Annotated in this window: 435 protein-coding genes, 2 tRNA genes and 3 pseudogenes (1 of these 440 only partly in view); 199 read left to right on the top strand and 241 right to left on the bottom strand. The window is 68.9% G+C overall.

Going from position 1 to position 448893, the window contains the following annotated elements; genetic code table 11:
- The 4 genes from AAHG09_RS09760 to AAHG09_RS09745 form a co-directional block, all read left to right on the top strand.
- Positions 1-127: CsbD family protein (locus AAHG09_RS09760; protein ID WP_412760009.1), on the top strand; the 127-nt coding region annotated here is incomplete at its 5' end.
- Positions 128-218: 91 nt separating this feature from the next.
- Positions 219-602, top strand: a complete 384-nt coding sequence (locus AAHG09_RS09755; protein WP_342106813.1) for a CsbD family protein — start codon at positions 219-221, stop codon at positions 600-602.
- Between the two features lie 293 nt (positions 603-895).
- Entirely contained in the window at positions 896-2593 is a 1698-nt protein-coding gene (locus tag AAHG09_RS09750; RefSeq protein ID WP_342106812.1) for a LysM peptidoglycan-binding domain-containing protein, read from the top strand.
- 321 nt (positions 2594-2914) lie between these two features.
- Positions 2915-3517 carry a hypothetical protein gene (locus tag AAHG09_RS09745; RefSeq protein WP_342106811.1) on the top strand — a complete coding sequence of 201 codons (603 nt, stop codon included), beginning with the start codon at positions 2915-2917 and terminating at the stop codon, positions 3515-3517.
- A 422-nt stretch (positions 3518-3939) separates the two neighbouring features.
- Here the strand turns inward: AAHG09_RS09745 and AAHG09_RS09740 are convergent, their stop codons facing one another.
- Positions 3940-4206 carry a hypothetical protein gene (locus AAHG09_RS09740; protein WP_342106810.1) on the bottom strand — a complete coding sequence of 89 codons (267 nt, stop codon included), beginning with the start codon at positions 4204-4206 and terminating at the stop codon, positions 3940-3942.
- Between the two features lie 497 nt (positions 4207-4703).
- Between AAHG09_RS09740 and AAHG09_RS09735 the strand changes: the two genes are divergently transcribed.
- The 3 genes from AAHG09_RS09735 to AAHG09_RS09725 all read left to right on the top strand — a co-directional run bounded on the left by AAHG09_RS09735 (position 4704) and on the right by AAHG09_RS09725 (position 8455).
- Positions 4704-6686 carry an acyl CoA:acetate/3-ketoacid CoA transferase gene (locus tag AAHG09_RS09735; protein WP_342106809.1) on the top strand — a complete coding sequence of 661 codons (1983 nt, stop codon included), beginning with the start codon at positions 4704-4706 and terminating at the stop codon, positions 6684-6686.
- A gap of 79 nt (positions 6687-6765) precedes the next feature.
- A complete protein-coding gene (mdcB, locus tag AAHG09_RS09730) occupies positions 6766-7635 on the top strand; it encodes a triphosphoribosyl-dephospho-CoA synthase MdcB (RefSeq protein WP_342106837.1) in 870 nt (289 codons plus the stop codon).
- Positions 7636-7720: 85 nt separating this feature from the next.
- Positions 7721-8455, top strand: coding sequence for a DUF3750 domain-containing protein (locus AAHG09_RS09725; protein ID WP_342106808.1), 735 nt, complete (start codon positions 7721-7723; stop codon positions 8453-8455).
- A gap of 71 nt (positions 8456-8526) precedes the next feature.
- Here AAHG09_RS09725 and mqo read toward each other — a convergent pair whose 3' ends face one another.
- The 4 genes from mqo to AAHG09_RS09705 all read right to left on the bottom strand — a co-directional run bounded on the left by mqo (position 8527) and on the right by AAHG09_RS09705 (position 13856).
- Complete coding sequence (gene mqo, locus AAHG09_RS09720; protein ID WP_342106807.1) at positions 8527-10248, bottom strand: malate dehydrogenase (quinone); 1722 nt, start codon at positions 10246-10248, stop codon at positions 8527-8529.
- 572 nt (positions 10249-10820) lie between these two features.
- Positions 10821-11294 carry a lipocalin-like domain-containing protein gene (locus tag AAHG09_RS09715; RefSeq protein ID WP_342106806.1) on the bottom strand — a complete coding sequence of 158 codons (474 nt, stop codon included), beginning with the start codon at positions 11292-11294 and terminating at the stop codon, positions 10821-10823.
- 219 nt (positions 11295-11513) lie between these two features.
- Positions 11514-12632: a DUF2778 domain-containing protein gene (locus AAHG09_RS09710; RefSeq protein ID WP_342106805.1), complete on the bottom strand. Its 1119-nt coding sequence runs from the start codon at positions 12630-12632 to the stop codon at positions 11514-11516.
- Positions 12633-13070: 438 nt separating this feature from the next.
- Positions 13071-13856, bottom strand: coding sequence for a lytic murein transglycosylase (locus AAHG09_RS09705; RefSeq protein WP_342106836.1), 786 nt, complete (start codon positions 13854-13856; stop codon positions 13071-13073).
- A 706-nt stretch (positions 13857-14562) separates the two neighbouring features.
- On the opposite strand from AAHG09_RS09705, the gene AAHG09_RS09700 reads away from it, so the two are divergent.
- Both AAHG09_RS09700 and AAHG09_RS09695 read left to right on the top strand, forming a co-directional pair.
- Positions 14563-15249 (top strand): class I SAM-dependent methyltransferase, encoded by a 687-nt coding sequence (locus AAHG09_RS09700; RefSeq protein ID WP_342106804.1) that lies wholly within the window; start codon positions 14563-14565, stop codon positions 15247-15249.
- Between the two features lie 51 nt (positions 15250-15300).
- Positions 15301-15912: a hypothetical protein gene (locus AAHG09_RS09695; protein WP_342106803.1), complete on the top strand. Its 612-nt coding sequence runs from the start codon at positions 15301-15303 to the stop codon at positions 15910-15912.
- 171 nt (positions 15913-16083) lie between these two features.
- Here the strand turns inward: AAHG09_RS09695 and AAHG09_RS09690 are convergent, their stop codons facing one another.
- Positions 16084-17769 (bottom strand): aminotransferase class III-fold pyridoxal phosphate-dependent enzyme, encoded by a 1686-nt coding sequence (locus AAHG09_RS09690; RefSeq protein WP_342106802.1) that lies wholly within the window; start codon positions 17767-17769, stop codon positions 16084-16086.
- A 32-nt stretch (positions 17770-17801) separates the two neighbouring features.
- On the opposite strand from AAHG09_RS09690, the gene asd reads away from it, so the two are divergent.
- The 11 genes from asd to AAHG09_RS09630 all read left to right on the top strand — a co-directional run bounded on the left by asd (position 17802) and on the right by AAHG09_RS09630 (position 29652).
- Positions 17802-18713, top strand: coding sequence for an archaetidylserine decarboxylase (gene asd, locus AAHG09_RS09685; RefSeq protein ID WP_342106801.1), 912 nt, complete (start codon positions 17802-17804; stop codon positions 18711-18713).
- A gap of 144 nt (positions 18714-18857) precedes the next feature.
- Positions 18858-19313 carry a hypothetical protein gene (locus tag AAHG09_RS09680; protein WP_342106799.1) on the top strand — a complete coding sequence of 152 codons (456 nt, stop codon included), beginning with the start codon at positions 18858-18860 and terminating at the stop codon, positions 19311-19313.
- An 81-nt stretch (positions 19314-19394) separates the two neighbouring features.
- Positions 19395-19805: a FixH family protein gene (locus AAHG09_RS09675; RefSeq protein WP_342106797.1), complete on the top strand. Its 411-nt coding sequence runs from the start codon at positions 19395-19397 to the stop codon at positions 19803-19805.
- A complete protein-coding gene (locus tag AAHG09_RS09670; protein WP_342106796.1) occupies positions 19802-21325 on the top strand; it encodes an efflux RND transporter periplasmic adaptor subunit in 1524 nt (507 codons plus the stop codon). The genes AAHG09_RS09675 and AAHG09_RS09670 overlap by 4 nt, the downstream gene beginning before the upstream one ends.
- Positions 21322-24492: an efflux RND transporter permease subunit gene (locus AAHG09_RS09665; protein ID WP_342106794.1), complete on the top strand. Its 3171-nt coding sequence runs from the start codon at positions 21322-21324 to the stop codon at positions 24490-24492. Before AAHG09_RS09670 ends, AAHG09_RS09665 begins: the two co-directional genes overlap by 4 nt.
- A 35-nt stretch (positions 24493-24527) precedes the next feature.
- Complete coding sequence (locus tag AAHG09_RS09660; RefSeq protein WP_342106793.1) at positions 24528-25274, top strand: glutaredoxin; 747 nt, start codon at positions 24528-24530, stop codon at positions 25272-25274.
- Complete coding sequence (locus AAHG09_RS09655) at positions 25271-26020, top strand: DUF4396 domain-containing protein (RefSeq protein ID WP_342106792.1); 750 nt, start codon at positions 25271-25273, stop codon at positions 26018-26020. Before AAHG09_RS09660 ends, AAHG09_RS09655 begins: the two co-directional genes overlap by 4 nt.
- Positions 26021-26389: 369 nt before the next feature.
- On the top strand, positions 26390-27073 hold the full coding sequence (locus tag AAHG09_RS09650) for a PAS domain-containing protein (protein ID WP_342106790.1): 684 nt from the start codon (positions 26390-26392) through the stop codon (positions 27071-27073).
- Positions 27074-27097: 24 nt separating this feature from the next.
- Positions 27098-28051: a sensor histidine kinase gene (locus tag AAHG09_RS31915; protein ID WP_412760008.1), complete on the top strand. Its 954-nt coding sequence runs from the start codon at positions 27098-27100 to the stop codon at positions 28049-28051.
- Between the two features lie 2 nt (positions 28052-28053).
- Positions 28054-28446, top strand: coding sequence for a response regulator (locus tag AAHG09_RS09635; protein WP_342106789.1), 393 nt, complete (start codon positions 28054-28056; stop codon positions 28444-28446).
- Between the two features lie 213 nt (positions 28447-28659).
- Entirely contained in the window at positions 28660-29652 is a 993-nt protein-coding gene (locus AAHG09_RS09630; protein WP_342106786.1) for a DUF808 domain-containing protein, read from the top strand.
- A 68-nt stretch (positions 29653-29720) separates the two neighbouring features.
- Here the strand turns inward: AAHG09_RS09630 and AAHG09_RS09625 are convergent, their stop codons facing one another.
- Positions 29721-32885 carry an efflux RND transporter permease subunit gene (locus AAHG09_RS09625; RefSeq protein WP_342106785.1) on the bottom strand — a complete coding sequence of 1055 codons (3165 nt, stop codon included), beginning with the start codon at positions 32883-32885 and terminating at the stop codon, positions 29721-29723.
- A gap of 113 nt (positions 32886-32998) precedes the next feature.
- Between AAHG09_RS09625 and AAHG09_RS09620 the strand changes: the two genes are divergently transcribed.
- Both AAHG09_RS09620 and AAHG09_RS09615 read left to right on the top strand, forming a co-directional pair.
- Positions 32999-34213 (top strand): efflux RND transporter periplasmic adaptor subunit, encoded by a 1215-nt coding sequence (locus tag AAHG09_RS09620; RefSeq protein ID WP_342106783.1) that lies wholly within the window; start codon positions 32999-33001, stop codon positions 34211-34213.
- 7 nt (positions 34214-34220) lie between these two features.
- Positions 34221-34526 carry a hypothetical protein gene (locus AAHG09_RS09615; protein ID WP_342106782.1) on the top strand — a complete coding sequence of 102 codons (306 nt, stop codon included), beginning with the start codon at positions 34221-34223 and terminating at the stop codon, positions 34524-34526.
- 464 nt (positions 34527-34990) lie between these two features.
- On the opposite strand, the gene AAHG09_RS09610 is transcribed toward AAHG09_RS09615, so the two are convergent.
- The 13 genes from AAHG09_RS09610 to AAHG09_RS09550 all read right to left on the bottom strand — a co-directional run bounded on the left by AAHG09_RS09610 (position 34991) and on the right by AAHG09_RS09550 (position 50468).
- Positions 34991-36934 (bottom strand): TniQ family protein, encoded by a 1944-nt coding sequence (locus AAHG09_RS09610; protein WP_039892270.1) that lies wholly within the window; start codon positions 36932-36934, stop codon positions 34991-34993.
- Positions 36931-38079 carry a TniB family NTP-binding protein gene (locus AAHG09_RS09605; protein ID WP_010682397.1) on the bottom strand — a complete coding sequence of 383 codons (1149 nt, stop codon included), beginning with the start codon at positions 38077-38079 and terminating at the stop codon, positions 36931-36933. The genes AAHG09_RS09610 and AAHG09_RS09605 overlap by 4 nt, the downstream gene beginning before the upstream one ends.
- Before the next feature lie 84 nt (positions 38080-38163).
- Complete coding sequence (locus tag AAHG09_RS09600) at positions 38164-40299, bottom strand: hypothetical protein (protein ID WP_010682398.1); 2136 nt, start codon at positions 40297-40299, stop codon at positions 38164-38166.
- Positions 40296-40847: a hypothetical protein gene (locus AAHG09_RS09595; protein ID WP_010682399.1), complete on the bottom strand. Its 552-nt coding sequence runs from the start codon at positions 40845-40847 to the stop codon at positions 40296-40298. The genes AAHG09_RS09600 and AAHG09_RS09595 overlap by 4 nt, the downstream gene beginning before the upstream one ends.
- 637 nt (positions 40848-41484) lie before the next feature.
- On the bottom strand, positions 41485-42057 hold the full coding sequence (locus tag AAHG09_RS09590; protein ID WP_010682400.1) for a hypothetical protein: 573 nt from the start codon (positions 42055-42057) through the stop codon (positions 41485-41487).
- Positions 42058-42624: 567 nt separating this feature from the next.
- Positions 42625-43554 (bottom strand): 3'-5' exonuclease, encoded by a 930-nt coding sequence (locus AAHG09_RS09585; protein ID WP_039892273.1) that lies wholly within the window; start codon positions 43552-43554, stop codon positions 42625-42627.
- A gap of 24 nt (positions 43555-43578) precedes the next feature.
- Positions 43579-44427 (bottom strand): metallophosphoesterase family protein, encoded by an 849-nt coding sequence (locus tag AAHG09_RS09580; RefSeq protein ID WP_342106781.1) that lies wholly within the window; start codon positions 44425-44427, stop codon positions 43579-43581.
- A 119-nt stretch (positions 44428-44546) separates the two neighbouring features.
- On the bottom strand, positions 44547-46487 hold the full coding sequence (locus tag AAHG09_RS09575) for an AAA family ATPase (RefSeq protein ID WP_010682403.1): 1941 nt from the start codon (positions 46485-46487) through the stop codon (positions 44547-44549).
- A gap of 49 nt (positions 46488-46536) precedes the next feature.
- Positions 46537-47328, bottom strand: coding sequence for a metallophosphoesterase (locus tag AAHG09_RS09570; protein ID WP_039892276.1), 792 nt, complete (start codon positions 47326-47328; stop codon positions 46537-46539).
- A gap of 54 nt (positions 47329-47382) precedes the next feature.
- Positions 47383-47814: a hypothetical protein gene (locus tag AAHG09_RS09565; RefSeq protein WP_039892277.1), complete on the bottom strand. Its 432-nt coding sequence runs from the start codon at positions 47812-47814 to the stop codon at positions 47383-47385.
- A gap of 89 nt (positions 47815-47903) precedes the next feature.
- Entirely contained in the window at positions 47904-48932 is a 1029-nt protein-coding gene (locus AAHG09_RS09560; RefSeq protein WP_010682405.1) for a hypothetical protein, read from the bottom strand.
- Positions 48933-49344: 412 nt separating this feature from the next.
- Complete coding sequence (locus tag AAHG09_RS09555; protein WP_342106779.1) at positions 49345-49662, bottom strand: hypothetical protein; 318 nt, start codon at positions 49660-49662, stop codon at positions 49345-49347.
- Between the two features lie 17 nt (positions 49663-49679).
- Positions 49680-50468 (bottom strand): hypothetical protein, encoded by a 789-nt coding sequence (locus tag AAHG09_RS09550; protein WP_010682407.1) that lies wholly within the window; start codon positions 50466-50468, stop codon positions 49680-49682.
- A 765-nt stretch (positions 50469-51233) separates the two neighbouring features.
- On the opposite strand from AAHG09_RS09550, the gene AAHG09_RS09545 reads away from it, so the two are divergent.
- The gene (locus AAHG09_RS09545) at positions 51234-51518 is read left to right on the top strand and encodes an ArsR/SmtB family transcription factor (RefSeq protein WP_010682409.1); all 285 of its coding nucleotides are present in this window, start codon (positions 51234-51236) and stop codon (positions 51516-51518) included.
- A gap of 918 nt (positions 51519-52436) precedes the next feature.
- On the opposite strand, the gene AAHG09_RS09540 is transcribed toward AAHG09_RS09545, so the two are convergent.
- On the bottom strand, positions 52437-54572 hold the full coding sequence (locus tag AAHG09_RS09540) for a heavy metal translocating P-type ATPase (RefSeq protein WP_342106778.1): 2136 nt from the start codon (positions 54570-54572) through the stop codon (positions 52437-52439).
- Between the two features lie 65 nt (positions 54573-54637).
- Between AAHG09_RS09540 and AAHG09_RS09535 the strand changes: the two genes are divergently transcribed.
- The 3 genes from AAHG09_RS09535 (at position 54638) to AAHG09_RS09525 (ending at position 56826) form a co-directional block, all read left to right on the top strand.
- Positions 54638-55060, top strand: coding sequence for a MerR family transcriptional regulator (locus AAHG09_RS09535; RefSeq protein WP_010682412.1), 423 nt, complete (start codon positions 54638-54640; stop codon positions 55058-55060).
- A gap of 103 nt (positions 55061-55163) precedes the next feature.
- Positions 55164-56126, top strand: a complete 963-nt coding sequence (locus AAHG09_RS09530; protein ID WP_039892560.1) for a cation diffusion facilitator family transporter — start codon at positions 55164-55166, stop codon at positions 56124-56126.
- A 13-nt stretch (positions 56127-56139) separates the two neighbouring features.
- The gene (locus AAHG09_RS09525) at positions 56140-56826 is read left to right on the top strand and encodes a ZIP family metal transporter (RefSeq protein ID WP_039892563.1); all 687 of its coding nucleotides are present in this window, start codon (positions 56140-56142) and stop codon (positions 56824-56826) included.
- Between the two features lie 109 nt (positions 56827-56935).
- Here AAHG09_RS09525 and AAHG09_RS09520 read toward each other — a convergent pair whose 3' ends face one another.
- Positions 56936-57124, bottom strand: a complete 189-nt coding sequence (locus AAHG09_RS09520; RefSeq protein WP_010682415.1) for a hypothetical protein — start codon at positions 57122-57124, stop codon at positions 56936-56938.
- A 164-nt stretch (positions 57125-57288) separates the two neighbouring features.
- Here AAHG09_RS09520 and AAHG09_RS09515 point away from each other — a divergent pair, with 164 nt between their 5' ends.
- The 6 genes and pseudogenes from AAHG09_RS09515 (at position 57289) to AAHG09_RS09490 (ending at position 64088) form a co-directional block, all read left to right on the top strand.
- On the top strand, positions 57289-57669 hold the full coding sequence (locus tag AAHG09_RS09515; RefSeq protein ID WP_010682416.1) for a hypothetical protein: 381 nt from the start codon (positions 57289-57291) through the stop codon (positions 57667-57669).
- A 124-nt stretch (positions 57670-57793) separates the two neighbouring features.
- On the top strand, positions 57794-59137 hold the full coding sequence (locus tag AAHG09_RS09510; protein ID WP_010682417.1) for an efflux RND transporter periplasmic adaptor subunit: 1344 nt from the start codon (positions 57794-57796) through the stop codon (positions 59135-59137).
- A gap of 11 nt (positions 59138-59148) precedes the next feature.
- Positions 59149-62397, top strand: a complete 3249-nt coding sequence (locus AAHG09_RS09505) for an efflux RND transporter permease subunit (RefSeq protein WP_010682418.1) — start codon at positions 59149-59151, stop codon at positions 62395-62397.
- Between the two features lie 3 nt (positions 62398-62400).
- Entirely contained in the window at positions 62401-62955 is a 555-nt protein-coding gene (locus tag AAHG09_RS09500) for a hypothetical protein (RefSeq protein WP_010682419.1), read from the top strand.
- A 41-nt stretch (positions 62956-62996) separates the two neighbouring features.
- Positions 62997-63907: pseudogene (locus tag AAHG09_RS09495) on the top strand (cation diffusion facilitator family transporter).
- Between the two features lie 10 nt (positions 63908-63917).
- On the top strand, positions 63918-64088 hold the full coding sequence (locus AAHG09_RS09490; RefSeq protein WP_191991901.1) for a hypothetical protein: 171 nt from the start codon (positions 63918-63920) through the stop codon (positions 64086-64088).
- A gap of 157 nt (positions 64089-64245) precedes the next feature.
- On the opposite strand, the gene AAHG09_RS09485 is transcribed toward AAHG09_RS09490, so the two are convergent.
- From AAHG09_RS09485 to AAHG09_RS09405, 17 genes are all read right to left on the bottom strand, one after another.
- Complete coding sequence (locus AAHG09_RS09485) at positions 64246-64980, bottom strand: DUF4396 domain-containing protein (protein ID WP_010682420.1); 735 nt, start codon at positions 64978-64980, stop codon at positions 64246-64248.
- A 92-nt stretch (positions 64981-65072) separates the two neighbouring features.
- Positions 65073-65906 carry a hypothetical protein gene (locus AAHG09_RS09480; RefSeq protein WP_010682421.1) on the bottom strand — a complete coding sequence of 278 codons (834 nt, stop codon included), beginning with the start codon at positions 65904-65906 and terminating at the stop codon, positions 65073-65075.
- A 12-nt stretch (positions 65907-65918) separates the two neighbouring features.
- Complete coding sequence (locus AAHG09_RS09475) at positions 65919-67280, bottom strand: hypothetical protein (RefSeq protein WP_039892281.1); 1362 nt, start codon at positions 67278-67280, stop codon at positions 65919-65921.
- Positions 67281-67888: 608 nt separating this feature from the next.
- Positions 67889-69145: an SIR2 family protein gene (locus tag AAHG09_RS09470; RefSeq protein ID WP_010682423.1), complete on the bottom strand. Its 1257-nt coding sequence runs from the start codon at positions 69143-69145 to the stop codon at positions 67889-67891.
- Positions 69146-69161: 16 nt separating this feature from the next.
- Positions 69162-69464 (bottom strand): metal-sensitive transcriptional regulator, encoded by a 303-nt coding sequence (locus AAHG09_RS09465; RefSeq protein WP_010682424.1) that lies wholly within the window; start codon positions 69462-69464, stop codon positions 69162-69164.
- 66 nt (positions 69465-69530) lie between these two features.
- Positions 69531-70295 (bottom strand): hypothetical protein, encoded by a 765-nt coding sequence (locus AAHG09_RS09460; protein WP_010682425.1) that lies wholly within the window; start codon positions 70293-70295, stop codon positions 69531-69533.
- Positions 70296-70303: 8 nt separating this feature from the next.
- Positions 70304-71053, bottom strand: coding sequence for a MauE/DoxX family redox-associated membrane protein (locus AAHG09_RS09455; protein ID WP_010682426.1), 750 nt, complete (start codon positions 71051-71053; stop codon positions 70304-70306).
- A gap of 64 nt (positions 71054-71117) precedes the next feature.
- Positions 71118-71450 (bottom strand): four-helix bundle copper-binding protein, encoded by a 333-nt coding sequence (locus AAHG09_RS09450; protein ID WP_024827676.1) that lies wholly within the window; start codon positions 71448-71450, stop codon positions 71118-71120.
- Positions 71451-71926: 476 nt separating this feature from the next.
- A complete protein-coding gene (locus AAHG09_RS09445; RefSeq protein ID WP_051072116.1) occupies positions 71927-72382 on the bottom strand; it encodes a hypothetical protein in 456 nt (151 codons plus the stop codon).
- 111 nt (positions 72383-72493) lie between these two features.
- A complete protein-coding gene (locus AAHG09_RS09440) occupies positions 72494-72706 on the bottom strand; it encodes a heavy-metal-associated domain-containing protein (RefSeq protein WP_010682429.1) in 213 nt (70 codons plus the stop codon).
- An 83-nt stretch (positions 72707-72789) separates the two neighbouring features.
- A complete protein-coding gene (locus AAHG09_RS09435) occupies positions 72790-73266 on the bottom strand; it encodes a DUF411 domain-containing protein (RefSeq protein ID WP_010682430.1) in 477 nt (158 codons plus the stop codon).
- 19 nt (positions 73267-73285) lie between these two features.
- A complete protein-coding gene (locus tag AAHG09_RS09430) occupies positions 73286-76459 on the bottom strand; it encodes an efflux RND transporter permease subunit (protein ID WP_010682431.1) in 3174 nt (1057 codons plus the stop codon).
- Positions 76456-77958 (bottom strand): efflux RND transporter periplasmic adaptor subunit, encoded by a 1503-nt coding sequence (locus AAHG09_RS09425; protein ID WP_127991784.1) that lies wholly within the window; start codon positions 77956-77958, stop codon positions 76456-76458. Before AAHG09_RS09425 ends, AAHG09_RS09430 begins: the two co-directional genes overlap by 4 nt.
- Positions 77955-78359, bottom strand: coding sequence for a FixH family protein (locus tag AAHG09_RS09420; protein WP_010682433.1), 405 nt, complete (start codon positions 78357-78359; stop codon positions 77955-77957). The genes AAHG09_RS09425 and AAHG09_RS09420 overlap by 4 nt, the downstream gene beginning before the upstream one ends.
- Positions 78360-78440: 81 nt before the next feature.
- Entirely contained in the window at positions 78441-78860 is a 420-nt protein-coding gene (locus AAHG09_RS09415) for a hypothetical protein (protein WP_039892282.1), read from the bottom strand.
- Positions 78861-79442: 582 nt separating this feature from the next.
- Positions 79443-80093, bottom strand: a complete 651-nt coding sequence (locus AAHG09_RS09410; RefSeq protein ID WP_010682436.1) for an NrsF family protein — start codon at positions 80091-80093, stop codon at positions 79443-79445.
- A complete protein-coding gene (locus AAHG09_RS09405) occupies positions 80090-80758 on the bottom strand; it encodes a sigma-70 family RNA polymerase sigma factor (RefSeq protein WP_412760007.1) in 669 nt (222 codons plus the stop codon). Before AAHG09_RS09405 ends, AAHG09_RS09410 begins: the two co-directional genes overlap by 4 nt.
- Before the next feature lie 383 nt (positions 80759-81141).
- On the opposite strand from AAHG09_RS09405, the gene AAHG09_RS09400 reads away from it, so the two are divergent.
- The 11 genes from AAHG09_RS09400 (at position 81142) to AAHG09_RS09350 (ending at position 90974) form a co-directional block, all read left to right on the top strand.
- The gene (locus tag AAHG09_RS09400) at positions 81142-81804 is read left to right on the top strand and encodes a DUF2231 domain-containing protein (RefSeq protein WP_010682438.1); all 663 of its coding nucleotides are present in this window, start codon (positions 81142-81144) and stop codon (positions 81802-81804) included.
- A gap of 274 nt (positions 81805-82078) precedes the next feature.
- Positions 82079-82456 (top strand): hypothetical protein, encoded by a 378-nt coding sequence (locus tag AAHG09_RS09395; protein WP_127991785.1) that lies wholly within the window; start codon positions 82079-82081, stop codon positions 82454-82456.
- Positions 82457-82628: 172 nt separating this feature from the next.
- Positions 82629-82925: a hypothetical protein gene (locus AAHG09_RS09390; RefSeq protein WP_010682440.1), complete on the top strand. Its 297-nt coding sequence runs from the start codon at positions 82629-82631 to the stop codon at positions 82923-82925.
- Between the two features lie 47 nt (positions 82926-82972).
- Positions 82973-84505, top strand: coding sequence for a TolC family protein (locus tag AAHG09_RS09385; RefSeq protein ID WP_010682441.1), 1533 nt, complete (start codon positions 82973-82975; stop codon positions 84503-84505).
- A gap of 41 nt (positions 84506-84546) precedes the next feature.
- Entirely contained in the window at positions 84547-85965 is a 1419-nt protein-coding gene (locus AAHG09_RS09380) for a multicopper oxidase family protein (RefSeq protein WP_010682442.1), read from the top strand.
- 167 nt (positions 85966-86132) lie between these two features.
- Positions 86133-86423, top strand: a complete 291-nt coding sequence (locus tag AAHG09_RS09375; protein ID WP_010682443.1) for a copper-binding protein — start codon at positions 86133-86135, stop codon at positions 86421-86423.
- Between the two features lie 76 nt (positions 86424-86499).
- A complete protein-coding gene (locus AAHG09_RS09370; protein ID WP_010682444.1) occupies positions 86500-87210 on the top strand; it encodes a copper-binding protein in 711 nt (236 codons plus the stop codon).
- Complete coding sequence (locus AAHG09_RS09365) at positions 87210-87929, top strand: transglycosylase SLT domain-containing protein (RefSeq protein ID WP_010682445.1); 720 nt, start codon at positions 87210-87212, stop codon at positions 87927-87929. The genes AAHG09_RS09370 and AAHG09_RS09365 overlap by 1 nt, the downstream gene beginning before the upstream one ends.
- Before the next feature lie 40 nt (positions 87930-87969).
- A complete protein-coding gene (locus AAHG09_RS09360) occupies positions 87970-88842 on the top strand; it encodes a GNAT family N-acetyltransferase (protein ID WP_342106769.1) in 873 nt (290 codons plus the stop codon).
- Between the two features lie 66 nt (positions 88843-88908).
- On the top strand, positions 88909-90204 hold the full coding sequence (locus tag AAHG09_RS09355; RefSeq protein ID WP_010682447.1) for a hypothetical protein: 1296 nt from the start codon (positions 88909-88911) through the stop codon (positions 90202-90204).
- A gap of 314 nt (positions 90205-90518) precedes the next feature.
- Positions 90519-90974 (top strand): MerR family DNA-binding transcriptional regulator, encoded by a 456-nt coding sequence (locus tag AAHG09_RS09350; RefSeq protein WP_051072117.1) that lies wholly within the window; start codon positions 90519-90521, stop codon positions 90972-90974.
- An 88-nt stretch (positions 90975-91062) separates the two neighbouring features.
- Here the strand turns inward: AAHG09_RS09350 and AAHG09_RS09345 are convergent, their stop codons facing one another.
- From AAHG09_RS09345 to AAHG09_RS09305, 9 genes are all read right to left on the bottom strand, one after another.
- Positions 91063-91374: a hypothetical protein gene (locus AAHG09_RS09345; RefSeq protein ID WP_127991786.1), complete on the bottom strand. Its 312-nt coding sequence runs from the start codon at positions 91372-91374 to the stop codon at positions 91063-91065.
- A gap of 65 nt (positions 91375-91439) precedes the next feature.
- Positions 91440-92234, bottom strand: coding sequence for a copper resistance protein B (locus AAHG09_RS09340; RefSeq protein WP_010682450.1), 795 nt, complete (start codon positions 92232-92234; stop codon positions 91440-91442).
- Positions 92234-94033 carry a copper resistance system multicopper oxidase gene (locus AAHG09_RS09335; protein ID WP_010682451.1) on the bottom strand — a complete coding sequence of 600 codons (1800 nt, stop codon included), beginning with the start codon at positions 94031-94033 and terminating at the stop codon, positions 92234-92236. Before AAHG09_RS09335 ends, AAHG09_RS09340 begins: the two co-directional genes overlap by 1 nt.
- 398 nt (positions 94034-94431) lie before the next feature.
- Entirely contained in the window at positions 94432-95715 is a 1284-nt protein-coding gene (locus tag AAHG09_RS09330; protein ID WP_127991787.1) for a type II restriction endonuclease, read from the bottom strand.
- Positions 95716-96335: 620 nt separating this feature from the next.
- Positions 96336-97541 carry an MFS transporter gene (locus tag AAHG09_RS09325; RefSeq protein WP_010682453.1) on the bottom strand — a complete coding sequence of 402 codons (1206 nt, stop codon included), beginning with the start codon at positions 97539-97541 and terminating at the stop codon, positions 96336-96338.
- On the bottom strand, positions 97531-98598 hold the full coding sequence (gene arsB, locus AAHG09_RS09320; RefSeq protein WP_010682454.1) for an ACR3 family arsenite efflux transporter: 1068 nt from the start codon (positions 98596-98598) through the stop codon (positions 97531-97533). Before arsB ends, AAHG09_RS09325 begins: the two co-directional genes overlap by 11 nt.
- 9 nt (positions 98599-98607) lie before the next feature.
- The gene (arsC, locus tag AAHG09_RS09315; protein ID WP_010682455.1) at positions 98608-99033 is read right to left on the bottom strand and encodes an arsenate reductase (glutaredoxin); all 426 of its coding nucleotides are present in this window, start codon (positions 99031-99033) and stop codon (positions 98608-98610) included.
- Positions 99033-99560: an arsenate reductase ArsC gene (locus AAHG09_RS09310; RefSeq protein WP_010682456.1), complete on the bottom strand. Its 528-nt coding sequence runs from the start codon at positions 99558-99560 to the stop codon at positions 99033-99035. Before AAHG09_RS09310 ends, arsC begins: the two co-directional genes overlap by 1 nt.
- Positions 99553-99912, bottom strand: a complete 360-nt coding sequence (locus AAHG09_RS09305; protein ID WP_010682457.1) for an ArsR/SmtB family transcription factor — start codon at positions 99910-99912, stop codon at positions 99553-99555. Before AAHG09_RS09305 ends, AAHG09_RS09310 begins: the two co-directional genes overlap by 8 nt.
- 50 nt (positions 99913-99962) lie before the next feature.
- On the opposite strand from AAHG09_RS09305, the gene arsH reads away from it, so the two are divergent.
- Positions 99963-100751: an arsenical resistance protein ArsH gene (gene arsH, locus AAHG09_RS09300; RefSeq protein ID WP_010682458.1), complete on the top strand. Its 789-nt coding sequence runs from the start codon at positions 99963-99965 to the stop codon at positions 100749-100751.
- A 239-nt stretch (positions 100752-100990) separates the two neighbouring features.
- Here arsH and AAHG09_RS09295 read toward each other — a convergent pair whose 3' ends face one another.
- From AAHG09_RS09295 to AAHG09_RS09280, 4 genes are all read right to left on the bottom strand, one after another.
- Positions 100991-101125, bottom strand: a complete 135-nt coding sequence (locus AAHG09_RS09295) for a hypothetical protein (RefSeq protein WP_280178356.1) — start codon at positions 101123-101125, stop codon at positions 100991-100993.
- A 132-nt stretch (positions 101126-101257) separates the two neighbouring features.
- Positions 101258-102067, bottom strand: coding sequence for a cytochrome c biogenesis CcdA family protein (locus AAHG09_RS09290; RefSeq protein WP_127991788.1), 810 nt, complete (start codon positions 102065-102067; stop codon positions 101258-101260).
- Positions 102068-102074: 7 nt separating this feature from the next.
- Positions 102075-102464 (bottom strand): thioredoxin family protein, encoded by a 390-nt coding sequence (locus tag AAHG09_RS09285; RefSeq protein ID WP_010682460.1) that lies wholly within the window; start codon positions 102462-102464, stop codon positions 102075-102077.
- A gap of 44 nt (positions 102465-102508) precedes the next feature.
- Positions 102509-103309, bottom strand: coding sequence for a pentapeptide repeat-containing protein (locus AAHG09_RS09280; RefSeq protein WP_010682461.1), 801 nt, complete (start codon positions 103307-103309; stop codon positions 102509-102511).
- Between the two features lie 183 nt (positions 103310-103492).
- On the opposite strand from AAHG09_RS09280, the gene AAHG09_RS09275 reads away from it, so the two are divergent.
- A complete protein-coding gene (locus AAHG09_RS09275) occupies positions 103493-104167 on the top strand; it encodes a Crp/Fnr family transcriptional regulator (protein WP_010682462.1) in 675 nt (224 codons plus the stop codon).
- 29 nt (positions 104168-104196) lie between these two features.
- Here AAHG09_RS09275 and AAHG09_RS09270 read toward each other — a convergent pair whose 3' ends face one another.
- From AAHG09_RS09270 to AAHG09_RS09250, 5 genes are read right to left on the bottom strand one after another with little or no spacing between them, the layout of a single operon-like run.
- Positions 104197-104583 carry a rhodanese-like domain-containing protein gene (locus AAHG09_RS09270; protein ID WP_010682463.1) on the bottom strand — a complete coding sequence of 129 codons (387 nt, stop codon included), beginning with the start codon at positions 104581-104583 and terminating at the stop codon, positions 104197-104199.
- A gap of 11 nt (positions 104584-104594) precedes the next feature.
- Positions 104595-105506: an MBL fold metallo-hydrolase gene (locus tag AAHG09_RS09265; protein WP_024827702.1), complete on the bottom strand. Its 912-nt coding sequence runs from the start codon at positions 105504-105506 to the stop codon at positions 104595-104597.
- 20 nt (positions 105507-105526) lie between these two features.
- Positions 105527-106336: a sulfite exporter TauE/SafE family protein gene (locus AAHG09_RS09260; RefSeq protein ID WP_010682465.1), complete on the bottom strand. Its 810-nt coding sequence runs from the start codon at positions 106334-106336 to the stop codon at positions 105527-105529.
- Entirely contained in the window at positions 106333-106782 is a 450-nt protein-coding gene (locus tag AAHG09_RS09255; protein ID WP_010682466.1) for a DUF6691 family protein, read from the bottom strand. Before AAHG09_RS09255 ends, AAHG09_RS09260 begins: the two co-directional genes overlap by 4 nt.
- A gap of 3 nt (positions 106783-106785) precedes the next feature.
- Complete coding sequence (locus tag AAHG09_RS09250) at positions 106786-107211, bottom strand: YeeE/YedE family protein (protein WP_010682467.1); 426 nt, start codon at positions 107209-107211, stop codon at positions 106786-106788.
- Positions 107212-107375: 164 nt separating this feature from the next.
- Between AAHG09_RS09250 and AAHG09_RS09245 the strand changes: the two are divergent.
- A pseudogene (locus tag AAHG09_RS09245) lies at positions 107376-107839 on the top strand (hypothetical protein).
- A 191-nt stretch (positions 107840-108030) separates the two neighbouring features.
- On the opposite strand, the gene AAHG09_RS09240 reads toward AAHG09_RS09245, so the two are convergent.
- Positions 108031-108258 carry a GDCCVxC domain-containing (seleno)protein gene (locus AAHG09_RS09240; protein ID WP_083920177.1) on the bottom strand — a complete coding sequence of 76 codons (228 nt, stop codon included), beginning with the start codon at positions 108256-108258 and terminating at the stop codon, positions 108031-108033.
- A gap of 5 nt (positions 108259-108263) precedes the next feature.
- Positions 108264-108698, bottom strand: coding sequence for a mercuric transporter MerT family protein (locus AAHG09_RS31910; RefSeq protein WP_083920195.1), 435 nt, complete (start codon positions 108696-108698; stop codon positions 108264-108266).
- A gap of 47 nt (positions 108699-108745) precedes the next feature.
- Here AAHG09_RS31910 and AAHG09_RS09235 point away from each other — a divergent pair, with 47 nt between their 5' ends.
- From AAHG09_RS09235 to AAHG09_RS09210, 6 genes are all read left to right on the top strand, one after another.
- Complete coding sequence (locus AAHG09_RS09235; protein WP_024827705.1) at positions 108746-109159, top strand: MerR family transcriptional regulator; 414 nt, start codon at positions 108746-108748, stop codon at positions 109157-109159.
- Positions 109160-109563: 404 nt separating this feature from the next.
- Complete coding sequence (locus tag AAHG09_RS09230) at positions 109564-109947, top strand: COG4315 family predicted lipoprotein (RefSeq protein ID WP_010682471.1); 384 nt, start codon at positions 109564-109566, stop codon at positions 109945-109947.
- 43 nt (positions 109948-109990) lie between these two features.
- The gene (locus tag AAHG09_RS09225) at positions 109991-110500 is read left to right on the top strand and encodes an RNA polymerase sigma factor (RefSeq protein WP_010682472.1); all 510 of its coding nucleotides are present in this window, start codon (positions 109991-109993) and stop codon (positions 110498-110500) included.
- A complete protein-coding gene (locus AAHG09_RS09220) occupies positions 110497-111306 on the top strand; it encodes an anti-sigma factor family protein (protein WP_010682473.1) in 810 nt (269 codons plus the stop codon). Before AAHG09_RS09225 ends, AAHG09_RS09220 begins: the two co-directional genes overlap by 4 nt.
- On the top strand, positions 111303-112193 hold the full coding sequence (locus AAHG09_RS09215; protein ID WP_010682474.1) for a LysR family transcriptional regulator: 891 nt from the start codon (positions 111303-111305) through the stop codon (positions 112191-112193). The genes AAHG09_RS09220 and AAHG09_RS09215 overlap by 4 nt, the downstream gene beginning before the upstream one ends.
- A complete protein-coding gene (locus AAHG09_RS09210) occupies positions 112190-112561 on the top strand; it encodes a YidH family protein (protein ID WP_039892289.1) in 372 nt (123 codons plus the stop codon). The genes AAHG09_RS09215 and AAHG09_RS09210 overlap by 4 nt, the downstream gene beginning before the upstream one ends.
- A 3-nt stretch (positions 112562-112564) precedes the next feature.
- On the opposite strand, the gene AAHG09_RS09205 is transcribed toward AAHG09_RS09210, so the two are convergent.
- From AAHG09_RS09205 to dsbD, 12 genes are all read right to left on the bottom strand, one after another.
- Positions 112565-113650 (bottom strand): molybdopterin-dependent oxidoreductase, encoded by a 1086-nt coding sequence (locus AAHG09_RS09205; RefSeq protein WP_010682476.1) that lies wholly within the window; start codon positions 113648-113650, stop codon positions 112565-112567.
- Between the two features lie 79 nt (positions 113651-113729).
- Positions 113730-114713, bottom strand: a complete 984-nt coding sequence (locus tag AAHG09_RS09200; RefSeq protein ID WP_010682477.1) for a beta-propeller fold lactonase family protein — start codon at positions 114711-114713, stop codon at positions 113730-113732.
- Between the two features lie 183 nt (positions 114714-114896).
- Positions 114897-115235 (bottom strand): c-type cytochrome, encoded by a 339-nt coding sequence (locus AAHG09_RS09195; protein WP_010682478.1) that lies wholly within the window; start codon positions 115233-115235, stop codon positions 114897-114899.
- 11 nt (positions 115236-115246) lie between these two features.
- Complete coding sequence (locus tag AAHG09_RS09190; protein ID WP_010682479.1) at positions 115247-116470, bottom strand: molybdopterin-dependent oxidoreductase; 1224 nt, start codon at positions 116468-116470, stop codon at positions 115247-115249.
- A gap of 192 nt (positions 116471-116662) precedes the next feature.
- The gene (locus AAHG09_RS09185) at positions 116663-117865 is read right to left on the bottom strand and encodes an adenylate/guanylate cyclase domain-containing protein (protein ID WP_244625664.1); all 1203 of its coding nucleotides are present in this window, start codon (positions 117863-117865) and stop codon (positions 116663-116665) included.
- Between the two features lie 44 nt (positions 117866-117909).
- The gene (locus tag AAHG09_RS09180; RefSeq protein ID WP_010682481.1) at positions 117910-118971 is read right to left on the bottom strand and encodes a YeiH family protein; all 1062 of its coding nucleotides are present in this window, start codon (positions 118969-118971) and stop codon (positions 117910-117912) included.
- A gap of 181 nt (positions 118972-119152) precedes the next feature.
- Positions 119153-119737, bottom strand: a complete 585-nt coding sequence (locus AAHG09_RS09175) for a histidine phosphatase family protein (protein ID WP_085988006.1) — start codon at positions 119735-119737, stop codon at positions 119153-119155.
- Positions 119738-120026: 289 nt separating this feature from the next.
- A complete protein-coding gene (locus AAHG09_RS09170; protein WP_010682483.1) occupies positions 120027-121463 on the bottom strand; it encodes an IS1182 family transposase in 1437 nt (478 codons plus the stop codon).
- A 107-nt stretch (positions 121464-121570) separates the two neighbouring features.
- The gene (locus AAHG09_RS09165) at positions 121571-122014 is read right to left on the bottom strand and encodes a DsrE family protein (RefSeq protein ID WP_010682484.1); all 444 of its coding nucleotides are present in this window, start codon (positions 122012-122014) and stop codon (positions 121571-121573) included.
- 7 nt (positions 122015-122021) lie between these two features.
- On the bottom strand, positions 122022-122828 hold the full coding sequence (locus AAHG09_RS09160) for a L,D-transpeptidase (protein ID WP_010682485.1): 807 nt from the start codon (positions 122826-122828) through the stop codon (positions 122022-122024).
- Positions 122828-123445, bottom strand: coding sequence for a DsbA family protein (locus tag AAHG09_RS09155; RefSeq protein ID WP_010682486.1), 618 nt, complete (start codon positions 123443-123445; stop codon positions 122828-122830). Before AAHG09_RS09155 ends, AAHG09_RS09160 begins: the two co-directional genes overlap by 1 nt.
- 35 nt (positions 123446-123480) lie before the next feature.
- Entirely contained in the window at positions 123481-125262 is a 1782-nt protein-coding gene (dsbD, locus tag AAHG09_RS09150; RefSeq protein WP_342106763.1) for a protein-disulfide reductase DsbD, read from the bottom strand.
- Between the two features lie 99 nt (positions 125263-125361).
- Between dsbD and AAHG09_RS09145 the strand changes: the two genes are divergently transcribed.
- The gene (locus AAHG09_RS09145) at positions 125362-126024 is read left to right on the top strand and encodes a response regulator (RefSeq protein ID WP_010682488.1); all 663 of its coding nucleotides are present in this window, start codon (positions 125362-125364) and stop codon (positions 126022-126024) included.
- A complete protein-coding gene (locus tag AAHG09_RS09140) occupies positions 126021-127337 on the top strand; it encodes an ATP-binding protein (RefSeq protein ID WP_010682489.1) in 1317 nt (438 codons plus the stop codon). Before AAHG09_RS09145 ends, AAHG09_RS09140 begins: the two co-directional genes overlap by 4 nt.
- Before the next feature lie 5 nt (positions 127338-127342).
- On the opposite strand, the gene AAHG09_RS09135 is transcribed toward AAHG09_RS09140, so the two are convergent.
- Complete coding sequence (locus tag AAHG09_RS09135) at positions 127343-127666, bottom strand: ArsR/SmtB family transcription factor (protein ID WP_010682490.1); 324 nt, start codon at positions 127664-127666, stop codon at positions 127343-127345.
- A 404-nt stretch (positions 127667-128070) separates the two neighbouring features.
- Here AAHG09_RS09135 and AAHG09_RS09130 point away from each other — a divergent pair.
- The 11 genes and pseudogenes from AAHG09_RS09130 to AAHG09_RS09080 all read left to right on the top strand — a co-directional run bounded on the left by AAHG09_RS09130 (position 128071) and on the right by AAHG09_RS09080 (position 139842).
- A pseudogene (locus AAHG09_RS09130) lies at positions 128071-128471 on the top strand (EamA family transporter).
- 67 nt (positions 128472-128538) lie between these two features.
- On the top strand, positions 128539-129198 hold the full coding sequence (locus tag AAHG09_RS09125) for a response regulator transcription factor (RefSeq protein WP_010682491.1): 660 nt from the start codon (positions 128539-128541) through the stop codon (positions 129196-129198).
- 35 nt (positions 129199-129233) lie between these two features.
- Positions 129234-130478: a sensor histidine kinase gene (locus AAHG09_RS09120; RefSeq protein WP_342106758.1), complete on the top strand. Its 1245-nt coding sequence runs from the start codon at positions 129234-129236 to the stop codon at positions 130476-130478.
- A 92-nt stretch (positions 130479-130570) separates the two neighbouring features.
- Positions 130571-131347, top strand: coding sequence for a COG4705 family protein (locus AAHG09_RS09115; RefSeq protein WP_010682493.1), 777 nt, complete (start codon positions 130571-130573; stop codon positions 131345-131347).
- 61 nt (positions 131348-131408) lie between these two features.
- Positions 131409-131816: a hypothetical protein gene (locus AAHG09_RS09110; RefSeq protein ID WP_010682494.1), complete on the top strand. Its 408-nt coding sequence runs from the start codon at positions 131409-131411 to the stop codon at positions 131814-131816.
- Positions 131817-131845: 29 nt separating this feature from the next.
- Positions 131846-132628 carry a COG4705 family protein gene (locus AAHG09_RS09105; protein WP_010682495.1) on the top strand — a complete coding sequence of 261 codons (783 nt, stop codon included), beginning with the start codon at positions 131846-131848 and terminating at the stop codon, positions 132626-132628.
- 29 nt (positions 132629-132657) lie between these two features.
- Positions 132658-133437, top strand: coding sequence for a COG4705 family protein (locus AAHG09_RS09100; RefSeq protein WP_010682496.1), 780 nt, complete (start codon positions 132658-132660; stop codon positions 133435-133437).
- Positions 133438-133692: 255 nt separating this feature from the next.
- Positions 133693-135345 carry an anti-phage dCTP deaminase gene (locus AAHG09_RS09095; protein ID WP_010682497.1) on the top strand — a complete coding sequence of 551 codons (1653 nt, stop codon included), beginning with the start codon at positions 133693-133695 and terminating at the stop codon, positions 135343-135345.
- Positions 135342-135884, top strand: coding sequence for a hypothetical protein (locus tag AAHG09_RS09090; RefSeq protein WP_127991789.1), 543 nt, complete (start codon positions 135342-135344; stop codon positions 135882-135884). Before AAHG09_RS09095 ends, AAHG09_RS09090 begins: the two co-directional genes overlap by 4 nt.
- 413 nt (positions 135885-136297) lie before the next feature.
- Positions 136298-138601, top strand: coding sequence for an argonaute/piwi family protein (locus tag AAHG09_RS09085; protein ID WP_010682499.1), 2304 nt, complete (start codon positions 136298-136300; stop codon positions 138599-138601).
- A complete protein-coding gene (locus AAHG09_RS09080) occupies positions 138589-139842 on the top strand; it encodes a PD-(D/E)XK nuclease domain-containing protein (protein WP_010682500.1) in 1254 nt (417 codons plus the stop codon). Before AAHG09_RS09085 ends, AAHG09_RS09080 begins: the two co-directional genes overlap by 13 nt.
- Positions 139843-140083: 241 nt before the next feature.
- On the opposite strand, the gene AAHG09_RS09075 is transcribed toward AAHG09_RS09080, so the two are convergent.
- From AAHG09_RS09075 to AAHG09_RS09050, 6 genes are all read right to left on the bottom strand, one after another.
- Entirely contained in the window at positions 140084-142033 is a 1950-nt protein-coding gene (locus tag AAHG09_RS09075; protein WP_083920178.1) for a TniQ family protein, read from the bottom strand.
- A 285-nt stretch (positions 142034-142318) separates the two neighbouring features.
- Positions 142319-144763 carry a DNA topoisomerase (ATP-hydrolyzing) subunit B gene (gyrB, locus tag AAHG09_RS09070; protein ID WP_342106753.1) on the bottom strand — a complete coding sequence of 815 codons (2445 nt, stop codon included), beginning with the start codon at positions 144761-144763 and terminating at the stop codon, positions 142319-142321.
- A 178-nt stretch (positions 144764-144941) separates the two neighbouring features.
- Positions 144942-145904: an aldo/keto reductase gene (locus tag AAHG09_RS09065; RefSeq protein WP_342106751.1), complete on the bottom strand. Its 963-nt coding sequence runs from the start codon at positions 145902-145904 to the stop codon at positions 144942-144944.
- 5 nt (positions 145905-145909) lie between these two features.
- Entirely contained in the window at positions 145910-146554 is a 645-nt protein-coding gene (locus AAHG09_RS09060; protein WP_342106748.1) for an MBL fold metallo-hydrolase, read from the bottom strand.
- Positions 146555-146643: 89 nt separating this feature from the next.
- Positions 146644-147027 (bottom strand): hypothetical protein, encoded by a 384-nt coding sequence (locus AAHG09_RS09055; RefSeq protein WP_342106746.1) that lies wholly within the window; start codon positions 147025-147027, stop codon positions 146644-146646.
- 67 nt (positions 147028-147094) lie between these two features.
- Complete coding sequence (locus AAHG09_RS09050) at positions 147095-148762, bottom strand: alpha-amylase family protein (protein WP_342106745.1); 1668 nt, start codon at positions 148760-148762, stop codon at positions 147095-147097.
- 155 nt (positions 148763-148917) lie between these two features.
- Here AAHG09_RS09050 and AAHG09_RS09045 point away from each other — a divergent pair, with 155 nt between their 5' ends.
- Both AAHG09_RS09045 and AAHG09_RS09040 read left to right on the top strand, forming a co-directional pair.
- Positions 148918-151938 carry a penicillin-binding protein 1A gene (locus AAHG09_RS09045; protein ID WP_342106743.1) on the top strand — a complete coding sequence of 1007 codons (3021 nt, stop codon included), beginning with the start codon at positions 148918-148920 and terminating at the stop codon, positions 151936-151938.
- Between the two features lie 15 nt (positions 151939-151953).
- Positions 151954-153033, top strand: coding sequence for a hypothetical protein (locus AAHG09_RS09040; RefSeq protein WP_342106742.1), 1080 nt, complete (start codon positions 151954-151956; stop codon positions 153031-153033).
- Positions 153034-153057: 24 nt separating this feature from the next.
- Here AAHG09_RS09040 and AAHG09_RS09035 read toward each other — a convergent pair whose 3' ends face one another.
- Positions 153058-153273, bottom strand: coding sequence for a hypothetical protein (locus AAHG09_RS09035; protein WP_342106741.1), 216 nt, complete (start codon positions 153271-153273; stop codon positions 153058-153060).
- A gap of 229 nt (positions 153274-153502) precedes the next feature.
- Here AAHG09_RS09035 and AAHG09_RS09030 point away from each other — a divergent pair, with 229 nt between their 5' ends.
- Both AAHG09_RS09030 and AAHG09_RS09025 read left to right on the top strand, forming a co-directional pair.
- Entirely contained in the window at positions 153503-153751 is a 249-nt protein-coding gene (locus AAHG09_RS09030) for a hypothetical protein (RefSeq protein WP_342106740.1), read from the top strand.
- A gap of 186 nt (positions 153752-153937) precedes the next feature.
- Positions 153938-154558: a hypothetical protein gene (locus tag AAHG09_RS09025; protein ID WP_342106738.1), complete on the top strand. Its 621-nt coding sequence runs from the start codon at positions 153938-153940 to the stop codon at positions 154556-154558.
- Positions 154559-154567: 9 nt separating this feature from the next.
- Here AAHG09_RS09025 and AAHG09_RS09020 read toward each other — a convergent pair whose 3' ends face one another.
- A complete protein-coding gene (locus AAHG09_RS09020; RefSeq protein WP_342106834.1) occupies positions 154568-155149 on the bottom strand; it encodes a polysaccharide biosynthesis/export family protein in 582 nt (193 codons plus the stop codon).
- 196 nt (positions 155150-155345) lie between these two features.
- Here AAHG09_RS09020 and AAHG09_RS09015 point away from each other — a divergent pair, with 196 nt between their 5' ends.
- Positions 155346-157544: a GumC family protein gene (locus AAHG09_RS09015; protein ID WP_342106737.1), complete on the top strand. Its 2199-nt coding sequence runs from the start codon at positions 155346-155348 to the stop codon at positions 157542-157544.
- Positions 157545-157547: 3 nt separating this feature from the next.
- On the opposite strand, the gene AAHG09_RS09010 is transcribed toward AAHG09_RS09015, so the two are convergent.
- Positions 157548-158732 (bottom strand): GNAT family N-acetyltransferase, encoded by a 1185-nt coding sequence (locus AAHG09_RS09010; RefSeq protein WP_342106736.1) that lies wholly within the window; start codon positions 158730-158732, stop codon positions 157548-157550.
- Between the two features lie 248 nt (positions 158733-158980).
- Between AAHG09_RS09010 and AAHG09_RS09005 the strand changes: the two genes are divergently transcribed.
- Positions 158981-160042 carry a polysaccharide deacetylase family protein gene (locus AAHG09_RS09005; protein WP_342106735.1) on the top strand — a complete coding sequence of 354 codons (1062 nt, stop codon included), beginning with the start codon at positions 158981-158983 and terminating at the stop codon, positions 160040-160042.
- A gap of 6 nt (positions 160043-160048) precedes the next feature.
- On the opposite strand, the gene AAHG09_RS09000 is transcribed toward AAHG09_RS09005, so the two are convergent.
- Together AAHG09_RS09000 and AAHG09_RS08995 are read right to left on the bottom strand one after the other, a co-directional pair.
- Positions 160049-160402, bottom strand: coding sequence for a hypothetical protein (locus AAHG09_RS09000; protein WP_342106734.1), 354 nt, complete (start codon positions 160400-160402; stop codon positions 160049-160051).
- 68 nt (positions 160403-160470) lie between these two features.
- The gene (locus AAHG09_RS08995; protein ID WP_243919435.1) at positions 160471-160677 is read right to left on the bottom strand and encodes a DUF2842 domain-containing protein; all 207 of its coding nucleotides are present in this window, start codon (positions 160675-160677) and stop codon (positions 160471-160473) included.
- A gap of 146 nt (positions 160678-160823) precedes the next feature.
- Between AAHG09_RS08995 and AAHG09_RS08990 the strand changes: the two genes are divergently transcribed.
- From AAHG09_RS08990 to AAHG09_RS08975, 4 genes are all read left to right on the top strand, one after another.
- On the top strand, positions 160824-161978 hold the full coding sequence (locus AAHG09_RS08990) for a COX15/CtaA family protein (RefSeq protein WP_412760006.1): 1155 nt from the start codon (positions 160824-160826) through the stop codon (positions 161976-161978).
- A gap of 149 nt (positions 161979-162127) precedes the next feature.
- Positions 162128-162811 (top strand): PAQR family membrane homeostasis protein TrhA, encoded by a 684-nt coding sequence (gene trhA, locus AAHG09_RS08985; protein ID WP_342106833.1) that lies wholly within the window; start codon positions 162128-162130, stop codon positions 162809-162811.
- A 131-nt stretch (positions 162812-162942) separates the two neighbouring features.
- Entirely contained in the window at positions 162943-164142 is a 1200-nt protein-coding gene (locus AAHG09_RS08980) for a glycosyltransferase family 4 protein (protein ID WP_342106732.1), read from the top strand.
- Between the two features lie 129 nt (positions 164143-164271).
- A complete protein-coding gene (locus tag AAHG09_RS08975; protein ID WP_342106730.1) occupies positions 164272-165792 on the top strand; it encodes an undecaprenyl-phosphate glucose phosphotransferase in 1521 nt (506 codons plus the stop codon).
- Between the two features lie 51 nt (positions 165793-165843).
- Here the strand turns inward: AAHG09_RS08975 and AAHG09_RS08970 are convergent, their stop codons facing one another.
- The 9 genes from AAHG09_RS08970 to AAHG09_RS08930 all read right to left on the bottom strand — a co-directional run bounded on the left by AAHG09_RS08970 (position 165844) and on the right by AAHG09_RS08930 (position 174599).
- Positions 165844-166197 (bottom strand): hypothetical protein, encoded by a 354-nt coding sequence (locus tag AAHG09_RS08970; RefSeq protein WP_342106729.1) that lies wholly within the window; start codon positions 166195-166197, stop codon positions 165844-165846.
- A gap of 172 nt (positions 166198-166369) precedes the next feature.
- Complete coding sequence (locus tag AAHG09_RS08965) at positions 166370-168940, bottom strand: TonB-dependent receptor (protein ID WP_342106727.1); 2571 nt, start codon at positions 168938-168940, stop codon at positions 166370-166372.
- 259 nt (positions 168941-169199) lie between these two features.
- The gene (locus tag AAHG09_RS08960; RefSeq protein ID WP_342106726.1) at positions 169200-169838 is read right to left on the bottom strand and encodes a hypothetical protein; all 639 of its coding nucleotides are present in this window, start codon (positions 169836-169838) and stop codon (positions 169200-169202) included.
- A gap of 14 nt (positions 169839-169852) precedes the next feature.
- On the bottom strand, positions 169853-170746 hold the full coding sequence (locus tag AAHG09_RS08955; RefSeq protein ID WP_342106725.1) for an ABC transporter permease: 894 nt from the start codon (positions 170744-170746) through the stop codon (positions 169853-169855).
- Between the two features lie 43 nt (positions 170747-170789).
- A complete protein-coding gene (locus tag AAHG09_RS08950) occupies positions 170790-171533 on the bottom strand; it encodes an ABC transporter ATP-binding protein (protein WP_342106724.1) in 744 nt (247 codons plus the stop codon).
- The gene (locus AAHG09_RS08945; protein ID WP_342106722.1) at positions 171530-171772 is read right to left on the bottom strand and encodes a hypothetical protein; all 243 of its coding nucleotides are present in this window, start codon (positions 171770-171772) and stop codon (positions 171530-171532) included. Before AAHG09_RS08945 ends, AAHG09_RS08950 begins: the two co-directional genes overlap by 4 nt.
- The gene (locus AAHG09_RS08940) at positions 171772-172197 is read right to left on the bottom strand and encodes a cupredoxin domain-containing protein (protein ID WP_342106832.1); all 426 of its coding nucleotides are present in this window, start codon (positions 172195-172197) and stop codon (positions 171772-171774) included. The genes AAHG09_RS08945 and AAHG09_RS08940 overlap by 1 nt, the downstream gene beginning before the upstream one ends.
- Before the next feature lie 64 nt (positions 172198-172261).
- Positions 172262-173245 carry a YVTN family beta-propeller repeat protein gene (locus AAHG09_RS08935; RefSeq protein ID WP_342106721.1) on the bottom strand — a complete coding sequence of 328 codons (984 nt, stop codon included), beginning with the start codon at positions 173243-173245 and terminating at the stop codon, positions 172262-172264.
- A gap of 121 nt (positions 173246-173366) precedes the next feature.
- Positions 173367-174599, bottom strand: a complete 1233-nt coding sequence (locus AAHG09_RS08930; protein WP_342106719.1) for an ABC transporter substrate-binding protein — start codon at positions 174597-174599, stop codon at positions 173367-173369.
- Positions 174600-174812: 213 nt separating this feature from the next.
- Here AAHG09_RS08930 and AAHG09_RS08925 point away from each other — a divergent pair, with 213 nt between their 5' ends.
- The 7 genes from AAHG09_RS08925 to AAHG09_RS08895 are packed head-to-tail and all read left to right on the top strand — an operon-like array spanning position 174813 to position 180294.
- A complete protein-coding gene (locus AAHG09_RS08925; RefSeq protein WP_342106718.1) occupies positions 174813-175340 on the top strand; it encodes a DUF3280 domain-containing protein in 528 nt (175 codons plus the stop codon).
- 27 nt (positions 175341-175367) lie between these two features.
- Entirely contained in the window at positions 175368-176069 is a 702-nt protein-coding gene (locus AAHG09_RS08920; protein ID WP_342106716.1) for a (5-formylfuran-3-yl)methyl phosphate synthase, read from the top strand.
- Positions 176066-176641, top strand: a complete 576-nt coding sequence (locus AAHG09_RS08915) for an amino acid kinase family protein (RefSeq protein WP_342106715.1) — start codon at positions 176066-176068, stop codon at positions 176639-176641. The genes AAHG09_RS08920 and AAHG09_RS08915 overlap by 4 nt, the downstream gene beginning before the upstream one ends.
- A complete protein-coding gene (locus tag AAHG09_RS08910; RefSeq protein WP_342106714.1) occupies positions 176638-178200 on the top strand; it encodes a DUF6513 domain-containing protein in 1563 nt (520 codons plus the stop codon). The genes AAHG09_RS08915 and AAHG09_RS08910 overlap by 4 nt, the downstream gene beginning before the upstream one ends.
- Before the next feature lie 4 nt (positions 178201-178204).
- A complete protein-coding gene (locus AAHG09_RS08905; RefSeq protein WP_342106713.1) occupies positions 178205-178795 on the top strand; it encodes a DUF447 domain-containing protein in 591 nt (196 codons plus the stop codon).
- Between the two features lie 21 nt (positions 178796-178816).
- The gene (locus AAHG09_RS08900) at positions 178817-179350 is read left to right on the top strand and encodes an SRPBCC family protein (RefSeq protein ID WP_342106711.1); all 534 of its coding nucleotides are present in this window, start codon (positions 178817-178819) and stop codon (positions 179348-179350) included.
- Positions 179347-180294, top strand: coding sequence for a YncE family protein (locus AAHG09_RS08895; RefSeq protein ID WP_342106710.1), 948 nt, complete (start codon positions 179347-179349; stop codon positions 180292-180294). Before AAHG09_RS08900 ends, AAHG09_RS08895 begins: the two co-directional genes overlap by 4 nt.
- Positions 180295-180317: 23 nt before the next feature.
- Here the strand turns inward: AAHG09_RS08895 and AAHG09_RS08890 are convergent, their stop codons facing one another.
- The 8 genes from AAHG09_RS08890 to AAHG09_RS08855 form a co-directional block, all read right to left on the bottom strand.
- Positions 180318-180518 carry a hypothetical protein gene (locus AAHG09_RS08890; RefSeq protein WP_342106709.1) on the bottom strand — a complete coding sequence of 67 codons (201 nt, stop codon included), beginning with the start codon at positions 180516-180518 and terminating at the stop codon, positions 180318-180320.
- Between the two features lie 73 nt (positions 180519-180591).
- Positions 180592-181785, bottom strand: coding sequence for a poly(ethylene terephthalate) hydrolase family protein (locus tag AAHG09_RS08885; protein WP_342106708.1), 1194 nt, complete (start codon positions 181783-181785; stop codon positions 180592-180594).
- Between the two features lie 427 nt (positions 181786-182212).
- A complete protein-coding gene (locus tag AAHG09_RS08880; RefSeq protein WP_342106707.1) occupies positions 182213-182425 on the bottom strand; it encodes a hypothetical protein in 213 nt (70 codons plus the stop codon).
- Between the two features lie 76 nt (positions 182426-182501).
- Positions 182502-182957, bottom strand: coding sequence for a response regulator (locus AAHG09_RS08875; protein WP_342106831.1), 456 nt, complete (start codon positions 182955-182957; stop codon positions 182502-182504).
- A gap of 291 nt (positions 182958-183248) precedes the next feature.
- Positions 183249-184133 carry a dienelactone hydrolase family protein gene (locus AAHG09_RS08870; protein ID WP_342106706.1) on the bottom strand — a complete coding sequence of 295 codons (885 nt, stop codon included), beginning with the start codon at positions 184131-184133 and terminating at the stop codon, positions 183249-183251.
- 127 nt (positions 184134-184260) lie between these two features.
- Positions 184261-184665: a hypothetical protein gene (locus tag AAHG09_RS08865; protein WP_342106704.1), complete on the bottom strand. Its 405-nt coding sequence runs from the start codon at positions 184663-184665 to the stop codon at positions 184261-184263.
- 107 nt (positions 184666-184772) lie between these two features.
- On the bottom strand, positions 184773-185231 hold the full coding sequence (locus AAHG09_RS08860; protein ID WP_342106830.1) for a DUF192 domain-containing protein: 459 nt from the start codon (positions 185229-185231) through the stop codon (positions 184773-184775).
- Between the two features lie 151 nt (positions 185232-185382).
- A complete protein-coding gene (locus tag AAHG09_RS08855; protein ID WP_342106703.1) occupies positions 185383-185988 on the bottom strand; it encodes a cold-shock protein in 606 nt (201 codons plus the stop codon).
- Positions 185989-186339: 351 nt separating this feature from the next.
- Here AAHG09_RS08855 and AAHG09_RS08850 point away from each other — a divergent pair, with 351 nt between their 5' ends.
- Positions 186340-187353, top strand: coding sequence for a DUF1624 domain-containing protein (locus AAHG09_RS08850; RefSeq protein ID WP_342106701.1), 1014 nt, complete (start codon positions 186340-186342; stop codon positions 187351-187353).
- 16 nt (positions 187354-187369) lie between these two features.
- Here AAHG09_RS08850 and efp read toward each other — a convergent pair whose 3' ends face one another.
- Positions 187370-187993: an elongation factor P gene (efp, locus tag AAHG09_RS08845; RefSeq protein WP_342106829.1), complete on the bottom strand. Its 624-nt coding sequence runs from the start codon at positions 187991-187993 to the stop codon at positions 187370-187372.
- 119 nt (positions 187994-188112) lie between these two features.
- Here efp and epmA point away from each other — a divergent pair, with 119 nt between their 5' ends.
- The 5 genes from epmA (at position 188113) to AAHG09_RS08820 (ending at position 192393) form a co-directional block, all read left to right on the top strand.
- Positions 188113-189168 carry an EF-P lysine aminoacylase EpmA gene (gene epmA, locus AAHG09_RS08840; protein WP_342106828.1) on the top strand — a complete coding sequence of 352 codons (1056 nt, stop codon included), beginning with the start codon at positions 188113-188115 and terminating at the stop codon, positions 189166-189168.
- Positions 189165-190208 (top strand): lysine-2,3-aminomutase-like protein, encoded by a 1044-nt coding sequence (locus AAHG09_RS08835; RefSeq protein ID WP_342106700.1) that lies wholly within the window; start codon positions 189165-189167, stop codon positions 190206-190208. The genes epmA and AAHG09_RS08835 overlap by 4 nt, the downstream gene beginning before the upstream one ends.
- Before the next feature lie 16 nt (positions 190209-190224).
- On the top strand, positions 190225-190836 hold the full coding sequence (locus AAHG09_RS08830; protein ID WP_342106827.1) for a glutathione S-transferase family protein: 612 nt from the start codon (positions 190225-190227) through the stop codon (positions 190834-190836).
- Between the two features lie 85 nt (positions 190837-190921).
- Positions 190922-191569 (top strand): RraA family protein, encoded by a 648-nt coding sequence (locus AAHG09_RS08825; protein ID WP_342106699.1) that lies wholly within the window; start codon positions 190922-190924, stop codon positions 191567-191569.
- Entirely contained in the window at positions 191566-192393 is an 828-nt protein-coding gene (locus AAHG09_RS08820) for a YdcF family protein (RefSeq protein WP_342106698.1), read from the top strand. Before AAHG09_RS08825 ends, AAHG09_RS08820 begins: the two co-directional genes overlap by 4 nt.
- On the opposite strand, the gene AAHG09_RS08815 is transcribed toward AAHG09_RS08820, so the two are convergent.
- From AAHG09_RS08815 to AAHG09_RS08770, 10 genes are all read right to left on the bottom strand, one after another.
- Entirely contained in the window at positions 192336-192638 is a 303-nt protein-coding gene (locus AAHG09_RS08815; protein WP_342106696.1) for a DUF3253 domain-containing protein, read from the bottom strand. The genes AAHG09_RS08820 and AAHG09_RS08815 overlap by 58 nt on opposite strands.
- Positions 192635-193396: a DUF599 domain-containing protein gene (locus AAHG09_RS08810; RefSeq protein WP_342106695.1), complete on the bottom strand. Its 762-nt coding sequence runs from the start codon at positions 193394-193396 to the stop codon at positions 192635-192637. The genes AAHG09_RS08815 and AAHG09_RS08810 overlap by 4 nt, the downstream gene beginning before the upstream one ends.
- Before the next feature lie 83 nt (positions 193397-193479).
- On the bottom strand, positions 193480-193764 hold the full coding sequence (locus AAHG09_RS08805; RefSeq protein ID WP_342106694.1) for an acylphosphatase: 285 nt from the start codon (positions 193762-193764) through the stop codon (positions 193480-193482).
- A 56-nt stretch (positions 193765-193820) separates the two neighbouring features.
- Complete coding sequence (locus AAHG09_RS08800) at positions 193821-194669, bottom strand: formate/nitrite transporter family protein (protein WP_342106693.1); 849 nt, start codon at positions 194667-194669, stop codon at positions 193821-193823.
- Positions 194670-194815: 146 nt separating this feature from the next.
- Positions 194816-195247 carry a gamma-glutamylcyclotransferase family protein gene (locus AAHG09_RS08795; protein WP_342106691.1) on the bottom strand — a complete coding sequence of 144 codons (432 nt, stop codon included), beginning with the start codon at positions 195245-195247 and terminating at the stop codon, positions 194816-194818.
- Between the two features lie 20 nt (positions 195248-195267).
- Positions 195268-195390 (bottom strand): hypothetical protein, encoded by a 123-nt coding sequence (locus tag AAHG09_RS08790; protein WP_342106690.1) that lies wholly within the window; start codon positions 195388-195390, stop codon positions 195268-195270.
- Complete coding sequence (locus AAHG09_RS08785; protein WP_342106689.1) at positions 195387-195617, bottom strand: hypothetical protein; 231 nt, start codon at positions 195615-195617, stop codon at positions 195387-195389. The genes AAHG09_RS08790 and AAHG09_RS08785 overlap by 4 nt, the downstream gene beginning before the upstream one ends.
- A gap of 16 nt (positions 195618-195633) precedes the next feature.
- The gene (locus tag AAHG09_RS08780; RefSeq protein ID WP_342106688.1) at positions 195634-197637 is read right to left on the bottom strand and encodes an acetyl/propionyl/methylcrotonyl-CoA carboxylase subunit alpha; all 2004 of its coding nucleotides are present in this window, start codon (positions 197635-197637) and stop codon (positions 195634-195636) included.
- A 100-nt stretch (positions 197638-197737) separates the two neighbouring features.
- Positions 197738-198178: a hypothetical protein gene (locus AAHG09_RS08775; protein WP_342106687.1), complete on the bottom strand. Its 441-nt coding sequence runs from the start codon at positions 198176-198178 to the stop codon at positions 197738-197740.
- Positions 198179-198340: 162 nt separating this feature from the next.
- Positions 198341-198919, bottom strand: a complete 579-nt coding sequence (locus AAHG09_RS08770) for a L,D-transpeptidase (protein WP_342106685.1) — start codon at positions 198917-198919, stop codon at positions 198341-198343.
- A 181-nt stretch (positions 198920-199100) separates the two neighbouring features.
- On the opposite strand from AAHG09_RS08770, the gene AAHG09_RS08765 reads away from it, so the two are divergent.
- On the top strand, positions 199101-200030 hold the full coding sequence (locus AAHG09_RS08765) for a histone deacetylase family protein (RefSeq protein WP_342106684.1): 930 nt from the start codon (positions 199101-199103) through the stop codon (positions 200028-200030).
- Positions 200031-200156: 126 nt separating this feature from the next.
- Positions 200157-200774 (top strand): LysE family translocator, encoded by a 618-nt coding sequence (locus AAHG09_RS08760; protein ID WP_342106683.1) that lies wholly within the window; start codon positions 200157-200159, stop codon positions 200772-200774.
- Positions 200775-200782: 8 nt separating this feature from the next.
- Here the strand turns inward: AAHG09_RS08760 and ribB are convergent, their stop codons facing one another.
- The 6 genes from ribB to AAHG09_RS08730 are packed head-to-tail and all read right to left on the bottom strand — an operon-like array spanning position 200783 to position 205422.
- The gene (gene ribB, locus AAHG09_RS08755; RefSeq protein ID WP_342106682.1) at positions 200783-201859 is read right to left on the bottom strand and encodes a 3,4-dihydroxy-2-butanone-4-phosphate synthase; all 1077 of its coding nucleotides are present in this window, start codon (positions 201857-201859) and stop codon (positions 200783-200785) included.
- 34 nt (positions 201860-201893) lie between these two features.
- A complete protein-coding gene (gene aroC / locus AAHG09_RS08750; protein WP_342106680.1) occupies positions 201894-202994 on the bottom strand; it encodes a chorismate synthase in 1101 nt (366 codons plus the stop codon).
- A 60-nt stretch (positions 202995-203054) separates the two neighbouring features.
- Entirely contained in the window at positions 203055-203357 is a 303-nt protein-coding gene (locus AAHG09_RS08745) for an addiction module antidote protein (RefSeq protein WP_342106679.1), read from the bottom strand.
- Positions 203354-203653 (bottom strand): type II toxin-antitoxin system RelE/ParE family toxin, encoded by a 300-nt coding sequence (locus AAHG09_RS08740; RefSeq protein WP_342106678.1) that lies wholly within the window; start codon positions 203651-203653, stop codon positions 203354-203356. Before AAHG09_RS08740 ends, AAHG09_RS08745 begins: the two co-directional genes overlap by 4 nt.
- 15 nt (positions 203654-203668) lie before the next feature.
- Positions 203669-204292: a DUF3578 domain-containing protein gene (locus tag AAHG09_RS08735; RefSeq protein WP_342106677.1), complete on the bottom strand. Its 624-nt coding sequence runs from the start codon at positions 204290-204292 to the stop codon at positions 203669-203671.
- Positions 204289-205422, bottom strand: coding sequence for an anhydro-N-acetylmuramic acid kinase (locus tag AAHG09_RS08730; protein ID WP_342106676.1), 1134 nt, complete (start codon positions 205420-205422; stop codon positions 204289-204291). Before AAHG09_RS08730 ends, AAHG09_RS08735 begins: the two co-directional genes overlap by 4 nt.
- A 123-nt stretch (positions 205423-205545) precedes the next feature.
- On the opposite strand from AAHG09_RS08730, the gene tyrS reads away from it, so the two are divergent.
- Positions 205546-206817 (top strand): tyrosine--tRNA ligase, encoded by a 1272-nt coding sequence (tyrS, locus tag AAHG09_RS08725; RefSeq protein WP_342106675.1) that lies wholly within the window; start codon positions 205546-205548, stop codon positions 206815-206817.
- A complete protein-coding gene (locus AAHG09_RS08720) occupies positions 206814-207500 on the top strand; it encodes a response regulator transcription factor (protein ID WP_342106673.1) in 687 nt (228 codons plus the stop codon). The genes tyrS and AAHG09_RS08720 overlap by 4 nt, the downstream gene beginning before the upstream one ends.
- Before the next feature lie 5 nt (positions 207501-207505).
- Here AAHG09_RS08720 and tatC read toward each other — a convergent pair whose 3' ends face one another.
- The 6 genes from tatC to argS all read right to left on the bottom strand — a co-directional run bounded on the left by tatC (position 207506) and on the right by argS (position 213842).
- On the bottom strand, positions 207506-208306 hold the full coding sequence (tatC, locus tag AAHG09_RS08715) for a twin-arginine translocase subunit TatC (RefSeq protein ID WP_342106672.1): 801 nt from the start codon (positions 208304-208306) through the stop codon (positions 207506-207508).
- Entirely contained in the window at positions 208303-208875 is a 573-nt protein-coding gene (tatB, locus tag AAHG09_RS08710) for a Sec-independent protein translocase protein TatB (protein WP_342106671.1), read from the bottom strand. The genes tatC and tatB overlap by 4 nt, the downstream gene beginning before the upstream one ends.
- Before the next feature lie 82 nt (positions 208876-208957).
- A complete protein-coding gene (locus AAHG09_RS08705; RefSeq protein WP_243919529.1) occupies positions 208958-209230 on the bottom strand; it encodes a twin-arginine translocase TatA/TatE family subunit in 273 nt (90 codons plus the stop codon).
- A gap of 146 nt (positions 209231-209376) precedes the next feature.
- Entirely contained in the window at positions 209377-210381 is a 1005-nt protein-coding gene (gene nagZ, locus AAHG09_RS08700) for a beta-N-acetylhexosaminidase (protein ID WP_342106669.1), read from the bottom strand.
- Between the two features lie 293 nt (positions 210382-210674).
- Positions 210675-212042, bottom strand: coding sequence for an SPOR domain-containing protein (locus tag AAHG09_RS08695; protein ID WP_342106668.1), 1368 nt, complete (start codon positions 212040-212042; stop codon positions 210675-210677).
- Between the two features lie 48 nt (positions 212043-212090).
- Complete coding sequence (gene argS / locus AAHG09_RS08690; RefSeq protein WP_342106667.1) at positions 212091-213842, bottom strand: arginine--tRNA ligase; 1752 nt, start codon at positions 213840-213842, stop codon at positions 212091-212093.
- Between the two features lie 238 nt (positions 213843-214080).
- Here argS and AAHG09_RS08685 point away from each other — a divergent pair, with 238 nt between their 5' ends.
- A complete protein-coding gene (locus tag AAHG09_RS08685) occupies positions 214081-214503 on the top strand; it encodes a hypothetical protein (RefSeq protein ID WP_342106666.1) in 423 nt (140 codons plus the stop codon).
- 73 nt (positions 214504-214576) lie between these two features.
- Here the strand turns inward: AAHG09_RS08685 and AAHG09_RS08680 are convergent, their stop codons facing one another.
- On the bottom strand, positions 214577-215824 hold the full coding sequence (locus AAHG09_RS08680; protein WP_342106665.1) for a deoxyguanosinetriphosphate triphosphohydrolase: 1248 nt from the start codon (positions 215822-215824) through the stop codon (positions 214577-214579).
- 154 nt (positions 215825-215978) lie between these two features.
- Here AAHG09_RS08680 and AAHG09_RS08675 point away from each other — a divergent pair, with 154 nt between their 5' ends.
- Entirely contained in the window at positions 215979-216305 is a 327-nt protein-coding gene (locus AAHG09_RS08675) for a HesB/IscA family protein (protein WP_243997868.1), read from the top strand.
- 152 nt (positions 216306-216457) lie between these two features.
- Positions 216458-218389, top strand: a complete 1932-nt coding sequence (locus AAHG09_RS08670) for a hypothetical protein (RefSeq protein WP_342106664.1) — start codon at positions 216458-216460, stop codon at positions 218387-218389.
- A gap of 12 nt (positions 218390-218401) precedes the next feature.
- Here AAHG09_RS08670 and AAHG09_RS08665 read toward each other — a convergent pair whose 3' ends face one another.
- The 3 genes from AAHG09_RS08665 to AAHG09_RS08655 are packed head-to-tail and all read right to left on the bottom strand — an operon-like array spanning position 218402 to position 220892.
- The gene (locus tag AAHG09_RS08665) at positions 218402-219136 is read right to left on the bottom strand and encodes an ABC transporter ATP-binding protein (protein ID WP_342106663.1); all 735 of its coding nucleotides are present in this window, start codon (positions 219134-219136) and stop codon (positions 218402-218404) included.
- A complete protein-coding gene (locus tag AAHG09_RS08660; protein WP_342106662.1) occupies positions 219117-219854 on the bottom strand; it encodes an ABC transporter permease in 738 nt (245 codons plus the stop codon). The genes AAHG09_RS08665 and AAHG09_RS08660 overlap by 20 nt, the downstream gene beginning before the upstream one ends.
- A 51-nt stretch (positions 219855-219905) precedes the next feature.
- Positions 219906-220892 (bottom strand): ABC transporter substrate-binding protein, encoded by a 987-nt coding sequence (locus tag AAHG09_RS08655; protein WP_342106661.1) that lies wholly within the window; start codon positions 220890-220892, stop codon positions 219906-219908.
- A gap of 183 nt (positions 220893-221075) precedes the next feature.
- Here AAHG09_RS08655 and AAHG09_RS08650 point away from each other — a divergent pair, with 183 nt between their 5' ends.
- Entirely contained in the window at positions 221076-221453 is a 378-nt protein-coding gene (locus AAHG09_RS08650; protein ID WP_342106660.1) for a 4a-hydroxytetrahydrobiopterin dehydratase, read from the top strand.
- A gap of 6 nt (positions 221454-221459) precedes the next feature.
- Here the strand turns inward: AAHG09_RS08650 and AAHG09_RS08645 are convergent, their stop codons facing one another.
- The 4 genes from AAHG09_RS08645 to AAHG09_RS08630 all read right to left on the bottom strand — a co-directional run bounded on the left by AAHG09_RS08645 (position 221460) and on the right by AAHG09_RS08630 (position 227068).
- A complete protein-coding gene (locus tag AAHG09_RS08645; RefSeq protein ID WP_342106659.1) occupies positions 221460-221681 on the bottom strand; it encodes a hypothetical protein in 222 nt (73 codons plus the stop codon).
- Positions 221682-221795: 114 nt separating this feature from the next.
- Positions 221796-224855 (bottom strand): efflux RND transporter permease subunit, encoded by a 3060-nt coding sequence (locus tag AAHG09_RS08640; protein WP_342106658.1) that lies wholly within the window; start codon positions 224853-224855, stop codon positions 221796-221798.
- A 21-nt stretch (positions 224856-224876) separates the two neighbouring features.
- The gene (locus tag AAHG09_RS08635) at positions 224877-225968 is read right to left on the bottom strand and encodes an efflux RND transporter periplasmic adaptor subunit (RefSeq protein ID WP_342106657.1); all 1092 of its coding nucleotides are present in this window, start codon (positions 225966-225968) and stop codon (positions 224877-224879) included.
- Entirely contained in the window at positions 225965-227068 is a 1104-nt protein-coding gene (locus AAHG09_RS08630) for an efflux RND transporter periplasmic adaptor subunit (protein ID WP_342106826.1), read from the bottom strand. Before AAHG09_RS08630 ends, AAHG09_RS08635 begins: the two co-directional genes overlap by 4 nt.
- Positions 227069-227165: 97 nt before the next feature.
- Here AAHG09_RS08630 and AAHG09_RS08625 point away from each other — a divergent pair, with 97 nt between their 5' ends.
- Entirely contained in the window at positions 227166-227729 is a 564-nt protein-coding gene (locus AAHG09_RS08625) for a TetR/AcrR family transcriptional regulator (RefSeq protein WP_342106656.1), read from the top strand.
- A gap of 8 nt (positions 227730-227737) precedes the next feature.
- Here the strand turns inward: AAHG09_RS08625 and AAHG09_RS08620 are convergent, their stop codons facing one another.
- The 3 genes from AAHG09_RS08620 to AAHG09_RS08610 are packed head-to-tail and all read right to left on the bottom strand — an operon-like array spanning position 227738 to position 231131.
- Entirely contained in the window at positions 227738-228802 is a 1065-nt protein-coding gene (locus AAHG09_RS08620; RefSeq protein ID WP_342106655.1) for a response regulator, read from the bottom strand.
- Positions 228799-229212, bottom strand: coding sequence for a response regulator (locus AAHG09_RS08615; protein ID WP_342106825.1), 414 nt, complete (start codon positions 229210-229212; stop codon positions 228799-228801). Before AAHG09_RS08615 ends, AAHG09_RS08620 begins: the two co-directional genes overlap by 4 nt.
- A 35-nt stretch (positions 229213-229247) precedes the next feature.
- Positions 229248-231131: an MHYT domain-containing protein gene (locus AAHG09_RS08610; protein WP_342106654.1), complete on the bottom strand. Its 1884-nt coding sequence runs from the start codon at positions 231129-231131 to the stop codon at positions 229248-229250.
- A gap of 442 nt (positions 231132-231573) precedes the next feature.
- On the opposite strand from AAHG09_RS08610, the gene AAHG09_RS08605 reads away from it, so the two are divergent.
- Positions 231574-232275, top strand: a complete 702-nt coding sequence (locus tag AAHG09_RS08605; protein WP_342106653.1) for a hypothetical protein — start codon at positions 231574-231576, stop codon at positions 232273-232275.
- Positions 232276-232282: 7 nt separating this feature from the next.
- On the opposite strand, the gene AAHG09_RS08600 is transcribed toward AAHG09_RS08605, so the two are convergent.
- Complete coding sequence (locus tag AAHG09_RS08600) at positions 232283-232567, bottom strand: hypothetical protein (RefSeq protein WP_342106652.1); 285 nt, start codon at positions 232565-232567, stop codon at positions 232283-232285.
- Positions 232568-233006: 439 nt separating this feature from the next.
- Here AAHG09_RS08600 and frc point away from each other — a divergent pair, with 439 nt between their 5' ends.
- On the top strand, positions 233007-234284 hold the full coding sequence (gene frc / locus AAHG09_RS08595; protein ID WP_342106651.1) for a formyl-CoA transferase: 1278 nt from the start codon (positions 233007-233009) through the stop codon (positions 234282-234284).
- 142 nt (positions 234285-234426) lie between these two features.
- The gene (locus AAHG09_RS08590) at positions 234427-235359 is read left to right on the top strand and encodes a methionyl-tRNA formyltransferase (protein ID WP_342106649.1); all 933 of its coding nucleotides are present in this window, start codon (positions 234427-234429) and stop codon (positions 235357-235359) included.
- Between the two features lie 274 nt (positions 235360-235633).
- Here the strand turns inward: AAHG09_RS08590 and AAHG09_RS08585 are convergent, their stop codons facing one another.
- Entirely contained in the window at positions 235634-236296 is a 663-nt protein-coding gene (locus AAHG09_RS08585) for a class II aldolase/adducin family protein (protein WP_342106648.1), read from the bottom strand.
- 88 nt (positions 236297-236384) lie between these two features.
- Positions 236385-237662: an oxalate/formate MFS antiporter gene (oxlT, locus tag AAHG09_RS08580; protein ID WP_342106647.1), complete on the bottom strand. Its 1278-nt coding sequence runs from the start codon at positions 237660-237662 to the stop codon at positions 236385-236387.
- 474 nt (positions 237663-238136) lie between these two features.
- On the opposite strand from oxlT, the gene AAHG09_RS08575 reads away from it, so the two are divergent.
- The 4 genes from AAHG09_RS08575 (at position 238137) to AAHG09_RS08560 (ending at position 241096) form a co-directional block, all read left to right on the top strand.
- Positions 238137-238829, top strand: coding sequence for a GntR family transcriptional regulator (locus tag AAHG09_RS08575; protein ID WP_342106646.1), 693 nt, complete (start codon positions 238137-238139; stop codon positions 238827-238829).
- Positions 238830-239144: 315 nt separating this feature from the next.
- Positions 239145-239297: a hypothetical protein gene (locus AAHG09_RS08570; RefSeq protein ID WP_342106645.1), complete on the top strand. Its 153-nt coding sequence runs from the start codon at positions 239145-239147 to the stop codon at positions 239295-239297.
- 104 nt (positions 239298-239401) lie between these two features.
- A complete protein-coding gene (locus tag AAHG09_RS08565) occupies positions 239402-240481 on the top strand; it encodes an HD-GYP domain-containing protein (protein WP_342106644.1) in 1080 nt (359 codons plus the stop codon).
- A 120-nt stretch (positions 240482-240601) separates the two neighbouring features.
- Positions 240602-241096 (top strand): CAP domain-containing protein, encoded by a 495-nt coding sequence (locus AAHG09_RS08560; RefSeq protein WP_342106643.1) that lies wholly within the window; start codon positions 240602-240604, stop codon positions 241094-241096.
- On the opposite strand, the gene recJ is transcribed toward AAHG09_RS08560, so the two are convergent.
- The 9 genes from recJ to AAHG09_RS08515 all read right to left on the bottom strand — a co-directional run bounded on the left by recJ (position 241097) and on the right by AAHG09_RS08515 (position 250757).
- On the bottom strand, positions 241097-242914 hold the full coding sequence (gene recJ / locus AAHG09_RS08555; RefSeq protein ID WP_342106642.1) for a single-stranded-DNA-specific exonuclease RecJ: 1818 nt from the start codon (positions 242912-242914) through the stop codon (positions 241097-241099).
- Positions 242915-243042: 128 nt separating this feature from the next.
- On the bottom strand, positions 243043-244440 hold the full coding sequence (locus tag AAHG09_RS08550) for an NAD(P)(+) transhydrogenase (Re/Si-specific) subunit beta (RefSeq protein ID WP_342106641.1): 1398 nt from the start codon (positions 244438-244440) through the stop codon (positions 243043-243045).
- A 4-nt stretch (positions 244441-244444) separates the two neighbouring features.
- The gene (locus AAHG09_RS08545; protein ID WP_244004625.1) at positions 244445-244900 is read right to left on the bottom strand and encodes a proton-translocating transhydrogenase family protein; all 456 of its coding nucleotides are present in this window, start codon (positions 244898-244900) and stop codon (positions 244445-244447) included.
- Positions 244901-244924: 24 nt separating this feature from the next.
- Positions 244925-246148: a Re/Si-specific NAD(P)(+) transhydrogenase subunit alpha gene (locus AAHG09_RS08540; RefSeq protein WP_342106640.1), complete on the bottom strand. Its 1224-nt coding sequence runs from the start codon at positions 246146-246148 to the stop codon at positions 244925-244927.
- 206 nt (positions 246149-246354) lie between these two features.
- Entirely contained in the window at positions 246355-246648 is a 294-nt protein-coding gene (locus AAHG09_RS08535; RefSeq protein WP_342106639.1) for an aa3-type cytochrome c oxidase subunit IV, read from the bottom strand.
- 122 nt (positions 246649-246770) lie between these two features.
- Positions 246771-248132 carry an ABC1 kinase family protein gene (locus tag AAHG09_RS08530; RefSeq protein ID WP_342106638.1) on the bottom strand — a complete coding sequence of 454 codons (1362 nt, stop codon included), beginning with the start codon at positions 248130-248132 and terminating at the stop codon, positions 246771-246773.
- Positions 248133-248217: 85 nt separating this feature from the next.
- Positions 248218-248601 carry a type II toxin-antitoxin system death-on-curing family toxin gene (locus AAHG09_RS08525; protein WP_342106637.1) on the bottom strand — a complete coding sequence of 128 codons (384 nt, stop codon included), beginning with the start codon at positions 248599-248601 and terminating at the stop codon, positions 248218-248220.
- On the bottom strand, positions 248598-248822 hold the full coding sequence (locus tag AAHG09_RS08520; protein ID WP_342106636.1) for an AbrB/MazE/SpoVT family DNA-binding domain-containing protein: 225 nt from the start codon (positions 248820-248822) through the stop codon (positions 248598-248600). The genes AAHG09_RS08525 and AAHG09_RS08520 overlap by 4 nt, the downstream gene beginning before the upstream one ends.
- A gap of 63 nt (positions 248823-248885) precedes the next feature.
- Complete coding sequence (locus AAHG09_RS08515; protein WP_342106635.1) at positions 248886-250757, bottom strand: M3 family oligoendopeptidase; 1872 nt, start codon at positions 250755-250757, stop codon at positions 248886-248888.
- A 246-nt stretch (positions 250758-251003) separates the two neighbouring features.
- Here AAHG09_RS08515 and AAHG09_RS08510 point away from each other — a divergent pair, with 246 nt between their 5' ends.
- The 3 genes from AAHG09_RS08510 to AAHG09_RS08500 all read left to right on the top strand — a co-directional run bounded on the left by AAHG09_RS08510 (position 251004) and on the right by AAHG09_RS08500 (position 256375).
- On the top strand, positions 251004-252488 hold the full coding sequence (locus tag AAHG09_RS08510) for a sigma-54-dependent transcriptional regulator (protein ID WP_342106634.1): 1485 nt from the start codon (positions 251004-251006) through the stop codon (positions 252486-252488).
- A gap of 241 nt (positions 252489-252729) precedes the next feature.
- Positions 252730-254730: a L,D-transpeptidase family protein gene (locus AAHG09_RS08505; protein WP_342106633.1), complete on the top strand. Its 2001-nt coding sequence runs from the start codon at positions 252730-252732 to the stop codon at positions 254728-254730.
- Between the two features lie 151 nt (positions 254731-254881).
- Entirely contained in the window at positions 254882-256375 is a 1494-nt protein-coding gene (locus AAHG09_RS08500; protein WP_342106632.1) for a DUF882 domain-containing protein, read from the top strand.
- A gap of 89 nt (positions 256376-256464) precedes the next feature.
- Here the strand turns inward: AAHG09_RS08500 and AAHG09_RS08495 are convergent, their stop codons facing one another.
- From AAHG09_RS08495 to AAHG09_RS08425, 15 genes are all read right to left on the bottom strand, one after another.
- Positions 256465-256713: a hypothetical protein gene (locus tag AAHG09_RS08495; protein WP_342106631.1), complete on the bottom strand. Its 249-nt coding sequence runs from the start codon at positions 256711-256713 to the stop codon at positions 256465-256467.
- A gap of 189 nt (positions 256714-256902) precedes the next feature.
- A complete protein-coding gene (gene ppdK / locus AAHG09_RS08490) occupies positions 256903-259593 on the bottom strand; it encodes a pyruvate, phosphate dikinase (protein WP_342106824.1) in 2691 nt (896 codons plus the stop codon).
- A gap of 165 nt (positions 259594-259758) precedes the next feature.
- Complete coding sequence (locus tag AAHG09_RS08485; RefSeq protein WP_133477127.1) at positions 259759-259902, bottom strand: DUF3096 domain-containing protein; 144 nt, start codon at positions 259900-259902, stop codon at positions 259759-259761.
- 109 nt (positions 259903-260011) lie between these two features.
- Entirely contained in the window at positions 260012-261124 is a 1113-nt protein-coding gene (pufC, locus tag AAHG09_RS08480; protein ID WP_342106630.1) for a photosynthetic reaction center cytochrome PufC, read from the bottom strand.
- 10 nt (positions 261125-261134) lie between these two features.
- Positions 261135-262115, bottom strand: coding sequence for a photosynthetic reaction center subunit M (pufM, locus tag AAHG09_RS08475; RefSeq protein ID WP_342106629.1), 981 nt, complete (start codon positions 262113-262115; stop codon positions 261135-261137).
- A gap of 76 nt (positions 262116-262191) precedes the next feature.
- Entirely contained in the window at positions 262192-263016 is an 825-nt protein-coding gene (pufL, locus tag AAHG09_RS08470) for a photosynthetic reaction center subunit L (RefSeq protein ID WP_342106628.1), read from the bottom strand.
- A gap of 73 nt (positions 263017-263089) precedes the next feature.
- A complete protein-coding gene (pufA, locus tag AAHG09_RS08465) occupies positions 263090-263278 on the bottom strand; it encodes a light-harvesting antenna LH1, alpha subunit (protein WP_342106627.1) in 189 nt (62 codons plus the stop codon).
- Positions 263279-263288: 10 nt separating this feature from the next.
- Positions 263289-263525, bottom strand: a complete 237-nt coding sequence (gene pufB, locus AAHG09_RS08460) for a light-harvesting antenna LH1, beta subunit (RefSeq protein WP_012319767.1) — start codon at positions 263523-263525, stop codon at positions 263289-263291.
- Between the two features lie 127 nt (positions 263526-263652).
- Positions 263653-263874 (bottom strand): hypothetical protein, encoded by a 222-nt coding sequence (locus tag AAHG09_RS08455; RefSeq protein ID WP_342106626.1) that lies wholly within the window; start codon positions 263872-263874, stop codon positions 263653-263655.
- 35 nt (positions 263875-263909) lie between these two features.
- Complete coding sequence (gene bchZ / locus AAHG09_RS08450) at positions 263910-265376, bottom strand: chlorophyllide a reductase subunit Z (protein ID WP_342106625.1); 1467 nt, start codon at positions 265374-265376, stop codon at positions 263910-263912.
- Positions 265376-266905, bottom strand: coding sequence for a chlorophyllide a reductase subunit Y (bchY, locus tag AAHG09_RS08445; protein WP_342106624.1), 1530 nt, complete (start codon positions 266903-266905; stop codon positions 265376-265378). Before bchY ends, bchZ begins: the two co-directional genes overlap by 1 nt.
- Before the next feature lie 5 nt (positions 266906-266910).
- On the bottom strand, positions 266911-267915 hold the full coding sequence (locus tag AAHG09_RS08440) for a chlorophyllide a reductase iron protein subunit X (protein WP_342106623.1): 1005 nt from the start codon (positions 267913-267915) through the stop codon (positions 266911-266913).
- Positions 267912-268850 (bottom strand): chlorophyll synthesis pathway protein BchC, encoded by a 939-nt coding sequence (gene bchC, locus AAHG09_RS08435; RefSeq protein WP_342106622.1) that lies wholly within the window; start codon positions 268848-268850, stop codon positions 267912-267914. The genes AAHG09_RS08440 and bchC overlap by 4 nt, the downstream gene beginning before the upstream one ends.
- A gap of 93 nt (positions 268851-268943) precedes the next feature.
- Positions 268944-270089, bottom strand: coding sequence for a methyltransferase (locus AAHG09_RS08430; RefSeq protein ID WP_412760011.1), 1146 nt, complete (start codon positions 270087-270089; stop codon positions 268944-268946).
- Between the two features lie 11 nt (positions 270090-270100).
- Positions 270101-270970 (bottom strand): polyprenyl synthetase family protein, encoded by an 870-nt coding sequence (locus tag AAHG09_RS08425; protein ID WP_342106620.1) that lies wholly within the window; start codon positions 270968-270970, stop codon positions 270101-270103.
- Positions 270971-271079: 109 nt separating this feature from the next.
- Between AAHG09_RS08425 and crtD the strand changes: the two genes are divergently transcribed.
- The 10 genes from crtD to AAHG09_RS08375 all read left to right on the top strand — a co-directional run bounded on the left by crtD (position 271080) and on the right by AAHG09_RS08375 (position 285090).
- On the top strand, positions 271080-272612 hold the full coding sequence (crtD, locus tag AAHG09_RS08420; RefSeq protein WP_342106619.1) for a 1-hydroxycarotenoid 3,4-desaturase CrtD: 1533 nt from the start codon (positions 271080-271082) through the stop codon (positions 272610-272612).
- Positions 272609-273493: a carotenoid 1,2-hydratase gene (locus tag AAHG09_RS08415; protein ID WP_342106618.1), complete on the top strand. Its 885-nt coding sequence runs from the start codon at positions 272609-272611 to the stop codon at positions 273491-273493. Before crtD ends, AAHG09_RS08415 begins: the two co-directional genes overlap by 4 nt.
- 159 nt (positions 273494-273652) lie before the next feature.
- Positions 273653-274891 carry a glycosyltransferase family protein gene (locus AAHG09_RS08410; protein WP_342106617.1) on the top strand — a complete coding sequence of 413 codons (1239 nt, stop codon included), beginning with the start codon at positions 273653-273655 and terminating at the stop codon, positions 274889-274891.
- Complete coding sequence (locus AAHG09_RS08405) at positions 274888-276168, top strand: glycosyltransferase (RefSeq protein WP_342106616.1); 1281 nt, start codon at positions 274888-274890, stop codon at positions 276166-276168. Before AAHG09_RS08410 ends, AAHG09_RS08405 begins: the two co-directional genes overlap by 4 nt.
- A complete protein-coding gene (locus AAHG09_RS08400; protein ID WP_342106615.1) occupies positions 276156-278282 on the top strand; it encodes a glycosyltransferase in 2127 nt (708 codons plus the stop codon). Before AAHG09_RS08405 ends, AAHG09_RS08400 begins: the two co-directional genes overlap by 13 nt.
- On the top strand, positions 278279-280120 hold the full coding sequence (locus AAHG09_RS08395) for an ABC transporter ATP-binding protein (RefSeq protein ID WP_342106613.1): 1842 nt from the start codon (positions 278279-278281) through the stop codon (positions 280118-280120). Before AAHG09_RS08400 ends, AAHG09_RS08395 begins: the two co-directional genes overlap by 4 nt.
- The gene (locus tag AAHG09_RS08390; RefSeq protein WP_342106611.1) at positions 280117-280986 is read left to right on the top strand and encodes a hypothetical protein; all 870 of its coding nucleotides are present in this window, start codon (positions 280117-280119) and stop codon (positions 280984-280986) included. Before AAHG09_RS08395 ends, AAHG09_RS08390 begins: the two co-directional genes overlap by 4 nt.
- Positions 280983-282932 (top strand): ABC transporter substrate-binding protein, encoded by a 1950-nt coding sequence (locus AAHG09_RS08385; protein ID WP_342106610.1) that lies wholly within the window; start codon positions 280983-280985, stop codon positions 282930-282932. The genes AAHG09_RS08390 and AAHG09_RS08385 overlap by 4 nt, the downstream gene beginning before the upstream one ends.
- Positions 282929-283945: an ABC transporter permease gene (locus tag AAHG09_RS08380; protein ID WP_342106609.1), complete on the top strand. Its 1017-nt coding sequence runs from the start codon at positions 282929-282931 to the stop codon at positions 283943-283945. The genes AAHG09_RS08385 and AAHG09_RS08380 overlap by 4 nt, the downstream gene beginning before the upstream one ends.
- The gene (locus tag AAHG09_RS08375; RefSeq protein ID WP_342106608.1) at positions 283942-285090 is read left to right on the top strand and encodes an ABC transporter permease; all 1149 of its coding nucleotides are present in this window, start codon (positions 283942-283944) and stop codon (positions 285088-285090) included. The genes AAHG09_RS08380 and AAHG09_RS08375 overlap by 4 nt, the downstream gene beginning before the upstream one ends.
- Positions 285091-285150: 60 nt before the next feature.
- Here AAHG09_RS08375 and AAHG09_RS08370 read toward each other — a convergent pair whose 3' ends face one another.
- The 4 genes from AAHG09_RS08370 to AAHG09_RS08355 form a co-directional block, all read right to left on the bottom strand.
- Entirely contained in the window at positions 285151-285441 is a 291-nt protein-coding gene (locus tag AAHG09_RS08370) for a type II toxin-antitoxin system RelE/ParE family toxin (RefSeq protein ID WP_342106607.1), read from the bottom strand.
- Positions 285441-285686, bottom strand: a complete 246-nt coding sequence (locus tag AAHG09_RS08365; RefSeq protein WP_342106606.1) for a type II toxin-antitoxin system ParD family antitoxin — start codon at positions 285684-285686, stop codon at positions 285441-285443. Before AAHG09_RS08365 ends, AAHG09_RS08370 begins: the two co-directional genes overlap by 1 nt.
- Positions 285687-285812: 126 nt before the next feature.
- The gene (locus tag AAHG09_RS08360) at positions 285813-288026 is read right to left on the bottom strand and encodes a sensor histidine kinase (RefSeq protein WP_342106605.1); all 2214 of its coding nucleotides are present in this window, start codon (positions 288024-288026) and stop codon (positions 285813-285815) included.
- Between the two features lie 55 nt (positions 288027-288081).
- Positions 288082-288423: an Rdx family protein gene (locus AAHG09_RS08355; RefSeq protein WP_342106823.1), complete on the bottom strand. Its 342-nt coding sequence runs from the start codon at positions 288421-288423 to the stop codon at positions 288082-288084.
- Positions 288424-288702: 279 nt separating this feature from the next.
- Here AAHG09_RS08355 and AAHG09_RS08350 point away from each other — a divergent pair.
- Both AAHG09_RS08350 and AAHG09_RS08345 read left to right on the top strand, forming a co-directional pair.
- Positions 288703-288777, top strand: a tRNA-Val gene (locus AAHG09_RS08350).
- A 140-nt stretch (positions 288778-288917) separates the two neighbouring features.
- The gene (locus AAHG09_RS08345) at positions 288918-290450 is read left to right on the top strand and encodes an acyl-CoA carboxylase subunit beta (protein WP_342106604.1); all 1533 of its coding nucleotides are present in this window, start codon (positions 288918-288920) and stop codon (positions 290448-290450) included.
- 37 nt (positions 290451-290487) lie between these two features.
- Here AAHG09_RS08345 and AAHG09_RS08340 read toward each other — a convergent pair whose 3' ends face one another.
- The 3 genes from AAHG09_RS08340 to AAHG09_RS08330 form a co-directional block, all read right to left on the bottom strand.
- Positions 290488-290865 carry an ABC transporter ATPase gene (locus tag AAHG09_RS08340; RefSeq protein WP_342106603.1) on the bottom strand — a complete coding sequence of 126 codons (378 nt, stop codon included), beginning with the start codon at positions 290863-290865 and terminating at the stop codon, positions 290488-290490.
- A gap of 196 nt (positions 290866-291061) precedes the next feature.
- Positions 291062-291616 carry a TerB family tellurite resistance protein gene (locus AAHG09_RS08335; RefSeq protein ID WP_342106601.1) on the bottom strand — a complete coding sequence of 185 codons (555 nt, stop codon included), beginning with the start codon at positions 291614-291616 and terminating at the stop codon, positions 291062-291064.
- Positions 291617-291904: 288 nt separating this feature from the next.
- Positions 291905-292822: a metallophosphoesterase gene (locus AAHG09_RS08330; RefSeq protein WP_342106600.1), complete on the bottom strand. Its 918-nt coding sequence runs from the start codon at positions 292820-292822 to the stop codon at positions 291905-291907.
- Positions 292823-293117: 295 nt separating this feature from the next.
- Here AAHG09_RS08330 and hemC point away from each other — a divergent pair, with 295 nt between their 5' ends.
- Positions 293118-294041, top strand: coding sequence for a hydroxymethylbilane synthase (hemC, locus tag AAHG09_RS08325; protein WP_342106598.1), 924 nt, complete (start codon positions 293118-293120; stop codon positions 294039-294041).
- A gap of 3 nt (positions 294042-294044) precedes the next feature.
- On the opposite strand, the gene AAHG09_RS08320 is transcribed toward hemC, so the two are convergent.
- Genes AAHG09_RS08320 through AAHG09_RS08310 form a run of 3 tightly spaced genes read right to left on the bottom strand, consistent with a single transcriptional unit; the run spans position 294045 to position 296786 of the window.
- The gene (locus tag AAHG09_RS08320) at positions 294045-294200 is read right to left on the bottom strand and encodes a hypothetical protein (RefSeq protein WP_342106597.1); all 156 of its coding nucleotides are present in this window, start codon (positions 294198-294200) and stop codon (positions 294045-294047) included.
- 11 nt (positions 294201-294211) lie between these two features.
- The gene (locus tag AAHG09_RS08315; protein ID WP_342106596.1) at positions 294212-295282 is read right to left on the bottom strand and encodes a phytoene/squalene synthase family protein; all 1071 of its coding nucleotides are present in this window, start codon (positions 295280-295282) and stop codon (positions 294212-294214) included.
- Positions 295263-296786 (bottom strand): phytoene desaturase, encoded by a 1524-nt coding sequence (locus AAHG09_RS08310; protein WP_342106595.1) that lies wholly within the window; start codon positions 296784-296786, stop codon positions 295263-295265. Before AAHG09_RS08310 ends, AAHG09_RS08315 begins: the two co-directional genes overlap by 20 nt.
- Before the next feature lie 214 nt (positions 296787-297000).
- Between AAHG09_RS08310 and fcl the strand changes: the two genes are divergently transcribed.
- Genes fcl through AAHG09_RS08295 form a run of 3 tightly spaced genes read left to right on the top strand, consistent with a single transcriptional unit; the run spans position 297001 to position 299696 of the window.
- On the top strand, positions 297001-297972 hold the full coding sequence (gene fcl / locus AAHG09_RS08305; protein WP_342106822.1) for a GDP-L-fucose synthase: 972 nt from the start codon (positions 297001-297003) through the stop codon (positions 297970-297972).
- Positions 297973-298025: 53 nt separating this feature from the next.
- Positions 298026-299057, top strand: coding sequence for an SGNH/GDSL hydrolase family protein (locus tag AAHG09_RS08300; RefSeq protein ID WP_342106594.1), 1032 nt, complete (start codon positions 298026-298028; stop codon positions 299055-299057).
- A 3-nt stretch (positions 299058-299060) separates the two neighbouring features.
- Positions 299061-299696: a GDSL-type esterase/lipase family protein gene (locus AAHG09_RS08295; RefSeq protein WP_342106593.1), complete on the top strand. Its 636-nt coding sequence runs from the start codon at positions 299061-299063 to the stop codon at positions 299694-299696.
- On the opposite strand, the gene ilvD (AAHG09_RS08290) is transcribed toward AAHG09_RS08295, so the two are convergent.
- A complete protein-coding gene (gene ilvD / locus AAHG09_RS08290) occupies positions 299697-301526 on the bottom strand; it encodes a dihydroxy-acid dehydratase (RefSeq protein WP_342106592.1) in 1830 nt (609 codons plus the stop codon). It lies immediately after the preceding gene.
- A gap of 128 nt (positions 301527-301654) precedes the next feature.
- On the opposite strand from ilvD (AAHG09_RS08290), the gene ade reads away from it, so the two are divergent.
- Together ade and AAHG09_RS08280 are read left to right on the top strand one after the other, a co-directional pair.
- Positions 301655-303376: an adenine deaminase gene (gene ade / locus AAHG09_RS08285; protein WP_342106591.1), complete on the top strand. Its 1722-nt coding sequence runs from the start codon at positions 301655-301657 to the stop codon at positions 303374-303376.
- Positions 303377-303464: 88 nt separating this feature from the next.
- Positions 303465-303890 (top strand): organic hydroperoxide resistance protein, encoded by a 426-nt coding sequence (locus AAHG09_RS08280; protein WP_342106590.1) that lies wholly within the window; start codon positions 303465-303467, stop codon positions 303888-303890.
- A gap of 176 nt (positions 303891-304066) precedes the next feature.
- Here the strand turns inward: AAHG09_RS08280 and AAHG09_RS08275 are convergent, their stop codons facing one another.
- The 7 genes from AAHG09_RS08275 to AAHG09_RS08245 all read right to left on the bottom strand — a co-directional run bounded on the left by AAHG09_RS08275 (position 304067) and on the right by AAHG09_RS08245 (position 313615).
- The gene (locus tag AAHG09_RS08275) at positions 304067-305215 is read right to left on the bottom strand and encodes an acyl-CoA dehydrogenase family protein (RefSeq protein ID WP_342106589.1); all 1149 of its coding nucleotides are present in this window, start codon (positions 305213-305215) and stop codon (positions 304067-304069) included.
- A gap of 10 nt (positions 305216-305225) precedes the next feature.
- Positions 305226-305975 carry a glucose 1-dehydrogenase gene (locus AAHG09_RS08270; RefSeq protein WP_342106588.1) on the bottom strand — a complete coding sequence of 250 codons (750 nt, stop codon included), beginning with the start codon at positions 305973-305975 and terminating at the stop codon, positions 305226-305228.
- A 23-nt stretch (positions 305976-305998) separates the two neighbouring features.
- Positions 305999-307132, bottom strand: coding sequence for a CaiB/BaiF CoA transferase family protein (locus tag AAHG09_RS08265; protein WP_342106586.1), 1134 nt, complete (start codon positions 307130-307132; stop codon positions 305999-306001).
- A 196-nt stretch (positions 307133-307328) separates the two neighbouring features.
- Positions 307329-307553, bottom strand: coding sequence for a hypothetical protein (locus tag AAHG09_RS08260; RefSeq protein ID WP_342106585.1), 225 nt, complete (start codon positions 307551-307553; stop codon positions 307329-307331).
- A gap of 16 nt (positions 307554-307569) precedes the next feature.
- Positions 307570-308403, bottom strand: coding sequence for a hypothetical protein (locus AAHG09_RS08255; RefSeq protein WP_342106584.1), 834 nt, complete (start codon positions 308401-308403; stop codon positions 307570-307572).
- A 720-nt stretch (positions 308404-309123) separates the two neighbouring features.
- Positions 309124-312291, bottom strand: coding sequence for an efflux RND transporter permease subunit (locus tag AAHG09_RS08250; protein ID WP_342106583.1), 3168 nt, complete (start codon positions 312289-312291; stop codon positions 309124-309126).
- Between the two features lie 49 nt (positions 312292-312340).
- Positions 312341-313615 carry an efflux RND transporter periplasmic adaptor subunit gene (locus tag AAHG09_RS08245; protein ID WP_342106582.1) on the bottom strand — a complete coding sequence of 425 codons (1275 nt, stop codon included), beginning with the start codon at positions 313613-313615 and terminating at the stop codon, positions 312341-312343.
- A 248-nt stretch (positions 313616-313863) separates the two neighbouring features.
- On the opposite strand from AAHG09_RS08245, the gene AAHG09_RS08240 reads away from it, so the two are divergent.
- Positions 313864-314091 carry an HOOK family protein gene (locus AAHG09_RS08240; RefSeq protein WP_342106581.1) on the top strand — a complete coding sequence of 76 codons (228 nt, stop codon included), beginning with the start codon at positions 313864-313866 and terminating at the stop codon, positions 314089-314091.
- 426 nt (positions 314092-314517) lie between these two features.
- On the top strand, positions 314518-314697 hold the full coding sequence (locus AAHG09_RS08235) for a hypothetical protein (RefSeq protein WP_342106580.1): 180 nt from the start codon (positions 314518-314520) through the stop codon (positions 314695-314697).
- Between the two features lie 2 nt (positions 314698-314699).
- Here the strand turns inward: AAHG09_RS08235 and AAHG09_RS08230 are convergent, their stop codons facing one another.
- Genes AAHG09_RS08230 through AAHG09_RS08220 form a run of 3 tightly spaced genes read right to left on the bottom strand, consistent with a single transcriptional unit; the run spans position 314700 to position 316769 of the window.
- Positions 314700-314918 (bottom strand): hypothetical protein, encoded by a 219-nt coding sequence (locus tag AAHG09_RS08230; RefSeq protein ID WP_342106579.1) that lies wholly within the window; start codon positions 314916-314918, stop codon positions 314700-314702.
- The gene (locus AAHG09_RS08225) at positions 314911-315522 is read right to left on the bottom strand and encodes a cysteine hydrolase family protein (protein ID WP_342106578.1); all 612 of its coding nucleotides are present in this window, start codon (positions 315520-315522) and stop codon (positions 314911-314913) included. Before AAHG09_RS08225 ends, AAHG09_RS08230 begins: the two co-directional genes overlap by 8 nt.
- Positions 315522-316769: a GNAT family N-acetyltransferase gene (locus AAHG09_RS08220; RefSeq protein WP_342106577.1), complete on the bottom strand. Its 1248-nt coding sequence runs from the start codon at positions 316767-316769 to the stop codon at positions 315522-315524. Before AAHG09_RS08220 ends, AAHG09_RS08225 begins: the two co-directional genes overlap by 1 nt.
- Before the next feature lie 96 nt (positions 316770-316865).
- On the opposite strand from AAHG09_RS08220, the gene AAHG09_RS08215 reads away from it, so the two are divergent.
- The 9 genes from AAHG09_RS08215 to ureG all read left to right on the top strand — a co-directional run bounded on the left by AAHG09_RS08215 (position 316866) and on the right by ureG (position 323410).
- Complete coding sequence (locus AAHG09_RS08215; RefSeq protein ID WP_342106576.1) at positions 316866-317879, top strand: LysR family transcriptional regulator; 1014 nt, start codon at positions 316866-316868, stop codon at positions 317877-317879.
- Positions 317880-317954: 75 nt separating this feature from the next.
- Positions 317955-318575, top strand: a complete 621-nt coding sequence (locus AAHG09_RS08210; protein ID WP_342106575.1) for an urease subunit gamma — start codon at positions 317955-317957, stop codon at positions 318573-318575.
- 96 nt (positions 318576-318671) lie between these two features.
- On the top strand, positions 318672-318959 hold the full coding sequence (locus AAHG09_RS08205) for an AbrB/MazE/SpoVT family DNA-binding domain-containing protein (protein ID WP_342106574.1): 288 nt from the start codon (positions 318672-318674) through the stop codon (positions 318957-318959).
- A complete protein-coding gene (locus tag AAHG09_RS08200) occupies positions 318956-319372 on the top strand; it encodes a PIN domain-containing protein (protein WP_342106573.1) in 417 nt (138 codons plus the stop codon). Before AAHG09_RS08205 ends, AAHG09_RS08200 begins: the two co-directional genes overlap by 4 nt.
- A gap of 2 nt (positions 319373-319374) precedes the next feature.
- Positions 319375-321102 (top strand): urease subunit alpha, encoded by a 1728-nt coding sequence (gene ureC / locus AAHG09_RS08195; protein WP_342106572.1) that lies wholly within the window; start codon positions 319375-319377, stop codon positions 321100-321102.
- A gap of 32 nt (positions 321103-321134) precedes the next feature.
- Complete coding sequence (locus AAHG09_RS08190) at positions 321135-321620, top strand: DUF29 domain-containing protein (RefSeq protein ID WP_342106570.1); 486 nt, start codon at positions 321135-321137, stop codon at positions 321618-321620.
- A gap of 4 nt (positions 321621-321624) precedes the next feature.
- Positions 321625-322101 carry an urease accessory protein UreE gene (locus AAHG09_RS08185; RefSeq protein WP_342106569.1) on the top strand — a complete coding sequence of 159 codons (477 nt, stop codon included), beginning with the start codon at positions 321625-321627 and terminating at the stop codon, positions 322099-322101.
- Positions 322049-322777 (top strand): urease accessory protein UreF, encoded by a 729-nt coding sequence (locus tag AAHG09_RS08180; protein ID WP_342106566.1) that lies wholly within the window; start codon positions 322049-322051, stop codon positions 322775-322777. The genes AAHG09_RS08185 and AAHG09_RS08180 overlap by 53 nt, the downstream gene beginning before the upstream one ends.
- A gap of 9 nt (positions 322778-322786) precedes the next feature.
- Entirely contained in the window at positions 322787-323410 is a 624-nt protein-coding gene (gene ureG, locus AAHG09_RS08175; protein ID WP_342106565.1) for an urease accessory protein UreG, read from the top strand.
- A gap of 64 nt (positions 323411-323474) precedes the next feature.
- Here ureG and AAHG09_RS08170 read toward each other — a convergent pair whose 3' ends face one another.
- Positions 323475-323699: a hypothetical protein gene (locus tag AAHG09_RS08170; protein WP_342106563.1), complete on the bottom strand. Its 225-nt coding sequence runs from the start codon at positions 323697-323699 to the stop codon at positions 323475-323477.
- 179 nt (positions 323700-323878) lie between these two features.
- Here AAHG09_RS08170 and AAHG09_RS08165 point away from each other — a divergent pair, with 179 nt between their 5' ends.
- On the top strand, positions 323879-324082 hold the full coding sequence (locus AAHG09_RS08165) for a DUF3311 domain-containing protein (RefSeq protein ID WP_342106562.1): 204 nt from the start codon (positions 323879-323881) through the stop codon (positions 324080-324082).
- Complete coding sequence (locus tag AAHG09_RS08160; RefSeq protein WP_342106560.1) at positions 324079-325539, top strand: sodium:solute symporter family protein; 1461 nt, start codon at positions 324079-324081, stop codon at positions 325537-325539. Before AAHG09_RS08165 ends, AAHG09_RS08160 begins: the two co-directional genes overlap by 4 nt.
- A gap of 18 nt (positions 325540-325557) precedes the next feature.
- Here the strand turns inward: AAHG09_RS08160 and AAHG09_RS08155 are convergent, their stop codons facing one another.
- The 4 genes from AAHG09_RS08155 to AAHG09_RS08140 are packed head-to-tail and all read right to left on the bottom strand — an operon-like array spanning position 325558 to position 328979.
- The gene (locus AAHG09_RS08155; RefSeq protein ID WP_342106559.1) at positions 325558-326331 is read right to left on the bottom strand and encodes an ABC transporter permease; all 774 of its coding nucleotides are present in this window, start codon (positions 326329-326331) and stop codon (positions 325558-325560) included.
- Entirely contained in the window at positions 326328-327236 is a 909-nt protein-coding gene (locus AAHG09_RS08150) for an ABC transporter permease (protein ID WP_342106557.1), read from the bottom strand. Before AAHG09_RS08150 ends, AAHG09_RS08155 begins: the two co-directional genes overlap by 4 nt.
- Positions 327233-328288 carry an ABC transporter ATP-binding protein gene (locus AAHG09_RS08145; RefSeq protein ID WP_342106555.1) on the bottom strand — a complete coding sequence of 352 codons (1056 nt, stop codon included), beginning with the start codon at positions 328286-328288 and terminating at the stop codon, positions 327233-327235. Before AAHG09_RS08145 ends, AAHG09_RS08150 begins: the two co-directional genes overlap by 4 nt.
- A gap of 4 nt (positions 328289-328292) precedes the next feature.
- A complete protein-coding gene (locus AAHG09_RS08140; RefSeq protein WP_091715957.1) occupies positions 328293-328979 on the bottom strand; it encodes a Crp/Fnr family transcriptional regulator in 687 nt (228 codons plus the stop codon).
- A 249-nt stretch (positions 328980-329228) separates the two neighbouring features.
- Between AAHG09_RS08140 and AAHG09_RS08135 the strand changes: the two genes are divergently transcribed.
- Positions 329229-330143 (top strand): UDP-3-O-acyl-N-acetylglucosamine deacetylase, encoded by a 915-nt coding sequence (locus AAHG09_RS08135; protein WP_342106552.1) that lies wholly within the window; start codon positions 329229-329231, stop codon positions 330141-330143.
- A gap of 16 nt (positions 330144-330159) precedes the next feature.
- On the opposite strand, the gene AAHG09_RS08130 is transcribed toward AAHG09_RS08135, so the two are convergent.
- Positions 330160-331227 (bottom strand): HD-GYP domain-containing protein, encoded by a 1068-nt coding sequence (locus tag AAHG09_RS08130; protein ID WP_342106551.1) that lies wholly within the window; start codon positions 331225-331227, stop codon positions 330160-330162.
- Between the two features lie 338 nt (positions 331228-331565).
- On the opposite strand from AAHG09_RS08130, the gene AAHG09_RS08125 reads away from it, so the two are divergent.
- Positions 331566-333431 (top strand): ABC-F family ATP-binding cassette domain-containing protein, encoded by a 1866-nt coding sequence (locus tag AAHG09_RS08125; protein ID WP_342106548.1) that lies wholly within the window; start codon positions 331566-331568, stop codon positions 333429-333431.
- 5 nt (positions 333432-333436) lie between these two features.
- Here AAHG09_RS08125 and AAHG09_RS08120 read toward each other — a convergent pair whose 3' ends face one another.
- Entirely contained in the window at positions 333437-334738 is a 1302-nt protein-coding gene (locus tag AAHG09_RS08120) for an aspartate aminotransferase family protein (protein WP_342106545.1), read from the bottom strand.
- Between the two features lie 87 nt (positions 334739-334825).
- Here AAHG09_RS08120 and AAHG09_RS08115 point away from each other — a divergent pair, with 87 nt between their 5' ends.
- Positions 334826-335680: a LysR substrate-binding domain-containing protein gene (locus tag AAHG09_RS08115; protein ID WP_342106544.1), complete on the top strand. Its 855-nt coding sequence runs from the start codon at positions 334826-334828 to the stop codon at positions 335678-335680.
- An 11-nt stretch (positions 335681-335691) separates the two neighbouring features.
- Here AAHG09_RS08115 and AAHG09_RS08110 read toward each other — a convergent pair whose 3' ends face one another.
- Both AAHG09_RS08110 and AAHG09_RS08105 read right to left on the bottom strand, forming a co-directional pair.
- The gene (locus tag AAHG09_RS08110) at positions 335692-336420 is read right to left on the bottom strand and encodes a hypothetical protein (protein ID WP_342106543.1); all 729 of its coding nucleotides are present in this window, start codon (positions 336418-336420) and stop codon (positions 335692-335694) included.
- 652 nt (positions 336421-337072) lie between these two features.
- A complete protein-coding gene (locus AAHG09_RS08105) occupies positions 337073-338404 on the bottom strand; it encodes an MFS transporter (protein WP_342106541.1) in 1332 nt (443 codons plus the stop codon).
- Between the two features lie 190 nt (positions 338405-338594).
- Between AAHG09_RS08105 and AAHG09_RS08100 the strand changes: the two genes are divergently transcribed.
- Positions 338595-339668, top strand: coding sequence for a WcbI family polysaccharide biosynthesis putative acetyltransferase (locus AAHG09_RS08100; RefSeq protein WP_342106540.1), 1074 nt, complete (start codon positions 338595-338597; stop codon positions 339666-339668).
- A gap of 100 nt (positions 339669-339768) precedes the next feature.
- Positions 339769-340797 carry an alpha/beta fold hydrolase gene (locus tag AAHG09_RS08095; RefSeq protein WP_342106537.1) on the top strand — a complete coding sequence of 343 codons (1029 nt, stop codon included), beginning with the start codon at positions 339769-339771 and terminating at the stop codon, positions 340795-340797.
- Here AAHG09_RS08095 and AAHG09_RS08090 read toward each other — a convergent pair.
- On the bottom strand, positions 340766-341497 hold the full coding sequence (locus AAHG09_RS08090) for a RibD family protein (RefSeq protein ID WP_342106536.1): 732 nt from the start codon (positions 341495-341497) through the stop codon (positions 340766-340768). The genes AAHG09_RS08095 and AAHG09_RS08090 overlap by 32 nt on opposite strands.
- 233 nt (positions 341498-341730) lie before the next feature.
- Between AAHG09_RS08090 and AAHG09_RS08085 the strand changes: the two genes are divergently transcribed.
- Genes AAHG09_RS08085 through AAHG09_RS08070 form a run of 4 tightly spaced genes read left to right on the top strand, consistent with a single transcriptional unit; the run spans position 341731 to position 345777 of the window.
- Entirely contained in the window at positions 341731-342168 is a 438-nt protein-coding gene (locus AAHG09_RS08085; protein WP_342106535.1) for a GlcG/HbpS family heme-binding protein, read from the top strand.
- 2 nt (positions 342169-342170) lie between these two features.
- Positions 342171-343757, top strand: coding sequence for a peptide ABC transporter substrate-binding protein (locus tag AAHG09_RS08080; RefSeq protein ID WP_342106534.1), 1587 nt, complete (start codon positions 342171-342173; stop codon positions 343755-343757).
- On the top strand, positions 343754-344677 hold the full coding sequence (locus AAHG09_RS08075) for an ABC transporter permease (protein ID WP_342106532.1): 924 nt from the start codon (positions 343754-343756) through the stop codon (positions 344675-344677). Before AAHG09_RS08080 ends, AAHG09_RS08075 begins: the two co-directional genes overlap by 4 nt.
- The gene (locus tag AAHG09_RS08070) at positions 344674-345777 is read left to right on the top strand and encodes an ABC transporter permease (protein WP_342106530.1); all 1104 of its coding nucleotides are present in this window, start codon (positions 344674-344676) and stop codon (positions 345775-345777) included. Before AAHG09_RS08075 ends, AAHG09_RS08070 begins: the two co-directional genes overlap by 4 nt.
- A gap of 4 nt (positions 345778-345781) precedes the next feature.
- Here the strand turns inward: AAHG09_RS08070 and AAHG09_RS08065 are convergent, their stop codons facing one another.
- From AAHG09_RS08065 to AAHG09_RS08040, 6 genes are all read right to left on the bottom strand, one after another.
- A complete protein-coding gene (locus AAHG09_RS08065; RefSeq protein ID WP_342106529.1) occupies positions 345782-346738 on the bottom strand; it encodes a D-2-hydroxyacid dehydrogenase family protein in 957 nt (318 codons plus the stop codon).
- A gap of 42 nt (positions 346739-346780) precedes the next feature.
- Positions 346781-348421, bottom strand: coding sequence for a dihydroxyacetone kinase subunit DhaK (locus AAHG09_RS08060; protein ID WP_342106527.1), 1641 nt, complete (start codon positions 348419-348421; stop codon positions 346781-346783).
- 303 nt (positions 348422-348724) lie between these two features.
- On the bottom strand, positions 348725-349663 hold the full coding sequence (locus tag AAHG09_RS08055) for a carbohydrate ABC transporter permease (protein ID WP_412760005.1): 939 nt from the start codon (positions 349661-349663) through the stop codon (positions 348725-348727).
- Positions 349660-350616 carry a carbohydrate ABC transporter permease gene (locus tag AAHG09_RS08050; protein ID WP_342106526.1) on the bottom strand — a complete coding sequence of 319 codons (957 nt, stop codon included), beginning with the start codon at positions 350614-350616 and terminating at the stop codon, positions 349660-349662. Before AAHG09_RS08050 ends, AAHG09_RS08055 begins: the two co-directional genes overlap by 4 nt.
- Before the next feature lie 24 nt (positions 350617-350640).
- A complete protein-coding gene (locus AAHG09_RS08045) occupies positions 350641-351951 on the bottom strand; it encodes an ABC transporter substrate-binding protein (protein ID WP_342106525.1) in 1311 nt (436 codons plus the stop codon).
- Positions 351952-352024: 73 nt separating this feature from the next.
- Positions 352025-353086 carry an ABC transporter ATP-binding protein gene (locus AAHG09_RS08040; RefSeq protein ID WP_342106524.1) on the bottom strand — a complete coding sequence of 354 codons (1062 nt, stop codon included), beginning with the start codon at positions 353084-353086 and terminating at the stop codon, positions 352025-352027.
- A gap of 254 nt (positions 353087-353340) precedes the next feature.
- Between AAHG09_RS08040 and AAHG09_RS08035 the strand changes: the two genes are divergently transcribed.
- From AAHG09_RS08035 to AAHG09_RS08025, 3 genes are read left to right on the top strand one after another with little or no spacing between them, the layout of a single operon-like run.
- Positions 353341-354534 carry a fumarylacetoacetate hydrolase family protein gene (locus AAHG09_RS08035; protein WP_342106522.1) on the top strand — a complete coding sequence of 398 codons (1194 nt, stop codon included), beginning with the start codon at positions 353341-353343 and terminating at the stop codon, positions 354532-354534.
- A gap of 36 nt (positions 354535-354570) precedes the next feature.
- Positions 354571-355938, top strand: a complete 1368-nt coding sequence (locus tag AAHG09_RS08030) for an FAD-binding oxidoreductase (protein ID WP_342106521.1) — start codon at positions 354571-354573, stop codon at positions 355936-355938.
- Positions 355939-355948: 10 nt separating this feature from the next.
- On the top strand, positions 355949-356233 hold the full coding sequence (locus AAHG09_RS08025) for a DUF167 domain-containing protein (RefSeq protein ID WP_342106520.1): 285 nt from the start codon (positions 355949-355951) through the stop codon (positions 356231-356233).
- Between the two features lie 47 nt (positions 356234-356280).
- Here AAHG09_RS08025 and AAHG09_RS08020 read toward each other — a convergent pair whose 3' ends face one another.
- Together AAHG09_RS08020 and AAHG09_RS08015 are read right to left on the bottom strand one after the other, a co-directional pair.
- On the bottom strand, positions 356281-357210 hold the full coding sequence (locus AAHG09_RS08020; protein WP_342106519.1) for a beta-keto acid cleavage family enzyme: 930 nt from the start codon (positions 357208-357210) through the stop codon (positions 356281-356283).
- Between the two features lie 2 nt (positions 357211-357212).
- On the bottom strand, positions 357213-358136 hold the full coding sequence (locus AAHG09_RS08015; protein ID WP_342106517.1) for a 3-hydroxyacyl-CoA dehydrogenase: 924 nt from the start codon (positions 358134-358136) through the stop codon (positions 357213-357215).
- A 94-nt stretch (positions 358137-358230) separates the two neighbouring features.
- Between AAHG09_RS08015 and AAHG09_RS08010 the strand changes: the two genes are divergently transcribed.
- The 4 genes from AAHG09_RS08010 to AAHG09_RS07995 all read left to right on the top strand — a co-directional run bounded on the left by AAHG09_RS08010 (position 358231) and on the right by AAHG09_RS07995 (position 363566).
- Entirely contained in the window at positions 358231-358944 is a 714-nt protein-coding gene (locus tag AAHG09_RS08010; RefSeq protein WP_342106515.1) for a GntR family transcriptional regulator, read from the top strand.
- Between the two features lie 2 nt (positions 358945-358946).
- The gene (locus tag AAHG09_RS08005; RefSeq protein WP_342106513.1) at positions 358947-359714 is read left to right on the top strand and encodes an SDR family oxidoreductase; all 768 of its coding nucleotides are present in this window, start codon (positions 358947-358949) and stop codon (positions 359712-359714) included.
- 160 nt (positions 359715-359874) lie between these two features.
- A complete protein-coding gene (locus AAHG09_RS08000) occupies positions 359875-362826 on the top strand; it encodes an FAD-binding and (Fe-S)-binding domain-containing protein (RefSeq protein WP_342106512.1) in 2952 nt (983 codons plus the stop codon).
- Positions 362827-362885: 59 nt separating this feature from the next.
- Positions 362886-363566 carry a GntR family transcriptional regulator gene (locus AAHG09_RS07995; RefSeq protein ID WP_342106510.1) on the top strand — a complete coding sequence of 227 codons (681 nt, stop codon included), beginning with the start codon at positions 362886-362888 and terminating at the stop codon, positions 363564-363566.
- A gap of 187 nt (positions 363567-363753) precedes the next feature.
- On the opposite strand, the gene AAHG09_RS07990 is transcribed toward AAHG09_RS07995, so the two are convergent.
- Positions 363754-364407: a GntR family transcriptional regulator gene (locus tag AAHG09_RS07990; RefSeq protein ID WP_342106509.1), complete on the bottom strand. Its 654-nt coding sequence runs from the start codon at positions 364405-364407 to the stop codon at positions 363754-363756.
- Positions 364408-364881: 474 nt separating this feature from the next.
- On the opposite strand from AAHG09_RS07990, the gene dctP reads away from it, so the two are divergent.
- The 5 genes from dctP (at position 364882) to AAHG09_RS07965 (ending at position 368849) form a co-directional block, all read left to right on the top strand.
- On the top strand, positions 364882-365904 hold the full coding sequence (dctP, locus tag AAHG09_RS07985; RefSeq protein ID WP_342106508.1) for a TRAP transporter substrate-binding protein DctP: 1023 nt from the start codon (positions 364882-364884) through the stop codon (positions 365902-365904).
- Positions 365901-366575: a TRAP transporter small permease gene (locus tag AAHG09_RS07980; RefSeq protein WP_342106507.1), complete on the top strand. Its 675-nt coding sequence runs from the start codon at positions 365901-365903 to the stop codon at positions 366573-366575. Before dctP ends, AAHG09_RS07980 begins: the two co-directional genes overlap by 4 nt.
- The gene (locus AAHG09_RS07975) at positions 366572-367924 is read left to right on the top strand and encodes a TRAP transporter large permease (protein WP_342106506.1); all 1353 of its coding nucleotides are present in this window, start codon (positions 366572-366574) and stop codon (positions 367922-367924) included. The genes AAHG09_RS07980 and AAHG09_RS07975 overlap by 4 nt, the downstream gene beginning before the upstream one ends.
- 82 nt (positions 367925-368006) lie before the next feature.
- A complete protein-coding gene (locus tag AAHG09_RS07970) occupies positions 368007-368246 on the top strand; it encodes a hypothetical protein (protein WP_342106504.1) in 240 nt (79 codons plus the stop codon).
- A gap of 135 nt (positions 368247-368381) precedes the next feature.
- Positions 368382-368849, top strand: coding sequence for a YbaK/EbsC family protein (locus AAHG09_RS07965; protein ID WP_342106503.1), 468 nt, complete (start codon positions 368382-368384; stop codon positions 368847-368849).
- 3 nt (positions 368850-368852) lie between these two features.
- Here AAHG09_RS07965 and AAHG09_RS07960 read toward each other — a convergent pair whose 3' ends face one another.
- The 4 genes from AAHG09_RS07960 to AAHG09_RS07945 all read right to left on the bottom strand — a co-directional run bounded on the left by AAHG09_RS07960 (position 368853) and on the right by AAHG09_RS07945 (position 373673).
- Positions 368853-369665 (bottom strand): enoyl-CoA hydratase/isomerase family protein, encoded by an 813-nt coding sequence (locus tag AAHG09_RS07960; RefSeq protein ID WP_342106502.1) that lies wholly within the window; start codon positions 369663-369665, stop codon positions 368853-368855.
- A gap of 23 nt (positions 369666-369688) precedes the next feature.
- On the bottom strand, positions 369689-370909 hold the full coding sequence (locus AAHG09_RS07955; protein ID WP_342106500.1) for a CaiB/BaiF CoA transferase family protein: 1221 nt from the start codon (positions 370907-370909) through the stop codon (positions 369689-369691).
- A gap of 7 nt (positions 370910-370916) precedes the next feature.
- Positions 370917-372209 carry an MFS transporter gene (locus AAHG09_RS07950; protein ID WP_342106499.1) on the bottom strand — a complete coding sequence of 431 codons (1293 nt, stop codon included), beginning with the start codon at positions 372207-372209 and terminating at the stop codon, positions 370917-370919.
- Between the two features lie 213 nt (positions 372210-372422).
- Entirely contained in the window at positions 372423-373673 is a 1251-nt protein-coding gene (locus tag AAHG09_RS07945; protein ID WP_342106498.1) for a nitrate/nitrite transporter, read from the bottom strand.
- 739 nt (positions 373674-374412) lie between these two features.
- Here AAHG09_RS07945 and AAHG09_RS07940 point away from each other — a divergent pair.
- Positions 374413-375426, top strand: a complete 1014-nt coding sequence (locus AAHG09_RS07940) for a L,D-transpeptidase (protein ID WP_342106496.1) — start codon at positions 374413-374415, stop codon at positions 375424-375426.
- A 265-nt stretch (positions 375427-375691) separates the two neighbouring features.
- On the opposite strand, the gene glpX is transcribed toward AAHG09_RS07940, so the two are convergent.
- The 3 genes from glpX to AAHG09_RS07925 form a co-directional block, all read right to left on the bottom strand.
- Positions 375692-376675: a class II fructose-bisphosphatase gene (gene glpX / locus AAHG09_RS07935; protein ID WP_342106495.1), complete on the bottom strand. Its 984-nt coding sequence runs from the start codon at positions 376673-376675 to the stop codon at positions 375692-375694.
- A 214-nt stretch (positions 376676-376889) separates the two neighbouring features.
- Positions 376890-378206, bottom strand: coding sequence for a homoserine dehydrogenase (locus AAHG09_RS07930; RefSeq protein ID WP_342106494.1), 1317 nt, complete (start codon positions 378204-378206; stop codon positions 376890-376892).
- A 107-nt stretch (positions 378207-378313) separates the two neighbouring features.
- Complete coding sequence (locus tag AAHG09_RS07925; RefSeq protein ID WP_342106493.1) at positions 378314-379000, bottom strand: ceramidase domain-containing protein; 687 nt, start codon at positions 378998-379000, stop codon at positions 378314-378316.
- Positions 379001-379229: 229 nt separating this feature from the next.
- On the opposite strand from AAHG09_RS07925, the gene xth reads away from it, so the two are divergent.
- Together xth and AAHG09_RS07915 are read left to right on the top strand one after the other, a co-directional pair.
- The gene (xth, locus tag AAHG09_RS07920) at positions 379230-380024 is read left to right on the top strand and encodes an exodeoxyribonuclease III (protein WP_342106492.1); all 795 of its coding nucleotides are present in this window, start codon (positions 379230-379232) and stop codon (positions 380022-380024) included.
- A 72-nt stretch (positions 380025-380096) separates the two neighbouring features.
- A complete protein-coding gene (locus AAHG09_RS07915) occupies positions 380097-380720 on the top strand; it encodes a glutathione S-transferase family protein (protein WP_342106491.1) in 624 nt (207 codons plus the stop codon).
- Between the two features lie 27 nt (positions 380721-380747).
- On the opposite strand, the gene AAHG09_RS07910 is transcribed toward AAHG09_RS07915, so the two are convergent.
- From AAHG09_RS07910 to poxB, 7 genes are all read right to left on the bottom strand, one after another.
- On the bottom strand, positions 380748-381650 hold the full coding sequence (locus AAHG09_RS07910; RefSeq protein ID WP_342106490.1) for a tetratricopeptide repeat protein: 903 nt from the start codon (positions 381648-381650) through the stop codon (positions 380748-380750).
- A complete protein-coding gene (gene ilvD / locus AAHG09_RS07905; RefSeq protein ID WP_342106489.1) occupies positions 381637-383367 on the bottom strand; it encodes a dihydroxy-acid dehydratase in 1731 nt (576 codons plus the stop codon). The genes AAHG09_RS07910 and ilvD (AAHG09_RS07905) overlap by 14 nt, the downstream gene beginning before the upstream one ends.
- 629 nt (positions 383368-383996) lie before the next feature.
- Positions 383997-384857 (bottom strand): transglutaminase-like domain-containing protein, encoded by an 861-nt coding sequence (locus AAHG09_RS07900; RefSeq protein WP_342106488.1) that lies wholly within the window; start codon positions 384855-384857, stop codon positions 383997-383999.
- A gap of 70 nt (positions 384858-384927) precedes the next feature.
- Positions 384928-385521, bottom strand: coding sequence for a LutC/YkgG family protein (locus tag AAHG09_RS07895; RefSeq protein ID WP_342106487.1), 594 nt, complete (start codon positions 385519-385521; stop codon positions 384928-384930).
- Complete coding sequence (locus AAHG09_RS07890) at positions 385518-387089, bottom strand: lactate utilization protein B (protein WP_342106486.1); 1572 nt, start codon at positions 387087-387089, stop codon at positions 385518-385520. The genes AAHG09_RS07895 and AAHG09_RS07890 overlap by 4 nt, the downstream gene beginning before the upstream one ends.
- A complete protein-coding gene (locus AAHG09_RS07885) occupies positions 387086-387829 on the bottom strand; it encodes a (Fe-S)-binding protein (protein WP_342106485.1) in 744 nt (247 codons plus the stop codon). Before AAHG09_RS07885 ends, AAHG09_RS07890 begins: the two co-directional genes overlap by 4 nt.
- A gap of 65 nt (positions 387830-387894) precedes the next feature.
- A complete protein-coding gene (poxB, locus tag AAHG09_RS07880; protein ID WP_342106482.1) occupies positions 387895-389625 on the bottom strand; it encodes a ubiquinone-dependent pyruvate dehydrogenase in 1731 nt (576 codons plus the stop codon).
- 110 nt (positions 389626-389735) lie between these two features.
- Here poxB and AAHG09_RS07875 point away from each other — a divergent pair, with 110 nt between their 5' ends.
- Both AAHG09_RS07875 and AAHG09_RS07870 read left to right on the top strand, forming a co-directional pair.
- Positions 389736-390185: a DUF2267 domain-containing protein gene (locus tag AAHG09_RS07875; protein ID WP_342106820.1), complete on the top strand. Its 450-nt coding sequence runs from the start codon at positions 389736-389738 to the stop codon at positions 390183-390185.
- 277 nt (positions 390186-390462) lie between these two features.
- On the top strand, positions 390463-390681 hold the full coding sequence (locus tag AAHG09_RS07870; protein ID WP_342106480.1) for a hypothetical protein: 219 nt from the start codon (positions 390463-390465) through the stop codon (positions 390679-390681).
- A 12-nt stretch (positions 390682-390693) separates the two neighbouring features.
- On the opposite strand, the gene AAHG09_RS07865 is transcribed toward AAHG09_RS07870, so the two are convergent.
- Positions 390694-391596, bottom strand: a complete 903-nt coding sequence (locus AAHG09_RS07865) for a hypothetical protein (RefSeq protein ID WP_342106479.1) — start codon at positions 391594-391596, stop codon at positions 390694-390696.
- Positions 391597-391679: 83 nt separating this feature from the next.
- A complete protein-coding gene (locus tag AAHG09_RS07860; protein ID WP_342106478.1) occupies positions 391680-393755 on the bottom strand; it encodes a M3 family metallopeptidase in 2076 nt (691 codons plus the stop codon).
- 174 nt (positions 393756-393929) lie between these two features.
- Here AAHG09_RS07860 and AAHG09_RS07855 point away from each other — a divergent pair, with 174 nt between their 5' ends.
- The 3 genes from AAHG09_RS07855 (at position 393930) to AAHG09_RS07845 (ending at position 396666) form a co-directional block, all read left to right on the top strand.
- Entirely contained in the window at positions 393930-394850 is a 921-nt protein-coding gene (locus AAHG09_RS07855) for an extensin-like domain-containing protein (RefSeq protein WP_342106477.1), read from the top strand.
- A gap of 74 nt (positions 394851-394924) precedes the next feature.
- Positions 394925-396022 (top strand): L,D-transpeptidase family protein, encoded by a 1098-nt coding sequence (locus AAHG09_RS07850; protein WP_342106475.1) that lies wholly within the window; start codon positions 394925-394927, stop codon positions 396020-396022.
- Positions 396023-396276: 254 nt separating this feature from the next.
- Positions 396277-396666, top strand: coding sequence for a response regulator (locus AAHG09_RS07845; protein WP_243920087.1), 390 nt, complete (start codon positions 396277-396279; stop codon positions 396664-396666).
- A 28-nt stretch (positions 396667-396694) separates the two neighbouring features.
- On the opposite strand, the gene AAHG09_RS07840 is transcribed toward AAHG09_RS07845, so the two are convergent.
- Together AAHG09_RS07840 and rsmI are read right to left on the bottom strand one after the other, a co-directional pair.
- Positions 396695-397084, bottom strand: coding sequence for a YraN family protein (locus AAHG09_RS07840; RefSeq protein ID WP_342106473.1), 390 nt, complete (start codon positions 397082-397084; stop codon positions 396695-396697).
- Entirely contained in the window at positions 397081-398049 is a 969-nt protein-coding gene (gene rsmI / locus AAHG09_RS07835) for a 16S rRNA (cytidine(1402)-2'-O)-methyltransferase (RefSeq protein ID WP_342106471.1), read from the bottom strand. Before rsmI ends, AAHG09_RS07840 begins: the two co-directional genes overlap by 4 nt.
- 136 nt (positions 398050-398185) lie before the next feature.
- On the opposite strand from rsmI, the gene AAHG09_RS07830 reads away from it, so the two are divergent.
- Entirely contained in the window at positions 398186-399469 is a 1284-nt protein-coding gene (locus AAHG09_RS07830) for a penicillin-binding protein activator (RefSeq protein WP_342106470.1), read from the top strand.
- Here the strand turns inward: AAHG09_RS07830 and hemW are convergent, their stop codons facing one another.
- Genes hemW through rph form a run of 3 tightly spaced genes read right to left on the bottom strand, consistent with a single transcriptional unit; the run spans position 399470 to position 402023 of the window.
- On the bottom strand, positions 399470-400645 hold the full coding sequence (gene hemW, locus AAHG09_RS07825) for a radical SAM family heme chaperone HemW (RefSeq protein ID WP_342106468.1): 1176 nt from the start codon (positions 400643-400645) through the stop codon (positions 399470-399472).
- Between the two features lie 38 nt (positions 400646-400683).
- A complete protein-coding gene (gene rdgB, locus AAHG09_RS07820) occupies positions 400684-401313 on the bottom strand; it encodes an RdgB/HAM1 family non-canonical purine NTP pyrophosphatase (RefSeq protein ID WP_342106466.1) in 630 nt (209 codons plus the stop codon).
- On the bottom strand, positions 401310-402023 hold the full coding sequence (rph, locus tag AAHG09_RS07815) for a ribonuclease PH (protein ID WP_342106465.1): 714 nt from the start codon (positions 402021-402023) through the stop codon (positions 401310-401312). Before rph ends, rdgB begins: the two co-directional genes overlap by 4 nt.
- A 180-nt stretch (positions 402024-402203) precedes the next feature.
- Here rph and hrcA point away from each other — a divergent pair, with 180 nt between their 5' ends.
- Positions 402204-403259 carry a heat-inducible transcriptional repressor HrcA gene (hrcA, locus tag AAHG09_RS07810; RefSeq protein ID WP_342106462.1) on the top strand — a complete coding sequence of 352 codons (1056 nt, stop codon included), beginning with the start codon at positions 402204-402206 and terminating at the stop codon, positions 403257-403259.
- A gap of 442 nt (positions 403260-403701) precedes the next feature.
- On the top strand, positions 403702-404334 hold the full coding sequence (locus tag AAHG09_RS07805; RefSeq protein ID WP_342106818.1) for a LysE family translocator: 633 nt from the start codon (positions 403702-403704) through the stop codon (positions 404332-404334).
- A 96-nt stretch (positions 404335-404430) separates the two neighbouring features.
- On the opposite strand, the gene AAHG09_RS07800 is transcribed toward AAHG09_RS07805, so the two are convergent.
- On the bottom strand, positions 404431-405246 hold the full coding sequence (locus AAHG09_RS07800; RefSeq protein WP_342106460.1) for a DUF1236 domain-containing protein: 816 nt from the start codon (positions 405244-405246) through the stop codon (positions 404431-404433).
- Positions 405247-405483: 237 nt separating this feature from the next.
- Here AAHG09_RS07800 and AAHG09_RS07795 point away from each other — a divergent pair, with 237 nt between their 5' ends.
- The 3 genes from AAHG09_RS07795 to AAHG09_RS07785 all read left to right on the top strand — a co-directional run bounded on the left by AAHG09_RS07795 (position 405484) and on the right by AAHG09_RS07785 (position 408439).
- Positions 405484-406848 carry an MFS family transporter gene (locus tag AAHG09_RS07795; RefSeq protein ID WP_342106459.1) on the top strand — a complete coding sequence of 455 codons (1365 nt, stop codon included), beginning with the start codon at positions 405484-405486 and terminating at the stop codon, positions 406846-406848.
- 84 nt (positions 406849-406932) lie between these two features.
- Positions 406933-408102: an alpha/beta hydrolase gene (locus tag AAHG09_RS07790; RefSeq protein ID WP_342106457.1), complete on the top strand. Its 1170-nt coding sequence runs from the start codon at positions 406933-406935 to the stop codon at positions 408100-408102.
- 55 nt (positions 408103-408157) lie between these two features.
- Positions 408158-408439 (top strand): DUF2312 domain-containing protein, encoded by a 282-nt coding sequence (locus AAHG09_RS07785; protein ID WP_342106455.1) that lies wholly within the window; start codon positions 408158-408160, stop codon positions 408437-408439.
- A 43-nt stretch (positions 408440-408482) separates the two neighbouring features.
- Here the strand turns inward: AAHG09_RS07785 and AAHG09_RS07780 are convergent, their stop codons facing one another.
- On the bottom strand, positions 408483-409472 hold the full coding sequence (locus AAHG09_RS07780; RefSeq protein ID WP_342106454.1) for a phosphoribosylaminoimidazolesuccinocarboxamide synthase: 990 nt from the start codon (positions 409470-409472) through the stop codon (positions 408483-408485).
- A gap of 336 nt (positions 409473-409808) precedes the next feature.
- Here AAHG09_RS07780 and AAHG09_RS07775 point away from each other — a divergent pair, with 336 nt between their 5' ends.
- Positions 409809-410555: a Crp/Fnr family transcriptional regulator gene (locus AAHG09_RS07775; RefSeq protein ID WP_342106453.1), complete on the top strand. Its 747-nt coding sequence runs from the start codon at positions 409809-409811 to the stop codon at positions 410553-410555.
- Between the two features lie 93 nt (positions 410556-410648).
- Here AAHG09_RS07775 and AAHG09_RS07770 read toward each other — a convergent pair whose 3' ends face one another.
- The 4 genes from AAHG09_RS07770 to AAHG09_RS07755 form a co-directional block, all read right to left on the bottom strand.
- Positions 410649-411266, bottom strand: a complete 618-nt coding sequence (locus tag AAHG09_RS07770; protein ID WP_342106451.1) for a PAS domain-containing protein — start codon at positions 411264-411266, stop codon at positions 410649-410651.
- A 353-nt stretch (positions 411267-411619) separates the two neighbouring features.
- Positions 411620-411695, bottom strand: a tRNA-Phe gene (locus AAHG09_RS07765).
- A 106-nt stretch (positions 411696-411801) separates the two neighbouring features.
- Positions 411802-411984 carry a DNA gyrase inhibitor YacG gene (locus AAHG09_RS07760; RefSeq protein ID WP_342106450.1) on the bottom strand — a complete coding sequence of 61 codons (183 nt, stop codon included), beginning with the start codon at positions 411982-411984 and terminating at the stop codon, positions 411802-411804.
- The gene (locus tag AAHG09_RS07755) at positions 411981-412634 is read right to left on the bottom strand and encodes a Maf-like protein (RefSeq protein WP_342106449.1); all 654 of its coding nucleotides are present in this window, start codon (positions 412632-412634) and stop codon (positions 411981-411983) included. Before AAHG09_RS07755 ends, AAHG09_RS07760 begins: the two co-directional genes overlap by 4 nt.
- 340 nt (positions 412635-412974) lie before the next feature.
- On the opposite strand from AAHG09_RS07755, the gene AAHG09_RS07750 reads away from it, so the two are divergent.
- The 10 genes from AAHG09_RS07750 to AAHG09_RS07705 all read left to right on the top strand — a co-directional run bounded on the left by AAHG09_RS07750 (position 412975) and on the right by AAHG09_RS07705 (position 422402).
- Positions 412975-413184, top strand: a complete 210-nt coding sequence (locus tag AAHG09_RS07750) for a hypothetical protein (protein WP_342106446.1) — start codon at positions 412975-412977, stop codon at positions 413182-413184.
- A gap of 152 nt (positions 413185-413336) precedes the next feature.
- Positions 413337-413576, top strand: a complete 240-nt coding sequence (locus tag AAHG09_RS07745) for a hypothetical protein (RefSeq protein ID WP_342106445.1) — start codon at positions 413337-413339, stop codon at positions 413574-413576.
- Positions 413577-413853: 277 nt separating this feature from the next.
- Complete coding sequence (locus AAHG09_RS07740) at positions 413854-415062, top strand: polyhydroxyalkanoate depolymerase (RefSeq protein ID WP_342106444.1); 1209 nt, start codon at positions 413854-413856, stop codon at positions 415060-415062.
- 114 nt (positions 415063-415176) lie between these two features.
- On the top strand, positions 415177-417786 hold the full coding sequence (locus tag AAHG09_RS07735; protein WP_342106443.1) for a TIGR02302 family protein: 2610 nt from the start codon (positions 415177-415179) through the stop codon (positions 417784-417786).
- Between the two features lie 65 nt (positions 417787-417851).
- Positions 417852-418037 (top strand): twin transmembrane helix small protein, encoded by a 186-nt coding sequence (locus AAHG09_RS07730; RefSeq protein WP_342106442.1) that lies wholly within the window; start codon positions 417852-417854, stop codon positions 418035-418037.
- A 140-nt stretch (positions 418038-418177) separates the two neighbouring features.
- Positions 418178-418807, top strand: coding sequence for an acyloxyacyl hydrolase (locus AAHG09_RS07725; protein ID WP_342106441.1), 630 nt, complete (start codon positions 418178-418180; stop codon positions 418805-418807).
- Between the two features lie 13 nt (positions 418808-418820).
- The gene (locus AAHG09_RS07720) at positions 418821-419393 is read left to right on the top strand and encodes a cob(I)yrinic acid a,c-diamide adenosyltransferase (RefSeq protein ID WP_342106440.1); all 573 of its coding nucleotides are present in this window, start codon (positions 418821-418823) and stop codon (positions 419391-419393) included.
- Between the two features lie 167 nt (positions 419394-419560).
- Entirely contained in the window at positions 419561-420310 is a 750-nt protein-coding gene (locus tag AAHG09_RS07715; protein ID WP_342106439.1) for an electron transfer flavoprotein subunit beta/FixA family protein, read from the top strand.
- A gap of 69 nt (positions 420311-420379) precedes the next feature.
- Entirely contained in the window at positions 420380-421333 is a 954-nt protein-coding gene (locus tag AAHG09_RS07710; protein WP_342106437.1) for an electron transfer flavoprotein subunit alpha/FixB family protein, read from the top strand.
- 187 nt (positions 421334-421520) lie between these two features.
- A complete protein-coding gene (locus tag AAHG09_RS07705; RefSeq protein WP_342106434.1) occupies positions 421521-422402 on the top strand; it encodes a 3-hydroxybutyryl-CoA dehydrogenase in 882 nt (293 codons plus the stop codon).
- Positions 422403-422443: 41 nt separating this feature from the next.
- Here AAHG09_RS07705 and AAHG09_RS07700 read toward each other — a convergent pair whose 3' ends face one another.
- From AAHG09_RS07700 to AAHG09_RS07685, 4 genes are all read right to left on the bottom strand, one after another.
- Entirely contained in the window at positions 422444-422749 is a 306-nt protein-coding gene (locus AAHG09_RS07700) for a flagellar basal body-associated FliL family protein (RefSeq protein WP_342106431.1), read from the bottom strand.
- Between the two features lie 112 nt (positions 422750-422861).
- Positions 422862-423875: an NAD(P)H-quinone oxidoreductase gene (locus AAHG09_RS07695; RefSeq protein ID WP_342106430.1), complete on the bottom strand. Its 1014-nt coding sequence runs from the start codon at positions 423873-423875 to the stop codon at positions 422862-422864.
- A gap of 122 nt (positions 423876-423997) precedes the next feature.
- Complete coding sequence (locus AAHG09_RS07690; RefSeq protein ID WP_342106428.1) at positions 423998-425239, bottom strand: ABC transporter substrate-binding protein; 1242 nt, start codon at positions 425237-425239, stop codon at positions 423998-424000.
- A gap of 119 nt (positions 425240-425358) precedes the next feature.
- Complete coding sequence (locus AAHG09_RS07685) at positions 425359-425982, bottom strand: DUF938 domain-containing protein (protein ID WP_342106426.1); 624 nt, start codon at positions 425980-425982, stop codon at positions 425359-425361.
- A gap of 213 nt (positions 425983-426195) precedes the next feature.
- Here AAHG09_RS07685 and kaiC point away from each other — a divergent pair, with 213 nt between their 5' ends.
- From kaiC to AAHG09_RS07665, 4 genes are read left to right on the top strand one after another with little or no spacing between them, the layout of a single operon-like run.
- Positions 426196-427884, top strand: coding sequence for a circadian clock protein KaiC (gene kaiC / locus AAHG09_RS07680; RefSeq protein WP_342106425.1), 1689 nt, complete (start codon positions 426196-426198; stop codon positions 427882-427884).
- The gene (locus tag AAHG09_RS07675; RefSeq protein WP_342106423.1) at positions 427881-428222 is read left to right on the top strand and encodes a circadian clock KaiB family protein; all 342 of its coding nucleotides are present in this window, start codon (positions 427881-427883) and stop codon (positions 428220-428222) included. Before kaiC ends, AAHG09_RS07675 begins: the two co-directional genes overlap by 4 nt.
- A 53-nt stretch (positions 428223-428275) precedes the next feature.
- The gene (locus AAHG09_RS07670; RefSeq protein WP_342106421.1) at positions 428276-428539 is read left to right on the top strand and encodes a circadian clock KaiB family protein; all 264 of its coding nucleotides are present in this window, start codon (positions 428276-428278) and stop codon (positions 428537-428539) included.
- On the top strand, positions 428536-430287 hold the full coding sequence (locus AAHG09_RS07665; protein ID WP_342106419.1) for an ATP-binding protein: 1752 nt from the start codon (positions 428536-428538) through the stop codon (positions 430285-430287). Before AAHG09_RS07670 ends, AAHG09_RS07665 begins: the two co-directional genes overlap by 4 nt.
- A gap of 47 nt (positions 430288-430334) precedes the next feature.
- Here the strand turns inward: AAHG09_RS07665 and upp are convergent, their stop codons facing one another.
- Positions 430335-430970, bottom strand: a complete 636-nt coding sequence (upp, locus tag AAHG09_RS07660; RefSeq protein ID WP_342106417.1) for a uracil phosphoribosyltransferase — start codon at positions 430968-430970, stop codon at positions 430335-430337.
- 594 nt (positions 430971-431564) lie between these two features.
- Between upp and AAHG09_RS07655 the strand changes: the two genes are divergently transcribed.
- On the top strand, positions 431565-433256 hold the full coding sequence (locus tag AAHG09_RS07655; RefSeq protein WP_342106415.1) for a methyl-accepting chemotaxis protein: 1692 nt from the start codon (positions 431565-431567) through the stop codon (positions 433254-433256).
- Positions 433257-433642: 386 nt separating this feature from the next.
- Here the strand turns inward: AAHG09_RS07655 and AAHG09_RS07650 are convergent, their stop codons facing one another.
- Together AAHG09_RS07650 and AAHG09_RS07645 are read right to left on the bottom strand one after the other, a co-directional pair.
- On the bottom strand, positions 433643-434107 hold the full coding sequence (locus AAHG09_RS07650; RefSeq protein ID WP_342106413.1) for a DUF2852 domain-containing protein: 465 nt from the start codon (positions 434105-434107) through the stop codon (positions 433643-433645).
- A 57-nt stretch (positions 434108-434164) separates the two neighbouring features.
- On the bottom strand, positions 434165-434827 hold the full coding sequence (locus AAHG09_RS07645) for a TetR/AcrR family transcriptional regulator (protein ID WP_342106411.1): 663 nt from the start codon (positions 434825-434827) through the stop codon (positions 434165-434167).
- Between the two features lie 260 nt (positions 434828-435087).
- Here AAHG09_RS07645 and AAHG09_RS07640 point away from each other — a divergent pair, with 260 nt between their 5' ends.
- From AAHG09_RS07640 to AAHG09_RS07630, 3 genes are all read left to right on the top strand, one after another.
- Entirely contained in the window at positions 435088-435393 is a 306-nt protein-coding gene (locus AAHG09_RS07640; protein WP_342106409.1) for a hypothetical protein, read from the top strand.
- 127 nt (positions 435394-435520) lie between these two features.
- A complete protein-coding gene (locus tag AAHG09_RS07635; protein WP_342106408.1) occupies positions 435521-435928 on the top strand; it encodes a thioredoxin family protein in 408 nt (135 codons plus the stop codon).
- A 112-nt stretch (positions 435929-436040) separates the two neighbouring features.
- Positions 436041-437201: a glycosyltransferase family 2 protein gene (locus AAHG09_RS07630; protein ID WP_342106817.1), complete on the top strand. Its 1161-nt coding sequence runs from the start codon at positions 436041-436043 to the stop codon at positions 437199-437201.
- Here AAHG09_RS07630 and AAHG09_RS07625 read toward each other — a convergent pair.
- On the bottom strand, positions 437168-438073 hold the full coding sequence (locus AAHG09_RS07625) for a helix-turn-helix domain-containing protein (RefSeq protein WP_342106405.1): 906 nt from the start codon (positions 438071-438073) through the stop codon (positions 437168-437170). The genes AAHG09_RS07630 and AAHG09_RS07625 overlap by 34 nt on opposite strands.
- Before the next feature lie 563 nt (positions 438074-438636).
- Complete coding sequence (locus AAHG09_RS07620) at positions 438637-439389, bottom strand: zinc-ribbon domain-containing protein (RefSeq protein ID WP_342106403.1); 753 nt, start codon at positions 439387-439389, stop codon at positions 438637-438639.
- Between the two features lie 182 nt (positions 439390-439571).
- Between AAHG09_RS07620 and ftsE the strand changes: the two genes are divergently transcribed.
- The 3 genes from ftsE (at position 439572) to AAHG09_RS07605 (ending at position 442180) form a co-directional block, all read left to right on the top strand.
- A complete protein-coding gene (gene ftsE, locus AAHG09_RS07615; protein WP_342106402.1) occupies positions 439572-440264 on the top strand; it encodes a cell division ATP-binding protein FtsE in 693 nt (230 codons plus the stop codon).
- Positions 440261-441229, top strand: a complete 969-nt coding sequence (locus AAHG09_RS07610; protein WP_342106400.1) for a cell division protein FtsX — start codon at positions 440261-440263, stop codon at positions 441227-441229. The genes ftsE and AAHG09_RS07610 overlap by 4 nt, the downstream gene beginning before the upstream one ends.
- Before the next feature lie 168 nt (positions 441230-441397).
- The gene (locus AAHG09_RS07605; protein WP_342106816.1) at positions 441398-442180 is read left to right on the top strand and encodes a YdcF family protein; all 783 of its coding nucleotides are present in this window, start codon (positions 441398-441400) and stop codon (positions 442178-442180) included.
- A gap of 7 nt (positions 442181-442187) precedes the next feature.
- Here AAHG09_RS07605 and AAHG09_RS07600 read toward each other — a convergent pair whose 3' ends face one another.
- The 3 genes from AAHG09_RS07600 to hpf all read right to left on the bottom strand — a co-directional run bounded on the left by AAHG09_RS07600 (position 442188) and on the right by hpf (position 443703).
- Positions 442188-442505, bottom strand: coding sequence for a hypothetical protein (locus AAHG09_RS07600; protein WP_342106399.1), 318 nt, complete (start codon positions 442503-442505; stop codon positions 442188-442190).
- The gene (gene ptsN / locus AAHG09_RS07595; RefSeq protein ID WP_342106398.1) at positions 442505-442972 is read right to left on the bottom strand and encodes a PTS IIA-like nitrogen regulatory protein PtsN; all 468 of its coding nucleotides are present in this window, start codon (positions 442970-442972) and stop codon (positions 442505-442507) included. The genes AAHG09_RS07600 and ptsN overlap by 1 nt, the downstream gene beginning before the upstream one ends.
- 140 nt (positions 442973-443112) lie before the next feature.
- Positions 443113-443703 carry a ribosome hibernation-promoting factor, HPF/YfiA family gene (hpf, locus tag AAHG09_RS07590; protein WP_342106395.1) on the bottom strand — a complete coding sequence of 197 codons (591 nt, stop codon included), beginning with the start codon at positions 443701-443703 and terminating at the stop codon, positions 443113-443115.
- A gap of 213 nt (positions 443704-443916) precedes the next feature.
- Between hpf and AAHG09_RS07585 the strand changes: the two genes are divergently transcribed.
- From AAHG09_RS07585 to AAHG09_RS07575, 3 genes are all read left to right on the top strand, one after another.
- Positions 443917-445485 (top strand): glucan biosynthesis protein D, encoded by a 1569-nt coding sequence (locus AAHG09_RS07585; RefSeq protein WP_342106394.1) that lies wholly within the window; start codon positions 443917-443919, stop codon positions 445483-445485.
- Positions 445486-445520: 35 nt separating this feature from the next.
- Complete coding sequence (gene mdoH / locus AAHG09_RS07580) at positions 445521-447692, top strand: glucans biosynthesis glucosyltransferase MdoH (protein ID WP_412760004.1); 2172 nt, start codon at positions 445521-445523, stop codon at positions 447690-447692.
- A gap of 180 nt (positions 447693-447872) precedes the next feature.
- On the top strand, positions 447873-448031 hold the full coding sequence (locus AAHG09_RS07575; protein WP_342106393.1) for a hypothetical protein: 159 nt from the start codon (positions 447873-447875) through the stop codon (positions 448029-448031).
- A 14-nt stretch (positions 448032-448045) separates the two neighbouring features.
- Here the strand turns inward: AAHG09_RS07575 and AAHG09_RS07570 are convergent, their stop codons facing one another.
- On the bottom strand, positions 448046-448246 hold the full coding sequence (locus AAHG09_RS07570) for a hypothetical protein (RefSeq protein ID WP_342106392.1): 201 nt from the start codon (positions 448244-448246) through the stop codon (positions 448046-448048).
- 388 nt (positions 448247-448634) lie between these two features.
- Between AAHG09_RS07570 and AAHG09_RS07565 the strand changes: the two genes are divergently transcribed.
- Positions 448635-448893: the start of a Tex family protein gene (locus tag AAHG09_RS07565; RefSeq protein WP_342106391.1), read on the top strand. It continues 2060 nt past the right edge of the window; only the first 259 of its 2319 coding nucleotides appear in the window; the start codon lies at positions 448635-448637; the stop codon falls past the right edge of the window.

Here is a 448893-nt window from a genome sequence, read left to right as displayed (position 1 = left end):
GACGGGCAACGACAAGCTGGTGGCCGAGGGCAAGGCGCAGGAGCTGAAGGGCGAGGCGCAGAAGACGGTGGGCGACGTCAAGGACGGCGCCCAGCACCTCGCCGACAAGGTCACCGGCAAGCGCTGAGACCGCGACAATCCCACCGGGCGGCGCCGGCCCTGCCGACGCTGCCCACGCTCCGATGCGGGGCTCCTCCCACACGACACAGGAGAGACACATGAACCGCGACCAGATCCGTGGCGCGTCCCGTCACATCAAGGGTCGCGCCCAAACCGCCCTCGGCGGCTTGACCGGCGATCCGGCCCGCCAAGTCCGCGGCGCCGTGAACCAAGTAACCGGTGGCGCGCAGTACGCCTATGGCCGGGCCCGGGATCGGGCCGAGGATCTCGTCGAAGATGGCCGGCACCTCGCCCACGAGGCCCGGGAGCGGGCGGATCATCTGATCGACGACGGCCGCCACTATGCCGACGAAGCCCGCCGCCGCGTGAGCAGCCACGGCCGCCGCGCCATCCGGTACGCCGATACCAACCGCACCACCACGCTGCTGGCCTTCGTGGGCGTGGCCTTCGCCCTGGGCTGGCTCGCCCGCCCGTCCCGCTGAAATCCGGAGGTTTCCATGATCCGCAAGCTTCTCACCGCCTTCCTGCTGCCGAAGGTCATCGCCTTCGTCAGCCGCCGCCTCAACGGCCGGGCGTCCACTCCGCCCCGCCGCGGATACTGACCGTCGAGCGAAGCGCGTTCGTCCGAGCCGAAGCCGATCTCGAATGCCCCATCGGTCCGATGACCTGAGACCGTGAACCAAAGGCTGCGGTCGCCACGCTGAACCGGCGACCGCAGCCCGAGCGAGGGCCCGCAACCGCATATCCCATCGCGACGCAGGGGAACCGACACGACATGATGACAGCCCTGCGTCGCATCCTCTTCACCGCGCTGATCGGCGGGCTCGCCGGCCTTGGGGTGATCACGGCGCTGCTCGGCCGGCGTCAACGCAAACGTGTCGCGATGCAGGCTGAGGAGCTGATCCCGGTCCCCGCGCCCTCACCCGAAGTCCTCAGGACGGGCGGCGGACGCCGCGCGGCCCTCGCGTTCGTATGCCTGCTCCTACTGATCGGGCTGGCCGGAATTGTCTACGAGAGCAGGGACGTGATCTTCGATCACGACGCCCCCTCCCCCGACGTCGACCGAAAGCCGTTGGCCGCCCTGTCGGGGCCGATCACCGGGACGAGCCGCCCGCGCGCCGCGACGGACGAGATGGCGACAGGATCTCTGCGGATTCCTGAGCCCGACGCATCGGCTAGCGCGCAGACGCCGCCGACGCCTAGCTCTGTCTCGCCGGGCTCGGACATCCTGCGCGTCGAGCCGAACGGCTCTGCATCAGTCGCCGGACGGGTCGCGCCGCATGCCGTCGAGGGCAAGCGCCCGGCCGATACGCGGGCGGTTGCCGGCGGGCATCGGACACCGACCTCACCTGATCTGCCGACTGGGAACAGCCACCCCGACCGCCGCGCCGCGGACGCCGACGAAGCGACACGGCATCCCCCGGGGCATGTCGCCTCGATGGCGGCTCCGCACCGGGATGTGGCGCCCCTCGGCGCCGTGACGTCGCCCGGCAAACCAACAGAGGCCCTGTCCGAGCCGGACGGTGCGACCGCGATCGGCTTGGGTACCTCCACAGGACAGGCCGCGTCGAAGCCTCGGGCCGAGAATGACGCCTCACCGAATCACGAAACGCCAATGCAGATCGAGGATCAGGCGAATCGCGCCGCCAGCCTTCCTCGCCCTGATGCCGATACTCCCCGGCCGGGCGTCACGACCGAACCAAGCCGAGCGGGCAACGACATCGCACCCAAGGCGGTTGAACCCGCACAGGATCCGAGCGCGGCAGCAACGGACAGCGCGTCGGGCGAACCTGATGCGGCCGGTCCCAAGGTGATCAGCGTCGAGCCCGCGGAGGGCGGTCGATGGCTCGTGACGGCGAAGGCGGCCGCGGGAACGAACCTGCGCCTCCACATGAACGACACGCTGATTGCCCCGGCCATTGTTGGCCGCGATGGGACGGTCACGTTCACCATCGACCACGGGGTGGCGCGGGGCAATGACAGGCTTCGGCTCGACCGCGTCGATCCTGCGACCGGCACGGTTCGCGACCGCGCCGAAATCCCGTTCACGGCCCTCGCCAACGATCACGACGGCGGGGGCTCTCCCGTTGCGCAACAGGTCGGGCCGCGCGTGGTTGCCGGATTGGGCGCCAACGATCGAGAGGCTCCCCGGGACATCGGTCGACGTGACGAGTCTGCGATGGTTTCGCCGCAGCCCCCGGAGACAGGCAGCCCTCACGCGCGCGGGCCGGCTGGGAGCGGCGCCGGGTCATCCGACGTCCATGGGCCCGGAATCGAGACCATCCGCATCGTGCGCGGCGACGACCTCTGGACGATCAGCCGGCGCACCTACGGCCAGGGGCGGCGCTACACCCTGATCTACGATGCCAACCGGAAGCGGATCCGGGATCCCGATCTCATTTGTCCAGGACAGATTTTCGTGTTGCCGAACGCGAACGGCGCGGCGGTGAGGACGAGCGAACGGGTGGACTGAAGTCTGGGCTCGCTCTGGTGTCTTAATGGTCCGACCGGCCACTGGGTCGGTGTTGGGGCAGGCTGTTACGGTCTTCCGCATCGCCCAGTCAGGGAGAATGCGTCGGGCTTCAGATCGGCAGCATCCGCACCGCAAATCGATGCCGACGCCGCGCTGAAGACGGCCGACTCCAGGCCCGCGATCAATCGATTTGAATGCAAAATACTCTTGAGCGATCGAAGCCAGTGGCAAGTTGACGCTGATCGTTGTTGCGCGCCTGTGCTTGGAGAACTGAAGTCAAGACGGGTTGTTTATGGGAGCCAACATAGAAGGATAAAGTCTTTGCGCCTGAAAATGCTTTCTGGTGCGGTCGTCCTGGCCGCCTTCGGTTTCGCCACCACGGTGGCCTCCGCGCAGGAAGGCAGTCCCTGCTCGGACGATATCGCCAAGTTGAAGCGGGACCTCGGAACACAGGTCGGCTTGGGGGCACCCGTCTCCCAGCCCGATGCCGGTCAACAGAAGGGGCCGAATGCGGGCTCGAATGGGCAGGTTGCCGACACGACTGGAACAACGTCCAAGTCGGCGGACGACTCGCAGAACGGTCGGATGACCCGGGAGGGCGGCGGATCGCCGGGTACGGTCGGCGGCGTCGCAGGCCCCGTGGCGGCCACGGCCGGGAAGGCGCAGGCCGACGCCGTGGCGAACGGTCAAGTGGCGACCTCGCCGGCCGACGTTCGGGCTCAGTCGGAGAACAAGCCGACCGCGGCCGCGCAGGCTGAACAGGGCGGTACCCCGTCTGCCTCGGCGAAACTGTTGACCGAGGACAAAATTTCGCAGGCCAAGACGGCGCTGCAGCGCGCGACCGACCTCAACGCTAAGGGCGACCAATCGTGCCGCGACGCGGTGCAGGAGGCTCGCAACCTGATGCCGCAGCAAACACGCTGACCGGACGCCGCCCCGCCTTCGCCATGCGCGAATGGCGGGGACGCCCCAGGCATGGGCGCGCGTGCAGAGTGCCGCCCTTGGCTTAGATCCGGGCGTCGTCGCCCACGTGGCTTCTCTTGGCGGAAGCCTCAAAATGAGGGCTACCCATGAACATATTCATGACGATCGTGTCATATGCCGTCGCCGCGGCCGCGCTCTGCACCCTCGCGGTGGTCGTGGTTCAATCCGCCGGTATGCTGGCCGGATCCTGAGCCCGTTTCCCGCCGGTGCCGCCGGATTGCACGGAAGATCGGCGTCCGACCGGGACCTCGCTGGCCTCCGCCCAGTGCGTGTGTCACGCAATGAAGCAACGATCCGCGGGCAATCGGACACGGGGTGGTGGTTTCTCTATAGCCCCGGCTCTTACCTCCGGTGACAGTGTCCTAATGCCCTCGGGCATCTCGCAGGACAGCTTGAACCTGCGCGGCCGCGACGGCCAATGCGGGCTGCTCCGGGATGTTATCCGGATCGGTCTGTGCGAGGGCGCCGAGCCGGTAAGTGATCCTGTGCTCCACCGCCTCTAATAACGCGCGCGCCGGCTCCTCATCGATGCGCAGCAACGACTGCGCGAGATCGAGATAAGCACTCCGCAGGAGGCTGAACGCAAAGCGTGTCGCGGTTTCATCCGCGATCGGCGTCATGTCGGTCATCACGTGCTCCTGAACAAACACGCTCCCCATGTCGAAGATCTTATATCCGGTTCTCCAACAATTGTAAAACTGCTGGTAAACGGTTCAAAATTCGCATTAGCGAGCGCGAATGTTGACCTAAAGTTTCAACATATGACGAATGCCGCGCGAGATGGGCGATGATCGTCCGGGCCTGCGAGCGCGCTTCAGGTCGACGCGAAGGACCGCGACGGTCCTCACCGCCGCGCGCGATCCCCGAACACAATTTTTCTGATCGGGCCGCGAAGAGTTTTTCAGAGGCAACGCGGACCTATAATAGACTATCGTATCACCGCAGACGAGCTGCATGCCGCGATGCCGCATGTATTGATGCGATGCAATAGAATGGGACTGAAAAATTCATCTGGCCCCGACCCTGGACTCGTTCTGGCGGTGCGCAGTCGACGGGCAACGATGTCGGAGACGGTCCGTCTTGCAAACGGTGTTGCGATCGGAAGTCTGGAAGGATCACGGGCTCCATGAGGAAGAACAAGGTCATCTCGGCGCGGGAGGCGATCGCGCTGATCCGCGAGAACGACGTCGTCACCACCACGGGCTTCGTTCAGAGCTGCATTCCGGAGGCGCTCCACGCCGCTCTGGAGGCGCGCTTCGTGGAGACCGGCTCGCCCCGGGGCCTGACGCTGATCATGACGGCCGGCGCGGGCGACAGCAAAGGCCTCGGCACCGGCCGTCTGCACCATGACGGCCTCCTGTCCCGGGTGATCGCGGCCAATTTCGGCCGCATGCCGAAGGTCGCCAAGGCCGCGCAGGACAACCTGATCCGCGGTTACAACCTGCCCCAGGGCGTGATCTCGCAGCTCTATCGGGCCTGCGCGGCCGGCCAGCCCGGCCTGTTCTCGAAGGTGGGCCTCAAGACCTACGTCGATCCGCGCCACGGGGGCGCCAAGGTCAACGAGCTGACCACGGAGGACATCGTCAAGCTCGTCGAGGTCGATGGTGAGGAATGGCTGTTCTACACCGCCACCAAGATCGACGTGGCCTTCATCCGCGCGACCTCGGCGGATCCGTCCGGCAACCTCTCCTACGAGAAGGAGGCGCTGACCCTCGACTGTCTCGCCCAGGCCATGGCGGCCCGCAACAATGGCGGCATCGTCATCGCCCAGGTCGAGCGCATCGTCGATGACGGCTACCTGCTGCCCAAGGACGTGCGGGTGCCCGGCATCCTGGTCGATTGCGTGGTGGTCGCCGAGCCCGAGATGCACCGGATGAACTACGGCGTGATGCACGACGCCGCGCTCGCCGGCGAGATTCGCGTACCCGTCACCGGCATCAAGCGGATGGCGCTCAACGAGCGCAAGATCATCGCACGCCGCGCCGCGTTCGAGTTGCCGCCGAACGGCGTGGTCAATCTCGGCGTCGGCGCACCCGAGGGCATTTCGTCGGTGGCCAACGAGGAGAAGATCACCCCCTACATCACGCTCACCACGGAAGCCGGGGCGGTCGGCGGCGTGCTGGCGTCGGGCTCCAGCTTCGGCGCCGCCACCAACGCCGACTGCATCATCGACCAGAACCAGATGTTCGACTTCTACGACGGCGGCGGGCTCGACATGACCTGCCTCGGCATGGCCGAGTGCGATGCTGCCGGCAACGTCAATACCTCCCGATTCGGCGGCAAGCTGAACGGCTGCGGCGGCTTCATCAACATTTCGCAGAACGCCCGGACGGTCGTCTTCGCCGGGACCTTCACGGCCGGCGGCCTGGAGATTGCGGTCGACGACGGGCAGGTCCGGATCGTCAGCGAAGGCCGGGCGCGCAAGTTCGTCACGCAGGTCCAGCAGAACACTTTCTCGGGTCCCTACGCGGTCGAGCGCTCGCAGCCGGTCCTCTACGTCACCGAGCGCTGCGTGTTCCAGCTGACGTCGGAGGGGCTGGAACTGGTCGAGGTGGCGCCCGGCATCGACATCGAGCGGGACATCCTCGCACACATGGATTTCGCCCCCGTGGTGCGGAATCCCGTGCCGATGGATCCGCGCATCTTCCGCGACGAGCCGATGGAGCTGGCCTCGGATCTGCTCAACCTCGATCTGAAGTCCCGCGTCAGCTACGACGGCGAGCGCAACATCCTCTTCATCAACCTGGAAGGCTGGTACTGCCGGGTGAAGGGCGACATGGACGAGCTGCGCATGACCATCGTCGAGGCCTGCCGCAAGGCCGGTCAGCGGGTCAACGCCGTGATCAACCACGATGGCTTTCGGCTCAACGAGAACCTCGTCGATGATTACGCCGGCGTGCTCCAGTATCTGCAGGCGAACTACTACGCCACGACCACGCGCTACGCGACCAGCGCCTTCCTGCGCCTCAAGATGGAGGAGGCGCTGACGAAGCGCGGTGTCGCGCCCCACGTCTTCGAGCGGAAGGAGGAGGCCCAGGCCTTCCTGAGCAGCACCGAGGACAAGAAGGCGCGCAAGCGGATCTCGCCGGCGGTGGCGTCGGCAGCGTAGGGGCCGCGCGGCGGCGGATACGCGTGGGCGGCGGTCTGGTATACGGGGGCGCCGCCGCGCGTCCACAGGAGCCGCAAACCTGTACCGGTCCAATCATTCCTTCCCGTCGTGCGCCGGCGCCGGCGCCTCATGGGCCGGGCACGTCGCCGTCCTCGCGCATGCCGCCCTGATCGACGAGCTGGAGACCTTTCCGAAGCCCGGCCTCGTCAGCCCGATCGATTCGGGCAGCCACGACGATATGGACGCCGATACCCTGCGGCGCAGCGCGGCGTCGCTCCAACCGTTCTTCGCGCAGCTTGCTGAGGCCGGCGCAAACGGCGCCGCGATGGCGGAACTGCGCGCGATCGGGATCCGGGCCGAGGCCGCGATGATGCGGGCGACCGGCGGGATCAACGCGCATCGCGGCGCCATCTTCTCGCTGGGCCTGATCTGCGCGGCGGCGGGCGCGATCGGCAGCGGCCCGGTTTCCGCGGAATCGTACGCGGAGACGGTCGGAACACGCTGGGGTGCCGAGATCGCCCGCGCTCCGGCATCCCCCACGAGCCACGGCGGCCGGGCGGTCCGGCGTTACGGCGTCGGCGGCGCCAGCGCGCAGGCGGCGGCGGGCTTCCCGGCGCTCCGGGCGGTCGGATTGCCGGCCCTGCGGTTGGGTCAAGCCCGCGCCCCCGACGATCCGGAAGCTGCGCGTGTCGATTGCTTCTTCGCCCTGCTCGCCGTGATCGACGACACCAACCTCCTCCATCGTGGCGGCTCGGACGGGCTGGCAACCGCGCGGGGACAGGCGGCGGCCTTCCGGGAGGCTGGCGGCATCGCTGCGCCGGGCTGGCGCGATCACGCGATCGCGGTCCATCGGGCCTTCGTGGCGGCGCGGCTCAGCCCCGGTGGATGCGCCGATCTCCTCGCCGCGACGCTCCTGCTCGAGGCCCTCGGGGCAAGTCCGCATCGCTGAGGCTGCGGGCCGCTTCGGTCGCATTCCATCGCGGCTTGGCCATACCCAGATAGGGAGTCCCGCCAACCCCTGCTTCGGCCACACCGTGACCTTGATCCGGATCGCGCTCCTCGCGCTCGCAGCCCTCTTCGTCGTGCCCGTCGCGATCTCCGCCACACTCTACTGGCTGCGCGCCAGTGGCGATTGGCGGTTCGCCGACCGCTCCAGTGCGGGACTGCTCCGGCCCGCCGAGAACGAGCCGGTTGCGATCGTCCGCATCTTCTCCGCGCGCACGGTGAGCTGGCGCGGCATCGTGGCGACGCACAGCTGGATCGTCATCAAGGGACCCGGCGAGCGCGCCTATCGGCGCTTCGACTACACGGCCTGGGGGCAACCGATCTGGATCGACCGCTTCGTGCCCGACGGGCGGTGGTTCGGAAACCCACCCGAGACGGTGTTCGCGGCGGACGGCCCGGCGGCCGAGGCGATGCTGCCGCGGATCCGAAAGGCCGTGGCCGAGTACCGCTATGCCCGGCCCGGCGACTACGTAGTCTGGCCGGGGCCGAACTCGAACACCTTCGTGGCCGCCATCATGGCGGCGGTGCCGGAGATTCGCGCCAGCTTGCCGACCACCGCGATCGGCAAGGATTTTCCCTATGATGGCCGATGGATCGGCTGGACACCCTCGGGGACGGGCGTCCGGGTCAATCTTGGCGGCTATGCGGGACTGACGATCGGCTGGGTCGAGGGGATCGAGCTGAACCTGCTCGGCGGCGTCGCCGGGATCGACCTGCGCCGGCCCGGCATCAAGCTGCCGGCCCTGGGGCGGGTCGGCATCTAGGGTCGGTCACCGACCGCATCCCGCGCCGGAGCAGCCCTGTGTTGGTCCGCTCCCGGCTATGACCCCATCACTCACGGTGCGAGGTCGTGGACCGGCTCATTCACCGGGGCGGGATTGCTGTTCAGCACGGTGCTAGCGGTCGGGACCGGCTTCAGCACCGCCCGGTCGATCTGCGGCGGCGCGGGCAGTTCGAGTGCCGCGCTCGTGGCGGCCCATTCCTGCGCGACGCGATCCGGGTCGTCGTTGAGCTTCGTGCCGTAACTCGGAACGATCTCGCGAATCTTGGCCTGCCATTCCGGCGTGGCGACGTTCTTGGCGAACACCTTCTCCAGCACCTGCAGCATGATCGGCGCCGCCGTGGAGGCGCCCGGCGAGGCGCCGAGCAGGGCGGCGATGCTGCCGTCCTTCGCGTTGACGATCTCGGTGCCGAGCTTCAGCACGCCGCCCTTCTGCGGATCGCGCTTGATGATCTGCACGCGCTGACCCGCCTGCCAGAGGCGCCACTCCTCCTTCTTGGCCTTGGGGAAGTACTCGCGCAGGGCCGCGATGCGGTCATCGTCCGACAGCATGAGCTGCCCGGCGAGGTACTCGACCAGCGGAAACTCATCCATGCCGACCCGCATCATCGGCCAGATGTTGCTGGTCGTGGTGGAGCTGAGGAGGTCGAGGTACGAGCCCTCCTTCAGGAACTTGGTCGAGAAGGTCGCGAACGGTCCGAACAGGATCACGCGCTTGCCGCCGAGCATCCGCGTATCGAGGTGCGGCACCGACATCGGCGGCGAGCCGACCGACGCCTTGCCGTAGGCCTTCGCGAGGTGGAGCGTGGCGACGTCCGGGTTGTCGTTGATCAGGAACGAGCCGCCCACCGGGAAGCCGGCATAGTCGTCGCCCTCCGGGATGCCGGACTTCTGCAGCAGGTGCAGCGCGCCGCCGCCCGCGCCGATGAACACGAACTTCGCGTCGACGCTCTGCCGGGATCCGTCCTTGAGGTTCTTCGAGGTCACCCGCCAGGAACCGTCCGCGTTCTTGACGATGCTCTCGACCTCTGTCGACAGCCGCAGATTGAAGCTCGGCTGCTTCTGCAGGTGGGCGACGTATTGCCGGGTCACCTCGCCCCACTCGCAATCGGTGCCGAGGGGCGACCACGTGGCGGCGACCTTCTGCTTGGGGTCGCGCCCGTCCATCATCAGCGGCACCCACTTGCGCAGCTGCTCCGGATCCTCCGAATACTCCATGCCGGCGAACAGAGGGCTCGCCTTCAGCGCTTCCCAGCGCTTCTTCAGGTAGGCGATGTTGTCGTCACCCCAGACGAAGCTCATGTGCGGCGTGTGGTTGATGAAGGCGTGGGGGTTCGTCATCACGCCGGTCTTGACCTGATGGGCCAGGAACTGGCGCGTCACCTGGAACGCCTCGTTGATCTCCACCGCCTTGGCGATCTCGATCTTGCCGTTCTTCTCGGGAGTGTAGTTCAGCTCCGCGAGGGCCGAGTGACCCGTGCCGGCATTGTTCCAGCCGTTCGAGCTTTCCAGCGCGACCTGATCCAGGCGCTCCACCATCTGGATCGACCAAGAGGGTTCGAGTTCGTTCAGCCAGACGCCGAGCGTCGCACTCATGATGCCGCCGCCGATCAGCAGCACGTCGACCTTGCCGTCGGCGGCCAGCGCCAGCGACGTCGGCAGCGAAGCCGCTGCCAGCCCCACCGCGGCGGTCCCCAGGAGCTGCCGCCGGCTCAGAGGTGGCACCGCCTGCGGCTTCCGATGGGGGAAGGGCGCGGTTTCGTCGTCGGCACGCATGGGCAGATCCCGGTTGGAGGGCGGACGCGCTTGGCGAGCACATCCGCGAACTGGACACGGCAGGGTCGGCGACGGGGTGCTCCGCGCCAGCCTTTCGGATCGTTTCCTCAGGATCGTCGGGCCAAGCCTCGGCATCGCCCGAGACCGGCCTGTCGCGCGTTGCGCCCGGGCTCACGCGCCAGCAGGTTGACGCGTGAACCGGATCAATCGGGCTGGGCCGCTCATTTGTTCTTGCCCGCCGCAGAGACTGAACCGAGCGTCAAAGACGCGTACGGATCCGACTCGACCGGTCGCATGAGACCGGCGACCTTCGCGGGAGGAAGCGCTGGCCTGTTCGGCACAGTCGCTGATCGCCGCCCTCATAGAGGATGAAGCTTGGCAGGACAATCACCGAAATGGCGTCGGCGCTCGGTCGAGTCGTCCGGGTGTGTCCGCCGGCTCGGCCCGGGTGCCTCGCGGCTCCGAGATCTGGATCAATACGAACGGAGAACGGGCGACATTCCGCCTGTTCCTCCGTCGACCCTGAGTGTCCGGTATGGCCCGAGCCGAAGTCTCGCGTAACCCAGGTTCGACTATCGGACGCGCTTGAATCGGACGAGGCTGCGCGACAGGCGTCCGGCGCCCCAGTTCGGCATGACGCGCCACGGGGTCGTGACCTCGGCGTCATCGCCGTCGAGGCGAACGGTGCGCCGCTGCTCGGTGCCGACCCAATCCGGCGCCCAGGCCGTCTCGACCGACGTCACCCACTGGTCCCCCTCGATCCGGTAGCGCCCGATGTAGGCGACGAGGCTCTTCATCAGCGCGGCGCGTTCGGCTTCGTTGGTGGCCGGCGTCCGGTCGCTGCCCTCCAGGTTAAACGCGACCCAGCCGTCGCGGGTGAAAATGGCGCGCCCGCGGGGCGTGCTGCCCATCGCGTCGATCAGCTGGCCTGTCTCCTTGTCCTCGACCTTGTAGGACACGAGTTCCCAGGTCCCGACGATACGGTCGGCCAGCGAAGCGTCCGTCCGGTCGGTCTGGTCGTGGCTTTGCGCGTGGGCTCGCGGCACCGCAAAGGGCATCCCGAGCGGCGATGCGATGACGGCGAGCGCTGCCAGCGCGCGGCCCAGATGTGTGCGTGATCTCGTGGAACGCATGTCGTCGATCGCCCTGTCGCGTTGCGGGCGTCCAACCCAGCGCTCCCATCCGATTCTGGCAAGCCTAATGCGTGACCGGTGCGGCGCGCCCCTCGCCGTTCGGCGCAACCGACGACCCGTGCCGCCCCGGCATCAGCCGCCGTTGCGTGCCAAGCGCGTCCGGCCGCCATCCGCCATCGTGGGCAGCGGATCCTGCGAGCCGGTCACTACGACGAGGCGCTGGATTTCGCCCCGGAGATAGGCCTGCAGGAACCGATCATAGTCGCGGAACGAGACGCAGCCGTTCGAATCACCGCGCGGTCCCAACATGAAGGTGTGGGCCAGCAACCCGACACGGCCATAGACCGCCTCGCTGCCGCCCACCGGGGTCAGCCGGATGGCCCGGACGCCGTGGAACAGCTGTTCGCGCTCGGTCAGATCGTAGGTTCCGGGCGGCGTCGGCCCCCGCATCCGCACGTTGACCAAGCGCGGCTCGTCCAGACCCTCGCCGAGCCCCGAATGCGCTTCGAGGCGCTCGCCGCTGGGCAGCGTCACGGTCCGCGCCGTGATGTTGTACACGGCGACGCCCGATGTCGCGCTCGGCTCGCGCGATGGGGCGAGCGGGGGCGAGATGCGCCGCTGTGGCGCGACATCCAGAGGCTTGCTCTCCAGCGCCGCGTAGGCCAGCGCCGGGGCCGGCTGCTCGATGCCGAACAGCTTCTCCAGGAACGAGCGCTCGTCTGCCGGCGGCGCGCCGGGCTGCGTCGGGGGAACATCGCGCCGGGCGATGCGGCGCTCGGACCTTCGGGCGAGCGCCGTCGTACCCGAGCCCCGGAATTCAGGCGGGCGCGGAACCGGAAGCGGCACGATCATGGCCGTGCGCGGCGCCTCGCTGGCCCCGCCTTCAGGAAGCAGAGCCATATCCGGCAGCGAATCGACGGGCGCGAGCTGCATCCAGGCCCAGTGGGCCGGCGGATTGTCGGCGCGGTCGGCTGTTGCGGTTCCGCCAGCGTCCGCCTCGGTCAGGGACGTCTCGGTGCCCGATGCCGCGGCGGCTTCGGGCGCATCCGCCGGCTGGTTCGCGGCCTCCGGCATGGCGTGTTGAGCCGCCAGAGCGAGATGCGTGGGGGCCGGCTTCAGATCGCGATCCCGGATGGCCGACCCGACGAGGGCTACGGCCAGCGCGCCGGTCAACACCGTCAGCGGTGCAAGGCAGGCGCGCCGCGACCGCTTGAAGTCCTGACCGTCTGCCGGCACCGATTCGATCGCCATGAAGATGCCCATGCTCCGCGTCGGGCGGGGGCAGAAGCGCTGTTCGGCGCGATGCCGAAATCGCGCGACCGGCAGACCTGCTCCGCTCGGTGCGAAACAGCGGGGGCGAATAGGCTTTTCTGCGGCAAGTCCATGGTCGATCTGGGATCGATCGAGACCATTTTCGGGCTTGGAGATTTGGCTCCGTCAAGTGTTCGGCAGCAGTATGGCTTTCGATATCTGTGTTGATCGCCGCATTCGTCGCGGCGCATCACGGCCCTCGGACCGGCGATTGCAGGATCTCGGATGGCCCGGGATGGATCGGTCCGACCGGCTCATCCGCAGGCTTGCCAGCGCCCGAGTGTTGAACCAGGAGCCGGGATCGAGCCCCGTGCCCGAAGGCATGGGACTCTGCATGCTCCAGCGCCGAAGCGGGATCTGCCCGGCGCCGTATCCGCCCTAATCGTTGTCGATCTGCCGCCCGAGCAGCGCGATGGCGCGCTCGTAGACCGGGGCGGCATTCCAGCCCTGGATCGCGGCGAAGTTCGGCTCGCCGGGCTGGTAGCCCGCGCCGGCCCGCCAGCCATGCGCCTTGAGGAAGTTGGCGGTGGACGACAGGGCCGCACCGACATTGTTGAGATCGCCGGTGCCGTAGGTCAGCACGTTCTTCGGCAGGAACTGCGTGTGGCCGACCTCCCCGTGGGCGGCCCCACGGGTGCTCGGCGTCAGCAGGCCGCGATCGACCAGCGTCAGCGCCGCGTAGAGCTGGTCCGTGAAGTACTCGGAGCGGCGGCAATCGTAGGCGAGGGTCGCCACGGCCGAGAGGGTGTTGACGTTGCCGCGCACCGCGCCGAACCCGGTCTCCATGCCCCAAATCGCCAGGAGCGGCCCCGGCGGCACGCCGTATCGCTGCTCGATCGAGTCGAACAGGGCCGCGTTCTGCCGCTTCAGCACACGGCCCCGGGAGACGATCGCCGGGCCGCCGCGCTTGGCCAGAAACTGGTCCAGCGACAGCTTGAAGCTGTGCTGACCACGGTCTGCCGAGATCGTGGCGGTCGAATACGTGGTGTTCTGCAGGGCCGCGAGGCTCGCCGCGCTGGCCCGGCCGCGCGCCTCTTGCGCAAAGTCCCGCTTCCACGCCTCGAAGCCGGCGGCGGTGTTGCCGCATTGCGCGGCGCTCGCCTGTCCGGCGCTCAAGGCAAGCCCGGCGATTGCCGCCATCGCGAAGGTCTGACGCCGCATCATGTCGATCACGCGAAACACTCCTTGGGCGCTTCAGCGCGCCTCATCCGCCCGGCGATACCCCGCGTTATCTCGGCGATATCACGGCGAGAAGATGTCGAAGACGCGAACTCCGGGATCCAACCTTCACATCCTTGCGGTTTCGCTAAACAACCGTTGCGTCTCGATGCCGGTCCGTTGGCCCCGCCCGTGATCCGCCGAGCGCCGCCGAATGGCCGTTCGGTCGGCCAGCTATCCCTTTGCCGGCAAGATCATCGCGCGATGCCTGGGTCATCAATGCAGTGTCTCGGGCCAAGGACGCCCTGACAAATTGATTTGCCGACGAAAATCGTTGGTCCGGTAGGGTTTTTCGAGCCGTCACAACGCTGTCAAACGACAGTCATAGCTTTGCCGGCGGAAAAAGGTCTCTGGAGAAGCGGCGTGGGGCTCATGACGAACCGGGCAGAACAATGCCCACCATCGTTCCGCGTCTCCTGATTCGCATCCAGCGTACCGCGATGTCGGCGATCCCAAGGATGGCGCACCGTTCGCCCGGGGCGTGCAGGCGCGAAGCCGCCGCGGACCCGGGAGCGACGGGCCCTGCGAATGCGCGGGCTGGCCTGATGCCGGACGCGTTCCGGCCGGGCAGCCCCTGACGGGCGCAGAGGCCACGACCCTTCGACGTTCCCACACCCGCCTTCGACTTGGCAGACAGCGAGACTGAACACCCATGGCTATCGGAATGCACGGCACCGGCTCATCGCGCGCAGGCGCACTCGGCCCCGATCTCGATCGCGACGGTGTCGCCAAGGCCTATGGGCGCTGGGCGCCGGTGTACGATCTGGTCTTCGGGCCGGTCTTCGCGCAGGGGCGAACCCTGGCGGCGGCCGCGGCGGAGCGGATCGGGGGTCGCATCCTCGAAGTCGGCGTCGGGACAGGCCTGTCCCTTCCGGCCTATCGGCGGGCGGCCAGCATCGTGGGCATCGATATTTCGGCGCCGATGCTCGAGAAGGCGCGCCAGCGCGTGGCGCGGCTTGGCCTGCGCAACGTCGAGCGCCTCGCCGTGATGGATGCCGAGCATCTCGACTTTCCCGACGCGTCGTTCGACGTGATCGTCGCGCAGTACGTGGTGACGGCGGTGCCGAACCCGGAAGCCGCGCTGGACGAGTTCGCCCGCGTTCTCCGCCCCGGCGGCGAGATCGTCATCACCACCCGCATCGGCGCCGAGGACGGCCTGCGCCGTACCGTCGAGCATGCCCTTGCGCCGATCACGAGCCGACTCGGCTGGCGGACCGAATTCGCCTGGAACCGCTACACCAGCTGGGCGGCCGGCGCTCCGGTCGAGATCGTCGAGCGCCGGGCGCTCCCGCCGCTCGGTCACTTTTCCCTCGTCCGGCTGCGCAAGCACGACGCCTGAGAGTCCGCGACGTCACCCCCGACCCACCACATTTCGACGAGGACGCACACCATGGCGAGCTTTCTGGAAGCTCTGCGCATCCAGCGCTGGGATGATCACCGGTACTACCACCACAATCGCGTCAACCAGAGCTTGCACGTCGTCAGTGCGATCAGCTTCCTGGTTGCCTACGCCCTGGCGTTCAAGGATCCGGCGACGGCCGCGCTGATCGGCTGGCTCATCGCCATGACGTCCCGGCAGGCCGGCCACCTCTTCTTCGAGCCGAAGGGCTACGACCACGTCAACGATGCCAGCCATGAGCACAAGGAAGAGATCAAGGTCGGCTACAACCTGCAGCGCAAGATCGTCCTGCTGGCGATCTGGGCCCTGTCGCCGCTGCCGCTCTACTTCGATCCCACCCTGTTCGGCCTGCTGTCACCGCACCAGACCACGGCGGACCTGATCCGCAACGTGGGCTGGATCTGGCTGTGGCTGGCCCTGGGGGGGCTGCTGTTCCGGATGGTCCAGCTGTTCTTCCAGCGCGACGTGCAGACCGGCATCGTCTGGGCCGCCAAGATCCTCACGGACCCGTTCCACGACATCAAGCTCTACCACAAGGCGCCGCTGGCGTTGCTGCACGGCGAGCTGGTCGAGGAGCACGAGCCGCACGAGCGCGGCGCCTGACACCCAACAGGTGCCAGGGGGACCGCCCGGCGCTGTGATCTGAACGGTCGGGATCCCAAAGGGCTTCGGCCCTTTGGCGGGGTATCGGGGCGGCGCCCCGATACCGGGCTTTGCCCGAACCCATCAAGGCTCCGCCCGGAACCCGCAAAAGGTCGCGACCTATCGAAACCGCTACTCCGGGGCGCGCAACCCGAGCCGGGCGCCGAACTTGCCCAAACGCACGGCCGCCACCTCCCGCAGGATCGAGCGGCGGATCGCCTTGTCGCTCGGTGCCGTCACATCCCACCAGCCATCGGCCCGCATGGTCTCGGCCGCCGCCACGAACCGCGCCGCCACGGCCTCGAAGGCCGCGTCGTCGTAGGCGAGGCTGAAGATCAGGCGGCCGGTCCCGACCCAGGACAGGGCCAGCCCCTCCGCGCGCAGGTAGAATTGCAGCATCCAGTTGTAGCGCGACGGCTTGGTGTACAGGACCGTCCAGACCGTCGACATGTTGGCCACGCGCACCGGCAGGTCGGCCTCCGCCAGCAGGGCGTTGAGCCGGGCCGCGCGCCGGTCCCAGGTCGCGTCGAGGTCGGCGTAGAGGGCGGCGACCTCCGGCGTGTCGAGTCGGTCGAGGAACGCGCCCATGGCACCCATCACGTAGGGGTGCGCGTTGAAGGTCCCGCGGGCGAAGCAGATGTCGACCGGGCGGTCGTCCCGATAACGCCGCATCAGATCGGCGCGCCCGCACAGGACGCCGACCGGGAGGCCCCCGCCCAGCGTCTTGCCGTAGGTGACCATGTCGGCCTGGAGGCCGAAGTAGTCCTGCGCGCCCCTGCGGGCGAGGCGGAAGCCGAGGAAGACCTCGTCGAGGATCAGCACGATGCCCCGCTCGGTGCAGACCGCACGCAGGTCTGCGAGCCATTTCGTGTAGGCGGCCCGGTCGAAGGCGGCCTTGCGCGCGCTGTCGACCAGGGCGGAGTCGGACGGCGCCCCGGCGTTGGGGTGCATGGCCTGCAGCGGGTTGACCAGCACACAGGCCACGTCCCGGCGGCGCGCGAGGACGCGCAGCGTCCGCGCCGACATGTCGGCCAGGGTGAGCGTGTCGCGGGTCGGCACCGGGTTGCCGATGCCGGGCTGCACCGCGCCCCACCAGCCGTGATAGGCCCCGCAGAAGCGCACGATCCGGCGGCGGCCGGTGTGGTAGCGGGCGAGCCGCACCGCCTGCATCACCGCCTCGGTCCCGGACATGTGGAACGAGACTTCGTCGAGGCCGGACAGCGCCTTGAGGCGCGCGACATTGCCGGTGACCACCGGGTGCAGCGGGCCGAGCACGGGCCCGAGGGCGGAAACGCGGGCGGTCCCCTCCTCCAGGCAGGACCTGTAGAAGTCGACGCCGAACAGGTTCACCCCGTAGGAGCCGGCAAGGTCGTAGAAGACGTTGCCGTCGAGATCCGTGAGCGTCACGCCCTCGGAGGCGGCCGCAAAGGCACCGGTCCCGAGATGCGCGCGGACATGCTGCGCGTACTGGAACGGCACCCGGTAGAGACCGGTGAACTGCAGGTCCGACAGGCCGTCGCGCACCGCCTCGGTCTCCGCGCGGGTGCGGGCGAAGCGCGTCCGGAACGCCTCGGAGAGCCGGGCGAAGCCGTTCTCGCGCCGGGCGGCCACGACCTCGTCGGGATCGTCCGAGCGGAAGAAGGCGCGCTCGGAATACGCGTAGTGCGGGATCAGCCCGGCGACGCGTCGCGCCATCCGGGCATGGCCGGTGAGCGAGGGATGTTTCGCCCGGGACAATCGCAGGCGCTGCGCGGCCCGCGGCAGGGCGAGGACCGCGGCGGCGGTCGTGGCGGACAGGGTGACGAGGAGTGCGGACATCGCTCCGCCCCCTATCGGAGGCACTTCACGGCATGATGACGATTGTTGGAGCGCCGCTGCGGCGGGTCCTGGCCCGGGTCGGCGCCCAGGAGGATCTGAACTTCCTCCTCACGAACCGCCTGCCGCGCCGGCTCGCCACGCGGTTCATGGGCTGGTTCAGCCGGATCGAGCAGCCCCTCGTCCGCGACGTCTCGATCGCCACGTGGCGCCTGTTCTGCGACGTCGACCTCAGCGACGCCCGCGACGCCGGCTTCCCGAGCCTCCACGCCGCCTTCATCCGGGCGCTCAGGCCCGGCGCGCGGCCGATCGCGGCCGATCCCACGATCCTGACCAGCCCCAGCGACGCGATCCTCGGGGCCCATGGGCGCATCGAGGCGGGGCGCCTGTTCCAGATCAAGGGCCTGTCCTATCGGCTCGCCGACCTGCTGGGGGACGACGCGGATCTGGCACGCGCGCACGAGGGCGGTTCCTACGCGACGCTCCGGCTCACCGCCGGGATGTACCATCGCTTCCACGCACCCCACGACCTGCAGGTCGAGTCGGTGCGGCACATCTGGGGCGATACCTGGAACGTGAACCCGATCGCGCTGAAGCGCGTCGAGGGTCTGTTCTGCCGGAACGAGCGGGCCGTCCTGCGCCTGCGGCTCGCCACGGGTGGCCATGCGGTCTCGCTGGTCCCGGTGGCGGCGATCCTGGTGGCGGGCCTGCGCCTGGGATTCCTGCCGGAGGGAACGGCGCTCCGGCGTACGAACGGCCGCCGCCTGCCTTGCTCAGCCCACCTCAGGAAGGGCGACGAGATGGGCTGGTTCGAGCACGGCTCGACCATCGTGGTGCTGACGCCGCCCGGCTTCGCCCTGTGCCCGACCCTGCGGGAAGGCGCGCGGCTGCGCATGGGCGAGCCTCTGATGTATCTGCCCGGTGCGCCCGAACCGCATAGCCGCTGAGGCCCGATTCGAGAACCAAGGGGTCCGCACGGTGGCACGGTCATTCGAGACCGTTGCGGTCTGCGCACCGGACCGGCAGGTCAGCCGTTCCAGGACCTGCCGGGCGGGCTTTCGCCGCGGCGCGAAGTTTGGCATTCTGGCTCCGTGAACCTCTGGCTCGCCCTCCGGCGCCTGTTGCCGCTCCTCGCGGTCCTCAGCCTCGCCCTGACGCCGGTGACCGCCCCCGCGGCCACGGCCGGCATGCATGCGTCGATGTCCCATGGGCCTCGGGCGGCGGCCATGGGCGCCCATGGCATGGCCGGGATGGCGCATGAATCCATGGGTCACCACGGGGCTGTCGCGCCCGACAGAGCCGGCCTGGACATGGACGACATGCCCTGCTGCCCGAAGGCGGACTTCGCCAAGCCGGATGCCGCAAAACCGGACTGCGCCAAGGGCTGCCCGCTGATGGCGTTGTGCCTGGGGAGCCTGACCTCCCTGCCGCCGGCCGCGCTCCCGATCCCGACGCCCGTCGGGGGGCGTGCGCGCGTGGCCTGGCCGGACCCGGCCTCCCTGTCCAGCGTGTCCGGGGCCCCGTTACCCGAGCCACCCCGAGCCTGAACCCGGTGCCGCCGGCGCTAGCGCCGGCACGATGACGCGCGTCCGCGCGCCATCGCCCATCGCGTTCAGGAGACCAAACCCGTGATCAAGAATCCCTTCGCGCGCGCCGTGCCGGCCGCGCTGCTTTGCGCCGTCGCGTCGGTGTCGGCGATGACCCTGCCCGCCCGGGCCGACATCAAGGACTATCAGTTCCAGCTCCTGCAGCAGGAGGCGAAGGTCGGCGAGGCCGTCGTCGCCGTGCGCCTCGTCGACAGCCGGACCGGCAAGCCCGTGCCCGACGCCGTGATCTTCGCCAAGCGGCTCGACATGGCCCCCGACAGCATGCAGGAGATGGTCACCCGGATCGAGCAACTCCCCTCCACCGAGCCCGGCATCTACCGCTTCAAGGCGAAGCTCTCGATGGCCGGCGGATGGCGGCTCTCGCTCGGGGCGAAGGTCCAGGGCGAGACCGGCACGGTCGAGGACAAGCTGGTCTTCCAAGCCGTCAAATGAGCCGGGCGGCATGGCTTGTCGGAACCCTGGCCGCGTTCGCGGCCGGGGTCACCGGCTATACGGCGGGGCACGCCGACAACCCCGTGCCGGCGCTCGTGGAGCGGGCCCGGTCCGCGTTCGGCACCGCTGTGCCCGACCGCGTGCGGGCGCGGTTCACCGGCTGGTTTCCCGATGCCCCGACCCGTGCAGGCTCGCCCGTGCAGCCGACCGGGCCCGTGATCTACTACCGGGATCCCGACGGGAAGCCGATTTACTCGGCATCGCAGATGGCGACCGAGGATGGGCGCCCATTCCAGCCGGTGCACGCAGGCGAGGACGTGAGCTTCGGCAGCGCCGATGCAGACAAGCCCACGTCCTCCGGTATGGCGGGTCAGGACACGCCGCAGGGTGAGGCCGCCAAGTCCGCCGGCGCCCGCCGGCTGCTCTACTTCCGCAACCCGATGGGGCTGCCCGACACCTCGCCGGTGCCCAAGAAGGACTCGATGGGGATGGATTACATCCCCGTCTACGCGGACGAGGATGCGGGCGGGTCCGCCGTCACCCTCTCGCCCGACAAGGTCCAGCGCACCGGCGTGCGGACCGAACGCGTCGCGCGGCACGTGGTGGCGCAGCCGGTGCGGGTGCCCGGAACCCTGGCGCTCGACGAGCGGCGCGTCACCATCGTGGCGACCCGCTCGGATGCCTACGTCGATCACGTCGAGAACGTCACCACAGGGGACCGGGTCCGCAGGGGCCAGCCCCTGGTCCATGTGTATTCGCCCGAGATCAACGCCGCCGCCGCCCAGCTCATCGCCAACCCGGGCTTCGACGGTGCCCGACGGCGCCTGCAGAACCTGAACGTCTCCGAGGCCGTCATCGACGAGATGGAGCGCACCCGGAAGGTGCCGATGGCTATCACGTGGTCCTCCCCGCGCGACGGCCTCGTCCTGCAGCGGAACGCCATCGAGGGCATGAAGGCCGCCGCCGGCGACACCCTGTTCCGCATCGGCGACATCGCCACGATGTGGGTGCTGGCCGACGTGCCCGAGCGCGACCTCGCCGGGGTGCGGGTCGGGCAGGCCGTCACCGTGCGGCTGCGATCGGCGCCGGGTCGGACCTTTTCGGGCAAGGTGGCGGTCATCTATCCGCAGGTGAACCCCGAGACGCGGACCACGCGGATTCGCATCGAGCTGCCGAATTCAGACGGCACGCTCCTGCCCGACATGTACGCCGACGTGGAGATCAACACCGGCGACGCGACCGCGGTGGTGGCCGTCCCGGATGACGCCGTGATCGACACGGGCGAGCGGCAGATCGTGCTGCTCGACCGCGGCGAAGGCCGCTTCGAGCCGAAGGCCGTGACGGTCGGGGTCCGGGGCGCCGGCTACACCGAGATCCGAGACGGCGTCTCGGTCGGCGACCGGGTGGTCACGGCGGCCAATTTCCTGATCGATGCCGAGAGCAACCTGAAGGCGGCGCTCCAGTCCCTGGCCGCACCGAAGGTCGACCGGCAGGCCGCGAATGCAGGGGGGACGCCATGATCGCGCGCCTCATCGGCTGGTCGGCCCGCAATCTCGTCCTCGTGCTGATCGGGACGGTCTTCGCCGTGGCGGCCGGGGTTCTGGCGCTGCGTACCCTGCCCCTGGACGCCATCCCCGACCTCTCGGACGTGCAGGCCATCGTCTACACCGAGTATCCGGGGCAGGCCCCCCAGGTGGTCGAGGATCAGGTCACCTACCCGCTCACCACCGCCATGCTGACGGTGCCGAAGGCCAAGGTGGTCCGCGGCTTCTCGTTCTTCGGCGTGTCTTTCGTCTACGTGATCTTCGAGGACGGCACCGACCCCTATTGGGGCCGCTCGCGGGTGCTCGAATACCTGAACGGCGTGGCCAGCCGTTTGCCGGCCGGGGTCACGCCGACGCTCGGCCCCGACGCCACCGGCGTGGGCTGGGTCTATCAATACGTCGTGGTGGCGAAGGAGCGGACGCTCGCCGAGCTGCGCTCCCTGCAGGACTGGGTCATCCGCTTCGGGGCGTCGCGCGCCGAGGGTGTCGCCGAAGTCGCGAGCATCGGCGGCTTCGTGAAGCAGTACAACGTGGTGGTCGATCCGAACCGGCTCCGCGCCCAGGGCATCTCCCTCGACAGGCTGCGCGACGCGATCCGGGCCAGCAACGCCGATGTCGGCGGGCGCACCGTCGAGCTGTCCGAATTCGAGTTCATGGTCCGGGGCCGCGGCTACCTGAAGAACATCGCCGATATCGAGACTATCGTGCTGAAGACCTCCGGTGGTGCGCCGCTGCGCGTGCGCGACGTCGCGCGGGTCGAACTCGGTCCGGACGAGCGGCGCGGCATCGCCGAGATGAATGGCGACGGCGAGGTGGCGGGCGGGATCGTCCTGCAGCGCTACGGTGCCAACGCCCTCTCGGTCATCGAGGGCGTGAAGGCGAAGCTCGCCGAGGTCGCCCGGAGCTTGCCGGCCGGGACGGAGATCCTGCCGGTCTATGATCGCTCACAGCTGATCGATGCCGCCATCGACACCTTGCGGCATACGCTGGTCGAGGAGAGCATCGTCGTCTCCCTCGTCTGCGTCGTCTTCCTGCTCCACGTCCGGAGCGCGCTGGTGGCCATCCTGATGCTGCCGGTCGGCATCCTAGTGGCGCTCGCCGGCATGAAGGCGCTCGGACTGGGGGCCAACATCATGAGCCTCGGCGGCATCGCCATCGCGGTCGGCGCCATGATCGATGCCGCCATCGTCATGATCGAGAATGCCCACAAGCACCTGGAGCGGGCGCCGCCGGGGACGCCGCGGATCGAGATCCTGATCCGGGCGGCGTCCGAAGTGGGGCCCTCCCTGTTCTTCTCGCTCCTGATCATCACGGTGAGCTTCCTGCCGATCTTCACCCTGGAGAGCCAGGAGGGCCGGCTGTTCGGGCCCCTCGCCTACACCAAGACCTTCGCGATGGCGGCCGCCGCGCTCCTGTCGGTGACCCTTGTCCCGGCGCTCATGGTGCTGTTCGTGCGCGGACGGATTATCCCGGAGCACCGCAACCCGCTGAACCGGCTGCTGATCGGGCTGTACCGGCCGCTGATTGCGGGCGTGCTGCGCGCCCGGGTGCTCACCATCCTGCTCGCCGTGGGCGTGCTGGCGGCGACCGCTTGGCCGGCGCGGCAGCTCGGCTCGGAGTTCATGCCCGATCTCGACGAGGGCAGCCTGCTCTACATGCCGACGACCCTGCCGGCCCTCTCGGTGACGAAGGCCGGCGAACTCCTCGCCACCCAGGACCGGATCATCAAGAGCTTCCCCGAGGTGGCCTCGGTCTACGGCAAGGCCGGGCGTGCCGGCACGGCGACGGATCCCGCCCCCATGGAGATGTTCGAGACGGTCATCGCCCTGAAGCCGAAATCCGAATGGCGGCCGGGCATCACCCTCGCCGGCCTCAAGGCCGAGATGGACGCCGCGCTGCAATTCCCGGGCGTCTCGAACGCCTGGACCCAGCCGATCCGCGCCCGCATCGACATGCTCTCGACGGGCATCCGCACGCCGGTCGGCGTGAAGGTGCTGGGCACCGACCTGAAGGCCATGGAGGGCGTCGCCCGGCAGGTCGAGGCTGTCGTCCGGACCGTGCCGGGCACGTCGAGCGCCTATGCCGAGCGCGTGATGGGCGGCTACTTCCTCGACATCACGCCCGATCGCGACGCGCTCGGGCGCTACGGCCTGACGGTGGGCGACGTGCAGGCCGTCATCGCGACGGCCCTCGGCGGACAGGCCGTGACGAACACGGTCGAGGGGCGGGAGCGCTACACCGTCAACGTCCGCTATCCGCGCGCCTTCCGCTCGGACCCGGGCGCCATCGCCGACGCGGTTCAGGTGCCGCTGCCCGCGGGCGGCACGGTGCCGCTGCGCGAGGTGGCGACGGTCGCGCTGACCCGGGGGCCGACCTCGATCCGCACCGAGAACGGGCAACTCGCGGTCTACCTCTTCGTCGACATCGCCGGACGGGACCTGGGCGGATACGTCACCGATGCGCGTAAGGCGGTGGCGGACGCCGTGCGGTTGCCGGAGGGCACCACGCTGCAATGGAGCGGGCAGTACGAATACCTCGAACGGGCCGAGGCGCGCCTGCGGATCGTGGTGCCGCTGACGCTGCTCGTCGTCTTCCTGCTCCTGTACCTGAACTTCCGGCGCCTGACCGAGACGCTGATCGTGATGCTGTCGCTGCCCTTCGCCCTGGTCGGCGGGGTGTGGCTGCTCTGGGGGATGGGCTTCAACCTGTCGGTCGCGGTGGCGGTGGGCTTCATCGCGCTGGCCGGCGTCGCCGCGGAGACCGGCGTGATCATGCTGGTCTACCTCGACCATGCCTGGGACGAAGTCCGGGCCGCGTGCGGACGCGAGGACCGTGCCCCGACGCGGGATGACCTGCGCCGCGCCATCATGGTCGGCGCGGTCGAGCGGGTGCGCCCGAAGATGATGACGGTGGTCGCCATCATGGCCGGCCTTGTCCCGATCCTCTGGAGCACGGGCGCGGGCTCCGAGGTCATGCAGCGCATCGCCGTGCCGATGATCGGCGGCATGGTCTCCTCCTCCGCGCTCACCCTGGTGGTGATCCCCGCCGTCTACGCGCTTGTGAAGGGCTGGGGGCTGCCGCCGGGCAACCGAGACGGCGTGATGACCGTCGACGAGCCAACGCACCAACGGGCCGCCGCCTAGCGATGCCCCCGACCCCCCTCAACAAGGAGCCGTTCATGTCGTCAGCCGTCCGCAAGGCCACCCTGTATCGGATGGTCACCCCCGAACACACCTGCCCCTATGGCCTGAAAGCCAAGGATCTCCTCGAACGCCAGGGCTTCGAGGTCGAGGATCACCTCCTGACCGACCGGGCGGAGACCGACCGCTTCAAGGCCGAGCATCAGGTCAAGTCGACGCCGCAGACCTTCATCAACGGCGAGCGCGTCGGCGGCTTCGACGATCTGCAGCGCCATTTCGGCAAGGCCGCCAACGACCCGAACGCCACCACCTACACGCCAGTCATCGCGGTGTTCTCGATGACGGCGCTGATGGCGCTGGCGGCGAGTTACGCCGTGTACGGCACGCCGCTGACGATGCGCGCGGCCGAGTGGTTCATCGCCTTCAGCATGTGCGTGCTCGCCCTGCTGAAGCTGCAGGATGTCGAGAGCTTCTCGTCGATGTTCCTGGGCTACGACCTGCTCGGCCGCCGCTGGGTTCGCTACGCCTACGCCTACCCGTTCCTGGAGGGCATCGCCGGCGTCCTGATGGTGGCGGGCGCCCTGAACTGGATCTCCATTCCCGTGGCGCTGTTCATCGGCACGATCGGAGCCGTCTCGGTGTTCAAGGCGGTCTACGTCGACAAGCGCGACATCAAGTGCGCCTGCGTCGGCGGAGCGAGCAAGGTGCCGCTCGGCTTCGTCTCGCTGACCGAGAACGTGATGATGGTCGCCATGGCCGTCTGGATGCTGGCGGTACACCATTGAGCGCAGCCTTCGCCGCCCCGGGCTGGCTCCATGCCCTCGCCATCGCGTCCCTCCTGCTGGGGGCCCCCTGCGCGCTGCTGCTCTCGGTGCAGGTGATCCGGCACCCGCAGCACATGACGGTGATGAACGTCGTCTGGCCGGTCTGCGCCCTGTTTGGCACGCTGGCCGTGGTCTGGGCGTACTTCCGCTTCGGGCGACTCGCCACGATGGAGGCCCACCACCGCGCGATGGAGCGGAGCGAGAAGCCCCCGAACATGACCCGGACACCGTTCCCGGTGGCAGTCGGGACCGGGGCACTGCACTGCGGCAGCGGCTGCATGCTGGGCGACGTCGTTGCCGAGTGGCTCGCCTTTCTGGTGCCTGCGGTGGCGGTCTGGTTCGGCTGGCACTCTTTGTTCGACGAGAAGATGTACGCTGTCTGGGGGCTGAATTTCGTCTGTGCCTTCGCCCTCGGCATCGTCTTCCAGTACTACGCCATCGTGCCGATGCGCGGCCTCTCGCCCGGCAGAGGGCTGATCGCCGCCATCAAGGCCGACACGCTGTCGCTGATCGCCTGGCAGGTCGGCATGTACGGTTTCATGGCCTTCGCCCAGTTCAGTCTGTTTCCGCATCTCGCGGGGCGGCAGGCGCCGGTGAATGTCGTGGAGTTCTGGGCCGCCATGCAGATCGCGATGATCGCGGGGTTTCTGACCAGCTACCCAGTGAACTGGTGGCTCGTCCGCTCCGGCATCAAGGAACGCATGTGATCGACATCGACGAGTGTAGCCAATCCTGCGCCTGCGCCCGGCCGTTACGTCGTGTGCTCGATAGTCCTCCGTAGGTGCGTACCGAATGCGGTGAGCGCGGATCCATGGAAAGGCGCGATGTCGATTAAACTTCTTCATTGTGCTCTCAGTCGAACCGATCAAGTCGCTGAGGCAGTTGCTTGCGCAGCTTCGGCAGCGTGTTGCAGCCATGGCCCAGACACCATCATCGTAATTACGAGGCGAACCCGACGGTAGCCGTCGTCCCCCCGTGAGACCACGACCATTTCGGCTCTCGTCCTCTCCCGTCTCCGCGCCGGCGTCGTCGCCAGCCCGCCGCCGCCTCTGCCGAGGTATGGCGTCGCGACGCTGGTGGTCCTGGCCGTCGCGGCGCTGCGCTTCGCGCTGTTTGCCGACTTCGCCCCGTGGTTCCTGTTCACCCCCGCCATCGTGGTGGTGACGCTGCTCGGGGGCGGGGCCGGGCTGTGGGCCACGCTGCTCTCGTGCATCTGCGCGGCCTACGTGCTCCTGGACAGCACGGCGTTCGGCATCCTCTCGCCGATAGAATGGGCGGCCTCCACGATCTACGCCGCAACGGCCGCCGGCCTCGTCGGGCTCGTGGTCGCCCTCCAAAAAGCGTTCCTGGCCACCGATGCCGCGCAGGACGAGCTGCGGCGCGCCGCGACGTCCGCAGCCAAACGCGAGGCGTTCCTGACGAGCGTTTTGTCCAGCTCGACGGACTGCATCAAGGTTCTCGACCTCGACGGCAAGCTGACCTTCATGAGCGAAGGCGGACAACGCGTAATGGAAATCAGCGACTTCAACGCGATCTCCGGATGCCTGTGGCCCGATTTCTGGACGGGCAACGGCCACGCAGAGGCCGTGGCGGCGGTCGAGGGCGCCCGCGAGGGGCGCTCGGCCAGCTTCGTGGGACGTGCCAGCACCATGCGGGGCACGCCCAGATGGTGGCATGTTGCGATCAGTCCGATCCGGGGCCTGGACGGCAAGCCCGACCGGATCCTGTCCGTCTCGCGCGACATCACGGCGCTGCGATAGAGCGAGGAGGAGCGCGACCGCTTCGTGCGCTTGGCCGAGAACAGCACCGACTTCATCGCCATGGCGCATGTCGACGGCCGGATCTTCTACATGAACGATGCCGCCCGGGACTTGGTGGGGCTGGGCAAATTCGACATCGCCAACCTCGCCATGGCGGACTTCTTTCCGCCGGAGACTGCGGCGCGGGTGGTCAACGAGATCCTGCCCGCGGTGGGGCGGGACGGCCACTGGGCGGGCGAGTTGACCGTCCGCCATTTCGACACGGGGGCCTTGATCCCGGTGCTCTTCACGGCCTTCCCCGTCACCGACCCGGATGGCAACACCCTCGGCTACGGAACCGTCACGCGCGACTTCCGCGCTCGCAAACGGGCCGAGGACGACCTGCGGTTATTGAACGGCGAGTTGGCCCACCGGTTGAAGAACGTGCTGGCGGTAGTCCAGTCCATCGCCCTGCAGACCCTGCGCAGCGCCACCGATCTGCGGTCCGCGAGTGAGAACCTGTCCGCGCGCTTGGTCGCGCTGGGGGCGGCCACCGACGTTCTGACCGGGGCCTCGTGGCGCTGTGCCGACCTGCGCACCCTCGCGGAGCATGCCCTGGCGCCCCACGGGGAACTCGGCACGCGCATCACCCTCGACGGTCCCGCCGTCACCCTGCAGCCACAGGTGGCGGTCGCCCTCCACGAGCTCGCGACGAACGCTGCCAAATACGGCGCCCTCTCGAAGGATCCCGGCCGTGTCCGCGTGGCGTGGCAGGTCGACGGAACGGGGCCGGACGCTCGCTTCCGTCTCACGTGGCGTGAGCAGGGTGGGCCGCCCCTGTCGATGCCGACTCGGCGCGGCTTCGGCTCGACCCTGATCGAACGCTCGCTGCGCTCCTATTTCGGTGGCACGGCGGAGACCGAATTCCCGCCGGACGGCTTGCGGTTTACGCTGGACGCCCCTCTGGGCGATGCGGCTTTCCAGGGTGGGACTGCGTAGCGGTGGGTCAGAGCACGCCGATCGGTGAGAAGACGGTCCTCGTGGTCGAGGACGAGGCGCTCCTGCGCTTCGACATCGTCGATTTCTTCGCGGAACGGGGCTGGCGCGTCTTCGAGGCCGGCAACGCGGAGGAGGCGATCGCCCTGCTGTACCGGCACGGCGAGATCCGCGTCGTGCTGACCGACGTGCAGATGCCCGGCGGCATGGACGGGCTGAAGCTCGCCCATTACGTCTGCGATCGTTTCCCGCCGACGCTCCTCTTCGTGGTCTCGGGCGAGGGCCCGGTGATGCGGGAAGCCCTTCCGGCCCGGGCCACCTTCCTGCCCAAGCCGTTCGATCTGAACAGGGTTCTGCGCCAGATCGACGGGAGCGGGATCGCGATCCCGCGGACGTAGCGAGCGGCCATCGCCGCCGCAAAGAGCGTTGACCATGCACCGATAGGGCCGTGAGACGCGATCGCTGTTGCGTGCCAGGAAGAAAAGGCCAGCACCGTACGTTTGAACACGGCCGCACCGACGCACGGACATTCCCGTGGAGGTGCCGGTCGGTCAGAGCATGCCGACGATGCGCGTCTCTTCGACGGGCGCAAAGTGATTGAGGAGAACCGTGTGAGCGTCGGATTGATCGCCCTGCTGGACGATGTCGCCTTCATGGTCAGGACGGCGGCGGCGTCCCTCGACGATGTGGCGGGCCAAGCCGCCCGGGCCGGAACGAAGGCGGCGGGCGTGGTCATCGACGATGCCGCGGTGACGCCGCGCTACGTCGTGGGCTTCGCGGCGGAGCGCGAGCTGCCCATCGTCGGCAAGATCGCCCTGGGCTCGCTCAAGAACAAGATCCTGTTCCTGCTGCCGGGCGCCCTCGTGCTCAGCACCTTCGCGCCCTGGGCGATCACGCCGCTCCTGATGCTGGGCGGCGCCTATCTCTGCTACGAGGGCGCCGAGAAGGTCTATGAGGCCTTATCCGCCCATCCGGGTCACGGCGCGGAGGCGGACGGCGCGGGCGACGTCGGGGGCGATCAGGCGCGGGAAGATCGGCGCGTGGCGAGTGCGATCAAGACCGATTTCATCCTGTCGGCCGAGATCATGGCCATCACCCTGGCGGCTTTGCCGGAGGGCAGCGTCTGGATGCGTGCGGCCGTGCTGGCCATCGTGGCCGTGGGCATCACGGCGGGCGTCTACGGCGTGGTCGCGCTGATCGTGAAGGCTGACGATGCGGGCCTCGCGCTGGCCCGCAGCGCCGCGAGGCCGCCCCTCGGCAGCCTCATCCGCGGTCTCGGGCGCGGCGTGGTCAAGGGCATGCCGGTTCTGCTGCAGATCCTGGCCGTCGTGGGTACGGCGGCGATGATCTGGGTCGGCGGCGGCATCCTGATGCACGGGCTGGAAACCTACGGCCTTTCGGCACCGGCGCACCTGACCCACGATGTTGCGACCGCCGCCGCGTCGCGCGTGCCCTTCGCCAGCGGTTTTGTCGAATGGCTGGTCACCGCAGTCGCGTCCGGCCTGATCGGGCTGGTGGTCGGAGGCCTGTTGATCCCGCTGACGAGCCGCGTTCTGGCGCCGGCCTGGCGACGCCTGTCCCGCCTCTGGCCCAGTCGGACCTGACGGGATCGTTTGGCCCGCGCCTCGTCCTCGACATCCGAGCCCTCGAACCCGGCGGCTGAGCCGAGCGCTCATTCCGCCGGCTGGACCCTGCCCCCGTCCCGCGAGGGCTCATCGCGCGCGGGCCTCGGGCTGCCGAGCAGACGCTCGAAGGCGACGTAGAAGGTCGGCGTGATGAACAGGGTGATGAAGGTCGCGACGACCAGACCGCCGATCACCACCGTCCCCATGGAGACGCGGGCATGGGCCCCGGCGCCGCTGGCGATGGCCAGCGGGATCGAGCCGGTGATGAAGGCGAAGGAGGTCATGAGGATCGGGCGCATGCGCAGCCGCGCCGCATCCTGGGCCGCCTTGAGGACATCCTCGCCCTGTCGGCGTAGATCCTCCGCGAAGGACACGAGGAGGATGGAGTTCTTGGCGGCCAAGCCGACGAGGAGCAGCAGCCCGATCTGCCCGAAGATGTCGAGTTCGAGCCCGCGAACCGCCAGGAAGCCGATGGCGCCGAAGATCGCGATCGGCGTCGCCAGCAGGATCACGAAGGGCAGGCGCAGCGACTCGTACTGCCCGGCGAGCAGCAGGAAGATCATCAGGACGCCCAGTCCGAAGATCAGCGGGGCGTAGCCGCCCGCGACCTTCTCCTGATAGGCGACGTCGGTCCATTCCACGGCATAGTCCGAGGGCAGCCGGCTCTTGGCCAGCGCCTCGACCTGCTTGAGCACCGTGCCGGAACTCGCGCTGGACGCCACCTCGATCGCCACCTCGATGGCCGGATAGGTGTTGTACGACAGGACCGCGGTGGGGCCGGTGGTGAACTCCGCCCGCACCAGCGAGCCGATCCGCACCGGCGCGCCCTTGCTGTTCAGCACCGGCAAGGCCTCCAGATCTTGGATCGTGCGCCGGCCCGTGGCCTCGCTCTGCACGTAGACCTGGTAGACAAAGCCGAAGCGGTTGAAGAGATTGACGAAGCTCGACCCGACATAGGTCCCGAGCGCGTCGAACAGATTCTGGAGCGGCACGCCGAGCTGCTCGGCCTTGGCCCGATCGATCTCCAGGCGGATCTGCGGAACGCCGTAGCTCGTAGTCGGCAGCGCCTGGGCGATGTTGGGGCTCTTCTCCAGTTCGTCGATGAAGCGCTGAGCCGCCTCGGCGAGCTTGATGCCGCCGGTACCGCTGCGATCCTGGATCTCGAGCGTCAGGCCGCTGCGCGTGCCGAGACCCGGCAGCGGGGACGGGTTGACCACCCGCACCTTCCCGTCCGGATCGTGCCGGAACTCCTTCTGCACGCGGGCGATGATTTCGTCGGCCGAGGCGGCCCGCTCGCCCCAGGGCTTCAGAACCGGGATCTGGAACCCGTAGAACGGCGCCACGGCATCGGCCAGGACGCTGCGGCCGACGACGCCGATCGTGTGATCGACCTCCGGCATGTCCCGCAGGCTTCTGCCCAGACGCTCCGTCATGCGGTCGGTGCGTGCTACCGAAGCACCCTTCGGCAGGGCAACGTCGGCGAAGAAGTAGCCCTGGTCCTCGTTCGGCACGAATCCGGTCGGGCGTTGCATCACGAGGAACACGGTGAGCGCCGCGAAGGCCGCGAAGGCGATGCCGACGAGCACGAGGTGTTGGGTAAGCCGGCCGATCATCGCGGTGAGGAGATTCGCGGCTCGCTCCAGGGTCCGGTTGAACCAGCGCAGCGGCGCCTTCCACCGGCTCTGGCGCGCCTCCGCGCCTTCCGGCCGGTGCTTCAGGATCAGCCCGCAAAGTGCCGGCGTCAGGGTCAGGGAGACGACCGCCGAGATCATCACCGAGATCGCGATGGTCAAGGCGAACTGATTGTAGAGCTGGCCGGTCAGGCCGGGGATGAAGGCGACGGGCACGAACAGGGCGGCCAGCACCAGGGTGGTGGCGATCACCGGGCCGGCCACCTCGTTGACCGCCTCCCGGGCGGCCGGGCGTGGCTCCATCCCCTCGTCCATCAGCCGCTCGGTGTTCTCGACCACGATGATCGCGTCGTCGACCACGAGGCCGACCGCCAGCACGAGGCCGAGGAGGCTCAGGGTGTTGAACGAGAAGCCGAGCAGCGCCATCGGCCCGAAGGTGCCGACCAGCGCCACCGGCACCGCGATCGAGGGGATCAGCGTCGCGCGCCAGTTCTGCAGGAACAGGTAGGTGACCACGACCACGAGGATCAGCGCCTCGAACAGGGTGTGGACGACCTCGCGGATCGCCTCCCGGACGAATTCGGTCCGGTCGAGGGCGATCTTGTATTTGAGCCCCGGCGGGAAGCGCTGGGCCAGCTCGGCCATGGTGCTCTTCACCCCGTCCATGACGTGAACGGCGTTGGCGCCAGGCGTCTGGTAGAGGCCGAGCGTCGCCGAAGGCCGCCCGTCGAAGCTGGAGCGCACGCCGTACTGTTCCGAACCCAGTTCCACCCGCGCCACGTCGCGCACCCGGACCACCGAGCCGTCGGGGTTGGCCCGCAGCAGGATGTTGGCGAATTCGTGCGGCTGGCTCAGCCGCCCCTGCGTGACGACCTGCAGCTCGAAGGGCGTGGGCTTGCCGTCGGTCGGCGGCTTGCCGAGGGAGCCGGTGGTGATCTGCTCGTTCTGCTGGCTCACGGCCTTGATGACCGCGTCGGGGCTGATCGCGAGTGCTTCCATCTTCACCGGGTCGAGCCAGAGCCGCATGGCGTAGCGCTTCTGGGAGAAATTCTGAATCCGGCCCATGCCGTCGACCCGGCGCAGCGGCTTGATCACCTGGGTCTCGGCCCAGTTGGCCAGGAACAGCTCGTCGTAGGGCGCGCCGGGATCGGCGTAGAGCACGATGTTGCCGAGCCGCTGGCGGGAGCTCTTCTGGATCTCCAGGCCTTGCGCGCGCACCGAGGCCGGAAGCTTGGCTTCGGCCCGGTTCGCCCGGGTCAGCACTTCGGCGGCGGCGGCATCGAGGTCGGACCCGATCTCGAAGGTGGCGTCGAGGTTGACGCTGCCATCGGTGTTGCTGGTCGAGGCGATGTAGAGCAGGTGCTGAGCGCCGTTGATCTCCTGTTCCAGGGGCGTCGTGACCGCGTCGTAGGCCTGCTGCGCGCTGGCGCCCGGATAGGTCGCCTGGATGTTGATGATCGGCGGCGCGATCTCGGGGAACTGCGCGATCGGCAGGGTCAGGCCGGCCACGGCGCCGATCAGGGTGATCAGAACCGAAATGACGGCCGCCAGGATCGGCCGATCGACGAAGTGGGCGAACATCGCACCTCGGCGTTACGGGGACGGCCACGAGGACCGGGCGTGCAACGCGAGCGCGTTTGGCGTGTTCCCTGTCCGGTCCGGCGCGCGCAGCGCCGCAGCGGGGAGCGGACGGCGTGCGGGCGGGGGTGCGATACGGATTGCTTGGCTGCGGGGCAGCCCTGGTTCTGGCGGCGGGCGGCTGGTTCGCCCTGGGTCGGCCGCAACCATCCGCCGTGATGGCCGCCCTGCCCTGGTCGGACAAGCCCACCGAGACCGCCGAGACCGAACCGCCCCTCACCGTGACGGTCGTGGCGGCGCGGACGGAATCCGTTCCGATCAGCTTCACCTACACGGGCACGATCATCGCGCCCCAGGACGCGGCGCTTCAGGCCCGGGTGACCGGCAACGTCACCGAGCGTCCCTTCGAGCCGGGCAGCCACGTGAAGAAAGGGCAGGTGCTGTTCCGGATCGATCCGCGCCCGTTCCAGGTGGCGCTCGCCCAGGCCAAGGCGCAGGAGGCGCAGGCCAAGGCGCAGCTCCAGTTCGCCCAGGCCGAGGTGAGCCGCACCGACACCCTGGCCGACAAGGGCTACGCCTCCGAGCAGCGGCTGCAGCAGCTCCAGTCGAACGCGGCCTCGGCCTCGGCGCAGGTCCAGGGGGCCGAGGCCGCGATCGCCCGGCAGAACCTCAACCTCGACTACGCGGTGGTCAACGCGCCCTTCGACGGGCGGGCGAGCCTGTCGATCATCAACCCCGGCGACCTCGTCATCGAGAACCAGACGGAGCTGGTCACGGTGGTGCAGCTCGACCCGATCGACGTGCAGATGGCCCTCTCCTCCGAGGATTCCGAGGCCTTGCGCGAGGCGATGCAGAGCGGCCCCGTGAGCGTGGAGGTGCTGGACGAGGCCGGCAAGCCCGTGCGCGACGCGAAGGTCTACCAGCTCGACAACCGGTTCGATCCCCGCACCGCCCGGCGCCTCGTGCGCGCGCTGCTGCCGAACACCGACGAGCGTTTCCTGCCGGGCCAGTTCGTCCGCGCGCGGGTGAAGACCGGCACCGAGCAGAAGCTCCTGGTTCCGACCATCGCGCTCTCGGCCCGGCTCGCCCAGCAGATCGTTTACGTGGTCGACGATCAGGGTGTCGTGCGCCAGAAGCCCGTGACGACGGGGGACAGCTTCGGCGAGGACACCGCGATCCTGGCCGGGCTCAAGGCCGGCGAGCGCGTGGTGACCGACCACCTTCAGGACATGCGGCAGGATCTCAAGGTCGAGATCCGGTCCGCGAAGGCCGACGCGCCCCCCAAATCCCCGGCGCCCGATGGTGGGCCCGCCGCGAATGAGCGGGGCTGAACGGGCGATGCGGCCCCTGTTCGCCATCGCACTCGTCGCGGCTTTGCTTCCGGCGCCGGGCGCCGGGGCCGCACCGGCGGCCTCGAAAGGCTGCCGCGTCGATCACGCGCGCTATGCAGCGCTCAAGACGGGCATGACCTACCACCGGGTGCGGACCCTGCTGGGTTGCAGCGGTCATCGCGTCTCGCATCTGACGATCGGGCGGGTCCGGCGCGCCACCTATTCTTGGCCCGGTCGCGGGACCTATGGTGCCAATCTCACGCTGACGTTCCGCAACGGCCGGCTGACCGACAAGTCGCAGCTGGGGCTCTAGCGCATCCGGCCAGGGGATGTCGGTCTGGATCAGGAAAGATCGGGTTTCAGCACTAACTCAGGGCCGGATCTGAACGCGCTGCGCGCAGCCCGCGATGGCCCCTCGGTCTCAGGCGATCCCGCAAACGCTCTCGGCCTGCCGTGACCGCGTCAGCGGGCTTCGAAAAGAGATCCCTTCGAACCCTCCTTCGCGCTCCGGCAACTGGTCTGTCGGCCTAAAATTGCGAAAAGAAAATGAACTGCATCAGTAGCTTAGAGGATTTTTTCTGAATGAAAATGCGAGACTATCGTGTAGCAAATGAGAAATTGTCGTTTTCGTCGATCCAGAAATGCGAAGGTCCGTCTCAACGTAAGACATTGGCGTACACCCGCGGTCAGCCAATTTATCCCTATGACGGCGCAAAGCGCCTCCCTGCCTGAGGTCGACGCCGGCGCCAGCCTGCGTCGACACGGATCCATGGTTGATCAACCGGTTCGGCGGCAAGGTACTCGCCAGGACGCCGGCCCAGAGACAGGGTATCCACGATCTGTTTTCCGGCGCTCTCCGGAGGCGGGAGCGCCTGTATTACGGCGAGAACCATCTCGGATGCGGAAACCAGCCACGTCGGTCGTGCGCCAGACTGCCGAAATGCCGAGCGTCACGTTCGAACGTACAACCGGGGCGATGCCGGCTTCGCGAAGCAAGCGTCCGACCGTGCGCGTGTTGGTGGCGTGGCGTCGCGCCAACGCACCGGCCATCACGTAGTCCCTTCGAAAGCTTTGGACCGAACGCTCATCCACGCCATTCCTGGAGAGACGACCGTTACTCTCGTCGCAAGCCGCCAGAAGGCATCCCGCACGGACTAGAACAGGCACCATTCGCGTCGCTACCCCCAAGGCCTCGGCCGCGCGCCGGACGTCGAGCGAGCGGCTGCCATCCTCGTGAAAACGTGTGCCCCACACGGTGTCGAGCGCCACGCCGAAACACGCCAGCGAGGATCGGCAATCGAGGCCAGGCAGCCGGTACACAGGGCAGGCACCTTGCAGGATGCCTCGAATGATCTCGGACAGCTTGCGATGCTTCGAGAGGTTCACCCGTGAGAGCGAGATAACGCCCGACGGACAGCGCGGCGTCGCAACCGCCTCGATTCGGGCCACCAACCCATCGACCTCGTCCGGGCTATAAGCGCAGCTGATACCGTTCCCGCACGGTGGCCGCACGATAGCCAGCAGGCCCGCACGGCGCAGGTCCTCCAGCGCATGCCGGGAGATGCCGAGCCGCGCCGCCGCTGCATCGGGCGCCAAGGTGACGGCGAGGCGGTCGCCGGTTCGCGCCACGGATCCCGCACAGATCCGAAATTCCCGGCGCCCGCCCACACGGCGGGAGCGTCCGACGAGATGGCCCGCCTCCAACATCGTTGCCACCTTGGCGGCGGTGGTGCCGAGGCGCGTGGCCGTCGCCGTCGCGTCGAGCCAAGTCGGCGCCAGCTCCTCGCCCCGGACGGCTGCCCAGCCCTTCGCCGGCCTTCCCGGCCATTTGGACAGCTGGCGGCGCACCTCGTCCACGAAGCCGCGAAACACCACGTCGTCGAGGGCGGCACGCATCCGCAGCATGGTGCGACGGAGGCCCTCCTCGCCGTGGCGGGCCTGGATGCCGTCGAGCCACGGCGCGACGCCGGCAGGCCATTCGAGCAGCGCCGCCGCCGCCCTTTCCAGGACGGCCTCGGTCTCCGCGGCATCGGGCCTCGAAATGAAGCGGCTCCGCCAATCCCCGCCGGCGTCGGAGGCGGTGCCGGCGAACCAGGCCAACCGGGCCGCGGCATCGAACGTCGGGACCGGGGGGAGGCCCTGCGGCCCCTCCGACAGCCCATCACCGCCCAGAAGCCCCTCCAACGCGACGAGCAAGGGCAGCGCTCCCGCGGCCGCAGGCACGACAGGCGCCGTTGCGAGATCTGCTCGGCATCGGCACCGACCGGCCGAGGGCCGATCCCAGCTCAGCGACCGAGCGCAGTCCGGGCATCGGTCGACCAGCCGGAGCCCATGCCGCGTGCACGCCACCAGAAGGCGGCAGTCCCAGGCCGGCCGGGGGCGATGGCCCTCAGCCAGGCAGGTCGGGCAGATGCGGGCCCGGGCAAGGTCCACCAGGCTCGGCGAGACGCGCGCACCCTCGACACCTATCCGACCGTCCAAACCGGGCCAGCTCGCGAGGGCGGCAAGCTCCGCTGCCGGAACCGCGCCGCCAAGCGCCGCCTCCAGCCCGGTCAGGTCGCACGGCCGGGAGGCGAAGGTAGGCGGCAGTCCGGCGATCCGCCGGATCCAGGCCGAGCCGGGATGTGCGTTCGCCTCGGCAAGACGGAGCACGAAGGCGTGCAGCGTCTGGCCGGGCGCCGGTACGGCGCGGGCCACCAGCCTGTCGCGGACCGTTTTCATTTGGTGAGCGCCTCCGCCAAAGCGTTCTTGCGATCGGCCTTCGTCGACTTGTTGCGGGTGTTCCGCGTCCTGCGCAGCTTGTCCTTGCGCCGCTTGTCCTTCGCCGCCGCCGTGACGTAGTTCTCCTCGGCGATGGCGGGTGGAAGCCGGCCGTCCCACTGCGGACCAAACGGGTTGATGAGCTTCTCGTTCGCCTTCTGCGTTCGGAATGCCTTGTCGAACGCTTCTCGCAAAAGCGCGAAATCGATGACCGGCTCCGGCGCCGGCCCGGCGCGCCCGGCCTCGCGGCCGCGCGCGAGGATGATGCGCATCGCCCGCGTCAGGAGCTTCTTGAGGCCCCCGGTCAGCCCCCTGGACGCGTAGAAGAAGCGTTTCGCGGTCTCGTCGTCCATCACGTCGACCTCCTCCGCGAACGGAACGGGTGACTCGGCCCTGAGGCCCGCCAGCAATCCGATGAAGGCGTCACGGCTCGAAAGGTCCTCGTCCGCGTCGTCGCCCCAAACGTACGGCGTCATCTCCAATTCCACGTCCCAGCGACGGTCGAACTGCCCGTCCTGCTCGAACAGCGGTTTCATCCGGTTCAGGCCGAACAGGAAGAAGCATGCGTTGTTGTTCGCATGCCGGTCCTTGATCCAATCGATCAGCTTCTCGGCAGTCAGCACGCCCGCGCGGTCGACCACGCGCTGCCCCTCGTCGATCAGGACGCCCTTCACACCGCAACCCCGTGTCAATCGGTCCAGGCGCTCGTCCAGACCCTCCGGCTTCCCAAGGGAAGCATGGGGGTCGCCGAGCTCCTTGAGCATTTCCCGACCCAGTCGTTCGACCGAGATCCTCGCCGCGGGAAGCGTCACGCAGAGCAAGGGGACATGGTCCGCGACGATGACCGTGCCGTCGGGCATTTGCACGCGCCGGCCGTCCTCGACGCGGGGATGGGCCGCCCTGATCTGCTTGAAGACGGTCGTCTTGCCGACCCCCGAAGGACCCACCACCGGGATGCAAGGCAGCGTCGCGACCTCGCCATCCTCTTCGTAGAGGTCGAGGGCGTCCTCGATTTCCTGGACGACAGCTTGATAGTTGGGATGCTCCACGAATGCGGCGTGCATCTCCCGATGGATGTTGCGGCGGCGCGGCGTGCTGGAGGTCATCTGGTCTCTTCCGAGTAAAACGCAACTTCGGGCGACAAGCCGTAGCGGGCCGACCGCCGGGGCCTTCGACTGGGGGGCGGCCCTCTAGGAGTGGCCGAGGGACTTATTGGACTTGAAGACGGGGATCTCACGCCGTCGCCTCGGACCGGCATCGCTGGCCGGGGGCGAGGCGGGTGATCCCGCTCCCGCCGCCGGGGGCGGGAGCGCCGGGCGTCCCGTCGGATCGACGAGGACGGGCAGCCGGCCATCGTGGTCGAGCGCGGCGAAGGCACGCGGCGTCCCGAGACCCATGGCACGCGCGATCTTCGATTGAATCCCGGTGCCGAGCGCGTCCTGGACAGAGGAGGCGATCAGGCTCTGCAGGTGCGCCTGGCTCTCGATCCAGCCCTCAAGGTCGTCGCGTCCGGAAAGCCGCTCCGAGTGCCGTCGCTGCAGGGTATGTCGATGGAGGTCGAGGTCCTCCGTATAGGCCTGGTCCCGGGCGTAGGCGGGGATCCAGAGTTCCTCGTCCGGGTCCCAGACGTGGACCTTGGATAGGTTGAGCGGGTTCACCTTGACCTTGACGAGAAGCTTCGCCCCGCGCCGACGGCGCAGGATGTCGATGCCGTCCGAGTAATAGTACAGGCCCTCATAGACGACCCCGCGGTTGTCGAGCCGACGCCCTTCGCGGACGATGCCGAAGAGGAAGTCCAGATCCGTTCCGCGTTCGATGAAGGTAGGCTTGACCCGTCGCGTGCCTTCGAGCCAGCGGTCGTTGGGGCTCATCCTCATGCCGTTGCGGGGCGCGTTGGCGTGATAGATGTCCAGCAGCCAATGATGCCACAGCCAGAGCAGATGCCTAAGGCCGATCACGGCGTTGGCCGCCGGGTCGTAGTCGTGCTTGTCGAACTTGAGGTCCGGCGACAGCACGTAGCCGGGCATTTCCTGGAAGAAGGTCTGGTTGGCGACGGCGAATGCACCCTCCACCTCGCCCTTGACCCATGGGCAGCGCGGGGGCGTGAAATCGTAGGGCACGTCGAGGTCGGACGTGATCTGCAGGATCGAGTCGCCGTGCGCCTGCAGACTGTTGTCGAACGTGTAGAAGCGCCCGATGCCGCCCGCGAGGTAGGGGTTGCGGATATCGGGGTACTTGTCCGCGACGTACGACTTCATGAGGCATCCGTGCCGCATGGTGGCGGCCAGGACGAGGTCCCCGGGTGGCTCGAACCCGATGTAAAAGCCGACGATGCAGTTCGAGTAGACATCCACCAGGATCGCCAGCCAAGGACGTCCGAGCGGGATGCCGAGGGTGTCGTGGACCACGAAGAACGGGAGCCGCGTCTCGTCGAACTGCAAGTGGGAGAGCGCCGCCTCGGGAGCGCCCCCCTGGCCCGGTCCGCGATGCATCGCGCGCGCGCGCGTTGCGCCGTATTTGGCGATGTTGCGCAGCTGTGCCGGGAATTGGTTGTAATAGACGTAGAACGTCGACCGATCAGGCAGCTCCAGCGGGCGCTCCGGATGCCTCTGGCGTTCGACCTTCACCTCCGTCAGCGAGGCATCCATGATCTCGCGCATCGTGAGGACGGGCTTTCCGCCGACCTGACGCCGATATTTCGAGGCTTCGAGCAGGCGGCCCATCACGCGCTTGATGGCGGCCGTGACCAGGGGGTCGACCTGGGGCGTCCTGCCGCGCTTATCGAAATCCCCGCGCAAATCGCGCTGGTCGTCGTGCTGCCCGAGGATCGACACCCACCGATAGTACGAGGCCGCGCTGCATGGCTTGGGCGTGCCATACACCTCGATCCCCTGCTCGGATCCGACCTCGGCGCAGATGCGGTCGAGGGCGGTGACCGGACGCATCTTGCCCTTGCGCTCGACCCAGGCGACCACCGCGTGGGCGGATCCCGGCGCGATGCGGCGCTGGACCTCCCGGATGACGCCCTTGCGGTAGCGGACGCGCTTCTGCGCTGTCTCCGGCATGTCGGACAGGGGCACGCCATGGTTGCGACGACGCCGACGCCTCTCCTCCTCGGTCTCCGGCTCCAATCGACTGTCGAGGGTCGCCTCCCCGCGGTCGTAGGCTCGGCGCACCTCGTCCGAGCGGCGCGGCATCACGATGCCGGTCGCCAGCGACTTCGCTTGCCAATGCGAAACGCCGTCGACATCGTACTCGACGACGAGCTCGTACGTGCCGTCCTCGAACCGGACGACCGCACCTGGTCCGAGCGCCACCTTCCTCATGACCGGTCCCCTCCCGCCGCCAACCCGATCCTTCGAAACGGGCCCGCCCCCCGCCGCACCCCCATTCCCGGCCCAGCCGCGGCGTCGAGATCGACCGCGAGGTGGCCGTGCCGCGCAAGCGCGAAGACGGTGTTCAGGTCGAGGCAGTCCGCGAAGGCGGCGACCAGGTCGCCGGCGGACACGCTCCCCCGCTCGGTGACGGCGTCGACGATGGCTCGGATGCGGGTCAGCTCCGGAAGGCGCGTCATCCGCCGCTCGAACACCGCGAGCGCGGTCTCAGCCCGGAGCGAGTCGATGACGTGGCGCTCCGTGAGCACCCGGTAGCCGAGGCCCAATGCATTGACCGCGCGGGCGATCCACGGCCAACGAGCTTCGTTCTCGGCGCTGGCCGCGTCGTCCTCGTATTTGAGCTCGACGAAGTCGCACGACAGCTTTGTCTGGACGTAGGCATCGACGCGATGCGTCGCGAGCCGGTCGCCCAGCCTGTAGCGGATCACGACCGGCTCCTCGCAGAACCACGCGACGTCGCCGTCCAATTCGCACAGCATGGCATGCCGGTATTCCAGCCTCGACCGGAGCCGCATGTGTCGGCACGACTTGAGGCTCGGGAAACGGGTCTGGCGGCCGCGCGAGGCCGAACGGGAGGATCGACCGATGGGCCGGACCGGCGCTTCCGGGAATCGCGCCGCGAAGGCCGGATGGCATGAGACGATGCGGGCGTCCGGGGCGTCCGGCGGGACCACCGGCAACGGCCAGGCCCGCTCCTTGGGCTCGGGGCGACGCCGCCCCAGCGGCGGGGGCGGCGCGGCGCGAGCGAGACCTCGGAAATAGGCCCGGAGCGATGCCTCGTCCGTGCGCGGGCTCGCCGGGATACCCCGACCGGACAGGGAAGGTTCGGCGGTCCCGTCCTTGCCGCTCGGCCCGGGGCCGAAGGCCTGCCGCGCGGGGCCGGGCGGAGGGTCACCGGCTCCATCGGTCAGGGACGGGCATGGGCGCGCGCGCGGCGGGCTTTTTCCCGAGGCGGGTGAGGAAGGGCGTTTCTTCATCGCTGGTGGCAGGTTCTCGGGCAGGAGACCACATCGGTCGGCGGGCCGCGGATGTCGGAAACTCGGGTCGTGGCGAAGGTCGTCGAAGCCGACCGCCCGGCCCGCGCTTCCGCGGGGCCGGGCGGTCGAGAAGGGCTCGCTACCGCGAGTTCTGACAGTGCATCGAGCCGTCCGCCTCGGCATCGAGAGCGGCGCGCCATACCCGTGCGGCCGCGACCGCGTCTTCCGGGGTGACGAGCGCCGCGCCGTTGGCGTCGCGACCGCGGGCGCCGCGCTTGAGGGCGGCGCCGATCGACCGCGCGATCGCCGAGAAGCTCTGCTGCACCCGCTGCCTGTCGGACCCGGCAGGCGACTGGGCATAGACGGCGGTTCCCCGCTCGGCGAGCCACCCGCGCATTTCGTCGGCCTGCCAAAGTACGGCGTGGTCCACGATGACGGCGGCGGCTGCCCGGCAGGTCCACTGCGGCCCGAGCCCGTCGGCGTCGGCGGGGCCGTCGCCGAGAAGCATCATGAGATCGCCGACGGTCGGCGATTCCCGGTACAGGCCCAGTGCGGCCGGGCAGTCGTCGGCGTCGAGCGCCACCGCCATCCACAGGGGCAGTGTGACCCCTCCCTCGGCGAGCGCTGTCTTATGCACCGTGCCGACGACGAGGCAGAGGTTGGGACCCTCGCCCAAGTTAAGAATGCCGGTGGCGCTGGATTGCTGGTTCATGATGGCTCCTCACAGGGAGCCACGCGAAAATCCGACGGAACGACTTGCTATGCCTGCGGCAGCATGGCATACGGGGGATTCGGACCGGATTCGGGCGTGGCTCTCCAGGCTCGTCAGGGTGCCGCCAGCGCAGGCTGTCGAAAAACCTTGTGCGCTGGCGGCGGGACGTTCCGAAACGGGCGCGCGGTCTTGCAGGGCCGCGCGTCCCCATTCGGCGTGACACGCATCGTCCAACCGATGCGGCCACGAAAGACCATCATCCAGTTTTCATGATCGTTCGTCAAGCGATACACGTCGCTGGGCAATCGTGCTCATCAGACGGAAAGGTGATGATGGCCCGGGAGCGGTGAAGCCGCACTCCAAGACCCAAGGATTACTTATCCTATTCTTGAAGGATCGGATCGACGATCCTTGGTGGTCAAGGCCGTCGCTCGAAGGAAAGGCCGACCGAACTTTGGTCCCGAACCTCCGCCGGGACAGGAGCGTCAGGCCAGTCCTTTGCAGCGCCACCGGCAGTTACGCTTCGAGGACGATGGCATGCGGTGCCGCGGCTACACCGCCGGCGCATCATTCGCCCGGGCGGCCGACGAACGCCGTGCGCAGGGACGACTGCTTCTGCCACTCATCGAGGAATCGTCCGAGGTGCGGCCGTCCAGCGCGTTCGCGCCGCAGGAATTCCATGATGCCGCGCACGGCATCGTCGTGCGATGAGGCGTTCATGCGACCGCTCAGGTGCTGGTGGCGGAGATAGACACCGTACAGGTTCAAAACGTCCGTTTCGCAGTAACCTCGCACCCGGCCGACTTCGCCCCGCGCGATCATGTCGGCGACCTGCGAACCGTGCTCGCCGCACTTCCCGGGAAGGCCGACCATCGCGCAGGCTTCCTCCAGCGTGAGGCGTGACGACGCCCCGTAGGTGGACATCATGTCCATCAGGTCCGCATGCCATTCCCCCGAGTATCGCGAGCCGTAGCCCGACCACCGCGTACCCTGATCGAACCATCGCGGTGCGGCGACGCCGTGCAGCATGGAGCGGTGGAGCAAGGTGGGGATGTCGAAAGCGCGCCCATTCCACGAGACGCACCGGAAATTCCGCGTCGAGAAATGCCTCCAGAAGCCCCGCAACAGGCGCGCCTCCCCCCAGCCTTCCTCGCCTCCGCTGCGACAGTCGACGAACCGATACGCCTCCTGGCCGCTCGCGGCGTCCTGCAGGATGTCGGCCTCGACGAGCGAGATGGCGACGATCCTGTGCCAGGCAGTTTTCGGGAACCTGTCGATCGGCCAGTCAGCGGGAACCAGGGTCTCGTCCGGTGTCGTCTCGATGTCGACGACGAGCAGCGCCTCCGGCGCCGGCGCGGTCTCGTTCCGGCGCGACGTCGGCCTGCGCGCGGCCCCCGTGGAAACCGCTTCCCCGCTGGCGGCCGCGGCAGGGCGCGGCGGCGAGCAGGGAAGGTGACCACGCGGGGGGTGGGACGGCGCGCATTTATCGGACCTCATCGGCTATCTCCGGGGTGGTGGGGTTCAGACGACGATCGTGCGGCAGGGGTCGAATCCCGCCGTCGGGTCGCGGGCGAAGGAATTGCTCACCACGCGGGTGCGCCCGATCCGCAGGTCACAGGTCGCCGGCACCTGGCCATGCACCCAGGCGACCGGCGCGCCCCACGATTCCATCACGCCATCGAGGTCCGACACGTGCCAGCAGACGCGCCACGGATCGAGGAGCGGCCGGGCAAGCGCCGGCGGCAGGCACGACCGCGACGGAGGATAGGCGGTCACGACCACCGCGCGGTCGCCGCCGCGGATGCCGGCGACGACCGGGTCGGGCACGTGGCCGTAGCCGCCGGCGACCACGGAAGAAAGGGCATCCTCGATGTAGGCGCGCGACCGGTGGTGGCCGCCGGCCGCATCGTGCGGAAAGAACGGGACGCCGGGCGCGCTCGTCGCGCGGCCCCTGACCGACCAGCGGTGGCGGGCGTGGGCCCGTGCTTGCCGCTCGTTGGCCGCACCGTCGACGGCGAAGCTCGGCCACAGCGTCGCACCGAGGACATGAACGCCGCACGAGGTCGGATCCCCGAGACGGACGGAGGCATCGTGCAGGAGCGCGATTCCCAGGGTCCTCGCGAGCGGCACGGCCTCGGCGAGCGCCTCCGCGACCGGAACTCCGTCGAGGAACTCGGCCGGGCCTGGGACGAGCACGACCGGCCGGCCGCGCCGATGCCCGTCGAGCGCCTGGGCCAGCCAGCGCACAGACCGGCAGAGGCCGGGACAGATGCCGCCGGCTACGATGACGGCGTCGAAGTCAGGGGGCGCGTCGGGCAGGTCGAAAGGCGCAAGATCGACGCGAAGGTCCGACATGATCCAGAGCCGCATCGGAACGGGCTCGGATGGTTCCGGTCGGGCGGAAACAGCGCCGGGCCCGATACCGGAACCGACCAGTGCGCCCGGGGCGGGCGCCTCGACCCGGATGGGAGGATCGGGAACGTGGAGCGTCAAGCATGTCCTCCTTGCGCGGCACGGTTGTGGTCCGCCTCGGCGATCAGCGTCCGCAGCGCGTCGCCCGACACCACGCGCGTTGCGACCAACAGCTCGGCGACCGCCTCGACGGTGGCGCGGTTCGCCTCCACGAGAGCCAGCGCCTCGCCGCTCAGCCGGGTGAGGTCCCGCTCGACGGCTTCGAGGAGCCCAGGTTGGAGCGTCAGCCCGACAGCGACTTCGTGGGGCGCCCCACGGTATGCCAAGCCCTCGCCCAGCCCGAGCGAACCATGGTTGCCGGCGAGCAGGGTCGTGACACGCGCGAGGTCGGAGCGGCTGTCGCCGCCCGCGCCCGCGCTCGGTTCCCCGAGGAACAGGATCTCCGCGGCGCGCCCGGACAGCAGCGCGACCGCTAGGCCCTCGATCTCCGCGCGGGTCGGGGACGGCCCAAGACGGATTTCCGCCGACGTCGCCCCGACCGAGTCCCGACGCGGGACGAGGTCGACCTGCGCGACATGCGCGGCGCCGGTCCGCTCGAACGCAACCCCATGCCCCGCCTCATGGAACGCGCTCCGACGTCGGTCCGCCGGGCTGCCCTTATCCGGCGGCGCCACCCGCTCGAACAGGTCGGCCGCTCGGAGGGGCCGGCCGGCGGCGCGGGCGGCCGCGCGCGCCTCCAATACCCATCCCGCAACCTGTGCGCCGGTGGCGCCGAGGGCGAGATCGCCGAGTGACCCCAGATCGACGTCGGGCAGCTCGCCGTCGTCGAGGTGCTGCCGAAGGATCGTCGCCAAGTCCGCGGCCGAGGGCGCCTTGATCTCGATCACCCGCCCCAGCCTGCCCGGACGGATCAAGGCGGGATCGAGCTTGCCGCCATGGTTCGTCGCCGCGATGATGCAGACCGCCGGCGCACCCGGAGCGTTCAGTGTGTCGAACGCCAGCAGGATGCTGGTGCACAGAGGGGTCCACCACTCGCGCGCCCGGTCGTCCATCGTGCTTCTGTTAGGAATACTGTCCGCTTCATCTAGGAATAGAATGCTGGGAGCGGCAGCGCAGGCATTGGAGTAAGCGGCGTCCCAGGCACGGAGAACCCCGCCGAGATACCCGTCGGACGAGCTGAACCAGGACCCGACCGAGGTCGCCACGAGCGGCAATCCCGCGGTCTTGGCGAGGGAGCGGACGAAGGTCGATTTACCGAGTCCGGGGGCCGAGCTCAGGCAGACGTGGCGGTCGATTTGCTGGAACGCGGGGGCGCCGGTGGCGCGCCAGGTCGCGAGATCGCCAAGGAGGCGGTCGCCCCATGCGCGGGCCTCGCCGAAGCCGACCAGGGTTCCGAAGTCGGGTGCCGCGCCGACGCCCGGGTCGGCCGAGACCTTCGAACGCGCCGCCGCGGAGAGGCGCGCGACGCAGGCCCGGCCGGTCGGACCGCGCACGGCCGCGGCGACCTCGTAATAGCTCAGTCCGCGCGCGATCCCGGGCGGCAGCTTCGGACGCTGCCCCGTGGCAGCTTGGACGACCCGCGCGACCACGGCGTCGGTTGCGCCGGGGAGCCGGATGTGCAGATCCGCCGCCGCGATGAGGGCCGAGGGCAGGTACCGCGCCGGCGATTGCGAGACCCCGAGCACCCGGTCGCCGCGCGACAGCTTGTCGGCTACCTGGCCGTTACCGCGGTCAGGTCGGTCCTCGGACTTCGAGGAGCCGGTGCGCGCCGCGATGAAACCCCACTCCGCCAGGCGCACGCATGCCTCGCGGATCGGCTCGACCCAGTCCGCGGCCGGGACCTCGACCACGAGGGCGAAGGCCGGATCGGCGGCGATGCGGCGGCGCAGCGCTGGAGAGAGCGCCCCTTCAAGGGCGAAGGCCGCCAGCGTCTCGGTCGCGGCACGCCGCTCGTCGGCGGCGACGTCCCCAGTCTCCGCCTCGTTCAGATCGTCCCGCAGGAAGTTGAGATGGGCCATAGTCGCCTCGTCCAAGGATGGGTCGATGTTCAGCACCAGGGCGCGCGGCCTACGACGGCACCTCGACGACGCAGGCCGGATCGAAGGCGGGGTTCTCGCCGTCGTAGCCGAGCGGATTGCACAGGATCCGGGTCGGACCGATCCGGTGGTCGCGGCGGGCGTGGACGTGGCCGTGAAGCCAAAGGTCCGGGCGGCCGGCGGCGATGAGGCCGCCAAGGTCGCTCGCGAAGGCCGGGTTCAGCACGCTGCCGGCGAAGCTCGGGTCGAGCGAGGCACGGGCCGGGGCGTGGTGCGTGACCACGACGTGCGGTCGCGCCCGCGTGTCCGGCGGGTCGACCCTCGACAGCGCGCGTTCCAGGAACTCGCGGGTGATGGCGTGCAGGGCCGCGGCGTCCGCCGGCCGGAAGGTCTGCCAGCCTGGATTTCGGGTCGTCGCGATGCAACGGTGATCGTTGAGACCGGCCTGCGCGGCCGCCATGGCCCGCCGGCGGCTGCCCACGCCGTCGATGGCGTAGTCGGTCCAGAGGGTTCCGCCGGAGAAGGCGACGCCGCCGATCTCGACGGTATTGTCGTCGAGCAGGGTCACGCCGTGCCGCTCCGCGGCCCGGCGTCCGAGCGCGCGCTCCTCGTTCACGGCCGAGCCGTAGAATTCATGGTTGCCCGCGACGACGAGGACCGGCATGTGCGGTCGGATCGCCTGCGCCAGCCACAGAACGGTCTCGGCCAGTCCCTGCCCGACATCGCCGGCGACGACAGCGACATCGGCGTCGGGGATGTGCGCGGGCGTCCAGGGCGCCCGCGACAAGTCTCGGTGCAAGTCGCTGAAGGTCCAGATCCGCACGTGATCGCCTCCTGGGTTCTTGGGATCGTCTCGCCGTTTGGGATGCGGGGGCGGTTACCGCCGCGGCGGGGCGCGGCGCCTCGGCCGCCGCCTCTGAGGTCGCCTTGGACCCACGTCGCGCGGGTCTGGCGACAAGCCGGCGAGAACGTGGGCGAGGACGGTGCGAGCCGCCGGATCTCCCCGCCAGGCGACGACGAGCACCGTCGAAAGCGCGAGGTCCATGACGGCGGGATCCGGTTCGATGCCCCGGGTGAGGTCGAGCGCGACGGCGATGGCGGCCGCGGCCTCGCCCCTCCGGGCCGCGGGCCACGACCTGTGATGCAGGCAGACCTCGCCGGCCAGGGCTCGGCGGACCCTCTGGATCGCGGCGGCCTCGATGTCCGGAAGCCGTACCGTGCGCCAAAGCGCGAGCGGATCACAGCCCCGGGGCGGCTCGCGGCGCAGGGGACGCTTTTCGGTGGGATGGGGGTCGTCGCTCGCGCGCATGCGTCCTCCGGGCTCGCGATGGGCAACAAGGCCCCGCGCCCGCGTGCCGAGGCGCGCGGGCGGGGTTCATCGAACGGGATGGCGGAAGCTTAGTGCCGGTCGAGGCGCTCGGCGCCGACGTCGGGTTGACCTAGGATAAAATACCTAGAAAGCGTCCGCGCCCAGCGCCGGCCATCCGATGCGTACAGGTCGCTGGTCGTGATGCGCCGTCCATCGGGAAAGTTCGGATGCCCGAAGACCTCGCCGGTCAGCACCCTCACGGATCGGCTCGTGAACCGCCAGCGCTCCAGCCGCGGGGCGTCGCGCAGGTCCGCCGGCGCGGGCTTGACCTGGTCACGGATGCCCTGGAGCTCGTCGGCGAGCTCGCGCAGCCGGTCGCCGGCCTCGCGTTCGTCCGGGGCGCGCGCCTGCTCGGCGTCGACGCCGAGGGCGGCGGCATAGGCGACGGGATCGACCGCGTCGGCGTGGCGGTCCGAGGCCGCGGCGCGCAGGGCCGCGAGCAGGGCCACCGAGGCCACGAGGCTGCGGCTCGTGCGGTCGCCCTCAGCGATGCGCTCGGCCTCGGCGCGACCGAAGGCCGGCACGACCATGGGCAAGGCGCGGACGCGGCCGCGACCGGGCGGGAGCGCGTCGTGCGCGCGCATGCGGTGGCCGAAGGCGGCCGCCGCGGCGGCCCCGCCGCTGCGGCCGCAGCCGAGGAGCCACGGCGGCGGGACCAGGTCGAGCCCGAACTCCACCGACGGCTCCATGCCCGCGAGCGCCGCGGCCGCGGCATGTTCGTCAAGGGGGGTCGGGCCCACCGGCAGCACCGATGCCTCGACGCGCGCCCTCAACCCGAGGTCGGCCATGCAGACCGCGGGCAGGTCGAGGATGAGATCCCCCTCGCCGGCCATCGCCTCGGCCGCGATGAGGCCGGCCTCGCGGGCGTCGCCCGCCTCGCGCTCGCTCACGGTCAGCCCCTCCTCCGTGATCGCCCGCCGCGGCAGCGGAGCCTCCTCGGGCAGCCTGACGCGCAGGAGGGTGACCGGCTGGCCGAGGATGCCGTACGCATCCGCGAGGAGGAGTGCGGCGTAGGCGGCGTGGGTCCGGCCGGCGGTGCCGAAGAAGGCTGCGATCAAGGGCAATCTCCATGACCAGGTCCGGACGCAAACGCGCCCGGTGGAAGATCCACCGGGTGCGCATGACCGGACAGGTTTGAGTGATTTGCGAATCTTAAGGCAAAAGAGCGGAAATGAACAGCACTTTCTGAATCGGATCAAGTCAGTCCATAGCTTGATGGTTAATTAGACCGATGCGTCGAAGTATTCAGGCGCGTCGAATACCTAAGTACCGGCGCTTCGCGCCGCGTCCGACCGCCCGGCGAACACCGCGCCGCAACGCATAACGGCGTACGTTACGCGTGGCACGTCCCCGCCCGACTCGCGGACAAAGACCCGCCCCGGGTGGTCCGAGGCGCCCCGCGAGATCGCCGACGGGGACGCCTGGCCGAGAAAGCCTCTCGCCTCGGAACCGACCTCGACCCCGTGGCGATCAGGCGTCGTCGCGCTTGGACCCGAGACGCGGCGACAGGCCGAGGAGGACACGCGGGTCCATGTCCCAGTCGTCGAAGCCCGGATCGAGCAGGCCGACCCCTTCGGCCGACAGGGCGTAGAACTCCTCGAAGGGGTTCGCCAAAGGGCGCGGGACCGCCGCCGGCACCGGCACGCGGGAGATCCGGGCACGCGGGGATGCCGCCCCGGCGCGCGCTCGCCGGGCGCTTCCCGACCGACCGGGGCGGCCGGATCCGGGCGCCGCGACGCGCGGCCCGTGGGCGGGGGCGGCGCGGTTCTGTTTGGTGTGGCTCGTCATCGCTCAGGTCCTTTCGGTTACGCGCGCAGGCGGGCGGCAAGGCGGGCGGGTTGCGTGGCGCCGGGCCGGGCGGGCGCGGGCACCGGGCGGGTCCCGCGGGCGCGCGCCGGGGCGTGCCCGGCGACGCCGAAGGAGGTGGCCAGGGAGCGCGGGTCGCCCAGCGCCGCGGCGCAGTCGAGGAGGCGCTCGCGCAGGTCCCCGTCCGTGTCCGCCGGCGCCAGGATCGCGGCCAGGTCGGCCGCCTCAAAGCGCTCGGAGTACGGGTCGGCCGAGACCGCCAGGAGGGTGGCCGTCAGCGCGACCGCCACATCCCGCGCTGCGGCGTCGAGGTCGCCCGCGAGCAGTCGTACCTGTTCGAGCGGCGAAAGCCGCGGGAGGCGGAGCGGCAGCACGCGCGGGGCCTTGCGCCAAGCCGGGTGGCCGGGCCCGTCGTCGCAGCGCAGGTGCCACGCGCCCGATACGTTTGCATGGAGTGCCTGTGCCGCGGTCAGCCGACAGGCCGTCGCCACGAGGCCCACGTGGTCGCGACGGTCCGGTCCGTGGCCGCCGAGCAGGTCCGTGGGGAGGACCGCGACGACGTCGCCGGCCCGGCGCATCGCCAACCCGGCCATGACGGTCGCCGCGTCCAGCGGGTCGGGGCTAAGCAGGTCGAAGGGACCAGCGAGGCGCGCCAGGCCACAGGCCTGGGACCCGTTGGCGGCGACGGCGACCACGGTCGGTCGGGCGCCGATGGCCGCGAGGCCGCCGGCCAACAGGGCTGCGGCCAGCAGGCCGGTACGATCGTCGGAATGGATGGTCACGATCACGGCGTCCTCCTGTAGGCCGTTGCATCGATGGAATCTTGGCACATGTATTTCCATAATGCTAGAAATAAGAAATAATCTGGTTATCGAATTCCTGGTCCCGCTTGCGCCGAAGCCGGATCGCCACCGGGTGCGGCGAGTGTCCGGTTCGACCGGGTCAGGGTCGGCGCGGCCGCCGTGCGGGAGAGGTCGCGCGGCGGTGGCGGGCAGCGACGTGCCTGATGGCCGCGATCCCGCCGGCGCTTCAGGCGTGGCTTCATGCGTGCCGTCCACACGCTCGCCGTCCGGAGGCCCCATGACGGTGGGGCGGTGCTGACGGCAATCGAGCCGAGGCGGGTCGAGCCAATGCGGCATTTCCAGGGGCTGACGCTCGGCCGTCTCCGCTGGAAGCTGGGCCGGCGCATCAAGGAGAGATGGCCGTTCCGCGTGCTTCTTGACGGGCGTTTCTCGTCTATTCCGTGGGACGGACCATGGCCCGGCCTGGCCCCGAAGACTGGCGGGATAGCCGGCCGGCGCTTCGCTTAACCGAGCCCGCCATCACAACGCTCGCCCGCCTGCGGCTCCGCACCCGGCGAACGGATCGGTCTGCCGGAGGCGATTCCCATCCCCTGCGTTCAGGTCCCGACCGGACCCACTGGTGGCGAAGCGGAGGACGTGGGCGCATCCCCGACGCCGGACGATGCGGGAGGATCGCGATCGTCCACGGCTTATTCGAAATTTCCGGAAAGATGGATTGCGGTCTTCTGCCGCCTGCGCCATAGCGGCGCCATGGACATCGAACTGGCGGCCCGGCAACTCGAAGCACTCGGCAACCCGACCCGCCTGAAGGTCTATCGGGCACTCGCCGGCGCGGGGCGGGAAGGCCTGCCGGTCGGGGAACTCCAACGGCGCGTCGGCATCCCGGCCTCGACGCTGTCCCATCACCTGCGTCGCCTGATCGAGACCGGTCTGGCCGTGCAGGAGCGCCAGGCCACGACGCTGCTGTCCCGCGCGGTCCAGCCGGCGATGCGTAGCCTCGTCGCATTCCTGGCTGAGGGCTGCGGCGTGGACTGATGGCTCGGTCTCTTCGGCGGAGTGGCCCTAACCTTCCTCGGGGTCTCATGGCCAGCCTCCGGTCGGCGGGGCCCCCGGGGCCCCTGCCGGAAGGTCGGCGACGCGGGATCTCGGCAGCCACCTCCCCGGCTAGTGCACGGCCCCCACGCTCACGCCTCCCTAACGCGAAGGACGTACTTCGTCGAATGGTCTTGACGCCGTAACCTGGGCAGCCGGGTCCCTTGCGGCGGCGGTCCCGACGGGCGGCATGGGCTAGGCGTGCGGCTCGGCCGGGCGACGCCGCGTGACGTTCCGGCTCGGGCCGGCGGGCGGCCGTCCATGCTCCTATCGAACTGCCATCGCTGCGGACGGCCCATTAGCGCCGACGCATCGCGGTGCCCGACGTGCCGCGCCGCCATCGGGCCCGAACCGCCGCCGACCTCCCGGGACGAGACAGGCTACCGGATCGCCATGTTCGCGGTTATGTGCGCGATCCTCGTCTACCTCCTCCTACTCCGGCGGTAGGCGCCGCGCGGCCTGCATGCGCCACCTTATGCCGAAACCGACGGACCACTCGTCCGCCGGGCAGATGGTCGTAAGTCCTGCGAACATGGCGGCCTGCGCGGCGAACCGGGATCCCAGCGAGCTCACCAGCCCTCGCTGCCCAGCGGGTCGCGAACGGAGCCGGAACCGCACCGGCGCCGACACGCCGTGATTGTTCGCCTGCCGAGCGTCCAGCACCCGTCCGACCGGTTGCGGCCTGACGCATCGCCGAGCAGGTCGGGTTGGGACGACGCGGTCCGACCCGTTGCAGGCGGTCGATGGCTTTCCATCGGTCCTCGCCAGCGTGGAACGCCTCGACCGGCCCGACGAAGGGATTCCGTCGAACGGGGGTTGTGACAGGTCCGCGTCTTCCCGAACCGCGCCCGCGGCCCACCGCTAGTCGAGGCTCGGGTTCAGGAGCCGCAACGCGTTCGCGGTCACGAGCACGGTGGCGCCCGTATCGGCGAGGATGGCCGGCCACAAGCCGGTGACCCCCAGGACCGTCGTGACCAGGAACACGGCCTTCAGGCCGAGCGCGATGGCGATGTTGGCGCGGATGTTGGCCAGCGTCCGGCGAGCGAGCTCGACCATGCGGGCCACGTCCGCGACGCGCCCGTGCAGGACCGCGGCATCGGCCGCTTCCAGCGCCGCGTCGGCGGCCCCGCCCATCGCGATGCCGACGTCGGCGGCCGCGAGCGCCGGCGCATCGTTGATGCCGTCGCCGACCTTCGCCACGACTAAGCCGCCGGCACGGAGTTCGCGCACGATCCGCTGCTTGTCCTCTGGAAGGAGCTCGGCACGCGCCTCGATGCCGAGGGCGCCGGCCACGGCCCGGGCCGTGCGCGCGTTGTCGCCGGTCAGCATGACGGCACCGATGCCCGCCGATGCGAGGCGGTCGACGCCCTCCTTCGCATCGGCCCGAGGCTCGTCGCGCATGGCGAGCAGGCCGGCCACCGCCCCGTTCGAGAGGAGCACGGACAGCGTCTTGCCCTCGCCTTGCAGGGCGGAGACACGCGCCTCTTGCTCAGGTGTGAAGGTGCACCGAGCGGCGGCCTCCCGCGGCGAACCCAGGAATAGATCGAGCCGCCCCACCTTGCCCTCGACGCCCTTGCCGCCGAGTGCCCGCGTCCCGGAAGCCGGCGGGACCGGCGCCCCGACCTCGGCAGCCTTGGCCAGCACGGCCTTCGCGAGCGGGTGCGAGGAGCCGCCCTCAAGCGCGCCGGCCAGCGAGAGCACGTCCCGCCCGGTCCGGCCGAACGCCACGACGTCGGTCACGACGGGCTTGCCCTCGGTAAGGGTGCCGGTCTTGTCAAAGGCGACCTTCGTCACTGCCGCCAGCCGCTCCAGCACGGCGCCGCCCTTGACGAGCAGGCCCCTGCGGGCACCCGCCGACAGCGCGGCGGCGATGGCCGCCGGCGTCGAGATGACCAGGGCGCAGGGACAGCCGATCAGCAGGATGGCCAGCCCCTTGTAGACCCACTCGGACCACGCGGCCCCGGCGACGAGCGGCGGAGCCAGGGCGACGAGCGCGGCCACCGCGACCACGGCCGGGGTGTAGGCTTTGGCGAACCGGTCGATCAGCCGCTCGGTCGGGGCCTTCGCCTCCTGCGCCTCCTCGACCAGGCGGACGACCCGGGCGATGGTGTTGTCGCGCGCGGCTGCGGTCACCCGCACGCGGATCGCGCCGTCTCCATTGACCGTTCCGGCGAAGACCGCGTCGCCCACTGCCTTGGGTCTAGGCACGCTCTCGCCGGTGACGGTGGCCTCGTCGACGGTGCTCTCGCCATCGATGACGGTCCCGTCCGCGGGGATCCGGTCGCCGGGGCGAACCAGGACGGTCCCCCCGATGCGCAGGCTAGCCGCCGTAACCCGTTCGGTCGCGCCGTCCCGCTCCAGCAGGGCGGTGTCCGGCACTAGCCCGGTGAGCCCGCGGATGCTCGCCCGTGCCCGGCCGGCGGCGACGCCCTCAAGTACCTCGCCGACGAGGAACAGGAACATGACCGTCGCCGCCTCCTCGGTCGCGCCGATCAGGGTCGCGCCGACCGCGGCGACCGTCATCAGCATCTCGATGGAGAAGGGCGTTCCGTGCCGGGCCGCCGACAGGGCGCGGCGGGCGACCGGCACGAGGCCAACCAGCATCGCGGCAAGGAAGAACCAGCGCTCCGTCGCGGGGACGGCAAGGCCGAGCACATAGGCCGACGCCACGGCCGCCCCGCAGGCGAAAGCCAGCAAGGCCTTGGGCGCCTGCCACCAGGGCTTATCCGGGGCGTCCGCACCCGTCGCCGCGGCATCCGGATCCTCGGCGCCGTACCCGAGCCCGCGCACCGTCGCGACGATGGTCCCAACGCTCGTCGCCGGACCGTGCATGACCGTGAGCGTCTCGGTCGCGACCGAGACCTCGACGCGTTCGATGCCCGGGAGGCGGCGGACGGCGGTCTCGACCTTGGCGGCGCACGAGGCGCAGTCCATGCCCGAGACGCGCAAGCGCGTGGCGGGGATCTCGGTTCGCTCCAGGGTCGTCGCGTCGCTCATGGCGGGTGCCTTCCGCATCTCTGGATCGGACCCTACATCCTCTAGCGACTGGAGGAGCAAGGACCATGAAGGCGCTCAGCATCGGCGAGGTGTCGCGGCGGACAGCCGTGAAGGTACCAACGATCCGGTTCTACGAGGAGCGCGGCCTGCTCCCGACGCCTGTGCGCACCGAGGGCAACCGCCGTACCTACGGCGACGCCGACGTCAATCGCTTGAAGTTCATCAGGCACGCCCGGGAGCTGGGCTTCGAGGTCGATGACATCCGGGCCTTGCTTGACCTCGCCTCCCATCCCGAGCAACCGTGCGCCGAGGCCGACGCCATCGCGCGCAGGCACCTCGCCGACATCGACGACCGACTCACCCGGCTCACGGGCCTGAGGAAGGAGGTCCGGGCCATGCTCGACCAGTGCTCGGGCGGCCCCGTCCGGCAATGCCGCATCATCGAGGTCCTCGCCGACCACGGGGAATGTCTGCACGACAGGCACTGACCGGATCATCGAAACCTTCCGGCGCCTCCCGGATTGCCCCTTGCTTCTCCAGTCGCTGGAGGAACTAGGCATCGCCGACGGGCCTGCCGAACCGGGAGCGGAGATGACGGAACACCACGACCATTCCCACGGCGGCGACGCCCACGGATCCCACGGCGGCCACGCCCACGGACCCGGGCACGTCCACGCGCCAACGAGCTTCGGCAAGGCGTTCGCCATCGGCATCGCCCTGAACACGCTGTACGTGGTCCTGGAAGCGACCTTCGGCATCCTCTCCGGATCGCTCGCCCTCCTGGCCGACGCCGGCCACAACCTCTCGGACGTGCTCGGCCTGCTGATCGCCTGGGCTGCGTCCTGGCTCTCGAACAAGCCACCGACCGCCGAGCGCACCTACGGCTTCAAGCGTGCGCCCATACTCGCCTCGCTCGCCAATGCCGTCATCCTGCTCGTCGCCGTCGGAGCCATCCTCTGGGAAGCGGTGCGGCGCCTGATCGACCCCGAGCCGGTCGCGAGCGGAACCATCATCTGGGTGGCCGTCATCGGCGTGGCCGTGAACGCGGGCACGGCGTGGCTGTTCATGAGCGGTCGCAAGGGCGACCTCAACATTCGCGGCGCCTTCCTGCACATGGCCGCCGACGCGGGCGTCACGGTCGGCGTCATCGTCGCCGCCCTGATCATCCGCCATACCGGCTGGCAGTGGCTCGACCCGGCCATCAGCATCGCCATCGCCGTCGTGATCCTGGCGAGCACCTGGGGGCTGCTGCGGGACTCGGTTCGCCTCTCGCTGGACGGAGTGCCGCCGGGCATAGGGCTACCGGAGGTACGGGCCTGCCTCGAAGCGTTGCCCGGCGTGGTGCGGCTGCACGACCTGCACGTCTGGCCGATGAGCACGACCGAGACAGCCCTGACCGCCCATCTGGTGGTGCCGGGCGGCCAGCCGGGCGACGACTTCCTGATGGGGGCGGCCCGAACGCTGAAGGAACGCTTTGGGATCGGTCACGTCACCCTGCAGGTCGAGACGCGCGAGGACACCGACTGCGCCCTCGCCTCGGACCGGGTCGTCTGAAGTGGGCGGGGGCCTGCCCGCCTGGGCCTACACCCTGATCCCGGTGGTGGCTGCGGTCGTCGGCGCCGCGGTCGCGGTCAACCTGCGGCCGGGACCCGTCCTCGTCAGCGCGATCCAGCACTTCGCAGCCGGCGTCGTCTTCGCCGCGGCCGCGGGCGAGATCCTGCCCGACCTCAAGCATGCCGGCTCCCCTTGGGCGACCCTCCTCGGCGGCGCGGTCGGCGTCGCCGCCATGCTCGGCGTGCGAACCCTGGAACGGCGGATGAAGGGTCCGGTGGGGCTGATGTCGGTCACCGGCATCGACATCCTGGTGGACGGCCTCGTCCTCGGCATCGCTTTCGCCGCCGGGGCCAAGGCGGGCATCCTCCTGACCGTCGCGTTGACCATCGAGGTTCTGTTCCTCGGGCTCACGGTCGCGAACAAATTCGGCGAGGGCGGCGTCTCCAAGTGGAAGGTGGTCGGTGCCACCGCAGGCCTCGTCCTGCTCCTGCCGCTCGGGGCGCTTCTCGGAGGACCGGTCGGCGCGCTTCCACCGACCGTCCAAGCGGGCTTCCTCGCCTTCGGCCTGATCGCGCTGCTCTACCTCGTCACGGAAGAGCTGCTGGTCGAGGCGCACGAGACGGAAGACCGTCCATGGGTCACGGCGATGTTCTTCGCGGGCTTTCTGCTCCTGCTGCTGCTCGACGAGACGGTCGGCTGAACCGGCGGACCCGACGAGTGGCGCAGGGCCGGCGCGGACGGCCGGTCCGGCCGACGCATCAATCGTCGAAGTCGCGATGGTGGTGATGGTGGCGCCGCTCGCCGTAGAACTACCTGTCCTCGTAGCGACGCGGATGGTGATGCCGGACGACGACGTCGTCATGGTCGCCGTGGCGGTAGACGTCGACATGTTCGTGCGGTCGCCGGTCGCCGTAGCCGCCCTCGTAGTATTGGGCCGAGGCGGCGGCCGGAGCGAGGATGGCTGCGGCCATTGCCAGGATGAAAAGGCGTGCTCTCATGTCCGGTCCTTCCCTGTGACTGTAGAGCAAGGCTGTCGCGACGCCCTTGAACCGCGGCTGAAGGTGACGTTCAGCACGTCGTCGGCCGGGAATGTGACCGGATCGACCGGCGTCTCTCCTCCGCGACTTGTGATACGGCCCTTGAGTCGCGCATAAGGGACGGGATGAGTTCGGCGGGAAGCCAGAGGGCCTTCGGGGCGTGGACGGGGTGGTGGGCGACCGCCGCCCGCGCGCTCGCGCTCGTCCTGACGCTGGCGGTCTCCGTCCCGACGGCAGGCCTCGCCGAGGATCTCGCCTATCATCAGGGCCATCCCGGCCATGACCGCACGGAACTGGTCAAGGCACCGGACCTGATGCCGGCCTCCGCTCAGAAGGCGGATCCCGGCATAAGCTGCCACGTCCATTGCGGCTGCCACGTCGCCATGCCGCTGGACGCTTTCGGGGCCGTCCCTCCCGTGTCGCTTTCGCGACCGTGCTACGGGCAAGCCGCCACGGCCCATTCCTCAATCTTTCCCGACCGCCTGCCGCGTCCGCCGCGCGCCTGAGGTGACGCCGCGAAGGCGTGCGTCCTGAACCCTGGGCCAAGGCCCCGGGACCGCATCCTCACGTCACCGCAACGGGACCGACCCGAAGGCCGTCACGGCACCGGCGTCCCGACGAGCAGGCACCATGCGCATTCTCATCACCGCGGCCCTGGTGGCCGCCGGCGTCCTCGTTGGCGCCGCCGTTCCGGCCGTGTCCGGCTTCGTCCGCGGGCTCCTCGCCTCCGCCGGGCTTCCGCCGACCGCCTCAACCCTCGCCGCCGGACCCGGCCCCGCATCGCCGGGCGAGTCTCGCCATGAGGAAGGAGACGGGCACGACCACGGCAAGGCGGCCGCGACCAAGGCCGACGGAGGCCATGCCCACGGCGAGCACGAGCATTCGGAGGCCGAGGGCGAGGAAGGTCACGTCAAGATGACCGCCGACCAGGTCGAGGGCCAGGACATCAAGGTGGCGAAGGCGGAGGGCGGCGTGCTGTCGAGGCACATCCTCGTGCCCGGCACCATCACCCCGGACACCGACCGGATCGCCCGCGTCCCGGTCCGCGTCGTCGGCACCGTCTCCGAGATGCGCAAGCGCCTGGGCGACGACGTCAAGAAGGGCGAGGTCGTCGCCGTCCTCGACAGCCGCGAGGTCGCCGACGCCAAGAGCGATTACCTCACCGCGATGGTCCAGTCGGACCTCCAGAAGGTCAACTTCGAGCGCCAGCAGAGGCTGCTGGCCTCCGCCGCCGCGTCCCAGGCGGCCTTCGACAACGCCAAGGCAACGTTCCAGGAGAACCAGCTCCGCGTCGACCTCGCCCGGCAGAAGCTCTCGGCGCTGGGCCTGAACGCCTCCGAGGTCGCCGTGGCCCAGAAGCGCGACGAGGCCACGCCGAACGTCTCGACGCTGCGCCAGTACGCGCTGCGGGCCCCGATCTCCGGCCGCATCGTCGAGCGCAAGGTCGACGTGGGCACCGCCGTCGGCAAGGAAGGCGACCCGGCCGACGTCTACACCGTCGCCGACCTCTCGACCGTCTGGATCGAGCTCGCGGTGCCGACCTCGGACCTCGACGAGGTCCGGGAAGGGGCCCGGGTCAACGTGAACCGGGGCGGCCGAAGCGAGCAGGGCAAGGTGGTGTTCGTCAGCCCGCTCCTGAACGCCGACACCCGGTCCGCCCGGGTGGTGGTCTCGCTGCCGAACAAGGACATGGCCTGGCGTCCGGGAACCTACGTCACCGCCGAGGTCGAGACCGCGACGGATCAAGTGCCCGTGCGGGTCGCCAAGGCGTCGCTTCAGACCGTCGAGGGCAAGCGCGTCGTCTTCGTTCGCACCGACGAGGGCTTCGAGAAGCGCGAGGTCGAGCTCGGGCGCTCGGACGACGACGCCTACGAGGTCGTCTCAGGCCTCAAGCCCGGCGAAGACATCGCGGTCGCCAACACCTTCCTCCTCAAGGCCGAGCTCGGAAAGAGCGAAGCCGACCACGACCATTGAGGAGGCCGGACATGATCTCGAAGATCCTCGATTTCTCCGTCCACCAGCGCTGGCTGGTGCTGCTCCTGTCGCTGCTCGCGGCCGCCTTCGGCGGCTACGCGGTGACCAGGCTCCCCATCGACGCCGTCCCGGACATCACCAACAACCAGGTGCAGATCAACACGACGGCGCCGTCCCTGTCGCCGGTCGACATCGAGAAGCAGGTCACCTACCCGGTCGAGACCGCGCTCGCCGGCATCAAGGGGCTGGAATACACCCGCTCGCTCTCGCGCAACGGCTTCTCGCAGGTCACCGCCGTCTTCGCGGAGAAGCTCGACATCTACTTCGCCCGCCAGCAGGTCGCCGAGCGCCTGTCCCAGGTGAAGCGGGAGCTGCCGCCGGGCGCCGAGCCCGCCATGGGGCCGATCTCGACCGGGCTGGGCGAGATCTACATGTGGTCGATCCATTACGCGAAGCCGGGCGAGCGGAAGGTCTCGGCCGGGGGCAAGCCCGGCTGGCAACCCGACGGCAGCTACCTCACGCCCGAGGGCCAGCGCCTGAGGACCGAGCTGGAGCAGACCGCCTACCTGCGCACCGTCCAGGACTGGATCATCCGCCCGCAGATCAGGACCGTGCCGGGGGTGGCCGGGGTCGACGGCATCGGCGGCTTCGAGAAGCAGTACCACGTCCAGCCGGACCCTAATAAGCTCGCCTCCCTCGACCTGTCCTTCTCCGACGTCGCCCGTGCGCTGGATAGCAACAACGCCAACCAGGGCGCCCGTTACCTGGAGGATAACGGCGAGGGCTACGTCGTCCGCGCCGCCGGCCGCTTGGAGGACATGGACGACATCGGCAACGTGGTCGTCGCGACCCGGGGCGGCGTGCCGGTGCGCATCAAAGACATCGCCGAGGTCCGCATCGGGCGCGACCTGCGCACCGGCTCGGGGAGCGAGGACGGCCAAGAGGTCGTCGTCGGCACCGCGCTGATGCTGATCGGCGAGAACAGCCGCACGGTGGCCGCCGCCGTCGACGCGCGCATGGACCAGATCCGCAAGAGCCTGCCGCCCGGGATCGAGGTCCAGACCGTCCTCGACCGGACCCGCCTCGTCGAGGCTACGGTGAAGACGGTGGCCAAGAACCTGTCCGAGGGCGCGGCCCTCGTCATCGTCATCCTGTTCATGCTGCTCGGCAACATCCGGGCGGCCGTCATCACGGCGCTGGTGATCCCGGTGGCGATGCTGATGACCATGTCCGGCATGGTCGAGGCCAGAATCTCGGCGAACCTGATGAGCCTCGGAGCGCTCGATTTCGGGCTGATCGTCGACGGGGCGGTCATCATCACCGAGAACGCGCTGCGCCACCTCGCCGAGCGGCAGCACGCCCTGGGCCGCGGTCTCGACATCGAGGAGCGCCTTGAGACCGTCCGGGCGTCGGCCGAGGAGATGATCAAGCCGTCCCTGTACGGGCAGGCGATTATCATCCTGGTCTACGTGCCGCTCCTGACCTTCACGGGCGTCGAGGGCAAGATGTTCGAGCCGATGGCCCTGACGGTGATCATCGCTCTGGTCTCGGCCTTCGTGCTGTCGTTGACCTTCGTGCCGGCGCTCATCGCCATCGTCATCTCCGGCAAGGTCACCGAGACGGACAACCTCATCATCCGGGCGCTGAAGGCGGTCTACCGGCCGGTGCTCGCCGCCGCGGTGCGGGGTCCGTTCGCATTCATCGGGGCGGCCCTGCTGCTGCTCGTCGGAGCAAGTCTCCTGTTCACCCGGCTCGGGACCGAATTCATCCCGCAACTCGACGAGAAGAGCATCGCACTCAACGCCACCCGCATCCCCTCGACCTCGCTCACCCAGTCGCAGACGATGCAACTGAACGTCGAGAAGGTGGTGTCAAAGTTCCCGCAGGTCGCCTACGTCTTCTCGAAGACCGGCACGGCCGAGGTCGCCTCCGACCCGATGCCGCCGAACTCCTCCGACACCTTCGTCATGCTCAGGCCACAGGAGGAGTGGCCCGACCCGAGCCTGTCGAAGGCCGACCTGCAGGAGCAGATCGAGAAGGCGGTGGGGGCGCTCGCGGGCAACGTCTACGAGTTCTCCCAGCCGATCCAGCTGCGCTTCAACGAGCTCCTGGCCGGCACCCGCGGCGACCTCGCCGTGAAGGTGTTCGGCGAGGAGTTCGAGCCGATGCTGAAGGCTGCCAACGCCGTGGCGACGGTCCTGAAGGGCGTCGAGGGCGCCGAAGATGTCAAGGTCGAGCAGGCGGCGGGCCTGCCGTTCCTAGAGATCAAGATCAACAAGCCCGAGGCGGCGCGCTATGGCTTGAGCACCGGCGCCATCCAGGAGGTCATCGGCGCGGCCATCGGCGGCCGCGATGCCGGCGTCGTGTTCGAGGGAGACCGGCGCTTCCCCATCGTCGTGCGCCTGACCGACAAGGTGCGCGAGGACCGGGAGGCCCTGGAGAACATCCCGGTGCCGCTGCCGCCGGGCCCGAACGGCCGGGCGAGCTCGGTCCTGCTCAAGCAGGTGGCGAGCTTCCAGGTGACGGAGGGGCCGAACCAGATCTCGCGGGAGAACGGCAAGCGCCGGGTCGTCGTCACCGCCAACGTCCGTGGCCGCGACATCGGCTCGCTCGTCGCGGAGGCGCAAGCGAAGGTCGGGAGCCAGGTGCAGTTGCCGCCGGGCTACTACGTGACTTGGGGCGGTCAGTTCGAGAACCTCGCCTCGGCCAAGCAGCGCCTCCTGGTGGTGGTGCCGGTCTGCTTCTTCCTGATCTTCCTGTTGCTCTACTCGGCTCTGGGCTCGCCGCGGGATGCGCTCCTGGTGTTCAGCGCCGTGCCGCTGGCACTGACCGGGGGCATCGTCGCCCTGTGGCTCCGGGGCATGCCGGTCTCGGTGCCGGCGGCGGTCGGCTTCATCGCACTCTCTGGCGTGGCGGTGCTCAACGGCCTCGTGATGCTGACCTTCATCAAGCAGCTCGTCGCAGAGGGCCGCCCGAAGCGGGAGGCGATCCTGGAGGGCGCCATGACCCGGCTGCGGCCGGTGGCGATGACGGCGCTGGTCGCCTCGCTCGGCTTTGTTCCGATGGCGATCGCCACCGAGACCGGCGCCGAGATCCAACGCCCGCTCGCCACCGTGGTCATCGGCGGCCTGATAAGCGCCACCCTGCTGACGCTGGTCGTGCTGCCGGCCCTTTACGCGCGCTTCGGCAAGGCGGAGCCCGCGAAGGTGAACGGCCGGCAGCCGGAGGCCGCCTCGCCGCACCTCAAGGCCGCGGAGTAGTCGATGCGGCAGGTCTATCTCCCGGCGGCGGGATTGGCCGTCCTCGCCTTGTCGTATGGGGCGGCCGCGGCGGGTAGCGGACCGGGCGATGCGCCGTTCGGCCTCGCCTGGGGACCGGTCGGCGAGGTGCCACGCCCCCTGAAGGTCGACCGCGAGGCGAACCTCACGGCACTCTACTACCAGCGCGGACAAGGGCCGGCCACCGGTCCGGCGACGGCGGAAGTCGTCCTCGTGGTCTGCCGGGACGAGGGTCTCCAGCAGGTGATCTGGGTCGGCGTGCCTCTCGACGGCGAGGCCCTCGCGCGGGCGCGGGGGACCATCCACGACGAGGGCGTGCGCCGCTACGGCGAGCCGGGCCGGGGGCCGCTTGCCGATTCCGAGCTTTGGCCTGAGGGCCGCGCGCTCCTGGCGAGCCGGGAGGCCGCGGACGGAAGGCGCGAGCTCGTCATGACCGCCTTCGGACCCGGCTACGCGACCTGCTCGGAAACGCACCACGCGGCGACCGGCCACCCGGCCGGCGCGCACGTGGCCGACCTGATCGACGCGGACGGTCCCTGACGCCGCCCTGCCCGAACGGCAGCGAACACCCGGAAGCGAACATGGGACACGGACATACTCACGGGGGCGGCATCCCCGCGGTCTCGGCGGCGGCCCGTGACAAGGGGCGCCTCGCCTGGGCGCTCGCGCTGACGCTGACCTACATGGGCGCGGAGGTCGTGGGCCGCCTGCTCACCGGCAGCCTCGCGCTGCTGGCCGGTGCCGCTTACATGGTCACGGACGCGAAGGGCTGGCGCTGCTCGCCTTCCACTACGCGGGCAAGGCGCCGACGCCCGGCAAGAGCTTCGGCACCATGCGCTTCGAAATCCTGGCGGCACTGGCCAACGCGGTCGTGCTGCTCGGGGTGATGGCCTACATCCTCTTCGAGGCGTACCTCCGGTTAGCGGAGCCTACCGAGATCCTCGGCTGGCCGATGGTGCTGGTGGCGCTTGCCGGCCTCGGCGCGAACCTCGCCGGCATGAAGCTCCTGGCCGGCGGCTCGTCCGACAGCCTCAACGTCAAGGGCGCCTGCTTCGAGGTGTTCTCGGACATGCTGGGCTCGCTCGGCGTGATCGTGGCCGCCCTGGTGGTGATGGCGAAGGGCTGGGTCTGGGTCGATCCGCTCGTCGGCGCCGGCATCGGCTTGTTCATCCTGCCGCGCACCTGGCGCCTCCTGGGCTAGGCGCTGCACATCCTGCTGGAGGGCACGCCGCCGGGCGTCCACCTCGATGCATTGAAGGCCGGGATCGAGGCGATGCCGAATGGCCGGCGAGCCTACGACCTGCATGCCTGGACGCCGACCTCCGGCTGCGACGCCATGAGCGGGCACGTGATCGTGGACGACGTGGCCCGTAGCCCCGACGTGATCCGGGGCGTCCGTCCCATGATGAAGGAACGCCACGGCATCGAGCACGTCACCATCCAGGTCGAGGACGAGGCGCTTGCGGTCGAGGCCGCCCGCCTTCCGGTGTAAGGGAGCATCGATGGTCGGCAAGAAGGTCGCCCGGGAACAACTCGACTGGGGGCCGCGCTCGCGGCGCAGACGACACGCCCGTCCGGAAATTCGCAGGGCCGCGGCGAGGTCGCTCGTCGCGGCGATGGCGCTAGTTCTGTTGGCGCTGGCACTGCTGATAGCGGCGGCACGGTTTTCCTGAGCCGTTCGATCCCTCAAGCCCCGGGACGCCCGTCGGCTATCCGCAAGGACCCTGTCAGATTGGTCGCGCCTTGCCCGTCATTCGCCGGAAGCGGAACCAGCCGGCATTCGGCCGTCGAAACCGGAACACCATCGGAGCCAGGCCACCATCAGGGAGACTACATCCGCTCCTTGATCCCGGAACCGACGAGCCACCAGTTCACTGGGTAGCTGGTCAGGAATCCCGCCACCATGGCGGCCTGCATGGCGAACCAGAACTCGACCGAGTTCACCGGGGCCGCCTGCCCGGCGAGGTGCGGGTACAGCCAGAACTGCACCAGCGCCATGAGGCCGTACATGCCGACCTGCCAGGCGATCAGCGAAGCGGTGTCCGCCTTCACCGCCGCCACGAGCCCCTGGCCGGGCGACAAGCCGCGCATCGGTACGATGGCGTAATACTGGAATGCGATCCCGAGAGCGTAGGCGAAGACGAAGTCCAGCACCCAGACTGCGTACATCTTCTCCTCGAACAAGGAATGCCAGCCGAACCAGACCGCCACCGCCGGCACGAGGAAGGCGAGCCATTCGGCGGCGACATCGCCCAGCATGCAACCGCTGCCGCAGTGGAGCGCGCCTTTGCCGACCATCACCGGGAACGGCGTCTGGGTCATGTTCGGCGGCTTCTCGCCCCGCTCCTTGGCGTGGTGGTGCGCCTCCATGGTCGCGAGCCGGCCGTAGCGGTAGTACGCCCAGACGACGACGAGCGTCCCGAACAGAGCGCTGACCGGCCAGACGACGTTCATCACCGTCATGTGCTGCGGGTGCCGGATCACCTGGACCGAGAGCAGCAGCGAGCAGGCTGCACCGAGCAGCAGGGCCAGGATCGAGACTGCGTGGAACCATTCCGGGAACATGCGGCACCCTTTCGGCAATGCCCGTGCAACATACCCCCTAGGGGTAAGGTTCCCAGAAGTGACGCAACACACCCATGCTGTTCAATCCAGGGTCAACGCGGCGGATCCCAGGAATACGGGAAGCTCAAGGAGTGCTGCAGGCCGGCTGTGACCCGGAAATCCTGACTGCGGTCGCCGCCGAAGCCGACGCCGACGGCGCCGACCAGCACAGTCTGCGGGGTCACCATGTAGCGCGCGCCGATCTCGGCAAGGTTCACCGCCCGACCTCGCTCGCGGTCGGTCTCGCGGTAGACGTCGGCGACGAGGACGACGGAATTCGAGATCGGCTGGCTATAGGCGACGCCGACCCGGTAGCGGTCGCGCCGCTCGGCCTCCCGGCCGGTCGTCGGGTCGTAGTTGTGGAACCACGACGCATTGAAGTGCACTTGGCGCGGCACGTAGGAGTACGGCGACAATCCCTCCGGGTCTGGGGTGCCGAGCGATTTGGTCGCCAGAAACTTGAGCTCGGTCTCCGTGCCGCCGGCCATCCGGCCGTAGGGGGTGTTCACCCCGAGTGCGACCGCCATGGCGGGCAGGACCAGCCCCTCCTGGTTGAAGTTGTAGAAGCCTTGCGCCCGGAACTCGCCCTGGTCGGTGTCGCTCGCCGTACCGACCCGGTACGGGGCCTCGACCGAGAGCTGGAAGTTCTTGAACGCGCCCCATTCAAGGCGCGGCACCGCCATCAGGCTGCTGGCGCCGCGCGGGTCGTTCCGGATGCGGTTGTACTGAAAGTAAGATTGAACTTCGAGGCCGTTCTCCTTGATCGGGTAGGCGTCCTCGATGGTGATGGGCAGCCCCTCCTCCAGGTTGGTGTGGTCGGCGGCGAGCGCGGGGCCGGCCGTGAGGGCGAGGAGGGCCGTGAGGGCGGCGCGCGTGGTCGTCGACATCGGGGCGTCTCCTCAGCGGGCGGCGACGCGGGCCGGGCCGAGGCTCGGCTCGACGGTCATGTCGATGGGGGCGACGTCGGGCATGCGGGCAGCCTTGGCCTTCCAGGCCTGGACCATGCGCTCGACCATCATGGCCGGGACCTCGCCCGGCTCGGTCGAGCCGGGCATCGCCATCATGCCGGGCGCGACCTGCATCAGGGCGTCGTGGAGCGATCCGGGCACCTCGCCGGGCTCGATGCCGAGACGGCCGTTCATCATCATCTGCCGCATGACGGCGGCCCGCTGCGCCTTGGACAGGCCGCCCGGGTACATCATCGGCAGCATCTCCATGAGCATGTCCATCATGATCATGCCCATCGCGCCCTGGGGCGAGCGCACCCAGGCGGGATAGGTCCTCGGGTCGAAGCCGGGATGGGGCTCGCGGAACTTGCGGGCGTAGGCCTCGTCGCCGGGCTGGTAGCCCATGGCCTCGATGACCCGGTACATCTCGGCCCGCTTCTCCTCGACCGACCAGCCCTTGTAGGCGAGGATCGAGTAGGCGATGCCGTGGAGCATGTGCAGGTTGTCGAAGATGTTCGCGCTCTCGGGGCTCATCCGGGCGTAGCGCGGCATGATCTCGCGCGAGAGCAGCATGCGGCCCGGCCGGTCGGGCATGACCTCGCGGTACATGAGGTCGATGGTCTGGGCCATCGCGGCCTCCTGGTCGCGGTTGCCCGAGATCATCTGCGTCTCGTAGGCGGCCGGGTGCCACCAGTGGGCGACGTAGAACAGGCTCTGGTCGAGGGGATAGAAGTTCCGGAAATAATTGAAGTAGGGCTTCATCATGATGCCCGCCCGCCGCATGGTCAGCTCCAGCGGGGCGACGCTGCGGGGCACGCCCGGCGTCTGCATCGTGAGGTAATACTTGACCGCTCGGTCGGTCCACGCCTTCTTCTCGGCCCAAGGGATCTCGCGGAACGCCATCACGTCGTAGGTCTGCTCGTGATGCATGTGCGTCCAGTCGATGGTCCGGAACAGCGTGTGCATCGCCCGGTCAACGTAGTTCGAGTAGTACGGCATCTCCGGCTCGATGGCCGGTGGGTCGCGCAGCCACTCCTGCGCCTCCTTGTCGAAGCGGGCATCGACAGCGGCGTGGTCCTCGAACCGGGTCAGTTGCAGCAGGTCGTGCTGCTTCGAGTGGAAGAAGTGCATCCCGGCCCCGATGCGGTAGGCCTTGTTGAGCCGGTAGTAGAAGGCGAGGTTGTAGGGCCCCCGCAGGAAGCTCACCTCGTTGCGCTGCTCGATGCCGCCCAAGGCCCGCGCGGCGGTGCCGCCCAAGGCTACCGAGGCCGCCGACGCCATCGCGCCGGTGAGAAAGATCCGCCGTCCGATCATGCCGCCCTCCGACCCGATACCCCTTAGGGGTATTTTACCTGGGCGCGTTTTGGAAGGGTCGGTCGGGGGAATGCTCGCCCTGGACAGGCTTCCCACTGCGAGTGTTGCGGAAGAGCTACTGAACGCGCTTCTGAACCCTTGTTTTGTTTGGGCTGACTAAGCCTGCGGATGTCGCACGCAAAAATTCCATCCATCCTCCGCGACTTGGACCGTCGCTCGCCGCATCAATCCGGCGGAACGGCGGCGTCACCGTTCAAGGAGGGCTTGCATTCCTTCCGATGACTTCAGCGGAACGATGGCCGCAAACCGCTAGGCCATGCTCGTCGGCCAAATCCTTGATCCTGGCGACCAACATCGCACCGGCGACCCTGCGGGCGGAGGTTATGATGGCAGCCGAGACATCCCGGCACCGGCAACCCAGGCGTCGCGGCAAGTTGGCCGCCCCCGAACGGGAGGCTCGCCAGCGCACCGTCGACTTGGCGTCGGCACTGAGCTGCGTCATCTCCGGGACGGTGCGGAATCGGAAGTCCTTCGGTACGGTCTCGGAAAGCCACGGTCCTTCGGCACTGCCCGCCGGGTCGATGCGAACCGTCCCCTTGACCCGAACGTCACGCCAGACGCGCGAGAACCTTGGCCGGCTCCTCGCAGGCCGCGAGCATGCCGTTGTACCAGACGGCCAAGGGCGTGGCCGGGTCCACGCAGGTCTCGAATTCACGGGCGGCCTTGAGGTCCGCGACCGTCTGCGGGGCCGCGTAGCCGAGGGCGCGCATGGTCCGCGGCTCGGTCAGGAACGTCCGGACCATCTCGTCGACCATGGCGTTGGGGCCGCCGAGGTCGGCGCCCCCCATCGTCATGGCGTCGTCCCACGCGAAATCGATGACGGCGACCGGTCGGTTTCGCGCATCGCGGAAGCCCTCGAAGGCCACGGTCAGGTGCTCGTCGCCGAACCCGTATCCGGCGAAGAGCACGGCGTCGCATCCGGCCACGAGACGGTCGAGCTCGGAGTAGTAGGTGCGGAAGGGCCGTTTCAGGATCTGGGTCGTCTTGCCGTATCCCGCGACGATGACCGAGGTCGGGAAATCGATGCCCTCCACGTGGGAGCGCGTGCTGCGGCCGCCGGCGTTCTGGTGGAAGCGGCCGCGGATATCCGGCTGCCAGCGGATCTCGTGCATGTCTCCGGTCGAACCCGGCTCCATGTCGAAATGGACGGACCCGTGGAGGTGCAGCATGCATGCCCAGCCGGATCGCCGGAGGATGCGCTCCTGGTCGAACATGCCGGTCGCCGGGTCGAAGCCGGTCTCGATGCCGGGAAAGGCGCGGTACATCACATTGTCGTAGTTCAGGGTGACCACCGCGATGTCGAACTCGGCCTGCAACGCGGCGACCAGCACTTGGAGCTTCGCGAACTCGGACGCCTTGTCCGCCTCGCTGGCGGCGCAGCGCTCGCGGAACGCCTCCACGACCGCATCGACCGACGCGCGGCCGAGGTCGCGCAGGGTGTCCGGCCCGACCGGTGTGGCCTGCCGACCGAAAAGCGAGACGTTGGGCATTCCTTTGGCTGTCACGACCGCGCCCAACGCCGAGGTCGCGGCGCCGGCGGGGTAAGCCGCGGCGACGGCGAAGATGGCGTAGAGCAAGTCCTCGTAGTGCGGCTCGCGGCGCAGGAACTCGGGCACCGTCCGCTGCCAGTGGGCTCTGACCAAGCCCTCGACATGTTCGTACAGGTTCGTCGCGGGCTCGGCGAGCAACGGGTAGCGCACCTGGATGGCGTCGTTGATGATGGCCCGGACCCCCGCGACGGGGGGCATGCCGAATTCGAGGGACGCACCGGCGCCGACGACCAGCAGAAGTTTTCTTTTCGGCACGTCGCTCCTCCCGTCTTCAGACCACCTTGGCGATGAGGCGGCTCATCTCGTCGGCGAGGCGTGTCCGCTCCTCCTCGGGCAGGTTCCCGGTGAGCGTGGCGTGCACGAGCGCCTGCATGTGGTCGCGCAGCATGTCGGACTGCACCCGCCGGAGAGCGGCGATGACGGCATCGGCCTGGTGGGCGACGTCGACGCAGTAGCGGCCGTTCTCGATCATCTGTTGCAGGCCGCGGACCTGCCCCTCGATGCGGCGAAGCCGGGCGATCTGGCGGGTATGGTCCACGGCCACGCCGCCGTGCCTGTCGTCCGGTTCGCTCATCTCGGGCCCGTGTTGCGACCGCCAAGATAGGTGCTCGGACGCGCCGCCGGAACCCCTGGGGCGCACTCATGCCACGGACAGCCCGTCCCTCGCGGCCGCCCCGACGAAGGCGAGCGCGTCCCGGCGGCGCTCGCCTTCGTCCCCGTACAGGGCCGGCGCTCGCGGGGAGCGGCGCAGGCGCAACGCCTCGTCGATGATGCGCCGCCAATGCCCTTCGAATGAGATCAGGCCGTAGAGACCCGCCTCGGACTTCGAGGGAATGCGCCGAAGCGCGAGCAGGTAGTGCAGCCGACAGGCACCCAGGACGGCCTCGTCCACCTCCAGGTCGGCGGCGGAGATCCGCATGGCATCAAGCGCCCCGGCCGCCCACCCGTCGATCTCGGGCACGTCACGCCAGCCCGGCGCCGGCCCGCGCAGCGTCAGCGCGTGTTCGGCCAGGGCCAGCCTGTCCACCGGTCGGCGCCGGTGCCGCGACCGCGGCTCGAAGCGCCCGTCCCGGACGGCAGGCCCCTCCGCCTGCTGCCCCTGCCAGTCGGGTCTGGCGACGTAGGTGCCGTCGAGGGCGGGGCTTCCGGAACCGGCCAGGGCGGCATGCAGGCCGGCGAGGCGATCCAGCACCTCGCCGTCAGGCCGTCGGGCGACGACGGCGACGAAGTCGAGGTCGCATCGTCCGGGCACGAAATCGTCGAGCGCCGCGGAGCCGACCACGTGGAAACCCGTGACGAGGCCCGGCAGCATCTCGTCGACGGCCGACAGATAGCGCGCGGCCGCAGCGGCCGCCTGCGGGTGCGGCTCGCGGTCGAGGTCCGGGAAGAAGGGCGGGGTCGGCACCGGTCTGCTCAATGGTGGACGGCGAGCATCCAGACGCCCATGGCGACCATCATCAGGTTCTCGGTCAGGGAGACGAAGCCGAGCGGCACCTTGCTCGACCCGCCGACGCAGGCGCATTTGATCTCGCGCTTGTCGACGTAGACCGCCTTGAACACCGAGACCGCGCCGACCGTGCCGATGAACAGGGCGACGGGAATCGAGATCCAGTCCAGCGCGCCCGCCACCATCAGGACGCCCGCGATGCCTTCCAGGAAGGGGTAGGCGTAGGCGTAGCGTACCCAGCGCTGCCCGAGCAGGTCGTAGCCCAGGAACATCGACGAGAAGCTCTCCACGTCCTGCAGCTTCAGGAGGGCGAGCACGCACATGCTGAAGGCGATGAACCACTCGACCGCACGCATCGTCAGCGGCGTTCCGTAGGCGGCGTAACTCGCCGCCAGCGCCATCAGCGCCGTCATCGAGAAGACCGCGACGACGGGCGTGTAGGTCGTGGCGTTCGGGTCGTTGGCGGCCTTGCCGAAGTGGCGCTGCAAGTCGTCGAAGCCGCCGACGAGCTCGCCGTTGATGAAGGTCTGCGGCGTCGACTTGACTTGATGCTCGGCCTTGAAGCGGTCGGTCTCCTCACGAGTGGTCAACCAGTGGTCCTCGACCTCGAAGCCTTCGCGTTCGAGCAAGTCCTTGGCTTTCAGCCCGTATGGGCAGAGGTGCTTCTCCATCACCATGCGGTACAGGGTGGCCTTGCGGGCGGTGGCCGTTGACATCTGTCGTCCTCGTCGGTCGGAGGGAGGGGCGTCGCCCCTCCCGGTCGGGTTTCAGAGTTGTCGTTCAGGCCGCCATCTTCCGGCAGCTCTCGGCGCAGCGCCGGCACTGCGCGACGCAGTCGTCCATGTCGCCGACCTGCTCGCAGCTGCGTGCGCAGTCCTCGCAGACGTCGGCGCACTCCGCGCAGGTGTGCTTGTGATGCGGGGTCCCGAGCAGCATGAAGTGCGCCGAGGTCCGGCATATCTCAGCGCAGGCCAGCATCAGCCGGAAGTGCTCCGGCTCGGCATGCTTGCCGCCCGCCTCAAGACAGTGGTTCGAGGCCATGCCGAGGCAGGTCTGATAGCAACGCAGGCACTCGTCGATGCAGGACTGCATTTCGCTCGATATCTGATGCATCTGTCTCGCTCCTTTCAAGATGGGATCTTAAGTATTGATCGACGCAAGCGCGAGTATTTCTTCCTTGAGCCGAACAATACCAGTTATTCAATCATGAAATTTCGATAAGGTTCATCGGTCCGCATTCCCGGGTGCAATCGGTCAGCCACCGCTTGCTCCTTGCGGACGGCGGCCGCGTCCGGTGGGACGTGACCGTCGTCTCGGGAGGTCGGAGTCGGGCATCCGGCTGACGTGACGGCGGTGTCGGACATCCCGGGCATCGCCTCGCCCCACGGTGCGACGGGCTTGCGCTCGGGCGGGGGTACGCGGCCTCCACACGCTCGTGCCGCTCGGCCGTGACGGTGGCGGTCGGCTACTCCGCGCCTGCCGGGCGTGAACGGTTCGACGTGGCGAATGGCTCTCGCGTCGAGCCCGCCCGGGAAACGACGCGAACGCGGGCGCACCCAGGGCGTCGCGCGCCTCGGGCGCGCCTCAACTCACACGAGGGTTCGGGGCGGTTTGCGCAGCGCCCCGGGTCCGATGCCGGCATGACCGGCGGCATCGTGCGGGATCAGCACGACGACCCGTGAGAGCGGCATCGTCAGGGACGCGTGACCGACGACGATGCCGATCGCGCAGCAGGCCATCGACCCGCATACGCAGCCCACGCAGGCACAGGAGCAACCCGCGCCGGCGTCGTCCGCCCGAAGCGAGCCTGACGTCATCGCGGCCGGCGCCCGAATGATGGAGTGAGCCGGAAGCGTCACCTGGATCGCCGCCTTGCGCATCAACTGGACGCTCACCGGCCGGGCGGCAGGCGCCGCATCAGCCTTTGTCGCGGCGGTTTGCTGGTGACCGCGGTGGCCGCAATGAACGTGCCCCTCATGGGCCTGGACGGCGGACGGCGCGAAGTAGGCGACGATCGCGAGGATCATCGCCGTGAGCAGGCGCACGACTGGCCGGTTAGGACCCATGCGGGTTGAAGACCCAGGTTGCGGCGGCGAGGCCTGAATGGCCTCACGAACTTGAATGCGCACGTACGGGTTTGGTTTCAGCCTACCGCCTCACGCCAGGGCATGCACCGGCTCTGCCGGATAGCCGGCCGCCGTCACCGCCCGGGCGATCCGGTCGGCGGGGCCGCCCGAGCCCGACACCGTCACGAGCTTGGCTCCCAGGTCCACTTCGACCTGTGCGTCCGGCTCGATGCCGAGAACCGCGCGCGTCACGGACTTGGCGCAGCCGCCGCAGCCCATCTTCGACACCTTGAAGCGATACATGACGTTCTCCCGTGTGTGACGTCCCTGCGAGATGGGGATTCCCATGGTGGTAAGGTCAAGGGTTGCGGGTCCGGTCGGCGCCGTCAGACCAGCTCGCCTCCGCGATAGCGGGCGAACGCGCTCCGCCCTCCGGGCCCGAACAGGACGACCGCGTAGGTATCGGGCTCCCTGCCCTCGACCTCCATTCCGGGCGAGCCCGCCGGCATGCCCGGCACGGCCAGGCCGGTGCCTTCGGGCCTTTCGGTCAGGAGCCGCCTGACCGCGCCGGCCGGCACGTGCCCCTCGATCACGTATCCGCCGACCTGGGCGGTGTGGCAGGAGGCGAGATCGCGCGGCACGCCGAGGCGGACCTTCAGCGGGGTCACGGGTCCCTCCGTCACCGTCACGGTGAAGCCAGCCTCGCGCATGTGCGTGACCCACTTCTCGCAGCAGCCGCAACTCGGGTCCTTGGTGACCGCCACCTCGGGCAGGCCCCCGGCTCCCGCACGGCGTGCGACGGCCAAGCCTGCCGCCAGGCCGATCAGGGCGGTTCGCCGCGTCGGCTTGAGTTCGATCTTCATCGTCCGCTCCTCTCGGTTCTCATTCCGCGGCCAGGGACGGCCGCCCGGGCGTTCCGGCATCCGCGGGTTCCGCCTCGGCCTCCGACAGCAGCCCCCGGCCCTTCGCCAGGGCGTAGACCGCCGGGATCACGATCAAGGTCAGGACGGTCGAGGAGACCATCCCGCCGATCATCGGCACGGCGATGCGCTGCATGACCTCGGAGCCGGAGCCCGTGCTCCACAGGATGGGCAGCAGGCCGGCCATGATGGCGACGACCGTCATCATCTTCGGGCGCACGCGCTCGACCGCGCCGACCATGATGGCCTCCCGTAGGTCGCCCTGCGTGGGCGGCCGACCCTCCAGCCGACGCGCGGCGCGAACCTCGTCCCAAGCATGGTCGAGGTAGACCAGCATGATCACGCCGGTCTCGGCGGCGACGCCCGCGAGCGCGATGAAACCCACCGCCACCGCGACCGACATGTTGAAGCCCATCCACCACATCAGCCAGACGCCCCCGACCAGCGCGAAGGGGACCGACAGCATCACGATGAGCGTCTCGGTCAGGCGCCGGAAGTTCAGGTAGAGGAGCAGGAACACGACCAGCAGCGTCAGGGGCACCACGATCCTGAGGCGTGCCGCCGCGCGCTCCAGGTACTCGTACTGACCGCTCCACTGTAGGGTCGTGCCCGGGGGGAGCTCGACCTCGCGGTCGACCGCGGCCCGCGCGTCGGCCACGTAGCCGCCAAGGTCGCGGCCCGTGAGGTCGACAAAGATGTAGACCGCGAGCTGCCCGTTCTCGGTGCGGATCGAGGTCGGGCCCCGGGTGAGCGCGACCTTGGCGACCTCGCGCAGCGGAACCGTGCCGCCCGCCGGTAACGGGACCTGGACCTCGTCGGCGATGGCCCGCGGGTCGGAGCGGAAGGCACGGGGGTAGCGCACGTTGACGGTGTAGCGCTCCCGTCCCTCGACGGTGTTCGTCACGCTCTGGCCGCCGAGCGCGGTGGCGACCACGTCCTGCACGTCGCCGACCGACAGGCCGTAGCGCCCAAGCGCCTCGCGGTCCGGCGTGATGTCGAGGAAGTAGCCGCCGATGACCCGCTCGGCGTACGCGCTCGACGTCCCCGGGACGTCGCGCACCACGGCCTCGACCTGACGGGCGACCTTCTCCATGGCGTCGAGGTCGGTCCCGAGCACCTTGATGCCGACAGGCGTGCGGATGCCGGTCGAGAGCATGTCGATGCGGGCGCGGATCGGTTGGGTCCAGGCATTCGACACGCCCGGGAACTGCAGCGCCTTGTCCATCTCGGCCTTGAGGCTCGCGAGCGTCACGCCCGGCCGCCACTGCGCCTTGGGCTTCAGGGTGATGATGGTCTCGAACATCTCCATCGGCGCAGGGTCGGTCGCCGTGTTGGCCCGCCCCGCCTTGCCGAAGACCGAGGCCACCTCCGGGAAGCTCTTGATGATCCGGTCCTGGGTTGCCAGCAGCTCGCCTGCCTTGGTCACCGAGATCCCCGGCAGGGTCGTCGGCATGAACATCAGCGTCCCCTCGTTCAGCTCCGGCATGAACTCCGACCCGAGCTGCCGGGCCGGCCAGACGGTGGCGGCCAGGACGCCGAGGGCGAGCAGGACGGCCGGGATGCGGGCGCGAAGCACCCCGGCGATGAGCGGCCGGTAGAGCCAGATGAGGAGCCGGTTCACCGGGTTGCGGTGCTCGGGAACGATGCGCCCACGCACGAACAGCACCATCAGGGCCGGGACCAGCGTCACCGACAGCATCGCCGCCGCCGCCATGGCGAAGGTCTTGGTGTAGGCCAGCGGCCCGAACAGCCGCCCCTCCTCGCCCTCCAGGGTGAAGATCGGCAGGAAACTCACGGTGATGATGAGCAGCGAGAAGAACAGCGACGGGCCGACCTCGGCGGCCGCCTCCACCAGGATCTCGACCCGCGGCTTGCCCGGGGGCGCCCGCTCCAGGTGCTTGTGGGCGTTCTCGATCATCACGATGGCGGCGTCGATCATGGCGCCGACCGCGATGGCGATGCCGCCGAGGCTCATGATGTTGGCGCCGAGCCCCAGGGCCCTCATGCCCGCGAGCGCCATCAGGATGCCGACCGGCAGCATCAGGATGGCCACGAGCGCGCTGCGCACGTGCAACAGGAACACCACGCAGACCAGCGAGACGACGACGCTCTCCTCGACCAGGGTGTGCCGCAGGGTGTCGATGGCCGCCTCGATCAGCTGGGAGCGGTCGTAGACCGGCAGGATCTCGGTGCCGGCCGGCAGGCCCTTGGCCACCTCGGCCAGCTTCGCCTTCGCATTCTCGATGACGGTGAGCGCGTTCGCGCCGAAGCGCTGGAGGACGATGCCGCCGGCGACCTCGCCGTCGCCGTTCATCTCGGTGATGCCGCGGCGCTCGTCCGGCCCGAGCTCGACGCGGGCGACGTCCCGGACCCGCAGCGGCGTGCCGCCCGCGGTCTTGAGCACGATGTTCTCGATGTCGGCGACGCCCTTCAGGTAGCCGCGGCCGCGCACCATGAACTCGAACTCCGAGAGTTCGACCGTGCGGCCCCCGACGTCGGCGTTGCTCGCCCGGATGGCGTCCCGGAGCTTGTTCAGGCTGATGCCCTGCGCCCGCAGGCGGTTCGGATCGACGACGACGTTGTACTGCTTGACGAAGCCGCCGACGCCCGCGACCTCGGCCACGCCCTCGGCGCGCGAGGCCCCGAACCGGATCACCCAGTCCTGCAGGGACCGGAGCTCGGCGAGCGTGCGCTCCTTCGCGACCACGACGTATTCATAGACCCAGCCCACCCCCGTCGCGTCGGGCCCCAGCGTCGGCGTCACCCCGGGAGGGAGCCGGCTCGCCGCCGTGTTGAGGTATTCGAGCACCCGCGAGCGGCCCCAGTACGGGTCGGTGCCGTCCTCGAAGATGACGTAGACGAAGCTGACCCCGAAGAACGAGAAGCCGCGCACGACCTTGGCCCGCGGCACCGTCAGCATGGCGGTGGTCAGCGGGTAGGTGACCTGGTCCTCGACCACCTGGGGGGCCTGGCCCGGATACTCGGTGTAGACGATGGCCTGGACGTCCGAGAGGTCCGGGATGGCGTCGAGCGGCAGGGTGCGCACCGCGGCGATTCCCGCCGCCACGGCGAACACGGTCCCGACCAGCACGAGGACGAGGTTGCGGGCCGACCAACCGATAAGGCGCGCGATCACGGTTTGCCCTCCGCGTTCGCGGCCTGCCGGTCGTCCGCCTTCGGGGCCGCCATGGACTGCAGCGCCGCCTTCAGGTTGCTCTCGGCGTCGATGAGGAAGTTCGCCGCCGTGACCACCCGGTCGCCGGTCGCGACGCCGTCTCGGATCTCGGTGTAACCGCCGCCGCTGACCCCGACCTTGACCTCGCGCGGTTCGAAGCGGCCCGCGCCGCGGTCGAGGAGCACGACCTGGCGCGCGCCCGTGTCGATCACCGCGTCGTCCGGGACCGCGACCACGGGCTTCCCCGTGCCCGTGCCGATCTCGACGTCGGCGTACATGTCGGGCAGGAGCGCGCCGTCCGGGTTCGGCAACTCGATGCGCACCCGCGTCGCCCGCGTGTCCGGGTTCACCTGCGGGTAGATCACCGCCACCTTGCCCGAGAAGGTGCGCCCCGGGGCCGAGCGCAGCCGCACGGTGGCGGCCTGGCCGACCCGCACCCCGGCGAGGTCGCGCTCGGGCACGTCGGCCAGGACCCACATGACCGAGATGTCGCCGATCCGGAACAACGTGTCGCCGGCCGCCGCCTTCATGCCCTCGATGGCGGTCCGCTGCAGGACGAGGCCGTCCCGGGGGGAGGACCAGGTGATGGCCATCGGCACCTTCCGGGTGCGCTCCATCTCGTCGATCACGGGTTCGGAGACATTCAGGTTCTGGAGCCTGCGGCGCGCCCCGTCGAAGCCCGGGTTGGCGATGAGCTGGGCGGCGGCCGCGTTGATCTCGGGCGAGTAGACGTGGACGAGCGCCTCGCCCTTGCGCACGCGGTCGCCGGTCGTGACGTTCTCGACGTGGTCGACGTAGGCGTCCGAGCGGGTCGCAACGACGGTGACGCGCCGCTCGTCGAGGGCGAGGGTGCCGGGCACGCGAACCGGCTGGGCCACCACCCGCCGCTCCGCCACCTCGGTCCGCACGCCCGTTCGCTGGACCTTGCCGGGGGAGACCGTCACGACGTCGCCGTCCTGGTCGTCGCCCGCGTAGACGGGGATGTAGTCCATCCCCATCGAATCCTTCTTGGGAACGGCCGAGGTGTCCGCCAGACCCATCGGGTTGCGGTAGTAGAGCACCTTCCTGGGGCCCGCCGCGGACGTCCCGGCCCCCTCGGTTCCGCGCGTCGCCGTGTCTTGGCCGGCCTCGCCGGTCGGCGTCGCGGCGTCGCCCTCGGACCCGTCGAGGCGTACGTCCTCGCTCGCCCGCACCGCGCGGAAGTCGCGCCCGTCCGCCGTCGTCCTCGGCGCGAGCGAGTAGGCGGCCTTCCCGTCCGGGTCGCGGTAGTAGACTACGGGACCCGTGGCCTCCGTCGGCGCCTTCGGCTCCGGCGCGGAGGCCGGAACCCACTCGGCGAACTCGGCCCGCGCGCGCTCGACGAGAACCGGCACGGGGCCGCCATCGCGGCCCGCCCAGTACCCGGTCCCCGCCGCCGCGAACGCGGCAAGGGTCCCGGCGAACCATGCGCGCCGGCTCATTTGACCACCCGGAATTCGAGCCTGTCCTCGACGGTGCCCGTCTCGCCCTGGACCTTGGCGGCGAGCGAGAGCCGCCAGCCTCCGGCCATCGAGAGCTTCGCCCGGAACCGGTAGACGTCCGGCTCGGGGGACGGGATCGGCTCGATCTTCGAGATCATCTCGTCCATGCCGTCCGGGGCCATGTCGATGCGCCGGGCGAAGATCACCGCATCCGGCACGGGTTTGCCGGTGCGCTTGTCGACGAGGCGTACGGCGAGGATGGCCTCGCCGACTCTGGCCTCCTTCCCGGTCAGCTCGAAGGCGTAGTCCTTGATGTCGGCGAGCGCGGGCCGCGCCAGTCCCGACAAGGCGGCACCGAGCAGCGCTGCCACGAGGGCACGCGCGATAGGGTTTCTGGTCACGGATGTCGTCTCCTGAACGCGATGGTCGCCGGCGCGCGGGCGCGCGGCGTCGAGCCGGCGCGCACGCCGGCGGCATCGGGTTCAGGCTCGGGGAGGCTCGGGTGACGGTGTCCCGTGCACGCTGGCGAACGCCTCCGCGGCGGGCCAAGCTCGAATTGTCCGCATCGCGACAGGTGCCGGGACGGACACCGCGGTCGGCAGGAGGGAAGCGATTCCCGCCAGGCACAGCGCCAGGAGCGGGCAACCCGCCTTGGCGCAGTCGGGCTTCGCCGTCTTCCCGGGCGGGCAGCAGGGCATGTCGTCCATGTCCGCATCGTCCATGCCCGACCCGGCGATGTCGGCGTGGTCCGCTGCCGCAGTCGTCCCGCGCACGGTGCGCGCCTGCGCCGCCGCGGACGCGCGCATGCCCGCGGCTGCCGCAGGGGCGGCTACCGGCGTCAGGGCCAGACCGATCACCGCGAGCAGCGGGATCAGCCGCCTCATGGCGAGCCAGAACGTCACGGATCCACGATGCCAGCTTTTCTGTCGGGGCGGAAGGTCGATGGCGGCGCGCCCACAATGCGGCATGGTCGCGGCATGGTCGGGACCGCCCGCACTGTGCAGTTTGGCCCCCGGCTTCAGGCGCATTCCGCCTCGCGTGCGAGGGATGCACTCCTCGACAGATCGGGACGCCCGGTGGCGTTGGAAGTCTCGGGCCGGCCATGTCGGCCGGTGGAGGGACGGCGAGGCATCTTGGTGATCGATCCGGTCGTCAAGCCAACGTCCGGCGCCTCGACAGGACGGAGCGGCGTCCGATGTGTCTGGGGTATGAAGCGGGATGGGACGTTGTCCATCCACCCCGCGAGCGCGTGACCGGGCAGCACGGCAAACATCGCGATGCTGGCGAGAACGGGAACGATCTTGGTTCTCATGGCGGGACCCGTTTATTCACTTTGGAGCTTGGTGCTCCTTGCCTTGAATCCGTTCGTTTCGCGCTCATCGTTACGGCGTTGCGGGAATTCTTTTGATGCCGCGGTCCGCACCGCGATGGCCCGTCATCTTCGCCGACCGGCGTGGGGGCGGAGGACGCGCCGAGCCGGTTCGCTACCATCGAAGCAGGCGCGGACCCAGAAGCGCCCCCGCCAACGTGCACAGCGCGATGGTGCCTCCGTACCAGACGGCCACAAACGGGACGGTGTCGTCCATGCAATGCAGCGAGTAGCCGAGCGCGCTGACGGCGCCCGAGGCGAGGCCGACCAGGGCCCCCGCCCGCACCAGGTCCGTCGGCGCGCCGAACCGCCGGACCGCCCAGGTGACGACGGCGAACGGCACGACGGCGATCAGGGGGATCGAGACGAGGCATTCGAGCCAGGTGTGGCCGGAGATCAGGCCGTGCCAGTGCTCGCGCGGGGTCATCGCCAGGCTCGCCCCCGCCAGCGCCGCGACCGCGACGAACGGCAAGGCGGCGACCCCGAGATGGACGCGGCTCTCGCCTCCGGGCCTCGCGGCCCGGGCGAGGTATCGAAGCGCGAGCCCCCCGACCGCGGCCGCGAACACGAACTTGAAGGCGAGGAACACGAGCGGGCGGGTCTCCGTCAGGCCGGGGCGTACGCCCAGGACCGCGAGCGCGAGGCAGAGCGCAGCGCCGGCGCCGACGGCGACCGCCAACCCGAGCCGCCGGGTCATCCATGGGGTGCGCGCCGGCTCATTCTCGAAGCTGCTGCCCAGCAGGCCGATGAGTTCGTCGGTCTTCATCGCGCCTTGCCTCCCACCAAATTCGCCAGGGCCTTCAGGCCGCGGTGGACGCTCACCTTGACCGCGGTCTCGGTCATGCCGGAGCGCTGGGCCGCCTCGGCGGTGCTCAGGCCCTCCACCTTCGTCGACCGGATCGCGTTCCTCATCTTCGCCGGCAGGTGCGCGAGAAGCCGCTCGACGTCGAGCGAACTCTCCGCGGCAACATGGTCGTCGTGGGCCACCAGCACGCCCGCATCCTCGACGGGAACCTCGGCCGTCGCCGAACGCGTCCGGCGGAGGTGGTCGATGAGCTTGTAACGGGCGATGGCGTGGATCCAAGGCGTGACCGGCTGCGTGACGTCATAGGTATGCCGGCGCGCATGGATCACCAGAAGGGTTTCCTGGACCAGATCCTCCGCCTCGGTGTCGCCGCGTCCGGAACGGATCAGCTTGCCCTTGTAGTACGCGCGCAAATGCGACCCGAGACGCGAGAGGAAGAGCCGGTAGTCGGCGGCACTTCCTTCGAGACTCGCGACGAGCAACCCACGCAATTCCTCCTCCGTCCGGGGCACCGGGGCTAGGCGTGCGGGTTCGCAGCGTGCGCCATGAAGCTCAAAGTACGTCGCATCATTCGCCACACCGCAGCGCCCCCGACCTTCCCGCACCATGGGGTTGCGGGCGAGCATTCCATCCGGCCACCCATTTCAGGTGATCGGTCGTCCCAAGGCAACGGGGACCGCCCCGCCGCACCAAGATCTTTCCGCAATCGAGCCCGGAAAGGTTACAGCGTCTGCGGCATGCCCCCGCCGGCAGGCATGTGCCGCGTTTTATTGCCAAGTCTGTGCCTCGATCCTAAACCGCCGCCGGGCACGACAGGACGGGTCGGGCGGGCAACTTCCGGACCTTCGAGGGCACGCCGCCCGGCAATGGCGCTCCGAAGGGGCGAACCGGGACGGGACGACGGCGGCCCGTCCCGGTGCGGCGCGCCGTCCTTCGCGCCCGGCAATTCCAAGGGGTCCGGCGCGAAGCCGACCCATCCCGCCAGCGACACCTTCCTGGGAGTACGGTCATGATCGAGGTGATCCCGAACTGGCATCCGGTCGCGGTCCATTTCACGGTCGCCCTGCTCATCACGGCAAGCGCCCTCTTCGTCGCCGGGACCCTTCTCCGGACGTCGCCGTCGGGGATCGCCCTCACCGCGGCTGCGCGTTGGAACCTCGCGGTCGGCATCGCGGTCACGGCCGCGACCCTCGCCACCGGATGGTACGCCTACAACACGGTGGCGCACGACGCGGCCTCGCACGAGAACATGACGATCCACCTCCGCTGGGCCGTCGCCACCGCGCTGGTCTTCCTAGCCGCCGGCGGCTTGGCCTGGTTGGAGCGCCGGCGGGGCGCCGGTGCGGGCCTCGCGCTGCTGGCGCTTCTCGCCGGAGGTTCCGGCGCGCTGGCGGTGACGGGGTGGCTCGGCGGCGAGAACGTCTACCGCTACGGCCTGGGCGTCATGGCGCTCCCGAAGTCGGGCGACCACGTCCACCCCGGAAACGGCGGCCTCCCCCACGAGCATGCCGACGAACATGCCCACGACCACGGCCATGACCATAGCCAGGGACACGGCAGTGCGGACGGTCACGCGCCGGGGGACAATCGGGCCGCGCCGGATGCCGCGGCGGGAGGCGGCGATGCGGTGACGGCTCCGGAGGCCGCCGCTCCGCACGGCCACGTCCACTGACCGGGTTCGTCGCCGCCTGCCCCGTTCGCACTCCACCGGAAGGGGTCCTGCCAACGGGCGCGCGGCGACGAACCTCCGGAAGCGGCTTGTGGCGCAAATCCAACAGGATGTTTCTCCAAGACGTCCGCCTGTCCCGGTGGATTGCCGGTGTCGCCGGGTCGTGCAATGCTTCGGCAAGATTGGGCGGAGGTCCTGATCATTGATCTTTGTGCGCGCAGTGATGCTTTCCGTGCTCGCGTTGGCCTTGGCCATCGCGCCTGCGGCGCCGTGCACGATGGGCCACCGTGCCTCGATGCTCGACCACATCGCCGGCGCTTCCGCGGCGGTACCCCATGACCATCATGCGCGTGCGCGCCAGGACGGCGGCGATCCGGAAGGGCACGGGCGGACCGCGCTTCTAGAGGGGGCCCAGGACCTGCCGGCCGCGACCGCCGGCGACGACGGCTGCCCGGGCCATCGGCACCGCTCGAAGCGAACGGCCTGCCCGTCGCCCTGTTGCACGCTGGGCTGCCAGGCGGCGCTGCCGGCGGCGACCTGGATGGTCACGCCCCTGGTCCACACCGTCTCCGACCGCGTCCTGATCGCCCAGGAGGACGGGACCGTCGACGCGCATCCGCTCCGGATCGAGCGTCCGCCGAGGCTTGGCGCCTGACGCGCGGGGGCCGCTAGCGACTGCCCCCGGCCGCTCCGACACGACGGCCACCCATTCCGTTCCATGACCCGACGGCTCGGTCGGGCGCGACCCTGTCGCCGGCTCCAGCCGCGCGGCCGGCGCCGCGCCGGGCCCTGCTCTCGGCCGTCCGCCTCAGTTCGGGAAAACCAAGATGTTCAAGTTGCCGAGACCGGCCGCGCTCGCGGCGGTCCTGCCGCTCGCCGGCTGCATGCCCGCAGCCGTGCCCGTCGGCCTCGTCCTGCCCTCCGAACCCGGCGTGCCGGTCCCGCCGCCCCGATACGCGAAGGTGACCGGGGGCGTGAAGGATTTCCGCGTCGTCGAGCCGAAGGACTGGCGGGAGCTCAACCGGCAGGTCGCGCCGAGGTCCGGTTCCGGCGGGATGGAAGGCATGCCGGGCATGGACGGGATGCCCGGCATGGGCGGCAAGCGCGATTCCGGAGGCCGGTGATGGTCCGTCCCTGTAACCGAACGGGCGCACGCCTCGGACTACCTGGCATGGGATGCCTGTCGACCGCGCCGGGACGCACCGGTCCGACCACGCGCGCGCCAGGCGACATCGCCCGGACGCGTCCCGGGCGCTTGGCCGCGAGCCTGGCCATCCCGGCCCTCCTCCTGGGGGGCTGCGCGAGCTTCTCGCCGGACGCAGGCCTCTCCGTCGCCGGCGGCTACGCGGCGCTCGACCTGCGGAAGGACATCGTGAAGGCGGACGACCAGGGCATCGCGCCGACCGCGGACGCCCGGGTCGACGCGCTGCTGCGGCGTCCCCTGACGGCGGACGGCGCCGTGCAGGTCGCGCTGCTCAGGAACAGGGGCCTGCAGGCCGCCTTCAACGACCTCGGCGTCTCCGAGGCGCAGTACGTGCAGGCCACGCTGCCGCCCTCGCCGCGCCTCTCGATCACGCAATGGGGATTGGGTTTCAACACGGAGATCGAGCGCTCCGTCGCCGCCAGCGTGCTGGAGTTGGCGACGCTCCCGGTGCGTGCCGAGATCGCGCGGCAGCGGTTCACGGCCGATCAGTACAACGCGGCGGAGCAGGTCCTGCGGCTCGGGGGCGAGGCGCGGCGCCAATACTACCGCACCGTGGCGGCCAACCAGGCGACGGCTTTCCTCGAACAGGCCCTGGCCGGCGCCGGATCCGCGTCGACGCTCGCCACGCAGCTGGGCGAGACGGGCGCGCTGAACAAGCTGGAGCAGGCGCGCGAGCATGCTTTCTACAGCGAGCTCGGCGCGCAGCTCGCCAAGGCGCGGGTGCAGCAGCGGGCGGAGCGGGAGCGCCTGACCCGCCTGCTCGGGCTCTGGGGGCGGGAGATCGAGTTCCGGTTGCCCAACGGCCTGCCGGCCCTGCCCGGGAGGCTCGTCGACGGGCGCGCCATCGAGGCCGAGGCGATGAGCAAGCGGGCCGACGTGCAGGCCGCCCGCTTCGAGCTGCAATCGCTTGTGGGGCAGTTCGGGCTGAACCAGGCCAGCGGCTTCGTCAGCGTCTTCGATGCGGGCTTCGCGAACCGGTTCTCGCGGTCGAGGGCCGCGGGGGGCGAGGGCGGTGCCCCGAAGGTCGACAAGGCCAGCCTGAACGGGTTCTCGGCGGATCTCGTCGTCCCGATCTACGACTTCGGGGCCACCGCCGTGCGGGGCGCGCAGGAAAGCTACCTCGCCAGCGCCAACCGCCTGGCGGAGCGCGCGGTCAACGCCCGCTCCGAGGTGCGCGAGGCGTTCCAGCGCTATCGCGGCCAGTACGACATCACGCGGCATTACCAGACCAGCGTCCTGCCGCTGCGCAGGACGATCCAGGACCAGGCCCTGCTCCAGTACAGCGGCATGCTGCTGGACGTCACGACGCTGATCGTCGACGCCCGCGCCAGGATCCTGAGCAACATCCAGGCGATCGAGGCGCAGCGCGACTTCTGGATCGCGGCGACCGACCTCAAGGCGGCGACAGTCGGCGGCGGCTTCTCGGCAGACAATTTCGGCGGGGAGCCCGCGGGAGGCAGCCCGGGCACGAGCCTCGCCGTCGCGACGCCCGGCGGCTGAGCCAAGGAGCCCGATCCGCCCATGACATTCGGAGGGAGATCATGACCGACATCTCGCGCAGGGGCATCCTCGGGGCCGGGGGCCTCGTGCTCGCCGGCACGTCGATGATCAGCGGGCGGGTCCAGGCCGCGGGCCTGCCGGAGGCCCCGATCATGGACAAGGCGACCATGCAGCCCCCGCTCTACCCAAGCAGCGGGCCCGACTACCAGCCGGTGGTGACGCTCAACGGGTGGACGCTGCCCTGGCGCATGCGCGGCGACTGGAAGGAGTTCCACCTGATCGCCGAGCCGGTCGTGCGGGAGATGTCGCCCGGCATGAACGCGCGGCTCTGGGGCTACAACGGGCAGTCGCCGGGACCGACCATCGAGGCGGTCGAGGGCGACAAGGTCCGGATCTTCGTCACCAACCGCCTCCCGGAGGCGACCGCCGTGCACTGGCACGGGCAGACGCTGCCCAACGGCATGGACGGGGTCGCCGGGCTGACCCAGCCCGGCATCCCGCCGGGAAAGACCTTCGTCTACGAGTTCATCCTGAGGCGCTCCGGCACCTTCATGTACCACCCGCACTCGGACGAGATGGTCCAGATGGCGATGGGCATGATGGGCTTCTTCGTCGTCCATCCGCGCGACCCGGCCGAGCGGCGGGTCGACCGCGACTTCGTGTGGCTCCTGAACGCCTACGACATCGAGGCCGGGTCGTACGTGCCCAAGGTCAACACGATGCTCGACATGAACATGTGGTGCTTCAACAGCCGCGTGTGGCCGGGCATCGACCCCATGGTCGCGCGCCAGGGCGACAAGGTGCGGATGCGCTTCGGCAACCTGACCATGACCAACCACCCCATCCACGTCCACGGCGTCGACTTCAAGGTCACCGGCACCGACGGCGGCTGGATCGACGAGAACCGGCAGTGGTCGGAAGTCTCGACCGACGTCGCGGTCGGGCAGATGCGGGCCATCGAGTTCAACGCCGACAACCCGGGCGACTGGGCGATCCACTGCCACAAGTCGCACCACACCATGAACGCCATGGGCCACTCGGTCCGGACCTACATCGGCGTGAACATGAAGAGCACGGCCAAGCAGATCCAGAGGATCGCGCCGGGCTACATGCCGATGGGCTCGACGGGCGGCGGCATGATGTCCGAGATGGAGATGCCGCTGCCGGACAACACGCTGCCGATGATGACCGGTGCGGGCCCGTTCGGGTCCGTCGAGATGGGCGGGATGTTCACCGTCCTGAAGGTCCGCCCAGGGCTGGCGGCCGGCGATTACCGCGACCCCGGCTGGTACCGGCACCCGGAAGGCACCCTCGCCTACGAGTGGACCGGCGAGCCGATGCCCGAGCCGGCCCGCGCCCCGGACACGCCCAAGGGCCGGCGCGCGCGCCAGACCGACCTGCGGGCCGTCGATCCGCGAACGCGCCGGACGGCGTCGAATTCGGGCGGCCACGAGCACTGACGGGACGGCCACGGGCCGCCCGATGGCCTGCCGGGGAGCGCCTTTCGCGCGGCAGGCGAACCCGTTCGGAACGGGAGCGATCCCGTCCGAAGTCCGCCGCGCCGGTCGCCGATTCCCCTCAACGGCGCCGGTGCGGCGGTTCGATGGACCGAAGGAGTAGAGAAGCCATGAGACGCAAGATCACGCTCGCCGTTCTTTCCGCGGCCTTCCTGGCGGTCGCGGCGCCGGCGTGGGCGCAGTCCGTGAAGGGGACGGTGACGAAGGTCGACCCGGCCGCCGGCAAGGTGACGCTAGACCACGCCGCGATCCCGAAGCTCGACATGGACGCGATGACGATGGCCTACGCGGTCAAGGATCCCGCGATGCTCAAGGATCTCAAGGCCGGCGACAAGGTCGACTTCGACGTCGCCGAGACGGGCGGGGCCTACACCGTCACGAAGATCCAGAAGGCGAAGTAGCGCCCCTGAGGCGAGCCCTCGCGCGGCTTCCGCCCGGTCCCGCGCGGGGGCGCCGACACCTTGAGATGGAGCGACCATGCGACGCCTGATCCTGTCCGCCGCGCTCGCCGCGGCCCTCGTCGGCCCGGTCCCGGAACCCGCCGGCGCCCAGCCCGCGAAGGGCGCGCCGGCCGCCCTGGAACGGGCGCGCGAGACGATGGCGAACCGTTTCCGGGACACGAAGCTGACCGGCGACCCGGACCGGGATTTCGCCGAGCTGCTCATCGCCAGTTACGAGGAGACGCTGTTCCTGGCCAAGACGCAGCTCGACTATGGCGGGGACCGGCAGCTGCGGGAGACCGCCCAGAAGATCCAGGACGAGCAGCAGGCGAGGATCGACGCCCTGAAGCAGTGGCTGGTCCGCAGCCGCGAGGCCGGGTACCGGCCGCAGCCGAACCAGACGCCGTCGGGCGAAGGACCGCTTGACCGCCAGGCGAAGGGGGCCCCGGCCCAGGCCCGGCCCGAACCGCCTCCCGCGGAGAAGGCGGCCTCGCAGCCGGCCGCGCCGGCGTCGCCGTCCAACGCTCCCCTCGTCGCCGGGACCGTGAAGAAGGTCGACGACGCCGCGGGCAAGGTGACCCTCGACCACGAGACCATCCCGAACATCGGGATGGACGCGATGACCATGGCCTACAAGGTCCAGGACCCGGCCATGCTCAAGGGCCTGAAGCCCGGCGAGCGGGTGCGGTTCTCGGCCGACCGGGTGAACGGGTCCATCGCCGTCACGCGCATCCAGAAGGCCAAGTGATGGGGACCGGCCGACGGCGCCCGATCCCGGCCGCGGCGCCTCGCGCCCTCGGCGTTCTCCTCGGCCTCGCCGCGGCCGCCGGCGCGGCGACGGCGGCGGAGGGGCCGGGGGGCACCGCGGGAGCAGCCGCCACGGCCGTCGACGTCGGGAACGTCATGGCCGGCGGTCGAGCCGCCTATGGCGAACTCCTGGAGCGGGAGGCTTCGGCACGCGGGGTCCCGCCCGCGCTCGCCGAGGCGGTCGCGTTCGTCGAGAGCGGCTACGACGCCGGGGCCGTCGGAACGGTCGGCGAACTCGGGCTGATGCAGGTCCGCCCGGCCACCGCCACGATGCTCGGCCATCGCGGGCCGGCCGCGGAACTCCTCGACCCGGCCACGAACGTCCGCTTCGGCGTCGCCTACCTCGCACGGGCGTGGCGCCTCGCAGGCGGCGACGTGTGCCGCACCCTCGCCAAATATCGCGCCGGCCACGGCGAGGAGCGTATGACGCCGCGTTCCGTCGACTATTGCCGGCGCGCCCGCGACCGGCTGGCCGCCACGGGTTCGCCGCTTGCGGCGGTCGCGGCGTCGGCCGGCCGTGGCATCCCGCGGACATCCACATCGAAACCCCGCGCGGCGCCGACGGCCGTCACGCTCCTCGCGAACCGGTTCTGGGCCGCCCACGTCGCGCGCGTCCGGGCCGTCGAGATCCGGACCGCGCGGATCATGGGGGGCGGCTGATGCGGTCGGCAAGGGCGGCGCTCGCGCCATCGACCCAGGTGTGCCGGAGGTCGCCGGCGACGCGTGCGTGTCGATCCACGGTTGCCCGGGCGCGCCTTCGGCGAGGCGCGGCGGGCCTGGCATGACGTTCAAGCCCTACCCGCACGCGCGCGGCGACGGCTCCCTCGGCGAAGGATGGGCGATGCTGCGCGCCAGGGTGGCCCGGCGCATGGCCCTGGGTCTTTTCTCCGAGCGGGTCTCGATAGGCCTGACGCGCGACCTATCGGTCGCCGTCGAACCACCGGCCGCCAAAATCCCGGTCCGGCTGCGCGATTTCCGGCCGGACGACCTGCCGGTCCTCTTTCCCGTCGGTGGCGACAAGGCGGCCGAGCGCGAACGCGACGACGTCAGGTGGCGATTGCGCGCCGCCGCGCACGGGGTGCTGCCGAGCCGCTGCTTCGTGCTCGTCGATGAGGTGTCCGGCCGACCCTGCCACATCCAGTGGCTCACTGGCCCGGGTTACGGCGACGCGATCCGGCGGACCGGCGCCCTGCCGGTTCTGTCGGCCGAGGAGGCCATGCTGGAGAACGCCTTCACGCCGGCATCATTCCGCGGCCTGGGCGTCATGGCGGCCGCCGTGTACCTGATCGCCGAACGCGCCCGGGCTTTGGGCAAGCGACGCTTGGTGGCCTTCGTCGACGCCGACAACGCGGCCTCCCTCAAGGCGGTTCGACGGGCGGGCTTCACACCCTGTTCGATCCGGACCAGACGCCAGTTCGCCTTCGGCACCTTCCGCACAGTCCGATTCGATCCGAACGCGGGGCCCGTGCGTCGCGGAGGGGGCACCACGCCGAGGGACGATGGCGCCGGCGCCGGGGACGGCATTCCCTCGAACGGGGGCGCACGAAAGGCGGGGTCGCCGGATGACGGCTGAGACCATCGCTAGCGGAGGCCCACGACGCGCGCCCTCTCTTACCGGAAATACGGAACGAGCTGCCCCGTGACGGCAATCGAAGCCCTGCACAACCTCGCCCACAGGCTCACCGGCCTCGACTACCCGCACGGCCACTGGTGGATCGTCGCCGATGCCTTGCTCGTCTTCGTCATTGCGCCGGCTTGGACCGCGTGGCTCGTCGGCCGCGCCATGCTGCGCCGTCATCGGCGGTCGGCGGTTGCCTCCGGACCCGCCGATGCCCTGCGGGCCGGCCCGTCCCGCGGCCGCCGGCGTCGCGGCTTCGGGCTCCGTTTGGGCCGGCGCCTGGAGGCGTACGTTCTGGGTGCCACCCTCGGCATCCAGGTCCGCCTGGTCTTCCTGTCTCTCGCGACGCTGCCCGCGGCCTGGCTGACCCTTGAGATACCCAAGCACATCGTCAACCATGCCCTCGCCGACGCGCGGGGCGACGGGCATCCAGGAATGACGCTCCTGGGCCTCCCGCTCGGCCGCACGGAACTCCTGTTCGCCCTGTGCGCCGGCTACCTCGCCGTCCTCACCGGGAACGGGCTCCTGAAGTACGCGGCGAACCGGGTTCGCGGACGCGTCAACGAGCGCGTCGTGCGCCGCCTGCGCCTGGCCGTCCTGCGGCGCGTGCGCACGGAGCGCTCGGCCGACCGCCGCACGACGCTCGCCGCCGTGGCCGTCCAGGAGGTCGAGCCCATCGGCTACTTCGGCGGCAGCCTCGTCGCGGTCCCCATCGTGCAGGGGGGTGTGCTGGTCACGAGCGTCGCCTTCCTCCTGCTGCAGGACGTAGCCCTGGGCTTCGCCGCGCTGATCATGCTGCCGGTGCAACTCACGGTCCTGCCGCGCCTCCAGGGGCGCCTGAACGCGAAGGTGCGGCAACGGGTCCTCGCCACGCGCGCGCTCGGCGCCTTCGTCACCACGCCCGAGGCCGCCGAGCCGCCGGGCCTCGCCCCGTCCGTGGCGGGGCGCGATGCGCCAGCCTCGTCGCTGCGGCGGCGGATGGCCCATGTCGAGGAGCTTGAGCGGATCCGGATCGCCATCAACGACATGAAGGGCGGCATCAAGAGCCTGTACAACTACACGTCCAACCTCACGCCGTTCTTCTTCTTCCTGATCGGCGGATATCTCGTCGTGCAAGGCGGCCTCTCCCTCGGCGCCCTCGTGGCGGCGCTCGCGGCCTACAAGGAGATCGCGCCCGCCCTCCGGGAGCTGTTCGATTTCGCCCAGGATTGGTCGGACGCCGCGGCGCGCTTCGCCGAGGTCACGCGCGCCGTCGAGCTTCCGGCCAGCGTTCGGACGGGCATCGCGAGGTCGGTGTCGACGCGGGAGGCGGCCTAGCCGATGCGCGCTCACGCTATGCGTTTCCCCCATCGCGGACACGCCCGTTCCATCTCCCCGGGCCGCGCGCCGGACGAGGTTCCGGTGCGGCCGCCTCCGCGCGCGATGACGGACGGGCGCGTGACGCTCGGGAATCCACCATCGGCTCTTCCGGCCCCGGCGACGCCACGGGACCTGCGGCCGCCCGCGATGCGACCGCGCCACGGCTTTTCCCGGCGTTCGCCGGAGCGGGGCGTTCGCGGGGCCCGGTCGGTCGCGGCGTCCGGGCTCGTCCGGGCGCGCCTGGGCGCCTCGACGGAACGGGCGGCCGGGCGATGAGGATCGGGGAGGCGGCACGCGCCTGCGGGATCTCGCCCAAGATGATCCGCTACTACGAGCGCGCCGGCCTGATCCCGGCGCCGACGCGGTCGATCTCCGGCCATCGGGTCTACACCGAGGACGAGGTGCGCACGCTGCGGTTCGTGCACCGGGCCCGCCTCCTCGGCTTCTCGGTCGCCGACACCGCCATGCTGCTGCGCCTGTGGCACGACGAGGCGCGTGCCAGCGCCGGGGTGAAGGACCTGGCCATCCGGCGCGCGACCGACATGGAACGACGCGCCGCCGCGCTCGCGGACGCCGCGGCCTCGTTGCGGGATCTCGCAGGGACCTGCCCCGGCGACGACGGGCCGGAGTGCCCGCTGATCGACGCCCTCGCCCGCGAGCCCGGGCGGCCGGGCAGCGGGTCTGCTCCAGCCCCGTCGACGCGCATCGGGGCCCGCCAGACGAAATGACGGGCTCGGTCCGGGCGATTTGTCGATCCGGGACCGCGGCACGCCGGCCTCACCTACCTAGCGTGCGACCGTGTCGGAAGACCGCGGGTCAGCGCCCCTGCGCCGTGTTACCCGGCTGGGTGTGAAGCGAACGCCGGAGTTGATCGCATCGCGCGGCCAGCAAGGCCGGGGTCTCGCCCGGCGCGAGGGAGGCCTCGCCTCTGTCGGCGTCGGCACAGCGGCCGAGCATCTCGGGAAGCGTCCTCCCTTCCACGGCCCTGATCCCGAAGCCCTTCATCCCCGGCTCCGTGACGGCCTGCGCTTGTGCGGAACAAAGGCCGGCCACGAGCGACAGCGCGGCAAGGATCGGGCGGGAGGCGTGCGGCACGGTCGATTTCCACGGTTCGGCGAGGGAAGGCATCGCGGCCTCGGACGGCCACCCGGCGACACCGCATCGCGACGGCGTACGGTGCGTCGGGATGCGGTTCAGTACCAGAGGCGCAGTCCAGCCAGCGCCCGCAGGTCCCCGCTGCCCTCGCCGGACCGGCGTCGGTAGTCCGCCGTACCGCCCAGGAACTGCTGGTAGGAGAGGCCCACGTACGGCGCGATTTCGCGGGTGAATTCGTAGCGCAGGCGCAGCCCCATATCGATGTCCGACACGCCGGAACCGAGTTCGCGACCGCGGTCGGCCTTCGAGTAGGCGTTCATCTCGATCTGCGGCTGCAGGATCAGGCGCTGCGTCAGGTAGAGGTCGTACGAGGCGTTGCCCCGGAAGGCGAAGCGCCCGTTGTCGCTGGCATAGCCCGTGAGTTCGAGGTTCCAGAAACCGATGGCCAGCCCCTGGATGCCGAAGGCGGCCCAGGTGCGGTTGCGCAGGCTGTCGATGTCCGAGCGCACGCCCACCTGCATGTCGAAGTAGGTCGAGATCGGCCGGGCGTAGAGGGCCTCATGATCGCCGTCGGAGAAGCGGCCGCGGTTGTCGGCGTTGTAGCGACCTTCCGACTTCAGCCACAGCTTGTTGTAGTCGTCGCCGATCCAGGCCTGACCGTCGTAGCGGAAGTAGCTCTCGCTTCCGAGGCGGCCCTCGAACTGGTCGAGGAAGGCGTGGGCGTAGACCCGGTCGTCGAGAATCGGGTTGCCGTAGGGCGCCGCCCCCTGGAGCGTGTCGGATCCGAGGCGGGTGCCGCCGTTGAGAAGGCCCGTGACACTCTGGGCGAGCGCGGCCGAGGGCGCGAGGGCGAGGAGTGACAGGGCGAGGACGAGGGTTGCCGGCGCGCGCATCAGGCCCCCCTCGGCAGGACGCGGAGGGTGCGGAACATGCCGGCCTCGAAATGGTACAGGATGTGGCAGTGCAGCGGCCATTGCCCGGTCGCAACCGGCGTGACCAGCATCGACAGCTTCTCGGCAGGGGCGACGCTGACGGTATGGAGGTAGGGTCGGTGCCGGCCGTGACCGTTCTCCAGCTCCATCCACATGCCGTGCAGGTGGATCGGGTGGCTCATCATCGTCTCGTTGACCATCACGAGCCGGAACCTCTCGCCGACGGTCACGTCGATGGGGCCGACCTCGGTGAACTTCTTGCCGTCGAATCCCCAGATCATCCGCTGCATGTTTCCGCTGAGCCGGAGCACGATCTCGCGCGTCGGTGGGCGGTCGTCGACGGCGGGGTTGATCGAGCGCAGGTCGGCGTAGGTCAGGACGCGGCGGTTCAGCTGGTTCAGGCCGTCGCCCGGGATGCGGGTGCGGTCGGAAAGCATCTTCGGCTTCATCTGGACCTCGACGCCAGTCTCGTCGAGTTCGACGCCAGGCGGCAGCTTCGCCATGGGTTGGTGGCCCGCGAGGCGACGCTCGTCTGGGACGATCTCGCGGGCGTGCTCGCCGAGTATGCCGCCGATGCGCGAGCCGTCGGGGTAGGACGCGCCGATCTGGTCGCGGCCCATCATGCCCTGCATGCCCATGTCGGTCATGGTCCGCAGCGGCCGCGGGTCGAAGGGCGGGATTTCCGCCTCCATTCCCGACCGGGGCGCGAGCGTGCCGCGGGCGTATCCCGAGCGGCCGAGGTCCTGCGCGAAGATCGTGTAAGCCCGTGCCTCGCGCGGGCGCACGATCACGTCGTAGGTCTCGGCCACGCCGATGCGGAATTGGTCGACCTGCACCGGGACGACGTCGTTGCCGTGGACGTTGACCACGCTCATGGTCAGCCCGGGGATGCGCACGTCGTAGTAGGTCGCCGCGGAGGCGTTGATGATGCGCAGCCGGACCCGCTCTCCGGGCCGGAACAGCGCCGTCCAGTTGGCCCCGGGCGGCTGCCCGTTCATCAGGTAGGTGTAGGTCTCGCCGGACGGCGCCTCCAGGCCGGAAGGGTCCATGCGCGACTCGGACTCATGCCAGCGCTCCTTGACCGTGTCGGCGAGCCCGCTGCGCTCGGAGTCGGCGAAGAACGTCCGCACCGTGCGCTTGCCGAAGTTGTAGTAGTCGGCCTGGTACTTGAGCTTGTTCTGGATGCGCTCGGGATCCTCGTCTGTCCAGTCGCTGAGGAGCACGACGTAATCTCGGTCCGCCTGGACCAGGTCACGGCCGCGCGGCTCGATGATCAGCGCACCGTAGACCCCCTTCTGCTCCTGGTAGCCCATGTGGCTGTGGTACCAGTAGGTGCCGCTCTGCAGCACCGGGAAGCGGTAGGTGAAGGTCTCGCCCGGCTGGATGCCCGGGAATTCCAGGCCCGGCACGCCGTCCATGTCGTTGGGCAGGATGATGCCGTGCCAGTGCATGCCCGTCATCTCGGGCAGTTCGTTGCGGACGTTGATGGTGACGACGTCGCCTTCGCGCCAGCGCAGCACCGGCCCGGGAACGCCGCCGTTGATGGTGTTGGCCCAGGTCGGCGTGCCGGTCTTGTCGACCGTGCCGCGGGCCAGGGTGAGGTCGTACGTGGCCGCCCGCGGCACCGTGGGCTCGCCCGGGCTCGCCAGGGCGAAGGCGGAACGGTCGTGCGCCGCGAGGCCCACGGCGGCGCAGGCGCCGAGGCCGGAGACGAACCTTCGACGGGTCGGAGAGGGATTGTTCTTCGGAATCGACGCCACCTGCGGCCTCTCAGATGGGCCACGGCGCGGAGCCGGGCGACATGTCAGGTTGCCGTGAGGCTGCCGCCTTCCCACGTGGGAGGATCAAGCCGGCAGTCGCGCCGCCGGCGCGTTCCGTGCTCGATGTGATCGCGGGGCAACACCGCCTTCGGGCGCGTGGAGCGCCGCGTCGGCGCGACGTGGTTTATCCCCGCCCGACCTGTTGCGTTCCGAGGTTGGCTCCATCTGCGCCCGCCGCATCCCTTCCTTCGTGTCGCGGGTGGACGGACGTGACGGTGCCGTGACTTGCGTCGAGCCGGCATCTGCGCTTGGGAGGATCCGCCCTACGCCGCGACCGATGCCGGCGACGTCGCCGGCATCGACCGATGGCACGTGTGCCGCCGGCCGGTCTCGATCCCTCACGTCGCCCGCGAGATCGGCTTGGCGATGGCAAGGACGCCCTTCAGGCCGCTGCCGAAGCGGGCGATGGCCTCGCGATGGCCGCGGAGTTCGCTGTAGGGAAGATAGCGCAGGTCCAGCTCCGCGACGCGGGAGAACGCCGGCCGCGCGAACTGGGCGCGGACGTCGCCCTCCCGGTCGTCCGGTGCGACCAGGAAGAAGTTGCGGGCCGTGGCGCCCTCGACGCCGAGCGCGAGGTCGAGCATGCGCACGATGCCCGAGTAGATGCTGGTCGTGTGCTCCACCTCGAACGCGGCCGCCACGTCCGCGGTCCCCTTGCCGATCCAGAGCACGTCGATCAGGCGCACCGTCTCCGTCGACCCCTTCGCGGCGAGGCTCGCCGGCAGGCGGTCCAGGCAGCCGTCGGACAACCGCCCTGACGCGTAGGCCCGGTTGCCGTCGTTCGAGGCGATCCAGACGTCGTAGCCCAGGGCGAGCCCGAGGTCGCGCAGCCAGCCCTGGACCTCGGTGTGCGTGTGATCGGCGTCGCGCCCCGCCTGGACCGACCGCGACGCCGTCTCCGCCGCTTCCGCGCGGACGCGGTCGAGGTCCTCCCGCCAGCGCGCCAAGGCTCCGTCCTCATCCCGGTCCGGCAACGGATAGCGACCCGATCCGACGTCGAACAGGAATCCCGCGACGGCTCCGAAATCATTGGACAGCAGCGCCCGATGGGTCTCGTTGAGCTCCACGATGCCGCGCCGCATCGCCAGGTACTCGTCCCAGCGCCCGAGCTTCACCTTCGCGCCCGTGAGCGCGTTGTACCCCTTGACGATGGCGGTGTTGAACGGCGGCACCCAGGTCGGGTGCAGGAAGTAGAGGAGGTTCGCCGCGGCCGGTCCCAGGCCCTTGATCCGCGCCTGGTCGAGCGCGTGGACGGCGGCGAGCACCTGCGCCTCGGCGTTGCAGCACAGGCAGGCATCGAGGAAGCGCCCGAACACGACCTGGTTCGCCCGGTCCTCGTAGATGTCGGGGATGCGAAGCTTGGGTTTCCAGAGGAAGGCATGGTCGGCCCCCTTGAACACCTGCCTCTGCTCCGCGACCGAATGGACGACGGTCTCAAGGGAAGAGCCTCGGTAGGCATTACCGAACGTGTCGGCCCTGATCTCGTCGACAACGGCTTGCAGGCCGCGCCGGATCGAACGGAAGTTCTTGATGCGCTCCTCCCAGAGGAACCATGTCCGGTAGGAGGCCCCTGGGTCCTCCCGCCAGTGCCGGATGAGATTGGCGACCGTGGCTTGGTTCACGCGTCTGGTCCGTCCATTTGTTGGAAGGGCGGATTATCACGGACGCTCGTCGGTGCCGCCATTGCGCCAACGGTACCCCAGGGGGGTTCCGCGGGGATTGTGCCACCCCGTCGCCGCCCGGCAACGCGGGAGGCGGGCTCCTGAATATCAGGCCTGGCAAGGCCGCCTGCGTCGGAGCGGAGCAAACGCGTCCATTTCAAACACCTACCCCGTTCACGGGTAGTTATGTCGAGCATCTTTTAGACGGGCTCAACCGGGTGTTCCGAGCCGGGATGGCATCGGAAGGCGGTCCCCGTGGTGAACCGCGAGCAGCCCGGCGCCGGTCACGGCACGTTCGCCACTTTCGGCTCCCGTTGGCGGATATCTGGCAGGCGGCTTCGAACGGGAGGTCCGCAGGCATGTTTGCATCCGGGGGGAACAGGCGCGGTCAGGACGTCAAACCCGAATCGACCGACATGTTCGAGGACAGGAAAGACTTTCGGCAAGCACCCGCCTGTGAGCGCACCGTCCTGGGAGCTGACCGGTAATCGGCCCGGTATCCTAATGGCCCGATGCGGACGGGCCATCACCGCGCCGGCGGTTCCGAAACGACGGCCCTGCGACTTCGCCGCCGACGCGCCTCACCCGATCCTCGGGCCAGCGTGGGCGTCGCCCGCTTCCGGCCGTGCGGCCCACAAGGCGCACGCCAGGCCGACGTTGACCAGCGCAAGCACGACCAGCAGACCGTAGGCCGCGTCCGCGCCGCCGTAGGCGAACGCAACGGCCCCGAGCGAGGGGGCGATCGCCTGTGCGATCAGGCCCGGCCGCGCCAGGCGGCCCACCAGGACCGGGTACCGCGCCGGGCCGAACAGCGCGAGCGGTACCGTACCCCGGGCAATCGAGTAGATCCCGTTGCCGGCGCCGTAGAGGACCAGCGCGACACCCACCGCCGGTATCCCCAATGCTAGGACGGCGAGCGCGGACACCACCAGGGCTATGGCCACGGTAAGGGTCCAGAGCGGGTGCTGCCGCCCCTTGTTGGCCATCTCCAGGACGCGCGCACCGACCTGTGCCGGCCCGATCAGCGCGCCGTAGGACACCGCCGCGGCCAGCGCCACGCCGCGTGCCTGCAGCAGCGTGATCAGGTGCACGGAGACCAGCGTCATCACTGTGCCTCCCAGCATCAGGACGCCTGCCATCAGCAGGAAGGCCCGGCGCTCGCGGGCGGTGAGCGGCCCGTCCTCTCGCCGCCCGCCGTCCCGGCCACCGGCCAATATCGGCGGCTTCGGGATCGTGCCGAGCACGAGCGGCAGGGTGACGAGGACGTGCAGCCCGGCATAGGCAAGGCAGGCCCCACGCCAGCCGGCCTGCTCGACGAGGAAGGCGGACAGCGGCCAGCAGACGGTGCTGGCGAACCCGCCCCACAGCGTCAGCGTGGTGATGGCGGGACGGGCCTCAGCGCCGTAGAGCCGGCCGAGGGTGGCGAAGGCAGGATCGTACAGGCCGCAGCCCATGCCGAGCCCGATGAAGACCCACCCCGCGAGGACCGGAAGGCTCGGGGCCAGGCCGATCACGACGAGACCCGCCGCCAGCAGCAGCGCGGCCAGCGCCAGGACGGGGCGACCGCCATGGCGGTGGATGGTAAGGCCGACAGGGGGCGAGGCGAAGGCGGCGACCAGCAGGCCGATGGACAGGCCGCCGACCACCCAGGGGAGCGGCCAGGCGGTGTCGTTCGCGATGGGAGCGGCGAGCACCGCCGGCAGGTAGAAGGAGGAGCCCCAGGCGAGGATCTCGACCACGCCCAGGGCGGAGATGACGAAGAGGCGGCTGTGGCCCTCAGACCTCACGGGGGGTAGGCTTCAGCGCCGCTCCCTTGCCGGCGGCCCCGCGCTCGTACCAACCCTGGGTGCGGTTTACGATCCACACGACCGAGAGCATCACAGGCACTTCGATCAGCACGCCGACCACGGTAGCGAGCGCCGCGCCCGAGTTGAACCCGAACAGGCTGATGGCGGCCGCCACCGCGAGCTCGAAGAAGTTCGAGGCGCCGATCAGCGCCGAGGGGCCGGCCACGCAATGCTGCTCGCCCGCGGCGCGGTTCATGAGATAGGCGAGCCCCGAGTTCAGGTAGACCTGGATGAGGATGGGTACGGCCAGCAGGCCGATGACCGCCGGCTGGGCCAGGATCTGCTCACCCTGGAAGCCGAACAGCAGCACCAGTGTCGCCAGCAACGCCACCAGCGACACCGGCCCGAGCCTGGCGACAAGCCGGTCGTGGGCGGGCTGGCCACCAGACGCAAGCAGGCTCCGCCGAACCACCTGCGCGACGATGACCGGGATGACGATGTAGAGCACCACCGACAGCACCAGCGTGCCCCAGGGCACCGTGATCGCCGATAGGCCGAGCAGCAGACCGACGATGGGCGCGAAGGCCACCACCATGATGGTGTCGTTGAGCGCCACCTGGCTCAGGGTGAAGTGCGGCTCGCCCCGGGTTAGGTTCGACCATACGAACACCATCGCGGTGCAAGGGGCGGCGGCGAGGATGATCAGGCCGGCGATGTAGCTGTCGATCTGCTCGGCGGGCAGGTACGGGCGGAACAGGTAGCCGATGAACAGCCAGCCGAGCGCCGCCATCGAGAACGGCTTCACGGCCCAGTTCACGAACAGCGTCACGCCGATGCCACGCCAGTGCCGGCCGACGTGGCGCAGCGAGGCGAAGTCGATTTTCAGCAGCATGGGGATGACCATGAGCCAGATCAGCACCGCCATCGGCAGGTTCACCTTGGCGACCTCGGCCGCGCCGACGGCGTGGAAGAAGCCCGGCATGACGTGGCCGAGCGCGACGCCGGCCACGATGCAGAGGGCGACCCAGAGGGTCAGGTAGCGTTCGAACAGGGACATCGGGATTCCTTAGGCGGTTGCCACGCGGCGGCCGCTCTCGTCGACCACGCGCTCGCCGTCCTCCTTCACGAACTCGCCCTGTTGCTCCGGCAGCAGGTCGAGCACCGCCTCGGACGGGCGGCACAGGCGCACCCCCTTCGGGCTGACCACGAGCGGCCGGTTCAGCAGGACCGGGTGGGCCTCGACGGCGTCTAGAAGCTGCTCGTCGGCGAGCGCAGGGTCCCCGAGGCCGAGCTCGGCGAAGGGCGTGCCCTTCTCGCGCAGTGCGTCCCGCACCGTGATGCCGGCGCGTGCGAGCATCTGCCCGATGAGCGTCCTGTTCGGCGGGGTCTTGAGGTACTCGACCACGTGCGGCTCGATGCCGGCGTTGCGGATCATCGCAAGCGTGTTGCGGGACGTGCCGCAATCCGGGTTGTGGTAGATCACGATGTCCATCACGCGACCTCCGGGCGGGCCGAGGTCGCGCCGGCGAGCTGGCCGATCTCGCGGACCTTCGACGAGAGGGCGACCGGGTCCAGGCTGCCGAGCGGCAGCGCGACGAAGGCGGCGATCCGGTTCCTGAGGTATCGCTGCGCGGTGACGAAGGCGCGCTTGCGCTCCATCTCCGAGCCTTCCGCCACGGCGGGGTCCTCGATGCCGCAATGCGCGGTCACGGGCTGGCCCGGCCAGTAGGGGCAAGCCTCGCCGGCGGCGTTGTCGCAGACGGTGAAGACGAAATCGAGGACCGGGGCGCCGGGGGCGGCGAACTCGTCCCAGGACTTCGAGCGAAGGCCCTCGGTCGGATAGTCGCTCTCCCGCAGCACCTGGAGCGCCAGCGGATGCGGCTCGCCCTTGGGCTGGCTGCCGGCGGAATAGGCCCGGAAGCGGCCGCCGCCATCCTTGTTGAGCATCGCCTCGGCAAGGATCGAGCGGGCCGAGTTGCCGGTGCAGAGGAACAGGACGTTGTACGTGGGCTCAGGCATGGACGGCGTCTCCAGTGGTGCAGTCGCAGGCGGCGAGCGCGGCCACGGCCGGGGCACAGACTTCCGGATGGCCCTGGCAGCAGTCGCGCATGAGGAACTGGACCAGCTCCGACAGTGCCGGGTAGGCGGCGCTGTAGATGATCGAGCGGCCCTCGCGGCGGGAGGTGACCAGCCCCGCGTGGCTCAGTTCCTTGAGGTGATGGGACACGGTGGCCGCCGACACGCCGACCGCGTCCGCCAGGACGCCGGAGGCCAAGCCGTCCGGGCCTGCGGTCACGAGCGCCCGCACCAAGCGGAGGCGATGTTCCTGCCCGAGGGCCAGGAAGGCTGCGAGGGCTTGCGTCTCGTCCATCGTCGGTACAATTATCAAATTACCATTTGAACGTACAGGAATGCAGATCCTTGGACAAGCCCATCCAGCCCTTCACCGATGGCCTGCCGAACCTGAGCGAGGCGCATTTTGAGGCGCCGACCGCCGAGCGGGTATCGGCGACGGCGCCGCTCACCCACGCTCCCCGCTTCCTGATCCTCTATGGCTCGCTGCGGGAGCGTTCCTTCAGCCGCTTTCTCGCCTACGAGGCGGCGCGCCTGCTTGAGGCCATGCGCGGCGAGGTGCGCATCTTCCACGCGGCCGGGCTGCCGCTGCCCGACGACGCCACTGCCGACCACCCGAAGGTGCAGGAACTGCGCAACCTCTCGATCTGGTCGGAGGGCCAGGTCTGGGTCAGCCCCGAGCGGCACGGCAACATGACCGGCGTGATGAAAGCCCAAGTCGACTGGTTGCCCCTCAGCGAGGGAAGCGTGCGCCCGACCCAGGGCCGCACCCTGGCCGTGATGCAGGTCTCTGGCGGCTCCCAGAGCTTCAACGCGGTCAACAGCCTGAGGGTGCTGGGGCGCTGGATGCGGATGATCACCATCCCAAACCAGTCGTCGGTACCGATGGCCTACAAGGAGTTCGACGACGACGGCCGGATGAAGCCGGGGCCGCTCTACGACCGGATCGTGGACGTTTGCGAGGAGTTGATGAAGTTCACGCTGCTCACCCGCGCGCGGGCCGACTACCTCGTCGACCGCTACTCCGAGCGCAAGGAACGGGAGCCTGAGCGGCTGAAAGCCGTTGCGGCCGACATCGGGTTCGCGAGTGGCGAGCATGATCCGGACCGAAGGAGGCCCGGTCTCCCTCACGGGTGACCGCCGCGGCGCCCTGGCGGTGGCGGAGGAGGATGGCAGCCTTCCTCTCAGCTTGCATCATGCACCCATCCGCAGGAGGCGCGGGGCGTCCGCGGTTACGAGGACCGCGAGGCCGGTGTCGGCCAGCATAACGGGTCACAGCGAGCACCGCCTTCGTGTTTACGGCGATAGCGATGTTCGCCCGGATGACGGCGACTGTCCGGAGGAAGAGCGCCGTCGTGGCCGCCACGTCGCCGACATCACCCGCGCGGCACCGCGGCATCGGCAGTCTTCAGGGCGACGTCGCTCTCGCCCTCCTTCAGGATGCCGGGGTCGGCCGTCACGAGCGCGCGCGTCGTCGATGCCTTCGCCGCCCTTCGGCATGCGTAGCTCAAGCTGCTTCGTGCCGACCATTTCCCAGGCATGCGCCGGACCTGCCACCCCGAGGAGGATGGCAGCGCAGAGCATGCAGGCCCTGAGAAGGTAGGGTCGCATGGGGCTGGCTCCGGAGGCAGACGCCATCGAGGTCACAGGCGGGTCGTCAGGTCGGTGAGCCACGGCGGCGAGGCGTTGACCAGGACAGTCTCCGCAGCCATGTCGTAGCCCGTGGCGATCATCAGGCCGGTGGCCACGAGGATGGCGCCCAGGGCGACCTTTAGCCCCTTGCCGAGCCTCATCATCCGGTCGCGCCAGCGCATCAGCATCTCGCGGGACAGCGTGCCGAGGATGGCGCCCAGGGCGACCTTTAGCCCCTTGCCGAGCCTCATCATCCGGTCGCGCCAGCGCATCAGCATCTCGCGGGACAGCGTGCCGAGGAGCAGGAGCGGCAGGGCGGCGCCGAGGCCGAACAGAAGCATCGTCGCCGCCACCGTACCCAGGTCCCGACCCTGCGATGCGAGGAGGGACGCGGCCCCGAGGGTCGGCCCGACGCAAGGGCTCCAGACCGCGCCGAGCAGCAGCCCGACCCCGAACTGTCCCAGAAGCCCGGCGGTCGAGAAGCCACTGAACCGGCTCCCGGTCCAGTTGCTCACCGGGCCGGCGGCGACGGCAAGTCGGGTTTGGGCGGCCGGAACCATCAGGACGAGCCCGATCAGGACCAGCATGATGGCCGCCACGGTGTGGAAGACATCGACGTCGAGGCCGAGGGCGAACCCCCCGGTCGCCACGAACAGCCCGATGGCCACGAAGGACAGCGCGAGGCCGGCAGCCAGGGCGGCGGGGCCGAGCCGGTGCTCCGATTCGGCCGCGCCCAGAACCAGCGGCAGCAAGGGCAACGCGCAGGGTGACAGCACCGAGAGGATGCCGGCCAGGAACGCGAGGCCGAACGTGGTGGCCATGGCCGGCCTACAAAGCCTTCTCGACGGCGCCTTCGATCCACTCCGGCTGGGTATCGCCGACCGAGCGCCCCGTCTCCTTCTCACCCTTGAAGGTGATCAGGGTGCTCTGCGTCGTCACACCAAACCGCTTCAACACGTCCATGCGGCTGTCGAAGTCGACGTCGAACACCTGGAGGTCCTTGAACCGGGGTTGGGCTTCCAGCTTGGCCAGGAACGGTTTCTGCGCCGCGCAAACGGTGCACCACGGCGCGGTGACATGGACGAGGATCGGCTTGCCCGTCTTCTGGGCGGCCTCGAAGGCGTCGGGAGTGAAGACGGCTTCGGCAGCATTCGCGGCGGTACCGAACAGCAGGGGAGCGGCGGCCAGGGCGCCGAGCAGGACGCGACGCGCGATCATGGGTCGTCTATCTCCTTTGCGATGGGTCGAGGCTTCCGCCCGATTCAGTTGGACGCCTGGGTGACGGCACGGTCGGCATTCACGCGCTCCGACCAGTCCTTGGCCTCGGCCTGCCCCTTGAGGTCGATCAGTTTGGCGCTGTCGACATCGACGTTTTTGAAGTCAGCGCCCGTGACGGTGGCGCCGGTCAGGTTGGCGCCTGACAGGTCCGAGCCCATCAGCACCACGTCGGTGAGGTCGGCGTCCTTCAGGTTCGCGTACTCCAGGCGCGACCGGCCGAGGTTGGCTCCCTTCAGGTTCGCGCCGGAGAGGTTCACCGAGGTGAACACCGTCCGCATCAGGCCCATGGACTGGTTCTTGATGTCGGCCCCACCCTTGAGGTCGACCAACGTCGCGCCGCTCATGTTGGCGCCCTTGAAGTCTCCGATGGGCATGGAGCGGCTGAGGTCGGCGCCACTGAAATTGGCGTCCCGCGCCGTGATCCCGAACATCCTCGCGCCCGCGAGCTTGGCGCCGGACAGGTCGGCCTTCAGGAACCATGCCTGTTCGAGGTTCGCACCGCTGAGGTCCGCCCCGCGCAGGTTGGTGTTGTTCAGGCGCGCCGTCCGTAGGTTGACGCTCCGGAGGTTCAGCCCTGAGAGATTGAGCCCGGAGAGGGACTTGTCGTGCAGGTCGACCGGCTTGCCGTCCGCGGCCTTGATCATCGCCTCGACATCGGCGCGGCTCATCTCGGCCTTGGTCATGGCGGGCGAGGACATGTCCGCCCCGAGCAGCAGATCCTGTTCGGCCGAGGCGGGGCCGGCGGCGAGTACGGCGAGCATGAAGCTGAGGGCGAGGCGGCGCATCCGTTCACTCCTGGCGGGCGCCACACATGGCCGGCGCCTTATCGTGTTCGTTGTGTCGCGATGCTATGCCGGCCCGCTGCACCCGGTCGGTGACCCAGGTCACACAAGTCCGGCGCGGCGGGAGAAAAACACAACGCGCGCCGGACGATCAGCCCGTCGTCATGGCCGGGGGACTACGCCGCCATGACTGATGCCCAGAAGGTCGAACGTTGGATCGACCGATTCCCGCTCCTGCAGGCGCTGAGCCCGGCGCACCTCCAGATCGCCCGGGGGACGGTGCATTTCCCGGTTCTGGACGCGGGCGCCATCGCCTACGAACTCGACGGCGAGTGCGCCAACTACCTGATGTGCCTGGAGGGCCGCACGCGCATCTTCCGCATGTCGGAAGGTGGGCGCGAGGTGCTGATCTACAAGGTCGGCCCGGGCGGCACCTGCGCCCTGACCACACAGTGCCTTCTGTCCGGCGGCAACTTCCCGGCACAGAGCGTGGCCGAGGAACGGACCGAGCTGGCGGCGCTACCGGTGAGCACGTTCCAGCACCTGATGGGCGAGAGCGCCGCCTTTCGCAGCTTCGTCATGGACGACTACACCCGGCTGATGTCCGGCCTGTTCACGCTGATCGACCAGGTCGCCTTCGCGCCGCTCAAGCAGCGCCTCGCCCAACGGCTCCTGGCCGAGGCGGACCCGCGGGGCGTGGCCGCGGTGACTCACCAGAAGCTCGCGGACGATATCGGCAGCGTGCGCGAGGTGGTAAGCCGCATCCTGGGGCAATGGGCCGAGGCGGGCCTGATCGAGGTCCGGCGTGGCGCGGTCGAGATCGTGGACCGCCCCTGCCTGGAGGCCGCGGGTCGGCGGTGACTTGCGGCCTGTCGCCTCCCCGGTCATGATCAGGCCGGATCGACGGTACCGCCGGCCTTCGCCAGGGCCGGGAAGCCGCCGGCGACATGGGCGACGGGGCCGAGGCCCATGTCGTTAAGCGACTTGGCGGCCAGGGCCGAGCGGTTGCCGGAGCCGCAGTAGAGCACCAGGCGCTTGCCACCGCCGAGTTCGGCCCGGTGGGTCGGGCTCGCGGGGTCGGCCTGGAACTCAACGAACCCGCGGGGCACGTGGACGGCCCCGGCGATCCTGCCTGTCTTGGCCAGTTCCTCGCCCTCGCGCACGTCGACGAGCACCGTGCCGGGTTGGCCGAGGCGCGCCAGCGCCTCCTCGGCCGTCAGGGTCTCCACCTCCCGGTTGGCCTGCGCCACCAGGTCCTTCGCGCTGATCGTGGTCATGCTCGTCTCCGTCATTCGCCCCACGCCGCGCCGTCGAGGGTGTCGAGCGGGATCTTCAGGTAGCGGCGGCCGTTCGCCTCGGGCTCGGGCAGGCGCCCGCCGCGGATGTTCACCTGCAGGGAATGCAGGATGAGCTTCGGCATCGGCAGTTCGCGGTCGCGGGCCTCGCGCATCGCCACGAACGCGTCCTCGGTCGGGGTCTCGACGAGGTGCGGATTCTCCGCCCGCTGCCGGGCGACGGTGCTTTCCCAGGCCGCCGCCCGGCCGCCCGGGCGGTAGTCGTGCCCGGTGAACAGCCGCGTGTCGTCCGGCAGGGCCATGATGCGCCGGATGCTGCGCCACAGCGCATGCGCGTTGCCGCCCGGGAAGTCCGCCCGAGCCGAGCCGCTGTCGGGCATGAACAGGGTATCGTGGATGAAGGCGGCATCGCCGATCCGGTAGGCGATGGAGGCCATGGTGTGGCCCGGCGTGAACATCACTTCGACGTCGAGGTCGCCGATCCGGAAGCGCTCGCCGTCGGCGAACAACCGGGACCACTGCGAACCGTCCGTCCGGAACGTGTCCGGCAGGTTGTACAGCCCCTTCCAGAGCCGCTGCACGTCAACGACCTTCTCGCCGATGGCGGTCGGGACGCCCGTCCGGTCGTGGAGGTAGCCGGCCGCCGAGAAGTGGTCGGCGTGCGGGTGCGTGTCGAGAACCCACTCCAGGGCGTAGCCCTCCCGCTCGATATGGGCGAGCAGAGCGTCGGCGGACCGGGTCGCGGTCGCGCCGGACTTCGGGTCGAAGTCGAGGACCGGGTCGATGATCGCGCAGCGCTTCGTCTCGGAGTCCGCGACGACGTACTGGATGCTGCCGGTCGGCTCGTCGTGGAAGCCGGTCACGACGGGATGCCCGCGCAGGGCTCCGGCGGTCTGGTTCGACATGGACCTCCTCCTTTCCGGGTTTAGGCGTTCAGGCCGAGGAGCGGCAGGGCCCCGCGGGCAACGACGTACAGGCCGACCAGGATGACGAGGCCGGCGAAGGTGACGGTCAGGGCGCGCTTGCGCCCGGCGAGGCGCTGGCCAAGCCTCGATCCGAGGAGGCCTCCGAGCACGCCCCCCAGGATGAACAGGCCGGCGAGCGGCCAGTCGATCAGGCCGGAGGCGGCGTAGCTCGCCGCGGTCGCCGCCCCGAAGGCGCTGACCGCGACCAGTGAGGTGCCGATGGCCATGGGCAGCGGCATCGACGTCGCCAGCATCAGTCCTGGCACGATCAGGAATCCCCCGCCGATGCCGAAAAAGCCGGAGAACAGGCCGACCGCGAGGCCGATGCCGAGCAGCCAGGGCAGGAGCACCGGGGCGCTGGCCTTGGTCAGGCGCACGTCCGGGTCGCCCTCGCCGCGCCGCTTGCGCAGCATCAGGCCGCCGACCACGAGCATGACGACCCCGAACAGGGCGAGCAGGCTGTTCCCGTCGACCGCTTTGGCGACCGCCGAGCCGACGAGCGCGCCGAGGACCCCGGCGAGCGAGAACGCCGCCGCGCAACGCCACTTCACGTTCCCGGCCCGCCAGTGCGGGACGAGGTTGCCCGCCGCGCTGACCGAGACCGCCAAGGCACTGGTTCCGATGGCCACGTGGGGCGAGGACACGCCGACCACGTAGGTCAGCAGCGGGACCGCGAGGATCGAGCCACCCCCGCCGACGAGGCCGAGGATCACGCCCACGACCCCTCCCGAGCCGGCGGCGAGGCCGGATGTTAGGGGGCCGGGCATCATGCGTCGGCTCCCAGCACGGCCGTCGGCTTCAGGCGGGCCGCCGGCACCAGGCGGAACAGCAGCATGCCTGCGATGATCGCCATCACGAAGGTCACGGCCTCGGCCGGGGCAATCGTCAGGATGGTGAGCGCGGGCCCGGGGCACAGGCCGGCCAGTCCCCAGCCGAGGCCGAAGATCGCGGCCCCGGCGATCAGGCGCGCGTCGAGGTCGCGGCGGGCCGGGACATCGAGCCTGGGCGCGAGAACCGGTCGGCCGCGCCGCCGCGTCAGGTGGTAGCCTGCGGCCGAGACCGCGACGGCGCCCGCCATGACGAGGGCGAGGCTGGGGTCCCAGCGACCGGTCACGTCGAGGAAGGCGAGGACCTTCGCCGGGTCGGCCATGCCCGAGACGAGGAGGCCGAGGCCGAAGAGGAGGCCCACGGCGAAGGCGGAGGCTGTCTTGGCCATGGTTCAGGCTCCGACCAGATGGCGCACGACGAGGACGGTGAGGATGGCGACCGCCATGAAGGTGCCGGTGGCGGCCAGCGAGCGGGGCGAGCCGCGGCCGATGCCGCAGACCCCGTGGCCGCTGGTGCAGCCGGCGCCGAGGCGCGCCCCGAACCCGACCAACAGGCCCGCGAGGATCAGGAGCGGGAACGACGCGCCGATAGTCACCGGCGGAAGGCTGCCCCCCAGGCCGGCGTAGGCGAGAGGCGCCAAGATAAGGCCAGCCACGAAGGCGGCGCGCCAGCCAGTCTCTCGCGAAGGCGGCGCGAGCAGTCCGCCGAGGATGCCGCTGATGCCGGCGATCCTTCCGTTTAGAAGCAGGAACAGAGCCGCGGAGGTACCGATCATGGCACCGCCGACCGTGGCGCTCAGTGGCGTGAAGCCATCCATCGACATCCCTCCGGAGATGCGGCTGAGGTGCGCCTTCGACTTGCGCTCGATCCCCAAGGCGCTTGCCAGGTTGACCTGAGGCCGGACGAATCGCTGCCGGCCGCTTTGAATTAGATAGTTCTAAATTAGACACTTCTAATTTAATTGCAAGAGGGAGGCATTCGATGGTGGCTGGAACTGCGCAGCGGGTTTCGCTTCACACGGGTGCGCGGGACAACCGCCGCATCGCTGCCGAGCTCGATGCGAGCGTTCGCTGGCATGCCGAGCACCCGCAGGCCATCGGCCGTCGGCTGTGCGAGCTCGACGTGGAATGGGACATTGAACGGACGCTGGAGGCCAACGCCGCGACTCTGGCACTCACCGGGACGTTGCTGGGCATGACCACGGACGGCGGTGGCTCGCCTTGCCGCTGGCGGTGACCGCCTTCCTGCTCCAGCACGCCGTCCAGGGCTGGTGCCCGCCGTTGCCGGTGCTCCGACGGCTCGGCTTCCGCACGGCCCGGGAGATCGAGATCGAGCGCAACGCCCTGAAGGCGCTCCGTGGCGATTTCGGCCCCATCGGACCCGGACCGGGCGATCACGACAGCCGGGCCAGCCATGCGCTCATGGCGGCCAGGCTTGAACGATAGACAGGGAGACGGGTTCGTCTCGCCCCGCGCCAGGGGTCGAAACCTTCCGTTTGGTTCCAGCCTTGAGGGTCCGCTCCCGACCCACGCCAGCCGCTCGCAACACGCTTATCGTTTCCCGAAACCAGTCGTTCTTTGGTTGTCCCACAACTTCTGCTAGGGCAAGAATTGGCTATGTTCGGCTGGGCGGGTCGCTATGTTCCCGAACAGCAGGTTGCAGGCTGGCCGCTCTCGCAAGCTTCTTGGATCGGCGGACACGGTACGTCACCGAAGGAGCAGAACACGCAGCAGTCGCCTGCATTCGGACGCAGGAGGGTGCCACAGCCAGTGCACTCGTAGAAGAACTGGCAGGCGTCGGTCGGCATCGTTTCTGTCGCCTGATGGCCGCAGTGTGGACAGGTGAGAGTGGACTGAAGCTGCATCTACTTTACTGCATGGCCCTGAGCACTACGGGCTCAAGGTAGGGTTCCCACACAAGCGCAAGGGTAACCAGCGCCGTCCCGATCCCGAGCGAGGCAGCCGTGCGCCTTGATGGTCCGGTACTTGTACATGGACCAGCCATGTCGCAGGCCGTCGCCCGGCGGCGGAGGAACAGCCCCCAGCCCACGAGGAGGGCCAATGCTGCACCGCCGAGCAGGACCGGCCGGATGCTCGCCAACATCGCCAACCCGCCGAATACGGCCCCCGTTGCGCCGAGACCGGCGAGCGCCACCGGCAGAGCGCAGCAGGACGATGCCGCCAGCGCCCCCAGTCCGGCGACTGCACCCAGCCCGGCTAACCAGCTTCCTGAGGGAGCAGGCAGGCTATCCCGCGGATGTGGGGCAGGCCTCGCAGGAGCCGCTACGGATGGTGTGTCGATCATGGTCATGCCACTCTGCATCCCGTAGCCACTACGGGATCAAGAGAGAAATGGTCACGAGTTCGCGCGGTCTCTCCATCGGGCAAATCGCGGCGGCGGCTGGGGTCAATCTGGAGACGGTCCGCTACTACGAGCGCATCGGGCTCATGCCACCGCCTGCTCGCACTGGGGGGGGCCACCGTGCTTACGATCCGGCCCACGTCCAGCGTTTGGCGTTCATCCGTCACGCTCGCGCGTTGGGCTTCGGGATCGAGGACATCCGCACCTTGCTGACGTTGGCCGAGCCCGGTCACCGTTCCTGTGCCGAGGTTCTGGAGATTGCCAGTGCGCATCTGTCCGAGGTTCGCGCCAAACTTGCCCATCTCGCGCGGCTTGAGCGCATCCTGAGCGATACGATCAACCAGTGCAGCGGCGCGCCGACGCCTGCCTGTCCGGTTCTCGACATGCTCGATGCTCCGGTGTGAGAGAGCATCTCCTTTGAAGATCCGAGGACAATCGGAAGCGGGCGCGGAGTGGGTGTCCCCTTCGATGCTTCTCCGATCAAAAGCGGACCGGCTGGAAACCATCCCGAGCGGACTTGCCGCTATCGACCCAACCTCGCCGTAAGAGCAAGCCAACGTATCTCTCGAAAGCAGCCGTTGCAGTCGATCTCGCCTTGCGAGGGCATGATCTCGGATCTACGCCTTTCAAAACGGTGACACCACCGCATTAGTCCTCTGACTGCTCCTAAGTGTCGGCCGTATGCCGTGATTGAGGACGAGTCGACGGTCACGCTGGCGTGACCATTTTTTCGTCTGTCAGCGGAATAGAAGGGCCCGTTCGACATCCCTCCCGATGCGGTAATGCTCGACCGCGGGAGACTTCACCCATGCGCAATCTGCTGATCCGCGCCGCCTTTGCGGCCATCGCCTTCTCCGCCGTGGCCGCTCAGGCCGCCGCGCCAGCCATGACGGCCCAGACCGCCAAGGGGCCGGCCCTGGTCGATGCCAGGAGCATGACCCTCTACACCTTCGACAAGGACATGGGCGGCAAGTCGATGTGCAACGGCCCGTGCGCCGCCAACTGGCCGGCCCTGATGGCCGCCTCCGGCTCGGCCGTCAGCGGTGACTGGACGATAGTGACGCGGGACGACGGCACGATGCAGGGGGCCTACAAGGGCAAGCCGCTTTACACCTTCGCCAAGGACACCAAGCCGGGTGACATCACCGGCGACGGCTTCCTCAACGGCGCTTGGCACATCGCTAAGCCTTGATCGGTGAATGCCTGGATCGGTCCTCTTTAACCGAGAAACGTCGTTGGACGACATCGCCTACCTCATCGAACCGCAGATCCCGGCTTTGCGGCGCTACGCCGTCGCGCTGTTGCGGGACCGCGAGGCGGCCGACGACCTCGTCCAGGACACGCTGGAACGGGCATTGTCCGCCTGGTCCGGATGTCGCCGCGACGGCGACTTCCGGGCGTGGCTGTTCACGATCGAGCGCAACCTGTTCCTCGGCGCCGTCCGGCGCCGGGGCCGGCGCGGCGTCGATGTCGGCGCGGAATCACTGGAGCAGGTGCCCGATCCGGGTATTGACCCGGAAGCCGCGATGGGAGCTCGCGACGTACTCGCCGGGCTCGACACCCTGCCCGAGGAACAGCGCTCGGTGCTGCTCCTCGTGGCGGTGGAGGATCTGTCTTATGCCGAGGCGGCCCAGGTGCTCGGGGTACCGCTGGGCACGGTGATGTCGCGGTTGAGTCGGGCGCGGACGCGGATGCGAAGTTTTCTGGAAACTGGCCGGACTAGCGTCTTGAGGAGGGTGAAATGAGCGGGGATCCACGCCCGGTCGGCGAGGACGACCTGCACGGCCTGATCGACGGCCGCCTCGAACCGGAGCGGCTGGCGCTGGTCGAGGCATGGCTCAAAGGAAACCCCGCGCGTGCGGCCGAGGTCTCGGCGGATCGCGCCCTGCGCGAGCGCCTGCGTGCTCGCCTCGCGCCGACCGCCGAGGAGGCAATCCCAGCGCGGCTCCGGGTTGCCAACATTCGCCCGCGACATCGGTTGGTCGGCGCGGGCTGGTTCCCCATGGCGGCTGCAGCCGTGCTCTGCCTCACGCTCGGCGGTGCCGGCGGCTGGGTCGGCCATGCCCTGCTCGGCGGGCCCGCGACGGCGATGGTGGCGGAGGCACCGGCGACGCAGGACGCGGTCGCGGCCTTTCGCACCTTCGTGGTCGAAGTGGTGCATCCGGTGGAGGTGCGCGCTGACGAGAAGCCCCACCTCGTGACGTGGCTCTCGAAACGCCTCGGTCATGCGGTCGCGGCCCCCGATCTCGCGGCGCAAGGGTTTCGCCTGATGGGCGGGCGGTTGCTGCCGGCCGGCACCGAATCCGCGGCGATGCTGATGTACGACGACGATCGCGGAACCCGCCTGACGCTCTACAGCCGCGTCGGAAACGGCGATGGGAGGACGCTCTTCCGCTTCGCCCGAGAGGGCGACATCGCTGCCTTCTCCTGGGTCGATGGCGGCATGTCCTACGTCGTCACCGGCCGCACCGACGAGGCCCGGCTGCTCACCGTCGCGCAGGCGGTCGATGCGCACGTCCGCGGCCTCGCGCCGGATCGTCGGCAGCCATGACCCTCGACCAGCTCCGCATTTTCGTGGCCGTGGCGGAGCGGCAGCACGTGACCCGGGCTGCCGAGGCGCTGAACCTCGTCCAATCGGCGGTCAGCACGGCGATCGCCAACATCGAGGGGCGGCACGCGGCCAAGCTGTTTCACCGGGTTGGCCGCGGGATCGAGCTGACCGAGGCGGGGCGTGTGTTCCTCGTCGAGGCCCGCGCCGTGCTCGCCCGCGCCGAGGCCGCCGAACTGGTGCTCGCCGACCTCAGCGGCATGCGGCGTGGGACGCTGGCGCTTTTTGCCAGCCAGACCATCGCCAGCGACTGGCTGCCTCGCCACCTCGTCGCCTTCCGCCGGGCCTACCCTGAGATCGCTATCCGCTTGGCGGTGGGCAACACCACCGACGCCGCCGACGCGGTGCGCGCGGGGCAGGCCGAACTCGGCTTTGTCGAGGGGGCGCTGGACGACCCGACGCTCGCAAGCACGACCATCGCCCAGGACAAACTCGTCCTCGTGGTCGCCCCAAACCATCCCTTCGCCGGGGCGACCGCCCTCGCACCCGAAGACCTCGCCGGGGCCGACTGGGTGCTGCGCGAGGCGGGATCGGGAACCCGCTCCGCCTTCGAGGCTGCGCTCACGGAGGCCGGCCTCGCCCTAGGCCAACTCCGGGTCACGCTCGAACTGCCCTCGAACGAGGCTGTACGCGCCGCCGTCGAGGCCGGGGGCGGGGCCGCCGTCCTGTCCGAGACCGTGGTCGCCGCAGCGCTTCGAACCGGGACCCTGGTGCGGGCGGCGTTCGCCCTGCCGAGCCGGCCGTTCCGGGTGCTGCGCCACAAGGAGCGCTACCGCAGCCGGGCCGCCGACGCGTTGCTCGACCTGATCGCGACGGCGGATGCGGGATGAGCGAGGACGCGAAACCCATGCCCCCCAACGCCCCGCGGGTGAGGCTCGCCGAGGACCGGACCGTGCTGGCGGCCGAGCGCACCTTCGTCGCGTGGCTTCGCACCGGGCTCGCGTTCCTCGGCATCGGCCTTGCCGCGCAGCGCTTCCTGCGGGAAGTGCTGGCGGTCTGGCCGCTGAAGGTGCTGTCGCTGACGCTGATCGCCTGCGCGCTCACCTCGTTCGCCGGCGCCGTGTGGCGGGACCGGGCGATCCGGGCGCGACTCGCCCATTCCGAGATCCCGATGATGCCGCGCCTCCTCACCATCGGGATCGCGGCCCTGCTGATCGCGATCGCGGGCCTCGCGGCCACCGCCCTGCTCTGGGCGTGAGGGTCAAGCGACGGTCACCCGCACCCGGTGCCAGGCGGCGCTGAGGTAGCCCTTGTAGTTCCAGGTATCGTCGGGGGCGGCCGGCTGGGTCTGGCCGGCGGAATCCCAGGCCCGCACTGCGAGCTCGTGCTCGCCCGTCGTCAACTCGCGCTCGATCTCCCAGAACGTCCAGGCGTAGGGCGCGTCGGCATCGCGCTCGATCCGGGCCTGCGCCCAGCTACGGCCGCCATCCGTCGAGACGTCGACGCGGGCGACCGCGCGGTCGCTGGCGATGGCGTAGCCGCGGATCGCGTGCCGGCCGGCCGTCAGGGACGCGCCGCGGGCGGGCTCGCAGATCGCGCTGTTGAGCGGCATCGCCTCGATGGTGATGCCGTGGGCCGGGTCGGCGGTCTCGGCCGTCACGTCGGGCGGAAACAGCTTGTAGTCGTCGGCCTGCATGGGGTTGTCGGAGGGCCGGTCCTGCACCGTGATCCGGGCGAGCCATTTCGGGCTGCGGATGCCGGCAAATCCCGGCACCACCACACGCAACGGATGGCCGTGCTCGGGGGCGAGATGCTCGCCGTTCATCGCGAAGGCAAGCAGCGTCTCGGGGGCCAGCGCCTTGGCGAGCGGGATCGAGGCGCCGAAGCGCGTGTCCGTGTCCGCGATCCGGTCGTGGCTCTCGAAAGCGACGTAGCGCTCTTCATCTGCATCGATGCCGGCCGCGCGCAGCACCTCGGCGAGCCGCACGCCGGTCCATTCCGCGTTGCCGATGGCACCAGGCGCCCACGGGTCGCCGGAGACAGGCGCCACCGCCAGCATGTCGGCCCGTCTGTTGCCGGCGCATTGCATCACCGCCGTGACGGTGGCTTGCGCAAAGCGCGCCTTGAGTTCCGCGAGGGAGAGTTCGAGCGGCATGGCGACCATCCCGTCGACGGTCAGGCGGTAGCCGTCGGCGTCGAGGTCCGGGATGTCGCCGTGGCTGCGGACGTAGAAGTCGGCCTGGTCGGTGAGGAACGCCGCCCGCAGGCGATCGAGCGGCGGCTCGGCGTTGTAGGGCGCCTTTCCGTGGACGATGAGGCGGTCCTTGCGCTGGAACAGGCCGAGCATGGGGTCTTTGTCCTGCGTACGTGGCATGTCGACGACGAGAACGCGCCGGGGGTCGATAAGGCCCCCGGCGCGCGTCGCCTCAGGGCTTCATTGTCGAGACCACCGCATTCTTCGCGCGATCGACCACGGCGACGCTGAGATCGCGGTTGAGGACGTAGGCGTAGGCGTTGTCGGCCGAGAACGCGATCGCCTGGCGCGGCTCGTTCAGGCCGGTCACCGTGGCGACGACCTTGAGGGTGCCGGTGTCGATCACCGAGAGTGAGTTGTCCTTGAGGTTGCCGGAATAGACGAAGCGACCGTCCGGTGTCAGCGCGGCTCCGTAGGGGTCCTTGCCCACCTCCACCTCGGAGGTGACCTTGCGGGCGGCGACATCGACCACACCGATAGTATTGCGGCCGCTGTTGGCGGCAAACAGCGTCTTTCCGTCCTTGGTGATCGAAATGGCGCGCAGCTTGTCGAACCCAGCGATCTCGCCGGTGATCTTGTTGGTGGCGGTATCGACCAACGTGATCTTGTCGCCGAGGAAGTTCGTCACGAACACGGTCTTGCCGTCGGGCGACAGCTTCACGCCCTGGCGCGGTTGCGCGAAGCCTGGGATCACGGCCTCCGCGAGCATGGTCTTGGTGTCGAACACGGTCAGCGTGCTCGCGGCCTCGTTGTTGACGTAGAGCTTGCCCCCGTCGGCCGAGAGCACGGTGCCGAAGGCCCCGGGCCCGGCGGCGAGAACGCCGGCTTCCTTGCCGGTGGCGGTCTCGTAGACCGTGATCCGGCCGGTGCCGCTGTCGGAGACGTAGAAGCGGGCGCCGTCCGGTGCGAACACGATGTTACGGAGCGTGACGAAGCCGTCGAGGCGGCGCAGGACCGTGCCTTTAGCGACGTCGTAGACGACGACGGCGCTCTCCTCGCTGTTCGACACCGCGGCGACGGTCCCGGCAGCGTTCAGCGCCAAGGCGTTGTTCTTGATCGCGCCGTCGAAACCGGCGGCGGACCCGGGCTGGCCCTGGGCGAGAAGCAAGGCAGCTCCGGCGAGGAGGGCGCGGAGGCTGGTGCGGATATGGGTCATGGAGCGGGTCTCTCGGGCATGCGCGCTCGTTCAGCGGCCGGGGCCAGCCATGCGGGCGGGTTCGAAATCGAATTGCGTCGTGCAGGACCGGTCCGGCCATGCATCGCCTCAAGGAGATGCCAGCGAGAGCGGTCTATTCCCCGAGGCCGGCGAAAAAACGCGGCGGCCTCGGGTTTCGGGGGTTCAGGGCGTCGGCTTCAACGCCGTGAGGTAGTCGACGATGGTCTGCACGTCGGCCTGATCGACTGGCGCCTTGTAGACGTGGATCATCTTGTTCACGGTCTCGGTCCACTGCGCCTTCGAGAGCTTGGGCTGGGTCAACACCATCCCGGTCGAGTGGCAGGCGAGGCAGTTGTTGTTGACCGCCTCCGCCCCCGGCCCGTCGGGGAAGATCCGGTCGGAGGTCGGCATCTCGATCGATTGCGAGGTGAAGCGCATCGGCTCGGGAGCCGGGGCGGCGACCGCCACCAGGGGAGACAGTATGAGCGCGACGCTGAGTGCCGCAGAGCGGATCGGGGTCATGGCTGTTCTCCTCAAGCGGCCTGGAAGGACACGGTCTCGATACCGTTCTGCATGAAGCCAGCCCCGTTCCAGACCCGGTCCGTGGGCTGCGCGACGCCGTTGGTATTGGTGCAGCGGACCTTCACCGTGTGGGTGCCGGCGGCCAACGCCGGCAGGCTGCCCTCGAAGCGGCGGAAGCTGTAGGGGCCCTCGTCCGCGCCGAGCTGTGCTGGAAGCCACGTCGCCCCGCCGTCTCCGGAGAACTCGACCGCCTTCACCCCGCAATCGCCGCCGAAGGCGATGCCGCGTACGGCCAACGGCGTTCCGGCCGCGACCTTGGCGCCGTCCTGCAGATTGGTGACGAACGAGCGCGGTACCATCTTGTTGATCGGCACCGTCTTGAAGCCGGTCTGGCCGGGCTTGATGTTGGCGCCCGGGACGTCCGGGATACGATAGGCGGTCTTCATCCAGTACTGGTCGTCGGGCTTGTCCAGCACCTCGATGTCCGACAACATCTTGACCCAGTAGGTCGAGTACCAGCCCGGCACCACGAGGCGGAGCGGGAAGCCGTTGAGAAGCGGCAATTGCTCGCCGTTCATCGCGTAGGCGATCATCACCTCGCCATCGTTGGCGTGGTCGAGATCGAGCGACTTCTTGAAGTCCGGCGCGTCGCCCACGACCGGCTCGTCGAGACCGCTGAAGCGCACCTGTACGGCACCGGCCTTCACGCCGGCCTTTTCGAGCACGTCCTTGAGGCGCACCCCGGTCCAGCGGGCGTTGCCCATCGAGCCGTTCGCCCATTGCGCGCCGGGCACCCGCGGCTCGAACAACCCGCGGGAGTTGCCCGAGCATTGGTTGACCGCGGCGATCTCGAAGCGCGGCAGGCCGGCGATGGCATCGAGGGAGAGCGAGAGCTCCTTTTCGACATGACCGTGGACCTTCAGACGGAAGGTGCCGGCATCGACCTCGGTCGGGATCGAGGCCCAGTGCCAGCGCACGTAGAAGCGGTCGTTGGGAGTGAACACGCCCTCGTCGAACACCGAAAACGGCGTTTCCAGTAGCGGAGGATGGGTGCGCTGCAGGATCATCTCGCCCTTGCCAGGAAAGGCGGTGGTCAACGCCCGCTCGTCCGGGCCGCCCGGCAGAGGAAGCCTCACAGTGCCCTTGGCCCAGGCCGGCAGCGCGGCTCCAAGGCTGCCGAGCCCGAGTCCACCCAACACGAGGCGGCGGTTCGTCGGTCTGTCCAGTCCGTGCATGGTCTCTCCCCCCTTGAAGAATGTCGGCGTCGATGCGTTCGAGGGCACCAAGCCCGCCGCGGTACCTCGCGACCAGGGAGATGCTACGGGATGCGATTTATTCCCACTAACGGTCTTTTGTGATGCGAACGATCTCTCAAAGCGATGATTTGGAAATTTTCGATCTCCGCCCCAGTGGTGCTTGATGCTGTTTCAACGTCGGGCCGCCGGTGCTTCAACTGCCGTGGTCCTGCGATGCCCGAACAGGGCGTGACGTTCGGCGAAACCGCGCAGGGCGACGGTGCCGAGCGGTTCGAGGGAATGCGCGAGGCCGTCGAGGAAGGTGTCGGTGGCGATGAGCGGGGTATCATATGTCTTGCACAGGCGCTCGACACGGGCGAGCACATTCAGATCTCGGCCGATCGCCGTGAAATCGACCCGGTCGCCGCCGCCGATATTGCCGTAGGCGACTTCTCCGACATGAAGTGCGACACCGACCTCGAAGGCGGGTCTATGGCCGTCGCGCAAAGTCGCAAGCGCATCGAGTGCGGCCTCGGCGGCACGCAAGGCGGCACGGCGCGCTTCGGCCTCGTCGCGATCGGCATCGAACACGGCCAGTAGCCCGTCGCCGATATACTTCAGCACCTCGCCGCCTTCTTCCTCGACGGCTGGCACGATGGCGTCGAACATCCGGTTGAGGGCGGCCACGACACGATCGGGGCTTTGCCGGTCGGATAGTTCGCCGAACCCACGCAGGTCGGTCAGCATCATCGCGGCCCGCATGAGGCGTACGTCGCCGCGCCGAACTGTGCCGGCCAGGATTTGCCGCGCCGGGTCGCGCCCGACATAGGCGCTCAGGACCGCGCCGAGCATGTCGTCGAGCGCCTTGATCTCGAACAGCAGCGAGAACGGCTCGATAAGCGCCAGCAACGTGTCGATCTCGATCGGCGTCAACCCGCCCGGTCTCACTGTCGCCCAGGAGGCGGCACCCATGCGTCCACGCGCGGCGCGCAGCGGCGCGATGAGGTAGTCGGTCAGACCCTCGTTGCGAAGCTCGCCAAGCACGGGAAACGGCAGCGGCCCATCTCCGTCGAGACGGCATTGGAATGGGGTCCGCGTCTCGACCACGTGCTCGACGGTGTTGCCGTGAAAGATCGGCGTTGTCTCGATGCCGTGGCGACGGCGCACAGCTAGGCTCGACGCTCCTGGATGCCAGACGCGCATCACCCACCGGAACGACGGATGCAGGGTCGGCGCGTGGGTGGTGGCGCGGGCTAGCGGCAGGCCGAGCCCCGAGAGGCACGCACTGAACCCATCGAGAAGGGCAGCCGCGTCGGCCGTTTCGCGCCCCGGACCCATCAACCATGCCGTCGCCTGCGCGACTGCCTCGGATGAAGATTGGGACGAACGTGCCACGGCAGTACTTCCATCAAGGGGTCGGATCGATGCCATAGCGCGGATCAGACGAGGCCGAGCACATGGATCAGGCCGAGGCTGACGGCGCCGAGGGCAAGGAGCGAGGCGACCACAGCGAGGGTCACCCGCGCCCCGGCCTTGGCGACGCTGCGCACGTCGACCCCGAGGCCGAGCGCCGCCATCGAGACCACGGTCAGCACGTTGGCGGTCTCCGACATCGGCGCGAGGGCGATCTGCGGGATCAGCCCGGCCGAGCGAAGTCCCGCGAGCGCCAGGAAGGCGAGGATGAACCACGGCACCAGGCGCTGGATCGCGAGGCCACCGCGGGCCGGGCGGTCGCCGGCGGTGACGGCAGGCGCGGCCTCGTCGGTCTCCTCGCGCAGCGAGCTCGCACCGAGCGAGAGCATCAGAACGACCGGCCCGAGCATCAGCACCCGGACGAGCTTCACCAGGGTTCCGACCTGGACGCTGAGCGCCGCGACCGGCGCGGTGGCGGCGAGGACCTGCGGCACGGCGTAGACGGTGAGGCCGGCAAGCACGCCGTACTGCATCGGCGACAGGCCGAGCAGCGGCACCAGCAGCGGCAGGCCGAGCACCACCAGCACGCCCAGGACCGCGGTGAAGGCGATGGAGGCGGCGACGTCCTCGCCGTCGGCGCCGATCACCGGGGCGGTGGCGGCGATCGCCGAGTTGCCGCAGATCGAGTTGCCGCAGGCGACGAGGATTGCCATTCGCGAATGCAGCCCGAGCGCCCGGCCGATGCCGTAGCTCGACAGGATCGCGACCACGACGACGCCCGCGATGCCGAAGAGCAGGCCCGGGCCGGCGGCGAGGATCGTCGCGAGGCTGAGCGACGCGCCGAGCAGTACGACCGCGATCTCCAGCACGGTCTTGGCCCCGAAGGCGATGCCGGGAAAGAAACGCTGCGACGGGGTCCAGGCGGTGCGGATCGCGCTCCCGAGTAGGATCGCCAGCACCAGGGCTTCGAGCCAAGCGCGACCGAACAAATGCGTCTCGACGGCCTCGAAGCCGACCGCTGCGGCGGTTACCGCCACGCAGAGGCTCAGTCCCGGAAGGATAGCTCTCGTGCCGGCCAGAGCACGCATCGATCGAGGGTGGGAGACAAGTCTGGGGGCGGACATGGATGGCTCCGATGTGATGCCGGAGAGTCCCATTGCCCTTTCATTCAATCCAACGGAATGATTAGATGCTTATCATCAATGAAATAGATGAATGAGGCTCCTTTCGCGGCCCGCGGAGATCCATTTTGGGGGCCGACAGGCGCATTCAGCCGTCGATGCAGCGGGCCTTGATCGTCATGTCCGCGGCAAACTCATAGATCCTGACGGAGCCCGTCGCGAGTTCGAGGTGCTCGACCTCCGCCGGGCTGAGGTCTTCGAGCGCCATAACGAGGGCCCGTAGGCAATTACCATGGGCGACGACGAGCACGTCCCTGCCCATGATCGCGGGTAGGATGGATCGGAGGTAGCATGGCACGATGCGGGCGACGGTATCGCGCAGGATCTCACCGTTCGGCGGCGTCTCGGCGTAGGAGCAGCGCCAGGTCTTGATCCGCTCCGCCCCCCAGCGCGCATCGGCGGTGGTCTTGTCGGTCGTCTTAGTCCCGCTCGTCGAGCGCGGCGAAGCGTTGGGGATTAAGCCGGGTTGCCCGAGCGCATCGATGATAAGCCAGCCGCTCACGACGGCCCGCGTCAGCGTCGAGGTGAAGGCATCGGAAAAGCGCCAGCTGCGCTTGGCCAAACGCCGTCTGGCTGCCTCGGCTTCCATCAGGCCCTCCTCGGTCAAGGGCGAGTCCAGCAATTCCGTGAATAGACCGAATTGGTTGGCTACGCTCTGGCCATGCCGGACCAGTACGAGACGTCGCGTGATTGGGGCTTTGCGATCGTGAATCCCGCTGTCCCCGAGACAAAGCGCTTCCGCGCCGGTCGCATCGCCTCTGATGAAGTCGGCATCCGGCTTTAACGAACTTCGACCCTGAGATGGGTTGGACCGTCCATCCGGAGACGGCGGTTCATCCTAGGTCCGCTTTAGAACGTTTTGCGACTGAAAGCAGCCAAGCTGCTTCCCAGCGAGGCTGTGTGAGAACGTGTTTCTGCGTGCCGGTTCGGAGCGGTGATGGCGCGCGCTGTGCCGCGTGCTGTCACGCCCGGAGGGCGCTTAGAAGTGGTCCGGTGCCGAGGATCGCCATCACCCGCTTCAGATTGTAGGCCAGGACCTGCAGGCTCATCTCGGTCGCCACGTTCCGCAACCGCCGCATCCGGAAGTGGGTCGCTCCCATCCAGCCCTTGAGCGTCCTGAACACGTGCTCGACCGTCTGGCGGCGCGTACGCATCGCGTGGGGATCCTTGTCGAGCCGGCGCTGCACGGCTTCCAGCACCGCCTCGTGCTCCCACCGCGTCACCCGCCGCTCCTCGGCCGGCGTGCAATGCGCCTTGATCGCGCAGCCCTGACAGGCCGTCGTCCAGTAGCGGCGTAGCGTCAGTCCACCCTCCACGTTGGTGTAGCGATAGGAAAGCCGCTCGCCGGCTGGACACCGGTAGGCATCCGCCTCCGGCTCGTAGACGAAGTCCTGCTTGCCGAAGCGCCCCTCCGCCTTGGCGCCCGAGGTCAGCGGCCTGGGCAGCGTCACCGAGATGCCGACCTGCTCACAGGCCAGGATCTCCTCGCCCGAGAAGTAGCCGCGGTCCGCCAGCACGCTGAGCGCTCCATGCCCGGTTGCTGCCTGCCCCTGGCGGCTCATGTGCGCCAGCTGGGTGCGGTCGTGCCCGATGTTTGTCACCTCGTGCGCGACGATCAGATGATGCTCGGTGTCGACGACCGCCTGAACGTTGTAGCCAACCATCCCTGTGCCCTTGCCGCTCGTGGCCATCGCCCGCGCGTCCGGATCGGCCAGCGAGATCTGCCGATCAGGCGCAGCTTCGACGAGCCTCTCCATCGCCTGCAGTTCGCGCATTCGCGTCCGCAAAGCATCCAGACGCTCCGCGATGCGCACCTTGCGTGCGCATGCGACCTCGTCCTCCTGGCGGTCGGCGGTGTCGAGGGCGGCGAGATAGCGCGCGATGCTCGCTTCGACCTGCTCGATGCGGCGCCGGACCGCCGCCGGGGTGAAGTTGCGATCGCGCGTGTTCACCGCTTTGAAGCGGCTGCCGTCGAGAGCCACGACACCGCCGGCCAGGAGGCCGAGTTGGCGGCACAGGATCACGAACTGGCGGCAGGCAGCCTGTATCGCTGGGCCGTTGTCGCGTCGGAAGCCGGCGATGGTCTTGAAGTCGGGGGCGAGCCGGCCGGTCAGCCACATCACCTCGACGTTGCGGCCGGCCTCACGCTCCAGGCGGCGGCTGGAGGCGACTTGATTGAGGTAGCCGTAGAGGTAGAGCTTCAGCAGTGTCGCGGGATGATAGCCGGGCCTGCCCGTCGCGGCCGGCATCACACCAGCAAAACCAAGGCCCGCAAGATCGAGTTCATCCACGAACGCATCGACGACGCGAACAGAATTGTCCTCAGACACGTAATCGTCCAGGCGATGCGGCAGAAGTGCGATCTGGTGACGATCCGAACCACGCACGAACCGCGTCATACAAGCCTCCACCGTCACGCGGAGACTATCAGAACCGCAGCGTTTTCACACAGCCTCCACCCTGAGCGGGCCCCGCGCACAGGTTCCAAGCATCAGTTTTTTGACCGTTACGGATGGATGTAGGCGAACCCTATGCCCTGCAGGCGTGCCAGTTCGGCGACGCCGCTTGGCACGAGGTCGTCCTCGCCGACGCCGTACAGGGTGGTGCGGTCGATCTTTCGCTCGCGCAGTGTGTTGGCGCAGACCAGGAACCGGACGCCCATTCCCTTGAGGGCGTCGACGCGGCCGGCGAGTTCCTTGTCGTTCGCGGCCGACTGGAAGAGGCCGATCCCGTCGCCGAGGCTTACCACGCGGATCTCGACATGCGCCTTGCCCACGGCCTCGACGTGGTTGCGCAGGTTGGCCAGCAGGCGCTTGAAGTAGGCTGCTCCGTCCGGGCCGCCTCCGCCGTTATGGTAGACCACCTTCTGGTCCGCGTAGTAGCCGGCCGGCGCCTCCGAGCCGGCACGGACCGTCCCGATGCCCATCATCGCGAGGACGACCGCAAGCATCAGGCTCCTAAAGACCGTCGTCATTCGCCACTCCGTCGTCCGTCAGGGGTTCGGGCGCCTCCGGGGCGCCGCGGGTAAGGTCGTCGAGGCGCGCACGGTCGAGGCTGCCGGTCGTCTCCGGCGCTGCCGGCCGCGCGGCCTGGGCGGTGCCGTGCGACCCGAGCACGACGACCTTCGTGCCCGTGGGTACGCGGCGGTGCAGGTCGATCACGTCCTGGTTCAGCATGCGGATGCATCCCGATGACACCGCCTCGCCGATGCTCCACGGCTCGGTGGTGCCGTGGATGCGGTAGAGCGTGTCCTTGCCGTCCTTGAACAGGTAGAGCGCGCGGGCCCCGAGGGGATTGCGCGCGCCGCCCGGCATACCGCCGGCCCAGCGCCCGTTCCGCTCAGGGTCCCGGCGAAGCATGTCGGGGGTCGGCGTCCAGCGCGGCCAGGACGCCTTGCGGGCGACCGTCGCCTCCCCGGTGAACTCGAAGCCGGCCTTGCCCACCCCGACCCCGTAGCGCATCGCCTTGCCGCCCTCCATGACGAGGTAGAGGAAGCGCCGGTAGGGATCGACCACCAGGGTGCCGGGCGGCTGCCTGGTCGGATAGTCGACGACTTGGCGGACATTGCGGGCCTTCAGGTCGCGTGGCTCGACAGCATCGACCGGGAACGGCTCGTCGGTGATGGCCGCGTAGCGACGGACGGCATCGGCCGGAAGGCGCAGTCCCGCCTCTGCAACCGGGCCTGGGGCGCCCATCGATGCCGAGCAAGCACCTAGCGCCGCGGCGAGCGAGAGAAGCGCCGGGAGGCGCAAGACCGGCCGCATCACGAGCGGCCTCTGGCGCGCGCCTGGGCGACCGCCTGCTTGAAGCCTTCGTAGTCGAGGGCGGCCGCGACCTTCAGCGGGCCGATCAGGAAGACCGGCGTCCCCTGCAGGCCGAGTGCGTCGGCCTGGTCGAGGTTGCGCTGGAGCAGGGCGGCGATCTCACCCTGGTGGGACGTCCGGTCCGCCTCCAGGCTGGCCATGTCGACGCCCGAGGCGGACACCGCCTCCAGCATCCGCTTCTTCGGGATCTTGAGGCCAGGGATGCCCATCAGCGCGCGATGCACGTCGTCGTAGCGGCCCTGGTACCGCGCCGCGAGGGCGAGCTGGGCGCCGTAGACGGAGGCGTCGCTGAGGATCGGCCAGTCCTTGTGGACCAGGCGGATGCGACCGTCCGACTTGACCAGCCGGAGCAGGTCGGGCTCGGCCTTCTTGCAGAAGGGGCAGTTGTAATCGAGGAAGGCGACGATGGTCAGGTCGCCCTTCGGGTTGCCCGAGACCGGCGCCTCCGGGTCGTTGAGGATGGCGTTCGGGTCGATGCCCTCGGCGCGGGCGGGGCCGACGGCCAGCCGTGCGAGGGCTGCGGCGGGCAGAAGGGCGAGCAGGGTCCTGCGGTCCATGACGGTCTCCTTGGATGTGTCGGAAGGGGGATGGCTCAGGCGCCGACGAGGGCGAGGCGGCGCTTCAGGTCCTCGACCGTCAGCTCGCCCTCGGTGCGGGCCTCGCCGACCTCGGCGCCGTCGGGACGCATCAGGATGAGGGCCGGCGGGCCGACCACCTCGAAGCGGCGCATCAGGGCGCGGGTGGCGTCGTCGTCGCGCGTGATGTCGGCCCGGATGACCGAGACGGCCTTGAGCCGCTCCCGGATGCCGGCGTCCGCCAGGACGGTCCGCTCGTTGGTCCTGCAGACGGTGCACCAGTCGGCAGCGAACTCGACCAGCACCGGTTTGCCTTTGGCTCGGGCTGCAAGGAGGGCGGCCTCGAAATCCGGAACGGAGGTGACCGTGCGGGTGTCGGCGATGTGGTCAGGTCGTGACGAGCCGAGGCCGGCAAGCGGCCGCAGCGGGTCGTCCGCGCCGGTGGCGGCGCCCAGCAGGAGGAACCCCCCATAGGCGACGGCCACCGAGCCTGCCACACGACCGGCAAGTGACGGGCGACCGTTCGCGGTGATCACTGCGAGCGCCAGTCCGAGGCCGATGGCCAATGCCGCCCAGAGGAGAAGCGACAGCCCGTCCGGAAGGAGGCGCGTCACGAGCGAGGCCGCGAGAGCGAGGAAGACGAAGCCGAAAGCCTGCTTCGCCCGCACCAGCCACGGGCCGGACCGGGGCAGGATGCCGGCGCCGAACGTGCCGACGAGCATTAGCGGCGCGCCCATCCCGAGGCCGAGGGCGAAGAGGGCTAGCGCCCCGCGCAGGACGTTGCCCGTCTGGGCGACGTAGAGCAGGGCGGCCGCGAGGGGCGGCGTCACGCAGGGCCCGACGACGAGGGCCGAGCTGAAGCCGAGGAACGCGGCCCCGGCGACCGATCCCCCCTGCGCCGCCGGGGCGCCGAAGCGGTCCCGCCACCAGCGCGGCGGCTGCAGGTCGAACAGGCCGAACATCGACATGGCCAGCGCAATGAAGGCGGAGGCCATCAGGCCGAGGGCGAGCGGGGTCTGGAGGGCGACCTGCAGGTTGCGGCCGAGCCACGCCGCCGCGACGCCGAGGCTGGCATAGGCCGCCGCCATGGCGAGGACGTAGCTTCCGGACAGCGCCAGGCCCCGCCCCGGCGTGAGGCCCTGGCCCGAGCGGACGATCATGCCCGACAGGATCGGCACCATCGGCAGGACGCAGGGGGTGAACGCCAGCAGGAGGCCGAGCCCGAACATGCCCGCCAGGACGCCGACTAGGTTGCCGACGAGGAGGGCGGCCGGTCCGGCGGGGAAGACTTCCTGGCGGGGGGCGTCGGCGACCGTCGCGTCTGCCGGCTCGGCGGCGGGGGCGGCTCCGCCGGCCGGTGATGCGCCGGCGCTCGCCAGGGAGGCGAGGTCCAGCCGCTTCGTGACCGGCGGGTAGCAGATGCCCCGCTCGGCGCAGCCCTGGTAGATGACCCGAACCTCCCGCAGGCTGGCCAGCGCCGCGCCAGGCACGATGGCCTCCACTGAGTCGTGGTAGACCTCGGTCGGCCCGAAGTTCGGGTCGTCCTTGGTTTCCGCGGGCGGCGTGCTGACGGGAAGCTCCGCGCCGGCACCGGCCTCGGCGCGGATTCTGTCGCGGTAGAGATAGGTGCCGGGCGCGATGCTCCAGCGCAGGTGCAAGGCGAGATCCGCGTCGCGGGTCGCGACGAGGGTGAAAGACGTCTGCCGCGCGGCGCCCTCCTGGGACCATCCCGGCGACCAGGGCGCGGCGCCAGCCCAGACCAGGGCGGCGAGGATGAGGTGTGCGAGGGGCTTCGGCATGGGAGGGGGTCCGGATCGGCCCGCCGCGGGTCCGAAACGCAGCTTAAGCCAGGCTTAAGGCAGGCCCGCAGGATGAGGGACGGTCAGGGGGAGACACGCATGCGCATCCTCGTCGTCGAGGACGATCACATCCTCTCGGACGGGCTTAGGGCGGGGCTCGGCCTCGGCGGGGCGACGGTCGATTGCGTCGGCACCTGCGCCGATGCCGAGGCGGCGCTGGACACGAGCGCGTTCTCGGCCATCGTGCTCGACCTGATGCTCCCCGACGGCTCCGGCCTCGACGTGCTGCGCGGCCTGCGCCGGCGGAAGGACCGGACGCCCGTCGTCCTGCTCACGGCCCTCGACGCGGTGGCCGACCGGATCGCCGGCCTCGACGGCGGCGCCGACGACTATCTCGGCAAGCCCTTCGACCTCGACGAACTCTCGGCCCGCATCCGCGCGGTCGTCCGCCGCGCCTCGGGGCGGGCCGCCGCCGCCCTAGAACATGGGGGCATCCATCTCGATCCCGGCAGCCTTGCCGTCACGGTCGATGGCGTGCCGGTCGGCCTGTCCCGGCGCGAGGTCATGGTGCTGGCGGCCCTCATGGAACGCCCGGACGTGCTCCGCTCCAAGGCCGAGTTGGAGGAACGCCTCTACGGCTGGCAGGAGGAGGTCGAGAGCAACGCCGTCGAGGTCCACGTGCACAACCTGCGCGCCAAGATCGGCAAGCAGGCCATCGAGACCGTGCGCGGCCTCGGCTACCGGATGAGGGCGCCGGCATGACATCCCTGCGCGTCAGGCTCTTCGCGATCCTGCTCCTCGCGACCGGGCTGATCTGGCTCAGCGCGGTCGCCTGGATCTACCTCGGCTCGAAGCGCCAAGTGGAGCAGGTCCTCGACAATCGCCTGCAGGAAGCCGCGCGCATGGTCGGCTCCCTCGTGGGCGCGGTGGGCGGTACGGCCCCCGACGGAACACCGTCCACCTTCCCGGCGCCGACGGCCTACGAGCGACAGCTCTCCTGCCAGATCTGGTCCCTCGACGGGCGCATGGTCGCGCGGTCGAGCGGGGCCCCGGAGCGGCGCCTGACCGATGCGCCAGCCGGCTTCTCCGAGCGCGAGGTCGACGGCGAGACCTGGCGGGTGTTCACGGTCGAGGATGCCGAGAAGGGCGTGCGCGTGATGGTCGGCGACCGCCTGGGCCTGCGTGAGCGCCTCGTCACGGACCTCATCATGGGCCTCGTCACGCCCGCGCTCCTCGTCGTGCCGTTCCTCGGGATGCTGATCTGGGCGAGCCTCGGGCGGGGCCTGCGCCCCCTGCGCCGGATGGCCCGCGACCTCGCGGGCCGCGACGCGGACGACATGAGCGCCATCGACGCCGGGCGGGCGCCCGCGGAGGTCCGGCCGCTGGCCGACGCCCTGAACGGCCTGTTCCTCAAGGTCGAGGCGGCGCGCCGGCACGAACGAGAGGTGACGGCCTTCGCCGCGCACGAGCTGCGCACACCGCTGGCCGGGCTGAAGACCCAGGCCCAGGTCGCGATGGCTACCACCGACCCGGACGTGGCCAAGGCGGCTTTGCGCCAGATCCTTGCGGCCGTGGACCGCACCACCCGCCTCGTCCGGCAATTGCTGGACGCGGCCCGGCTCGACGCGGCCGGAGAGATGCCGGCCCTGGTCGAGGTCGATGTTGGGGCGCTTGTGGCCGAGACCGTCGACGGGATGCGGGTGTCGCCGGGGGTCCGCACCCTGATCGACCCGGTGCTGCGCGGCTACACCCTGCGGGCCGATCCCGAAAGCCTGCGCTTGGCGGTGCGAAACCTGCACGAGAACGCCGTGCAGCACATGGAGGCCGGCACTGTGGAATGGCTGGCGCGTCCCGGTGGAGAGGGCGTCCTCGTGCGCGATGAGGGGCCCGGGATTCCAGCCGAGGAACTGCCCCACGTCACGACGCGCTTCTTCCGCGGGCGCCACAAGAGCGCGACTGGGAGCGGTCTCGGCCTCGCCATCGCCGAGATGGCGTCCCGCCGGAGCGGGCTGAGCCTCAGGCTGCGCAACCGGCAGGACCGCCCGGGGCTTGAGGCGGAGATCGTCCGCGCCTGACGCGGTCAGCCGAGTTCCGGGCAGAAGATGTCCTTGAGCGTCGCAAGCACGCGAGCGGCGCGGGGATCCTCAAGCCGGTAGTGGAGCGTCTGGCTCTCGCGGCGGTAGGCGACCAACCCGTCCTCGCGGAGCTTGGCGAGATGCTGCGACAGGGCCGATTGGCTGAGCTCGACCGCTTCGGCGAGGCTCGTCACGTCCATCTCGCCACGAGCGACCAGCAGGCACAGGATCATCAGGCGTTTCTCGTTGGCGAGGAGGCGAAGCAGGCGCGCCGCGTCGGCCGCTTTGTCCTGCAGGTGTATCAGGTCGGTAGGCGTAGCGGCGTCCATCAGTCCGTGTCTCAGAATGCCACGCCTATCTAATTAGGCGATCCTAATATAAAGTCACTGGAGGAGCCGAGGTTGGTCTGAACGCGTCTTCGCTAACAACCGACCCGGACGTCGTCGCACATGCCCACGCGGACCTCGACACGTCTCATTCCGATGTGTGGGGGGATCGCTTGCGGCAGGCACGAGCGTGCCTTCGTCATCGACGCCCCGTTTTGGCAATGGCCTTTCAGGGCGGGTTGGGAACTACACGTCGAGCGATGGAAAATTCATCTCCATTAGTTGATCGATTGCTGTACATCCACTTTAGATGATCTGCCAGCGGTCAATATAACTGCTTCGCGCCAAATCATTCCAAATTAAAATGCGGTGTGATATGGTTGTTGTGGCCCTGGCGGTTGTGGGCGATGCTTTCGGCCACCTTTGCGGATCTAATTGTGATCTTCGCCAAGTTGGCATCGAGAGCATCAATTCCGACTTCGCCACCTTCTTCCGCGCGGCCGTCATACTCCTCGCCCTCAGTGCCATCCTGATGGGCACGGGCCAGTGGCAACCGGTCGGGTCGGTCTCGGCTAGGACCTAACTGTTCCTGGTGCTGTCGGGCCTCGCGACCGGTGGCTCATGGATCTGCTACTTCCGCGCCCTCAAACCCGGCGAGGCCAGTCGCATCGCCCCGGTCGATAAGCTCAGCGTCGTGCTGGTGGCCATCTTCGGGGTCGTCCTCCTCGGCGAATGTCTATTTGCGCCGAATTGGCTCGGTGTTGCCTTGATTGCCGCCGGGGCGGCGTTGGTAGCCTATCGAGGATGATGCCTGGGGGCGAGTAGGCGTTGTCGCGCCTCTTGGTGCAACGGCTCGAACCGGGACGAACCGACCGATGCGCGTGCTGTTGATCGAGGACGACCGGATGATCGGCGAAGGGCTGTCGCGGGGCCTCGCGGCCGAGGGCTATTCCGTCGATTGGGTGCGCGACGGCGCCGCCGCCGAGACCGCCTTGCTCAACGGTGGCCATACGCTCGCACTGCTCGACCTCGGCCTGCCGGGCAGGGACGGACTCCGGGTCCTTCGATCCGCCCGGGCGGCCGGGATAGACACCTCGGTCCTTATCATCACGGCGCGGGATGGCCTCGAAAGCCGCGTCGCCGGGCTCGACCTGGGGGCGGACGACTACTTGGTGAAGCCGTTCGAGATGCGCGAGCTGCTCGCCCGGATGCGGGCCATCCTGCGCCGCCAAGCCGGGCGGGCGAGCGCGCGGCTCGTGGCCGCCGAGACCGAACTCGACCCGGAGAGCCACGTCCTGTCCCACGCCGGTACCGTCGCGGTCCTGTCGGCGCGCGAATACGCCCTCATGTACGCGCTCATGGAGCGACCGGGGCGCATCCTCTCGCGGGCGCAGATCGAGGAGCGCATCTACGGGTGGGGCGAGGAGGTCGAGAGCAACGCCGTGGACGCGATCATCCTCACGATCCGCCGCAAGGTCGGAAAGGGCGTGATCCTCAACGTCCGCGGCGCAGGTTGGATGGTGCCCAAGCCATGAGGGCCGCCTCCTTGCGCCGCACGACGCTCGGCTGGATGACCGCCCTGCTCGCCGGAATCGGCTTAGCCGCGATGGTCGCGGCCTATGCCCTCGCGCGGATCGAGGCGGCCGATTTCCTCGACGGGCAGTTGCGGCAGGTCGCCCTCAACGCGGGTCCCGGGCTCCCGGACGCGGACGCGCCGCCCGCCGCCGACCGGGACCCGGAGGACCAACTCGCCGTCACCATCTGGAAGGACGGGCAAGTCCTGCGCGGCGACCGCGGCGTCGACGTCCGCCACCCCGGCCGCACGGGATACGCGAACATCGTCATGGGCGGCGAGCTCTGGCGCACCTACACGACCGCCAACGGCACCACGACGGTCCGGGTCGCCCAGCGCGACGTCGTGAGGGCCGAATTCGCGCGCAATGCGGCGCTCGGCGCCGTGGCCCCCTTGCTGCTCCTCGTCCCGCTGTCGTGGATCGTCGTCGGCTGGGCGATGAACCGGGCGCTCGGGCGGCTCGACGGCTTGGTGCATGACCTCGCCGGTCGCGGCGCCGCAGCCCAAGGGCCCCTGCCGACGCGCGGCGTGCCGACGGAACTCGTGCCGCTGGTCGAGGCCATGAACGGGCTCATCCTGCGCCTGCAGGCCGCCCTCGCCGCCCAGAAGCGGTTCGTCGCCGACGCCGCGCACGAGCTGCGTACGCCTCTGGCAGCGATGCAAATCCAGATCGACTCCCTCCAAGGGGAGCGTGACGACCGAGGCGAAGCGCTCGCAGGTGGCGTCCGGCGGGCGAACCGGCTCGTGGAACAGCTGCTCCGTCTAGCCCGGCTCGACGACGGTGCCGAGGCCCGTCCTGCATCCGTGGACCTCGGCCAACTCCTGCTCGACTGCGTCGCCGATTACGTCGTGCTCGCCCAGCGTAAGGACATCGACCTGGGTGTGCATGTCGAGGCGCCCGCGACGCTCCGCGGGTCGGAGGACGAGGTCCGCGTCCTGTTCGCAAACTTGGTCGACAACGCCTTGCGCTACACGCCGCCGGGCGGGCAGGTCGACGTCCGCTTGATGAACCGGGACGGTGCGTGCGTCGTCACGGTTCTGGACACCGGCTGCGGGCTGCCACCCGGAAGCGAGGGCCGCCTCTTCGACCGCTTCTTTCGGGCCGCGCCGCCGGACATCGAAGGCACGGGGCTCGGGCTCGCCATCGCCCGCCGCATCGCGGAGCGTAACGGCCTCGGCCTGACGGTCGAAAACCGGCGGGACGGGCGGGGAACCCTCGCAACGGTCAGACTGCCTGTCTAAGGCCGAGCCCGCGGCTCCTCCGGACGAAGCTCATTCTGTCCTCATTCTGGCTCGCTATCACCGAGCCCGACCACGACGGACGGGAGACGGGAATGAGCGAGATCCAGCGCCAGATCCTGAACAAGGTACCGGAAGTCACCGCGGCCTTCTGGGTGATCAAGATACTCTCCACGACCGTCGGCGAGACCGGCGCGGACTATCTCGCGATGAACGTCGGCCTGGGTGCCGCCGTCACCGCAATCCTCACGGCCGGCCTCCTCGCGGCCGTCCTCGCCCTGCAGGTGCGCGAGCGGCGCTACGTGCCCTGGACCTATTGGTCGACCGTCGTCCTCGTCAGCGTGGTCGGCACGCAGGTCACCGACATCCTGACCGACAAGCTCGGCGTGAGCCTCTTCGTCGGCACCGGCGTGTTCGCGGCCGCCCTCGCCGCCGTGTTCGCCCTCTGGTACGCGACCGAGCGGACGCTCTCGATCCACGCCATCGCGACCCGGCGCCGCGAGGCGTTCTACTGGCTCGCCATACTCCTGACCTTCGCGCTCGGCACGGCCGCGGGCGACTTGGCCACGGAGGCGCTCGGGCTCGGCTTCAATCTCGGCGTCGCCGTCTTCGGCACGATCCTGGCCGCCCTCGCCCTCGCCTGGCGCCTCGGCGCGAACCCGGTGACGACCTTCTGGCTCGCCTACATCGTCACGCGCCCCCTCGGCGCATCGCTGGGCGATCTGTTGTCGCAGGCACGGGAATACGGCGGCCTCGGCTTCGGCACGGCCTCCACCAGCCTCGTCTTCCTCGTCGTCATCGTCGTCCTGGTGACGTCCCTGAGCCTTGTCCCCGTTTGCCCGGGCGAGCTGGCCGGACAGCGGCGGGCCTGACCGTCCGCCGCCTCCCCATCCTCCAGTCCTTCCAACGCCGCGCGACACGGAACCACCGGCCATGCGAAAAATCCTCCTCGCCGCCATCGCCGCGACGGTCATCGGCGCCACGGCCGCCCCCCTGGGCCTGCTGGCGATGCAGGATGCCGCCGTAGGAGCGACGCCCACCATGATGGCGGCTTCGAAGCTCGGCGACCTCTCCAAGTTCCGGACCATCGTCGTCGACGTGAAGGCGATGACCGACCGGGGCGACCTCGCCGCCGCCAAGACGCGCATCAAGGACCTGGAACTGTCCTGGGACGCGTCCGAGGCCGGACTGAAGCCGCGAGCCGCCGCCGACTGGCACGTGGTGGACAAGGCCATCGACCGCGCCCTCGACGCGCTGCGAGCGTCGAACCCCGATCCGGCCGCCTGCCGTCGCGCGGTCGACGACCTGCTCGCCATCATCGACCAGGCCCACACCGCTTGAAGCAGCCCTCGCTTTCCCACGGCAGCCCGATGCAGCAGACCGAGCGACCCGGACACGTCGAACCCGCCAAGGTGCCCGAAGCCACAGCCGGGTTCTGGGCCATCAAGATCGTGGCCACGACCCTGGGCGAGGTCGGCGGCAACGCCGTCACGTTGACGCTCGGCCTCGGCTATCTCGCCGGCACGGCGATCTTCGGGGCCGCCCTGGCGGTGCTGCTCGCCGCACAGGTCAGGGCGGACCGCTTCCAGCCGCTCCTGTACTGGGCCGTGGTCACCGCGACGACGCTCGCAGGCACGACCCTCGCCGACTTCTGCGACAGGTCCCTCGGCATCGGCTACGCGGGCGGGTCCCTGGTGCTGCTCGGATCGGTCGTCGCGACCCTGATTCTGTGGAAGCGCACGCTCGGCACGGTCGCCGTGGAGACGGTGCGATCCCCGCGGGCCGAAGGTTTCTACTGGGCCACGGTCATGTTCTCCCAGACGCTCGGCACCGCGTTGGGCGACTGGATGGCCGACGGCAGCGGGCTCGGGTACAACGGGAGCGCGCTCCTCATCCTCGCCGCGCTGGCCGTGGTCACGGCCCTCCATCTGCGAACGCGCGTTCCCAGGCCGATGCTGTTCTGGACGGCGTTCGTCCTGACGCGGCCGCTCGGCGCAACCCTTGCCAACTCCCTCGACAAGCCGGTCGCTTCCGGTGGTCTGGGCATCGACGACATCACGATCTCCGGCGTGCTCGCGCTCGTCATGGTTGGGCTCGTCCTCCTCATCCCGCAGCGTGCCGGTCGCCGGGCGGCCTGCGCCGACGCGCCGTGAGGTTTCCCCTCGAAGAAGGAGCAGGTCCGATGGACGACCGTCACGAACGCACTTTGAGCAAGGTACCCGAGGTCACGCTGGGCTTCTGGACCATCAAGATCCTGGCCACCACGCTCGGGGAGACCGGCGGCGACACCGTGACCATGACCCTCGATTGGGGCTACCTCGCCGGCACCGCCCTGTTCGCCGTGCTGCTGGTCGGGCTCGTGGTCGCCCAGATCATGTCGAGGCGGTTCCACCCGGCCCTGTACTGGGCGACCATCGTCGCCTCGACCACCTTCGGTACGACGATGGCGGACTTCGCCGACCGGTCGCTCGGCATCGGGTACACCGGCGGATCGACCCTCCTACTCGCCTGCCTCGCGGCCGTGCTCGGGCTCTGGTACGCGACCGAGGGGACCGTGTCGGTGGACACGGTGTCGACCCCGCGGGTCGAGGCGTTCTATTGGGGGGCGATCACCTTCTCGCAGACGTTGGGCACCGCGCTCGGCGACTGGCTCGCGGACACCGGCGGCCTCGGCTACGAGGGCGGGGCCCTCGTCTTCGCTGCGGCCCTGGCGGTCGTCGTCTTCCTCTACTACCGGACGCGGGTCTCGCGGGTCGGCCTGTTCTGGGCCGCGTTCATCCTCACCCGCCCCCTGGGCGCGACGGTCGGCGACTTCCTGGACAAGCCGGCCAGCGCCGGCGGCATGCACCTCAGCCGGCCCCTGGCCTCTGCGGTGATCGCGGCTTTCATCGTCGCGCTGATCGTCCTCCTTCCCCAGAGGGCGGGGCGGCATCCGGGAGAGGGCGTACAGGCGTCGCGATGACCCGAAAATTTCCGTGTGGGCGCCGAACGGCCGGGGATCTCTGCGACCGCCAGCGCGCCCGTGGGGTCGGCTCCACGAAACACCTCCGTGATTCAGCGCAGGACCGCCCGTTCGGAAAGGTGAAACACGCTCCAAACCGTCGGCGCGGCGGGAGACAACCTGAGATGGCTACTTCACAGGCCTGCGCCGCCGTGTCATCTCCGCGGCGTTCCAGCAGTTCGACCGTGACCACGGCATTCCAAGAGTCGACCCCCAATGCCCGATGCAGCGACGACCGGACGTTTGCCAACCGCGGCCGGCCCGCGCCCGGGCGAGACGAGCCAGAGCCTGCTCCGGAGCTTTCGCGCGAACGAGCTCTTCATCGCGGTCGTCGGACCGGGAGGTTCCGGGGCAGGCCGGGCCGCCCAGATCGTCAAGGAATTCCTCGAAACGCAGTCGGTCGGGGACGGCGGATACGAGGTCCGCATCGTCAAGGCGAGCGCTGAGATCAAGGCTTGGGCCAGGAACAACGGCCGCGACCTCGGTCCGGCCGGCGGTCGCAAGACGCTCGCCGGCGTGGTTCACATGCAGGACCTGGGCGACGCGATGCGGCTCGCGTTCGGCGACAACGCCGCGGTCGCACGCGCCGTCGTCGCGCGCATCCGGGCCCTCCGCGCCGAGGCGAGCGGCAGGCCGGAGGGCGAGATCGACGGCAAGCCCCGTGCCTACATCATCGATTCCCTGCGCCACCCCGCGGAGGCGCACCTCCTCCGCAGGATCTACCAGGACGCCTTCACGCTCGTCGGCGTCGTGTGCGACGACGATGCCCGCCACGGCCGGCTGACCCGTGAGCTGTTCGACTTCAATGACAGGGGCCGGCAGGAGACGCGCCGCGCCGTCACGGCCTTCATGGATCGCGACGGCGATGCGCCGGAGAGCCACGGCCAGCACGTGGTCGACACCTTCCACGAGGCGGATTTCTTCGTCGACAACTCGAAGGATGCCGGCGACGATCCGAAGAACACCGGGATGAACGAGCCGCTGCGGCGCTTGGTGCGGATCCTGACGGCGTCGGACGTCATCCGACCGAACGTCGCCGAGACGGCGATGCATCAGGCACATTCGGCCCAGCTGAGGAGCGCGTGCCTGTCGCGGCAGGTCGGGGCGGCGCTCGTGGACGCGAAGGGGAACATCGTCGCGACCGGCACCAACGACGTGCCCAGGGCGGGCGGGGGGCTTTACGGGACCGATCTCGACGGGGAGGCCTCCGACCATCGCTGCGCGTTCCGGCCGGACAAGTTCTGCAGCAGCAACCGCGAGCAGAACGAGATCATCGGCGAACTCATCGACAAGTACCCCGCCCTGGCCGAGGGTCGGGAGAAGAGCCAAGCGGTGGCCGAGCTTCGGCGCACGAAGATCGGCGGCCTGATCGAGTTCAGCCGGGCGGTCCACGCGGAGATGGACGCGATCCTGACCGCCGCCCGGACCGGCACCTCGCCGAGGGGGTGCCGGCTCTATGTCAGCACGTTCCCCTGCCATTACTGCGCCCGACATATCGTCGCCGCCGGTATCGACGAGGTCCAGTACATCGAGCCCTACCCAAAGAGCCGTGCGATCAGCCTTCATTGCGACGCCATCACGACGGGTGTGGACGGCTGGGAACCGCCCTCGGGCGTACAGGGTTCGGGATCTGTCGGCCCAGCACGGCCCGGTGTCGCGGCCCCCGCGGCCAATGCCAAGGTCCTGTTCCACCCGTTCGTCGGGGTCGCACCGAGGATGTATGCCCGCGCGTTCCTGAAGGACCGTGACTACAAGGACAAGCTGACCGGGGATTATCGGGTCGGCGAGCCGGTTTGGGGTGGTCACTCAGAAGCGCTGCGGGTACATTATCTGGATCTCGAATCGGGCTTGGGAGCGCTGCAAGCGTGAGCAAACCACTCCTCCGCCTCGTCGAGACAACGTCCTGGGAAACCGAGGGTTTTCCCGGGCCGTCCGCGCCGGTGCGGCAGCTCTCGCTCTTCGACCATCGTCCCGTTCGCCGGATCTCGTGCCTGCCCATGGCCGACGTCCACGGCGTGACGTTCACGCGCGCGGTTTCCATGAGCCGGCACGCGCTTGTGGTCGACGCCCGGCTCTACCCTTACTTCGACCTTCCCGGGCTGAGCAGGCCGTCGGTCTTCCGCCTTTTCGACGATCTGTCGTGCCTTTACGTGCACGCGCCGATCGACCTGCGTCCGCCCAGGGACCAGTCGGCCCGGTGGCATCGGCGGCAATCCGTGCGGGAGGCGATGGCGCGCGTCGTCGGCCAGGACGGCGCCCCGGGTCGGTCGTCGACCATCGTGTTGGTCAACCGCATCCCCGAGGTCGATGTCCTCGACGAGACCCTGCGCGGCGTTGTCGGCGACGGGGAACATGTCTGGAAGGTCCAGCCTCACGACGCGCTCGTCCTCACCGGAAACGGCGGATGAGCTGACCCAGGCGCCCCGAAACGCGCCGGACGGATCGTCGAGGCGATGCCGGTGCCGTCGCCCGGTCCGCCGACTTTCGACGCCCTCATGTGGGTGACGACCGGGAGCGGTACCGCAGCCCTGCCGCCCCATCGACGCAGCCATGGTTGGGACGGGACTGGGCGGGGCCAGCGGTTCGGCACATCCCGACCAACTCGCGACGCGGTCGCCTTTTCAAGCAATAAGTCGGGCTTGACCGGGACCCGCCAGGGCCGAATTGCGAGTTCCCTCAACGCCCACTCAATGAGCCAAAGGTCCACGTAAAAGATCCTTCGACTTTGTTCGCTCAGCGATTTAGACGGCATAGGGTGTGGACGGCCGCGTGGCAGGACGGATGCGGCTCGTCTCGACGCGGCGACCGCGTATAGTGCGACATGGCTTTCCGTCCCGGCGAAAGGGTTCGTCCGCAGCTCGCCCTGAACGCGATCCGCGTCCTCACGCCTCCGGGAACGATCCCGGCTTCGGTGGTCCAGTTCGACCGCGCGCTGCTCCACGCCTATCTCGACCGGCCGGAGAACGACGTGTTCGCGACGCGGCACGGCGAGACGGACATGGCTGTGGTGCCCCTTACCTCCGGGGCGAACCTCCCGACGGACAGGATGGGACTGCCCGCGGCCGAGCACCTGCGGCTCGTGTCGGCGCTGACCCGCGAGGCGGTCTTCCGTTTGCTCGCGGCTTCCCCGGAGGCAGACCTCCTGATCCGCAGGAGGCCGCCGACCGTCGCCGGCAAGCGGGAGAACGTCCTCGCGGAGGACATCGGCCTGCCCGATTGGCTGAAGAAGCGGCTCGTCCTGGAGTTCGACACGCGCATCCTGCAGCCGCCCCGGGGCGACGCATACGTCGTCCTGACCTGCTCGAAGCGGCTGCGCACGACCATCGACGCGTCTTGCCGGACGCTTCTCGAACTCGGCGTGCCGCTGACCGGTGCGGCGGTCTCGTCCTGGCGCGAGGATCCCGACCCGAAGGTATCGCGGCGGCTCGCATACGCCGGCCGTGTCGTCGAGGTCGGGCAGGATACGCTGACGCTGGACGATCACGGGGCGGGCCCCTCGGTGGTGTCGAGCGAAGACGTCTTCCTCGAACCCACGCGAGCCAACTTCAACAAGGTGGTCGAGGTGATCACGCAGGGGAACTCCGAGCGTGCTTTCAAGGCAGTCCAGAAGGCCGAGGCGGAGTGGCATGGCGGCCGGCGGACCATCGAGATCGTTCACGGGGTGCTCAACCAGCTTGGGAACCGGTCGATGGTTTTGGCCGACGGCGTCCCGCTCCGCCTCGGAGGACTGATCGACCAGGCCGTCGACTCGGACGCCTTCCCGCCCGCCGAGGCCGTCTGGAGGCCGAAGCTGTCGTTCGACCCGGTCCATTCGCCAGAGACCTCGAACAGCTGGAAACAGCAGAGCCTGGACCGTACCGGACCGTTCGACCGGCAGACGTTCGAGACGAAGCGGCCGCGCATCGCGGTCGTTCACCAGGCCGGCCGTCGCGAAGAGGTCGCCGCGGCCATGCGGGATTTCCTGCACGGCAGGCCCGACATCGCGAGCGACACGGGCCTCGTCCCCCACGGCAGCGGGCTGCTCGGCCGGTTCAGGCTGCACGAGCCCGAGGTCCGTTACTTCGAGGCCGCCGGCCGTGGCGGCCCGGCCTATGCCGACGCCGCGCGGTCCGCCCTCAGGGACGCGGCGTCGCGCGACGAGCCTTGGGACCTCGCCATGGTGCAGGTGGAGCGGGCCTGGCAAGACCGGCCGCACGCCGATAGCCCGTACTGGATGAGCAAGGCGACGTTCCTCAAGCGGGACGTGCCCGTCCAGGCGCTCTCGACCGAGATGCTGGGCCTCGACGCGTTCGGCTACGCGAACGCGCTGGCCAACATGAGCCTGGCGACCTACGCGAAGCTCGGCGGAGCCCCCTGGCTGCTATTCGCGCGGTCGCCGACCGATCACGAACTCGTCGTTGGGCTCGGGTCGCACACGGTCAAGGAAGGCCGTCGCGGAGCGGGCGAGCGGTTCGTCGGCATCGCGACGGTCTTCTCCAGCCAAGGCCACTACTTCTTGGACGCCCGGACCGCGGCCGTGCCGTTCGAGGCCTACCCGGCCGCGTTGAGCGACAGCATCGTCGACGCCATCAAGCGCATCGGCCGGGAGGAGGCGTGGCGTCCGGGCGAAGCGGTCAGGCTCGTCTTCCACGCGTTCACGCAACTCAGCCGAGAGACGGTCCAGGCCGTCGAGAGGGCGGTCGCCGGGATCGGCGCGACAAACGTGAGCTTCGCGTTCCTGCACGTCGTCGAAGATCATCCGTTCACGATGTTCGACCGCGCCTGGCCCGACGGAAAGGCGACGTTCGCCCCGGAGCGGGGGCAAGCGCTGCGGTTGAGCGAGAGGGAATGGCTCCTGACGCTGACGGGGCGTAGGGAGGTGAAGTCGGCCTCGCACGGCCTGCCCGGCCCGGTGCTCCTCCGCCTCCACGACAGCTCGACCTATCGGGACATGCCGGTCCTCGTGCGCCAGGCGTCGGATTTCGCGTTCCATTCCTGGCGCTCGTTCGGGCCGTCCGGCCTGCCCATCCCGCTCGTCTACGCCGACGAGATCGCCAAGCAGCTGTCGGGCCTGGAGCGGACCCCCGGTTGGGACACGGATGCCGCCGAGGGCGGCCGCGTCATGAGGAAGCCGTGGTTCCTCTGAGCGACGGGCCCGGTATCGCCGACATCCGAGCCGGCCTCGCCTCCGCCGCCCGCGGAGCCGACGCGTCCCCCCTCGCGCAAGCCTTTCGGGCCTGGGTCCTCGGGGTTGCGGGTCCGATGGGGGATCTCGCCGCAAAAGCCGCGATGGCGTTCGAGTTGCCCGGCGGTCGCTCCGCCTGGCACGTCGCGATCGTCGGCTACGCCGCGACCGACCCACGCTTTGCCGAAGCGTTCTCCGAGATGTTTCGCGAAGGGGTCGGGTGGCTCGGCAACCGGACCTGGTTCAGGCCGCACCTGCCGCCGACCCTGGAGGCCGACGGCCTGTCCGCCCTCGGCCTCGCGCTGGGCGTGCACCGCTTGCTCGACCGCCGAGAGGCCGAATGGCTCGGCGTGCTGGTCGTGCGAGGCGCCTCGGCCGCGGGGCTCTCGGAATTCAACCGTTCTTTGATGGTCGCGGCGGCGCACATCCTCGAAGCGCCGGCCCGCCGCGACCTCGCGGCGATGCTCCCGGAGGCGAGGGTCGCGCTCGCGGACCTCGGCGTCGTTCCGGCCGACCCGGAATGCGGGCAGCCAGCTTGGCGCAATGCGTTGCGCTACGAACTCGGCGCGGGCGACCAAGCGCAGGCTTCGCTGACGCTCCGGGCATTCGATGCCCTGTGCGAGACCAACATGCCGGCCCGCCTCGGGCGTCTCGAACCGGAGGACGTCCTGCGTGTGCTTCAGGGCGTCGAGCGGTCGCTGAGGCTCTGGACCTTTGAGGAGCGACCGCGCACGCCCCGGTCGCCGATGGTCCGGTGGGACATCGAGAACGAATACCACGTCCAGAACTTGCTTTGGGCAACCCTGGCGCCGCTCTTCCCGGATCTGAACGCGGAGGAATATACGCCCCCGGTGGGACACAAGAACCCACGTATGGACCTGACGGTGCCGAGCCTGGGCTTGGTGATCGAGGTGAAGTTCGTCCGCCCCGGCGTGTCATTCGCGAAGATCGTCGAGGAAATCGCGGCCGACGAGGCGCTCTACCGCGTCGATCCGAAATGGCGTGTCCTGATCCCGTTCGTATGGGACGATTCGTTCCGCACGGAGGAGCACCCGAAGCTGATCGAGGGTCTCCGCAAACTGGAGATGGTCCACGACGCGGTCGTTGTCCCGCGCCCAGGCAAGATGGCGAGGGAAGCCCCGACCCGCGCGCGTTCCGGGAAGACGGGAGCCGGTCGGTCTCCGCATTCGGAAGCCTCCTAGACCGCGCGCGCCCATTCGCCATTGGTTCCGGATGAGGTCGACTCACTCAGTGAGACCCGGGAAACGGAATAGGGGTGCCACATGGTCTTGTGGTGAGAGGCCCGGATCGCGTCGAACGGCGCGGCTGCGACCGTTGTCGGGCGGGTCACACGAAGGGCTCCCTTCGAGCGCGTTGCAACGCCCGAAGGAGTGACATGGGACGGTCGGGCCTCAGATCGATCTCGCTACGCATGCCCCGATGTCAACCTTCGTCGTCGATGGCCAACCGCCTCCTCTCGAACCGTCCCTGCAATCGTCTCGTATCGTTTCGACGCCAAAACGATGTGCTGATCCGCGGATCGGTCACAGGCAATACTGGCTCAACGTCCATCTCGCGGAGAAGTCGATCCAGCCTACCTGTCGTGATGCCATACTCCCTTGCGAAGGCACGTCCCGAAACGTGCTTGGTCTGGAAGCTCCGGATGCTTTTGGCATCAACGTCGATACTTGTTTCGCCATGTCGAAGGAGATTGGACGCTATCAAGCGTCGAATATCGATATTGTAACAATCCAACTGGCGGGCGGCGTCAGAGATGTGTACATTCCCGTTCGATTTCCGATGATCCCGTTCAAATCGTGCTACCTCGGTACGCAAAAAGCCTATCCGCCGCAATCCGACACCATCGATCAAGATATCAACTGGACGTAGTGTTCCTGCCAGCACCGCGCGAAGGATGAATGCCATGCCATGGCCCCGCACGCGTTGGACGACTTCACATGTGTCGTAGATCAACCGTCGGTCAGCGTGACTGCCGCAACCGGGCACGTTGGCCTCCAACTTCTCCAGTAGTCGGACGGCCGACGCCCGGTCGACGAAGCGCCCCGACGTTCCGCTGATCGCGCTCAAGAGCCCGTCTTCCAACAAGGGCGCAACCTTGTTGGGCCTGATGCCCAGTAATCGGCTCGCAGTTCCGTGAGAAAGGGCTTCGCCATTGCGGCGAAGGTTCGCGAGCGTCTTACCTGATCCGGTTGCCTTTAGTCGGCGCTCGATCTCGTGACGATCCACGAACGTGAACGTCTTGTCGTTTTGGACGAAACGTATGCCAACGAGCGACCCATCACGAGCCATACGAGCCAGAGTTCTCCGGTCGATCCCAAGCGCTTTAGCCGCCTGAGGGAGCGACATCCAACGGTCGGAGGACCCTTCGCCCGCCAGGGCCTGTCGCAGGGCAGGCGCGCGACCATCTCCCGTGATGTCCAAGAAGTTCTGGAACTCCTTTGCGAAGATGAACCTGGCTTCGGAGGGCAAGAGGAACTCACCGTTCCAGGTTTTAGCTCGGAGTAGGAACGTGATCTCGGGATCCCGCGCCGCCCCGCCCGTCGTCGAGCCGTCCGCGAGAACTCTTTGTGACCTGATGAAGTCGTGAAAGCCCGTCGGCCAGTTAGACAACAGCCGGGCCGCTTTGATCGCGGCTTCCGCGATGTCGGACGAGTCAGCGCTTCCGCGATACGTCTCGCGCATGCGTCTGAAGCCGAGCCGGCTTGCCATGGTCACGATGTCCTGGGGCGACAACTCGCCGAACACGCTGGTGAGGGCCGGAAGGCGCGAAAGCGTTTCGGAACCGAGTGCTTGACCCAGCAGGAGGGCAAGCTCTACTTCCTCCTCGCCGGCCCTTTGGATCTCCGAGCTGGAATAACGGCCACCGCAGTTGGGATTAGGACAAAGGTCGACGTGTCGACGCCTCCATGTGATCGGCGAGCCGCAGCGCGGACACACGTTCACGAGCCTACACTCATGGTCCGGGCAGCAGGTCCATATGCGTAGACCCCAAGCCGCTTGGACGAAGCCTTTCTCAGCCAAGCAGACGGGGCAGACCTTCGGCTTTCGTGCGTCGAACAGGGCTACCGAGATGTCCATCCCCGGTATTTCCGCCCACCGCCAACCAGCGGTATCCAACCGTGGCACGAGCGTCTGCAGGTCATGCACCGCCACCTGTGTCATCAGGCGCAGACGCTCTATGACGCCCTCACGCGAGAGAAGGTCCGGGGCTCTCATGCCCGCCGAACGTAAGATCCATTCAGAAAATTCGTAGCCGTTGATCTGGGTCAGCCGCAGCACCCAGCCTAGAAAGCCCTCGCCCTTTTCCGGCGATGTTCGAACGACCAGACGCGGATGGTAGCCCTGTATCGATGCGTACCTTCGTCTGGTCATGAGATTTTGCTATCAGCGGCGAGACACCCGAACATCATGCAGCGGGGAGCCCTGCGACTGCCAGCGTAGTTGAAGCATGCCAGCTGACGTCGCCGACCCATGGGCTGCGCCCCAATATCGGGTTTTGAAGAGCGAGAGGGCCCATCGCACACGGTTACTACGCAAAATATGGAGTGATTCCAGTATCTTAACCTAGCCCTTCGTTTTTCGAGAAGTAGTCAGAAAACCGCGCATTATTTCCTGACACTCTCGCAGTTTCGGACCGACAGACCAGCAACTACAGCACTACACGTCCAGGTTCGCGACGCTGAGGGCATTCTCCTGGATGAACTCCCGCCGCGGTTCCACGACGTCGCCCATCAGCTTCACGAACAGGTCGTCGGCATCGGTGACGTCCTTCACCTTGACCTGCAGCAGCGAGCGCACGTCGCGGTCGAGCGTCGTTTCCCAGAGCTGCTGGGCGGTCATCTCGCCCAGGCCCTTGTACCGCTGGAGCTGAAGGCCCTTGCGACCGAAGGCCATCACGGCCTCGAACAGCGCCACGGGGCCGTGCAGCACGGTCTCGTCGGACTTGCGCATCAGCGTGGCGGCCTCGCCGAAGATCTCCCGCACAGCCTCGGCCCGCTCGGACAGGCGGCGGGCCTCCTGCGAGGTGATCAAGCCGGCATCGAGAGTCGCGACCTGCCGCACGCCGCGCAGTGTCCGGCTCAGGCGGTAGCCCCCCTCGAACGATTCGCCCTGCCAGCCCTGCTCGATCTCATCGGCGATCGTGTCGAGGCGGCGGGCCGTCATGTCGGCCAGAACTTCGGCTTCGCCGGGGCGGTCGGCCGCCTCGGCATCGAAGGCGCCGGCCAGGACCGCCTGCTCGACCACGGACCGGTCGTAGCGCGTGTGCAGTCCCTGCAGGATGCTCCGGAAGGTTCGCGCTTCCTCGACGAGGCTCTTGAGCTGGGGACCGGAGAACTCCGCCCCGGTTGAGAGCCGCAGGATGGCGCCGTCAGTGCCCTGGTCGATCAGATAGTCTTCGAGGGCACGCTCGTCCTTGAGGTAGATCGCACGCCGGCCGCGCTCGGCTTTGTAGAGGGGTGGCTGCGCGATGTAGAGGTGGCCGCGCTCGATCAGCTCCGGCATCTGCCGGAAGAAGAAGGTCAGGAGCAACGTCCGGATGTGCGAGCCGTCCACGTCCGCATCGGTCATGATGATGATGCGGTGGTAGCGCAGCTTCTCCGGGTTGAAGCCCTCGCGATCGGTCGACGAGCGGCCGATCCCGGCGCCGAGCGCCGTGATCAGGGTGCCGATCTCCGCCGAGGACAGCATCCGGTCGGCGCGCACGCGCTCGACGTTCAGGATCTTGCCGCGCAGCGGCAGCACCGCCTGGAAGGTCCGGTCGCGGCCCTGCTTGGCCGAGCCGCCGGCAGAATCGCCCTCCACCAGCAAAATCTCGCACTTGGTTGGGTCGCGCTCCTGGCAATCGGCGAGCTTGCCGGGGAGCGACGCGATATCGAGCGCGCCCTTGCGGGTCACCGTCTCGCGCGCCTTTCGGGCCGCCTCGCGGGCCGAGGCGGCGAGGACCACCTTGCCCATCACCGAGCGGGCCTGGGACGGATTCTCCTCCAGCCAGGTCGACAGGCCCTCGTTGAGGACGTTCTCCACCGCAGGCCGCACCTCGGACGAGACCAGCTTGTCCTTGGTCTGGGACGAGAATTTCGGGTCCGGCACTTGCACGGAGATGACCGCGGTCAGGCCCTCGCGGCAATCCTCGCCGGTGAGCGAGACCTTCTCGCGCTTCGAGACGCCGGAGGAATCGGCGTAGCCGGTGATCTGACGCGTCAGGGCGGACCGGAAGCCCGCCATGTGGGTGCCGCCGTCGCGCTGGGGGATATTGTTGGTGAAGGGCAGCACCGTTTCGTTGAACGAGTCGTTCCACCAGAAGGCGACTTCGACGCGGATGCCGTCGCGCTCCGAACTGACGACCACGGGGCTGGTCATCCCGTCGATCGGCTTGCGCGAGCGGTCGAGGTAGCGGACGAACGCCTCGATCCCGCCCTCGTAGTACAGCTCCTCGCGCTTCTTCTCGGCGTGGCGCGCATCGGTCAGGACGATGCGCACGCCGGAATTGAGGAAGGCGAGTTCGCGCAGGCGCTTCTCCAGCGTCCCGTAATCGAACTCGATCATCGTGAAGGTGTCGGTCGAGGGCAGGAAGGTGACTTCCGTGCCGCGCCGGCCGTTGCCGGGACCGACCACCTCGAGCGGCGCCACGGCGTCCCCGTGGCGGAACTCCATGGCGTGCTCCGTGTCGTTGCGCCAGATGCGCAGCTTCAGCCACGACGACAGGGCGTTCACCACCGAGACGCCGACGCCGTGCAGGCCGCCGGAGACCTTGTAGGAATTCTGATCGAACTTCCCGCCCGCGTGCAGCTGGGTCATGATGACCTCGGCCGCCGAGACGCCCTCCTCCTTGTGGATGTCCACCGGGATGCCGCGGCCGTTGTCGGAAACCGTGACCGAACCGTCGGCGTTGAGGGTGACGGTGACGAGGTCGGCGTGGCCAGCCAGGGCCTCGTCGATGGCGTTGTCGACGACCTCATACACCATATGGTGGAGGCCGGAGCCGTCATCGGTATCACCGATATACATGCCGGGGCGCTTGCGGACGGCATCGAGGCCCTTCAGCACGCGGATCGATTCCGCGCCGTAATCGGCGTGCTCGTTCTGGGGGGTGTCGGCCATGAACTTCCTCGGGCAGGCGGGCCTTTACGCGACGGAGAGACTCGCGCCGTCAGGCGCCCACGCCTGAACTCTCACTCGGTCTGCCTGATATAGGGGTTCCACCTTGAGTTTGCACGACTTTTGCGCACCCAGGGCGGGCCCCTGGGTGCTTTTCTGACGCTCCCGGCTTAACGCCGCGTTAGCCCTCGATCCCGCCCGCGCTGGCGGCATCCAGGCGCGCGATCACCTCCGCCGAAAGCGTCAGCCGGGCAGCGCCGAGCAGGTCGTCGAGCTGCGCCACGGAGGTCGCGCTGGCGATCGGCGCGGTGATGCCGGGGCGCGCGATGATCCAGGCCAGCGCCACCTGGGCCGGGCTCGCACCCTGCGCCGCGGCGACCGAATCGAGCACGTCGAGCAGCGCGAAGCCCCGCGGATTGAGATACTTCGCGACGCGGTTCTCCCGGGGCCGGCCGGCGGCGTCCTGCGCGGAGCGGTATTTCCCCGTCAGGAAGCCCGCCGCCAGCGAGAAGTAGCCGATCACGCCGACCTGCTCGGCCCGGCAGAGCGGCTCCAGCTCAGCCTCGTAGCCGCGCTCGGCGAGGCTGTAATCCGGCTGCAGGCATTCGTAGCGCGGCAGGCCCGCGGAGGCCGAGAGCGCCAGCGCCTCCTTGAGCCGGCTGGCGCCGTAATTCGAGGCCCCGATCACCCGCACCTTGCCGGCCGCGATCAGGCGCTCGTAGGCCCGCAGCGTCTCCTCCAGCGGCACGTCGGCATCGTCGAGATGGGACTGGTAGAGATCGATCCGGTCGGTTTGCAGCCGCTGCAGGGACGCCTCGCAGGCCCGCTCGATATGCTGCGCCGAGAGGCCTTTGCCGGCCTCGCCCATATCCATGCCGACCTTGGTGGCGAGGACCACCCGGTCGCGTGTCCGCGGACGGGCTGCGAACCAACGCCCGATCACCGTCTCGGATTCACCGCCCGCGTGGCCCGGTGCCCAACGCGAGTAGACATCGGCCGTGTCGATGAAGTCGAAGCCCTGCTCCACGAATCGGTCTAGGATCGCGAAGGAGGTCGCCTCGTCGGCCGTCCAGCCGAAGACGTTGCCGCCCAGGCAGAAGGGCGCGACCGTGAGATCCGAGCGGCCGATGCGGCGCTTGTCCATGGTGTTCAATCCTGCAGGAACGGGTTGGAGACGCGTTCCTCGCCGAGCGTCCCGGTCGGCCCGTGCCCCGGGATGAAGGCGAGGTCGTCGCCGAGCGGCAGGACCTTCTCCTTGATGGCTCGGATCAGCTGCTCATGGTTGCCTCCGGGCAGGTCGGTGCGGCCGACCGAGCCCTTGAACACCACGTCGCCCACCAGGGCGAAGCGCGCGTCGCGGCTGACGAACACCACGCTGCCGGGGGAATGGCCGGGGCAGTGCAGGATGTCGAAGGCGAGGTCGCCCACCGTCACGGCGTCGCCCTCGTCGAGCCAGCGATCCGGGGTCAGGGCCCGGGCATCGCCGAGCCCGTAATTGGCCGCCGTCTCGGGCAAGGAATCGAGCAGGAACTTGTCGGCCAGATGCGGCCCCTCCACCGGGACGCCGAGGCGCTCGCGCAGCTCGTCGGCGCCGGCGGCGTGGTCGACATGGCCGTGGGTCAGAAAGATCTTCTCGACCGTGACTCCCTGCTCGCGGATCGCCGCCTCGATCCGGTCGAGGTCGCCGCCCGGATCCACCACGGCGCCGACCTTGGTGGCGTCGTCCCAGATCAGGGTGCAGTTCTGCTGGAAGGGCGTGACCGGGATGATTCCGGCTCGTGGCGTACCTGGCATGTCGTTCCGCGAGTTGGCAGCGCCGCTCGGGACGCCCTCGATCCGATTCTAACCCAGAACGCCCACGTTCGGCACCCTGCGCCGACGGATCAGGCCGCGTCGCCCTTTGGACGCCGCAGGTTGTCGTGGAGTGTCAGCATCTCGGCCATGCCGAGCGCGCGGGTGCTCCAGCGGGTTTCCGCGGTGTTGACCTGCGTGAACCGGTCGTGGGACCGGCCGCCATAGGCACCGAACAGAGCCCTGCCCGCCTCGAAGGCTCCGTCACCCGCGGCGGTCTCGTCCGGCCGGTCGATCCGATAGGACGGCGTCGGCGATCGGCCGGTCACGCCGATCCGGACCCAGGCGTCGCCGTAATGCTTCTGGCATATCCGCATGGTGGCCAGAACCTGACGCAGGTACGTCTCGCCGTCGGCCAGCTCCGGCAGGATCTCGGCGATCGTCGCGTCCGGGGAATAATGCTTCGTCCGGGCCATGTCCCACCTCGCTCCGGCCCGTCCTACCGGTTCGGTCGGCCGAGCGCGAGGCGTGATCCGCTTTCGCTCAAGTCGGACGCCGCTTCAGGAGCGCGTCGAGGCCGCCGATGCGGAACCAGTGGTAGCCGTAGCCCTCCAGGAACAGGCAATGCGTGCCGTCCTCGCGGACATCGCTGCGCGTTCCGGTCAGAACGTCGACCAGCACGTCGTGCTCCGGATCGGGGCTACCCGATTCGAGGGCGATCTCCACCGGCTCAGCCGCGAGATTGTGGATGCAGAGCACCGCGTTGCCGCGCCATTCGTAGCGCAGGGCCAGCACCGAGCTGACACGCGTCGGGACCGCCACGACGTCGCCCCAGCCAATCTCCGGCGTTTCCTTGCGCTGCCGGATGATGCTCTGCATCCAGTTGAGCAGGGAATCCTGCTCGTGGCGCTGGTCGGCGACGTTCACGTGCTTGTAGCCGTAGGGGCCGTGGTCGATCACCGGCAGCACGGTCGTGTCGGCCTGCGAGAAGCCGCCCTGGTGCTCGCCGGTCCACTGCATCGGCGTGCGGGCGCAATCCCGCTCCTTCAGCGCGAGGTCGTCGCCCATGCCGATCTCGTCGCCGTAGCGCAGCACCGGCGTGCCGGGCAGGGTGAACATCAGCGAATAGGCCAGGCGGATGCGACGCGGGTCGCCCGACAGCATGGGCGCGAAGCGGCGGCGGATGCCCCGGTCGTAGAGCTGCATGCGCTTATCCGGCCCGAACTCCGCGAACACGGCCTGCCGCTGGGCCTCCGTGAGTCGGCCGAGATCCAGCTCGTCGTGGTTGCGCAGGAAGATGCCCCATTGGCAGGAAAGCGGGCGCGGCTTCGTCTTCTCGATCGCCTTCACGAGAGGCCGCGCGTCATGCCCGGCCAGGGCGTAGAAGGTCGCCTGATTGACCTGGAAGTTGAACATCATGTGCATGCGGTCGGCATCGTCGCCGAAATAGTCGAAATCCTGGTTCGGCAGGATGTTGGCTTCGGCCAGGATGATCGCGTCGCCCTGGCGCCATTGCAGGAACTCGCGGAAATCGCGCAGCATGTCGAACTGCTCGCGGGGCTTGCCGCCGACATCGGCACCCTTCTCGGCGATGACGAATGGCACCGCATCCATCCGGAAGCCCGACACGCCGAGCTGGATCCAGAAGCCCATGATCTTCAGGATCTCGGCCAGCACCTCCGGGTTGGCGGTGTTGAGGTCCGGCTGGAAGTTGAAGAACCGGTGGAAGTACCAGGCCTTGGCCTTCGCGTCGTAGGTCCAGGTCGTGTCCTGCACGCCGGGGAAGACCATGCCCTCGTCGGCGGTCGCAGGCCGCTTGTCCGACCAGACGTACCAGTCCCGGAACGGCGAGTTCGGGTCGGAGCGGGCGGCCTGGAACCAGGGATGCTGGTCCGAGGTGTGGTTGACCACGAGATCGATGAGCACGCGCAGGCCCCGCTGCTTGGCGGCGTGCGTGAAGGCCACGAAGTCGCCGAGCGAACCGTAGGCGGGATCGACGCCGTAATAATCGGCGATGTCGTAGCCGCCGTCCTTCTTGGGCGAAGGCTGGAACGGCATCAGCCAGACGGCCGTGGCGCCCAGGCCCTGGATGTAGTCGAGCCGGCGCTCCAATCCCGCGAAGTCACCGACGCCGTCACCATTGGCATCCATGAAGGTGCCGACCGACAGGCAGTAGATGACGGCGTTCTTGTACCACAGGTCGTTGATCATATTGCGCCCCGGCAAATTCGTGCCTCCAGAACGTAGGGCCGGACCAAAGCGTTGCCGTTCGTCGCGCGTCCTTAAATCAGCCGCGTTGTGCACGCCCTGTCGGGCACGCGCCCGGACGATCCGGGTCCGCCTGTTGCGTCCCCAATCCGGCCCGCATGAACGCCATCCTGATCAAGCTGTTCGCGACCGCCCTGACGCTGAGCCAGGTCACAACCCGGCCGGACGCGGTGCGCACGCACTTCGACCCGGCGACCGACGGGCCCGAGGTAGTGCGGCTGTTGCGCGACGGCTGCGCCCACATGCGCAAGAGCTTCGACATCGAGGACATCAACCTCGACGACCTGATCTCCACCGCCATGGAGGACCCGACTACGGTCGCCGGCCCCTCCGCGCCGAAGATCCTGCATGGGCTCGACATCAACGAGCTGAACGTCAGCTACAAGCAGTTCTGCAAGGGCGAGAACCCGCCGAACTCCCCGTTCGACGCGAAGGCGGTGATCGAGTTCTACGACAACGCCACCAAGGACCTGCCGAGCGCCGAGGCCCTGCGCGACAAGGCCCTGCCGGGCATGACCCGGATCCTCGACGGCGCGGGCAAGCCCTTCGCGGAGGCCTCCGAGCCGAACGGCCGGCGCATCGTGGTGCCGATCACGGCGGTGCCGCCGCTCGTGCAGAAGGCCTTCATCGCCGCGGAGGACAAGCGGTTCGAGAGCCATCACGGCATCGACGAGCGCGGGGTGATCCGCGCCTTCATCGGGAACCTCGCCTCGCCGGGGCGGCCGGCCGGCGGCTCGACCATCACCCAGCAGGTGGTCAAGAACCTCTCGGTGGGCGACGACGTCACCTACGAGCGCAAGATCCGCGAGATGATCGTGGCCTCGCGGCTGGAGCGGATCCTCTCGAAGCCGCAGATCCTCGGCCTCTACCTCAACGGCATCTATCTCGGTCGCGGCGCCTACGGCATCGAGATGGCGGCAGAAAGCTACTTCGGGAAGCCGGTCGGCCAGCTCACCCTGCCGGAGGCGGCCCTGCTTGCCGGCATGCCCAAGGGGCCGAACTTCTACAGCCCGGACAAGTACCCCGACCGGGCCCGCGAACGGCGCGCCTACGTGCTGTCCCGCCTCAAGGAAGAGGGCACGATCACAGAAGCCGAGATGACCACCGCGATTAAGGCCGATCTCGGCCTCAAGCCGATCGAGGTTTCCCGGCGGGATTCCGGATTCTACGCGGTCGACTTCCTCAACCGGGAAGCGCGGACCTTCGCGGGCGTCGATTCGCTCACATCCGGCTCGTACACGGTGCGCTCGACGATCAATGCCGGGCTCCAGCGGGCCGTGGAAGAGGCGTTGCAGGACGGGCTTTCCAATTACGAGCGCTCCACCGGCCGCCAGACCTTCACGGGCCCGGAACTGAACCTCGCCGACAGCGTGCGCCGGATCCAGGCCGCGACGCCGGCCCCCGAGGCCTCGCCGCAGGCGGCTCCCTCCGTCACGGGGGCCCGGGCGGATGCCATCAAGCCGGACGCCAAGACGCTCCGGACCGCGAAGGCCCCCGCCACGCCGCAGCGCAAGCCGGCCTGGCTGCTCGCCCTGGAGAGCGCGCGGCCGGTGCTCTACGATGTTCGCTGGCCCATGGCGGTCGTGCTGGAGACGGGGCGCGGCGGCACCAGGGTCGGACTCGCGGATGGCCGTACGGCCTCCCTCGACGCGGGGATCGCCCGCGGCAAGCTGCAGCCCTATGACGTGGTCCGCGTGAAGGTCACGCAGGGCAAGGGTGGCGCGCACGCGCAACTCCGCGTCAAGCCGAGTGTCCAGGGGGCGGCGCTGGTCATCGAGAATCAGACCGGCCGGATCCTGGCCATGGCGGGGGGCTTCTCCTATCCGCTGAGCCAGCTCAATCGCGTCACCCAGACGGTGCGCCAGCCGGGCTCGACCCTGAAGCCGCTGACCTACCTCGCGGCCCTCAATGCCGGCCTCCAGCCCAACACGCTGGTGATGGATTCCGCCGTCACCCTGCCGCCGATCAACGGCACCGGCGATTCGTGGTCGCCCAAGAATTACGAGGGCGGCGGCTCGGGGCCGACGACGCTCCGGCGCGGCCTCGAATTCTCGAAGAACCTCGTGACCGCTCGCCTCCTGCAGGGCGGCATCGCTCCGAAGGCTCCCGCGAGTTTGAAGCGCGTCTGCGACATCGCCCTCGAAGCGCAGATCTACGCGGAATGCGAGCCCTACTACCCCTTCGTCCTGGGCGCGCAGCCGGTGCGGATGCTCGACCTCGCGGGCTTTTACGCGGCGGTCGCCAACGAGGGCGCGCGGCCCGCGCCCTACGCCCTCGAATCGGTCGAGCACGACGGCAAATCACTCTACACGCACGCGGCCCGGGAACCGGTCCGGATTGCCTCGGCCGACAGGATTGCGTTCTACCAGCTCAAGACGATGCTCCAGGGCGTGACCCAGCACGGTACCGCCGCGGCCCTGTCGAAGGTCTCCGCCTACGTGGCCGGCAAGACCGGCACCTCGGAGAACGAGAACGACGCGTGGTTCGCCGGCCTGACCAACGAGATCACCGTCGTGGTCTGGGTCGGCTACGACAACGCCGACGGCAGCCGGAAGACGCTCGGCCGCGGCCAGACCGGCGGCCACGTCTCGGTCCCGATCGCCTCGGCGATCCTCCAGGCGGCCTGGGCCAACGGCGTGCCGAAGACGCCGCTGAAGGGCCCCTCCTCCGAGGCGCGGCCGTTCATCGCCGATCTCGCCATCGACCCGCGCAGCGGCGTCCGCGTTACGGGCGGCGGTTTCATCGAGCATTTCCGCACGAGCGGCGACGGCAAGATGGCCGACACGCAATACCGGCTCGTGCCGCGCGAGACGCTCTATGCCATGCGGCCGGATGCCGAGGACGGCGATCTCGGCGGCGCCGAGGACGGCGCGAGCGTCGCGGGCGACTATTATGGGAACATGACCGGCGAGCGTCCGCCTGCGGACCCGCTCGACCCGTTCGCAGACCGGCCGCCGCCGCGCAGCCGCCGTGCGCAGGGCGATCTGGACCCCTACGGCCAGGATCCGTACAGGCCCTGGCCGGGCCAGACCGCGCGCTCGCCATTCGGGGATGACGGCGTGCGCAGGCCGCGCCGTCGCGACCCGGACTACCTGTTCGGCGAAGATTCCGGTTTCTGACCGCCCTCCCCCGAGATGAGACGCCCGTTGCGAACGCAGCTTCCCGCCGCCCGAATTCCCGCGGCCCTCACCGTCGCGCTGATGGCCGCGATCCCGGCCCATGCGCAGACGCCCGCCGCCAACACGGCATCGGCCCCCGCGGCCGACCGGATCAAGGAGGTGCCATCCGTGACCGCGGTCGATCCGGCCGCGATCAAGCCGGGCCAGATCCTGTTCACCGATCACCGCGACAAGCCCACGGCCCCGGAAAACGGGCTGATCCCGTATCTCGACTGGCAGAAGGTGCGGCCCGCGGAGGCGTCGGCGCTCGCCCCCTACCCGGGCTACAAGGAGCCCGACTACACCGTCACGGTGAACGGCGTGACCAAGCCGCGGCACGAGACCCTCAAGGTCTACGTGGCCGAGGGACGCTTCGTCGTTCCGCGGTCCCCGGAGTCGATCGATATCGCGTCCTACGCCAATCTCGCCTTCGTGCAGAAGATGGACTCGGCGATCAAACACCGCGCGGTCTCGGTCGCCGACGTGACGCCCAACAAGGATCCGGCCGCCGCCTTCGCCAAGCGGCCGGACCGTCCGTGGTGCGAGGGCGCGGGGGCCTGCATCGAGTCGCGCTACGATCTCGAAGGCAAGTTGCCGCTCGGCGTGAAGCTCGCCAACAAGTTGGAGGAGGGCTCAGCCAAGAAGATCGCCGAGTATGTCTCGTTCCAAAGCGAGCTGCGGGTGCTCGGGCCCGATCAGGACGGGCCGCTCCGGGCTCTGACCAAGATCGAGACGCCGGTCACCGGCGGGCTGGAGCAGACGATCTTCTGGGTCAATCAGATCCTGCGCTTCGGCAAGTTCCTGGCGGTGTTCCAGCCGATGCCGAACGACCCGGGCAAGACGGTCGTGACGACCTACATGGCGCTCGCCATCAAGGGCGATGTGCTCGACCGGAAGGCCGAATACGCCCGGGTGCCGGTGCTGAAGAACCTGCTGCCCGCGCAGGTGTTGATGGGCAATTCGAGCTTCAACACCGGCACGTCGATCAGTGCCGGCCTGCCGGTCTATGCCCGGAACCGCATCACGACCTTCGCGGACGCGCTGACGAAGCGCTGAACGCGTCCGCTCGGCGCCGGGGCCTCACATGCCGCGGTTGCCGATCGTCGGCAGGGTCGGCTGCGTGTAGGCGCGGTTCACGTCTCGCCGCGTCTGGGTGCCGTTGGTGTTGCTGGAGGCGCGGTAATTGTCGAGGTTGAAACTCTCGGCGAGGCCGCTGCGCGACTCCGGACCGTCCGTGGCGCAGGCGCCGAGACCGCCGATCGTCAGCGCGGAGATGACCAGAAGGCTGAAACGCATGTGGAGTCCTGACGGGTTCGGCCGATGATCGGCACGGATCGCGGGAATGGCAGTCCCGCCATCGTCAGGGCCGCGGAGACCCCGTCAAGGGCGCGCGCCAACCGTAAATCGGTTCTGCGGCCTCCGATGCGCGGCAGCCACGGAAAATCCACCACGCCTCGCGTTTGCGGCGGATAGGCTCCGGCACCCCCTGGCGCATCCAGGGCCTTTTGAGCGACAACCACCGGCGATGAGCAACGTTTTGCCCTTCCGTCCCCGCGCGAACGTCGCGCGCCTCGCCCGCTGCGAGGTCGTCACCGTCGCGGGCGATCTCCTCGCGCTGCTCGATCAGCTCGAAGACGTCGGCGCGCGCGCCGCCGCCATGGGCCGCCCCGCGCGCGAAGTCGAGCGCACCGTTCAGCACCTCATGGATGCGGTGAGTGCCGTGGAACGGGCGCTGGACTGCATCGGTGAAGGTGAGCAATCGACGCCGGCCTGAGACGTGGTCAGGGCCGCGCCGAGGCGGCCTCGCGACGCGCCGAACATCCCATTCGACGTCACGAATACATAAGTGTCACGGTGTCTGCGAAGTCGTTCTAACAGGCCGCATTCATCCGGAACCCGATCGCACAGCTTGCGGTTGAGGGTCGAATGCTCAAGTCGGGTATCGTTTCCGGAGGTCGCGATGAAGCTTCGCACGGGCAGCCTGCTGGCCGCCATAACGGCTGCGTGCGCGTTGGCCGGAAGCGGCATGCCGGCTCAGGCTGCCGAACTGGGTTTCCTTGAAATGCTTTTCGGCGCAGGGCCGGCCCCTCAGCAGGTTCAGCCCGCACCGTCCTATGCCCCGCAGATCTCTCAGCCGTCGCATCCGCGGCTGGGCGCGGCGCGACGCCGCTTGCAGACGCGCTACACCGCCCTGCCGGTGAAAATCCGCGTGAAGGAGTCCGAGCTTTCCCCGCGTCAGGTCTCGATCGATATGAAGGCGGGGGCGACGGCGGCGTTCCTGAAGGATGAGACGCTCCAGCCGGGCGATATCGTCGTTCTGAACACCGGTGCGAAGGTGTTTGCCGGCAATCCCGACAAGCGCCACACCGTGCGCGACTTCGAGCCGGCTCAGAGCTCACGCTTGGTCAGCAAGGGCACGCGAAAGGTTCTGGCAAGCCTGTTCACGCCGGTCGGCGCCCGCCCGGCTCAGGAAGCCCGCCGCATGATGGCGCGGGCGAGCACGGCGATCCCGTCGGCGACGCCGATCCCGACCGAGAAGACCGCCATGCGGATCATCAATCCCTGGCGGGATCAGCAGTGAACGGGCGGCTCAGAAGAACCGCTCCTTGACCACGATCGTGTCGCCCGGCCGAACCGAGTACGTCATCGGCACGATGCCGGAGACCAGCTTGTTGCCGCCGATGTCGCGGGTCAGGACGGCGTAATCCCGGGCGGCCCTCGGGCCGAATCCCGCAGCGATCGCCACAGCCGTCTCCACCGTCATGCCGTTCACGAACGGGTACTGGCCGGACGTCGTGACCTCGCCGAGGATGTAGAACGGCCGGTAGGAATCGACCTCCACGGTCACATGCGGCTCGCGCACAAAGCCCGAGGCGAGCTTGGCCTCGATCGAGCGGGCGGCCTGGCCGGTCGTCTGGCCGCCGACCTGCACGACGCCGATCAGCGGCATCGCGATCCGCCCTGCCCCATCGACGGCGTAGATATTCGACAGGTTGTCCTGTCCGAACACGATCACGCGCAGCTTGTCGCCCGCCGCGAGGGTGTAGCGGGCGGCGATCGATCCGGTGCCGGTCGCGTCGAGCTGATCGGTCCGAAAGGTCGGACGCAGGCATCCGCCGAGCGCCAGGGTCGTGCCGAGGGAGAGAAGGAGAGCGCGCCGGTTCATCACCATCGCCGTCATGGATGCGGTTGAGGCAAAACTAGGCTGTTAAGGTTAACAAAATCTCATCGTCGCCCCCGTCCTCGTTGTTCGTCAGCGTCTTGGCAAGGAAGCGTCGGCTTTAACTCTTGAGCAACCTTAATATCCGCTAATAGCCGACGGGCGGCTTTACGTGCTGCCGGTCTGCCCCCGCGCCCAGAGCGTCCGCATGTCTCGTATTCGTCAACGCTCGATCGAATCTGCCCCCGGTGCGGTGCCGGGCGCTCAGGACGGTGTCGGCCTCGCCCACCTGCCGCGTATCCTGCGGCGCTCGCTCGGCTGGATCGTCGGGCCGACGCTGGTCGTCGCCCTGGGCGCAACCGTCTTCGTCAACGTCGTGAGCCCGCGTTACACCGGCGAGGCGAAACTTCTCCTCGAGAGCCGGGATCCGGCCTTCGCCCGCACCGCGCAGGAGCGGGGCGACCAGCTCGCGCCGATCGACGAACAGGCTGTGGCAAGCCAGGTTCAGGTGGTGATGTCGCGCGATCTCGCCCGTGAGGCGATCCGCCGGCTCAAGCTCGTCGGCAACCCGGAATTCGATCCCGGCGCGGGCAGCATCGGCCCGGTGCAGCGCGTCATGATGATGCTCGGCATCGGCGCCAACCCCCTCGATCGCCCGGCCGAGGATCGGGTGCTCGACGCCTATTTCGAGCACCTGCTCGTCTATCCGGCGGGCAAGTCGCGCATCCTCACCATCGAGTTCCGGGCCAAGGACGCCGCGCTCGCCGCCGAGGCCGCCAACACCATCGCGCGCCTCTACATCGCGTCCCTCGAAGCCGACAAGGTCGACACCGCCCGTTACGCGTCCACCTGGCTCGGCGGTAACATCGACGGGCTGCGCAAGCGCGTGGCCGAGGCCGAGGCGAAGGTCGAGGCGTTCCGTGCGAAGAACGGCCTCGTCGGCAGCGCCACGGGCCGGCCGATCACGGCGCAGCAGCTCGGCGAGCTGTCCAGCCAGCTCTCCTCGGCCCGGATCCTGAAGGCGGACCTCACCGGAAAGGTGAAGGCGATCAGAGACTTGATCAAGGACGGGCGCGCCTTCGAGATCCCGGATGTCGCCAACAACGAGGTCATTCGGCGGATCGTCGAGAATCGCATCGCCGTGCGGGCGCAGCTCGCCCTCGAATCGCGGACGCTCCTCCCGGCCCATCCCCGCATCAAGGAGTTGAAGGCGCAGCTCGAGGATCTCGACGCGCAGATCAAGGCCTCGGCCGAGCGGATCGTCCGCACGATGGAGAACGACGCCAAGATCGCCGACGCGCGGGTCGACAGCCTGCAGGCCGCGGTGAACGGGCAGCAGGACGTCGTCGTGCGCGGCAATTCCAGCGAGATCCAGCTGCGTGCCCTGGAGCGCGAGGCCAAGGCGCAGCGCGAACAGCTCGAATCCTACCTCTCCCGCTATCGCGAGGCGGCGGCCCGCGACGGGGAAGCCGCGACCCCGGCCGATGCCCGCATCGTGTCCCGCGCCGTCACGCCGGAGGTGCCGTCCTTCCCGAAGAAGCTGCCGATCGTCGCCTTCGCGACGCTGATCACGCTGCTGCTCTCGGCCGGCGCCGTCATCGCCCGCGCCCTGCTGGCCGATGCCGCCCGGACTTCGGCCGATCGGGACGACGCGTTCGATCCCGCCGAGGACGATCAGCGCCGCGAGCCGGTCCCGGAGCGGCCGCTCTTCGCCTTCCCGGAGGCGATGCCCCCGGCCGGCTGGCCGAAGACCTCCGAGCCTCCGGCTGCTCCGCCGGAGCAGGCGCCCGCGATTGCAGCCGAGGCCTTCGATCTCGCCCCCTTGATTGCGCGCATCACCGCCGCTCCGCGCGCCGCGGATGCGCCCTCCGGCCGCCGCGTCCTGATCGTGGAGACCGGCCTGACCGACGGCGTGGCGGGCCTGTCGACCGCCCTGCCGCGGGCCCTCGGCGCCGCCGGGACCCTCGTCGCCGTGGCGCTGAACGCCGGGCGGCCCGACGGCAACCTCGGCTTCACCGATCTGGTCGCCGGCGAAGCCGCCTTCCTCGACGTGATCCAGGCCGACCGCGTCAGCGGGCTGCACACGATCGAGACCGGCCGGCACGCGACCTCCGTGCTGTTCGACGAGCCGGATGCCCTGACGCTGACCTTCGAGGCGATGGCCGAGGCATATGACTGGGTGGTCTGCTGCCTCAAGGTCGCTTCGGATTCGAACGATCTCCTCGATCTCGTCGGGGGCTACATGGATACGGTGGTGATCGCCTCGAACGCCTCGGCGGAGGATCCGGCGCTGGCCGATCTCTACGCCACCGCGCAGGAGGCCGGTGCCGGGCAGATTCTGGTGGCTCAGGACCGGCCGGCGGCGGGTACTGCGGTCGATGCCGAGCTTCGCCTCAACGCCGCGTGATCGTCACCCGCGGCGCAGTTTCCGCAGCCGCTGGAACGCGGCGTACAGGCGCGGGTCACGCTTGATCGCGCGCTTGGCCCGCACCAGACCCTGCCGGGCCGCGCCATAGGTGCGGCCCGCCATCGTGACCGGAATGATCGCCTCGACGAGTTCGATGGTCTCGTCGCAGATGCTGGCCTTGTAGCGCGCCTCGCCGACGCCGAGATCGAAACCGAGCCTTCCCCGCGTCGCCTGCTCGCGCACGAGGTGCTGCAGCAGCAGGTCGCCGGGACTGTACCGGGCGATCTCGGGATCCGGATCGAAGGCGGTCATCATCCCGCTATATCGACGATGGCTGACCGCGCCGCCGAAGGTCGCCAGCACCCGTCCGCTCTCCGCGAGACAGAGCGCGTGGATCTCCATGGCCGGGTCCGGACCGGCGGCCGCCGCCGTCAGGAAGGCGCGGATCGCCGGATCCGCGTAAGGGTCCGGGATGCCCATCGCGGCGAACCGGACAGACTTGTGGGCGTAGAACGCCGCGAGGAACCGGTCCGCCTCCGCGTCCGTCTCGGCCCGGCGATAGGCGACCGGCCCCTGCGCCTCGATCAGACGCTTCTCCTTTGAGCGCAGCTTCTTCCGGGCGTCGGCGCTGAACACCCGGCGCACGGTCGCCTCCGGGTCCGAGTCCAGGGTCAGTCCGTAGCCGTTGCTGGCCTGGGGCTCGCCGCTGGTCGCGAACGGGTTGGCGGCTCCGTCCCAGGATCTGGGCTGATGCTGCAATTCATAGACGTCGATGCCGGCCGAACGGCCGGCCTGCATCAGCGCCGCGGTCACGTCCTCGGGGCGGGTCGCCGCCGCGTCGCGGCTCGCAAACAGGGGCAGATGATAGTTGGCATGGGTGTCGCCCACCGTCCGAGCGACCCGCAGGCCGCAATGACGCTCGACCGTGAGCGGCAGGAGGACCCGGGGGCGGCCATCCCGGTCCCGCAGGAGCAGGACGCGGGCGACGCCGAGCTGACCGCGTGCCTTCAGGTACGCCATCACCCAATCGAACCGCTGATACGGCGTCTGAACGGCATCGGGATCGCACGCGATCTGGCGCCAGACAGCCTCTGCGGCCAACGGATCCTGAATGATCTCTGCCGTCAGCGCAGCGATCGGTCGAGGAGCGATCCTATCGATATCCGTGACCTGGAGGGCGGCGGCCATCGTCTCTGATCCCTGTTGGCGTGCGCAGGGTGACCCGGCACATCCCGCTTTTCATCGGCCTCGACTGAACAACTGGTGGAATTCCGGCCCGTGCTCGACCAATCTCTGGCGCTTCGCGACGTCAAAAACTTGATGTGGCTAATACTCTGTTGCTCATTGACTGAGCATCACGCCGTCTTTCGAGTTTATTTACCGCGATGCGCAAACCATGCCGTTTGCGGGCCGGCCGGCCCGGTCGGTCTGAGATCATGCTGTCGTCGGATACCAAGCATCGCGTTTTCGAGACCGGCTTCCGCGCGATCCAGGCGATCGGCGCCGATCGGTGGCTGACGCCGGCGTCCCGCGGGCTCGGGGTGATCCTGACCTTCCATCACGTCAGCCCGGAGCCGCCGGCCGCCTTCGCGCCGAACCGCCTCCTGTCCATCACGCCGGACTTCCTCGACCTGACCCTGCGCGAGCTGGATGCCCGCGGCTTCGAGGTGATCGGCCTCGATGCCGTGCCGGAACGCCTCGCCCAGCCGGATTACGGCCCGCCCTTCGCGGTCCTCACCTTCGACGACGGCTACCGGGACAATGTCGTGCATGCGCGCCCGGTGCTCGCCCGCCACGGCGCCCCCTGGACGCTGTTCGTCACCAGCGCCTTCGCGGATCAGACCGGCCGGCTGTGGTGGATCGAGCTGGAGCGTGCCATCGCGCGACTCGACCGCGTCCGGATCGCCATCGGATCGCGCAGCGTCGACCTGCCGGCGCGCAGCCCCGGCGAGAAGGCCCTCGCCTTCGACGCGGTCTACCGTGATCTACGCGGCGGCGGCGAGTCGGACCTCCTCGCCCGGATCGCAGAACTCTGTCGCGAGGCCGGCTTCCCGCCTGGGCAGATCGCGTCCGAACTGTGCCTGTCCTGGGCCGAATTGCGCGCCCTGGCGCAGGATCCCGCCGTGACGATCGGGGCGCACACCGTGACCCATCCGATGCTGGCGAAGCACCCGGAGGCGTTCGCCGCGCACGAGATCACCGAGGGGCGTGCGCGGATCGAGGCGGCGCTCGGTCGGCCCGTGCGGCACCTCTCCTATCCGGTGGGTGATCCGGGCTCGGCGGGGGCTCGGGAATTCGGCTTGGCGCGGAGCCTCGGGTTCGCCACCGGCGTCACGACCCGGCCCGGCCATCTCTTCGCCGGCCATGCCGGCCATCTCCAAGCCCTGCCCCGCGTATCGATCAACGGCTGCCATCAATCGCGGGCGGCGCTCGGCGGCCTGCTGTCCGGCGTGCCGTTCCTGGCCTGGAACCGGGGGCGTCGCCTCAACGTCGCGTAGTGCCGGTCAGCGCCGCCGCCGGTGCCGATATCCGGTCGAGAACGAGGCGTATTGCCGGCCGCGATGCCCGCGGTAGCGCCGCCGGCCGCTCGTGGCGGCCTCGGCCGTCTCCTCGACCTGCGGGATGGCCTCCGCCATGGCGGAGGCGGGCGTCGACACGGCATCGGCCGACGCGTAGCCGCCGGCCACGTTCTTGGCGGCGGGACCGAACATCGCGAGGCACTGGTTGTAGGCCAGATCGTTCTTCAGCCGCTCGCATTCGCCGATCGACCGCGGCGTCCCCTGAGCCAGGGCCGGCAGGGGGGCGAGCAGCACGATGAGGGCTGCGAGAGGCGTGAGGCGCAGGGAGGGATGGAGCACGACGCAGCGATCTCGGGAGCGGACAGGCCGCTTGTGATCGCGGAGTGCGGCGAAATCGAGGGACGGCGTTAACGATCGGGCCGCTCCATCCACCGGATCAGCGGCATCAGCGGGAAGATCCAGGCGATGCCCAGGATCGAGTAGAGCACGGCCTGCACCGCCGCGGGCGTTTCGGCGATGCGGCTGTCCGCCAGCGTCATCGCCAGCGGTCCGTAGACGCAGACGAAGGCCAGGATCGCGAGGGTGCCGATCAGGGTTCGGGTGCGGCGGCGCATGGCGTCTCGTGATGGTTCGGCGATGGACTCGGCAAGGGCGCGTTCCCGTGGGCTATCGCCCGATCCCGCGGTTGGCAACGCGCTGTCTGCCGCGGGCTGCGGCGCCGCCGCCGTTGCTGCCGGCACCTGCATATCCTAACTCCCCGATGACCGGCGTATTCCGGGTTGGGTCGGAAGGACGGCTGATGAGGGCGAGAGTTGCGGGCGCGCCGCGATCGAGCGCGGTACGGACTTGGCTGTATGTGGTCGCCGCCCTGGTCGTCGCCATGGTGGCGGTCGGCGGCGCGACGCGGCTTACCGGATCGGGCCTGTCCATCACCGAGTGGCGGCCGGTCACCGGGGCGATCCCGCCGCTGTCCCAGGCGGATTGGGCGGCCGAGTTCGCCAAGTACAAGGACACGCCGCAATACAACATCCTCAACCAGGGCATGGGGCTGTCGGCCTTCAAGGTCCTATACGGTTGGGAATGGGGCCACCGCCTCCTCGGGCGGCTGATCGGGCTCGTCTTCTTCCTCCCGCTGATCGTGTTCTGGTGGCAGGGGAAGATCAGCCGGAAGCTCGGTCTCGGCCTCCTCGGCCTCGGCGTGCTGGGCGGCCTGCAGGGGGCCATCGGCTGGATCATGGTGGCCTCGGGCCTTCAGCCCGGCATGACCGCCGTGGCGCCGCTCAAGCTTGCCCTGCACCTGACCATGGCGAGCCTGATCCTGGCCGGTCTGGTGTGGCTGGCAGCCGGCGAACGCGGCGGCGCGCTCAAAGCGGCACCGGCGCGCCTGCGCGTGACCGCGATGCTGCTGCCGGTGCTGGTCCTCGTGCAGATCTTCCTCGGCGGGCTCGTCGCGGGCTCGCATGCCGGTCTGGTCTACAACACGTGGCCGACGATGGACGGTGCCCTCGTCCCGCAGGCCGAGACCCTGTTCGCCATCCGCCCCTGGATCGAGAACTTCGTGGACAATCACGCCCTCGTCCAATTCGACCACCGGATGACGGCTTATCTCGTGATCGTCGTGGCGATTATGCACGCGGTCGATGCCCGGGTCGCCGGATCGAGGGGCGCCGCGGGCCGTGCGACCGGGGTGGCCGTCCTGGCCCTGGCCCAGGCGATGCTCGGGATCGCGACGCTGCTGCTGGCCATTCCCCTGTGGGCGGCTCTGGCCCATCAGGTCCTGGCGATGGCGGTCCTGACCATGGCGACGGTCCATGCCCGGCTCAGCCGCGGCATCGGACAGGAGATCGGCCGTACGCGCTTCGAACAGGCAGGTCCGCCGATCGGCTTCGAAGGGCTCGCCGGGCGCGGCGTTTAGACTTCCTGCGGTGCGGCAAGGTTGCCGCATTGCACGAGAGCTGTAACGGCAAGTCGGAATCCTTTGGATAAGTCCGGCTCAGCACTCCGCTCATGGAACGATCAAGATGTCTCAAGCTTTAGACTGCACGCGTTGCAGGAGGCCTGATGATGTCTCTCGCGGAGGATGGTCGCCCACTGTCGCTGACGTGGCATTACACGCCGCGCGAGATCGTGGCGGACGGCGTGATCCACGGGCTCGGGGTCGTACTCGGTCTGGCGGGCGCCGTCGCGCTGGTGACAACGGCGGTCACGGCGCATCTGAACCTGGGTGAGCGGGTCGCGGTGGTCGTCTACGCGACCGCCCTCGTGCTGATGCTCGGCGTCTCGGCCCTGTACAATCTGTACCCGGTGAGCCCGCGCAAATGGCTGCTGCGCCGGGCCGATCACGCCCTCATCTACCTGATGATCGCCGGCACCTACACGCCGCTCGTCGCCCTCGTGGGGTCCGGGCCCCGAGCCTACCTGCTGCTGGCGATGATCTGGGTGGTCGCCCTGGTCGGCATCATGGTGAAACTGCTGCTCCCCGGGCGGTTCGACCGGCTGTCCATCGGCCTGTACCTGACGCTCGGCTGGAGCGGTCTGCTCGCCTACGAATCGGTGATCGCGAGCCTTCAGCCCACGGCCCTGTGGCTGCTTGCGATCGGTGGCGCCCTCTACTCGATCGGCGTCGTGTTCCACGTCTGGCGGACGCTGCCCTTCCAGAATGCGATCTGGCACGGCTTCGTGCTGGCCGCCACCGCCTGCCATTACGGGACGATCTGGGCGAGCCTGAACGGACTGCCGCTGACATGATTTGTTTTCAGTGAAGTAAAACTCCGCTTACCGTCTCGAAAGAAAGGATGCAGCGGCCAAGCTGCGTTTAAGACCCCCACGACCACTGGCACTCCATAAATCCCGGGACAGTTTTCACCGGGAGCGATACCGTGGTCGCCAAGTCGAACGACGCTCGAACCGCCGAGCGTTACCGGATCCTTCACATCTTCCGGGCCCCCGTCGGCGGGCTGTTCAGGCACGTCATGGATCTCGCCCGGCTTCAGGCCGAGGCGGGACACGCGGTGGGGATCATCTGCGATTCCGTGACCGGCGGTGAGCGTGGCGAGCGGGCCCTGGCCGACCTTCTGCCGTATCTGGAACTCGGACTGGTCCGGATTCCGATGCGCCGCAATCCGGATCGGTCGGACTGGGGTTGCCTGCGGGCGGTCGGGCGGCGGGCGGCCATGGTCGGCGCCGATGTCCTGCACGGCCACGGCGCAAAGGGCGGCGCCTACGCCCGGCTGGCCCGGGGCAGCGCGGCGATCCGCTGCTACACGCCACATGGGGGCAGCTACAACTACCGGCCCGGCACGGCGCTGCACCGCCTCTACATGGGCGCCGAGGCGGTCCTCGCCCGCCGGACCGACGCCTTCCTGTTCGAGAGCGAGTACGTCGCCGGTCGGCATCGGAGCTTCGTGGGTGGACCGGAACGGGTGACCCGCATCGTCCACAATGGCCTTGCCGATGCCGAGTTCGCCCCCCTGGCGCGCGCCGACGATCCCTTCGACCTCCTCTATGTCGGCGAGCTGCGGGAGGCCAAGGGCCTGCCCTACCTGCTCGAAGCCCTGGTCCGGCTCCGGGCGGAAGGCCGGGCGCTGCGCCTGCTGATGGTCGGGTCCGGGCCGGACGCCGAGATCCTGCGGGAGAATGTCGGCCGCCTCGGGCTCAGCGGCGCCGTCTCGTTCGAGCCGCCGCAGGCGATCCGCTCCGTCCTGGCGCGGGGCCGGATCCTGGTTGTGCCCTCGCTCGCGGAATCGCTGCCCTACGTCGTCCTGGAGGCCGCGGCCGCGCAGCAGCCGCTGGTCGCCACGCGAGTCGGTGGGATCCCTGAGATCTTCGGGCCGGCGGCGGAGGATCTGATCCCCGCGCGCGACCCCGGGGCTCTCGCCTCCGGCATCCGGCGGGTGCTCGACGAGGCGCCGGCGGTGCTCGACGCCCGGGTGCGGGCGCTCAGCGCTTCCGTCCACCAGCGCTTCTCGCTGGAGCGCATGGGCAGCGAGGTGGTCTCGGGCTACGCCGCCGCGTTCCAGGCCCGCACCGACCGCCGCACGGCCAAGGTCCCCGAGATCGCCGGGGCGCGGACGGCGTAACGACGCGCGGGTTGCCCGCGCGCGACGATCAATATCGCTTGGGCGACTCGCTTTTTAAGTCTTCCGATAATGCCCCGTGCCACGCTGCGACCGAGGAAACCACCGGCGGGTGCGGAAGAGGGCCGTTCGATGAGTGCGTTCGACATCCGCGATCTTCTGGAGGCCGCCGGTCCGCTTGAGGCGCAACCCGCGTCTCGCACCGATGCCGCGACGCCGCTGGCCGAGACGGCGGTCCCGGGCAGGACCGCGATCTCCCCGGTCGTGGTGGCGGGGCTGGTCCGGGCCCTGGAATGCGCCCTGATCTTCGGCCTCGGCGCGCTGTTGCACCTCGTCATGCTGCATGGACGCGTCGGTTTCGGCGTGACCTATGCCGGCGCGATCGGCCTGATCGCGGTGATCACGGTCGCGCTGATTCAAACGGCCGGCTGCTATCGCATCGCGGCGTTCCGCTCCTTCTTCAGGAGCGCGCTCCGGTTGATCACCGCGTGGTCGCTGACCTTCCTGATGGTGGCGGCCGGCTTGGTGCTCGCCAAGGTGGCCGACCATTATTCGCGCCTGTGGCTGGCGACCTTCTACGGGACCGGGCTGACGGCGCTTCTGATCGGTCGCTTCGTCCTGTTCCGGGTGATCGAGGCGCAGACCCGCGCCGGCCGCTTCGACCGGCGCACCGCCATCGTGGGGGGCGGCAAACCCGCGGAGGATCTGATCGCCGCCCTGGAGGCTCAGAGCGATAGCGGCATCCGCATCGTCGGCGTGTTCGACGACCGCAACACCGATCGGTCCTCGGACGTGGTGGCGGGTCACCCCAAGCTCGGCAATGTCGACGACCTCGTGGCCTATGCCCGGCACGCGCGGCTCGACCTCATCGTCTTCACGATCCCCATCACCGCGGAGGCGCGCATCCTGCAGATGCTGGCCAAGCTCTGGGTGCTGCCGATCGACATCCGGCTGTCGGCCCACGCCGCCAAGCTGCGCCTGCGGCCGCGCAGCTACTCCTATCTCGGCTCGGTGCCGGTGCTCGACGTGTTCGACAAGCCGATCGCCGACTGGGATGTCGTGGTGAAGGCCCTGTTCGACCGCTGCGTCGGACTGATGATGCTGCTCGCCCTGTCGCCCGTCATGCTGACCGTGGCGCTGGCCGTGCGCCTGACCTCACGCGGGCCGGTGCTGTTCCGGCAGAAGCGGCACGGCTTCAACAACGAGCTGATCGAGGTCTTCAAGTTCCGCTCGATGTATGTCGATCAATGCGACGCCGGGGCGGCCAAGATGGTGACCCGGGGCGACCCGCGCGTCACCCCGGTGGGCCGCTTCATCCGCAAGACCTCCCTCGACGAGCTGCCGCAGCTCTTCAACGTTCTGAAGGGCGACCTGTCGCTCGTCGGCCCCCGGCCGCACGCGCTGCAGGCCAAGGCGGCCAACACCCTGTACGACCAAGTGGTCGACGGCTACTTCGCCCGCCACAAGGTTAAGCCGGGCATCACCGGATGGGCGCAGGTCAACGGCTGGCGCGGCGAGACCGACACGTCGGAGAAGCTGCAGCGTCGCGTCGAGCACGACCTGTACTACATTGAGAACTGGTCGGTTCTGCTCGATTTGCAGATCCTGGCGACGACGCCGTTCGCGCTGCTCAAGACCGAGAACGCCTACTGATCGCCGCGGAGCGGCCCCGGCTGACGTCGAGCCGGGGCCGCGTTGCAGGTCCTACGGAAGGGCGCCGGCCTTCTCCTTGGCCTTCATGATGGTGTCGCGGCAGCCCTGGGCGTCGCCGGCCTTGTCCTGCTCGCCGGCCTTCGCCACCAGCTTCTTGGCTTCCTCGACGCCGGCCGCGGTCGGCTTGACGCTCGCGTCGGCCGAGGTGAGGGCCGGCGGCTTGTCGAGCGCCTTGGGCGAATCGGACGAGGTCGTGCCGCCGGGCGGGGTCTTGCCCGTCACCATGGCCGCGCCGGCGCTGTCGAGCCGCCGCTGCAGCGTGCTGACTTCGTCGGCGCACGGGGTCGCGAGGGCGGGCGTGGCGGCGGCGAGCGCCAGGGCTGCAACGGCAAAACGAAACATCATCGAGGCGTTTCTCCATGGGTCGGGCCCCGGCGGTCCGGAGCATCTCCCGTTGGAGACGCAGCGCGCACCCGCCCGTTCCCGAGACAGGAGGCCGCACGGGCCTATGAAACGCCGCGGGCGCCCCGCCCAGTCCGGAGACCGCGCGGGGCGCCCGCATCGCAGTGGCAGGGTCTCAGTACTTCCGGATGATCGGCTCCGGCGACATCGGCACCGGGTCGGCACCGAAGGCGTAGCGGACGCCGGCATAGATCGAGAAGGGCTGCGCCAGGGTCGTGGTCCGCGGATCGCTGATCCGGAGGTTCCCCGCCACCGCGCCCGGCTCGGCGAAGGTGCCGAAGGTAGTGTAGCGGTTGTTGGTGAGATTGGTGATCAGACCGAAGACCTGCAGGTTCTTCGTCACCTGATACTTCGTCTCGAAGTTCATGACGTAGTAGGGCGGCAGCTTGCGGTTGAGGTTGGACTCGTCGCCGCGGAAGTAGGACGCGGAGAACGCCTGCAGATAGAGCCCGAGCTGCCAGTTCGGCGTCACGAAGTAATCGAAGCCGGCCTTGAACTGGTGGGTCGGGACCAGCGGCACGACGTTGCCCTTGCGCACATCGATCGCCCCGTCATCGGCGAGGGGGTTGTTGGGCGACGAGAGAGTTCCGTTGAACTGGAAGGTCGCGTCGACCAGGGCGTAGTTGGCGTAGACCCGGAGATAATCGGCCGTGTACTCGCTGCCGACCTCGATGCCCTGCCGCTGCGTCGCCGGGACGTTGACGAAGTAGGCGCGGGCGGTGTTGCCGGGGGTGGCCAGGGACAGGATGTCGTTGGTCAGATCCGTGCGGAACGCGCCGATCTTGTAGGTGATGACGCCGCCGTCATAGGTGTTCGGCAGCTGGCCGCGGAAGCCGACTTCGTAGGTCCGCCCCGTCACCTGCTTGAGCGGCGGATCGGCCACCAGCGAGTTCGGCAGCAGGCACGGCCGGTCCGGATTGGCGCAGGCCAGTTCCAGCGGCGTCGGCGCGCGGTTCGATTCCGAGTAGCTGCCGTAGAGGTTCAGAGCCGGGTCGAACTGATAGGTCAGGCCCGCCACCGGGTTGATCTTGTTGTAGTAATGCGTCCCGGTGACATCCGGCGAGAAGCCTGTGAGATCCTCGCTCTGGATCCGGGCGAAGTTGAGCCGCGCGCCCGCGGTGAGCGACAGCCGGTCGGTCACGTCCAGCGTGTCGAGGGTGTACAGGCCCATGTAGAGGTTGGAGCCGTTGACCGAGCTGGGCGCGATGCCGAGGGCACCGGCGGTCCGGAGCTGCGGCGTGCCGAGCCCAGGGATGTTCCCGTAGAACGGGTTGTTCGGATCCGTGGTGATCGACAGGTTCGGGTTGATGACGCCCAGGGTGCTCGACGACTTGAACGAATAGTTCGCCGTGTCGATGCTGCCGCCGACCACGAAGGAGTTCGGCAGGCCGAACACCCGGTCGCGGTTGGCCGCCTGAAGCGAGCCGCCGAAGCCGGTCGCCTCGGTGTTGGTCACGTCGAGGGTGCCGTACGGGATGCCCGAGCGGAACGGGACCCGCTGATTCTGCTGGCCCAGAATCAGGAACTGGTTGCGGAAGGCGAGCTGGGACTGGCCGGCGGCGGGGCTGAACCCGTCATCCTCGAAGCACAGATTGCCCCGGAAGCTGGAGCGACTGCTGCAGTTCTCGAAGTTGCCGTCGTTGCCGTCGACATAGGTCTGGCTGAACCGGCGGAAGTAGGCGTTGCCGGCGAGGTCCCAGGTCGGCGAGATGTCGACCCGGCCGGTGAGCTGCAGCGTGCCGACCTCGGTCGTGGTGGTCTGCGGGTAGGTGAAGATCGCCCGCGGGTCGCGGTGCGTGAAGTCCACCGGGGTCGCGGCAGCGGCGCCATAAAAGCTGCGCGCGGCAAGCCCGATCAGGTGGAACTCCGAATCCTGCGAGCGGTAGCCCAGGTCGGCATAGAGGCGGCCGATCGTGCTCGGGCTCTCGTAGCGCCAGCCGCGGTCGTTCAGGCCGTCGCCGGTGAAGTAGACGCTCCACGGCCCCGAGACCTTGCCGTATTCAAGGTAGCCGGCGGTACGCCCATCCGAGCCACCCCAGGCGGCGATCTCGGTGCCCTGCCAGGTGAAGCCGTTCTTCATCTGGATGTTCACAGCGCCGCCGAGCGCGTTGAGACCGAAGACCGGGTTGCCGGTGACCACGTCGATCCGCTGGATCGCCTGCGGCGGGATCAGGTCGAAGTTGACGATGTCGCCGAAGGCTTCGTTGATGCGGACGCCGTTCTGGTAGACGGCCAACCCCTGCGGGACGCCCTGCACGGGCGACGCCGTGAAGCCGCGATAGGTGACGTCGACGCGGTTGTTGTTGCCCTGCGAGTCGGACAGGTTGATGCCCGGGGTGCGGCGGGCGAGCGTCGTGGTCAGGTTGTTGCTGGCCTGATCGATGTTGAGATCACTCGCCGTGACCGATTCGACGGTGCTGGGAATCTTGTTCAGGGGCTGTTCGGAGCCGCGCAGACGGGTCGCGCCGCTCGGGCCGACCGAGCCGAGCGGCGGCACCGGACCGGGACCGTTGAAGATCTGCGACGCACTCGACGTGCCGCCACCCGATCCCACCGGGGAGGTCGAAACGACACTGATTTCGCCCAGCGTCACCGATTGTTGGGCCTGGACGGTTCCGGAGATCATGGATCCGGCCAGAACCGACGCAGACGCGATCAGGCTGCCCCGCAGCGCCCGAAGTGACATTTCAACCCCCAAAACGTGAGACCCGTGCCCGGCTTCTGCCAAGCTTGGAGGCACTCTTGAGGGCTAACAGGAACGTGATCAATCGCCACGAAAGCGTGATGAGCGGCTTTTCACGCCGGGAGCGTCATCCCGGAGTTGAAGTCCCGGCTGCGTGATCAATCGGTCACAGTTTCGAGAGCAAATTCAGACACTTAGGGATATATAGGCAAGACGGTCGGGAGAGTTCGGCAATGCGTCTTCGTGCCGAACCCGACCGGCGTCAGAGCTTGGCCTGGATCATCCGTGCGATCTCGCCCAGCCTCTGCTCCAGCAACTGCGGAACTTCGCAGACGTAGGTGAGCGACTGGCTGCGCTCCTGGAAGATGCGGCGGTCCCAGGCGAACTTGGTCTCGAGCTCCGACTGGTCCTTGGGCAGCTCGGTGGCGTCGGTCGCGCTCGGCGCGTCCTTGGTCTGGCTGATCTTATCGGCCTCGTCGCGGATCCGCTCGGCCATCCGGCGCTGGCCCTGCGCATAGCGGGCGATACCGCCCACGACCTTGTCGCGCTCGCCGTTGATGACCTCGAAGACGCCCGCGTAGACCCGGGTTAGCGCCTTGTCCTTCGCCTCCTTGTCGGTGCCGAACTTGCCGGCGAAGTCAGTCAGCAAAGGGTCGACCTGCGAGAGCTCGGTGCGCCGCGAGGCGATCTTCTGCGCCAGCACGGCGGCGTCGTTGTCGCTGCCCCAGTCGCCAGCCGCCGCGATGTCCGGCCCCGTCCAGAGCTGGCCGGGGCTCAGCGTCGCGACCTTGCGCTGGACGCAGGGCCAGTCTGGATCGGTCTTGGGCTGGGCCAGGGCCGGACCGGCCAGGAGGGTCAAGGCGAGGGCTGAGCCGAGCAGGCGGCGGGCGATACGGTTCATCGGGAAGGGCTCCATCAGGGGGTCTCGCCGGCCGGGCCGCCGCGCCGGGCCATGATGCCGCGGCCGGGATCGTAGGCGACCACCGCCATGCCGAAGAACGCGAGCGTGACGCCCACGACGACGGCGCAGGCCACGGGCTCGAACTGAACGTAGAGGGCGTAGCGGACGAGCTGGACCGCGTGGCTGAACGGGTTGAGCTCGCAGATCCAGTAGAGGGTCTCGGAGGATTCACGGATCCGCCACAGGGGGTAGAGGGCGGACGAGGCGAAAAACATCGGGAAGATCACGAAGTTCATCACGCTCGCGAAGTTCTCGAGCTGGCGCACCAGCGAGGAAAGGAACAGGCCGATCGCGCCGAGCATCAGGCCTGAGGCCAGGAAGGCCGGGAGCGCCGTCAGGTAGCCGAGGGGCGGAATGTCGGTTTCCCAGAAGTAGGCGACAGCCAGGAACGCGTAGGCCTGCACGATCGACACGGCGACGCCGGCGATCAGCTTGGCGAGCAGGAGCAGCCAGCGCGGATAGGGCGAGGTCAGCAGGACCTTCATGGAACCGACCTCGCGGTCGTAGACCATCGAGAGCGACGATTGCATGCCGTTGAACAGCTGGATCATCACGGCGAGGCCGGGCACCACGTAGACCTCGTAGAGCACGTAGGTCTGGTAGGGCGGCTCGATCGAAACGCCGAGCGTGTTGCGAAACCCCGCCGCGAAGATGAACAGCCAGACCAGCGGACGGACCAGCGCGGAGAAAAACCGCTCCTTCTGATTGAAGAAGCGCAGCAGCTCGCGCCGGACGATGCCGCCGAGGCAGATCAGGTAGCCGACCGTGTCGAGCCGGCCGATCCGGGCCGGCGCGGCGCGGGGGGGCACCGTCGCCACCGGCTTGGAGACATGCGTCGGCGCCGTCATGGATGATGCCCTCGATCCTGAGATCCGCCGCTCGTCCGTACGCTCATGCCGCCGCCCTCCCCGGCTCCGACACGATACGGCGGAACGCGTCGGCGAGCGCCTCGCCGGGCGCGCCGATATCGCCGGCCCGGCCCCGGGCGACGATCCGGCCGCGATGGAGCACGATCGCGTCGTCCTCGGGGGAGATTTCCTCGAAGATGTGGGTCGCCCAGAGGACCGACAGGCCTTCCTCGCGCACCAGCGCCCGCACGATCGCCACGATGTCGGCGCGCGATTCGAGGTCGAGGCCGACCGTCGGCTCGTCGAGGAGCAGCAGGTCCGGCCGGTGGATCAGCGAGCGGGCGATCTCGATGCGGCGCGACTGGCCGCCCGAGAGCGTTCGGACCTTGTCGTGCCGCCGGTCGGCGAGCCCGACCCGGTCGAGGAGCAGACCGACCCGCTCCTTGCCGGCGCTGCGGGCGATGCCGTGCAGGCTCGCATGGTAGAGGAGATTCTGCTCGACGGTCAGGTCGGTGTCGAGGGTGCGCGCCTGGAAAACCACACCGAGCCGCGCCAGCGCCCGGGAGGGTTCGCGGTCGAGGGCGTGGCCGAAGATCGAGACCCGTCCGGTCTGGTTGTTGTAGAGGCGGGTGATCACGGAGAAGAGCGTGGTCTTGCCCGCGCCGTTGGGACCCAGCAAAGCCGCGAACCGCCCGCGGCCCACGTCGAGCGACACGTCGTCGAGGGCGGCCCGGGCGCCGAAGCGATGGCCGACATGCTCGACCCGCAGGGCCGCCTCGGCGCTCATCGGCCCAGCACCTTCCGGGCGTCGGCGACGGCGTCGAGGCATTCGTCGAACTCGCCCTCCTTCTGCTCCCGCTCGGCGACCCGCAGGGCCTTGCGAAGCTTGGGCAAAGCCGTCTCAGGCGGGTTGAGCGCCAGGGCGTCGCGGATCATCGTGATGCCCTCGGCGCAGGCCGAGGCATCATCGGCGGCGCAGGCGGGACCAGCGAGGACCAGCGTCGAAGCGAGAAGGATTGCGCGCATCACTTCACCGTCAGCGTGCCGGTCATGCCCTTCGACTCGAGGCCATGCGCCGCCCAGGTGTAGGTGCCCGGCTTGATCGCCACGAACTCGATGGCGATCTCGCCCGGATCGTCGAACTCCAAGTGATCGGGCGGTCCGCCGCCGTGGATCTCCTTGTGCTCGATCACGATTTGATTGAACCAGATGTACCGGAAGAACTCGGGAGCATAGAACTTATACTCCTGATGGCCCTTGGCGACGATGCGCAGACGGTAGGCCTTGCCGGATTCGAGCGTGATGTCCTTGTTCTCGACCACGAAGTCGTTGCCCTGATCGTCGCCCAGGACGAGATCGGGCAGGTTCTCGCGCTTCTTGGTGAGATCCAGCGCCAGGGCCGGACCGGCAGCGAGCAGCCCCGCGCAGGCGAGCGCCGCCAATCGAACCATTCGCATCGTGTCGCTTCCCACCCTTCGCCGCCGGTCGAGCGGTCTTGATTGCTACGAGTCCCGGTCAGTTCGGCGAGATCGCCACGCCCCAGGGCAGCAGGCCGACCGGAATGCTCTTGATCACCTTCTCGGAGGCCACGTCGATCACCGAGACGTCGTTGGAGGTGCCGTTCGTGGTGAACAGCTGCTTCTGGTCGGGCGTGAAGGCCAGCTGCCAGACGCGCTGACCCACCGGCAGATACTTCTCGACCTCGTAGGTCTTGGCGTCGATCACCGCCACGCGGTTGGCCGGGCCCAGCGCCACGAAAGCCTTCGATCCGTCCTTGGTGATCCGGATGCCGACCGGCTGGATCGCCTCGTCGTTCACGCTCGGGATCTTGAAGGTAATCTTCTTGATGACCCGGCGCTGGGCCACGTCGATCACGCTTACCGTGCCGCCGACCTCGGCGGACACCCACAGGAACTTGCCGTCTGCCGTGAACTCCGCGAAGCGCGGTCGGGCATCCACCAGCACGTTGTCGATGACCTGGAAGGTCTTCGTGTCGATGAAGTGGGCCATGTTGGTCGTCTCGGAGGTGTTGACCAGGATCTTCCCGTCCGGCGACAGGCCCATCCCCTCCGGCTCGACGCCGACCGGCACCTCGGCCAGCACCTTGTTCTTCTCGATGTCGATGATGGTGACTTGGCTGTCGTCCTCGTTGGCCACGTAGAGCGGGGTGCCCGAGGCATCGAGGATGAACTGCTCCGGATCCGGTCCGGAGCGAAGCGAGCGGACCACCTTGCCGGTGCTGGTGTCGAGCACGTCGATGCGGTCGTCGTCGCTCGCGCAGACGAACAGCTCCTTGCCGTCCTTGGACAGGGTCACGCCGCGGGGGCGCCGACCGACCTTCCACGTGGCGGTCACCGCCATCGTGCTGGAATCGATGACGCTGACCGAATTGCCCTTCTCGTTGGTGACGTAAGCCGTGAAGGCAGCGGCCGGACCGCAGAGGGCAACCCACGTGCCGAGGGCGACAACGCTCAGTCCTGCCTCGATGCGGCGGCTCATGCCATTCCCTTCCCTTGCGTCTTCGCGGCGTCCCCGAAGGACGTTCTCGCGAGCCAATAGTAGTGCGATATCCGCGCGTTGCGAGGGTCAGGGCCGCTCGACAACGCCGCAGGCGCGTCCGTCACTTGAATTTGCAGGTGGTCTCGGGGAGATCCACCCCCAGCGTGTCGAGGGGCGTGCGCTGGTGCAGGAAGCCCTGTTCGGGCGCCACCGAGACCAGGGCCTTCGGCTGGACCACGATGATCGCCTGCCGCAGCTGGTGATCCCAGGGGCGGAAGCTCAGCGGGACGCCCTTGTAGGCCGGAAGGGTGAATTCGGGCGTGACGAGATACGGCTCGATCACCGTCGGATCGTTGGTCTTCTTGGCGGTCACCGCCTCGCCCACCGTCCGCACCGCGGCCCAGACCTGATAGTCGAGGGGGCGCATCAGTCGCCCGGCGAGGCGGCGGAACCGGTTCTGCGCCTGAGCGGCGCCCCAGGTTTCGAGGACGGGGGACCACGTGGTCGGGGTCAGCGCCTGCGTGCCGCCGACCGGCCGGGGATCGACCGTGCGGTAGGGGACGTAGTCGCCCCAATCGCCCTCCTCGTCGGCCACGATCGCCATGTCGTAGTCGAGCCCCCGGGTGAACACCATCGCCTCCGCGCGGGTCGGCGTGTCGCCCCGGGCCTTGGCCAGGGGCCCGAAGGTCCAGGGCTTCTCGGCCGTGATCTTGAGGGCGAACTTTCGTGCGGAGTTGCGCACGGCGTCCGCGTAGGCCTTGTCGGCGTCGGTCGGGCCGACGATCAGGAAGAGCTTCCGCCAGCGCATGACCGTCAGGTACTGCGCCAGGGCATCGGTGAGCATCGCCCGGGAGGGCAGGATGTGGAACACGTTGGCCCGGCAATCGGCGCCGCGCAGACGATCGTCGGACGCGCCGGCGTTGAGCACCACGGTGCCCGTATCCTTCACCGCATCGGAGACCGCCAGCACGGCGTCGGCCGGCAGCGCCAGGACGAGATAGCGGATGCCCTTCCCGACGAGTTCCTTGGCGGCGGAGACCGGATCCGGCTTGTCGTCGGTCAGCGCGATGTCGTCGAGGGTGTAGGTCTGCTTGGTGAACCGGCCGGTCGTGTTGTTGTCGGCGATGCCCATCTTGGCGCCGGCCAGACCCTCGTCCTCGGGCGCGGCCTCGGCGTCGTAGGAGGACGGCGCGGGCTGGGGCCGGTAGATCAGGCCGATATGGGTGTCGATCGGGGTCTGCGCGGGCTGCTGCGCCCGCGCCGAGAGCGGCATCAGCGCCAGAAGCGCGAGGCTCGCCCGGAGCCAGTGTCGCAACGGCCGGCGGACGGGTATCTCGGCTGCAGGATTGTGCATAGGCACGGCCTCTACCAGTTTCCGTCCCAACCGCTCTAGTGCGGCTTGTCGTTGCGTCGTTCACGTCCGCGACGACCGGGTGAGCGGCCGTGCATAGGCCCCTCGTGGATCAGGCCGACCGGGAAGTACATTGCCAAAGTGTCCCGTCGCCCGACCTATGGCGCCAGAGAGGCCGCCCGAAGCGGCCGGATCGTCGAGAGGAACGCCCCGACCATGCGTCACCCGTCCCTTCGCGCGGCCGCCGCCTGCGGTCTCCTCGCCCTCGGGGCCGTCCAGCCCGGCATCGCCTGGGCCGCCGAGAAGGCGGCCGTGTTCCCGGTGGAGCTGTTCGAGCCGGGCGCTTCCTATGGGGCGCGGGCGCGGCCGGCCGATACCCGGAAATTGACCCTCGTGACCGACGAGCTGCGCAAGGCCCTGCACGATCAGGCCGGGCTGGAGATCGTCGACACGGCGCCGAAGGCCGACACCGTGGCCAAGGAGGGGCCGCTCTACAAGTGCAACGGCTGCGCGGCGGACATCGGCAAGAGCCTGGGTGCGGACCTCGTCGCGACGGGTTATGTGGAGAAGGGATCGGGCCAGATCTTCAACCTGAACGTCACCATCGCCGAAGCCGATACCGGCAAGGTCGTGCGCGGCGGGCAGGTCACGATCCGGGCCGACACCGACGATACCTGGGCCCACGCGATGCGCTGGGTGGTGAAGAACCGCCTGCTCGCCGAGCCGCTGCCCGGGAAGTCCTGAGTTCTTCGTCAACACCCTGAGTCATCCGTGTCCGCGTCCAACGCCCAGCTCAGCCCCCTGCCCCGCCTGCTCGTCAGCGTCCGCGATCCGGCGGAAGCCGAGGCGGCGCGGCTCGCGGGCGCCGACCTGATCGACGCCAAGGATCCCGAGCGCGGGGCGCTGGGCGCCCTCGATCCGAGCCGCGTGCGCGAAATCGTGAACCGGGTGGCTGGCGGCGCGGTGACCAGCGCGGTGGCCGAGCCGACGCCCGAAGCGATCGCCGCCCTGGCGGCCACCGGCGTCTACTGGGTGAAGACCGGTCTCGACGCAGGCCGCCGCCGTGAGCCTACCGCGTTCACGGACCTCACCGGAGCGGCGCCTAAACGCCTGATCGCCGTCCTGTTCGCAGAGGATGGCCCCGCGGCCGACCTGGTTCCGGCCCTGGCCCGGGCCGGCTTCGCGGGTGCGATGATCGACACGGCCGGTAAGCGGGGCGTTCGGCTCCCCGATCTCGTCGAGCCGGCCGATCTCGCGTCCTTCACGCAGGCCTGTCGCGCCCACGGCCTGATGAGCGGTCTCGCGGGGTCGCTGCGCGTCATCGACATCGCGCCCCTGGCCGAGCACGGGCCGGATTATCTCGGTTTCCGCGGCGGCCTGTGCCGCGACTTCGACCGCCGCAACGGCATCGACCCCCTGCGGATCGCCGAGGCGCTGCGGGCGCTGCGCCCCAACCAGCGGGACGCCGCGTGATCACCGTCATCAAGATCGGCGGCAGCCTGGAGGCGGATCCGCATCGGCGGCGTGTCCTGCTGACCGAGATCGCGGACGGCGCCTTCGGGCGCTGCATCGTCGTGCCGGGCGGCGGCACCTTCGCGGGCCTCGTCCGGTCCGCCCAGGCGCGCGAAGGCTTCAGCGACGCCGAAGCGCATCGCCGTGCGCTGGACGCCATGAGCGACGCGGCCGGCATCTTCCGCGGGATCGAGTCGCGCCTCGTGCAGACCCTGGAGCCCTGGGCCGAGGCCGCGACGCCCACGGCGCGCATCTGGAATCCGCGCCTGCTGCGCGCCGGCCATCCCGACATCCCCGAAACCTGGGACGTGACCTCCGACAGCCTCGCCCTCTGGCTCGCCGGGCGGGTCGCCGCGAAACGCTGTGTGCTGGTGAAATCCGTCGACGCGCCGCCTGGACAGGACGCTGCCGCCCTCTCCGACAGCGGTCTCGTGGACGCGGCCTTCCCGGCCTTCGCGGCCCGCTACGGCGGCCCGATCGAGATCTGGGGGCCGACCCGGCGCGTCGCCGTCGCGCCGAGGGATGCCGCGTGAGCGCGCCCGAGCACATCGTCTTCGTCACCGGCCGTCTTGCCCGGGCGCGGCTGGAGAAGGTCGCGGCCGGCCTGCCGGAGAAGTTCCGCTGGAGCATCGCGGATGCCGGCGTGAAGGTCGCCGCGCTGATGACCGAGGAGATCATCCGCCGCCGGGTCGAGCTGCCCGAAGGCGCGACCCGGGTGATCCTGCCGGGCCGCTGCCGGGCGAACCCGGAGCATCTGGCCGCCCATTTCGGCGTGCCGGTCGAGCGGGGCCCCGACGAGGTGGTCGATCTCCCGGCCTGGCTCGGGCTGTCGGCCCGGAAAGTCGATCTCTCCCGCCACGACCTGCGGATCTTCTCCGAGATCGTCGATGCCTCGAAGATGAGCGTCGCCGAGATCCTGGCCAAGGGACAGGACCTCGCCCGGAGGGGCGCCGACGTGATCGATCTCGGCGGCCTGCCCGATACGCCGTTCCCGCATCTCGAGGACTCCGTGCGTGCGCTGAAGGGCGCCGGGCTCAAGGTCAGCGTCGATTCCTTCTCCCGCGAGGAGCTGGCCCGCGGCGCCGGGGCCGGGGCCGATTTCCTGCTGAGCCTGAACGAGGAGACCCTCGACCTCGCCTTCGAGACCGATGCCGTACCCGTGCTGGTGCCGACGCGCCCCGACGACCTGCCCTCCCTCGACCGGGCGATCGAGCGGATGCTCAAGGCCGGCCGCCCGTTCCTCGCCGACCCGATCTTGGAGCCGATCCACCACGGCTTCGTGGATTCGATCGCCCGCTACCGCGAGACCCGCGACCGCTGGCCCGACATCGCCATGATGATGGGCACCGGCAATCTCACCGAACTGACCGAGGCGGATTCGCTGGGCGTCACCGCGCTCCTCGTCGGCATGTGCTCGGAACTGGCGATCCAGAACGTGCTGATCGTCCAGGTCTCGAACCACACCCGCCGCACCGTCGAGGAGCACGACGCGGCCCGGCGGGTGATGTACGCCGCCAAGGCGGATTCGGCCCTGCCCAAGGGATACGGCCGGGCCCTGCTGGCGCTTCACGACAAGCGGCCCTTCGTGCAGACCTCCGAGGAGATCGCCCAGGCCGCCGCGGAGGTGCGCGATCCGAATTACCGGATCGCGGTCGCGGAGGACGGCATTCATGTCTACAACCGCGACATCCACAGGGTCGGCACCGACGCGATGGCGTTCTTTCCCGAACTCGATGTCGCCAGCGACGGCGCCCACGCTTTCTATCTCGGGGCCGAACTCGCCAAGGCCGAGACCGCATGGCGGCTCGGCAAGCGCTACGTGCAGGACGAGCCGTTGGACTGGGGCTGCGCCGCCGACGCCGAGGTCGAGGATGCGACTGCGTTCAAGAAGGCCGGCCACACGCGCCATTCCGGCCCCGATGCGCCCCCGCCGGGCACCCGGGACGCGCGGCTCGTGAGCCCCGAGGCCGATGCGACGCCGCCGGAGACCATCCCCGAGGAGGCCGCCCGCGCCGAGGTAGTGCCCGAGCGTCCGCAGGCGCCGAAGACGAAGCTCGTCTGCGGCCGGCTGGTGCCGGCGGACCAAGCGTAAGCCGATGCCGCTGATCCTCGAGACTATCGTCACGACGCTCTCCCCCGCGGGCGAGCTGCACCTCGTGCCCTTCGGGCTGATCGGCGAGGCGGACGGCTACGTGCTGGCGCCGTTCCGACCCTCGCCGACGATCGTCAATCTGGAAGCGAACCCCTGCTTCGCGGCCTCCAGCCCCCGCGACATCCGGGTGATCGCCGGGGCGGTCACCGGCCGGCGCGACTGGCCGACCGTGGCCTGTGAGGCCATTGCGGGGCGGCGCCTCGCCGACAGTTTCGGCCATGCGGAGTTCGACGTCGCGACGGTCGAGGACCACGCAACCCGGCCGCGCTTCCGGGGCCGCATGGTCCACAGTCAAGCCCACGCGCCGTTCATCGGCTATAACCGCGCGCAGGCGGCAGTCCTGGAGGCTGCCATTCTTTCGACCCGGCTCCACATGCTGGAACCCGAGAAGGTGTTGACGGAGATGGCCTACCTCGCCATCGCCGTGGGCAAGACCGCCGGACCCCGCGAGCGCGAGGCCTGGGGTTGGATCGAGGACAAGGTCGCGGCGGCGCTCGGCCCCGAGGCACGGGTTCTCGGTCGCGACGACCGCTGAGCGCGGGAGGAGAAGGACACAATGAAAAAAATCACCCTGGCCTTGGCGGCCACTGCGGCGCTCGTAGCCGCGACCGCGCAGGCCCATGGCCCGACCCGGCGCAAGATCCAGGAGTCGATCGAGATCAACGCGCCGGCCGACAAGGTTTGGGCGGTCGTTGGCGACCTGAAGAACGCCGATTGGATGCAGAACGTCACCAAGACCGAGCTCAACGGCGATCCGGCCGGCAAGTTCAAGCGGACCTTGACGCTGAAGAATGGCGACCAGATCTCCGAGACCAGCAACAAGTACAAGCCCGACGATAAGATTTTTTCATACTACATCGACAAGGTCGACGTGAAGGACCTCCCGGCCAACGATTATTCGGCTACGATCACGGTCGAGCCGGAGGGCGCCGACAAGTCGAAGGTCGAATGGAAGGCTGCCTTCTATCGCGGCTACATGAACAACGATCCGCCGCCCGAGCTCAACGACGAAGCTTCCGAGAAGGGCGTCGGCGACTGGATCAAGGCGAGCCTCGCCAACCTGAAGGCCAAGGTCGAGAAGGGCTCGTGAATCGGGGCCGGGCGGCGCTCGCCGCCCTTGCCCTCTCGGCAAGCGTCGCCCGCGCCGAGCCGGCGCGGGAGGCGATCGTCACCGCGCAGCTCGGCGGGGCGATCGAGGTCGTCGACCTCGCCGCCGGGAAGGTCGTGCGCCGCATTCCGGTCGATGGGGCGCCCGCAGGCATCGCCCTGTCGGCGGATCACAAGCGCGCCTACGTAACCCGTCCCGAGGGCCATGGGATCGCGATCATCGATCTTGATGCCGGCACGATCCTGTCCGAGGTCGCGCTCCCCGGCGGCCCGCTCGGCATCGCGGCGGACCCTTGGGGCGGCCGGGTCTACGTCGCCGACTGGTACGGACACCGCCTGTTCGTCCTGAATGAGCACGGCAACACCCTGGTCCCGGACGGCGAGATCGCGGTCGGGGCTTCGCCTTCCGGTATTGCAGTGAGCCCGGACGGGGCGACGCTGTACGTGGCCAATCGCGAGGCCGATACGGTCTCGGTTGTCGACGTGGCGGCGCGGCGGGAGACCAAGACCATCCCGGTCGGCCAGCATCCATTCGGCATCACCCTCGACGCGACCGCCGGCCGCGCCTACACGGCCAACGTCACCGGCGACGATGTCTCGGTGCTCGATCTGGCGGCGGGCCGCGAGATCGGGCGGGTACCGACGGGCCGGCGGCCGTACGTGATCGCGCTGTCCCATGGGCGCGGCTTCGTCACCGACCAGTATGCCGGCAGCGTCACGGTCTTCGATCTCAAAACGCTCAAGCCGATCACCGATATCGACGTCGGCGATCATCCGGAAGGCATCGAAGCCGATGCGGACGGCCACATATTCGTGGCCAACTGGGGCGACAACACGGTGAGCGTGCTCGACGCAGCCACGCTCAAGGTGACGCGCACCATCCCGACCGGCGACGGCCCGCGCTCCTTCGGAACCTTCCTGCGGTGATCAGCCCGAGGTGACGGGAACCCTCAGAGGGACTCGCGTCTCGGCCCCCGCCGGTAGGCGATCCGCGCGGCGACCAGGGCACCCCCGATCTGCAGGAAGCCGGTTTCGCCCAGGTCGGACGGGCCAAGATGGGCCTGGACCAGTCCGCGCGTGAGCGCGTTCAAGGCGAGCAGGGCCAGACAGAAGGCCGCCGCGGCGAGCAGGCTGGCGACGAACTCGGGCATCGATTCGCTCCCGTTTCGAACGGGATCAGCCTAGCAAACCATGCGCCAAGGCCAAGCTGCCCGGCTCGAACGGTCAGCGGCCGCGCGCAGACGCGGCGGGTTTGGCCGCGGCGGGCTGGACCGCCGGCTTGGCTTGAGCCGCCGGCGCCGGGCGCGGCGTCTCCACGAAGAGCCGCTTCACCGGCCAACCATCGCTCCAGCGCTCCATATCGGCGAGCCGCGGGTTGTTCTTGAGCGTTGTCGCGTCCGAGCCCGCAAACGCAGCCGCGGCGGCAAGGTCGAAGGTTTTCCAGAAGCCGAGATAATCCAGCGCATCCACGCGGGCGAGGTTGACCTGGGCTACCAGCGTCTGCTGCTCGCCCGTGAGCGCCATTTCGGGCGACCAGCGGAAGGGGGGCGGCTTCGTCGTGTCCTTCGGTGCGTCCTTCGGCTCCGGATCCGGTTTGATGGCGCCGCCATCATAGGCCGTATCCACGCCCGCCGGCGCCGCCAGCGTCGCGGTGAGCGCCGGAAAACCGTGATCGTCCGAGAGGATCCGGACGAACAACTTGCGATCAACGGGTACCGAAGTCGCCTCGCGCAGCAGGCGCTTCGCGGCGAGGTCGGCTGCTCTCGTATCTTTGTCGCCCACCATGGTGACGATGATCGTGGCGGGGTCGATCGCCGCGAGATCGCCCAGCGTGATGCCCCGCGATTTCGGCCCGCTCGCGATGCCGCCCGGCGTCACCGCAAAGACCAGCTTCGGCACGGGCAGGCCGTGGGCCTTGGCGTCGGCCGCGAGATCCATGGCCAGCGGCGCACCGGCCAGATGGCCGATCAGCGCGACACGGTCGCGGTTCGGCTTGGCATCGTTATCCGCCGCGAGATCCGCGAGGGCGGCCTTGACGAGTGCTTCGGCGTTGGCAGGCGCATCGGCGGGGCGCGTCCGGTTCAGCTCCTGGAAGCGGGGCAGGATGACGAGCCAACCCTGGCGGGTGAGATGATCGATCCAGGCCCCGTAGCTCTGCGGGTTCACGATGCCCCAGCCGTGCAGGAACACGGCGACGGGGCGGCCGCCCTCGGGGGCAGCCCCGGTGGCATAGAAGGCGTAGCTGCTCGCGGTGCCGCGCCCGAGCAGGCGCTTGACCACCGTGGCCTTCCGATCACCGATGCCCCCGGGCCCTTCCGCCGGCTGAGCGGGAGGCGCTGCCGCCTCAGCCGAAAACGCGCCGGCCAGGATCATGATCGCGGCCGCGGCGAGCGACTCGCGAAGAGCGGGGAGACGCATGAAGGGCTCGATTGAGAAACGCCTGCGCCGGCAGGATTGATGGCGCTGAATAGCAGATTCTCACGTCTTGGCGACCCGGTGGCGTCGGAGCATCCGCCCCTGTGCACCGGGTGTTATTCAACGCCGATACGATGATTTGGAGTCTCAACGCAGATACGGAGCGCATGAGCCGGTTGCCCTGACGGTCCTCGACGGCAGACAAGAATGCCCCGGATGCGCTTGAGATCTGCATTCCCAATCCGAGGTTCGGAGCGCAGCGAAGGCCTCGAAGGCGCCCTACAGACAGCTGTCGGATTTCTGGAATCGCCCTCCGAGCCTGATCTACGGTTCTCTCAGGCTCACGGAAGCGTTTGACGCCAGCTCATGGTCGACCACTGCCGTCTCGCCGAAATCTCTCGTTGGATGAACCGCCGAGCCTCCGTCGAAGTTACGCGACGTGATCGCTTCCGCTCGGAAGCACAAAATCGAGCCGGCGTGCCAGCGCGGTCAGCATGTGCGGCAACGCGTCGTCCGCCTCGCCGTAGACCGACCGCAACTCCTCGCCAACCGACGCTAGAACGACGATTTCGGCTGCCTCGCTCGTTTCCCAGGAGCCGGCGCGACCCAGGGAGTCGGCGTGGTTGGCAGCGACAATCTTCATGACGACGCCTATCGATCCCTGTGCTGCGAACGACCCGGTGCCGCGCTCCGGGAGTGGCGTCAACGATGCCGCGGCTTCAAGTTTCCAGGCCGGAGCTGATAATGTTGCCGCCCGGACCGAGGATCGACGGGCCGGCGCCACCGGATGGACGACCTGCCGCCTGCTCGACCCAGGCGAGGATATCTTCGGCGCGCCAGGGCTTCGGGATGAAGGTCGCCGAGACCCGCAGATCACTCGGCTGGTCGCCCGCATCGCCGGAGGTCAGGAGCACGCGCACCCGTGGCCAGGTCACGCCAATGATCCGCGCCAGCTCGAAGCCGCCGATCGGACCGGGCGTGCGGACGTCCGAGAAAACGACGCTTACCTCGTCCGCCCGGTCGTTGAGGATGGCGAGCGCGCGGTCGGCGGTCTCGGCCTCGATCACGGTGAAACCAGTATCTTCCAGGAGGGTGGCCGCGAGGAATCGCTCGTCGGGCTGGTCCTCCACGACGAGGATCACGGGCTTCCGGCCGGTGTGTACCGAATCGCTCATGGGCCAGGACACTCTACAGGGGCTGAACGGCGGCCGCCGCAATCGGTTCAACGCTTTATCGCGGCGGTCGACCGGACCCGCGCTGGCACGGAGCCTCCTATGATCCTTGCATATTAAAGAAGTTGTGTTTGTGTCCTGAGTAACACAGAGGTCCAGGAACGCCCGGATACGGCCCCAGGATCACCCACGTAAGCCGAGATCCGTCAGTGTCGCGCCCGATCGCCGGTGGTTTCGAGCCGTTGTTCTGATGCACGCTCCCGCACCGAACCGGGATCGACTTGTCCGAGCAGCTCAGCCGACGCCATGCGCCTTCAGGAAGGCCAGAGCACGCGCCCATCCATCCTCGGCGGATTCGCGGCGATAGCTCGGGCGGTAATCGGCGTGAAAGCCGTGCGGCGCATCGGGAAAGATCACCAGCTCGACGCTTTTTCCCGCCGCCTTCGCGCGGTCACGCGCGTCCTCGACGGAAGCGACGGGGATACCCGTGTCGGCGCCCCCGTAGAGCGCCAGCAGCGGCGCGTTGATCTCGGCGGCGACGTCACCGGCCGTGCGGGGCTGGATGTCCGTCCGCTCGCCGCCGACCGGCCCGTACCACGCCACGGCCGCCTTCAAGTCGTGACGGTGGGCGGCGTAGAGCCACACATCGCGCCCGCCCCGGCACCAGCCCATGACCGCGAGCCGCTGTGCGTCGCCCTTGGCGGCCGATGCGGCCCAAGCCGCCGTCGCGTCGAGGTCGCCGATCCACTGCGCGTCCGGCGTCTTCGAGATGACGTCGCGGATGATGATCTTGGGATCGGTCATCATCGAGAGATCGCCCTGACGGGCATAGAGCTCTGGCGCAACAGCGCAGTACCCAGCCTTGGCGAGGCGCCGGCAGACATCCTTGATGTAATCGTGGACGCCGAAGATTTCCTCGATCACCAGGACGATCGGGAAGGGCCCCGCTCCTTCAGGAACGGCCCGATAGGCCGGCATCGGACCGTCGGCGGCCGGGATCTTCACCTCGCCGGCCTCGATGCCGGCGGTGTCGGTGTGGATGACCTGTGCTTCGACGCGGGTGGTCGCCAGCGTCAGGCCGCTCATCAGGCTGGTCATGACGAAGCCCCGTCGCGACAGGGGCGGCGTGATCAGCCCCTCGAGCCCTTCGGTGCTGCCGATGGTGCCTTGCTCCGCCATGCGGTATCTCCCTGATCGCTCGGGGTAGAGGTACCGTGTTTGGCGGCCATCGTCTCCCCAGGGTAGGCCGGCGCGTCCTAATGCCCGACATTCGGGCTCATCGCGCCCGGCGCGCCTGTCGGGGCGATCAGGCGCCCGCGGCCGTCAGGGCGCGGATCGCGGGCCGCGCGGCGACCCGGACCGTCGCCGGCGCCTCGCGCGGCTGCAGCATGTCGGCCAGGGTCACGAAGGTTTCGGCAGCCGGCGAGACGACCGCGCGGATCCCGTAGCCGAGGGCGAACGACCGGATCAGCTCGGCATCGCGGGCGATGCCGAAGCGATCGAGCGCTGCGAGGAAGGCCTCGCGGAACAGGCTGGGCCGGCACCAGCGCTTCTCGGCCATCTGCAGCGGCCAGTCCCAGAGGCCCTCGGCGCGCCGGGTCGCAAGCGCACCGCGTGCGATGAAATATCCGGTGTCGCGGTGCTCGATCCCGTCCGCCTGCACGGACCAGTCATCGTTGCCGAACAGTTCGGCCTGGGCCACGTCGCTCATCGGGTTCTCCGCGCCGTCCCGGCGTTCCGAAGCATCAGAACATTGACGGAACACTGGCGCGGATCCCCGCGTTGGTCAAGGCATTTGTTCCCGGTGCGTTCGCGACGTCATCGTCTTTGGAACAGCGCGTGCTCGACCCGGTCTCCCGGCTTGATCCCGAGCTTGGCTGCCGTGCCGGCGTTGAGCTCGAGCACCGCGCTGACCGGGCTCCCCGAAGGAATGATCGCCGTGGAGAGCGGCTCCGTATCGGCTGCGATCCGGCTGATCGTGCCATCGGGTTGGATGAAGACCATGTCGAGCGGGAGATAGGTGTTCTTCATCCACATCGTGACGGGCTCGGCCCGCTCGAAATCGAACAGCATCCCGTGATCGGCCGCCATGTGCCGGCGGAACATCAGGCCGCGGGACCGCCCGGCATCGTCGCGCATCACTTCGACCTCGAAGCGCTTCGCCCCCGACTTCGTCGCGATCGTCAGCGGCTCCGTCTTCGACGCGGGCGCCTGCGCTTGAGCCTGCGCGCGGGCCACGGAGTCCGGGGTGACGGCGATGAGGCCGAGGCCGACCATGGCCGCAGCCGCCGTGAGGCGGAACAGGATTCTCACAGGCTGAAGCCTCTCGAGGAACGATGCGCGGGGCACCCGCAGCTTGCCGCTCACATAGGCCAGGAATCCCGCCGGGGGAATCCGGCTGGACCCATCGGGACGCGGCCGAAGGGCCCTAATGCGAAGCCGGCAGCGTCCCGTCGATCAGCCGGACCTCGGCCGCCATGACGCCCTTCGAGCCGTCGCCGTAACGCACCAGCACCGCCTCGCCGGGCTTCAACTCGGCGATCCCGTACCGGCGCAGTGTTTCCATATGCACGAAGATGTCGGGCGTGCCGTCGCCCCGGGTCAGGAAGCCGAAGCCGCGCAGGCGGTTGAACCACTTCACCACGGCGGTCTCCAGGCCGCTGGTCGGCGTCACGGTCACGTGCGTGCGCGGCAGAGGCATCTCCGACGGATGGACCGCCGTCGCCTGATCGAGGGAGATCACCCGGAAGGCCTGCCAGCCGCGGGGCCGCTCCACCGCCTCCACGACAATGCGCGCGCCCTCGCTCGCCGCCTGATAGCCGTCCCGCCGCAGGCAGGTGACGTGGAGCAGGATGTCCGGCGCGCCGTCATCCGGCACGATGAAGCCGAACCCCTTCGCGACGTCGAACCACTTGATGTGGCCGGCCACCTCGATGAGCTCCAGGGCCTCGTCTTCGCGGAGGCCCGCCTCGCCGGTGCGCAGGCTCGTTCCCCGTTCGGGGTTCTCCGGCCCAGATCCGCGTTCGTCAGACATGGCCGAGCAACCTACCGTGAATCACGCCGCGCCGTTTCCCCGCAAGATTAACGAAGTCCTGACTCGCGGGAAGCCCGTTTCGCTGGCAGGCCAGCTTGGCCGAGTTGCAATCTCGGCGCGTGTATGCGCGGCGGCAACAGTCGTTTGGCCGCAGATGGCGCGCGCAAACGCACCGCGACGCCTGCGCAGCGCGCACAGGGGTGGCCAGCCCGAACGACCCGCGGACGATCTGGGCCGCGGTTCACGTTTGCGAGAGCCGGACACCGGCTCTCGGCGACACCCCGTTGCCCGCCCGCAAGCCACCGCAGCCCCTTGGCAGGGCCCGGGCTGCCGTGATTTGGGTTCGCCGACATGTCCGCCGACGCAGCCCCTGCCCTTCGTGCGCTCGCCTCCCCCGCCGAAGCCCGCCATCGCCGCCTGCCGGTGATCGATGCGGCTCGGGCCACGGCCCTCGTGGCCATGGCGAGCTATCACACCCTTTGGGACCTGGGATATCTGCGGCTGACCGCAGAGAACTACGCCGTGACGCCGGCCGGGCATCGGGCCGCCGAGATGATCGCCGGCAGCTTCCTCGTGCTGGTCGGTGTTGGGCTCGTGCTGATGAACGGCGGCGGCATCCGGCTGCGGCCGACCCTGCTGCGCCTGGCCCGGGTCGGTGGCGGTGCCCTCCTGGTCACCCTGGGCACATGGCTGGCGTTTCCGGATGCCTACGTGTTCTTCGGCATCCTGCACTGCATCGCCGTGTCGAGCGTGCTGGGGCTCGCCTTCCTGTATCTGCCCGTCCCGGTGACGGCGGTCGCAACGGCGCTGGTGCTGGCGGCGCCGTATGTCGTGCACGCGGCGTTCCTCGACGCGCCCGTCCTGCTCTTCCTGGGCCTCGGCGCGGTGCCGCCGCGGACGAACGATTACGTGCCGCTGTTTCCGTGGTTCGGGCTGGTGCTTGCCGGGATCGTCCTCGGCCGGATCGGGCTGCCGAGGCTCGCCGGTTCGCGCCTCGGCGCCTGGGCCCCAAGCTCGGCCTTCGGGCGTGGTATGACCCTCCTGGGTCGCCACAGCCTCGCCTTCTACCTAGTCCATCAGCCGGTGCTGCTCGCCCTGCTCACCGGCGTGGTGAGCCTGACCGGTGCCAACCCCCGCGCGGGCCTGCAGGCGTTCCGGGCCGACTACGTGAGGATCTGCACCCGCACCGGCGGCGAGCCGCCGCTCTGCCGGATCGCCGCCCGCTGCACCTCGGACGCGCTGCTGCGCGAGGATCTCTTCCGCGAGGATGGCCGGCCGTTCAGCCCCTCGGAACGGCTGCGGGCCCAGGCGCTCTCACAGGGCTGCTACGCCACCCTGGAGAACGCCGCCCACGCGCCGCGTTGACGTCCGCCTGACTGGCTCAGTCCTTGGCGCGTTCCACGTAGGCCCCGTCGGCCGTCATGACGACGACCCGCGTCCCGGCCGCGATATGCGGCGGCACGGTCGTGCGAACGCCGTTCGAGAGCGTGGCGGGCTTGTAGGACGACGAAGCGGTCTGCCCCTTCAGGACAGGCTCGGTCTCGGCAACCTCCAGGGTCACGCGCTGCGGCAGCTCGATCGTCAGCGGCACGCCGTTGTGGACGGACAGCATGACGGCCATGCCCTCCTGCAGGTAGGGCGCGGCGTCGCCGACCACGTCCTCCGGCACGGCGATCTGCTCGTAGTTCTCGGGGTTCATGAAGTGGAACCCCTCGCCGTCGCTGTACAGGAAGGTGTGCTCGCGATCTTCCACGAAAGCGCGCTCGACCTGCTCGGTCGTCCGGTAACGCTCGGACACCTTCACGCCGTCCGTGATGCGGCGCATGTCGAGCTGGGTCACCGGCGTGCCCTTGCCGGGATGGATGTTCTCGGCGAACAGGATCACGTAGAGCTTGCCGTCCTTTTCGACGACGTTGCCCTTGCGAAGCGTTGAGGCGATCACCTTCACGGAATTGCGTCCTGCATTGACATGGGGGGCGGCACGCGCCAAGCGCGGGCGCTGCATCTCGGACCCCGCCACTATCGCATCTGCGTCCCGGTTGCCAGCGGGCGGCCGATTTGTCGTTGTGAGCCGATGACGGCGCGTCGGCGCCGAGGAAGAGCATGGGCCGGACCGACTTCTCCATGACGGACGCACCTTCGCCCTGGTGGGCCGTCGCGCGTCACGCCGATCGCCGGTCGGCGCTGATCCAGCGCAACCGCCTCACCGCGGCGCTCCGAACCTGGTTCGCCGAGCGGGACTTCGTCGAGGTCGAGGCGGCTTGCCTGCAGGTGTCGCCGGGCAACGAAGCGCATCTCTCGGCTTTCGCTACCGAGGCGATCGGCGCCGGCGGCGCACGCACGCCGCTCTATCTGCACACATCCCCCGAATTTGCCTGCAAGAAGCTGCTGGCCGCCGGCGAGATGCGGCTGTTCAGCTTGGCCCGGGTCTTTCGAAATCGGGAACGGGGCCCTTTGCACCATCCCGAATTCACGATGCTCGAATGGTATCGGGCCGGGGCGCCCTACACGGCGCTCATGACCGACTGCGCCGACTTGCTGAGGCTCGCCGCCGCCACGACCGGAGCGCGCCGCTTCACGTATCGCGGCCGGGACGCAGATCCCTTCGCGGAGCCCGAGCGGCTGACGCTCGCCGAGGCGTTCGACCGTTTCGCCGGCATCGACCTGCTCGCCACCGTATCGCGCAGCGGCGAGACGGATCGGGCGGCCCTCGCTTGCGCGGTGGCCGCCGCCGATCTGCGGGTTGCGCCGGACGACACCTGGGCCGATCTCTTCTCCCGAGTTCTGGTGGCGCGAATCGAGCCGCAGCTCGGCCTCGGGCGGCCGACCATCCTGTGCGAGTATCCCGTGTGCGAGGCGGCCCTCGCCCGGCCGGCACCGCAGGACGGCCGGGTGGCCGAGCGCTTCGAGCTGTATGTCTGCGGGGTCGAGCTCGCCAACGCGTTCGGCGAGCTGACCGACCCGGTCGAGCAGCGTCGCCGGTTCGAGGATGAGATGGCGGAGAAGCTGCGCGTCTACGGCGAACGTTACCCGATCGATGAGGATTTTCTGGCGGCCTTGGCGATGATGCCCGACGCCTCCGGGATCGCCCTCGGCTTCGATCGCCTGGCCATGCTGGCCTGCGGCGCCGCCCGCATCGACGATGTGATCTGGACCCCGGTGGCGGAGACCCAGGCGTGACCCAGGCCCTGCGCAACGCCGAGGATCTGGTCGCCGCCGGCCTGATCTCGGATATCGAGGCCGACATGCTGCGCACGGTCCTCGCGCGCTACGCCATCGCGCTAACGCCCGACATGGCCGAGCTGATCGACCCCTCGGACCCCGACGACCCGATCGCCCGCCAGTTCGTGCCGACCGTCGAGGAAGGCCGGGCCGCGCCCGAGGAACGCGCCGACCCGATCGGCGACGCCGCGCACGCCCCCGTGACGGGGATCGTCCATCGCTATCCCGACCGGGTGCTGCTGAAGCCGCTGCACATCTGCCCGGTCTATTGCCGCTTCTGCTTCCGCCGCGAAATGGTCGGGCCAAACGGGCTCGGGACCTTGAGCGAGGCCGAGCTTCAGGCGGCCATCGCGTATATCGCGCAGGATCCGCGGATCTGGGAGGTCGTCCTGACCGGCGGCGATCCGTTCGCCCTCTCGGCCCGACGTCTCGGCGATATCGCGGAGCGGCTGTCGGCCATCGAGCATGTCGGTGTGATGCGGATCCACACCCGCGTTCCGGTCGTCAAACCCGACACGGTGACGGAGGATCTCGTGCAGGCCCTGCGGCGCTTCCGGGGCGCCGTGTTCGTGGCCATCCACGCCAACCATGCGCGCGAATTCACCCCGGCCGCGCGTGCGGCCTGCGCCCGGCTGGTCGATGCCGGGATCCCGATGGTCAGCCAGACCGTGCTGCTGCGCGGGGTCAACGACGAGGCCGGGACGCTCGAAGCCCTGATGCGGACCTTCGTCGAGAATCGGATCAAGCCCTACTACCTGCATCACGGCGATCTCGCGCCGGGAACGAGCCATCTGCGGACCGGCCTCACGGAGGGACAGGCGCTGATGCGCACGCTGCGCGGACGGCTCTCGGGGCTCGCACAGCCGACTTACGTGCTCGACATTCCCGGCGGCCACGGCAAGGTGCCGGTCGGACCGAACTATCTGTCCGACACTCAGGACGGGCAATCGGTCACCGATCCGGAGGGGCGCGTCCACGCCTATCCGCCCAAAGCGTGAGCATGAAGACGTGACGATGCGGAAACTCTGGGGCCGTCTCACTTCGGTGAACGTGCAGAAGGCGGTCTGGGGGCTCGACGAGGCCGGGCTCGCCTACGAGCGGATCGATGCGGGGGGCGCCTTCGGGATCGTCGCCGATCCGGCCTATCGCGCCCTGAACCCGAACGGCCTCGTGCCGACGCTGGAGGAGGACGGCTTCGTCCTCTGGGAGTCGAACGCGATTCTCCGCTATCTGGCGACCACCAGCCCGGCTCTGGCGCTGCCCGAGGATCCCCGGGCCCGCGCCCAGATCGATCAATGGCTCGACTGGCAGGCGACGACCTTCACGCCCGCCATGCGGGACGCCTTCTGGCAGCTGTTACGCTCGCCCGACCCTGACCGTGCCCTCATCGCCGAGTCGCTGCGCAAGACCGAGGCGCAGGCGGCGATCCTCGACGCCCACCTGACGGATCGGGCCTACGCGGTCGGCGACAGCTTCGGAATCGCCGACATCGCCCTCGGCTGCGCGGCGCACCGCTGGCTGAACCTTCCGGCCGAACGCGTCGAGCGCCCGGCCCTGCGCCGGTGGTACGAGCGGATCGCCGCCCGGGCCGCCGCCGCCCGGGCCCTGGGCGAGCCGATCGGCTAGCGTCTCCGCGGGCTTGCCGTCGCGCGCGCCGGATCCACCTTGGCACAGCGTGCGGCGCGGATCGCACCGCTTGAAGGAAGGCCCGATGGCGATCGACCCGACCCTGCATGACGCGCTTTCCGCGGTGACCACCGCGAGCCTCGCCCGCGCCCTGACGCGGGCGGGCGTCAAGGCGTTCAACCCGAAGGGTCTGTCGGCAGGCGGCGGGACCGCGATCGGGACCGCCTATACCCTGCGGATGATCCCGGCCCGCGACGATGCGGCGGGCGATCTCGCCGCCGCGATCGAAAGCGTGCCCGAGGGATCGGTCGTGGTGATCGAGGCCGGCGGACCAGGGCTGCCCCTGCCCTTCAGCGCCATCCTGGCGGCCCGGCTCGCCCAACGCGGCGCCGTGGGCCTCGTCACCGATGCCGCCCTGCCCGAGGAGATCGGTCTTCCGCACTGGAGCGCCGCCCAGGGCGGGACGGGCACGCTCGCGCTCGTCGGCACGCAACAGCCCGTCACGTGCGGCGGGGCCGCGATCCATCCGGGCGACATCGTCGTGTGTACCGCGGCCGGGATCGTGGCGCTGCCCGTCGCCCTCGCCGAGCGGGTCGCCCTCGAGGCCGTCGAGCAGCAGCGCCTCGATCTCTGGATTCAGCGCGAGGTGGAGCGAGGTGAGAGCCTCGCCGGCCTTCTGCCCCCCGATGCGGCGGCGCTGGAGCGGTTCCAGGCGGAGACAAAGACGGCGTGAACTCCGCGTTCTTCCCGCTCTCGAAGGTGGTCTACTTCCTGATCACCCCCTCCAACTTCTTCATCTTCGCGGTCCTGATCGGCGTGCTGCTGCTCGTGGCGCGGCTTCGCCGGACCGGAAGCATCCTCGCGCTGCTGGGCGCCGCCGGGCTGGCCCTCGGGGGCTTGGCGCCCCTTTCGGAGGCAGTCCTTCTCCCGCTCGAACAGCGCTTTCCGGCGTTCCCGACGGATGGGCCGGCACCCACCGGCATCATCGTTCTGGGCGGCGGGATCGAGGCCGGCCTGTCCGAGGCGCGGGCGCAGGTCATCGTCAACGATGCCGGCGAGCGGCCGATCTATCTGGCCGATCTGGCCCGCCGCTTTCCGGCAGCGCGGCTGGTCTTCTCCGGCGGCAGCGGCTTCATCGGCGGCGGAATCTCGGAGGCCGACATCGTCAGCCGTCAGGCCGATACGATCGGCGTCCCCCGCACGCGCCTGATCCTGGAGAACCGCTCGCGCAACACCCACGAGAACGCGCAGTTCACCGCAGCCCTGGTCCAACCGAAGCCCGGCGAGCGCTGGCTCCTCGTGACATCCGCATGGCACATGCCCCGGGCGGTCGGGTGCTTCCGACAGGCCGGGTTTACCGTCGACGCCTTCCCGGTCGATTACCGGACGCGCGGCTGGGGCGACCTGACCCGCTTCAACGGCTTCGCCTCGGACGGGCTGCTCCAGCTCGATCTGGGGGTGAAGGAGTGGATCGGCCTCGTGGTGTACCGGTGGGCGGGCTACACGCCGGACTGGCTGCCGGGTCCGGAGGCGCGCTCGGGCAGCGCCAGCCGATAGATGCCGCGGAAATCGTCCGGATCCATCGGCTTGCCCTTGCGCAGGATCGCGACGCGGCCGGCATGGGCGAGGCGCACGGCGACCCGGCGCACCGGCTGCATCAGGGGACCCCAGCCGTCCGGATGCGGGCCACCCAGCGCCCGGGCGACCTCGGAGGGACACACTGTCTTGTCCGCCCCTCGCGCGCCCACGAGGCCCAGCATGGTCTTTTCGATCGCCGCGTCGTCCGGTCTTGTTTCGGTCATGTCCGGGCCTCTTCCAGGGGCGGCAGGAGCGGGCCCTCGTGTGGGCCCTCTCCGGCTTCGAGCAGCGCCGCGCGGATCTCGGAGGCGAACTGCCGCCGCCACATGATGACCACCACCGCCGATGTCGAGACGAACAGCACGTAGGGGCTTATGAACCAGCCGAGATAGGCCAGGGCGAAGAAGAACGCCCGCTGCCCACGCGCGAAATGGCGGCCGGCGGTGACGTTCATCGCGGCCAGTCGCCGGACGGCGCGCAGCATCTCGGCCTCCGATGCCCCGGAGCCCTTCGATGGCACTGCGCCGAGCAGGATCGCCGCATAATTGAACAGCCGGTAGGCCCAGGCGAACTTGAAGAAGGCATAGACGAAGACCAGGGCGAGGCCCGCGACCTTCAACTCCCAGGTGAGCCGGCTGGCGACCATGCCGAACGGCAGCGTGGCGAACAGGTTCAGGACGTCGTCACCGGAGCGCGACAGGGTCAGGACCGATCCCAGGGCGATCAGCGAGGTGGACGCGAAGAAGGCGGTGCCGTTCTGCAAGGAGGCGTTGATCTGCGTGTCGACCACCCGGTTGTCGCGGCCGATCACCTGACGCGCCCAGTTCGAGCGGTGGCCGTTCATGATCTGGCTGAGGGAGACCATCCGGCCCCGCAACCGGCCGACGGACAGCCCGTACGCCACCCAGGCGAGGATGAAGTACAGCAGCGCTCCGAGATCCAGGGGCGAGAACGCGGCCTGGCCGGCGGAAAGATCGGTCATGCGTCTCGAATAACGTGTTCGCGGCAAGCCGCGACGCATATCAGCCCCGGCGCCGGCGCAGAAGCCGTCCGGAGCCCGCCGGCTCAGTCGTGCAGGATCTGGAATCCCTGACGATCGGGCGGGTCGTCCTGCTCACGCACGGTGATGTCGGTGACGCGGGCGGCGGGTGGCCCCGACCGGCACAGGGTCAGCATGTCGGCCACAACCTCGGGCGCGCCGCTGAAAACGGCCTCGACGGTGCCGTCCTCGCGATTGCGCACCGAGCCGGTCAGGCCGCGAGCCCGGGCCTCATTCTGGGTCCAGGCCCGATACGAAACGCCCTGCACCCGCCCTTCGATGACGACGGAGACCGTCCGTGTCTCGCCCATGTCGATCCGAACCCGCCCCGGGGACCCGCGCGTGAACCGCGCGGGTCCGGGGGACCTCACTCGGCCGCGATCGGGCGCCGCATGTTCGCCTCGATGGCCGCCGACCGCGTGGCGCCCGTGCGAACGTGCGTGGAGTAGAGCATCAGGCCGGTGAAGGCGATCCCGCCGACGATGTTGCCGATCAGCGTCGGGATCTCGTTCCACAGCAGGTAGTCCATGACGGTCAGGTGACCGCCCATGAGGATCGCCGACGGGAACAGGAACATGTTCACGACCGAGTGCTCGAAGGTCATGAAGAAGAACACCGTGATCGGCATCCACATGGCGATCACCTTGCCGGGCACCGAGGTGGACAGCATGGCGCCGATGACGCCGGTCGAGACCATCCAGTTGCACAGCATGGCGCGCACGAAGAGCGTCAGCATCCCGGAGGCGCCGAACTTCTCGTAGCCGAGCGTCCGGGCCTCGCCGATGCCGGCGATGAGCTTGCCGACGGCGTTCGGCTCGGTGGCGAAGCCGAAGGTGAACACGATCGACATCATCACCGCGGTGGTGAGCGCCCCCGCGAAGTTGCCGAAGAACACCAGCACCCAGTTGCGCGCGACGCCCGCGACGGTGACGCCGGGTCGCTTGTCGATCAGCGCCAGCGGGGTCAGCACGCAGACGCCGGTGAACAGGTCGTAGCCCAGCAGGTACAGCATCGAGAAGCCGACCGGGAACAGCAGCGCGGCGACGAGCGGCTGGCCGGTGGTCTGGTTGATCGTCACCGCGAAGGCTGCGGCCAGCGCCAGGATCGCGCCGGCCATGTAGGCGCGGATGAATGTGTCTTTGGTGGCCATGAAGACCTTCGCTTCACCGGCATCGACGGCCTTCTTCACGAAATCGGCGGGCGCCAGATACGACATGCGGACAACTCCCTCGCAGACGCGCGCCGATCGCCGTTGACCGACGGGCGCCCTGCGCAATCACGGATGGCTGGCCGGGCGCGGTGAATCCCTTCGCCCGCCAGCTCGATCGTGAGCAAGCATGTCGCGTACCAGTTGCGGCGCCGTCAGGCCGGAAGGCCGCGCGACCAACTGCCGAGTTCACGCAGGTAAGCCGGCGGCAACTGCGCCGCGCGCCCCGCCGCCAGGACTGCCTCAAGGTATCCGGGACGTGGGCGACCGGGCGCGGTGGAGCAACCGAGATAGATCAAGGCGCGCTTGACGCCGCCCGACGTCCGGACCGGCAGCGTCGCCTTCGTGTACAGGCCGCCCGCGACGCCCTCGTAGCGGTCGAGGGCCGGAATGTCGTCGCTGGCGAGTTCCCACAACACACCCCAGACGATGCGCATGGGGTCGCGCACCACCGAGGCGTAGCCCTCGCGCATGATGATGAATCGGTAATCCGGCAGATGCCCGCCGCCGATCAGCCGCGAGACCGGGCAACGCAAGGCCATCGCGGCGGCATCCATGTTGGCGCCGTAGGCGAAGTAGAGGGGCATGCCGGACGATTCAGGCGCGCTTACTCGCCCGCTGGACGATCGAGGCGCCGCGCTGCTCGTTCGTTCGCGCGTACGGCCGCATAGGCGATCATCAACGTGAGCGCCGGGATGCCGAACGTGATGAAAAACCAATCGTAATTCACGGCTTCATGCTCCGAAGGGCACGCCTTGCCGCGTAATGTAGTGCGCATCCGGTGCACAGCCAAACGATCGTGAAGACCGCATTGTCAATGCGCATCGCCGGTGCGCTCGCAACACCGAAACTTGCCGCCGTCATCGGGGTGAAGAAGCCGATGACGACGTAAGCGACGGCAACGTTGTTCAGCGCTGTCGCCAGCAGCTTCGTCTGCTCGTTGTGAACCGCACTCACGACGAACGGGAACGGCTCAGGCGAATTCCAGGATCACCGCGTCGACCGCGAGGCTCTCGCCTTCCTTCGCATGGATCTTACCCACGGTCGCGTCCCGCTCGGCGCGGAGCACGTTCTCCATCTTCATCGCCTCGACCACCGCGATCGGCTCGCCGTTCTTCACCTCTTGGCCCTCGGCCACGAGGATCTGCTTCACGAGCCCGGGCATCGGGCAGAGCACCTGCTTGCCCGAACCCGCCTGCTCCTTCACCGGCATCAGCGCGGCGAGTTCGGCTTCGCGGCGGGTATAGACCCGGGCCTCGGCGGCCGCGCCGGCATGCTGCAGGAACACGCCGTTGAGCAGGCTGCGCACCTGGATGGCAACGCGTTCGGACCCGATCGTGCCGATCCAGACCGGCTCGCCCGGGCGCCAAGTGCTCGCGACCGTCAAGGCCTTGCCGTCATCCTGGGTGATCAGGAGATCCTCACCCTCGGGCTCGACCGTGACGGAATAGGATTGCCCGGCGAGGATCACCACACGGTCCCGCTCGAAGGCGAAGAGCCCCGGGGCGCGCATCTGCCCGGAGATGCCGCGCTTGCGCTGGTTGAGCTTGTGGTCGATCGCCGCCGCGGCGGCCATCATCCGGTGCGCCACCTCGCCCGCGGGTTCCGGCGCGGTGAAGCCGTTCGGGAACTCCTCGGCGATGAAGCCGGTGGAGAGGCGGCCCTCCTGCCAGCGCGGGTGCGCCATCAGGGCCGACAGGAACGGGATGTTGTGGCGGATGCCGTCGATCGCGAAGGCGTCGAGGGCCTCGCCCTGTGCGGCGATCGCCTCGGCGCGGCTCGGCGCCCAGGTCACCAGCTTGGCGATCATGGGATCGTAGTGGATGGCGATCTCGCCGCCCTCCTCCACGCCGGTATCGTTGCGCACGATCGCCTTGCCCTGCTGCCCCTCCTCCGGCGGCCGGTAGGTGGTCAGCCGGCCGATCGAGGGCAGGAAGTTGCGGATCGGATCCTCGGCGTAGACGCGGCTCTCCACGGCCCAGCCGTTCAGCTTCACGTCGTCCTGGGTGATCGGCAGCTTCTCGCCGGCCGCGACGCGAATCATCAGCTCGACGAGATCGAGGCCGGTGATCATCTCGGTCACCGGATGCTCGACCTGGAGCCGGGTGTTCATCTCCAGGAAGTAAAAGGACTTGTCTTGCCCGGCGACGAACTCGACCGTGCCGGCCGAATCGTAGTTCACCGCCTTGGCGAGCGCGACGGCCTGCTCGCCCATCTTGCGGCGGGTCTTCTTGTCGAGGAGCGGCGACGGCGCCTCCTCGATCACCTTCTGGTTGCGACGCTGAATCGAGCACTCGCGCTCGCCGAGATACACGACGTTGCCGTGCTTATCGCCGATCAGCTGGATCTCGATATGCCGCGGATCGGTAATGAATTTCTCGATGAAGACGCGGTCGTCGCCGAAGGATGAGGCTGCCTCCGACTTGGCGCGGGCAAAGCCCTCCGCCACCTCATCACCCGAGTGGGCGATGCGCATGCCCTTGCCGCCGCCGCCCGCGGACGCCTTGATCATGACGGGATAGCCGATCTCGTCGGCGATCGTCCTGGCGTGCTCGGGTGATTCGATCACGCCGAGGAAGCCCGGGACGGTCGAGACTTCGGCGGCGGCTGCCGCCTTCTTCGACTCGATCTTGTCGCCCATGGCGGCGATGGCGCCGGGATTCGGGCCGATGAACACGATGCCGGCGGCTTCGAGTGCCTTCGGAAAGGCCTCGCGCTCTGAGAGGAAGCCGTAGCCGGGATGGACGGCCTGGGCACCGGTCTGCTTGCAGGCCTCGACGATCTTGTCGATGACCAGATACGATTCCGAAGCTGCGGCCGGACCGATATGGACGGCCTCGTCCGCCATGGCGACGTGCACGGCGTCGCGATCGGCATCCGAATAGACCGCTACGGTCCTGATGCCCATCTTCCGGGCGGTCTTGATGACCCGGCAGGCGATCTCGCCCCGGTTTGCGATCAGGATCTTGTCGAACATCGCTGGCGCACTGCTTCCGAGATCGCCGGACTGCGCACCGGCTTGACAGTCCCGATAGATCAGTTGCGCGACAGACGGAAGCTGCGCCTTCGGGGGAGGCTCACGCCGCCAGTGCAAAGCTCATGCGCGCGGGCTGGTTGCTGTCGTGGGCCCGGCGGTTGGCTTCGAGGGCGAAGGCCATCAGCGATTCGGCGCTGCCCTGGGCTTCCCGGACGATCTCCATGGCGATCCGCGCGCCGACCGGGCTCGGGCCATCGCGACCGCTGAGCGAAGCGGCGAGCCACGCCGCGACGTCGCGGTCGATGTACCCGGTTGGCCGGGTGCCCCACACGGCGAAATCGACGACGGAGGCCACGAGGAAATCGGCGAAGGCGTCGGAACCGATCACCGCGCGCTCCAGGGCGATCAGCAGGTCGGCCTCTTCGCGGGTCATCAGGCCGTCCGGGAGAACCTCGCGCTGGAGGACCAGCAGGTCCTCGTCGCTGATCGTGCCGGCCGAAACGGCATGGTTGCAGAACTGTTGAACGGAAATCATGGTCATGGTCGCCTGCCTCCCCGACCTTTACTGCGGTCGGCGCTAGTCCCTGTGTGTCTTCAACCTACGGGACGGCTTCCCTGCCAGTCGTTAATGGCCAGATCTGAATGGAAGTTCAGGTAAACACCCCCCAAGCAAGCAGGCTTATCGGGACGTTGACCGGTTGCGTTACCGGACGATGACCGTCGCCCCGACGGGCACGCGATTGTAGAGGTCGACCACGTCGATGTTGCGCATCCGGATGCAGCCCGACGAGACCGCCTGACCGATCTTCTCGGGCTCGTTGGTGCCGTGGATCCGGTACAGCGTGTCCCTGCCGTGATCCGTCAGGTAGAGGGCGCGGGCGCCCAGCGGGTTCATCGGGCCGCCCTGCATGGCGTGGACGTGCGGCCAGCGCTTGATCATCTCGGCGGGTGGGTTCCAGGCGGGCCATTCCGCCTTGCGGTCGACGGACGCCCGACCCGTCCAGCCATAGGCCTCGTCGCCCACCGAGACGCCGTAGCGGAGCGCCTTCCCGCCGGGCTGGACGAGGTAGAGCTGGCGCTCCCTGGTCTCGACCACGATGGTGCCGGGCGGCTCATGGGTCGGATCGTTCATCTCGTAGCGGGCGAAATGCGGATCGAACTCGGCCTCCGGCACCAGCGCCATGAATTCCGCGTCGCGCGCCGACAGGGCGGGATCCGGCACGCCCTTGAAGGTGCAGCCCGCCAGGAGACCGGCACAGACGATGATCGGGACGATGCGCATGAAGCCGGTCTCGACGTTGGATCCTGCACCGAAGACCCTTCGGCGACTGGGGAAATCCTAAGACAACCGGGACAAGCCTAATCGTGACGGGCACGCGGCCGTAGTCCGCGCGTTGCGACCGTGGCACATTGCCGTCTCCTGTTGCAGGCGCGTGACAGGATCGGACCCGGGAGCGACCGTCGTGACCACACTGTACGTGAGCCATCCCGCCAGCTTCGATCACCTCGTGCCGGAGGGCCATCCGGAGCGGCCGGCCCGGATGCGGGCCGTCGAGCGCGCGCTGGAAGACGAGCGATTCGCTGGCCTCGTGCGCGCCTCGGCGCCCCGTGCGGAGCTGGAGACCGCCGCGCTCGCCCATCCCCGCTCCTATGTCGACGCTCTGGTCGCGGCGGTGCCGGAGACCGGCATGGTCGGGATCGATTCGGACACGGTCCTGTCGGCCGGCAGCCTGGAGGCGACGCTGCGCGCGATCGGCGGTGCGACGCACGCGGTCGACGCCGTCGTAGCGGGGGAGTGCCGCAACGCCTTCGTGGCCATGCGGCCGCCGGGTCACCATGCGGAGCGGACCCGGTCCATGGGGTTCTGCCTGTTCAACCACGCCGCCATCGCGGCCCGCTACGCCCAGACGAAGCACGGCGCCGGGCGCGTGGCGCTCGTCGACTGGGACGTCCACCACGGCAACGGCAGCCAGGACATCTTCTGGGACGACGGCTCCGTCCTGTACTGCTCGACGCATCAGATGCCGCTCTATCCAGGGTCCGGCGCGGCCTCTGAGCGCGGCGACAAGGATACGATCGTCAACGTGCCGCTGCGGCCCAACGACGACGGCGAGGTGTTTCGCGAGGCGTTCGAGACCGGAATCCTGTCGCGCCTGGAGACGTTTCGGCCGGACCTGATCGTGATCTCGGCGGGGTTCGATGCGCATCGCCTCGACCCCCTCGCGAATCTACGTCTCGAGGCGGAGGATTTCGCCTGGGCGACGCGTCAGCTGATGAATCTGGCGGACCGTTGCGCGGGTGGGCGCATCGTCTCGGTCTTGGAAGGCGGTTACAGCCTCGAAGGTCTCGCCAAGTCGGCCGCCGCGCATGTCGACGCGCTGATGGGGCGGTAAGCGCGAGCGACGGTTGCGAAATCGCCGGATCCCGCCGTAGCCATAGGCTTTCGGGGGAATCAGGATCATGACAGTGGCGAGCCGATCCCTGTCGCCGGACGTCAGCCGTCGGCCAGGATGTGCGCGATGACGACGGCGGGTTTCCTGGCCTACGCGCTGGCGCTGGGCATCGCCGCCGCGATTCCGGGCCCCGGCGTAGTGGCCCTCGTCGCCCGGGCGCTGGCTTCGGGTTTTTGGGCCGGCATGGCATTCGCCGCGGGCCTGATGCTGGGCGACCTGACCTTCCTGGCGGCCGCGGTCTTCGGGCTGACCCGCGTCGCCGAGGCGCTCGGCGACGTGTTCGTCGTGGTCCGGATCGGCGCCGGCCTGTATCTCGGCTATCTGGCGATTCAGCTCTGGCGCGCCGCAGCGCGCGCGCAGCCCGTCGCGGGGCGGGGCGCCGACCGTCCCTTCGGAAGCTTTTTCGCCGGGCTGACCGTGACGCTCGCCAACCCCAAGACGATCGTGTTCTATCTCGCGGTGCTGCCCACCGTCCTGGATCTCCGGACTGTCACCCGAAGCGACTTTGCCGGGCTCGTCGCCGTCACGGCGCTGGTCGTGGCCGTGGTGATGACGCCCTACGCGGCCCTGGCGTCACGGGCCCGGCAGGCCTTGCAGACCGCAGCATTCCACCGGCGGCTGAAGCGCGGTGCGGCCGCCATCATGGCCGGCGCCGCGATCTGGACGGTGGCGCGCCGCGTCTGACCTTGCCGTCAGGCCTCCAGCGGCTCGTCGCCCAGGTGCTCGATGCCGAAACCCGACAGGCCGACATAGGCGCGCGACGAGGTTGCGAGGTTCCGGAACGAGACCACCCCGAGATCCCGCAGGATCTGCGCGCCGAGGCCGACCTCACGCCACTGGCGGGCGCGCAAAGCCTCGGTGCCCTCGTCTGTGACGCTCTTGACCGGTACGCCCGCGGTCCCGTCGCGAAGATAGACCAGCACCCCGCGTCCCGCGTCCGCGAAGCGCTTCAGCACCGCATCGATCTGCTTGCCGCCGCCGATCACGTCGGCCGCGACGTTGGAGCGGTGAAGGCGCACCAGCACGTCGCGCCCGTCGCCGATCTCGCCCATCACGAAGGCGAATTGCTGGATCGTCTCGAAGGGCGTCGAGAACACGTAGGCGTTCATGTCGCCGTGATTCGACCGGACGGGGAAATGCCCGACCCGCTCCACCAGCCGGTCCCGGGCCTGCCGATAGGCGATGAGATCGGCCACCGAGACCTGCTTCAGCCCGTGCTTCTCGGCGAAGGCCTCGATCTGCGGCCCCTTCATCACGGTGCCGTCGTCGTTGGCGAGTTCGCAGATCACGCCCACGGGCGGCAGCTCGGCCAGCCGGCAGAGATCGACCGCGGCCTCGGTGTGGCCCGAGCGCATGAGCACGCCGCCATCGCGGGCGATCAGCGGGAAGACGTGTCCGGGGCGCACGAAATCGCCGGCGCCCATATTGCCGTTGGCCAGCGCCCGGACCGTGTTGCAGCGCTGCTCGGCCGAGATGCCCGTGGTAAGCCCGTGCTTCACATCCACGGTCACGGTGAAGGCGGTGCCGAGCGGCGCATCGTTCGAGGCGACCATCGGTGCGAGATGCAGCCGTCGCGCCTCGCCCTGCGTGATCGGCGCGCAGACGATGCCGCAGGTGTTGCGGATGATGAACGCCATCTTCTCCGGCGTGCAAAGCGAGGCCGCGACGACGAGGTCGCCCTCGTTCTCGCGGTCGTCGTCGTCGGTGACAACCACGATCTCGCCCTTGGCAAAGGCCGCGATGGCCTCGGTGACGGTGCAATGGGGCACGGGCATTCTCGAAACGTTGGAACTGCGACCGGGATCAGGCCTGCGGCCCGACCTGTCCGCGGTGGCGCAGATAATGATCGGCGAGCACGCACGCCATCATGGCCTCCGCCACCGGCACGGCGCGGATGCCCACGCAGGGATCGTGGCGGCCCTTGGTGACGAGGTCCACCTCGACGCCGTCGCGGGTGACGGAGCGGCGTGACGTCAGGATCGAGGAGGTCGGCTTCACGGCGAAGCGCACCACCACCGGCTCGCCGCTGGAGATGCCGCCGAGGATCCCGCCCGCGTGGTTGGCCAGGAAGCGGGGGCGCCCATCGTTGCCGGCGCGCATCTCGTCGGCGTTGTCCTCGCCGCGGAGCGCCGCCGCCGCGAAGCCGTCGCCGATCTCGACGCCCTTCACGGCGTTGATCGACATCATCGCGGCGGCGAGTTCCGCGTCGAGCTTGCCGTAGATCGGCGCGCCGAGGCCCGGCGGGACGCCCTCGGCCACCACCTCGATCACGGCGCCCACCGACGAGCCGTCCTTCCGGATCGCGTCGAGGTAGCTTTCGTAGAACGTGGCCATCTCCGCGTCGGGGCAGAAGAACGGATTGCACTCGACCTCAGCCCAGTCCCAGCGCGACCGGTCGATGGCATGCGGTCCCATCTGGACGAGGGCCGCCCGGATGGTGATGGCCGGAATGACCTTGCGCGCCACTGCGCCGGCGGCCACCCGCGCGGCGGTCTCCCGGGCGGAGGAGCGGCCACCGCCGCGATAGTCGCGGATGCCGTACTTCGCATCGTAGGTGTAGTCGGCGTGGCCGGGCCGGTAGCTGTCGCGGATCTCGGAATAGTCCTTGGAGCGCTGATCCGTATTCTCGATCATCAGCGCGATCGGCGTGCCGGTGGTCAACTGGCGGCCAGCGGTGCGGTCGTCGGCGAAGACGCCGGACAGAATCTTCACTTGATCGGGCTCGCGGCGCTGGGTGGTGAAGCGTGACTGGCCGGGCTTGCGCCGATCGAGTTCCGCCTGGATCTCCTCCGCCTCCAGCGGCAGGCCGGGCGGGCAGCCATCGACCACGCAGCCGAGCGCGACCCCGTGGCTCTCGCCGAAGGTCGTGACGCGGAACAGGTGGCCGAAGGTGTTGTGCGACATGGCCCGGCTGCCTTAGCGCGGGAGCGGCGGGGGCACAAACGATGGTGCAGAATCCAGGTGCTAGGTCGGCTTCGACACGGCGATCGGCTGTACGCTGAGCCGAAGGCCGATCGCCTTCAGGACGCTCACCAGCGTATCGAGCTGCGGGTTGCCCTTGTCAGACAGGGCCCGGTACAAACTCTCACGGGATCGCCCGGTCTCGAACGCGATCTGCGTCATCCCGCGGGCCCGCGCCACGTCACCGATCGCTGCAGAAATGAGCGCGGGGTCCCCATCCTCCAGCACGGCCTCGATATAGGCCGCGATACGCTCCGGCGAATCGAGATGCTCCACGACGTCCCAGTCTCGGGTTTCGATGGTCATCTGCCCTGCTCCTGCCGGTTGATTGACTGTGCCTGACGGATGTCCCGATCCTGCGTTCGCTTGTCGCCACCGCACAGAAGCAGGACAAACGCCTCGCCGCGTTGAGCGAAGTACACGCGATAGCCCGGCCCATAATCGACACGCAGCTCGCTCACCCCGGCGCCAACGGGTCTCACATCCCCCGGATTTCCCAGCGCGAGGCGCTTGATCCTGACGTTGATCCGGGCACGTGCCTGCTCGTCACGCAACGCGGCGAACCAGGCCGCGAAGATCTCGGTTTGACGAATCGCCGGCATCGCAGCGCAAGTAGCTTATACGCTACATTTATGATCGGAACGCGCCTGCGTATCAAGGCCGCCCCGCGCCTTCATGGCCCGATAGGCCGTGACAGCCACCGCGAGATCGGCCCGCAGCCGCCGCTCGTCGCCGAGCGCGTCGCGGTCGTAGGTGAGCCCCATGATGTGCGCCGCCTCGTAGCCCTCCGGCAGTTCGCCCGCCGTGCCGAGGCTGATCGTTTCATTCGGCAGTCGGTCGGCGAAGTCAGTGAGGCGCGCCCGGAGCATCGCACCGCTCGTGCGGAGCTGATCGCCCGCGCCGGCCCCGTGCTCGCGGATGGCCGCCACGGTGCCCTGCGCCAGCGACAGGTGCACCGCCTCGCGGTGCGCCGGGAAGAGGTAGACGAGGTAGTAGCCCCGCGTCGCGCTGGTGGTGATCGCGGGATCGAAGATCGCGATCCACGGCACGGCCGCCCATTTGCTGCCGCGCCCCGGGCTGCCCTTCACGAGGAAGGGCCCGTCGATCGACGCCAGCGCGTCGCGCAACTCGTCCGGCGCGCCCTTCCGGATCACCGCGGCGAGCGGATGCCGGGCCGGCGGATCGAGCCGGGCGAGCGGGTATTCCTCGATGATCCGCCGAAGGGCGTAGCCGAGGCTCACGGGCGCGCCAGAACCCCGCCGGTCATGGGCTCACGGACCCCGGTGGTCGATGGGAAGGTGATCGGCAGCCCCTGCAGCGAGCGCACAGCCAAGTAGGCGAAGGCCTGCGCCTCCAGGTAGGCCGATGACCAGCCGATCGCGTCCGCGGTCGTGATCTCGCTGCGCAGGTGGTAGTTCAGCAGCCGCACCAACTCGCCGTTGCGCGCGCCGCCGCCGGCCACGATCCAGCGGGTCGGGATCTCCGGGGCGTGGTCGAGGGCTCGGGCCACGGCCCGAGCCGTGAAGGCGGTGAGCGTGGCGGCGCCGTCCTCGGTCGAGAGCTGGCCCGCCAGCTTGTGCGAGAACCAGTTCCGGTCGAGTGATTTCGGCGGCCTGCGGAAGAAGAATGGGTGCGTTAGCAGCCACGCGAGGAGCTGCTCGTCGGGCCGGCCGCGGGCGGCGGTGCGGCCGCCATCGTCGAGGTTCTTGCCCTCGCGGTCCTGCATCCATTCGTCGATCAGGGCATTGCCGGGGCCGGTATCGAAGGCGATGACGCCGCCCTTTGAATCGATCAGGGTCGCGTTGGCGACGCCGCCGATATTGAGGATGCCGAACGGCCCGTCGAAGCCTGAGGCCTCGGCGAGCGCTTTGTGGAACACCGGCACCAGCGGCGCCCCCTGCCCGCCGGCCTCGATATCGGCCCGGCGCAGGTCGGACACCACGGGGATGCCGAGCCGCGTCGCCAGCGCCTGCCCGTCGCCGATCTGAATGGAAAGGCGCTGGTCCGGCCGGTGGATCACCGTCTGTCCGTGAAAGCCGATGACGTCGATCTCGGACGCGGTGAGGCCATTCTCCTCCAGGAAGCGGTCCACCGACTCGGCATGGGCCTGCGTGACGAAGGCTTCCGCCTCCGGCAGGCGACCGGGCCGGTCGCCGGGGTGGAGGACGGATTCCGCATCCTTCGTGGCCGCGCGCAGGAGCGCCTTCTCGTCATCCGTGTAGCCGCGGTATCCGGTCGGCCCCAGCGGTTCCAGGAAGTTGTTGTGCCCCTTGACCACGTGGACCCGCTCGCCGTCGGTCTCGATCAGCGCGATATCGACGCCGTCCAGCGAGGTGCCGCTCATCAGTCCGATCGCGCGCATCATCGCCATGCCGTTCCGCCCCGTGCCTTTCGGCCAACGCCCTGCTAAGAGCCCGCCGTATCCTGAACCCAGCGCGAGCTAGCATGCGGGGCCTCGGCCTGTCGCGCCAGCACGCGACCCGAGATTGTATCCATGACCGCCGAGAGCTTCGCGCCGAAATCCGATTTCCTCCGGATCCTGACCGAGCGCGGCTATATCCACCAGACCTCCGACCTCGCCGGGATCGATGCGGCCGCCGTTGAGGGCCGGCTGACCACCTATGTCGGCTACGATTGCACGGCGCCCTCCCTCCATGTCGGGCATCTGCTGTCGATCATGATGCTGCACTGGCTGCAGGCCACCGGCGGACGGCCGATCGCCCTGATGGGCGGTGGCACCACCCGGGTCGGCGACCCGTCTGGCCGCGACGAGACGCGCAAGATCCTCACCGTCGAGCAGATCGACGCCAACAAGGCCGAGATCCGTAAGACCTTCGACCGGTTCCTGCGCTTCGGCGAAGGCGCGAACGACGCCGTGATGGTCGACAACGCCGAGTGGCTGACGAAGCTCAACTACATCGAGATGCTGCGCGATGTGGGCCGCCATTTCTCGGTGAACCGCATGCTGTCGATGGACAGCGTGCGCCTGCGCCTGGAGCGCGACCAGGAACTCTCGTTCCTTGAATTCAACTACATGATCCTCCAGTCCTACGATTTCGTGGAATTGAACCGCCGCTACGGTTGCGTGATGCAGATGGGCGGCTCGGACCAGTGGGGCAACATCGTCAACGGCATCGACCTCGGCCGCCGCATGGGTACGCCGCAGCTCTACGCCCTGACCTGCCCGCTGCTGACCACATCGTCGGGCGCCAAGATGGGCAAGACCGCCGCCGGCGCCGTCTGGCTCAACCCCGACATGCTGAAGCCCTACGATTACTGGCAGTTCTGGCGGAACACCGAGGATGCGGACGTGGCCCGCTTCCTCAAGCTGTTCACCCTGCTGCCGATGGAGGAGATCACGCGGCTCGCGGCGCTCGCCGGCTCCGAAATTAATGCCGCCAAGATGGTGCTGGCCACCGAGGCGACGGCCCTGATGCATGGCCGCGAGGCCGCGGAGGCGGCGGCCGAGACGGCGCGCAAGACCTTCGTGGAGGGCACGCTCGCGGCCGACCTGCCCAGCGTCGCGGTGCCGGCCGCCACGCTGGAGGCGGGGCTCGGCGTGCTGACGGCCTTCGGGCCGGACATCGCCAAGCTCGTGCCCTCGACGAGCGAGGCCCGGCGCCAGATCAAGGGCGGCGGCCTGCGCGTCAACGACGTGCCGGTCACGGACGAGAAGGCCATGCTCGGCCAGGGCGACCTGACGGCCGATGGCGTCATCAAGCTCTCCTTCGGCAAGAAGCGGCACGTGCTGCTGCGGGTGGAATGACCACCGCGGCCAGCATCCTGGTCATCGACGACGAGCCGCCGATCCGGCGTCTGCTCCGGACCGGCCTCGGCACGCAGGGCTACGCGATCGTCGAGGCCGGGGATGGCGCAACGGCGCTGGCGAGCCTGGAGGCGGGGGGCATCGACCTCGTGATCCTCGACCTCGGCCTGCCCGACATGGCCGGCCATACGCTCCTGGCGGCGATCCGCGACCGATGGGCGGATCTGCCGGTCCTTGTTCTGTCGAGCCGCGACGACGAGCGCGGGAAGGTCGAGGCCCTGGATCTCGGGGCGGACGACTACGTGACCAAGCCGTTCGGCATGAACGAATTGCTCGCCCGCATCCGCACGGCGCTGCGGCATCGGCTCGCCATGCAGGGCGAGCGGCCCGTCTTCCGGGTCGACGACCTCTCGGTCGATCTGGTGCGCCGGATCGTGCGGGTCGGCGCGCGCGAGGTGAAGCTGTCGCCGCGCGAATACGAGTTCCTGCGCGTGCTCGTGCAGCATGCCGGGAAGGTGCTCACCCACGCCCAGCTAATGCGCCACGCACCGGCCTCGTCAGACCCGCAATACCTGCGTGTCTACATTCGGCAGCTGCGGCAGAAGCTGGAGCCGGACCCGGAGCGCCCGCACTACCTGCTTACCGAGACCGGTGTCGGCTACCGCCTGCGCGCGCCGGATTGAGCGGCCTACGGATCCAATCCCTCTTCGATCCGCCGCGCGGTGCGCAGCTTTTCGACCCGGGCCACCGAGAAGATGGACGCCTCGTAGAGGAGCAGCATCGGAATCGCGAGCGAGAGCTGTGAGATCACGTCCGGCGGCGTCAGTACGGCGGCGGCGACGAACACCAGCACGATGGCGTAGCGGCGCTTCTCGCGCAGGAACGCCGCGTCGATGATGCCGATCTGTCCGAGCAGGGTCAGGATGACCGGCAGCTGGAACGCGATGCCGAACGCGAAGATCAACGTCATGATCAGCGAGAGGTATTCGTCGACCTTGGGCAGCAGCTTGATCGTCGGCTCGCCGGCCACGCCTACCTGCTGGAGCGAGACCGAGAACTTGATCAGCAGCGGCATCGCCAGGAAGAACACCACCAGCGCGCCGAGCAGGAAGAAGATCGGCGTGGCCACGAGGTAGGGCAGGAACGCCTTGCGCTCGTTCCGGTACAGGCCCGGAGCCACGAAGGCGTAGATCTGCGTGGCGATCACCGGAAAGGCCAGGAAGGCCGCGCCGAAGACGCTGAGTTTGATGTTGGTGAAGACCTGTTCGAGGAAGTGCGTCGCGATCAGCTCGGCGTTCTGCGCGCCAACCACCGAAACGTAGGGGTAGACCAGAACGTTGTAGATGTCGCGCGAGAAGAAGAAGCACAGGAAGAACATCACCACGAAGGCAATGAGCGACTTGATCAGCCGCGCACGCAGCTCGATCAGGTGTTCGAGCAGCGGAGCCCGGGAGGCTTCGATCTCGGCCTCGTCGGCGTCGGTGATCATTGGACAGCGGCGCCGTTCTTCGGATCGACGGGAGCCTGATGGGGAGCCGGCCGGGCTTCCGTCTCCGGCGGCGGCCCGAACGGATCGTCGACCGAGCCGGGAACCGGCAGCGGCGCTTCCGCGGCAGGAGGTTCCGGGGCGGGATGCGGTTCAGCGGATGCCACATCCGGCGCGGAAGGCAGGGCTTCCTGCTCGGCCTTGAGCTGCGCCGTGGCTTCGGCGAGGGAGCGCGTCTCGTCAGGCAGCGGGGGACCGAGCGTCTCCGACCCGACCTTGGCCCGCCCCTCGACCGCCCCCTTCAACTCGTCGCGGATCGTCTGGACGGGGTTGAAGGTCGAGCCCATGCCGCGCACGGTGTTGCGGATGCCGTCGACCTCGCGGCGCACGTCATCGAGCTCCGCCTCGCGGATCGCCTCGTTGAACTGCATCTGGAACTCGCCGGCCATCCGCCGCAGCTTCGAGGTGATCTGCCCGACGGTGCGCAGCGCCTTCGGCAGGTCCTTCGGCCCGATGACGATGAGGGCGACGCCGCCGATCAGCATCACCTCGCCCCAGCTCATGTCCAGCATGTCGTCGACGGTCCTGCTGCCCGGGGAACCGAAGCTCGGTTCCCGTCAGGCTCTACACCAGCGCACGTCCCGTGGCAGTCCCCTAGACCGGCTTGCGCTCGCCGCCGGGGATGTGGCTCGCCGGGATGGCGGTGCCGGGGCTGGTCTCGGCGGTGTGCGGAATCGTGCGGACGGGTTCGCTCGGCGGCACCACGGTCGGGCTCGCCGGCGGCGTCTCGTCCTCCGCCATGCCCTTCTTGAACGCCTTGATGCCCTTGGCGACGTCACCCATCAGGTCGGAGACCTTGCCGCGCCCGAAGAGCAGCATCACGATGACCGCGACGATGACCCAGTGCCAGATACTCATGCTGCCCATGGCAACCTCCTGCGTGCGCCCCGGAAAGCGGGAGCGGGACGCCACGTCCGGTTGAGGATTTCGGGGCGAACCTAGGGATCACGCCGCCCGAACACAAGCACGGGCAGTGCCAGAGGCGGTGGAAGGCCGCGGTGGAAGGCCGCGGGTCAGGCGGCCGCCAGGGCCGCGGCGAACTGCGCCCGCGCCTCCGGTACGTCCAGATCGTCGCCGGCCGGATCGAGCCGCGCCAGCGCGGCGTCGGCCCGGTCCGCGGCGCGTCCCGAGAGGGCTGGGGCCGCCTCGGCGACGGCGCGCATCTCGTCCATCGCGCCGTTGCAGTGCAGGCCGATATCGATGCCCGCCGTGAAGGCCCGCTCGGCCCGTTCGCGGAAGGTCCCGCTCAGGGCGTGCATCGACAGGTCGTCGGTCATCAGCAGGCCGTCGAAGCCGATCGCGCCCCGGATCACCTCGCGGATGACCGTGGCGGATTGCGTGGCCGGGCGCTCTGGATCAAGGTCGGTGAAGACCACGTGGGCGCTCATGGCCATCGGCAGATCGGCGAGCGCCTTGAACGGGCGGAAATCCTGCGCCGACAGCGCCTCGCGGCTGGCGTCCACGATCGGCAATCCGTGATGGCTGTCGCAGGCGGCGCGGCCATGCCCCGGGATGTGCTTCATCACCGGCAGGACCCCGCCGGCCATGAGGCCTTCGGCAACCGCCCGGCCGATCGCGGCGACGGAGCCCGGGTTCGTCCCGTAGGCCCGGTCGCCGATGATGTCGTGCGATCCCGGAGCCGGGACGTCGAGGACCGGAGCGCAATCGACGTTGATGCCGACCTCCGCGAGATCGTGCGCCATCAGGCGCGCGCCGAGCCGGGCGATCGCCGTGGCGCTGCCGTTCAGACGTCCATACCGGCCGCCCGCCGGATAGGCCGGCCAATGCGGTGGACCCATGCGCTGGACCCGGCCGCCCTCCTGATCGATCAGGATGGGCGCCGTCTCACGGCCGAGGCAGGCGCGCAGGGCATCCGTCAGGGTCCGCACCTCGTCGGGCGTACCGATGTTGCGCTTGAACAGGATGAAGCCCCAGGGCCGCACGTCGCGGAAGAAGGCGGCCTCCTCGGCAGAAAGCGACTTGCCGGCGCAACCGAGAATCAGGGCACGGGAGGTCATCGGGACGTCTCAACAGGACTCGGTGGGTGCGCGACGCGAAGACACGCTCGGCCAGGCCAACTCGATGCGTACAGAGTCGGGCGGGAACGGGGAGTCGGCAAGCCGAATCGACGACAAGCCGCCAGGACGAGATGCGCGAGCCGAAAGTGTTGCCGTCAGGACTCGGATCCGGAGCACGGCCTGCTCAGCGCGGCCGACGCCCACAGGGTCCGACCCCGATCGACATCGCGAGCGTGACGGGACGGACCGCGATCGGCCCCATCACGACGACCGGCAGGAGGACGCCCGGCGTGTCAGTTCTTCGCCACGAAGCACTGCCCGCCCGCGCTCTGCAGCGAGCTGCACAGGCTCGACGCCGCGGCCTTCTCAAGCGGCCCGACGCGGACGCGGAAGATAGTCTTGCCGTTGACCTCGGCCTGACGGATGAGCTCCGGCTTGCCGGCGAGCTGGCTGTACTTGCCCTGCATCTGATGCAGAGCTGCCCGCGCTTCGGCGGCCGAGCCGCGGACACCGAGCTGCACCGCGAACCCGCCGACCGCGCCACTGGTCACGGCCGTGTCGTCGGACCGGGTGGTGCTGGCGGTGGTATCCGGCAGGGAGACCGGACCCGCGGTGGCGACGCGCTGGGCGGCCTTCGGCGGCGGCTTGACGGCCACGGGCTTCGGCGGCGGCGCCTCGACGGGGGACGGAGCCGGGGCCGCCTCGACCGGGGCGGGTATGGCCGGCGGCGCGCCTGCGGCGGCCTGGCGGCTGGGCTTGGCCCTCGACGCCGGCGGCGGCGGCTCGTCGGTTGGCAGCACCATGGTGGGGATGGGCGACGGGCCCGCATCGGCCTGTGCCGCCTCGCGGGCCGGCGGTGCGGGCGGCGCCTCGGGCTTCACCGCGACGGTCCGGACACGGCGCGGCTCGCCGAACGCCTCGAACGGGCCATTGCCCGGCGTCGTGCCGCCCTGGCTCGACGGGCTGAGCGTCGGGCCCTGCGCCGCGCGCGCCGCCTCGGCCACGTCGAGGGGCTGCTCCTCGCGGTTCACGATCTTGATCTGGCCGTCCTTCTTGCCCTTCGGATCGTAGATCTGCCGGTTCTGATCGGGAATCTCGACGCCGTCGGCCACCTTGGGCGCGACCTTCAGGGGCGTCGAATCCGCCTGCACGACCGGTACCCCGCCGTGGCTGCCGCCGTGCAGGCCCTTGTAGGTCAGCGCCCCGGTGACGGAGACCGCCACGACGGCGATGCCGGCGGCCACGGAGACGAGCCGGCGCCGCGGATTGGCACGCGACAGGGGCCGGTCATCCGCGTAGGTCTCATCGACGCTGCTGGCGGCTGCATCGCCCATTCCGGCGTAGGGCGCCTCCTCGTGCGTGTCGCGTTCGACGGAGGCGAGATACTGGTCGAAGGCGTCCGCCGGCGATGCCTTGACGGGCTCCGGGGCGAAACTCGGCTCGATCCGCCCGTTCCAGCCGGTCGGGGTCTCGGGCGGTGCCGCGGCGCGCATCTGATCACGGGCTGCCAGGAGGGCGCGGAACGGGTCGTCCTGCCCGACGATCCGGGCGAGCTCGGCCAAGGGATCGGCCTTCGCCGCGCCCTGCCCCCGCGCATTCTCGTGATGCATATCGCGCGCGAGGGCGTCCAAATCGACCTGAGCGCGCGAAGCGTTCGTCATGGCAGCATCCTCACATCAGCGCCGGTCCGGGGACCGCCGTGAGCGGCCCTATCGCATCTCGTCCGGCGCGGTCACACCAAGTACCGCGAGGCCCGCCGCGAGCGTGCTCCGAAGTGATTCGGCGAGCGCAAGCCGGGCCCAGGTCGACTTTCGATCGGTTGCATTAACAAACCGTAATTGCGGCAAGTCTTTGCCCTTGTTCCAGAAACTATGCAGCGCAGAAGCGGTTTCATAAAGGTGGAACGCGATCCGATGCGGCTCGTGGGCCGCCGCGGCTGATTCGATCACGCGTGGGTATTGGGCGATGAGCCGCATCATCTCGGCTTCGCCCGGATCGGTGAGCAGGCCGAGATCCGCCTCCGCGACCAGCATTGCCGGCGACAGGTCGGCCTGCGGAAAGGCCTCCCGCGCTTGCCGCTGGACCGAGCGCACCCGGGCATGGGCGTACTGCACGTAAAAAACCGGATTGTCCTTCGTCTGCTCGACCACCTTGGCGAGGTCGAAATCCAGCGTCGCGTCGTTCTTGCGATAGAGCATCATGAAGCGGATCGCGTCGCGACCGACCTCGTCGATGACGTCGCGCAGGGTGACGAACTCGCCGGCGCGCTTAGACATCTTCACGGGCTCGCCTGCGCGCAACAGCCGCACGAGCTGGCAGAGCTTGACGTCGAGCGTCGCCTTGCCGTCGCTCACGGCTTTGACGGCGGCCTGCATGCGCTTCACGTAGCCGCCATGGTCGGCCCCGAGCACGTCGATCAGCTCGGTCGCGCCCGCGAGATACTTCGCCCGGTGATACGCGATGTCGGAGGCGAAGTAGGTGTAGGACCCGTCGGACTTCAGCAGCGGCCGGTCGCTGTCGTCGCCGAACTCCTTCGTGCGGAACAGCGTCTGCTCGCGGTCCTCCCAGTCCTCCGGGAGCTGGCCCTTCGGCGGCGGCAGGCGGCCCTCGTAGACCAGACCGCGCTCGCGCAACTCCTGAAGCAGCGCCTTCACGGCGCCGCTCTCCTGCAGCGTCTTCTCGGAGAAGAACACGTCGTGGCGGATGCCGATCGCTTCCAGGTCGGCGCGGATCATGGCCATCATCATGGCAAGCGCGGTCTCGCGCACCACCGGCAGCCACTCCGGCTCAGGCTGGTCGAGAAGGGCGCGCCCGTGGTCCGCCGCGAGCTTGGCGCCTACGGGCTTCAGGTAGTCGCCCGGGTACAGGCCCTCTCCGATCGCGAAGGACTCGCCCAGCGCCTCGCGGTAGCGCTGGAAGGCCGAGCGGGCCAGCACGTCGACCTGCGCACCGGCGTCGTTGATGTAGTATTCCCGGGTCACCGTCCGGCCGGCGGCGACCAGCAGGTTGCACAGGGCATCGCCGAACACCGCGCCGCGGCCGTGGCCGACATGCATCGGCCCGGTGGGGTTGGCCGAGACGTACTCGACGTTGATCGGACCGCCCGGCATCTGCGCCCGGCCGAACGCCTCCGGCGCGCTGAGCGCGCTGCGCAGCACGGCATGGAAGATCTCAGGATCGAGCCGCAGGTTGATGAAGCCGGGGCCGGCGATGCTCACCTCTCGAATCCGCGGGTCGGTCCGCAACTCCGCGGCCAGCGCCTCGCCCAGGGCCTTCGGGTTGGTCCGCGCCTCCTTGGCGAGCACCAGCGCGGCGTTTGTGGCGAGATCGCCGTGGGACGGATCGCGCGGCGGCTCGACGACCACACGGCCGAGATCCAGCCCCTCCGGCAGCTGGCCGGCGCGGGTCAGCGCCTCCACGGCCTCGCGTACGCGCACCTCGAACAGGGCGAATATGTTCATCGTCTCGGTCTCGCTGGCGGGGAACCTGCCGCCCGGCTGGATCGGGCTGCGTCCGCCCCGGCCGTCTAGCAAGGGGGCGGGAGGGTGTCACGGCGCGGTTGCCGCCCGGCGCGCCGGCGGAACCGCGCCCGCCTCTCCCCTGCGGTGACTACCGAGGCGGGCGAGAGCGACTTGTTTCGTCCGATTGAAGACGGTGTCGTTCGCACCGGTCACGAATCCCCGGATCGCGGAGACACCGATGAAGACCTTGACGATCGCCGGCTCGGCGCTGTGTGCCCTCATCCTCGCAGCGCCGGGCGCGGAAGCGCGCGGCTTCCGGGGCGGCGGGTTCCACGGCGGACATTACGGCGGCGGCTATGGCGGTTTTCGCGCGGGAGGCTACGGCTACCGCGGCGGATATGGCTATCGCGGCGGCTTCTACGGCAACCGCTACGGTTACGGCTACGGCCGGAGCTACGGTTACGGCTATGGCCGCGGCCTCGGATACGGTCTGGCGGGTGCGGGTCTCGGCCTCGGGCTCGGACTGGCCGCGGGCAGCCTCTACGGTGGCTACGGGTATGGCGGCTACGGCTACGGTTACCCGGCGGGCTACACTGGCTATGGCTACGGGTATGGCTACCCGGTCACCTACGGCGGATACGGATACGGCTGCGGCTGCTGATCACGGCCCGTCGCTCAATGACGGCGGACGCGGCGGGAGGGCCTGATGGCCGCCCGGCCGCGTCCCGGTGCGCTCAGGGCTCGGCCAGAGGCAAGCCCCGGCTCGGCAACTCCCAGTGCAGATCCGGCGTGACGGCGTAGAGCTTGCGATGGGCCAGCACCGCGTAGGTATCGGTCATGCCGGCGATGTAGTCGGCGGCCCGGCGGGCGATCCGTGCCGTCGAAGCGCCGTCGAGGCCGGCGCTCCACTCCTCGGGCATGCGCGACGGGTCCGCCGTGAAGGCGGTGAACAGGTCGCGGACGATGGCGTCGGCCTTCTTGCGCACCGCCACGACGCCCGGATGCCGGTACATCCGCCCCCACAGGAAGCGCATGATGTCGGCGTCGGCGGCCAGGATCTCCGGCGAGAACGCGATGACCGGATGAGGCGCCCCGCGGATATCGTCGACGCTGCGCGGGTCCAGAGCGGCGATCCGGCGGCCCCCCTCGCGGATCACGTCCTCCACGAAGCGCGTGATCACGCGCCGCGCCAGCTCGTGGATCTTGCGCGAGGGCTCCAGGCCCGGGTGAAGCCGGTCGATCTCGTCCAGCAGTCCGGCCAGGAACGGAACGTCGCGCAGCTCGGGGATCTCGAACAGCCCGGCGCGCAGGCCGTCATCCAAATCATGGGCCGCATACGCGATATCGTCGGCCAGCGAGGCCGCCTGCGCCTCCGGACCGGCCTGGCTCCACAGATCGAGCGGGTTCAGCGTGTCGTATTCCAGAATCGCGGCGGGGATGCCCCGCTCGGCGTAGCGCGGCGTGGGCCGGCCTTCCGCGTCGACCAGCGGACCGTTGTGCTTGACCAGCCCCTCCAGGGTCTCCCAGGCCAGGTTGAGCCCGTCGAACCCGGCGTAGCGCCGCTCGAGGCGCGTCACGATCCGCAGCGCCTGCGCGTTGTGGTCGAAGCCGCCATGGGCGGCCATGCAGGCATCCAGCGCGTCCTCGCCGGTATGGCCGAAGCAGGTGTGGCCGAGGTCGTGGCTCAGCGCCAAGGCCTCCGCGAGGTCCTCGTCGAGTCCCAGCGCCCGCGCCAGCGCCCGGCCGATCTGGCTGACCTCCAGGGTGTGGGTCAGCCGCGTCCGGTAATGGTCGCCCTCGTGATGCACGAAGACCTGCGTCTTGTGCTTCAGCCGACGGAACGCCGTCGAGTGGATGATGCGGTCCCGGTCGCGCTGGAAGTCGCTGCGGGTCGGTGAGCCGGCCTCGGGGATGAGGCGACCCCGGGTCCGGGCCGGATCGGTGGCGTAGGGCGCGCGCCAGCGCTCGCCGTTAGGCCGCACGGGGTCCGTCCATTGTCGCACGCATACGGGTCATGACCGCTCCTCATCCCGCGCGTTGCGGCGCGGGCCCAGGATCCATATCTTGTCGGTCATGACGCCCGGGACAACAGTCCGGCGGCGGCGTCCACCGAACGAATGCGTGGCCTTGAGACCGATGGCTGACATCACCCTGACCGACCGCGCGGCCAAGCGCATCAACGAGATCATGGTTGCGGAGCCCGCCGGCTCGTCGCTGCGGATCAGCGTCAACGGCGGCGGCTGCTCGGGCTTCTCCTACGCCTTCGACATCGTCCGGAGCCGCGAGGCGCAGGACGTCGCGATCGAGCGCGACGGCGCCACCGTGGTGGTCGACCCGGTCTCGCTGGAATACATGAGCGGCTCGACCATTGATTTCGTGAACGACCTGATCGGCCAGTCTTTCAAGATCGAGAATCCGCTCGCCACGGCCTCCTGCGGCTGCGGCACGTCGTTCTCGCTTTAAGCGAAGCCCGTCCTTCGTCTCATGCGTCGGCCGTTGCCGGCTTACGACACCCGTCCGGGCGTGGACGTGTGGCATGGCGGGCGTGATTGCCTCGCCCGACAAAACGCGGCAGGCCTACCGGATCGCGTGAACGCTCTGGTCCGGACCCTGTCATGATCTCTCCGAAGGCCCGATCCCGCCTCCGGTCGACCCTGGCGGCGGCCAAGATGGCGGCGTTGCTCGGGCTGGTCACCCTCCCTATGCCGCTCGCCGCGCAGGAGGGCGCAGCCGCCGTTCAGGACGTGACGGTCACCGACGTGGTCCTGCCGCTGGGCGGCACGCTGCTCAAGGCGCCGAAGCTGACGGCGAGCGGGACGCGGCTCTCGAAGGACGACCTCGCCGCGATCCTGCGCCCGGATTCGGCGGTCCCGTGGAGCGAGCGGCTGGCCCGGCTCGATGCCGGCAGCCTCACGGTCCCCTTCCTGACTTCCGAGAGCGCCGGGCCGGGCGAGAATCGCCAGACCGTGACCTATCGCGACGTCATCGCCCGGGATGTGCGGGCCGGACGGGTTGGCGAGCTGACGGCCGCAGGCGCGACCGTCAGCGCGGTCTCGGGCCCGAACCGCGGCTCGGGGACCTACGGGCAGGTGCGGGCGACGGATCTCGACCTCGCGGCGCTCAGCCGCCTCTACACCGTGCCCGGAGACGGCAAGGGGCCGGTCCAGCGGGTCTATGGGACGATCCAGGTCTCCGACGTAACCTACGCGGATGCGCGCGGCACGACCGTGAAAATCGCCGGCCTGAACGGGCATGACCTCGGCGGCCGGCAGATCCCGGATGGCTGGAACGGAGCCTTCGCCATCGTGGCCGGCGGATTCCAGGAGGGAAGCGATCGCCGCGCCGTCGCGGCCGCCGCGGCGGACCTGATCGACGCGACGACCATCGGAAGCCTGGAGCTGCAGGGGCTCAGCGTCAGCGATGCCGATCCGAAGGGGCCTCTGCTGTTCGAGATCCAGCGGGTCGCCTACGCGTCCACCGGGCCGGAGGCCGGTACCCGGCTGGAAAAGCTGTCCTTGTCGCGGGGCGACGTGCGCACGCAGCTCGGTCGCCTGACCCTGACCGGCGCATCGCTCGCCCCCACGGTCGCGGCCCTGCAGGGCATCGCCGCGGAGCCGGCGGCCGGGAGCGGCTTCTCCGACGCCGAGATGCGCCGCCTCACGCCGCAGATCGGCAACCTGACCCTGACCGATCTGACCGTCACGCTCCCGCCGGAGGCCGTTTCCGAACGCCCGCCCGCCCGCGAGGGTCGCGCTCCGGTCCGCGGGGTGACTCCCGAGACGGTGCGGCCGGGTGCCGCCAAGCCCGCCGATCCGAAGGCGGCCGAGCCCAGGACCGGCGACCCCCTCGCGGTCACAATCACGCCGCCGCCGGAACGGCGGGTCGCCCTGCGGGAGGCTTCCCTCACCTTTGGTCCGCCCAGCGACGGCGTGCCGAGCAGCAGCCGCCTCACGCTGTCGGGCCTGAGCCTGCCGGCCGATCTTCTGGCCGGGCAGCCGATCGTCGGAATGCTCCCCGCCTATGGCTATCGCACCGTCGACCTCGACGTGGTGGCAGACGCGGCCGCCGACGCGAAGGCGCGCGATCTGACCGTGCGCAACATTACGATCTCGGGTCGCGACATCGGCACCGTCCGCCTGTCCGGAACGATGGGCGGGATCGGACCGGAGCTTCTGTCCGGCACTCTCCCGGCCGCAACGCTGCTCATGTTCACCGGCAGCGCGAAGAGCCTCGATCTCACGGTGGAGAATGCCGGCCTGTTCGAGCGCTTCCTGTCCGCCCAGGCGAAGGATCTCAGCCTGAAGCCGGATGAGCTGCGCAAGGAATACGTCACCGCGAGCCTGCTCGGTGTCCCGATCATCCTCGGCAACGGCCCTGCCGCCAAGGCGATCGGCGCCGCGATGGGCCAATTCGTGATGAAGCCCGGTAAGCTCGTGCTGCACGCCAAGTCAAAGGAACCCGCCGGGATCGGTTTCATCGACCTCGGCGCGGCGCGCTCGCCGGCCCTCGTGCTCGATCGGCTGGATGTCGACGCCAAGGCGAATTGAGGCGCGCACCCCCTAAAGCGCGATGATCTCCGGGTGGCGCGCCGCGAGCGTCGCCCGGGTCGCCTCCGCCCAGGCCCGGTCGCGGGCGTGGCGCGGCCGGTCCAGCGGCACATCGGCGATCAGGCTCGCCGGACGGCGCGAGACGAGGAGCAGGCGGTCCGCGATCCCGATCGCCTCGGCGACGTTGTGGGTGACCATCAGGACGCTCATGCCGGCGCGATCGACCGTATCGACGACGAGGCCGCGCAACTCGGCGGCGGCGGCATCGTCGAGGGAGACGAAGGGCTCGTCGAGCACCAGCACACGCGGCCCGTCGGCCAGCGCCCGGGCCAGCGCCACGCGCCGCTGCATGCCCAGCGAGAGCGCCTTCGGATAGCTCTGGCGCCACGGGGTCAGCCCAAGCCGCGCGAACAGAGCGTTGAGGTCCCGACCCCGCCGCGCCCGGGGCAGGCCCAGCCGCACGTTGTGCTCGACGCTGCGCCAGGGCAGCAACCGCGGCTCCTGGAACACGATGCCGGCCTGCTCGGCCCCGGCGACGCGGCCCTCGAAGGCGATGTCGAGCCCCAGGAGGATGCGCAGCGTCGTGGTCTTGCCGGCGCCCGAGGGGCCGATCAGGCAGACGATCTCGCCCGCCGCGATGTCGAAGGCGAGGTTGCGGACCGCCTCAACGGGTTCGGCCCGGGGGGGACGATACCATTTCGAGTCGATCGCGACCTGCAGGACGGGTTCAGCGCCAGCGGCGGACATAGGCTTCGAGCCGCTGCAAGAGGAGGACATCGATGCCGATCATCACGGCCATGAAGACGAGGCTGTAGCCGATGATCGCGGCCACATCGGTGCTCTGGACGAAGTAGTAGTTGATCGCAAAGCCGACACCGTCCGGCCGGCCGAGCAACTCGACGACGAGGACGATCTTCCAGGCGAGCGACAGCCCCGAGCGCGCCGCGGTCACCATGTAGGGCTGGAGCTGCGGGACCAGGACGTCGCGGGCCCAGGTCCAGCGATCGAGCCGGTAGGCGCGGGCCATCTCGTCGAGGCCGGGATCGAGGTTGCGGGCGCCCTCGCGCACGATCACCGCGACGTTGGGCAGCTTGTTGAGCACCACCGCCAGGATGGCGGCCGTCTCGGTCAGCCCGACCCAGACATAGGCCAGGACCGTGATCACCAGGGCCGGCGTGTTGAGGAGCACGAGGAGCGGCGTGTCGAGGGTCAGGTCGGCGGCCTTCGAGCGGCCGAGGGCCACGCCAAGGGCGACGCCGAGCACCATCGCGATGGCGAAGGAGATCGCCACCCGCAGCAGGGTGATGCCGACATTGTGGGCGAGATCGCCGCGCGCCGCCTCCTGCATGATGAAGCTCAGCACCGCGAGCGGCGCCGGCAGCAGGCGTGAATGCGCTTCAAGCGCGGCCGCCTGCCACGCGCCGATGAGCACCGCCAGGGACGCGATCCGGGTCAGCGCGCCCATGCGAATCCGGCGATCCCGCGATGCTCCATCAATCCCCGGGGGGCGGAGGCCTCAGCCATTGCGGCTGTTGTCGTAATAGAGATCGGGCGGCAGGCTGCTGCCCTTGCCGACGAGCCGCGAACCGCCGAGCCGCGCCATCACGGCGTAGAGCTTTTCCGCGTCGGCGCGCTCCTCCGCCACGGGGCGGCGCGGGATCCCGGCCAGAAAATCGCGCTTCAGCGCCTCGAACGTCGCCGCGTCCTCTGCAGCCATCAGCGGGCGCACGATCTCCCAGGCGGATGGGTCCTGGGCCAGCATGTCCTTGGCGGCGCGGGATGCGCGGTAGAAGCCCGCGACCGCCTCCGGCTTCTCCTTCACGGTGGCGTCCTGGAAAAGATAGCCGATCAGCGCCACGTCCCCGGGGACTCCGAGGGCGTGCATGATGTCCTCGGCCCCGATGAGGCGGCGGAATTTCTTGGCTTCGAGCCGCGCGCAGTAGGTCCAATAGGTGAGCGCCGCGTCGAGCGCGCCCTGCTCCAGCTTCAGGGTGATGAGCGGCGGTGCGCCGTAGGCGATCTCGGCGGCGCGCTCCAGATCGATGCCGGCGACATCCTTGGCCTGCGCCTTGAGGAGCAGCCAGTTCTTGTCCAGGGGGCCGCCGGCCACGCCGAAGCGCTTGCCGTCGAGATCGTTCAGGCTCTTGATCGGGCTGTCGGCCGGCACCATCACGGCGCCCTCCGAGGTGGAATACGGGATGAAGCGGACCGCCTGCCCGTCATTGCCGAGGCGCGCCGCCCAGAGCAGATCGCCGACGATCGTGTCGACCTGCCCGCCGATGAAGCTGATCCGCGCGGCGTCGTTCCCGGCGAGCTTGACGGCGTCGAGCTCGAAGCCGTTGGCCGTATCCAGGCCGCGGGCCTTGATCACCGCAGCCTCCCAGGTCGAGGTGCCGAAGGGCAGGCTCCCGAGGCGGACGACCGGCGTGTCGGCGGCCCGCGCCGCCCGAAGGCCGAGGCCGCCCAGCAGGCCCCCGGCGAGCATCGCGCGCCGTGACAGCATCACGCCTTCTCCCATCGTCTTTTGCAGTCTTCAGGCGTGGCAGACTGGAGTGCGGACTTATGCCGGCGCCATTGGAAAATGGTCATAGGGCTCGTACGCCGTCGCGTCCACCGTGCGGCCCGGGCTTGCGCCGGGAGCGGCGCGGCGGCACCCTGACCCGGGGATCGATTGGGGAGGCAGGATATGAGCGAGCGGCGTGAGGGCGTGCTGGACGACGCGACCGTGGAGGCGCGGCTGAAGGCGGAACTGCCGGCGTGGCGGCTCGAGGACGGGTGGATCCGCCGCACCTACAAGACGTCGAGCTGGAAGAGCACGCTCATGGTAATCAACACCGTGGGCCACCTCGCCGAGGCCGCATGGCACCATCCCGACCTGACGGCTTCCTATGCCTGGGTCGAGGTGCGGCTGATGAACCACGCCGCCAAGGGCATCACCGACAAGGACTTCGCCCTCGCGAAGAAGATCGAGGAGGTCGTGTCCTGGCAGCCCGGCCTGGAGGGCCAGGGGCTCGAAGGTACCCCGACCGATCCGCGCTTCGCCTACATCAAGTACGAGAAGTAGCGGCCGTCACTGCGGCTCCTTCACCCGGCGGCACTCGGTCTTGAGGTAGGCGCTCTTGCCGATCTCGTCGCGGCGCTCGGTGCGGGCGATGATCTCCTGCCAGCCGGTGGCGCAGCCGAGTTCGTTGGCGACGCGGACCTTGCGGACTTCAAGGGCTTGGTCGTCCGTGCAGGCTTCCTGGGCCAAGCCGTTGGCGCAGACCAGGACCACGGCGATGAACGCGTTCATGCGGATCGGACTCCTCGTTCGATCCGACCCTATGCGCGGCGCGACGATTGGTTGCCGATCAGCTCGTCCGAGCTTGCGAAAACGCGTTCACGTTAAGCGGCGACCGAGGTCCCGCTAGGCCGCACCGGCCGGGGTCCCGGTCGTCGGTCGGATGCGATAGCAGCCGACATAGAGGGCGGGCAGGAACAGCAGCGTCAGGATCGTCGCGGCCAGGATGCCGCCGATCATCGCGTAGGCCATCGGCCCCCAGAACACCTCGCGGGCGATCGGGATCAGGCCGAGGCTCGCCGCCGCCGCCGTCAGCAGGATCGGCCGCATCCGGTGATGGGTCGCCTCATACACGGCGTCCCACGGCGCCATGCCCTCGTCGCGGAACTCCTCGATCTGGCTCACCAGGATCACGGCGTTGCGGATGATGATGCCGATCAGGGCCAAGATCCCCAGGATGGCAACGAAGCCCATCGGCTTGTCGAACAGCAGCAGCGCCGGCACCACGCCGATCAGGCCGAGGGGCGCCACGGTGAAGACGAGCAGCATGCGCCCGACGCTCTGGAGCTGGACCATCAGCAGCAGGGCCATCGTGAGCAGCATCACCGGCACGACCGCCGCGATCGGCCCCTGCCCCTTGGCGGATTCCTCGACGGCGCCGCCGGTCGCGAGGGTGTAGCCCTCCGGCAGCGTCTTGATGAAGGCATCGATGCCGGGCTGGAGGTTGGCCACGATGGTGGCGGGCTGCGTCGTATCGCGAATCGTGGCGCGCACCGTCACGGTGGGCAGCCGATCCCGGCGCCAGACGATCGGCTGTTCGAGGTCGTATCCGACCCGTGCGAAGGCGAGGAGCGGCACGACCGATCCGTTGGACAGCCCGACCTGCAGCGATTGCAGGGTGTCGAGCGAGGAGCGCTCGGCCGCGCGCGCCCGGCCGACGACATTCACGAGGTAGATCGAGTCGCGCACCTGTGTGATCGATTGCCCGCCCTCGATGCCGTTGAGGATGCCGGCGACATCCTGGCTCGATACGCCGAGCTGCCGCGCCTTGTCCTGCAGGATTTCGATCCGCAGGACCTTGCCGGGCTCGTTCCAGTCGAAGGTCGGCACGTCGAGGCGGGTGTCCGTGGCGACCACGTTGGCGAGGTCGAGGGCGAGGCGGCGTACCGTCTCCATGTCGGGGCCGCTGAGGCGGTACTGGACCGGCCGTCCCACGGGCGGCCCGAGGCTCAAGGGCTGCACCAGCACGTCGGTGCCGACAAAGTCGCGCCGGGCCATGTCCTGAAGGCGGACCATCACGCGGTCGCGGACCTCGAGCGACTTCGTGACGATCACGATCTGCCCGAAGAACGCGTTCGACAATTGCTGATCGAGGGGCAGGTAGAAGCGCACCGCCCCCTGCCCGACATAGGACGACCAGCTCGTCACGTCGGCATCGTCCTTCAACGTCGCCTCGAATCGGTCCATCTGCGCCTTCGTCTCGGCGATCGTGGCGTTCTGCGGCAGGGTCAGATCGACCAGCACCTCGGAGCGGTCGGAGGACGGGAAGAACTGCTGCTGCACGTGTCCCATGCCGACGATGGCGAGTGCCATCACGGCGAGGCAGAGGACGACCGTGGTCCAGTGCCAACGCATCGCGACGCGCAAGGCCGCCGCGAACAGACGCGTGAACAGCCCATCCTTCTCGCTGTGGTGCTTCATGGTCTTGGGCAGCAGCGTCACGCCGATGAGCGGCGCGAACAGGACCGCGACCACCCAGGACACCAGCAGCGAGGCGGCCAGCACCACGAACAGCGAGTAGGTGTACTCGCCCGCCCCCGAGCCGTTGAAGCCGATCGGCAGGAAGCCCGCCACCGTGACCAGCGTCCCGGTCAGCATCGGGAAGGCCGTGGAGGTGTAGGCGAAGGTCGCGGCCTTCCGGAGCGTGTCGCCCCTCTCCAGCCGCGCCACCATCATCTCGACGGTGATCATGGCGTCGTCGACCAGGAGGCCGAGCGCGATGATCAGCGCGCCGAGCGAGATGCGCTGCAGCGTCACGTCCATGATCTGCATGACCACGAACACGATCGCCAGGACCAAGGGGATCGAGACCGAGACCACGAGCCCGGCCCGCACCCCGAGGCTCACGAAGCTCACCGCCAGCACGATGACGATCGCCTCGACCAGGGCCTCGGTGAAGCCGCCGACCGCGTGCTCGACCTGTTTGGGCTGGTCCGACACGAGGTGGACGCCAACGCCGACCGGGAGCTTGGCCTCGATCAGCCGCATCCGCTCCTTCAGCGCCTCGCCGAAATGGAGCAGGTTGGCGCCGGGCCGCATGGCGATGGCGAGCCCGATCGCGGGCTTGCCGTCCACCCGGAACAGGGCGGTGGGCGGATCCTCGTAGCCGCGGCTGATCTCGGCGATGTCGGCGAGGCGGAAGAAGCGATCGTTCACCCGCAGATTAAAATCCCGGAGAGCGGCCTCCGACGCGAAGGAGCCGCTGACCCGGAGTGAAATCCGCTCGGGGCCGGCCTGGACCACGCCGGAGGCCGACACCGCGTTCTGCGCCTGGAGCGCCTTGATCAGGGCCGAGAAGTCGATGCCGTAGCCCGCGAGCTTTCGGGTGGAAAAATCGAGGAAGATCGTCTCGGCCTGGGTGCCGATCAGCTGCGTCTTGCCGATATCGGGGACGCGCAGCACCTCGGTGCGCACGCCCTCCACGTAGTCGCGCAGCTGCCGGTAGGTCAGGCCGTCCGCCGTGAAGGCGTAGATGTTGCCGTAGACGTCGCCGAATTCGTCGTTGAAGAACGGCCCCTGCACGCCCTCGGGGAACTGCCCCTTGATGTCGCCCAGGCGCTTGCGGACCTGATAGAAGGCCGGCTGGATCTCGTTCTTCTTCAGCGTGTCGCGGAACTGCACGAACACCGTGGATGCACCCGGCGTGGTGTAGCTGCGGACGTAATCCAGTCCGTTGAGCTGCTGCAGCTCCTTCTCGACCCGGTCGGTGACCTGATCGAGGGTCTCCTTGATGGTGGCGCCCGGCCACGTGGTCTGCACCACCATGGTCTTGATGGTGAAGGGCGGATCCTCCTCGCGGCCGAGGCGGCTATAGGCCATCACACCCGCGATGAGCGCGACCGCCATCAGGAACCAGACGAACGAGCGGTGCCCGAGCGCCCAATCGGAGAGATTGAAGCTTTTCACGCGATACCCCGTGCCGCCCGATCAGACGGCGTCGTCCGTCAGCCGCACCGGCTGGCCGTCCTTGAGCGAGTGGACGCCCGCGACCACCACCCGGTCGCCGGCCTGCAAGCCGTCGAGCACGGCGATGCGACCCCGATCCGCCGGATCGCGCACCGCCGCCACCGTCACGTCGCGCCGCGTCACCGACTTGCCGTCCGGCGTCACCACCCAGACGGCGTGCCGGCCGCTTTCCTCCAGCACCGCCGAGGGTGGCAGCAGGAAACGGCGGCGGACCTTGCTGGCGAGCGCCACGTCGATGGTCGCGCCCAATCGGAAGGCGGGGCCGGGATCGTCCAGCGTGATGCGGATCCGCCTGGAACGCGTGCCGGCTTCTGCGAGCGGCGCGATCTCCCGCACCCGTCCGGTCGTGGTCAGTTCGGGCGCGCTCTGGAGAGCGACGGTGAACCGGCCGTCCGGCGGCAGGGCGCCGGCAAAGGCCTCCGGGATATCGACCACGGCTTCGCGCACGTCCGGCCGCGCCACCGTGACCACACCCTGTCCGGCGCTCAGAACCTGTCCGATCTCGGCGAGGCGCTGCGTAACCACGCCGTCGAACTCGGCCTTGAGCTCGGTATAGCCCATCTGGTCCCGGGCCTTCTGCAGGCTCGCCATCGCCTGATCGACCCGGGCCCGCGCGGTGTCGCGCCGGGCGACCGCCTGATCGAGGGTGGCCTGCGAGACGCTGTTGCCGGACATGAGCCGGCGCGTCCGCGCCTCGGCGGCCTCCGCGTTCTCGGCCTGGGCGCGGGCGTCGGCGAGGTCGGCCTCGGCGCGGGTCAGGTCGAAGCGGCTGACGATGGTGTCGAGGGCGGCCAGGCGCTGACCCTTCTTGACGATGTCGCCGACCGTGACGTCGCGCGCTACCATCCGGCCGGGGATCTGGAAGCCGAGCTGGGCTTGGTAGCGGGGCTCGATCGTCCCCGCGAAGGGGCCGAGGGTGATCGTGTCGTTCGGCTGGGCGACCTGGGTCAGCACGGGCCGGACGGGAACCTCGGCCTTGGCCGTATCGCCGTGATCGGTGCAGCCGCCCAGCACGACGAGGGCCCCGACCACGAGGATGGTGCGCGCGCTCATCGCTGTCCTGCGATCTCTATGGCAGCCACGCTCTGACCCGGCCGCAGGAACTGGATGCCGGCCACCACCACGCGTTCGCCCGGCTCGACGCCGCGCTTCAACGCGATGATATCCGGACCGTAGCGGTCGATCTCGACGGCGCGGACCAAGACCGTCCGCTTCGCCGGATCGTAGACCCACACGGCGGGACGGCCGTCGTAGCGATAGAGCGCCGACCAGGGCAGCACGACCGACTCGCGCGGGGCGAACCGTCCGCGCCCGACCACGACGGCGCCGAGTCCCATGGCGGGCGGCGTCGCCCCGAGCCCGATCTTGACCCGCACCGTCCCGCTCTTGGCGTCGACGGTCGGAGAGACCTCACGCACCGTTCCGGTCGCCGTCACGGTCGGATCGGATTGCAGCGCCACCGCGACCGTGCCGTCGGCCAGCTGCTGGGCGAGGAGCGATTCGTAGACGTTGAACACCGCGTCCCGCGGCCCGTCCTGCGCCAGCACCAGAACGGTCTGGCCCGATTGCACCACCTGCCCGACCTCGAAACTGCGGCTGGTGACGATCCCGGCGACGCCGGCACGCAGCTCGGTGTACGAGAACTGCTCCTGCGCGGTGCCGAGGGCGGCCCGCGCCGAGTCGACCGCCGCCTGGGTCGTGCGCAGCTCCTGCTCGGCATTGTCGTAGGTCGAGCGCGTCGTGAAGCCGCCGGCCAGGAGCTGCTTCTGACGCTCGAACGCCATCTTGGCCTGCGTCAGCAGCGCCTCGGCCGAGGCGAGGGCCGCCTTGGCGTTATCCAGATTTGCCTGCTGGGTCAGAGGCTCCAGCACGGCCAGAACCTGATCGGCCTCGACATGATCGCCGACCTCGACCCGCCGCTCCGCGACTTTGCCGTTCGTGCGGAACGCCACGTTGACCTGCGCCTGAGGCTGGATATCGCCGGTCAGCACCGCCTCGGAAGTGATCGGCGTGCGGTGGGCCTCGACGATCCGGACGCGCGCCTGCGACTGATCGGCGTTGGTTGCGGGCTGCGCCTGGGCGGACCCAACGGCGCCGAACGCGCTTATCGCAAGGAGGAGCCGGATGGCGGCGCCGTCGATGAAGAGGGTCATGCAGTCGACCACCCGGGCCGGGCTCGTGAACACGCTGTGGCGTGTTCCTAGTCGATTCGTTACATACCGTCCAGTCGGTTTTTAAGACAGGTGGCAGATGCAGGGTAAGCGCAAGCGACTGGCGGACCGACCGGAGATCATCCTCGACGCGGCAGCCTCAGTCCTCCTGAAGGGCGGTGCGCGGGCGCTGACCATCGACGCCGTCGCGGCCGAGGCCGGCTTGAGCAAGGGCGGCGTCCTGCATCACTACGCCTCGAAGGACGCGCTGATCGCCGCGCTGGTCGCCCGGGAACTGGCCCAACTCCGGGAGGAGATCGCCGCCTGCGCGGTCGAGATCCCGCCCGGACCGTCGCAACTCCCGAAAGCCATGGTCGCGCATGTACGCGGGCATTACTGCGCGGACGATGAATCGTCCCGCGCGCTGCTTCTGGCGTCGCTCGATTCGTCGGAGGCGTTGAAGGATTACCGGGCGTTCGTGGCCGATCAGCTCGGCCGCCTCAGTCGGATCGAGGGCCCGTGTCCGGGCGAGGGATCCGTGCTGTTCTTCGCGATCCTGGGGCTGTTCATCGGGCGGGCGCTGGGTTTTCACCAGCTTGGGGAAGCGGAGCTCCAGCCGATGCTCGCCGCCCTGGAGCGCATCGCCGCCCGGGCGGACGGCTGAATCGTGATCTACGCGCGGAACGCCAGCACCGCTCGGGTGCCGTTCGTGCCCGGAACATAGGACAGCGCAGACCGCAGATTCGTCGCCATGGCGCGCACGATGCGGGACCCGAGGCCGGTGCCGCGGATCGCCCCCTCCCCGGTCCAGCCGATCCCGTCATCCTCGACCGCGAGACGCACCATGTCGGTGCCGTCCCGGTCCACCGCGACCCGGATCTCGCCGGACGTGCCCGGTGGGTAGGCGTACTTGTACGCGTTGGTCACGAGCTCGGTCACCACGACGCCGACCGAGACCGCCTTGTCGGGGGTGAGATGCACCGGCTCGGCGTAGAGCCGGATCGCGTGGTCCCGCCCGCTCGCCCGCATGGCGGCCTGCAATTCCTCGATCAGGCTGCCGAGATAGGCGTCCAGCGCGACGGACTCGACGTCGTCGGAGGTGTAGAGCCGGCGGTGGATGCCGGCGATCGCCGAGATGCGCGCCTGCATCTCGTCGAGCGCCGCCTTGGCGGCCGGGTCGGTCACGGCGTTGCGCTGCATGTGCGCCAGGGCCGCTACCAGGGCCAGGGAATTGGCGACGCGGTGGTTCACCTCGCGCAGCAGCAGCTCGGCCCGGTCCCGGGCCTCGCGCATCTCGGCCTCGGCCCGCTCCTTATCGCGGCGCAAAGCCTCCTGCCGGAGCGCGGTGTCGACGGCCTCGCCGAGCAACTCGCGGAACTGGCCCTGCACGTCCTTCCAGACGTAATCGACCGCGCCGGCCTTCAGGGCGGCCACGGCGACGCGCGAATCCTCCGAGCCGGTGACGTAGATCACCGGCGGCGCGTGCGGCAGTGCCCGGATCTCCGGCAGCAGGTCGAGGCCCGTCTGGCCGGGCATGTGATGGTCGAGTGCCACCGCGTCGATCCCGCCCCGTGCCAGCCGAGCCAGCCCCTCGGTGCCGCCGGCGCACAGCTCCACCGTGTAGCCGCGCGCCTCCAGCGAGCGTTGGACCAGACGGCCGAGGCCCGGATCGTCGTCGATGTAGAGGATCCGCGCCGCCGGAGTGGCGCCGTCCGCGCCGGCCTGCTCCGCGCTCATGGGTTCTGGGGAACCTCCATGACGGAGAAGAACAGCCCGAGCTGGCGGATCGCGTTGGCGAAGCCCTCGTAGTTCACCGGCTTCGTGATGTAGACGTTCGCGCCGAGATCGTAGCAGCGCTGGATCTCGCGGCTGTCGTCGGTCGTGGTGAGCACCACCACCGGGGAGCGCCGCGTGTGCGGGTTGGCCTTCACCTTTTCGAGGATGTCGAGCCCGGTCATGTCGGGCAGGTTGAGATCCAGCAGGATCAGAAGATGGCGTCGGGCGCTGGCCTCGCCGGAGCCGTCCGGACCGAGCAGATAGGTGAGCGCCGAGGTCCCGTCCTGGAACGGCACGATGTCGTTGTTGACGCCGGCGCGCCGGATGTTGCGCTCGATGAGCCGGGCGTGTCCCTCGTCGTCCTCGATCATCACGATGCTGACGGGATGCACGGGTCGCTCCACGCTCAAGCGGCGGCAAGCGGCGCCGGTTCAGGGTCCTGGCGGACAGCTGTAGACGCGCCGCGCGGCAAGGTCACGTCGAAGGTCGTGCCCTCGCCAAGTTGCGAACGCATCTCGATCCGGCCTCCGAAGCTCCGCACCAGCGCCTTCACATGGGCGAGGCCGATGCCTTCGCCGGGCCGATCCTGCGTCCCGGACCGCCGGAACAGCTCGAACACCCGGGCGTGATCCCGCTCGGCGATGCCCCGGCCGTTGTCGCTGACCGAGAAGCAGATGCCCCGCGGTCCGGCCGAACGGGCCGTGACGGCAATTTGCCCGGGCCGGGACGGATCGAGATACTTGATGGCGTTGTCGATCAGGTTGCTGAAAATCTGCTCGATGGCGAGGCGGTCGGCCACGATCGCGGGCAGGTCGGGCGCGATGGTCACGATGGCGCGCGCCGCCTCGGCCTGGTGCCGATGGGCATCCGCAAGGCTCTGGAGCAGGGCCGTCATATCGAGACGTTCCGGCCGGAACTGACGCCGTCCCTCGCGGGACAGCTTCAGGATCGCGGCGATCAGACCCTCCATGCGGTTCACGGCGGCCTTGATGAAGCCCAGCGCTTCATTGAAATCCGCGTCGATCCGCTCCGCCTGCGGGTGCCCGCCGAGCGCCGCCCGCATGTCGAGGCGCGTCGCCTCCAGCTCGCTGGTGAAGCCCATGACGTTGACGAGCGGCGCCCGCAGGTCGTGGCTGACGATGTAGGCGTAGCGCTGGATTTCCTCGTTGGACTCTCGCAGCTCGGCTTCGGCCTCCCGCTGCTCGGTGATGTCCGTGTGCACGCCGACCCATTCGCGGATATCGCCCCGCTCGTTCAGCACCGGGATGGCGCGGATCGCGAAATGGCGCCACAGGCCGTCGACCGTGCGCACCCGGTGCTCGTGGATGAAGGTGCGTCGGTGCCGGACGGTCTCGTTCCAGGCATCGACCGTCGCCTGGGCATCCTCCGGGTGGACCACCTTGGCCCAGCCATAGCCTTGATAGTCCTCGAAGGCCTGCCCGGTCATGGCGCTCCAGCCGGGTTGCTCGCCGATCATCCGACCTGTCGCATCGTTGGTCCAGAGTACGCCGCGGACCGCCTGAACCGCGGCCCGGAACCGCGCCTCGCTGGCCAGGAGGTCGCGCTGGACCTGCTGCTGATCCAGGGACGAGCCCAGCATCGCCAGGAACAGGATGAAGAACGTCGCCCCGGCGACGTAGAGCGCGAGGTTCTGCTGCCCCGGCGCCAGCATGGCGATATGGGCATGGGGGGCGCCCTCGATCTCCGCCGTGAAGGTCGCCGCCGCCATCCCGGTGTAGTGCATTCCGGCGACGGCGAGCCCCATGATCCCGGCGGCGATCAGCTTCCGCCCGACGCCGTGATCCCGGAAGGCGAGCCAGAGGGCGGCGGTCGCCGCGCTGATGGCGATCGCGACCGAGACTGCAACGATGGTCGGATCGTAGGCGAGATCGCCCGGAACCTGCAGCGCCGCCATGCCGGTATAGTGCATCGCCGCCACGCCGAGCCCCATGAGCGGCCCGGCCACGAGGATCGCCGTCGCGCCCTCGCCCCTGTAGGCGACCCAGGTGAAGGCCAGCCCGGTCACCGCCACGGCGATGAGGAGCGAGAGCGCGGTCAAGCCGATGTCGTAGGCGGCGGCCATGCCCATGTCGAAGGCCAGCATGCCCACGAAGTGCATCGACCAGATGCCGCCGCCCATCGCCAGTGCCGACCCCGCGACCCACGGCCAGCGGGAGCCGGAAGACGGCCTGCGGATGCGCGCCCCGAGGTCGAGGGCCGTGTAGGATGCAAAGACCGCGAGGCCGATCGACAGGGCGACGAGCGCCGGGTTGTAGCCCGTATGGATCATGGGTGAATCGACGCGTCGCGAATACTAGTTCCGGTGTAATGCGCGCCGGCGATGCGCGCCACAAGCTCGCGTGCGGCTGGATTCCTCAGCGACCGGTCGCGAGTCTTCCGCCCGTCTCGGGGGTCGGCGAGACCGTGGATTTGCCTGTCCGTCATGTCATGAAACGCTGTATTCGCCCTAAGCAGGCGTTCGGACCTTCATATACCTGACGCATCGTATCGAAGGTTTAGTCAGGTATTCCGGATGCAGCGCACGGTCGAGTCGAATGGCCAGGTTTCATACAAAACCCGGTGCAATCACGGATGGACGTCGCGACGCCTGCGTGCATGGGCAAAAGCATAACGCAGCGAACAAAAATTTACGTCCGCAAGCCTTCGATGGCCTCTTCCGGCGGTCGCCCGCGTTGTAGGTTGTGTCCATCGTCCATCGCGAATGCGGGTCCATGAACGAACACGCCACGGCTTCGTTTCCGGACGATCTGCGCAGCGCCCTCGCGCGCACCCTGTATGCCTGCGATCGGAGCGACCAGCCCGATCTTCCCGCCTGGGACGACACGACCCTCGATGCGGAGCATCCGGGCTTGCGCGAGCGCTACCTCCGCCGCGTCGATGCCCTGACGGCGGGGCCCCTGGCCCCGGTGCTGGCGGATGCGGCCGAGCGACCGGCCTCCGACGAGGAATTGCGCGTGCTCCGACGGCAGCGGATGGCACCGGACCGCGAGCGGGAATTGCTGGCGGCCAACAACCGGTTGCTCGACCGGGCGGAAATGGCCGAGGCCGCGCAGCAGGCGGCCGAGGCGGCGCTTGCCCGGATGCAGCGCGAGCGGGACGTGGCGCGGGAGTCTGAGAGTTTCTGGCAGCATTTCGCGTTTGACGCGGACGATCTGGCGACCCAGCGGCTGATCGAGCAGACCGAGGCCCGGGCCGCGGCGGAGCGGGAGGCGATCCGCGAGCGCTGCCGACGGGAGCGCGCCGAGAGCGCCCTGCGCCTGTTCGCCGACCGGGCCGACGTCATGCCGAAGGAGGGCTGGGCCTCGGAGTTGACCAAGGCCAATCGCGATATCCCGCTCTGGTGGTTCCACGCGGCGCGGGTGGCCCTCACCCCGCCGGAGACGCCGGGCGGCCCGGGCGAGGACGCGACCTGAGTTGGAGCTAAGCTGCCGCCGGCCGATCCGCAGCCGCCGCCGACTCGCGGAACAGGGCCGTGCAGCCGGATCCGCGATGCATGCTCAGGATCGATGCGCGATCGATCTCCGGATGGGCCTTGAGCACTTTCTGCACGCAACCCAGGACGCGCTCGTATTGAGCGGCATCGAAATTGGGCTCCAGCGGACTCACGGCGATATAGGTCTCCACCACGAGCACGCGCTCGGCCCTGTCGCGGGCGACATCGACCGCGATCCAGGAGGATTTGATCAAGCTGGTGCTGGCGAGCATGGGCGTCCCTCCTTCAGCGTTGTGTCCCTCGGCTGACCGGCCGGCCGCCGATTTTGGCGAAATCATGAACCGCATTCGCTTGGATGCCAAGGGGCGACGGCCGGCGACCGGAATTTCATGCACCGCAACGCGTTGAGCGCGACCCGCGGACAGCTTACGGTGCGTAACCCGCCACCCAGCCATCCGCCAAAAGGACTCTCGCGTCGAATGGATGGCATGTGGTATACAGACGATCGGACCCTGACCGAGGTCCGCATGACGGTTTCGCAAGACGACGGGACCGCGCTTTGGGAGGGAGTGCAGACATGACGTGTTCGAGGATGGGACCGAACCGGTCCGTACGCTGGCGCCGCGCCCAGCGGCCCTAGGCGATCCGCCCACCGTCTACCCGAGCCGACTTCCGCACTCCCAACGACCGACCCCAACTCCGAGATCGATCATGAGCAAGGCCCTCGAAGGCGTCCGCATCCTGGACTTCACCCACGTGCAATCCGGCCCGACCTGCACGCAGCTCCTCGCGTGGTTCGGTGCCGACGTCATCAAGGTGGAGCGGCCCGGGGCCGGCGACGCCACGCGCCAGCAGCTTCAGGACATTCCGGATGTGGACAGCCTCTATTTCACGATGCTGAACCACAACAAGCGCTCGATCACCCTCGATTCGAAGAACCCGAAGGGCAAGGAGGTGCTCTGGCGCCTTATCAAGGAGTGTGACGTCCTGGTCGAGAACTTCGCCCCCGGCGCCCTCGCCCGGATGGGCTTGACCTGGGAGAAGATCCACGAGGTCAACCCGCGGATGATCCTGGCCTCGGTCAAGGGCTTCGGGCCCGGCCGCTACGAGGATTGCAAGGTCTACGAGAACGTCGCGCAATGCGCGGGCGGCTCGGCCTCGACCACCGGTTTCCGCGACGGCATCCCGATGGTGACGGGCGCGCAGATCGGCGATTCCGGCACCGGGCTGCATCTGGCGCTCGGCATCGTCACCGCCCTGTTCCATCGCACCCACAGCGGCCTCGGCCAGAAGGTCGACTGCGCCATGCAGGACGGCGTGCTGAACCTGTGCCGGGTGAAGCTGCGCGATCAGCAGCGCCTGGAGCATGGGCCGCTCAAGGAATACAGCCAGTTCGGCGAGGGCATCCCGTTCGGCGAGGCGACCCCGCGGGCGGGCAACGATTCGGGCGGCGGTCAGCCCGGCCGTATCCTGCGCTGCAAGGGCTGGGAGCAGGATCCGAACGCCTACATCTACGTCATCACCCAGGCGGCGGTCTGGGAGCCGATCTGCGACATCATCGGCGAGCCCGACTGGAAGACCGATCCGAACTACGCCACCCCGAAGGCCCGCCTGCCCCACCTCAACGAGATCTTCACGCGCATCGAGGCGTGGACGATGAAGGTGTCGAAGTTCGAGGCGATGGACACGCTCAACAAGCACGACATCCCCTGCGGCCCGATCCTGTCGATGAAGGAGATCGCCGAGGACGAGGCCCTGCGGAAGACCGGCACCATCGTGGAGGTCGATCATCCGACCCGCGGCAAGTATCTGACGGTCGGAAACCCCATCAAGCTGTCGGCGAGCCCGAGCGAGGTGGAGCGGTCGCCGCTGCTCGGCGAGCACACGGAGGAGATCCTCCGCAGCGTGCTCGGCTATTCCGAGGCGGAGGTCGGCGAGATCGCAAGCTCGGGGGCGATCGGGGCGATCCAGAAGATCGCGGCCGAGTGAGCTGATACGCGGGCGGTTCGCCGCCCGCGGCCAAACGAAGAGATCGGCGGCGATGTCAGTGCCCGACGGAACGGGCTTTGGCGTCCCGCTGTTCCCCAGCCCTGCCCCTCAGCGCGGGCGGGACGAGGCTTTCGGAGATCGCATGCGCATCGCCTTCATCGGTCAGCAGGATTTCGGGAAGGCCGTCCTGGAGGCGTTCCTTCAGCGGGGCGACACGGTGGCGGGCGTGTTCTGCGCGCCTGAGAAGCCCGGCGCCAAGCCGGATGTCCTGAAGACCGCGGCGGAGGAGAAGGGGCTTCCGGTCTTCCAGTTCCCGAGCCTGAAGAGCCCCGAGGCCGAGGAGGCCATGCGCGGACTCGACGCCGATATCGGCATCATGGCCTACGTCCTGCAATTCGCGCCGCAGAGCTTCGTGACGATCCCGAAGCACGGCACGATCCAGTATCATCCGAGCCTGCTGCCCCGGTATCGCGGGCCGTCCTCGATCAACTGGCCGATCGCCCGGGGCGAACAGCAAACCGGCCTCACGATCTTCCGGCCGACCGACGGCCTCGACGAGGGCCCGGTCATCCTTCAGAAGACCTGCACGATCGGTCCGACCGCGACGCTCGGCGAGATCTACTTCGACAATCTCTTCCCGATGGGCGTCGACGCGATGCTGGAGGCGGCCGACCTCGTCGTCGCCGGCCAGCATGTGGAGATCGATCAGGACGAGGATGCCGCGACCTACGAGGGCTGGTTCCGCGCCGCGGAGGCCGAAATCCGCTGGTCGGCCCATGCGGAGCAAATCTACAACCTGATCCGCGCGGCGAATCCCGCCCCCGGGGCCTGGACGACCCGGGATGGCCAGAAGCTGCAGATCTTCGATTCCTGCCTGCATCCGGTCCGGCGCCTCGGCGACGTGAAGGGCAAGCCGGGCGAGGTGATCGCCATCGACGACGACGGATTCAGCGTCTGCGCCCAGGGCGGTCGGATCGAGATCCAGAAGGTGAAGGCCGAGGGTGGCAAGAAGGTGTCCGCCGCCGATTATGCCCGGGAGACCGGGCTCGCCGTCGGGCAATTCCTCGGCCGTTAGAGCCACGCCCCATCGCGTTGCCGTACGTCCACGGCACGAGACCAGGAAGGCTACGGGCGGTGGTCCAGTCCACCCCCTTATCCTGATGTGCCGGAGCGTAGCGCAGGCCTCGACGGAGCCCTCCAGAAGCCTCTGCGATCCCTGGAATCCTCCTTCGAGGTCCGCTGACGCGGTCACCTCAGGACGAGGTTGAGAAGTGGGATGAGCTTCGATTGCTTCCCACGCGGCGCGGTCGTGTCCCGTGGCGGAGCAATCTTAGAATCAGCCAAGCATTCTATTGGGGTTCGCCGTCGGCGGCATTCAGCCCGTAACCGCGGAAGCGCTCCACGGTCGAGCCGATCTCGTGATCGGACAACACGGTGGGCGTGCCCACTTGGAGCGCCACGGCGTATTGGTGGCAGAGCGTCTCCAGCTCGACGGCGAGCCACAGCGCCTTCTCCAGGCTCGCCCCGGCGGCGATCATGCCGTGGTTGGCCAGCAGGCAGACGTTGCGATCGGTGAGCGCCGCCAGGGCCAGCTCCGAGAGTTCGGCGGTCCCGTAGGGCGCGTAGGGCGCACAGCGCACGCTCGGTCCGCCGAAGGCCGCGATCATGTAGTGGACCGCCGGGATCTCCTGCCGGCACAGGGCAAAGGCGGTGCAGTAGACCGGGTGTGCGTGGACGACCGCGCCGCAATCCGAGCGGGACGCGAGGATGTCCCGGTGGAAGCGCCATTCCGACGAGGGCTTCTGATCCGGCGGGTGGGTGCCGTCGAGCCCCAGGGGCACGACATCCTCGGGCCGCATCCGGGCGGTGGGCAGGCCCGAGGGCGTGATCAGCAGACCACCGCGAAACCGCACCGAGACGTTGCCCGAGGTTCCGCGGTTCAGGCCCTGCGCGTCGAGTTCCCGCGCCGCCGCAACGACGCTCCCACGCGCGATGCGCTCGTCCCTGTCCATGCCCGGTCTCCGCAAACTTTACGGTCCGGGTATGCGCAAAAGCCCGGCGCCGTAAAGCGCCGGGCTCGTTGCGTGCGTGCGGATGGGCCTACTGGGCGAGCGCCGGGGCGAGGCTCGCCTCAGGCTTCTTGGTGTAGGCCGCCCGCATCGGCTTCAGGACGAACAGCGCCAGCAGGGCTGCGAAGATGTTGAGGGCCGCCGCCGCCAGGAACACCGCGTGCCAGCTTCCGGTCATCGTGGTCAGCACGCTGGTGTAGGGCACGATCAGCGCCGCCGTCCCCTTGGCGGTGTAGAGCAGGCCGGCATTCGTCGCCGCGTATTTCGAGCCGAACGTGTCACCGCAGGTCGCCGGGAACAGGGAGTAGATCTCGCCCCAGGCGAAGAACACGAGGCCGGTCAGCAGCACGAAGGCGATCGGGTTGTGGCCGAGCTGGCTCAGGGCATAGATCCCGAGCCCTTCGATCGCGAACGAGATGAACATCGTGTTCTCGCGGCCGATATGGTCCGAAACCCAGCCGAAGAACGGACGCGTCACGCCGTTGAGCACGCGGTCGAGGGTCGCCGCGAAGGTCAGAGCCGGCAGGGTGATGCCCAGCAGCGAGACCGGCACGTCGGCGATCTTGAAGTCCTTGGCGATGGGGCCGAGCTGCGCGGTGGCCATCAGGCCGCCCGCGGCCATCATCACGAACATCGCGTACATCACCCAGAAGATCGGGGTGCGGACCATCTCGGCGGGCTTGTAGTCACGCTTCGACTGGCTGACCCGCGCCACCACGGGAACCTGACCCTTGGCGGGGGAGCGCAGGAACAGGGCGATCAGCATCACGATGACGCCCTGCCCGATGCCGAAGTAGAAGAACGCCGCCTCGTAGCCCTGCGACTTGATCATCGCCTGGATCGGCACGACGGTAAGCGCCGAGCCCGCGCCGAAGCCCATCGCGGTGATGCCGGCGGCAAGGCCGCGGCGATCCGGGAACCACTTCAGGGAGTTGCCCACGCAGGTACCGTAGACCGCCCCGGCCCCGGTCCCGCCGATCGCGGCGGCCACGTAGAGCATGGTGAGCGACTCGGCGTACGAGTTCATCACCCAGGCGATGCCGCAGAGCAGGCCGCCGAACAGGGTGACGATGCGCGGGCCGTACTTGTCGACGAACCAGCCCTCGATCGGCACCAGCCACGTCTCGGTGACGACGAACAGCGTGAACGCCACTTGGATCGCGGCGCGATCCCAGCCGTGACGCTCCTGCATCGGGTTCACGAAGAAAGTCCAGCCGTACTGCATGTTGGCGATCATGCACATGCAGATCACGCCGAAGGTGAGTTGCAGCCACCGGCCGCTTCCCATCGGTTTGCCGATCTCGGACATACGCTTCCCTCCTCGCAGATTATATTTTTGCTGTCTGGTTTGAGCGGTCTGTATGCCCTGCCCGCTCACGATGTGGCAGAACAAAGCGACTCTCTTACTCCAAAAAATTCTTGAACCTTGATCAAACGAGTTCTTCCGCGACGAAGAATCTCGTTGCACTGCACCTGCGACTACATTGGTCGACGGTATGCCAGAGGGATGGTGCTTATATCGCGATCTTGTGTCAATCGAACCTGCAAAAAAATACAGGATCACCGCCTGGGATTAAGCGATCTGGGTCGCACGTAAGGGGCGTGCTCGCAGTGCGCCCGGGCGTTCGGACCTATCGACGGCACCGTCGCACGGTCTCGTCACGGGTCTGTGGGACCCTGTCGCTGTCGACTAGGATCTTCATAAGGTTTGGGTTAGTCCGCTTGTAAGCGCACGACTGAGAATGCGTGCGGTACATCATGCATGTGAGCCGCCGGACCAGGGATGTCGAACTCCGAACCGCTGAGCGTCAAGCCGATCGTTGCCAGTTCAAGTCTCCGGACCTTGGCGTACGAAGCGTTGAAGACGGCCATCACCAATATGGACATCTACGGACGTCCGGACGAGGTCAGGCTCGACGAGCGCAAGCTCTCGCAGGATCTCGGCGTCAGCCGCACACCCGTTCGTGAGGCGCTGACAGTCCTCGAGCAGGAAGGGTTCGTCCGCTCCGAAGCGCGGCGCGGCGTCTTCGTCATCAAGAAGAACAAGCGCGAGATCGTCAGCATGATCCACGCCTGGACGGCGCTGGAGAGCATGGCGGCGCGGCTCGCCTGCACGCGTGCCACCGACGCGCAGCTGCGATCGCTGCGCGAGTCGTTCCCGGAATTCTACGAGGGCCAACCGTCCGAACATATCGACGAATATTCGGACGCTAATATTCGCTTCCACCAGCGAATCATCGCGCTGGGTCATTGCGAGGCGATCGCGGACCTCACCAGCAACCTGCTCATGCATGTCCGCGGGATCCGTAGCACGGCCCTTCGTCAGGGGGACCGCGCCGAACACTCGATCCGCGAGCATGTCGCCATCATCGCGGCCCTCGAAGCGCGGGATGCCGATCTGGCGGAGCGTCTGGTGCGCGAGCACGGCCTGGGCTTGGCCCATCACGTCGACACCTACGGCGATTACCTCGACTGATCGCTCGGCGCAGCGTTGAGCCGGTTCGCGGGGCGCCATACGGCGGCGCGATGCACGCTGGCGTCACGCGCGAGCGATCGCCGATTCTGCCGTTTCCGGTGCGCGCACCTTTTTGACGCAGTGCAGCACAAAAGTGATCTCCGCACTGACCATACCTGTGTCGCATGCATTTTAACGCCAATTTGGCCCGTGATTGCGGTCTGAGCGGCGCGATATGCATCCTTCACATGCTCGGTATTCCGTATCTGGCATACCATGTTGCAGAGCGTCATGCCATTTATGGCGTCGCAATATGAGCTGTCTCGGAGTTTACCCATGATCGCCAGCTTCCTCTTCATCTTCGTCGCGTTCGCCCTCTGCCAGGCCGCGCTGACCATCAAGTTCGCCGACTTCCTGAGCCCGAACGACCGCGCTGAGAACGCCACGACCGGCGCTGGCCGCCCGATCGGAACCGCTAAGCTCGCCTGATCGACCGTTTGCAGACTCGATGACGACTGCGTAGGGTTAACGCTTTCCTCGCAACTTCCCGTTAGGGTCAACGCAGAGTTGACCCAATGGGCGAGGGAGCAACCGTGCTGGCTCTCGGTTCTGCATCGCGATACGCGAACCAGCCTTACGTTCTGCTGGTCTCAGACCGGCCATCGGAGCGCGCCGCCCTGGAACGGGCGATCGCTCTGGTCATGGATTGCCGCGCCCTTGCCCCTGAAGCGGCACTCCCCGCGGCCCGCCCGCATCTCATCATCCTCGACGTGCCGCCGCACCGAGCGCTCGCGCTCGACCAGACACTCGGCGCTTCGAAATCGGCTGTGCCGCGTCTTGTCCTCGCGCGGGGCGAGCCGGCGCCCCTGACCGGCGCGCATCTGCGCCAGCTACCGGCCACGACGCCGCGCCAGATCGTGCTGGCGAACGCCTTCGCGATGATCGAGGAGGCGACGCGTTCGGCCGAGACGCGCAAGCGCCGGCTCGGCGAGCAGGTGACGGGGGCGACCGCGATCGTCTCCGACTTGTTCGACAGCGCCGCACTCGGCGCCGGGCTGCAGCCCGCCGACGTCGATCGGGGCACCGAGATGGTGCTGGACGCGGTGTCCGAGGTCGGCATCGGCGCATGGCTCGAAGCGGTCTGGCGCTACGATATCGGGGTCTATCAGCACACGTTGGGGGTTGCCGGCCATGCGGCGACCTTCGGGTCCCAGATCGGCCTGGGTCGCAGTGATCTCAACCGCCTCGTGCGCGCCGCGCTGCTGCACGATATCGGCAAGTCGCGAATCCCGGTCGAGATCCTGAACAAGCCGGGGCCGCTCAATCCCGAAGAATTTCGTTTGATGCAGCGGCATCCGGAGATCGGCGCCGTCCTGCTGGAGGCACAGGGCGACTTCGAGCCCGTGGTGATCGATGTCGTGCGCCATCATCACGAGCGGATCGATGGGAAGGGCTATCCGGACCGGCTCGCCGGAACCGCCATCAGCGACCTCGTGCGGATCATCAGTATCTGCGACGTGTTCTCGGCCCTGACCGAGCGGCGGACCTACCGCCAGCCCGCCAGCGGCCCCGAGGCGCTGGCGATCATGGTCGAAGCGCAGGGGCATTTGGATCCTGATCTCCTGCGGGCGTTCGCGCCGGTCATGCTCGGGAGCAACGCCCTCGCCGCCTGAGCGCGTGGCGGCGGAGCCACGCCCCGCACAAACCGGCCGCGTCGGTCCGCCCTTGCCGCGCTTTCGCCGCATGCCAGCCGGAGGGAGGCGGCCCCTGTCTGAAATCTCGCCATCCGGACCGTGCCGAACCTGATCCGCCCCCTCGCCGCCGCCCTGCTCCTCGCCTTGACGGGATGTGGCGGCCTCTCCATCTCGCCTGAGCCGACGGTCGAGAATGCGACCCATACGGCCGTGCTCGATGAGGTTGCGGCTGCCGCGGCGATTTCGGCCTATCGCGTCCAGCATGGGCTCAGCCCTGTCGTGGTCGATCCGGTGCTGGTCAAGGCCGCCGCGTTCCAGGCGGGCAACAACGCCCGCCATGGGCAGCTCAGCCACGAGATCGGCGGCAGCTTCACGTCGCGCATGGCCTCGGCCGGACTGGCGAAGGCGTGGGCGGCCGAGAATCTCAGCGCGGGCTCGGAGACCCTGGAACAGGTGCTCGCCCGCTGGAAGGCCAGCCCCGAGCACAACAAGAACATGCTGCTCCCGCAGATTCGCCGGATCGGCATCGCCCGGGTCGATGCCCCCACCACCCGCTACAAGCGCTTCTGGGCGCTGGTGATGGCGGGCGGCTGATCAGGGATCGGCCGGCGCGAGGTCGACGATCCGCAGCTGCGCCCGCTCGGCACCGCGCCAGCGGTCGCACGACAGGGTGCCGGCCACGTGCATCTCGCGGCCGATGCCGTTGAGCAGGGCGAGCCCGAGGGGCCGCTCGGCCGCTCTGAAGCAGATCGCCCCCACCGCCTGACCGTCGCGGCTGCGAAAGCGCGCCCGGACATGGCTCGATCCGACCACGCCGGCATCCACCAGCCTGTGCCGTCCGAGGGCGAAAAGCGGCTCCGGCGCCCCCTGCCCGAATGGGCCGGCCTTCTGGAGCAGCCGCACCGTCTCGGCCGTCGCTCCGCCGGCGCTGAGGCTGCCGTCGATCAACAGCGCGTCGGCTGCGCGCGCCACGGCGACGCTCGACCCCAGCAACAGGGAGAGATGTGCCTCGAAGCGCGGGATGTCGTCGGCCTGGAGCGTGACGCCGGCCGCCATGGCGTGACCGCCGCCCTTGGTGGCGATTCGAGCCTCGACGCAGGCGCGCACGGCGAGCCCGAGGTCTGCGCCGGGGATCGAGCGGCCCGAGCCGGTTGCGCTGCCATCCGGGCGCAGCGCGAAGGCGAAGGACGGGCGATTGAACCGCTCCTTCAACCGCGATGCGATCAGCCCGACGACGCCGGGATGCCACCCGGCACTCGCCGCCACCAGTACGGTGCGGGCGGGATCGAGCGTCACGGCGCGATCCATCTCGGCCTCGGCCTCCATCACAGCCTGCGCCTCGATGGCCTGCCGCTCGCGGTTCAGGCGATCGAGCTCGGCCGCGATGCGCGTGGCCTCCTCTTGGCTCGCCGTGGTGAGCAGACGGGCACCGAGGGCGGAATCGCCGATGCGTCCCCCGGCATTGATGCGTGGCCCGAGCACGTAGCCGAGATGCCACGCCTCCGGTGCCTCGCTCAGCGAGGCGGCATCGAGCAGTGCGGCGAGTCCCGTGCGGCCGCGATGGCGCATCACCGTCAGGCCCTGGTTCACGAAGGCCCGGTTCAAGCCGGTGAGCGGCACCACATCGGCCACCGTCGCCAGCGCCACGAGATCGAGGGCGTCGGTCAGGGCGGGCTCCGGCCGGCTCGGCCCGAAGAACCCGTCGCGGCGCAGGGCGCGGTTGAGGGCGACGAGGGTCAGGAACACGACGCCGGCGGCACACAGATGGCCGAGCCCCGACAGGTCGTCGAGGCGGTTCGGATTCACGACGGCGCGGGCCGGCGGCAATACCTCGGCGGCGGCGTGGTGATCGAGGACGATGACGTCGAGGCCGGATTTCTCAGCTTCTTCCAGGGGCGCGTGGCCGCTCGTCCCGCAATCGACGCAGACCAGAAGGGTCGCGCCGTCCGCCGCCAGAGCGGTTATTGCCCCGACATTGGGTCCGTAGCCCTCGGTGATCCGGTCCGGGATATGAATCGGCGCCCGGAGGCCGAGTCCCCGCAGGTAGCCAGCGAGCAGCGCGGCGCTCGCGGCCCCGTCGACGTCGTAATCGCCGAACACCGCGACGGTCTCGCCCCTGCGGATGGCGCGCACGAGGCGGCGGACGGCCGCGTCCATGTCGAGCAGCGTATCGGGGTCGGGCATGAGATCGCGCAGGCGCGGAGCCAGATGGCGCTCCGCCTCATCCGGGGCCACGCCGCGCCCGGCGAGGACCCGGGCCAGCAGCTCCGGCAGGCCGTGCGCCTGCACCATCTTGGCGATCTGATTCTGAATGCCTGCGGCGCCGCACCGCTCCTGCCAGCGCCGGCCGGTCACGGAGGCGGCGACACCCAGGAAGGCTGGCGGATCGGCGTGGAGCGCTGCGGAGGTCACGGGCGGCAACCTACACTGGCGCCGCCGCAAAATCCCGGGCGCCGCCGCAACAGCCTGCCGCGCAGGCGGCTCAAACGAAACGGGGCGGGCATCGCTGCCCGCCCCAAGGATCTCGAACTGACGAAGCCTCAGAACGCCTTGAGGATCTGATCGACCACCTTCTTGGCGTCGCCGAACAGCATCATGGTGTTGTCCCGGAAGAAGACCTCGTTCTCGACGCCGGCGTAGCCCGAGCCCATGCCGCGCTTGATGAACAGCACGGTCTTGGCCTTCTCCACGTCGAGGATCGGCATGCCGTAGATCGGCGAGGTTTTGTCGGTCTTGGCGGCCGGGTTGGTGACGTCGTTGGCGCCGATCACGAAGGCCACATCCGCCTGCGGGAACTCGCCGTTGATGTCCTCCAGCTCGAACACCTCGTCGTAGGGCACGTTCGCCTCGGCGAGCAGCACGTTCATGTGGCCCGGCATGCGGCCCGCCACCGGGTGGATGGCGTACTTTACGTCGACGCCCTCCTTCTTCAGCATGTCGGCCATCTCGCGGAGCGAGTGCTGCGCCTGGGCAACCGCCATGCCGTAGCCCGGGACGATGATGACCCGCTCGGCGTTCTTCATGATGTAGGCCGCGTCGTCCGACGAGCCCTGCTTGACCGGCCGGGTCTCGACCTGGCCCGAACCCGCCGCAGCGGTGTCCCCGCCGAAGCCGCCCAAAATGACCGAGATGAACGAGCGGTTCATCGCGTGGCACATGATGTACGACAGGATCGCGCCCGAGGAGCCGACCAGCGAGCCGGTGATGATCAGCGCGAGGTTGCCCAGGGTGAAGCCGATACCGGCCGCCGCCCAGCCCGAGTAGGAGTTGAGCATCGACACGACCACCGGCATGTCGGCGCCGCCGATCGGGATGATGATCAGGCCGCCGAGCACCAGCGAGGCGATGACGATCAGCCAGAAGATGGCCTTCGACTCGGTGCCGATGAACAGGGCGATCAGCAGCACGAGGCCGGCGGCGAGCGCCGCGTTGATCAGGTGCCGCTGCGGCAGCATGATCGGCTTGCCGGACATCCGCCCGTCGAGCTTCGCGAAGGCGATCACCGAGCCGGTGAAGGTGATGGCGCCGATGGCGACGCCGAGCCCCATCTCGAACAGCGACTGCTTGTGGAAGTGGCCGTTCTCGATGATGCCGAAGGCCTGCGGCGCGTAGAGCGCACCCGCCGCCACGAACACCGCCGCGAGGCCGACCAGCGAGTGGAAGGCCGCCACAAGTTGCGGCATCGCGGTCATCGGCACGCGCTTGGCGATCACCGCGCCGGCACCGCCGCCGATGCCGAGGCCGAGCAGCACGAGGATCCAGGCGCCGAAGCCGGCCGGCGGATGGCCGACCAGGGTGGTCAGGATGGCCAGCCCCATGCCAACCATGCCGTACAGGTTACCCTGCCGGGAGGTAGTGGGGTGCGAGAGCCCCCGCAGCGCCATGATGAACAGGACGCCGGCGACGATATAGAGAAGGGAGGAGACGTTCTCTGACACCGGCTCAGCCCTTCTTCTTGTACATGCCGAGCATGCGCTGCGTGACGAGGAAGCCCCCGAAGATGTTCACGCTGGCGAGCACGATGCCGATGAAGCCGAAGAACCGGGCGAGCCCGGTGCCCTTCTCGATGAGCGGCACGCCGACCGCCAGGATGGCGCCGACGATGATCACCGAGGAGATCGCGTTCGTGACCGACATGAGCGGCGTGTGAAGCGCCGGGGTCACCGACCAGACCACGTAGTAGCCGACGAAGATCGCCAGCACGAAGATCGCGAGCCGGAACACCGTCGGGTCGACGGCGCCGCCGGTGGCGGCGCTGAGCCCGTGGCCCATGCCGTCGGCGATGACCTGGGCTTGGTTGGCGGCGTTCTGCGCCACGGCGGCGGCGGCGCGGGCCGCGTCGGCCAGCACGCGGGCCTGATCGGCCGCCTGGTCGGGAGGGACGATGACGGTTGCCATTCTGCTACTCCTCGCGACGGGGTCTTAGTGGGCACTCGAGGCGGCGGCGGAGCCCTTGCCGGCCTCGGACTTGGCAAGGCCGACGGATGCGGCCTCAGAAGCGGGCCCATCGGTTTTGGGCTGGAAGGACGCGTGCACCACCGAGCCGTCGCGGGTGAGGTTGGTGGCCTTCACCAACTCGTCGTCCCAGTTGATGGCGAGCGCCTTCGACTCCTTGTCGATCAGCGTCTCCACGAACGCGTAGAGGTTGCGGGCGTAGAGGCTCGACGCGGTGGCGGCGAGCCGGCCCGGCACATTGGTGTGGCCGACGATCTTCACACCGCGCTCCGTGGTGACGACCTCGCCGGGCTTCGCGCCCGCGACGTTGCCGCCGCGCTCCACCGCGAGATCGACCAGGACCGAGCCCGGCTTCATCGACGACACCATCTCCTCGGAAACGAGCTTCGGCGCCGGCCGGCCCGGGATCAGGGCGGTGGTGATGACGATGTCCTGCTTGGCGATGTGGCCCTTGACCAGTTCCGCCTGCTTCTTCTGGTACTCGGCCGACATCTCCTTGGCGTAGCCGCCCGCGGTCTCGGCCTGCTTGAACTCGTCGTCCTCGACGGCGACGAACTTCGCGCCGAGCGATTCGACCTGCTCCTTGGTGGCCGGGCGCACGTCGGTCGCGGTCACGACCGCGCCGAGTCGCCGGGCCGTGGCGATGGCCTGGAGACCGGCGACGCCGACGCCCATGACGAAGACGCGGGCGGCCGGCACGGTGCCGGCGGCGGTCATCATCATCGGCATGGCGCGGCCATATTCGGCGGCGCCGTCCACCACCGCCCGGTAGCCCGCGAGGTTGGCCTGTGAAGAGAGCACGTCCATCACCTGCGCGCGGGTGATGCGCGGCATCAGCTCCATCGAGAAGGCGGCCAAACCGGCATCCGCGATGCCCTTGAGGGCATCCTCGTTGCCGTAGGGATCCATGATCGCCACGACGGCGGCATCGCGCTTGAAGTGCGGCAGCTCCTCGGCGCTCGGCCGGCGGACCTTCAGGACCAGATCCGCATCGCGTGCGGCATCGGCGGCGCTCCCCGCGATGCTTGCACCGGCGGTTTCATACTCGTCGTCCAAGAAGCCGGCCTTCGTGCCGGCACCGGACTGGACCACGACATCGGCCCCGAGCGCCTTGAATTTCTTCACCGTCTCGGGAACCGCAGCGACGCGCGGTTCCGCGGAGTCCGTCTCGGACAGCACAGCAATACGCATGCGCGGATTCCCCTGGATAAGCTCGGCATCCCGAATGCGCGAACCCACGCGGCTTTGCGAGATGCGGACCTAAGAGACTGTGGTGAAACGGTATCGAATGTAACTTGTGCTCAATTTAATTGCACGCCGTGCATAAACGGACCGCTCATGGGCATGGGCGGTCGAACGGCACGGCCAAGTCGATCCGAGGACCGACCGCATCGCCCTCAAGCGAAGAACAGGTAGAGCATCAGCAGAATGCCGACCACGAGGGGACCGCGCCATCCGACGGCCGGAGCCAGGGCGCCGACCGCACCCGCCGCGCCGGACGCGATCACGCTGAGAATGGCCAGAAGCCACGCTTCGCGGATGCCGCCGATCGCCAGGGCCAGGACCCAGCAGATCACGACCCCGGTGCCGATCTCGACGAAGCGGACGAAGCCGCGATAGGTCTGCTCGTGGGTCTTCGCGTCCATCGCCGGGCTGTAGGTGTGCCCGGCCACCGTATCACTCTCGGCCATCGTGCGCTCGTTTCCCTTAGACGCGACTTCTTGCGGTCACGGTGGGATGTAGCTCAAGCGTTTACCTGCCGCAATCGGACGCACGCAATTGATCACCAGCGCGATGTAGATTGCACGCACTCTCAAGCGGGCTTCGGGAGGCCGGCCTCGGCGAGCGCGCTGCTCTGACGCGAGGCCAGTTTATCCAGCGAAAAGTGCTCGATCTCCGCCTCAAACAACTGGTGGTAGTTCAGCTCCGACCGCAAGTGGAGAAAGACGGCGCCGAGCCCCACGGCGGCGCGATCCATGAAGACGAATTCCTGCGGGACGGTGACGGGACCGCGCTCCTTCAGGGCCTGATGCACTTCGAAGGCCTGCCGCCGGCCATACTCCCCGGGCTTCACGCCGTCGGCGACGGTGCGGGTGCGGTCCTCCAGCAGCGGTCCGTAGATGAACCGCGCCCAGATGTTCAGGATCTCGATCTTCTCCTTGTCGAGATCCTTGAAGCCCCAGACCTCATAAGCGTGGACGATGCGCGCAGCGTCGTTCTCCAGCAACCCCCGGTAGAGATCGACCACGCCTCCGACGAAGCGCGGGTGGAAGATGCGGACGCAGCCGTAATCGAGCAGGTTGATGCCGGCGGCCTCGCCCCCCTCGGTGAAGACCGTGTAGTTGCCGAGATGCGGATCGCCGTGGATCACGGCGGCCCGGCTGAACGGGTGCCACCACGCCTTGAACATCGACTGGGCGATGCGGTTGCGCACCTCGACCGGCTCATCGGCGAAGCCCAGAATCTTGTCGCCGTCGAGCCAGCCCAGTGTCAGCAGGCGCTTCGTGGACAGGTCGGGGAAGACCGCAGGGACGCGCACCGCGTCGATATCCTTGAGCACGGCGCCATAGAGCGCCGCGTGCTTGGCCTCGCGCTCGTAATCGAGCTCCTCGCGTACGCGGGCACCGATCTCCTTGGCGATCTCACGCGTATCGAGCCAGGAATTCATCCGGCGGTGGAGCGCGAAGGCGACTTCAAGCTGCTTGAGATCGGCCTCCACGGCCGATTGCATGTCCGGGTACTGGAGTTTGCAGGCCAGCCGCTGGCCATCCTTGGTGGAGGCGCGGTGAACCTGGCCGAGGGAGGCCGCGGCCGCGGGCTTCAGATCGAAACTGCCGAACCTGTCCTGCCACCCCGCGCCCAGTTCGGACTGCATCCGGCGCCGGACGAAGGCGGCGCCCATGGGCGGGGCATCGGCCTGAAGCTTCTGCAATTCGGTGGCGTATTCCGGCGGCAGCAGGTCCGGCACAGTGGCCAGAAGCTGCGCGACCTTCATGATCGGGCCCTTGAGCCCGCCCAGTGCCTGCGCCAAAGCAGCGGCGTTGGTGGTGCCTTCCTTGCCGAAAAGGCGGGCCATGGCCATGCGGGCCGCCACACCCCCGACATTCGCCCCGACGCTGGCATAGCGCCCCGCACGGGCGGAGAAGCGGTTGGCTTCGCGGTCGATCTCGGCCATGTCTCGATCTGCTTGTCTGCTGACGTGATGCAGATATGCCGCGCTTGGGCATGCACCAGGGGCGTGGGTCCCTGCGCCGCGGGCGTCAGACCGGCCAGTTGTCCCGGATCCAGCGGGTGAGACCGGATTCGTCGATCTCGCCGGCGGCGAGGCCGAGGATGGCAGCGGTCGCCTGTGCCTGGTCGGGCGCGAAGCGCACGCCGTTCAATCGGAGGAACAGCATCATCGCCACGAAGGCGATGCGCTTGTTGCCATCGACGAAGGCGTGGTTGCGGGCGAGTCCGAAGGCGTAGGCCGCCGCGAGCGAGGCCAAGTCGGCCTCCTCGTAGCGCCATCGGTTGATGGGCCGGGCGAGGGCCGATTCGAGCGCGTTCTCGTCGCGGATGCCGGCCGGCCCGCCGAAGCGGACCAGCTGGCGGTCATGGGCAACGCGGACCTCCTCGGAGGTCAGCCAGCGAGCCTCGGTCATTTGGCGAGCGTCCGCAGCGTGTCGCGGTACTCATCCATGATCTCGTCGACCACCGACATCGCAGCGTCGAAATCTGGATCGTACGGGCTGAGCCGCACGCCGCCATCCGCCAACTCGGTGACGTGCAGCCACTGCCCCTGCTGGAGGTTCAAGCGGCTCAGCAGTTCCTTCGGTAGGATGAGGCCGGTCGAGTTGCCGACGCGCTTCACTTCCAGCTTCATGATTGCCTCCGCGGTGTTATACGATCTGTATAACACCGCGGCTCGTGTGCCGGAAGAGCCCCGTCAGCCCAGCTCTTCCATCCCCTCCAACTCCACGATCATCCCCTCGATCATGCCGAGGCCGATCTGCCAGAAGCCGGGATCCTTCGCGTCGAGGCCGAACGGCGCGAGCAGCTCTCCGTAGGGCTTCGAGCCGCCGGCCGCGAGCAGCGCGAAGTAGCGGTCCACGAAGCCTTCCTCGGCCTGGGCGTAGACGCCGTAAAGCGAGTTCACGAGGCAGTCGCCGAACGCGTAGGCGTAGACGTAGAACGGCGAGTGGATGAAGTGCGGGATATAGGCCCAGAAGGGCTCATACCCGGCGTCGAGCGTGATCGCCGGACCCAGCGATTCCGCCTGAACCGATAGCCATAACGCGTTGATCTGGTCGGTCGTCAGCTCGCCCTTGGCGCGGGCGAGATGCACCTTCCGCTCGAACGAGTAGAAGGCGATCTGCCGGACCACCGTGTTGATCATGTCCTCGACCTTGGCGGCGAGCATGGCCCGGCGCTGGGTCGTGTCGGTGGTGGCGGCCAGGAGCTTGCGGAAGGTCAGCATCTCGCCGAACACGCTCGCGGTCTCGGCGAGCGTCAGCGGCGTCGGCGCCATCAGGGCGCCGTTCGGGCCGGCGAGCACCTGATGTACGCCGTGGCCCAGCTCATGGGCCAGGGTCATCACGTCCCGCGGCTTGCCCTGGTAGTTCACCAGCACATAGGGGTGGACCGAGGGCACGGTCGGATGCGCGAAGGCGCCGGGCGCCTTGCCGGGCCGGGTCGGCGCGTCGATCCAGCGGTCGTCGAAGAACCGCTTGGCGATGCCGGCCATCTTCGGCGAGAAGGCATCGTAGGCCGACAACACCGTGTCCCGCGCCTCGGTCCAGGGGATCGTGCGCTGCTCGACCTTCGGCAGCGGCGCGTTGCGGTCCCAGTAGGGCAGCGTCTCCTGCCCGAACCACCGTGCCTTCAGCTTGTAGTAGCGGTGCGACAGGCGCGGATAGGCCGCCCGCACGGCATCGACCAGCGCCTCCACCACCTCGGGCTCGACCCGGTTGGCGAGGTGGCGGGCGTCGGCCACGTCCTTGAAGCCGCGCCAGCGGTCGGAGATCTCCTTGTCCTTGGCCAGCGTGTTGGTGATCAGCGTGAACACCCGGAGCTGGCCGCGCAACACCGTGCTGATCGCCCCCGCAGCCTCCTTACGGACGGCCCCGTCGGAATCCTGCAGCTTGTTGAGGGTCGGCTCCAGCGGCATCTCCTCGCCCTGCACGGTGAAGCGCAGGGACGCGATGGTCTCGTTGAAGAGGCGATCCCAGGCGGCATTCGACGTGACGGACTTTTCGAGGAAGAGCTTCTCGATCCGGTCGTCGAGCTGGTGCGGCTTCTCCCGGCGCAGATCCTCGATCCACGGCGCGTAGCGCGCGAGCGGCCCGTCCGCCATCGCGGCGTTCATCACCGAATCGTCCACCCGGTTCAGTTCGAGGGCGAAGAACAGCAGATCGGCCGAGGCGTTGGTCAGGCGCTCGCGGGTGTCGCCGTAGAACTTGGCCCGGGCCTCGTCGGTCGTGTCGCCGGAATAGACGAGGCCGGCGAAGGACATCAGCTTCCCGAGCAGATCCTCGATCCCCTCGTATGTGCCGACCGCCTCGGCGAGCCGGCCGGAGGCATCCGGACCCGCGGCCATCTCGGCGATGCGCCCGGCATAGGCCTCGGAGAAGCGGCGGCACTCCTCCTCGGCCCGGGTCATGTCGGCGGAGAACTTCGGGTCGTCGAGGCCCCCGTAGAGATCGGTCAGGTCCCATTCCGGAAGGACGCCGAGGTCGGCCGCCTTCGCGGCGGCGCGCGCGGCGCTCACGCCCTCGGGCAGGCGGACGATCACCGGCGACGCGGTGGGGCTCGGCATCATGTCGTGCGTTCCTTTGAGGAGGAGGTGGTTTCGTACCCTGATATCGAGTGGGCCGCCACGCGTTCAACGCGGCGGGTTGGCGAGGCGCGCGGCCTGAAACCAACCGGACGGTGCAAACGTCGTTAAGCGCCACTTTACGTCTCTGGTTCACCCTCCGGCTCGAAACGAAACAGCTGCCGAATCGGAACCGGTGTCCGGGATCGCTCCCGCGTCGGCAACCCGATCCGCGTGCCGCAGGGAGCCGCCATGTCCACCACCGTGCTCATCGTGGACGACGACCCGGTCCAGCGGCGCCTCGCCGAGGCGGCGGTGCGCCGGTTCGGCTTCGAGGCCCGCGTGGTCGAGACCGGCGCCGACGCGTTGATCGTGCTCAAGTCCGAGGGCGCAGACGTGGTGCTCCTCGACCTCGTCATGCCCGGTCTCGACGGGCTCGGCGTTCTCGCCGAGATGCGCAAGGGTGGAATCGCGACGCCGGTCATCGTGCAGACCTCGAACGGATCGATCGACGCGGTGGTCTCGGCCATGCGGGCCGGCGCCGTCGACTTCGTGGTCAAGCCGGCCGGCGCCGAGCGGCTTCAGGTCTCGATCAAAAACGCCCTCCGGGTCGATACGCTGGAGGAGGAGGTGCGCCGCATGCGCCGCCGCGCCTCCGGCGCCCTCACCTTCAAGGATCTCACCTCCAAGAGCCCCGACATGGAGCGGGTCATCCGCCTCGCCGAGCGGGCGGCGAAATCCAACATTCCGGTGCTGATTGAGGGCGAATCCGGCGTCGGCAAGGAGGTGCTGGCGCGGGCGATCCAGGGATCGGGCGATCGGCGCGGCAAGCCGTTCGTGACGGTCAATTGCGGGGCGATCCCCGAGAACCTCGTGGAATCGACCCTGTTCGGCCACGAGAAGGGGGCGTTCACCGGCGCCACCGAAAAGCATGCCGGCAAGTTCGTGGAGGCCTCGGGCGGCACCCTCTTCCTCGACGAGATCGGCGAGCTGCCCCTCGACGCGCAGGTGAAGCTGCTGCGCGCCCTTCAGGAAGGCGAGGTCGATCCGGTCGGCGGCAAGCGCCCGGTCCGGGTCGATATCCGCCTCGTCTCGGCGACCAATCGCTCGCTCCTCGACCTCGTGAAGCAGGGCAAGTTCCGCGAGGATCTTTATTACCGCCTCAACGTCTTCCCGATGACGCTGCCGCCGCTCCGGGCACGCCGGGAGGATGTCCCCGACCTCGTCCGCTCCTTCTGCGCGCGCTTCTCCGCCGAGGAAGGCAAGCGCGTGCGGGCGATCACCCCGGAGGCGATTGCGCTGCTGACCCGCTATCCCTGGCCCGGGAATGTCCGCCAACTCGAGAACGCCCTGTTCCGGGCCGTGGTGCTGGCCGACGGCGACGAGCTGACGGTGGCCGAGTTCCCGCAGATCGCCGCGCAGGTCGAAGGGTTCGATGTCCGGATCCCACCCGTCCCGCTGCAGGCGCAGATGCCAGCCTACGCCCCTGAACCTGTGCGCGAGATCGTCCGGGTCGAGGTGCGCGATCCCCATGCCATGTCACTGGTGGCTGAGGAGACCGGCGAGATGAAGCCCATGGACGTGCTGGAGGCCGAGATCATCCGCTACGCCCTCCAGTTCTATCGCCAGCGCATGTCCGAAGTCTCGCGGCGCCTCGGGATCGGCCGATCGACACTGTATCGGAAGCTGAAGGACCTCGGTCTTGAAGACGACGCGAAGGGCGAGGACGCCGCGTGAGGCAGCTTCGGGTGCGATAGCGCACCAAGCGACTAACGCGCTTCCAGCGGCGACCGAATTTGGACACTGCTGTACGATATGGATCGATCACTCATCGACCAAGAATAACCTCAACATTGCCGCTCGACCGGTGATGCTGGATCAATCGGTCTACTCGGATCGACTACAGTTGCTGAATGCCACGCTTGCGCGGATAATCAATCTGCGCGTGCGGTTCTGACGCCGCCCCTGGGAGAATGCGATGCGCGTCCCGCGCTCAAGCCTGATGGCGCTGGCCGCCCTCTTGACCGGCTCGGTCGCTTCGGCCGCCCTCGCTGCCGAAACGGCCGCGCTCGACACGTCCGCCACCGCGCCGATCTCGGCCATGCCGACGCCCGTCGCCCCGACGCCGACTGCGCCGCCGGACCCGGCTCCGTCCCCGACGGCACTGCCGGATTACAAGCCTGAGGCCCCCGCGGCCGAGCCGGCCCCGGCGGCCGCCGCGCCCGTCGCTCCGACCGATCCGCTCGGCGCGGCGGTGTTCGCACGGCTCGCGGACCCGGCGCCGCTCCTCCTGCGCCTGACCACCAAGGACCGTGACGCGATCCGCGCGTTCTACGAGGCCCGGGCCGACAAGCCGCTCTGGATCGCCGACGGCACATGGACGGAGGCCGGCAAGGCGGTGTCCGCGCGCCTCACCGCCGCCGCCGAGGACGGCCTCGATGCCCGCGCCTACACGATCCCGACCCTGGCCGAGAAGCCGGACGAGAAGGCGGTCGCCGATGCCGATCTGCGCCTGTCCGCGGCGGCGGTCCTCTACGCCCGCGACGCCAGGGGCGGACGGGTCAACCTCGCCTCGATCTCGCGGCTGATCACCCCGCATCTCGATCTGCCGGCCGGCAACGACGTGCTGGCCAAGCTCGGCGATGCCGGCGTGAAGGCCGGCGACGTCCTCCAGGCCTACAATCCTGCCACACCGGGGTACCTCGCCCTGAAGGCCCGTCTGGCCGCCCTGCGCGGGCCGGCGCCGACCTCCGTCAAGGCGCTGCGGCTCCCGTCCGGCCCGGCTTTGCGCCTCGGCATGCACGATGCCCGCGTGCCGCTGCTGCGCGCGTATTTTAATCTCGAGAATCGCCCGGCCGGAACCCTCGATCAGGCCCCCGGCGAGCCGGACACCTACGATTCCGTCGTCGCCGATGCCGTCAGCAAGTTCCAGCGTGGCCGGGGGCTGCCCGCCACCGGCATTCTGAACGTCCAGACCGTCCTGACGCTCGCCGATACCGGCCGTGCCGCTCGCCCAACCGGCGGTGAGGCCGAACTCATCGTCAACATGGAGCGGTGGCGCTGGCTGCCGGGGGACCTCGGACCGGATTACATCCTGGTCAACGTGCCGGAATATCGGCTGCGCGCCTATCGCGGCGGCGTCCTGCGCGACGAGGCGCGGACGATCGTCGGCAAGCCGGATTCGCGCACGCCGCTGTTCTCGGGACTAATGGAATACGCGGTCGTCAACCCGTCCTGGTACGTGCCGCCCTCGATCCTGAAGACCATGGCGCCCAAGCTCGCCGGTTACGGCGGCAAGACCTGGGGCGGCTACGAGGTGGTCCGCCGCGGCGGCCACATCTCGCTGCGCCAGCCCCCGGGGGAGCGCAACGCCTTGGGCTTCATCAAGTTCATGTTCCCCAACCAGCACGCGGTCTATCTGCACGATACGCCGAACCGCTCGCTGTTCTCCGCCGCCAAGCGCGACTTCAGCCATGGCTGCGTGCGCGTCGACGACCCGTTCCGCCTCGCCGACGCGGTGCTGCCGGATTGGTCGGCCGAGCGCCTCAAGAAGCTGATCGGCAAGGGTGAGCGGACGATCCGGCTGCCCGAGAAGCTGCCGGTCCACCTCGCCTACTTCACTGCCTATGTGGATGACGGCGGCACCTACCGGACGTTGCCGGATCTCTACGGCTACGACGCGCCGATGCGTGCGGCCCTCGGGCTGCCGGGCGGCGGCGGAGCGATCGCGCGGCTGCCGGACGAGGCGCCCCGGCGCAAGGCCGACGCCGCGCCGAAGCCCCCGAAGGTCCACGCGGCCCAGAGCCGTTCGACGCATCGCCGCGTGGCCGAGGAGTGGCCGACCGGACGCTACGAGGAGGTCGCGCCGCCGCGGCGTCATTCGCGCCGGGCCGCCCGCGCCGACGATGCGCCGGACTACGGCGAACCCAGCCTGTGGACCCCGGCGCCGCAGCAGGCCGGCCCGCGGAGCTACTGGTAGGCACCGGGCCATCGTTACCTAATCTCACAACTTTCACGTGCGCGGCCACACATCCGGGCACGATTTTGCCACGGTCCAGCCTTAGCCGTTTCCGCGACCACCGGGCGCGCCCGGTAGCAGTCGCTACGGGCGTGAGAGGACCAGGACCGTCGTGCCGAGCCTTCTCCCCCTTCGAAAGCTCGCCCTTGCCCTGTCGGGCATCGCGCTCGGGTTCCTGGCGGGGACCGCCGAGACCGAGGATGCGGTCGCCAACGGCGATACCCGCACGCTCACGATCTACCACACGCATACGCAGGAGAGCGCGACCATCACGTTCAAGCGTGACGGGCGCTACGACCGCGCGGCCCTCGACCAGCTGAACTGGCTCCTGCGCGACTGGCGCATCAACGAGCCCACCAAGATGGATCCGCGCCTGTTCGATACGGTCTGGGAGGCCTACCGCCAGGTCGGCTCCGGTCAGGCGATCCACATCGTGTCGGCCTATCGCTCGCCCGGCACCAACGCGATGCTGCGCCGCCGCTCGAAGATGGTCGCCGAGTACAGCCAGCACATGCTCGGCAAGGCGATGGATTTCTATCTGCCGGACGTTCCGATCGACCGGATCCGCGAGGTCGGTCTCCGGATGCAGCGCGGTGGCGTCGGTTGGTATCCCCATGCCGGCACGCCGTTCATCCACCTCGACGTCGGCTCCGTGCGGATGTGGCCGCGGATGACCCACGATCAGCTCGCCCGCCTGTTCCCCGACGGCAAGACCGTGCATCTGCCGAGCGATAACCGGCCCTTCCCGCGCTACGAGGAGGCGAAGGCCGAGATCCTGGCCCGCGGCGGAACCGTTGCGGGCATCACCACCCAGATGGCCAGCGGCGAGGAGGAGGACGGGCCGGGCCTGTTCGGCTTCCTGGCGAGCTTGTTCGGGGGTGGCCGGTCCGAGCCCCCTGCCCCCGCGCCGCCGCCGGTCGCCGTGGCGGCCAAGGCGCGTCGCGCCCCCGTCGTCGCCGTGGCGAGCGCCGATGCCCAGGATCCGGTCGGAACCCGCGTGGCCCTGGCCTACGCGGCGCCCGCCGCCGACGACGCCTTGCGCGGCTCGCTGATCCAGCGCGAGATGGCGAAGGCGCCGGAATCGCAAGGCGCGGACGCGAAGGCGCTGCTCACGGCCGCACCCCCGGCCTCGAAGGTCGAGGAAGCCATCGCGTCGGTGGTGGCGCCGCTCCCGCCGCGCCGACCGTCCGATCTCGCCGCCGTCGTGGCGGCCCTCACGATGCCGCTGCCGCCGCCACGCCCGGTGCAATTTGCTGCGCTGAACAGCGGCATGGCCAACCTGCCGGCAGCGACCGAGATCCGCGCCCTGGTCAAGCCTGCGGAGCCCACACGGGCACGAACCCTGGTGCCGCCGGATGCCGACGCCAAGGTGCAGCTGCGCGCCCTGTTCGAGGCGGTCTCGGCCGGGCCCGTGACCGCACCAGCCAGTCGTACTGCGCCGGTCCGGATTGCCAACACCCGCGTCCGCGACGCCGCCCCCGATGCCGTCGTGGCGGCGACCCCCGAGCGCACGACCACCCGCTTCAGCCCACGCAGCCCCGGCGACGATCTGACGGCGGCCCGGTTCACCGGATCTGCGGCACGGCCATCAGCCGGAGCGCGCTGAGACCGAGGCCTGCTCCACGGCTCAGACCTTTCGGCTATGCGAAGGTCGATTTGCGAGTGAGACTATTTGCGGCGTGGTCGCCGGAACGATCAGCGCAACGGCTTCGACAGATTCACGCTGAGCGCCGACACCAGCGTCGCCGCATAGCTGTCGTCCTGCGTGGCCGTGATGCGTTCGGCTTCGGTGCCGCTATTCGCCGCCACCGACATCATGAGCATTCCGGCGGTGACCATTCCACCGAGGGCCGCAACGGACGCGAGATAGGCTCGCATGGCTGCTCGCGGCGCGACGGCCTGCTGTTCGTTGAGGCACAGGGGCGCGGAGTCGGTCTGGATCATGGCCGGTGATTCTGACGGGTGACGATGGACCCGCCGCGGATCGGAGAAAGACACGTCCGATCCATCGGCTCAATAGATCAACGCGGAATTTCCAGTCGAGTTCGTCGGAAGAACCGTGTTTTTCAACGGCTCTTCCGACGTGTGGTTGAGAACCGATGAGAAGGCGCTATCGCCCTCTCCCGGCGGGGCTCAGCCCTCCTTGCCGGACACCTTGCCGAGCGCCGCCTGGGCGGCCGCGAGGCGGGCGATCGGCACGCGGTAGGGCGAGCAGGACACGTAATCGAGCCCGACCTCCTGGCAGAAGCCGATCGAGGCCGGATCGCCGCCGTGCTCGCCACAGATGCCGAGCTTGATGTTCGGCCGGGTCTTGCGGCCCCGCTCGACACCGATCCGCACCAGCTCGCCCACGCCCTCCTGGTCGATGGTGATGAACGGATCGGCCGGCAGGATGCCCTTCTGGGTGTAGGGACCCAGGAAGGTCGCGGCGTCGTCGCGGGAGATGCCGAGCGCGGTCTGAGTCAGGTCGTTGGTGCCGAACGAGAAGAACTCGGCGGTCTCGGCGATCTCGCCCGCCTTGAGCGCCGCCCGCGGCAGCTCGATCATGGTGCCGACCTGATAGTCGAGGGTCGCGCCCTTCTCCTCCGACACGGCCTTCGCCATGGCGTCGATGCGGGCCTTCACGATGTCGAACTCGGCGCGGGTGAAGACCAGCGGCACCATCACCTCGGGGGTCACCGCCTGGCCGGTCTCGGCAGCGGCCTGCACGGCGGCCTCGAAGATCGCCCGGGCCTGCATCTCGGCGATCTCCGGGAAGGCGATGGCGAGGCGGCAGCCGCGGAAGCCGAGCATCGGATTGTGCTCGGACAGCTCGCGCATCCGATGCCGGATCTTCTCCTCGGAGACGCCCGTCGCCTTCACGACCTCCGCCACCTCGGCGTCGGTATGCGGCAGGAACTCGTGCAACGGCGGGTCGAGCAGGCGGATAGTGACCGGCAGGCCGGACATGATCGTGAACAGCTCCACGAAGTCCTGCCGCTGGTACGGCAGGATCTTCGCCAGAGCCGCCCGGCGGCCCTCGGCGTCGTCGGCCAGGATCATCTCGCGCACCGCGATGATGCGGTCACCCTCGAAGAACATGTGCTCGGTGCGGCAGAGGCCGATGCCCTCGGCGCCGAAGTTGCGCGCGGCCCGCGCATCCGTCGGCGTATCGGCGTTCGCGCGGACCTTCATGGCCCGGAACGCGTCCGCCCACTCCATCAGCGTGGCGAAGTCGCCCGAGAGCTCGGGCTCCAGCATCTTCACCTCGCCCTGGATCACCTGGCCGGTGGAGCCGTCGATGGTGATCCGATCGCCGGCCTTCAGCGCCACGCCGCCGACCGTCAAGGTCTGTGCCTTGTAGTCGATCCGGATCGACCCGACGCCCGACACGCAGGGCTTGCCCATGCCGCGGGCCACCACGGCCGCGTGGCTGGTCATGCCGCCGCGGGTGGTCAGGATGCCCTCGGCGGCGTGCATGCCGTGGATGTCCTCGGGCGAGGTCTCGATCCGCACGAGGATGCATTTGCGCTCGGCCTTGCGATGGGCCTCGGCGTCCTCGGAATTGAACACGATCTCGCCCGTGGCGGCGCCCGGCGAGGCCGGCAGGCCGGAGGCGATCACCTTCCGGTCGGCCTTCGGGTCGATGGTCGGGTGCAGGAGCTGGTCGAGGGCACCGGGCTCGACCCGGCCGATCGCCTCCTCCTTCGAGATCAGCCCCTCGCCCGCCAGATCAACGGCGATGCGCAGGGCGGCCTTGGCCGTGCGCTTGCCGTTGCGGGTCTGGAGCATCCAGAGCTTCCCCTTCTCGATGGTGAACTCCATGTCCTGCATGTCGCGGTAGTGGCTCTCCAGGATCCCGTAGATCCGGGTCAGCTCCGCGTAGCTCTCGGGCATGGCCTTCTCCATGGAAGGCTTGTCGCTCTCGGCCTCGATCCGGGCCTTCTCGGTGATGTTCTGCGGGGTGCGGATGCCCGCCACCACGTCCTCACCCTGAGCGTTGATCAGGAACTCGCCGTAGAGCGCCTTCTCGCCGGTGGACGGGTTGCGCGTGAAGGCGACGCCGGTGGCCGAGGTGTCGCCCATGTTGCCGAACACCATCGCCTGGACGTTGACGGCCGTGCCCCAGCTCTCGGGGATATTGTTCAGCTCGCGGTACTTCTTGGCGCGCGGGATCATCCACGAATTGAAGACCGCGCTGATGGCGCCCCAGAGCTGGTCGTCGGCCCCCTGCGGGAAGTCCGAGCCGTGCTCGTCGCGGACGATCTTCTTGTAGGTCTGGATCAGGGTCTTCCAGTCGCCGGCACCGAGATCGGTGTCGAGGTCGAAGCCCTTGCTCTCCTTGTACTGCTCCAGGGCCTCCTCGAAGGCGTGGTGCTCAACGTTCAGCACCACGTTCGAGTACATGGTGATGAAGCGGCGGTAGGAATCGTAGGCGAAGCGCTCGTCGTCGGCTTCCTTGGCCAGCGCCAGCACGGTCTCGTCGTTGAGGCCGAGGTTCAGCACCGTGTCCATCATGCCGGGCATCGAGGCGCGGGCACCGGAGCGGACCGAGACGAGGAGGGGGTTGGTGTTGTCGCCGAACTTGCGGCCCGTCAGGGCGCCGACCTGGGCGAGCGCGGCCGTGACCTGATCCTTCAACTCCGGCGGGTAGGCCTTGCCGTGATCGTAATAGTAGGTGCAGACTTCGGTGGTGATGGTGAAGCCGGGGGGCACCGGCAGGCCGAGATTGCACATCTCGGCGAGGTTGGCCCCCTTGCCGCCGAGGAGGTCGCGCATCTGCGACTTGCCCTCCGCCTTGCCGTCGCCGAAGGCATAGACCCACTTCGCGCTGCCGGTCGCCATGTCGATCCCGTCCATCTCTGATGCCCGGCTCCGGCCGAGCTGATGGGCGGGGTTGGACCATCCCGCACCGCAACGCAAGATGAACGCGCGATGGCGTTGTGCGCATGCGGCTGACGGTGATGCCGGTCTGTCAGGCAAGCCGCCCCCGCCCGGGAGCGATGCGGCCTAACGCAGTATTCCAAGGCCGATAACGCCGACCACGATCAGGTAGATCGCCACGATGTAGTTGAGAAGCCGCGGCACCACCAGAATCAGGATTCCGGCCAGGATCGCGATGAGGGGCTGCAGGTTCGAGATGGTGATCGTCATGGGCGCCTCTCACAAGGCCGAGCTTGGCCGCCGATAACAGCGATCCTACTCAGCGGAGGTTCCCCGGAGCTTGCGCACGGCGGAGCTGATCGCTCCGCCGCGGCTCATGTCAGGGCTTGGTCGGCTTCGGCGTCGGCGTGTTGGTGCCCGGGATCGGGTCCTTCGCCTCGCCGACCGGCAGGCTCGCCTCGATGGTCGGGTGCGCCAGCTCGGGATAGGGCTCGATCACGTTGGCGCCGTTGAGCGGCTTGTTGGCGCCGTTGTGGCAGGTCGCGCAGTAGATCTTCGGCGCGTCCCCGAGCGGACCGAGCCGGTTGCGCGGGAAGGTCGAGGTCAGCGGCGTCATGTAGTCCTGGTTGAGGTCCCGCACCATGCGGATCCCGTACCAGGCGTGGACGCGATTGGGCGTACTCGTATCCCACTGCGCCACCGAGCGGGTGTTGTGGCAGAAGGTGCAGTTCACGCCGAGCGACTGCGACATGCTGATCATGAGGCCGAAGGTCTTCTCGGCGTCCTGGATCGGCTTGCCCTTGGAGTCCGGCAGCGCCGTGGTTGCGTTGACCCGGATCGCGTCCTCCGACGTCTCCTTGTGCTGATAGAAGGCCTGGTAGATGTCGTAAGGCAGCGAGGTGTTGCCGACATTGGCCGAGGCGAGGTTCTGGCTGTTGTTGCGCGGGATGAACCGCCCGGCTCCCTGGACAGGTTGATCGAACCAGATATTGGCCGGCACCGGATTGCCCCGGTGACAGGTGTAGCAGGTCACGCCGGCCTGATGGACGTGGTTCTCCTTCCAGGACGAATTGATGTACTGGGTCATCTGAAACATGCGCCGGGCGACGCGCTTCTGATAGAGCTCGTCGGAGGCCATGTTCTCGGTGCTGTGGCAGTAGGTGCAGCCCTGCTGCGGCGCGACCCATTCGGTGATCGACACCATGATGCGGTTGAACTGCTCGGCCGAGAGATCGCCCAGCACCTGGACGTTCTCGTAGACCGCGGAGGCCTTCTCGCCGCCGGGTTCGGCGGGATCGGCCGGCGCCGGTGCCCGGTTGGCGTCGGCCAGCGCCTCGTTGCCGGCCCGGGTGCGGATCAGATCCATCGCGGTGCCGCGGAAGCCGGTCTGCTTGACCGCCATGGGCGGGTGGGTCCAACCCGCCCCGCCGAACATCGCGATGGTCAGGAACAGCGCCAGCGCCCCGCCGACGACCGCCAGAACTGTCTTCATGACGGCCTCCTTACGGCTTCATGCCGGGTGCGAGATGGGCGGGATCCACGATCGGGCCGTAGACCTGGGGATATTGGGGGGCCACGCCGTGCTTGACGGCCCAGAGGTACCAATTGTCGACCACGGTGCCGGTGAGCAGGATGCCGATGCCGCCGGTGAGCGTGGTCAGCACGGCGAACCACCACGCCCAGCGGTGGATCGACTCCATCGTGGCGTTGAAGCCCATGGTCCAGCGCCAGAACAGGGCGGCGCGCTCTGTGGCGGTGCCGCGATCGACGATCTGGTCGATCTCGCGCTCGGCGCCGTAGCGCGAGCACGCCAGGATGGTGCCGCCGTGCATCGCGAACAGCAGCGTCGATCCGTAGAGGAACGTGATCGAGAGCATGTGGAACGGGTTGTAGAAGAGGTTGCCGTAGCGGAGCGAGAACGCCGCGGTCCAATCGAGGTGCGGGAAGATGCCGAACGGCACCGCCTCGGACCACGAGCCCATCAGCACCGGGCGGATGAAGCCGAGCACGAGGTAGAGCCAGATCGCCGAGGCGAAGGCCCACGGCACGTGGGTTCCGAGGCCGAGGGCGCGGGCCCGCCGGTAGAGGTGAACCCACCAGAGCAGGATCGACGCGGTGAGGAAGAAGCCGGCGATCAGCCACCAGCCGCCCTCGTTCAGCGGAGGCAGAATCTTCAGGCCGTATTTCGGAAGCGGCGGCTCCAGCGCCAGCCAGGGCAGTTGCCGGACGAACTGGACCGGGTCCCAGTTCACCGAGGCCCACATATTGAGTCCGATGATCTCGAACGCGATCAGACCGCAGGTGATCGACAGGGCCGCGATGTAGCCGATGTAGATCGGACCGACCTGGCTGTTGCCGATGAGGCCGAACAGATAGCTGTTGAACGGCTTGCCGACGCGGTCGTCGACCGCCACCGGCACGCCGTGTTCCGGCTTCAGCGGGCGCACCTGAACCTGCGTGAAGATGTTCTGGTAATAGGCCATGGCCTGCCCTCCCCCGGGAGTGCCGCGCCGGAGCGCAGCTCGTCTCAGTCGTTGTGAAGCCCGCTCGGCGTGTCGCTCATCGCCAGACCGGCAGGTTGAGCCACCAGCCCCACCATTGCGGCCAGCCCTGCGTCCAGAACGGCCCGCTGATCACGATGCAGACCGCGCTCCAGAAGCCCGCCGCCAGGGCGAGGAACAGGCCGAGGCGATGCACGCCGAGGGTGCCGATCGAGTAGCCGATCGTGTCGCGGAAGAAGGTGTCCTCGTGCTCGGGCGTCTTGACGGTCTCGCCCTTCTTCGGATTCGTCGCCGAGAGGATGAGGCCGCCGTGCATGGCGAGCGCCAAAGTCGTGGTGAAGAAGAATGTCACCGCGAGCATGTGAGCCGGATTATAATGGAAGTGTAGATACTGATATCCGGTATTCGACACCCAATCGAGATGGCTCAGGATGCCATAGGGAAAGCCGTAGCCCCAGGCGCCCATCAGGAACGGGCGGATCACAACCAGCGTGAAATAGGCGAAGATCGCCATGCCGAAGGCCACCGGCACGTGGTAGCCGATGCCGAGCTTGCGGCAGATCTCGACCTCGCGCAGCGCCCAGGACACGAACGAGCCCAGCGCGCACATGGTGATGATCTGCCAGAGGCCGCCCTCCTTGAGCGGGGCGAGCTTCAGCCCGTAGCTGATGTCGGGCGGCGCGATGTTGATCTGCCAGACGTTCCAGGTCGGCCCGATAGCCGCGCCGTAGATGACGAGCGCGGTACCCAGCACCGTGAAGAACAGCCCGACCACGCCGAAGAACCCGACGAAGAACGGCCCGATCCAGAAATCGAACAGGTCGCCGCCGAGCAGGGTGCCGCCGCGGATCCGGTATTTGCGCTCGAAGCTCAGCATCGCCATGGCGACCACCCCTTTCGGGCCGGAGACAGGAAGGGTGACCGCGGCCCTCGCGCGCCGCGGTCCGGACCGGACGTCAGGCCGGCAGATGCGGCAGGGCGAGCGTGATCGCGTTCGCCTGCTTGTTGGCCTTCGGACCTTCCAGCCAGTTGAACCGGTCGGTCGAGAGCAGGATGAAGTGGATCAGCAGCGCCAGGATGAAGAGGAAGGTGAACAGAGCCACCAGCGTGCGCCGCGGATCGAACAGCAACCAGACCTTGTGCATTCGAGCCTCCTCAGCCGATCATCGTGACGAGGGCGTGGGCCGCATCGCGGACGCCCTCAAGGGAGGCGTAGCCCTGCGGTCCAGGGAGCCACGGACGCCACAGCCAGACGAGGATGTGGGCGACCACGGCAATCGCCGTGAAAATGAGGAAGCTCGTCAGGAAGATCGCGTGGAACTCCTTGGCTTCCGGTTCCGTCAGCCCGGACAGGCTGCTCGGTCTTTCTGTTGTGACGGGTCCACTCGCCATCGTTCAGACCTCCGTGTGTTGGCCGCGCCCCTGGGGAGGCGCGACGGGTTCAGCCGTGGGACCTCGCGGCGCCCCCGGCCCAACTTCCCCCGCGTCACCGGACGGAAGCATCTCGCTCAGGGGCGTTTCAGCCCATGAAGGCGAAGGGAATCGCCTGAACCGCCAGGGCGCGGGCCTCGCCGAAGACCGAGCGGCGCGCCGGCGCCAAGCCCGGACGGGCGATCTCGCGGGCGGGCCGCACCCGGTTGACCGCCGCCGCGGCGAGGAAGAACGGGTAGGTCGCCGCCAGGATCAGTCGGAACTGAATCGCTTCCTGGTGCTGGCGGCCGGTCGGGACCATCGTGCGCATCGGCAGGTCTCCTCTGGGTGAAACGGTAAACGGGCTCATGCCGGGATCCCCCCGGCGAGATCGGCCCGGGCCCGCGCCACATGGGCGGGCGCCACGGCCTCGGATTCGGCGTCGCGCGCGGCGCGCTCGGCGGCGTCGCGCAGGCGCTTGGCGGCGGAGATGCGCGCCAGCACCGGTTGCAGCTCCACCAGGGCGTCGAGCGCCTGCCGGGCGGCCTCGTCCCAGGGCAGCTCCGCGTGGCGCCGGGCCGGGGTCGCCTCGACCTTGTCCATGTCGCGGGCGAGCGGCAGGATGTGGAAGAGGGTGTCGAACAGGGCGTTGCAGACCTCCTGCACGAGGTAGGTCGCGCCGGCGTAGCCCATGAACGGCGTGCCGGTGTGCCGCCGGATGATCGCGCCGGGGAACGAGGCCGGCACGTAGGTCGCCCGGGCACCGCACTCGGCAAGGTACATCCGCTCGTTGAACGAGCCGAACAGCACCAACGGCGGCTTCGCGGCGATGGCGGCGCGGACGGCGGCATTGTCGGGCTTCAGCCCGGCCGAGCGCCCGAAGGCGAAATGGCAGGGCAGGCCCATCTCGTCCTCGAGAAAATGGCGCACCCCGCGGGCGTAGGTCTCGGTGGCGACGATGCCGAAGCTCGCGGTCCCGAAGAAGTCCTGCGTCACCGAGCGCCAGAGGTCCCAGACCGGCTTGATCGTGGTGTGCCGCTCGCGCTCGATGAACGGCTCGGGGTCGAGGCCCAGAATTGCGCCGAGCGAGCGCAGGAACTTGGTGGTCGACAGGATGCCGATCGGGGCCTGAAGGTACGGGCGCTCCAGATCCTCGCAGAGGAGCCGGCCGAACTCCCGGTACAGGCAGATATTGGCGTCGGCGTTGACGAGCTTCGGCACGTCGGCGAGGTGCGCACCGAGCGGGAAGGTCAGGTTCACCTCGGCGCCGATGCCTTCGACCAGCCGCCGGATCTCGGCGAGGTCGGAGGGCATGTTGAAGGTGCCGTAGGCCGGGCCGATCAGGTTCACCCGCGGTTTCTCGCCGGGCTTCTTCTCGGGCCGGGCCGGAATGCCCTTCTTGGCGAACTTTTTCGCCCCGTATTCCTGCCAGAGCCAGCGCATCGCCCGGTCGGCGGCCTGCCACTGGTCCTCGTCGATGGTGCGGGGCAGGAAGCGCTGGAGGCCGGTCCCCTCCGGCGTCACGCCGCCGCCGATCATCTCGGCGATGGAGCCGGTCACCACGACGCTGGGCTGACCGGGATCGAGGGTGGCGTGGGCGCGCTTCATGGCGCCCTCGGTGCCGTGGCGGCCGAGTTCCTCTTCCGCCAAGCCCGTGACGACGATCGGCAACTCGTGCGGCGGCAGCGCATCGGTGTAGTGCAGCACCGAAGTGACCGGCAGGTTCTCGCAGCCCACGGGGCCGTCGATGACGACCTGCAGGCCCTTGATCGCCGTGAAGACGTAGACCGCGCCCCAGTAGCCGCCGGCCCTGTCGTGATCGAGGATGAGCATCAGGCCATCTCCCCGATCGGCTTCTTGGGGCCTTCGATCTTCGGCCCCTGGCGCTTCTGCGGCACCTCCTGCCAGACCCCCGCGGCGTGGCCCGTGCCGACGCCCTCGAAGAAGTCGCGCATGGCGTCGAACCGCGCCTTGTTGCCCAGCGCCGCGTTGATGACCGTGGCGAGCGAGCCCGCGCCGGCCGCTCCCATCAGCGGGCGGGCCGAGATCAGATTGGTGAAGTAGAGCGCCGGGGTGCCGCGCTCCTTGGCCCGCTGCACCACCGGCGTCGTGCCGATGGCGAGGTCGGGCTTCAGCGACTCGAAGGCGTAGAGGTCGTCCTCCAGGGAGGCCCGGTAGCGCACCTGCGTGCCCCGGGATTCGAGCCAGTCGCGATCGGCCTCCGACCAGGGCGTGCGCGGGCAGGCGGTGCCGACATACGGCACCTCGGCGCCGCTCTCGACGAGGAGGCGCGCCACCAGCAGCTCCGAACCCTCGTAGCCCGAGAGTGTGATCCGCCCTTTGATCGGCATCGCGCCGAGCGCGCCGCGGATGCCGGGCAGGATCCGGTTCTTCGCCGCCTCGACGGTGGTGCGGGGCACGCCGCAGGCGTCGCCGATCCGGTCGAGCCAGTCGGCGGTGCCGTCGACACCCACCGGGGCCGAGCCGACGATCGGGCGGCCGGCCGCCTCGAACTCGCGGATCGAGGCGGTGTAGAACGGGTGGATCGCCGCCACCGCGGCGCAGTCGAGGGCGGCGTAGAGTTCGCGCCACTCCCGCGTGGGGACGACGGGTCCGGCGGCGAGACCGAGCGGCTCCAGGAGCGAACCGATCACAACGGGATCGGCCGGGAACACCTCGCCGAGAAGCGCCACGCTCGGGCGCTCCGAGCGACCGCCGCGGGGTGCGGCCACCGGACCCTGCTCGGCCTCGCTGCGGGCCACCTTCAGCATGGCGCCGGCCAGGACGTCCTTGGCCTCGGCATGGGTCGGCACGCCGAAGCCCGGCACGTCGATGCCGATCACCCGGACGCCGTCGATCTCCTTCGGCAGCAGGCGGAGCGGCACGCCGGAGGCGGTCGGCACGCAGAGGTTGATCACGACGACGGCGTCGTAATCCTCCGGCTTCGCGGTGGCGTGGACCGCCTCCCGGATGTCCTCGAACAGCTTGCCGGTGACCAGGGTCTCCGAATTGAACGGCACGTAGCCGACGCTGCGCTTCGCCCCGTAGAAATGCGACGTGAAGGTCAGCCCGTAGACGCAGCAGGCGCTGCCCGACAGGATCGTGGCGGTGCGGCGCATCCGCAGCCCGACCCGCAGCGAGCCGAAGGCCGGACACATGCTTTGCGGCTGATCGTGCGGGCCCTGCGGATAATCCTCGCGCAGTTGCGCCAGCGTCTCCGACATGCCGGCGGCCTCGGCGGCCGCCACCATCGCGTCCTTGCCGGCGTGGCAGCCCAGGCCGTCGCTCTGCGCGGCGGCGAGGTCGATGGCGGCCGGCGCCTTGCGGGCCCGCAGGTCGGCGATGTCGAGGGAGACGGCCATGCGCGTCAGACCTCGTCGTACACGACTTCGAGGGACGGCTTGGTCACCTGGGCTACGCCGCACATGTCCTCGTGGGTGGCCGGCACCAGAACCACGTCGCGGCCCGTGGTCTCGCTGGAGAACAGGCCCAGCAGCCCGTCCTGTGTCAGCGGCGTCGGGCGGTGCGGCGCGGCCTCCGCGACGTTGGCGGCGAGCCCAGAGAACAGGTCGCCCCAGCGCCCGTCCGGCTTGCCGATGATCTCGTAATTCGCGCTCTTGCGGCGGATGTCCTCGTCGGCCGGGATCGAGGCCAGGACCGGAATGCCGGCGGCTTCCGCGAAGGCCTGGGCCTCGCCGGTGCCGTCATCCTTGTTGATCACGAGGCCGCCGACGCCGACATTGCCGCCGAGCTTGCGGAAGTACTCCACCGCCGAGCAGACGTTGTTGGCGACGTAGAGCGACTGCAGGTCGTTCGAGCCGACGACGATGACCTTCTGGCACATGTCCCGGGCGATCGGCAGGCCGAAGCCGCCGCAGACCACGTCACCCAGGAAGTCGAGCAGGACGAAGTCGAAGCCCCACTCGTGGAAGCCGAGCTTCTCCAAGAGCTCGAAGCCGTGGATGATGCCGCGCCCACCGCAGCCGCGCCCGACCTCGGGGCCGCCGAGCTCCATCGCGTAGACGCCGTCGCGCTTGAAGCAGACGTCGCCGATCGCGACTGCCTCGCCCGCGAGCTTCTTCCTGGTCGAGGTCTCGATGATGGTCGGGCAGGCCTTGCCGCCGAACAGCAGCGAGGTGGTGTCGCTCTTCGGATCGCAGCCGATCAGCAGAACCTTCTTGCCCTGCTGGGCCATCATGTAGCTGAGGTTCGCCAGCGTGAACGACTTGCCGATGCCGCCCTTGCCGTAGATCGCGATGATCTGCGTTTCTTTCTTGGCCGGCGCGGTGGACACGGCATCGGGCTCGATGGCTGCCTCGGCGCGGAGCTGGGTCGCTTGGGACAGGGCGGCCTTGTTGAGCTGAACGTTCACGCGGCGTCCCTCCAGTCGAGGATCATCTTCAGGCAGGCGGGGTCCGAGAAGGCGGTGCGGTAGGCACCCTCTGCCTCGACCGCCGGTGCGCGATGGGTGATCAGCCCGTCGAGCGAGAGGCGGCCGCCGTCGATGAGGCGCGTCACGGCCGCGAGGTCGTCCGGGCGGAACTCGGCCGAGATGCGGATCCGGGCCTCGCGCATGAAGGCCGGCGGGAAGGCGAAGCTGAGCGGCGCCTCGTAGAAGCCCGCCAGCACGATCTCGCCGCCGGGCGCGAGCCGGGCGATCAGCGCGTCGAGGCCGGAGGCGTCGCCGCTGACATCGGTGATGACGGCGTAGTCGCGGCGGGAATCGTCCTCCGGGGCGAGGATCGTGTAGCCGTGCTCGCCCCCTCGACGGATCGGATCCCGCTCCCAGACGGTCGGTGCGGCGCCGGCAGCGAGCGTCAGCCGCGCGAGCAATCGGCCGAGCACCCCGTGGCCGACGATCAGCGGGGTCGCGCCGGGCAGAAGGCCGCCGAGCGCGCGATAGGCGGTCGCCGCCAGGGCAAGCAGGCACGCGGTGTCGCCGTGCCCCGCATCGACGGGGACGAGCCGGCTGGCGGGCGCAACGAGATGCGAGGCGGCCCCGCCGAACAGGCCACGGACCGCGCCGAAGCAACGGGCGCCCGGCACGAAGACGGTCTGGCCGATACGGACTGCGCCGGATGCGTCTGCGTCCACGACCGTGCCGACGGACTCGTATCCCGGCACCAGCGGGTAGCCCATTCCGGGGAACGGCGGCATGCGGCCCGACCAGAGCAGACGCTCGGTCCCGGTGCTGATCCCGCTCCAGGCGATCGCCACCACCGCGTCGGACCCGTTGGCAGCCTCCAGCGGCAGCCGCTGGACCGACAGGTGTTCGGGACGTTCGAGGATGACGGCGAGCGCATCCATTGTGGGAATTTCCGCCCTGCTACACGCGACTCTCGCAGGAACGACGTCGCGATGTGTCATCCTAGATAGACATATGTGAGCGTCAAGTCAGAGTTACTGAATGGCGCCCGATTTTTGGGCGATCAGCACCCGAGCGAGCAACGGACGACGGGTTTTGGCCTCGTGGATCGCGGCGAATCCGGCCTCCCGCAGCATGGTTTGCAGTTCCGTGCTGCGGCGCGGCCGGCCGGAGCCCATGGCCAACAGGTACAAGCCGAAATAGGCATCGCCGACGGGCTCCGCCCCCGGCGTCCCGGCCATCGGCTCGGCCAGGATCAGGCGACCACCCGGCGGTAGCGCCCCGTGCGCGGCCGCAAGGAGGGCCTGAGCCGGGCCATCGTCATGGTCGTGGACGATGCGCACCAACGAGATGGCGTCGGCTCCCGATGGCAGGCCAGCGTGGAAGTCGCCGCCGCGGCAGGTGATTCGGTCGCCGAGCCCCTGGCGCGACAGCCGTGCGCTCGCACGCTCCGCGACGGCGGGCAGGTCGAGAAGGGTCAGATCGAGCTGCGGGTGCCGGGCGGCGACCGCTTCGAGGAACACGCCCTCGCCGCCGCCGACATCCATCAGGCCCCGGGTTGTGGACAGGTCGCAGGCATCGAGGACGTCCTCGGCGATCATGGCCTGCGAGGCGCCCATCAGGGCACTGTAGCGGGCATAGGCTTCGGGTTCGGCCGCGGTGCCGGACGCGTAGGGCCAGTAGCCCGACAGGCGGGTCGGCTGCGCTTGGCCACGCAGCAGGCGAACCGGGTCGGCGAGATCGGCGTAGAGCAGCGCGTGGTGCTCCACCATTCCGGCGATGCCGGGATTGCCGATGAGCGCGGCGCCGAGATCCGCGAGCCCGTAGCGATCGCCCTTCAGCGACCGTACCAAGCCGAGGGACTCGGCGGCGCGGAGCAGGCGCCGGGCATTGTCGGGCGGCAGATCGAGCCGGCGTGCCAGGATATCCATGGGCACCGGCCCATCGGCCAGGATCGCGAAGAGATCGAGCCGGATGCAGGCGGTCAGGACCTGCGCGTAGACGAACCCGGCGCAGAGATCGAACAGGGCGCGGGTGTTGCGGCGGGCGATGCCCCGAGTAAGCGGAAACCCTGCCGCCCAGCGCTGGAACCGCGGGTTCGCCACGAGTCGATTGCGCCATGCGAGCCACCGCTCGCCCCAGGCGGTTGGGGCCGGCGGGTTCACCCCGGCGCCGGGCAGGGAACCGGCGCTCAGGCCACCACCGCCCGCAGGCTCGCGGGCAGGAACAGCCGCGCCTGCGCCTCGATCTCGGCGGTGAGAGTCGCGGCGCCCGGACAATCCGGGATCGCCGCCACGGCCTCGCGGGTGAGCCGCGACAGGCGATCCAGCGCGCCGCCCGTACCGAGCAGCGCCGCCGCGTTCGGGCGGCCGAGCGTGGCATCGCGCCCGGCCGGCTTGCCGATCTCCTCCTGCCGGCACGCCACGTCCCGCAGGTCGTCGGCCACCTGGTAGGCCTCGCCCAGGCATTCACCGAGCCTGCGCCAGGGCTCGGCCTCGACTCCCGCCGCGGCGGCGCCGGCGGCCGTGGCCGCGGCGAACAGCGCGCCCGTCTTGGCCTGCTGGTAGTCGCTCAGGCTGATATGCGCCTCCGATTCCCACGCCTGACCGGCCGCGATGCCGGTGGGCGAGCCGGCGGCCCGGCCGAGCAGGCCCACTAGGCGGACGAGGCGCCCCGGATAGGGCCCCGCCGCCCGGGCCAGCGTCTCGAAGGCGAGGACGATCAAGGCGTCGCCCGCCAGCACCGCGATGGGCTCGCCGAAGGCGACATGAACGGAGGGCTTCTGCCGGCGCATCGGCGCGTCGTCGAAGCATGGCAGATCGTCGTGGACGAGGGACGCGCAGTGCAGCAGCTCGATGGCCGCCGCCGCCGCCGTGGACCCGGCCGGATCGTCGTCGCCGCAGGCCTGCGCCACGGAGAGGCATAGGCGCGGACGGATCCGGTGCCCGCCCGGAAACACCGCGTAGCGCAGCGCCTCGGCGAGCAGCGGCGGCGCCCCGGGGGCCTCCGCGTGCGCCACGGCGCGATCCAGCGCCATCTCGATTCGCCGGCCCGACTCCATCGCGCTGCCTCCCATGTAAATATGGCTTGTCAGCAACAGGTGTCATTTCTTATTGACACTGCTTGGTCGGGAGATCAATCCCGTTCCGAGGGCTGAAAGCGGGGCGAGCGTGGCGCAGGAACGCGTCGTCGTGATCGGGGCCGGGATCGGCGGCTTGGCCGCCGCGCTCCGGCTCGCGCAGGCGGGGCTCGACGTCACCGTTCTCGAACAGGCCGCGAAGCCGGGCGGCAAGATGCGCAGCGTTCCGGTCGAGGGCCGAGCCGTCGAGGCGGGACCGACGGTCTTCACCATGCGCTGGGTGTTCGAGGAGCTGTTCGCAGAGTGCGGCGAACGGCTGGGCGACCGGGTTGCGCTGAGCCCGGCGAGCCTCCTCGCCCGGCACGCCTGGAGCCGTGACGAACGCCTGGACCTGTTCGCCGATATCGAGGCCTCCGCCTCGGCCATCGCGGCCTTCGGGGGCCCCCGCGAGGCCGATGGCTACCGGCGATTCTGCGCCCGGTCGGCGGAGGTCTACCGCACCCTCGAAGGCCCGTTCATCCGCGACGGGCGGACCAACCCGGCAGGCCTCGCCAAGCGGGTCGGACTCTCCGGCCTCGGCGATCTCTGGCGAATTCAGCCCTTCGCCACCCTGTGGTCGGCGCTCGGGACCTTCTTCCGCGATCCGCGGCTGCTGCAGCTGTTCGGCCGCTACGCCACCTATTGCGGCGCCTCGCCGTTCAGCGCGCCGGCGACCCTGATGCTGGTGGCCCATGTGGAGCAGGCCGGCGTCTGGACCGTGGCGGGGGGCCTGAGCGCCCTGGCCCAGTCCGTGGCGGATCTCGCCGCCGAGCGCGGCGCGGCGTTCCGGTACGGTGCCCATGTCGAGCGCATCATCGCAGAGGGCGACCGGATCACCGGGGTCGTTCTGGCCGGCGGCGAGCGTATCGCCGCGGACCTCGTCATCTGCAACGCCGACTGCGCCGCCCTCGGTGCCGGGCTGCTCGGCCGCGATGCCGCCTCCGCTGGCGAACGGCTGGCGCCGGCCGAGCGCTCACTCTCGGCCGTGACCCTCTGCGCGGTGGCGGAAACCCGCGGCTTCCCGCTCGCGCACCACACCGTGTTCTTCTCGCGGGACTACCGCGCCGAATTCGACGCGATCCTGCGACACCGCCGCCTGCCCGACGACCCGACCGTCTACGTCTGCGCGCAGGACCGGACGGAACCGGGCAGCGCGCCGTCAGGACCCGAGCGCCTGCTCCTCCTCGTCAACGCCCCGGCGGATGGCCGGGAACGTCCGCCCACGCCGCCGGAGATCGAGACATGCGCGACGAACCTGCTGCGCCGGTTGGAGGCCTGCGGGCTGAGCCTGGACTTGGCGGCGCCCGTGACGACGACGCCCCGGGAGTTCGAGGCGCTGTTTCCGGGGACGGGGGGCGCCCTCTACGGGCGGGCGGCGCAGGGCTGGGCGGCGACCTTCAAGCGGGCCGGCGCGCGGACGGCGATCCCGGGCCTGTACCTCGCGGGGGGCTCGGTCCATCCGGGGCCGGGCGTGCCGATGGCGGCGCAGTCCGGCCGGCTGGCGGCGGCGGCGATCTTGGACGACCGCGCTTCGACGGCGCGGTCGCGCCAAGCGGCTACGCTTGGTGGTACGTCGATGCGGTGAGCGATGACGGGCGGCAGGGCCTCACCATCATCGCGTTCATCGGCAGCGTGTTCTCGCCCTACTACGCCTGGAGCGCGGACCGGGACCCGTTCGACCATTGCGCGATGAACGTCGTGCTGTACGGCGCGCAGAGCCGTTTCGCCATGACGGAGCGGCGCGCCGACAGCCTGTCGCGCGACGCCGACCACATCGCCATCGGGCCGAGCGCGATGCATTGGGACGGCACGGCGCTGACCATCCGGATCGACGAGCGCGGGTCTCCCCTGCCCCACCGGCTGCGCGGCACGGTCCGGCTGGAGCCCCCTGGCTTCACCGCCGGTCCGTTCCACCTCGACCGCGCCGGGCGCCACCGCTGGTGGCCGATGGCACCGTCCTCACGGGTTGAGGTCGCGTTCGATCAGCCGGGCCTCAAATGGAGCGGGAGCGCCTATTTCGACACCAATGACGGCGATGAGGCCCTGGCGGACGCGTTCACCCGCTGGACCTGGTGCCGGGCCGATCTGCCGGACGGCGCCGCGATCCTGTACGACGTGCAGCACCGGGACGGCGGCGGCCAGAACCTCTCCCTGCGGTTCAACCGGGACGGCAGCCGCCGCGAGATCCGCCCCCCCACGGCCGCCGCGCTACCGGCCACGCGCCTCTGGCGGATGCCGCGCGAGACCCGCAGCGACGACGGCCGCGCCCGCGTCCTCACCACTTACGAGAACACGCCGTTCTACGCCCGCTCGCTGCTCGCCTCGACGCTCTGCGGCGAGCCGGTGCGCGCTATGCACGAAAGCCTGTCGCTCGATCGGTTCAAGAACCCGCTGGTCCAGCTGATGCTGCCGTTTCGCATGCCGCGGCCGCCGATTCGGCCAGTCGATCCGGCGGGGCGCAGGTAACGCCGCCCGCCGCGAAGGTTGTTCCGGAGACCGAAACCCGTCGCACGGATGCAACGGGATGGCCGCCCCCGCCCGACGGTGCTGTTTACCGTGCGGCCCCGCTTGTGCGAGAGGACGTCGGCTGCGATCCTCGCGCCTTCAACTGAGGCGGTCACCGGAATGCGAGAGGACGAGGCGTCATCCGGCCCACGCGTTCTCATCTACAGCCATGACACTTTCGGGCTCGGCCACCTGCGCCGCTCGCGGGCGATCGCCAACGCGATCGTGTCGGGTGACGGCCGGGCCCAGGCGGTGATCGTCTCCGGATCGCCGGTGATCGACCGCTTCGCCTTCGCGCCCGGCGTGCGGACGGTCCGGCTGCCGCCGGTCGTGAAGTTCTTCGACGGGGGCTACGGCAGCCGCGACAGCGCCGTGCCCCTCGATCGGACGGTGGCGCTGCGGACCGACATCATCGCCCGCACCTGCGCGGCCTTCGCGCCCGACATCGTCATCGTCGACAAGGAGCCGGCCGGCTTTCACGGTGAGTTGCTGCCGACCCTCGCATGGGCAGCCCAGCGGGGGATCCGCCTCGTCCTCGGCCTGCGCGACGTCCTCGACGAGGCCGACCGCCTCGTTCCCGAATGGGAGCGCAAGGGCGCGGTCGAGACGATGGCGCGCTTCTACGACGAGATCTGGGTCTACGGCCTGAGCCGCATCCACGAGCCCCTGGCGGCCCTGCCGATGGACGCCGACACCGCCGCCCGGATCGCCGAGCGGCTGACCTTCACGGGCTATCTCCGCCGTGACCTGCCGGAGCGCCGTCCCGGGCGGGAGGAGCCCGCCATGGCGCGGGGCCCGTTCGTCCTCGTCACCGCGGGCGGCGGCGGGGATGGCGCCACGCTGATCGACTGGGTCCTCGCGGCCTACGAGGCCGATCCCGGCATCCCTCTGCCCGCGCTGATCGCCTTCGGGCCGTTCCTCGACGACGCGGCCCGCGCCGGGTTCGACGCGCGCATCCGAGGGCTGGCCGGGCGGGTCGCCGCCATCACCTTCGACAGCGAGATCGAGTTCCTGATGAGCAAGGCGGCCGGGGTCGTCGCCATGGGGGGCTACAACACCTTCTGCGAGATCCTGTCCTTCGATCGCCGGGCGATCCTCGTGCCGCGCACCGAGCCGCGCCGGGAGCAGGCGATCCGCGCCCTGGCGGCGGAAGCCCTCGGCCTCGTGCGCGTGCTCATGGAGGAGGACGGACGGGCGCCCGAACGCATGGCGGCGGCCCTGCGGGCGCTCCCGGAACAGACCGAACCGTCGCGCGTCCTGGTCCCCGGTCTGCTCGGCGGGCTGGACGCCATTGCCCGCCGCGTCCGGGCGCTGACCGCATCCGGTCTGGGCCAGCAGCGCGTGCGGGCCTACTCATGACCGAACGACGGATCGCCGTCGTCCTGAAGGGCTATCCGCGGCTCTCCGAGACCTTCATCGCCCAGGAAATCCTGGCCCTGGAGCGACGCGGATTGCCCCTGGAGATCTGGTCGCTGCGCCGCCCGACCGACCGGGTCTTCCATCCGATGCACAAGGCGATCCGCGCGCCCGTCTCCTACCTGCCGGAATACCTGCACACGGCGCCCCTGCGCGTGGTGCGGGGGGCGCTCGCGGCGCTGGGACGACCGCGGTTGCCCGCGCTGCTGGCGGTCTTCGCCCGCGATCTGCGGCGTGACCCGACACGCTCGCGCCTGCGCCGCCTCGGACAGGCCCTCGTGCTCGCCCGGGAGCTGCCCGGGACGGTGTCTCACATTCACGTCCATTTCCTGCACACGCCCGCCAGCGTCGCCCGCTACGCCGCTCTGCTGACGGGGCGCGGCTGGAGCTTCTCCGCCCACGCCAAGGACATCTGGACCACGCCGGACTGGGAACTCACCGAGAAGCTGCACGATGCCCGCTGGGGCGTGACCTGCACCCGTGACGGCCGGGAGCGCCTCGACGGGCTGGCGTCCGGGCGGACGCTGCTCGCCTATCACGGACTCGACCTCGGGCGCTTCCCACCGGCACCCGACCGCGACGCCGTGCGCGACGGAAGCGATCCCGCGGCGCCGCTGCGGTTCCTCTGCGTCGGACGGCTGGTGGCGAAGAAGGGGCACGACGATCTGATCGACGCCCTCGCAGCCCTTCCTGCCGCCCTCCACTGGCGGCTCGACCTGATCGGCAGCGGCGAACGCCGCGGCGCCCTGGAGGCTCGGGTGCGTGAGCGCGGCCTGACCGACCGCGTCGCTTTCCGCGGCGCCCTGGCCCAGCCCGAGGTGATCGCGGCCATGCGCGCGGCCGACCTCTTCGTGTTGCCGACCAAAGTCGGGCCCGGTGGCGACCGCGACGGCTTGCCGAACGTCCTGATGGAGGCTGCCAGTCAGGCCCTGCCGATCCTCGCCACGGCCTTCGGCGGCACGCCGGAATTCGTCACCGATGGCGAACACGGAATCCTCGTCGGACCCGGCGACCCGGCGGCTCTCACGGCGGCCCTGATCCGTCTGGCCGGGGAGCCCGCGCTCAGACGCCGCCTCGGCGTGGCGGCGCGGGCGCGGCTCGTGCGGGACTTCTCGGAGGACACCGCCGTGTCGCTGATCGCCGGCCGGCTGCGGATGTCGGCCGGGCTCGGCGCTGGCGCTCAGAACGGCGCGACGGAGGTCCCGGCGTGCGCGTCCTGATCGCCGTCACCCATCTGCTCGGTGCCGGCCACCTGACCCGCGCCGCCGCCCTGGCCCGGTCTTTCGTGGCGGCCGGCCATGAGGTGATGCTGGTTTCCGGCGGGGTGCCGGCCCCCCTGGTGCGCCTCGATGCCGTACACGTCGTCCAGCTGCCGCCGCTGCACATCGTCGGCACGGCCTTCTCGAATCTGCTTAAGCCGGACGGGGCGCCCGCGGATGCGGATTGGCTCGCGCGCCGCCGCGACCGGATGGGCGAAGCATTCGCGGCCTTCGCGCCCGACGCGGTGCTGACCGAGCTGTTCCCCTTCGGCCGCCGGGCGCTGGCGGCGGAGTTCCTGGCCCTGGTGGAGGCGGCCATCGCTCGGGTGCCGCGCCCGCTGATCCTCGCCTCCGTGCGCGACATCCTCGCCGCTCCGACGCGGCTCGAGCGGATCGCGCAGGCCCATGCCCGCGTGGCCGCCCTCTACGACGCCGTTCTGGTTCACGGCGATCCGACGCTCGTACCTTTGGAGGCGTCCTGGCCGCTCGACGCCGCGACGGCCGGCAAGGCGCGCTATACCGGCTACGTCGATGAGGGGACGCGCCCGCCCCCAGCCGCGACGCGCGCGGGCGTGCTGGTCGCTGCCGGATCCGGGCCGGCCGGCCTTCTCCTGCTGCGCGCTGCTGCGGATGCCGCCCGCCAGCGGCCGGATCTCGGCTGGCGGATTCTCGCAGGCCACGGCGTGCCGGAAGCCCTGCTGTCGGAAATCGGGGACGGCCTGCCGGCGGGCGTCGTCGGACGCGCCCGGCCGGACTACCGGACCCTGCTGGCCGGTGCCGCGCTCTCGGTCAGCCAGTGCGGCTACAACACGGCCACCGACCTCCTCGCCGCCGGGACGCCCGCCGTGCTGGTGCCCTTCGAGGCGGGTGGCGAGACCGAGCAGCGCTTGCGCGCGGGGCATCTCGCCGCGCGGGGTCTTGCCCGTGTGCTGCCGGAGGCCGAGCTGAGCGCATCCGCGCTGCTCCAGACTGTCGAGGTACAGCGTGCGGCCCCCATACCGCCGCCCCACGGGATCGACCTCGGCGGCGCCGCGCGCTCCGTCGCGATCGTCGAGGCGCTGCATGCGGATCGGCGCACGCGACGCTGCGTCCCCGGAGCGGACACGATCTCCCCCGCTGCACTGAGCGATCCCACGCGGACGCGCTCTCAGACTCCTCGTGGGGAAGCGTTGGAGGTGGGGGCGGCGCAGAAGGCGCCGGAACGCTCGATCCTGCACCAGCCCTATCCCTGGCCCCACCCCGCAAGGGGGAGGGGAAACGCGCTTCGCCCCGACGGCGTTTCGGGCTGGCGTTTGGTGTGTGACGCTCTCGACGCGGCCGGCGCGCGCAACATCACCATCCCCCTGCTCTGGCGCGACGACGACGCGGTCACGGCCACGCCCGCCCTCGACCGGCTGCTCGCGCTGGCGCAGGCCCACGCTGCGCCGATCCTGCTGGCCGCCATCCCGGCCGGTATCGAGGCCGCCCTGGCACGGCGCCTCGAAGCGGCGCCGGAGGTGCGTGTCGCGGTCCACGGCCTCGCGCACCGCAATCATGCCCCGCCCGGAGCCAAGGCCGCGGAATTCGGCGCCGATCGGCCGCTGGCCGAGTCCGTCGCGGACGCGGCGGCCGGTCTGCGGATCGCCCGGGAGCGCGTGCCGGACACGCACCTGCTCCCGGTCTTCGTGCCGCCCTGGAACCGCGTCGCACCGGCGCTTGCCGCCGCCCTGCCGGATCTCGGCTATCGCGGCCTCTCCGCAACCCCTGGATCGCCCGTCACCGGTCTGCGCCGGGTCGACGCCACGCTCGATCCGATCGACTGGCGCGGCTCGCGCTCCCTGCGTGACCCTGAGACGATGATGTCCGCCCTCGCCGAGGACATCGCCCGGAGGCCGGGGCGGCCGATCGGCCTGCTGACCCACCATCTCGTGCAGGACGAGGCGGTCTGGGGTTTCGTCGCGGATCTGCTGTCCGTGCTCCGCGCGCATCCGGCCATCGCGCTGCTGCATCCGCGCCGCGCCTTCGACAGTGCCGCCATGGACAGGTGCGATCACCCGCCCCATCATTCAGGGCTCGAGATCGCGGGGACTGTTTGAGCGCGCTTCTGTCCATACGCGATCTTGCGGTCGCGTTCCGAGCCGAGCCGAAACCGTTCGAGGCGCTGCACGGCCTGTCCCTCGACGTGAACCGGGGGCGCACCCTCGCGCTCGTCGGCGAATCGGGTTCGGGCAAGTCGGTGACCGCGCAGGCCATCCTGCGGATCCTGCCCCCCTCCGCCGCCATCACCCGGGGCCAGATCCTGTTCCACGACGGCTCCGCGGCGGTCGATATCGCGCGGCTCCCCGCCGAGGGCTCGGCGATGCGGGCGATCCGCGGCCAGCGGATCGCGATGATCTTCCAGGAGCCGATGACCTGTCTCTCGCCGCTCCACACGATCGGCGATCAGATCGGCGAGGCCCTGCGCATCCACACCGGCGCCGACCGGCGGGAGGCGGATGCGCGCACGCAGGATGCCCTCGCGAGAGTCGGCTTCCCGGACCCGAAGCGCGCCCTGCGGACCTACCCGTTCGAGCTGTCGGGCGGACTGCGCCAGCGGGCTATGATCGCCATGGCGCTGATCCTGAAGCCGGCCCTGCTGGTCGCCGACGAGCCGACCACGGCGCTCGACGTGACCACGCAGGCCCAGATCCTCGCCCTCCTCACCCGGCTCCAGGAGGAGACCGGGATGGCGATCCTGCTGATCACGCACGACCTCGGCGTGGTCGCCAACGTGGCGCATGACGTCGCCGTGCTCTATCGCGGGCGCCTCGTCGAATCCGGCCCGCGCGAGGCGGTGATGCGCGCGCCGGGGCACGCCTACCTCCGGGCTTTGCTTCACGCGGTGCCGCGCTTCGACATGGCACCGGGCGAGCGCCTGACGCCGATCCGCCCGGCCAGGGCCGAAATCCCGCCGGTGCAGCTGCGCAAACCGCTCGCGGGTCCGATCCTTCAGGTCGAAGGGGTGAGTAAGACATTTACGCTGCGCTCCGGCCGGATCTGGCAGAAGCCGCGGCTGGTCCACGCCGTGTCCGATGTGTCGCTCAGCCTCGCGGCGGGGCAGACGCTCGGGCTCGTCGGCGAATCAGGTTCCGGCAAGACCACCGTCTCGAAGATGATCATGCGGGCGCTGGCGCCGGATTCGGGCCGGATCCTGTTCGACGATGGCAGCGGTCCGCGGGATGTCCATACCCTGAGTGGCGACGCCCTGTTCGCCTATCGGCGCACCGTGCAGTTCGTGTTTCAGGACCCCTACGCCTCCCTCGATCCGCGCATGACGGTGCGCCAGATCCTGTCCGAGCCCATGGAGATCCACGGCGTCCCGGTCACGGAGCGCAGGGAGCGCTGCCGGTCCCTCATGGCCATGGTCGGCTTGGAGACCAGCGGCCTCGGCCGCTACCCGCACGCCTTCTCGGGCGGCCAGCGGCAGCGCATCGGCATCGCCCGGGCGCTCGCCGTGGAGCCGCGCCTCCTCGTGCTCGACGAGCCGGTCTCGGCCCTCGACGTGTCGGTGCAGGCGCAGATCCTGAATCTGCTGAAGGACCTCCAGGCGGCGCTCGGGCTGTCCTACCTCATCGTGTCCCACAATCTGGCGGTGATCGACTACATGGCGGACACGATCAGCGTGATGTGCCGGGGACGGATCGTGGAGGAGGCGCCCCGGGCCGCCCTGTTCCGCCGGCCGGTTCATCCCTACACGCGGGCGCTGCTCGCCGCCGTGCCCGATCCGAGCCTCGATCACCCCCTCGACTTCGCCGCTGTGGCGGCCGACCGGAACGATCCGACGCGCTGGGAAGCGCCCTATCGGCTGGAGCCCGACGAGGCGGGCACGATGCGTGCTATCGAGGCCGGCCACCGGGTGCGGTTCGGCGGCGCGGCCGAGGCGGTGGCGGCATGAGTCAGATGCGCCCCCCCGTCGTGATGGAACGCCTGCGCCGGAAGGTGCTCGGGCCGCTGTTCGACCGGCTGGGCTACGACCTCGTCCCGGCCGCCCCCGATTGGAGCCACCGGCCGACCTCTCAGCATGAAGTCGAGACTCTGCTGGGATCGGCCGCCGCCATCCTGGAGCGCGATCTCGCGGCGGCCGGGCTGACGCCGGACGGCGCCGTGATCGATCAGGTCCGCACCTTCTGGTCGCTGATCCCGACCGCCCCGGTCCGGCAGCGGCGGGGCGGCAGCGGGTTCAACGGGGCGTTGCAGCTCTACGTGGCGATGCGGGCGCTGAAGCCACGCTTCGTGATCGAGTCGGGCGTGTTCCGGGGGCTCACCACCTGGGTAATCCGGCAGGCCTGTCCGGAGGCCCGGATCTTCTGCCACGACCCCGACCTGTCGGGGCTCCAGTATCGCGACCGTCAGGCCCGCTACAGCAGGGATGACTGGTCGACGGCCGATTGGTCCAAGATCGACCCGGCAACCACGGTGGCGTTCTTCGACGATCACGTGGCGCAGGGGCGGCGGGTGGTGGAGGCGCACGCCCGCGGCCTGACGCGGCTGCTCTTCGACGACGACGCGGCCGGTCATCGGATCCACGCCCATGGCGGGCCCGCGCATCCGACCATTGCGATGATCACCGGACCCGAGCGCAGCCCGGAGCCGATCCGCTGGACCCGCAACGGGCGCCAGTTCGAGCAGCGGGCCGACGACGCGCTGGTGAGGCAGGCGGCGAGCCTGATCGTCCGGACGCACGCCTTCGACGACCTGCATCGGGCCACCGGCTACTCACCGGCGCGGCTCACCTCGGTGACGCTGCGGGGTGGGCCATGAGTGGGTCGGACGAACACGACGGTTTCCCCTCCCCCCGCAAAGGGGGGAGAGAGTGCGGCGTCTCCCGCCGCGCACTCCTCGCCGGCCTCGGCGCCACCCTGGTCTGGTCGCGCTCGCCCATGCCGGCCTTCGCCGACACGCCGCCGACTGAAGCCCCAGCCCCGCCGACCACGCCCCTCGTGGTCGATCTCGCCGCCCATAACCGCCGGATCGGTACGGCCGGCGGCACGATCCGGACCCTGATCGCCAAGGCGCGGGACGTCCGCTACCTCTCGGTTTACGGCTACACGCGCCTCGTCGGCTACGATGCCGACCTGAACCTGCAGCCCGATCTGCTGGAACGCGTCGATGTCGCGGGCGGGCGCTTCACCTTCACCCTGCGCAAGGGCCATCGCTGGTCGGACGGCCATCCGTTCACCACCGAGGATTTCCGTTACTACTGGGAGGATGTCGCCAACGAGAAGGCGTTGAGCCCGGACGGGCCGCCCGCTTTCTTCCGGATCGAGGGTAAGCTGCCCCAGGTCGAGGTGCTGGATCCGGTGACGATTCGCTTCGCCTGGGACCGGCCGAACCCGCTGTTCCTGCCCGCCCTGGCTGCCCCGCGGGACCCGCTGATCTACCGGCCGGCGCATTACCTCAAGCCGGTCCATGCCCGCTACATCGGCAAGGACGCCGCCGACGGGAAGGCCAAGGCGCTCAAGCTCCGCAGCTGGGCGGCGCTGCACAACCGCATGGACGACAATTACGAGCTCAACAATCCCGACTGCCCGACCCTGCAGGGCTGGGTGCCGCGGACCCGCTCGCCCGCCACCCGATTCCGGTTCGAGCGCAACCGGAGCTATCACCGGGTCGACACGGCGGGTACGCAGCTGCCCTATGTCGATACGATCGTGATGGATGTGGCCTCGCAGGGCCTGCTGGTGGCCAAGACCAATGCCGGCGAGGCCGACCTGATGTTCCGCGGCCTGTCGATGCCCGACATCCCGAGCCTTAAGGAGGGCGAGGCGACGCATCGCTACCGCACCAATTTGTGGCCGGTGGCGCGCGGCTCGGAATTCGCCCTCTACCCGAACCTGACCACGACGGATCCCGTCTGGCGCCAGCTCAACCGCGACGTGCGCTACCGCCACGCCCTGTCCCTCGCGATCGATCGCCGGACGCTGAACAACACCCTGCTCTTCGGCCTCGGCACCGAGGGCAACGACACGATCGTGTCGGACAGCCATCTGTTCGAGCCGGAGATGCGAACCCTCAACGCCGGCTACGATCCGGCCGAGGCCTCGAAGCTGCTGGACGCCATGGGCCTGACCGGCCGCGACGGCTCCGGCACGCGGCTCCTGCCCGGCGGGCGCGCCCTTGAGATCGTGGTGGAGAGCGATGGCGAGGCCGAGATGGTGCTCGATGCGCTGCTGCTCATCACGGAGTTCTGGCGCGAGGTCGGCGTCCGCCTGATCACCAAGCCGCAGGAGCGCACCAACCTGCACCGGCGCTCGATCGCCGGCTTGACCGTGATGGTGGCCGCCCAGGGGCTCGACCTCGCGGTGCCGACCCCCATCATGCCGCCGACCGAGCTGAGCCCGGCCCAGCCGGAGCATTATGCCTGGCCGCTCTGGAGCCTCAACGTCGAGAGCCACGGCAAGAGCGGCGAACCCTGCGACGTCCCGGAGGTGCAGCGCCTCCTCGCGCTCGATCACCAATGGCGTGACACCGACGATGTGACCAAACAGGCCGCGATCTGGCGCGAGATGCTGATGAACCACGCGCGCAACACTTGGGTGATCGGCACGGTGGCGGGGGCGTTGCAGCCCGTGGTCGGCGCCGATCGCTTGGTCAACCTGCCGAAACGCGCCCTCTATTCGTGGGCGCCCACCGCCATGATCGGCGTGCAGCGCATCGACGAGCTGTTCTGGGACACCGCGGCCGACTCGCGCGCGGAGGCCCGGTGATCGCCGCAATCCTCCGCCGGATCCTCACCATGGCGGCGACGCTGCTGGTGATCTCTGCGCTCGTCTTCATCATCATCAAGCTGCCGCCGGGCGACTACCTGACCAACCAGATCATGGAACTGCGCGCCACCGGCGATGCGAGTTCCGTGGCGAAGGCCGAGTTGCTCATCAGGCAATACGGGCTCGACCGGCCGGTCTGGCAGCAATACCTGATGTGGATCGGAATCATGCCGGGTTCAGCGGGCTTCTCGGGCCTGCTCCAGGGCGATTGGGGCTGGTCGTTCGAGTACGACAAGCCGGTGGCGGACGTCGTCGGCGACGCCCTGTGGCTGACCCTGCTGATCAACCTGACCGCGGTGGTGTTCGTCCACCTCGTGGCGATCCCAGCGGCGATCTACTCGGCGACCCACCGCAACACCTTTGGCGACGCGGTGGTGACCCTGCTGGGCTATGTCGGCCTCGCGGTGCCCGGCTTCCTGCTGGCGCTGATCCTGCTGTTCTACGCCAACCGCTGGTTCGGGCTCTCGATCGGCGGCCTGTACGATTCGGCGCTCACCAACCAGCCCTGGACCTGGGACAAGGTCCGGTCGCTGCTGGGCCATCTGATCGTGCCGACCCTGGTGATCGGCCTCGGCGGAACGGCGGCGATGATCCGGCGGATGCGCGCCAACCTGCTGGACGAACTTGCCAAGCCCTACACGGTCACCGCCCGCGCCAAGGGTCTGCCACCCGTGAAGGCGCTGCTGAAATACCCGTTCCGGATGTCGCTGAACCCGTTCGTAGCCGATATCGGCAACCTGCTGCCGCATCTCGTCTCGGGCTCGGTGCTGGTCTCCCTGGTGCTGAGCCTGCCCACGGTGGGTCCGCTGCTGCTGGAAGCCCTGCGCAGCCAGGATCAGTTCATGGCCGGCTTCATCCTGATGTTCGTCGCGTCGCTCACCCTCGTCGGGATGCTGATCTCCGATCTGACCCTCGTCTGGCTCGACCCGCGCATCCGCATGGGGCTACGATGACGGACGCGCTCTCCGCCGACCGCCACTTCGTCGACCCGGCACCGTTCGAGCCCGATGCCGGTCCCGAGGGCCGTGCGGACAGCGCGCCCGCGTGGCGGCTGATCATCCGGAAGTTCCTGCGCCACCGCCCCGCCGTGGCCTCGGCCGTGATCCTGCTCGCGCTCTACGCGATCGTGCCGTTCGTGGAGTTCCTGGCGCCCTACGGGCAGGCGCGGCGCAACGGCGACTTCCTGTACGCGCCGCCTCAGGGCATCCACCTGTTCCACGAGGGCCGCTTGGTCGGGCCGTTCGTCTATCCGTATCGGGCGCATCTCGACCTCGACACGTTCCGCCGGGACTACAAGGTCGACACGGCCACCCCGCAGCCCCTGCGCTTCCTGTGCCGGGGCGACGGCTACGACTGGCTCGGCCTCGTTCACACCGACCTGCACGTGGTCTGCCCGCCGGAGAACGGCACGCTGTTCCTCCTCGGCACCGACAAGCTCGGCCGCGACCTGTTCTCGCGCCTGATCTACGGGGCGCGGATCTCGCTCACCATCGGCCTCGTGGGGGTGGCGATCTCCTTCGCCCTCGGGCTCTTCTTCGGCGGCATCGCGGGCTATTTCGGCGGGATCGTCGATGCCGGGGTGCAGCGGCTGATCGAGGTGGTGCGGTCCTTGCCCGAGCTGCCGCTCTGGCTCGCCCTCTCGGCCGCCCTGCCGCCGAACTGGAGCCCGCTCCTGATCTTTTTCGGCATCACGGTGATCCTGGGGCTTCTGGATTGGCCGGGCCTCGCCCGGGCGGTGCGGGGTAAGCTCCTGGCTTTGCGCGAGGAGGATTTCGTGCAGGCGGCCGAACTGATGGGCGCCTCGCCGACCCGGGTGATCGGCCGGCACCTCATCCCCAACTTCATGAGCCACCTGATCGCCTCGGCGACGCTCTCGATCCCGACCATGATCCTCGGGGAGACCGCCCTCTCCTTCCTGGGCCTGGGCCTGCGGCCGCCGGTGACGAGCTGGGGCGTGCTGCTCAACGAGGCGCAGAACCTAGCGGCGGTGCAGCTTTATCCGTGGCTGCTGGTCCCGGTGGCGCCGGTCCTCGTCACGGTTCTCGCATTCAACTTCCTGGGGGATGGGCTCCGGGACGCGGCCGATCCATATCATTGAGACAGAAGGCGCAGAACTGCTCGTCCGATGGTCGGGAGAAGTAGACATACAATATAAGCCTTAGAGGTGCCGCTCGACATCCATGCTGCGATGCAGGATGCGAACGATCTGGATCTCGTTGCTCGGGTCTAATCGATAAAAAATGCGATGCGCGCCTACGGAAAGCTCGAAATAGCCAGCGTGGATCTCTTCACAGGCCCGTTCTCTCACGGTGCCATGAGCGAGGCCGTCGAAACTCCCGGCGAGCAGGCGGAGGTACCGGTCGGCCTGATTGCGATCCCAATGTCTGGCGGTGAACGACCAGATCTCGGATAGAACGCGCCGCGCGGCTGCAGATAGGCGAATACGCACTATCGGTCGGCAGCTTCGTGCATCTCTGCGAGAAATGTCTCGATCGCGAACGGCTCGAATGCCCCGCTCGTCTCGCCATCGATCAGCGCAGACCGAAGCGCCTGCAAGGCGGTTTCGCGCTCCTCAAGGAGGCGAAGTCCGGCTCGCACGACGTCTGCGGCAGAGTCGTAATCGCCGCCGGCGACCTGGCGGTCGATAAAACGCTCGAAGTGTTCCCCCAAAGACAGCGTGGTGTTTCGCGCCATGGTGCACCTCCGGCGAAAGATTAGTCCGAACGCTTCGCACGCGCCAGTTGGCCTTGATCAAAAGAATCGTAGGGGGTCCTGCATACGCCACAACGGCGAATGCTTCACAGGACGGCAGCGTCGTCCTCACCCCGCCAGCGGCAGCGGTGCGATCCGCGTCGGCGCTGAGGCGCTCTTGCGCTCCAGCAGCCCCGGCGGCGGCACCGGCGCCTCGATGGTGCAGACGACCCCGGCCGGCTCGTAGCTCAGCGTCACCTCGCCGGCGAGTTCCCGGGCGAGGCTGCGCTCGATCAGCCGTGAGCCGAACCCCGTTCGGGTCGGCTTCTTCACCGCCGGTCCGCCACGCTCCGACCAGCGCAGGTAGAGCCGTATCTCGTCCTCGCGCCGCACCGTCCACGAGATGTCCACCACGCCGCCCTCCTTCGAGAGCGCACCGTATTTCACCGCGTTGGTGCCGAGTTCGTGCAGCGCCATGGCGATGGACAAAGCAAGCCGCGGTGCCAGCCGAAGGGGCGGCCCGGTCACCTGGAACCGAGAGGCACGGCCATCACCCGATTCGAGGGGCCGGATCGCGTCCGCCACCACCGCCGACAGCTCGGCGCCCTCCCAGCTCTCCCGGGTCAGCACGTCGTGGACGCGGGCTAGCGCGAGGAGACGCGCCTCGAAGGCGGCTCGGGCGGCGTCGGCCTCCGCGCCCTCAAGGCCGCGCAGGGACTGCACGGCGATCGATTGCACCGTGGCCAGGGTGTTTTTCACCCGATGATTCAGCTCGTGAATCAGGAGGAGCAAGTGCTCCTCGGCGTTCTTGGCGTCGGTGATGTCGATGTTGCAGCCGGTATAGCCGAGAAAGTTGTGGTCGTCGTCGAGGCGCGGCACGCCCTCGCAGCGCAGCCAGCGCACGATCCGGTCCCGATCGATCACCCGCACTTCGAGACGAAACGGCACCCGCGCGTCGAACGCCTCAGAAAACTCCGCTCGAAATGCATCGAGATCGGCCGGATGAATGATCCGGGTCCAGCCCTCGTCGGCGAGTTCCGCCGCCGGCGTTCCGAACATGTGCTCGAAATGCAGGTTCGCGAAGCTAACCGCGCCGGTGTCGTCGGTCATCCAGATCAGGGCGGGCGCCGAATCGGCCATATGCCGGAAGCGGGCCTCGCTCTCGCTAAGCGCGGTAAGGCCCCGCCGCGTATCGGCAAGCGCCCGGTCGCGCTCCTCTTCGCGGGTGCGCAGCCGCAGCGAGGCCTCCGACAGGACGAGGGCGAGCCGCTGGATCTCGTGGACGGGTGATTCGATCCGCGGGATTGCTTCGCCCCGCGCCAGAGCTGGGCCGGTGGCGGCCAGAAGCCGCAATGGACGGGAGACTCGCGACCAGAGGTTGACGGCGAGCAGCGATGAGGTCGCGAGCACCAGCAGGCCGAAACCCGCGAAGGCCCAGATCCAGCGGCGGACGCGGGCATCGACCAGGGCCTGGGGAATGCTGGTGGCGACCATCCAGCCAGTGAGGCGGGACCGCGCCTCGATCACGACGACCGGCTTATGCTGCCTGTCCTGCCCTTCCCACACGCCGGGCGTTGCGGACTGGACCTGGCGCAGGCTCGCGAGCCGCGGCCGGCCCACCACCGCGTCCGGATCGGGCAGCCGCGCCAACACGATGCCGTTGCGGTCGCTGATGCCCGTGGTCCAGCCCGGCACGACCTCGCGGGACAGGATGCCCTGTAGCCGGGCGAGCGGCACCGTGAAGCTCAGGATGTAACCGACCTCGCCGTCGATCATCACGGGCACGCCGACGGCATAGGTGGCTTCGCGCGCGGAAAGCCCCGGCACGTAGCCACTCACCATGGCGCGTTGCGTGCCCCTCGACAGTTCCTGGTCGAACGGCAGGGCCATCACCGGCATCGGCGCGCTGCGCGGCACGCCGGTGTTGACGACCTCCTGCCCGTTCGGCCGCCGCAAGAGCACGTCGAGGTCGATCGATTCGCGTACGAGCCGCGCCTGCGCGTCGAACGCCTCGAAGTCGCCCTGCCGAATTCGCGGCGACGTGGCCAAGGTCTGCAGCACCGAAACGAGGCCCGCCGTATCACGATCGAGCGACAGGCCGATCCCGCGCACGTTCTCGCGCGCGTCCTGCTCGAACCGCGCCCGCTCGGCCGAGGCGTAGCGCATCAGCAGGATGGCGGTGAACAGAAGGCCCGGCCCGATCAGCGCCACGACGAGGGCGATCAGGTAGACCTGCGTCGAGAAGCCGTTGCCGGCGAATCGGTGAAGCCGCCGCGACAGCCACGACCGGCGTGCGGGTATCACCGCCGGGACGCCGCCGCCCGCCTGCTGGTCCGGACTCAAGCGGGGCCCGTCCCCGGCCCGCGGTGCCCCGCGGGCTCCTCGCCGTTCCCTCGCCTCATGACCGGTCGATATGGCCGAGATCGCGCCCCGGGTCGAGGTGGTCCCGCACCCGCTGTTTCAGCGCCTTCACGTCGGGGAACCCGCCGTCGCGCACCCGTTCCCAGAGCAGCGTGGAGCCGATCTCGATACAGAATGCGCCGCCCGTAGCCGGAATCAGCGCCACCTCCCCCAGATCGTCGCGGAAGGTCGAGAGCAGCTCCTGCGCCATCCAGGCGGAGCGGAGCAGCCAGTTGCACTGCGTGCAATAGGTAATCGCCACGCGCGGGCGCTGCGCCTGGCTCGCGCGTTCCGTCGTCACGTCGCTGCCGGGCTTCGCGCCCGCTGGCCCCTCGTGCATCCCGGCACAGCGCACCGGGGCGGCGAACTTGTCAACCACGGGCCGGCCGAGATGGGCGGCCATGAGGACTGGCCGAGAGCCTCGCCATTGCCGTCAGCCTTCCGCGATGGGCAACGGTCTGGGCCACGACGGCATGCGGTCATCAACCGCCGACACCCGTCGATTGCTGGAACATCGCGAACCGCGCTTGACGTTTGAGCCCGCCGCGCCCTAGAAGGCCCGCCACCGGTTCACCGCGCTGGACAAGCGCGGGCAACGCGTCGGACCAGACGCCGGTACGGACGGTTAGCACAGCGGTAGTGCGTTCCCTTCACACGGGAAAGGTCGCAGGTTCGATCCCTGCACCGTCCACCATCTCCCCCAAAGCTCTGACAAACATGTCGGTTTGCCGCCCGTCAGGCGCGTGCTAAGGCCGCACCATCGGCGAATGCATAAGCTTGGACCCGGCCCGATCCGGGTCGCAGGGCACCGGCAGGGGAAGGGCGGAACCAGCGATGAAGGACATCCTCGACAAGCTCGAAGAGCGCCGCGCCCAGGCTCGTCTCGGCGGTGGTGAGAGGCGCGTCGAGGCGCAGCACAATCGCGGCAAGCTCACCGCGCGGGAGCGGATCGAGCTCCTCCTCGACCACGGGTCGTTCGAGGAATTCGACATGTTCGTGCAGCACCGCTCCACGGATTTCGGGATGGAAACCCAGAAGATCCCGGGCGATGGCGTGGTGACCGGCTGGGGCACGATCAACGGGCGGACCGTCTTCCTGTTCTCCAAGGACTTCACCGTGTTCGGCGGCTCCCTGTCGGAGGCGCACGCGCAGAAGATCGTGAAGGTCCAGGACATGGCGCTGAAGATGCGCGCCCCGATCATCGGCATCTTCGATGCCGGCGGCGCCCGCATCCAGGAGGGCGTGGCGGCGCTCGGCGGCTACGGCGAGGTGTTCCGCCGCAACGTCATGGCGTCCGGCGTCATCCCGCAGATCTCGGTGATCATGGGCCCGTGCGCGGGCGGCGACGTCTACTCGCCGGCCATGACCGACTTCATCTTCATGGTGCGCGACACGAGCTACATGTTCGTCACCGGTCCCGATGTCGTGAAGACCGTGACCAACGAGGTGGTGACCGCCGAGGAGCTGGGCGGCGCCAAGGTCCACACCACGAAATCGTCGATCGCGGATGGATCGTTCGAGAACGATGTGGAGGCGATCCTCCAGATTCGCCGGCTCCTCGACTTCCTGCCCGCCAACAACATCGACGGCGTGCCGGAGCTGGAGAGCTTCGACGATGTGAACCGCCTGGATTCCTCCCTCGATACGCTGATCCCCGACAATCCGAACAAGCCCTACGACATGGGCGAGGTGATCCGCCGCGTCGTGGACGAGGGTGATTTCTTCGAGATTCAGGCGGCCTACGCGCGCAACATCATCACGGGTTTCGGGCGGATCGAGGGGCGCACCGTCGGCTTCGTAGCCAATCAGCCGCTGGTTCTGGCGGGCGTGCTCGATTCGGATGCCTCGCGGAAGGCCGCGCGGTTCGTGCGCTACTGCGACGCCTTCGGCATCCCGATCGTCACCTTCGTGGACGTGCCGGGCTTCCTGCCGGGCACCGCACAGGAATATGGCGGCCTGATCAAGCACGGTGCCAAGCTGCTCTTCGCCTACAGCCAAGCGACCGTGCCGCTCGTCACCATCATCACCCGCAAGGCCTTCGGCGGGGCCTATGACGTCATGGCGTCGAAGCATGTCGGCGCCGACGTCAACTACGCGTGGCCGACCGCCCAGATCGCCGTGATGGGCGCCAAGGGCGCGGTGGAGATCATCTTCCGCAGCGAACTGGGCGACCCGGACAAGATCGCGGCGCGGACCGGCGAGTACGAGGACCGCTTCCTCTCGCCCTTCGTGGCCGCCGAGCGCGGCTACATCGACGAGGTGATCATGCCGCATTCCACCCGGCGCCGGATCGCCCGGGCGCTCGGGATGCTGCGCACCAAGAAGATGGAGCAGCCCTGGAAGAAGCACGACAACATCCCGCTCTGAGCGGGATGACGGGCCGGCGGTGCGACGCCGTCGGCCTTCAGCTGCGATCGCTGTGCTCGATCACCGCGCAGAGGGTCAGCGGTCCCTTGTCGGGCGAGACCATCGCCGAGCAGGTGACCCGGGCGCCGCCGAGATCGACGTTGCTGTGGCGGAGTCGCACCGCGGCCGCCTGGGCCTTGTGGGCGGCCTCGGTGATCACCGCGGCATCGATACCGGTCACCGCGTGCCCGGCATGGCCGAACAGGTCGTAGTAGGTATCCGGCGGGTTCGCCCCGCGGAACTGGGCGCCGACCGACGACAGGTCCGGCCCGCCGCAGGCGAGGGTCAGCGTCATGTCGGGGCTCGCCGAGAAGCTGGCGTAATCGCTGCGCCGTTCCGTCGCCTGGGCGGCGGTCTCGGCAGTTACACGATCCACGAGTGTATCGCAGGATTGAGCCCTGGCGGATCCGGGGATCGCCGCGAGACAGGTGAGGACGAGAAAGGGCAGCAGCGCACGCATGACATGCAGGTAGCGCGGCACGAGGCGGTCGACGAGCGGCGCGGCGTTCGGGCGCGGTGCCTCGCCCCCGACTCGACCGCGAGACCGGACGGGGTGTGTCGATGGCGGGCGGTCAGGCTGATCTGTTCCGTCGCGTATCGAATGTGTGCACTTGATCCGAGAGCAATCGACGCCGCAGGCGGGCGATGCCTTCACGCTGCAACTCACTCGGGGCCGAGTGGGCGCCGGCCACTTGGGTCAGCATCTCGATGAACTGCGTGCGCTCGGCGCGTGTGAGTGTCTCGCGCAGCAGCGGAATGACCTGATCGGACACCTGCGAGAAGGGCAGGCGCGCCTGCGTGTAGCCCCAAGCCCGCTCGAAGGTCGCCGAGATTCGCTCGATCTCCAGCGGCGTCTCCATGAATTCGAGGATGCGGGTCTTCTCGCTCGCCGTGAGCGGGCTGCCGGTGCGGACGAGCTGGATCATCAGGATCGTCGCCGCCAGACGCGGATCCCGCACGCGCTGCAGCGGCGTGCCGACGATGTCCTCGAAGGTCGAGACGGCCCGACGCTGCAATCCCTTGGTGTCGCGATCGACGGCCTGCAATCCCTGGACCGTGCCGTGGACCCGCAGAACCCAGAACAGGATCGCGGCGATGATGCCGACGAGGCCGAGCAGAAGCGGCATGAATGAGTCCCGCCGAATCGACAAGGCAGGATCCCACGGCGTTTGGCACCCGTCAAACAAATCTCGGATGTAGAAGCGATCTGGTATTTAAGTTATAGTTGTCACGTAATCGTAAATACAGCATTGCACATGTAATATCCGGCGTTCTTTATCTGGAATATAGTCCGCAAATCGAACAGATATCCTAAAGGATACTAGACTACGAAAGGATAAACCCGCTTCACCGTGCGCACGATGTCCGACGCAGGCCAGCACCACGGATCCGCGCCCGCACGTCTGAGCGCGCGATCAGGCGGCGGGTGTTGGCGCGCTCGGTCCGAGTTCGAGGAGCACGATCTCCGGCGGCACGCCGAAACGCACGGGGATCCGGCTCATGCCGAACCCGCCGGAGACGATCATGTGGCGACCGTCCTGCACGATATGCCCGTACGAGTAGTCGTGGCCGTGGACCTTCCGGAGCACGGGCGAGCGCCCGAACATCCGGACCTGTCCGCCATGGGTATGGCCGGCCAGGGTCAGGGAGAAGCGGTCCGACAGATCGAGAAAGATATCGGGCTCGTGTGCCATCAGGATCGCCGGCGCCGCATCGGTGATGGCTGCCAGGGTGCGCGGCACGTCGGCGTGGCTCTCCGATCGCCAGCTCCCCATGAAGGGCTGCTGATCGGCGAGGCCCGCGAGCCAGAACGGACGGCCGTCCTTAATCAGGCGGACGGCTTCGTTCTCCATCACCGGGATGCCCCGCGCCTCCAGCAGGCGCTTGACCGCGGGGGTCCCGCTGCGCGCCGACTGGACGGCCTCATCGTCCCACCAATCGTGATTGCCCAGGATCGCGTGGGTGCCGAGCGGCGCCTTCAGGCCCTCCATCATCCGGGCGAACTGGCTGAGCGGCAGCTTCCGCCACGCAATCATGCCCGCCGGATAGTCGCCGAGCAGCAGGACCAGATCGGGCTTGAGCGCATTGGCGGCATCCACGATCTCGGCCACCCGGTCGAACGGCATGTAGGGTTCGCAGATGTGGAAATCCGCGAGCACAGCCACGCGCAGGCGCAGAGCCGGATCCCAGCGCGGCAGGGCCGGTGCGTATCGGGTCACGACGAGGCGGCGCATCGGCTCGATATCGAGCGCGTATACGCCGGTCGCCGCAGTTAGGCCGGCACTCGCGCCGAGCCCCCCCAGGAACTGCCGTCGACTCGGCAGGATCAGCATCGCGTCATATCCAATCGTCTCACGCCGACTCGTGCCGCCCCGGCCCCCTGCCGGAGCGCTGCTCGCGGACATGCCCACGCGGTCGGCGCAAGCGGGTGCATCGCAAAATGGCCAGAGCCCGGTCCGCCCGCAATGCAACGGGCACGCCTTTCGCTGCGCAGTCCGGCGAAAGCGGGGCATCGTCGCAGACAATTCTGCCGGAGGGATGGTTCAGCAAAGCTGAATACCCCTGACCGTTGCGTGACGGCCGGTCTATAAGACCCTGCCCTTTCCAGCCGAGAAGACCCGAAGACAGATGATGAACCGTCCCCTGCGCATCGGCACCCGCGGCTCCCCGATGGCGCTCGCGCAGACCGGGATGGTGCGCGATCGGATCGTCGCGGCCAATCCGGGCCTGGAGACCGAACTCGTCGTGGTCACCACCGTGGCCGACAAGATCCTGGATCGACCGCTCTCGGAGATCGGCGGGAAGGGCCTTTTCACCAAGGAACTCGAACAGGCGCTGTTCGCCGACGCGATCGACGTCGCGGTCCACTCCATGAAGGACGTGGAGACGTGGCTCCCCGAAGGCCTGATCATCGGCTGCATTCTGGAGCGCGACGATCCGCGGGACGCCTTCCTGTCGCCGCATGCCGACGGGCTGGCCGGTCTGCCCCCGGGGGCGCGGGTCGGCACCTCGTCGCTGCGCCGGGGCGCCCAGGTCCTGATGCGCCGGCCGGATCTGAAGGTCGTTCCGCTGCGCGGCAACGCCAATACCCGGATGCGCAAGCTCGAAGCGGGCGAGTGCGACGCGACGCTGCTGGCGCTCGCCGGCCTCGAACGCCTCGGCCTCACCCACATGGCCCGCAGCGTCCTGTCCGTTGAGGAGATGCTGCCTGCCGTGGCCCAGGGCGCCCTCGGGATCGAGTGCCGGGCGGCCGATCAGGCGATTCGCGATCTGCTGGCGCCGATCGCCTGCGCCCGGACGACCACGGCGATCGCCGCCGAGCGGGCGCTCCTGGCCGAACTCGACGGGTCCTGCCGGACGCCGATCGCCGCCCTCGCGCAGATCGCGGGTGAGACGCTGACGCTCGACGGTCTGCTGTTCCTGCCCGATGGCAGCCGGCACTGGTCGGTCTCCCGCCAGGGACCCGCCGCGGAGGCCGAACGGATCGGCCGCGAGGCCGGAGCGGCCCTCAAGGAAGCCGCCGGGGATACCTACGTGCGCGATCTGAAGTGAACCTCAGCCCTGTGCGCCGCCGTCCTCCGGGCCGCCGTCGGACCGTTCGCGGTCGCGACGGATGCTCCGGCGGACGGCGATGAGTTGCCAGAGGCCGATCCCCAGCACCACTGCAAAGGCGAGGCCCAGATCCAGGGCGCCGAACAGGGCGTTGCCCATGGCGGCGCCGCTCAGGACGGCGCGGACCGGCCGAAGGCTTCCCGTTCCCGCATGCGCTCGATCAAGTCGAGCACGTGGACGACGCGGCCGACGACATCCCACCAGGGCCGCAGGGCGGGCCGCTGGCGCAGCGGAGCGAGCGGGTGCCGCGCCACCGCCTCGATCAGGAACAGCGCCTGCGGCAGCGCGGGGGCGGCAAGCTCGGCGACCTCCGCCCGCGCCCGCGCCGCCTGGGCGATCAGCGCGAGCTTGCGGGCACCGCTGACGCGGGCGCGGCGGGTGACCGTGTCGTGCCCCGACTGCGCGATTCGGCACCCGATCTCGCGGTAGATCAGGCCGGCGGCCCGGATGGCGGGCTGGCAGCGCGGCGGGAGCTGGGCGATCCCGGCCTCGGCGCGGCGGTAGAGCTGGTCCGCCTCGGCGAGCAGCCGGGTGACGATGGCGGTGAGCGCCGGGCTCGGCCGGGGATCGGCCAAGAACGCGTCGGGATCGAGGCCGCCCGCCCGCATCCAATCGAGCGGCAGGTAGATCCGGCCCATGCGGGCATCCTCGCCGACATCGCGGGCGATGTTGGTGAGCTGCATCGCGGCGCCGAGATCGCAGGCCCGGGCAAGGGCTTCAGGGCCGCGGACCCCCATGATCAGCGCCATCATGGCGCCGACCGATCCGGCCACCCGCGCCGCGTAGGCGTGAAGCGCGTCGAGATCGGCGTAGCGCCGCCCCTCGGCATCCCAGGCCAGACCCTCGATGAGCGCCCGCGGCAAGGCTTCGGGAATCGCGCAGGAAGCCACGATCTCCGAGAACGCCCGATCCGCGGGGGAGTCGGCGGCCGCGCCCGCATAGGCCCTGGCGATCCGCCGATCGAGGCGCGCCACCGCGGCGTGGCGGGCGGCTGGACTGGTCGCTTCGTCCACGAGATCGTCCGAGTAGCGACAGAAGGCGTAGAGGCCGTAGGCCGCCTCGCGGACATCGGCCGGCAGGAGTTGCCCGGCCGCGAAGAAGCTCTTGGACCCCCGCCGGATCGCGACCCGACAGGCTGTCCGGTCGGCGGCGGCGGCGAATTCAGGCGGTAACGCGGGCATCGGGAACCACGCTGTCGAGGACGCGGGCGGAAGAGAGCACGCCGGGCAGGCCGGCGCCGGGATGCGTGCCCGCGCCGACCAGGTAGAGGTTGCGCACGTGGCCGTCGCGGTTGTGCGGCCGGAACCACGCGGATTGCGTCAGCACGGGTTCGAGCCCGAAGCCGGAGCCGCGGTAGCTCAGGAAATCGTCCTGAAAGTCCTGGGGCGTCGTCACCTTGGAGGTGACGATCGCCTCCGTCAGGCCCGGGAGAAGGCTCGTTTCCAGGATGCGGGCGATCCGGCGTCGGTAGGGCTCCGCGAGCGCGCCCCAATCCTGGCCACCCGCGAGATTCGGCACCGGTGCCAGCACGTAGAAGGCATCGCATCCCGGCGGCGCGAGGCTCGGATCGGTGGCGGTTGGCCGGTGCAGGTAGAGGCTCGCATCGTCGGCCAGCACCTTGCGGTCGAAGATGTCGGCGAGAAGCCCGCGGTAGCGCGGCCCGAGCAGGATCGTGTGGTGATCGACCTCCGGGTAGCGGCGCTGCGTGCCGAAGTACCAGACGAACAGGCCCATGGACGACCGGGCCCGGCGGAACCGACCTGCGCTCCAGCTCTGCGCCCGCGGGAGCAGCCGGGCATGCGTCACAGCCGAATCCGCGTTCGAAACGACGAGGTCGGCCGCGATCGTTTCGCCGCCCTGAAGTTCGACCCCGGTTGCGGCGCCGTTCTGGACCCGGATCCGTGCCACTTCGGCGCCGAGTCGCACGCGCCCGTGCTGACTGCGGATCAGGCGGACGAGCCCGTCGACCAACTGCCCGGTGCCGCCCATGGCAAAATGGACGCCCCAGCGGCGCTCCAGATCCGCGATCAGGCAGTAGATCGCGCTGGCGCGGAAGGGATTTCCGCCGATGAGCAGGGGGTGGAAGCTGAAGACCGTGCGCAGCCGGTCGTCGCGGATGAACCGGGCCACGACGTCATGCACCGAGCGGTGGCCCGACAGGCGGATCAGGTCCGGCGCGATCTTCAGCATCGCGCCGATCCGCCCGAACGGGACGTGGCCGAGTTGCTCGAATCCGATTTTGCACACGGCCCGGCTGTGCGCCATGAAGCGCTCGTAGCCGGCCACGTCATCCGGCGCGAAGCGGGCGACCTCGGCGCGCATCCGCTCCGGATCCCCACTGTAGGCGAAGGACGAGCCGTCCGCGAACTGGATGCGGTAGAACGGATCCATCGGGACCAGGGTCACGTCGTCGGACAGGCGCCGTCCGGCGAGGGTCCAGAGTTCCTCGAACAGCTGCGGCGCCGTGACGATGGTGGGGCCGGCGTCGAACGTGAAGCCGTCCTGCCGGTGGACCCGCGCCCGGCCGCCGGCCTGTTCCAGGCGCTCCAGCACCGTGACGCGATACCCCCGGGCGCCGAGCCGGACCGCTGCGGCCAACCCGCCGAAGCCCGAGCCGATGACCACGGCGTGCGGTCGCCGATCGCGGCTCTGTTCAACGCTGTGATCGACCGCGAGTGTCAGCATAGGTTGACACTATGGCGGCGTTTCTCCGGCGCGCAAGGGCCGAACGCGAACAAGCGTCGCCGCATCTGACGCGCTGGGATAGGGGGGATCCAGCACGTCGAGGCCATGCGCCGCAAAAATTCCGCGCTGGCGCCAAGATTCTCCGTCCCAACAGCGTTATAGGCCCCCTTCAGACCGTGGGGCGGACAGGAAACGGGACGTGAGGGCTGATCTGATGGAGGATCGCGGTCAGACCATCTTCGTGGCGGGCCATCGCGGCATGGTGGGCTCGGCGATCGTGCGCTGCCTGCAGGCGCAGGGCCACGCGCGCATCCTCACGGCCGACCGGCAGAGCCTCGACCTGACCGATCAGGCCGCCGTGCGTCGTTTCTTCGCCGAGAACCGGATCGATCAGGTCTACCTCGCCGCCGCCAAGGTCGGCGGCATCCACGCCAACAACACCTACCCGGCCGAGTTCATCCACGACAATCTCGTCATTCAGGCCAACATCATCCACGCCGCCCACCTCGGCGACGTCGACCGGCTGCTGTTCCTGGGCTCGTCCTGCATCTACCCCCGGCACGCCGACCAGCCGATGCGCGAGGACGCGCTGCTCACCGGCGTCCTGGAGCCGACCAACGAGCCCTACGCCATCGCCAAGATCGCCGGCATCAAGATGTGCGAGAGCTACAACCGGCAGTACGGGCGGCGCTATCGCAGCGTGATGCCGACCAACCTGTACGGGCCCAACGACAACTTCCATCCCGACAATGCCCACGTGCTGCCCGCGCTGATGCGACGCCTGCACGAGGCGAGGGAAGCGGGGCGGGACAGCGTGACGGTCTGGGGCACGGGCCGGGCGATGCGCGAGTTCCTGCACGTCGACGACATGGCGCGTTCCAGCGTCTTCGTGATGGACATGGACGATGCGCTCTACGCGGCCAACACGCGGCCGACCCTGTCGCACATCAACGTCGGCACCGGGGTCGATTGCACGATCCGCGAGTTGGCCGAGGCGCTGGCCCGGGTGATCGGCTACGACGGCCGCCTGGAGTTCGACGCGTCGAAGCCGGATGGCACGCCGCGCAAGCTGATGGACGTGTCGCGCCTCTCCGCCATGGGCTGGCGGCCGGAGATCGGGCTGGAAGAGGGCCTGCGCCAGACCTATGGCTGGTTCCTGGAGAATCAGGCCCACATCCGCGGCTAAGATCAGCGTCGCCAAGGCGGATCCTGCGATCGGGCTGAAGGAGAAAAGGAACCATGGCCGAGCAGACGCCCGACGCCGACGCGTATGCCCGACGCCAGAAATTCGTGAGGCTGTTCCAGACCTTCGACGCGCGCACGCGCTTCCCGGCGCCGTATGTTCAATTTGCCGGAAAGCCGCTGACGTACCTGCCCGAAAAAGGATGGCGCTACGACGGGCTTGGCTACTTCAACACCCAACACGCGGAGCCGCGCCCCGCTTCGGAGACGCTGCGCGTGTTCCTGGTCGGCGACAGCACGCTGCTCGACGGTCAGGTCTTCGCCGACACGGTGCCAGGACGCCTCGAAACGGGGCTGAAACGGCTCCACGGCGAGGGCGCGCGGGTCTACAATTTCGGCGCGATCTCGGCCTGCCTCAACCAGATGATCGCCCTGATCACGACCCGGCTGATGGATCTCCAGCCGGATGTGATCCTGATCGTCGGCGGCGGTACCGACATCTTCCAGCCGTGGAGCTTCGATCCGCGGGCCGGTAACCCGTTCAATCAGTTCGTCAGCGAGTGCCTGCACGACTATTTCTTCGACCCGGCGCGAACCGAGGCCGAAACGCAGGCGCTGTCCTACGAGAGCCTGCAGGAGATGATCTTCAATCGTCTCGAAAACCTGCGGGCGCTGACGAATTGGCAATCCGATATCTGGGAATGGGAGGTCGTCCGCCAATTTGAGCTGTCGCTGAAGCGCCTCGCCCGGCTCGCACCCGGCATCGGCGCGCCGATGCGGTTCTATCTCCAGCCCACCGTGGTCCGCAAAACCGAGCGCGTGGCTGAGGAGGCGAACGCTGCCTCCGGGACTTTCTTGGCTTATCTCGACCGGCAGTACGATCGCTTCGCCGGCGTCCTCGACCGGCTCGACCTAGCAGCCGAGTCTCCCTTCGCGGTCCGGGATCTGAGCCGCCTGTTCGAGGAGGATCGCCGCTTCCTGTTCACCGACATCGTGCACGTGACCTCCGAGGGCCGGCAGATGATAGCGGATCGGCTGCAGGCGGAGATCGCCGAAGTGCTCGGCGCACCGTTGGGGGCTGCGGTCTGATCCATGGTGGCGCCGATCGTCTTCATCGGGGACTCGATCACCGAGCAGTGGGGCAATCTGTGCGCCGCGACCTTCGCGGCTCACCATCTCATCCCCCGCGGGGGATCGGGCCAGACGGCGCGCTGGATCACCATGCGGTTCCGCCGCGATCTGGAGGAGACCGGGGCGAAGGGCGTTCATCTGCTGTGCGGGGTGAACGATATCGGCCGCAATGAGGGGTTCTTCGTCCCCGCCGAGGAGATCGCGCGGACTATCGCCGGCATGCTCGACGAGGCGCGGGCGATGGGTGTGACGGCCTGGGTCGGCTCAATCATGCCGGCCGCGCGGATTCCGTGGAATCCGGCAGTGCCGGACGCACCGGCGATGATCGCGTCCGTCAATGCGTGGCTGCGCGACCACGCCCAAGAGCACGGGGCGACCTACATCGACTACCATTCCGTGCTGGCCGACGGATCGGGCGGGTTGCGCCGGTCCTACGGGACGGACGGGCTGCACCTCAGCCTCGCCGGTTACAGGGCGATCGAACCGCTGATGCTCTCCGCCCTCGGCCGCATCCCGCCCGGCGCGGCCGCCGAGGCCGCGCCGGTACGCAGATCCCTGCGGGATCGCATCGCCGGCCTGCTGACCGGCACCCGCTGATCAGACCCGGCGCACGGCCCCGTGGGCGGCGCTGGTCGTCAGCATCGCGTAGGCGCGCAGGGCTGCGCTGACCTTGCGCTTGCGGGGTTGGGCGGGCTGCCAGCCGGCCGCCTCCTGCTCGGACCGGCGCCGATCGAGCTCGCCCGCATCCACGTCGAGGCGGATGCTGCGGTTCGGGATGTCGATCGCGATGGTGTCGCCGTCGCGCACGAGGCCGATCAGGCCGCCCTCGGCCGCCTCGGGGGAGACGTGGCCGATCGAAAGCCCCGAGGATCCACCGGAGAACCGTCCATCCGTCACCAGGGCGCAGGCCTTTCCCAGACCCTTCGATTTCAGGTAGCTCGTCGGGTACAGCATCTCCTGCATGCCGGGACCGCCGCGCGGACCCTCGTAGCGAATCAGCACGACCTCGCCGGCCGTCACCTTGCCGTTGAGGATGCCGTCCACCGCTGCGTCCTGGCTCTCGAACACCCGGGCCGTCCCGGTGAAGGTCAGGATCGAGGCATCGACGCCCGCCGTCTTCACGATGCAGCCCTGCTCGGCGAGGTTGCCGTAGAGCACCGCGAGCCCGCCATCCTGCGAGTAGGCATGGGCGGCATCGCGGATCACGCCGCCCTCCCTATCGAGGTCGAGTTCGTCGAACCGGGATTCCTGGCTGAACGCGACCTGGGTCGGCACGCCGCCGGGGGCCGCGCGGTAGAAGGTCTGGACCGAGGCGGCAGGCTCGCCGCGCACGTCCCAACGGGCGAGCGCCTCACCGAGCGTCCCGGCCGAGACGTTGCCGACGCGGGTGTTGATCAGGCCGGCCCGGTCGAGCTCGCCCAGGATGCCCATGATGCCGCCGGCCCGGTGGACATCCTCCATGTGGACGTTGGCGACCGCCGGGGCGACCTTGCACAGCACCGGCACCCGCCGGGACAGCCGGTCGATATCCGCCATGGTGAAGGGCACCTCGCCCTCGTGGGCGGCGGCCAGCAGGTGCAGCACCGTGTTGGTCGAGCCGCCCATGGCGATGTCGAGGGTCATGGCGTTCTCGAAGGCCGTAAAGCTCGCCACCGCGCGCGGCAGAACGCTCCCGTCGTCCTGCTCGTAGTGGCGGCGCGCCAGATCGACGATCAGGTGACCGGCCTCCACGAACAGGCGCTTGCGGTCGGCGTGGGTGGCGAGCACCGAGCCGTTGCCCGGAAGCGCCAGCCCCAGCGCCTCGGTCAGGCAGTTCATCGAGTTCGCCGTGAACATGCCTGAGCACGAGCCGCAGGTCGGGCAGGCCGAGCGCTCGATGACGGCGACGTCGGCGTCGGAGATCCGGTCGTCGGCGGCCGCGATCATGGCATCGACGAGATCGACCTTCTTGGCGATGCCCGGCAGTTGCACCTTGCCGGCCTCCATCGGGCCGCCTGAGACGAACACGGTCGGAATGTTGAGGCGGAGCGTCGCCATCAGCATGCCGGGGGTGATCTTGTCGCAGTTCGAGATGCACACCATCGCGTCGGCGCAGTGCGCGTTGACCATGTACTCGACCGAGTCGGCGATCAGCTCCCGGGACGGGAGCGAGTACAGCATCCCGTCATGGCCCATGGCGATGCCGTCATCGACCGCGATCGTGTTGAATTCCTTGGCGACGCCGCCGGCCGCCTCGATCTCGCGGGCGACGAGCTGGCCGAGATCCTTCAGGTGGACGTGGCCCGGCACGAACTGCGTGAACGAGTTCACCACCGCGATGATCGGCTTGCCGAAATCGGCATCCTTCATGCCGGTGGCGCGCCAGAGGCCGCGGGCGCCGGCCATGTTGCGGCCATGAGTCGTGGTGCGGGAACGATAGGCAGGCATCGGCAGGTTCGACTGGTTTGAAGGTGCTGGGCTTCTGCCCCCCTGCCGGTCCACCTGCAAGCGTCGCCGAAGGCCTCGCATCCGTGGCATGCTCCCGGCGGATAGCGAGGCGGAAGCGACATCACGCGATGCGACAGGCGGATCTCCTGCGGCGGGCCATCGATCAGGGACAAGGCCGCACCGAGGCCGATCTCGTCCTGAAGGGCGGCCGGTTCCTCGATCTCGTGACCGGGGATCTCGTGGCGTCGGATGTCGCCGTCTGCGGCGACCGGATCGTCGGCACCTTCGGGACCTATCGCGGACGGCGCGAGGCCGACATCGCCGGCCAGATCGTGGTGCCGGGCTTCATCGACACGCATTTCCACGTCGAATCGTCGCTGATGCCGCCTCAGGAATTCGAGCGCTGCGTCCTGCCCCACGGGGTGACCACGGGGATCTGCGATCCGCACGAGATGACCAACGTCCTCGGGATCGAGGCCTTCCGATGGTTCCTGGCCTCGGCCGAGACGCTGGCGATGGACCTGCGGGTGCAGCTCTCTTCCTGCGTCCCGGCGACCGACCATCTGGAAACCTCGGGCGCCCGGATCGCGGCGGCCGATCTCCTGCCCTTCGCCGCCCACCCGAAGGTGATCGGGCTCGCCGAGTTCATGAACTTCCCCGGGGTACTGGCGGGCGACCCGGCCGTGCTGGAGAAGCTCGCAGCGTTCCAGGGCCGCCACATCGACGGCCACGCCCCGCTCCTGCGCGGCGCGGCCCTCAACGGCTACATCGCCGCCGGCATCCGCACGGAACACGAGGCGACGACCCCCGAGGAGGCCCGCGAAAAGCTCTCGAAGGGCATGACCGTGCTGATTCGGGAGGGCTCGGTCTGCAAGGATCTTCACGCGCTGGCGCCGATCCTCACCGAGCGGACCGCGCCGTTCCTGGCCTTCTGCACCGACGACCGTAACCCCCTCGACATCGCCGAGGAGGGGCATCTCGACTTCATCATCCGCACCGCCATCGCGCTCGGCGCGCCGCCGCTCGCCGCCTACCGGGCCGCGTCGTGGTCGGCCGCGCGTGCCTTCGGCCTGCACGACCGGGGCCTCGTGGCGCCGGGCCAGCGCGCCGACCTCGTGGTGCTCGACGATCTGGCGACCTGCGCGGTCTCCCGGGTGTTCGCGGCCGGACGGCCGGTTGACGACGGGCTGTTTGCCGGCCGGCAGCCCATCGCCCCGATCGGCCGTGGCAGCGTTCGGGCGCGGCGGGTGACGGCGGCGGATTTCGCCGCGCGGGGCTCCGGCCCCTCGACGCCGGTGATCGGTGTCGTGCCGGGCCAGATCATCACCCTGCGCCACGACCTGACGCTGCCCTATGTCGGCGGTGAGCGGCAGGTCGATCTCGGCCAGGACGCCGTCAAGGTCGCGGTCGTTGAGCGCCACGGACGCACGGCGCCGGGTGCCCGCGGGATCGGTGTTGCCTTCGTTAAGGGGTTCGGCCTTCAGCGCGGCGCCATCGCGTCTTCGGTCGGGCACGACAGCCACAACATCACGGTGGTCGGTGTCGACGAGGCCGACATGGCGGTGGCGGTGAATCGCCTGGGCGAGATCGAGGGCGGCTTCGTCGTGGTGGAGGGCGGGCGCGTACTCGCCGAGATCGCGCTGCCGCTTGCCGGCCTCATGAGCCTGATGCCGTTCGACGCGATCCGGCGGGATCTGGTCACCCTCCGGGCCGCCGCCAAGAGCCTGGGCGTCGTCCTGCCCGAGCCGTTCCTGCAGGTGGCGTTCCTGCCGCTCCCGGTCATCCCGCATCTCAAGATCACCGATCGCGGATTGGTCGACGTCGACCGCTTCTGTCTGATCGATCCTTGAATATCGATTGCGCACAATCTAAATTGGGGCTATCCAACCGCGGGCCGGCCCCTAGATGCCGACTCGCATTCATAATTCGGAGTCTCGCATGTCCGTGGACGTGAAATACCGCACCACTGCCACCGCCACCGGAGGCCGCGACGGCGCCGCCCGCACGGCCGACGGCAGCTTCGAGGTCAAGCTCGCGACCCCGAAGGAGCTTGGTGGCGCGGGTGGTCCGGGTGCCAACCCGGAGCAGCTCTTCGCCTCAGGCTACTCGGCCTGTTTCCTCGGTGCCATGAAGGCGGTGGCGCCTTCGCTGCAGCTGAAGGTTCCGGCCGATACCAGCGTGACGGCGGATGTGGGCATCGGCCCGCGCTCCGAGGGCGGCTTCGGCATCACCGCCGATCTGACGATCAGCCTGCCGGGCCTCGACCACGCCGACGCGCAGAAGCTCGTGGAGGCGGCGCATCAGGTCTGCCCGTACTCGAATGCCACCCGCGGCAACGTCAATGTCGGGCTCAAGGTGGCCTGAGGCATGATGGAGCGGGCTTCGCCTCGGCGAAGCCCGCATCGTAGGCGAGACGGGCCGACGCGCCTGCACAAGCAAGCGGGTTCACGCGTCTCGGTCCGACACTGAGCTTTCTTAAAAACAAGCGCTTTTCCCTCCCCACCAGGGGAGGAGAAAACCGCACGGCTCGATCGTCGCCGTCAGTACGAGCGCGGTAACCCGAGCACGTGTTCGGACAGGTAGGCCAGGATCAGGTTCGTCGAGATCGGTGCGACCTGATAAAGGCGCGTCTCGCGGAACTTACGCTCCACGTCGTATTCCTCCGCGAAGCCGAAGCCGCCATGGGTCTGGATGCAGGCGTTGGCCGCCTCGAAGGAGGCGTCGGCGGCAAGCATCTTGGCCATGTTGGCCTCCGCGCCCGGATTGGCGCCGCCCTCATAGAGGGCCAGCGCCTCGCGGACCATCAGCTCCGCCGCCCGCATGTTGGCGTAGGCCCGGGCGATCGGGAACTGCACACCCTGATTGGCGCCGATCGGCCGGCCGAAGACCGAGCGCTCGCCGGCATAGGTTTTCGCCCTGTCGATGAACCACTTGGCGTCGCCGATACACTCGGCGGCAATCAGGATGCGCTCCGCGTTCATGCCCGACAGGATGTAGCGGAAGCCCCTGCCCTCCTCGCCGATCAGGTTCTCCACCGGCACACGGAGGTTGTCGAAGAAGACCTCCGTGGTGGCATGGTTCATCATCGTGCGGATCGGCCGGATCGTGAGCCCGTTGCCCCGCGCCTCGCGCATGTCGACGAGGAGAACCGAGAGGCCGTCGGTGCGCTTCATGCCCTCGGTCCGCGGCGTCGTGCGGGCGAGGAGCAGCATCAGATCGGAATACTCGGCGCGGCTCGTCCAGATCTTCTGGCCGTTGACGACGTAGTGATCGCCTTCCCGACGCGCTGTCGTCTTGAGGCTGCCGGTATCGGTGCCGGAGGTGGGCTCCGTCACCCCGAAAGCCTGGAGCCGGAGGCGTCCCTCGGCGATGCCCGGCAGGTATTCGGCCTTCTGGGCCTCCGAGCCGTGCCGGAGCAGGGTGCCCATCGTGTACATCTGCGCGTGGCAGGCGCCGCCATTGCAGCCCGCGCGCTGCACCTCCTCCAGGATCGCGGCGGCGGCCGAGAGCGGGAGGCCCGAGCCGCCGTACTCCTCCGGAATCAGGACCGACAGATAGCCGCTCTCGGTGAGCGCGTTCACGAATTCCGTCGGGTAGGCCATCTCCCGGTCGAGTGCGCGCCAATACGGGCCCGGGAAGCCCGCGCAGAGCTTCGCCACGGCTTCGCGGATCTCGGTATAGGCTTCCATGGCGTGCTCCTCAGGCCGTGCGGCCGCCGTCGATCGGCAGATCGACGCCGGTGATGAATGCGGCTTCGTCCGATGCCAGGAACGCCGCCGCCGCCGCGATGTCGCTCGCCTGCGACATCCGGCCCAGCGGGATGGTGGCGATGAACCGTTCGCGATTCTCAGGCGTGTCGGGCACGCCCATGAACTGTTCGAGCAGCCCGGTCGCGCCCATCACCGGGCAGAGGGCGTTCACCCGGATCTTCCAGGGCGCGAGTTCCAGCGCCAGGGATTTCGAGGCGAGGCTCGCGGCACCCTTCGAGGCGTTGTACCAGGTGAGTCCGGGGCGCGGCCGCAGCGCCGCGGTCGAACTGACGTTCAGAATCACCCCGCCGCCCTGGTCGCGCATCAGCGGGGCGACCGCCCGGACGAAGTGAAAGATCGACTTCACGTTCACGCGGAACACACGGTCGAACTCTTCCTCGGTCACCTCCAGAAGCGGCTTGTTGCGATGGGTGGTGCCGGCGTTGTTGACCAGGATGTGCGGGGCGCCGAACCGCTCGCGGGTCGCCATGACGGCGCCCTCGACCGCGGCGGCATCGCCGACATCCGCGCCGATCGCGAGCGCGTTCGCACCGATCTCCGTCGCCACGCGTTCGGCCGCCGCCCGGTCGATGTCGAGGCAGGCGACGCGGGCCCCCTCCTCGGCGAAGCGCCGGGCGATACCCGCGCCGAAGCCACCGCCGGCACCCGTCACGATCGCGACCTTCCCGTCGAGCCTCATGGTCCCCTCCCCTGGTGTGGTGATCAGCGCGTAGCGAATTCCGCGCGGACGGCTGTGCTGTGCTGGCCGATTTCAGGGACCGGACCGAGTGCCCGCGTCTGCCCGTCGACCAGCACCGGCGGCGCCACGATATGGGCGGTCCCGCCGGGCGTCTCCACGGCGGCCCGCAGCAGCGCCGGATGGGTTGCGAGATCGGCCAGGGTGTTGACGAAGCCGTAGGCGGTGCCGGCTTCCTTCAGCCGGGCCGCCGCCGCATCGCGGGTCAGCCTCGCCAGGGTCTCGGCGATGCGCCGGTCGACCATCTCCCGGTTGGCCACCCGGGCGGTGTTGGGGGCATAACTCTCGGCGGTCGCGAGGTCGGGCTCCTCCAGCACCACCGCGCAGAAGCGCGCCCATTCGCGCTCGTTCTGGATCGAGATCAGCACGAGGCTTTCGTCGGCGGTCGGGAAGGCCCCGTAGGGGCAGATCGACGGATGGGCGAGGCCGACCCTTTGCGGGACCCGGCCGGTGCCCTCGAAGTAGAGCAGCGGCACGTTCATCCAGTCGGCTGCGCCGCTGAACAGGCTGACCTCCAGGCTGCAGCCCTCCCCCGTGATGCCCCGGGCGATCAGCGCCTCCAGCACGGCGGCATGGGCGTCCATCCCGCAGGCCACGTCGCAGACCGAGACACCGACCCGGCCGGGGCCCGCCGGATGGCCGGTGATCCCGGCAAGCCCGCTCTCGGCCTGGACCAGCAGGTCGTAGGCCTTCATGTCGCTGTAGGCGTGGCCGGCACCGTAGCCGGAGATGTCGACGGTGATCAGGCGCGGATGGCGGGCACGCAGTTCCGCGGACCCGAAGCCCGCGCGGGCGGCGGCGCCGGGGGCGAGGTTCTGCACGAACACGTCGGCCCGCGCGAGGATCGCATGGAGCAGGCGCGCATCCTCCGGATCCTTGATGTCGGCGACGAGGCTCTCCTTGCCGCGATTGAGCCAGACGAAGTAGCTCGACAGCCCGTGGACGGCCGCATCGTAGCCGCGGGCGAAGTCGCCCTCGGGGCGCTCGATCTTGATGACCCGCGCCCCGGCATCGGCCAGCCGCGACGTGCAGTACGGGGCGGCGACCGCCTGCTCCAGGGCGAGGACGGTGAGCCCTCGCAGCGGCAGGTTCTGACTCATCCGCGTCCTTCATGTCCGGGGCCCGTGGCCCGATCCGGACACAACTGGTTCAGCGGCCGTCCGTGCCAAGCGGAGCGGAGTAACATGGACGTGGCCAGTCGAGTTCCGGGAGAGGCAGTTCGATGAATTTCCCCCTCTCCATTATGGCATGAGGGTAAAACAAGTAGCTGGAAGTCTGTTGCTGATCGACCGCGACCTACCCTTCACTCGTGTTGGCCACCTCATTCATCCTTCGATCTGACGACGCTGAAGGAGGCGCGTCGCGCCGGTCCAGCTGGGCGATGCGCCTGCTCTCCGACAAACGGTAATTCAAAAGCAATTTCAGCGTCTGACCAGTAATCAGCTGAAAAAATACATGATGATATGTTACATAATGTTCACCTGAAAAAGACGACGCATCAATATGGCGTGCATTGTTCATGTTTGCCATCGGATAATCAACAGTCATTACCAGTCGATAGCATTTTGGCTTCACCAACTGCATAATCCATTTTGTTGAGAGGTGCAGGTTCAATTTTCGGCAATTCAAAGTCGGCATCAAGGATATGTAACCACAGCCGCTCGAGTATATAACCATAGCAGATATCTCCCAACGAGGCTTGATACAGCATTTTCAAGCTTTCAGTAGGCAGTTTTTTGACAAGAAAATTCCGTGCTGCGAAAAGAGCTCCGTATGAAAATACTCCTAGTGAATAAAGTTCTGCTTCACGTGCAAGATGCGGCAATTTTGCTAAGTTCAAAAAATGAGAGGCAACGTTCGTTCCTTCTGGGAGTTGACCATGCACCTCACGATAATGTCTACTGGTATTATAGGCGCCCACATCAAAAAACTCGATTGGCATCCAAGTATGGAGGGAAAAGCGCTCTGGTCTTACCCGCAGCCGGCCATCCAGCTTGGCCTCGTAGTCATCCCGCAGGTAGCGAGGAGGAACATCATGATCTTCTCTCCAACCCCAAGATAACGGTTGTAGGTCGCTCCACTGCCGCCAGTTGGAGAGAAGTTTCATAAAATCTGGACTATGGGTAAAAGGATCCGCTTGCGCATAAACAGTGAAATTATTGCTGTCGTCAACCTTCGTCCCCATATGGAACAGGTAAGTTTCCGATTCGCGCCCGACATTTGGTCGTTCGATAATTGAATGAGCTCGTCGGAGAACCGCTGGAGATACAATAGGGTTTCCTTTGTTGTAGATATATATCTCAAAGTCATCCGGAATGTGTACGATCCAGTCTACCGACTCGCGATAGCGGGCAAGGACGATCTTATTCACAATCGGTCTCCGTTTAGATTACCATACCCTGCTTAAAGTGCTTTCTTAGACAAATGAGCTTAATCCGGCTATATATCTTTGACCTCCTAATTTCGAGAATGACTCTGGAGCAGCGTAGAAAGCGTAGCTTGTGCAAGGCTGAATGCGGATTCCCAAGGTGTTCCGTTTCGGCAGAACTCTCAGCGTTAATCTTTTTCAAAACGCGTAAAAATCTACTTGCTCGACAAAATATAAAGCTTACGAAGAGCTTAGGAATATTTCTTTTTCGAACATGTCAAAATTTATGTTCTACGACCACAAACAGTGGTGACGAATCACAGATCCAGTCTCCGTACAGCAGCATTCCGGCGGGTATTCGCTAGAAAGAATAAGATTGCCAACTTCAGTTCAAAAGATATATACGGTTACATATTTTAATATAACAACAGTAATTAAATTTTCAATACATGGATCTCACAGAATTTGCATTAACAATGCATAATTGTTTTCATCTTCAAAGCTCCAAGATTTTGAGACGAATTGGCTAATAAAAAATTGATTCCACTAATGTCGTATATCTTCGTATCTATGAACATTGAGTACCATTTTCGGTAATTTCCATACTATTCAGCGTGCAATATAATCAGAAAAATGGGACTTACTACACAATTTCGTCTAAAGCCTGTCAATGCAGCGTGAAACTGATCCGCTCGCCCTGCAAATACGGGCTCGATCCCCGACCTACTCCGCCGCCCGCAGCGTCGGCGGCCCGCGAACCTCCTCTTCAGGCTCCGCCTCGCCATCGTTGAGCGCGGCCTCCAGGGTCGGCTTGTCACGATAGGAGAAGCGGTGCGCCAGCCGGTCGAGGTAGATGTAGATCACCGGCGTCGTGAAGAGCGTCAGGACTTGGCTGACCGCCAGACCGCCCACCATGGCGTAGCCCAGCGGCTGCCGGATCTCGGAGCCGGTGCCATGGGCGAACATCAGCGGAATGCCACCGAGCAAGGCGGCCATGGTGGTCATCAGGATCGGGCGGAAGCGCAGCAAGGCGGCCTTCCGAATCGCCTCCTCGGGCGTGAGACCCTCCTCGCGTTCGGCCACGATCGCGAAATCGACCAGCATGATGCCGTTCTTCTTCACGATGCCGATCAACAGAATGATGCCGATCAGCGCGATCAGGCTGAAGTCGAACCCCGCCATCATCAGGACCGCCAGCGCGCCGACGCCTGCCGAGGGCAACGTCGACAGGATGGTGATCGGGTGGATGAAGCTCTCGTATAGGATGCCGAGGATCAGGTAGACCACGAACAGGGCCGCCAGGATCAGCAGCGGCACGGTCGAGAGCGATTGCTGGAAGGCCTGGGCGGTACCCTGGAAGCCGCTCACCACGGTCGGCGGCACCTGCAGGTCCCGCATCGCCTGCGCGATCGCCTCGGTGGCCTGCCCGAGGGCTACGCCCTGCGCGAGATTGAAGCTGATCGTCACCGCCGGGAATTGGCCCTGGTGGTTCACGGCGAGCGGCGCCACCGGAACGGTCGTCCAATGCGCGAAAGCCGCGAGCGGCACTTGGCCGCCGCCATTGGGTGCCTTGATGTAGATCTTGTCCAGGCTCTCGACGCTGCCCTGGAGCGCCGGCAGCACCTCCAACACCACGTGGTAGCTATTGAGCTGCGTGAAGTACTGCGCGATCTGCCGCTGGCCGAACGCGTCGTAGAGCGTGTCGTCGATGAGCTGGGGCGTGATGCCGTAGCGCGAGGCGGCGTCGCGGTCGATCGACAGGGTGAGCGTCGTGCCGCGGGTCTGTTGATCGGTGGCGACGTCGCGCAGCTCCGGCAGTGTCTTCATCGTGTCGAGGATCTTGGGCGCCCAGGTATTTAGCTCGGCGAGATCCGGATCCTGCAGCGTGTACTCGAATTGCGTGCGCGAGGTGCGACCGCCCGTGCGTACGTCCTGCGTCGCCTGGATGAAGGTGCGGACCCCTTCGACCTGATCCAGCTTCGGCCGCAGCCGCCCGATCACTTGGAACGCGTTGACGTCGCGCTCGTCGCGGGGCTTCAGCGTGATGTACATGCGCCCGGAATTCAGCGCCTGTCCGTTGCCGCCGAGCGACATGCCCACCGTCGCCACGGCCGGATCGGCCTGCACGATGGCGCCGACCTTCTCCTGTAGTTTCTGCATCGCCGAGAACGAGATGTCCTGCCCCGCCTCGGTGACGCCGATCATGAAGCCGGTGTCCTGCTGCGGGAAGAATCCCTTCGGGATCGCAACGAACAGGTAGCCGGTCAACGCCAGCGTGGCGAAGAAGACCAGCAGCGTGACCTTGCGGAAGCGCAGAGCCACATCGAGGGCATCCGCATAGACGGACAGCAGCCAGTCGAAGCCGGCCTCGCTGATCCGGTAGAGCCGGCCGTGCCGCTCGGCGCCATGGGGCTTGAGCAGGCGCGAGGCCATCATCGGGGTGAGCGTCAGCGACACGAAGGCCGAGACCGCGATCGTCATCGACAGCACCACGGCGAACTCGCGGAACAGCCGGCCGATGATGCCGCCCATCAGCAGGAGCGGGATCAGCACCGCGATCAGCGACACCGAGATCGACACGATGGTGAAGCCGATCTCACCCGCGCCCTTGAAGGCGGCCTCCATGGGCCGCATCCCCTCCTCGACGTAGCGACTGATGTTCTCCAGCACGACGATCGCATCGTCGACCACGAACCCGACCGAGATCGTGAGCGCCATCAGCGAGAGGTTGTCGAGGGTGTAGCCGGCCATCCACATCAGCGCGCAGGCGCCCAGCAGCGCGAGCGGCACGGTCACGCTCGGGATCACGGTCGCCCAGAAGCTGCGCAGGAAGACGAAGATCACCCCCACCACCAGCACGATGGTGAGCAGCAGCGTGAACTGGACGTCCTCCACCGAGGCGCGGATCGTCTGGGTGCGGTCGCTGAGGATGTCGATCTTAATGCCGGCCGGCAGCGTCGCGGTCAGGCGCGGCAGCTGCGCCTTGATGCTGTCCACCGTGTCCATCACGTTGGCGCCGGGCTGCTTGAACACCACGAGGAACACGCCGCGCTTGCCGTTGGTCCAGCCGGCCTGCTTCATGTCCTCCGGGCCCGCGACCGCGCGACCGATGTCGCGCACCCGGAGGGGCGCGCCGTTCTGATAGGCGACGATCACGTCGTTCCAGTTCTTTGCCGCCGTGAGCTGGTCGTTCGCGTAGATCGTGTAGCTGTGGCTGCCGCCGTCGATACTGCCCTTCGGGTTGTTGACGGTGGTCAGGGTGAGCTGCGTGCGCACGTCCTCCAGCGACAGGTTCTTGGCCACGAGCTTGGCCGGGTCGAGCTGGATGCGGATCGCCGGCTTCTGCTGGCCGCCGATGAACACCTGGGCCACGCCCGAGATCTGGCTGATGCGCTGGGCGAGCTGCACGTCGACCGCGTCATCCACGTCGATCAGCGGCATCGTGTCGGAGGTGGCCGAGAGCAGCAGGATCGGCGAGTCGGCCGGATTCACCTTCCGGTAGGTCGGCGGGATCGGCAGATTCTTCGGGAGCTGGCCGCTGGCGGCATTGATCGCCGCCTGGATGTCGCTCGCCGCCCCGTCGATGTTCCGGTTGAGGTCGAACTGAACGGTGATCGACGAGATTCCCAGCGAACTCTGCGACGTCATCTGCGAGACGCCGGGGATCTGCGAGAATTGCCGCTCCAGGGGCTGCGCCACGGAGGACGCCATGGTCTCCGGGCTGGCACCGGGGAGCTGCGCCGTCACCTGGATCGTCGGGAAATCGACCTGCGGCAGCGGCGCGACGCCGAGCAGCGGATAGGCCACGATCCCAAGGAACAGGATGCCGACCATGATCAGCGTGGTCGCCACCGGGAAGCGGATGAACGGCGCGGAGATGCCGCCCTTCATCGCCGGCCCCCGCCAGCCGATCGATCCGTCTTCGGAGCAGGCCGATGCATCAGCGGTGCGCCTCCACCTGATGCGCGGGCGTTGTCGCCTGCGCCGCCCCTGAGGCGTGCGCCTCGGCGACGAGGCTGCCGTCCTGCACCTTGTACTGGCCGGCCGTGATCACGCGCTCGCCCGGCTTCAGGTCACCGCCGAGGATTTGCGTGCGCCCCGAATCGGACCGGCCGGCCTTGAACGCAACCTGATGCGCATGGTCGGTCTCGTCGACCACGAAGGCGAACAGGCCGTCCGGGCCATGCTGAATGGCGTTGTCCGGTATCGTCGTGGCGCGCGCCACGATGCCGACGCGCATCTTCGTCGAGACCGACAGGCCCGGCCACAGCACGTGGTTCTGGTTCTCGTAGACAGCCTTCAGGCGGATGGTACCGGTCGCGGTATCCACCTGATTGTTGAACAGGGCGAGCTTGCCGTCGGCGAGCTTGGTGAGCCCGTCCGAGCTCCAGGCCTCCACGGGCACGTCGCCCGTCCGCATCGCCGCGGTGATGGCCGGAAGCTGATCCTCCGGCGCGGTGAAGACCACGAAGATCGGCTCGACCTGGGTGATCGTCACGATCGGCGTCTGGCCGGCGGCGTTGACGATGTTGCCGATATCGACTTGGCGGAAGCCGGTCACGCCGGCGATCGGGGCACGGATCGTGGCATAGCTGAGCTGCGTCGTGGCGTTGTCGATGGCGGCCTGATCGGAGGCGACCTGCGCGGTCAGCTGCGCGACCAGGGCGGTCTGCGTCTCCGTCTGTTGCCGCGACGCGTAGGCGCCGAGACCCGTATAGCGGACAAGGTCGGCCTTGGCGTTGTTCAGGTTTGCGGTGTCCTGGTCCTTCTTGGACTTGGCCTGATCGAGCGTCGCCTGATAGGGGCGCGGATCGATCTGGACGAGGACATCGCCCTTGCGGACGGTCTGGCCCTCGCGGAAGGCGACCTGCTGAATCTCGCCGTCGACGCGGCTGCGGACCTGGACGGTGTTGTAGGCCTGGACGGTGCCCAAACCATTCGACACGAGGGCAAACGGTCCCTGCTCGACGATCCCGAGCGTGACCGGGACCGCCCGCGGTGCGGCGGCCTTCGGCTTCGCCTCCGGCTGGTTGAGGCGGGTGTAGCCGTAGGCGCCCCCACCCGCTGCGGCCAGAAAGACCAGCATCAGCGCGAAGCCGCGACCGCGCTTCGGTCTGGTGACGGCAGCCGTGTGCCGGACTGCGCCGCCCTTGTGCGCCGCCTCGATCGCATCCGATCGAGATGCAGCGCGATGATCCGCATCATCGCTCAGCATGCGCTCACGTCCGCCCCTCGCGCCGCCCGCGGCAGGATCTGGAATATTTTGCATTCAGTAGCATACAATCCGGGCGATCGACACCGATGCGCTCCACCGAGCCAAACGGTTTCACGGGCAACGGACAGTGCAAACTCGGGTAAGTCAGGGTAGCTACGGCGCGACCGCGGGATCGTTGCGGCCACCGCGCTCCCTCACGCAGCTTCGGCCATCGCGTCGGCGACGGCTTCCCGAGATCAGAACCCCGCATGGCCCAGACGCTCGAATTGGACGGCCTGTACGAGCTGCACGCCGCGCTCCTTGAGGAACGGCAGATCCTCGTAGCCTCGGTACGGAAGCTGCGCGAGACGCGGCGGCAGAAGGGCACGTTCGTGCTGGGCGATGGATCGGAGGCTGGGCCACGATTCGTGGCCGTGCAGCAGCAGATCGATGTGGTCGAAGCCGTCATCGCCACGTTGACCGGGTCCCAGGCCTGATACGCTGCGCCTCTCGAGTGTCCCTGGAGTCCGGGCACGGGCGGCACAGGGCGGCTTCCGTAGGACGCGCGGGTGTCCACGATGTTTCTGACCCGACACGATGCGGCACCGACCTCAGGGTTTCGCCCGGCGCCTGGACCTGTCGCCAGGACGAGGAAGAGGGTGCCTTCCGCACTTGGCAGCCAGCTTCATCACTCAGCCGTGTTATTAAGACTTTGCAATCTGCTCGGACGAGCCGCACGCATCGATCGCGTTGCTATCGACAGCGTCGAGGGCGAAGCTGAGCTGCTCGCGTACCGAGTAACCGGGCGTCCGACGTTTGGGTGACGATGCCGGCGCTTTGTCGAATGCTTTGGGCAGGCTCGGGCTGGACCGGTCGGCTTGCCGCCTGTAGCCGACGGCGCGTCAGAGCACGGAAGACCTACGATGGACGCCTTCGAACAAACCCCATCGCCCCAGGATTCCGAAGGGCACCGCGCGCTTCAGCACGATCCGGACACGCTCGCCCTGTGGCTCGCCCTCGACGCGGATCGGCGATCGCGGGACGAGCGCACGGAACGCCTGCGCGCCATGCGCCTGATCGACGGTGAGGACGAGGGCGTCTGAGTTCAGTCCTCGCGCCCATCCCCGTTGGTGATGCGGGCCGCCAGCGCGAACCCGACCGCCACCGCCATGGCCTCGGCATGGGCGATGAGCGTCGGATCTCCGATCTCCCGCGCGGCCTGGAGCAGCGCGACCGCGTGACGTCCGAGGCGCAGGTCAATGTCCGCATCGCCCGCGCGCGCTGTTGCGCCGCCGGCACCGTCGTTCTGGATGCGATCAATCATTGGCATGGGTCGAGCTGGGGGAGAACGTCGTCACGCCGAAGGGCGATGTGGCGGCGATCCAGGCTTGCGTGTTCATGACATCCCCGAACGCACGCAGGACGGCACTTACCGAGCGGTGGATGTCGGCGGCGGCGATGCCGTCGAGGCCGTGGCTCGCCGAGGCGTCGTTGAGGAAGGTGATGTCCTGACCGCGGTGATAGCCGTCGATCGCGGTGGCGAGGCAGGCGGCCTCGCCCGCGAAGCCCGCGATGACGAGGGGTGGAGAGCCCCGCTCCATCACGTCGGCGAAGGACGGGCTGGCGTAGCAGGAGGGCCGGTCCCGGTCGAAGATCATGTCGCAGCCCTGCGGCTCGAATCCCTCGATCCAGCGGGCGAAGCGGGTGCCGGCCTGGAACAGGGGCGCCCCGATCCAGCGGACATAGGCGATTTGAATGCCGCTCTCGCGGGCGTGGTCGAGGGCGAGTCGACAGTTCGACAGGGCGGGGCCGATGCTCGGCAATGCCAGCGGCCGGCCCGCCACCTCGTATTCCTGCTGCATGTCGACCAGAACCAGCACCGGGACGCTGCGCGGTCGTCGATAGAGCGCCGGATTGATCTGGCGCATCACAGGGCGACCTTGCTGTCGACGGAGGGCCGGGTGACGGCCCGGCTCCGCGAGTGATCGAGCGCCCCGGCCCGGTGCCAGCGGCCCTCCGGCCGGATGATCACGTAGGGATCGACGCCGATGCTGATGGCCTGGGGATGGCGTTCGGCGTCAAGGATCATCTCGACGTAGTCGAAGTCGGAGAAGACCAGTTCCTGCGCGCCTTCGAACACCCGGAAGCCGAAGCGGCTCCAGAACCCGACGAGGCGCTTCTGCGCATGGCCGTAGAGCCGGCGATACCCCTTCACCCGGGCGAGTTCGATCCCGGCGCGGACCAGCGCGAAGGCCATGCGGGTGTTGCGATACTCGGCCCGCACCGCCAGCCGCTCGATCTTGGCGAAATCCGCGAAGAAGCGGATGCGCAGGCAGCCCGCCGGCTCATCGCCCACATAGCCGATCAGGTGGGTGGCCGAGAGGTCGTTGCCGTCGAATTCCTCCTCGTACGGGCAGGCCTGCTCCGCCATGTAGACGGCAGACCGCAACGCGATGACGCGGGAGAGATCCTCCATGCTCCGCGCCACGGCGACGCTGGTGCCATGGCCGCCGGGACGGTGGCTGTCGTAGATCGGCGCGGTGTCGGGCTTCGCGCCGCGGGCGAAGTGATAGAGGCCGACCTGCAGCGGGTTCGGCGGGGCGAAGCCCAAGGTCGTCAGCAGCGCCGCGCCCTCGGGCGTCGCGGCCCGGGCGTAGAAGTCGACACCCTGATAGTTCGGGCTGGACAGACGATCGAAGACGAGGCCGACGCCGCCGGCCAATCGGCGACGCGCGTAGACGGCCCAGACGTAGATGCCGGCCGGCCGTTCGTGCTGGCCCGCGAGCATCGCCACCGGCGGATCGGCCGCATCGAAGGTTCCCGCCTTGAGGGCGGCGAGGCCCACGGCGTTCAGCATCAGGCAGGCGACGAAACCATCGCCCCGGGGGGCGGCGGCGTCGAACCTGTGCCGCTGCGCGATCGCCCAGACGCTGTCCGGATTGTGCGACATCACCCGCTGCACGGTCGCCAGCGGCGCGAGGCCCGGCAGATCGGCCTCGGCGGCTGCGATGAGCCGCTCGAGATCCGTCGGCATCGGCATGAAGACGACGAGATGGCGGGCGAGCCGATCGATGCGGATCGCGCCGAGATCATGTCGCGGCGCCGAGACTTGCGAAGTCCCAAGTCGTGCCGGATCGCTGGCGACGAATTGCGATCGATCGATGTGCACCGTCATCGGATGACCTGTCATCGGTTTCGAATTGACGGTTCATCACTTCGCATCTAGCGCTGGCGTCGTATGTGCAAAAATTGGAACAGGGGCGTTCCGGAGATGGAACAGACCGAGGCGGCCCTGGGCCCGATGCCGGATTGGCAGACGATTCGGGTCTTCCTCGTCCTGGAACGATCCGGAAGTTTTCGGGCGGCGGCCGCCAAGCTCGGCCTCTCGATCAACTCGGTGCGCCGGCGGATCGGCGATCTGGAAGCCCTGATCGGTGCGCCCCTGCTCACCCGCCATGTGGACGGCATCCGGCTGACCGCCGAGGGCCGCACCATCCTGGAGGCCGCAAGCCGCATGGAGGATGCCGCGTTCGGATTGATGCGGGCGGGCGATCTGGCCCCGTTCTCGGAGGCCGGTGAGGTGCGGATCGCGGTCACGGAGGGTCTCGGCGCCTTCTGGCTCGCGCCGCGGCTGGTCGAATTCCAGAGGGCGAACCCGCGGCTGACCGTCGATCTGCGCTGCGCGATGGAATCCGCCGACGTCCTGCGGCTGGAGGCGGACCTCGCGATCCAACTGACCCGGCCGACCAGCCCGGATCTGCGGATCGTGAAGCTCGGCCGCATCCACCTGATGCCCTATGCGGGCCAGGACTACGAGGAGATCTACGGGCTGCCGGGCGCACCGGAAGATCTGGTCCGCCACAGGATCGTGGTTCAGGCGAGCAGCCAGACGGTCCGCCTGGAGGATTACAACCGGGACATCCCCGGCTTTCCCGACACGATCCCGATCGCCCTCAAGATCAACGTCAGCAGCGCGTATTACTGGGCGATCGCCAAGGGCGCGGGCATCGGCCTGTTGCCGACTTACGCCAGCGCCATCGGGGCGCGTGTGATCCCGATCGACAATCTCGGCCGGTACAGCCTCGACATCTGGTTGACCTACCATCCCGACGCGGAACGGATCGAGCGGGTGCGCCGAACGATCGACTGGGTCCGCGCCGCCTTCGATCCCAAGCGCTACCCCTGGTTCCAGGACGCGTTCATCCACCCCCGGGATCTGCCGGCCGCGATCAAGGGGGCGCCCCTGCCCGACCTGTTCGCCGGCTTCACGGCGATGACACCCTGAGGAGACGGCCTCGTCACCCTTGACCGCGCTCTGCGCATGATCCTTGCTCCGGCGGTCACGACGACGAGGTTGCCCGTGCTGCTGACACCCCGCGAGAAGGACAAGCTGCTGATCGCCATGGCGGCCCAGGTGGCGCGCAACCGCCTGGCCCGCGGCGTGAAGCTCAACCATCCGGAGGCGGTGGCGCTGATCACCGACTTCGTGGTCGAGGGTGCCCGGGACGGCCGGACCGTCGCCGAGCTGATGCAGACGGGCGCCACGGTGCTCACCGCCGATCAGGTGATGGCGGGGGTGCCCGAGATGATCCACGACATCCAGGTCGAGGCTACCTTCCCGGACGGGACCAAGCTGGTCACGGTGCACCACCCGATCCGGGGCGCGGCGGCGTCCGACGTACCCGGTGCGGTGACGACGCTGCCCGGCGAGATCGTGTTCAACGTAGGCGCCGAGCGTACGGTGATCGAAGTCGCCAATACGGGCGACCGGCCGATCCAGGTCGGTTCCCACTACCACTTCTTCGAGGTCAACCCCGGCCTCGTGTTCGCGCGCGAGCAGGCCCGCGGCAAGCGGCTCGACATCGCACCCGGCACCGCCGTCCGCTTCGAGCCAGGCTCGACCCGGGAGGTCACGCTGGTGCCGCTGTCCGGCGGGCGCACCGTGTACGGATTCCGGGGCGACGTGATGGGCAAGCTGTGAGCGTGCCACCCGGCGCTACCAGCCGTCACCGCTTGCACTCATCCAGCAGTTTTCCTTACAGGAAAGCATTTAGGTAAGGTTGTTGGGATGAAGTCGGTGGAAGCCACCCTGACGTCGAAAGGTCAGGTGATCGTGCCTGCTCCACTGCGGAAGGCACTCGGCCTTAAGGCGGGCGACAAGCTCGTCTTCAAACAGGACGCGAAGGGCCGCTACTTCATCGAGGCTCGAACAGAAGCGCTTGCCGACCTTCGCGGGAGCGTCGGACGCGCTGCATGCGATCCGATTGCGCCGGTCGATAGCGCACGCATCGCGCGTTGGATCGAGGAGAGCCGCGCCGGCAGCTGGAGCGGGATGAGGGACACAAGCGAGGATGGCGAGGCGTGATTGGTCTCGACACCAATGTTCTGCTGCGTTGGCTCGTCGACGAAACGGTCTGGCCTGACGATGCCCCTGATCAGACGGCCAAAGCAGCTGAAACTCTGAGCCGCCGCGATGCTCAGTTCTTTGTAAACACGGTCGTGCTGGCCGAGACGATCTGGATTCTATCTCGACCGCTGCGTCAGCAGAAGGCGACACTTGCAGCCCTCGTCCAGCGACTTCTCGATAGCGCGAACATCGTCATCGACCATCGTGAAGCTGCCGAGGCCGCTCGGGCCATTTGGAGTAAGGGCCGAGGCGGCTTTGCCGATCATCTGATCGGCGAGATCAACCGGTCGGTCGGCTGCAAAACGACGCTGACCTTCGATCGCAAAGCCGAGCCAGCCGACGCCTTCACACACTTGCGACGGGACAGCTGACAATGGCCAACACTCCGAAGCCCGCCAGCCTCCCCCGCGCCGCCTATGCCGACATGTTCGGCCCGACGGTCGGCGACCGTATCCGCCTCGCCGATACGAGCCTGGAGATCACGGTCGAGCGCGACTTAACAACCTACGGGGAGGAGGTGAAGTTCGGCGGCGGCAAGGTCATCCGCGACGGCATGGGCCAGAGCCAGGTGACCAATGCCGACGGCGCCGTGGATACGGTCATTACCAACGCCGTCGTGCTCGACCATTGGGGCATCGTGAAGTGCGATGTGGGCATCGTGCGCGGCCGGATCGCCCGCCTGGGGAAGGCCGGCAATCCGGACGTGCAGCCGGGCGTCGACATCGTGGTGGGCCCCGGCACCGAGGTCATCGCCGGCGAGGGCAAGATCCTGACCGCGGGCGGCTTCGACAGCCACATCCACTTCATCTGCCCGCAGCAGATCGAGGAGGCTCTGAGCTCCGGCGTCACCACGATGCTCGGCGGGGGCACGGGGCCGGCTCACGGCACCTTCGCCACCACCTGCACGCCCGGCCCCTGGCACATCGCCCGGATGATCGAGGCTGCCGACGCCTTCCCGATGAACCTCGCCTTCGCCGGCAAGGGCAACGCCGCCCGGCCGGAGAGCCTCGTCGAGATGGTCCGTGCCGGCGCCTGCGCGCTGAAGCTCCACGAGGATTGGGGCACGACGCCGGCCGCGATCGACACCTGCTTGTCGGTGGCCGACGCCCACGACATCCAGGTCATGATCCACACCGACACACTCAACGAGTCGGGCTTCGTCGAGGACACGATCGCCGCCTTCAAGGGCCGGACCATCCATGCCTTCCACACCGAGGGCGCCGGCGGAGGCCACGCGCCGGACATCATCAAGGTGGCCGGGCTGCCCAACGTGCTGCCCTCCTCCACCAATCCGACGCGGCCCTACACGCGCAACACCATCGACGAGCATCTCGACATGCTGATGGTGTGCCACCACCTCGATCCCTCGATCCCCGAGGATCTCGCCTTCGCGGAGAGCCGGATCCGCCGCGAGACCATCGCGGCCGAGGACATCCTGCACGACCTCGGCGCGCTCTCGATGATGTCGTCGGACAGTCAGGCGATGGGGCGGGTCGGCGAGGTCATCATCCGCACGTGGCAGACCGCCGACAAGATGAAGCGCCAGCGGGGCGCCCTGGCCGGCGACACCTCGGGCACCGACAACCTGCGCGCCCGGCGCTACGTGGCGAAGTACACGATCAACCCCGCCATCGCGCATGGGATCTCCAAGCATATCGGCTCGGTGGAGGCGGGCAAGCTCGCCGATCTGGTGCTCTGGACGCCGGCTTTCTTCGGGGTGAAGCCCGATCTCATCCTGAAGGGCGGGAGCATCGCGGCCGCGCCGATGGGCGATCCGAACGCCTCGATCCCGACGCCCCAGCCGGTGCATTACCGCCCGATGTTCGGCGCCTACGGACGCGTGCCCTTCGCCACCGCCCTCACCTTCGTGTCCGGCGCCGCCGTCGCGGACGGCCTGCGGGAGCGCCTGGGCGTCCAGAAGGACCTCGTCGCGGTCGAGAACGTCCGGGGCGGCATCTCCAAGAAGAGCATGATCCTGAACGACGCCACGCCGGTGATCGAAGTCGATCCCGAGACCTACGATGTCCGCGCCGATGGCGAGCTGCTGGTCTGCGAGCCCGCCGAGGTGCTGCCGATGGCGCAGCGCTACTTCCTGTTCTGAGGTATCGTGGCCCTTATTGATTGGAGGCCGGCATGTCGAAGGTTGCGCTGAGAACGCCGCGATTGAATGATCTCTACGAGACCGATTTTTATCTCTGGACACAGGCTCAGGCGGATCTCCTGCGCGCCCGCCGCTTCGACGAACTGGATCTAGACCATCTGATCGATGAGGTGGCGAGCGTGGGCGCAGGCGATAAGCGCGAAATCCGTAACCGGCTGACCGTTCTGATCACCCACCTGCTGAAATGGAAATATCAGCCCGGAAGCCGATCGAGCAGCTGGAAGGGCACAATCGCCGAGCAGCGCTCCGGCTTGGCCGAGCTTCTCGATGCCAGCCCGAGTCTGCGCCGATATCCCGGCGACATCTTCGCCACGTCCTGTCTAGCCGGCCGACGCACGGCATCCGAACAGACAGGCATCGATTTCACGCTCTTTCCCGAACAGCCTCCCTTCAGCGTTGATCAGGCGCTGACCGACGGCTTCCTCCCGAAGGAGCCGGACCTCATTGACCAATCCTAAGGCTATGATCCGCGCAACCCGCATCCTCCGCCGCGATGCCCTCTCGGGCGGGGAGATCGTCGACCGGGTCGTGCTCGACCATGGCGACCGCCACCGGCGGCGGGTCGCCATGCGGGGCATCGGCGGGCTCGGGTTCCTGCTCGACCTGCCCGAAGTTACGGTGCTGGAGGACGGCGACGCCCTGGTCCTCGAGGACGGCCGTCTGGTCTGGGTCGAGGCTGCGGCGGAGCGGCTCCTGGAGATCCGGGCGCCGAACGACCACGCCCTCAAGCGCCTCATCTGGCATATCGGCAACCGGCACATCGCGGCCGAGATCGGCGCGGACGCGATCTGGATCGCCGACGACCACGTCCTCGCCGCGATGGTTCGGGGCCTTGGCGCCACCGCGATTCCGGTGGAGCGGCCGTTCCAGCCGGAAGGCGGCGCCTATGCGGGCGGTCACGATCATGCTCACGGCCACCACCATCCGCATGCCGCCTGAGATTCCGGACGCGCTACGGCTGATGGCATGGCTATCTCCCGGCTATCCGGTCGGCGCCTACGCGTATTCGCACGGCCTGGAATGGGCCGTCGAAGCCGGCGACATCCGCGACGAGGCAAGCCTTCTGGATTGGCTCGGAGACGTCTGCGCGCGCGGCTCGCTGCGCAACGATCTGATCCTGGCCCGCCACGCCCATCGAGCCGCGCAGGCGCAGGACGGTGATACGTTGACCGGATTGAACGATCTCGCCCTGGCTCTGGCCCCCTCGCGCGAGTTGCATCTGGAGACGAGCCAGCAGGGTCGCAGTTTTCTGGACGCCACCCTGGCGGCGTGGCCCTGCGCGGCCCTCTCGACCCTGGCCCCTCACCTCGACGGGCCGGTCGCCTATCCCGTGGCGGTCGGCACAGCCGCCGGAGCGCACAGCGTGGCGCTCGGGCCGATGCTGGCGACCTACGCGCTCGCCTTCGTGCAGAACCTCGTCTCGGCGGCCCTGCGGGCGGCACCGGTGGGTCAGGCGGCCGGCACCCGGGTCGTCGCCGCCCTCATCCCACGCCTGACGATGCTGGCCGCCGAGGCCGAGCATGCGGATCTCGACGCGCTCGGCGCGGCAACCTTTCGCCTCGATCTCGGCTCGTTCCGGCACGAGACCCAGTATTCCCGCATCTTCCGATCCTGAGGGCGCAGCATGACCGCATCGAATGGCCCACTCCGCGTCGGGATCGGCGGACCCGTCGGATCCGGCAAGACCGCCCTGATGGAGCAGCTCTGCAAGCGCTTCCGGGATCGCTACGAAATTTGCGCGATCACCAACGACATCTACACCAAGGAGGACGCGCGGATCCTCACCGTGGCCGGCGCTCTTCCGGAAGAGCGCATCCTCGGCGTCGAGACCGGCGGCTGCCCGCACACCGCGATCCGCGAGGATGCCTCGATCAACCTCGCCGCCGTCGCCGAGATGAGCCGGCGCTTCCCGAAGCTCGATCTGGTGCTGATCGAATCCGGCGGCGACAATCTCGCCGCGACCTTCTCGCCGGAACTCGCCGATATCACCCTCTACGTGATCGACGTCGCCGGGGGCGAGAAGATCCCGCGCAAGGGCGGCCCGGGCATCACCCGGTCGGACCTCCTGATCGTCAACAAAACCGACCTCGCGCCGCTGGTCGGGGCGGACCTGTCGGTCATGGAGTCGGACACGCAGCGGATGCGCGGAGCCCGGCCTTACGTGTTCGCGTCCCTGCGCGAGGGCGCCGGCGCCGATACCGTGGCGCGATTCATCGAGGAGGCGGGCGGGCTGGTGGCAGGCCGCTAGGCTGGTTCGTAGTGACGACTACGTGTTTGACGAAGACATTCCGGAGCGGCACGCCATCCGCTTCTCACCGACCGGCCTCGGCCGAGCGCGTCCGGCGCGGAGCGGCGGTCGGGACGCCCATCAGCGCGTCCAGCCGGCTCATCCGGGTGGAGAAATCGCGCAACGCGATGTCACGTGTTTTGAGGGTCGCGTGATGCACGGGCTTGGCCGGCGTCCGGACCGGCCGGGCTTCGGCAGCCGGAGCCGCGAGGAAAGCGGCCAGGAACATCAAGGTCAGTGTGCGGGCCATGGAGACTGCCTCACGATCCTTCGCCGTTGCGGCGACCACCCCGACAATAGGATCGCGCCAAGCGTGACCGTGTGCGTCAGCGCACGATTCGGTGATCGCTGTCGGCCGCCCGACACGATTGACAGCCAAGCGAGACTGATCCACCCCGAAGTATTGGTGGCGTTTGGATCGTATCGCGCATGCGAAATCTGCGCTGGCTCGCCGTTCTGCCGTTTATCGGCATCATTATCGGTCCGTCCTTCCTGAACCGCGTCGAGCCGTTCATTCTCGGGCTGCCGCTGCTCCTGGCCTGGCTCGTGTTCTGCGTCCTCGGCACCTCTGCGGTGATGGCGCTCATCTACTGGACGGATCCCGAGAATCGCGCGTCCGGAGATCCGCGATGAGCATCGCGCTCATCATCGTCGCGGCCGGCTTCGCGCTGGCGATCGGTCTCGGCCTCTATGCGCGGCTCGGCCGCGAGATGGGTCTGGAGCAATGGACCGTCGGCGGCCGCGGCTTCGGCACGGCCCTGGTCTTCCTGCTGATGGCCGGCGAGATCTACACGACCTTCACGTTTCTCGGCGGCTCCGGCATCGCCTACGGGAAGGGCGGCCCGGCCTACTACATCCTCTGCTACCTGACCCTCGCCTACGTGACCTCGTACTGGCTCCTGCCGCCGGTCTGGCGCTACGCCAAGCAGAACGGGCTCTACACGCAGCCGGATTTTTTCGCGCGCAAATACGAGAGCCCGGCGCTCGGCATGCTGGTGGCAGCGGTGGGGCTCGTGGCGCTCGTTCCCTACCTCGTGCTCCAGCTCAAGGGTCTCGGGATCATCGTCTCCACGGCGTCCTACGGGGCGATCCCGGCCACAGCAGCGGTCTGGATCGGCGCCGCCGCGCTCACCGCCTACGTGGTGGTCTCAGGGGTGCACGGATCGGCCTGGACGGCGGTCGTGAAGGATACGAGCATCCTCCTCGTCGTGCTGTTCCTGGGGATCTACCTGCCGCTGCACTATTACGGCAGCTATGGCGGCCTGTTCCGGGCGATCGAGGCGGCCAAGCCCGGCTTCCTGGCGCTGCCCGACCGCGGCCAGAGCCCGGTCTGGTTCTCCACCACGGTCCTGCTGACGGCGCTCGGTGGATACATGTGGCCGCACACCTTCGCGTCGCTCTATACGGCGCGCCAGCCCGGTGCCTTCCGGCGCAATGCCGTGATCCTGCCGCTCTACCAGCTGATCAACCTGTTCGTGTTCATGATCGGCTTCACCGCCGTCCTGCAGGTGCCGGGGCTGGCAGGGCCGGACGTCGACCTGTCGTTGTTCAAGCTGTCGCTGGCGAGCTTTCCGCCCTGGGTCATCGGCGTGATCGGCGCCACCGGTGTGCTCACCGCCCTGGTGCCCGGCTCGATGATCCTGATCGCCGGCGCCACGCTCGTGGCCAATAACCTCGTCCGGCCCCTGCGGCCGGGCATGGACGACGCCGCGACCGCGCGGTTGTGCAAGATCGTCGTGCCGATCCTGGCACTGGTCTGTGTCGGATTCACGCTCCAGGGCGGCGATACGATCGTGCAGCTGCTGCTGATGGGCTACAACTTCGTCACGCAGCTCTTCCCGTGCTTCATCGCGAGCCTGATGCGCCGGAATCCGCTGAGCCGGCCCGCTGCGGCGGCGGGCATCGTGGCGGGCGTCGCCACGGTGACGGCGACGGTGCTCAGCGGCTTCAGCCTGTCGAAACTCCCGTTCCTGGGCCCACTCCAAGACGTGAACGTGGGCGTCGCCGCACTCGCGGTGAATCTTCTGGTCACGGGCGCGGTTGCATTCGCGACTCGGGTTGGCCGGGCCGAGCGCACGCAGGCCGCCTGACATCCGATCCCAGCGTTCTCACTGTGCGTCCCGCCGGGCGGTCAGCCAGGACGCCACGAGCACCGCGGCGCTCACGAGGCCGACGAGCAGGGTCGAGGCCGCGTTGATCTCGGGATTCACGCCCAGCCGGACGCGGCTGTAGAGGCGCATCGGCAGCGTGGTCGAGCCCGGCCCCGAGACGAAGCTCGCGATCACCAGATCGTCGAGCGACAGGGTGAAGGCGAGGAGCGCCCCCGCGATGACGGCCGGCCCGAGCAGCGGCAGGGTGATGGTCGTCAGCACCCGCATCGGCGGGGCGCCGAGATCGGCCGCCGCCTCCTCCAGGGTCCGGTCGAGACCGCGCAGGCGTGCCGCCACCACCACGGCAACGAAGCCCGTGCAGAAGGTCGCATGCGCGATCACGATGGTGAGGAGGCTGCGGTCGAGTCCGATGCCGATGAACATCAGCAGGAGCGAGAGGCCGATCATCACCTCCGGCATCACGATCGGCCCGAGGACGAGGCCGGTGAAGAGCGCGCGGCCCCGGAAGCGGCGCTGACGCTCCAGCACCAGCGCGGCGAGCGTCCCGAGTATCGTGGCGATAACGCTCGTGAGGACCGCAACCTTCAGCGACACCCAGGCGGAGGCGAGCAACGGCGCGTCGGCCAGCAGGGCCGCGTACCATTGGGTCGAGAACCCGCCCCAGACCGTCACGAGCGGCGAGGCGTTGAACGAGTAGCCGATCAGCACCAGGATCGGCGCGTACAGGAAGGCCAGCCCGGCCACCAGGGCGGTGCGCGTCACCCAGGTCACGGCCCCTCCTCGCCGGTCTGCAGGCTGTCGCGGAACAGGACGACCGGGACGATGACGATGGCGAGGATCAGGACGGCGACCGCCGAGGCCAGCGGCCAGTCGCGGTTGGAGAAGAATTCGCTCCACAGCACCCGGCCGAGCATCAGCGTCTCGGAGCTGCCGAGCAGGTCCGGGATGATGAACTCGCCGACCATCGGGATGAAGCACAGGCCGGCGCCGGCCACGATGCCCGGAAGGCTGAGCGGCAGCGTCACGCTCCAGAACACCCGGGTCGGCGCGGCGCCGAGATCCGCAGCGGCGTCCCGCAGGGTGGGATCGAGGCGGTTCATCACCGCGTAGAGCGGCATCACCATGAACGGCAGGTAGGCGTAGACGAGGCCGATGATCACCGCGGCGTCGGTGTTGAGGATGTTGAGCGGCGTACGGATCACTCCGAGGCGCAGCAGCACGAGATTGAGCAGCCCCTCCGGCTTGAGGATCGCGATCCAGGCGTAGACCCGGATCAGGAAGCTCGTCCAGAACGGGACGACCACGAGCGCCACGAGGACGGGCTGCCAACGCGACGGCGCCCGGGCCAGCGCGTAGGCCAGCGGTGTGCCGACGGCGACCAGGATGGCGCTCGCGAGCGCCGCGTAGCCCAGGGAGCCGAGCGCGGCGTCACGGTAGAACGGGTCAGCGTAGAGGGTGGCGTAGTTGTCGAGGTTCAGCGCTTCGAGGAAGCTCGACCAGCCGTCGAGGCCGCCCTGCCAGTCGAGCACCGGCAGGTAGGGTGGGATCGCGGTCGCCGGCTCCGACAGGCTGATCTTCAGGGTGATCGCGAAGGGCAGCAGGAAGAACGCGGCCAGCCACAGGAAGGGCGGCAGGCGGATCAGTCGGTCGAACAGGGAGCGCGATCGTCCGCTCATGCCGGGAGGATCGCCGCCGCCCCGGTGGCGAAGGAGGCGTGCGTCTCGGATCCCGGCGGTGCATCGGTATCGGTCGGGCGGCCGCTCGCCCGCAGGGTCGAGCCGTCCGGCAGGCGCAGGCTCCGGCGCAAGCGGTCGCCCAGGAAGGTCGCCTCGGCCACCGTCACGGGCAGGCCCGCCTCGCCGAGGACGAGATCCTCGAGGCGCACCGCCACCACCACCGCCGTACCCTCGGCAAGCGGCGATGCGGCGATCCCCCGGACTGGCCCGTGGACGGTCTCCACGGTTCGGGCTTCGCCCGCCTCATCCGGGCCGAGGCGCCCCGGGATCAGGTTCACGTCGCCGAGCAGTCCCGCCACGTAGCGGTTGGCCGGCCGCCGGTAGAGCTCGGCCGGCGACCCGATCTGGACCAGCCGCCCGGCCTCCATGACGCCGATCCGGTCGGCGAGCATCATGGCCTCCTCGGGATCGTGGGTCACGACCACGAAGGCGGTGCCGAGGCGGCGCTGCACGGCGCGCAGCTCGCCCTGCGTCTCCTCGCGCAGGCCCCGGTCGAGGGCGCCGAGGGGTTCGTCGAGGAGCAGGAGCTTCGGCTCCCGGGCGAGCGCCCGGGCCAGGGCCACGCGCTGCCGCTGGCCGCCCGACAGCGTCTCGGGACGGCGGTCGCCGAACCCGTCGAGGCGCACGAGCCGCAGCAGGTCCGCCACCCGCGCGGCGGCCTCGGCCCGGCCCATCCCGGCGAGGCCGTAGGCGATGTTCTTCGCCACGCTCATGTGCGGGAACAGCGCGTAGGACTGGAACATCATGTTCACCGGGCGCCGGTGCGGCGGCAGGCCGGTGAGATCCTGCTCGCCCAGCCGGATCCGGCCGGCACTCGGCCGCTCGAATCCCGCGATCAGGCGCAGCAGGGTGCTCTTCCCGCAGCCGGAGGGCCCGAGCAGGCAGAAGAACTCGCCGGGCTCGAGGTCGAGGGACACCGCATCCACGGCGCGGTGCGCGCCGAAGCTCTTGCTCAGATCCGTCAGGCTCAGGCGCGGCGGAGATCCCGACAAGGGGTCAGGAATCCTCGCGCAGCGCCTCGGCGACGCGCGCTTCGAGGAGATCCGGCCGGCGCAGGACGAGGGCGCCACGGGTGCGGTCGACCAACCCCTCGGCCGCCATCGCGGTGAATTCCCGGGTCACCTGCTCGCGCCGGCACCCGATCCGCGCCGCCAGCACGTGATGATACGGCGGCGGCGAGACCACGCGCTCGCCCGAGGCGCCGGTCCGCGGCACCGAGAGGCGCAGCAGCTCGGCGTAGAGGCGGTGCTTCAGATCGAGCAGCGCGTGTTCCATCAGCCGGGTGTTGAGCTCGCGCACGCGCTTGGCCAGCAGGCGGAACAGGCGGTCGGCGATCGCCTCCGAGGCGAACACCATCTGGCGGAACACCGGAGCCGGCACGACGCAGACCTCGCCGCGGGTGAGCGCCGTGACGTTGGCGGAGCGGCCGATCCCGTCGATGGCGGCCAGTTCGCCGAAGAACGCGCCGCCGCGCATCTCGCCGAGGATCACCTCCTTGCCGGACTGGGTCCGGTTCAGGATGCGAACCTCGCCGGTGGCGATGAAGTAGACGTCGGTGGAGATGTCGTCGAAATCGACTAGCACCTCGTTCTCGTCGAAGCGGCGCCAGTGGCAGCGGGATTCGTAGGTGCTGAGCTCGATGCCCGGATCCTTGAAGAAGGGAATCGTCCCCAGCCGCGCCATCGATACGATTCCCTCAACGCCAGTCCGGCCTTCATCCCTGCCCAAACGGGTGCCGGCCGCAGATCTGGGGACGGGGGCAGCCCGGACACCGCCGCAACGGCGCTCCGACCATCGGGCCGACGTGATCGTGACCGGCACGGGCTGGCCGGTCAAGCCGGGCCGGCGTGAACAGGAGTTTATTGGCGTGGATCAGGAGATCTGGGCTACACGCCGATTCCGCCGCAGCGGGCGGTTCCGATGCACCACGCCTTGTCGATCACACGTCTCAATCCTGACGAAACCGCAGCTGCCACGCCGCGGCCAGCCACCCGGCTCCAGGCCACGCTGGCGCTGCCGTTCGAGCGCTCCGGATGCAGCCTGCATTCCGGTCGGCACGCCACGGTCCGCGTCTCCCCGGCCCCGGCGGATCACGGCATCGTCTTCCGCCGCCGGCTGAAGGATGGGCGCGTCGTCGACGTGCCGGCTCTGTGGCAGTACCGGGAATCGCAGCCGCTCTCCTCGGCGCTCCGGCGCCAGGGCATCCTCGTCCGGACGATCGAGCATCTGTTGGCGTCGCTGAGCGCCCTGCGGATCGACAACGTCCTGGCCGAGATCGACGCCGACGAGTTGCCGATCTTCGACGGCAGCGCCACGCCGTGGTGCGAGGCGATTCGCGCCGCCGGGCGCAGCGAGCAGCCGCAAAGCTGCCGGCCCATTCGGGTGCTGCGCGCGGTCTCGGTCACGAACGGGCGGCGGCATCTCCGGATCGAGCCGGGCACGGGCCTCCACATCACGGGGCATATCGAACTGGCGCATATCGGGCCGGTCGACTGGTCGGGCGCCATCACGCCCGAGACCTTCGAGCGCGAGATTGCCCCGTCGCGGAGTTTCGGCCGCTACGTGCGCGCCATGGCGGGGCGGGCGTACGGCTACGCCACGGGCCGGGATTTCCTGCAGGGCGTCTCGACCCGATCGGCGGCACTCCTCGTGCGCGACCGCGTGCTGGGCGGCATGCGCGTGCCGGGCGAGCCGGTCCGCCACCGCGTGCTCGACCTCGTCGGCGACCTCGCCCTGATCGGCCATCCGGTCCAAGGCCATATCACGGCCCTGCACACCGGGCATGAGCTGAACCACGCGCTCGTTGCGGCGCTGATGCAGGACCAAGCGGCTTGGGAGCTGGTGTGAGGCCGCGACGCAGCGGTCACGCCGAGGCGCGTTGCGGCACGTCGCAGGCGCCGGCCACCGCCGCGAAGGCGCGCACGAGATCGCCGTCGAGCTTCGGGCCCATGGATTTCAGGATCGCGTAGGCTTCCGTGGCGGGCTTCGGGGCCTTGTAGGGCCGCGCCTCGATCAGCGCCGCGAAGATGTCGGAGATCGTGATCAGCCGCACGAGATCCAGGATTTCCGCGCCGCGCAGGCCGTCCGGATAGCCGGACCCGTCGAGGTACTCGTGGTGGGATCGCACGACCGCGAGGGTCAGGGGATCGTAGTTCCCGTCGATCAGCATGGCGTGGCCGATGGCGGGGTGGCGGTCCATCTCCCGCCGCTCCTCGGGCGTCAGCGGCGCCGGCTTGTTCAGGATGGCGCGCGGGATCTTCGCCTTGCCGATGTCGTGCAGCAGCGCGCCTTTGACCAGAAAGCGCGAATCGGTGTCGTTCAGCCCCAGAGTCCGGGCGAATTCCGCCGCCAGCCCCGCCACGCTCAAGCAGTGGCGGTGTGTGTTGTCGTCGAAACTCGCGACCACGGCGAGCCAATCGCGGATCTTGGTCTCGCGGATCGCCTGATTGACCAGCGTGGCGCCCGACTCGACGGTGGCCACGCTCGGCGGTCCGTCGTCGCGGAAGATCGTGGCGAACACCGCCCGGGCGGCTGCGGCCTGATCGATCAGATCGCGGCGCGTCGGTGGGTTTGCCGCGCCGGCCGCCGTGAGGCTTGCGACCGTGTTCAGGAGCAGGATAGCCGCCGCGGAAGCCGGCAGGACCCGCGTGGCGCCCAGGGCCGTCGCCTGGATTTCGCCGCGACCGAGGTTGCCGTAGATAAGCGCCAGGAACGGCGTGTCCGGTCCGCGCGCGATCGCGAGGGCATGGCGCAGCCGGCGGACGGATTCCGAGGTGAGCGCGCTGACGTCGCTGATGATCAGGCCAGCCGCCGTGGGTGGCGTCTCATCTCCGTAGAGATCGTGCAGCTGCACACGCCGGTCCGCACCAAGATTGCGCACAATACGTTCGGCGCGGCTCAGGTCGTCGGTGAGGATCAGTGTCCGATGCAAGACTTGACTCCTTCAACCCCAGCCGAGCCTGCGAGACACAGGTTAGAGCAGAACCGCCGACGGCATGTGACAGCCCGTTGCTCTGCACCGTGGTCCGCCCGCGTGCGAATGGCCGGTTCTACGCTGATACACCGCCTCACAGGACGACCTTGCTTCGGGAAGGATGCGATTTCGTTAAAAGGTTTCCTGGGATGCAGGTTTGGGCGATCGCGTCCTCCATCGAACGAGCCACGGATGCGCGTCGCCCGATCGACCTGCCGCCGGCGCTCGCCCCTCCGCGAGCCTCTCCGCTCGCCCTTCCGCTTGCCTCTCCGCCTCCGGCCAGCCAGAACGCCGCCATGCTGCGCGTCAATGACCTCACCTACCGCATCGGCGACCGCCTGATCCTCGATTCTGCGAGCTTCACGATTCCGGAGGGCGCGCGCGTCGGCCTCGTGGGGCGCAACGGCGCCGGCAAGACCACCCTATTCAAGGCCATCCTGGGCGACCTGCCGGTGGACGCCAAGGCGGTCTCGCTGCCCAAGGGCATGCGGATCGGCGCCGTCGCGCAGGAGGCCCCGGCCGGCCCGGAGACGCTGCACGCCGTCGTGCTGGCCGCCGATACCGAGCGAGCCCGGCTCATGGCGGAAGCCGAGACCGCCGACGGGCTGCGCCGCGCCGAGATCGAGACGCGGCTGGTCGATATCGGCGCGCATTCGGCGCCCGCCCGCGCCGCCGCCATCCTGCACGGCCTCGGCTTCGACGCCGCCGCGCAAGCGCGCCCCTGCTCGGATTTCTCCGGCGGGTGGCGCATGCGGGTGGCGCTGGCCGCGGTGCTGTTCTCGGAGCCCGACCTGCTCCTTCTCGATGAGCCGACCAACTACCTCGACATCGAAGGCACGCTCTGGCTCTACGATTACCTCGAACGCTACCCGCGCACGGCGATCATCATCAGCCACGATCGGGACCTGCTCGACACATCCGTCGACCACATCCTGCATCTCGATCGGGGCAAGCTGGCGATCTACCGCGGCGGCTACACCAGTTTCGCCAAGCAGCTCTCCGAGAAGCGGGTCCTGCAGGCGAAGGCGAAGGCCAAGCAGGACGTCGAGCGGGCGCATCTCCAGAGCTTCATCGACCGGTTCAAGGCCAAGGCCACCAAGGCGCGCCAAGCCCAATCGCGGATGAAGCGCCTCGCCAAGATGGAGCCGATCGCGGCCCTACTCGAAGACGACGTGCCGGTGATCCACCTGCCCAGCCCCGAGAAGCCGTTATCGCCGCCGATCGTCGCGATGGAGCGGGTGAAAGCCGGCTACGGCGACCGGATCGTTCTGACGGGCCTCGATCTCAGCCTCGCCCCGGACGACCGCGTGGCGCTGCTCGGCGCCAACGGCAACGGCAAGTCGACCTTCTGCAAGCTGATCGGCGGTCGCCTCGGACCCGCCGCCGGCGAGGTGAAGCGTTCCTCCAAGATGGAGGTGGCGTACTTCGCCCAGCACCAGCTCGACGAGTTGCGTCCCTCCGAGAGCGCCTACGCGCATGTCCGGACCCTGATGCCGGACGTGCCCGAGGCGAAGGTGCGGTCCGCCACGGCCCGCCTCGGCTTCGGCGCCAACAAGGCCGACACGCCGGTCGAGAAACTCTCGGGCGGCGAGAAGGCGCGGCTGCTGATGGGGCTGGCGGCCTTCCACGGGCCGCATCTCCTCATCCTCGACGAGCCGACCAACCACCTCGACATCGAGAGCCGACAGGCCCTCGTGGAGGCGATCAACGATTACGAGGGCGCCGTCATCCTGGTCTCGCACGACCGTTTCCTCGTGGAGGCCTGCGCCGACCGGTTGTGGCTGGTGGCGGATGGCACCGTGAAGACGTTCGACGGCGACATGGACGATTACCGGAAGCTCGTCCTGTCCGGACCGGACCGCGAGGCCGAGCGCGACGCTGAGAGTGCCGGCGGCCAGAAGGCCGAGGCGCGCCGGGCCGGGGTCGAGCGCCGCGCGGCTCTCGCGCCGCTGCGCAAGCGCCTGGAGGCCATCGAGGCCCGCATGGCGAAACTCACCACCGCCATCCAGAAGATCGACGCCGCCCTCGAGGACGGCTCCGCCTTCCGCGAAAACGCCGCCAAGGCCGGCGAGATCGCCAAGATGCGCGCGGACGCGGCCGCCGCGCTGGCCGCCGCCGAGGAGGAGTGGCTGACGGTCAGCACCGAGATCGAGGCGGCCTGAGCCTCCTACAGGCTGGCCTCGATGGCGCGCCCCAGGATGTCGACGCCGAGGTCGATCTCCGCGTCGGTCGCGGTCAGCGGCGGTGCGATACGGAACACGCCGCCCATCCCGGGCAGCTGGACGATGTTCATGCTAAGGCCGAGCTCCAGGCACCGCCGGGTGATGGCATCCCCGAGTTCGGCCGCCGGTACTTTCGTGGCCCGGTCGGCCACGATTTCCACGCCCCGGAGCAGACCGCGCCCGCGCACGTCGCCGATGCAGGCAAAGCGCTGTTGAAGCGCGTGCAGCCGGGCGGCGAGCCGGGCGCCCGCCTCCTCGGCCCGGGCGACCAGGCGATCGCGCGCGACGATCTCCAGCACCTTCAGGCCGACCGCCGCCGGCAGCGGATCGGACACGTGCGTGGTGTAGAACAGGAAGCCGCGCGCATGGCAGAGATCCTCGATCTCGGGCGTGGTCAGGACGGCCGCGAGCGGCAGGCTGGCCCCCAGCGTTTTCGAGAGCGTCAGAATATCGGGCACCACCTCGTCGCGCTCGCAGGCGAACATCAGGCCCGTGCGGCCGATCCCCGTCTGCGCCTCATCGAGGATCAGCAGCATGCCGCGCTCGACGCACTTCTCCTTGAGCGCCGCGAGATAGCCGGGCGGCAGGTCGATGATGCCGCCCGAGCTCAGGATCGGCTCCGCGAGGAACGCCGCGAGGTTGCCGGTCGACTGCCGGTCGATCAACGCGAAGGCGTAATCCAGCTCGGTCCGCCAGTCCGGTGCGCTGTCCTTGAGGAAGGCCGGACGGTAGGCGTTCGGCGCCGGGATCGCGAAGGATCCGGTCGGGGCCGGGCCGTAGCCCTTCCGGCCGGCGCTGTAGGTCGCCGAGGCCGCCCCCGCGGTCATCCCATGCCAGGACTGGGCGAAGCTCACGACCTCCCAACCGCCCGTGGCGAGCTTGGCCAGGCGCAGGGCGGCCTCGTTGGCCTCGGCCCCGGTGGTGAGCAGCAACACGCGGTCGAGGTCGCCGGGCGCCAGCCGTGCGAGTTCCGTGGCGAGATCGACGACGGGCCGCGTCAGCATCCCGCTGAACAGGTGATCGAGCCGGCCGACATGATCCGCCACCACGGCGGCGATCTCGGGATGGCCGTGGCCGAGGATCGCGCTCATCTGCCCGGAGGTGAAATCGAGGATCTTCCGTCCGTCGGCGTCGTAGACGAAGCTGCCCTCCGCGCGCTCGATGATCAGCGGCGCGAACGTGCCGCCGTAGCGGATCAGATGCCGGCGCGCCCGCATCCAGAAATCGGGGTCGTCGTTCCGCGTCATGGGCGCTCCTGCTCGCTGCGGCCATGATATGACAGCGCCTACCCCCAGGGCAGCTTATAGTTCTGAAGGGAGCCTTCAGAGACCTTGATGGCACGCGCGCTCGACATCGACCTCTTGCGCAGCTTCGCGAGCGTGGCGGAGACCGGCGCGCTCAGCCGTGCCGCAGGCCGGATCGGCCGGAGCCAAGCGGCGCTCAGCATGCAGATGAAGCGGCTGGAGGAGCTCGTCGGGCAGCCGCTCCTGACGCGGACGGGCCGCGGTGTCGTGCTGACCGTCCAGGGCGAGCGGCTGCTGCTCCATGCCCGCCGGATCCTGTCCGCGCACGACGATGCCCTGGCGGAACTCTCCGGCGGGAGCCTGACCGGCAGCCTGCGGTTCGGCTGTCCGGATGATTACGCGCAGGCCTTCCTGCCAACGCTGCTGCGCGGCTTCGCCCAGCACCACCCGGCGGCGGCGATCGAGGTGATCTGTGCCGCGACGCCGCGTCTGCAGGCGCAGTTCGATCGGGGTGGCCTCGACCTCGCCCTCGTCTCGGTTCCGCTCGACGCCGAGCGCACCGTCCTGCGCCGCGAGAATCTCGTCTGGGTGGGGACGCGCGACGCGACCCCGCTTTGGTCCGATCCCGTGCCGCTGGCCCTGGGCGATCCCGACACGCTCGACCATCGCGCCGCCCTCACCGCCCTCGACCGCGTCGGGCGCGGCTATCGCATCGCCTATGCGAGCGGCAGCCTATCCGGCCTCCTCGCCGTCGTTCGATCCGGCCAAGCGATCGCCGTGCTGACACGCTCCGCCGTACCCGCCGACTTGCGGATCCTGACACCGGCCGGCGGTCTGCCGGCACTCGGGCGGATCGGTGTCACCCTCCGGATCGACGAGCGCCATGCCACGCCGCTGGCGCGCGCCTTTGCCAAGCATGTCGAAGCCATCCTGCCGACCGCGTAAATCGACGACGATCATGTCTCCGGGTCGTCTTCCGGATCGCGGCGATGGGCGCTGTGATCATCGCCTTCCGTTCGCTCGATCTGGCTCGGCCAGAACAATAAAACTTCTTCATTGTCGACCGGGATCCAATTGATGTTCGTATGCGGATGCGCCTCGCTGAATGTCTTGTAATTGTCCGTATTGCACAGCAGGTGGATGTCTTTCGGAACCAGAGCCGCAACCGGGGTCATCAAAGCCATTTTCACCTCCGGCTTGACGTTCGTATCCGCGGGGGTGAGGCCACGATATTTCCGGTTCGGGATATCCGGGAACGCTGCGGCCCATGCAGCTACGATACGGGGCGTGTCGTATTGGACGACCGTATCGGCACCGACCTTTCGGGTTGGACTGTGATCCAGCCGAACATCCTCGCTCCAGTTGCGATTGGCAGCACTGGTCGCCTTCACGGGTTCCGGCGCGACGACGGGCGCCGTCGCGACGGCCGTCACCGTCTCGGTGATGTGGGTTGCGTGAACGTAACGCGTTTCGAAGTCAGCCGCACTGACCGCTTGCGCCTTCACGTTGGCCAGCGACAGCACGGCGTCGGCTGTTCCCGGTGCCAGGACGTAGGCCGACCTGGGATCGAGCGCTATCGGCTCAGTGGGTGCAGCCGATTTCGATGCTGCCCGTGCAGTCGCATCGATGGGCGGAGATTTTTGGGCGGCTGCCGCGACTGCATTCGTCGAAGGTACATAATCCATGTCACAATCCCCCACCCACAGATGCGATCGGAAATTTGCAACCTCCCCGCACGATACTGTGTTGTTGCCTGTCGTAGAGTTGCGGCGAAGAAATCATTCTGCTGCGGACGTATTTCGAAACGAGCGTCCCGCTTTTCGTGCGTCGGCGCGATACGGAGCTGAGGTCCGCGTATGGTCGACGGAAAGTTGCGGCTCTATGGACGATGTCGCGTCGTCCTGATCATCTGACGCGACTGAGCGCTGAGTGTGTTCAGCGCAGATCCGAGAACGGATCGAATCCGGGGTGCTGCGACCGGGATCGGCGCCGTTCGGTTCTCAAGGGTAATCCACGGACGCGCATGGCCGCCTCGACCATCTGCCACCCGGCGGCCGTCATGTCCGCTGGCACTGCATCCTAGAGCTTCATGCTCTATCCCATCTAACATGAACGCCCGGCCAAAGGCCTGTCAACGATGTAACGCGGCCATAAAGCACGACTCACCAAAGAATTTGGCAGCCCGGCCAGGTGCTTTCCTCTTCGTCGAGACCTGTCGATCGATGCCTGGACATGAGGAAAGACGCCTTTCGTCTCGCCGTTTTGCATACACGATACGACTGTACGAGCGAGACAGCACTTCACCGGGTCTATCCGCGGCGCATGGCGCGCTGGGCGTCAGGCCCGGGCAGCCTGCGCCGGCTGGTTCCGCCCACGGCCGAGACCCAGCACCAGCAGGCATCCGAGTCCGGACAGGACGACGAGCGGGAGAAGCCCGAGCGGATAGCTGCCGGTCGCATCCTTGATCACGCCGAGCAGGTACGTCCCCACGAAGCCGCCGATATTGCCGATGGCGTTGATCTGCGCGATCCCGGCCGCGGCCGCACCGGCCGAGAGCCATTCGGTGGAGAGCGCCCAGAACGGCCCCTTCACCGTGTAGGTGGCGGTCACGGCGAGGCACAGGATCAGGATCGTCGGCAGGAGCTGCGTCGTGGCGATCGAGGCGGCCAGGCTCAGCGCCAGCAGGCCCAAGGGCAGCGCCGTATGCCACATCCGCTCGCGATTCCGGTCCGAGGAGCGGCCCCACAGGATCATCAGGACCGAGGCCACGCCGAACGGGATGGAATTGAGCAGACCCGTCTGCAGATTGGTCAGGCCGAAGGACTTGATGATCTGCGGCTGCCACAGGGACAGGCACTGGCTGGCCCCCGAGGCGCCGGCGTAAATCAGCGACGCGGCGAGGACGTAGCGGTTGCGCATGACCTGCCAGACCGAGAGATGGCGGGCCGGTGCGGTCTCACCCTGCACCACGGAGGCGCGCTCGGCGGAGAGACGCTCCTGAAGCCACGCGCTCTGTTGGGGTGTCAGCCAGCGGGCGGAGCCCGGGCCGTCCGGGAGCAGGAAGAAGGCGGCGAAGCCGAGCAGCACAGCCGGCGCTGCCTCCAGGATGAACAGCCACTGCCAGCCGCGCAGACCCATCATCCCGTCGGTGTTGAGGATCGCGGCCGAGATCGGCGAGCCGAGGAAGCTCGAGATCGGGATCGCCACCATGAAGATGGCCACGATCCGGCCCCGGTAGGCACGGGGAAACCAGTAGGTCAGGTACAGGATCACGCCCGGGAAGAAGCCAGCTTCGGAGGCACCCAGCAGCAGGCGCACGGCGTAGAAGGAATAGGGTCCGACCACGAACGCCATGGCGGCCGAGACCAGCCCCCAGGTGATCATGATCCGGGCGATCCAGATCCGGGCGCCGAACCGCTCCATGGCGAGGTTGCTGGGCACCTCGCACAAGACATACGAGACGTAGAACAGGCCGCCGCCGAGCCCGAACTGCGCCGCCGAGAGCCCGATATCGTGGTTCATCTGCAGGGCTGCGAAGCCGGCATTCACCCGATCGACGAAGGCGATGAAATAGGCGAGCATGAGGAACGGCAGGATGCGCCACGTCACCCGGCGCAGCGTCGCGCGCTCGATCTCCGGGATCGCCTCCGGGGGTTGCGTCGCGGCCATGCCTGTTCTCCTCGCCTGTCATCCGGCATGAGGCAGGTCCGTGGCGCAGGCCAGCCGTGATGGGCGACAGGATTGCGCATCTGTCACGTTTCGTCCCGCGGGACGGGATTAAACGGCCAATCCTTCAGCGGGGCAGTCGGACCTGGGGTTGCGGTTTGCCGGCGGCGTACGGACATGCGAGAGAAGCGGCATGTTGACCGTCGATAGCCTCTGGCGCGTGCGGCATCGCCTCGCGCAAATCGGAAAGAAGCGGACCGGATCGCCGCGCATCCTCGTCATCGGCGTGTGCCAAGCCGGCTCGATCGCCAAGGCGATGCGCTACCTCCTGCCGAATGCTCAGGTCGACTTCGTGTCGGCCTTCACGGCGGCGCGGCGCTTTCCGCGCCTTGCCGACCTGATGGCGCATGCCGACGGGTACGATCACGTCTTCTCCAGCATCTACCTGCCCCGCTTCAAGGGCGGCGGGACGATCGACACCCTGCGGACGCACCCCAAGGTGCGGCTCATCCCAACGATCGTGTTCGGCGCCTATCACCCGGATCTCGTGCATGTCGGCGTGCAGGACGCCGTCACGCTGAACGGCCTCATCTCCGGGCCCATGGGGCATTCCCACTCCGCGATCACGCTCTACGCCTACCTCGCGGGCTTCTCGCAGGCGCAGGCCCTGCGCCTCTTCGCCGAGCCGGTCTTCGAGCGCCTGGGCTACTACGATCTCTGGGACGAGTCGGTGGCCTATCTGCGCGGGCTGGGCCGGCAGGCGGATTACGACCTCGACACGCACCTGACCCGCTGGGCGCGCCGCGGCTGCTTCATGCACTCGATCAACCACACGAAGCTGTTCGTCGTCTCCGACCTCGCACGGGGCTTGCTGACCAAGGCCGGGATCCCGTTCGAGGAATGCGACCTCGACGCCTTCCTGCCGGACGATCTGGGCGGTCAGGGCAGCTGGCCGGTCTATCCGGAGATCGCGCAGCATTACGGCATCGCCGGCAGCGCCCTGTTCTTCAAGGCCGAGACCCGACGCTCCGGCCCCGCCCGCACGATGAGCCGCGCCGAATTCGTGGCCGCCTCCTACGCCAATTACGATCGCCGGGAACGCAATCTCCTGATCTCCCAGCGCGTGCAGGGGTGGCGCAACGACCCGCCGACCGTGGACTTCCTGCGCGAGGCGGCGGGGCGCGGCGAAACGGCGGCCTGGCCGGCCGCCCGGGTTCCCTCCGTGAGCCCCGGGGGCTCCGGCAGTCTGGCCGGGCACGCGTCGTAGAGCTTCGCGGTCGCGGATCGCACCGACGGCCGGGCACTTCCGTCCGCCAGCGGCGTTGTCGCGCGACGCCGAACCGGCGTGCCCGATGCGAGGTGCCCCGATGAGCCTCCAGCCCCGGCAACGCGCCGGCCGCTCCGCGGCGGCGCTCGCCCTGACGCTCGCCGGTTCAGCCGCCGGTCTGATAGCGTGGAGCCGGCTCGGCGTCGATCATCGCAAGCCCCTTCCGCCGGCCCTGCCGGGTCGCCGTGCGCGCCTTGCGACCCGACGCGCCGGCGACGTCTCGTTCTACGCGTCGGCCGATGCCGAGGGTGTGCCCCTCCTGTTGATCCACTCGATCAACGCGGCGGCGAATGCCTACGAAGTCCGGCCGCTCTACCTGCACTTCCGGACATCGCGGCCGGTCTACGCCCTCGACCTCCCGGGCTTCGGCTTCTCGGAACGCTCGCGCCGCCGCTACACGCCGCGCCTCATGGTCGAGGCGATCCACGCCACCGTGGAGGAAATCCGGCGGCGCCACGGGCCAGCCCCGATCGATGCCCTGGCGCTCTCCCTCTCGGCTTCGTTCCTGGCCCGGGCGAGCCTGGAGCGGTCCGACGCCTATCGCAGCCTCGCGCTGATCAGCCCCACCGGCTTCGACGGGCAACTCTCGGGCGACGGCCCGCCGGACGGTCACCGCGGGCGGGACTGGCTGCTCCACCTCCTCGACCGGCCGCCCCTCGGCCGGCCTTTGTTCGACGCCCTCGTGACGCGGCCGAGCATGCGCTTCTTCCTGCAGAAGACCTTCGGCTCCCCGGCGATCGAGGAGGACCTGCTGGCCTACGACCACGCCTCGGCGCATCAGCCCGGCGCCGAGCACGCGCCCTTTTGCTTCATTTCGGGCCACCTGTTCCCAACCGACTCCACGCGCCTCTACGAGCAGTTGCGGCTGCCGGTCTGGATGCTCCACGGCGAGCGCGGCGACTTCGTCGATTATCGTCATGTTCCGCGCGTCGCCGGCCGGCCGAACTGGCGGGTCGAGACCCTGCCGACCGGTGCGTTCCCGCATTTCGAGCGGCCCGGGACGGTGGCGGCGGGCTACGAGGCGTTCCTGGCGAGCCTCAGGGGCGGTCCAGCGGATCGACGGGTGTGATCCGGTAGCGCAGCCAGACCACGCCTCCGGACAGGCGTTCGCAGGCCGTCAGATCGAGCTTGCGCCGGCCGCCCATGGACTCCTCCTCGGTGCCGGTGAAGTCGAACACCGCCGGCGTCCCCGACAGGCCGTCGACGGCGGGAGCCAGGAGCAGGCTCAGCTCGTCGATGATGCCGGCCTTCAGCATCGAACCGTTGATGTGGCCACCGCCCTCCACGAGCAGGCGCTCGATCCCGAACAAAGCCTTGAGCTTCGTCACCGCCAGGGCGAAATTCACCGTCCGCTCGCCCGCAAACAGGTAGGATTGGCCGCCGGCCCGCAGGGCGCGCAGGTGGCCATCCGGGACGGATTCGGTGAGTACGACGACGACGTGGTCGCCCTCGATCTCGTTGCGGGCACCCCAATCGAGGCGACCGCGCGCATCGAGCGCGACCGCGTAGCCGGGCGCATCGCGGCGGGCGACGTGATCGTCCCGGGAGACCGGACCGTCGTCCTCCGGCGGTGCCGGCAGCGGATCGGCACTGTCGGCATAGCCCTGCATGGTGACTCGCCCGCACATCCAGGCATCGCCCTTCAGCTCACCGTGGACGCGCTCGAAGTGGCTGTCGGCATCCAGGGTCTTCCAGCGGCGAACCTTGATCCGGCCGTCCACCGACGACGTCATGTGACAGATCACGGTGGGGCGTTCGCTCGATGCCATGGGGATCCGATCCGGGGGTGAACCGAGCCTTCGCCCGGTCGACAGGCCCAACTAGGAGCGCGCCGCGACAGGCCCAGGGGCCACACATCCGAGGGCATCACGCTCCAGTTCACGATGCCCGGAGCAACGGGCGCCGCGTGCTCGCGGCCAGCCGCGCATGACCAGTGGACCCACCGCACCACCACCCATAAGGTCACAATCTCTGCTCGAAACGATGCCCTTTCTGGACACCCATGATCGACCTGACGCTCGAAGCCGCCCAAACCATCGTCGAGACTGCCCTCCGTGAGGCCAGAGCCCGGAGCCTCAAGCCGCTGGCCGTCGTGGTCTATGACGCCCGTGGGGCCTTGAAATGCGTTTCGGTCGAGGACGGCACATCCCTGCGCCGCGCGGAGATCGCCTGCGGCAAGGCGAACGGCGCGCTGGCGCTCGGGCTCGGTTCCCGGGCCATCCACGCCCGCGCGGAGGCGCAGCCCTACTTCGTGGCGGCCGTCACCCATCTGGCCGGGCCCGCGGCCCTGGTGCCGGTACCCGGTGGTGTCCTGATCCGCTCCGGCGAGGGGCGGCTTCTCGGCGCGGTCGGCATCTCGGGCGACACCTCCGACAATGACGAGATCTGCGCGGTCGCCGGCATCGAGGCGGCGGGGCTCGTACCGGAGACCGGCGCCTGACCATGCGCCTGCGGCGGCGCGACTGGCTCGCCGGCGCCGCCGCGCTCGCGGCGGTGCGGCCGGCCACGGCGGCGGAGCCGATCTACCGCCGCGGCAACGACGCCGATCCCGAGACCCTGGATCCGCACCGCTCCTCCACGGTGGCGGAGGCCCATATCCTGCGCGACCTCTGCGACGGTCTCCTCACCTACGACAATCACGGTGCGCTCATCGCGGGCGCCGCGCGCGCCTGGACCATATCCGCGGACGGCCTGACCCTGCATTTCGACTTGCGGCCCAACGGGAGCTGGTCGAACGGCGAGCAGGTCACCGCGGACGACTTCGTCTACTCGCTGCGCCGGATCCTCGATCCCACCACCGGGGCGAAATACGCCGAAATCCTGTTCCCGATCCGGAACGCCGCCGCGATCAACCGCGGTGAGCAGCCTGTGGACGCTCTTGGTGTCGCCGCGGAAGGGCCGCTCGCGCTCACCATCACCCTCGAACAGCCGACGCCCTACATCCTCGAACTACTGACCCACCAGACCGCCCTCCCGGTGCACCGGGCCTCGGTGGAGCGCTACGGCGAATCCTTCACGCGGCCGGGCAATCTCATCACCAACGGACCCTATCGGCTCACCCGGAACGTGCCGGGCGGCGCGATCCGGCTGGAGGCCAATCCGCACCATCCCGACGCGGCCTCCGTCGCGATCCGGCAGGTCGAGTTCCTGCCCACGCCCGATCTGGCGGCCGCCGTGCGCCGCTACGCAGCCGGGGAGATCGACTCGCTCGCCGACCTGCCCGCCGACCAGATCGCCGACCTGCGCCGCCGGTTCGGTCCGGAGGTTGTACTCGGGCCGTCGCTCGGGCTGGCGGCGCTGGCCGTGAACACCCGCAAGGCGCCGTTCTCGGATCGTCGCGTTCGGCAGGCGCTGTCCCTCGTGATCGACCGGGAATACCTGGCTGACGGACTGAGCGGCGGCACCATGAGCCCGGCCTATTCCCTGTGCCCACCCGGCCTCGACAATTATCGGACGCCGCCCGAGACCGCGGGCCGCTCAGGTCTTCCAATCGACCACGAGGCGGAGGCCCGCCGGCTCCTCGCGGAGGCCGGCTACGGCCCGGACCGGCCGCTCACGGTGGAGTACCGGTTCAACGTCAGCGACAACAACCGCACCGTGGCGGTGGCGATCGGCGAGATGTGGCGCGACCTCGGGATCGTGACCCGTTACGTCTACACCGACGCCAAGACGCACTTCGCCTACCTGCGCGACGGCGGCGACTTCGACGTCGCCCGCATGAGCTGGATCGCCGATTACGCCGATCCGCAGAACTTCCTGTTCCTGCTTCAAACCGGAAACGACGGCTTCAACGCCGGCCATTGGTCGGACCCGGCCTACGACGCCCTCCTGGCGCGCGCCGCCGCCGAGCGCGACCTCAACTGCCGGGCCGACATGCTCTACGACGCGGAGGCGATCGCCCTGCGCGAGCTGCCCTGGATCCCGCTGATGCATTACCGCTCGAAGGCGCTGATCGCGCCGCGGCTGCATGGCTACCATCCGAACCTGCGCAACGCCGCGCCGACGCGCTTCCTGAGGCTCGACGCGTGATCCGCTTCATCCTGCGCCGCCTCGCGCAATCGGTGCCGACGCTGCTCGCGGTCGTCACCGTCAGCTTCTTCCTGATGCGGCTCGCCCCCGGCGGCCCGTTCGACCTCGAACGGCCGCTCGCGCCCGCCGCCATGGAGAACCTGCGCCGGGTCTACGGCCTCGATCGGCCCCTGATCGTGCAGTTCGGCAGCTACCTCGCGTCGCTCGCGCAGGGCGACCTGGGCCCCTCCTTCTCGTTCCGCGACCAGAGCGTGCTCGACCTGATCGCCCGGGGCCTACCGGTTTCGGCGACGCTCGGCGGTCTGGCCATCCTGTTGGCCATGGGCCTCGGCGTCGGGCTCGGGATCGCGGCCGCCCTCCAGCGCGGCGGTGCGGTCGATCGCCTGCTCGGCGTCGGCGCCGCCCTGACCCTGTCGCTGCCGAGCTTCGTGGTCGCGCCGCTGCTCCAGATCGCCTTCGGGCTCACCCTGCGCTGGCTGCCGCTGAGCGGGTGGGGCGACGGCTCGCCGAGCCACCTCGTTCTGCCGGTCATCACCCTGGCCCTGCCGCAGGTGGGCGCCCTGGCGCGGCTGACCCGGGCCTCGCTGGGCGAGGTGCTGCGCACGCAGCCGGTGCGGACCATGCGCAGCCTCGGCCTGCCGCCGTTGCGCGTCACCCGGCACGCGCTGCGCGGGGCGCTGCTGCCGGTGGTCGCCTATCTCGGGCCGCTGGCCGCATCCCTGCTCACGGGCTCGGTGGTGGTAGAGACGATCTTCGGCTTGCCGGGGATCGGCCGCTACTTCGTCGAGGGGGCGTTGAACCGCGACTACACGCTCGTCATGGGGACAGTGCTGCTCGTCGCCGGGCTGGTGATCGCCCTCAACCTCGCGGCCGACCTCGCCTGTGCGTGGCTCGATCCCCGCCTCCGGGTCGGCGCGTGAGCGCGACCCCCGTGGCGGCCGGTCCAGCGGGTCGCGCCCTGGCACGCCTCATCCGGATGCGCGCCGCGATGGCGGCCCTCGCCGTGCTGGTCCTGATCGCCCTGGCCTGTGTCGCGGGGCCCGCCCTGACCGGCCACGACCCCGATCGCACCTACCTGGATCTGCGCCAGTTGCCGGCCGGTCTGGCGGCGCAGCCCGACGCGACGCATCTCGACCCGGCCCTGCAGCGCATCGCCTTCCGGATGCGGATCCGGCTCGACGCGGTGGCGCATGATGGCGACACGCTGCGGCTCACCCTGCACGCGGACGCGGGGGTGGACCGGCGCAGCCTCGTCTACCTGCTGCGTTCCGGGCTGTTCGGACCGCCCGCTGTCGTGGAGGAACGTGACGACGGGCGCAGCCTCGTGGTCGCCGTGCCGGTGCGGCGCCTGCATTTCTTCCTCGGCACGGACGTGCAGGGTCGCGATCTGCTCACCCGATGCCTGACCGCGGGTCGGATCTCCCTGGCGATCGGCGTGACAGCGAGCCTGGCGGCGCTGCTGATCGGCGTAGCCTATGGCGCCGCCGCGGGTTTCCTCGGCGGCGCGGTCGACGCGGTCATGATGCGCTTCGTGGACGTCCTGTACGCCCTGCCCTTCGTGTTCTTCGTCATCCTGCTGCTGGTGTTCTTCCGGCCCAGCCTGATCCTGATGCTGATCGCCATCACGGCCGTGGAATGGCTCGACATGGCCCGGGTGGTACGCGCCCAGACCCTGTCGCTGCGCGAACGCGATTTCGTGCGCGCGGCACGGGCGCTCGGCGTCGGTGCGCCCGGCATCATCGCGCGTCACATCGTGCCCAACACCCTGGGTCCGGTCGCGGTGACGGCGACGCTGCTGGTGCCGCAGGTGATTCTGCTGGAGAGCTTCCTGTCGTTCCTCGGGCTCGGCGTGCAGGAGCCGCAGACCAGCTGGGGCGTGCTCGTCGCCGACGGCGCGCGCGCAATCGAGGCCGCGCCGCACATGCTGGCCGCCCCGGCGCTGTTCCTGATCGTCACGCTCGTGGCGCTCAACCTACTGGGCGACGGCTTGGCCGACGCGCTGGACCCGCAGGCCGGATAGGGCGTCAGCCCAGGACCCGGATCGGCGCGCCGGCGAGCCAGGCCTCGATGTCGTCGACCGCTTGCGTGAAGAACGTCCGGTAGTTGGCCTGCGTGACGTAGCCGATATGCGGCAGTGCCAGCACGTTCGGCAGCCGGCGGAACGGATCGTCGGCGGGCAGCGGCTCGGTCTCGTAGACGTCGAGACCGGCGCCGGCGATCCAGCCTTCCGCCAACGCCTTCAACAGCGCCGCCTGATCGACGATCGGCGCCCGCGATGTGTTCACCAGATAGGCGCCCCGCCGCATCCGGCGCAGCTCGGCTTCGCCGACGAGGCCGCGTGTCCGCTCGCCGAGCACGAGGTGGATCGTGACGAAATCGCTCGCCTCCAGCAGCGCCTCCTTCGAGGTCGCCAGCTCGGCGCCGGCAGCCGCCGCCCGGTCGGCGTCGAGATTCGGGCTCCAGGCAAGCACCCGCATGCCGAAGGCGCGCCCGATGGCAGCGACCCGCGCGCCGATCTTGCCGAGCCCGAGGATTCCGAGCGTCGCGCCGGCGAGGTCTGTGCCAATGGTGCTCTGCCAGGGGCCGCCGGCGCGCAGGGCGTGGTTCTCCTGCGGCAGATGGCGGGCAAGGCCGAGGATCAGCGCCCAGGTCAGCTCGGTGGGCGGCATCGGGCTGGAATCCGTCCCGCAGACCGTGATCCCCCGCGCCTTGGCCGCCGCGACATCGATGGCGAGGTTGCGCGGGCCGCTCGTGACAAGCAATTCGAGCCGCGGCAGCCGTTCCAGCAGCGCGGCCGGGAACGGCGTGCGTTCGCGCATGATCACCAGGATCTCTGCCTGCCCGATCCGCGCCACCAGGGCGTCGTGGTCCGCGATGTGGTCCGGGATCGCGGAGACCGCCACCCGGTCGGCGATCCGCGACCAGTCGGCCAGGGCGAGGGCCGCCTGCTGGTAATCGTCGAGGATCAGGCAGGTGCGCATCGGGCTTGGGTAGGCCGCGGCTGGCCGGGGGTCAATCGCAGCTCACGCGCCGGGACGTTTCGCCTTCGACAGGGCCGCGAAGGCTTCTGCGACGCCGGCCGCGCCGGGGTCCTGCACCCCCGCAAGGTCGCCGGCCGCGAGGTAGCTGGAGCGGCCGGCGCCGGCCCGATCCATCCGCGCCGTAGCCTCGGCGCCGGCGCTGGCCGCTCCGGCCGCTGCGTCGAGATCGCCGGTTGCCAAAGCGTCGACCGCCGGGATCAGCGCGTCGAGCAAGGTGCGGTCGCCCGGCTTGGCGCCGCCATAGCCCTCGACCCGCGCCACGCCCTGCGCCAGGGCTGCCGGCCAAGCGTCACCTTCCGCGAGCGCGGCCGCGGTCGCCGCGAAGAAGATCGAGCCCAGCACCCCGCTCGATCCGCCCACCGCCCGTCCGATCCGCTCGGCCAGCGCCCGGCAGAGGGCGGCCGGATCGGCCTGCGGCAACGGGTCGAGATCGGCGAGCACGGCCCGCGCTGCGCCCGCGAAGGTGGTGCCGGCATCGCCGTCGCCGACCTTGGCGTCGAGGGCATTGAGCGTGTCCTCGGCGGCGATCAGCGCCTGCGCGACGGCGGCGATCCGGGCGGCCGTAACCGGATCCTGAGACGGCGTGAACGCTTCCCCGGCCAACCCGCCGGGCATCGGACGGAGCGTCGGCGCGACGATCCGAACGGCGCCGGGCCAGGCCGGCAACGGCACCGGCGCCATCAGGGCGGCTTCGAGGTCGTCGTCGAGCTGCAGGATCGACAGCGACGCCCCGTGCATGTCGAGCGCCGTCATCAGCGGTGCGGGTCCGATCAGCAGGCGGACGCGCTTGCCGAGATCGGTGGCGAGCACCGCCCGCGCCAGGATCTGCATCTCCAGCGCGGAGGCCGAGCCGAGATTGTTCACGAGCAGGGCCAAGCGGTCGCCCGTGACCGAGTGGGACAGGCGGTCCGCCATCATCCGCGCGAGCTCACTCGCCGGAGGCAGCGTGATGCGCTCCACCCCCGGCTCGCCATGGATGCCGAGGCCGAGCTCGGCCTGCCCCTCCGCCAGCCGCTCGCTGCGCGGGGATCCCGGGATCGTGCAGGTGGAGACCGCGATGCCAAGCGACTTCGCCGCGACCGCAGCCCGCCGCGCGAGCGCCGCGACGGTCTCCAGCGATGCGCCGTTCTCGGCGGCGTGGCCCGCGACCTTGTGGACGAACAGGGTTCCGGCAACGCCGCGGGGCTGCTTGGCATCCGGCAACGCGATGTCGTCCGACACGATCACGGTCTCGACCCGATGCCCCAGCGCCCGGGCCCGCTCGGCGGCGAGGCCGAAGTTGAGGCGGTCGCCCGCGTAGTTCTTCACGACGAGGAGGCATCCGGCCGGTCCCGTCACGGCGAGGATCCCGGCGAGCACCGCGTCGACGCTGGGCGAGGCGAACACGTCGCCGCATACGGCGGCGCTCAGCATTCCCGGCCCGACGAAGCCCGCATGGGCCGGCTCGTGTCCGGAGCCGCCCCCCGACACCACCGCGACCTTCGCCGGATCCAACGCCGCCCGGAGCACGACGCGGATGCCGGGATCGCCGTCGAGCCGGGCGAGGCGTCCGCCGCTCGCCGCGACGAGGCCGTCAAGGGCATCGTTGACCAGGGTGGCGCGGGCGTCGATGAAATGGGCCATGGCGTGACCTTCGATAGGGGCGGTCCGCGATTCTTCGTCGGCGGCTGCGCGCATTGTCCGCGCAACCGAGCCCGGCTGGCAACGGCCATCGGTCGGGCGCGCACAACGACCCCCACCCCAGCCGACATCCTCCTCCCGAGGTGCCCGCGTCTACGGGCCTCGACGAAGTATTCCAGGGATCGCACGGCCGGCGGGAGGGCTCCTTCGAGACCTCCGCTTCTCAGGATGAGGGCCTGGGTTGGACGACCGTCGAGACGAGATTCCGCGCGCGTGTCCACCCGACCCGCATCGAAATCGGCGGCGTCATTCCTTCACAGCACCGGTGAGTGCCGAGACATAGTATTCGACGAAGAACGAGTAGAGGATCACCAGCGGCAGCGAGCCGAGCAGCGCGCCGGCCATCAGCGAGCCCCACTTGTAGACGTCGCCGTCCACGAACTCGCTCACCACGGCGATCGGGACCGTCTTGTTCTGCGTCGAGGACAGGAAGGTCAGCGCGTAGATGAACTCGTTCCAGCACAGCGTCAGCGAGAAGATACCGGCCGAGATCAGGCCCGGGAAGGCGAGCGGCAGGATGATCTTCGTGAGGATCTGCCAGCGGCTCGCGCCGTCCATCAACGCGCATTCCTCCAGCTCGTACGGGATGGTCTTGAAGTAGCCCATCAGGAGCCAGGTGGAGAACGGGATCAGGATGGTCGGATAGGCCAGGATCAGGGCGATCGGCGAGTCGAACAGCCCGTAGGCCTGCACGATCGTGGCGAGCGGGATGAACAGGATCGAGGGCGGTACGAGATAGGCTAGGAAGATCGCCGCACCGACCCAGCCTGCCCCCCGATAGCGGACGCGGACGCAGGCATAGGCAGCGAGCACGCTCGCGAACAGCGAGAGCACGGTGGCGGCCACCGACACGTACATCGTGTTCCAGAGCCAGCGTGGATACTGGGTCTCGAACAGCAGCTTGTGGATATGCTTGAACGTCGGCTGCACCACCCAGAACGGGTTGTAGTGCTCCATGTCGATCAGTTGCTCATCCGGTTTGATGGCGGTCAGCGCCATCCAGTAGAACGGAAAGAGCAGCACCACGAGGATGATGGCGAGCGGCAGGTAGGTGGTCACGAGCCGCCGTGGCAGCCGCTCCAGATAGGCCATGCCCTCCGAGTTGTCGGTGAGTCCGGCTGGCTGCGCGGCCAGGACGGGATTGAGATGCGGATCGGCATGGGCGGGCGGTGCGGGGGCGCTCATCGGTCGGACTCCCCGGCCTGCCAGGCCCGGCGTTGCAGGCCGAACCACGAGATGCCGATGGCGGCCAGCAGGAACGGCACCATGGCGGTGGCGATGGCCGCCCCCTCCCCCAGCGTCCCCGAAAGGATGCCGCGCTGATAGGACAGGGTCGCCATCAGGTGCGTGGCGTTGACCGGGCCGCCGCGGGTCATGGCCCAGATCAACTGAAAGTCCGTGAACGTGAACAGCACCGAGAAGGTCATCACCACGGCGATGATCGGCGTCAGCAGCGGCAAAGTGATCCGCCAGAAGATCTGCCAGTTCGAGGCCCCGTCGAGCGTCGCCGCCTCGTACAGCGACGGCGAGACCGTCTGGAGGCCGGCGAGCAGGGTGATCGCGATGAACGGCACGCCGCGCCAGATATTGGCGAAGATCACGCAGGCCCGCGCCATGGCGGGCTCGCCCAGGAAGTCGATGTTGCCGTCGATGATGCCGAGATGGCGCAGCGACCAGGAGATGATCGAGAATTGGCTGTCGAAGATCCACCAGAACGCGATGGCCGACAGCACGGTCGGCACCACGAAGGGGATCAGCACGATTGAGCGGATGATCGCCTTGAACGGCATGTTCTTGTTGAGCAGCAGGGCGAGGTAAAGCCCCACCGCGAACTTAATCGCAGAGGCGACAGCCGTGTACAGGCAGGTATTGAACACCGACAACCAAAAGACGTCGTCGTCCCAGAGCCACTCATAGTTCTCCAGGCCGATGAACACCCCCTCGCGGCCAATCCGCGTATTGGTGAAGGACAGCCAGATGCCCTTCAACAGCGGGTAGGCCAGGAACAGGCCGAGGATCAGCGTGGTGGGCAGCATGAACCAGAAGCCGGCCCAGCCCCGGCTGGCGCGGAACCGCTGCCAGCTTGAGCGGGTCGGGGCCGCAACCGGGACGGGTTGCGTCAGGGCCGTATGCGCCATGCTGCTGACTCTCGCACCGGGGCTTTAGGTGTTCCGGAAGATGCGCTGGGCGGCGCGCTCGGCGTTCTTGATCGCGGTCTTCACGTCCTCGCGGCCTGTGCAGTGGCTGGCGAACATGTCGACCACCACGAAGTCGGCCAGCACGGCCGCGATACGCTCGCTGACCGGCGCGAGGCCGCCGGCCGCCAGCGAACGCCGCCCGGCCTCGGCGAAGACCGCGTTCTTCGGATCGGCCGTCCAGATCGGGTTCTTCGGATAGTTCGACAGCGGCTCGCACAGGTAGCCCTGTGCCTGTTCCAGCCAGGGATTATAGTTCGACGCCTCCATCATGAAGGCGATGAACGCCTTGCAGGCGTTGGGCGCCTTCGAATACTTGAACGCCAGGATCGGGAAAGCGAGCTGGAACTCGGTCGGCTTGCCGACCGGGCCGACCGGCCAGACCGCGTGGTCCATATCCTCGGCGAGCTTCGGGTTGTCCTTCTTGGCGGCGGCGTAGATCGAGATGCCGTTGTTAGTCAGGTACAGGTCGCCGGCCAGGAACGCCTTGTTGTTCGAGGAATCGTTCCACGAGACGGTGCCGGGCACGAAGGTCTCGTAGAGCGATTTCACGTATTCGAGCGCCTTGGCGGTCTCGGGCGAGTTGATGACGATCTTCTCGTTAGCGTCGACCAAGTTGCCGCCGTGGGCCCAGAGCGCCCAGTGGCACCACGTGTTGCCGTCGCCGGTGGCGTGGCCGAGGGCGAAGCCGGCGGGCGTATTGTTCTTCTTCATGCCGCGGCAGAGTTCGAGGAAGCCGGCGGTGTCGGTGGGGAACTTGTCGAATCCAGCCTTCTTCATCGCCGAGATCCGGTAGTTCGGGTATCCGCCGTTGAACGCGACGGGGATCGCGATCCACTTGCCCTTGACCTTGCCGTAGGCCTCCGCGGACGGGAACCACGGGCCATACTTCTTGGCGAGGGAGTCGGCGACATCCTCCAGCGGCAGGCACTTGTCGGGGAAGAGCGCGGGAAACGAGAACAGGCCCCAGACCATGTCGGGCCCCTGCCCCGTATTGGCCGCCACCGAGGCCTTGGGCTGGATGTCGTCGTAGGATTCGTTGCTCACCGTGATCTTGACGCCGGTCGCCTGCGTGAAGGCGTCGACCAGCTTCAGGAAGGCCTCGTCCTCGCTCGGGACGAACCGCTTCCAGCGCAGCAGCGACAGGCTGGCCCCGGGCTCGGGCTTCCATTCCGCATTCTGCGCCCAGGCCTTGGCGAAGCCCAGGAGGTCGCCGCCAGCGGCGAGGCCGGCTGCGGCGGCACCGGCGAGGAGGGAGCGGCGATCGAGACCTTGCATGGGTGGCTTCTCCCTGGATGCTGTTGTTTGCGGGCCGGTTTGCCCACCCGTGATCTGGGGGGCTGGCGGCCGTTTAGGTCGGCAGACGGCGGCCGGTCGCGGCGTCGAACAGGTGCACCCGGTTCGGCCGCAGTCGGACGATCTCGCCCGGCCGCTCGGTCACGCGTTCGCGCAGGACGCAGGTGAGGTCCTGGCCGACCGCGCGCACCGCCAGCATGGTTTCCGAGCCGGTGGGCTCCACGACCACCACCTCGGCGGCGATCCCATCCGGCGCGAGGTCGAAATGCTCGGGCCGGATCCCGAGCACGAGCGGTTTCCCCTGGGCGCCGGCCGGTGCGTCGGTCAGCGGAATCACGAGGCCCGTATCGGTGACGAAGGTCAGGCTGCCGTTCGCCCGGATCTGGCCGGACAGGAAGTTCATGGCCGGCGAGCCGATGAAGCCGGCGACGAACAGGTTGTCGGGCCGGTCGTAGAGGTCGAGCGGCGGGCCGATCTGCTCCACGACTCCGTCGTGCATCACCACGATCCGGTCGGCCATGGTCATGGCCTCGATCTGGTCGTGGGTGACGTAGATGGTCGTGGTCTTCAGGCGCTGGTGCAGCTCCTTGATCTCGGTGCGCATCGCCACGCGCAGCTTGGCGTCGAGGTTCGAGAGCGGCTCGTCGAACAGGAACACCTGCGGGTCGCGCACGATCGCCCGCCCCATGGCGACGCGCTGGCGCTGGCCCCCGGAGAGCTGGCGGGGATAGCGGTCGAGGAGATGCGTCAGCCCGAGGATCTGCGCGGCGCGGTTGACGCGCAGGTCGATCTCCGAGGCCGGCGCCTTCCGGATGCGCATCGAGAACGCCATGTTCTCGCGCACCGTGAGGTGCGGATAGAGCGCGTAGTTCTGGAACACCATCGCGATGTCCCGCTCCTTGGGCGGCACATCGTTCACGACCCGCTCACCGATGCGGATCTCGCCGCCGGAGATGTTCTCCAGCCCGGCGATCATGCGCAGGAGCGTCGACTTTCCGCAGCCCGACGGGCCGACCAGGATGACGAATTCCCCATCGCGGATGTCAACCGACACGCCGTGGAGGATATTCGTCGATCCGAAAGCCTTGCGTACCTCGCGGATTCCCACCGAGGCCATGCTTCCTCCCGATCACGGCCGCTCTGTCGGCGGCTCTGTGAATACAGTACACGGGAGCGTGAGCAGGAAAGCAAGCCGTCACCTTCGGCATCCTGCAGATTATCCCGGTTCTGTCATTTTATTTTGCAGGCGCGGGTGACGGGTCGGTCGGGGTGAAACGGCGCGCAAGCCCCGGGCCGCGCGCGGGATGCTAAGACCTACGCTACCCCGGTCCGAAAGAAGGCCGCGGTCGGTGGCGAGGGAAAGGGAGCACCATGTCGTTATCCGGTCTGAACGTGCAGGCGATCCTGCCCGCCGACGGATGCCGCGGCGCGCTCGTGGGCCGGGTCTGGCGCCCGGAGGCGCAGGGCCCGAGCGTGGTGGCGATCCGCGCCGACGCGTCGGGCGAGGCGCGGGTGATCGACGTCACGCCCCGCCTGCCGACGGTGAGCGACCTGTGCGAGCGGACCGACCCCGCCGCCGCCCTGCGGGAGGCGCAGGGTGAAGATCTCGGCAGCCTCGACGCCATCCTCGCCAACACGCCGCCGGACGCCCGGGATTCGAGCCGACCGTGGATCCTCGCCCCGGTCGATCTCCAGGCCCTCAAGGCGGCGGGCGTGACCTTCGCGACGTCCATGCTGGAGCGGGTCATCGAAGAGCGCGCCCGGGGCGACCTCGCCGCCGCGGCGGCGATCCGCGCCGAGGTCGAACGCCTCGTCGGCCAGGATTTGCGCCGCTTGAAACCCGGCTCGCCCGAGGCGATGGCGCTTAAGGAGGTGCTGGTCGCGCAGGGCGCCTGGAGCCAGTATCTCGAGGTCGGCATCGGCCCGGACGCGGAGATCTTCACCAAGGCGCAGCCGATGTCGGCGGTAGGCTGCGGGGCGGATGCCGGTCTCCATCCGCACTCCCACTGGAACAACCCGGAGCCCGAGGTGGCGCTCGCGGTCGCGTCCGATCAGCGGATCGTCGGGGCGACGCTCGCCAACGACGTCAACCTGCGCGACTTCGAGGGGCGCTCGGCCCTGCTCCTCGGCAAGGCCAAGGACAACAACGCCTCCTGCGCGCTCGGACCGTTCCTGCGCCTGTTCGACGGGACCTTCGACCTCGACGCCGTCCGGCGCACCACCGTAACGCTGGAGGTGACCGGCACCGACGGCTTCCGCATGGAGGGCACCTCGCCGCTCGCCGAGATCAGCCGCGATCCCGAGGAGCTGGTGGCGGCCCTGATGGGGCACACGCACCAATACCCGGACGGGGCTTTGCTGCTCCTCGGCACGATGTTCGCGCCGATCCAGGACAGGCATGGGCCCGGCCTCGGCTTCACCCATGCCGACAACGACCGGGTCGTGGTGGCGAGCCCGGAACTCGGCAGTCTCATCAACCGCATGCGCCCCTGCGATGCCTGCGAGCCCTGGACCTTCGGGACCCGCGCGCTGATGCGCAATCTCGCGGCGCGCGGCTTTCTGTGACACAGGGTCGGGCGTGAGCCCCACAGGACAATGCCGATGACGAACGCCGCCCTCCTCGACCGCCTCACCGCGATCGTCGGACCGTCGGGCCTCGTCACCGGCGACGAGTTGCGCCAGCGCTCGGCCAACTGGACGCGGCCGACCGAACCCTGCGCGGCCTTCGCGCTGGTCCGCCCCCGCAGCACCGCCGAAACGAGCGCCGTGATGGCGGCCTGTCACGCAGCGGGGGTGGCGGTGGTGCCGCGCGGCGGCGCGACCGGCCTCGTGGATGGCACGCTGTGCGCGCCCGATGAGATCACCCTCTCCACCGAGCGGATGACCGGGATCGAGCCGGTGGACCCGCTCGGCATGACCGTCGTGGTCGGCACCGGCGCCACCCTCGAGGGCGTGCAGAACGCGGCGACCGAGGCCGGCCTGTTCTTCCCCCTCGACCTCGGCGCCCGGGGCTCGGCGACGGTCGGCGGCGCGATCTCGACCAATGCCGGCGGGTTGCGAGTGCTCCGCTACGGCATGATGCGCGAGATGGTGCTCGGCCTCGAAGCGGTGCTGGCCGACGGTACGGTGGTCTCGTCCATGCGCCCGCTGATCAAGAACAACACGGGGCTCGACCTGAAGCAAATCTTCATCGGCACCGAGGGCACGCTCGGCATCGTCACGCGGGCGGTCCTGCGGCTGCGACCGGAGCCCGCCGGCTACGCCACCGCGCTGATCGCCTGCCCGGGCGTCGACGATGGGGCGCGGGTGCTGCGCGCGGCACAGAGCGCCTTCCAGGGTCGGGTCTCGTCCTTCGAGGGCCTGTGGCCGGACTTCTACCGCGTCATGACCGCCCCGGGCCGGGCCACCGCGCCGCTTGGCCACGACTACCCGTTCTACGCGATCATCGAGGTGGAATGCGTCCCGGAGGAATCCGATCGGTTCCTCGGCCTTCTGGAAGGCCTGATGGGCGAGGGCACGATCCTCGACGCCGCCATCGCCTCTTCCGAGGAGCAGCGGCGGGGGATGTGGCGCATCCGCGACCGGGTGGAGCACCTCAACGCCGACGGGATCGAGCGCGCCTTCGACATCAGCGTGCCGCTCGCGAAGATGGATGGCTACGTGCGGGGCACGCTCGACCGCCTCGCCGCGATTCCCGGCTGCCGGGCAGTCGTCTACGGCCATATCGGCGACAACAACCTGCACTGGAACACGACGCGCCTCGATGCCGCCGGCAATGCGGCGATCGACGCGGCGCTCTACGAGCCGCTCGCCGAACTGAACGGCTCGGTCTCGGCCGAGCACGGGATCGGCCTGGAGAAGCGGGGCAAGCTGCCGCTGTCGCGCTCGCCCGAGGAGATCGCGGCGATGCGGCTGGTCAAGCGCGCGCTCGATCCCGACAACCGCCTGAACCCCGGCAAGATCTTCTGAGACTTTCGCTATGACGGTTCGGCTGGCGGTGCGTCTGACGCCCCGCGGCGGACGCGACGCCGTCGAGGGATGGGCGCGCGACGAGAAGGGCCAGCCCTACCTCAAGGCCCGCGTCGCCGCGCCGCCGGTGGAAGGCGCCGCCAACGCGGCGCTGGAGAAGCTGATCGCCAAGGCGCTCAAGGTGAGCCGCGGCGCGGTACGGATCGTGTCGGGCGACCAGAGCCGGTTGAAGATCCTGGAGATCGACGGGATCGGGCAGGCGGATGTGGAGCGGGTGTTCGGTCAGCAGGAGTAGACGCCGGGCAGGATTCAAACCGGCGTCAGCTCGGAATCCAGACCCCCTCAGAACGCGACCTTGTCGCCCCCCTTCAGCGCCAGCATCTCGCGCGCCTCGTCGGGCGAGGCCACCGCGAGCCCAAGCCCCTCGATGATCGCGCGCACGCGCCGGACCTGCGCGGCGTTGGTCTCGGCGAGCTTGCCCGGCCCGTCCCAGAGGCTGTCCTCCAGACCGACGCGGACATTGCCGCCCATGGCGGCCGCCATGGCGGCGATGTTCATCTGGTTGCGGCCCGCCCCCAGCACCGACCAGCGGTACTGATCGCCGAACAGCCGGTCGGCGGTGCGCTTCATGTGCATCACGTCATCCGGATGCGCACCGATGCCGCCCTGGAGCCCGAACACCGTCTGGATGAATAGCGGCGCCTGAACGAGCCCCCGGTCGAAAAAGTATTTCAGGTTGTAGAGATGGGCGGTGTCATAGCACTCGAACTCGAACCGCGTGCCGTTCGGCCCGCAGGTCGTGAGAATGTGCTCGATCTGCCCGAACGTGTTGCGGAAGATGATGTCCTTGTTGCCGAGATAGTCCCGCTCCCATTGATGCTTCAGGTCCTTGAACCGGTCTAGCATGCCGAACAGGCCGAAATTCATCGAGCCCAGATTCAGCGAGGCGACCTCCGGCTTGAAGGTCGCGGCCGGGCGCACGCGCTCCTCGATCGACATGGTCGGCGCGCCGCCGGTGGTGAGATTGATCACGCAGGACGAGCGCTGCTTGATCACCGGCAGGAACGGCGCGAAGGCCTCGGGCGACTGATCGGGCTGGCCCGTCTCGGGGTTGCGGGCGTGCAGGTGGACGATCGCCGCCCCGGCTTCGGCGGCCCCGATGGCGGCGTCGGCGATCTCTTCGGCCGTGACCGGCAGGTGCGGCGACATGCTGGGCGTGTGGATCGCGCCCGTCACCGCGCAGGTGATGATGACTTTCCGCTGTGCGGCCATGCTCAATCCTCGTGTGAAGCCTTGTGGGCGCGGAGCGCGGCGAGCCGTGCGTCGCGGCGTTGCATGCGGGCGGGTCGATCGGGCGTGGCCGGCCATTGGGCCAGGATCGCCTCCGTGGCCGGCGCCTCGTAGACGGACGGGGGCGCGGGATCGACGGCGAGGCGCTTGTAGAAATCGGTGTAGCGCCCGCAGTAATCCGCGATGCCGCCCGGCGCGTTCAGCTCGATCGTCTCGAACGGCCCCATGAAGCTCCAGCGCAGGCCGAGCCCGTCCGCGACCGTCCGGTCGAGATCCTGTGGGCTCACGTAGCCCTCGGCGGCGAGGCGGAACGCCTCGGCCAGCAGCGCCCCCTGCAGCCGGTTCAGGATGAAACCCTCGATCTCCTTCAGCACGGTGATCGGCACCTGTCCGATCGCCTCGTAGACCGCCCGCGCCCGGGCCAACACCTCGGGGGCGGTCCAGGGCGCGCCGGAGATTTCCACCAGCGGGATCAGGTGCGGCGGGTTGACCGGGTGGCCGATCAGGCAGCGCGCCCGACCCGGCAGATCCCCGGTGAAGAGCGAACACCGGATCGCCGAGGAGGACGAGGCCAGGATGGCCTCGGCCGGCGCGGAGGCGTCGAGTTCGGCGAAGAGCGCCTGCTTGGCGGCCAGCGTCTCCGGCCCGTTCTCCTGCACGAAGCCGACACCGTCCAGGCACGCAGCGAGGCTCGGGACCGCCCGGATCCGCTGCCCCGCCGCCTCCGGATCGCGGCAGAGCCCGTTCCCGGCCAGGACGTGGAGGCCCTCGACGCAGAGCGGGATCGCAGCCTCAGCGACGCCGTCGGCCGCGTCGAACAGCCTGACATCCCAGCCGGCGCGGGCAAAGATCATTGCCCAGGCCCGGCCGATCAGACCGACGCCCACGATCGCGACGCTGCCGGTCATGACAGCCCTCCCGAATCCTGATCCCGCGGCGTGTTTCGCCGCTGTGATCACAGATCACTATCGGGAAGGATCGGGTTTCGTCTAGTCTCGGTGCATGGAGTCCTCGGCCGCCCTGGCGGACCTGCCACAGCTGGAACGGCGTACCCTGACCGACACCGCCTATGCGGCGCTGTCGGATCTTCTCGCCTCGGGCCGGCTGGCCCCCGGCGACCGGCTCTCCCTGCGCCGGAGCGCGGCCGCCCTCGGCGTCTCGGTCATGCCGGTGCGGGAGGCCGTGAGCCGCCTCGTCGCCGAAGGTGTGCTGGAGGTCGCCCCGTCGCGGATTATCCGCGTGCCGATCATGGGCGCGGGCGCGTTCCGGGCGCTCGCCGAGACGCGCATCGCCGTCGAAGGCATCGCGGCCGCGCGCGCCGCGGAGCGCCGGTCGGGGGCTGAACGCGATGCCATCCGGCAAGCCGAGGCCGCGTTCCGGGCCGAGGCCGAAGCGTCTCAGCCCGACCGGATCAAAGCTGTCCAGCTCAACCGCGACCTGCATTTCGCGATCTACGGGGCCTGTGGGTTGGCCCCGCTCTTGGAGATCATCGGCCGCCTGTGGCTGAAGGCCGGCCCGGTCATCAACCTGGACCTGCGGGCCTGTCCGGAGCGGCTGCACCAGGGTTTCGCCCTGCGGCGCCACGCCGAAGCCCTGGCGGCGATCGAGGCGCGCGACGGTCCGGCCGCATCCGCCGCCATCGCCGCCGATATCCGCGAGGCCGCCGATTTCATCCTGTCCCGCGGAACGTTGCGGGACGAATCTGGGGAGAGGTGATCATGGATCTCAAGATGGCCGGGCTGCGCGTCCTCGTGACGGCTGGGGCGGCGGGCATCGGCCGCGCCGTCGTCGACGCCTTCCTTGAGGAAGGCGCGCGGGTCTTCGCCTGCGATATCGACGCGGAAGCCCTGGATACCCTGCCATCGAGCGTCGGTCGCAGCCGCACCGACGTCGCCGACCGGGCCGCCGTGGCGGCGATGATGGACGCCGCGGTCGATCATCTCGGCGGGCTCGATGTGCTCGTCAACAACGCCGGCATCGCCGGGCCCACGGGCCGCGTGGAAGAGATCGCCCCCGAGGAGTGGGATCGATGCCTGACCGTCTGCCTGACGAGCCAGTTCAACTGCGCGCGCCTCGCCGTGCCGCACCTCCGGCACAGCGCCAACGCGTCGATCGTCAACCTGTCCTCGGCGGCCGGGAAGTTCGGCTTTGCCCTCCGCAGCCCCTACGCGGCGGCGAAGTGGGGCGTCATCGGCTTCACCAAGTCGCTCGCCATCGAACTCGGCGGCGACGGGATCCGGGTCAACGCAATCCTGCCGGGGCTGGTCGCCGGTGATCGTCAAAGGCGGGTCCTCGAGGCCAAGGCCCAGCAGCAGGGCACCAGCTTCTCCGAGATGGAGGCCCGCGCCTTCTCGTTCGTCTCGATCAAGGACTACGTCACCGCCCGCCAGCTGGCCGACCAGATCCTGCTGCTGTGTTCGGAGCGCGGCCGGACGATCTCCGGACAGGCGATTTCCATCGACGGAGATACCCGGATGCTGTCGTGACATCCGGCCGAAAGGCCGGGCGCTGCCGGGATCGCCTCATCGCCGGTCTATCCTAAGCCGCGCCGGAAGCGCGCAGGCTGCACGCGGTGATTCCCGAACCGCTGAATTTTGAATACAATTCCGGAAAGGCGACCGCGAGTCGCCGCGGGAGGACGCGGACGTGACGGGAACGAAGGCGCAGACCGCGACAGCGCCGCGCGCAGCGGCGCGGTTGGATGCCGGACTGCCGCGCAGGCTGGCCGAGCAACTGCAAGGCGAGGCGCGCTTCGATGCCTTCACCCGCGGACGCTACAGCACGGATGCCTCGATCTATCAGATCATGCCGGCCGGCGTGGTGCTGCCGCGCTCGGCCGCCGATATCGCCGCGACCCTGCGGATCGCCGCCGAGCATGGCGCGCCCGTGATCCTGCGCGGCGGCGGGACCTCGCAGAACGGACAGCCGATTGGCTCCGGCCTCGTGATCGACTGCGCGCGCCACTTCAACGGGATCCTGGCCTACGATCCGGAGGCCGGCATCGTCACGGTCGAGCCCGGCATGGTGCTGGAGCGGCTGAACACCCGGGTGAAGGCCGATGGCTGGTTCTTCCCCGTGGAGCCCTCGACCGCGACGCGCTGCACCATCGGCGGCATGGCGGGCAACAATTCCTGCGGCGCCCGATCCCTGCGCTACGGCAAGATGAGCGATAACGTCCTGTCCCTGGACGCACTGTTCCATGACGGAGAGCCGTTCACATTCGGCCTCACCGGCAACGCGGTTTCCGGCGTCACCGGTTCGGCCCGGGCTGAAAGTCTGGCCGAACAGGTGCGCGCCCTGGCCCACGAGCACCGGGACGAGATCGAGGCCCGCTATCCGAAGGTGCAGCGGCGCGTGGGTGGCTACAACTTGGATGCGCTGATCGAGCCCCGTCCGAATCTCGCGCATCTCCTGGTCGGCTCGGAGGGCACGCTGGCCGCCACCACGGCGGTGACGCTGAAGCTGTCGCGCCTGCCGACCCACCGGGTGATGGGCGTCTGCCACTTCCCGTCGTTCCGCGCCGCGATGGAGACCACGCGGCATATCGTGGCCCTCGACCCGGTGGCGGTCGAACTCGTCGACAACAACGTCCTCGTGCTCGGCGCCGACATCCCGCTGTTCCGCACGACGCTCGCCGACATCACCCGCGGCAAGCCGAACTGCCTGCTGCTCACGGAATTCGCCGGCGACGATCTCGCCGCCCTGAAGCGCGACCTGAAGCGCCTTGAAGCCTGCATGGCCGACCACGGCTATCCGGATGCCGTCGTGGAAGTCGTGGAGCCGGCCCGGCAGAGATCCGTCTGGGAGGTGCGCGAGGCCTGCCTCAACATCATGATGTCGATGAAGGGCGACGCCAAGCCGGTCTCGTTCATCGAGGATTGCGCGGTGCCGCTGGAGCACCTCGCCGACTACACCGACGCGGTGACCGAGGTGTTCACCAAGCACGGCACCCGTGGCACGTGGTACGCCCACGCCTCGGTCGGCTGCCTGCACGTCCGCCCGATCCTCGACATGAAGCAGGGCGGCGACGTCGCCAAGATGCGGGCGATCGCCGAGGAGACGTCGGAACTCGTGCGCCGGTACAAGGGCTCGTATTCCGGCGAGCACGGCGATGGAATCTCGCGCTCGGAATACATCGCGCCGCTGTTCGGCCCGATCCTGACAGGCGCGTTCGAGACCGTGAAGGACGCCTTCGATCCGGAGAACCGGCTCAACCCCGGCAAGATCGTCCGCCCGCTCACGATGGATGACCGGTCGCTGTTCCGGTTCAAGCCCGATTACGCGGTGACCCAGCCGATCCAGACGGCCCTCGATTGGTCGGACTGGGGCGGCTTCGGCGCCGCGGTCGAGATGTGCAACAACAACGGGACCTGCCGGAAGCTCGCCGGGGGCGCCATGTGCCCCTCCTATCGGGCGACCCGGGAGGAGCAGCATCTCACCCGGGGTCGGGCCAATTCCCTGCGCCTCGCGATCTCGGGGCAGCTCGGCAAAGACGCCTTCACCAGCCCGGAGATGAAGCGGACGCTCGACCTCTGTGTCTCCTGCAAGGCCTGCCGGCGGGAATGCCCGACCGGCGTCGATATGGCCAAAATGAAGATCGAGTTCCTGCACCACTACCATGCCCGGCACGGGCTGCCGCTGCGCGAGCGGCTGATCGCCCTCATGCCGGTCTATGCCGGGGCGGCCGCCCGTCTCGCGCCGCTCCTCAACCTGCGGGACCGACACCCGGCGCTGGCGCGGCTTTCCGAGACGTTCGTTGGTCTCTCCGCCAAGCGATCCCTGCCGCGCTGGCGCAGGCCCTGGAGCGAGCAGGGCGAAGCCGCGCATCCCGAGGACGTGAAGGGCGATTTTCGCGACATCATCCTGTTCGGCGATACCTTCAACCGCACCTTCGAGCGGGAGAACCTGGAGGCGGCCGAGCGCGTGCTGGCCGCCGCCGGCTATCGCCTGCACCGGGTCTATCCGGCTCGCGGGCGGCGACCGCTCTGCTGCGGGCGAACCTGGCTCGCCTCGGGCCAGACCGACCGGGCGCGGCAGGAGGCGCGGCGGACCCTGGACACGCTCCTCCCCTACGTCCGGGCCGGCGCCCGGGTGGTGGGGCTGGAGCCCTCCTGCCTGCTCACCTTCCGGGACGAATTCTCCGCGCTGCTCCCGGGGGCGGACACCGCGCTGCTGGCCAAGCAATCCCTGCTGTTCGAGGAACTCCTGGCTGCCGATCTCGCGGCGGGGCGGATCGCGCTTCCGCTGGCCGATCAGCGCGGTCGCGTCGCCCATCTGCACGGACATTGCCACCAGAAATCCTTCGGCCTGATGGGCTCCGTGGAAACGGTGCTGCGCTCCGTGCCGGGGCTCGACGTGCGGGTCATCGAATCGAGCTGCTGCGGCATGGCCGGGGCGTTCGGCTACCGGCCTGAGTCGATCGAGACCTCCTTCGCCATGGCCGAGCTGTCGCTGTTCCCGGCCCTGCGCGCCGCGGGACCCGACGATCTCGTCGTGGCCGACGGGACGAGCTGTCGCCATCAAATCCATGACGGGTTGGGGCTACACGCGGAACATGTGGCTCGCGTTCTGGATCGGGCGCTCACGCCTCGACACTGAATTGCCAGCAACCTACACAGGGATGCCAGGCGCGCGGACCTGCCATGTGTCGGGGGACCATGAACAAGATCGAACCCGGGATCGGTATCAGCCGCCGCTATCTTCACGATGAGGTGGCGGACCGGATTCGCGACCTGATCCGATCCGGCGAGATGGAGCCGAAGGCGCGGATCAACGAGGGCGAGCTGACGGAGCGGTTCGGCATCTCGCGCACGCCGCTGCGCGAGGCGATCAAGATCCTGGCCACCGAGGGGCTCCTCGAACTCCTCCCCAATCGCGGCGCGCGGGTCGCCAGCATCTCGGACACCGAACTTGAGGAGATGATGGAGGTGATCGCCGGCCTGGAGGCCACGGCCGGTGATCTCGCCTGCCGGACGATCACGGCCGCGGAGGTCGACGCCATCGTGGTCGATCACGAGGCGATGGTGGTGGCCTGGAAGGCGGGCGACGAGGCCGGCTACTTCAGCCACAATCGCCGCATCCACGAAGCCATCATGGCGGCCAGCCGGAACACCGTGCTGGCGAACATTTACGAGAGCCTGTCGGGGCGGATCCAGCGCTCGCGCTACTCCGCCCATCAGACCACCGACCAGTGGTCCCGCGCGGTCGCCGAACATGAGCGCATGATCGAGCTGCTGAGGGCCCGGGACGGCGCCGCGCTCGCCGTGCTCATGCGCGAGCATATCCGGGGGAAGAAATCGGTCATCGCAGCCAACTACGGGACGGCGGAGGTCGCCTGACCACCGCAGGGTGCGGTCGTGCCGGGGGACGGGATCGCGTGGCGGACGCGGGCTCCGTTATCAAGCACAGCCGTTCCGGAATGCCCCGTTTCCGAGCTTCGAAGGAGGGTTCCGGGGATCGCCGGGCCAGCCGCACCGCTGCCGCGCTCGCGCGCCGGACCGTTTTCCGTCGATGGCGAACTGTGCCTCAAGCCGCGGTCGGGGCCCGCAGACCGGCCACGAGATCGGTGAAGCGGTCGCCCTGCACGATCACGTGGCCGCGCAGGGCATCGGCCGCCCCGGTCGCGTCGCCGGCCAGGATCGCGGCGACGATCGCCTCGTGCTCGGCGAGCGATTGCGGCACGCGCTGACGCACCCGCAACTGCAGGCGGCGATAAGGTGCCAGACGGCGGTGGAGCGAGAGCGCCTGATCCGCGAGGAAGTCGTTGTGGCTCGCCCGGTAAACGACCGTGTGGAACACGTAGTTCTCGGCGTAATAGGCCTCCGCATCCTCCGTCGTCATGGCGGCGCGGCAACCGGACAGGGCGGCCTTCAGCGCCGCCGCGTCCTCAGGCGTCAGGCGCCGCGCGGCGAGCCGGCCGCAGGCGGCCTCGATCTCCGCCATCGTCTCGAACATCGCCAGCAGAAGGTGCGGCTCGGGAACGCTGACGATCGCACCGCGCCGCGGTTTCGTCTGGATGAGGCCGGTGGCGGCGAGTTGCAGCAAGGCCTCCCGGATCGGCGTGCGCGAGACGCCGAACCGGGCCGCGAGCTGGTTCTCGTCGAGCCGGGATCCGAGCGCCAGTTCGCCGGAAACGATCTCATCCTCGATTCGCTGCTTGAGACGCTGCGCGTGGCTCATCCCCCCGAATTCCCTTCTTGCGTGGGCGACCCCGCCGGGGCTGTCCCCGCCCTTGCCCTGCCCGCCGAGCCTGCGAAGATCGAGTTTTCGCAGGGCGCAAATGCATTCCGACGTACGATACCAGTCCCAGTCCGAGCGCCCGGCCGTTCCGCCATCCGTTTCGATCTGCAACCGATCCGTCGGCGGTGATCGCCTCGGATCCCGCTGCACTCATCTCAGTATGGCGGCGTTCCGGAGCAGGCTGACCGGGATAATCCGCCGTCCTGCGACGTCAGTGAAGGATTGCGTTTCAGGCTCGGCGGAAGACCGGCCGAGAGCGCTTTCCATCGGCCGACGCCCCGATTGTTCCACTCCGCATTATGCTTCCGCATTGACAAAATATACAAGCGGGTCATTCATGCATACATAGCGACGGTGCAAAGAATGCACCGCACAACAATCGAGCCGCGTTCTTTTGCGGTGCGGGAGACCACCATGACGCCAACTCGTCGCTCGCTTGTCGCGGCAACACTTGCGGCACCGGCCCTGCTGCGGTTCGGTCTCGGATCGGCCCAGGCCGCCACGACGCTGAAGCTGTCGCATCAGTTCCCCGGCGGAACGATCGATGAGGGCGATTTCCGCGACCGCATGTGCCGGAAATTCGCCAAGACGGTCGCCGAGCGCTCAAAGGGGGCGCTGGAGGTCCAGGTTTATCCCGGCTCCTCGCTCATGAAGACGAACGCGCAGTTCGGCGCCATGCGCAAGGGCGCCCTCGACATGTCGCTCTACCCGAGCCCCTACGCGGGCGGCGAGGTGCCCGAGATGAATATCGGGCTGATGCCGGCGCTGGTGACGTCCTACGCGCAGGCGGTCGCCTGGAAGAACGCGCCGGTGGGTCGCAAGCTGACCGAGATCCTCGATTCCAAGGGTATCATCCTCGTCTCCTGGGTCTGGCAGGCGGGCGGCGTCGCGAGCCGCGAACGCGCCCTGGTCAGCCCGGCGGACGCCAAGGGCATGAAGGTCCGGGGCGGCTCGCGCGAGATGGACATGATGCTGAAGGAAGCGGGGGCCGCGACGCTCTCCATCCCGTCGAACGAATCCTATGCCGCGATGCAGACGGGCGCGTGCGACGCGGTGATCACCTCCTCCACCAGCCTCATCTCGTTCCGCCTGGAAGAGCTGTCGAAGGCCCTGACCTCGGGTCGCGAGCGCTCCTACTGGTTCATGCTCGAGCCCATCATGATGTCGAAGATCGTGTTCTCCGGCCTGCCGAAGGACCAGCAGGATCTGATCATGACGGTCGGGACCGAACTGGAAGCCTTCGGGCAGGCGGGTGCCAAGGAAGACGACACCCGCGTCGAGGAGATCTTCTCCAAGGCCGGCGCGAAGGTCGATCAGGTCGACGAGAAATCCCTCGGCGCGTGGCGGGACATCGCCCGCAATACGGCTTGGAAGGACTATGCCTCCAAGAACGCGAATTGCGCGGAGCTGCTCAAGCTCGCGGAGCAGGTCGCGTGAGCCACGGCTTCGACGCCGCGACGGCTTCTCCGGAGTCCCGGGCCGCCGAGGAGCCACGGCTGCCCGGACTCCTGGGCATCCTCGACCGGGCGATGCGCTTGGTGAACCGGGTGATCCTCGGGGTCGGCGGCCTCTGCCTCGTGGCGGCCTGCCTCGTGCTGACCCACAGCGTCGTCGTCCGCTACCTGCTCAAGGAACCGACCGAGTGGCAGGATGAGATGGCGGTGTTCCTGATCATCGGAGCCACCTTCCTGTCGGCCGCCGGCGTCCAGGCCAAGCGCGGCCACGTGGCGATCGAGGCGCTGACCGGATTGCTGCCGCCGGCTGCCAACCGCATCCGGCTGCTGCTCGCCGACGTCATCAGCCTCGCCTTCTGCCTGTTCTTCGCCTGGAAGAGCTGGTCCCTCGACCACGAGGCCTGGACGGACGGGCAGATCTCACAGTCGACCTGGGGTCCGCCCCTCTGGATCCCCTACACGCTGATGGCGGCCGGCATGAGCCTGCTGTGCCTGCAATTCGCCCTCCAGATCGCGGAGGCGCTGGCCTACGGGCCGAAGGCCGCCGGCTGGGCGAAGCCGAAGATCGGCCTGGGCGCCGATCTCAACCAGACGATCGCGCCGGAGGGACCGGACCCCATGGGCCGGACGGTCACCGCGAAGGGTCAACGATGAGCACCGCCGCGATCGGCTTCCTGTACGCGGGCGCCACCCTCGGGGCGATGCTCTCCGGCATCCCCATCGCGTTCGCCCTGGGCTTCGTGGCGCTCGCCTTCATGGTGGCGTTCATGCCGGGCGCCTCCCTCGATACGGTGGCGCAGAACGTCTACGAGGAGATGGCCTCGATCACCCTGCTGTCGATCCCGCTCTTCATCCTGAAGGGCGCGGCGATCGGCCGATCCCGGGCGGGCCAGGATCTCTATTCGGCCATGCATGCCTGGATGCACCGGATCCCCGGGGGGCTCGGCATCGCCAACGTGTTCGCCTGCGCGCTGTTCGCCGCCATGGCGGGTTCGAGCCCGGCGACCTGCTCGGCGATCGGCTCGGCCGGCATCCCGGAGATGCGCAAGCGCGGCTACTCGCCGGGCTTCGCGGCCGGGATCATCGCGGCCGGCGGAACGCTCGGTATCCTGCTGCCGCCCTCCATCACCATGATCCTGTACGCGGTGGCGGCCGAGCAGTCGCTGGGGCGGCTGTTCCTGGCCGGAATCGGGCCGGGGCTGCTGCTGGTCAGCCTGTTCGCCGCCTGGTCGATGATCCGCTTCCGCTCCGAGTACGCGACCGCCAAGGCAGCGCTGGAGCGCGGCGGCCCGGCTTCGCCGATCCTGGCGGACGAGCAGTACAGCATGGCCCAGCGCTTCTCGACGCTGCCGCGGGTGCTGCCCTTCGTGGTGCTGCTCACCGGCGTGATGGTGGCGCTCTATGGCGGCTACTCGACGCCTTCGGAGACGGCGGGTCTCGGCGGCCTCATGGCCCTCGCGCTGATCGCCGCGATCTACGGCGTGTGGCGGTTCCGGGACGTCAGCCCGATCCTGACCGCGACCCTGCGCGAATCCACCATGCTGATGCTGATCATCGGCATGTCGCTGCTCTACGCCTACGTGATGAGCTACCTGCATATCTCGCAATCGGCCGCGCAGGCGATCGTGGCGATGCAGCTCTCGCCCTGGGTTCTGCTGGTGACGATCCTGTCGCTGGTGATCGTGCTGGGCTTCTTCCTGCCGCCGGTCTCGATCATCCTGATGACGGCGCCGATCATCCTGCCGCCACTGAAGGCCGCGGGGTTCGATCTGGTGTGGTTCGGCGTGGTGATGACCATCACGATGGAGATGGGGCTGATCCACCCGCCGGTGGGTCTCAACATCTTCGTCATCAAGAACATCGCGCCGGATATCCCGCTCTCGGACATCATCTGGGGCACCCTGCCCTTCGTGATCCTGATGGCGGTGGCGATCCTGATCCTGTGCCTCGTGCCCGGTATCGCGATGTGGCTGCCGGACCTGCTGCTGGCCACGACGCGGTAGGCGATCATTTTCGGCGACGCCAGTCGCGTCGCCGGCCGCGCCGCACTACTACCGGAAGATGACCGACCTTCGAACGATCCAGATGCTGCACGCGGCCAACGTCATCGCCGAGGACGAAATCGACGCGAGCGTCGAGGCGTTTCTGCAGGGTGCGGTGGCCGAGCCCTACCGGTTCCGGAGCGGCCACCGGCTGAATCTCATCAAGGCGGTGCGCAGCCACCCCGGAGCGCAGGAATTCGTCGGACGCGCGAATGTCGGCACGTCGCTGAAGCGCCCCTTCGTCCGGGCGGCGATCCTGCAGGCAAGGCCGATGAAAGATTGATCGGCCATCCGACACCCGCATAGCCGCCCCGCGGCGACTCACTTAAGCGCTGGACGCGATCAAGCCGGCCCGCGATGGGGCTGGGCTGATCGCGCGCGATTTGCGAGCCCGACTACCCCTGCCTGAGAGATTCCGATGAGCCTCGATTCCGTCCGGGCGTTCTTCGCCGAGACAGCGCCCGACATCGCGGTCCTTGAACTCGAAACCCGCACCGCCACCGTGGCGGAGGCCGCCGCGGCCCACGGGGTCGCCCCGGCACAGATCGCCAAGACGCTCTCCCTGAGGGTCGGCGATCAGGTCGTCCTGGTTGTGACCCGCGGCGACGCCCGCCTCGACAACAGGAAGGCCAAGGCGGTTCTCGGAGGCAAGGTTCGGATGCTGGATCTTGCCGAGGTCGAGGCGGTCACCGGCCACCCGGTCGGCGGCGTCTGCCCGTTCGGCCTGATCGCGCCGCTACCGGTGTATTGCGACGTGTCGCTCAAAACCTTCGACGAGGTGGTGCCGGCCGCCGGCAGCACGCACAGCGCGGTCCGGATCACCCCGGAGCGGATGGCTGCGCTGACCGCCGCCACCTGGGTCAATGTCTGCGCGGCAGCCGGCTGAGCCTCAGCGCCCGGACCAGTTCGGGGGGCGCTTGCCGAGGAAGGCCTCCATCCCCTCGCGGAAATCCTGGCTCATGTAGCACATCAGGATCAGGTCATCGCCCGGATGAGCGGCCCCCGCGTCCGGTGCCTCCTCCTCGGCGAGGCGGCGCAGCCCCTCCTTGGTCGCCTGCATGGTCAGCGGCGCGTGGCCGGCGACCAATTGCGCGAGGGTATCGACCCGTTTGGTCAGCGCGGCCCGATCCTCCACCATCTCGCCGATCAGCCCGATCGCCAGCGCCTCCTCGGCGCCGACGAGGCGCGCGGTGAAGATGATGTCCTTGACCCGCGCGGGGCCGATCAGGCCGGAGAGCCGCTTCAGGTTGCCCTGGCTCAGGCAATTGCCGAGCGTCCGGGCGATCGGGAAGCCGAACCGGGCATCCCGCGTGGCGATCCGCAGGTCGCAGGAAGCCGCGATGGCCGCTCCGCCGCCCGTACAGGCGCCCGCAATGGCCGCGATGGTCGGCACGCGCAGCCGCTCCAGCGTCCCGAGCACCTTGTCCATGAAGCGCTCGTAGCCCAGCGCATCGTCGGCGGTCTTGAAGTCGCGGAACTGCGCGATGTCGGTGCCGGCCGCGAAGGCCTTCTCGCCGGCGCCGGTAATGATCAGCGCCTTCACGGTCGGATCGTCGGCGATCGCCTCGCAGCAGGTGATCAGACCCTGATACATCGCGAAGGTCAGCGCGTTGCGCGCCTGCGGCCGGTTGAGCACGATCCGAGCGATGCCGCCCGCGTCGATGGTGAACAGCAGTTCGTCCGTGGCGGGCGTGGCACTCATCGGATGCATCTCCAGGCGTCGCGTCAGGCTACGGTCTCACGGACGATGCCCCGCGCGATCAAACTATCGATCTCGTCGGGCCCGTAGCCGGCCTCCGCCAGGATTGCCCGGGAATGCTCGCCGAGCAACGGGGCCGGCCCGTGGACGCGGCCGGGCGTATCCGAGAACTTCACCGGCAGGCCCAGCGTCTTCATCCGCCCGACCCGCGGGTGATCGACCTCGACCACCATCTCGCGCGCCCGCGTCTGCGGATCCCGGTGCATGGCGTTCACGTCGAGCACCGGGCCGGCGGGGACGCCGCCGGCTTCGAGCCGCGCCAGCCATTCCGCAGAGGATTGCGCCCGGAAGATCGGCGCCAGCGTCGCCGCCAGCTCCTCGCGATTGGCCATCCGGTCGCGGTTGAGGGCGAAGCGTGGATCTTCGGCCAGCGCGTCGGCGCTGATCGCCTTGAGCAGGCGCAACCAGTTGGTCTGGTTGGCCGCCCCGATGGTAATCCAGCCGTCGGCGGTCTCGAACGCTTCGTAGGGTGCGTTCAGCGGATGGGCCGAGCCCATCGGTCCGGGCGCGATCCCGGTCGCCATGGCGATGGCCGATTGCCAGTAGGTGTGGGTGATGCCCGCCTCGAACAACGAGGTATCGACCGCCTGCCCCCGGCCCGTCCGGAGCCGGTTGGAATAGGCTGCCAGCACGCCCATCGCGGCGAGGATCCCGGCGGTGATGTCGGTCACCGGAGGCCCGCACTTCATCGGCGGCCGGCCCGGCCCCTCGCCGGTCACCGACATGAGGCCGCTCATGCCCTGGGCTACGAGGTCGAACCCGGCGCGGTCCGCATACGGTCCGGTCCGGCCGAAACCGGAAAGCGAGCAGTAGACGAGTTCCGGAAACTCTTCGCGCAGGGTCTCGTAGCCGATCCCGAGGCGCTCCATCGTGCCGCCGCGGTAGTTCTCGATCAGGGCGTCGGCGCCCTTGAGGAGGCGGCGCAGCACCGCGACGCCGTCCGGGTCCTTGAGGTCGAGGCTGATGCCGCGCTTGCCGCGGTTCATCATCATGTAGGCGGCGCTCTCGCCCTCCAGGGCGGGCGGGACGGTGCGGCGGGTATCGTCGCCGTCCATCTTCTCGACCTTGATCACCTCCGCGCCCATGTCGGCGAGCATCAGCCCGCAGACGGGCCCGGCCATGATGTGTGCGAGCTCAATCACCCGCATCCCGGCAAGCGGGCCGGATCGCCCCGTCAGCTCCGACATCGTGCGCCTACTCCCCGGCCGGAACCGTCGCGGCGGATCCAAGCGCGCGATCGGCCGGCTCCACGAATTCCCGCTCGGGATGCATCGTGAAGGCGAGGCCGGCACCGAGCAGGCAGAGGCCGATCGAGCCGACGAACGGTAGGGTCCAGCTCCCGGTCAGGTCGACGATCACGCCGAACACGATCGGCGAGACGATTGCGGCGATCGCCGAGCCGGTGTTCATCAGGCCGCTGGCGGTGCCGGCATATTTCGGCGCGATGTCCATCGGCACGGACCAGATCGGTCCGATCACCAGCTCGGCGAAGAAGAAGCCGGAGGACAGGAGCAACGCCACGAGCGTCAGGTCGCGGGTCATGAACACGCCCGCGAGGCTCGCGGCGGCGCCGAGGAAGCCGACCACGATCACCGAGAGCCGGGCGAGCTTCACCTTGCCGGTGCGGTGCAGGATGAAGTCGCTCATCATGCCGCCGACCGTGTCGCCGACCACGCCGGCGAAGAAGACGCCCGAGGCGAACAGAGCCGAATTCTTCAGATCGAGGCTGTAGTTCTCCTTGAAGAAGCTCGGCAGCCAACCGAGGAACAGCCACAGGGTCCAGCCGTAGCAGAAATACGTGATGGTGACCGGCAGCATCCGGCGGGTCAGCGCGCCCCACGGAACGGATTGCTTCGCACCGACCTTGCGCGGCGGCGGCAGCGTGTCGAGCTCGGCCTGGGTGATCGCCGGATGCTCGGACGGGTCGTCGCGGAAGTAGAGGTACCAGATCCCCACCCAGATGAAGCTGACCGCCCCGAGGATCACGAAGCTGGTGCGCCAGCCGAAATGCCAGATCAGGAAGGCGACGATCGGCGGCGCGACGGCATTGCCGAGCCGGCTGAACGCGTGGGTGATGCCCTGCGCGAAGCCGCGCTTCCCCGGCGCCGTCCAGTTCTGCATGGCCCGCGTCGCGGTCGGGAAAGTCGCGCCCTCGCCGAAGCCGAGGAGGACGCGCGCCATGAACAGGCTGGCGATCCCCCCGACCATGCCGGTCAGGATCGTGGCGGCGGCCCAGATCACGCCGCAGGCGAGCAACGTGCGCCGGGCGCCGAACTTGTCGCCGACCGACCCGCCGATCACCTGGAAGATCGCATAGGGATAGGCGAAGGCCGAGAGGATCAGGCCGAAATCGGTCTTCGACATGCCGAATTCGCGCATGATCTCGGCGCCGGCCGTCGCGATGTTCACCCGGTCCAGATAGGTGATGAAATACATCACGCAGAGCAGGCCGAGCACGCCATTCGTGGCGCTGAAGCGCTTCGACATCGACCGTTCCTTCCCACCGGAGCGCCGCCTCTGACGGTCGCCTGGCGCCTCAACCTGCGGTTGGGCGCTCTCTCGTAATGCATTATTCAAACGCTTCGAGAGCGGATTGGCAACCCGGGAATTGCGCCTTCGGTGGTAACTAATGAGGCAGGCCGCAACGCAGAATGGGGGCCGCGAGGGCCCCCATTCCGCATTCCGGTCCCGGTCGCCGGTTCAGATCGTGGCCGGCTGAAGCTGTCCGGGCTGATCGGCCGCCTCCGCGCCGAGCGCCTTGCCGCGCGGTCCGACCCAGCTTCCGACCCACTTACGCTGCCAGAGGGCGAGGCAGCCGAGCACCAGCGCCGTGAACGCGGCGTAGCCGATGAAGCCGATGGAGAACGAGCCGGTATACTGCTTCGACAGGCCCATGACGTTCGGCAGGATCGCGCCGCCGAGCGCCCCGATCTCGCCGATCATCGAGCCGGCCACCGCGGTGTTCGCCGGCCAGCGCAGGGGCACCAGCTGGAACAGCGCGCCGTTGCCGGCGCCGAGCGCCGCGAAGCAGAGCATGAAGAGGATCGTCGTCAGCGCCAGCGACGGGGTTGCGGTGAGCGACAGGAAGGTCGCGATCGCGGCGAGCAGCACCACCGACAGGACCGCGATGCCGCCCATCCGGTCGGCGAAGTAGCCGCCGACGATCCGGATCCCGGAGCCCATGAAGGCCGCCAGCATGGTCAGTCGCCCGGCCTCGACCTTCGTGACGGCGAACTGCTCGTAGAAGAAGGTCGGCAGGAAGTTCGACAGGCCGACGAAGCCGCCGAAGGTGATGACGTAGATCAGCGAGAAGGCCCAGCCATCCTTCGTGAACAGGCAGGAGACGTGCTCCTTGAACGACTGGTGCTCGCAATCCGGCGGCTCCTTGGCGAGCACGATCATGACCGCCAGCGGCAGCAGCATGACGAGGCCCGCGAAGGCGTAGGTCGTCTGCCAGCCATAGGCCTGCGCGAGCGGCGGCGCGAACAGCACGGCGAGCACCGTCCCCGAATTGCCGGCGCCGGCGATGCCCATGGCGAGACCCTTGTGCTCCGGCGGGAACCAGCCCGAGCCGAGCGAGAGGGCCACACCGAAGGACGCGCCCGCGATGCCGAGCAGAACGCCCATGGCCAGCACGTCGTTGTACGAGGAGACGAAGAAATAGCCGTAGGCCATCGCGAGCATGATCACGCTCATCTCGACGATCGCGGCGTTCTTCCGGCCGATATACTGGGCGAGCACGCCGAGCGGGAAGCGCATCAGCGCGCCCGCGAGGATCGGCAGCGAGATCATGAAGCCGGTCTGGGCCGGCGTCAGCTTATAGGTCTCGGTGATGAACGGGCCCATGGCGCCGTTCAGGACCCAGATGGCGAAGCAGAAATCGAAGTAGAGGAATGCGGCGAACAGCGTCGGGGGGTGACCCGACTTCATCACGGTCTTGAAGCTGGCCATTGCGGGTGCTCGTCATAGAAAGGCGAACCGTCACGCGGTCGCTCATGCCGGGGATCCGGACTCACACCGTCCGCTGTCTGGAGCGTCGTTGCTCCGCCGCCGCAGCAGGCGCGGCACAACGGGCTAAGCAGCAAGCGTGCCAGATCGAAGTCGACTGGTACGCGGAGCTTGCGCGGCGGGCACGGCGCAGCGGTTCTTCAACCCGCGACCCTATCCCGACGATCTTCACAGACCTTCGCTGGCGCTCACTTCCCCTCTCGTAGTGCGGAGTTGAAAGGGTAGTTCAGGATCGGGCGGAGCGGTGCCCTCAGCACCATCCCCCTGGACCTACCCAGACCATTGAATTTGGTTGGCGATCCGGTCAGCGGATCCGTCCGTTGATCGATCGGCTTCGTCTCGCGCCCGGTCGGGTCGGACGGCAGCGTCTTCAAGCGACCGACCGGGCGCCGAGCCGAGATTGCCGTCGTTCGAGGCAACCCTGCCAAGCAAACGGGCGGCAGCACGCGGTTTCATCGGATCAGCGTCGCGTGGCGCTCGGCGATTGCTGCATGCGGGCCACACAGGCGTGAAGAACGTGGCCCCGACCGCCCGTAATGGGCCCGTGCAGGTTGCCGGCAACTTGGCGGCAAAGCGCGATATTTGCTAAGCCACGGGATGAGCTGAGCCGTGTCTTCGTGCAGGCCTGCTCGATCGCGCGCTCGGACATGTCCCGGCGTCGCCTCCGAGGAATGTTTTAACCATGCCCGCCTCGATCCGTCGACTCCTCCTGGCCGGCTTCGCCGTCCTCGCCGTCGCGTCCACCGCACACGCCCAGGGCCGCGGCCCGGTCGGCGATGCCGGCATCGATGGGTTCGGCGACGACGGGCAGCTCTATCAGGACCAGAACGGCGCATATTACGTGCGCCGGGGCGGCCGCTATCTGCCCTATACCGGCCGGACCGACTTCGTGCGCCCCGCCGCGCCGCGTCAAGCCGGGCAGCCCCAGCCCCCGGCCGCCGCGGCCTCGTTCGACGAGCAGCAGGCCGGACCCGCCCGTCCAGGCGCCGCGCCCACGGCGGAGGGCCTGTCGCCGCTGGAGGCCGCCAAGGCGAAGGCCGTCCTGCGCGCGCCCGACAATGAGCCGATCGATTACGCCAAGGTCTACGGGCCGGTCACGGACGATGTGTTCCCGATCCAGGCGTTCAACTACAAGAAGATGAACCCGGCCTTCCTGCGCCAGGAGATCGCCTATCACGGCCCCTACGAGCCCGGGACGATCATCGTCGATCCGCGCGCGCACCAGCTGACCCTGGTCCAGGAGGGCGGTCGGGCCCGCCGCTACGGCGTGGGCGTGGGCAAGCAGGGCTTCTCGTGGTCGGGCAGCGCCACGGTCAACTCGAAGCAGGCGTGGCCGGATTGGTATCCGCCCAAGGAGATGATCGCCCGCAGCCCGAAGCTCGCCAGCGAGGTCGACAAGCTGCAGAGCGGGCTCGGCGTCGCGGGCGGCCTGCGCAACCCGCTCGGCGCCCGGGCCATGTATCTCTGGCAGGGCAACAAGGACACGCTGTTCCGCATCCACGGCACCCTTGAGCCGTACTCCATCGGCAAGAGCGTGTCCTCGGGCTGCATCCGGATGATCAATCAGGACGCGATCGACCTGTTCAGCCGCGTCACGGTCGGCACCAAGGTGGTGGTCTTGAACGGCGCCGGCACCTCGGAGGCGGCGGCGACGCCGTCGGCCTCGCGCGGCCGCCCGGTCGACAGCCGACTTTAAGGCGCCCGAGCCGGGCCATCACACCGAAAGGCGGCCACCGCCTTTCGGGATTCTGAGAGCACGAGCCCAACGCCTTCGGAGCACAAGGCGCCCCTACATCGGACAGGCGGAGCGTCAAGGGCAGCTGATCCGGGATCCCACACGGACAGGGCCGCGGAGCGGCACTGGTCGATCCCCACCGAGGCTGCGTGACGGTACGCGCAGGTTCCCAGGCCGCATTCCGCTTGCGCTGCATGCGCCCGGGAAAGGGCCGCCTCCAGGCGCCTCAGCTCAACCCGCGCCGATGCTCGCCGAGGATCCGGCGCACGGTGCCGGCCTCGGACCGATAGACCACCGTCTCGGTCTGGATCCGGTCCGGCCGGAAACGGACGCCGCGCAGCAGCGCGCCGTCGGTGACGCCCGTGGCCGCCACGATCACGTCGCCGCTCGCCAAGTCCGTCAACTCGTACTTCCGGTCCATATCCCGGATACCCATCTCGCCAGCCCGTCGGCGGCGCTCGGGCGTGTCGAGGATGAGGCGGCCCTGCATCTGGCCGCCGATGCACCGCATTGCCGCCGCGGCCAGGACCCCCTCGGGGGCCGCGCCGATCCCGAGGTAGAGGTCGATGCCGGTCTCCTCCGGGCTCGCCGTGAAGATGATGCCGGCGATGTCGCCGTCCGAGATCAGGCGGACCGCGGCCCCGGCCTCCCGCACTTCGGCCACGAGCGCCGCATGGCGCGGCCGGTCCAGGATCAGCGCGGTGATCTGCTGCGGATCGACGCCCTTGGCCCGGGCCAGGGCGCGGACATTGTCGGTGGGGCTCGCATCAAGATCCACGAGGCCGGGCGGGTAGCCCGGGCCGATGGCGATCTTCTGCATGTAGACGTCGGGGGCCGCCAGCAGGGAGCCACGCTCGGCCATCGCCATCACGGCGATCGCCCCAGGCATGTCCTTCGCGCAGAGCGTCGTGCCTTCGAGGGGATCGACCGCAATATCCACCTCGGGGCCCTCGCCGCGCCCGAGCCGTTCGCCGATGAACAGCATCGGCGCCTCGTCGCGCTCGCCCTCCCCGATGACCACGGTCCCGCGGACCGGCAGCCCGTTGAGTTCGTCGCGCATCGCGTCGACCGCGGCCTGATCGGCGGCCTTCTCGTCACCCTTGCCGCGCAGGCGTGCCGCCGCGATGGCGGCCCGCTCCGTCACGCGGGCGAGTTCCAGGGCGAGCATGCGCGGGACCCCGCGCGAAGCGGGTTTCAAAGTGTCGGCCATCGTTTCCTGCCTTTGTCCGGGTCCGATCTTTTGTCGGATCCCGATCTAAACGCCTTCGAGCGAGCGACGTTCAGCCTTAAGCTTCGTCCGCGGCCGGCTCATACTACGGATTCATCGGCCGCTCCCGCCCACGGGATCGTCTCGCCGGGCGCGCCCATCTGGCCCAAGAGAGCGCAGACCGGCGCGCACGACGCGTGGACGGCGAGCGTCGCCGTTACTCGCGTTCGATGCGGATGACCTGCGGTGGCTCGGCCAGCAGTCCGTCCGTGTCGATGGCGTCCAGGGCCGCACGGATGCTGCCCTCGGTGGCCGCGTAGGTGATCAGCACGAGCGGCACGGGCCGGCCCGAGCGGCCGCGCGGATCCGCGCCGCCGCCCTCGGTGCGACGCTGGAGGATGCTCTCCAGGGAAATCTCGCGCTCGGCCATCCGCTGTGCGACGCCGGCCGCCACGCCCGGACGGTCGTGGACCGTGAGCCGGATGTAGTAGCCGCCCTCGTGGCGCTGCATCTCGACGCGCTCGCTGGGGCGCATCGTGGTGGCCGGAATGGCGAAGGTCGGCCGTACGATGCCGCGGGCCACGTCGGCGATGTCGGCCACCACCGCGGAGGCCGTCGCGTCACCGCCTGCGCCGGGACCGATCAGGGTCAGTTCGCCGACCGCGTCGGCGTCGATCGTCACCGCGTTGGTGACGCCCATGACCTGCGCGATCGCCGAGGATTTCGGCACCATGGTGGGATGCACCCGCTGCTCGATCCCGGCCTCGGTGGCCTGCGCGACGCCGAGCAGCTTGATCCGGTAGCCGAGTTCGTCGGCCATGCGCAGGTCGAGGGGCTGCACGCGGGAAATCCCCTCCACCGACACGCCCTCGGCGTCGACAGCGGTACCGAAGGCGAGGCTCGTGAGAATCGCAAGCTTGTGGGCGGTGTCGAAGCCCTCGACGTCGAAGGTCGGGTCGGCCTCGGCGTAGCCGAGCGCCTGCGCGTCCTTGAGGCAAGCCTCGAAGGTCAGGCCCTCGCGCTCCATCCGGCTGAGGATGTAGTTGCAGGTGCCGTTGAGAATGCCATAGACGCGGCTCACGGCGTTGCCGGGTAGCCCCTCGCGCAGGGTCTTGATCACCGGGATGCCCCCGGCCACCGCCGCCTCGAAGGCGAGCGCCACGCCGCGTTCCTCTGCGAGCGCCGCCAGCGCCGCACCGTGACGAGCGAGAAGCGCCTTATTGGCGGTCACCACCGGCTTGCCGGACTGGAGTGCGGCCTCGACCACCGCCTTGGCGGCCCCCTCGGCCCCGCCGATCAACTCGACCACGCCATCGACGTTGCCGGATTGCGCCAGGGCAACCGGATCATCGAACCAGTCGATACCCGCGAGATCCAGGCCGCGGTCGCGGCTCCGGTCGCGGGACGAGACCGCGGTCACCCGCAGGTCCAGGCCGGCCGCGGCGAGCGCCGGACGGCGGCGTTCCACCATCCGGACCACGGACGCACCGACGGTGCCGAGCCCGACGATCCCGAGGCGAAAACTCACTGTCATGACCTTCTTCCGTGCCCGGGCGATCACGAGGAACCGGGCGCCCGATGCGCCGCACGTCTGCAACAAAACCGCCTGCGCCGCAAGGAAATGGCCGCAGCGGACAAACCCTACCCGGCGACCGCGCGGTGCCGGATCGCGGTCGCCACGAGGGCGTAGAGGGCGGCCGCGTTGAGGACATGCCACAGCGGATGCGTCCCGATCGGCAGCACCGAGCAGGCGGCTTGGTCGGCGGTGCGGGCGGCGAGCGACATGACGAACAGGGCGCTGATCCCGGTGAGCCGCCGTCCCGTGCCGATCATGTCCTCCTCAGGACGCATGACGGTCATGGCCGCAACGCCGATCAGCGCCAGGAGCGCCGGCAGGTAGTCGATCGAGCCGTTGGTCAGGTGTGAGAGGTCGAGCCCCGTCATGTCGTCGAGCATGGGCGTGAGGGAAAAGCCGAACAGCGCGAAACCCGCCGTCCCCGCAATGACGCGCGCCCAGGAGAGGCGCAGAAACCGACGGAGCGCCAGCGCGAGATACGCGTAGATGAACACCGCGATCGGGATCACGTCGGCCAGCATCGCCCAACGGACCGCCAGCGTGTGGAACAGGAAGGAGCCGATGCCGATCACCCCGATCAGCGCGGCCAGGGCGAGCCCGCTGCGATCCGGTGGCCGTGCCTGGGACGCGCGCCGCGCCACCGCGGCGGCGGCCAGGAGGAAGGCGGCGTTCGACAGGGCGTTGGCGGGTTCGGACCAGAATCCGGCGTCGGTCCGCTCGCAATAGGCCCGCACCGGCTCGAACCAATTCATGGGATCCCCCCGGGGCGCAGTCTGGGATTGGGGTCGGGGCCCGTCGAGGCGGAGGCATCGCATCGGCCCACCGAGCCCGGCCCGACGGCTTCGCCTCCCGACCGGATCGCTGCCAAGCCCGGCGCAATCCTTCGGGGCAACATTTAGATTCCCGATCTTGCATCAAGCCGACCTTGCCAGCAGGACGCGAAGCGCGGATGACGGCCCTGCGGCGACCGGATGCGAGGCGATGCGGATCACGACCTGGAACGTCAACTCGATCAAGCAGCGCTTGCCCCATCTCCTGGCGTTCCTCGACGAGGCGAAGCCCGACGTGGTTTGCCTGCAGGAGCTGAAATGCCAGGACGCGGCGTTTCCCCGGGACGAGGTCGAGGCGGCCGGTTACGCGGTCGAGACGCTGGGCCAGAAAGCCTATAACGGCGTCGCCCTGCTGGTCCGCGCGCCGCTCACGATGAGCGAGCTGCGGCGCGGGCTTCCCGGCGATGCCGAGGACGAGCAGGCCCGCTACATCGAGGCGCTGATCTCCGGTGCCGAGACCCGGCCGGTGCGCGTCGCCTCGATCTACCTGCCGAACGGCAACCCGGTGGACAGCCTGAAATACCCCTACAAGCTCGCCTTCCTCGAACGGCTGCGGCTCCACGCGCGCGCCCTCATGGAGGACGAGACCGCGGTGGTGCTGGCAGGCGATTACAACGTCATCCCCGAGCCCGCCGATGCCGCCGATCCGGAGGCTTGGCGCTCAGACGCACTGTTCCTCCCCGAGACCCGCGCGGCGTTCCGCGTCCTCCTCGCTGAGGGCTACACGGACGGCCTGCGGGCCTGCGATCCGCGCGACGGGCTCTACACCTTCTGGGACTACCAAGCGGGCTGCTGGCAGCGGAATGCCGGCATCCGGATCGACCACCTGCTGCTCTCGCCCCAGGCCGCCGACCGGCTCGTCTCGGCCTCGGTCCAGAAGCACCTGCGTGGGCTCGACAAGCCGTCCGATCATGTGCCGGTCACGGTCGAGTTGTCGGCAGGCTGACACAACGCCCTATGTAACAGGCGCAGAGCGCGGCCGCCCGTCTGCCGCCTCCCTGAGCATGAGGAGTTCCGCTTGATCGTCTACGGTACCGGCTACTCGCCTTACGTCCGCAAGGTTCTCGTTTCGCTCGCCGAGAAAGGCGTCGCGTACGAGCACAGGCCTGTCATGTTTCACGCGCCCGATGCGGACTTCCAGGCGGCCAGCCCGTTCGGAAAGATCCCTGCCATCGAGGACGAAGGCTTTCGGCTCGCCGATTCCTCGGCCATCCTCTGGTATCTGGAGCGCAAGCATCCGAGCCCAACCCTCATTCCCACCGATCCGCAGGCCCTCGGCCGCGCGGTCTGGTTCGACGAGTTCGGCGACACCGAACTGTTCGGCAAGCTGATCGTCCCGTTCGTCGAGCGGGTGCTCAAGCCCAACATGATGAAGCAGGCCACCAACGAGGATGCGGTGACCAAGGCCCTCGAGAAGGACCTGCCGCCGCTGTTCGATTATCTGGAGGGCGAGATCGCGGGCCCGTATCTCGTGGGCGAGACGTTCAGCATCGCCGACATCTCGGTCGCCACCAGCTTCTACAACTTCCAACTGGCGCAGGCCCGGATCGACGCCGGACGCTGGCCCAAGCTCGCCGACTATGTCGACGCCACCCTGGGGCGGCCGTCGTTCCAGGCCGCCCTGGAGGCGAAGAAGGGCTGATCGCGCCCCCCCGCGCCGGCGGCTCTTTCAGCGCCGCCGGCGGATCGACCCCACGGTCTGGAGCTGGGTCTGCGCCTCGGCCCGATCGTCCTCGGCTGCGGCGGCCCAGTTCTTGTCGTAGAGCGCGACGATCCAATCGTCCTTGCGGCCCTCCGCACCCTCCCGGGCGAGGGAGAGCCACATCAGGCCCTTGACGCGCTGGATCGGCACGCCGCCGAGGCCGTTGATCAGCATGTCGCCGAGCAGCGCCTGGGCGGGGTGATGCCCCTTCTCGGCGGCGAGGTTGAACCAGCGCGCCGCCTGCCGTGGGTCGGCCTCGACGCCGGTGCCGTCGAGGTAGAGCCGGGCCAGATTGTACTGCGCGTTGGGGTCGCCGTAGTAGGACGCCGCGTAGTTGAACATGTCGTAGGCGCGCTCGGGATTCGGGCGCACGTAGGTGCCCTTGATCCCCTCCAGGAAGTACGTGCCGAGCGCCGTGAAGGCGCTGCCCAGCACCGCGGAGTTCTGCGGATCGGGCCCGTCATCGGTGCTGGCATCGGCGATCCGGGAGAAGAACTCGAACGCCTTCAGGTCGTCATGGGGCACGCCGTCGCCGTCGGCATACATCCGGCCGAGCTTCCACAGGGCGAGCGCATGGCCCTGCCCCGCCGCGTATTCGAGCGCCCGGGCGGCGCCTTGCTTGTCGCCGGCGTTGTACTCGCGCATGCCGGCCCGGAGCGCGTCCTTGGCCGAGCGATAGCTCTTGTCGGCCACCGGCACCTGGACGGGCGTACGCACGTTGGCGTCGAGGGCGCGGGGCGCATCGGTCGGCAAGGCCAGCAGGACCAGAGCCCAAGCGGCAAGCGTGACCTTTCCGATGATCCGGAACCGACCGGGATCGGCCCCGGCCGGCGCCCTGCGCCGGCTGAGGTCAGTCCTAGACGTCCGCATAGCTCTGCGTCTCCTTGGCACCTCCGGGGTGCGTGACGGCGCCGTAGAGCGCCGGGCCGACGCCCTGCGCGTATTTCCAGAGATAGCCGGAGGTCGCGGTGTTGCCCCGCGGCGACCAGGCCTTGCGCCGCTCGGCCAGTTCCGTGTCCGACAGGGCGACGCTGAGCGTGCCCTGGATCGCGTCCAGGGTGATCATGTCGCCGTCGCGAATCAGCCCGATCGGGCCGCCGACCGCGGCCTCCGGACCCACATGGCCGACGCAGAAGCCGCGGGTCGCGCCGGAGAAGCGGCCGTCTGTGATCAGCGCGACCTTGTCGCCCATGCCCTGGCCGTAGAGCGCCGCGGTGGTCGACAGCATCTCACGCATGCCGGGGCCGCCGCGCGGTCCCTCGTAGCGAATGACCAGAACCTCGCCTTCCTTGAAGATGCGCGACTGAACGGCCTCGAAGCAGGCCTCCTCGCCGTCGAACACGCGGGCCGGACCGGTGAAGACCTGCTTCTCAGCCGGGATGCCCGCCACCTTCACGATCGCGCCCTCGGGGGCGAGGTTGCCCTTCAGGCCGACGACGCCGCCGGTGGGCGTGATCGGCTTGTTGGCCGGGTAGACGACGTCCTGATCCGGGTTCCAGGTCACCCGGTCCATGTTCTCCGCGATGGTGCGGCCGGTGACCGTCAGGCAGTCGCCGTGCATGAAGCCGTGATCGAGCAGCGTCTTCATCAGCAGCGGGATGCCGCCGACCTCGAACATGTCCTTGGCGACGTAGCGTCCGCCCGGCTTCAGGTCGGCGATGTAGGGGGTCCGCCGGAAGATCTCGGCGACGTCGAACAGCGTGAACTCGATGCCGCATTCATGGGCGATCGCCGGCAGGTGCAGGGCCGCGTTGGTCGAGCCGCCGGAGGCCGCCACCACGGTCGCGGCGTTCTCCAGGGCCTTGCGGGTGACGATGTCGCGCGGACGGATCTGCTTGGCCAGCAGCTCCATCACCTTCTCGCCGGCGGTGGCGCAGAACTTGTCCCGGATCTCGTAGGGTGCCGGGGCACCAGCCGAGTAGGGCAGCGCGAGGCCGATCGCCTCGGAGACGGTCGCCATGGTGTTGGCGGTGAACTGCGCGCCGCAGGCGCCGGCCGAGGGGCAGGCGACCTGCTCCAGCTCGTCGAGATCCTCCAGGCTCATGTCGCCGACCGCGACCTTGCCGACCGCCTCGAACAGGTCCTGCACGGTGACGGGCTTGCCGCGGAACGAGCCGGGCAGGATCGAGCCGCCGTAGATGAAGATCGACGGCACGTTAAGGCGCACCATCGCCATCATCATGCCGGGCAAGGATTTGTCGCAGCCGGCAAGCCCCACCAGCGCGTCGTAGGCGTGGCCGCGCATGGTCAGCTCGACCGAGTCGGCGATGACTTCGCGGGACGGCAGCGAGGCGCGCATGCCGCCATGGCCCATGGCGATGCCGTCGGTCACCGTGATGGTGCAAAACTCGCGCGGCGTGCCGTTGGCGGCGGCCACGCCCTTCTTCACCGCCTGCGCCTGCCGCATCAGCGAGATGTTGCAGGGGGCGGCTTCGTTCCAGCAGGAGGCGACGCCAACCAACGGCTGGTGGATCTGCTCGCGGGTCAGACCCATGGCGTAGAGATAGGAGCGGTGCGGGGCACGATCCGGCCCCTCGGTGACGTGGCGGCTCGGCAGCTTCGACTTGTCGTTCAAACGCGTCACCATGAGCCCGGGCCAAGCCTTCGCACAACCGATCCCGAGGGGGCGCGAAGGACCGCGGCGCATCGCCCGTCGCGATACGCCTGAGGAACCATCCGCGGGCTCGGAAAACCTCGTTCGTTAACGGTAAAGCGTTGTCGAGACTGCCGTTTACCGCGGATGTTGAGGTGGGCCCGGACTATGGCGGGATCGCGGCGTTTACGGGCACGTCTCGGGGCGGACCCGGGATCGTTTTACGGTGTTGCGACCCCGCCACAGCCACGCTTCGAGGCAATTCGCGACCCAGCAATAGGTTTAAATTTTGACCTGCGCGGCAAATAATTTGCCGCGGTGCATAAGATGATCTGGCTGGTCGCGCGAGGGGATCGCCGAAGAAGATGGTCGAATTCAGAAATTAATCCGCCATGAATGCCAAGCGTGATCAAAGCACAATAAATTCATCCGCCGGACTAGGCTATCTATTCTCGTCAGGCGCCCGGAAATAGCATGTGCGGAGTCGGGCACCCCGATCATGAGCGGGGTGGGGCACGGATTTCGTCGATGCGTCCGGCCCCTACCGGCCGCAGGATACGCGACAGGCCTTCAGACGATTCAGGTGCCTGGCCGGCAAGGACTCAAAGCCCTCGGATGCCCGGTCAGGCTGCCCCGGCATGCGGTGCGGGGATCTCCGTGGAGATCGCGTCGACGGTGCGCGGCATGGGGCTGCCCTGCCCGTCGGAGCGCTGGATGCGCACCTGCTGGTTCACCGGCTGCATGTTGCCGAACGGCGTCGAGAACGCGATCTCGGCGGCGTCGCGCCCGACACCGATTCGCACCAATCCGTCGAGGTCGGCCTGCCGCGTCGCGTCGAACAGCCACCAGCGGCCATCGAGATAGGCTTCGAACACCGCGTGGAAGTCGCTCGGCACGAGGCCGTGGGCGTAGCAGCTCACGAATCGTGCGGGGATGCCCAAAGCCCGGCAGAAGGCCGTGCCGATATGCGCGAAGTCGCGGCAGACGCCGGCGCGCTTCAGCAGCGACTCGTCCGCAGTCGTCTCCCCGTCGCTGGTGCCGGGCTGATAGGTGATGTGATCGTGGATCCAGTTGCAGATCTGGTTCACGCGGGCATGGCCCTTGGGCAGGGCGCCGAACTCCGCCAGCGCGAAGGGCGTCAGGCGGTCCGAGGAGACGAACCGGCTCGGCAACAGGAAGGGCAGGATATCGAGGGGCAGTTGCCCGACCGGCGTCTCGCTGATGCTCGCCGGATCGGCCCGGTGCACGGTGAGGTCGACTTCGGCATTGTATTCCAGGGCGAACTGGCCCGTCGGGACATTGAGGCCGAGATAACGGTTCTGGAGATCCGGGGTGATGTAGATGTCGCGCTTGAGGTTCGGCGTCAGGACCAGGCTCTCGCTCAGGATCTCGACGCTCTTCAGCCTGGCCACCTCCAGATTGAAGATGAAGGTGGTGTCCGAGAGGATATTGTAGGACAGGCTGCAACCAAGCGTGTAGCGCATCGGATCTCCTTGCCGGACGACGACCTCACCGTCGTCCAAGCAAGGGGCGCGCCCGATCGCCGGTTCCGGCTCAGGCTGTTTTCGGCTGCATCACCACTGTAAGCGAGCGCACGCCCTGCGCCCCGTGGATCAGCACGCCCTCGATATCGGCGGTGGCCGAGGGGCCGGTGTGCAGCACCGCGTAGGCCGAGCGACCGAATTCCGGCCGGCGATAGGCCGCCTGGACGTTGGGCAGGATGTCGGCCGGATCGAGCAGCACGACGAGGTGCTGGGCGAGATAGGCCACGGCGTTCACGATCAGCTGGTCCTGCGTGAACAGCACCGAGCCCGTCTCGGCGATGCCGAACACGGCGCGGACCACCGCCACATCGACATCCTCGACCTCCTGGGGGTAGCGCACCGCCCGCAGGTCGCGGTTGCCGGTCAGCTCGGGGACCGCCGAAGCGACGACCTTCGCACCATCCAGCCGTTCGCGAACGGCTGCGAAGATGTCGCTGGCTTCAGGATGGGCCACCCGGCCGCCCATCCGCTTCAGCCGCTCGCCGAACTCGACCACGAGATCGTCGCCGATGAGCGGCGCGAACAGCGGCACCTCCGGCAGCGGGAAGTCGCCCGCAGGCCGGTTCCGGCGGATCTCGGCCAGGATCGCGTCGCGGGCGCTCATTGCGGCGTGCCCTTCATCCGGTTCTGCTTGTACCAGGCGTGGAAGCTTTGGCGCGGGGCTTCGGGCATCTCGCGCTTCTTCCCCCAGGTGTTCAGCGGGTTGTAGACCGCGAAGCGCGGCAGGACCTTCAGGGCCGAATCGGCGGCGCCGATCGCCGCCCGATAGGCGGCCGGGCGCGACAGCACGGCGCCCGCGGCCTTCATCATGCCCTGCTTGAGCGCCGGGATCTGGTGCTCCTCGACCAAAACCTTGCGCCACGCGAAGATCTGCTCGTGGATGTTGATCTTCACCGGGCAGACGTTGGTGCAGGAGCCGTTCATCGTGGAAGAGAACGGCAGGGTCGAGTACTTCCGCTTGTTGAAGGTCGGGTCGATGATCAGCCCGATCGGCCCCGAATAGGTCGCCCCGTAGGACAGCCCGCCCGAGCGCCGGTAGACCGGGCAGGTGTTCATGCAGGCGCCGCAGCGGATGCATTTCAGGGAGGTCCAGAACTCTTCCATGCCGAGGCGCTCGGAGCGGCCGTTATCGACCAGCACCATGTGCATCTCGATGCCCCTGCGGGGCGCGCGGAAATGCGAGGTGTACTGGGTGATCGGCGAGCCGAGCGCGGAGCGCGACAGCAGCCGGATGAAGACGCCGAGATGCTCGACCTTCGGGATGATCTTCTCGATGCCGATCGAGTGGATCTGCAGCGGCGGCACGTTGCCGGAGAGGTCGGCATTGCCCTCGTTGGTGCAGGTGACGACCGAGCCGGTCTCCGCGATGGCGAAATTGCACCCGGTCATGCCGGCATCGGCCTTCAGGATGTAGGGCCGGGTCGTCTCGCGCTGGCTCTCGGCGAGGTAATGCGCGTCGTCGTTGTCGGGGTCGGTGCCGAGCGTCTTTGCGAAGACCTCGGCCACGTCCATCCGGGTCTTGTGGACCGCCGGGGCGACGACGTGGCTCGGCTCCTCGTTGTCGAGCTGCTGGATCCGCTCGCCGAGATCGGTCTCGATCACCTCGATCCCGTTGGCGTCCATGTGGTGGCGGAAGCCGCACTCCTCGGTGAGCATCGACTTCGACTTCACCAGGGTCTTGGCGCCGTGGCTCTTCAGGATCTCCAGCACGATGCGGTTGTGGTCGGCGCCATCCTTCGCCCAGTGGACGTGGACACCGTTGGCCTTCGCGGCGGCCTCGAACTGTTCGAGGTAGTGATCGAGGTGGCTCAGCGTATGCGTCTTGATCTGCGAGGCGAGCTCGCGCAGCTCCTCCCACTCCGGGATGCCGTGCGCGGAGGCGTCGCGCTTCTTGCGCAGATCCCACAGGCGCTCGTCATGGGCCGCCTGATGGAGCGGCGCGGCGAGGAAGCGCTCGGCGGCCTCGGCCTGATTGATCGGCCGGTCGCCGCGGATCTTGGCGCCGCGGGGCTGCGGCTCCCGGATCTGCGGGGCGCGGATCGGCTTCGAGGCGGCCTCGGCGTGCTGGAGCCGAACGCCGTCCTGCGAGCGCTCGCTCTCATCGTTTGGCGCGCGCACCTCCGGGTGGATGACGCCCTCGCGCTCGCGGGGATTCAGATCCTCGACGCTCATGCGGTGGCTCCGTTCAGCACCTGCGAGATGTGGATGTACTTGAGCGGCAGCCCCAGGCGCTCGGCGCAGCCCTTCTGGTGCATGAGGCACGAGGAATCCGCCGACACGACGTATTCGGCGCCGGCGCGGTTCTGATCGGCGACCTTGTCGTAGCCCATCTTGGCCGAGACGGCGGGCTCGAACACCGAGAAGGTCCCGCCGAAGCCGCAGCACTCGTCGGGCCGGGCGAGATCGACAAGCTCGACGCCGTCGACGAGGCGCAAAAGATCGAGGGGCTTCGAGTAGTAGGGCTTCACCAGCTCCGAGGGCCGCGCGTGGTGAATGCCGCGCAGCGCGTTGCAATTGGTGTGATAGGCGACCTTGTGCGGGAAGCTCGCCCAGGGCAGCGCCTCGACCTTCAGCACGTCGTGCAGGAACTCCACCAGCTCGTAGGTGCTGGACCGGACGTGGCGGACCTCGTCGGTCTGGGGGATCGCCGTCAGGTGCTCGCGAACCTGGTGGACACAGGATCCGGAGGGCGCCACCACGTAATCGAAGCCCGAAAAGTTCTTGACGAACAAGGCCTCGGTGGCGGCCGCCTCGGCGTGGCAGCCGGTGTTGGTCATCGGCTGGCCGCAGCAGGTCTGATCGAACGGATATTCGACCGTGCAGCCGAGCCGCTCAAGCAATTCCAGCGTGGCGATGCCGACCTCCGGCTCGAAGGCGTCGACGTAGCACGGCACGAACAGGCCGACCCGCATGGTCCGGCACCTCCCTGGATCGCCGTTCCGTTGGTCTGGAACGGTTCAAGATTGATCCTCAGGGTCTACCGGATGAGGTTGGTCTTGGCGAGATCGAGAACCGCGTCACCGCGTCCATCCATCACGGCGCGCAGGACATACAGGCTGAATCCTTTCACCTGCTGCCCGTCGATCTTGGGCGGCATCGACAGCTCGTTGCGGGCGGTGCGCACGTCGAGGAGCGAGGGACCGTCGAAGGCGAGGAACTCGCGCATGGCCCCCGGCAGTTCGGCGGGGTCCTCGACCCGCAGGGCGAAGATGCCCGCCGCCCGCGACATCGCGGCGAAGTCTGGGTTGTCGAGGGCGACGCCGGTCTCAAGGTAGCCGGCCGCCTTCATCTCCAGCTCGACGAAGCCGAGGGTGCCGTTGTTGAACACCACGACCTTCAAGGGCAGCCGGTGCTGCCGCAACGTCAAGAAGTCGCCCATCAGCATCGCGAAGCCGCCGTCGCCGCACAGCGCGATCACCTGTCTGTCGGGCTGGCAGGCCTGCGCGCCGATGCCGTGCGACAGGGCGTTGGCCATCGAGCCGTGGACCCAGGAGCCGAGGAGCCGCCGCTTCCCGTTCATCGCGAGGTAGCGCGCGGCCCAGATCGTGGGCGTGCCGACATCGGCGGTGAAGATCGCGTCGTCCGTGGCCGCCTCACTGATGGTGCGGGCGAGGTATTGCGGGTGCAGCGGCCCGCCGGCCTTGCCCGTGGCCAGCTCGTCGAGGCCGGTGCGTGCCTTGGCGTAGTGCTTCAGGCTGGCATCCAGGAAGGATCGGTCAACCTTGGGCTTGAGCCGCGGCAGCAGCGCCCGGAGCGTCGCCCCGACATCGCCCACGAGGCCGAGCTCGATCCGGCAGCGCCGTCCGAGCTCGGTGGGACGCAAATCGATCTGCGCCACCTTCGCGTCCTGCGGGTAGAACTGCTTGTAGGGGAAGCCGGTGCCGAGCATCAGCAGGGTGTCGCAGGCCATCATGGCGGCATAGCCCGACGCGTAGCCGATCAGGCCGGTCATGCCGACGTCGTAGGGGTTGTCGAATTCGACGAACTCCTTGCCGCCGAGCGCATGGACGATCGGGCTCTTGAGCGCCTCGGCGAGTTGCAGGAGTTCGGCATGGGCGCCGGCGCAGCCGCGACCGCACAGCAGGGTCACGCGCTTGCCGGCGTTGAGCATCGCGGCCAGCGCATCGAGTTCGGGATCGGCCGGCCGGACCACCGGCTTGGCGGGAATCAACCCGGCCCGCGGGGCCAGGGCGCGCTTGGGGGCATCGCGCAAGGCCACGTCGCCCGGCAGGACGATCACCGCCACGCCCCCCTCCCCGACGGCGGCGCGGATCGCGTTCTCCAGCACGAATGGCATCTGCGCCAGATCCGAGATCAGTTCGCAATAGTGGCTGCAATCGCGGAACAGCTCGGTGGGCTTCGTCTCCTGGAAATAGCCCGAGCCGATCTCCGGCGACGGAATGTGGGCGGCGATGGCCAGAACCGGCGTGCGGCTGCGATGCGCGTCGTAGAGCCCGTTGATCAGGTGGAGGTTGCCCGGTCCGCAGGAGCCGGCGCAGACTGCGAGCCGGCCGGTGACCTGCGCCTCACCGGCAGCCGCGAAGGCCGCGGCCTCCTCGTGCCGGGTATGGATCCACGCGATCCGCCCCCGGGCCCGCAACGCCTCCGTGATTCCATTCAGGCTGTCGCCGACCACGCCGTAGACGCGGGCGACGCCTGCCTCCTCCAGGGTTTCGGCGACGATGTCGGCGACGTTGCTGATGCGCATGACCGGGCTCCGCTCTCGGGCTCGGTCGGGAATCTGGAACCCGAGTCCCGGAAGTCACCCCGGACCGGCCCGCGCAGGGGTCTTTCCCCGGCAGCCCGCCCGCGCGCTTGATTTCCGACGCCCCAGAGTCGAAGGACGTCTGGAAACGTTCCGAAGAGATCATCACCATGGAAGAACTGCTCGCCCGCGTGACCGCCCGTACCGGGCTCGATGCCGCGACGGCCCAGACCGCGATCGGTCACATCCTCGCCTTCCTGCAGAAGGAGGGGCCCGAGACGGAGGTGAACCAGCTTCTGGCGGCGCTGCCGGGATCCGAATCGCTGATCGCCGAAGCCAATGCCGGCGAGGGTGGCGGGGGCGGCCTGATGGGCATGCTCGGCGGCATGATGGGCGGTGGCGGCGTGATGGCGCTCGGCCAGAAGCTGATGGCGGCCGGCGTGCCGATGGGCGAGATGCAGCCGCTCGGCCAGGAGCTGTTCGCCTTCGGTCGCGAGAAGGTCGGCGAGGACGCGATGGGGCCGATCATCGGCTCGATCCCGGGGCTCAACCAGTTCGTCTGATCTCACCTGTGCGCACCGTTTCTGAGCGCGCTGCATTCAGAAACGGCTCTAAGTCTTTGTCGTGACTCGCGCTCTGATGCGGGGCCGGCATTCGCGTCGGCGCGGGGCACTGCTGGTGTGAAGCCGCACAGAATTCGGGGTCGGCCTGGACGATCGTGAAAAAACAGTTTCCGGGCGAAAGCTTGACGGAACCTGTCACCACGATCCCCGTTATTGGGGGTGCGATCGGAATTGACGCCATCGGCGACGTTCGCGACCGCAATCCAGCAGGCCGGCCATGCCCGTCTTCGAAGCCAAAAATCTGGACAGCGCATTCGAGGGGCAAGCGCTCCTCGCCGCAATCCTGCACCCGACGCGCGCCGCACAGACCCGCGCGCTGCGCCACGGCCGCCAGCGCGCCGAGCGTGCCGCCGCGATGGCTGACCCGATGACCCTTGAGCCGCGCTTCCCGGTCACCGCGGACGGCTTGGCGCCGACGCCCTACCCGTCGCGCTGACTCGCCGGACCGCTACCAGGGCTGCGGCGTGACGAGGCCCTGGCGGGTCACCACGACCCAATCCCGCCCGCGACGCTCGACGCCCTCCACGCGACCGAATCCCGGTAGAATCTCACCCGGCCCGATCTCGAGGAGGCGGTGGCGGCGATTTTCCAGGATCGCCATCCCGTCGTAGACTTCGCGGACGGCCCAGGCGTCGATCACCGGGGGCTTGTCGCTGCTGGCCGAGGCCTTCGGCTTCACGTCGGCGGGCTTGGCGTCGACGAGCTTCGCCTCAGTGATCTTGGCTTCGATGACTTTGGGCTCCGCCGACTTCGGCTCGACGCTGCGGGTCTCCGCGAGGCTTCCGGTCTGGGTCGGCTCGGGCTTCGCGGCACTTGCGGCCCTGCGCTCGATCTGGGCGGTGAGACCGGCGATCCGGGCGTTCTGCTCCCGCTCGACCTGTTCGAGGCGTTCGCCGAGCGCCGCGGTCTTGGCGGTCAGATTCTTGTCGAGCTGCGCGAGGCGTTCGCCGAGCGCGCTGCTGCGGGTCGAAGCCTCCTTGCGGGCGGTGTCGGTGGAGGCGCGCAGATCGGCCAGGACCTGATGAAGCTGCGCGATATCGCTGCCGAGACGCGCCGTCTCGGTCCGGCCGGCATCGAGCGTCGTGCTCAGCGCCGTGACGGCATCGCTCGACAGGGCGGACGAGCGCGTCATGGCGATCACGCTGCCGCCCAGCAGGGCGCCGAAAGCCAGGCAGGCGCCGGGGATGGCGAGGGTCCGCCGGTCGATCCGCGACAGGGAGCGCAACACCGCGAGCGGCGATGCGGCGGCGTCCGGCGCCTTGGCGGCGGACACCGGTTCCGTATGGCCGGTCACAATGGCCTTGAGCAGGTCGTCCGGCGAGACGGCCGGCTTGGTTTCGGTCTTGGTCATCGCCCCCAACTCCGCGTGCAGGACGTCGCTGCAAGCCTTCGTTAAGGACGTTTGTTTACGAAACCCTTACCGGCCGTCCCGGCTCAGGCGGCGAGCCCGCGCTTCTTCAGCAGGGGCTCGATGCTCGGCATCCGCCCGCGGAAGGCCGTGTAGGCCTCGCGCGGATCGCGCAGGTTGCCGGCGCCGTACACGAAGGTGCGCAGGCGCTTGGCGGTTTCCGGATCGAAGATGTCGCCGGCCTCGCGAAAGGCGTCGAACGCGTCGGCATCCAGCACTTCCGACCAGAGATAGCTGTAATAGCCGGCCGCGTAGCCATCGCCCGAGAAGATGTGGGCGAAGTGCGGCGTCCGGTGCCGCATACCGATCTCGGCCGGCATGGTGATCCGCCGCAAGGCCTCGGCCTCGAAGGCCGGCACGTCGAGCCCCCCCTCGCCCTCGGCCGACAGATGCAGCGTCATGTCGACGATCGCGGAAGCCGTGTATTCCACGGTGGCGAAGCCCTGGTTGAAGGTGCGGGCCGCGAGCAGCTTCTGAAGCAGCGCGTCCGGCATGGCTTCCCCGGTCCGGTGATGGCGCGCGTGCGTTCGGAGCACCTCCGGCTGCTCCAGCCAGTGCTCGTAGAGCTGCGAAGGCAGCTCTACGAAGTCCCGGGCCACCGCGGTGCCGGAGAGCAGCGGATAGGTCACGTCCGACAGGAGGCCGTGCAGGGCGTGGCCGAACTCGTGGAACAGGGTTCGCGCGTCGTCGAACGACAGCAGCGTGCTCTCCCCCTCCGGCGCCTTGGCAAAGTTCATCACGTTGACGATGATCGGCGTGATCAGGCCGTTCAGCCGCTCCTGCGAGCGGAAGGCGCTCATCCAGGCGCCGGAGCGCTTGCTCGCCCGGGCGAAATAGTCGCCCAGGAACAGCCCGACCTCGGACCCGTCCGGGTTGCCGACCCGCCAGACCCGCACGTCGGGATGATAGCGCGGCACGTCGGCCAGTTCCGCGAAGGTCAGTCCGAACAGCCGGGAAGCCGTGTCGAAGGCGGCCTGGATCATCCGCTCCAGGGGCAGGTAAGCCTTGATCTCGCTCTCATCGAGATCGTGCTCGGCGCGCCGCACCTTCTCGGCGTAGTGACGCCAATCGTGGGCCTGAAGGGTGAAGTTGTAGCCCTCCGCCTGGATTGCCGCCTGAAGCCGGTCGCGCTCATCGCCCGCCCGCGCCCGGGCCGGGGTCCAGACGTCCCGCAGGAGCGCGGTCGCCGCGTCGGGGCTTGCCGCCATCGTGTCGTCGAGGGCGAAATGCGCGAAGCTGTCGAAGCCCAGCAGGCGGGCGCGCTCGGCACGCAGCTGGATGATCTCGGCCGCGATCGCGCGATTGTCGGTCGCGCCGCCATTCTCCCCGCGCCGGGTCCAGGCCGCATGGGCGCGCTCGCGCAGGTCGCGGCGTGTCGAGAAGACGAGGAACGGCTCGATCAGCGAGCGGGACAGGGTGATGACGTGGCCCGACAGTCCACGTTCCTCCGCAGCACTGCGCGCAGCGGCCCTTAGGAACGGCGGCAGCCCGGCGAGGTCGTCCTCGGTCTCCAGGGGAAGCGTGAAGCTGCTCTCGTCGGCCAAAAGGTTCTGGCTGAACTTGGTGCCGAGTTCCGACATCCGGGCCGCGATCTCGGCGATCCGCGCCTTGGCCTCGGGATCGAGCGTCGCGCCGGCCCGGCGGAAGCGGATGCGGTAGCGGTCGAGGACGCGGCGCTCCTCCGGCCCGAGTCCCTCGGCCTCCCCGTCGACCGCCGAGATCCGCGCCCAGAGGTGCGGGTTCAGGTAGATCGCGCTGCCGTGGCGTGCGAGCTTCGGCCCGATCTCGCGCTCGATCGCCTGCAGGTCCGGGTTCGTGTGGCTGCCAGTCAGGTTGTAGAATACGCCCGCGACGCGATCGAGGGCCTGCCCGGCCCGTTCCATGGCCACCACGGTGTTGGCGAAGGTCGCGGGCGCCGCCTCGGCCGCGATGGCCTCGATCTCGGCGGCATGGGCGGCGAGCGCTGCCTCGAAGGCTGGGCGGTAATGTTCCGGCCGGATCTGCTCGAAGGGAGGGATCCCGTACGGCGTGGTCCAGCCCGCCTCGTGGAAGGGATTGTCCTGCGGCAGGCTGGGCAGCCCGGCTTCAACGGCGTCCGGCATTCAATCCTCAGAGTCGATCCTGGTGGCGCGGGCCGTCGTCACGGCAAATCGGCGAGTGGACCGCGCATACGATCCGGCAGAGAGAATCCGGTTCGAGCGATCCGTCAACCATGTCGGTGATCCGAATGGGCCCTCGCTCGTTTCTGTGAGCCAACGCCCACGCTTCGAGGCCCCATGCCGGGACGACGTCCATCAATCCGCCGCGTGTCGACACTCCTGACGCGCGGCGCCCTCGCCCTCGCACTGTCGGCTGCCGTCAGCCAGGCCGCGGAGGCCCCGCCGGCCACCGTCCCGGTGCCGCCGCCGCTCCCGCCGGAGCGGCCCGATGCGCTGAAACCGCCGGGTCCGGAGGCCCTGCCGACACCGCCGATTCCGCCGGCCCGCCCAGCCGAGCTGACGCCGCCCGCCGCCAAGCCCAAGGAGGCCGCCGAGGCGCCGGCGGCCGAGAAGCCCGCCGATGCCGGCAAGCCCGAGATTCCCGTGCCCCCGCCGACCCCGCCCGGGCGGCCGCCGGAACTCTCCGGCGATGCGGCGTTGAAGCTCAAGGTCGCGCCGCCCGACGATACCGCCTGCCGCACCCGCCTGAAGCGGCTCGGGGCCGATTTCGAGCCCCTGTCTCCGATCGCCGAAGGCCAGTGTACGGCGCCGCTGCCCCTCAAGGTCGCGCGGCTCGCCGACGGCATCGCGCTGCCGCAGGGCGCGACGCTCACCTGCCGGACCGCCGAGGCGCTGGCGCGCTGGGTCACCGAAGTTCAGGTGGAGGCCGACAAGACGCTCAAGCACGGGCTGACCGGCCTCGAACTCGGCGGCACCTATGTCTGCCGCGGCCAGAACCACGACGTCGATGCCAAGCTGAGCGAGCACGCCTTCGCCAACGCCGTCGACGTGATGGCCTTCACCTTCGCGGGCCGTGCCAGCATCCCCGTGAAGGCGATGCCGGACGGGTCCGACGAGGCCCAGTTCCTCGACGCCGTCCGGGCCAAGGCCTGCGGCTTCTTCCGAACGGTGCTGGGGCCGGGCACGAACGCGGCCCACGCCAACCACTTTCACCTCGACGAACGGGAGCGGACCGGCGGCCACCGGCTCTGTGAATAGGGTCGGTGGAACGTTCGGGCAGACCCGGCATTTCTGCGGGCGGGGCGCCCTCGCTTCCGGAGACAACGACCTCGATGAGCCCGAAATCCTGGCGGCCGGTCCTCGCGGCGCTGTTGGCGACCAGCCTCGTCGCGCAGGCCGCGGAGGCGCGTTCGAAGCCGAAGGCCGTCGAACAAGAGGCGCCCTCCCCCGCGCTGACCGCCGAGGCCGTCAACGGCGCGACCCTGTCGCCGCAAGCCGACGACAAGGACGCCTCGAAGCGCTCGGCCAAGACGAAGGGCGACGACAAGCCCGATCCGCTGATCGTCAAAGCCCAGGTGCTGCTCGACCGCGCCCGCTTCTTTCCCGGCGCCATCGATGGCCTGACGGGCGAGAACTACAAGCGCGCGCTCTCGGCCTTCGCGGTGGCGCAGGGTCTTCCGGAGACCCAAAATCTGACGCCGGAGGTCTGGGCGAAGCTCCAGGCCACGAGCGACAAGCCCGTCGTGACCGATTACACGATCACGGAGGCCGACATCAAAGGCCCCTACGTCGACAAGATCCCGCCCAAGATGGAGCAGCAGGCCGATCTGAAGGCGCTGGACTACACCAACCCGCGGGAAATGCTGGCGGAGCGCTTTCACATGAGCCGCGCCCTCGTGACGGCGCTCAACCCCGATAAGCCCATCGACAAGGCGAACACGACCATCGCGGTGGCGGCGGTCGACCCGATGGGGACCGACAAGCCGAAGGCGAAGGATCTGCCGCAGGAACCGAAGGTCGAGCGCATCGTGGTCGACAAGGCCAGCCGCGACGTGCGGGCCTACGGCGCCGACGACAAGCTGCTGGGCTACTATCCGGCCTCGATCGGCAGCACGGAGAAGCCGGCACCGAGCGGCGACACGAAGGTGAAGGGCGTCGCGTTCGACCCCGACTACACCTACAATCCGAAATACGCGTTCAAGGGCGTCAAGGCGCAGCACAAATTCACGATCCCGTCCGGCCCGAACAACCCGGTCGGCCTCGTCTGGATCGATCTGGCGATCCCGAGCTATGGCATCCACGGCACGCCGGAACCCGAGAAGGTGGGCAAGACCGAGTCGCACGGCTGCATCCGGCTGACCAACTGGAATGCCCGCGATCTCGCGGCCCATGTGACCCGCGGCGCGAAGGTCGTCTTCAAGGACGATTGATGCGCGAAAGCGACGGTCGTCCGACGGCGGCCGAAAAATGTATCATCGGTTAACATACTGCGCGTGGATCGTGCGGGAACGGCTCGCGAACGCTTGACACGTTGCGCGTTACGGGCGACGCCAAAGGCCACCTCGTGAACCGCTCGTCGAAGCAGCGTTGCGCTCTCCGGACGCCTCGCCAACGGTTTCCGAGTGTACTTTGAAGGACGGCTCGGTCCCCGGTTCGGGGGCGCTCGAAGGGAAGACGGCCCGGCGTGACTGCTGACTCCAACGACGATGTTCTCAACGGCGTCCGCGTGCTCGTCGTCGAGGACGAAGCCGCGATCTCGATGCTGCTTGAGGACATGCTGCTCGATTTCGGCTGTGCCGTCGTCGGACCGGCCGCGCGCCTGTCCTCGGCCCTCGAAATGGCCGCCCAGGAAACGTTCGAGGTCGCGATCCTCGACGTCAACGTGGCGGGCGAACCGATCTATCCGGTCGCCGAGGCGATCGCGAAGCGCGATCTGCCCCTCGTGTTCTCCACGGGCTACGGCGGCGCCGGGATCCGCGAGCCCTTCCGGGACCGACCCGTCGTGCAGAAGCCCTTCAGCCAAGCCGAGCTGAAGCGCACCCTGATCGGCGCCATCCGGGCGGCCCGCGCCTGATCCGGCCACGGCCCGAACAGCGCCGGTTCTAAAGACCTTCGATCGTGAACGCGTCGGCGATATGCGCCGGCCAGCCCCGGGCGCCCACGAAGACGGCATCCGCCCGGAAGGTCATACCCGCACACCAGGGATTGTGCCCGATCCACGACCGGATGGCGCGCGAGAACCGGCGTCGCTTGGCCGCATCGATCGCCTCCCGTGCATCGTCGCGCCGGGGCCGCGCCTTCACTTCCACGAACGCGATGGTGTTCAGGCGCTGGACGATCAGGTCGATCTCGCCCCCCGCGAAACGCACGCGCCGGCCGATCGGCCAGTAGCCCTTGATCATTAACGCCGCCAGGGCCAGCCACTCGGCGCGATGGCCGCGCAGATAGGCAGCCCGGCGCCGCTCGGCCTGTTCCGGCCGTGCCTCGCTCACCCCTCGCTCCGCGCCAGAGCCAAGGCCCGGGTATAGACGACCCGGCGCGGTTGCCCGGTCTCGTCGGCCACGAGGCTTGCGGCATCCTTGATCGAGTGCCGCTCCAGCGCTGCGCGGAGCAAACCATCGAGGACTTCATCGCACTCCACGGTACGTTCCTGCGCCGTCGCGGCGCCGATGATGACGACGATCTCACCCTTCGGCGGCCCCTCCTCGGCGAAGCGCTGGCTCAGGCCGCCCAGGGTGTCGCGCCGGATGGTCTCGTAGAGCTTGGTCAGCTCCCGGGTTACCGCCGCCGGACGGTCGGGCCCGAGTACCGCAGCGGCATCGGCCAGCATCTCGGGCAGGCGGTGCGGCGATTCGAACAGGACCAGCGTGCCCGGCACCTGGACCAGCGCCTCGAGACGGTTGCGCCGGGCGCCGGCTTTCTGCGGCAGGAAACCCTCGAAGAAGAAGCGATCGGTCGGCAGCCCCGCCGCCACCAGCGCGGTCATCACCGCCGAGGGCCCCGGCACCGGCGTGATCAGGATACCGGCCTCGATCGCCGCCTGGACCAGCTTGTAGCCCGGATCCGAGACGAGCGGCGTGCCCGCGTCCGAGACCAGCGCAAGAGCCTCACCGGCCCGCAGCCGGCCGACCATTCGCTCACGCACCGCGTCGTTGGAATGCTCGTGATAGGCGAGGAGCGGGGTGGTGATCCCGTAATGGGCGAGCAGGTTCCGCGTCACCCGGGTATCCTCGGCGAGCACCGCATCGGCCGCCGCGAGGGTCGCGAGTGCGCGAATGGTGATATCGCGCAGGTTGCCGATCGGCGTCGCCACGATGTGCAGCCCGGGGGCGAGCGGCTCGGCCTCGCTCGCCAACCCGAAGGCCGTGAAGGTGGTGGTCCGTGGCCGTTCGACCGGCTTCTGGGATGGGATCGGCGGCGGCGCGGAGCGCCCCGGAGCATCGAATCGGCGGGTCATCGCTGGCGATCTTGCCACACTGCTCAGCTCTCGTCGCGCGTCGACTGCGCCGACCGGGGGCAAGTCCTCCGGAGCGCGTTTACATTTCGGGGCCTCCCGATCACGCTGCGGGGCCTGCCCGATGGAGGTTTGCGCCATGGTGCGCCCGATCGGCGCGCCGGGTCGTCTCGTGCGCGTCACCGCCCTGACCGCCCTGTTCGGCGCAGCGCTGTTGCCCCTCGGGGGCTGCCTCGGCGGTGGCACAACCCGGCGGGCTTCGCCGCCCGAGGCCGCCCTGACGCCCCCGGTCGAGGTCCCGCAGGCGCCACCGGCGGCGGGGGGACCGACGCCCGGCGTGCCGGAATCGATCACCCCCATGGCGTCGGGCGGCCCCCGGATCGGGGCCGGCACGGTGAAGGTCGCCCTCGTGCTGCCACTCACCGGGCAGGGCTCGACCGTCGGCGCCGCCATGCGCAACGCCGCGCAGCTCGCCTTCGAGGAGGCGCAGCGCCCGGACCTGACGATCCTCGTCGAGGATGATCACGGCACCCCGGACGGGGCGCGGGACGCCACGCGGGAGGCCCTGCAGCAGGGCGCCGAGATCGTCCTCGGCCCCCTCTTCGCCGGGAGCGTCCAATCCGCTGCCGCGGTGGCGAAGGCCGCCGGCAAGCCGGTCATCGGCTTCTCTACGGACGTCACCGTGGCGGCGCCCGGCGTCTATCTCCTGAGCTTCCTGCCGCAGCCGGAGGTCGACCGGGTGGTCGAGGAATCGGTGGCGAGCGGAAAGCGCTCCTTCGCGGCTCTGATCCCCGAGACCGCCTACGGCAATGCCGTCGAGGCGGCCTTCCGAGAGACCGTGGCCCGCCGCGGCGCCCGCGTAGCGGCGGTGGAGCGCTATCCGGCGGGCAATCCGGCTCCGGCGGTGGCGCGGCTGGCCCGCGTCATCACGGGCCCTGGGGCGACGGCCGACGCGCTGTTCATTCCGGAGACGGCCGAGGCAATGCCGGCCGTCGCGGCGGCGTTGAGCAAAGCCGGCTTCTCCCCGGCCCGCGTGCGCCCCGTCGGCACCGCCCTCTGGAATGAGCCGGTGCTCTTCGCCCTCCCGGCGCTTCAGGGGGGCCACTTCGCCGCGCCGGACCGGAGCGGCTTCTCGGCCTTCAGCGGTCGCTATCAAGCGCGGTTCGGCGCCGTGCCGCCGCGCGTCACCTCCCTCGCCTACGATGCCGTGACCCTCGCGGCGGCGCTCGCCCGGCAATACGGCTCGCAGCGCTTCGCCGAGGTGACATTGACCAACGGCGCGGGCTTCGCCGGGGTGGATGGCACCTTCCGGTTCCGCCCGGACGGACAGAGTGAGCGCGCGCTCGCGGTCTACGAGATCCGCAACAACGCCGCGACGCCGGTCAGCCCTGCCCCCCGGGTGCTGGCCAAGCCCGCGATCTGATCAGCCGGCGAGGTCGGCGACGACGGCGTTCAGCACCGGCGCCCCGCGCCCGGTGGCGGCGATGCGGCCACCCGGGCGGCGCTCCAGCAGCCCATCGCCGATCAGCATGCCGATCCGATTGCCGTTCAGGGGCCGGCCCTTCAATGCAGCGTAGCGCTCGGGATCGATGCCCTCGCGCAGGCGCAGGCCCATCACCAGGAACTCGTCGGCCTGATCGGCGGGGGAGAGGGATTCGGTCTCGACGATGCCGTGGCCGTCGCGCTCGACCCGGGCGAGCCACGCCTCCGGCCCGCGCTCGGTCACTGTGCCGACCCGCCCCACTCCCGTGACGAGGCGTCCATGCGCGCCGGGACCGATCCCCGCATACTCGCCGTAGCGCCAGTAGAGGAGGTTGTGGCGCGATTCCGCGCCGGGGCGGGCGTGATTCGAGATTTCGTAGGCGGGCAGTCCGGCTCGGGCGCAGCGTTCCTGCGTCACGTCGTACAGGGCACGTCCGGTCTCGTCGTCCGGCACCACCAGCTTGCCCGCGTTGGCGAGGCCGTAGAAGGGCGTGCCCGGCTCGATGGTGAGCTGGTAGAGGGACACATGCTCGCCGGCCCGCTTCAGGGCCTCGTCCAGCTCGACCCGCCACATCGCGGGCGTCTGGTCCGGTCGGGCATAGATCAGGTCGAACGACGTGCGTTCGAAGGTCGCCTGGGCCACTCGAATCGCGTCGAGCGCCTGCGCCACGTCGTGCAGCCGGCCGAGCGTCCGAAGCGATGGATCGTTCAGCGCCTGGACGCCGAGCGACACCCGGTTGACCCCGGCGGCACGATAGCCGCGGAAACGCGAGGCCTCGACACTCGACGGGTTGGCCTCCAACGTGATCTCCGCGTCCGGCGCCACGGGCCAGCGCGCCGCCACGGCGTCGAGCAGGCCGGCGACCGTGGCGGGCTGCATCAGCGAGGGCGTGCCGCCGCCGAGGAAGATGCTGGTGACGGTCCGGCCGGGCGTCCGCCCCGCCGCATGGTCGATCTCGGTCCGGAAGGCTTGGAGAAAGCGCGGCTCGTCGACGCCGCCATGGCGGACGTGGCTGTTGAAGTCGCAGTACGGGCACTTCGCCGCGCAGAAGGGCCAGTGCAGGTAGATGCCGAAACCCGCATCGCGGGTCGGGTGGTCCAGGCCGGTCGCTTGCATGATGGTGGGGATGTGAGCGGCGCGGCCCGGTTTGGCAATCAGGCGCCGGGCTGAAGGCAGGCCCGGCTCAGATCGACGAAGGCCCGGGCCCGGTGCGAGAGCCCCTGCCCCCGCTGCCAGTCGACGCCGTGCTTCTCGTCGGCCGTCATCTCGCCGAAGGTGCAATCATGGCCGTCGGGCCGGAAGATCGGGTCGTAGCCGAATCCCGCCGCGCCGCGGGGCTCCACGAGGTCGCCGAACACCCGGCCCTCGAACAGCTCCGTGTGGCCGTCGGGCCAAGCCAGCACCAGCGCCGAGACGAAATGAGCCCGGCGGTCCTTCGCGCCGCGCCGGTCCAGTTCGGAAAAGATCCGCGCCATGGCGCCGGAAAAATCCTTGGTCGGGCCGGCCCAGCGTGCGGAGAAGATGCCCGGCGCCCCGTCCAGGGCATCGACGCACAGGCCGGAATCGTCCGCGAAGGCGGGAAGCCCCGTCGCCTGCGCGGCGGCGTGAGCCTTGATCGCCGCGTTCTCGGCGAACATCGTGCCGGTCTCGTCGGGCTCCGGCAGGCCGAGTTCGCCGGCCGATACCGCCTCGATCCCGAAGGGCGCCAGCAGCTCGCGCATCTCGGCGAGCTTGCCGGCATTGTGGGTGGCGATCACCAACTTGCCCGTCAGCCGCCGGCTCACGCGATCGCCTCCTTCTGCAGGGCGACCAGTCGGTTGGTGCCGGCGCGCGCGAGGCGCAGCAATTCGAGCAGTTGGTCCTGCGTGAACGGCTCCATCTCGGCGGTGCCCTGCACCTCCACGATGCCGCCTCGGCCGGTGAGCACGAAATTGGCGTCGGTCTCGGCCGCCGAATCCTCGGCGTAGTCGAGGTCGAGGACCGGCGCGCCCTTGTAGAGGCCGCAGGAGACGGCCGCGACGTGATCGCGCAGCGGATCGACCGAGATGATCGAGCGCGCCCGCATCCAGCTGAAGCAATCGTGCAGGGCGACCCAGGCGCCCGTGATGGCGGCGGTCCGCGTGCCGCCATCCGCCTGGATCACGTCGCAATCCACCGTCACCTGCCGCTCGCCGAGGGCCGGCAGGTTGGTCACCGCCCGGAGCGAGCGCCCGATGAGCCGTTGGATCTCCTGGGTCCGCCCCGAGGGCTTGCCGGAACCGATCTCGCGGCGGGTGCGTTCGTGCGTCGCACGGGGCAGCATGGCGTATTCGGCCGTCACCCAGCCCTTGCCCGAACCGCGCAGCCACGGGGGTCCGCGCTCCTCCAGCGAGGCGGTGCAGAGGACCCGGGTGTTGCCGAAGCTGACGAGGCACGAGCCCTCGGCGTAGCGCGAGACCGCGCGCTCCAGGCTCACGGGCCGCAACTCGTCGGCGGCACGCTTGGAAGGCCGCATTGCGGACCCCTTCTGTGAGGAAAGTCGAGGGCCGGGCTCATAGGCCGCCGTATCTCCGCGGGCAAGCGGCGCAGGCGACCCGGTTTGTACGGATTGATCCGGACCGGCCGCTTGACCATGATCGGACCACAGGACCAGAGCGTGACAGACCCGAACCCGCGATTTCCCGACGGCCCATCGATGCACGCGCTTGCCGCGCTCAACGAGCGCGCCCGGGAGATCTTCCGGCAGATCGTCGAGAGCTACCTCACCACCGGCGAGCCGGTCGGGTCGCGCAACCTCGCGCGCATCCTGCCGATGGCCCTGTCGCCGGCCTCGATCCGCAACGTGATGGCGGATCTGGAGCATTCCGGCCTGATCTTCGCGCCGCACACCTCGGCGGGCCGGCTGCCGACCGAGCTCGGCCTGCGCTTCTTCGTCGACGCCATGCTGGAGCTCGGCGACGTCAGCCAGGACGAGCAGGCCCGGATCGAGGCGCAGATGCGGGCCGCCGCCTCGCGTCACACCTTCGACTCGGCGCTGACCGAGGCCTCCACGATGCTGTCGGGCATCTCGCGCGGCGCCGGCGTGGTGCTGACCACCAAGGCGAACGTGAACCTGAAGCACATCGAGTTCGTGCGTCTGGACCCGGCCCGGGCCCTGGTCGTGCTGGTCTCGGACGACGGCTCCGTCGAGAACCGGCTGGTCGATCTGCCCCCCGGTCTGCCCGCCGGGGCACTTCAGGAGGCGACGAACTTCCTGAACGCCCGGCTCCAGGGCCGGACCCTCGGCACCCTGCGGGCCGAGATCGAGGCCAGCCGCCAGGCGATGAAGCGGGAACTCGACGCCCTGACCGAACGCCTCGTGGATGCCGGGCTCGCGACCCCGGTCGGGCCGACCGAGGCGCGGCAGCTGATCGTGCGCGGGCAGGCCAACCTGCTCGACGACCTGCGCGCCGCCGAGGATCTGGAGCGCATCCGCCTGCTGTTCAACGATCTGGAGAGCCAGAAGGATGTGATCGACCTCCTCGCCCGGGCCGAGGGGGGCGACGGCGTGCGCATCTTCATCGGCTCCGAAAACAAGCTGTTCTCGCTCTCCGGCTCATCGCTGATCGCCGCGCCGTTCCGGGACGGAGCCCAGAAGATCGTCGGCGTGGTCGGTGTGATCGGCCCGACGCGGCTGAACTACGCGCGCATCGTGCCGATGGTCGACTACACCGCCCGCGTCGTCTCGAAACTACTGGACGGGGGGCGGTGACGCGACCGTTGCTGCACCCGGCGCTGCGCGTTATCTTCGGGCGTGGGATCGGCGGGGCCAGCCGCCGATCCCTGGCAATTACCCGTTAGGGTTTGGCGAACTTCAGAGAAGCGGGTGGACGGCGAGGCGGAGAGTTACGCTCCACTCGCCGCTTGCTCTTCTGGAGACTGCCAGAGCGATGACCATCCTCCGCACTCCCGGCCGCAACCGGCCGCGTGCGGCCTTCGGGGGTGAGTCGGTCAAGCTCACAGCATGTTTTAGCCGGCTCCGCGACGAGAGTAAGCAGCAATGCCGGCGTGACGGCAGCCGCTGAAGGCTTTGACAAGCCTGAGGGTGTCCGTTTAGCTCGCTGCCGAAAGCTATCCTGTTTCAGGTACGACGGGTCGTTCTGGCGAGTATCGGCCGCTCGTCTTGGCGGCAGCCTCCGATGGGATGGATCGACATGCCAGATCTTGGCCCTTACCTGGCCTTCGCCTTGGTCTCGCTGGGCATGGCCCTCACGCCGGGGCCGAACATGGTCTATCTGATTTCCCGCTCGATTGCGCAGGGGCGGACGGCTGGCCTGATCTCGCTCGGCGGCATCCTCGCGGGCCACATCGTCTACATGGTGTGCGCGGCCCTGGGGCTCACGGCGCTGCTGATCGCGATCCCCTACGCCTATGATGCCCTCCGGCTCGCGGGCGCGATCTATCTCCTCACCCTCGCGTGGCAGGCAGTCCGGCCCAACGGGCAATCACCGTTTCAGGTCCGCGATCTGCCCCTGGCCAGCCCGCGAAAACTTTTCGCGATGGGGCTGCTGACCAATCTCCTCAACCCGAAGATCGCCGTTCTGTACCTGTCGCTCCTGCCTCAGTTCGTCGATCCGGAGAAGGGAAGCGTCCTCGCGCAGGCGCTGATCTTCTGCAGCACGCAGCTTGTCGTCAGCGTCGCGATGAATGCCGTCTTCATCATCTCGGCAGCCACGGTCGCCGGAGTCTTCACCCGGCGTCCGCTCTGGGGCGTCATTCAGCGTTGGCTCATGGGTACGGTCCTGGCGGGGCTTGCGATCCGCCTGGCAAGCGAAGCCCATCGGTGATCGTTGCGGGCCGGGTTGGCGCCACCCCGATCTGAGCGATACGGGGCGGACGCCACACGCCGGAGCGTTCGGCCTGCGGCGTCCGGTGCAGGCCGATCAGCCCGGGATCACGTCCACGATCTCGTAGGTGTCGGGATCGACGATGACGATGTCGTCGCGCACCAGAACGAAGTCGTAACCCTCGTATTCCGGCACGATCGAGATGATCGCCGGCGGCAGCCGGTGCAGGGACACCGAACGCGGAATTGCCGTGCCGACCGCCAGCCCGAAGGCGACGTCCCGCAACGGTGAGACGCCGAGCCGCGTGATCGACGAGCGGAACTCGGTGCGCTGCCGCGTATCGAGCCGACCCACGGCGCCGCGAACCGCACCGCCGTCCCGGGCGCCTGCGCGACCGCCGCGCTCACCCGCCGGACCGCGCTCGCCGGCAGGGCCGCGCTCGCCTCGGTTGGGGCCGGCCGCATCGCGCTTGCCCCGCTCCCCATCCGGGCCAGTCTCCCGGGCGCCGCGCTCTCCGGAACCGGGATTCGCGTTGGGCGCTCCGCGCTCGGCTGGTCCGCCGCGCTCGTTGGCACCGCCGGCCCGGGCCGGCCCCTCGCCGCCGCGTCCCGCCGGTCCGCCGGGCTCCGCACCGCGCGCGCCGCCTTCGGCACCCGGCCCCCGCATGGCGCCGCCCTCAGCGCCGCCGGCACCACCGCGCATGCCGCCGCCAGCGCCGCCGGGTCCGGCACCGCCGCCCGGACCGGCGCCCGGACCGGCGCCGCCTGCCGGGCCCGCTCCGGCGCCCGGGGCGCCCCCGCCCGCTCCGCCACCACCCGGCCCGCCGCCACCCGGCCCGCCTTGCGCAAACGCGGTCGTCGCTCCCGCGACCACGATGGCAACCGCCACCGTGTCTCTCAGAATCCGCTTCATGGCCTCTCCTCCTGCCGGGCCCGACACGCCGTCGGTGCCAGCTCCGGGCCGCAACGGCGCCCCGAGGCAAACCGTTCCGATCGCGTCGAGGGCGACGGGGTCGCGCATGACAGGTGCCGGTTTCAGCGTTGGGAAAGCCCCATCACGCCCTTGCGATCACGATCGTCACCTGTAACGTCGCGCCGTACGAAGAAGAGGCCGGCAATCGCCGCCCCGAATGTGAGTTCCGGAGACGCCATGTCCGCAACGCGAGACGATACGATCGGTATCGCACCCGGCACGGTCCACGACGCCGCGGACCGGAAGCGGCGCATCTGGGCGATCGTCGGCTCGTCGTCGGGCAATCTCGTCGAGTGGTACGACTTCTACTGCTACGCGTTCTTCGCGCTCTACTTTGCGCCGGCCTTCTTCCCGAAGGGCGATTCGACCAGCCAGCTGCTGCAGACCGCCGGCATCTTCGCGGTGGGCTTCTTCATGCGGCCGATCGGCGGATGGCTGTTCGGCCGGATCGCCGACCGGGTCGGACGCCGAACCTCGATGGTCATCTCCGTCCTGATGATGTGCTTCGGCTCGCTGCTGATCGGCATCCTGCCGACCTATGAGCATGTCGGCACCCTGGCGCCCGTTCTGCTGCTGCTCGCCCGCATGCTGCAGGGTCTCTCGGTCGGCGGCGAGTACGGCACCTCGGCGACCTACATGAGCGAGGTGGCGATCAAGGGGAAGCGCGGCTTCTTCGCCTCGTTCCAGTACGTGACGCTGATCGGCGGGCAGCTCCTGGCCTCGCTGGTCCTCGTGCTGCTCCAGACCGTGATGACCGCCCCCGAACTCACCGCCTGGGGCTGGCGCATCCCGTTCTTCATCGGTGCGGGCTTGGCGGTCGTCGCCCTGTACCTGCGCCGCTCGCTCACAGAGACGAGGGACAGCAGCGACAAGGAGACCGCCGGCACCTTCGCCGAGCTGTTCAAGCACTGGCGGGCGTTCCTCGTGGTCGTCGCCTACACGGCGGGCGGATCTCTGAGCTTCTATACCTTCACCACCTACATGCAGAAGTATCTCGTTAACACCGCCGGGATGCCGAAGACTTCGGCCTCGCAGGTGATGACGGTGGTGTTGTTCGTCTACATGGCGATCCAGCCGATCTTCGGCGCCCTGTCGGACAAGATCGGCCGCAAGGCCAACATGCTGCTCTACAGCGGCCTCGGGACGCTCATGGTGGTGCCGCTGATGACGGCGCTCGGCACCAACAAGGATCCCTATCTCGCCTTCGCGCTGATCACGCTGGGGCTCGCCGTGGTGTCGTTCTACACGGGCATCAGCGGCATCGTAAAAGCGGAGCTGTTCCCGACCAACGTGCGCGCGCTCGGCGTCGGCCTGTCCTACGCGGTGGCCAACGCCACCTTCGGCGGCACCGCCGAGTTCGTCGCCCTGTGGTTCAAGGACAACGGCATGGAGAGCACGTTCTTCTGGTACGTGACCGTGCTGATGGCGATCGCCTTCGTGGCCTCGCTGATCATGCCCAACCCGAAGGTCCACGGCTATCTCGACGGCGCCGGCACCGTCGAGGAGGCGCTGGGCAAGAAGCCGCGCTTCGCCCACGCCTGAGTCGAGCCGGAAGGTCCGGTTCGACCGGACCGCGCCGGGCCGCTGTGTTGCTGGACGCGCAAGACGTCCGGCGGGAGGATGCTCATGCTGAGGAAAACCGCCGCGGCGGCGCTGACCCTGCTCGGCCTCGCGGTCGGTCCGGCTCCGGGCGTTGCCGAAACGGCGCCGTTCAGGCCGCAGCACGCGACCGGCTACTTCTTCGTCGGCGGGCACTATGCGGGTGCTGAGGGCAAGACTACGGCCCGCGGGCAGATGTTCGTGCAGTACCGGGCACCGGAGCGGATCACGCAGCCCTACCCGGTGGTCATGGTGCACGGGACCGCGCAGACCGGGACCAACTTCCTCGGCACGCCCGACGGACGACCCGGCTGGGCCGACCGCTTCGCCGCCAAGGGGTTTGCGGTCTACGTGGTGGATCAGGTCGGACGCGGCCGCTCCGGCGGCGATCCGGAGACCTATGGTCCGTATGCCCGGTTGCCCGTCGAGGATCTGGAGACGGTTTTCACCGGGCAGGAGCGGTCCTCGCTCTACCCGCAGGCGAAGCTCCACAGCCAGTGGCCCGGCGGTCCGGGCGTGCGCGGGAACGCGGCCTTCGATCAGTTCTACCTCTCCCAGGTGCCCTACATCGACAGCGCGCTGAAGAGCGAGGAGCTGGTCGACCCGGCGCTGATCGCGCTCCTGGACAAGATCGGTCCCGCGATCCTGCTGACCCACTCGCAGGCGGGCGTGTTCGGATGGGCCGTATCCGATCAGCGGCCCGACCTCGTGAAGGCACATGTCGCCATCGAGCCGAACGGGCCGACCTTCTACGATATCCGCTTCAAGGGCGGGGCCGATTGGTACGAGCGCGTCGGGGAGGCACGGGCGAGGCCCTACGGGATCACCCGGGTGCCGCTGCATTTCGAGCCGCCGGTGAGCGGCCCGACCGATCTGGCGGTGGTCCAGGCCGCGACGGCCGCCGCGCCCGACAAGATCCGCTGCTGGCTTCAGGTTGATCCGGCCCGGACCCTTCCGAACCTCGCGCGGGTGCCCGCCGTGATCGTCACCGCCGAGGCGTCGTTCCGCGCCACGATGGATGACTGCACCGCCGCGTTTCTCACCCAGGCCGGTGCCAAGCCGGACCGTCTCGTCCTCGCCGAGCATGGCATCCGCGGCAACGGCCACATGATGATGCTCGAAGCGAACAGCGACGCGGTGGCGGACGCGATCATCGGCTGGATCAAAGGCAAGACACAGGCTCCGGCCCGCCCTTAACCCGCCGCTTACCCTGTGCCGGCGAGGATGCCCCCGTCATCCGACGAGGGATTGCATGACCGATATGACCGACACCGTGGGCGTCGCGGGCGACCGGATCCGCTCCATCATCGAGCGCGTGGAGCGCCTCGAGGAGGAGATCAAGGACCTGATGGAGGCCAAGAAGGAGGTGTTCGCCGAGGCCAAGGGCGAGGGCCTGGACGTCAAGATCCTCAAGGAGATCCTCAAGATCCGCAAGCAGGACAAGGACGAGCGCGACGAGCACGAGACGCTGCTCGACGTGTACCTCCGGGCGATCGATGCCCCCTCCCCGGCCCCGCTGGCCGCCGCGGCCTGAACCATTCGGACTCGACCCGGGGCGGCGCGGCGTGCGCCGCCCTTCAGAGAACCGGGTTGGCGGCCAGATAGGCTTCGAGGTTGCGGCGCACCCGATCGAGCGGCACCTCGGCCGGATCCGGCAAGGCGAACGTGGCACCGGTGATCGTCTCGTAGGCCGTGATGTAGACCGCGGCCGTCTCCTGGATGACGTCCGCGGGGATCGTGGGGATCGCGTCGCGATAGGGATCGCACCGCGCGACGACCCAGTTGCGCACGAAATCCTTGTCGAAGCTCTCGGGCGCCGTTCCCGCCGCGAAGCGCGCGTCGTAGCTCTGCGCAAACCAGTAGCGGCTGCTGTCCGGCGTGTGGATCTCGTCCGCGAGGACGATGCGGCCATCGCGGTCCGTGCCGAACTCGTACTTGGTGTCGGCGAGGATCAGCCCGCGCTCGGCCGCCACGGCTTGCCCGCGGGCGAACAGGGCCAGGGCCGCCTCCGAGACGGTGCGCCATTGCCCTTCAGTCAACAGGCCGCGGCCCAGGATCTCGGCCTCGGTCAGCGGCTCGTCGTGGCCACCGTCGAAGGCTTTCGTGGTCGGCGTGATGATGGGGGTCGGCAGCCGCTCGTTCGGGCGCATCCCGTCCGGGAAGCGGTGCCCGTACATCTCCCGCTCGCCGGCCCGGTACCGGGTCAGCACGGAGGTCGAGGTCGTGCCCGCCAGGTAGCCGCGGACGACAACCTCCACGGGCAGGATCTCCAGGCGCCGGCCGACCACGACGTTGGGATCCGGGTAGGCCAGGACGTGGTTCGGGCAGATGTCACCCGTCCGCTCGAACCAGAAGCGGGCGGTCTGGGTGAGGACCTGTCCCTTGAACGGGATCGCGGCGAGCGCCCGGTCGAAGGCACTGATCCGGTCGGTGGTGATCAGGATGCGCCGGCCATCCGCGAGATCGTAATTCTCGCGCACTTTGCCGCGGTAGTGGTCGGGGAGCTCGGGCAATGTCGCATCGGCCAGGATCTGATGCGCGTGCGGGGCGAGATCGGCCGTGTTCATCCGAGCGTTCCGTCAGGCTGAGCGGCGACGCCGCCGCGCTGCCTGTGTGCGCGGGCAGAGGGAAGATTTCCAGCCCCGACGCCAGCGGACGCCCCTTCGCCTGGGGGGAACCTGTTCGTCCGGCTGTTGCCCGAGGCGGGGAAGACAGAGCGCCGTCCATCGCATATTCCGCGCGCGATGCCGGCTGGCCGAGCGTTGCTGCCGACGAGGAATAAGCCTCGTCAGCCACTTTGCGCACCGGTTCGGTCGATCGGCGTTCTTGAAGCAACAGATAACCATCTGTCGGTCCGGAACCGACATCCCGTTTCGCGTCTGCTTGGGTTCGATCGAGGTGAGATGAACGGATCAAGTCAATATGCGAACCGGCATCCCTTGTTGCGCAAGATCGAAAGCATCGCCCTGTTCGCGCTCTCCGCCGAGGAATGCGCCGCCCTCGAAGCCCTCCCGATGCAGGCGGCACTGATCGACGCCGACCAGGACATCGTGCGCGAGGGCGACCGCCCGGGCCGCAGCTTCGCGGTGATATCGGGCATCGCGAGCACCTATAAGACCACCCGGGCCGGCAAGCGGCAGGTCATGAGCTACCACGTCCCCGGCGACGTGCCCGATTTTCAGAGCCTGCATCTCCAGACCCTCGACATCAGCATCGCGGCGGTCACCCCGTGCAGCATCGGGTACGTCCAGCATGATGCCGTGCGGGCGCTGTTCCGCGCGCAGCCGCGTCTCACCGAGGTGTTCTGGCGGGCGACGCTCATCGATGCCGCCATCGTGCGGGAATGGACGCTGAACACCGGCCGGCGGGATGCCTACGCCCGGATGGCGCATCTCCTCTGCGAGTTGGTGACGCGCCTCGAAGCGGTCGGGCTCGCGCCGGACCTGAGTTGCGACCTGCCCATGACTCAACCGGAACTGGCCGACGCCCTCGGCATCACGCCGGTCCACGTCAATCGCACGATCCGGGACCTAAAGGCGGCCGGGCTGCTCACGCTCCGCAACCGCCATCTGACCGTTCACGACTGGGACGGGCTGGTCGCCGCAGCGGAGTTCGACCCGACCTATCTGCATCTCCGACAGGAAGCTTAGATCGCGTTGCAAGTCTGCGCGGCTCTGAGCCACTGGTGTGGCGTGCTCTCGTGCGCCGAACCGGTATTCTTTTCGGCCGAGAGCGCTCTTGCCCTAGTTCAGACGGTTCCGCTCGTCGGTTGCTTCTTGCAACGCGAGTTTGCGACCGATCTCGAACAGAAGCGCTTCGGCCCGCGCCGTCAGACCCGGGTCGTTCAGGGCCCCGATCGCCTGGAAAGCCGCAATCGCGGCGGCGGCCGCCTGATCGAGCAACACCGTGGGGGGAGCCGCGTCGAACATGCCCGCGGGGGCCCGGTCCGCGTCCCCCGCCTGCAGGTCACTGATATCGACGATGATCCCGCGACCCGAGAGCGGGCGTCCAAGATGATCGTAGGTGAATCGCCCCCGGAACAGCACCAGACGCAGACCGCCGTCGGCGCCACGGACACGATACTCGACCGCTCCGCCCCCGTCCTCACGCCTGTCCGAACGGAAAAGCGCCAGGACGCGCGGTTGGTCGGTGGGGTGGATATGGGACGCGAATACGGAGAGCGGCAGTCCGGCCTCTGCCTCTTCCGGATCCAGGTTGAACAGCAGCGCCACGGAGGTATCCGCCCAGACACAATCGCGCTGCGCATCCCAGCTCCAGAATCCGGGCGTCTCGCGGCGATCCAGTGCAAACTTGGACCTCTCCCGGACGCTTCGGCTCACGAACGGTTTCACCTTTGGCATCGCGTAGCAGTGTCTCGAACCAATCTTAATTCATGTTAGATTGATTTCGGACAACATCAAGCATCCCGAAAACAGGAAATGACACCGTTGCCGGAAAGCAACCGGCACGCGCTCCGCAGACACGGGTTATGGGTTGTATATCGGAGTATCGGAACGCGATATCGGACGCGTCGCGTATGTCGGGGCGATCCGACGCAGGACTGCAGGTTCACGGGCGTGGACGCAGTGCTGATCGTGCGTTTATCGACGACCGCAGCGGGACGCAGAACCGACGCGCCAGCCGTCACAGAGCAATCGGAGAACGTCAACTTTTTTGGCGATCAATGCACCGCTCTATCGCCTCAGCGAAAGGATGGTGCCCAGGGGCGGAATCGAACCACCGACACTGCGATTTTCAGTCGCATGCTCTACCAACTGAGCTACCTGGGCGTCGCCTGCGCCGCTGCCGGCCTCGGACGCCGCGGGGTATAGTCAGTGCGTCGCGGCCTGTCCAGCCTTGCCGTGACATCGACGTGACGGAAACGCCGGAAAAATTTCAGCGCTCCGGATCGGGTTCGGGCGGCGGCTCGTCGGACTCGATCTCCTCGGGGATCGCGTAGCGCTCGTTCAGCCAGCGCCCGAGATCGACGTCGGCGCAGCGCTGCGAGCAGAATGGCTGATAGTCCGGCACCGAAGGCCGGCGGCAGATCGGACAGGCCGGGGCTCGCTCCCGGATCATGCGAGGCCGCCCCAGCCGGCGCGGACCGGGTAGCCTTCGCCGTCGAGCAGGCTCTGCGTCTCGTAGAGCGGCAACCCGACGACCGACGAGTAGGAGCCGACCAGCTTGACCACGAAGGCGCCGGCAAGCCCCTGGATCGCGTAGCCGCCGGCCTTTCCACGCCACTCGCCCGAGGCGACGTAGCCCTGGATGTCCCGGCCGGAGAGTCGCTTGAACCGGACCCGCGTCTCGACGATCCGCTCCCGCCGGCCCCGGGGCGAGAGCAGGCAGATCGCCGTGTAGACGCGATGCTGGCGACCCGAGAGGAGCCGCAGGCAATCGGCCGCCTCGTCAGGAACCTCGGCCTTCGGCAGCACGCGCCGGCCCACGGCCACGACGGTGTCGGCCGACAGGAGCCAGGTCGGCGCAGTCTTGTCGCCGAGATGAAGGGCAGCCTCCGCGGTGGCAAGCTTCGTGCGCGCCAAGCGGCGGGCGAGGTCACGCGGCGGCTCGGCCTTGCGCGGCGTCTCATCGATCTCCGCCGGCAGCAGGGCGTCCGGCTCGATGCCGATCTGCTGCAGCAGCGCGAGCCGGCGCGGGGACGCCGAGGCGAGCACGAGCCGGGCCGTCGGTCGCTGCGTCGAGCCAGTCGCGTCTGGTATGGCGTCCATGATGTTCCGTTCGCACGATCGGCGGAAAACGGCGCCTGCCGTTGCGACGCGCCACCACGCCGGCCCGACCTCGATCCGCCTGCCTGATAAGGGATGGGTGGGGGCTTGTGAACCGGAGCAACGATCGCGCGCTGCCGCCGGACGCACCGGGCTGCCGCGCTCTGCGTGCGAGTGTCCGGTACTTCTGCGCCGCCGCCGAGCCTGAGTTCAACGCACGGACCGCGACTCAGGCGGCGGCGCAATGTTGCCGCAAGATGACAGCAAGATCTCAACCCAGATGGTAACCGAACGTTAACCACAAACGCAGACAATCGGGCCCAGCCGGAAGGAATTGTCACCGATGCTGAACGCCGATCCACTGCTGCGGCGCCCGAAGCTGCTCAACAAAGCGCTGGTGGCGCGCGCCCTCGAAGGCTTCAAGCCGAAGGCGAACTCGCCCGACACGATGTGGCGGATGCTCACCGACCATTACGTGGTCGATCTCGACGCGGTCGCAGCCCTGCTGCCGGCCAAGGATCCGGAGACACGCTGGCTGCCGGCCCGCGACTGATTTGGCGGCGGCGATCGGCCGACCGACAACTGGCACGAGACGTGCCTCATTCGATCAACATCTTTGAGGAAGCACCCAGGCAACGACAACGCGGTGGCTCGCACGCCGGAGCACCCCGCGGACCTTTCGATCACTCGAAACCGAGGTCCGTCATGTCTGATCTGCTTTCCGTTGCCCTCGTCTGCGCCGGCGGGTTGCTGGCCCAGGACTGCTCCCGCGAGACCGCCCTCGACGTCATCGTCGCGCCGGCGAACTCCCCGATGGAGTGCCTGATGCACGCGCAGACCATGGCCGCCCAGGCCGGCCTGCCCGGGGGCGGCGATCGCTATCTCAAGATCGCCTGCGAGCATCGCCGCACCGAACGCGCCGTCGCCCTCCGCCGCGCGTCCTGAAGGACGCACCATCCCGGGCCCGCCGCATCGGGCTCGGACCCGAGCGACGACTTTGAAAAGCGCGCCCATCCGCCCGCACGAAGCCCGCGCGGTCCGCATGATGCATCAAAGTCACGTCGATCGTCTTCCTGAGGGCTTTCGCCCTTCGGACAGTTGCCGGCCCTCAGGGTGGCGACCATCCTATTCGGCCACGCTGATGCGCTTTGAACCTGGCATCCGCCTCCTTTGCCGCCCCGTTAGCCCGCGTGCCGGGCAGGGCTCCGCGAGTGCCCGCCCGATGTTGTACGACGCGTTCGACCTGCAGACCGACATCGCCGCCCAGACGCGGGCCTGGGGGCAGGTCCTGAACGACCTGTGGTCGCCCTGGCTGGGATTCGGCGAGCCGATCACCTGGATGTCGGCGGGCGCCCGCATGATGATGCGGGCCGGCCTGACCTTCGCGCGGCCCCCCTTCGGCATCGACGCGATCGACGTCGGCAACCGGAGCGTTCCGGTCTCCGAGGAGCCGGTGGTGGTCACGCCCTTCGCGACCCTGCTGCACTTCAAGAAGGACATCCACACCGAGCAGCCGAAGGTGCTGATGGTGGCGCCGATGTCGGGCCATTTCGCCACGCTGCTGCGGGCGACCGTGCGCACCATGCTGCCGGACCACGACGTCTACATCACCGACTGGCACAATGCCCGGGACGTGCCGCTGTCCGAGGGGCAGTTCGGCTTTGACGATTACGTCGGTCACCTCGTCCATTTCCTGCAGACGATCGGCGAAGGCGCCCACATGGTGGCGGTCTGCCAGCCCGCCGTGCAGGCGTTGGTCGCCGCCGCCGCGATGGCGCAGGCCAAGGACGCGGCGGCCCCGCGCAGCATGACCCTGATGGCCGGCCCGGTCGATTGCCGGATCAATCCCACCGGCGTCAACGAACTCGCGAATTCGAAGCCGATCACGTGGTTCGAGCAGAACCTGATCGCCACGGTCCCGAACCGGCACAAGGGTGCCGGCCGCCGGGTCTATCCGGGCTTCGTGCAGGTCTCGGCCTTCATGTCGATGAACGCCAAGCGCCACGTCCAGGGCCATGCCGACCTGTTCTGGCATATGGCCAACGGCGAGCACGCCAAGGCCGAGGCGATCGAGACCTTCTACGACGAGTACTTCGCGGTCCTCGACCTCGCGGCCGAGTTCTACCTGGAGACCGTCAAGACCGTGTTCCAGGATCACGCCCTGGCCCGCAACGCGGTGACCTATCGCGGCGAGCCGATCGATCTGCGGTCCATCCGCCGGACCGCCCTGATGACCGTCGAGGGCGAGCGGGACGATATCTGCGCCGTCGGCCAGACCATGGCGGCCCACGACCTCTGCACCGGCCTCGCGCCGTACATGCGGAACCATCATCTCCAGCCGGGCGTGGGCCATTACGGAGTCTTCGCGGGGCGGCGGTGGGAGAACCAGATCTACCCGCAGGTGCGCAACTTCATTCAGGCGCACAACTGAGCCGGACCGTCGCGCCGATTTGACCCGCCGACCGCCGAGGCCCACCATGATAGCCTTGGCGGATCGGTGCCGGGTTTACCCCCGGTGCCACGGGCGCGAGGCGGAACGATCGGCGTGATCGGCAAGAACGGCTCCGAAGGCAACGACCCCCCGAGCGATGGGACGCCGCGTCCTACAACGGCGTTCGCGCGGCTGGACCGTCTGGTCGCCCAGGCCCGCGTCGCGGCCCTGTGGGAGCAGGTCTGGCCGGTCCTGTGGCGCGGCCTCGCCGTCGTACTCCTGTTTCTCATCCTGTCCTGGTCGGGCCTGTGGCTCGATCTGTCTCCGCTCTGGCGGCAGATCGGGCTGGTCATTCTGGCCGGTCTGCTGGTTGCCGCACTCCTGCCCCTGATCCACCTCCGGCGGATCGGGCGACGCATGGCCCTGATCCGGCTGGACCGAGAGGCGGCCCTGCGCGATCCGGCCCTGCGCCACGGGCCCGCCTCGGCCGCGCAGGACAGCCTCGCGGTGGGCGCCGCGGATGCGGGCAGCCGCGCCCTCTGGGATCTGCACCAGCGCCGCGCCGCGCGGGACGTGGCGGGTCTGCGCGTCGGACTGCCCCGGCCGGGCATGGTCCGGCGCGATCCCTACGCGCTGCGCGCCGGACTGATCGTCGCGACCGCCGCCAGCCTGTTCGTGGCCGGCCCCGAATGGCGCGACCGGATCGGCACGGCCTTCGACTGGCACGCGGTGGCGCAACCCGGCCCGAACTTCCGCGTCGACGGCTGGATCGATCCGCCGCTCTACACGCGGCTGCCGCCGCTGCTGATCGCCATGGACGGCAGCGATCAGCACCTGCGGGCGCCGGTCAATGCGCAGCTGATCGTGCGCATCGCCGGCCAGGGCAAGGCGGCGGCCGATACGACGCTGACGGCCAATGCCGGGCTCGTGCCCGTGCCCGGCCAGGAGCCGCGCCCGGACCTGCGCGAGGAGCGCTATCGGATCGCCGGCAATGCGGAACTGACGATCGTGACCCCGGCGGGTCGGCAGCACCTGACCGTGGAGGCGATCCCCGATCGGCCGCCGGAGGTGAGCGTGGTCGGCGGGCCGGAGGTGAACGGGCGCGGGACCTTCAACCTGACCTACCGGGCCAAGGACGATTACGGGATCAGCTCGGCCGAGGCGGTGATCGCGCCGGTCAAGCCCGGGCGCTCGCTCGTCCCGATCCCGCATATCGGTCTCGCGCTTCCCGGCGACGCCTCCGGCGACACCGACACCAAGACGCTGGTGGACCTGACCGACAATCCCTGGTCGGGCGCCCGCGTGCGCTATCAGATCGTCGTCAAGGACGAGGCCGGGCAGGAAGGCCGCACGCCGGAGGCCGAGATCACGCTCCCGGCACGACCGTTCCGCGATCCGCTGGCGCGGGCGCTGGCCGAGGAGCGCCGCCGCCTCGTGACCGCGCCCGACACCGATCGGCCCTGGGTGCAGTCCGCCCTCGACGCGCTGCTGGTCGCCCCCGATATGTTCACGCCGCAGCCGGCGGTCTTCCTCGGGCTGCGCACGGCCACCGAGCGCCTGCGCCGCGCGCGGGGGGATTCGGACCTCGTCGCGGTCGCCGACCTGCTCTGGGAGATGGCGCTGAAGATCGAGGACGGCGACCTGTCGGACGCCGAGAAGCAGCTGCGCCAGGCCCAGGACCGGCTGAAGGAGGCGATCGAGCGCAACGCGCCCGACGACGAGATCAAGCGCCTCACGCAGGACCTGAAGCAGGCGCTGGACAAGTTCATGTCCGAGATGGCGCAGAAGCAGGGCCGCGAGCCGAACAAGTCCGGCGAGCGCCAGCAGAACAACCAGCAATCGAAGACCGTCACGCCTGAGGATCTCGACAAGATGATCCAGGACATGGCGGAGGCGATGAAGCGCGGCGATACCGCCGAGGCACAGCGCCTGATGGAGCAGCTGCGCAATATTCTGGAGAACCTCCAGACCGCCGAGCGCGGCAGCCGCTCGGACCAGGCCTCCCGCGAGATGCAGAAGCAGATGCGCGATCTCGACGCGATGACGCGCGAGCAGCAGGGCCTGCGCGACCAGACCTTCAAGGACGGGCAGGAGCAGCGCCAGCCGAACCGCAACCAGCAGCAACAGGGCCAGCGTGGCCAGCAGGGCCAGAAGCAGCAGGGCCAGCAGGGGCAACAGGGTCAGAGCCAGCAGGGCCAAGGGCAGAAGGGGCAAGGCCAGCAAGGCGATGTCGGCGAGCGCCAACAGGCGCTGCGGCAGCGTCTGGAAGAGCTGGAGCAGCGCATGAAAGAGAACGGCATGCGCGGCGAGCAGGGCCTCTCCGATGCCGAGAACGCGATGCGCGACGCCGAGAACGCCCTGAAGGAAGGCGATTCCGGCGAGGCGGTCGACGCGCAGGGCCGCGCCCTCGACGGCCTGAAGAAGGGCGCCGAAGGCATGGCGCAGCAGATGCAGGACATGGCCGAGGGCCAGGGCGAAGGCCAGCAGGAGGGCGGGCAGCAGCCGGGCCAGCAGGGTCAGGCCGGCGCCCGCGACGACGACCCGCTCGGCCGCCCGACGCGTGGCCGCGACATGAGCGACGGGCGGGTGCGCGTGCCCACGGCCGATGAATCCGCCGTCCAGCGCGCCCGGCGCATCATGGAGGAGCTGCGGCGCAAGCTCGGCGACCCGACGCGGCCCCGCGAGGAACTCGATTATTTCGAGCGCCTGCTCCGCCGCAACTGAACCCCTTCGCAACCCGCGATGCGGAGCCCGCCGGCGGTTCCGATCGCGCCCGGATCGTCGTCGCCATGTCGTCCAACACCCTCGTCCTTCTCGCCTGCCTGGCCGTCGCCTGCGTGCTGTTCTTCGGGCTGGCCAACATGATGCGCGGCGGCAGCGCCAACATCTCGCAGAAATTGATGCGCTTGCGCGTCCTGCTGCAGTTCGTGGCCATCGTGATCATCATGGGGGTTGTCTGGTGGCGCTCGGCCTGAGTCAGAAGTCGCGGGTGTGACTGGGCTGCCGCACAGGCCGCCTTTCGCAGCGAAGGCGGATGAATTGCCGGCCTGCCGCGAACGGCGGCGTGCTACGCTTGGTAGTAACGAACCGCCAAGCCTTATCCGGCCGGGATCAGATGACCGCCGCTTTCCGCACCTGTCTCGTGGGCCTGATCTCCGTCACGGCGATCCTGCCCGTCTCGGCTGCGGATCTTCCGCCGGCGCCGGCGGCCTACTATGCGCCTCCGGCCCAGCCGCTGAGCATCGTCTCTGAGGTGCGCATCGGCGGGTCGGTTCAGGATCCCGGCAGCGCCGAGGGCAAGCTCCCGGGCTTCAGCAAGGCGAACGTCAACGGCGAGATCCTGTTCGCCAAGCCGGTGATCAGCGCCGATCCGTTCTGGCAGGCCTTCGTGCCGCGGCCCACGGTGGGCGGCAGCTACAACACCGGCGGCCGGACCAGCTACGCCTATCTCGGCGCGACCTGGACCCTTGAGATCTTTCCGGAGACCTTCAACCGCCGCGTCTTCCTCGACGGATTCTTCGGCGGCGTGGCCCATAACGGCTATACCGGCCCGAAGGCCCAGACGCCCTACGGCTTCAACACGCTTGGATGCTCGCCGATGTTCCGCGAGGCCGCGGCCCTGGGCTTCCGTCTGACGGAGCATTGGAGCATTATGGCGACCGTCGAGCACATGTCGAACGCGGGCCTTTGCGCCAATAACCGCGGTCTGACCAATTTCGGCGGCAAGATCGGCTATACCTTCTGAGGCATCCCGCTGCGTGGTCAAGCTCAACAAGATCTACACGCGCACGGGCGATAACGGCACGACCGCGCTGGCGGATGGCCAGCGCCGCTCGAAGGCGGATCTGCGGGTCGAGACCTACGGCACCGTGGACGAGACCAACGCCTGCATCGGCCTCGTCCGCCAGCACACATCCGGCGCGCTCGACGGGATGCTCAGCGCCATTCAGAACGACCTGTTCGATCTCGGCGCGGATCTCGCGACACCGCCGAGTCCGGAGCCCCTGCCCTACGAGCCGCTGCGGATCGTCGCCAGCCAGGTGGAACGCCTGGAGCGCGACATCGACGCCCTGAACGCGCCGATCCCGCCGCTGAAATCCTTCGTGCTGCCCGGGGGCTCGGCGGCCTCCGCCGCCCTGCACCTCGCCCGCACCGTGTGCCGCCGCGCCGAACGTCTGGCGGTGAACCTCGCCGCCCACGAAAACGAGATCGTCTCGCCCGAGGCGCTGCGTTACCTGAACCGCCTCTCGGACTTTCTGTTCGTCGCGAGCCGCGCCGCCAACGGTGACGGGGCCGACGACGTCCTCTGGGTGCCCGGCGCAAACCGCTGAGCCGCCGACTTTCTTTTCCGGCACACTCCACTGCGCCGCGTTGACAAGGCGGAAATGTGGCCGCTACGGTCCGGCCGCTCTGCACGCCCCCGCGACGACGCCTGTGTGACGCCCGCGGAAACGGTCTGCACGACGATAAGAATCCTCGGGGAAGGATCGTGACCGCCATGAAGGTGCTTGTGCCCGTCAAGCGGGTTGTGGACTACAACGTCAAGATCCGCGTGAAGGCCGACGGCTCCGGGGTCGAACTCGCCAACGTCAAGATGTCGATGAACCCCTTCGACGAGATCGCCGTCGAGGAGGCGATCCGGCTCAAGGAGAAGGGCACGGTCAGCGAGATCGTGGCGGTGTCGATCGGCCCGCAACAGGCGCAGGAGACCCTGCGCACCGCGCTCGCCATGGGGGCTGACCGGGCGATCCTGGTCAAGACCGACGTCGCCTGCGAGCCGCTGGCGGTGGCCAAGCTGCTCAAGGCGGTGGTCGACAAGGAGAGCCCGCAGCTCGTCATCCTCGGCAAGCAGGCGATCGACGACGACTCCAACCAGACCGGCCAGATGCTCGCCGCCCTGCTCGGCTGGCCGCAGGGCACCTTCGCGTACAGGATCGAGCCCGGCGAGGGCAGCCTCGACGTCACCCGCGAGGTCGATGGCGGCCTGCAGACGGTGAGCCTGACGCTGCCGGCCATCGTCACCACGGACCTGCGCCTGAACGAGCCGCGCTACGCCTCGCTGCCCAACATCATGAAGGCCAAGAAGAAGCCGCTCGAGGAACTGGCGCCGGACGCGCTGGGCGTCGACGTGACCCCGAAGCTCACGGTGCTCAAGACCGCCGAGCCGCCGGGCCGCTCGGCCGGCGTGAAGGTCGCCTCCGCGGCCGAGCTCGTGCAGAAGCTCAAGGTCGAGGCCGGCGTCATCTAAGTCTCTGCCACCGTGGCCGCGCTCCCGTCCCGGTCGAGCGCGGCCCGCCAGCCATAGGGGTTCGCGCACATGACCACGCTTCTCTTCGTCGAGCACGGCAACGGCCAGATCAAGGACGGCACGCTCAAGGCGCTGACCGCCGCCAGGGACATCGGCGGGCCGATCCACGCCCTCGTGCTCGGTTCCGGATCGAAAGCCGTGGCCGAGGCCGCGGCCAGGCTCGACGGCGTCGACACGGTGCTGCTGGGCGAGGACGCGGCCTACGACCACGATCTGGCCGAGCCGGTCGGGGCCCTGATCGCCGCGATCGCCGAACCCTACGACACGATCATCGCCTCGGCCTCGACCACGGGCAAGAACGTGCTGCCGCGGGTGGCCGCGCTGCTCGACGTGGCGCAGGTCTCCGACATCATCAAGGTCGTGTCGCCCGACACGTTCGAGCGGCCGATCTACGCCGGCAACGCGATCCAGACCGTGCAGACGCCTCCGGGCAAGCGGGTGATCACGGTGCGCACGGCGGCGTTCAAGGCGGCCGGCGAGGGCGGGGCGGCGGCGCCGGTCGAACCGGTCCCGGCGGCGGCGCCCGAGGCGGGCGGGTCGCGCTTCAAGGGCGAGGAGATCGCCAAGTCGGACCGTCCGGAGCTGGCCGCGGCGCGGATCATCGTGTCGGGGGGGCGCTCGCTCGGCTCGTCGGACAAGTTCCACGAGCTGATCGAGCCGCTGGCCGACAGCCTGGGGGCGGCGGTGGGCGCGTCGCGGGCGGCGGTGGATGCGGGCTACGCGCCGAACGACTGGCAGGTCGGCCAGACCGGCAAGGTGGTGGCGCCGGACCTGTACGTGGCGGTGGGCATCTCGGGGGCGATCCAGCATCTGGCCGGGATGAAGGATTCGAAGGTGATCGTGGCGATCAACAAGGACGAGGACGCGCCGATCTTCCAGGTTGCGGATTACGGCCTGGTCGGCGACCTGTTCCAGGTCGTCCCGGACCTGCAAGCCGAGATCGGAAAGGCGAAGGGCCAGTAACGCGCGGGCTTTCGCCGCCCTCGGGCGGCGCCGGCATTACCAGGGCCCCGCGCCTGCGCGGGTTCCTTCCGCGTCGATGATTGGTCTAGAAGGCAGTGACGGCGCGATCACAGGCCGTCGCTTTGGCGCAGTCCGTCGAGTCCGGCGGCCGTGCATCGGCAACGGCATCAGGGGCACAGGTCGGTCAATGGGCATGGAGATCAAGCGGGTCGGCATCATCGGCGCGGGCCAGATGGGCAGCGGCATCGCGCAGGTCTGCGCTGCGGCCGGTCTCGACGTCCTTCTGAACGACCGCGATCCGGCCCGCCTGGAGAATGGGCTCGGTCTGATCGAGAGCAATCTCGGCCGGCTCGTCTCCAAGGGGACCCTGTCCGAATCGGACAGCCACGAGGCCCGGGCGCGGATCAACCCGGCGCGGGACTTCGATGCCCTCGGCCCCTCCGACCTCGTGATCGAGGCCGCGACCGAGAACGAGGCCACCAAGCGCGAGATCTTCTCGTCGCTGTGCGCGTCCCTCAAGCCGGAGACGCTGGTCGCCACCAACACGTCGTCGATCTCGATCACCCGGCTCGCCGCCGCGACGGACCGGCCGGAAAAGTTCATCGGCATCCATTTCATGAACCCGGTGCCGGTGATGCAGCTCGTCGAGCTGATCCGTGGCATCGCCACCGAGGACACGACCTACGAGACCGCCAAGGCCTTCATCGCCAAGCTGGGCAAGACCTCGACGATGTCGGAGGATTTCCCGGCCTTCATCGTCAATCGCATCTTGCTGCCGATGATCAACGAGGCGATCTACACCCTCTACGAGGGCGTCGGATCGGTGGAGTCGATCGATACGGCCATGAAGCTCGGCGCGAACCATCCGATGGGCCCGCTGCAGCTGGCCGACTTCATCGGCCTCGATACCTGCCTGTCCGTCATGCAGGTTCTCTACGAGGGGCTCGCGGATTCGAAGTACCGCCCCTGCCCGTTGCTGGTGAAATACGTCGAGGCCGGCTGGCTCGGCCGTAAGGCGAAGCGCGGCTTCTACGATTACCGCGGGCCGACGCCGATCCCGACCCGCTGATCGTCGGCGCCGGGGCGGCACGATGGCCGCCCCATCTGTCCTTACTTCGCAGTTCCGCCGTTCGCATTCTGCTGCGCCGGCTGCGGGTAGGACGGGTTGCCCCCCGGGACAGCCGTGCTGTTCGACGTCGAGGCACCGCCAGACTGGCCATTGACCGAGCCCGTCACTTCCCGACGCGACGCGTCCTGGCTCTGACTGGCGTAATCCTTCGGCGAATTGGCGCCGTTCCAGGTCAGCAGCCCGACGGTCGCGATCGCCAGGAGAACGAGGCTGGCCACCAGCACCCACAGCACGGGCTTGCCGCGCTCGCCCTGCCGACCTTCCTGCGGATTCAACTTCTCGGCCATCTGCACACATCCTCGTCTGCCGGACGCAACACGCGGAGGCGCGGTCTGCGACACGATCCCGTTACCGGCCGCCAACGCGGGGCCGGCGAAGCCGGTTCCTGTCGGAGAGCCTTCAGCGACCCGTGGTCAGCAGGATCTTGCCGAGATGGGCACTCGATTCCATCAGCGCATGCGCCTCCTGCGCCTTCTCCAGCGGGAAGGTGGCATGGGTGACGGTGCGGATCCGGCCGGCATCGAGCTCAGGCCAGACATCCCGGCGCAGGCCCTCGGCGATCGCGGCCTTGTCGGCCTTCGGGCGGGGCCGCAGGGTCGAGCCCGTGAAGGTCAGGCGGTTGCGCATGATCGGCGTGATGTTGAGGCCGTCGACCTTGTAGCCGCCCATCAGGGCGATCATGACCAGCCGGCCGTCGGGCGCGAGGGATTTCAGGTTCCGGGCTAGATAGCTCGCGCCGATCATATCGAGGATGACATCCACGCCGCGTCCATCCGTGAGGCGCTTCACCTCCTCGGCGAAATCGGCCTGCTTGTAATCGATCGCGGCGTCGGCCCCGAGCTCCTCGCAGAAGCGGCACTTCTCGGCCGAGCCGGCGGTGGCGAAGACCTTCGCGCCGACATGCTTGGCGATCTGGATCGCGGTGGCGCCGATGCCGCTCGATCCGCCATGGACGAGGAAGCTTTCGCCGGCAGCGAGGCGGCCGCGCTGGACCACGTTCGAGTAGACGGTGAAGAACGTCTCCGGCAGGCCGCCCGCATCCACCAGGGAGACGGCGTTCGGGCGGGGCAGGCAGTGCGCGGCCTCGGCCACCGCGAACTCGGCGTAGCCACCGCTGATCACCAGGGCACAGACCTCGTCGCCGACCGACAGTCCTTGGACGCCCTCGCCCAGCACCGCGACGCGCCCGGCGACTTCGAGGCCCGGGACCTCGGTCGCGCCCGGCGGGGGCGGATAGAGGCCCGCGCGCTGCATCATGTCGGGGCGGTTCACGCCCGCCGCGACCACTTCGATCAGCACCTGACCCGGCCCAGGGCTCGGCAGCTGAACGGTCTCGACCGCGATCACCTCCGGGCCGCCCGCGCCCGTGTAGCGAATCTGGCGCATGGTCTCGGGCAGGGCAGTGCTGGCCATCAGGCGTCCTCAACGCATGCGTTTCCGGCCCGCGCCCAGCGGACGCGGACCGTCTTGATTGCGGCAATGGCCGCGCTTGGCAAGAGAGGGACTCGCCAAGCGCGCCTTTCCGGGCGCGGAGACTATCGAGCCGCCGCTTTCACCGCGGCGGGGAGCACGATCTGCCCCTGCGCGAGGTTCTTCGGCCAGACCGCGATCTGCTTGCCGTCCTGCCACTGGGCCATCAGCCCAGTCACGAAGCCCTGCCCGTACTTGATCGAGTGGGTGAAGGGATCGTCCTTGCCGTAGAATTGCGTCCGGCCGACCGTGCCCTCCCAGTCGGTCTTCTCCAGGGCGTCGACCAGCTTGTCGGCCTCCGTGGTGCCGGCGCGCTTCACGGCATCGGCCGCGTAATAGACCTGATCGTAGGCCATGTAGCCCGCGTAGGACGGATCGCTGTTGAACCGCTTCTTGAAGGCGTCGCTGAAGGCGAGCGACTTGCCGGTGATCGCAGCACCCGGCACCGCGATGCTCTGGAAGATCACCCCCTGCGTCGCGCCGTTGGTGTTCGACCAGAAGGTTGAGGAGGTCGCCTGCGAGTTCATGCCGGTCATGGCCAGCGGCACCTGCTGGTTCTGCCACTGGACGGTCGGCTGCACGCCGACATGCGAGATGCCGGTGACGATCAGGTCGGGCTTGGACGCCTCGATCTTGTTGTAGATCGGCGTGAAATCCCCCGTGTCCGGCGAGAAGCGGATGTGATCGACGACCTTCACGCCGATCTCGGGCAGGCACTTCTCGTAGCCGACGTCCAGCGGGCGGGTCCAGGCCGCGTCCTCGCTCATGATCGCGGCGGTCTTCACCTTCATCAGGTCGATCAGCATGTCCTTGGTCGAGTCGCAGATCGACTGCGCCAGGGCCGCCGAGGTCAGGTAACCGTGAAAGGTGTACTTGTTGCGCGCATAGTCCTTGTGAACCGCGAGGCTGATCTCGTTCGAGGCCGCACCGGGCGTGATCATCGGCGTCTTGAGCCGGGCCGCCCAGGGCATCAGCGCCAGCACGACCTCCGAGATGTAGCTCGCGATGACGAGGTTCACCTTGTCCTCGGACACGGCGCGCTGGAAGGCCCGCACCGCATCGGAGGCCGAGGACTTGTCGTCGTAGGTGACGACCTGGATCTGCCGTCCATCGACGCCGCCCTTGGCGTTGATCTCATCGGCGGCGAGCTGCACCGCCTGGGGGATCGAGGCGCCGACCACCGACTGCGCCTCCGCGATCACCCCGATCTTGATCGGGTCGGCGGCCTGCGCCGGTCCCGCTCCCACCAGTCCGGCCACTGCGAGCAGGGCCAGGGCCCGGCTCGAAACGCTGCGTTCCATCGGCATGGGCTTCCTCCTGCGGCCCGTGCGGCTTTTACCGCCGCATCGGGATCACGGCCTGAGTGTGCAACATCCGCACGCCTGAATTCAATGTACAGTATCGCGAATGCGTGACGATCGGACGATCAGTTCTCCGCGCGGCGGAAGATCAGGCTCAGATTGTTGGCCGGCATCGCCACGCGCTCGGCGACGATCAGCCCATGCCGTGCCGCCTCCGCGGTGACGGTTTCGCGGTCGCGCACGCCCCAATCCGGATCGCGGGCGCGTAAGGAGGCATCGAACGCAGCGTTGCTGTCCGAAGTGTGCCGGCCCGTTTCGCGGAACGGACCGTACAGGAACAGGAGACCGCCCCCGGCCAGGATCCGCCCGGCACCCGCCATCAGGCCCTCCGTTGCCGACCAGGGGGCGATGTGGATCATGTCGATGCAGACGATCGCGTCGACGCGGTCGACCGGCCAGGAGGTTTTGCGCGCGTCGAGGGCGAGGGGCGGCAAGACGTTCGTGAGGCCGGTCCGCCGTGTGTGGGCCACGACGCTGCGCCTCGCCTCCGCCTCAGGATCGCTCGGCAGCCAGGTCAGGCCAGGCAGCGCCGCGGCGACGTGGGTCGCGTGCTCACCCGATCCGCTGGCGATCTCGAGGACGGTGCCCCGCGCGGGAAGCACGCGACGCAGAACGTCGAGGATCGCGTCCCGATTGCGGGCCACGGCGGGCGCCGTCAGGGCATCCTGATCGTTTTCCCAGTCCAGCATCACGGACCTCTTCGGGATTGCGGGCGACGCAGCATCTTGCGATCGCAGGGTGTCGGCGCGCCGCGCGTATTGCACCGCGGGCAGCGTTGCCATACCCGGTCCGTGCCGATCGTCGACCCGGCCTACGGGTTACCGGTGATGGCTGGCACGCCTCCAGATTGCAAACGGCTCCAGCCCCGTCCTCCGCCCGAGCCGTCCAGGACAGTCCGCATCGTGCAAGACCAACGCGCCGCTCCGACGTTGCCCAAAGCGCCAACGGGCATCGAAGGCTTCGACGATCTGACCCTGGGCGGCCTCCCCGCCGGGCGACCCTCCCTGATCTGCGGTGCGGCGGGCTGCGGAAAGACGCTGTTCGCCACGACCTTCCTGGTCAACGGCGCGACGCGCTACGGCGAGCCCGGCGTCTTCATGAGCTTCGAGGAGCGGGCCGAGGATCTCGCCGCCAACGTCGCATCGCTCGGCTTCGACCTCGACGGGCTCATGGCGGCCGGGAAACTCGCCATCGATCATGTGCGCGTCGAGCGCAGCGAGATCGAGGAGACGGGCGCGTACGACCTCGAAGGCCTGTTCATCCGCCTGGGCTTCGCGGTGGACAGCATCGGCGCCAAGCGCGTCGTCCTCGACACGATCGAGACCCTGTTCGCGGGTTTCACCGACCCGTCGCTGCTGCGCGCGGAGCTGCGCCGGCTGTTCGGATGGATCAAGGATCGCGGGCTCACCGCGGTCATCACCGGCGAGCGCGGCGAGGGCCAGCTCACCCGCCAGGGGCTGGAGGAATACGTCTCCGATTGCGTCGTCCTGCTGGACAACCGCGTCGAGGACCAGATCAGCACGCGGCGCCTGCGCGTGGTCAAATATCGCGGCTCGCCCCACGGCACCAACGAGTACCCGTTTCTGATCGATCATGCCGGGATCAGCGTCCTGCCGGTGACCTCGGCCGAGCTCGACTATGCGGGACCGACCGGCCTGATCTCCTCCGGCATTGCCGGGCTCGACGCCATGCTGGGCCCGGGGGGATTCTATCGCGGCTCCAGCATCCTGATCTCGGGCGCGTCGGGCACCGGCAAGAGTTTGTTGTCCGCCTCGATGGTCGAGGCCGCGTGCCGGCGCGGCGAGCGCTGCCTCGTCTTCGCCTTCGAAGAGAGCGGCGCGCAGATCGCGCGCAACGCAGGCTCGGTCGGGCTCGATCTGTCCACCCATGTGCAGAGCGGTCTGCTGCGCTTCGAAGCCGCGCGGCCGAGTCTCCACGGCCTGGAAACGCACCTCGCCCGGATGCACCGTGACCTCGACCGGTTCCGGCCGGATCTGGTGGTCATCGCCCCGGTCTCGGCCCTGCGCGGGCCGTCCAGCGAGTTGCAGGCCGCGCTCCTGCGCATGATCGACCTGATCAAGAGCCGCGGGATCACAGCGATCTTCACGACCCTGCGCAGCGACGGCTCCCTCGTCGACGACAACGACCTCGGCGTGTCCTCGCTGATGGATGCCTGGATCAAGCTCCAGAACATGGAGGCAAACGGCGAGCGCACCCGGACGCTCTACGTGATCAAGGCACGCGGCATGGGCCATTCCAACCAGATCCGCGAATTTCTCATGTCGTCCGGCGGACTCTACCTGATCGACGCCTATATCGGTACGGCCGGCGTCCTCACGGGCACGGCCCGCGTGGTTCAGGAGGCCCGCGAGCAGGCGGAGACGCGGCTGCGGCTGCAGGAAAACGAACGGCGGCTGCGCGATGTCACACGTCGCCGGGCGGCCATCGACAGGCAGCTCGAGGAACTGCGGGCCAGCCTGGAAGCCGCCGAGGACGAGGAAACGCGACTGCGCGCGGAAAGCAAATCGCGGTCGGCGATTGAACAGGATGAGCGGCGGGAGCTGATCGCACGGCGGAGTGCTGCGACATGAGCGAAACAACCTCGGACGGGCCTGCGCCCGACACGGATCCCGACCGCGATCCCGGCCACTATCATCTGCGCCTCTACGTCGCCGGCCAGACGGCGAAATCCGTCGCCGCGATGGCGAACCTCAAGCGCTTCTGCGAACAGCACCTCGCGGGCCGCTACGACATCGAGGTCATCGATCTGTTGAAGAACCCGCAGCTCGCCGCCGGCGATCAGATCCTGGCCATCCCGACCCTGGTTCGCCGTCTCCCCTCCCCGCTGAAACGGATCATCGGTGATCTGTCGAACACCGAGAAGGTTCTGGTCGGCCTGGATATCCGCTTGCGGGCGGACGAGTCTTGAGTGCGGCAGCCGACGCCTCAGACGCCGCGGATCGCTATCTTTTGAGGCTGTTCGTGGCTGGAACCGCGCCGCGGTCCCTGCGCGCGGTCGAATCCGTGCGCCGGATCTGCGAGGCGCATCTGGCGGGTCGCTATGAACTCGAGATCGTCGACATCTATCAGCAGCCCGAATTCGCCGAGCGCGATCGGATCCTGGCGGCCCCGATCCTGCTGAGGATCGCCCCGCTCCCGGAGCGCCGCATCGCCGGCGACCTTCTGGATGCGGAGCGCGTTCTGGTCGGCCTCAACATCCAACCTGCCGCCGAGGCGCAGCGATGAGCGTCGACGCGTTGCTGCCCGGCGATGAACCGAGCCCGGAGGCGTATCGCGCCCATATCCGGGAACTCGAAGCGCGTCTGGAGGAGAGCGAGGAGACGCTCGCCGCGATCCGGCGGGGCGATTTCGACGCCGTGGTGGTGGAGGGCCCGAACCACGAGCGTCTCGTCTACACGCTGGAGAACGCCGATCGGCCGTATCGCGTCCTGATCGAGCAGATCCAGGAGGGGGCTTTCACCCTCGGCCTCGACGGCACCCTGCTGTACTGCAACCGGCGCTTGGCCGACATGCTGGGCGAGCCCCAGGAGCGGCTCGTCGGGCGGTCGCTTCACAGCTTCGTCCGCGGCGATACCGACCTCGACGGCTTGGTGCGTACCGCCATGGACTCCCCCGTCCGTGAGGAGATCGAGCTCGTCGCCGCGGAGGGAGCCGAGCGTGCGACCTTCCTGTCGCTCAGCCGCCTCGAACAGCAGGTCGACGACCCCCTGCTCTGCGGGATCCTGACCGACCTGACCGAGCAGCGGCGCAGTATGCAGGCCCTCGCGGAGGCCCATGCCCGCCTTCAGTTGGAGAGCGTCGAGCGCGAGCGGGTCGAGGAAGCCCTGCGCCAGTCGCAGAAGCTGGAGGCGGTCGGCCAGCTCACCGGCGGGGTGGCACACGATTTCAACAACCTGCTCACCGTCATCAAGTCGTCCACCGATCTGCTGAAGCGCCCGGACCTCCCCGAGGAGCGGCGGCGCCGCTACGTCGAGGCGATCTCCGACACGGTCGACCGGGCCGCCAAGCTCACCGGTCAACTGCTCGCCTTCGCCCGCCGCCAGGCGCTGCGGCCGGAGGTATTCGATATCGGCCAGTCGCTACGCGCCGTCGCGGAGATGCTCGATTCGGTCACCGGCGCGCGCATCACCGTCGATGCCCGGATCCCGGACGAGCCCTGCTACATCCGGGCGGATCTCAGCCAGTTCGAGACTGCGCTGATCAACATGGCGGTGAACGCCCGTGACGCCATGGGCGGCGAGGGAACCCTGACCCTCCGGCTGCTCGGCGGACGCCCGATGCCGGCGATCCGCGGCCATGCCGGCTCGCGCTGCACCTTCGCGGCCGTATCCCTTGCCGATACCGGAATCGGGATCGCCCCGGAGGTGCTGCCACGCATCTTCGAGCCGTTCTTCACGACCAAGGAGATCGGCAAGGGCACCGGGCTCGGACTGTCGCAGGTCTTCGGCTTCGCCAAGCAATCGGGGGGCGACGTCGATGTGGCGAGCAAGCCCGGCATCGGCACGACCTTCACGCTCTATCTGCCGCAGGTCGAGACGCCCCCTGAGACAACCGACGCGCGCGTTGGCGACGAGCGCGATCTCGACGGCACCAAACTGTGCATCCTCGTGGTCGAGGACAATCTCGACGTCGGCCGGTTCGCCACGCAGATTTTCGAGGATCTGGGCCACGACACCGTCTGGGCGACGAACGCGGAGGAGGCGCTGGCGGAGATCGAGAAGATCCCGTTCCGCTTCGACGCGGTGTTCTCCGACGTGGTGATGCCCGGCATGGGCGGGATCGAACTCGCCCGCACGTTGGAACGGCGCCTGCCGGATCTGCCCGTCGTGCTCACCTCGGGCTACAGCCACGTGCTCGCCCAGGAGGGCGTTCACGGCTTCGACCTGATCCAGAAGCCCTATTCGGTCGAGCAACTGGCCCGGGTGCTGGGCAAGGTGGTGGGACGCAGACGGAGCGACGGCCGGAAACGGTAGCGCCATCCGACAGGATGGCCTTGGGGCTTGCGCAGATGTGAAATGACTTACCGCGTGCCGTACATGCGGTCGCCGGCATCCCCGAGACCCGGAACGATGTAGCCGTGGTCGTTCAGGTGGCTGTCGATGGCCGCAGTCCAGATCGGCACGTCGGGATGGGCGGCCTGGAACTTGGCCAGTCCCTCCGGGGCGGCGAGCAGGCAGACGAAGCGCAGGTCGGACGCCCCCCGGGCCTTCAGGAGGTCGAGGGCCGCGATCGCCGAATTGGCGGTGGCCAGCATCGGATCGAGGACGAGCACCGTCCGGTCGGCCAGATCCGACGGCGCCTTGAAGTAATATTCGACCGCTTCGAGCGTCTCCGGGTCCCGGTAGAGGCCGACATGCGCGACCCGCGCCGACGGCACCAACGACAGCATCCCGTCGAGGAACCCGACGCCGGCGCGCAGGATCGGCGCCAGGACCAGCTTCTTGCCCTGGATCTGGCGGCCCTCCATCGATTGGATCGGCGTCTCGATCGTCACGGGTTCCAGCGGCAGATCCCGGGTGACCTCGTAGGCCAGGAGCATGCCGATCTCGTTGAGGATCTGGCGGAAGCCCTTGGTCGAGCGATTCTTGTCGCGCAGGTAGGTGAGCTTGTGCTGAACGAGCGGGTGATCCACCACGGTGACCTGACCCATCGGCATGGCCCTCCCCTTCGCCCTGGCCCGTGAGAGATGCAGGACCATGGGTCGGCGCGCAACTTCCAATTTGGCTCATCCGGCGTGCAACGGCCGCGCGCAGCGTCGTGCATGCGCACCGGGGATCATGGTCCGGACCTCTTGTCCCGATGAGCCGGGGTACGACCGGCGATCGGGACTCGCCTGCGTAAACACGCACCAAAATAAATAGCTTATCGCAGCGACCAACTTTATTAACAGGGCCCTGCCTAGTAATGTTCATCTATTCCACTGCAATATTTCAAATCATTTTGTATTCTTGCGCAGACAGACCTGCCAAGTATGATTTTACGGTCAAGATTTTGAATCTTTAATCAAGCGAAAGATTTTTCAAAATCCATATCGTTGTCATTCGATGTCATTTATAGAAATTTAGAATTCAACCGATTGGCCGTATCTCGATGCAAGAACAATCGATTAAGTTTCATTACGTCTGAATGTTGCAAAATATAACTTATTACCGAGGCACTGGTTCGGCTTGCCGTTTCAGATCCTTGGATTAATTGGGCGTCGCATTTGGCTTCCGCCACGCAGTCCCGCAGCAGGCAAACTGAACGCGCCATGCCCCTGAATCTCTCCCTCAGAGCAACGTTGACGATTTTGTTCGGTCTGCTCGCGCTGATCTCAGCCGGACAGGGGGGCCTGTCGCTCCGCGATGCGGCCACGATACGCCAATCCACCACGACGCTGGCGACCAACTGGCTGCCGTCCGTCGAGAAGATCAGCGCCATCGAAGTCGCGGTCTCCGAAGTTCGGATCAAGCAATACCGATTGATCCTGCTGTCCGGCACACCGGAGAAGCGGGCCGAGAACGAAACCAACCTTGCGGCGACGCACGCACGCCTGCGCGATGTGCGAAAGCTCTACGAGCCGCTGATCGTCACCCGCGAGGAGCGAACATTCTACGACGCCTTTTCGGAAGCGTGGTCCAACTTCGAGCAAGTGGATCATGAAGCGCGCCGCCTCATGGAAGCCGGACGATCCCAGGAGGCGATGGATCTCCTGGTCAAACCCGACGTCGTCGCCATCGACGACGGCGCCCGTCGGGCTTTGACGCGTCTCGTTGCGCATGACGAGGAGATGGCGTCGCGCGATGCGGGGGACGCGATGGCGGGCGCAAACTCGGCGACCGTGACGGCGCTGGTGGGTATGGGTCTCGCGATCGCGTCGGCTCTCGGCGCAGCGGCCTTCGGCTTCCTGTATATCTCGCAACCGATCCAGCGCATGACCGCCGTGATGTCGAAGCTCGCGGATGGCGAGACCGCCACGCAGGTCCCCCATATCGGCCGGCACGATGAGATCGGCGCCATGGCCGAGGCCGTCCAAGTGTTCAAGGACAACCTGATCCGGACCCGTGCCCTGGAGGTCGAGGCCGCGCAGGCGCGCGTCGCCGCGGAGGAACAGCGCAAGATCGGCCTGCGGGAGATGGCCGACGGCTTCGAGCGCGCCGTCGGCGGGATCGTGGGACAGGTCTCGGCCTCGGCCACCGAATTGCAGTCCACCGCCGGGTCCATGTCGGCCATGGCCGGCGAGACTTCGGCCCAGTCCACCGCTGTCGCCGCAGCGGCCGAGGAGGCCGGCGCCAACGTCAACACCGTGGCGGCCGCGGCCGAGGAACTCGGCTCTTCCGTCCAGGAAATCGGACGCCAGGTGCAGGGTTCGGTGCAGCTCGCCCTCGCGGCGGTCGGCGAGGCCGACCAGACCGGCGCGCTGGTGCAGGAGCTGAGCGCCGCCGTCGGACGCATCGGCGACGTGGTCGGGTTGATCGCGTCGATCGCGGGCCAGACCAACCTGCTCGCGCTCAACGCCACGATCGAGGCCGCCCGCGCGGGCGTCGCCGGCCGGGGCTTCGCCGTCGTGGCCTCGGAGGTGAAGGCGCTGGCCGAGCAGACCGCCAGGGCCACCGAGGAGATCAGCCAGCAGATCGGGCGAGTCCAGAACGTGACGGGCCAAGCGGTCGGCGCGATCGGCACGATTACAGTGCGGATCCGCGAGATCAACGACGTGGCAACCACGATCGCGGCGGCGGTGGAGCAGCAGGGCGCCGCCACGCAGGAGATCGTGCGCAACGTCGGGCAGGCCGCGCAGGGCACCGGTGAGGTGACCAGCAACATCGTGGGCGTCGCCGAAGCCGCCGAGGAGACGGGGCGGGCGGCGAACCAGGTCCTCGGCGCGGCCTCGGAGCTGTCGCAGCAATCCGAGCGCCTCACCGCGGAGGTCCAGCGCTTCCTCGCCGGCATCCGGGCGGCGTGAGATCGGCCGCTAGGCGCGTCCGCTCGAAGGCGTCAGCCCCAGCCCTTTTAAGGTGTTTGAAGCTGTACTATCGCGTAGGAGCGCTGCCCCCCAGGCGCGGCGCTATATCCGAAAACACTTTCTCGTGCAATGGTTTGGTCGCTCCTCGACGATGCTGTTTCGGAGCGCGCCATCCGGGATCAGCCGCTCGGGCGTAGAACGGCCGCGCTAAAGGCTCAGCCGCGCGCGTTGAAGCAGGCAAGAGAGAAGGGCCTGATTTCGTTCACAAGAAGCGCTCGCCCCTGCCCCGACTAAACACCTTAAAAGGGCTGGCGTCAGCCCCGACGGGACAGGGGCTGACGCGAATGAACTCCGCGGGCGCAATCGGCAGCGCCCGCGGATCGGTGTCAGACCGTCTGGCCCTCGCCGCCGCTGTTCCGGCGCTTGGCCATGAAGGCGTCGAACTGCTCGCGGTCCTTGGCGCGCTTCAGCTCGTCGACGAACGCCGCGAATGCGCGGCTCTCTTCCTCCAGGGCCCGCCGCTGGGCCTCCAGGCGGTCGAGCTCCTCGCGGCGATAGGCATCGAACGCCGCGTTGCCGGAGCTGTCACGCCGGCTCGCCGCCTCGAAGGCGCGGGCGAACCGGGAAACCGGCCGGGGCCCCTCGAAATCGGACACGGTCCGCCGCGCCGCGTCGCGCATCTCGGCGAAGGCGGGATAGCCGGTGAGCTTCCAGGCCAGCAGCGCGAGGCCGACCGGCCACCAGTAAATGAAGCCGACGACAATCGCGCCGATCTCGAGCGAGCGGCGCGGGAACGGGCCCGATCGGCTCAGCCTGTCGGTCGCCCAGGGGGAGGAAGTTTGAGAGGTCACGGCAAGGCTCCGCTGTTCATGTGAACGCGGTTAACATGCGGGCACCCGAGGCCGCTTTCAAGACCGTGCCGGACTCGGACCCTGTGCCGCACCGTGGACCAGGGCGAGAACGCCCGCCCGCAACAGCTCGTACTTGTCGGGAAAGCCCGGGCCGCGCGGCAGATGGCCGGCGGCCGACAGGGTGGCCAGGCCGTGCGCGAGCGCCCAGACCTCCAGGGCGATGAAGCGGGGTGCGACGCCGCCGAACCCATCGGCGAAAGTCGCCTGAAGCGCCTCGACCAGCAGGTCGAAGGGGCTCGGCCGTGCCGCGGTATTCGCGCCGTCGCCCGCCTCGTCGGGCTCGGCGGCGGCGGCTAGGCCACGGGTCTCGAAGATCGCGGCGTAATAGGCGGGCTCCTCCTCGGCGAAGGCGAGGTAGGCTTCCCCCATGCGGGTGAACCGCTCCAGCGGCGTGCCGCGCGACGTGAGCGCCCGCGCCAGCCGGGCGGCCAGTTCGGCGAAGCCGCGCCCGGCCAGCTCTTCCAGCAGGGCTTCGCGACCGCGGAAATGTCTGTAGAGGGCGGCCGGGGTCACGCCGACGAGGCGCGCGGCGTCAACCAGCGTGAAGCCGCCGATCCCCCGCTCGGCGATGAACCGGCGGGCGGCCTCGATCAGCGCCTCCTTCAGATTACCGTGATGATAATTCCGCCGGTCGTTCGGTCCGTCCCGCCAGGGTCGCAAAATCCCATATCCTCTGCGCGCTCGTGAGCACCTCGCCGAACATCCGCTTTGCTGTCGAGTGGGCAGACCGCTGGGGCGGATGGATTTCGCGAGGCGACGCCAGGCATTACCACCGAACGCGCCCTTTGTTGCGGATCGGGCGCCGCGACGGCCGCTTGACCGGCGCCGGCTCGGGCTGCACGGTCAACCGGGTCGGCCGGCGCCACGCTTGACCGCGTTCCGGCGCCGGGCCCTCGTTGGTCACAGGACACGCCTCGCATATGGCTTTCGTCAGCCTCAAGGCATGGCGTGCGCGCTCGGCGGAACGCGCCGGGATCGCGGCCCAGCTGAAGCGGGATCTCATCGCAGCGCTCGGTCTCGGCGACGCCGACGCCCTGGCGGTGAACGAGATCAGCTGCCCCGATCCCGGCTGTCCCGACATGGAGACCGTCGTCCTCGTGATGCGCGCGGGGGCGCCGACCCGGGCCCTGCGGATCCGCTGCCCGATGGACGCCGTGGGGCCGGCGGATATCGATGCGCTGGTTGCAGAGGACCGCGACGCCGCATCCGGCGCCTCATCCCGATGATGTGACCGGCAAAGCTCGCTTTGGGGTTGCCGACATAGTGGGTCAGAGCAACCTTTCCCATTCGGCCGCGTCACGCAGGCCGGAGCGCCGGGGACAACGGCGATCTGAAGATTGGGAGAGGCGCATCATGAGAACCCGCAGACACGTCATCGCGCTGGCTTGGCTGGCTGCGCTGGGATCGGGCCTGGCCATCTCGGTCGCGCCCGCCGCCGCGGGCGAAGCCATGCCGTTCTCGGATCGCGCCTTCGAGGCGGCGCAGGCGAGCGGCAAGCCGATCCTGATCGAGGTCAGCGCCCCCTGGTGCCCGATCTGCAAGACCCAGCGTCCGATCCTCGCCAAGCTGGCGAACGAGCCGCGCTTCAAGGACCTTCAGATCTTCGACATCGACTTCGACACGCAGAAGCCGCTCCTGAAGCGCCTGAACGTGCGCATGCAGAGCACGCTCATCGCCTACAAGGGCGCGACCGAAGTCGGGCGGTCCGTAGGCGAGACACAGCCCGAATGGATCGAAGGGCTGGTCGAGAAGACGCTCTGACGGCTCCTGCGCGACCGCGCAGTGCTTCCGCATTCGTTCAGACAGCATCGGTCATAGCGCCGTCGGCCCCGATCCACCCGATGGGGCCGACGGAGACGATTCGGTGACGCGCGTGCCAGCCTCAGACGCCTCGATCCCGGACGCGATCATCGCGGTGCCGGTGCGGAACGAGGAAGAGCGCATCGCGGCCTGCCTGCGGGCCATCGACGCGCAGGCTGGCCTGGCGCCCGGGAGTCTCGGGCTCGTCCTGTTCCTCAACAATTGTACGGACCGGACCGAGGCGATCGTCGCCGCGACGGTGCCGGCTCTGTCGATCCCGGTCCGTGTCCTGACCGAGACCTTCGCGGGGGCGCATGCCGGCTGGGCGCGGCGCCGGGCCATGGATGCCGCGGCGGCTTGGCTCGGGGAGGCGCGGCCGGGCGGCATCATCCTGTCGACCGACGCCGACAGCCGGGTGCCGCCGGACTGGGTCGCGCGCAATGGGGCGGCCATCCGCGCCGGGGCGGACGCGGTTGCCGGCCGCGTCGAGCTCGATGCCGCCGAGGCGGCCCTGCTGCCGCCGTCCCTGCCCGCCCGCGGGCGGCTGGAAGATCGCTACGATGCCCTCATCACCGAGGCGGAAGCCCGGATCGACCCCGATCCGCACGATCCCTGGCCGTGCCATCGGACCGCGATCGGCGCGACGCTGGCCGTGACGCGATCGGCCTACCAGGCGGTGGGGGGCATGCCGGAGATCCCCCTGGGCGAGGACGGCGCGTTCATCGCCCGCCTGATCCAGCACGGGCTGCGCGTGCGCCACGCGACCGACGTTTGCGTGACCATCTCGGCCCGCCTCGCCGGGCGTGCACCCGGCGGCGTCGCCGATACGATCCGCGCGCGCTGCGAGGAGCCGGACGCGCTCTGCGACGCGCGGATGGAGCCGTTCATCCGGGCCGTGCGCCGCTACGCGTGGCGACGCCGCTTCCGGCGACAGCACGGTCAGGGCCTGCTCGCGCGGGATCTATCCTGGGCGCGGCGGCTCGGAATCGACGCCGCGGAGGCCGGACGGATCGCGGCGTTGCCCCTCGGCCAAGCCGTGGCGGATGCCGAACGCGCAAGCCCGCGCCTCGCCTATCGCCCGATCGGCCCGCGCCAGCTGCCGCGGGAAATCCGCATCGCGCAGGCGGGCGTCGCGGTTCTCCGAGGGGCGCTGGCCCTGACGCAGATTCTGAGGCGGATCGCGGTGCCGTCGCCGCGGCGTCACATCATGGATGCCGAACGGGGCCGATCCTGATCGGACCCACTCTCGCTTTGGGCCATAAGATCCCGGGGTGAGAGACCGAACCGCTCACGGAACGCGCGACTGAACGCAGCCGGGTCCGTCAGACCGCAACTCGCCATGACGGTCCCGATCTTGGCGCCCCCCTTGGGGGCCCGGACGATCCGCTCGTAAGCCCGGTCGAGCCGCGCATTGCGAATCGTGGCCGCGATCCCCCCGCCATCCGAGAAGGCCGCGTAAAGCCGGCTGCGGGAGACGCAGAGGTCCGCCACGAGATTGGCCGGGCCGAATGCGGGATCGTGCAGACATCGCTCGATCCGCGCCAGCGCCAGCGAGCGCAAAGCCCCCGCGGAAATGTCCTGCCCGGCAGGCGCGGTGTGGCCATGGATCAGGCCCCGCAGCAGGTGGAGCGCGCCCTCGATGGCGATGTCGGTCTCGGCCTCCGACATCGTGTGAACCGAAGCCGAGAAGGCCCGGAGATACGACGAGAACAGCTCGTTCAGGGGGCCTGCCGGGATCTTGCTGCCGGCCAGATCGCGGATGTTGCCGATCTGAGACTGGAACTTCGCATAGGGGATCAGCAGGCGAATTTCATCGAAATCGGTCAAGCCGCCTCCACTGCCGGGTTGAGCCCAGGTCTGAAAAGCGATGTCGCCGACGCTCAACAGACTGCCGTGCCGGCCGTTCTCGACGTAGCCACGACCCCTGCGCACGAGCATCACGCCCACCTCGTCGCGGCCATCGCGGCGGACATGTGTCGGCGTCCGCTCGAGGCTGTAGGGCCGGCTCACCGTGTGAAAGACGCCGCCGTGCCGCGACTGCGCCATCATGCGACTGGCTGTAAAAGGTCTGTCCAGATCGAGGCGTTGGAGGTCGACGCTCGACATGACCGCGCTCCGCCAATAATCGAACGCCCGTTTTTCTTCCACGCTGTCTGTTGTTCCAAAGAAGATCGGGACTTTTCTGTTCGCGCTCAAGACGGGCCAGCCTCACAGCGGAAGCCGACGATGAGATGTCGTCGGCGTTACGGCCTGAGCGACATCACCGATTCGCATCTGGATAGCAACACCACAGCAACATTTTGCAAAACCTTGAGTTGCCCAGTCGACCAGCCGGGCCTGGTTTGCAAAATCTGATCCCCCCCCCTGTCGAGCGCGGGCCGAATTGCGAAATCAGTATCTCGGGATATTGCCGATTTCTATTCGATCTGCGACGTTTCGGCACCACTCGCCGGCAAAGAGCGTCATGCTACCGATTGAAGTTGGCGACAGCCGCAACACCGAGAGATCGCCAAGTAACAATCCAGATATTTATAATGTATCCAGTATATTAGATCTGCTGTTGAACTATAGGACTTTAGGCCAGAAGCGACCGAGCGAAATCGAAGATCTAGCTCAAGACCGTTCGCGGTTTGGGGTATCGAGCGGTCACGTTGCCGTTCGCTGGGGCCTCAGTCGCTTTGCGGTGCAAGCTGCGCCTCCAGCCGCGGCGATCCCATGCGGGCGAAACGAAGCACGATGGCGCGTCCATCCGCGGGGGGGCTGGTCACCGAGCCGCGGAACCGCGCGGTTTCGGCTGGGCCAAGCACAGCGCGCGGCGCCGCGACCGGGAATGTCTTGAGTACGCGTCCGCCGGCGTCGCGTATCTCGGCGCGAAGCGGCGCGACCGGGGCGTCGGAGGCCGATACACCCAGGAGGTCACCCTCCACCACGAGCTCGGCCGGCCGGCCGTCCTCGGCCATATGGCTGACAGCCACGACGTCGCGGATCGCGACACCGCGCAGATTCACCGGCAAACCGATCCGGGCGAACAGGGACGCGGTCTGCGGCACGGCACGAACCACGGTCGTGCGCGCCAGACAGACGAGCGGGAGTGCTGCGAGCAGCGTCAGCCCGAACGCCAGGGCCGGCGAAACGCCGATGCCCTTGCCGCGCACGGTGCTGCTCCTGGAACGGGGCGCCCGGACGGCGGGGACCGGCTGATCGGTCGCCTCCCGGACCGCATCGGTCGCCTCCTTCCAGGCCGAGTCGGCGACCGGGTCGGCCTCGGCGGCCAGTTCCGCCTCATGTCCGGCGAGCACGTCGGCTGGCGTGATGAACCACGTCTCGCGGCAGGCCGCGCACCGGACCGAGCGCCCCTCCATGCCGACCTTGCCGGCATCGATTTCGTACGCGCTCGCGCAGCTCGGGCAGACGATCAGCATACGCACCATACTCGCATCGATCGGCCGAACCGGGGCCGGACAGTGAATTCGATTGAGAAAGTGTCGCTGAACAGGGTTAAGCGGCCGTGAAATCCGGTAGGCCTTGAAAACGCCCGCCGGCCCGGCGATTGCCGGGGGCGGGATCGACGAGACACGGCACGACCTTGAACCTACAGGCGAGCATGAAGAGCCTGCTGCCCGGCGCCGAGCGGCCGGTGGTGCAGTTCGAGAATGTCGGCATGCGCTACGGCCTCGGGCCGGAGGTGCTGTCGGACGTGAGCTTCCGCATCGCCCCGCGCTCCTTCCAGTTCCTGACCGGACCCTCCGGCGCCGGCAAGACGACGCTGCTGCGCCTGATCCTGCTCTCCGTTCGGCCGACGCGCGGCCTTGTCTCGGTCTTCGGCGAGGAGGTGAGCGGCATCTCGGCCAAGGCCCTGACCGGGCTGCGGCGCCGGATGGGCGTGGTGTTCCAGGATTTCCGCCTGCTCGACCATCTCACCACCTACGAGAACGTGGCGCTGCCGCTGCGCGTCCAGGGACGCACGGAGGCGAGTTATCGGGCCGAGGTGGTCGAGCTGCTGCGCTGGGTCGGGCTCGGCGAGCGCATGCATGCCCTGCCGCCGCTCCTGTCGGGCGGCGAGAAGCAGCGCGCCGCCATCGCCCGGGCGCTGATCGCACGGCCCGACCTGCTGCTCGCCGACGAGCCCACCGGCAACGTCGATCCGGGTCTCGGCCGGCGCCTGCTCCGGCTGTTCCTGGAGCTGAACAAGCTCGGGACCTCGGTCGTCATCGCCACCCACGATTTCGGCATCATGGACGCGGTCGACGCCCGCCGAATGGTGCTCGGCGAAGGCCGGCTGCGGATCGAGGAATGAGCACACAGGCGATCCCGCGGGCGCGACCCGGCTCTACCTCCGGCGCCCCCTCCCCGGCCCTGCCGGCGCAGCTGCGCCGCAACGCGCCCCTTGTTCCCACCGATACCGCGGCCGGTCGCTCGCTCGCGGCGGTCATCGCCATCCTGACCTTCCTGGCCGGTCTCTGCGCCGGCGCGGCCGAGATGGTCGCAGCCAATGCCGCGCAATGGCAGGGCGACGTCGCCCAGGAGGTCACGATCCAGATCCGGCCGAGCCCCGGCCGCGACGTCGAGGCCGATCTGGCCCGGGCCGCCGGCCTCGCCCGTTCGGAGCCCGGTATCGCCGAGACGCGGGTCTTCTCGAAGGCCGAGGCCGAGCGGCTGCTGGAGCCCTGGCTCGGCAGCGGGCTCGACCTGTCGGATCTGCCGGTGCCCCGGCTGATCGCCCTCAAGCTCGACCGCAACAAGGGTGCCGACCTGAAACGGCTGCGGGCGGGGCTGCTCGAAGCGCTGCCCGGTGTCGCGAGCCTCGACGACCACGCCCTCTGGCTCCAGCGGCTCTCGACCGCGGCCGGCGCCTTCGTGGGGATCGGGATCGGGCTCGTGATCCTCGTGCTGGTGGCCACGGGCCTCGCCGTCACCTTCGCCACGCGGGGCGCCATGGCGAGCAACCGCGAGGTGGTCGAGGTTCTGCACTTCGTGGGCGCCGACGACGACTACATCGCCAAGGCCTTCCAGCGGCGATTCTTCGGCCTGGGGCTTCGCGGCGGCGCGATCGGTGCGGGCTGCGCCATCCTGGCCTTCGTGATCCTGGGGATCCTTGCCCGGGCGGCGCGGTCGGGGCCGGCGGGACAGGAGGTCGAGGCGCTGTTCGGCGCCTTCCAGATCGGGCTGCGCGGCTACGCCAGCGTCGTCCTGATCGGCGTCATCGCCTCGCTCGTCACCGGCGTGGTCTCGCGCATCACGGTGCGCCGGTTCCTCGCCTGACCGGCCACGGCATTGTCACGGCGCGAAGACAACGACACGGTGGATACAGGGGGTGCAGGCCGCGCGTTTACGATCTGGAAACCGAATCGTCGCGGTGTGGTTGTCAGCGTCCCGACCGCCTCCGGGCCGCCGCAATCGAAGCCGATCCTCCGGAGGATGACCACGCGTATGCTGTGCGCACCGGATCCGCGCCAGACCGACGCTGTCGGCTGGGCCTGGCACGAATGGGGTCTCCCACGCCGGGCGGCCAGCCCCGCTTTGCGGCGTTATCGCGTCCCCTCCGTCCTGCAGGTACTCGGCCTCGCAGCGGGCCTCGGGACGGTCGCCCTGGTGGCCGGCTTCCTGATCTTCGTCAGCGCCCTCGCCCGGCAGGAACGGACCCCGTCCGATCGGGCCGACGGGATCGTGGCCCTCACCGGCGGCGCGCAGCGTATCGGCGATGCCATCGACCTGCTGGCCGGCGGATACGGGCGACGCCTCCTCATCACCGGGGTCAACGAGCGCACCAGCCGCGACGAGATCGCCCGATTGAACCCGACGCAGCGTGCGCTGATCGCGTGCTGCGTCGATCTCGATTACCGCGCGCGCAACACGATCGGGAACGCGATCGAGACCCGCCGCTGGATGCGGGCCCATCGGTTCAGCACCGTGGCGGTGGTCACCTCGAACTACCACATGCCGCGCACGCTCGTTGAGCTGGTCCACGCCCTGCAGGACAGCGACCGCGTCCTGCCGCACCCGGTCGTCACGGAGGCGTTCGATGCCGATCGCTGGTGGCGCAGCCCGCCGGCGGCACGGCTCGTCGCCTCCGAATATGTAAAGTTCCTGGCCAGCTGGGTGCGTACCCGGTTCGAAGCGGATCCCGAACGCTCCCGGGCGGCGATCCTGATCGGGCGCGGCAAGCCCGTGAAGATGGTCGCCGAGCCCCTGACCGGACGCAGTCTGGACTGAATCGGCCCTACTGCCCGTGACAGCGCGCCTTGATGGCCGCCGAGAATTCCCGGTCAGAGCCTTGAACCTGGGCGAGGCGTTCGCTCCGCTCCGAGCCGGACAGGCAGCGCCCGTAGACCCCCGCGACGCGGCGCATCGTCTCGACGTGCCGACGCCAGACGCGGCAATTCTTGGCATCGTCGCCGTCCGCCTGCTCCAGCTGGTCGATCGCCTGCCGCTGCATCGACTGCGCGACGAGCAGATCGCGCGCGCAGGTGGTCTCACCCTGCGCCAGCGCCGGACCCGCCGCTAACATCAGGGCGGCGACGATTCGAAAGCGCGCCATCAGGCGGCCTGCGGTGCCGTGGAGCGGGTCAGCAGGGCGTAGAGCGCCCCGGCGTCCCGGGCGGCCCGGATATGGGCGAGCATGCCGGGCTCGCGCAGAACCCGCGCCACCTGCGCGAGGGCTTTCAGGTGATCGGCTCCGGCCCCCTCCGGGGCCAGCAACAGGAACGCGATATCGACCGGCTGACCGTCCAGCGCCTCGAAATCGACCGGCCGGTCGAAGCGGGCGAACAGGCCGAACAGCCGGTCCAACCCCGGCAGCTTGCCGTGGGGTATCGCCACACCGTCGCCGATCCCGGTCGAGCCCAGCCGCTCCCGCTGGAGCAGCGTGTCGAACACGGGACGCTCGCCGAGGGCCGGCAGGCGACGCGCCGCCTGGGCGGCGAGGTCCTGAAGCACCTGCTTCTTGGCCCGCGCGCGCAGCGACGGCACGACCGACTCAGGGTCGAGGAATTCCAGAACTGGCATCGAACGACCGTTGCCCCGTCACCCGTCTGCTGGGGACGGGCCTCGTTGCGGGGGTATCCACGACCGGAACAGCCGCACCCCCGCTACCAATCGACCGGGAAACAGACCGGTTCCGGCTCCGTTCTTCCCGACCCGCCGCGTCACTCGACGGCGTTCGGTGGGTCCACCCAGCCGATCGCGCCGTCGCTGCGCCGATATACGACGTTGACGCGCCCGGTGCCAGCATGGACGAACACGAGCACCGGCGAACCTGTGAGATCGAGCGCGGTCACCGCCTCGCCGACGGTGCGGCGCTGCAAGGTCCGCGTGCTCTCGGCGACGATCGGGGGATGGGCATCCCCGTCGGCCGGCTCGTCGTCGTCCTCCTCCGGGGCGGCCAGGACCGCGTAGGCGGCTTCCATCGCGGCGTCGCTCGGCCCGGTCGCATGCTGCTTGAGGCGGTGCTTGTAGCGGCGCAGCCGGGTCTCCAGCTTCTCGGCCGTCTGCTCGAAGCTCGAACGCGCGTCGTGCGCGAACCCGTTCGCCTCGATGGTCAGGCCGGACATGAGGTGGAGCACGCAATCGGTCCGGAAGGCTGAACCATCCCGCCGCAGGGTGACGTGGCCGTTGCAGGCGTCGCTCATATGCGAATCGAGGTATTTGGCCTGTATCGCAGCCATCCGCTCCTCGACGCGGCCGCGCAGACTCTCGCCGAGATCAACGCCGTGGCCCGTGACGCGCAACGACCCCATGCTGCCTCCCCCGTTTTGATGCAGTCAGCCGACTTAGAGAGCCGGCTCGGGTTAAGTCAACGGAGCGGCTTGCGGTTCGGTCGGGTGCTTAACCCTGGGTTCAGCCGCCTTGTCCGTATAGACAGCGGTTCGGAGCGCCTTCCGCCGGGCCGGGTTTCAACCCGGTGGCAGCACGGCCGGCGCCGGCCAGAAACACGAGAGACCGACCACCGCATGACGAGACATGCCCGCCAGCCCGTTGCCCTGACCCGCCGCACCGTGCTGGCCGGAGCCCTGGGCGCGGCCGCAGGGTCGCTGCCCGGCATGACGCAGGCGGCTGAGCCGGAGGCGGTGCCGCCCCTCCCGGGCGCCGGCATGGCGTTCGAGGCCAACACACTGCTCGATGTCGCGCGCGCCCGGGCCAAGGTGGCCTATGTCGGCCCCAAGCCCGGGGATCTGCCGGCCGCCCTGAAGGGCCTGTCGCGGGAGGCCTACGAAGCGATCCGGCCGGCCGAGGGCCGCGGGATTTGGGCTGGTCAGGACATCGGCTACAGTCTCGAACCGCTGCTGCGGGGCTCGATCTTCGACACGCCGGTCGCCTTGTTCCTGATCGAGAACGGTCTCGTGCGGCCGATCACCTACGACAAGGCCTCGTTCGCGGCCCCCGGCATCGAACTGCCGGACCTCGACGCCGCCACGGCGTTCTCGGGCTTCCGGCTGCGCGCCCGCTTTGCCGAGGGCGGTGCGCTGTCGGACTTCGCGTTGTTTCAGGGCGGCTCCTTCTTCCATCTCGTGGCGGAGGGGCAGGATTTCGGGATCAACGCGCGGGCGCTGGCACTGCGGCCGGCGGATGCGCGGGGCGAGGAATTTTCGCTGTTCCGGGCCCTGTTCATCGAGACCCCCACCCCCGGCCAGCCGATCGTGGTCCACGCCCTCGCCGAATCCGATTCCGCGACGGCGGCGTTCAAGCTCACCCTCACGCCGGGCCGGGAGGCCTCGGTGGCGGGGATCGACGGTACGGTCTTCGCCCGGGCCGATCTCGACCATATCGGGCTCGGCGGCATGCAGGGCAGCTACCTGTTCGGGGCCCTCGACCGCCGACACGTCGACGATCTCCGCGCAGCGGCCTTCTCGGTGGAAGGTCTGGCAATACACAACGGCTACGGCGAGCCGATCTGGCGCCCGGTGCACAATCCGGAAGCTCTCCAGGTCTCGGCCTTCGTCGATCGTGGGCCGAAGGGATTCGGCCTGATGCAGCGTGCCCGCGCCTATGCCGATTTCGACGACGACCGGCGGCACTGGGAGCAGCGGCCCTCGCTCTGGCTGGAGCCGCTCGACGATTGGAACGAGGGCGCCGTGACGCTCCTCGAAATTCCGAGCGACTCGGAGCTCAACGAGAACGTCTTCGCCTATTGGCGTCCCAAGGCGAAGCTCGCCAAGGGCGGGGAAATGCGCTTCCTCTGCCGCCAGCACTGGTCCAAGGGCTGGCCCGATCCGCTGCCGCCCGGGATCGCGCGGGTCAGCGACAGCCGCTGCGGCCACGGCAGCAGCGGCAACCGGCGCCTGTTCGCGGTCGACTTCCAGGGCGACGGGCTGTTCGAGCCCGGTGACATCGACGTCGATCTCAGCGCCTCGGCCGGAACGATCACCCGGCAGGACCGCTATCGCTATTTCGACCGCAAGACCCTGCGAATCCTGTTCGAGCTCGATCCGGGCAGCGAGAAGGCGAGCGAATTGCGCCTCGCGCTGCGGCGCGGCCAAGCCCGGGCCAGCGAGACGTGGCTTTACCGCTGGACGCCGTGATGCCGCCGCCCACCGAAAGAGGATCAACCTCCGCCGTGCGACTGGACGACACGATCACCCTGCCCCATCACGCGTGTCAGCCGGGCGCGGAGCCTAATTGGGCCGACCCGCCGGCCGATGCCGGCCTGCCGCCCGAGGCGCCGCTGGCGATGCCGGTCCAGGATCTGTCGCGCTGGGATCCGGGGCTGGGCCACAGGCCGGTGCGCCGGGCGCGCAGCCCCTGGCTCGCCCGCCTTTGGGTGTTCGGCGGGGCGCTGGCACTGACCGCCTATGGCGGCTGGCAGATGGTCGAGACCGTGTCGGTCTCCGGCAGCCCGACCGCGCTCCAGCTCGCCCTCGTCGTGCTGTTCTGCCTGACCTTCTCGTGGATCGCACTCGCCTTCACGAGCGGCCTGCTGGGCTTCGTGATGCTGCTGCGCCGCGAGCGCGCTTCGGCAATGCCGGAGGCGCTGACGACCCGCACCGCCATCCTGATGCCGGTCTACAACGAGGCCACGGCCCGCACCTTCGCGGGCGTCGAGGCGATGCGGGAGGCCGTGGAGGCGACCGGGCTCGGACGGCACTTCGACTGGTTCGTCCTGTCCGATTCGACGCAGGCCGATGCCTGGATCGCGGAGGAGCGCGCCTTCCTCGACCTGCGCGAACGGCTCGGGCCGGAGGCCCGCCTCTATTATCGCCACCGGCCGAAGAACCATCACCGCAAGGCGGGCAATATCGGCGACTTCGTCACCCGCTGGGGCGGCGGGTACGACCACATGCTGGTACTCGACGCCGACAGCCTGATGAGCGGCCCGGCGATCGTGGCGCTCGCCGCCGCCATGGAGGCGGACCCGGATGCCGGCATCATCCAGACGCTGCCGCTGATCATCAACCGCAACACCCTGTTCGCCCGCCTCCAGCAATTCGCCGCGCGGATCTACGGCCCGGTGATCGCGGCCGGCCTCGCGGCCTGGTCGGGCCGGGACGGCAATTACTGGGGCCACAACGCCATCATCCGCACCCGCGCGTTCGCGGATGCCTGCGGCCTGCCCGACCTGCCGGGCAAGCCGCCCTTCGGCGGCCACATCCTGTCGCACGATTTCGTGGAGGCCGCGCTGATCCGCCGGGCCGGCTGGACGGTCTACATGCTGCACCGCCTGGAGGGCTCCTACGAGGAGAGCCCGCCCTCGCTGATCGACGTGGCGGTCCGCGACCGACGCTGGGCGCAGGGCAACCTCCAGCACGCCCGGGTGATCGGCGCGGCCGGGCTGCACCCGGCCACCCGGCAGCATTTCGCCACCGGGATCGCCGGCTACCTCGCCTCGCCGCTCTGGCTGCTGCAACTGGTCGTCGGCATCCTGCTGGTCCTGCAGACCGCCACCGAGCGGCCCGACTATTTCGGCGGGGCCGGCTTCTCGCCGGTCTTCCCGCGGTTCGACCCGGTCCGCGCGCTCCAGCTGTTCGGCCTCACCATGGCGGTGCTGCTGGCGCCGAAGTTCCTGGGCCTGATCCTGGCCCTGCTCGACCGTTCGGTACGGCAAGCCTGCGGCGGCGGCGGGCGGCTCATCCTCTCCAGCCTCGTCGAGATCCTGCTCTCGGCGCTGGTGGCGCCGGTTGCGATGGTGGTCCAGTCCGGTTCCGTCGTGAGTATCCTGCTGGGCCGCGACACGGGCTGGAATCCGCAGCGGCGCGACGACGGCTCGATCCCGCTCCGCGACATCATCGCCCGGCACAGTTGGCACACGCTGCTGGGTCTCGTGGCGGGCATCGCGGCCTTCGCCATCGCGACATCGCTGTTCCTCTGGATGAGCCCCACCATCGTGGGTCTGGTGCTCGCGATCCCGATCTCCTGGGCCAGCGGTCAGCTCGGCCTCGGGCTGGCGCTGAAGAACCGGCGCCTGCTCGGCACGCCGGAAGAGGCTGCGCCCCCCGCGATCGCGACGCGCGCGAGTGCCCTCGCCGCCCGCAACGCCGCGCGGGGCTTCGATGATGCCGATGCCCTCGCGGCACTGAATGCCGATCCCAATCTTGCGACAGCCCACACCCGGATGTTGCCGCCCGGACGCGCGCGTCCCCGCGGCGCGATCGACCCGGACCGGACGCTGGCCGCCGCCAAGATTGAGGAGGCCGAGGCTGTCACCGAAGCGATGGCGTGGCTCACGCCGCGGGAGCGGATGGCGCTGCTTCACGACCCGGCTCTCGTCGACCGGCTCGTTCAACTGCGCTGACCCGGAATCCGGGGGATTCCAGTTTGCCGGCTTCCGGGCGCTCAGGACCTGCCTCCCTCCCCCACGGAACGATCGCGCGGATCGTCACCGCCGGCGGCACCACAGGAGCCGTCAGACGCGCTTAACCATTCGGCCACTACCGTCGCGCCGGCACATCGAAGCTGCCGACCGGAATGCGCCATGACTTTGCTGCTCGGTTTCCTGCTCCTGCCCCTGACGGTCGCCATCGTGCTGGCCCGGGGTGAGCCCGTCCGCACCATCAGCTGCCTCGGCGCGATGGGCGTGGGCTGCGCGATCGCCTGCCTGAGCTTGGTCAGCCTCGTCCGCCACCGGACCTGACGGCCGGCGATCGATCAAAGGAAGCCGATCTGCCGGGGCCCCCCCGAGAGCGAGCGCCCCGCCCGGGCGACGAGTTGCGAAAACGCCAAAGCGGCCGCCGTCGCCTGAGCCCGCGAAGGGAAGCTTCGTCGCGATTCGAGGACGGTCTCGGCCGTCTCGTTCACCAGCGCCCAGGACCACAGAGACCGACCGGATTCGCGGATCTCGAACTGCACAGGGCGCCTGCCTTTCGCAGCATGCGACGGGATAAGACTTACCTACTGCCGTGACATCGGGATGACACAACCGACGTCGCGTCAAGGTTGGCGTCGATAGAAGACCGATTGCATTTATTGTTAGACTGAGGCGGCAAAGCATTCGCAAAACTTGTTCTTGGACGCGTGTCGGGCTTTTCGCTGACAGCTTGCAGATCCTCGTCGCGGCCGATACGCTCGTTCTCGCAAATGCGCCGCATCAGCCTTGTCCACAGATTTGACTGCGGGATGCTGCGGGCTGCGATGCGGAGCCCGTCGTCTTGGATCATGTGGCCTCGCGTCCGCCATGGTTCCGGCGGCTTGGCGGGGCAGGCGGAGCGCACCCATTTTTCTGCCGAACGGAGACCGCATGACAGCCGTGACCGCGCTCATCGCCGAAGAACTCGGCGTCAAGGAAGCGCAAGTGGCAGCCGCGGTGGCGCTGCTCGATGGCGGAGCGACCGTTCCCTTCATCGCGCGCTACCGCAAAGAGAACACGGGCGGCCTCGACGACACGCAGTTGCGCCGGCTCGAGGAGCGCCTGTCGTATCTGCGCGATCTGAACGACCGCCGCCGGGCCATCGTGGAGAGCATCGAGGCCCAGGGCCGGATGACGCCCGCGCTCGCCA

Origin of the sequence: Methylobacterium guangdongense (genome assembly GCF_038442355.1) — a bacterium.
In the GTDB taxonomy this organism is placed as follows: domain Bacteria; phylum Pseudomonadota; class Alphaproteobacteria; order Rhizobiales; family Beijerinckiaceae; genus Methylobacterium; species Methylobacterium guangdongense.
Note: the sequence above shows the minus strand (reverse complement) of the source record. Positions and strands in the feature narration are given on the sequence as shown.

Excerpts from the sequence above, each read along its gene's own strand:
- AAHG09_RS09350 (WP_051072117.1), top strand. The coding sequence starts at position 90,519 with ATGAGGATCGGGGAGGCGGCACGCGCCTGCGGGATCTCGCCCAAGATG.
- glpX (WP_342106495.1), bottom strand. The coding sequence starts at position 376,675 with ATGGCCGACACTTTGAAACCCGCTTCGCGCGGGGTCCCGCGCATGCTC.
- AAHG09_RS07855 (WP_342106477.1), top strand. The coding sequence starts at position 393,930 with ATGCCGGGACGACGTCCATCAATCCGCCGCGTGTCGACACTCCTGACG.
- AAHG09_RS09740 (WP_342106810.1), bottom strand. The coding sequence starts at position 4,206 with ATGACCGACATGACGCCGATCGCGGATGAAACCGCGACACGCTTTGCG.
- AAHG09_RS08230 (WP_342106579.1), bottom strand. The coding sequence starts at position 314,918 with ATGATTGATCGCATCCAGAACGACGGTGCCGGCGGCGCAACAGCGCGC.
- epmA (WP_342106828.1), top strand. The coding sequence starts at position 188,113 with ATGACGGACGCACCTTCGCCCTGGTGGGCCGTCGCGCGTCACGCCGAT.
- AAHG09_RS09160 (WP_010682485.1), bottom strand. The coding sequence starts at position 122,828 with ATGCGGCCGGTCTTGCGCCTCCCGGCGCTTCTCTCGCTCGCCGCGGCG.
- AAHG09_RS07930 (WP_342106494.1), bottom strand. The coding sequence starts at position 378,206 with ATGACAGTGAGTTTTCGCCTCGGGATCGTCGGGCTCGGCACCGTCGGT.
- AAHG09_RS07950 (WP_342106499.1), bottom strand. The coding sequence starts at position 372,209 with ATGTCGAAGCGCTTCAGCGCCACGAATGGCGTGCTCGGCCTGCTCTGC.
- AAHG09_RS09555 (WP_342106779.1), bottom strand. The coding sequence starts at position 49,662 with ATGACGAGCCACACCAAACAGAACCGCGCCGCCCCCGCCCACGGGCCG.
- AAHG09_RS08610 (WP_342106654.1), bottom strand. The coding sequence starts at position 231,131 with ATGATCCATACGGGCTACAACCCGGCGCTCGTCGCCCTGTCGATCGGC.
- AAHG09_RS09025 (WP_342106738.1), top strand. The coding sequence starts at position 153,938 with ATGAAGCTTCGCACGGGCAGCCTGCTGGCCGCCATAACGGCTGCGTGC.
- ureG (WP_342106565.1), top strand. The coding sequence starts at position 322,787 with ATGACCGCATCGAATGGCCCACTCCGCGTCGGGATCGGCGGACCCGTC.
- AAHG09_RS08545 (WP_244004625.1), bottom strand. The coding sequence starts at position 244,900 with ATGGCAACCGTCATCGTCCCTCCCGACCAGGCGGCCGATCAGGCCCGC.
- AAHG09_RS08335 (WP_342106601.1), bottom strand. The coding sequence starts at position 291,616 with ATGCCGCTTCTGCTCGGCCTCGTCGGCATCATCGCCGCGATCCTGTTC.
- AAHG09_RS08260 (WP_342106585.1), bottom strand. The coding sequence starts at position 307,553 with ATGAACAATGCACGCCATATTGATGCGTCGTCTTTTTCAGGTGAACAT.
- AAHG09_RS07575 (WP_342106393.1), top strand. The coding sequence starts at position 447,873 with ATGACTTTGCTGCTCGGTTTCCTGCTCCTGCCCCTGACGGTCGCCATC.
- AAHG09_RS09590 (WP_010682400.1), bottom strand. The coding sequence starts at position 42,057 with ATGAACCAGCAATCCAGCGCCACCGGCATTCTTAACTTGGGCGAGGGT.
- AAHG09_RS09700 (WP_342106804.1), top strand. The coding sequence starts at position 14,563 with ATGGCTATCGGAATGCACGGCACCGGCTCATCGCGCGCAGGCGCACTC.
- AAHG09_RS09220 (WP_010682473.1), top strand. The coding sequence starts at position 110,497 with ATGAGCGGGGATCCACGCCCGGTCGGCGAGGACGACCTGCACGGCCTG.
- dsbD (WP_342106763.1), bottom strand. The coding sequence starts at position 125,262 with ATGCCGAAGCCCCTCGCACACCTCATCCTCGCCGCCCTGGTCTGGGCT.
- AAHG09_RS09545 (WP_010682409.1), top strand. The coding sequence starts at position 51,234 with ATGGACATCGAACTGGCGGCCCGGCAACTCGAAGCACTCGGCAACCCG.
- AAHG09_RS09205 (WP_010682476.1), bottom strand. The coding sequence starts at position 113,650 with ATGCTCGGCCTGTTCCAGCGCAAGGACCGCCTCATCGTCCACGGAAAG.
- AAHG09_RS09390 (WP_010682440.1), top strand. The coding sequence starts at position 82,629 with ATGTTCAAGTTGCCGAGACCGGCCGCGCTCGCGGCGGTCCTGCCGCTC.
- AAHG09_RS09705 (WP_342106836.1), bottom strand. The coding sequence starts at position 13,856 with ATGATGCGGCGTCAGACCTTCGCGATGGCGGCAATCGCCGGGCTTGCC.
- AAHG09_RS08600 (WP_342106652.1), bottom strand. The coding sequence starts at position 232,567 with ATGCTCGCCAGCACCAGCTTGATCAAATCCTCCTGGATCGCGGTCGAT.
- bchY (WP_342106624.1), bottom strand. The coding sequence starts at position 266,905 with ATGGCCGTCTCCCTCGACATCGCCGACCTGCGGGCCCGCAAGGCGCCG.
- AAHG09_RS08025 (WP_342106520.1), top strand. The coding sequence starts at position 355,949 with ATGACGGTTCGGCTGGCGGTGCGTCTGACGCCCCGCGGCGGACGCGAC.
- AAHG09_RS09380 (WP_010682442.1), top strand. The coding sequence starts at position 84,547 with ATGACCGACATCTCGCGCAGGGGCATCCTCGGGGCCGGGGGCCTCGTG.
- AAHG09_RS08160 (WP_342106560.1), top strand. The coding sequence starts at position 324,079 with ATGAGCATCGCGCTCATCATCGTCGCGGCCGGCTTCGCGCTGGCGATC.
- AAHG09_RS08245 (WP_342106582.1), bottom strand. The coding sequence starts at position 313,615 with ATGCTGAGCGATGATGCGGATCATCGCGCTGCATCTCGATCGGATGCG.
- AAHG09_RS09690 (WP_342106802.1), bottom strand. The coding sequence starts at position 17,769 with ATGTCCGCACTCCTCGTCACCCTGTCCGCCACGACCGCCGCCGCGGTC.
- AAHG09_RS08275 (WP_342106589.1), bottom strand. The coding sequence starts at position 305,215 with ATGGAAGCCTATACCGAGATCCGCGAAGCCGTGGCGAAGCTCTGCGCG.
- AAHG09_RS09365 (WP_010682445.1), top strand. The coding sequence starts at position 87,210 with ATGGGGACCGGCCGACGGCGCCCGATCCCGGCCGCGGCGCCTCGCGCC.
- AAHG09_RS07745 (WP_342106445.1), top strand. The coding sequence starts at position 413,337 with ATGTCTGATCTGCTTTCCGTTGCCCTCGTCTGCGCCGGCGGGTTGCTG.
- AAHG09_RS08535 (WP_342106639.1), bottom strand. The coding sequence starts at position 246,648 with ATGGCCGAGAGTGATACGGTGGCCGGGCACACCTACAGCCCGGCGATG.
- arsB (WP_010682454.1), bottom strand. The coding sequence starts at position 98,598 with ATGTCCCTGTTCGAACGCTACCTGACCCTCTGGGTCGCCCTCTGCATC.
- mqo (WP_342106807.1), bottom strand. The coding sequence starts at position 10,248 with ATGCGTGCCGACGACGAAACCGCGCCCTTCCCCCATCGGAAGCCGCAG.
- AAHG09_RS09440 (WP_010682429.1), bottom strand. The coding sequence starts at position 72,706 with ATGTATCGCTTCAAGGTGTCGAAGATGGGCTGCGGCGGCTGCGCCAAG.
- AAHG09_RS07965 (WP_342106503.1), top strand. The coding sequence starts at position 368,382 with ATGAGCCTCGATTCCGTCCGGGCGTTCTTCGCCGAGACAGCGCCCGAC.
- AAHG09_RS08860 (WP_342106830.1), bottom strand. The coding sequence starts at position 185,231 with ATGGTCGGCCTCGGCCTCATCGCCGTCACCCCGGACTCCGTGGCCCGC.
- argS (WP_342106667.1), bottom strand. The coding sequence starts at position 213,842 with ATGAACATATTCGCCCTGTTCGAGGTGCGCGTACGCGAGGCCGTGGAG.
- AAHG09_RS07760 (WP_342106450.1), bottom strand. The coding sequence starts at position 411,984 with ATGATCCGGGAGCGAGCCCCGGCCTGTCCGATCTGCCGCCGGCCTTCG.
- AAHG09_RS08345 (WP_342106604.1), top strand. The coding sequence starts at position 288,918 with ATGAAGGACATCCTCGACAAGCTCGAAGAGCGCCGCGCCCAGGCTCGT.
- AAHG09_RS09280 (WP_010682461.1), bottom strand. The coding sequence starts at position 103,309 with ATGCGCCGCCTCGCCCTCAGCTTCATGCTCGCCGTACTCGCCGCCGGC.
- AAHG09_RS08425 (WP_342106620.1), bottom strand. The coding sequence starts at position 270,970 with ATGGAGTCGGGCCGGCGAATCGAGATGGCGCTGGATCGCGCCGTGGCG.
- AAHG09_RS07640 (WP_342106409.1), top strand. The coding sequence starts at position 435,088 with ATGGCTTTCGTCAGCCTCAAGGCATGGCGTGCGCGCTCGGCGGAACGC.
- AAHG09_RS08005 (WP_342106513.1), top strand. The coding sequence starts at position 358,947 with ATGGATCTCAAGATGGCCGGGCTGCGCGTCCTCGTGACGGCTGGGGCG.
- AAHG09_RS09035 (WP_342106741.1), bottom strand. The coding sequence starts at position 153,273 with ATGCGTTTCAGCCTTCTGGTCATCTCCGCGCTGACGATCGGCGGTCTC.
- AAHG09_RS09155 (WP_010682486.1), bottom strand. The coding sequence starts at position 123,445 with ATGGACCGCAGGACCCTGCTCGCCCTTCTGCCCGCCGCAGCCCTCGCA.
- AAHG09_RS08110 (WP_342106543.1), bottom strand. The coding sequence starts at position 336,420 with ATGGATTATGTACCTTCGACGAATGCAGTCGCGGCAGCCGCCCAAAAA.
- AAHG09_RS08695 (WP_342106668.1), bottom strand. The coding sequence starts at position 212,042 with ATGACGAACGCTTCGCGCGCTCAGGTCGATTTGGACGCCCTCGCGCGC.
- AAHG09_RS09490 (WP_191991901.1), top strand. The coding sequence starts at position 63,918 with ATGGTCGGCAAGAAGGTCGCCCGGGAACAACTCGACTGGGGGCCGCGC.
- AAHG09_RS09285 (WP_010682460.1), bottom strand. The coding sequence starts at position 102,464 with ATGATCGCGCGTCGCGTCCTGCTCGGCGCCCTGGCCGCCGCTCCCCTG.
- AAHG09_RS09595 (WP_010682399.1), bottom strand. The coding sequence starts at position 40,847 with ATGCTGTGCGAATTGGACGGCGACGTCGCGTGGTTCTGCGAGGAGCCG.
- AAHG09_RS08405 (WP_342106616.1), top strand. The coding sequence starts at position 274,888 with ATGACCGAACGACGGATCGCCGTCGTCCTGAAGGGCTATCCGCGGCTC.
- AAHG09_RS09695 (WP_342106803.1), top strand. The coding sequence starts at position 15,301 with ATGGCGAGCTTTCTGGAAGCTCTGCGCATCCAGCGCTGGGATGATCAC.
- AAHG09_RS09660 (WP_342106793.1), top strand. The coding sequence starts at position 24,528 with ATGTCGTCAGCCGTCCGCAAGGCCACCCTGTATCGGATGGTCACCCCC.
- AAHG09_RS08080 (WP_342106534.1), top strand. The coding sequence starts at position 342,171 with ATGCGCCTGCGGCGGCGCGACTGGCTCGCCGGCGCCGCCGCGCTCGCG.
- AAHG09_RS07605 (WP_342106816.1), top strand. The coding sequence starts at position 441,398 with ATGCTGTGCGCACCGGATCCGCGCCAGACCGACGCTGTCGGCTGGGCC.
- AAHG09_RS08935 (WP_342106721.1), bottom strand. The coding sequence starts at position 173,245 with ATGAGCCGCCGCATCGAGGCAGGACTGAGCGTTGTCGCCCTCGGCACG.
- AAHG09_RS09095 (WP_010682497.1), top strand. The coding sequence starts at position 133,693 with ATGCCCGATGCAGCGACGACCGGACGTTTGCCAACCGCGGCCGGCCCG.
- AAHG09_RS07695 (WP_342106430.1), bottom strand. The coding sequence starts at position 423,875 with ATGGCCAGCACTGCCCTGCCCGAGACCATGCGCCAGATTCGCTACACG.
- AAHG09_RS08220 (WP_342106577.1), bottom strand. The coding sequence starts at position 316,769 with ATGACGGTGCACATCGATCGATCGCAATTCGTCGCCAGCGATCCGGCA.
- ppdK (WP_342106824.1), bottom strand. The coding sequence starts at position 259,593 with ATGGCGACCGGCAGCGCGAAGTGGGTCTATGCCTTCGGCGACGGCAAG.
- AAHG09_RS08055 (WP_412760005.1), bottom strand. The coding sequence starts at position 349,663 with ATGAGCGCCCCCGCACCGCCCGCCCATGCCGATCCGCATCTCAATCCC.
- AAHG09_RS07690 (WP_342106428.1), bottom strand. The coding sequence starts at position 425,239 with ATGCCGATGGAACGCAGCGTTTCGAGCCGGGCCCTGGCCCTGCTCGCA.
- AAHG09_RS08720 (WP_342106673.1), top strand. The coding sequence starts at position 206,814 with ATGACCACCGCGGCCAGCATCCTGGTCATCGACGACGAGCCGCCGATC.
- AAHG09_RS08165 (WP_342106562.1), top strand. The coding sequence starts at position 323,879 with ATGCGAAATCTGCGCTGGCTCGCCGTTCTGCCGTTTATCGGCATCATT.
- AAHG09_RS07955 (WP_342106500.1), bottom strand. The coding sequence starts at position 370,909 with ATGTCGGAGCTGACGGGGCGATCCGGCCCGCTTGCCGGGATGCGGGTG.
- AAHG09_RS08520 (WP_342106636.1), bottom strand. The coding sequence starts at position 248,822 with ATGAAGCTGGAAGTGAAGCGCGTCGGCAACTCGACCGGCCTCATCCTA.
- AAHG09_RS08570 (WP_342106645.1), top strand. The coding sequence starts at position 239,145 with ATGATCGCCAGCTTCCTCTTCATCTTCGTCGCGTTCGCCCTCTGCCAG.
- AAHG09_RS09665 (WP_342106794.1), top strand. The coding sequence starts at position 21,322 with ATGATCGCGCGCCTCATCGGCTGGTCGGCCCGCAATCTCGTCCTCGTG.
- AAHG09_RS07655 (WP_342106415.1), top strand. The coding sequence starts at position 431,565 with ATGCCCCTGAATCTCTCCCTCAGAGCAACGTTGACGATTTTGTTCGGT.
- AAHG09_RS09120 (WP_342106758.1), top strand. The coding sequence starts at position 129,234 with ATGACCGCCCTGCTCGCCGGAATCGGCTTAGCCGCGATGGTCGCGGCC.
- AAHG09_RS08280 (WP_342106590.1), top strand. The coding sequence starts at position 303,465 with ATGTCCGTGGACGTGAAATACCGCACCACTGCCACCGCCACCGGAGGC.
- AAHG09_RS08250 (WP_342106583.1), bottom strand. The coding sequence starts at position 312,291 with ATGAAGGGCGGCATCTCCGCGCCGTTCATCCGCTTCCCGGTGGCGACC.
- AAHG09_RS08970 (WP_342106729.1), bottom strand. The coding sequence starts at position 166,197 with ATGATGTTTCGTTTTGCCGTTGCAGCCCTGGCGCTCGCCGCCGCCACG.
- AAHG09_RS07925 (WP_342106493.1), bottom strand. The coding sequence starts at position 379,000 with ATGAATTGGTTCGAGCCGGTGCGGGCCTATTGCGAGCGGACCGACGCC.
- AAHG09_RS08940 (WP_342106832.1), bottom strand. The coding sequence starts at position 172,197 with ATGGTTCGATTGGCGGCGCTCGCCTGCGCGGGGCTGCTCGCTGCCGGT.
- AAHG09_RS09270 (WP_010682463.1), bottom strand. The coding sequence starts at position 104,583 with ATGACCACGATCAGCGCGAAGGACCTGGTGGCGCAGGCCAACCGGGAG.
- AAHG09_RS08140 (WP_091715957.1), bottom strand. The coding sequence starts at position 328,979 with ATGGCGCGGCTGGGGACGATTCCCTTCTTCAAGGATCCGGGCATCGAG.
- AAHG09_RS08685 (WP_342106666.1), top strand. The coding sequence starts at position 214,081 with ATGAAGACCTTGACGATCGCCGGCTCGGCGCTGTGTGCCCTCATCCTC.
- AAHG09_RS09085 (WP_010682499.1), top strand. The coding sequence starts at position 136,298 with ATGGCTTTCCGTCCCGGCGAAAGGGTTCGTCCGCAGCTCGCCCTGAAC.
- AAHG09_RS08190 (WP_342106570.1), top strand. The coding sequence starts at position 321,135 with ATGTCGAAGGTTGCGCTGAGAACGCCGCGATTGAATGATCTCTACGAG.
- AAHG09_RS09385 (WP_010682441.1), top strand. The coding sequence starts at position 82,973 with ATGGGATGCCTGTCGACCGCGCCGGGACGCACCGGTCCGACCACGCGC.
- AAHG09_RS09575 (WP_010682403.1), bottom strand. The coding sequence starts at position 46,487 with ATGGCCCATCTCAACTTCCTGCGGGACGATCTGAACGAGGCGGAGACT.
- AAHG09_RS08085 (WP_342106535.1), top strand. The coding sequence starts at position 341,731 with ATGATCGACCTGACGCTCGAAGCCGCCCAAACCATCGTCGAGACTGCC.
- pufM (WP_342106629.1), bottom strand. The coding sequence starts at position 262,115 with ATGGCCTATTACCAGAACATCTTCACGCAGGTTCAGGTGCGCCCGCTG.
- AAHG09_RS09515 (WP_010682416.1), top strand. The coding sequence starts at position 57,289 with ATGAGTTCGGCGGGAAGCCAGAGGGCCTTCGGGGCGTGGACGGGGTGG.
- AAHG09_RS08620 (WP_342106655.1), bottom strand. The coding sequence starts at position 228,802 with ATGAGCGCGGAGCAGGCCGGCGCGGACGGCGCCACTCCGGCGGCGCGG.
- AAHG09_RS09510 (WP_010682417.1), top strand. The coding sequence starts at position 57,794 with ATGCGCATTCTCATCACCGCGGCCCTGGTGGCCGCCGGCGTCCTCGTT.
- AAHG09_RS07730 (WP_342106442.1), top strand. The coding sequence starts at position 417,852 with ATGTCGTCCAACACCCTCGTCCTTCTCGCCTGCCTGGCCGTCGCCTGC.
- AAHG09_RS08850 (WP_342106701.1), top strand. The coding sequence starts at position 186,340 with ATGTCCGCCGACGCAGCCCCTGCCCTTCGTGCGCTCGCCTCCCCCGCC.
- AAHG09_RS09480 (WP_010682421.1), bottom strand. The coding sequence starts at position 65,906 with ATGTCGACGACCACGCGCGCCGCCCTCACGGCCCTCCTCGCCCTCACG.
- AAHG09_RS07740 (WP_342106444.1), top strand. The coding sequence starts at position 413,854 with ATGTTGTACGACGCGTTCGACCTGCAGACCGACATCGCCGCCCAGACG.
- AAHG09_RS08390 (WP_342106611.1), top strand. The coding sequence starts at position 280,117 with ATGAGTCAGATGCGCCCCCCCGTCGTGATGGAACGCCTGCGCCGGAAG.
- AAHG09_RS09030 (WP_342106740.1), top strand. The coding sequence starts at position 153,503 with ATGAGCAACGTTTTGCCCTTCCGTCCCCGCGCGAACGTCGCGCGCCTC.
- AAHG09_RS08040 (WP_342106524.1), bottom strand. The coding sequence starts at position 353,086 with ATGGCCTCGGTGGGAATCCGCGAGGTACGCAAGGCTTTCGGATCGACG.
- AAHG09_RS07790 (WP_342106457.1), top strand. The coding sequence starts at position 406,933 with ATGCTGAGGAAAACCGCCGCGGCGGCGCTGACCCTGCTCGGCCTCGCG.
- AAHG09_RS08705 (WP_243919529.1), bottom strand. The coding sequence starts at position 209,230 with ATGGGCAGCATGAGTATCTGGCACTGGGTCATCGTCGCGGTCATCGTG.
- AAHG09_RS08270 (WP_342106588.1), bottom strand. The coding sequence starts at position 305,975 with ATGAGGCTCGACGGGAAGGTCGCGATCGTGACGGGTGCCGGCGGTGGC.
- AAHG09_RS09065 (WP_342106751.1), bottom strand. The coding sequence starts at position 145,904 with ATGGACAAGCGCCGCATCGGCCGCTCGGATCTCACGGTCGCGCCCTTC.
- AAHG09_RS08455 (WP_342106626.1), bottom strand. The coding sequence starts at position 263,874 with ATGCGCACGATGGTCCCGACCGGCCGCCAGCACCAGGAAGCGATTCAG.
- AAHG09_RS08965 (WP_342106727.1), bottom strand. The coding sequence starts at position 168,940 with ATGTCACTTCGGGCGCTGCGGGGCAGCCTGATCGCGTCTGCGTCGGTT.
- AAHG09_RS09585 (WP_039892273.1), bottom strand. The coding sequence starts at position 43,554 with ATGAGGTCCGATAAATGCGCGCCGTCCCACCCCCCGCGTGGTCACCTT.
- AAHG09_RS07750 (WP_342106446.1), top strand. The coding sequence starts at position 412,975 with ATGCTGAACGCCGATCCACTGCTGCGGCGCCCGAAGCTGCTCAACAAA.
- AAHG09_RS07775 (WP_342106453.1), top strand. The coding sequence starts at position 409,809 with ATGAACGGATCAAGTCAATATGCGAACCGGCATCCCTTGTTGCGCAAG.
- AAHG09_RS09450 (WP_024827676.1), bottom strand. The coding sequence starts at position 71,450 with ATGCATCAGATATCGAGCGAAATGCAGTCCTGCATCGACGAGTGCCTG.
- AAHG09_RS08050 (WP_342106526.1), bottom strand. The coding sequence starts at position 350,616 with ATGGCGCATACGGCCCTGACGCAACCCGTCCCGGTTGCGGCCCCGACC.
- AAHG09_RS08315 (WP_342106596.1), bottom strand. The coding sequence starts at position 295,282 with ATGCCCGCGTTACCGCCTGAATTCGCCGCCGCCGCCGACCGGACAGCC.
- AAHG09_RS07870 (WP_342106480.1), top strand. The coding sequence starts at position 390,463 with ATGCCCGTCTTCGAAGCCAAAAATCTGGACAGCGCATTCGAGGGGCAA.
- AAHG09_RS09755 (WP_342106813.1), top strand. The coding sequence starts at position 219 with ATGAACCGCGACCAGATCCGTGGCGCGTCCCGTCACATCAAGGGTCGC.
- pufA (WP_342106627.1), bottom strand. The coding sequence starts at position 263,278 with ATGCACAAGGTCTGGTTGCTGTTCGATCCGCGGCGCACGCTGGTGGCT.
- AAHG09_RS08485 (WP_133477127.1), bottom strand. The coding sequence starts at position 259,902 with ATGACGATCACCATCTCGAACCTGCAGCCCCTCATCGCGATCCTGGCC.
- AAHG09_RS08020 (WP_342106519.1), bottom strand. The coding sequence starts at position 357,210 with ATGGCCGCACAGCGGAAAGTCATCATCACCTGCGCGGTGACGGGCGCG.
- AAHG09_RS09345 (WP_127991786.1), bottom strand. The coding sequence starts at position 91,374 with ATGCCTTCCCTCGCCGAACCGTGGAAATCGACCGTGCCGCACGCCTCC.
- pufL (WP_342106628.1), bottom strand. The coding sequence starts at position 263,016 with ATGGCGATGCTGAGCTTCGAGCGCAAATACCGGATCCGCGGCGGCACC.
- oxlT (WP_342106647.1), bottom strand. The coding sequence starts at position 237,662 with ATGTCCGAGATCGGCAAACCGATGGGAAGCGGCCGGTGGCTGCAACTC.
- AAHG09_RS08925 (WP_342106718.1), top strand. The coding sequence starts at position 174,813 with ATGCGTCACCCGTCCCTTCGCGCGGCCGCCGCCTGCGGTCTCCTCGCC.
- AAHG09_RS08330 (WP_342106600.1), bottom strand. The coding sequence starts at position 292,822 with ATGCTGATCCTGCCGAGTCGACGGCAGTTCCTGGGGGGGCTCGGCGCG.
- AAHG09_RS09535 (WP_010682412.1), top strand. The coding sequence starts at position 54,638 with ATGAAGGCGCTCAGCATCGGCGAGGTGTCGCGGCGGACAGCCGTGAAG.
- AAHG09_RS07990 (WP_342106509.1), bottom strand. The coding sequence starts at position 364,407 with ATGAGCCACGCGCAGCGTCTCAAGCAGCGAATCGAGGATGAGATCGTT.
- AAHG09_RS08990 (WP_412760006.1), top strand. The coding sequence starts at position 160,824 with ATGACCGGCGTATTCCGGGTTGGGTCGGAAGGACGGCTGATGAGGGCG.
- AAHG09_RS09260 (WP_010682465.1), bottom strand. The coding sequence starts at position 106,336 with ATGATGCCCGGCCCCCTAACATCCGGCCTCGCCGCCGGCTCGGGAGGG.
- AAHG09_RS09055 (WP_342106746.1), bottom strand. The coding sequence starts at position 147,027 with ATGGCCCGGACGAAGCATTATTCCCCGGACGCGACGATCGCCGAGATC.
- AAHG09_RS07900 (WP_342106488.1), bottom strand. The coding sequence starts at position 384,857 with ATGCGCTACACGCTTGGTTGCAGCCTGTCCTACAATATCCTCTCGGAC.
- AAHG09_RS09410 (WP_010682436.1), bottom strand. The coding sequence starts at position 80,093 with ATGAAGACCGACGAACTCATCGGCCTGCTGGGCAGCAGCTTCGAGAAT.
- AAHG09_RS09165 (WP_010682484.1), bottom strand. The coding sequence starts at position 122,014 with ATGCTTGCGGTCGTCCTCGCGATGATGGGCATCGGGACGGTCCGTGCC.
- AAHG09_RS09670 (WP_342106796.1), top strand. The coding sequence starts at position 19,802 with ATGAGCCGGGCGGCATGGCTTGTCGGAACCCTGGCCGCGTTCGCGGCC.
- AAHG09_RS08665 (WP_342106663.1), bottom strand. The coding sequence starts at position 219,136 with ATGTCCGCCGCTGGCGCTGAACCCGTCCTGCAGGTCGCGATCGACTCG.
- AAHG09_RS07725 (WP_342106441.1), top strand. The coding sequence starts at position 418,178 with ATGACCGCCGCTTTCCGCACCTGTCTCGTGGGCCTGATCTCCGTCACG.
- AAHG09_RS08320 (WP_342106597.1), bottom strand. The coding sequence starts at position 294,200 with ATGGGCAACGCCCTGTTCGGCGCCCTGGATCTGGGCCTCGCCTTTGCA.
- AAHG09_RS09435 (WP_010682430.1), bottom strand. The coding sequence starts at position 73,266 with ATGAAGATCGAACTCAAGCCGACGCGGCGAACCGCCCTGATCGGCCTG.
- poxB (WP_342106482.1), bottom strand. The coding sequence starts at position 389,625 with ATGCGCATCAGCAACGTCGCCGACATCGTCGCCGAAACCCTGGAGGAG.
- AAHG09_RS07665 (WP_342106419.1), top strand. The coding sequence starts at position 428,536 with ATGAGCGTCGACGCGTTGCTGCCCGGCGATGAACCGAGCCCGGAGGCG.
- AAHG09_RS09485 (WP_010682420.1), bottom strand. The coding sequence starts at position 64,980 with ATGTTCCCGGAATGGTTCCACGCAGTCTCGATCCTGGCCCTGCTGCTC.
- AAHG09_RS08905 (WP_342106713.1), top strand. The coding sequence starts at position 178,205 with ATGCCGCTGATCCTCGAGACTATCGTCACGACGCTCTCCCCCGCGGGC.
- AAHG09_RS08035 (WP_342106522.1), top strand. The coding sequence starts at position 353,341 with ATGTCGTTATCCGGTCTGAACGTGCAGGCGATCCTGCCCGCCGACGGA.
- AAHG09_RS09305 (WP_010682457.1), bottom strand. The coding sequence starts at position 99,912 with ATGGACGAGACGCAAGCCCTCGCAGCCTTCCTGGCCCTCGGGCAGGAA.
- AAHG09_RS08815 (WP_342106696.1), bottom strand. The coding sequence starts at position 192,638 with ATGACCGAAACAAGACCGGACGACGCGGCGATCGAAAAGACCATGCTG.
- AAHG09_RS08635 (WP_342106657.1), bottom strand. The coding sequence starts at position 225,968 with ATGAGCGCGCGCACCATCCTCGTGGTCGGGGCCCTCGTCGTGCTGGGC.
- AAHG09_RS09135 (WP_010682490.1), bottom strand. The coding sequence starts at position 127,666 with ATGGACGCCGCTACGCCTACCGACCTGATACACCTGCAGGACAAAGCG.
- AAHG09_RS08295 (WP_342106593.1), top strand. The coding sequence starts at position 299,061 with ATGGTGGCGCCGATCGTCTTCATCGGGGACTCGATCACCGAGCAGTGG.
- AAHG09_RS08930 (WP_342106719.1), bottom strand. The coding sequence starts at position 174,599 with ATGCACAATCCTGCAGCCGAGATACCCGTCCGCCGGCCGTTGCGACAC.
- aroC (WP_342106680.1), bottom strand. The coding sequence starts at position 202,994 with ATGTCGCACAACACCTTCGGCCACCTGTTCCGCGTCACGACCTTCGGC.
- AAHG09_RS08150 (WP_342106557.1), bottom strand. The coding sequence starts at position 327,236 with ATGAGCGGACGATCGCGCTCCCTGTTCGACCGACTGATCCGCCTGCCG.
- AAHG09_RS09610 (WP_039892270.1), bottom strand. The coding sequence starts at position 36,934 with ATGAAAACGGTCCGCGACAGGCTGGTGGCCCGCGCCGTACCGGCGCCC.
- AAHG09_RS08100 (WP_342106540.1), top strand. The coding sequence starts at position 338,595 with ATGTTGACCGTCGATAGCCTCTGGCGCGTGCGGCATCGCCTCGCGCAA.
- AAHG09_RS09520 (WP_010682415.1), bottom strand. The coding sequence starts at position 57,124 with ATGAGAGCACGCCTTTTCATCCTGGCAATGGCCGCAGCCATCCTCGCT.
- AAHG09_RS08045 (WP_342106525.1), bottom strand. The coding sequence starts at position 351,951 with ATGCAAGGTCTCGATCGCCGCTCCCTCCTCGCCGGTGCCGCCGCAGCC.
- bchC (WP_342106622.1), bottom strand. The coding sequence starts at position 268,850 with ATGGATGCGCTCGCCGTCATCCTCGAACGTCCCGAACACCTGTCGGTC.
- AAHG09_RS07710 (WP_342106437.1), top strand. The coding sequence starts at position 420,380 with ATGACCACGCTTCTCTTCGTCGAGCACGGCAACGGCCAGATCAAGGAC.
- AAHG09_RS09565 (WP_039892277.1), bottom strand. The coding sequence starts at position 47,814 with ATGCGCGCGAGCGACGACCCCCATCCCACCGAAAAGCGTCCCCTGCGC.
- nagZ (WP_342106669.1), bottom strand. The coding sequence starts at position 210,381 with ATGACCTCCCGTGCCCTGATTCTCGGTTGCGCCGGCAAGTCGCTTTCT.
- xth (WP_342106492.1), top strand. The coding sequence starts at position 379,230 with ATGCGGATCACGACCTGGAACGTCAACTCGATCAAGCAGCGCTTGCCC.
- AAHG09_RS09395 (WP_127991785.1), top strand. The coding sequence starts at position 82,079 with ATGGGCCACCGTGCCTCGATGCTCGACCACATCGCCGGCGCTTCCGCG.
- AAHG09_RS07830 (WP_342106470.1), top strand. The coding sequence starts at position 398,186 with ATGGTGCGCCCGATCGGCGCGCCGGGTCGTCTCGTGCGCGTCACCGCC.
- AAHG09_RS08975 (WP_342106730.1), top strand. The coding sequence starts at position 164,272 with ATGAGTGCGTTCGACATCCGCGATCTTCTGGAGGCCGCCGGTCCGCTT.
- AAHG09_RS08515 (WP_342106635.1), bottom strand. The coding sequence starts at position 250,757 with ATGATGCCGAGCCCCACCGCGTCGCCGGTGATCGTCCGCCTGCCCGAG.
- AAHG09_RS08660 (WP_342106662.1), bottom strand. The coding sequence starts at position 219,854 with ATGGGCGCGCTGACCCGGATCGCGTCCCTGGCGGTGCTCATCGGCGCG.
- AAHG09_RS08995 (WP_243919435.1), bottom strand. The coding sequence starts at position 160,677 with ATGCGCCGCCGCACCCGAACCCTGATCGGCACCCTCGCGATCCTGGCC.
- AAHG09_RS07795 (WP_342106459.1), top strand. The coding sequence starts at position 405,484 with ATGTCCGCAACGCGAGACGATACGATCGGTATCGCACCCGGCACGGTC.
- AAHG09_RS09310 (WP_010682456.1), bottom strand. The coding sequence starts at position 99,560 with ATGCCTGAGCCCACGTACAACGTCCTGTTCCTCTGCACCGGCAACTCG.
- AAHG09_RS07895 (WP_342106487.1), bottom strand. The coding sequence starts at position 385,521 with ATGAGCGCCCGCGACGCGATCCTGGCCGAGATCCGCCGGAACCGGCCT.
- AAHG09_RS09530 (WP_039892560.1), top strand. The coding sequence starts at position 55,164 with ATGACGGAACACCACGACCATTCCCACGGCGGCGACGCCCACGGATCC.
- AAHG09_RS08830 (WP_342106827.1), top strand. The coding sequence starts at position 190,225 with ATGCGGAAACTCTGGGGCCGTCTCACTTCGGTGAACGTGCAGAAGGCG.
- AAHG09_RS09505 (WP_010682418.1), top strand. The coding sequence starts at position 59,149 with ATGATCTCGAAGATCCTCGATTTCTCCGTCCACCAGCGCTGGCTGGTG.
- tyrS (WP_342106675.1), top strand. The coding sequence starts at position 205,546 with ATGACCGCCGAGAGCTTCGCGCCGAAATCCGATTTCCTCCGGATCCTG.
- hemW (WP_342106468.1), bottom strand. The coding sequence starts at position 400,645 with ATGCAAGCGACCGGCCTGGACCACCCGACCCGCGATGCGGGTTTCGGC.
- AAHG09_RS09735 (WP_342106809.1), top strand. The coding sequence starts at position 4,704 with ATGAGGAAGAACAAGGTCATCTCGGCGCGGGAGGCGATCGCGCTGATC.
- AAHG09_RS08775 (WP_342106687.1), bottom strand. The coding sequence starts at position 198,178 with ATGACCATGATTTCCGTTCAACAGTTCTGCAACCATGCCGTTTCGGCC.
- AAHG09_RS09195 (WP_010682478.1), bottom strand. The coding sequence starts at position 115,235 with ATGACCCCGATCCGCTCTGCGGCACTCAGCGTCGCGCTCATACTGTCT.
- AAHG09_RS08495 (WP_342106631.1), bottom strand. The coding sequence starts at position 256,713 with ATGATCCAGACCGACTCCGCGCCCCTGTGCCTCAACGAACAGCAGGCC.
- AAHG09_RS08795 (WP_342106691.1), bottom strand. The coding sequence starts at position 195,247 with ATGCCCCTCTACTTCGCCTACGGCGCCAACATGGATGCCGCCGCGATG.
- AAHG09_RS09465 (WP_010682424.1), bottom strand. The coding sequence starts at position 69,464 with ATGAGCGAACCGGACGACAGGCACGGCGGCGTGGCCGTGGACCATACC.
- AAHG09_RS08095 (WP_342106537.1), top strand. The coding sequence starts at position 339,769 with ATGAGCCTCCAGCCCCGGCAACGCGCCGGCCGCTCCGCGGCGGCGCTC.
- AAHG09_RS08730 (WP_342106676.1), bottom strand. The coding sequence starts at position 205,422 with ATGGCGATGATGCGCGCGATCGGACTGATGAGCGGCACCTCGCTGGAC.
- rph (WP_342106465.1), bottom strand. The coding sequence starts at position 402,023 with ATGCGGCCTTCCAAGCGTGCCGCCGACGAGTTGCGGCCCGTGAGCCTG.
- ilvD (WP_342106489.1), bottom strand. The coding sequence starts at position 383,367 with ATGGTGACGCGTTTGAACGACAAGTCGAAGCTGCCGAGCCGCCACGTC.
- AAHG09_RS09540 (WP_342106778.1), bottom strand. The coding sequence starts at position 54,572 with ATGAGCGACGCGACGACCCTGGAGCGAACCGAGATCCCCGCCACGCGC.
- AAHG09_RS08650 (WP_342106660.1), top strand. The coding sequence starts at position 221,076 with ATGAGCGAGCGGCGTGAGGGCGTGCTGGACGACGCGACCGTGGAGGCG.
- AAHG09_RS09010 (WP_342106736.1), bottom strand. The coding sequence starts at position 158,732 with ATGGCCGCCGCCCTCCAGGTCACGGATATCGATAGGATCGCTCCTCGA.
- AAHG09_RS08645 (WP_342106659.1), bottom strand. The coding sequence starts at position 221,681 with ATGAACGCGTTCATCGCCGTGGTCCTGGTCTGCGCCAACGGCTTGGCC.
- AAHG09_RS07860 (WP_342106478.1), bottom strand. The coding sequence starts at position 393,755 with ATGCCGGACGCCGTTGAAGCCGGGCTGCCCAGCCTGCCGCAGGACAAT.
- AAHG09_RS07675 (WP_342106423.1), top strand. The coding sequence starts at position 427,881 with ATGAGCGAAACAACCTCGGACGGGCCTGCGCCCGACACGGATCCCGAC.
- AAHG09_RS08365 (WP_342106606.1), bottom strand. The coding sequence starts at position 285,686 with ATGGCGCGAAACACCACGCTGTCTTTGGGGGAACACTTCGAGCGTTTT.
- AAHG09_RS08955 (WP_342106725.1), bottom strand. The coding sequence starts at position 170,746 with ATGACGGCGCCGACGCATGTCTCCAAGCCGGTGGCGACGGTGCCCCCC.
- AAHG09_RS07785 (WP_342106455.1), top strand. The coding sequence starts at position 408,158 with ATGACCGATATGACCGACACCGTGGGCGTCGCGGGCGACCGGATCCGC.
- AAHG09_RS09180 (WP_010682481.1), bottom strand. The coding sequence starts at position 118,971 with ATGCGTGCTCTGGCCGGCACGAGAGCTATCCTTCCGGGACTGAGCCTC.
- AAHG09_RS07945 (WP_342106498.1), bottom strand. The coding sequence starts at position 373,673 with ATGGCCAGCTTCAAGACCGTGATGAAGTCGGGTCACCCCCCGACGCTG.
- AAHG09_RS08015 (WP_342106517.1), bottom strand. The coding sequence starts at position 358,136 with ATGACCGGCAGCGTCGCGATCGTGGGCGTCGGTCTGATCGGCCGGGCC.
- AAHG09_RS09005 (WP_342106735.1), top strand. The coding sequence starts at position 158,981 with ATGCTGTCGTCGGATACCAAGCATCGCGTTTTCGAGACCGGCTTCCGC.
- AAHG09_RS31910 (WP_083920195.1), bottom strand. The coding sequence starts at position 108,698 with ATGATCGACACACCATCCGTAGCGGCTCCTGCGAGGCCTGCCCCACAT.
- AAHG09_RS08060 (WP_342106527.1), bottom strand. The coding sequence starts at position 348,421 with ATGGCCCATTTCATCGACGCCCGCGCCACCCTGGTCAACGATGCCCTT.
- AAHG09_RS08900 (WP_342106711.1), top strand. The coding sequence starts at position 178,817 with ATGAAAAAAATCACCCTGGCCTTGGCGGCCACTGCGGCGCTCGTAGCC.
- AAHG09_RS09255 (WP_010682466.1), bottom strand. The coding sequence starts at position 106,782 with ATGGCCAAGACAGCCTCCGCCTTCGCCGTGGGCCTCCTCTTCGGCCTC.
- AAHG09_RS08945 (WP_342106722.1), bottom strand. The coding sequence starts at position 171,772 with ATGCGCGCAATCCTTCTCGCTTCGACGCTGGTCCTCGCTGGTCCCGCC.
- AAHG09_RS07910 (WP_342106490.1), bottom strand. The coding sequence starts at position 381,650 with ATGCGGACGTCTAGGACTGACCTCAGCCGGCGCAGGGCGCCGGCCGGG.
- AAHG09_RS08605 (WP_342106653.1), top strand. The coding sequence starts at position 231,574 with ATGAACGAACACGCCACGGCTTCGTTTCCGGACGATCTGCGCAGCGCC.
- ptsN (WP_342106398.1), bottom strand. The coding sequence starts at position 442,972 with ATGCCAGTTCTGGAATTCCTCGACCCTGAGTCGGTCGTGCCGTCGCTG.
- ade (WP_342106591.1), top strand. The coding sequence starts at position 301,655 with ATGCGACAGGCGGATCTCCTGCGGCGGGCCATCGATCAGGGACAAGGC.
- tatB (WP_342106671.1), bottom strand. The coding sequence starts at position 208,875 with ATGCTGGACATGAGCTGGGGCGAGGTGATGCTGATCGGCGGCGTCGCC.
- AAHG09_RS08855 (WP_342106703.1), bottom strand. The coding sequence starts at position 185,988 with ATGTCTGACGAACGCGGATCTGGGCCGGAGAACCCCGAACGGGGAACG.
- AAHG09_RS08300 (WP_342106594.1), top strand. The coding sequence starts at position 298,026 with ATGGCCGAGCAGACGCCCGACGCCGACGCGTATGCCCGACGCCAGAAA.
- AAHG09_RS07585 (WP_342106394.1), top strand. The coding sequence starts at position 443,917 with ATGACGAGACATGCCCGCCAGCCCGTTGCCCTGACCCGCCGCACCGTG.
- AAHG09_RS08125 (WP_342106548.1), top strand. The coding sequence starts at position 331,566 with ATGCTGCGCGTCAATGACCTCACCTACCGCATCGGCGACCGCCTGATC.
- AAHG09_RS09190 (WP_010682479.1), bottom strand. The coding sequence starts at position 116,470 with ATGCACGGACTGGACAGACCGACGAACCGCCGCCTCGTGTTGGGTGGA.
- AAHG09_RS07770 (WP_342106451.1), bottom strand. The coding sequence starts at position 411,266 with ATGCCAAAGGTGAAACCGTTCGTGAGCCGAAGCGTCCGGGAGAGGTCC.
- AAHG09_RS07805 (WP_342106818.1), top strand. The coding sequence starts at position 403,702 with ATGCCAGATCTTGGCCCTTACCTGGCCTTCGCCTTGGTCTCGCTGGGC.
- AAHG09_RS08510 (WP_342106634.1), top strand. The coding sequence starts at position 251,004 with ATGTCCACCACCGTGCTCATCGTGGACGACGACCCGGTCCAGCGGCGC.
- AAHG09_RS08010 (WP_342106515.1), top strand. The coding sequence starts at position 358,231 with ATGGAGTCCTCGGCCGCCCTGGCGGACCTGCCACAGCTGGAACGGCGT.
- AAHG09_RS08865 (WP_342106704.1), bottom strand. The coding sequence starts at position 184,665 with ATGAGCGACGTGGCCCAGGCCGAACTGTTCGGCAACGATGACTGGTCC.
- AAHG09_RS09145 (WP_010682488.1), top strand. The coding sequence starts at position 125,362 with ATGCGCATCCTCGTCGTCGAGGACGATCACATCCTCTCGGACGGGCTT.
- AAHG09_RS09240 (WP_083920177.1), bottom strand. The coding sequence starts at position 108,258 with ATGCAGCTTCAGTCCACTCTCACCTGTCCACACTGCGGCCATCAGGCG.
- fcl (WP_342106822.1), top strand. The coding sequence starts at position 297,001 with ATGGAGGATCGCGGTCAGACCATCTTCGTGGCGGGCCATCGCGGCATG.
- tatC (WP_342106672.1), bottom strand. The coding sequence starts at position 208,306 with ATGATCACCGACGCCGACGAGGCCGAGATCGAAGCCTCCCGGGCTCCG.
- AAHG09_RS09370 (WP_010682444.1), top strand. The coding sequence starts at position 86,500 with ATGCGACGCCTGATCCTGTCCGCCGCGCTCGCCGCGGCCCTCGTCGGC.
- AAHG09_RS07600 (WP_342106399.1), bottom strand. The coding sequence starts at position 442,505 with ATGGCGCGCTTTCGAATCGTCGCCGCCCTGATGTTAGCGGCGGGTCCG.
- AAHG09_RS08615 (WP_342106825.1), bottom strand. The coding sequence starts at position 229,212 with ATGATCGAGGACGACGAGGGACACGCCCGGCTCATCGAGCGCAACATC.
- AAHG09_RS09075 (WP_083920178.1), bottom strand. The coding sequence starts at position 142,033 with ATGACCAGACGAAGGTACGCATCGATACAGGGCTACCATCCGCGTCTG.
- hrcA (WP_342106462.1), top strand. The coding sequence starts at position 402,204 with ATGCACGCGCTTGCCGCGCTCAACGAGCGCGCCCGGGAGATCTTCCGG.
- AAHG09_RS07635 (WP_342106408.1), top strand. The coding sequence starts at position 435,521 with ATGAGAACCCGCAGACACGTCATCGCGCTGGCTTGGCTGGCTGCGCTG.
- hemC (WP_342106598.1), top strand. The coding sequence starts at position 293,118 with ATGATGAACCGTCCCCTGCGCATCGGCACCCGCGGCTCCCCGATGGCG.
- AAHG09_RS09235 (WP_024827705.1), top strand. The coding sequence starts at position 108,746 with ATGGTCACGAGTTCGCGCGGTCTCTCCATCGGGCAAATCGCGGCGGCG.
- AAHG09_RS09170 (WP_010682483.1), bottom strand. The coding sequence starts at position 121,463 with ATGACGCGGTTCGTGCGTGGTTCGGATCGTCACCAGATCGCACTTCTG.
- AAHG09_RS07890 (WP_342106486.1), bottom strand. The coding sequence starts at position 387,089 with ATGAGCGTCGAGGATCTGAATCCCCGCGAGCGCGAGGGCGTCATCCAC.
- upp (WP_342106417.1), bottom strand. The coding sequence starts at position 430,970 with ATGCCGATGGGTCAGGTCACCGTGGTGGATCACCCGCTCGTTCAGCAC.
- AAHG09_RS07610 (WP_342106400.1), top strand. The coding sequence starts at position 440,261 with ATGAGCACACAGGCGATCCCGCGGGCGCGACCCGGCTCTACCTCCGGC.
- AAHG09_RS09400 (WP_010682438.1), top strand. The coding sequence starts at position 81,142 with ATGATCGAGGTGATCCCGAACTGGCATCCGGTCGCGGTCCATTTCACG.
- AAHG09_RS07715 (WP_342106439.1), top strand. The coding sequence starts at position 419,561 with ATGAAGGTGCTTGTGCCCGTCAAGCGGGTTGTGGACTACAACGTCAAG.
- AAHG09_RS09115 (WP_010682493.1), top strand. The coding sequence starts at position 130,571 with ATGAGCGAGATCCAGCGCCAGATCCTGAACAAGGTACCGGAAGTCACC.
- AAHG09_RS09275 (WP_010682462.1), top strand. The coding sequence starts at position 103,493 with ATGACTGATGCCCAGAAGGTCGAACGTTGGATCGACCGATTCCCGCTC.
- AAHG09_RS09455 (WP_010682426.1), bottom strand. The coding sequence starts at position 71,053 with ATGTCAACGGCCACCGCCCGCAAGGCCACCCTGTACCGCATGGTGATG.
- AAHG09_RS09580 (WP_342106781.1), bottom strand. The coding sequence starts at position 44,427 with ATGCGGCTCTGGATCATGTCGGACCTTCGCGTCGATCTTGCGCCTTTC.
- AAHG09_RS09375 (WP_010682443.1), top strand. The coding sequence starts at position 86,133 with ATGAGACGCAAGATCACGCTCGCCGTTCTTTCCGCGGCCTTCCTGGCG.
- AAHG09_RS07700 (WP_342106431.1), bottom strand. The coding sequence starts at position 422,749 with ATGGCCGAGAAGTTGAATCCGCAGGAAGGTCGGCAGGGCGAGCGCGGC.
- AAHG09_RS08800 (WP_342106693.1), bottom strand. The coding sequence starts at position 194,669 with ATGTCGTATCTGGCGCCCGCCGATTTCGTGAAGAAGGCCGTCGATGCC.
- AAHG09_RS09230 (WP_010682471.1), top strand. The coding sequence starts at position 109,564 with ATGCGCAATCTGCTGATCCGCGCCGCCTTTGCGGCCATCGCCTTCTCC.
- rsmI (WP_342106471.1), bottom strand. The coding sequence starts at position 398,049 with ATGACCCGCCGATTCGATGCTCCGGGGCGCTCCGCGCCGCCGCCGATC.
- AAHG09_RS08505 (WP_342106633.1), top strand. The coding sequence starts at position 252,730 with ATGCGCGTCCCGCGCTCAAGCCTGATGGCGCTGGCCGCCCTCTTGACC.
- AAHG09_RS08625 (WP_342106656.1), top strand. The coding sequence starts at position 227,166 with ATGCAGGGTAAGCGCAAGCGACTGGCGGACCGACCGGAGATCATCCTC.
- AAHG09_RS08215 (WP_342106576.1), top strand. The coding sequence starts at position 316,866 with ATGGAACAGACCGAGGCGGCCCTGGGCCCGATGCCGGATTGGCAGACG.
- AAHG09_RS09625 (WP_342106785.1), bottom strand. The coding sequence starts at position 32,885 with ATGTTCGCCCACTTCGTCGATCGGCCGATCCTGGCGGCCGTCATTTCG.
- efp (WP_342106829.1), bottom strand. The coding sequence starts at position 187,993 with ATGCAGCGCCCGCGCTTGGCGCGTGCCGCCCCCCATGTCAATGCAGGA.
- AAHG09_RS08235 (WP_342106580.1), top strand. The coding sequence starts at position 314,518 with ATGGACGCCTTCGAACAAACCCCATCGCCCCAGGATTCCGAAGGGCAC.
- AAHG09_RS09425 (WP_127991784.1), bottom strand. The coding sequence starts at position 77,958 with ATGAGCCGGCGCGCATGGTTCGCCGGGACCCTTGCCGCGTTCGCGGCG.
- AAHG09_RS09710 (WP_342106805.1), bottom strand. The coding sequence starts at position 12,632 with ATGGCGATCGAATCGGTGCCGGCAGACGGTCAGGACTTCAAGCGGTCG.
- AAHG09_RS09605 (WP_010682397.1), bottom strand. The coding sequence starts at position 38,079 with ATGACCTCCAGCACGCCGCGCCGCCGCAACATCCATCGGGAGATGCAC.
- AAHG09_RS09040 (WP_342106742.1), top strand. The coding sequence starts at position 151,954 with ATGAGACGCCCGTTGCGAACGCAGCTTCCCGCCGCCCGAATTCCCGCG.
- AAHG09_RS08115 (WP_342106544.1), top strand. The coding sequence starts at position 334,826 with ATGGCACGCGCGCTCGACATCGACCTCTTGCGCAGCTTCGCGAGCGTG.
- AAHG09_RS09405 (WP_412760007.1), bottom strand. The coding sequence starts at position 80,758 with ATGCTCGCCCGCAACCCCATGGTGCGGGAAGGTCGGGGGCGCTGCGGT.
- AAHG09_RS08810 (WP_342106695.1), bottom strand. The coding sequence starts at position 193,396 with ATGACCGATCTTTCCGCCGGCCAGGCCGCGTTCTCGCCCCTGGATCTC.
- AAHG09_RS09015 (WP_342106737.1), top strand. The coding sequence starts at position 155,346 with ATGTCTCGTATTCGTCAACGCTCGATCGAATCTGCCCCCGGTGCGGTG.
- AAHG09_RS08875 (WP_342106831.1), bottom strand. The coding sequence starts at position 182,957 with ATGAGCGATTCGGTACACACCGGCCGGAAGCCCGTGATCCTCGTCGTG.
- AAHG09_RS09125 (WP_010682491.1), top strand. The coding sequence starts at position 128,539 with ATGCGCGTGCTGTTGATCGAGGACGACCGGATGATCGGCGAAGGGCTG.
- ilvD (WP_342106592.1), bottom strand. The coding sequence starts at position 301,526 with ATGCCTGCCTATCGTTCCCGCACCACGACTCATGGCCGCAACATGGCC.
- AAHG09_RS07975 (WP_342106506.1), top strand. The coding sequence starts at position 366,572 with ATGAGCACCGCCGCGATCGGCTTCCTGTACGCGGGCGCCACCCTCGGG.
- AAHG09_RS08740 (WP_342106678.1), bottom strand. The coding sequence starts at position 203,653 with ATGCCGGCGATTCGTCAAACCGAGATCTTCGCGGCCTGGTTCGCCGCG.
- pufB (WP_012319767.1), bottom strand. The coding sequence starts at position 263,525 with ATGGCGAGTGGACCCGTCACAACAGAAAGACCGAGCAGCCTGTCCGGG.
- AAHG09_RS08950 (WP_342106724.1), bottom strand. The coding sequence starts at position 171,533 with ATGAGCGCCGAGGCGGCCCTGCGGGTCGAGCATGTCGGCCATCGCTTC.
- AAHG09_RS08030 (WP_342106521.1), top strand. The coding sequence starts at position 354,571 with ATGACGAACGCCGCCCTCCTCGACCGCCTCACCGCGATCGTCGGACCG.
- AAHG09_RS08770 (WP_342106685.1), bottom strand. The coding sequence starts at position 198,919 with ATGCGCATCGTCCCGATCATCGTCTGTGCCGGTCTCCTGGCGGGCTGC.
- AAHG09_RS07705 (WP_342106434.1), top strand. The coding sequence starts at position 421,521 with ATGGGCATGGAGATCAAGCGGGTCGGCATCATCGGCGCGGGCCAGATG.
- AAHG09_RS07865 (WP_342106479.1), bottom strand. The coding sequence starts at position 391,596 with ATGACCAAGACCGAAACCAAGCCGGCCGTCTCGCCGGACGACCTGCTC.
- dctP (WP_342106508.1), top strand. The coding sequence starts at position 364,882 with ATGACGCCAACTCGTCGCTCGCTTGTCGCGGCAACACTTGCGGCACCG.
- AAHG09_RS08120 (WP_342106545.1), bottom strand. The coding sequence starts at position 334,738 with ATGACGCGGAACGACGACCCCGATTTCTGGATGCGGGCGCGCCGGCAT.
- AAHG09_RS08355 (WP_342106823.1), bottom strand. The coding sequence starts at position 288,423 with ATGCACGAGGGGCCAGCGGGCGCGAAGCCCGGCAGCGACGTGACGACG.
- AAHG09_RS08960 (WP_342106726.1), bottom strand. The coding sequence starts at position 169,838 with ATGAACCGTATCGCCCGCCGCCTGCTCGGCTCAGCCCTCGCCTTGACC.
- AAHG09_RS09140 (WP_010682489.1), top strand. The coding sequence starts at position 126,021 with ATGACATCCCTGCGCGTCAGGCTCTTCGCGATCCTGCTCCTCGCGACC.
- AAHG09_RS08670 (WP_342106664.1), top strand. The coding sequence starts at position 216,458 with ATGATCTCTCCGAAGGCCCGATCCCGCCTCCGGTCGACCCTGGCGGCG.
- AAHG09_RS07755 (WP_342106449.1), bottom strand. The coding sequence starts at position 412,634 with ATGGACGCCATACCAGACGCGACTGGCTCGACGCAGCGACCGACGGCC.
- AAHG09_RS08265 (WP_342106586.1), bottom strand. The coding sequence starts at position 307,132 with ATGAGTCAGAACCTGCCGCTGCGAGGGCTCACCGTCCTCGCCCTGGAG.
- AAHG09_RS08530 (WP_342106638.1), bottom strand. The coding sequence starts at position 248,132 with ATGGCCGAGATCGACCGCGAAGCCAACCGCTTCTCCGCCCGTGCGGGG.
- AAHG09_RS09105 (WP_010682495.1), top strand. The coding sequence starts at position 131,846 with ATGCAGCAGACCGAGCGACCCGGACACGTCGAACCCGCCAAGGTGCCC.
- AAHG09_RS09210 (WP_039892289.1), top strand. The coding sequence starts at position 112,190 with ATGAGCGAGGACGCGAAACCCATGCCCCCCAACGCCCCGCGGGTGAGG.
- AAHG09_RS08780 (WP_342106688.1), bottom strand. The coding sequence starts at position 197,637 with ATGTTCGACAAGATCCTGATCGCAAACCGGGGCGAGATCGCCTGCCGG.
- AAHG09_RS08655 (WP_342106661.1), bottom strand. The coding sequence starts at position 220,892 with ATGCTGTCACGGCGCGCGATGCTCGCCGGGGGCCTGCTGGGCGGCCTC.
- AAHG09_RS08745 (WP_342106679.1), bottom strand. The coding sequence starts at position 203,357 with ATGACCATCGAAACCCGAGACTGGGACGTCGTGGAGCATCTCGATTCG.
- AAHG09_RS09060 (WP_342106748.1), bottom strand. The coding sequence starts at position 146,554 with ATGCCAGGTACGCCACGAGCCGGAATCATCCCGGTCACGCCCTTCCAG.
- AAHG09_RS09340 (WP_010682450.1), bottom strand. The coding sequence starts at position 92,234 with ATGCGCGCGCCGGCAACCCTCGTCCTCGCCCTGTCACTCCTCGCCCTC.
- AAHG09_RS08885 (WP_342106708.1), bottom strand. The coding sequence starts at position 181,785 with ATGCGTCTCCCCGCTCTTCGCGAGTCGCTCGCCGCGGCCGCGATCATG.
- arsC (WP_010682455.1), bottom strand. The coding sequence starts at position 99,033 with ATGGACATCGTGATCTACCACAACCCGGATTGCGGCACGTCCCGCAAC.
- AAHG09_RS07800 (WP_342106460.1), bottom strand. The coding sequence starts at position 405,246 with ATGAAGCGGATTCTGAGAGACACGGTGGCGGTTGCCATCGTGGTCGCG.
- AAHG09_RS08310 (WP_342106595.1), bottom strand. The coding sequence starts at position 296,786 with ATGCTGACACTCGCGGTCGATCACAGCGTTGAACAGAGCCGCGATCGG.
- AAHG09_RS09265 (WP_024827702.1), bottom strand. The coding sequence starts at position 105,506 with ATGTCGAACCAGACCGCCGGAGCCCTGCGCGGGCATCCCGTCGTGACC.
- AAHG09_RS08585 (WP_342106648.1), bottom strand. The coding sequence starts at position 236,296 with ATGGACAGGGACGAGCGCATCGCGCGTGGGAGCGTCGTTGCGGCGGCG.
- asd (WP_342106801.1), top strand. The coding sequence starts at position 17,802 with ATGATGACGATTGTTGGAGCGCCGCTGCGGCGGGTCCTGGCCCGGGTC.
- AAHG09_RS08090 (WP_342106536.1), bottom strand. The coding sequence starts at position 341,497 with ATGGCATCGAGCGAACGCCCCACCGTGATCTGTCACATGACGTCGTCG.
- AAHG09_RS07685 (WP_342106426.1), bottom strand. The coding sequence starts at position 425,982 with ATGCTGGACTGGGAAAACGATCAGGATGCCCTGACGGCGCCCGCCGTG.
- AAHG09_RS09045 (WP_342106743.1), top strand. The coding sequence starts at position 148,918 with ATGAACGCCATCCTGATCAAGCTGTTCGCGACCGCCCTGACGCTGAGC.
- AAHG09_RS07995 (WP_342106510.1), top strand. The coding sequence starts at position 362,886 with ATGAACAAGATCGAACCCGGGATCGGTATCAGCCGCCGCTATCTTCAC.
- AAHG09_RS07970 (WP_342106504.1), top strand. The coding sequence starts at position 368,007 with ATGCTGCACGCGGCCAACGTCATCGCCGAGGACGAAATCGACGCGAGC.
- AAHG09_RS08890 (WP_342106709.1), bottom strand. The coding sequence starts at position 180,518 with ATGCCCGAGTTCGTCGCCAGCCTGCTCGCCGCGGCGGCCTTCTGTCTG.
- AAHG09_RS07940 (WP_342106496.1), top strand. The coding sequence starts at position 374,413 with ATGCCCGCCTCGATCCGTCGACTCCTCCTGGCCGGCTTCGCCGTCCTC.
- AAHG09_RS07960 (WP_342106502.1), bottom strand. The coding sequence starts at position 369,665 with ATGAGTGCCACGCCCGCCACGGACGAACTGCTGTTCACCATCGACGCG.
- AAHG09_RS08630 (WP_342106826.1), bottom strand. The coding sequence starts at position 227,068 with ATGACCCTCTTCATCGACGGCGCCGCCATCCGGCTCCTCCTTGCGATA.
- frc (WP_342106651.1), top strand. The coding sequence starts at position 233,007 with ATGAGCAAGGCCCTCGAAGGCGTCCGCATCCTGGACTTCACCCACGTG.
- AAHG09_RS07850 (WP_342106475.1), top strand. The coding sequence starts at position 394,925 with ATGAGCCCGAAATCCTGGCGGCCGGTCCTCGCGGCGCTGTTGGCGACC.
- pufC (WP_342106630.1), bottom strand. The coding sequence starts at position 261,124 with ATGAAGACAGTTCTGGCGGTCGTCGGCGGGGCGCTGGCGCTGTTCCTG.
- AAHG09_RS09615 (WP_342106782.1), top strand. The coding sequence starts at position 34,221 with ATGCGGCCCCTGTTCGCCATCGCACTCGTCGCGGCTTTGCTTCCGGCG.
- ftsE (WP_342106402.1), top strand. The coding sequence starts at position 439,572 with ATGAAGAGCCTGCTGCCCGGCGCCGAGCGGCCGGTGGTGCAGTTCGAG.
- AAHG09_RS09475 (WP_039892281.1), bottom strand. The coding sequence starts at position 67,280 with ATGATCGGACGGCGGATCTTTCTCACCGGCGCGATGGCGTCGGCGGCC.
- bchZ (WP_342106625.1), bottom strand. The coding sequence starts at position 265,376 with ATGCTCATCCTCGATCACGACAGGGCCGGCGGCTACTGGGGCGCGGTC.
- AAHG09_RS09290 (WP_127991788.1), bottom strand. The coding sequence starts at position 102,067 with ATGGCCACCACGTTCGGCCTCGCGTTCCTGGCCGGCATCCTCTCGGTG.
- AAHG09_RS08525 (WP_342106637.1), bottom strand. The coding sequence starts at position 248,601 with ATGACCGAGGCTCGCTGGCTGACCTCCGAGGAGGTCCGCGTTGCCCAT.
- AAHG09_RS08105 (WP_342106541.1), bottom strand. The coding sequence starts at position 338,404 with ATGGCCGCGACGCAACCCCCGGAGGCGATCCCGGAGATCGAGCGCGCG.
- AAHG09_RS09600 (WP_010682398.1), bottom strand. The coding sequence starts at position 40,299 with ATGAGGAAGGTGGCGCTCGGACCAGGTGCGGTCGTCCGGTTCGAGGAC.
- AAHG09_RS09250 (WP_010682467.1), bottom strand. The coding sequence starts at position 107,211 with ATGGATGGCTTCACGCCACTGAGCGCCACGGTCGGCGGTGCCATGATC.
- AAHG09_RS08180 (WP_342106566.1), top strand. The coding sequence starts at position 322,049 with ATGCGGGCGGTCACGATCATGCTCACGGCCACCACCATCCGCATGCCG.
- AAHG09_RS08225 (WP_342106578.1), bottom strand. The coding sequence starts at position 315,522 with ATGCGCCAGATCAATCCGGCGCTCTATCGACGACCGCGCAGCGTCCCG.
- hpf (WP_342106395.1), bottom strand. The coding sequence starts at position 443,703 with ATGGGGTCGTTGCGCGTCACGGGCCACGGCGTTGATCTCGGCGAGAGT.
- AAHG09_RS08385 (WP_342106610.1), top strand. The coding sequence starts at position 280,983 with ATGAGTGGGTCGGACGAACACGACGGTTTCCCCTCCCCCCGCAAAGGG.
- AAHG09_RS07885 (WP_342106485.1), bottom strand. The coding sequence starts at position 387,829 with ATGCGGGTCGGCCTGTTCGTGCCGTGCTACGTCGACGCCTTCGAGCCG.
- AAHG09_RS09100 (WP_010682496.1), top strand. The coding sequence starts at position 132,658 with ATGGACGACCGTCACGAACGCACTTTGAGCAAGGTACCCGAGGTCACG.
- gyrB (WP_342106753.1), bottom strand. The coding sequence starts at position 144,763 with ATGGCCGACACCCCCCAGAACGAGCACGCCGATTACGGCGCGGAATCG.
- AAHG09_RS09200 (WP_010682477.1), bottom strand. The coding sequence starts at position 114,713 with ATGACCCATATCCGCACCAGCCTCCGCGCCCTCCTCGCCGGAGCTGCC.
- AAHG09_RS08760 (WP_342106683.1), top strand. The coding sequence starts at position 200,157 with ATGACGACGGCGGGTTTCCTGGCCTACGCGCTGGCGCTGGGCATCGCC.
- AAHG09_RS08170 (WP_342106563.1), bottom strand. The coding sequence starts at position 323,699 with ATGGCCCGCACACTGACCTTGATGTTCCTGGCCGCTTTCCTCGCGGCT.
- AAHG09_RS08185 (WP_342106569.1), top strand. The coding sequence starts at position 321,625 with ATGATCCGCGCAACCCGCATCCTCCGCCGCGATGCCCTCTCGGGCGGG.
- AAHG09_RS09750 (WP_342106812.1), top strand. The coding sequence starts at position 896 with ATGATGACAGCCCTGCGTCGCATCCTCTTCACCGCGCTGATCGGCGGG.
- ureC (WP_342106572.1), top strand. The coding sequence starts at position 319,375 with ATGGCCAACACTCCGAAGCCCGCCAGCCTCCCCCGCGCCGCCTATGCC.
- AAHG09_RS08575 (WP_342106646.1), top strand. The coding sequence starts at position 238,137 with ATGTCGAACTCCGAACCGCTGAGCGTCAAGCCGATCGTTGCCAGTTCA.
- AAHG09_RS08880 (WP_342106707.1), bottom strand. The coding sequence starts at position 182,425 with ATGAAGATTGTCGCTGCCAACCACGCCGACTCCCTGGGTCGCGCCGGC.
- AAHG09_RS08375 (WP_342106608.1), top strand. The coding sequence starts at position 283,942 with ATGACGGACGCGCTCTCCGCCGACCGCCACTTCGTCGACCCGGCACCG.
- AAHG09_RS08590 (WP_342106649.1), top strand. The coding sequence starts at position 234,427 with ATGCGCATCGCCTTCATCGGTCAGCAGGATTTCGGGAAGGCCGTCCTG.
- AAHG09_RS08870 (WP_342106706.1), bottom strand. The coding sequence starts at position 184,133 with ATGGCGGAGCAAGGCACCATCGGCAGCACCGAAGGGCTCGAGGGGCTG.
- trhA (WP_342106833.1), top strand. The coding sequence starts at position 162,128 with ATGTCTCTCGCGGAGGATGGTCGCCCACTGTCGCTGACGTGGCATTAC.
- AAHG09_RS07625 (WP_342106405.1), bottom strand. The coding sequence starts at position 438,073 with ATGTCGAGCGTCGACCTCCAACGCCTCGATCTGGACAGACCTTTTACA.
- AAHG09_RS09020 (WP_342106834.1), bottom strand. The coding sequence starts at position 155,149 with ATGGTGATGAACCGGCGCGCTCTCCTTCTCTCCCTCGGCACGACCCTG.
- AAHG09_RS08240 (WP_342106581.1), top strand. The coding sequence starts at position 313,864 with ATGGCCCAGACGCTCGAATTGGACGGCCTGTACGAGCTGCACGCCGCG.
- AAHG09_RS08540 (WP_342106640.1), bottom strand. The coding sequence starts at position 246,148 with ATGCGTATTGCTGTGCTGTCCGAGACGGACTCCGCGGAACCGCGCGTC.
- AAHG09_RS08675 (WP_243997868.1), top strand. The coding sequence starts at position 215,979 with ATGGCTGACATCACCCTGACCGACCGCGCGGCCAAGCGCATCAACGAG.
- AAHG09_RS09215 (WP_010682474.1), top strand. The coding sequence starts at position 111,303 with ATGACCCTCGACCAGCTCCGCATTTTCGTGGCCGTGGCGGAGCGGCAG.
- AAHG09_RS08410 (WP_342106617.1), top strand. The coding sequence starts at position 273,653 with ATGCGAGAGGACGAGGCGTCATCCGGCCCACGCGTTCTCATCTACAGC.
- AAHG09_RS08065 (WP_342106529.1), bottom strand. The coding sequence starts at position 346,738 with ATGCGCACCTGCCTGATCCTCGACGATTACCAGCAGGCGGCCCTCGCC.
- AAHG09_RS09050 (WP_342106745.1), bottom strand. The coding sequence starts at position 148,762 with ATGATCAACGACCTGTGGTACAAGAACGCCGTCATCTACTGCCTGTCG.
- AAHG09_RS08825 (WP_342106699.1), top strand. The coding sequence starts at position 190,922 with ATGGCGATCGACCCGACCCTGCATGACGCGCTTTCCGCGGTGACCACC.
- AAHG09_RS08805 (WP_342106694.1), bottom strand. The coding sequence starts at position 193,764 with ATGGGCGAGACACGGACGGTCTCCGTCGTCATCGAAGGGCGGGTGCAG.
- AAHG09_RS07780 (WP_342106454.1), bottom strand. The coding sequence starts at position 409,472 with ATGAACACGGCCGATCTCGCCCCGCACGCGCATCAGATCCTGGCCGAT.
- AAHG09_RS07620 (WP_342106403.1), bottom strand. The coding sequence starts at position 439,389 with ATGCTGATCGTCTGCCCGAGCTGCGCGAGCGCGTACGAAATCGATGCC.
- AAHG09_RS09110 (WP_010682494.1), top strand. The coding sequence starts at position 131,409 with ATGCGAAAAATCCTCCTCGCCGCCATCGCCGCGACGGTCATCGGCGCC.
- AAHG09_RS09500 (WP_010682419.1), top strand. The coding sequence starts at position 62,401 with ATGCGGCAGGTCTATCTCCCGGCGGCGGGATTGGCCGTCCTCGCCTTG.